Below are 461373 nucleotides of genomic sequence, written 5' to 3'. Positions count from 1 at the left end.
CGGCCGCTTGGGCGAAGACGGGTGGCGTCTCACCGGTCACGCCGAAATCAATGGAGCCGACATTCAGTCCTTCAAGCAACTGCGGGCCACCGGGAAATTCGGTCCATTGCACCTGCACGCCTTGTTCGGCGAGACGCTTTTCCAATGAGCCTTTGGCCTTGAGCAGCACCAGCGTGCCGTACTTCTGATAACCGATGCGCAAGCTTTCTGCCTGAGCCTGGGTGATGGCGCCAAAGGTGACGGCCGCAGCAAACAGAGCGACCAAGCCTCGACGCAAAATGACAGTGCGCATGGCGCTCTCCTTTGCTGTAGCTATTTGGTTGCACCTGCTTGTCCGTTGTCGGGCGAGTAAGGTGGGGTTAGCGATTGCGCTAAACAGGACAGACCTTAACAGGTGTTTTTTATATCCTTAAATCTTATTTATTCATTTGTTTATTCTTAAATTGCATATGAAATTTTGAACGACAAACCTCGAATCACGGACGAAAAAAGGCCGAATCGACGGCCCTTTTTTTGAAGTTTGACGGGTATAGCGTCAAGCTATTCGCAGGCAAGCCTGCTCCCACAGCAGTTCATTCCTCTGTGCAGGCTGTGTGAAAACCTGACGATCATGTTTCAAACCAACGCCCCGACTTGTCGGGGCGTTGGTTTTTGGCCTTTGATCCCGAAATCATCGCTGTTCGTTTTCACGTCGCCGGGACAAAGCGTTTTGAGCGCTCCATGGCCAGTCCTGGGACGTTTGTCAGGCGCAAAAAAAGGCTGCTTAGCCCATCTTCGCCATCATTTCACGCGCACCCAGCACATTGATCGCCCTTTTAAAGTTATAGGCAAGCACCGCCAGCGACATCTCTATTCGCGCGCCTTTCAGTTGGCGTAGCAAGAACCGTCCATTGCCCATGATCCATTGCTTGAGGTTGCCGAAGGGGTGTTCAACGATGGACCTTCGTTCAACCATCTTCTCCGGATGCGCCTGCATGCGCTGCTCCATTCGCTCAAAAGCGGCCTCATGCGCATGCCGCGTTACTTTCCGGCGGGAGGTCTTGGTGCACTGACTTTTCAGCGGGCAGTGGGCGCAGTCACTGGGCAGTGCGTGGTAAATACGCGTGCCGCGATTCAGTTGCGTCAGCGTCAGTAGCTTGCCATTCGGGCACCGGTACTGATCGTCCAGGGCCTCATACGTAAACTGGGTGCGGTCAAAGAATTTTACGTCCCCGCCCCGCGTGTTGATCGTTCGATTCAGCGGCACATACGCCGTGATACCCGCGTCTTCACAGGCCTGGAATTGTTTGCCGTGGGAATATCCGGCATCGGCCACTACCGTCAGCTCTGACTGTTGCAGTACTTCTTTAGCCGCTTTGGCCATGGGTTCAAGCTGTTTGCGGTCATCGCCGTCCTGAGTCACTTCGTGGTGCAGGATCAAGCCGTTCTCGGCATCCACCGCCGTCTGCACGTTGTACGCCACGGCCATGCCTTGCGGCGCCCGCATCATCCGCGCCTCGCTTTCGGTGCTGATGAACTGCTCGACTTCCAGCGCCTTCATCACCTGCTGACGGGTCAGGTTGTTGTCTCGTTTGTTGCTCAGACGGGCCAAAGCGGCTTTGACTTTCTGCTTATCCACAGGCTGATCGGCGTCGTCTTTGTCCGCCCGATCAAGCTCCGCCAGGTACTGGGTAATCTTCTTGTTCAGTATTTCCTCATCGCGCTTAAGGTGCTTGAGGCTCATATGACGGCGCTTGGAGGCCACGGCTTTGAATTTGCTGCCGTCGATAGCAACCAGCTTGCCGGCGATTAGCCCCACTTCACGGCAAAAAAGAATGAAGAGTCGGCAGATGGCGGCGAATGCGGCACCGTTGTCTCTGCGGAAATCGGCGATGGTTTTGAAGTCAGGTGCGAGCTGATTGAGCAGCCACATGACTTCGATGTTGCGCAGGCATTCGGCTTCGAGGCGGCGTGACGAACGGATGCTGAGGAAATAGCCGTAGAGATAAAGTTTGAGCAGGTCTGCCGGATCATAGGGCGGGCGCCCGTTGCCCTTGAGGACAGCCTTGTCGAATCCCAGCTCCCGCAGATTGAGCTGGGTGACATAGGCATCAATGACTCTGACCAAGTGGTCTACCGGAATGGATTCTTCCAGCGACACCGGAAAAAGACTGCTCTGATCGCGCGCTATGCCTTGGATGTATGCCACAAAAATGCCCCCAATCTTCCGATGAAGGCATTTTCTTAGACCGTTGCAAGAATTGCCAGGTTTTCACACAGTCTGTGTGGGAGCAGGCTTGCCTGCGAATTTCTGTCAACGATTGGGTTGCGGCGTCAGGCGCAGATAAGGCGTGACAACCTTGTACCCTTTAGGAAAGCGTTGCTTGATTTCGTCTTCGTCCTTGATCGACGGCACGATGACCACGTCATCGCCATCCTGCCAATTGGCGGGCGTGGCGACTTTGTAGTTATCGGTCAGTTGCAGCGAATCGATAACCCGTAGAATTTCATGGAAGTTGCGCCCGGTGCTGGCGGGATAGGTGATGGTCAGACGAACTTTTTTGTTCGGATCGATCACGAACAGGGAGCGCACGGTCAACGTGTCGCTGGCGTTGGGGTGGATCAAGTCGTACAGGTCTGAGACCTTGCGATCGGCGTCGGCCAGGATCGGAAAATTGACGATCGTGTTCTGGGTGGTATTGATGTCATCGATCCACTTGATGTGGGAGTCGACCGGGTCCACCGACAGCGCAATGGTCTTGACGCCGCGCTTGGCAAACTCGTCCTTGAGTTTGGCGGTGAAGCCCAACTCAGTGGTGCACACCGGCGTGAAGTCGGCCGGGTGGGAAAACAACACCCCCCAGCTATCGCCCAGCCACTAGTGGAAGCGGATTTTGCCTTCGCTGGATTCCTGCTCGAAGTCGGGGGCGATGTCGCCAAGTCTTAGGCTCATGGTGGGGCTCCTGGGCTGAATGTGAAGCGTTGTACTCTGCGCCTCTTCAAAAAAACTCAAAAAGAATAAATATTGATTTGTTTATTCACTTTTTGAATATGAGGCGATCATTAGCCTTCTAGCCCCCAGTGCTCGCCCTCAACCCACCAAGATTTCCATAATCGGTGCCCAGGATAGTTAAATTTTCACTCCTCTTTCACCGTTCATTTACTTTTGAACCTGCACACTGATCTTCTGCTGGTGACCTCGGGACTCGCGTGCCCATGGTTCTTCATCCCTTTGAATCTGTTTTATTTATTTCATTTGATAGCGCGTCATAACGCTAGATTGCCGTGGGAGCGGTTTAAACATGGGGTACAAACCTTTGCTGAGCCGAACCCGACTGGTCGCGCTGGCCGGCGCAGTCGCTTTGGCGGGCGTGGCATTTTTTCTGGTGAGACCTGCTGCGGTTCCTGATCTTTCAAAAGGCAACAACGTCACGATCGCCGATTTCAAATCCCACTGGGCCCAAGGCGACATGATCGTGCTGGTGCGTCACGCCGAGCGCTGCGATCACTCGACAGCTCCCTGCCTGGGTCCCGAGGACGGCATCACCGTACCCGGCAAGGCTGCGGCCGAAGCCGTGGGGCAACACTTTCAAACGCTCGGACTGGGAAAAGCCGACATTTACAGCAGCCCGCTGACCCGAGCGGCACAAACCGCAACCTTGATGTTCAACTACACCGGCGCGGGTCAAGAGTGGTTGTTCAATTGCCGCAAGAATATGCTCAGCGATTCACTTCAACACAAGGTGAAGAATCGCAACCTGGTTCTGGTGACCCATAGCGAATGCATGAGCGCGCTGGTGAAAACCATGAAGCTTCGTGAGCCATCGACACCCGACTACGTATCGTCACTGTTCATCACGGTGGATGACCAAGAGAAACCGCACGTGGCTGGCTATATCGACGCGAACGGTTGGCCGAAAGTCTTGGGCAATAATTGAGTTCACTTCAGTTGATCAATAGCGTGATGCCGTCCCGCGCCGCATTTCATTGGCCTGCATTGGCCCGGCCGGAATGGAAAAACGCAGGCAAGAAAAAGCCCCGCACAAGGCGGGGCTTTTCGGACTCAATACACTTACAGGAAGTTGTAGGTGTAGTTGAAGATCAGACGAGTCTGATCGGTGCTGCGGGTGGAGCCGTTACCAACTGCTTCGCTGGTGTGGTAGCTACCGGTACGCAGAGTAGTACCGAAGCCTTTCAGGTAACCGGTCTGAATCACGTAGTCGATACGCGCGTCACGTTCCCACTCGGAGAAAGTCTTGTTACTGGAAACGACGGAACTCTTGATGTCGTCACCGTACAGGTAAGAGATCGAGGCTTTCAGGCCTGGAACGCCAACGCGCGAGAAGTCATACGCGTACTGAGCGAACTTGGTTTGTTCACCTGCGCGGATGAAGCTGTTAACCACGGAGTCAGTGAACAGGTAGAAGCTCGAGCCACCGTTGTCTTCGCTATTCAGAGCACCAGCGGTCTTGCCATCTTTGGAGACGCCGCCTTGGTTCAGCAGGACAAAACCGCCGCTGTCGCTAACACTCTGGTAACCGGCCAGGAACGAACTGCCGCCCAGCTGGTAAGTGAAGATCGAGCTCCAGGTATTGTTATCAACTTCACCGCCATTCTTGGAGAAGCCACCGTTCTGGTTGAAGCTATAGCCGGTAGCCCCTTCGCTGTTCTTGCCGTCGGAGCGGCTGCGGAAGTAGCGCAGGTCAGTCTTGAACGACTGATCGTCGCCGATTGGCAGAACGTGGACCAGACCGAGGAAGTCCTGTTTGTAGAAATCTTCCAGGTCTGCGTGGTAGTACTGCAGGGTCAGGTCTTTAGTGGCCTTCCAGTCGCCACCGGCGAAACGGAATTGGTTGCTGGCTTTAGGGGCGCCGTTAACCGACAGACCGGTGCTGTTGGTCGATGCACGGCCAGTGGAGTGTTCCAGCTGACCAGCGACAAACGTGAAGTTGTCGAGATCTTTGGAGGTGATGATGCCACCGTCAAAGTTCTGCGGCATCATACGGCTGTCGTTAGACATCAAAATTGGCAGCTGCGGAGCCAAGGCACCACCGATGTGCAATTCGGTTTTCGAGTAGCGGAACTTGACGTTTGCGTCGCCGCGGGCAATGTCGTGTTCGGCAGAACCGTCGTGGTCGCTTGGCCAGAACGAGTTACCGGTAGCTGTGTGGCTACCGCGACCGCCATCAAGGTGAAGAGCGTAAATTGCCTGGGCATCAACACCGACGCCAATAACGCCTTGGGTGAAACCGGAAATGTAGTCCAGTTTCAGTGCTGTAGCTGTTTCGTTCTGGTTGGCGGCGCCTGGCGCGTGGTTGTCGTTCTCGTAGTAAAACGTACGGGAACTCAGGTTCAATTTGCTGTCTTCCAGGAATCCAGCAGCACCGGCTTGCTGTGCCAATACCCCAACGGCTACAGCTAGTGCCAAGCTTGACTTGTACATGTTTTGCTCCTCTCGTCTCTAATTCTTCTGTTCTTTGGTATGGGGGTCTAATGCCCCGTCCACCGCAGGTGTGCGATTAGCACTAAAGTGTGACCACCAAGTCAACACATTACTGTCACATTCCGACCTTGGTCTAATGCCTCTCCCGGAACGGGGAGATTAAATAATATTTCATAATTCTAAAAAGAATTGTTTCGTCATTTTTCAGACGATTATGGAATATTAAATCGCATTACCCAAACCAATAGCCGTTAGCTGCTATTGGCGCATAGTATTATTCCTGAAAAGCATATGCAAACCAGCTTTTAGATCGATTATTTTAAAATAACATTGACAAGCATGCAATAACTCCGCCTAAACCCCGCAGCCTAGTCGTGATTACGAGAAGATTCATGCGATCGGCGGCAATTTCTCAAAATAAAGTTACAGTTTATGTATCCGGAGAAAAATTTGTTTCTGCGCTGGTCGCGTACCCTGCCATTGCGTGTCGAAATGCAAGCGGAGGCCCGACCGGCCTGGGTTTCCTGCCATGGCACACGCTCCATGTGGGCACGATCAACGATTACTCCGCTCGTATTTCCTCTCATAAGCTAATATCCAAACGTTATTTATTTATGGATTCTTAGATCATTTAGGCTTCATCTCAGCCGGACTTCGGCCGCCTGATTTGGAGCTTCTCGATGAAACTGCACACCCCTTTGCGCCTGCTGGCGGCCTTGTCCCTGGCTGGCGCGACCTTCTTTGCCCACGCTGCCGACTTCACCGTCGCCTACCAAACCACCGTCGATCCGGCCAAGGTCGCGCAGGCCGATGGCGCTTATGAAAAAGCCACCAACGCCAAGATCGACTGGCGCAAATTCGATAGCGGTGCCGACGTCATCACCGCCATCGCTTCGGGCGACGTGCAGATCGGCTACCTGGGTTCAAGTCCCCTGACCGCTGCGGCTACCCGCAAACTGCCGGTCGAAACCTTCCTGATCGCCACTCAAATCGGCGCCGCCGAAGCCCTTGTCGTGCGCAACGGTTCGGGGATCAACTCGCCCCAGGACCTGATCGGTAAAAAAATCGCCGTGCCGTTTGTTTCCACCGGCCACTACAGCCTGTTGGCTGCGTTGAAACACTGGAACATCGATCCGTCTAAAGTACAGATTCTCAACCTCTCCCCGCCCGCCATCGCTGCGGCCTGGAAGCGCGGTGACATCGACGCCACCTACGTCTGGGATCCGGCACTGGGTGTCGCCAAGGAAACCGGCAAAGTGCTGATCACCTCCGGTGACCTGGCCAAGCTTGGCGCCCCGACCTTCGATGCGTGGATCGTGCGCAAAGACTTTGCCGCCAAGCACCCGGAAATCGTCAGCGCATTCGCCAAGGTCACCCTCGACGCCTATGCCGCTTACCGCAAAGACCCGGCCGCCTGGCTCGCCAACGGCAGCAATGTCGACAAGTTGGTGAAGTTGTCTGGCGCCAAACCTGCTGATATTCCACTGCTGTTGCAAGGCAACGTGTACCCGCTGGCGGCTGATCAGGTTGTCGCGCTGGGCGCACCGACCATCGACGCCGTGACCAAGACCGCTGCGTTCCTCAAGGAGCAAGGCAAGGTCGAGGCAGTGCTGGCCGATTACTCCCCGTATGTCAGCGCCCAGTTCATTACTAAATAGCCGTCACTCAATAAATAGTCATCACTCTGGAGTCTTTGCCATGGCCTTGTTACAGCTGGAGCGCATCAGCGCACAGTACCCAGGCGCGACTGAGCCGGTGCTGGCGGATATTTCCCTGACTCTCGGCCCGCAGCAGTTGCTGGTCGCACTGGGCCCGTCCGGCAGTGGCAAGACTTCACTGTTGAATTTGATCGCCGGTTTCGTCGAGCCCAGTGCCGGGCGCATTACCCTCGACGGCGTTGCCGTAAAAGGCCCGAGCGCCGAACGTGGCGTGGTGTTTCAAGACGATGCTCTGCTGCCTTGGCAAGATGTCCTGACCAATGTCGCCTTCGGCCTGGAACTGGCGGGCGTGTCGCGCCCTCAGCGCGAAGCCAGGGCACGGGAGATGCTGGCACTGGTCGACTTGGCCGGCTTCGACCATCGTCGTATATGGCAGCTCTCCGGCGGCCAGAAGCAGCGTGTCGGTCTAGCCCGGGCCTTGGCGGCCGACCCACGGGTATTGTTGATGGACGAACCCTTCGGCGCCCTTGATGCATTTACCCGCGAGCAGATGCAGGAATTGCTCCTGCAAGTCTGGCAGCGCACCGCCAAACCGGTGTTCCTGATCACTCACGACATTGAAGAAGCCGTGTTCCTCGCCACCGACCTGATTCTACTGGCCCCCAACCCGGGGCAGATCGTCGAGCGCCTGCATCTGGACTTCGGTCAGCGCTATGCCGCTGGCGAATCGGCTCGCGCAATCAAATCCGACCCGCGCTTTATCGAAACCCGCGAGCACATCCTGGCCAAGGTCTTTTCCCAGCGCAGCGTTCCAAGCCGGGAACAGAGCGGTCGGGAGCAACGTGCATGAGCAGCTACGAACCACCGGCGACCGCCAAGGCGAACCTCAGTAAGCCCACAGTTGTACCGTTGCGCCGCAGTCTGAGCACGCGCTGGATCAGCGTTCTGACGCTGGTCACCCTACTGACGATCTGGTGGGCAGTCACTGCCGCCGGATGGATCGAACCCCTGTTCCTGCCGCCACCCTCTGCTGTGCTGGAAAAAGGCTGGCTGCTGGCGACCAGGGGTTATATGGACTCCACTCTCTGGCAGCATTTGGGTGCCAGCCTGCAACGCATCGGCCTGGCATTGGTTTTCGCTGTGCTGACAGCCATTCCGATCGGCATCGCGATTGGCCATAACCGTATCGCCCGAGGCATCTTCGACCCGCTGATCGAGTTCTACCGCCCAATTCCGCCGTTGGCTTATCTGCCGCTGATCGTGATTTGGTGCGGGATTGGCGAGCTGTCGAAAGTGCTACTGATCTACCTGGCGATTTTTGCGCCGATCGCCATTTCCACCGCCACCGGTGTACGTACCGTGGACCCGGCGAAAATCCGTGCCGCGCAATCGTTGGGCGCTACGCGCTGGCAATTGATTCGCCATGTGATTCTGCCCAGCGCGTTGCCGGACATCCTCACCGGCGTGCGCATCGGTCTGGGTGTGGGTTGGTCGACGCTGGTCGCCGCCGAGCTGATCGCGGCCACCAGTGGCCTGGGCTTTATGGTCCAGTCGGCGGCGCAGTTTCTGGTCACCGACGTGGTGGTACTGGGCATCCTGGTCATCGCTCTGATCGCTTTCGCCATGGAAATGGGCCTGCGCGCCTTGCAACGCAAGCTGGTGCCGTGGCACGGCCAAGTCCACTAAGCAGGCTCACTGAGCAACCCGACTGAATCAACAACCGAATTGACCACGCCGACAGCTTGGCGCCGAATTGAACGAGAACGATCATGAGCCTACACATCACCCCGCTTAGTGCTGCCCTTGGGGCGCAAATCAGTGGTGTCGACCTGACGCAGGCGTTGACCACCGAGCAACGCGATGCCATCGAGCAAGCGCTGCTCAAACATTCGGTGCTGTTCTTTCGTGAGCAGCCACTCAACCCGCAACAACAGGCGCGGTTCGCCGCCAATTTTGGCGATCTGCATATCCATCCGATCTACCCGAATGTGCCCGAGCAGCCTGAAGTGCTGATCCTCGACACTGCCGTCACCGACGTGCGCGACAACGCCATCTGGCACACCGACGTGACCTTTCTGCCGACACCCGCTCTGGGCGCAGTACTCAGCGCCAAGCACTTGCCAGCTTATGGCGGCGATACGTTGTGGGCCAGTGGCATCGCGGCATATGAAGCGCTGTCCGAACCCTTGCGAAACTTGCTCGCCGGCTTGACCGCCACTCACGATTTCACCCGATCATTCCCGGCCGAACGTTTTGCAAACAGCGCCGAGGACCTGGCCCGCTGGGAGGAAACCCGGCGCAAGAACCCGCCGCTGTCGCATCCGGTAATCCGTACGCACCCGGTCAGCGGGCGCCAGTCGCTATTCGTCAACGAAGGGTTCACCACCCGCATCAACGAGCTGGAACCGGCTGAAAGCGAAGCCATTCTCAAGCTGCTGTTCAGCCACGCGACTCGCCCGGAATTCACCCTCCGCTGGCGCTGGCAGGAAAACGACGTAGCGTTCTGGGACAACCGCGTCACCCAACACTACGCCGTCGACGACTACCGCCCGCAGCGGCGAGTCATGCACCGGGCGACGATTGTGGGGGATAAGCCGTTTTAAGGCGTCGTACCCAGGTAGGAGCTGCCGAAGGCTGCGATAAGGTCGGAACGACCTTCAGCGATCTCAAGAAAGCGACCGGTTCCCGGTCGATCGCAGCCTTCGGCAGCTCCTACAGCCTGTTGCGTTCCCGAAATGCATCACTTTGGGAACTTGCGACGCCTGGATGCGCAAATTGCGTGCAGAAATACTGAAAAAGAAACCGACCGAAACTTTCCGCACTCGCGTTCGAAAAAATCCGAAAACCGCGAAAAGCCCGTGTCTAAAGGCCTGCACGACGAAAATCAGCCTTTTCAGCAAAACTGGCACGCACTCTGCAATAGGTTAAGCAACACCAGTTTTGGGGACCTTGGTACAGGCAGGCCGGGGATTCCCCTCTTTTATTCCTCCCGGAGACTGATCTCCAGTCTCCAGCGCCCGTCCACCTTCGCACCGTGCCAGTCACCGTGCAAAGGACGGGCCGCCAGCAGGTTCAGCAACAATCCCCCATCACCGCGTTGCACCCTCCAGCGAACATCTTTCCCGTTGAGCTTGAACTCACCCTTCTGTGACTCGCCCTGCGCATTGAACAGCAGCGCCAGGCCTCCCCCGACCTCTTCGCCATGCACGTTTGGTTCGTCGTTGAACCACAGCACCAGTCCGTCAGGCAACGGCTCGATCTGTTGCAACGCCAGCGGGTCAGGAGCGGTCAAGCGACCGATCATCAAGCCCACCATCACGCCGACAATCGCCATCGAACCAAGAACTCGCGGCCAGAGTTTCGGTCGCGGGTCCTCTTCAGGAGTAGAATGCAGCCCGTCTTTCAGTTCGGAGCCGTGCATGTTTCACGTCATCCTTTTTCAACCAGAAATTCCGCCGAACACCGGCAACGTCATCAGGCTGTGCGCCAACAGCGGCTGCACCCTGCATTTGATCGAACCCTTGGGCTTCGAACTGGACGACAAGCGCCTGCGCCGGGCCGGGCTCGACTACCACGAGTACGCCACGTTGCAGTGCCACGCTGACCTCGCCAGTTGTCTGGAAAGCATTGGCCATCCACGGCTGTTCGCTTTTACCACAAAAGGCTCGCGGCCTTTCCACGACGCCCGCTTCGAGAAAGGCGACGCCTTTCTTTTTGGCCCGGAAAGCCGAGGCTTGCCAGCCGACGTACTCGACGCCCTGCCGAGCGATCATCGCCTGCGCCTGCCGATGCGCGAAGGTTGCCGCAGCCTGAACCTGTCCAACACCGTGGCCGTCGCGGTCTATGAAGCCTGGCGACAACTGGATTTCGCCTGAGAGCCGATGTACCGCGCCGAGGGGGGACTGATTTGTTTTTCGTGCTCTTTGAAAAACCAATCTGTCCCCTGCATCAAATAAAAAAACGCCCCGAAAGGCGTTTTTTCAGTTCCAGCCTGTCCGCTTATTGCACAGTCTGGGATTCGCCAGACTGGATGCGGGCCAGTTCTTGCGCGTACAGCGCGTCGAAGTTGACCGGCGCCAGCATCAGCGCAGGGAACGACCCGCGCACGACGAGGCTATCGATGGTTTCGCGAGCGTACGGGAACAGGATGTTCGGGCAGAACGCGCCGAGCGTGTGGCTCATGGCGGCAGCGTCCAGGCCCTTGATCAGGAAGATACCGGCCTGTTGCACTTCAACGATGAAGGCTACTTCGTCGCCGTTGTTGACGGTGACCGACAACGTCAGGATCACTTCATGGAAGTCGCCTTCCAGAGGTTTCTGACGGGTGTTCAGGTCCAGGCTGACGCTTGGAGTCCATTCCTGGCGGAAAATTGCCGGGCTTTTCGGGGCTTCGAACGACAAGTCACGAACGTAGATGCGCTGCAGGGAAAACTGCGGTGCTTCGGCGTCTTCGTCTGTTACAGCGCCGTTGGTCGGTTGGTCAGTCATGTCAGATCCTTCTTGCTTTTAAGGTCTTGTAGGGTTTCGGATTCAAGCCTGAAGCAGCGCGTTCAGCTTACCGGCGCGCTCCAGGGCAAACAGGTCATCGCAACCGCCCACATGGGCGGCGCCAATCCAGATTTGCGGGACTGACGTGCGTCCGGCTTTCTTGCTCATCTCGGCACGAATGTCTGGCTTGCCATCGACTCTGATCTCTTCAAAGGCCACACCTTTGCTCTCCAGCAACTGCTTGGCACGTATACAGTAAGGGCACCAATCGCTGGAATAGACGATGACTTCAGCCATTTCACTTCACCAGAGGGAGATTGTCGGAGCGCCAGGCGGAAACACCGCCAGACAGCTTGGCCGCAGTAAAACCAGCCTTGAGCAGTTCGCGGCTAGTGGTACCGGCATGCTGGCCCATTGCGTCGACAATGATCAAGGTCTTGGCCTTGTGCTTTTCCAGCTCAGCGATGCGAGCCATCACTTTGTCCTGCGGAAAGCTCAATGCGCCAACGATATGACCAGCCGAGTAATCCTTGGCTGGACGCACATCGATGACCACGCCCTGATCGCTGTTGACCAGTGACGTCAGCTCACGGGTGCTGAGGCTGCGACCACCTTTGCTCATTTCGGTCGCGATCAACAGCGCCAACAGGATGGCAAAAGCGCCAGCCAGCAAATAGTGGTTAGTGGCAAATTCAATCAGATGAGCAACCATCAGTAGATTCCAGGGCGTTAAAATGTCGGCCAGTATACACAGCCCCCAAGGTCGGCCAAAGTCCGTACGGCAGTGACGCCGTTTGAACTTGCCCTTAAAATGCCGATCTCTTTTTTATCTTCCTCCATAAGCCACGAGTGGATCTAATGACTGCCACGCCTAAACCTTTGGTCCTGATCATCCTGGATGGCTTCGGACACAGCGATAGCCACGAAGGCAACGCCATCTATGCAGCCAAAATGCCGGTCATGGATCGCTTGTACGCGACCCAGCCCCACGGTCTGATCTCAGGCTCCGGGATGGACGTCGGCCTGCCGGACGGGCAGATGGGCAACTCCGAAGTCGGACACATGAACCTCGGCGCCGGCCGCGTGGTGTATCAGGACTTCACTCGGGTGACCAAATCGATCCGCGACGGTGAGTTCTTCGAGAATCCGACCATCTGCGCCGCCGTGGACAAAGCCGTCAGCGCAGGCAAGGCCGTGCACTTCATGGGCCTGCTGTCCGATGGTGGCGTACACAGCCACCAGGACCACCTGGTGGCCATGGCTGAACTGGCGGCCCAGCGCGGCGCAGAAAAAATCTACCTGCATGCGTTCCTCGACGGTCGCGATACCCCACCGCGCAGCGCCAAGACCTCGCTGGAGCTGCTCGATTCGACCTTCGCCCGCCTTGGCAAAGGCCGCATCGCCACGATCATTGGCCGCTACTTCGCCATGGACCGCGACAATCGCTGGGACCGCGTGGCATCTGCCTACAACCTGATTGTCGACGGCACATCCGAATTCCAGGCCGCAACCAGTCAGGCCGGGCTCGAAGCCGCTTACGAGCGTGGCGAAAACGACGAATTCGTCAAAGCCACCCGCATTGGCGAGCAGGTCAAGGTCGAAGATGGCGACGCCGTGATCTTCATGAACTTCCGCGCCGACCGCGCCCGCGAGCTGACCCGTGTATTCGTCGAAGATGACTTCAAGGACTTCGAGCGCGCCCGCCAACCGAAGCTGGCCGGCTTCGTCATGTTGACCCAATACGCCGCCAGCATTCCCGCGCCTTCGGCCTTTGCCGCCAGCAGCCTGGACAATGTGCTGGGCGAATACCTCGCTAAAAAAGGCAAAACCCAACTGCGCATTGCCGAAACCGAGAAGTACGCCCACGTCACCTTCTTCTTCTCCGGCGGTCGCGAAGACCCGTTCCTGGGCGAAGAACGCATCCTGATCCCGTCGCCAAAAGTCGCCACTTACGACTTGCAGCCGGAGATGAGTGCCCCGGAAGTCACCGACAGGATCGTCGACGCCATCGAAAACCAGCGTTATGACGTGATCGTAGTCAACTACGCCAACGGCGACATGGTGGGCCACAGCGGGATCATGGCAGCGGCGATCAAGGCGGTGGAATGCCTGGACCTGTGCGTTGGCCGGATTGTCACCGCGCTGGAAAAAGTAGGCGGCGAAGCACTGATTACTGCGGACCACGGCAACGTCGAACAAATGTCGGACGCCTCCACCGGTCAAGCGCACACCGCCCACACCTCGGAGCCAGTACCCTTCATTTATGTAGGCAAGCGCAACCTGAAAGTCCGCGAAGGCGGGGTTCTGGCTGATGTCGCACCGACCATGTTGCAGTTGATGGGCCTGGAAAAACCGGAAGAGATGACCGGTCATTCGATCCTCGCTGCTCAATAAACGGTGCTAAAAGGCTCTAAACCGGGGCGCTGAAAAACGACAGCGCCGGTTAATTATCCAACTCGCCCCAAAGCAGTCGCCCAGGGGCGTTTTTTTTGCAGCGCGCGGCGGGCATACTAGACTCTGCTCTCACTCTCTCTCTTGGTATCGCTCGCCCCATGCTTCGCGCCCTGATCGCCCTTGCTCTGATCTGCTTGCTCAACCCGGCGTTTGCCGATGAGCGCGCGCAAACCCAACAACAGCTGGAGGCCACGCGTAACGACATTACCGAGCTGAAAAAACGCCTCGGCGAATTGCAGCAGGAAAAATCCGGCGTGCAGAAAGACCTGCGCGGCACAGAAACCGAGATGGGTAAGCTGGAAAAGCAGGTGGAGGCCCTGCAAAAAGAACTAAAAAAGACTGAAAGCGAGCTGCAACGGCTCGACCTAGAGAAAAAAAAACTCCAGAGCGCACGCGTTGAACAGCAACGATTGATCGCGATCCAGGCCCGCGCGGCTTATCAAAGCGGTCGCGAGGAATACCTCAAGTTGCTGCTGAATCAGCAAAACCCGGAAAAATTCGCGCGCACCCTGACTTATTACGATTACCTGAGCCAGGCTCGCTTGGCACAACTGCACGGTTTCAATGAAACCCTGCGCCAACTGGCCAACGTCGAAAAAGACATCGATTTGCAACAGGCGCAGTTGCTGGTGCAAAAAAGCAGTTTCGACAGCCAGCGTGACGAGCTGGACAAGGTTCGCCAGGAGCGCCAGGCAGCGTTGGCTAAACTTAATCAGGACGTGAAAGCCCGCGATCAGAAGTTGCAGACACGCCAGCAGGAACAGACCGATCTGGCCAACGTCCTGAAAACGATTGAAGAAACCCTGGCCCGACAAGCACGCGAGGCTGAAGAAGCCCGGCAAAAAGCCTTGATCGCCCAGCAGGAAGCAGAAAAACAACGCCAGCGTGAAGAACAGGCCCGCGCCGTCGCGAAAAACAATAGCAGCAATAAAAACAGCAACACCAACGATGACGAGGCCCCGGCAAAACACCCGGTCAAGGCGCCCGGCGCGCTGGTTTCCAGTGCCGGCGTTTCCTACGGAGGACCTTTTGCCGAGGCACGCGGCAAACTACCTTGGCCTGTCGACGGTCGATTGCTGGCGCGTTTCGGTGAAACCCGCGGCGATGACGCCCGCACCAAGTGGGATGGCGTGATGATCAGCGCCCCTGCGGGCAGTCAGGTGCATGCCGTTCATGGTGGCCGCGTGGTGTTCGCAGACTGGTTGCGCGGCGCAGGGCTTCTGGTCATTCTTGACCATGGCAACGGTTTTTTGAGTCTGTATGGCCACAATCAGAGCCTGCTCAAGGACGCTGGCGACATTGTTAAAGCCGGTGAAGCAATTTCCACTGTAGGCAACAGTGGCGGTCAGGACACTCCGGCGTTGTATTTTGCTATTCGTCAGCAGGGTCGTCCAAGTGATCCGGCGCAATGGTGCCATGCTCAAGGATAAGCAGGTATCTACTTTAGGTTTAGGAGTTCGTTAGACATGCTGCATCTGTCCCGCCTCACCTCGCTGGCCCTGACTATCGCCATCATTATCGGTGCTCCTCTGGCGCAGGCCGCCGAGGCCGTCAAGCCAGCGGCACCAGCACCGGCAGTTGCTCCGGCCAACGCCAAAGCACCTTTGCCGCTTGAAGAGCTGCGCACCTTCGCTGAGGTCATGGATCGGATCAAAGCGGCCTATGTAGAGCCAGTAGACGACAAGACCCTGCTGGAAAACGCCATCAAAGGCATGCTCAGCAACCTCGACCCACACTCCGCCTACCTCGGCCCGGAAGACTTCCAGGAGCTGCAGGAAAGCACCAGCGGCGAGTTCGGCGGGTTGGGCATTGAAGTCGGTATCGAAGACGGCTTTATCAAAGTGGTCTCGCCCATCGACGATACACCTGCCTCCAAGGCTGGCGTCGAGGCGGGTGACCTGATCGTCAAGATCAACGGCGCGCCGACCCGTGGTCAGACCATGCAGGAAGCGGTCGACAAGATGCGCGGCAAGATTGGCGAAAAAATCACCCTGACCCTGGTGCGCGACGGCGGTGCCCCGTTCGACGTGACGCTGGCGCGGGCGACCATCCAGGTCAAGAGCGTCAAGTCGCAGATGCTGGAAAATGGCTACGGCTACATCCGCATCACGCAGTTCCAGGTCAAGACCGGCGAAGAAGTCGCCAAGGCTTTGGCCAAGCTGCGCAAAGACAATGGCAAGAAAATGAACGGGCTGGTCCTCGACCTGCGTAACAACCCTGGCGGCGTGCTGCAAGCAGCCGTGGAAGTGGCAGACCACTTCCTGACCAAGGGCTTGATCGTTTACACCAAGGGCCGCATCGCCAACTCCGAACTGCGCTTCTACGCCAAGGGGCAGGATGCCAGTGAAGGCGTACCGTTGGTGGTGTTGATCAACGGCGGCAGTGCTTCGGCCGCTGAAATTGTTGCCGGCGCGTTGCAGGATCATAAACGCGGCGTACTGATGGGCACCGAAAGCTTCGGCAAAGGTTCAGTGCAAACCGTGCTGCCGCTGGCCAATGACCGCGCGATTAAAATCACCACCGCGCTGTACTACACGCCTAATGGTCGTTCGATTCAGGCCCAGGGCATCGTGCCGGACATCGAAGTACGTCGCGCCAAAGTGACCAGCGAAGTGGACAGTGAGAACTACAAGGAAGCCGATCTGTCTGGCCACTTGGGTAACGGCAATGGCGGCGCGGACAAACCGACCCTCAAAACGTCGGCCGGGAAGAAAGCTCGTCCACAGGATGATGACTTCCAGCTGAGCCAGGCCCTGAGCTTGCTCAAGGGCTTGAGTGTCACCCGCGGCAACTAGCGCCATGCGCTTCTGGCTGCCAAAGCTGTTGTTGGCGTTCTCATGCCTGACCGGCGTTGCCCACGCAGCGCCGGTCCACCCGGCCAAGACCGACAGCGCGCCTCGCGTTGTCTATCTCAGCCTGGTCATCGATGACCTTGGGCAGAGCCCAATCGGCGATAGCCGTGCCTTGGCGCTCCCGGGCCCGGTCACGCTGGCCATCATGCCGGACACGCCCCACGCCACCGAGTTTGCCCGCGAGGCTCATCACGCCGGTAAAACCGTCATCCTGCACATGCCCATGGACCCGGCGACCGGGCCCTTTGCCTGGCACCCCGAACTCCCTCTCGACGAACTGGCAAAACGCCTGAACGCTGCGCTGACCGCCGTGCCTTATGCCGCCGGTATCAACAACCACATGGGCAGCCGCATGACCGCCGAACCGCTGGCCATGGCCTGGCTGGTGGCAGAACTGCAACGCCGTCATCTGTTTTTGCTCGACAGCCGTACCAGCGCCAAAACCGTCGCCGCCGCTCAAGCCCAGCGCATCGGCCTGGCGAGTCTGTCGCGGGATGTATTTCTCGATGATGAACGCACCACGGAAGCCGTTACTGCGCAGCTGAATACGGCGATCGCGCTGGCACATAAACAAGGCTCAGTGGTGATGATTGGCCACCCCTACCCCGTCACCCTCGACGTACTGGAACGCGAGTTGCCACGCCTCAAGGCGCAAGGCATCGAATGGATAGAACTGCGCCAGATGATCGGCCTGCGCGGTAATCAGGCGATGGCGGCGCATGGCAAGGATGGGGTTTATCGCTGATACCGCGTTGGGCCATTCGCAGGCAAGCCTGCTCCCACAGTAGATTGCATTCCTCTGTGGGAGCAGGCTTGCAACTACGCGTCCCGCTGCGAAAGCGGTGTATCTATCTGCTACAGATACCGCCCCATAATCTGGGCTACCAACCCTTCAGCGCGCATCTGGTCCAGCGCTTTCTGCAGCTTGGCGACCACCTCGTCCGGCACGTCCTTGTTCAGTGCCAGGAACAACTCGGCGCTGTTGAAGCGCAGCACCGTCTTGAGACCTGTGACGCCCTCCTGCCGAGCCAGATAACGACCGGCAGGATCGCCTGTGGCCCACAAATCGATCTGACCATTGACCAGCTTCTTCGCGTTGTCCTGATCGCGCAGCACCACCACCGGGTTCAGGCCATCCGTGGTCAGTTGCTCGGAGATCGCGTCGCCTTTGTATGCACCGATCCGATATTTTTTCGCCTGCTCCAGCGTGGTCAACGCGATGGCGCTGTCGGGCCGGGCAAGCATGATCCAGTCGTCCGGACCGATAGGGCCGACCCATTTGAAAAGCTTTTCGCGCTCAGGCAGGCGCGCGGTGACGAATACACCGTAACCGGGCTGTTCCAGAGCAAGCTTGTAGATACGGTCCCATGGGAAGCGCAGGGTCATGCTGTAGCCGACCCCGGCGCGCTTGAAGGTTTCGCGCAGAATCTCAGCGGCGATGCCTTCGATTTTGTCTTCTGGTGCGAAGTTTTTGCCATCGACCGCCATGTTGTAAGGCGGGAAATTTTCCGTCAGCAAGACCACAGAATAGGTGGGCGGCTCTTCACTAGGTGCAGCTTCACGGGCGGCAGCTTCACGGGCGGCAGCTTCGCTGTGGGCGACACCTGCCAGCAGAACACCCACGCTTACGAATGCAAGAAGAAGACGTTTGAACATGTGCTATCCCCTGTCCACGGCAGTGGACAGAGTGCCGCGCGCCATGACTGATGTCCAGTAGCCATCAGCCTGTTTGCTCAGCGAACCACAATGCCGCGTTTGGCCATATACGCTTTGGCTTCCGGAACGGTGTATTCGCCGAAGTGGAAGATGCTCGCAGCCAACACCGCACTGGCGTGCCCTTCCAGCACGCCGGCTGCCAGATGCTCCAGATTGCCGACACCGCCAGACGCGATCACCGGAATGCCCAGCGCATCACTGATCGCACGGGTCACGCCCAGATCGAAGCCGTTTTTCATGCCGTCCTGATCCATGCTGGTCAGCAGAATCTCGCCGGCACCGAGCTCTTCCATCTTCTTCGCCCACAGCACGGCATCCAGGCCCGTCGGCTTGCGTCCGCCGTGGGTGAAAATTTCCCAGCGCGGTGTTTCGCCCGGCAGGGAAACTTTTTTCGCATCGATGGCGACCACGATGCATTGCGAACCGAAGTGCGCCGCTGCTTCGCCGACGAAGTCCGGGTTGAACACCGCAGCGGTATTGATCGATACCTTGTCCGCACCGGCATTGAGCAGGTTGCGGATGTCCTGCACGGTACGCACGCCACCGCCAACGGTCAGCGGGATGAACACCTGACTGGCCATGCGCTCGACGGTATGCAGCGTCGTATCACGACCATCGACGCTGGCGGTGATATCTAGAAAGGTGATTTCGTCCGCGCCTTGCTCATCGTAAAGACGGGCAATTTCCACCGGGTCGCCGGCATCACGGATGTTCTCGAACTTGACGCCTTTGACCACTCGACCGTTGTCGACATCGAGGCAAGGGATAATGCGTTTCGCCAGCGCCATGAGTCGCTCCTTAGCCTTGGTATCTGTCGCAGAAGGCTTGCGCCTCAGCAACGTCGAGGGTGCCTTCGTAGATCGCGCGGCCCGTGATTGCACCGATGATCCCCGGTGCCTTGGCATCCAGCAGGGCTTTGATATCCCCCAGATTGTGAATACCACCGGACGCGATCACTGGAATCCGCGTCGCCGCAGCCAGTGCCGCAGTGAACGGGACGTTGCAGCCCTGCATCATGCCGTCTTTGGCGATGTCGGTATAAACGATGGCCGAGACGCCGTCCGCTTCGAAGCGCTTGGCCAGATCGATCACCTGAATGGTGCTGATTTCAGCCCAACCGTCGGTGGCAACGAAGCCGTCTTTAGCATCCAGGCCGACAATGATCTTGCCAGGGAACGCGCGGCAAGCCTCGGCGACGAACGCTGGGTCCTTGACCGCCTTGGTGCCAATGATCACGTAGCTGACGCCGGCTTTGACGTAGTGCTCGATGGTGTCCAGCGAGCGAATGCCACCGCCGATCTGGATCGGCAGCTGCGGGTAGCGCCTGGCGATTGCAGTCACCACGTCACCGTTGACTGGCTGACCTTCGAACGCACCGTTCAGATCGACCAGATGCAGACGACGGCAGCCGCCCTCTACCCACTTGGCGGCCATGCTCACCGGGTCATCGGAGAACACTGTTGAGTCTTCCATGCGGCCCTGGCGCAGACGCACACAGGCACCGTCTTTAAGATCGATAGCGGGGATAATCAGCATCTGGCAAACCTTCAAATTCGATTTTTCAGCATCGCTCGGAAATCAGTTTTTCTCGAGCGCCCACAAGTCGCTTTCGATGCTCTCGAACCTCTCTTTGAGGTGCGCCTGCACATCGAAAATCGCCCTGTTGTAATAATGCGGAGCAATTTCGCGGGTAAACAGCTCAAGGATTTCAGCCGCCTCGAACGAACCAAGGTCCAGTTCGAAGCGATCTGCCATGAAACGCTTGATCTTGTGATTCGCCTCACTCTCCTGTTCAGGTGTGAGGGTCAGGATCGGCGGTTTGGTTTTCTTGCTCATTACCAGCGACCGTCCCAGGCGGCGAAGTTCTGCAACAGTTGCAGGCCATGGGTATGGCTCTTCTCCGGGTGGAACTGCACGGCAAACCGCGAACCGTCGGCCAGCGCGGCAGCGAAATCAACGCCGTAATGCCCGCGGCCCACGACCTGTCGCTGGTTGGCGGCATCGATGTAATAGCTGTGCACAAAGTAGAAACGCGCCAGGTCCGGGATGTTGTGCCACAGAGGATGATCCACCGCCTGCGTCACTTCATTCCAGCCCATGTGCGGCACTTTCAGATGCTCGCCGTCTTCGTGTAAATCCTTGCCGAAGAAACGCACCTGGCCTGGGAACACGCCGATGCAATCGACGCCGCCATTCTCTTCACTGCGGTCGAGCAGGGCTTGCATGCCGACGCAGATGCCGAGGAAGGGGCGATCCTGGCTGACTTCACGCACCAGCTCATCGAAGCCAAGGCGACGAATCTCCGCCATGCAATCGCGAATCGCGCCGACACCGGGGAATACCACCCGGTCGGCTTCGCGAATCACCGTGGCGTCGCTGGTGATCATGACCCGACCGGCGCCGACGTGCTCGAGAGCCTTGGCGACCGAGTGCAGGTTACCCATGCCGTAATCGATAACCGCGACCGTCTGCATCAGAGTACGCCTTTGGTCGATGGCATTTGCCCGGCCATGCGCTCATCCAGCTCCACCGCCATGCGCAGGGCACGACCGAAAGCTTTGAACACGGTCTCGATCTGGTGGTGGGTGTTGTGCCCACGCAGATTGTCGATGTGCAGGGTGACGTTGGCGTGGTTGACGAAGCCCTGGAAGAACTCCTGGAACAAGTCCACATCGAAGCCGCCCACGGTAGCGCGGGTAAACGGTACATGCATCTGCAAGCCAGGGCGGCCAGAGAAGTCGATCACCACCCGCGACAATGCTTCATCGAGCGGCACGTAAGCATGGCCGTAACGACGAATGCCTTTCTTGTCGCCAATCGCCTTGCTGAAGGCCTGACCCAAAGTGATACCGACGTCTTCCACCGTGTGGTGGTCGTCGATATGCAGGTCGCCTTTACTTTCGATATCCAGGTCGAACAGCCCGTGCCGGGCGATCTGGTCGAGCATGTGTTCAAGGAAGGGGACACCGATATTGAATCGGGCCTTTCCGGTGCCATCCAGGTTGATCGAGGCTTTGATCTGGGTTTCCAGAGTGTCGCGCTCGACGGACGCCTTACGTTCGGCCATCACCAGCTCCGCAAAATCATTGGGCGAAAAAGGCAAGCATTATAGGCCCAGAACCGGCCGGCATGAAGCAAACAGAAGAAGGGAAAAGAAGATCGCGGGTGCAACCGGTCGGATGTACCCGATCAGAGCGCACTCAGCCAAGAAAAATGAGTCGTGTAAGAGGGCCCGCCCCGTCTTCGACGCCGCGCTGTCGCGCAGCAAACACGGTCAATTGTAGGAGCGCGCTTGCCCGCGATCGGCTGCGCAGCAGTCGCAAAATCGGCGAACTTGATTCTGGCAGTAGAACTGTGCTCCGCATTTTCGGGACCGCTTCGCGGTCCATCGCGGGCAAGCGCGCTCCTACAAAATAATCTTTTTATTTCAAATGGTTATGCATTGTTTGATAGGAGCTGCCGAAGGCTGCGATCGGCTGCGTAGACGGGGCGGGATCTCCTGACGGCGTGACGAAAGACGCAACAGGACCGGCGAACGGCGAGCGGTTAATATCTGTCAACCGCATAGAAAGCAATCTGATATCACCTTTTTCGCACCACCCGTCCATATCCACTATTCTCAAAGCCAAGTCTGGTTGATCGAGGAAACGTAATGCCGATCGTAGTCGAGTCCATACACGCAGCCACCTATCAGGACCTGGAGGATCTGCAGAAAATTTATCGCGATGCACCGGCCTGGCTCCTTGCACCGTTCAGCGATAGTCAGTCATTGATCGACGCAGGCCTGAGCGAGGGCACCCTGCTGGCGGCGCGTTTCAATGACCGGTTACTGGGCGCTGCCCGCCTGCAACGCAAGGCCGACATCTGGCATTTGTCGCAGCTGTGCGTGCGCAAACTCACCCGTCGCCGTGGCGTGGCAGAACGCCTGCTTGTCGAGGCGCAAAAAATGGCTCTTCAAGCGGGTTGTGAACTGCGCTTGCTCGCGCCTGTCGGACATCTTGAAGCCCAAGCGCTGGCGGCAAAGTTGCATCTGCCACTGGACCCGCAACAGGCTCAAAACCAGGGTAGTGATACCTGAAGGCATCCGGAGCCCTGTCCCCATTTGAGGACGCTATACTCGCGGGCTAAATTTTGAATGATTCAATTACAAGGACTCGCCTATGAAAGCGTTCGGCAAAATCCTGGGTCTGGTGGTTCTCGGGCTGTTGCTGGTCATCGTGGCTCTTGGCTTTGCCTTGACCCATTTTTTTGATCCCAACGACTATAAAGACGAGATTCGCCAACTGGCCCGCAACAAGGCCCACCTGGAGCTGACCCTCAACGGCGACATCGGCTGGAGCCTGTTCCCTTGGCTCGGCCTGGAGTTGCACGACGCCAGTGTGGCGACCCTGACCGCCCCGACCAAACCCTTTGCCGACCTGCAGATGCTCGGGCTTTCCGTTCGCGTCTGGCCGTTGTTGCGCCGCGAAGTGCAGATGAGCGACGTGCGCGTCGAAGGCCTCAACCTGAACCTGACCCGCGATGAAAACGGCCATGGTAACTGGGAAGACATCGGTCGCCCGGCGCCCTCCACCACACCGCCGCCATCCGGACAAAGTGCTGCTGCAGAGCCTGCACAGGCAGCACCTGAAAAAGCCTCGTTACCGATCAAGCTGGACATCGACAGCCTGACTATCAATAACGCCCGCATCGACTACAACGATGCCAGGAATAATCGGCAATTCACCGCTGAAAGCATTCAATTGAGTACCGGCGCGGTGCATGAACGAACGAATATCCCGATAAAGTTCACCTCGTTCTTCAGCACCAATCAGCCGGTGATGCGCACCAAGACCGAACTGGTCGGGCAACTGCGCTTCGATCGTGCACTCAAGCGCTACCAATTCGAAGACATGCGCCTGTCCGGCGAAGCATCGGGCGAACCGCTGGACGGGAAACCCCTGACCTTCTCCGCGCAAGGGCAACTGCTGGTGGATCTGGCGGCCAATGTCGCGGATTGGAACGGCCTGAAACTCTCGGCCAACCAACTGCGTGCCCTCGGCGAATTGCATGTTCGTGACCTGGACAAAACGCCGCAACTCAGCGGCGGCCTGTCCATCGCGCAGTTCAACCTGCACGACTTCCTCGAAAGCATCGACCAGCCGGTGCCCGAGATGGCCGACGGCAGCCTGAGCAAAGTCGAAATGGTCAGCCGCCTCACGGGCAGCCCGACCAGCCTGGCCTTCGAAGACCTCAACCTGAAGGTCGACGACAGCACCTTCACCGGGCGCCTCGCCGTCGACGACTTCGCTAAACAGGCGTTGCGCGTCCAGCTCAAGGGCGACACCTTCGACGCCGATCGTTATCGCCCGGGCAAATCCGAAGCGACCAAAAGCGCAGGCGTCGCGCGTAAAGCCGAAGTAAAAAGCAGCGAAACCGCAGCCCTCGCCGCAGGTGCCGGCACCACACCGCTGCCGAATGCGCCGACTCAAGTCGCGTGGAGCACCAACAAATTGCTGCCGCTGGAGCGCATGCGCAAACTCGACGTCCAGGCCGATCTCGATTTCGGCCTGCTGACCATCGACAAATTGCCGATCCAGAATGCCGTGCTCAAAACCCAGGGTCTGGCCGGGCAGATCACGCTCGACAGCCTGCACGGCGATCTCTACAACGGTAATTTCGAAGTCAAAGGCAGCCTCGACGTGCGTCCCGACGTACCGCTGATGAGCGTGCAGACACGCATCGCCAAAGTGCCGGTCGAACACTTCATCCAAAGCCAGGACCAAAAACCACCGGTCAAGGGCCTGCTGACGCTGCACAGTGACCTGACCAGTAAGGGCAACAGTGAAAAGGACCTGATCGACGGGCTCAACGGCACAGCCAGCTTCATGCTCAACGACGGCGTGCTGGTCAACGCCAATCTGGAGCAACAGCTTTGCCAGGGTATCTCCAAACTCAACGGCAAAACCTTGAGCAGCGAGCCGCGCGGCAGGGACACACCGTTCCAGCAACTCAACGGCAACCTGGTCTTGCGTAACGGCGTCGCCAGCAACCCGGACCTCAAAGTGCGGATTCCGGGCTTGACCGTCAACGGCAATGGCGACATCGACCTGCGCGTGCTGGGTATGGATTACCGGATCGGCATCGTCATCGAAGGCGACAAGAGCGAAATGCCTGACCCCGCATGCCAGATCAACGAGCGCTATGTCGGTATCGAATGGCCGGTGCGCTGCCGAGGTCCGCTGGAGTTGGGGGCCAAGGCTTGCCGTGTGGACAACGATGGGCTGGGCAAGGTCGCGACCAAACTGGCAGGCGACAAGCTAAACCAGAAGATCGAAGACAAGCTCGGCGACAAGGCCCCACAGATCAAAGAAGCACTTAAAGGTTTGTTCAAACGATGAAACCCGAGCAATTTTCAACGGCCGTACTGGACTGGTATGACCGTCACGGCCGGCACGACCTGCCTTGGCAACAAGGCATCACGCCGTACCGGGTATGGGTTTCGGAAATCATGCTGCAGCAGACCCAGGTCAGCACCGTGCTGAACTACTTCGACCGGTTCATGGACGCCCTGCCAACGGTGCAGGCCCTGGCCGATGCGCCGGAAGATGAAGTGCTGCACCTGTGGACCGGGCTGGGCTATTACACCCGTGCGCGCAATCTGCAGAAGACCGCAAAAATCGTGGTCGCGGACTACGCCGGCGAGTTTCCCCGGGACGTCGAAAAGCTTACCGGGCTGCCCGGCATCGGCCTCTCCACTGCGGGCGCCATTGCCAGCCTGAGCATGGGCCTGCGCGCGCCGATCCTCGACGGCAACGTCAAACGCGTGCTGGCGCGCTACACCGCCCAGGAGGGCGACCCCGGCGAGCCGAAGGTCGCCAAACAGCTGTGGGCCAACGCCGAGCGCTTCACGCCGCAAACGCGGGTGAACAACTACACCCAGGCAATGATGGATCTGGGCGCGACCCTGTGCACCCGCAGCAAGCCAAGCTGCTTGCTCTGCCCGCTGGAAAAAGGCTGTGAAGCGCACCTGCTGGGGCTGGAGATTCGCTACCCGATTCCCAAACCGCGTAAAACCATCCCGCAGAAACGCACGCTGATGCCGATGTTCGCCAACCGCGACGGCGCCATTCTGCTTTACCGGCGCCCTTCCACAGGGCTCTGGGGCGGTCTGTGGAGCCTGCCGGAGCTGGAACACTTCAGCGATCTGGAACATCTGGCGAGCCAACATGCGCTGGAGCTGGGCGAACACCACGAGCTTCCGGGCCTGATCCACACCTTCAGCCACTTCCAGTTGTCCATCGAACCCTGGCTGGTACAGGTCGAAGAGTCCAGACATCACGTGGCCGAGGCCGACTGGCTCTGGTATAACCTCGCCACCCCGCCGCGCCTGGGCCTCGCCGCCCCGGTGAAGAAGCTGCTGAAACGCGCAGCCGACGTATTGAATGCAGGAGAGTTGTCATGACCCGCACCGTGATGTGCCGCAAATACAAAGAAGAACTGCCAGGCCTTGAACGCGCCCCGTACCCAGGCGCCAAAGGCGAAGACATCTTCAACCATGTCTCTCAAAAAGCCTGGGGTGACTGGCAGAAACACCAGACCCTGCTGATCAACGAACGCCGCCTGAACATGATGAACGCCGAGGACCGAAAATTCCTTCAGGTCGAGATGGATAAGTTCCTGTCCGGCGAAGAATACGCCCAGGCCGAAGGCTACGTCCCCCCCGAGAAATAACGCTTTCCAGCCAGTGTGGGTCGTAAGCGACGGTAATAATTCAAATTTTTTAAAAAACACGCTTGACGACCCCCTGAAAAAAACGTCTAATGCGCCCCGTTGCCCAGATAGCTCAGTCGGTAGAGCAGGGGATTGAAAATCCCCGTGTCGGCGGTTCGATTCCGTCTCTGGGCACCATAAATACCGAAAAACCCCTGCATCGAAAGATTCAGGGGTTTTTTATTGGGCGCTGTTTGTAGACCGACAACACAGAGGCCGACGACGGTCCCTTTGCTATTCAAAAGGTATGCGCTTCAATAGCCGCCCAAAAGGCACCTCCCCTGCCCTCATCAGGACCCACGCTCATGGCTTCGCCAGAAAAACAGCAAAAACGCGCCAAGCGGGCGAAAACCAAAGCCAGGCAGAACCGTTCAGGCAAGCCCGCACAGAGCCTCGTCCACCCCGTCCTCGCATCGGCTCTGGTCAACGAGCCGTTCGATGACGTCGAGATCGACCTGAGCACGTTCGATTTCAAGGACATCCTCGAGAACGGCTTCGATCCGGCCGACTTCGATGATCTGTACCAAGCCATGAAAGCCGCCGAAGCCATCAGCCAACTGGCGATGTGCGTGGTTTTTCTTCAGTACCCGGTTCTGGAGTTGGTCATTGCAGAAGAGGAAGAAGAGAACGCCACCGACTTCCTGATGAGCCTGCTCATCATGTACAGAGCGATGTTCTACGGCGAAGACGAAGACGCTGCCGTTGCATGGATGGAAAGCCCGGCATTCCAGGCTGACTACAACGAGGCGTCGCGGATTCTGCAGGAAAAAAATAAGTCGCCGTCTCGCTGAACCAGATCCATCAAACAGGCTCCAACAGCCTGCCCTACCCCATTGCACCTTCCTTTTCCTTTGAGGTTCGTAACATGCGTACAACACTTTCTGCCCTTACCCTCGCCCTCGGACTGCTGGCCGCGCAAAGCGCCATGGCCGGTAGCGATCTCAACGCCGCTCTCGGCGGTGGTGTTGGCGGCGCGCTGGGTAATGTCGTCGGCCAGAAAATGGGCGGCAGTACAGGCGCAGCGCTGGGTGCCGGTGTCGGCGGCGCAGCAGGCGGTGCGGTGGCAGCCAAAAAAGGTCACAAGACCTCGGCGGCACTCGGTGGCGGACTCGGAGCGGCGGGCGGCTCGCTGCTCGGTAACAAACTGGGCGGCAAGACGGGCGCCACCGTTGGCGCAGGCCTTGGCGGCGCAGCAGGTGGAGCCATTGCCAACGACATGTCCAGCGGCAAAAACAAAAAGCGCGACTGATCGAGCTCACCTGAAGCACACAAGAAACCCGCCTGGTGCGGGTTTCTTGCTGTATGCAGCGCGGAGAAATAACCCGACAGCCTGCTCAGAACCCTCGCAACGCCAGGATCGACAGGTAAATAAGCAACACGCTGCATGAGCGTCAGCATAACCGCGCACACCTCGTTTTTTTACTCCCTGGTTTTGCTAGTCTTTAGCTTTTCCGACCACGAACAAAAGGAGTGCAGTCATGGCATCCCTGAACAAGCAGCAGAAAAGAGCCCAGCGGGCGAAAGTCAAAGCCAAGCAGCAACGGGTGGCGCGCAGTGTGCGACCTGCCTTTGCGCCTGACGATGCTCCATTCGATCCTGATTACCTCCCTTACGGCTTTGACGACGACGTGCTTGATGACCAGGACTTGTTTGAAGACGACGACTTGTTCGGACCTGAGGAAGAAGCACTTCTGTTCGACATGATGAGTGAGCATTTCGAAGAGCTGAAAAAAGCGGAATCGATCAGCCAGTTCGAGATGCTTTTGGCCTTTCTCAGAGGCCCATTGGCGCTTGCCGCGCTTGCAGACGAGGCTGTAGATACCGAAACCGCGGCGTCGGGCCTTGCGGTCATGCTCGCTCGCTACTGGCAATGGGCAGACGGCATTGACTTGGCTCGTTCCCTCAAGCGGATGGAGGAGCCCGACTTTGTAAATGATTTCACCAAAGCTTTTCAGATCGTTGAACAAGAGACCGCAGAATTGCTGGCGGCCGAACCCGATCTACTTGACCCGCCTGAGTAAACCGTCCTCAAAACAAAACGGCCGCAATCATCATTGATCGCGGCCATTGCGCTCAACTTAGCCTGGGTGACGATTTGAGATAATGCTTATCAGGCCCGAAGCAAACCCCCAGTAAAATGGCCTTCTTTCTGGTTTTTTTAGAGATAGTTCATTTTTCGTTCTATTAAATTTTCAGCCAAACGCTGACTCCCTGTAGGAGCTGACTTGTCTGCGAGAAGGGCCGAAGGACCTTCCAGCGGTGGTGAATTCACCATTTTTACCAGCGCTTCGCACTGGATCGCAGACAAGTCAGCTCCTACACCCTCCGGGCAGAATCGGGACCGAGTTTGCTGCGCGACAGCGCCGCGTCAAAGACGGGGCGGAATCTCCTATCAAACTGGGGGCTTCACCGGATCGGGTGGGCCACCAACAGCGAAAACACATAGAATATGTGTGAGTTCCACACATAGCTGCGGTCAAGCCCGCCCTGGAAGCTGGTAACGAAGCGGGCTTTGCCGTCAAGCGTCCACCGAAGTAGTGTTCCTGCATCAGGGCTTCGCCTCAGAAAAAGGATCGACGAAGCCGGTGCTGGAAAGCCGCTGTCGACGCGGTGTAAACAAATCATGTCCAGCACGCGCTAACGGAGCAACCCGAATGCAGACGTATAAAAAGTTTTTCCTGGCCGCTGTCGCCACCCTGGCCTTCGCGACCAGTGCCCTCGCTGCAGACAAGTTGAAAATGGGCATTCAAGCCGCCTACCCTCCGTTCAATAACAAGGACGCCAGCGGCCAGGTGGTGGGCTTCGACGTCGACATCGGCAATGCCCTCTGCGCCAAGATGAAAGTCGAATGTGAAATCGTCACCTTCGATTGGGACAACATCATTCAGGCCTTGAACTCGAATCAGTTCAATTTCCTGATCTCGTCGATGTCGATCACCAACGACCGCCAGCAGGTCGTGGACTTCACCGATCCGTACTACTCCAACAAGCTGCAATTCATTGCGCCGAAAGCCAGCGAGCTGACCATCGACAAAGCCACCCTCAAGGAAACCTTGAACGGCAAAATCATCGGCGCCCCACGCGGAACGCTGGCTGCGGCCTGGCTGCAAGATAATCTGGGCGACGTTGCTACCATCAAGCTGTATGACACCCAGGAAAGCGCCTACGCCGACCTGAGCGACAGGCATCTGGATGCGATCCTGACGGACAAGTTCGTCAGCTACGAATGGCTCAAGAGCGAGGCCGGCAAGGCCTATGAGTTCAAAGGCGCACCGGTACTCGACAACGATAAGATCGGTATCGCCGTCCGCAAAGGCGATCCGCTGCGTGAGCAACTGAATGCAGCGCTGAAAGAAATCATCGCCGATGGCACTTACAAGAAGATCAATGACAGGTATTTCCCATTCAGTATTCTCTGACTGGCGTGCTTCAGGACGAGCAGATTCGTGCACGCTTTCGAGCACTGGACGACTTTCTGCTCACCCATCAGGCCCTTTGGCGGCCGCGACCGTTCACTCATCGGCAGTTGCCGTGGGAGCGTCAGCATGCCGAAACGGCTAGCTGGCTTCGCTCACGCTCGCTGGCAGAGGCGGAAGCCGCTCACAACCATCCTGAACAACTGGCAGCCCCTTCGCCTTTTCCACAACTGGCGGCTGAATCCACTGCACTGAGCAAAGTCGGCCAACTGCCCAAGGCAACGCTTGATCCGGTCTCGACGCGCATGAGCGTCGACGTGCCAGGTCGCAAATGGCAGCAGATCGAAGCCTTCGCCGGTTGCCTGCAATTTCATCGAACACCTGAACATTGGCTTGACTGGTGCGCCGGCAAAGGACATCTCGGACGGCGGCTGGCTCACGGCGGCCAGGCCCTGACCTGCCTGGAATACAATCCGCAGCTGGTCGCTGCCGGCAGTCAGCTCAGCCAGCGACTGGGCATCGAAGCCTCTCACCTGCAACACGATGTACTGGCCATCAATACTGGCGATTACCTGCAAGCCCGGCACACGCCCGTGGCCCTGCATGCGTGCGGTGATCTGCATGTGCAGCTGATGCGCCTCGCCAGCGACGCCGGTTGTGCACAGATGGCGATTGCGCCCTGCTGCTACAACCGCACCAGCGCCGCTGAATATCAAGCGCTCTCCGCTGCTGGAAAGGCCTCGGCGCTACGACTGTCGCTGGAAGACCTAAGCCTGCCCCTCAGCGAAACCGTCACCGCAGGCGCTCGCGTGCGGCGCCAGCGCGATACTTCGATGGCTCGCCGCCTGGCGTTTGATCTGCTTCAGCGAGCACTGCGCGGCATAGACGAGTACCTGCCAACACCCTCCCTGCCTGTTGCCTGGCTGGACAAACCCTTCGTCGACTACTGCCGCGACCTCGCCGCACTGAAAAATTTACCCGCGGTTGGTCAGCAGGATTGGTCAGCACTCGAAGCCGCAGGCTGGCAACGTCTGGCCGAAGTACGAAACCTTGAGCTGGTTCGTGGCCTATTCCGCCGCCCCCTGGAGCTATGGCTAGTGCTCGACCGCGCGATTTATTTGCAGGAGCGAGGCTACTCCGTACAGCTCGGGCTTTTCTGCGCAAGCGACGTGACACCGCGCAACCTGATGCTCCTCGCGGAACGTGAATAACCCGCCGCCCTCCTGACGCGCCTGTGGATAACTCTGTTGATGAAAATCCGACGAGCGCACGGAAAACTTGGCTTGTTAGCGAAATCAGTCACTGATCATTTTTTACTCATGCTTTAAACGGTCGTAAAAACAGCAGGTTGCAACTGTTTGAGAACTGTTCCACAAAATCGGCATTCCAAGCTCCATTTCCGACGCGGCTTGTGCATAAGCATTGCGGCGAAAGTGAATAAGGCCGGTAAAGGCTCGCCCCACAGGTTAGAGCGGCGTTGACCGTCGAGCAGAAGGCAGGAAGATATTTTTGCAATCGAATCAGTCAGCTAGGGGTTTACAACCCAAAAAAACTGGATATACTCAGCGCCCATCACGCCGGTATAGCTCAGTTGGTAGAGCAACTGACTTGTAATCAGTAGGTCCCGAGTTCGACTCTTGGTGCCGGCACCATACAAAACGAAGGCTCGCAGAAATGCGGGCCTTTGTTGTATCTGCGACACGTACAAATCGGCGCACAGTGATTTCTGCCGATTGCGCCTCGCCCCAGTCCTCGCAGCAACCGGCAGGAGCAGCTTCCCCCGACCGCTCAAAGGGCAGTATATTCAGCAGCCTGATTCGTATTGATATGGCAGTTATTAATGCAAACAATTCTTATTGTCGTGTATGATCGCAGCGCTTGGTCACCGAGACGTCTGTGGCAGGCACCCGCTTAATTCTTCCAAAATCTTTAGGAGCTGCCCTTAGGATGACTTCTCGTAACTCTTCTTTTGCCAAAGTGGCATTGCTTGTTTCGGCCCTTGTGGGCGCAAGCAGTGTTTATGCTGCACCCAGTGCTGACGGCATCGTTGTTTACAACGCCCAGCACGAAACCCTGACCAAGGCTTGGGTAGCTGGCTTCACCCGTGAAACCGGGATCAAGGTCACTGTGCGTAACGGCGACGACAGCGAAATAGGTAACCAGATCATCCAGGAAGGTGCTGCCTCCCCAGCCGACGTTTTCCTGACTGAGAACTCGCCTGCCATGGTCCTGGTAGATAACGCTGGCCTGTTCGCGCCAGTGGCTCCGACCACGCTGTCTCAAGTGAACTCGGCCTATCGCCCGGCCCACGGCAAGTGGGTCGGCATCGCGGCCCGTTCGACCGTGTTCGTGTACAACAAGGACAAGCTCTCCGCAGCAGACATGCCCAAGTCTCTGCTTGATCTGGCCAACCCGAACTGGAAAGGCCGCTGGGCCGCCTCGCCAAACGGCGCAGATTTCCAGGCCATCGTCAGCGCTCTGCTTGAGCAGAAAGGCGAAGCGGCAACGCTGGACTGGCTGAAAGCGATGAAAACCAACTTCGTCGCCTACCGTGGCAATGGCTCAGTGCTGAAAGCAGTCAATGCCGGCCAGGTCGACAGCGGCGTGATCTACCACTACTACAGCCTGGTGGACCAATCCAAAACCGGCGAGAACAGCAAAAACACCGCCCTGTACTACTTCAAGCACAAAGACCCGGGCGCGTTCGTCAGCATCTCCGGTGGCGGCGTCCTGGCTTCCAGCAAGCACAAGGAAGAAGCTCAGGCTTTCCTGAAGTATGTGACCGGCAAAGAAGGCCAGGAAATCCTGAAGACCGGCACGTCGTTTGAATATGCCGTGGGCCAGGATGCGCAATCCAACTCGAAACTGGTGCCGCTCGCAGAACTGGATGCCCCACTCGTGGATGCCTCCAAGCTCAACAGCAAAAAAGCGGTCGAACTGATGACTCAAGCAGGGCTGCTATAACGTGATGGCGGAGCAAACTTCCAGTGCCGTAGTCGAGGCACCCGAACCTGCAGGAACAGCCGATGCGGTGATTCCAGCCTCCGCCCAGAAAGGACGGCCCCGCTCACCCGGCGGCCGTCCTGCTACATGGGTTGTCGTGACATCCGTTCTGATTTCGTTATTGGCGCTCTTGCCACTAGGATTCGTCGTCGGCATTTCTGTCCAGACCGGTTGGGCCACCATCGTGGAACTGGTCTTCCGGCCCAAGGTCGGGGAATTGCTGATCAATACCGTGCTGCTCGTCGTGCTCACGGTCCCCCTATGCGTTGTACTCGGCGTGGCGCTGGCCTGGCTGACCGAGCGAACCGACCTGCCCTTCCGCCGCATGTGGTCACTACTCGCTACCGCCCCCCTGGCGATACCGGCTTTTGTGCACAGCTATGCGTGGGTCAGCCTGGTGCCCCCCATTCATGGACTGTTTGCCGGGGTACTGGTATCGGTCATCGCCTATTTTCCCTTCCTCTATTTGCCGGCTGCCGCAACATTGCGACGCCTCGACCCCGGCATTGAGGATGTGGCGGAGTCACTGGGTTTGAAGCCGTGGGCGGTATTTTTCCGCGTCGTGCTCCCCCAGTTGCGCCTGGCGATATGGGGCGGCGCCTTGCTCGTTGGACTGCATCTACTGGCCGAGTATGGCCTGTATGCCATGGTCCGCTTCGACACCTTCACCACCGCCATCTTTGACCAGTTCCAGTCGTCCTATAACGGTCCGGCGGCCAATATGCTGGCCGGAGTGCTAGCACTCTGCTGCCTGGTCATGCTGACCTTTGAGTCGGCTACGCGCGGTAAAGCCCGTTATGCACGGGTTGGATCTGGCAGCGCGCGTCAACAGCGCACCTGCCTCATGGACCGCAAGACCACAGCCATGGCACTGCTGCTACCGGTACTGACAACGGCATTGGCGCTGGGCGTACCGCTGATCACCCTGGCCAAATGGCTTATTTCAGGCGGAACAGACGTCTGGCACATGAACGACATCCTGCCAGCACTGGAGCAAACCCTGATCCTGGCCAGTACTGGCGCACTCATCACTACCTGTGCCGCAGTCCCCATCGCGTGGTTGTCCATTCGATCACCAGGGAGACTCCATCGCCTCCTGGAAAGCTGCAACTATATCGCCAGCTCATTGCCCGGCATTGTTGTGGCGTTGGCACTGGTGACTGTCACCATCAAATTTGCCCGTCCGATTTATCAAACCGCGATTACTGTACTGCTGGCTTACATGTTGATGTTCTTGCCCAGGGCGCTGGTCAATCTGCGTGCGGGCATCGCCCAGGCCCCCGTGGAACTGGAAAACATGGCCCGCAGCCTGGGCCGTTCACCCGCCCAGGCACTCTGGCTGATTACCATGCGTCTGGCTTCACCGGGCGCTGCCGCAGGCGTCGCGCTGGTCTTCCTGGCCATCACCAATGAACTGACCGCCACTCTGCTGCTCGCCCCCAACGGCACGCGCACGCTGGCAACCGGCTTCTGGGCCATGACCAGCGAGATCGACTATGCCGCAGCCGCCCCCTATGCGCTGATCATGGTCGTCCTTTCACTTCCGTTGACATGGCTTCTTTACCATCAATCCAGACGCACGGCAGGCCGATGAGCTCTCTTGAACTACACGCTATCTGCAAATTCTTTGGCGCACTGCCTGCCGTAGAAAACGTCAACCTGTCGGTACCTACAGGCAGCCGCACGGCCATTGTCGGTCCTTCCGGCTCGGGCAAAACCACCCTGCTGCGGATGATTGCCGGATTTGAGTTTCCCGACTCAGGCAGCATCACACTGCATGGCAAGACCCTGGTCAACGGGTCTACCGAGGTACCGGCACACCAGCGATTGATTGGATATGTTCCGCAGGACGGCGCACTTTTCCCGCACATGACGGTTGCCGCCAATATCGGTTTCGGGCTTTCAGGCAACGCGGCCTCGAAACTGCATCGAATCGCTGAACTGATGGAGATGGTCGCGCTGGACCAACGCATGCTCCCGCGCTGGCCTCACGAGCTTTCCGGTGGTCAGCAACAACGGGTAGCCCTGGCCCGCGCCTTGGCCCAACGCCCCAAGCTGATGCTGCTGGACGAACCGTTCTCTGCCCTCGACACCGGCCTGCGCGCCTCCATGCGCAAAGCGGTTGCGCAATTGTTGGCCGAAGCCGGTGTGACCACCATTCTTGTGACCCACGACCAGGCCGAAGCCCTGTCCTTTGCCAATCAACTGGCCGTCATGCGTCAAGGCAGGCTGATTCAGGTCGGACCTCCCACGGACCTTTACCTTCGTCCCCGCGACCAAGAAACGGCACTCTTCCTCGGCGACGCAGTAGTGATACCCGCCATGGTTGAAAATGGCTGGGCCACCTGCGAACTGGGAAACATCCCCGTCGGTGACAACACACACCATGGCGCGGCTCAGATCATGCTGCGCCCGGAGCAGATCCAGCTATCCAGCCAACTGCCCTCCCAAGAGCGGCCGGATGGATGCCTGGGCATCGTTACAGAAAGCGATTTTGGCGGCAACGCCTGCATGCTGACGGTCAAACTGAAAGCGACGACTCAATCCGCTAATGGCCAGCCAATGAACCGATCCCTACTGGTTCGCAGCCCCAGCATCCATGCCCCGGCCGTCGGGAATACGGTTCTCATATCCGTCGCTGGGTATGCGCATGTTTTGGGTAATGGTGCGTGCTGAGGTAAGAGGTGGGTGCGCGGCAGCGTGAAGGGCTTGTGGGGTTAACAGGTAGATGTGTTATCCGTGGTTCCGGGTTCGATTCCTGGTGCCGCAGCACCACATCAAGCTCCAGAGCGATTCACTGAAAGCTCGAACGCCCCTAAAACCCGCCCTTTGGCGGGTTTTTTCGTTCTAGAACCCTCCGTCGGGGTCCAACAAAATCCCCTTTCCCGAGGGTATGTTAGGGGTACTGCGATTTTCCGGTCAGGAGCGCGTACCTCTTCGTCAAACCCAACGGCGTGAAGACCTGGCGCTTGAAATACACCATGCCCAGCGGCAAGGAAGGCACGCTCATTATTGGCAACGAGTCCATTCCATCGAGTCAATATTTCTGAGTCAGCACACCAGAGGGCGCGCCCCGATAAGGCGGTGTGGTGATTTAATTTAGATTAATCACTACGACCCCTTTGGTCGGATTTTCCGAGGATACCGGAGGCGGTATGAAAATGTTATTTCTCATTCGCCATGCCAAGTCGAGTTGGGATGACGCTGCGCAGCCCGACAAAGACCGCCCATTGAACGATCGCGGCAAACGCGACGCGCCTAAGATCGGTGAGCGCTTGGCAAAGCGCGATCTGAAGCCCGATCTGATCCTGTCGAGCCCGGCCGTGCGTGCGCTCGAGACGGCGGAGATCATCGCCAGGAAGCTCGATTACCGGCGCAAGGACATAGTCGTGGACGATCGGCTGTATGCCGTCGAGGCGAATGACCTGCTCGAGGTCATCCGCACGCTGGGCGACCGGCTGAAGTCAGTGATGATCTTTGGCCATAACCCCGCGTTGGTCGAACTCGCGCAGCGGCTCTCCAGCGAGATCACCGACATGCCAACGTGCGCCGTCGCCGAGTTCAGGTTCGATGCGAAGTCGTGGTCAGAAATCGGCGAGATCGAGCCCGCACAAGTGGCCCTTGACTATCCAAAAAAATCCTAGGGAAATTCTTATATGGACGGAAGATCAGGGGGCGTCGTGATTTAGTTCAGATCAATCACTACGACTCCCTTGGCCCTATCCACTTCTCAGAGGTCATTGTTCCCAGATGCCGCTCCCGCCTGGGGCCCTTTGCCGAGAAAGGGGGCGGTTTCCACTTCCAGCATCAGCAACACCATTTCCGTCAACTCGGCGTCGGACTTCTGTCCCGCATAGAGGTCATGGAGTGCTTTGGCGAAAGGAATGCGCAGGTCTTGCTTTTCTTCGCGGGCGGTATCGCTGTATTGCATTAGTTCGCCGATGGCTCGCAGCACAGCCGCTTGCCACCGAGCGGTGGTCCTCGGACCATCGCTGGTGATTGCAAGCAACTTATCCTTCGTCAGTTGGCGAAGGGCTGGTTCCCGCAACGGCTTAAGCGGCCTTGGGTTGCGAGTGATCTTTGACATACCGGACGATACTCAACGTCTCCTGCCGGAACTGCTCGTAGTCAATCTGCTGGGCGTTAATAAAGGTGCTGCCCATCATGGTCAGCGAGCCCATAAAGCTGGCTTCGGAAATTTCCTCGTCACTCGCGCCAAACAAGCGCGCGGCTTCGGTATGGAACAGGGCGCAATACTTACAACGGGTCGCCCCGGACACCGCCAGACCTATCAACTCCTTGTACTTATTAGGAATCTTGGTATCCGCCAGCCAAAAATCCCGGGCCACGCCCCAGAATCCGATCGCTCCGCCTTCCGGCATCTGCTTAATCCACTCCGGTACCTGACCGAGGGTCTGTTCAATTTCCCGATAAGTATCATGAATGGCCATTTGACACCTCCTTGCCTCTCTGGAGACATCTGCTCCAAAGGCATAACTAGTTTAGTTCGCTGGCAGCCATGCCAGAGCCGGCAGCAGGACGACTCCAGCAGTGATTTTTTAAACATCGTAGAAACAACAGGATGCATTTAGATTTTTTTGGCGCAATGACGTACCACTAAGTACCTGGAGTTATCAAGCTTGGCGGGGTGGCTCAGAGACGATACAGGGGCGTATTGATTTAATTTGGATAATCACTCCAGCCCCATTAGTTCCCTCATATACGCATTGTTAGAGGACATTACCAGCCTGCAAATTGGTGCGCTAACCGCTGGAAGGTCGCCGATTGCGGGCGATCCTCGGGGGCTACTCCAGGCAGGACGTCATGGTTTGAATCCTTATGCGGTAGGGTTTTCGATCAGTCGAAATCCGTCGATTCCGAGAGGTGTTCCCAGGCGTCGATTTCCGCCTGAAGACACGCGATTTTTTCGCGCACCAGCATCACCGCATCCTTGCCAAGCAACAGATGAACGGGCGGCTTTTCAGTGGCGACCAGGGTCAACAACGCCTGCGCCGCCTTGTGCGGATCGCCAGCCTGCTTGCCACTCTTCTCTTCACGCGCCTTGCGGACCGGATCGAAAACCGGGTCGTACTCACTCAAGGTGCGACCCGAACGGATCATCGAGCGACCCGCCCATTCGGTACGAAACGAGCCAGGCGCCATGGCGGTCACGTTGATACCCAAACTTTCCACCTCTTTGGCCAGCACTTCGCTGATGCCTTCGAGAGCGAATTTACTGCCGCAGTAGTAGGCGATGCCTGGCATGGAGATGAAGCCGGCCATGGAGGTGATATTGACGATATGCCCGCTATGCCGCTCACGCATGCCGGGCAGTACCGCCTTGATCATTGCCACCGCGCCAAACACATTGACGTCGAACTGGCGCTGCATGTCAGTCAGCGGCGACTCCTCGAGAATGCCTTCATGACCATATCCGGCGTTGTTCACCAACACGTCGATCCGTCCCACATCGCGCAGGATATCGGCCACCAGCGGCTCGATCGCCGGATAATCGGTGACGTCGAGCACGAACGCTTTGGCGCGATGGGCGTCCAGCGCTTCGAACGCGGTACGCTCGGCCTCGCGCCGCACCGTGCCAACCACCGTATGGCCCGCCGCCAGCGCCGCTTGCGAAAAGGCAAGGCCCAAGCCTGAACTGACGCCGGTGATCAGGAAAACCTTGTGTACGTGAGTGCTCATGTTGCGCGCTCCAATGTACTGTTCATGGCCGTAAACCCTTGAGCGTGCCTCCAGGAAAATGGCAGCGCCGTCGACGTTTATCGACGACGCTGCGGACAGGTCTTAGTGACCGGCGCTCTGACCGCCATCGACGTGCAGGATTTCGCCGGTGACAAAGCCGGCGGTGTCCAGATAAACGATGGCCTGGACGATGTCGCTGATCTCGCCCATGTGTCCGACCGGGTGCAGCTGCCCCAGCGCTTCATGGGTTTCTACGCCGTGCATCGGGGTTTTGATGATGCCGGGGGAGACCGCGTTCACACGAATGCCGCGCTTGGCGTACTCGATGGCCAGGGATTTGGTCGCAGAGTTGAGGCCACCTTTGGTCAACGACGCCAGTACCGACGGCACACCTTCGATGGCGTGGTCCGCCAGGGTGGTGGTGATGCTGACGACGTGGCCGCTGCCTTGTTTTTCCATCTCGGTGATCGCGAGTTGGGAAATGTAGAAGAAGCCACCGAGGTTCACCGCCAGCACAGCGGTGTAGTCAGCGGGGGTATAGCTGGTGAACGGCTTGGCGACGAAGATCCCGGCGTTGTTGACCAGGGTGTCGATACGGCCAAAACGCGCCATGCCTTCACGAATGACTCGCTCGGCGGTCGCCGGGTCGCCAATGTCGCCAGCCACGGTGAGAATGTCGGGGTCGGTGGACGGTTTGATCGAACGCGAGGTGGCGACAACCCGGTAATCGAGATCACGGAAGGCCTTGACCACTGCGGCGCCGATACCTTGGGATGCGCCGGTGACAACAATGACTTTTTTCGTATTGTTCATGATGAACCTCTAAGGATGTTGGGGAATTGGAAGAAGCGAGCAATCAGGCTTCGGCTGGGGCCTGCGCCATTTGCCTCAGCATTTGTTCGTAGTACTCGACCGATTGCGAACCGGACACCAGGTGACGACCGTTGAGGACCATGGCCGGTACCGAATTGATGCCTTGCTTGCGGTAGAACCTTTCAAGCTCACGCACCTCGTTGGCGAACTCTCCGGACACCAGCACCTCACGTGCACACGCCGTATCCAACCCCGCTTCAGCGGCCAGACGCACCAGCGTCTCGCGATCGCTCGGGTTCTGGCCGTCGGTGAAATAAGCGCGCAGCAAGACTTTCTTGAGCTCGATCTGACGCCCTTCCTGCAACGCCCAGAACAACAGACGGTGAGCATCAAAGGTGTTGTAGAAGTGGCTGCGTTTTTCCAGATCGAACTGGAACCCGATGGCCTGACCACGGGCCATCAGCATCTCTTTACCGGAGGCGACTTCCTCGGCGCTGCGTCCGTATTTACGCATCATGTGCTTGACCGCGTTCTCGCCTTCGGCCGGCATGTCCGGGTTCAACTCGAAGGGCTTGAAGGTCAATTCGACCGGGACTTCACCGGCCAGGTTCTGGATGGCTTGCTCCAGTGCTGTCGCGCCCAAGGCGCACCACGGGCACACCACATCGGAGACGAAATCGATGGTGACGGACTGAGTCATGACTGAACCTCTGCGAGTTGTCTTCGGTACTCGGTGGTGGTTATCCCGGCATACCCCCAGTTATCGGTGTCGACTTCTTCGATCACGATGTGGGTCAGGTCTGGGCGTTTGTGGAGGACGCGCTCCAGGGTTTCAGTGATTTCAGCGATCACCTGAGCTTTCTGCTCCGAAGTGACGCCGTCGCGGGTAATGCGCACGCTGACGAAAGGCATGACAACTCTCCTGTGACCTCCCTTCGAAATGATGGGTAGGCAAGTGGAGTGAAATGTAGGGCGTTGTTCTGGACGGATAAAGATGGGCGCAGGAACATCATTTGTGCGGTGATGTAATGAGTACGGGCGGGACATCGATAGGTGGGAGGCTTTATTTTTCCAGGCAAACTTCGTGTACCTGACCCAACGCTTTCGCAGGCCCTGCCCCCGGAGGTGTGTGGTGGTCTAATGAGGTGAACGAATGAGGGGGCAGAACATATATCTGCCCCGTTCTAATAGGTTCAGGAAAAACGTGCCCCCCCCTTTTTATGAGCGAATGACCAGATACTCGTTCCAGACTGAGGTTGACACCCGCGTCACCCTTGATAGAGAATTTGCTTAACAACTAACCCTCACGACCGGCGTGGCTTGACCATCTGGTTGGAGGGGGAAAAAGCCGGCGCTAGCCGGTTTTTTCGTTTCTGGAGTATGGAAATGCATGGATCGCCTGGCCTAAAGCCTCTGCGAACGCGGATCTACATTGATGGGTACAACTTTTATTACGGTTGCTTGAGGGGAACCCCATATAAGTGGATAGACCTGTTGCACCTGTTCGAGGGGCATATCCTCCCTTCCATTTTTGCCCACGATCAAGCTGGCAGGCATCACGCCTCGACTCTGCTTCCAGACCCATCAATCAAGTTCTTTACCGCAAAAATCGTAGAAAGCGTGGCCAAGGCAACTGACTCGGTATCCTCGCAAGCCCGTTACCACACAGCGCTACAAAAGGTGCATCCTGGGCGCGTGCAGTTAGTAGAAGGCTACTACGCCATCAACGAGATGAAAGTGAAGATCGTTGATGTCGAAGCGCCCAGTCTGCCGCCCAGAGAGTGCCAAGAAATTCTGGCCTGGAAGGTCGAAGAAAAGCAGTCGGATGTGAGTCTGGCATTGCATGCCTATCATGATGCGATTACTAGAACAGTCGATCAGGTCGTTATCGTCACCAACGACACTGATCTGGCGCCCGCCCTTCAGATGATTCGGAGCTTTACCCAAGTGCGAGTAGGATTGGTCATCCCAACGAGAGACCATCAGCGTAAGCCGAATACAGAACTCGCTGACCATGCGCACTGGGTGCGTTCGCATATTACCCAGCAAGAGCTCGCAGCTTGCCAATTTCCCCGAGTGATCCCCGGTCGAAAGCCCACCATCAAGCCCGAATCCTGGTACGCACACCCCGACTTACTCAAGCAGGTGTTGAACCTGGCAATTCCCGTTCGTGGCAGCCGCGCAGCTGCCTTCAAATGGATGGAAAATCCGAATCCCTATTTACAGGGCCAACGTCCGATCGAGTTGGTAGAAACTGAAGAAGGCGCACAACAGGTACTCGACTACATTCACGGTTTCCTCGCACGGCAAGAAAAACTTGAGTAATAGTCCGAGTGCCTGACGTCAATCAAGGCACCAACACCACCTTATCCCCACTCCCCTGATTCACTTCGCTATACCGCGCCAGCCCTTCAGCCAATGGCGATTCAAACAACCCCGTCGGCAGCGGCAGCAAGCCTTCATCGAAGAAGCGACCAAACTGGCTGAGCATCACTGCACAGGCTTCTGTGCCGTAGAGCAATGAGTTGATGCCGACAACAGAACCACCCTTGCGATACAAAGCCAGCGCCGGAAGCTGTACATGCCCATCCGCTGGCGCAGCGATGATGGCGATGCGGCCGAAGGGGGCCAGGGCTGGGACGGCGGCGGGTAGCCAGAAGCCGGTGGTGTCGAAGATGACGTCGGCGCCGCCAGCGAATACGGCGTTGACCTGGGCAGCCAGTTCTTCGGGTTTGTCGAGCTGGATGGCGTTGAAGCCCTCTGCTTGCAGCGCTTTGACCTGCTCGGGACGACGTACTGCACCGAGGACCTGGGCCCCGCGGATTTTACCCAGGGCCAGGGCGGCGCTGCCGACTGCGCCGTTGGCACCAATCACCAGCAGGCGGGTGTTGGCGGTTACCAGGCTGCGTTCCAGTGCATCCCAGGCGGTGGTGAACGGCACGCCGAGGCTGGCGGCCTGGGTGAAGCTCAGGGCTGTGGGCTTGATGGCAACACCCTTGGCCGGCAAGGTCAGGTAGGCCGCATGCGAGCCATCACGGGTGAAGCCCAGTTCTTTGCCGGTACCCCAGACTTCCTGGCCGAGCAATGCCTGCGGGCCGTCTACGACGATACCGGAGAAGTCCCGACCGGGGATGCGCGGCATCGTGGTGTAGGGGAAACGCCCGAGTACGTTTTTCACATCACTCGGGTTGAGACCGGCGGCTTTCACCTGGACCAGCACTTCGTCTTGAGCGGGCACGGGCTGGGCGACGTCGACGTATTGCAGCGCCGCGAGGTCGCCGGTTTTGGAAAATTGCAGTGCGTTCATGAGGGCTCCTTCAAGCGAGAGAATTCAGGGATAGCGACAAGTGCCGCTGTTGATTCATGACAGCCAGCGTTCACGTCAGCCAGCGAGCGACCAGTTCCTTGCCCATGGGCCAGAGCTGCTCGCCCAGTTGCATGCCCAACAGCCCGACCAGCGCGACAGCGGGTGGCGCAGGAGATCGGAAGTCGAGCAGCCCGTAGAGCAACCCGACCGCGATGCCGATGGCGAGGGAAATGAGGTAACTCATGTGAGCTCCGGACTCCAGGCGTCGCGTTGCGCCAAGGGGCTGAGCGACAGCGTTTAAGGTGTCCAAAGTGTAGGAGCGGGCTGAAAAAGCTGTCGGTCAACTGCTTCTGCTTTTCAGCCAAAAAGAGCGGGCCAAAAAGAGCCAGCCAAAAAAGAGCCGGCCAAAATGTCGGCCACCTGTCAGACCATGCGCTCGCCGATCGGGTACTGCGAAGGACTCACACCCAGTTCGCGACGAAACATATCGCTGAAGCTGCTGGGTGAATAACCCAACGAACGCGCGATAGCGCTGACCGGCACGCCCTGAATCAGCTCGGCAACCGCCGTCGCCAATTGCACCTGTCGCCGCCATTCGGCAAAGCCCATGCCCAACGCCCCCTGAAACAGGCGCGCCAGGGTACGCACGCTGGCACCCGCGTTTTCCGCGTGTTGCTCGAAGGACACATCCAGCGAGGGTGCGGTCATTACGGCCTGACACAGATTGATCAGGCGACGGTCTGAGTCATCGGGCATGGGGATTTTCAGCAAGGTGCGCTTGGCTCGCCTCAACTCCAGCAGCGCAAGACCGACGACCGCTTCGTAGTAGTCCGGGTCTTGTTGATCCGGCCCCTGCTGATCCTGTCCTTGTCCTACCAGATTGAGGATCAGCTCACGCAACAGCCGCCCGACTTCGATGACCTGAACGGTGCTTTCCAGCGTCGCGGCAATCGCCGGACGCAGGTAGATGTTGCGCATCTCCAGATCCGACACCACGCGAATCCCATGCACCACGCCAGGCGGCAGCCAGACAGCCCGTTGCGGCGGCACCACCAGCGCTTCGTGTGGGGTTTCGAGCCACATGACCCCGGACATGGCATACAGCACCTGGCCCCAGACATGCTCGTGCGGCTCGATATAGCGGCCACGCGGATACGTCCGCGCCAAAGGCTGCACGGGGACGGTGGTGTCACTGAGATCGGGCGGTGCAGCGAGGGCCATTGCAGCAGACCGGGGATCGATTAGGTCTGTGCATGATATCGGATCGCATACCTCTGTAGGAGCGCGCTTGCCCGCGATGGCCCGGGCTGGCGCTCCAGTGCGAAGCGCTCCCAAAATAGTGAACTCACTATTGCAGGAAGGTCCTTCGTGTCGAGCGCGACCCCGGCCTATCGCGGGCAAGCGCGCTCCTACACAGACTGTGTGAAAACCTGGCAATTCTTGCAACGGTCTAAGAAAATGCCTTCATCGGAAGATTGGGGGCATTTTTGTGGCATACATCCAAGGCATAGCGCGCGATCAGAGCAGTCTTTTTCCGGTGTCGCTGGAAGAATCCATTCCGGTAGACCACTTGGTCAGAGTCATTGATGCCTATGTCACCCAGCTCAATCTGCGGGAGCTGGGATTCGACAAGGCTGTCCTCAAGGGCAACGGGCGCCCGCCCTATGATCCGGCAGACCTGCTCAAACTTTATCTCTACGGCTATTTCCTCAGCATCCGTTCGTCACGCCGCCTCGAAGCCGAATGCCTGCGCAACATCGAAGTCATGTGGCTGCTCAATCAGCTCGCACCTGACTTCAAAACCATCGCCGATTTCCGCAGAGACAACGGTGCCGCATTCGCCGCCATCTGCCGACTCTTCATTCTTTTTTGCCGTGAAGTGGGGCTAATCGCCGGCAAGCTGGTTGCTATCGACGGCAGCAAATTCAAAGCCGTGGCCTCCAAGCGCCGTCATATGAGCCTCAAGCACCTTAAGCGCGATGAGGAAATACTGAACAAGAAGATTACCCAGTACCTGGCGGAGCTTGATCGGGCGGACAAAGACGACGCCGATCAGCCTGTGGATAAGCAGAAAGTCAAAGCCGCTTTGGCCCGTCTGAGCAACAAACGAGACAACAACCTGACCCGTCAGCAGGTGATGAAGGCGCTGGAAGTCGAGCAGTTCATCAGCACCGAAAGCGAGGCGCGGATGATGCGGGCGCCGCAAGGCATGGCCGTGGCGTACAACGTGCAGACGGCGGTGGATGCCGAGAACGGCTTGATCCTGCACCACGAAGTGACTCAGGACGGCGATGACCGCAAACAGCTTGAACCCATGGCCAAAGCGGCTAAAGAAGTACTGCAACAGTCAGAGCTGACGGTAGTGGCCGATGCCGGATATTCCCACGGCAAACAATTCCAGGCCTGTGAAGACGCGGGTATCACGGCGTATGTGCCGCTGAATCGAACGATCAACACGCGGGGCGGGGACGTAAAATTCTTTGACCGCACCCAGTTTACGTATGAGGCCCTGGACGATCAGTACCGGTGCCCGAATGGCAAGCTACTGACGCTGACGCAACTGAATCGCGGCACGCGTATTTACCACGCACTGCCCAGTGACTGCGCCCACTGCCCGCTGAAAAGTCAGTGCACCAAGACCTCCCGCCGGAAAGTAACGCGGCATGCGCATGAGGCCGCTTTTGAGCGAATGGAGCAGCGCATGCAGGCGCATCCGGAGAAGATGGTTGAACGAAGGTCCATCGTTGAACACCCCTTCGGCAACCTCAAGCAATGGATCATGGGCAATGGACGGTTCTTGCTACGCCAACTGAAAGGCGCGCGAATAGAGATGTCGCTGGCGGTGCTTGCCTATAACTTTAAAAGGGCGATCAATGTGCTGGGTGCGCGTGAAATGATGGCGAAGATGGGCTAAGCAGCCTTTTTTTGCGCCTGACAAACGTCCCAGGACTGGCCATGGAGCGCTCAAAACGCTTTGTCCCGGCGACGTGAAAACGAACAGCGATGATTTCGGGATCAAAGGCCAAAAACCAACGCCCCGACAAGTCGGGGCGTTGGTTTGAAACATGATCGTCAGGTTTTCACACAGCCTGTACAGTTGATCGTGTGTCTCCAATCAAGGCGTCAGCTGTGCCTTGGCGACTTGGAGCGCAGGTTTGCCGTCACGGCTGCTGACACCCGCCAGCCAAGTGTCCAGTACCTCTGGATTGGCTTTGATCCACGCTTTGGCGGCGGCACGCGGCTTCTGGTTGTCGTTGAGCACGGCGTCCATCAGCTGGTTTTCCATTTTCAAGGTGAAGACCATGTTTTGCAGCAGTTTGCCGACGTTACTGCACTCCTGCATATAGCCCTTGCGTACGTTGGTGTAGACCGTCGCCTGACCGAAGTTCGGGCCAAAATAGTCGTCGCCACCGGTCAGGTATTTCATCTTGTTTTTGGTGTTCATCGGATGCGGTTCCCAGCCCAGGAATACCATCCACTCGTTCTTGCGCGTGGCGCGTTTGAGTTGCGAGAGCATGGCCGCTTCGCTGGACTCGACCACTTTGAAGTCCTTCAGGCCGAAGGCGTTCTTGTCGATCATGCTCTGGATCAGACGGTTGCCGTCGTTGCCAGGCTCGATGCCATAGAGCTGTCCATTGAGCTTGTCCTTGAATTTGGCGATGTCGGCGAAGTCTTTCAGGCCGGCGTCGTAGGCATACTCCGGCACAGCCAGGGTGTACTTGGCGCCTTCGAGGTTGGCGCGCACGGTTTCGACGGTGCCAGCGTCGCGGTAGGCCTTAAGGTCGTTCTCGGTGGTCGGCATCCAGTTGCCAAGGAACACGTCGAGGTCCCTGCCCGCCGCCAGGGATTTGTAGGTCACGGGCACCGAGAGCAGGGTGGTTTTGGTTTTGTAGCCCAGCGACTCCAGCACTTCGCTGGTGATCGCCGTGGTGACGCTGATGTCGGTCCAGCCGACGTCGGAGAAGCGGACGGTCTCGCAGGACTCGGGTTCTGCCGCGCTGGCCAGCAGCGGCAGAGTGAGTGACGCGAGCAACAACAGGGACGGGCAAGCTCTCATGAAATGGACTCCTCGGGATTGACGACGGCAGTGTTCGGCTAAGTGCGAAGCGTTTTTTTGTTGTTGTTTTTATGCGGTCTTGTCGGCAAGGTGTGCTGCCCTGCCCTCAGCCCGTCTGCTCGACACCAAACCAGTTCAACGCAACGGGTGTGGTGTTGAGGTAGACATGCTTGAGTTCGGTGAACTCATCCAGCCCGGCACGCGACAGCTCGCGACCGATACCGCTGGATTTGTAACCCCCCCACGGCGCCTGCGGGAACGCGGCATTGTAGTCGTTGATCCATAAGGTGCCGACCCGCAGACGCTTGGCCATCCGGTAGGCCTTGCCGATGTCCTGGGTCCAGACACCGGCCGCGAGTCCGTAGGGCGTGTCGTTGGCCAATTGTAGGGCCTCGGCCTCGCCGCTGAAACGTTCGACGGTGATGACCGGGCCGAAGATTTCTTCCTGAGCGATGCGCATCTGGGCCGTGACATTGCCGAGCAAGGTCGGCTCCAGCCAGAAACCACGCTGGAAAGCCGAACCTTGCGGCACCTTGCCGCCCGCCAATAACTGCGCGCCCTGCTCCACCGCGCCAGCAATCATTGTCAGCACCTGATCGCGCTGGCTGGCGGAAATTACCGGACCCATTTGCGTGCTTGGATCAAGACCATCGCCGAGGCGAATGTTGAGGATGCGCTGCTGCAAAGCTGTGACGAAACGGTCGTGGATTTTGTCCTCCACCAGCAAACGCGAACCGGCCGAGCAGATTTGTCCGGCGTTGAAAAACACAGCATTGAGTGCTTGGTCCAGTGCCACTTCGAAATCGGCATCGGCGAAGACGATGTTCGGATTCTTACCACCCAGCTCCAGCGCCACCCGTTTGAAATTGCCACTGGCAGCACGCATCACCTTGCCTCCGGCACCAGCACCACCGGTCAATGACACCAGATCCACCTCCGTACTCGCGGCCAGCAGCTCACCAATTTCACCGGGGCCGCAGAGCAGATTGAAGACCCCATCGGGCAAGCCCACTTGCTCAAACAGTTCGGTCAAACGGTGGGCGGTCATCGGGGTCAAGCTGCTGGGTTTGAATACCACCGTGTTGCCTGCCGCCAGCGCCGGGGCAATCTTCCACACGGCCTGCAGCAGCGGGTAGTTCCACGGCGCGATCAAGGCGCAGACACCCGCCGGTTCGCGCTGATTGAGGCTGATCACATGCGCGGGCGCGTGGGAGTTGACGCTGCCGGTTTCGATTTCAAGCAACGCCGCGTAGTAACGAAAAGTCGCCACCACGTTGCCGATATCCGCCTGGCTTTCGCCCAGGGTCTTGCCCGCGTTTAAGGTTTCCAGCCGCGCCAGATGTTTGGCATCCGCTTCGATGGCCGCTGCGATTTTTTGCAGGATCTGCGCACGTTCGGTCACGACCATCGTCGGCCACTCGCCGTGATCGAAAGCCTGCCGCGCCGCGCGGATCGCCAGTTCGGCATCTGCACGTCCGGCGACCGCCACGCGGCTCAGCACTTGCTCGGTCGCCGGGTTGATCACATCCCGGTAACTCGGCACTTGCGGCGCTTGCCATTGCCCTCCGATAAACAACGGTATGTCCGACATCTGCGTCTCCTGGCTACATGACTGGATGCAGCCACTATCTGCTTGCCGGGTTGTGCGCTATTGATCAAAAACGGCAAATCGCCGCCGCTTTGCCACGACTTGAACGGGCAGCGATAACGTCAGCGAAAGTCGCTTCCCATCAAGTGCCCCATGGGCGGCGATTTACACTGGCAAGACTGACCCACAGCCGGAGGGAAACAATGAACGACGAATACTCCAAACAGCGAATCGAGTTGGCCTGTGCCTTTCGCTGGGCTGCCCGCCTGGGCATGCATGAGTCCATCGCCAATCACTTCAGCGTGGCGGTATCGACCGATGGCCGCGAGTTTTTGATTAACCCCTACGGCACGCATTTCTCCCAAATCAAGGCCAGCGATCTGCTGCTGGTTAACGCCGACGACCCTAGCAGCCTGGACCGGCCCGACGCACCGGACATCACCGCCTGGGCGCTGCACAGCGCCTTGCATCGCAACCAGCCGCACGCGCGCTGCATCTTGCACACGCACTCCAAATACGCGACGACGCTGGCCTGTCTGGCCGATTCACGCCTGCCGCCTATCGAGCAGAATTCGATGCGGTTTTTTGAGCGGGTCGCCATCGACGAAGGTTTCGATGGTATGGGATTGGGTGACGAGGCTGAACGGGTCAGCCACTTGCTGGGCGACAAGCCGATCCTGTTGATGGGCAATCACGGGCTGTTGGTGGCGGCGCCGAGCATTGCTCAGGCGTTTGACGATTTGTACTACTTCGAACGCGCCTGCGAGACCTACATCACCGCGCTTTCGACCGCCCGGCCGTTACGGATTGCCAGCGATGACATTGCGCGCAAGACAGCGCGGCAATGGCTGGATTATCCGGGGTTCGCCGAGAAGCATTTTTCGGCGTTGATGGGAATTCTGGATGAGGAAGAACCCGGGTATCGGGGGTGATAAGTAGCGGGGTGAGGGGACTGATTTTATTTTCAGCGCTTCATCGAAAATTAATCTGTCCCCGCTCTGAAAGCCGGGGACAGATTGATTTTTCAAAGAGCGCGAAAAATAAATCAGTCCCCTCGTGCAACCACCCGCGGCTCCCGACTCAACGGCTGCCGCATCACCGGAGCCGTCCACACCTGGCTGCGGTCCTCGCTCGGTGGGCAGCCAAATTTGGCGCGGTAGGTGCGGGAAAAGTGTTCCAGCGAACCAAAACCGGAACATGCCGCCACCTGCGCCACGCTGAGTTTGGTTTGCTGTAACAAGCTGTGAGCCTTGGCCAGGCGCAGGGTGATGTAGTACTTGAGCGGTGACAGGCCGGTGTGTTGCTTGAACTGCCGCTCCAACTGCCGACGGGACAGCCCGACCTGACTGGCAATCGCTTCGCAGTCCAGCGGCTCCTCCAGCGCCTGCTCCATCAGCAGCACTGCGCGCCGCATTTTGCCGCCGTACAGCTTGGTGTTGGTCAGGCCGCCATCGAGCTGATTGTCCGCTGGCTGACGCACGCGTCCCATCAGTAGATGCATGGCGATTTCCCGCGCAAGATCACTGTCGATGCTTTGCCCGAGCCAACTGATCATCATGTCCAGGGTACTGGTGGCGCCGGCACAGGTCAGGCGTTGTCGTTCAAGGGTGTAGAGCTGGGTCTTGGCGTGGACCCGTGGATAGCTTTCCTGAAAACCCTGCAAATTGTCCCAGTGTACGGCGGCTTCATAGCCATCCAGCACCCCGGCGGCGGCCAGCAGTTCAGTGCCGGTTTCCACGCCCATCAGCACCGCACCGAACAGCGCCTGTTTTCGCAACCAGCTTTTCAACGCCAGGTTGCGGCTGTGCTTGTGTACGTCGAAGCTGGCGATGACCAGGCACACGTCAAACCCTTGATCGGCACGGATGCCTTCTGCCACCGGGCTGCACAATCCGTTGCTGGCCTGCACCGGCTGACCGTCGAGGGACAGCAAGGTCCATTCGAACAGTTGCCGTTGGGTCAACCAATTGGCAATCGCCAAGGGCTCGACCACGGCGGCCAACCCGAGGTTGGAGAAGGACGGTAATAGCAGGACGGCAACCCGCAAGGGGGCGACTTCACCTTTGCGCCAATCGAGTAGGGTCTCGATCTGACCGGATTCGTTTTTCATGGTTAGCCCTTGACCGTGTCGTATACAAATCCACTGTAGGAGCTGCCGAAGGCTGCGATCTCTCGGGCCTATCGCAGCCTTCGGCAGCTCCTACAATTGATCGGCGTATCTCATCGCTGCTGACTACGCCACTGCGGATGCACCCACACCGGCGCCTGCGCCGTCGGCAGCGGCTTCAATCCGCGAATCATGTCGGCAGCTTTTTCCGCGATCATCACCGTCGGCGCATTAGTGTTGCCACTGACGATAATCGGCATGATCGAAGCATCCACCACCCGCAAGCCTTCGACGCCGTGCACCCGCAATTGCGCATCGACCACGGCTTCCGGGTCGTCGCTCGGTCCCATCTTGCAGGTACCACTGGCATGGTAGCCAGTTTCCGTTACGCAGCGCGCCCAGGCGTCCAGTTCGTCATCGCTTTGTGCCTCGAGGCCGGGGACCAGTTCCTTGCCTTTGAGCGCGGCCATGGCTGGCTGATTGATGATCTCTCGGACCAAACGGGCACCGGCGCGCATGTCGGCCCGGTCCTGCTCGGTTTTCAGATAATTGAATACGATGCGCGGCGGCTGACGAGGGTCGGCACTGGCCAGCGTGACACTGCCGAGGCTGGTGGGGCGCATCAGATCGATATGAACCTGAAACGCATGTGCCGGCACCAGATCGACGCTACCCGGCTGCACCGCCAGCGGCATGAAGGTCAACTGCAGATCAGGATGCTCGACCCCGGCCCGCGAACGAATAAACGCGCCCGCTTCGAAGTGGTTACTGGCCGCAGGGCCATCGTGGGTCACGAACCAGCGAGCACCTATCCACCATTTGCCTGGCGCAGTGGTCCAGGGATACAACGACACCGGCTTTTTGCACAGGTACTGCACGACCGTGTCCGGGTGATCGTTGAGTCGCCGCCCGACACCGGGCAGATCGTGCTGTAACGGCAGACCGAGGCTGCGCAGTTCATCTGCCGGGCCGATGCCGGACAACAGCAGCAACTGTGGCGAGTTGATCGCGCCAGCCGTAAGCAGCACTTCGCGCCTCACGCGAGCGTGCTGCACCTGGCCGTTCTGTTCGTATTCGATGCCATAGGCACGAGGCCCGTCGAACAGAATTCGCAACGCCAAGGCTCCGGTCGCCACGCTGACATTACCCCGCGTCAACGCCTCGGTCAGATAGCCGCGCGCCGTGCTCCAGCGTCGGCCCGCGCGAGTGGTGCGGTCCACCGGGCCGAAACCTTCCTGACGATAACCATTCAAGTCGCTGCTCAAGGCGTAACCGGCTTGCGACCCCGCTTGAACGAAGGCCGCACACAGCGGCGTGTCGATGTCGCCAGGGGTGACATGCAGATGCCCGGCATCCCCGCGATAAGGGTCCGCGCCGTCGGCATGGGTCTGCGAACGAATGAAATACGGCAGCACCTCCTGATAGCTCCAGCCGCTGCAGCCCTGATCCGCCCAACTATCGTAATCACGGGCATGGCCGCGAATGTAGACCATGCCGTTGATCGAGGACGAACCACCCAGGGTGCGCCCGCGTGGCGTGCCGATTCGGCGTCCGTCCAGATACGGCTCAGGCTCGGATCTGTAGTTCCAGTTATAGCGCGTACCGCCGACGACGATACCCACCGCCGAAGGCATGTCGATGGTCCAGCTTTTATCCACCGGCCCAGCCTCAAGCACGAGGATGCTCACTGAAGGGTCTTCGCTCAATCGATTGGCCAGCACGCAACCGGCAGAGCCGGCGCCCACAATCACATAATCAAACTCATGCTCGGACATGGCCCGTCGTGCTCCGTCAGATAGTCAAAAGGTGATCAGCGCGCGGACGGACCGTGAATGCCTTGAAAAACCAGCCGGTGAAAGTGATGCACCAAATGCTCGCTTTCGTTGCTGCGCTGGGCGTCGATCATGTAGCGGCCCTGGTCATAACCCAGCGAATGCAGGCCCTTTTGCACCGAGATGTTCAGCGCGATGTCTTCCGGCCCCAGATCCTCGTTCATCCATTTCATGCAGGCCGTGCTCACTGCCGCGGTTTCGGCATTGGACGAGTAGTAACCAAAGCGCAGCAGCGAGCGTTCGGCATCCAGCGGGATCATCATGAACGAGCCCAAAAACTCGGAGAACGGGAAGGTATAGAAGGTGTTGTTCGGCCACATGCCGATGTTGAAGAAGCACTCCTGCGGATTCAGATCGCTTCTGAGTTTGACCCCATAAGCCTCAGTGGCTGCCAGGTTCGCTGGCGCGGCGTAGGTCCACCAGTTGTCGCGTTTGGTCAACTCATAGCCTTTGAAATCGATCAGCTTGGCGAGGTCGATATGGCACGGCCCGGACAGCTTGAAGTGATAACCCTCGATGGAGTTATCCATGATCACCTTCCAGTTGGCCGGGACGATCACGTCTTGCTCATCGATCAGGCGCATGTTGTCCAGGTCCGGAAAAACGCTGCGCATTTCCTCGTCGGCACCGGGGAACAGGTCCCTCAAAGACGGTGCTTCGGCATCGAGGTTGAAGTAGACGAAACCGCCCATTTCTTCGATGCGCACCTTGGGAATGCTGAACTGCTGCGGCTCGAAATTCTTGATCCGCTCACAACGTGGAGCGCTGCGCAGGCTGCCGTCCATTTCGTAACACCACGAGTGATACGCACAACGGACCACGCCGCCGGTGGTGCCACGACGCTGTTCCAGCAGGCGATTGCCGCGGTGCTGGCACACGTTATGGAACGCATGGATCTGCCCATTCTTGTTCCGCGCCACCACCACGCTCTGGTCGAACAGGTCTGTGACCACGTACTGACCCGGTTCGGCGAACTCGCTGATATGCCCCGCCACGTGCCAAGAGCGCATGAAAATATTGTCGCGCTCAGCCTTGAACAAGGTCTCGTCGAAGAAGTAGCGCGAGGGCAAGGTAAAGGCTTCTTCAGGATCCTGATGATCCCAACCGTCGACCCGGGTTTGCTGCTTCAAAATGTTCACGGATTGCATAAGCCTTCTCCTCGACAGTGACTGACCGCACGGCACGGCAGCCTGCTCTGGGAGTTAATCTAGGGCTCATGCAAGGGAGGGTATTGATGGAATGCGACCAGTTGACTGGTTAAATCATCAACCTGAACGGTGAGAGCAGGCTCGCAACTATGCGTCCCGCTGCGAACGGCCCACACGGTGTGTCTGACACACACCACAAAAAACGCCCCAGCCAAACCGGGGCGTTTTTCATCAGAGCCTGTCCTGACCGCGTGTCAGCAGGGGTGTCCGTTTTTAGATACTCAGCGATCCAGAATCCGCAGCAATACTTCCAGCTCGGCTTCGCTGATCAGCCCGGCCGGGTAGCGTGCCATGAGCAGCTGCCGTGAATCTGGCTTTGGTGCCTTGGATGTTCTGGTTGTCCTTAACCAGTCCGCCATCATCTGACGTGCTTCGCTACTTGCAGATGAACCGCGAGCAACCTGCTGCTCCATACCTGCGTTCATGTGGGACAACCTCTTGAGTCTTGAGCGGCTAAATGTACCTGTGCTTTATGACAGCCCCGCGAAGGGCAGTACGGAGTCAACGAATCGGCGCTGAAGCTCCCGTTAACAAAAAAGCCCATCGATTGATGGGCTTTTGGATAGCAAGAACGAGACCAACTCAGCCCTTATGCGGTGCCGGTTGTTGCTGAGTCAGGCAGTGGATATTGCCGCCACCGAGCAACAGCTCACGACCTGGCACCATGACGACTTCATGCTCGGGGAACAGGCGTTGCAAAATCTCACGCGCCGTTTCATCGAGCGGATCGTCAAAGCCCGGCGCAATCAGGCCGCCATTGACGATCAGGAAGTTGACATAAGAGCCGGCCAGACGCACCGAAGCGTTGCGCTCCTGGGTACCGTGCACCTGATCGACGCCTGCGCACTCTTCTTCGGTCGCGAACAATGGGCCGGGAATCGGCATCTTGTGCACGACAAACGCTCGACCTTTGGCATCGCGAGCGTTTTCCAGGACCCTCATCGCCGCCTGACAGCGCGGGTAGTTGGGGTCTTTCGGATCATCGGTCCAGGCCAGTAACACTTCACCAGGCCGCACGTAGCAACAAAAGTTATCCACATGACCGTCGGTTTCGTCGTTGTACAGGCCATCCGGAAGCCAAATGATCTTCTCCACCGACAACTGATCACGCAGTACCGCTTCGATCTCTTCGCGCGACAGGTGCGGATTGCGGTTGCGATTGAGCAGGCATTCTTCGGTAGTGATGACCGTGCCTTCACCGTCGACATGAATCGAACCGCCCTCGAGCACGAAACCTTCAGTCTCGTAACGCGGGCTGCGTTCGATCTCAAGAATCTTGCTGGCGACTTGCTCGTCAAGGTTCCACGGCGAATACAGACCACCGTCGAAACCGCCCCAGGCGTTGAAGCACCAGTCGATGCCGCGCACTTCGCCCTTGTCATTAATGACGAAGGTCGGACCGGTGTCACGAACCCAGGCGTCGTTGTTGCTCAATTCCACGACGCGAATGTTCGGCACGTCGAGCTGGGCACGGGCGTTGTCGTACTGCGCGGCGGACACGCCGACCGTCACCGGTTCGAAGCGGGCGATGGCTTTGGCGAGCGCAACGTGCGCGCGCTGTACCGGTTTGCCGCCCAGGCGCCAGTTGTCAGGGCGCTCGGGCCAGATCATCCAGGTCTGGGTCTGCTGCGCCCATTCGGCCGGCATGTAGAAACCATCGGCCCGTGGTGTGCTTTTCAGCGTGGTCATGGCGATCAGGACTCCAGGGAACCGTCGAGCGTTTTGATTGCGCCGTACAGGTTTGGACGACGATCGCGGAACGAGCCCCAGGCGCTGCGGGTGTGCTCAAGTTCGTCGAGGTCGAAACTGTGGACCAGCACGCCTTCTTCGGTTTCGTTGAGCTCTGCGACTTTTTCACCGAACTGGTTGGCGATGAACGACGAGCCATAGAAGGTGATGTCGTAGCCGTCTTGCTCTTCGTTACCGATACGGTTGCTGGCGATCAACGGCATCAGGTTGGCGCCGGCATGGCCCTGTTGCACACGCTGCCAGTGGTCACGGGAGCTGATGGTCTTGTCGTGCGGCTCGCTGCCGATGGCGGTCGGGTAGAACAGAATTTCCGCACCCAGCAACGCCATGCTGCGGGCACACTCCGGGAACCACTGATCCCAGCAAATGCCCACGCCGATTTTCGCGTAACGGGTCTGCCAGACTTTAAAGCCAGTGTCGCCCGGGTTGAAGTAGTACTTCTCGTGATAGCCAGGGCCATCCGGGATGTGGCTTTTGCGATAAATCCCGAGATTGGTGCCGTCGGCATCGAGGATCACGATGCTGTTAAAACGCGCACGGCCCGCCAGTTCAAAGAAGCTGATCGGCAATACGACTTTCAATTCTTTGGCGATTTTCTGGAAGTGCTTGATAGCGACGTTCTCTTCCAGCGGCGTGGCCAACTGCAGGTAGTCCGGGTTCGGTTTCTGGCAGAAATACGGCGTTTCGAACAGTTCCTGAATCAGGATGATCTGCGCGCCCTTGGCAGCGGCTTCGCGCACCAGCTTCTCAGCGGTCTCGATGTTCGCTTCAAGATCCCAGGAACAGGCCATCTGGGTGGCGGCGACAGTAACGATACGGCTCATGGAAAACTCCTCCTGGGCAAATAGGGTGGGGTCATCACATTAACAGACGACCCATGACAATCTGATCGACTTTATAGCCGATAAAAATCGACTTTGGAAGGGTGATTTGATGGGCGGAAGAAGTAATCAGGGATTTAAGCCGATAACAATCGACAAACCGCGCAGCCCTCTTCGCAGGCAAGCCTGCGAAGAGGCCACTGCGATCACAAAATCATTTTTGGTCAGCCAATTTCATCCAACACCTTCGACACCCTATTCACAAAGAAATCCACACTCTGCCGGGTGGTGCACATCGGCGGCTTGATCTTGAGAATGTTCAGGTAGTCGCCGGTGGGCTGCATGAAGATCCCCAGTTCACGCAGGCGATCACACAGGTAGGCTGTTTCTTCAGTGGCTGGCTCCAGGGTCTCGCGGTCGCGGATCAGCTCCACGCCCAGATAAAAGCCCGAGCCGTGCACCGCGCCGACTAATGGATGTTTATCGATCAAGGCTTCGAGGCGCGCTTTGAAGTGGTCACCCACCACTTGGGCGTTTTCCCATAATTTTTCCTGGTCCATCACATCGAGTACGGCCAGGCCGATGCGGCAACTGACCGGGCTGCCGCCCGCCGAGGAGAAGAAGTAACCCTCGGCTTCCAGCGCTTCGGCGATTTCCCGACGGGTAATGACAGCGCCCAATGGGTGACCGTTGCCCATGCCCTTGGCCATGGTGATGATGTCCGGCACCACGCCCTGCTCTTCAAAACCCCAGAAGTAGTGACCCAAGCGGCCATAGCCGACCTGCACCTCGTCGGCGATACACACGCCGCCCTGCGCACGGACCTTGGCGTACACCTGCTGCAAATAGCCCGGAGGCAGGGAAATCCCCCCGGCGTTGCCGTACACCGGCTCGCAGATAAAGCCAGCGACCTGGCGTTTCTGTTCGGCCAGTTTTGCCAGGTTATGTTCGACGCTGCGCACATAATCCGGCGCGCTGTCGCTACCACGGAACTCGCCACGGTAGGTGTTTGGCGCCGTCACTGGATGCACCCAGTCCGGTCGCGTACTTAGCGCCTTTGGGTTGTCGGCAATCGAGGTGGAGATGGCGTCGGTCGCCACCGACCAGCCGTGATAAGCCTCCAACACGCTGAGCATGTCGCGCCCGCCGCTGTAGGCCCAGGCCAGGCGAATCGCCAAGTCATTGGCTTCGGTGCCGCTGTTGACCAGAAACACCCGATCCATGGAATCCGGCGCCAGCTCCAGCAAACGCTCGGAGAATTCGGCGATGGCGGCGTAATGAAAGCGCGAGTTGGTATTGAGCAACGACCATTGCCGGCCGGCTTCGGCAGCCATACGCGGATGACCGTGACCCAACACCGCGACGTTGTTGAGCATGTCCAGATAAGACCGGCCCCGCATGTCGATCAGGTGATTGCGCCAGCCCCGCTCGATCTGCGGCGGATCCTGGTAATAGTGCTTCTGCGACCGGGCGAAACTGGCATCGCGGCGCGCCAGCAGTTTCGCGGCGTCTTCAATCGGTGGCGCATCGCACTCGAAATCCAGCAGCGCGGAAGGTGAAGGGCACAACGCTTGCCAGGCCGGCGCCCAAGAAGGTGTGCTGAACAACGGCGGGCTGATATCGGTCACGCGACACAGCTGAATCATCAGCGAGCCACTGCTCTCGCCCAACGCCTGGCCTGCAAGCACGGTGCTGCCCGAGTCCAACGGCGAGGTTACACCCCATAGACGCAGGCTCATCTGCTCACCGACCAGCCATAGCGCAGCATCGGCGGTCAGGCGCAACGTCCCGAAGAATGGTGCGTGCAGCGCGGTGCCCGAAGGGACATGCAGTTCGACATGCAAGGCGCAGGTGTCAGGCTCTTGGGCGCTGTCGGGCACGGTGCGCGACAACCGGTATTCACCGTAACGGGTCGCGGCCAGGCCATTCGCCACCCCGGCTTCGGTCAACAAGCGCTCATCAATACCGCTTTGCTCCCAGTTGCCGGCGTCGAAATGCGGGCTGAGTACGCCCAGATCGACCCTCGTGAATGTCTGCCCTTTCAAGCTCGGTAGCAGCGGCTCAAAGGTTGCAGCGCCGTTCTCGGGTCGAGCAAACCCGACGCTGGCCAGAATCGCCGCTTCCATCAACTCAAGGGGCACCGAGGTGGCGACATCGAAAATGCCCCACTCGCTCTGCAAATTGGCCTGAATATAGGTGTTGTGCGGTTCGATGCTGGCCTGCTGTTCGCTGCTGAGCACCAGCACCGCCGCCCGCGAGACGATCAATGGCCACAGCGCCTGCAATTCTTCGCGTTGCAGCGGATTGATCGCCTGATACGCCTGAATCGCCGGCAAGATGTACAGCGGATCGCCGTCGGCATGGTGCAGCAGCGCCGCGCACGTCACCGACAGATCGGCCACTCGCCAGGTGGTGACCAGATCACCAAAATCGATCAACCCTTGCAACTGCCATTGACGCTGCTGATCGCGCTGCCAGACCACGTTATATTCGGTGATATCCATATGAATCGCTTGCACCGGTAGCTTCGCCACCAGCGGGCGCAAACGCCGTTGCGCCTGCTCGGAGGCGTGTGCAAGGAAGGCGCGTTCTTCGGGTTTTTTGAGGACGGGTAATAAATGCTTGATCAATGCGTCGGCATGCCGAGGATCCCATTGCAGGGTGCGCTCCAGGCCCGCATGTTGAAAGCTCGCCAGCGCCAGATCGACCTGAGCACACAGCTCGCCCAGGCCTACCACCACATCACGATTCAGGTGGCTCAGATGCGCCAGCGACTGCCCGTCGATGAACTCCAGTAACCGCGCCTGCACCGCCCGCCCACCGATCTCAAGCGACAGCAGCTCTTCGCCATTGCTCGCCTTGATCACCCGAGGCACCCGCAACCCCGGCGTCGAACCCAAATGCGCCAACGCCGCGTGCTGCGCCTGAAGCTCCAGCGGCGAATAATCGCCGTGGCAGATTTTCAAGACATAACGACCCGCATCACTGTCGAGCAAATAGTTGCGATCCTGCTGACTGCCCAGCTCCTTAAGCGTGCCGCTCAGCCCGTAATGCTGCTCAAGCAATTGCAACGCCTGCACGGCGCTGACCTCAGGGCACGGCAGGCTGGAACGGTGAATCAACGTGGCGAGCGGCATAACGACCTCAACGGTTCTTGTTAGCCGCTTATATCGCCAGTTGAGTGGGCGATGTGCAAGTGTTGTGTTCAGAAAAAACTACAGGGATGAGTGGGTGGGTAGTCCCCGTAGCAGGTGAATTGAAAGCTAATCACTGATTTTGGCTGGTAGGAAACTTCTTATTTTCTGACTCATCTTCCTGAACGATTTGAGTGATCCACGAGCTATTGCTGTAAGGCGCTTCTGGATTTTCGTGTCGATGATCCGATCAAGTTTGTGGCTGCTAGGGTTTCGCAATTCCAGTCAGGAGCATCCCAATGCCAATTCCCGCCTACATGACAATCAAAGGATCAAGACAAGGTCTGATCAGCGCCGGCGCCCTCAGCCAGGACTCCGTCGGCAACGCCTGGCAACAAGGCCGTGAAGACCAGATTCTGGTTCAGGCGCTGAACCACGGAATATTCGTGCCGGACGGTGCGCGTTCCGGCCACCCGAGGCACAAGCCCTTGGTCATCACCAAGGTGATCGACAAATCCTCGCCCCTGATCAATAACGCCCTGTGCAGCGGAGAAGTACTGCTCACCTGTCAGGTGGAGTGGTACCGAATCTCGGGTCATGGAACGCTTGAGCATTTCTACACCATGGAGCTGACGGGCGCGGTCATCGTCGGTGCCGAAGTCGTGATGCCGCATTGCCAAGACCTGAGTAGCGCTCACCTCACCCAGTTGGAAAAGGTGTATTTCGCTTACCAACGTATTTCCTGGCGGCACGAGATAAGCAGAACCATGGGCTTCGATGAGTGGCAGGAAGAGTGACGGGTATGAAATTAATACGCTGCCTGCACCCGTCATCGGACGAACTGAAACACGCCTATTCCACCGAAGAAGCACTAACACTCGTCAAGCAGGCCCTTGAGTACCGCGAAACCATCGACGGCATGGAGGAGCTTCGAGGCGATCTGATGATCAACATCGACAGCGAGGTGTTGGACCAGATCACTCGGGGCGAATGGCTGCTGATCAAGGACGAAGCGTATTACTTCGATTGGGGACGGTTTGATAAAGCTGTGAACGTACAGCTGCGGTTGTACAGGGCAATGGAACTGATTAATGCTCCTTCTGCGCCTAAAAAACGCTATGGCCAAGTGTTCAAGGTTACCCATAGTGAGACGGGTGAACCCCTTGTTCGCCGGCGTTACATCGCCACCGTAGGCGCGAAAAGCAGTGAGCGCTTCACCGATGATAGCGGGTTGGCGCATGTGCCTGCGCAGTCGGAGGGAGAACCTATATCCATACAGGTTGCATTTAGTACGCCTGCCCGAGAGCTAAAAGAACTGTTGAAGGAAACACCGGAGAGCGCCAGGTTCGTCACGACTGTGAAGGCGTGTGAATTCAAGTTTAACGTTCCAACCCACAGCATTACCGTGAATGACCGGGCGATGACTCGGGAATTTATTCTCAATGAAATGGACATCGCTGGTTTTACAGTTCGGGAGCGATCGGAGTGGAGAGCACATAAAGCCAAGGAGGGAATGGACAAGGACTGGGATTATTCAATGATTGCCCTGCATCATGCAGGTCGAACCTATGGGTGCGGAAATTTTGGTGCCCTAGCAATGAAAAAAGCTCAAAATAAACACCTTGGTAGAGGGTATGACGATATTGGGTATCACTTTGGGATTGACTGTGCTGGCCAGGTTTTCGAAGGGCGTGATATTCGGTCGAAAGGATCCGGCGTTGAGTTCTATAATACTGGTCTTATAGGAATAGTACTGTTAGAGGACTTGACTGTACTGGGCGAAGTTGACGATTGGCTTGAATGGTGGCGTGACCAGATGGAGTTCTGGAAGCATGAGACTCAAAACACTCCGCCCGCCATACAAGTTGAAGCCGCGCTTGCTCTAATTGGAGTATTACGGCAGGTATTTCCCATAGAAGTTTTGGGTGGGCATAGGGAATATCCAAATCAGAAAGGAGAGGACAGGTTTTGCCCAGGTGATACAGGTATGGAGTTGGTGAAGACCCTGAAGGGTAATACAGGCCTTAAGGGTCCTTCCATCCCATGAAGATATTCTCTATAACAGCCGCATTGATTTTGCTTGCCAGCCTAAACATTGGCTATTACACGTCCGCTGGAATGCATGGACCAGTCGAAATGCATTTTTTTATCAAAAGGGCACCAACCCTGCAGATAAAATTTACTAATCTATTTGCCAAGTCTGGCGACTATCCAAGGTTTGGACGTTTGAGTGAGACTGAAAAGCGGCACATACAAGATTATTGTAAGTACCGGCTCGGAATTGAAACAAATCTCCAGAGTGAAGAAGAGATGATGCAATGCAGCGCTCTCTAAGGGGAGTCGGGCAAGGGTGGTATTGGTTTGGATTACTCCCACACTCCAACGTGGGAACGATCAAATATTCAGTAAATCGTCACGAGAAAAACTGTACTCGCTTCTGTTGATATAAAACAATGTAGCAAGCTCTAAAGGTTTATCCGGCCCTGAAAGCAAAAACCAGTACACGTTAAAGGTCAAGTAATGCGACTATTCCAACTGCCACCTTTGCAGCAAAGACACCACTTCATCATTTGGGGATCGCTCGACGCCCTGTGGGTTATCTTGTATTGCCTTTTCAGTCTGCAGCATAACCAGCTCCCCTACATCTCTGATTATCAAGAGCTGCGAAATTGGGAGCTCAGTGATACGTTTGAAGATGAGCGATATTGGACGACTCCGCAATTCGCAGCTTTATGTCTGTTCAATATATCTATGGCGGCCTCAAGTCTGTTGTTCTTTTTGAATGATAGAGCAGTCCGATATGTCGCTTATGCACAATTACCGTTCCGCTTGGTGTTTTTATTTGTACTCAGCGTGGCAGTATTAATGGGCAAGTTCTGGCTGGCGCAATTGTTTCTCGGGTTCATCGTTGTTCTGATCGCTGCCATTGAGGCACGAAAGATTTGTTATTTTGTCAGCGCTGGAACTACAGCCTGCCGAGACCAATAAGGCAACGAGGACGGAACTATTTATCCGTGGCAGGAAGGTCGTACCGGTCGAGCGTGACCCCGGCCTTTCGCAGCCTTCGGCAGCTCTTATCAAACAACCTGTAACTGATTGAAATATAAGGGTGGTTTTCTACAGTCTGTAGGAGCTGACTTGTCTGCGAAGGCCATGCGGCGCGGTGTGTCTGGTAGACCGTGTTGTAGGGTCTTCGCAGACAAGTCAGCTCCTACGCCCTTCGGGCAGAAGCGGGACCGGGTTTGCTGTGTGACAGCGCGGCGCCAAAGACGGAGCGGGTCCTCCTGCAGTTGATCGAGTTTGCTGTTTACCACGCAGCACGCGCGCCCAATCTCAATCCCCGCTTCACCTTCCCCCACCATCCACTCGCGTACCCCACCTCATCCCGCCCCGGCAACAGACTCGGCATGTCCCTTAACCGAATCCAAGGCTCATTTCGCCAGTGCAGCACGCTCATCTCGGCGCCTTGCCATTCCAGCAAGCCGGGGGTGGGGGTGTTGTTCGAGGTTGGTGTGCTCGCCTCGCGCAGCAGCGGCAGGACGTGGTGGGTCAGCCACTGCCGCAGCTGTTGGTTTTCTGGATGGTGATGGTAGATCAGCAATGCGTAGACGGCGGATTCGCTGATCATTCGGGTTTCTTTGGCTTCGCCGTAGTAATTCAGCATCAGGTCGCAGCGTTGGTCGGGGGCGAGTTTGTTGGTGATGCGGTTTTCGAAAAACATGCCCATCATCCGCCCAAGGTCGCGGGCGCAGAACCAGGCTTGGCGTTCGAGGATGAGGCCGTGGAGTCGGAGTTTGTGGCGGGTGAAGACGTGGGGTTCGAAGAGCTGTTCCATGCTGTCTGTCCTTGTTGGCCTTTTTTGGAGGACCTGGGCGTCGGGAGCTAAGAACACCAACAACAGTGCCGGCATATTCCCCCGAAGGGTCTTGTATTAGCCGACTCCCGACATTACAGACGAGCAGGATACAAAATGCGCAGGCGATAAGTGGCCTTATCGCAGGCGCAAAAAAACCGCAGTCTGTCGTGGCGGGAGGAACGGTTGTTGAAGAGTTCTTAGGCTCTTGGGGCGGCATGATTCAACATGTGGGGTTGGCGGTCAACCCGACAGATGTCGGGGGTGGGGCGATTTGATGTAACGGTTTGATGCGGGCAGCTGGGGTTGCGGTAACGACGCGGGCCCTCCTCCCATGAGTTTCTTCATGGTCGTCCCCCTCTTCTCGATCAATCGCACTTGCACCCGTCCTCGCCTGCCGACAAGCTATGCCTCATCTGCTTGATGACCACCCAAGGAAGAAGGTAAACCCATGCGAATTCTTGTTACCGGCGGTGCTGGCTTTATTGGTTCGGCACTGATCCGCCATCTGATTCTGAATACCGATCACGAAGTCCTCAATTTCGACAAGCTCACCTATGCTGGCAATCTGGAATCGTTGCACAGCATCTCGACGATCAAGGCATCTCACTACGAGTTCGTGCAGGCCGATATCGTTGATCAGGCCAAGGTCGGTGCGGTGCTGGAGCGTTTTCAGCCTCACGCAATCATGCATTTGGCCGCCGAGTCCCATGTCGACCGTTCCATTGACGGACCGTCGGAGTTCATCCAGACCAACATCGTCGGCACCTACAGCTTGCTGGAGGCCACTCGCGCCTACTGGGCCAAGTTGCCGGAAGCCGAGCGTGCGGCGTTCCGTTTCCACCATATTTCCACCGATGAGGTGTACGGCGACCTGCACGGCGTCGATGACCTGTTCACCGAAACCACGCCTTACGCACCCAGCTCGCCCTATTCGGCCAGTAAAGCGGCGTCCGATCACTTGGTCAGGGCCTGGCATCGCACCTATGGTCTGCCGGTCGTCGTCACCAACTGCTCCAACAATTACGGGCCGTTCCACTTCCCGGAAAAGCTGATCCCGTTGGTGATCCTCAACGCCCTGGCCGGTAAGCCGCTACCGGTGTACGGCAATGGCCTGCAAGTGCGTGACTGGCTGTTCGTCGAAGATCATGCCCGCGCACTGCTCAAAGTGGTGACCGAAGGCGCTGTCGGTGAGACCTACAACATCGGCGGGCACAATGAGCAGAAAAACATCGATGTGGTGCGTGGCATCTGCGCGCTGCTCGAAGAACTGGCACCGGAGCGCCCTGCGGGCGTGGCGAATTTTGCTGACCTGATCACCTACGTGACCGATCGTCCGGGTCACGATATGCGCTATGCCATCGACGCCAGCAAGATCGAACGCGAGCTGGGCTGGACGCCGGAAGAAACCTTCGAATCGGGTCTGCGCAAAACCGTGCAATGGTATTTGGATAATCTAGACTGGTGCCAACGGGTCCAGGATGGCAGCTACCAAGGCGAACGACTGGGCTTCACCGACCTCAAGGACTTGATCGCATGATGAAAGGCATAGTTCTGGCAGGAGGCTCTGGCACGCGCCTGCATCCCATCACTCTAGGTGTTTCCAAGCAACTGCTGCCGATCTATGACAAACCGATGATCTATTATCCGATCTCGGTACTGATGCTGGCGGGCATTCGTGAAATCCTGATCATTTCCACCCCGCTGGACTTGCCGCAGTATCGCAACCTGCTGGGCGATGGCAGCCAGTTCGGCGTGCACTTTCACTACGCCGAACAACCCGCGCCAGACGGTCTGGCCCAGGCCTTTTTGATCGGCGAAGAGTTCATTGGCACTGACCCGGTCTGCCTGATACTGGGCGACAACATCTTCCACGGTCAGCATTTCAGCGAACAACTGCAAAGCGCGGCCGAGTACCCTAACGGCGCGACAGTCTTCGGCTATTGGGTCAAGGATCCGGAGCGTTTCGGCGTAATCGATTTCGATGAGGACGGCCGTGCGCTGTCCATCGAAGAAAAACCGAAAGCGCCGAAGTCCAGCTATGCCGTGACCGGTCTGTACTTCTACGACAACGATGTCATCCAGATCGCCAAAGCGGTGAAACCTTCTCATCGTGGCGAGCTGGAGATTACCGACGTCAACAATGCTTACCTGGAACGCGGCGATCTGCGAGTCGAGCGTTTCGGCCGTGGTTTTGCCTGGCTTGATACCGGTACTCACGACAGCTTGCTGGAAGCCTCGCAGTACGTTCAGACTATCGAGCATCGTCAGGGTCTGAAAGTCGCCTGCCTGGAAGAAATCTCGTATCAGAACGGCTGGATCGATCGCGAACAGCTGCTCAAGCGCGCCGACGCATTCGGCAAAACCGGCTACGGCCAATACCTGTTCAAGCTTGCTGAGGAACGCCAATGAATGTGATTGCCTGTGAACTCCCCGGCGTCCTGATCCTTGAACCCAAGGTATTTGGCGACGAGCGCGGTTTCTTCTATGAAAGCTTCAATGCGCGGAGTTTCGAGCAAGCGACCGGACTTACCACCCAGTTTGTTCAGGACAACCATTCGCGCTCGCAAAAAGGCGTGCTTCGGGGCCTGCACTATCAGCTCGAACACACCCAAGGCAAATTGGTGCGGGTCACGGCGGGCGAAGTTCTCGATGTAGCGGTGGATATTCGTCGCAGCTCGCCAAACTTTGGCCGCTGGGTCAGCGTCCGGCTTTCCGCCGAGAACAATCGCCAGATGTGGGTTCCAGAGGGTTTTGCCCATGGTTTTCTGGTGCTCAGCGACTACGCCGAGTTCCTCTACAAGACGACCGACTACTACCTGCCCAGCGCCGAGCGCTGCATCCGTTGGGATGACCCTGATCTGGGAATCGACTGGCAGCTCACCGACACACCCAAACTGTCGGCCAAGGATCAAAGCGGCAAAAGTCTGAAAGAGGCCGATCTGTTCCCATAAAGCCGCCTTCCGAAAAACCACTGAGCATACTGATCAGCGGCCAGCACGAGCTGCAACGCAAATAGCAGGTGCAACAGCCCGATTGGCACAGTGCGTTGCTGGAGTGCTTAGCCAGTCAGCAGTAGGCATAATGCGTCGGACTATCCCGGCGCATTGTCTATGACCAATATTTCCACCGTTGCCCGACGCCCTCGCTGGCGCAGCCTTGCTCTGCTGGCGCTTTGTCTTGCGCCGCTGCTGTGGCCATTGCAGCGTCTGGCCGAGCGTTATTACGGCAACGAACTGGTCGACCAGAACCGCCAGACCCTGGATCTCTACGTCGCGAACCTGCTCGGCACTCTGCATCGTTATGAAGTGTTGCCACAGATTCTTAGCGATCTGCCAGCTCTGCGCGCCGCGTTGGTGAATCCGCAGCAAACGGTCACCCTGGACAACGCCAACCGGCTACTCAAGGACGTCTGCCAGCAGACCGGTGCTGAGGTGATGTACCTGATGGACCCTAGCGGTAAGACGCTGGCGGCGTCCAACTGGGACAAGCACGACAGCTTCGTGGGCCGTAATTTCGCCTTCCGTCCTTATTTCAGCGAAGCCATGGCCGGTCGCCTGGGGCGCTTTTTCGGCTTGGGCACGACGTCGGCCAAACGCGGCTATTTCTTCGCTGCTGCCGTGCACGATGGCGAGCAAGTGATTGGCGTGCTGGTGGTCAAAGTGGATTTGGATAACACCGAAACCTTGTGGGGCAAGACGCCGGAGCAATTGCTGCTGACCGATCACAACGGTGTGGTGATCCTGACCTCAAACCCGCAATGGCGCTTCCGTGCGACCCGTCCGCTGAGCGAGGACGAACAGAAAGCCATCACTGCCATCCAGCCCTATCCGACCCGCAACCCGAAACCGCTGAACCTCGATGAAAAGGCTTGGCTGACGCAAACCCAACACATCGACGAGACCGGCTGGAGCGTGAACATCCTCGCCCCTCGCGTGCTGATCGACCGGCCAGTACGCACGGTGGTCGCTGTCGGCGGTGCGACCCTGTTGGTGCTGATGTTGCTGCTGGGCCTGATGATGCAACGACGGCGGCATTACCTGGATCGCATTGCCTTCGAAGCCAAGGCCCGTCGCGAGTTGGAAATGCGCGTAATCGAACGTACCAGTGACCTTGAGGGCCTGAACAGCCGACTCAAACAAGAAGTGCTGGAACGCGAGCAGGCACAGCAAGAGTTGGTTCGTGCACAGGATGAATTGGTGCAGGCCGGCAAACTGTCGGCGCTGGGGACCATGTCGGCGAGCATCAGCCACGAGCTCAACCAGCCGCTGGCGGCGATCCGCAGTTACGCGGAAAACGCCGAAGTACTGCTCGACCACGAACGCACCGAAGACGCCCGAGGCAACCTCAAGCTGATCAGCGAGCTGACCGGGCGCATGGCGTCGATCATCGCTCATTTGCGCGCCTTCGCCCGTCGCGATCGGCATGCACCGGAAAGTGTCGCTCTGCAACCGGCGCTGGATGACGCCCTCGCGTTGCTGGCCAAACGCCGTCGGGCGATGGAAGTCGAACTGATCCGCGACCTGCCGGACGCCACATTATGGGTTCAGGCAGGAGAGACCCGCTTGCGTCAGGTGCTGGGCAATCTGTTGGCCAACGCCCTCGATGCGCTCACCGAAAAAGGCCCTCCACGCAAACTGTGGCTGAGTGCCGAACAGACCGCTGAAGGCGTCAATCTGTATATTCGTGACAACGGTCCGGGGTTTTCCAAAGAAGCACTGACCCACGCCCGTGAACCGTTTTTCACCACCAAGACCCGCACTCAGGGTTTGGGCCTCGGCCTGGCGATTTGCGATACGCTGATGCGGGCGCTGGGCGGTGAGTTGTTGTTCGCCAACCATCCCGACGGTGGCGCCCTGCTGACTCTGCGTCTGCGCGCCGGGGCGTCCGGGATCAGTCTTCAACCGCCAGAGGATCTATCTGCATGAGTACGGACCACGCCATCGACAGCCGGATTCAGGTCGTGCTGATCGACGACGACCCTCATCTGCGAGGCGCCCTCAGCCAGACCCTGGACCTCGCCGGCCTGAAAGTTCTGCCACTGACCGAAGCCAAGGGTCTGACCAGTCGCATTGAGCGCGACTGGCCCGGCGTGGTTGTCAGTGATATCCGCATGCCGGGCATGGACGGGCTCGAACTGCTCGCGCAACTGCACACCCAGGATCCGGAACTGCCCGTGCTGCTGATCACCGGCCACGGCGATGTGCCGCTGGCGGTGCAGGCCATGCGCGCCGGGGCCTATGACTTTCTGGAGAAACCCTTCGCCAGCGACGCCCTGCTCGACAGCGTGCGCCGCGCCCTCGATCTGCGCCGTCTGGTCCTGGATAACCGCAGCCTGCGCCTGGCCCTGAGTGATCGTCAGCAATTGAGCACACGGCTGATCGGCCAGTCCGCGCCGATGCTGCGTTTGCGCGAACAGATCGGCGCCCTCGCCGCAACCAGGGCTGACGTGCTGATCCTCGGTGAAACCGGTGCTGGCAAAGAAGTAGTCGCCCGCGCCTTGCACGACCTTTCCAGCCGTCGGGCCGGACCTTTTGTCGCGATCAACGCGGGCGCGCTGGCCGAATCCGTTGTCGAAAGTGAGTTGTTCGGGCATGAACCCGGCGCATTCACCGGGGCGCAAAAACGCCGGATCGGCAAGTTCGAATTCGCCAACGGGGGCACGCTGTTTCTCGATGAAATCGAAAGCATGAGCCTGGACGTGCAGGTCAAATTGCTGCGGTTGCTGCAAGAGCGTGTCGTCGAACGCCTGGGCGGCAATCAGCAGATCCCGCTGGATATCCGCATCATCGCTGCGACCAAGGAGGACCTGCGTCAGGCCGCCGATCAAGGGCGGTTCCGCGCCGACTTGTATTACCGGTTGAATGTCGCGCCGCTGAAGATTCCGCCATTGCGCGAGCGCGGCGAAGATGCGTTGATGCTGTTCCAGCACTTCGCCGACTCGGCCAGTACGCGCCACGGCCTGCCTAAGCACGAGCTGCAACCGGGCCAGCGCGCCCTGCTGTTGCGCCACACCTGGCCGGGTAATGTGCGCGAACTGCAAAACGCTGCAGAGCGCTTTGCCCTTGGCCTGGAACTGGCGCTGGAAGGCAACGAAGCGCCGAATATGCCGAGCGCCGAGGGCGGCCTCAGCGAACAGGTTGAAAGCTTCGAGCGATCCTTGATTGCCGCTGAGCTGACACGCCCTCACAGCTCGGTGCGCAGCCTCGCCGAAGCGCTAGGGTTGCCACGCAAAACCCTGCACGACAAACTGCGTAAACACGGCTTGAGCTTTGGTGACAGCGGCAACGCTGCCGATGAAATCGATTGATCGCAAGGAACCGGCATGAATACCGAAAGCCGTCATCTGGAACGGGTGCTACATCAGGACATTCCGCTGACCCTCGCCATGGGCCTGAAAGTGCTGAGCTGGCACGAACGACAGCTGCGCCTGTACATGCCGCTGGACCCCAACATCAATCACAAAAGCACAATGTTCGGCGGAAGCCTGTATTGCGGCGCGGTGCTGGCCGGTTGGGGCTGGATGCATCTGCGCCTGCGAGAAGCGGGGATCGATGACGGGCACATCATCATTCAGGAAGGGCAGATCAGTTATCCGCTGCCGGTCACCAGCAATGCCATCGCCATTTGCGACGCGCCGGACGACACCGTCTGGGAGAGATTCCTGCGCACTTATGAACGTTATGGCCGGGCACGCCTGATCCTGCCCACACGCATCATCAATGTGGGCAACGAAGAGGCGGCGGTACGCTTCACCGGCCAATACGTGCTGCATCGTTAGGCCGACACAGAAACTTTGTGTCTGGCAAACATCCCACAGGTTTTATAGCCCGGATTTGGCCAGTTCCAGCAACTTGCTGCGCCATACGGCTTTGGCGGGAAGCGCCAGGAAGAACGGATTGAGCAGCGATTCACGCGGCGGATAACTGAACGTCTCGCCTGCCAGATCCAGCACTTCGCCACCGGCGCCTTCGAGCACGCCTTGAGCCGCGGCGGTGTCCCATTGCGAAGTGGGTGCCAGGCGCGGATAACAATCGGCGGCACCTTCGGCCAGCAGGCAGAACTTGAGTGAGCTGCCGATGTTGGCCAGCTGCAATTCACCCAGGCTTTCGGACAATCCTGCCAACAGACGCTCCTGTTCCGGGCTGGTGTGCCGGCGGCTGGCAACCACGGTAAACGCTTCGCCTGCTGCAGGCGCATCACGTACCGTGATCGGCGCGGCATGGTCTTCATCATCGCTGCGCCATGCGCCCAAACCCGCACCACCGAAATAGCAGCGATTGTTGGTTGGCATCGAGACCACGCCAAACACCACGCGGCCGTGTTCGATCAGGGCGATATTGACGGTGAACTCTTCGCTGCCGGAAATGAATTCCTTGGTGCCATCCAGCGGATCGACCAGCCACCAGCGCTGCCAGGTGGCGCGCTCGCTCAAGGGGATGTCGGCGTCTTCTTCAGACAGCACATGAATATCAGGCGCCAGCGCCTGCAAACCCGCGACCAATAAATGGTGGGCCGCCAGATCGGCGGCAGTGACTGGCGACGCATCGGCCTTGGCAACCACGGCCACATCCGCGCGCCAGTACGGCAGGATCACTTCGCCAGCACGTCGCGCCAGCTCGATGACCGGCGCCAACAACGGGTGCGGCAGGTCAGCGAATGCTTCAGTCAATGCGTCAGTCACGGTTGGAACTCCCCACGTTGGGTCAACAAGTCGCGCGCCAGATACAGCGCGGCCAAGGCCCGGCCTTCGCTGAACTGTGGATGCAGGATCAGGCTGGACAGCTCGCGCAAATTGACCTTATCGACGCGCATTGGCTCGGGCTCATCCCCCGGCAGGCTTTCTTCGTACAGATCGGTCGCCAGCACTACCTGAATTTTTTGGCTCATGTAACCGGGCGACAGCGACAGCTCGGTCAAATGCTCAAGCTGGTGAGCGCCAAACCCGGCTTCCTCCTTGAGCTCACGATTGGCCGCGGCCAGTATGTCTTCACCTGGCTCGATCAAGCCCTTGGGCAAGGACAACTCGTACTCGTCGGTGCCACCGCAGTATTCCTCGACCAATACCGCATGGTCGGCATCGAGCATCGCGACGATCATCACCGCACCATACCCGGCGCCTCGGCCCACCAGACGTTCGTAAGTGCGCTCGACTCCATTGGAAAAGCGTAATTGCAGCTCTTCGACGCGGAACAAGCGGCTACTGGCGACGATTTCGCGGGCGAGGACGGTGGGTTTCTGGCGCATAACAAGCTCCTTGGCGTGGACGGAGTACTATACCGTGGCTTTTCTGATTGTCTGTGTCGGAAATGACAACGTTATTCATTCACCGCCCGAGAGACCTGAATGCCTTCTTTACCCTGGCGCGACATTGATACCGTTCTGCTCGATATGGACGGCACCCTGCTCGACCTGCATTACGACAACCATTTCTGGCTGGAACACCTGCCGCAGCGCTATGCCGACCTGCATGGGGTCAGCCGGGCCATGGCGGAGCTGGAGATGGCGCCGCTGTTCGAGAATAATGCCGGCACGCTCAACTGGTACTGCCTGGACTTCTGGAGCGCGGAGTTGAAACTGCCACTGCGCGAGCTGAAAAAGGAAACCGCCGACCTGATTTCTCTGCGCCCGGATGCCGAAACCTTTCTGGCGGCAATCAAGCAGGCCGGCAAACGCGTGATCATGATCACCAACGCCCACCGCGACTCGCTGTCATTGAAAATGGAACGGGTTCAACTGGCGCCCTACTTCGAACGCATGATCAGTTCCCACGACTACGGTTTTCCCAAAGAGAACCCGCAGTTCTGGGACGCGCTGCACGCCGACATTGTGTTCGAGCCGAGCCGCAGCCTGTTTATCGATGACACCCTGCCCATCCTGCGCAGCGCCCAGAAGTTCGGCATTGCCCATCTGCTGGCCGTCAGCGAGCCTGACAGCCGCAAAGGCCCGAAGGACACCGAAGAGTTCGCGGCGCTGGGGGACTATCGGGAGTTGATTGTGGGGCTTTGATCTAAAACCGTGTCGACCTCTTCGCAGCGGGACGCGTAGTTGCAAGCCTGCTCCCACAGAGGATCGCGTGCCTTTGTGGGAGCAGGCTTGCCTGCGAAGACTGAAGTGCTGTAACACAAAAAACCGGAGCGAACATGGACATCAAACAACTGAAATTCCTCATCGCCCTCGACGAGACCCGGCACTTCGGTCAGGCGGCGGCGCGCTGCCATATCACTCAGCCGACCTTGTCCATGCGCCTGCGCAGCCTGGAAGAAGAGCTCGAACTACCGCTGGTCAATCGCGGCCAGCGCTTCGAAGGTTTTACCGCGCCGGGTGAACGGGTATTGGCCTGGGCGCGGACGGTATTGGCCGCGTATGACGGTTTGCAGGCCGAAGCCGCTGCCTGTCGCGGACATCTGGTCGGCACCTTGCGTCTGGGCGTGGTGCCCCTGTCGAGTTTCGATCCGCTGGCGCTGATGCAACGTCTGCATCAGTTGCACCCAAATCTGCGTTTCGAACTGTCGTCGCTCAGCTCCGAGCAGGTGCTGGAGCAATTGGCGAGCAATCAGCTGGATCTGGGCGTGTCGTATCTGGAGCGGCTGGATGGCGAGCGTTTTGACTCCCTGTCCCTGGCACAAACACGCATGGGCCTGCTTTACGACCACCGTCACTTCAACTTCGACGAACAGCCACTGAGCTGGGAAAGCTTGATCGAACTGCCCTTGGGCTTGCTGACCAGTGGCATGCACTTTCGCCAGTCCATCGACCACAACTTCCACAGCCGCGGCCTGACCCCCCTGCCGCTATTGCAAACCGACGCTGTCCATCAGTTGCTACAAGCGGTGCATGGCGGATTCTGCTGCGCGATCATGCCCCTCGAAGGCGGGCTCGAAACATTGACCGAACACCTGCGCCTGCACCCCATCGCTGATGCCCAGACCCTGGCTCGCCTCGGCCTGATCATGCGTCGCAGTGCGCCACGCTCCGCGCTGGCCGAGGCGTGTTTCGCCGCGTACCAACGCATCATCGAGGCGTCTTGATCGACGCCATCTATCAAGGCATCAAAACTGGCGATTAGACGTCAACCAGCGAGCAGCCTAGGCTAAAGGTTGAATAATCTGCCGGTACTTTCCCATGCACGCCAAGCGCACGGTCAGCACGGCGCCCGCACTGAATTCGCCCGCGCCCACCGCAAGTCAGTCCTACAGCTACTCGAACCTTGAGCGCGAAGACTCTGCGCGTACCGCACTTGCCGAGGAAGTGGCCCTGGCCATCACCTACAACGGTATCAGCCAGGCGGTGATGCTGGTCAGCCCCAACGATCTTGAAGATTTCATCGTCGGTTTCAGTCTAGGCAGCGGCATCATTGCCTCCCCCGATGAAATCTATGACCTGAAACTCAGCGGCTCCGGCTCTGCGCAGTACGCCCAGGTGGAAATCGCCAGCCGTGCTTTCTGGAGCCTCAAGCAGCAGCGGCGTCAGATGGCCGGCACCAGCGGTTGTGGGCTGTGCGGCGTGGAGGCGATCGAACAAGCCTTACCCGAACTCAATGTATTGCCGGGCGCGCCATTGCCACCGGCGATCTGGCTGGACGGGCTGCGCCAACGCATCAGTGCGTTCCAGCCGCTGGGCCAGCATTGCGGCGCGGTGCATGCCGCGTTGTTCATGGACAGCAACGGCGAACTGCTGCTGGGTCGCGAAGACATTGGCCGACACAACGCCCTCGACAAACTGATCGGCGCCCTGATACGTCAAGGAATCCCTTTGACAGGCGGGATCGCCATCGTCACCAGCCGTTGCAGCCTGGAATTGATCCAGAAAGTGCTGCGCGCCGGCATCCAGACGCTGGTCAGCCTGTCCTCGCCCACCGGCCTGGCCCTGCAATGGGCGCGTCGACACAACCTCAATTTAATCCACCTGCCGCAACACAGTGCGCCGCGGGTTTATAGCCCTGCCATAGAGAACCAAGCGTGAGCACTCATCATCAAGCCGACAAAACCCCGACCCCTCGCCACAAGCTCTACAAGCCCTACAAGGGCCCTGCCGGTGGCTGGGGCGCACTGATCAGTGTGACCCAGGCGTGGCTGACCAGTGATAACGCGCTGAAGAACCTCCGCATGATGCTCAAGACCAACCAGAATGGTGGTTTCGACTGCCCTGGCTGCGCCTGGGGTGATTCGCCGGAAAGCGGCATGGTCAAGTTCTGCGAGAACGGCGCCAAAGCGGTCAACTGGGAAGCCACCAAGCGCCGTGTCGATGCCTCGTTCTTCGCCCGTTACAGCGTCAGCGCCCTGCGCGAGCAAAGCGACTACTGGCTCGAATACCAGGGCCGCCTGACCGAGCCCATGAGCTACAACGCCGAGACCGATCGCTACACGCCGATCAGTTGGGATGATGCGTTTGCCCTGATCAGCAAACACCTGGTCAATCTGCCAAGCCCGGACATGGCCGAGTTCTATACCTCGGGCCGGGCCAGCAACGAAGCCGCCTACCTGTATCAGCTGTTTGTGCGCGCTTACGGCACCAACAACTTCCCCGACTGCTCGAACATGTGCCACGAAGCCAGTGGTGTCGCGATGGCGCAAAGCGTTGGCGTCGGCAAAGGCACGGTGACGTTCGATGACTTCGAACACGCCGATGCGATTTTCGTCCTCGGCCAGAACCCCGGCACTAACCACCCACGCATGCTCGAACCGCTACGTGAAGCGGTCAAACGGGGCGCGCAAGTGGTGTGCGTCAACCCGCTCAAAGAGCGTGGCCTGGAACGCTTCCAGCATCCACAACACCCGCTGGAAATGCTCACCAACGGCTCGGAGCCGACCAACAGCGCGTACTTCCGCCCGGCATTGGGTGGCGACATGGCGCTATTGCGTGGCATGGCCAAGTACCTACTGCAATGGGAACGCGAGACTCAGGCCAACAACGCACCACCGGTGTTCGATCATGCCTTTCTCAACGAACACACGGACGGTGTGCTCGATTACCTGGCGACCATCGATGACACCTCATGGGAGGAGATCATTGAGCAGTCCGGCCTGCCCCTCGCTGATATCGAGAAAGCGGCGCAGATGTACAGCAAAGGCCAGAAAGTCATCATGTGCTGGGCGATGGGCATCACTCAGCATCGCCATTCGGTGCCAACCATTCAGGAAATCGCCAACCTGATGCTGCTGCGCGGCAACATCGGCAAGCCAGGTGCAGGCCTGTGCCCGGTGCGTGGTCACAGTAACGTGCAGGGCGACCGGACCATGGGCATCAACGAGCGCCCTCCGGCGTTCTTCCTTGATGCGCTGGAGAAGCGCTTTCAGTTCAAAGTCCCGCGTACCAATGGCCACAATGTGGTTGAAGCCATCCATGCCATGCTCGAAGGCCGTTCTAAAGTGTTTATCGGCCTGGGCGGTAACTTCGCCCAGGCCACACCGGACAGCGCGCGCACCGTCGAAGCACTGGGCAAATGCGACCTGACCGTGCAGATCAGCACCAAGCTCAACCGCAGCCACCTGACTCACGGCAAGCAGGCGTTGATCCTGCCGTGCTTCGGCCGTACCGATATCGATATGCAGGCCGATGGCCCGCAAGCGGTGACCGTGGAAGACTCGTTCAGCATGGTCCACGCCTCTAACGGCCAGTTGCAGCCGCTGTCCAGACAGATGCGTTCGGAGCCGGCGATCATCGCAGGCATCGCTGCCGCGACCCTGGGCAAGCAGCCTGTGGATTGGCTGTGGCTGACCGCCGATTACAGCCGCATTCGTGACCTGATCGCCGACACTATTCCAGGCTTCACAGACTTTAATCAGCGGCTGAAAAATCCGGGCGGTTTCTACCTTGGCAACGCGGCCAGTGAACGGCGCTGGAATACCAAAACGGCTCGGGCCAACTTCAAGGCCAACGTCCTGCCCCTGGACCTGGTGCATGAAAGCGTGCGTTCGACCGGCCAGATTCCGGACCTGATCATGCAATCCATGCGTTCACACGATCAGTACAACACCACTATTTATGGTTTGGACGACCGTTATCGCGGGGTAAAAGGTCAGCGTGATGTGCTGTTCGTCAACGAGGCCGACATCATTCGCCTGGGCTTCAAACCGGGGCAGAAAGCGGACTTGATCTCGATCTGGGACGATGGCCGCGAGCGTCGCGTCAAAGGCTTCACCCTGCTGGCGTTCGACATCCCTGCCGGGCAAGCCGCCGCGTACTACCCGGAGGTGAACCCGTTGGTGCCGCTGGAAAGCGTCGGTGATGGCAGCCATACGCCGACGTCCAAGTTCGTCGCGATTCGTCTGGAAGCGGCAAGTGATAACGGGCGAATCATGTAAGCTCCGCCTATGGAGCAAACTAAGTAGTTGCCCATAAAAAAGGCCTCTTTTGCATAAAAGAGGCCGACGGCAAGTAGTTTATGACTGCCACTCCCAACTAAAGTTCCGGATGAAAAACAGTAAGTTAGTGTTTTTTTACAACTAGTGTTATTCGTCGGATTTCTATTGTTACAAGTTCTCTCCGGCCTCAGGATCGCGCCGTCATCCATCTGAGGCTCTCACATGAAGTATTCCTCGATTCTGTTGTTGTCCCTGGGCCTGGTCAGTGGTTTTGCCTCGGCAGGCGGTACCGCTGAAGCCGGCGTGGGCGGGGCATTGGGTGGGGTACTCGGTTCGGTTGTCGGCCAACAACTGGGCGGCAAGACAGGTTCAGCCATTGGTGCTGGCTTGGGCGGTGCGGCAGGTGGCGCAGTGGGCGCGAATCGCCACAACCGCGCTGAAGCGGCCATTGGCGGGGGCCTGGGCGCAGCCGGCGGCAACGTGGTCGGCCGCAGCCTCGGCGGCAACACCGGCAGCCTGATCGGCGCGGCAGCGGGCGGCGGCGCAGGCGGTGCGTTGGGCAACTACATGGGCAATGAAAGCCGTAATGAGGGTGGCGGTGATCGCCGCTACCGTGGTCACGACGATCGTCGTGAGTACCGCCATGAGTACCGCCATCATGGTCACGGCCATCACAAACACTGGGATCACGATCGCGGCCGTTGGTGATTGCGCTGAATCTACATCTGTCGCTGGCTGCCCTCAAAAGCAGCCAGCGCTGCTTTCAGGCCCGCTAAACCAATAATTGCCCCAGCGCCTCACGCAAGCCGCCGGGAATCGGCACGGGCTGATTCGAAGCCCGATCCACAAATACATGCACAAAGCATCCCGCCGCACAGGCCTCTTCCGCACCGGCCTTGAACACCGCCAACTCATACTGCACCGAGCTGTTACCCAGCTTGCCAACCCGCACGCCGATCTCGATCAGGTCCGGGTACGCGATCGAAGCAAAGTAATCGCACGACGAACTCACCACAAACCCCACCACCTCACCGTCATGAATATCCAGACCGCCACGCTCGATCAGGTAGCTATTCACCGCGCTGTCGAAAAAGCTGTAGTACGTCACGTTGTTCACGTGCCCGTAGATATCGTTGTCGTGCCAACGGGTAGTGATCGGCTGGAAGTGACGATAGTCAGCGCGTTGCGGGGTTTGATCGGTCATAAGCGGGTCTCTGAATTGTGGAGAGGAATGCGCAGACCCATTGTAGGAGCTGCCGAAGGCTGCGATCGACTACAAAGTGGTCGTAATCAAGGACGGCCTATCGCAGCCTTCGGCAGCTCCTACATGAGGTCAGTGCCGGGGCTCTAACAGCTTTATCCAGCCATAGCCCTTTCTGCCCAATCCCGCACCTGCGCATAGGGATAATCCTCAAGCACGGCAAAACCCTTGATCCCACGCGCCTTGAGCTTGGTAAACAACGGCACGCTGATTCCGCACAGGAATCGGGTCAGGCACTCGGCACTCGGGACACTGCCGCTGTAATCCTGATGCTTGCGTATAAACTCGCCACACAGGTCATGAACACTCCTTTCAACCAGGCTCGGCAAAGCGGGCGGTTCCGGCAACCGGGCGATATGCCCATGGCACACCGAGCAGTGCCCGCACGGCTCAGGCGCCTGATGATCGCCAAAATATTGGGCGAGGCGATGACTCAAGCACTGCTCGGTGGCGAACAGGTCGAGCATGGCGTGGATACGAGCGATTTCCGTGGTTTCGTGCTGTTTGAAATAGTCGTGCAGCTCAAGGCTGAGCGCCTCGGGATCAAAGTCTGAAATGAGCAGGTTGTACACCTCAGTCATCTGTTTGCTTTCCAGCTCGATCCAACCCTTCTCCTGGAAATAATCCAGCGCCGTGACCACTCGGCCACGCTCGGCTTGATGCTGTTGATACAGGGCGTCGAAGCTCACCGTAGCCCAGGTCCGTGCCCGACTTGAGGTCTCGATGATCGCCTCGACGAACTGCCGCCGCTCGCCTTCGAAGCGCTGCACGAGCGCATCGGGTTCGATCAGAAATTTGAATCGGTATTCCGCGAAATAGGAAAACCGCGGGGCTATGATGCCGCGCAGCTCCAGTTGCACCAGCAAGGTTTTCAACGGCAGCTGGCGGATATTGCTCTGATCGGAGAGCGGCCCCAGCAGCAACTCCCACTGCCCATCCTCGGTCGCGACGAGCAATTCATCGAGCACGTTCCGGATGCCGGTGTATTCCGGCGTGTCGCCGTAAACGAAGTTCTCCAGTACGTTGAGGCTGTCGCGGTTGGCCAATACCAGACAGTCAGACCGCTCGCCGTCACGCCCGGCCCGGCCAATTTCCTGGCTGTAATTCTCGATGGATTTCGGCAAATCGAAATGCACGACATTGCGGATGTCGCTCTTGTCGATGCCCATGCCAAACGCGATGGTGGCGACGATGCAATTCAACCGCCCACCCATGAATTGCCGCTGAATCGACTCACGCTGATCGTGGGGCAAACCGGCGTGATAAGCGCTGGCCCCGATGCCGTTCTGGCTCAAGTGTGCGGCGATCTGTTCGGCAGTCTTCTGCAACGTGACGTAAACGATAGTCGGCTGACCGCGGCGCTCGCCCAACCACTCGACCAATCGTCGACGCTTGTCGCGGCCACTCACGGGCTCGATTAGTAGATTGAGGTTGGGACGATAGAAGCCCGTAGTCACCACGTCGTCCGGGGCGATTGCGAACTTGGCCTGCATATCGGCGATCACCTTCGGCGTGGCGGTGGCCGTCAGCAATAGCGCCTGTGGGATCTGGAACTGACGCAGGTAGTCCGGCAGCTTAAGATAGTCCGGGCGAAAGTTATGGCCCCACTCGGAAATGCAGTGCGCCTCGTCCACCACCAGCAACGAAATCGGCACCTGCGCGATGAAATGGCGAAAACGCTCGTTCTTCAGCCGCTCCACCGAAATCATCAGAATCTTCAACTCGCCTGAGCGGGCGCGCGCCATCACCTGCGCCACATCATCGCGACTCTGCGCCGAATCGATACTCGCCGCCGCAATGCCATGACGCTGCAAAAACGCCAACTGATCCTGAATCAACGCCAACAACGGCGATACCACCAGCGTCAGATGCGGCAACAACAACGCCGGCAACTGATAACACAACGACTTGCCCGACCCCGTCGGAAAAATAGCCGCCGCCGAACGCCCCGCCAACACCGCCCCGATTGCAGCTTCCTGCCCGGGCCGAAACTGTGGATAACCGAACACCTGCTCAAGACTTTTATACATAGCCACTCCATTGACCGCCGGGAAGGTGCTAGACCATAACCCGACGCGGGCGATTGCACACGTAAAGGGAGTGATCGGGATCATCTCAGGAAGTTTCATCCTTCCTTACCGAAAACATCCGCGAATCGGATGGCCGCGACCGCTATCGCGCCCAATGGCGCGTCTTCAACAACCCTATCGAAGACAACAGCGTCTGCTTCAACTTCCCCCAAGAGCTCACCGAACACTTCGAATGCCGAAAGGCCGCGCAAGTGTTCTTCAAGGAAGAATGCCGAGATTGGACGAAACGTTGAGATAACAACCGGGAGGAACAAAGCAAGTTGACGGAACAACGGTATTGCACAGCGGCGGGAAGCTTTAATCCGGCGGGTTGAAGCGCAAATCCTTTACGGCCGCGGTGCCTATCGGAGACCATCGCCATGAACAAAGTAGATATCGTCGCCATCGATCTGGGAAAACATAGCTTTCACGTCCATGCACAGGATGATCGCGGACGTGAGCTTTATCACAAGAAATTCAATCGCGCGGGCATCGCTAAACACTTGGTACTTCTCGGGATCAGCAAGCGAGGTGATCGAAACCAGAGGCGGCTGCTCATCCAGTGTGCGAGGGTTTATTTGATTTTTCTGGATCGACAGAGCGGTACCCTGGCGGACTGGGTGCGCAATCTGCTGCGAACCCACCACACCAACCTTGTGGTCTGCGCCTTGGCCAACAAACTGGCGAGAATCGCGTGGGCGATCGCAGCACATCACAGTGAATTCAAGGCAGGGCCAAGCACAATGAACGCCTGACCCTGCCGTTATCGAGCACCACCCACCTGGTTTTGCGATGCTGGACAACAGATGACGTGAACGGCAAACCGGTCTGACGGAGTCAGTCGAGTGTCTCTACGGTCCGCTGCCACAACGCGTAATACACCTGCCCGGCCTTTTTCTCGCGGTGCAAACGCCAGCTGGCCGGCAGGCCGAGGGTGGAGGGTGGGGTTTCGCTTTCGGTGTAAATCCACGCCTCGTCGGCCAGCCAGTTCCGCTCTTCCAGCAGCGCACAGGCGGCGGGTAGCAGGCCCTGATGAAACGGCGGATCGAGGAACACCACGTCAAATGGGCTGGCCGGTTGGCTTTCCAGATGACGTAGCGCGTCGGTGTGTTGTACCTGACCCACTGTGCACCCAAGCGCGCTCAGGTTCTGTTTCAAACTGGCAATCGCCGCTGCACTGTTGTCCAGCGCCAGGCCCATGCTTGCACCACGGGACAGGGCTTCGAAGTACAGTGCACCGCTGCCGGTGAAGACATCCAGCACACGGGCGCCCTCGATGTGAGCGGCCAGCCAGTTGAACAGCGTTTCACGCACACGATCTGGTGTCGGGCGCAGGCCGGGGGCGTCGGGGAAGGTCAGGCGACGACTGCCCCATTCGCCACCGATGATGCGGAGTTGACCCAGGCCGTTATGGCCCTTCGGTCTTGGATTGGCCATTAATGCTCCGGGACGCCGAGGGGTTGTTCGACGGGGTTATCAGTAGGGGGTGGCAAGGGTTTTTGCTCGACCGTTGGACCGGCCGTGACAATCACCATCTTGTCTGCACTCAAATGTTTGCTCATCGCAGCTTTGACTTGCTCGACGGTTACGCTTTGCGCTTGCTGCATGAAGTCTTCGAGGTAGGTCAGCGGCAGATTGTAGAAACCAATGGCGCCCAGTTGACCGACGATGTCGGCATTACTTGCTGTGGACAGCGGGAAGCTGCCGGACAGTTCGCGCTTGGCGTCGTCCAGTTCTTTCTGGGTCGGGCCCGTGACGAGGAAGTCACGCACGATGTCCTGCACCAGTTTCAGGGTGTTTTCGCTGAGTTCGGCGCGGGTTTGCAGGCCGATCACGAACGGACCTTGCACCTCCATCGGGGTGAAGCCCGAAGAGACACCGTAGGTCAGGCCGCGCTTCTCCCGCACTTCCGTCATCAAGCGACTGCCGAAACCGCCACCGCCGAGCACCGAGTTGCCCAGGGTCAGCGCGACGTAATCCGGGTCGTTACGGTCGATCCCCAGTTGCGCGAGCAGCAAGTGCGTCTGCTTGGAAGCGAAGTTGATGTGGGTTTCGTCTGCTTTGGGTTCCACCGGTTCCGCGATTTTCGGTAGGGCCGGGCCTTTAGGCAGGGCGGCGGACACCTGAGCAGCGACCGCTTCGGCCTCGGCGCGGGACAGATCGCCTACCAGCGCGATCACGACATTGCCTGCGGCATAGGCTTTGGCGTGGAACGCTTTGAGTTGCGCGATGCTGATTGGTGTAATGCTTTTGGCGGTGCCGTCGCTCGAATGAGCATAAGGGTGTTCGCCATAGAGGCGCTTGAACAGCTCCATGCCGGCCAGTTTGGCGGGGTTTTGTTTCTGGTATTCGAAACCGGCCAGTAACTGGTTCTTGATCCGCGCCAGAGAGTCCGCAGGGAACGTCGGTTTACCCACCACCTCGGCAAACAGCTTCAGCGCGGGCTCGCGTTTATCCACGGCACTGAGGCTTCGCAGGGACGCTACGGCCATGTCGCGATACGCGCCATTGCCAAAGTCGGCGCCCAGACCTTCGAAGCCTTCAGCGATGGCGCTCACATTTTTGCCGGCTACCCCTTCGTTGAGCATGGCATTGGTCAGCACAGCGATGCCGGGCGTGCCTTGATCCTGGCTGCTGCCAGCGGCGAAGGTCAGGCGCATGTCGAACATCGGCAATTCTCGCGCCTCGACGAACATCACCTTGGCGCCCTCGGCGGTTTTCCAAGTCTGGATATTCAAGGTACGCCGGGCGGGCGCCTTGCCGTCGAGTTCTTTCAGCGATTGCAGGTTGTTGGTTGTGGTGCCGGTGGTCGAGGCATCTTTAGCAACGTCTTCAGCCTGCGCAGGCAGGACGCTAAATAGCCCGAGTATCGTGGCCAGCACCATGGCTCCCATACCGAGCTGCGCGTAATGCAAACCCTTGCGCTCACTCATGTGCTTTCTCCTCGGGCAAAACGTGCGCAACGCTGAGGCGCTCGCGGATGAAATAAGTGCGAGCGGCTTTCTGGATGTCAGCCGGGGTTACGCTTTTCAGCGCCTCCAGTTCTTCGTCGATGAGTTTCCACGACAGGCCAACGCTCTCCAGCTCGCCGATGGTGCTGGCCTGGCTGGTTATCGAGTCGCGTGAGTAGACCAGGCTGGCAATCAGCTGCGCCCGAACCCGTTCCAGTTCTGCATTGGTCGGCGGTGTGGTTTTCAACTCATCCAGCAGCCGCCAGATACCGGCTTCGGTGTCGGCCAGGGTTTTCTTCTTCTGCACGTTGGGGGTGGCGCTGATCATGAACAGGCCGTCGCCACGGCTGAAGGCGCCGTAACTCGACGAGGCGCCAGAAACCAATTCCTCGCCACGCTCCAGGCGGGTCGGGATGCGTGCGCTGTAGCCGCCGTCGAGCAGGGCGGAAATCAGACGCAAGGCGTTGACCAGGCGCGGATCTTGCGCAGTGGACAGGCTCGGCACGTTGAAGCCGTACATCAGGCTTGGCATTTGAGTCTGCACATGCAGGGTGATTTTGCGTTCACCGGGCTCGGCCAGCTCTAGCGGAATTTTCGACGGCGGCACATCGCGCCGAGGGATAGGACCGAAATAGCGTTGCGCCAGGGCTTTGACATCATCGGGTTGCACATCGCCGACCACCACCAGCGTGGCGTTGTTCGGCACGTACCAGGCTTGGTACCAGTGACGCAGCTCTTCGACATTCATCCGGTCCAGGTCGGCCATCCAGCCGATGGTCGGCGTGTGGTAGCCGCTGGCGGGGTAAGCCATGGCCTTGAAGCGCTCATAGGCTTTGGCGCCGGGCTTGTCGTCGGTGCGCAGGCGACGTTCTTCCTTGATCACTTCGATCTCGCGGCTGAACTGGTCGGCAGGCAAGAGCAGGCTGGCCATGCGATCGGCTTCCAGCTCGAAGGCCACCCCCAGTCGGTCACGGGCCAATACCTGGTAATACGCGGTGTAGTCGTCGCTGGTGAACGCGTTTTCCTCGGCGCCGAGGTCGCGCAGGATCAGTGAGGCCTGACCGGGGCCAACGTTTTTGCTGCCTTTGAACATCATGTGTTCCAGGGCGTGGGACAAACCGGTCTGGCCAGGGGTTTCATAGCTGGAACCGACTTTGTACCAGACCTGCGAAACCACCACGGGTGCACGGTGATCTTCACGGACGATGACTTTCAGGCCATTGTCCAGGGTGAATTCGTGAGTAGGTTGCGGGTCTGCGGCCAGTGCTGACAGCGGCAGACAAACTGTGCTGAGCAGCAGGCCTGCGGCGCGGCGGGCTAGAGCATTCATTCGTTTTTGAACCTGTAAGACGGCCTGCTTGAACTTAGCGTCGGCGGGCGCGGAGGTGCTAGGATACTGATCCGTTCGACCGCCGACCACGGCTAGATGCTTTTGCTTCTTATAGATAGAAGCCCTCGCGGGTGAACAAGCCGGGTCAAAAGCAGTCTGTTTCGCATTGACAGAATTTTTCAGAGGCGCCGCATTGGCGCGTCGCTACCTTGAGATAGCCGTCCTCCATGTTTGGTTCCAACGACGACAAGAAGACCCCAGCTCCGGCTGCAGAGAAAAAAAGCCTGTTCGGATGGCTGCGCAAAAAGCCGCAGGAAGCCGTTACCGAGCAGCCACAAAACTTATCCACAGCAGCACCCGAGCCGGTCATCGACCACGCGCCGGTGGCTGTTGAGCCACAGTTCGCGCCGCAATCGGTGCCAGAGCCTGTCACTGAATCACTACCACCCGTCGCCCCTGCGCCACAGCCCTGGCTGGTGTTGCCGGTGGCCGAAGAGTCGGTGGCGCTGATCGATGAGCTTGTGCCGCACGTTACGCCGCCGATTCCGCTGCAGAGCGCATCGTTTGTGCAACCGCTGCCGGTAGAGCTGCCTCCTGTCGTCGTACCTGAAGCGGTTGTTGTTTCCGAGCCGATAGTTGCGCTTGAGCCGACAGCTGCGCCTCAGCCGGTTATCGTGCCAGCACTCGTTGTAGTGCCTGTTGCAGTGCCTGTTGTAGCGCCGGCACTCAAACCTGTTGTGGTGGTTGAAGCTGCACCTGCTCCGGCCCCGGTCAGCCCGGCACCGACAGAAGCCAGTAAAGAAGCCAGTAAAGAAGCCCACAAAGCCAGCTTCTTCGCCCGCCTCAAGCAAGGCTTGTCGAAAACCAGCGCCAGCCTGGGCGAGGGCATGGCCAGCCTGTTCCTCGGCAAGAAGGCGATCGACGATGACCTGCTCGAAGAAATCGAAACCCGTCTGCTGACCGCCGATGTGGGTGTCGAAGCGACCTCGGTGATCATTCAAAGCCTGACCCAGAAGGTCGCGCGCAAGCAGCTGACTGACAGCGACGCACTGTATAAATCGCTGCAAGGCGAGCTGACAGCCCTGCTCAAGCCGGTCGAGAAGCCACTGGTCATCACATCGCAGCACAAGCCGTTCGTGATTCTGGTGGTCGGTGTCAATGGCGCCGGCAAAACCACGACCATCGGCAAGCTGGCGAAGAAACTTCAACTCGAAGGCAAGAAAGTCATGCTCGCGGCAGGTGACACTTTCCGTGCGGCGGCGGTGGAGCAGCTACAGGTCTGGGGTGAGCGCAATCACATCCCGGTCATCGCTCAACACACCGGTGCGGATTCGGCCTCGGTTATCTTCGATGCAGTGCAGGCGGCCAAGGCTCGCGGTATCGATGTGCTGATCGCGGACACCGCTGGTCGTCTGCACACCAAAGACAACTTGATGGAAGAGCTGAAAAAAGTTCGCCGGGTCATCGGCAAGCTCGACGCCGACGCGCCCCATGAAGTGCTGTTGGTGCTGGACGCCGGCACTGGGCAGAACGCAATCAATCAGGCCAAGCAGTTCAACCAGACGGTGACCCTGACCGGCCTGGCCCTGACCAAGCTCGACGGTACCGCCAAGGGCGGCGTGATCTTCGCCCTGGCCAAGCAATTCGGCCTGCCGATCCGTTATATCGGTGTCGGTGAAAGCATTGACGATTTGCGTACCTTTGAAGCAGAACCCTTTGTTCAAGCTCTATTTGCCGAGCGGGAGCGCATATGATTCGTTTCGAACAGGTCGGTAAACGCTATCCGAACGGACACGTCGGCTTGCATGAGCTGAGCTTTCGAGTTCGACGTGGTGAGTTTTTGTTTGTCACCGGCCACTCCGGCGCCGGTAAAAGTACCCTGTTGCGTCTGCTGCTCGCCATGGAGCGACCGACGACTGGCAAATTGCTGCTGGCCGGTCAGGATCTGGGGCAGATCAGCACTGCGCAGATCCCGTTCCTGCGGCGACAGATTGGCGTGGTGTTCCAGAATCACCAGTTGCTGTTCGATCGCACGGTATTCAATAACATCGCCCTGCCGCTGCAAATTCTTGGGCTGTCCAAAGCGGAAATCACCAAGCGCGTCGACTCGGCCCTGGAGCGCGTGGCGCTCTCGGACAAAACCGATCTGTACCCAGGTGATTTATCCACAGGCCAGCAGCAGCGCGTCGGCATCGCCCGGGCCATCGTTCACCGTCCGGCCTTGCTGCTGGCCGATGAACCGACCGGTAACCTCGATCCACGGCTGGCAGCGGAAATCATGGGTGTATTCGAAGACATCAATCGCTTGGGCACCAGCGTGCTGATCGCCAGCCATGACCTGACCCTGATTGCGCGCATGCGTCATCGCATGCTGACCTTGCAACGCGGCCGCTTGATCGGCGACGGGGAGGCTGGAGTATGAGTGCCACACGCACCCCGAAAGTGTCGGATCGAGTCGCGCCCAAGGCCGCCGAACCGACGCCGCAGAAAAAGAAAAAACCTCGGGACGACGAGGACGGCCCGGACTTCAGCACCTTGCTTAACGCCTGGCTGGAAGCCCATCGCTCCAGTCTGGTCGACAGCCTGCGCCGTCTCGGCAAACAGCCGATTGGCAGCTTTTTTACCTGTCTGGTGATGGCCATTGCCTTGAGCCTGCCCATGGGCTTGTCTTTGCTGCTCAGCAACGTCGAGCGTCTGGGCGGTTCGTGGCAGCGTGCGGCGCAGATTTCGCTGTACCTGCAACTGGATGCCAGCGCCAATGAGGGCGATGAGCTGAGTCAGCAGATCAAGCGGATGCCCGGCGTGGCCAATGCCGAATACATAAGCAATGAGCAGGCATTGGCTGAGTTCCAGCAGCAATCCGGGCTCGGTGAAGCATTGAAGGAGTTACCGCAGAACCCGCTTCCGGGCGTGGTGCTGGTGACGCCCAAAGAAGTGGACAAGCCCGCTCTGGAAGCGTTGCGCACGCAACTGGCGGAGTTGCCCAAGGTTCAGCAGGCTCAGCTCGATCTGGTCTGGGTCGAACGTCTGGCCGCGATTCTCAAGCTGGGTGACCGCTTCGTCTTCGGCCTGACCGTGCTGCTGGTTTTGGCGTTGCTGTTAGTAATTGGTAACACAATTCGTCTACACATTGAGAACCGCCGCACCGAGATCGAAGTGATCAAGTTGGTGGGCGGTACTGACAGTTATGTGCGTAGACCTTTTCTGTATATGGGCGCGCTGTATGGCCTGGGGGCGGGTTTTCTGTCTTGGGGCGTGCTCGCCTACGGTCTGAATTGGCTCAACGATGCAGTGGTTGGGCTGGCAGGCTTGTACGGAAGTGACTTCTCTCTGGCTGGCGTGCCCTTAGCCGATGGTCTGTCTCTCTTGCTTGGAGCGGTCCTGTTAGGGTATATCGGTGCTTGGATTGCGGTAGCCCGCCATTTAAGAGAGCTGGCACCTCGTTGATATTTATTTTTTCTATTGACACTTTCAGCGGTTTAGGGAACTTGTTTAGCGGTTTCCGGTCAATTTCGCAGTGCTGAACTGCACGAGTATGTAAGTCGGAGGTTTTTGTCGTATGACCACTTCTTTGCAACCTGTTTATGCATTAGTCCCAGGCGCAAACCTGGAGGCCTATGTGCACACGGTCAACAGCATTCCCTTGCTGACGCCCGAGCAGGAGCGTGAACTGGCCGAGAGTCTCTATTATGAGCAGGATCTTGGGGCGGCTCGGCAGATGGTGCTCGCCCACCTGCGTTTTGTCGTGCATATCGCACGCAGCTATTCCGGTTATGGCCTGGCACAGGCTGACCTGATTCAGGAAGGCAACGTCGGCCTGATGAAAGCCGTCAAACGCTTCAACCCGGAAATGGGTGTGCGTCTGGTGTCGTTCGCCGTGCACTGGATCAAGGCTGAAATTCACGAATTCATTCTGCGCAACTGGCGCATCGTCAAAGTCGCCACCACCAAGGCGCAGCGCAAACTGTTCTTCAATCTGCGCGGCCAGAAAAAACGCCTTGCCTGGCTGAACAACGAAGAAGTTCATCGTGTGGCGGAAAGCCTCGGCGTAGAGCCACGCGAAGTACGCGAGATGGAAAGCCGCCTGACCGGCCATGACATGGCTTTCGATCCGGCTGCCGAAGCGGATGACGACAGTGCGTTCCAGTCGCCAGCCAATTATCTGGAAGATCACCGTTACGATCCGGCCCGGCAGTTGGAAGACTCCGACTGGACCGATAACTCCACCACCAATCTGCACCAGGCGCTGGAAGTGCTCGACGAGCGTAGCCGTGACATTCTTTATCAGCGCTGGCTGGCTGAAGAGAAATCAACGCTGCACGACTTGGCGCAGAAGTACAACGTCTCCGCCGAGCGCATTCGTCAGCTGGAAAAGAGTGCGATGAACAAGCTCAAACTGTCGATCGCTGCGTAAACCAGCTACTCGATATACAAAAACGCCCCGATCTGATCGGGGCGTTTTTTTTGTGGAGCGCATCAATCCCTTGTAGGAGCAGGCTTGCCTGCGAATGGGCCGGGGCGCGCGAAGGTGATACCTCAGGCATACCGCATTGGGTCATCGAACCCCTACCGCTCAAGAAAAATCCGGCACGCCGCTCTGCAGTTGTGGCAACGTAAGCCCACGCATGCCAACGAGTCCGAAAGTGCCTATTCAGCCCGCTACGCCGACGCCTCCAGCCCCTTTCATTCCCGCCTTGGGCTTGGGAAACCCACACCTGCAAACGTTGTGGGGCCCGTTGTTGCGCAAGAAAACCCGGCTGGAGCGACAGCGTGAGCGGATCTGGTTGGCCGATGGCGACTTTCTCGATTTGGACTGGTATGGCCCGCATGAGGCGAATAGCCCGCTGGTACTGGTGTTGCATGGCCTGACCGGTTCGTCGAACTCGCTTTATGTGGTGGGCTTGCAGCGGGCGTTGGCGCGGCAGGGTTGGGCCAGCGTGGCGCTGAATTGGCGCGGCTGTTCGGGGGAACCCAATCTGTTGCCGCGCAGTTACCATTCCGGTGCCAGCGAAGACCTCGCCAGTGTGGTCGCCCATGTGCGGGCGAAGCGACCGTTGGCGCCGCTGTATGCAGTCGGTTATTCCCTGGGCGGCAACGTGCTGCTGAAGTACCTCGGCGAAAAAGGCAGCAACAGCTCGCTGCTGGGAGCCGTCGCGGTCTCGGTGCCGTTTCGCCTGGATGAATGCGCCGATCGCATCGGTCAGGGCTTCTCCAAGGTCTATCAAGCGCATTTCATGCGGGAAATGCTCGCCTACATCAAAGACAAACAGCGACGCTTCCAGCATGAAGGGCTCAGTGAAGGCCTCGCCGAACTGTCGGCCCTCGGCTCGCTGGAAAACATGCGCACCTTCTGGGATTTCGATGGCCGGGTCACCGCGCCACTGCACGGTTTTGTCGACGCCAAGGACTACTACCGCCGCTCGTCGAGTCGCTACTTTCTCGGTGAGATCCGCACGCCAACGCTGATCATCCATGCTGCGGACGATCCTTTCGTGTTTACCCACAGCCTGCCCGACCCCGCTGAGCTGTCGGCTTCTACGCACTTCGAACTGCAAGCCCGAGGCGGGCATGTGGGGTTCGTCGAGGGCTCGCTGAAAAACCCGAGTTACTACCTCGAACGGCGAATCCCGCTGTGGCTCAGCACTGCCCATGGCACCGACGTGGCTGCGCAGGCCAGCGCAAGATCGTTCAAGACAGGTTTCTCCTGACTGCCTAAGATGCGGGCACAAGGAGAAATACATGTCCCGCTATCAGCTTTATTCCCGTGGCCTACGCGACAGCGTACCGATGCTCGTCGGCATCGCGCCGTTCGGCATCATTTTTGGCACCCTGGCAGGCGTAGGCGGCTTGACGCTGTGGCAGGCGCTGGGGATGTCTGTGTTCGTCTACGCCGGTTCCGCGCAATTTATCGTCGTCAGCCTGATGGGCGCGGGCGCCAGTGCAGTGGTGATTCTGCTAACTACCTTCATCGTCAACTTGCGCCATGTGCTGTACAGCGCCACGTTGCAGCCGCAGGTCAATGAACTGCCGCAGCGCTGGCGAGTGTTGCTGGCGTTCTGGCTGACCGACGAAACGTTTGCTGTGGTCCAGCGTTATTACCTGGTGCATGGCCGTTCGGCGCTGGGGCATTGGTATTGGCTCGGCGTCGCCAGCGCGCTGTATGCCTGCTGGGTGAGCAGTTCGGTGGTGGGCGTGCTGTTCGGTCAAGCGGTGCCGGATCTGGCTGGCTGGGGGCTGGAGTTCGCCATGCTCGCGACCTTTATCGGCATCGTCGTACCGCTGTTACGCAATCAACCGCAAATTGCGGCAGCCCTGGCGGCTGGCGCAGTGGCATTGATGACCCACACCTGGCCTTACAAACTCGGGCTGATGGCGGCTGCATTTAGCGGGATTGCTGTCGGCGTGCTGCTTGAACGGCGCGCTGCCGCAGTCGACCCAGCGTCAAGTCACGGGGTGCACTCATGAGTTACTGGTGGCTGATTTTCGGCATGGCCGCGATCACCTTTCTGATGCGCTACAGCCTGTTCGCCTGGCCGCATCTGCGCTTCCCCCCCGTCGTTCGCCAAGGGCTGCATTACGTGCCGACGGCGGTACTGACGGCGATTGTGGTGCCGGGCATGCTACTGCCCGATGGTGAGCATTGGCAGTTGACCCTGAACAACGCCTACCTGCTGGCCGGTCTGGTGGCCATCGCCATCGCCGCCTTCAGTCGCAATCTACTGGCGACCATCGGCGGCGGCTTGCTGGTGTTCTTTCTGTTGCGCTGGGCATTGGGGCAAATCTAATTCGCAGGCAAGCCTGCCCCCTCAAACAGAAGATAACCCTTTGTTTTTCCCTAAAAAATCATACTGAATTAGTCAGCTTCAACCCAGCTTCCGCGCTCTTGCACGGTAAGGTCCGGAAACCTTTCCGCTGGTTCTTGCGCGCCATGACAATTCCTCGCAGGATTGAGGGGCGCGCGGGGAGCACGGTGGCGAATGGATTCACTCTCTCATACGTGGTCACAGCTTGCTGTGCCGACAACGACTCCACGCCGATACCGTGCGGACCATTCTCCCACTCGGGTGCGGACACACCAGTGATGGCTACGGTCTTTGTCCCCGCGCGCACTTCGATTCTAGGACGTGCCCCTGTTTGCTGCGCGACAGCGTGACGTCGAAGACGGGGCGAGGCCTCCCACGGGTCTACTCGATCAACTAGATGTGGGAGCAGCTTGCCCGCGATGGACCGCGAAGCGGTCCCTAAAATGCTGAGCACAGTTCTATTACCAGAATCGAGTTCGCTGATTTTGCGACTGCTGCGCAGCCGATCGCGGGCAAGCGCGCTCCTACAAAATAATCTTTTTATTTCAGCTGGTTATGCGTCTTTGACGCTGCGCTGTCGCGCAGCAAACTGGGTCTCGATTCTGCCCGGAGGGCGTAGGAGCTGACTTGTCTGCGATAAGGGCCGAAGGACCTTCCAGCGGTGGTGAATTCACCATTTTTGCCAGCGCTTCGCACTGGATCGCAGACAAGTCAGCTCCTACAGTCGATCAGCGTCTAGTCGAAAATATCAGAAAGAAAAAATATTATTTATCAATGACTTAAAGGTTGTTTCAGGGGCTTCACCGGATCAAGTGGGTGTTATGAGTTTTGGAGACGTTCCGGGTATAAGTCCAAACCACCAAAATGAAAGTAAATGGCATTGCGAAAACGCTCCCGATTTCGAAACCCGCAAGAGCGTTGCTTGAGCCGTTGAATGCGTGCGTTCATGCTTTCTGCATGGCCGTTATGCAGGTTCAACACGATGGCGTTGACGATGCCCCACAGTCGTCGCTTGATCGTTTTGGCGACTTTCCACATCGGTGGCAGCCCACTGTTCAAGGCCCATTCCAGCCAGTGGTTCCACTGTTGTTCGACCTCATCCCGATCCTTACCTCGCCACAACTGCATGGCCAGATCTTTGATCGCCCACGCTTTGGCTGTACGCAACGAACCCTCTCGCAACGACTCGAAGGTTGCCTGTTGTCGCTCAGTCATGTTCTCAGCCCGCTTGAGCCAGACGTATTTCGTGTTCTTGAGCACCGTGGAGCCGGCCTTTAACAACTCGCGGTTCTCCATATGACGCACTCTGTCCAGCGCCTCACTCAACAGCTTGGCCACATGGAACTTGTCGAACGCTATTTTGTGCATGGCATCCGGAATATGACGCTGGGTCGCGCTGATAAAGGCGGGCCACATATCCATCGAAACGCCCGTAATAGCTTGCTTCTGGTCGCTATTGAGCTTCGTATAAAACGCTTCCAGGCTCTGGGTGAGGTTGCCGTCTTCCACATGCAAGACCTGACCCGTTGCGGGGTCGGTCACCACGGTGACGTACTCGCGACGCTTTTGAAACGAAGTCTCGTCCACACATATCTGGGTCGGTGATAACGGTTTTCGACGCGCCAATCCGCGTCTGACGGCGCGAGCCATGATCCGGTCAATGCTGCCCCAGCTTGTCTGGAGTTGACGCGAGACCGCCTGAATACTGGCTTCCTGGATCCAGTTGATCACCAATGCTTCAAACATCAAGGTGAAACCTGAACCAGCGTCTGCCCACGGGACCTCGACAGTCACCACGCCATGCTCGGCGCAATGAACTCTGGGCACCTCAGCCTCTAGAATGGTCACGAACTGACACGTATCAAGATGCCGCCAACGACGTTTGCGTTTGTCATAACGCGAAGCGTGCAGGCCACATTGCGGACAGGTGAACGCAGCAGCATCAGATACTCCAACGCCGACAACGACTTGCCCCAACGCACGGTCAAGGTTAACTGCGACCACTTTCCACGGTGCCTGGAGCCCAAGGATTTGGGTGTATAAATCGATATCTTTCATGGGGAGGAGAATAGATTACCCACTCAAAACGGTGAAGCCCCTTGTTTCAAATCAATCCATTGATTTTATTGAAGGAGTCACTCGGATATGAACCTGTGCAACAGTTAACGCAGACATAGCCAATTCATTCGCGATGGTGGCACATCAGACACCGCTTTCGTGCCGATCACACCCCCTGTGGAGCCAACATGTTGCCAAAGGCCTAATAGCAGACAACCCCAATGTTTAATCACTAGTTAGCACGTAAGACAAATCCTCAACCTAATCAGAAAACCCTCAAACCCCACCGGGCTCCAATCCGCTGTAATTCGACAAAACATCCCTCAAGCTTCACAGATAGCCGACCGCCTTTTCATACAACGCACCCACCACGAAAGTCTCGGCTATCTCAATCGCAGGCCGCTGGCTAATAGCCTCCATCAGGATTAACCTCGAAGCCACTGCGCACCCGCAAAGTACACACAGCCAAGGACGGACGAACGGACTCCATGAAGCGCCAGGATCAGGACGACCTCAACCAGCACGACTCCTTCAGCGCCGATTACGAGGACGCAGCGCCCCGCACTCGCCGTCGAAAAGACGCCTCGACCCTGTACCGCAACGTCTTCGCCCTGCTCGCCTTGTTAGCGTGCGGTTTTTATCTTCTGACCCATCGTTCCGATCTCAGCCAACCGCTCACTGCCCAATCCATTGTCCAGCGCCCAACGACTAAACAGCCCGATATCACGCCTCCACCCATCGCCCAGCCCATCCAGACAATCAACACCCCGACTCGCACCCTGAAAACCGCCCTCGCCGACTGCATCAAAGCCGGCAACGTCATCGACACCAGCGTCGTCACTTGCCGCTACGGCGAACTCCCACGCCCCAGCCAGAAACAGAACGCACAAGGCATGGTCTCCGCCGAATACATGGCGCAATACGAAGCAGACAAAACCAGCCGCCAAACCCGCGTAAGCCGCAACCTCGACCAAGGCATCCACTCCGCCTGGGTCCGCCAATGGGACGGCCGTGGGAGTTACCTGGCCCAATGGACCACCTACGGCAACCAAATCGACGGCAGCAGCGTCTGTGCCAACCATCGAAGCGGATCAATCGAATATCGGGAATGCCGCAAAGGGGCGAAGGTTTACTTCAAAGAGGAATGCAGAGAGTGGGGAAAGCGCTGGGAAAGTAGTCGAGAGGATTTGAGTAAGGCGATGGAAGAGCGGTATTGCAGTGCGGCAAACGGGTTTAGCCCAATGGGATGAACGCGTATCTGCAGAACTGATAACACTGACTGACACATAAAAAACCGCCCCTAAAGGCGGTTTTTTTCATTCAACCAGCAACAACCAAATTACAACTGCGGCCCAGCATTCTTGATTGCATCGCTCACATCAAACTTCTTGAAGTTTTCAATGAACAAGGTAGCCAGTGCTTTTGCCGATTCGTCGTAGGCCGCTTTGTCTGCCCAGGTGTTGCGTGGGTTGAGCAGTGCGGTGTCTACGCCTGGGACCGACTTCGGTACGTCGAGGTTGATGGTGCCCAGGTGTTCGGTTTCTGCGCCGATCAGTGCGCCGCTCTGGATAGCTGCGATGACGCCGCGGGTGGTCGGGATGTTGAAGCGTTTGCCGACGCCGTAGCCGCCGCCGGTCCAGCCGGTGTTGACCAGGTAAACCTTCGAGCTGAAGCCGCGGATGCGTTTGATCAGCAGTTCAGCGTATTCGCCAGCTGGACGCGGGAAGAACGGTGCGCCGAAGCAGGTGGAGAAGGTCGACTTGATGCCGCTGCCCGAACCCATTTCAGTGGAGCCGACCAGTGCGGTGTAGCCCGACAGGAAGTGGTAAGCCGCTTGTTCTTCGCTGAGGATCGACACTGGCGGCAGGACGCCAGTCAGGTCGCAGGTCAGGAAAATCACAGCGTTTGGCTCGCCACCGAGGTTTTTCGGTGCGCGTTTTTCGATCAGTTCACGCGGGTAAGCGGCGCGGCTGTTCTGGGTCAGGCTGTCGTCGGCGTAGTCGGCCTTTTTGGTGACCGGGTCCAGTACGACGTTTTCCAGTACGGCGCCGTGCTGGATGGCTTTCCAGATGACGGGCTCGTTTTTCTCGGACAGGTCGATGCATTTGGCATAGCAACCGCCTTCGATGTTGAACACCACGCCCACGCCCCAGCCGTGTTCGTCGTCACCGATCAGGTAACGGCTTTCATCAGCGGACAGGGTGGTTTTGCCGGTGCCGGACAGGCCGAAGAACAGGGTTACGTCGCCCTCTTCGCCCATGTTGGCCGCGCAGTGCATTGGCAGAACGTCGACCGCTGGCAGCAGGAAGTTCTGGACCGAGAACAAGGCTTTTTTCATTTCACCGGCGTAACGCATGCCGGCGAGCAGGACTTTCTTGGCCGCGAAGTTGATGATCACGGTGCCGTCGGAGTTGGTGCCGTCACGCTCAGGTTCGCAGACGAACGCTGGGGCATTGATGACTTGCCACTCGTCCTTGCCAGCCGGGTTGTACTCTTCAGGATTGATGAACAGGCAACGGCCGAACAGGTTGTGCCACGCAGTCTCGGTGGTCATTTTGACCGGGAGGTAGTGCGCAGGGTCAGAACCTACATGGACGTGGGATACAAAACGCTCGCGCTCGCCCAGATAGGCTTCGACGCGGCTCCACAGGGCATCGAACTTGTCGGCCGGGAACTTGCGGTTGATCGGGCCCCACGCGATAGCGGCCTGGGTGCCTGGCTCTTCCACGATAAAACGGTCAACTGGCGAGCGGCCAGTGCGATGACCTGTTTTCACGACCAGCGCGCCAGTATCGGCAAGCTCGCCTTCACCGCGATTCAGGGCTTCTTTAACCAGATCATCGATGCTCAGATCGGTGTACACGGCATTATTAGCTTGCGTCATGAGGTTCCCCGTCGGCCAGTGGGCCGAGTGCTCCAAACGTTTTGTAGTAGAAAATTTCACACTACTACAGCGGAAAAAGTGGGCCGGATTATGCCAGAAATGCCCAGAAAAGGTAGGACCCTCCTGTCAGAACAGCTGTAACGCGGCCCACACAGCGGTTCCAGGCGTATTCGCCGGTCTTTAATGACGCGTACCGGATGGTGAATCCACGCCACCGCCAGCGAACAACTGCGCTACGTCAGTGGCATCGAACAAATAGCGTTGATTGCAGAACTGACAGTCGATTTCGATGCTGCCGTTGTGCTCGACCACCAGTTGCTGAGCATCTTCCAGACCCAGGCTGACCAGGGCATTGGCCGAGCGCTCGCGCGAGCAACTGCAACGAAATTGCAGCGGCTGGATGTCGAACATGCGCACAGCGTCTTCATGGAAGAGACGATGCAGCACAGTTTCATTGTCCAGACTGAGCAACTCTTCAGCGGTCAGGGTGCCGGCCAGCGCCGTGACATGCTGCCAACTCGCCTCGCGGTCTTCCGGATCGGTCAGGCGGGCGGAAGGCAGTTGCTGCAGCAGCAGGCCACGGGCGCGACTGCCGTCGGCATTGAGCCAGAAGCGGGTCGCCAGTTGTTCGGACAGGGCGAAATATGACGTCAGGCTATCCGAGAGGTCGACGCCATCCAGTGCAACGACGCCTTGGTAGCGTTTGCCCTGACGTGGGTCGATGGTCATGGTCAACGTGCCGTCGGGCATCAAGTCGCGCAGCCCGGCGCCGGGAGTGATCAGTGCCTCCTCGTAACGAGCGATACCGCGTATTTCACGGTCGCTGGAGCATTCGACCATCAACATCGGCACCGCGCCGCTGGAATTGGCTTGCAGCACCAGCAGCCCATCAAACTTCAGGGTGCCGACCAGCAAGGCCGCAGCCGCGAGCATTTCACCGAGCAACTGCGCAACAGGTTCCGGGTAGGGGTGCTTGGCCAGCACTTCGACGTAACTACGCTCCAACGCAACCAGCTCTCCGCGAACGTCGCTTTCGTCGAAAATGAAACGCTGTGTGTAATCGATATCAGGGAAATCATGCATAAGAAAAGGTATCTGAGGTAATGGCAAAAATGACAAGCGCTTATTGTGGCCGCACATTTGGGCTATCGCCAGTCTGCGAATGGAGCGGCGCGGCTTAACGCCTGGCGCTGGACTCAATCATCACTGCTTGAGCCGTGAAACTGATGGAGTTGTCGACGCTGTTTCTTGGTCGGTCGCCCATCGGTGCTGATGCCCAGACTGCCCGCCTTGCGCATGGCCGCGGCGTTTTCGCGCCTGGCAATGCTGTCGGCGGTTTCGGCATACAGTGCCTGCGCCTCAGGTGCGCCACGGCGCACGGCCGATAGCGCCTGGACCACCACGGTGCGTTCGTCGAAGCCCGCACGAATCTGATACTCATCGCCGATACGCGGCTCCTTGCCCGGCTTGCAGCGCTCGCCTCGCCAATGGACCTTGCCACTTTCAATCGCAGCCTTGGCCAAGGCTCGGGTTTTAAAGAACCGTGCTGCCCAGAGCCATTTGTCCAGCCGGACTTTGTCGTCCTCTTCTGGTTTTTGTGCCATTGGAATGCCTCAATCAAGTAATAGTCCGAACTGTACTACGTCATGTAGAGCACGCGGCAAGCTGATCCCCGGATTAGAATGCTGCACGCATCGACGGTCCCTTTGGCCCGGAAATGCTACGTGACTGATTTCCATGGCGCTGATCCGCGATATCCATCACGATCGCGCTCGTCAGGCTATCGTTCGTGGTGTTGTCATAATCTGTGCGGAGTCAGGCGTTACAGTCATCGCCGAAGGCATTGAAAATGCCGGGAGCGGGACGTTCTCACCGACTGCGGGATTTTCCTTATGCAAGGTTTCTGGTTCGCCAAACCTGCATTTAAAGCTTTGGCCCAGGTCGACCCTGGTGCTTGGCAGACTGCTTGAGACGTACGGAATCGCTTTGAAAACATTTGATCATTTGACGGTCGTCGGCCTTCGCGAGTGGGTGGCGCTGCCCAATTTAGGGGTGGCTGGCCTGCGGGCGAAAATCGATACCGGGGCAAGCACTTCAAGCCTGCACGCGACCGAGATCGAACCTTTCGAACGCGACGGGGAAAAATGGGTACGCTTCAACGCGCACCTCGGCACGGTGGTGCAACTGCGCCATCGTCGTTGCGAAGCGCAATTGGTCGCCATGAAAACCATAAAAAGCTCCAACGGCCAGGCGCAAGTCCGCTACGTCATCCGTACCACCCTGGCTTTGGGTGATCGGGTATGGCCGGTAGAATTCACGCTGGCCTGCCGTAAAGCCATGCGCTATCGCCTGCTGCTCGGTTCAAAAGCCCTGATCGACGGCCAATTGGTGGTCAATCCAGGCATTACATACGTTCAAGACAAGCCGGCATTTCCGGCCTCTACTACCTCTGCCACAGGTGTTGCATGAAGATCGCTGTGCTGTCGCGAAATCCGCGTCTGTATTCCACCCGTCGCATGGTCGAAGCTGGTACCGAGCGTGGCCATGAGATGGTGGTGATCGACACCCTGCGCGCCTATATGAACATCGCCAGTCATAAGCCGCAGATCCACTATCGCGGCAAGCCATTGGAAGGTTTTGATGCGGTGATCCCGCGGATTGGCGCTTCAGTGACGTTTTATGGCTGCGCGGTGCTGCGCCAGTTTGAAATGATGGGCGTCTTTCCGCTCAACGAGTCGGTCGCCATTGCTCGTTCGCGGGACAAGCTGCGCTCGCTGCAATTGCTGTCACGTCGAGGCATCGGCCTGCCGGTTACCGGCTTTGCCCACTCCCCAGACGATATTCCCGACCTGATCCAGATGGTCAACGGTGCGCCCTTGGTGATCAAAGTGCTGGAAGGCACTCAAGGCATCGGCGTGGTGCTGTGTGAAACAGCCACCGCCGCCGAGTCGGTGATCGAGGCCTTTATGGGCCTGAAACAAGACATCATGGTTCAGGAGTACATCAAGGAAGCCGGCGGTGCGGATATCCGCTGCTTCGTGGTCGGCGACAAGGTGATCGCCTCGATGAAGCGCCAGGCCAAACCGGGGGAGTTTCGTTCGAACCTGCACCGTGGCGGCAGCGCCAGCCTGATCAAGATCACACCTGAAGAACGCATGACCGCCATCCGCGCCGCCAAGGTCATGGGCCTGAGCGTGGCGGGTGTGGACATCCTGCGTTCCAACCATGGCCCGCTGGTAATGGAAGTGAATTCGTCGCCGGGCCTGGAAGGTATCGAAACAACCACCAACAAGGACGTTGCCGGGATGATCATTGAATACCTGGAGAAAAACAGCGGCCCGCATCTGACGCGGACTAAAGGGAAGGGTTAGGGGGGCAGCTTCAAGCCGCAAGCTGCAAGCTGCAAGAGAAACTGCTTGGCTTGTAGCTTGCCGCTTGCCGCTGCTTACACAGCATCCCTGGGCAACATCAGCCCCAGCGGCAAGCGCACTCGCGCTTCAAGGCCGCCTCCTGAACGATTTCGCAGTTCGACATTGCCGCCGTGCATGGCCGCGATGCGTTTGACGATCGCCAGCCCCAACCCGGTGCCTTTACCACTGCGTGCCCGGTCGCCACGGATAAAGGGGTTGAAGATGACCTCCAGCTCCGACGGATCGATGCCCGCGCCACGGTCCAACACGCTCAGCACCACATAGGGCGCATTGGCATCACCCGACACATAAGCCGCGACTTCGATGCCGTTACCTGCATGATGCATGGCATTTCCGATCAGATTGTTCAGCAAGCGCTTGAGGGAAACCCGGCGCAGCGGAAACGGCGGGATCGGCTCCAGACACAAACGAATCTGCTCGACCGGGTGATTGAACGGCGCCACCACTTCGCGCACCAGATCGCTCAGGTCGACTTCCTCGATCGCTTCATCACGCCCGTCGCGAATGAACGCCAGGAATTGATCGAGGATCGCGTCCATGTCTTCGATATCGCGGACCATACCTTCGGTCAGCTCGTTTTCACCCGTCATCAACTCAAGGGACAGGCGCAGGCGGGTCAGCGGCGTTCGCAGGTCATGGGAAACCCCGGCCAGCATCAGTTCCCGCTCCTGCCCTGCCTGTTCGACGTCTTCGGCCATCTGGTTGAAGGCCCGATACACTTCGGTCATTTCGCTGGGCGTATCGCTGATCGGCAAGCGCACACTGCGCCCCTGCCCTAATTGGCGGGCGGCAAAGACCAGACGTTTGAGCGGCTGATTTAGCTGTCGGACGAAGATCCATGCCGAGGCGGTGGATAACAAGCCGATGGCGAGGAACCAACCCAGCACGCTCCAGATTTTCTGGCCGCGCAGTGGATGCGGGTACAGCGGCACTTTCAGCCAACCATCGCCCAGACTCGGGGCTCGTACCCACAGGGCCGGCGGCGCATGTACACGCAAGCGCACTTCAGTGTCGGCCCCCAACTCGGCTTGCATCTGACGTTGATAAATCTCGCTGTACGGCCAATGTTGCTCACCTTCCGGTACGCCGCCGCCGACCACCCGGATCAGCCCGGCAGCTTCGGCAATGGCCTCGCGATCATGCTCATCCGCCGCCCAGTAGGCGCGTAGCGTCAGCGCGACACCATGGCTGTACTGCCTGTCGACCAGCACATCCTCGTTCATCAACAGATAAACCAGGGTCAGCGCCTTGGAAAACAGCACGACAATCAGCACCAGCCAAAGGGTGCGGGAGAAGAAGCTTTGCGGGAACCAGAGCGGGGTTTTCATGGCAGCAGCTACACACTTTGCAGGCGCGAGCCAGGCTCGCAGAAATGGCGGATCGCAAACGGCATCAGCCGCATGAACACTCCGGCCAAAAACGCCGATAACCCTCTAGAGGGTTATCGAATGTACCAAAGAGTACTCAGCGGCCTGAGCGACTCGCTTCTACAAAGCGCCAATCACTTGTTTCCGGCACCGTCGGGAACGAACACATAACCCACGCCCCAGACGGTCTGGATATAGCGAGGTTTGGATGGGTCCGGCTCAATCAGACGACGCAGACGCGATATTTGCACATCAATTGAGCGCTCCAGCGCATCCCACTCGCGACCACGGGCCAGGTTCATCAGTTTGTCGCGGGTCAATGGCTCGCGCGCATGCATCACCAAAGCCTTGAGCACCGCGAATTCGCCGGTGGTCAACATGTGTACTTCATCGCCACGCTTGAGTTCGCGGGTCGCCAGCGACAATTCGTAGTCACCAAACGTCACGGACTCGTCTTCACTGGCGGGCGCGCCGGGAACAGGCGTCGCCTGACGACGCAGCACGGCTTTGACGCGTGCCATCAACTCATCAGGGTTGAAAGGCTTGGACAGATAGTCATCAGCACCCAACTCCAGCCCACGGATTCGACTCAACTCGTCGCCTTTGGCGGTGAGCATGATGATCGGTACCTGATTGTTGGCAGCACGCAAGCGGCGGCAGGCGGAGAGCCCATCTTCACCAGGCAGCATCAAATCCAGGACCACAAGGTGAAAAACCTCGCGGGCCAGCAGACGATCCATTTGCTCAACGTTGGCCACCGCACGCGCGCGATAGCCTTTGCTGGTGAAAAAACGCTCTAACAGGCTGCTTAACCCTGGGTCGTCGTCAACGATGAGGATTTTTTCGCCTTCAGCAGTTTGTGCTGTGCTGCTCATTAGATGCTCCTTTGATCTCGGCGCGCATTATGGCGTAGCCGCCGATTTTCGTACTGTGTGCATTGTTAGCAGATTTTTCCTGAGCCGCCAGTAACGGTTCTTCATAGCCCTTGTTACAGGGCGCAATCACCCTAATCGGAGATCGCCGGGTATAATGCGCCGCCGTTGAAGTCAGGCAACGCCTGACGAAGGCCGTTCGCTAGAGTCGCATTTTATTTGCTCACAATTTGCCAGGTGGTTTTATGGACAGCATCAACAGCCGCATCGCCGAGGAACTCGGTGTCCGCCCACAGCAGGTCGCAGCGGCCGTAGCTCTGCTCGATGAAGGTTCCACCGTGCCTTTCATCTCCCGCTACCGTAAAGAAGTGACCGGCAGCCTCGATGACACCCAATTGCGTCACCTGGAAGAGCGCCTGCGCTACCTGCGCGAACTTGATGAGCGGCGCATCAGCATCCTTGCCAGCATCGAAGAGCAAGGCAAGTTGACGCCTGAGCTGGCCCGCGATATCAAACTCGCAGACACCAAAACCCGTCTCGAAGATTTGTACCTGCCCTACAAGCAAAAGCGCCGCACCAAGGGCCAGATTGCCCTGGAAGCCGGCCTGGGCGAATTGGCCGACGGCCTGTTCAACGACCCGAGTCTGAACCCTGAAAGCGAAGCCGCACGCTTTGTCGACGCTGAAAAAGGCGTGGCCGATGTAAAAGCCGCGCTCGAAGGCGCCAAATACATCCTGATGGAACGCTTCGCCGAAGACGCCAGCCTGCTGGACAAACTGCGCAGCTTCCTCAAGCACGAAGCCGTGCTCAGCGCCCGTGTGGTGGCTGGCAAGGAAGAAGAAGGCGCCAAGTTCCGCGATTACTTCGAACACGACGAGCCGCTGAAAAGCATGCCGTCGCACCGCGCACTGGCGATTTTCCGGGGCCGTAACGAAGGTTTCCTCAGCTCCTCCTTGAAGGTTGGCGAAGAAGTGCCGGGCGCCATGCACCCGTGCGAAATGATGATCAGCGAGCGTTTTGGCCTGCAAAATCAAAGTCGCCCTGCCGATAAATGGCTGGCCGAAGTGGTGCGCTGGACCTGGAAGGTCAAGCTCTACACCCACCTGGAAACCGATCTGCTGGGCGAACTGCGCGATGGCGCGGAAACCGAAGCGATCAACGTGTTCGCGCACAACCTGCATGACCTGCTGCTGGCCGCGCCAGCTGGCCCGCGTGCCACTCTGGGCCTCGACCCCGGTCTGCGCACCGGCTGCAAAGTGGCTGTGGTCGACGCAACAGGCAAGCTGCTGGATTACGCGACGGTTTATCCACACGTACCGAAGAATCAATGGGACCAGACCATCGCCGTGCTGGCCGCACTGTGCGCCAAGCATGCGGTGGACCTGATCGCCATCGGCAACGGCACTGCCAGCCGCGAGACTGACAAACTGGCTGCCGATCTGATCAAAAAATACCCAGGTCTGAAAATGACCAAGGTGATGGTCTCCGAAGCTGGCGCCTCGGTGTATTCAGCCTCGGAGCTGGCCGCAAAAGAATTCCCGGAGCTGGACGTATCGATCCGTGGTGCCGTGTCGATTGCCCGTCGACTGCAAGACCCGCTGGCAGAGCTGGTGAAGATCGACCCGAAATCCATCGGTGTCGGCCAGTACCAGCACGACGTTTCGCAGTTGAAACTGGCACGCGGCCTGGACGCGGTGGTCGAAGACTGTGTGAACGCCGTCGGCGTCGATGTGAACACGGCTTCGGTGGCCTTGCTCGCCCGTATTTCCGGCCTCAACACTACGCTAGCGCAGAATATCGTCGCTCACCGCGATGAAAACGGCGCGTTCAAGACCCGCGCTTCGCTGAAGAAGGTCAGCCGTCTCGGCGAAAAGACCTACGAACAAGCTGCTGGCTTCCTGCGTGTCATGAACGGCGACAACCCGCTGGATTCCTCGGCTGTTCACCCGGAAGCCTATCCGCTGGTGCAACGTATCGCCGCTGAAACCGACCGCGATATCCGTTCGTTGATTGGCGATGCGAGCTTCCTCAAGCGTCTTGACCCGAAAAAATACACCGACGAAACCTTCGGCCTGCCGACTGTCACCGACATTCTGCAAGAACTGGAAAAACCGGGCCGCGACCCACGTCCAGAGTTCAAGACTGCTGAATTCCAGGACGGCGTCGAAGACCTCAAGGACCTGCAACTGGGCATGATCCTCGAAGGCGTGGTAACCAACGTCACCAACTTCGGTGCTTTCGTCGATATCGGCGTGCATCAGGACGGTCTGGTGCACATCTCCGCGTTGTCCGAAAAATTCATCAAGGACCCTCGCGAAGCGGTGAAGGCCGGCGATGTGGTCAAGGTCAAGGTGATGGAAATCGACATCCCGCGTAAACGCGTTGGCTTGTCGATGCGCATGGGCGACACCCCCGGCGAGAAGATCGACGGCGCTCGCGGCGCACGTCCAGGTTCAGCACCACGCGCGCAACAGAGTGCTCCACGCAAGGAGACCTCGGCGCCAGCTCCGGCCAATAACGCCATGGCCTCCCTGTTCGCCAACGCCAAGCAGTTGAAGAAACGCTGATGGACATACCTGAAGGTCTGACCGAGAGCGCCTATTTCAAGACGCTCGGCTGTCGGCTGGTGCGCCTGGACAACGGCGTCGCCGACGTCGCATTGGCACTTGAGCCGCACCTGCGTAATCGCGGCAATGTGATGCATGGCGGGGCGATCTTCAGCTTGGTCGATATCACCATGGGGCTGGCGTGTTCCAGCTCCCACGGCTTCGATCAGCGGAGCGTGACCATAGAGTGCAAGATCAACTACATGCGCTCGGTTGCCGAAGGCGAGGTGTTGTGCATCGCCAATGTGCTACATGCCGGACGGCGCACGCTTGTGGTCGAGGCAGAAGTGCGCCAGGGCGACAAACTGGTCGCTAAAGCACAAGGCACGTTCGCAGTCGTCTAGCTGTACCCGGCTGATTTGGGTTAATTTCGGCACAATGACAGTGGCGCCGAAATTGACCCCTCGGACGGCCGCCTGAATCAGATTGCGGGCAGGCGTTTCAGACCCAGACCAGGCGACAACGCCAGTTCTTCTCTTCACCCTTGTAGACGGTCATATCCACCCCCATATTGGGGCGACTGACGCGTGAAGGAATCCAACTTGAGCGAACTTCTCAACCGCCGCCTGGCTCTGCTTAGCGAGCGCACTAACCTCTCCCTGCTGGAGCAGTGCCTGCACGGTATTGAGCGTGAATGCTTGCGCGTGACGGGCGAAGCACGCCTGGCGCAGACGCCGCACCCCGAAGCATTGGGCTCCGCGCTGACCCACGAGCAAATCACGACCGATTACTCTGAGTCGCTATTGGAGTTCATTACTCCCGCGCTGGCGGACCCTGCCGATACGCTGAGCAGCCTGGACAAGATCCATCGCTTCGCCTACAGCAAACTCGGCGCCGAGTACCTGTGGAGCCCGTCGATGCCCTGCCCGCTGCCGGCCGAGGAAGATATCCCGATTGCCTATTACGGCACCTCGAATATCGGCCAGCTCAAGTACGTCTATCGCAAAGGCCTGGCCTTGCGCTACGGCAAGACCATGCAGTGCATTGCCGGGATTCACTACAACTTCTCGTTGCCAGAAAAACTCTGGCCGCTGCTCAGGCAAGACGAAGGGTTTGTCGGCACGGACCGCGACTATCAGTCGGCTTCCTATATCGCCCTGATTCGCAACTTCCGTCGTTACAGCTGGTTGCTGATGTACCTGTTCGGCGCTTCGCCGGCGCTGGATGCAGGCTTCTTGCGCAGCCGCTCGCATCAGTTGGAGCAATGGGACGCCGACACCTTATACCTGCCCTACGCCACCAGCCTGCGCATGAGCGATCTGGGTTACCAGAGCAACGCTCAGGCCGGCCTGACGCCCTGCTACAACGACCTGAACAGCTACACCGACAGCCTGCGTAAAGCAGTGGCGACGCCGTACGCGCCCTATGTCGAGATCGGCACCCACAAGGATGGTGAGTGGATTCAGCTCAACACCAACATCCTACAGATCGAAAACGAGTACTACTCCAACATCCGTCCGAAACGCGTGACCTATTCCGGCGAGCGTCCGATTCAGGCGCTGGTAGCCCGTGGAGTGCAATACGTTGAGGTCCGCTGCCTGGACATCAACCCGTTCCTGCCGATGGGTATCGATTTGCAGCAAGCGCGCTTCATCGACGCGTTCGTACTGTATTGCGCACTGCAAGACAGCCCGCAACTGGCGAATAACGAATGCACCAACGCGGCCTCGAACTTCCTGACGGTGGTCAAGGAAGGCCGTCGTCCGGGGCTGGAGTTGCGACGCAATGACACCACGATCGATCTGAAAGCCTGGGCCACCGAGCTGCTGGAAAAAATCGCTCCGCTGGCACAATTGCTCGATCAAAGCCACGGAGGCGACGAACACGCCAAAGCCCTGGCCGCGCAACTGCTCAAGGTCAACAATTCGTCACTGACGCCTTCCGCCCAAGTATTGGCAAGCATGACTGAACATAAGGAAGGCTTCACGGCATTCTCCTTCCGGCAGAGCCAGGCACACGCCCAGTTCTTCCGTAGCGAACCGCTGAGCACTAAAGACCAGTCGCACTTCGAAACACTGGCCCGCACCTCGATAGCCCAACAGGCAGAGCTGGAGCAAACCGAAGAAACGGTCGATTTCGACACGTTTGTCGGTGCGTATCAGGCGAGCATTTTGGCGATCAGTAACTGATAGACCCCAATCCATGTAGGAGCTGCCGCAGGCTGCGATCGACCGCGAAGCGGTCGTTGCGGTTGAAGGCCTCTTGAAGGCCGTACCGGCCTTATCGCAGCCTTCGGCAGCTCCTACAGGTTTCCGGTAGACTTCAAATTTACAACGCTTTCTCGAAGATCTTCGAATTACGCTGATAGTTATAGAGCGACGCCCTCGCGCTTGGCAGGCGGTCGACACTGCTCGGCTCAAACCCGCGTTCACGGAACCAATGTGCAGTGCGGGTAGTGAGGACGAACAGGGTCTTCAAGCCCTGCTCCCGCGCACGGATTTCGATCCGCTCCAGCAGTACGTCACCGCGCGCGCCGTGGCGGTACTCCGGGTTGACGGCCAGGCAAGCCAACTCGCCTGCGTCTGAATCCGCAATCCGATACAACGCCGCACAGGCGATGATCAGCCCTTCGCGCTCGACCACGCTGAACTGCTCGATCTCGCGCTCCAGCACTTCGCGCGAACGACGCACCAGAATCCCCTGCTCTTCCAGCGGGCTGATCAAGTCCAGCAAGCCGCCAACGTCTTCAATCGCCGCCTCACGCACCAGCTCGAACTGCTCTTGCGCCACCAGCGTGCCGCCACCGTCACGGGTGAACAGCTCGGTCAGCAGCGCGCCGTCTTCGGCGTAGCTGACGATATGGCTGCGACCGACACCACCGCGGCACGCTTCAGCAGCGGCATCGAGCAGTTCAGCCTGATAGTTGCTGCCCAGCCGCAGCATATGCGCCGGGACTTGCTGCGGACGCAGTTCACGCACCAGTTTGCCCTGCGCATCGAGCAGACCGCGTTCGGCACCGAACAGCAACAATTTGTCTGCACCGAGGTCGATGGCGGCACGGGTGGCGACGTCTTCGCAGGCGATGTTGAAAATCTCACCGGTCGGCGAGTAACCCAGCGGCGACAGCAGCACGATGGAGCGCTCATCCAGCAGGCGATTGATGCCTTTGCGGTCAACCCGGCGCACTTCACCGGTGTGGTGATAATCCACGCCTTCGACCACGCCAATCGGCCGCGCCGTGACCAGATTGCCGCCCGCCACGCGCAGGCGCGAACCCTGCATCGGTGAAGCGGCCATGTCCATGGACAGGCGCGCTTCGATGGCGATGCGCAGGTGGCCGACAGCGTCGATCACGCATTCAAGGGTCGCGGCATCGGTGACGCGCAGGTCACGGTGGAAGTGCGGCGTCAGACCGCGCGCCGCGAGACGGCTTTCGATCTGTGGGCGAGAACCGTGGACCAACACCAGTCGTACACCCAGGCTGTGCAGCAGCACCAGGTCGTGGACGATATTGCCGAAATTCGGATGCTCGACGCCGTCGCCGGGCAGCATGACGACGAAGGTGCAATCGCGGTGGGCGTTGATGTACGGCGAAGCGTGGCGAAGCCAGTTAACGTATTCGTGCATAACCTGAAGAGCCTGTAAAAAATTGGACGAAAGCGTAAAAACACACACAGCGTTGTGGTGGTTATCGTCGGAACAGGCTTGGCAACACGCGCACTCTCCTTATCTCTTTAGGGGCCAACTGCTTAGAGGCCATTTGGGCAGGCCCGGCTCACGCTGGGCTCAGGCAATAATATTCAACCAACTGGCGTAGTAGACGCACTGTAGGCTGCAAGCGTGACATTTCGAGGTATTCGCCCGGCTGATGAGCGCAGGCGATGTCGCCGGGGCCCAGCACCAGCGTCTCGCAGCCCAGGCGCTGAAGATAAGGCGCTTCGGTGCCAAACGCTACTGCCTCGGCGCGATGTCCGGTAAGACGCTCAGCCACGCGGACAAGTTCCGCATCGGCAGCCTGCTCGAATGGTGGCACCTCGGGAAACAGCGGCGCGTAATCGATCTGCACCTGATGCAGCTCAGCCAACGGCTGCAGCTTTTGACGAATCGCCGCGCGTAGCACCTGCGGGTCCATGCCTGGCAAGGGCCGCAAGTCGAACTCCAGCGAGCACTGACCGCAAATCCGGTTCGGGTTGTCACCGCCATGAATGCAACCGAAGTTCAGGGTCGGCTGCGGCACGCTGAACTGCGGGTTGCGGTACTCGCCCTGCCATTGCTGACGCAGGCCCTTCAATTCGCTGATCGCGTCGTGCATCGCCTCCAGCGCGCTGTGGCCCAGGCTCGGATCGGACGAATGGCCGCTACGACCGAGAATATCGATGCGCTCCATCATCACGCCCTTGTGCAGGCGAATCGGTTTGAGTCCGGTCGGCTCGCCAATCACTGCCGCGCGGCCCAGCGGACGGCCGGCTTCGGCCAACGCACGAGCGCCCGCCATGGAGCTTTCCTCATCGCAGGTGGCGAGGATCAGCAGCGGTTGCTTGAATGGCTGATCCAGCAACGGCTGCACAGCTTCGATGACCAATGCGAAGAAGCCTTTCATGTCACAACTGCCCAGCCCCACCCAACGCCCGTCGACTTCGGTCAGCTTGAGCGGATCGGTTTGCCACAGCGCACCATCGAACGGCACCGTGTCGCTATGCCCGGCCAATACCAGGCCGCCAGGGCCGCTACCGAAACTCGCCAGCAGGTTGAACTTGCCGGGGGACACTTGCTGAATGTCGCAGGCAAAACCCAAATCGCCCAGCCAGGTCGCCAGCAGATCGATCACGGCGCGGTTGGACTGATCCAGCGCGGGCTGCGTACAGCTCACCGACGGTGCAGCGATCAAGGCGGCGAACTGGTCTTTCATGGACGGCAAGGGCATACGCGATCTCCTCGTTTGTGCCCCATCATAGGGCTATCGGACCCCAGGAATAAACCGTTGCCGCGCATGTCCTGTACACTGCGGGGCCTTAGCAGCCACGCATTTGAAGGCTGCGCTCCCGTTATTAGCGATTAGCGCTTGGATTCCCCGGCCATGCAGAAAGAAACCGAAATCAAACTCCGCGTCAGCCGCGAAACCCTCGCTGCATTGCGCGAGCACCCGCTGTTGAAAAAACGCAACAAAAGTGGCTGGGAACGCCTTGAGCTGCTCAACCAGTACTTCGACACCCCGGAACGCGATCTGGCGACGGCCAAAGTGGCCCTGCGCATCCGCCGTGACGGCGACGCAATCATCCAGACCCTGAAGACTCGCGGGCAAAGCATCGCCGGCCTGTCCGAGCGCAATGAATTCAACTGGGACCTGGCCAAGGCCAAGCTCGACCTGAAAAAGCTCGACGGCGAATGCTGGCCTGAGCAGTTGGCCGAGCTGGACAAAAAGACCATCAAACCGCTGTTCACCACCGATTTCGTCCGCGAACGCGCTGAAATCGCCTGGGGTCGCGGCAAGACCAAAGTCGTGATCGAGGCTGCGCTGGACCTGGGCAACGTCATCGTCGGCAAACAGAAAGAAGAAATCTGCGAGCTGGAGCTGGAATTGCGCGAAGGCGAGCCCGCTGCGCTGCTGGAGCTGGCCGCAGAACTGGCTGCCACTCTGGCGCTGATGCCGTGCGATATCAGCAAGGCGGAGCGCGGTTATCGCCTGTTCGACGCCAACAGCTACTCGCTGAGCCTGCCGGCTCCAGAACTGACCGCTGAAATGCCGCTGGACGACGCGTTCGCCGCGCTGGCCAGGCACCTGTTGGGCAGCAGTCAGCGTCTGGCTGAGCAATACCGCTTCAACGGTCACTGGCGTTTGCTGCAAGACTGGGTGGCGCTGCTTTCCGAGTTGCGCGCCTTGACTGGCAGCCTGGGCCAGGCCGCACCGCGCACGTCGACCCATGAGCTACGTGCATCGCTGGACGCCTTGCTCGAGGACTGGCGGCCACTGGTTCAAGCCGGTCAGGAAGATGACGACGTCCGCAACGCGGCCCATGAGCAGTTCATCGAAGAACTGGAAGACCCACGCTGGGGCCTGTTCTCGCTGAACACCTCGCGCTGGTTGTTGGCTCGCAGCTGGACCGCCGACCGCAATACCCGTGGCAATCGCCAGGGCGCTGCGCAATTGGCCAACTGGGTGCCACGCCTGCTGGCCGAGGAAGCAACCTCGCTGCAATTGGGTCGCTACCAGCAACAACCCGAAGACCTGGCAGAGCAACTGCCGCGCATCGAACGCATTCAGGCCTGGCTGCATCTGGCCCGTGGCGTACTGGATTTGCCAGAGCTGGATCGCCTGTACGGCGAGCTGAACAAGCTAGAGCAACTGGCTCACTTGCCGATCAGCGACGAAGTCCTTGAGGCTCGTGTGCAACAGACTGTTGTGGTGTTCCAGAGCCGGGCCTGGAAGACTTTGTTGCGGTTGTAAGGGATACGCATCTCCAAGGAGCGCGCTTGCCCGCGAACGGCTGCTCAGCATTGTTGGGACCGCTTCGCGGTCCATCGCGGGCAAGCGCGCTCCTACAGTGTTTGGTGTCACCGCAAAATCGGCAGGCTGGTGGTGGATTTGATCTCCGACAAGGCCACCGTCGAGTTGACCTCCTGTATCCCCGGCACCAGCGATAACTTCTCGAAGAAGAACCGCTCGTAAGCTTCGATATCCGGGGTCACGATGCGCAGCAGAAAATCCACCGACCCCATCAACACATAACACTCCAACACTTCCGGGAAGCCGCGAATCGCGTCGGTGAACTCCGTGAAGTTGGAGCGACCGTGGGCGTTGAGTTTTACCTCGGCGAAAATCTGCGTATTGAGGCCGATTTTCTTACGATCCAGCAATGTGACCTGACGCCGGATCACCCCTTCGTCCTTGAGTCGCTGAATGCGTCGCCAGCACGGCGATTGCGACAAGCCGACCTGTTCGGCGATTTGCGCGCTGGAGAGCGAAGCGTCTTCCTGCAGCAAGGCCAAAATCTTTCGGTCGTAGATGTCCAGCTCGCTTTGCATAAAAATTCCCCGCTTTCCACCAGCTACGCATTAACAAGTCTTACCAAGGCTAATCCAATCGATCATGGATAAGAAATTTCTTTTCCCGCATGCAAGAATTTCTCTCAGTCAAAACAAGAGAGGCCAGCATGCCCAACCTCGAAGCCGTCAGTCCCCCCGCACTACGCCAGGACGTGTGGGCCGTCAACAATGCCCAGACCCGCGCGCACTATCAGATCCTCGCCGAGGCTGAGCCCGACCTGTTGTGCCGGGTGCTCAACCTGTTTGCGATGCAGTATTTGATTCCCCAACAGGTCAGCGTTTTGCAGCAGGATCAGATGCTGATGATCGAAGTCCAACTGGACGGTCTGAGCTGGCATCGGGCGCAGGTCATTGGCGAAAAAATGCGCAATTTGATCAATGTTTGCTCAGTCACACTGGAGCCCGTCGAGGCTCAGAGCGTCCTACCGCAGCATGGAGCCCTGGCCACCTGCTAACGTATTGGTAAATTTTCGCAATCTTTGCCCTCGCTCCAGCTATCACATGCGGTGCGCCGGGGACTACTCTTGTCGTGCCATTAGCCGGTCAGAGCAGAACTGTCCCAAGGAGCCCGCATGTCCGCCCTCGCCTCAGTTACCCAGGATCGCTGGCTGGATCTCAACGATCTGCTACGCGATCTGGTTGCTCAAGGTTTTATTGATCAAGATTCCGCCGAACACGCCCTGACGCTGCGCCGCAGTGCACTGAATATTCAATTGCACCCGCTGGAATTCATCGCTGCCCAGCAGCTCGATGATCTGCGGCGCCCGGGCAAGAAGCTCGACCTGGAAACCCTCACTGTCTGGCTCGCGCAGCAGGCCGGTCAGCCTTACATGCGTATCGATCCGCTGAAGATCAATGTCGCGGCCGTCACACCGTTGATGTCCTACGCCTTCGCCCAACGTCACAAAATCCTCGCGGTGGCTGTAGATCGCGAATCGGTGACCATTGCCAGTGCCCAGCCCTTTGTCTGTGCCTGGGAAGCGGACCTGGCCCACGTACTGAAACTGCCGATCAAACGCGTCATCGCCAACCCGGTGGACATCCAGCGCCTGGCCGTGGATTTTTTCCGGCTGGCGAAGTCGGTCAGCGGCGCCAGCACCGTTGATCAAAAAAGCAGCACTCTGGGCAATTTCGAGCAGTTGCTCAAGCTCGGTGCCAGCGATCAGGAACCCGACGCCAACGATGCGCATATCGTCAATATCGTCGATTGGCTGTTCCAATATGCGTTCCAGCAACGCGCCAGCGATATTCATATCGAGCCGCGTCGCGAACAGGGCACCGTGCGTTTTCGCATCGACGGCGTGCTGCACAACGTCTATCAATTTCCAGCACAAGTGACCATGGCCATCGTCAGTCGCTTGAAGAGCCTGGGCCGGATGAACGTTGCCGAAAAACGCAAGCCGCAGGATGGCCGAGTCAAGACCACCACGCCCGAGGGCGGCGAAGTCGAGTTACGGTTGTCGACTTTGCCCACCGCGTTCGGCGAAAAGATGGTGATGCGGATTTTCGACCCGGAAGTGTTGCTGAAAAACTTCGATCAACTGGGCTTCTCCAGCGACGACCTGCGCCGCTGGCAGGATATGACGCAACAGCCCAACGGCATCATTCTGGTCACCGGCCCTACCGGGTCAGGCAAGACCACGACTCTGTACACCACGCTGAAAAAGCTGGCGACCTCGGAGGTCAATCTCTGCACCATCGAAGACCCGATCGAGATGGTTGAACCGGCGTTCAACCAGATGCAGGTCCAGTACAACATCGACCTGACCTTTGCCAGCGGCGTACGCGCGCTGATGCGCCAGGACCCGGACATCATCATGATCGGCGAGATCCGCGATCTCGAGACAGCGGAAATGGCGATCCAGGCTGCGCTCACTGGACACCTGGTGCTGTCGACCCTGCACACCAACGACGCCCCGAGCGCAATCAGCCGCCTGCTGGAACTGGGTGTGCCGCACTACCTGCTCAAGGCCACCATCCTGGGTGTCATGGCGCAACGACTGGTGCGCACACTCTGCCCACACTGCAAAGCTCCCCTTGAACTGGAAGAGAGCGATTGGCAAACCCTGACCCGCCCATGGCAAGCGCCCGTTCCAACCGGCGCCCATCGTGCGGTGGGCTGCGCGGAGTGTCGTGACACCGGCTATCGCGGCCGCGCCGGGGTGTACGAAATCATGCTGATGTCCGACAACGTCAAAGCCCTGATCAGCGCCGACCTCGACCTCACGGCCATGCGCCGCCAGGCCTTCAAGGAAGGCATGCGCAGCCTGCGCCTGTCCGGCGCGCAAAAAGTCGCCGCCGGGCTGACCACGCTGGAAGAGGTATTGCGGGTGACGCCGCAGAGTGAGCAGCGCTGATGAACAAGGCCCGCCACTGATCCCTGTAGGAGCTGCCGAAGGCTGCGATAGGCCGCGGAGCGGTCTTAATCCTGAGATCGTTGAAGGTCGTACCGACCTTATCGCAGCCTTCGGCAGCTCCTACAGGGAATCTCATGCAACCCCGCCACATTTTGAACAGATCTATTCTTAGTTAAATCGCCTTTGCTCCGGCATTTCTGCGTAAATGCGTACACATCAACCAAAACAGGGAACCGTTATGCAAATCGGTAGTGTGCTTTTACTTTTCGTCGGGCTGGCGATTGCCATTGTGTTCATGGGTTTCAAGGTGGTGCCGCAGGGTTTTCAATGGACGGTGGAACGCTTCGGCCGTTATACCAATACGCTGAAACCGGGCCTGAATATCATTGTGCCGGTGATGGACCGTATCGGGCGCAAGATCAATGTGATGGAAAGCGTGCTGGATATTCCGCCGCAGGAAGTCATCACCGCTGACAATGCCACCGTGCAGATCGATGCGGTGTGCTTCTTCCAGGTGGTCAACACCGCGCAGGCCGCTTACGAGGTGAACAACCTCGAGCATGCGATCCGTAACCTGCTGCAAACCAACATCCGTACAGTGCTGGGCTCCATGGAGCTGGATGCCATGCTCAGCCAGCGCGACGCGATCAACGAAAAGCTGCTGCGTACCGTCGATGAAGCAACCGCGCCGTGGGGGATCAAGATCACCCGGATCGAGATCAAGGACATCAGCCCACCCGCTGACCTGATGGCAGCAATGTCCGGGCAGATGAAAGCAGAGCGGATCAAGCGCGCGCAGATTCTTGAAGCAGAAGGTCTGCGAGCGTCTGCGATTCTCACCGCCGAAGGCAAAAAGCAGGCGCAGATTCTCGAAGCTGAAGGTGGTCGTCAGGCGGCCTTCCTCGAATCCGAAGCACGGGAGCGTCAAGCCGAAGCGGAAGCGCGGGCTACTCAAGTGGTGTCCGAAGCGATTGCCTCCGGCAACGTGCAAGCGATCAACTACTTTGTCGCGCAGAAATACATCGATGCGCTGGGCAAGCTGGCGTCGGCGAACAACAGCAAACTAATTCTGATGCCGCTCGAAGCCAGCCAGGTGATCGGCGCGGTGGGCGGTATCGGCGAAATCGTCAAAGCCACCTTCGACAGCAAAAAAGGCTGAGGCGCGACTATGTGGGCATACCTGCAAAACCTGTCGTTCTGGGATTGGCTGGGGCTGGGCACGGTATTGCTGATTCTTGAGGTGTTTGGCGCTGGCGGCTATTTGCTGTGGATCGGCGTCGCCGCGGCAGCCGTCGGGGTTATCAGCTTTTTGATCCCCGCGTTGCCGTGGACCCTGCAATTTCTGTTGTTCGCCCTGCTCTCGGTGCTGACTGCGGTGTATTGGTGGCGGCGTCAACGCAGCGTGGTCAGGCCATCGGATCAACCGGGGCTGAACATGCGCGGGCAAGAGTTGATCGGACGCATCTTTGTGGTCCAAAGCGCGATTGTCGGCGGGCGCGGCAAAATCAAGGTGAATGATGGGGTGTGGATGGTGGTTGGCCCCGACTTACCGGTTGGCAGCCAGGTACGAGTGGTCAGTCAGGAGGGCGCTATTCTGAAGGTTGAAGCAGCGTCCTGAATCCTGCATGGCACTAAACCTTAATGGAACTACGGCAGGGCTTCGACAATCAAAACCTTCAGAACAACCACGTCGGAGTGACCCATCATGCGTCTCAAGCTCGCTGTAGCCACGTTAGCTTTACTCTCACTTCCTGTCGGTTCAGCAATGGCTGACAACTTTTGGCGCGATGTACTTTCATCAGGCGCCACCACCGGCTCCACCTATCTGACCTTCAGACATGACCGCAAGCTGATCGTTGCCGCTCAGGATGATGCGGGCAGCTTCGTCGCCAGCGATGGTGGTATTCGTGGTCCTTTCCTGGAAGCGGCCATGCAACAGGTGCGTACCGATAACCCAGGGCTCAAAGCCACAGACATGGAACTTGCCAACGCAATTCTGGCGAAGAATGTCGTAGCTGAAGATTGACGCAATCACTGTAGAAGCGAACTTGTTCGCGAAAGCGGAGTATCAGACCCACCGTGTCAGGACCTTCGCCAACAAGTTGGCCCCTACAGGGAATGTGGTGTATCTGACACACCGCATCACCGATAATCACCCACCGGCACACAGGCGCAGAACAGGTTGCGATCTCCGTAAACGTTGTCCACCCGATTCACCGTTGGCCAATATTTGTGCCGCAGCGTATGCCCGGTGGGCGTCACCGCCTGGGCGATGCTGTAGGGCCGCTCCCAGATCCCGGTGATATCGGCCAGCGTGTGCGGCGCACGCTTCAAGGGGTTGTCTTCGCCAGACCAGTTACCGTTTTGCACTTGAGTGATTTCAGCGCGAATACTGAGCATCGCCTCGATAAAGCGATCCAGCTCGGCTTTGGATTCACTTTCAGTCGGCTCGATCATCAGCGTGCCCGGCACCGGGAACGACATGGTCGGCGCGTGAAAGCCATAATCCATCAGGCGCTTGGCGACGTCCTCTTCGCTGATCCCGGTTTGCGCCTTAATCGGGCGCAAATCAATGATGCATTCATGCGCCACACGATCATTGCGCCCGCTGTAGAGCAGCGGAAACGCGCCGCCCAATTGTTGCGCCACATAGTTAGCAGAGAGGATCGCCACTTCGCTGGCATCCGCCAATTGCGGGCCCATCATGGCGATATACATCCAACTGATCGGCAGAATGCTCGCACTGCCCCAGGGCGCAGCGCTGACGGCGGTGTTCCGCTCGTTCGGCCCGTCCAGCGGGACCACCGGATGGTTGGCCACGAACGGTGCCAAATGAGCACGTACGCCAATCGGCCCCATGCCCGGACCGCCGCCGCCATGGGGGATGCAGAAAGTTTTGTGCAGGTTCATGTGCGACACATCGGCGCCGATGTCTGCCGGCCGGGCCAGCCCCACCTGGGCATTGAGGTTGGCGCCATCCATGTACACCTGGCCACCGTGGCTGTGGATAACGTCGCAGATTTCGCGGATGCCTTCCTCGTAAACGCCGTGGGTCGAAGGGTAAGTCACCATCAGACAGGACAGCCTGTCCCCCGCCGCTTTCGCCTTGGCTTTCAAATCATCGAGGTCAACGTTACCCGCGTCATCACACTCGACGATGACCACTTGCATGCCGGCCATCTGCGCCGAGGCCGGATTAGTGCCGTGGGCCGAAGACGGGATCAAACAGATCTCGCGCTGCCCCTGCTGGCGGCTCAAGTGGTATTTGTGGATCGCCAGCAGCCCCGCATATTCACCTTGAGCGCCCGAGTTGGGTTGCATGCAGATGGCGTCAAAACCGGTGATGACGCAGAGCCAGGCTTGCAGCTCATCAATCATCGCGGTGTAGCCCAGCGCCTGTTCGCGCGGAACGAAGGGATGCAGGTTGGCGAAGCCCGGCCAGGTGATGGGGATCATTTCGCTGGTGGCGTTGAGTTTCATGGTGCAGGAGCCGAGGGGAATCATCGACTGATTCAACGCCAGATCCCGGTTCTCCAACTGTTTGAGATAACGCAACATCTCGGTTTCGCTGTGATGCGCGCTGAACACAGGATGGGTCAGGTACGCAGACGTGCGCAGCAAACCTTCTGGAATGCCCGGCTCCAGAATTTCGGCGTCCAGTTCGGTGACGCTCAGCCCATGGCCGGCCCCCAGGAACACATCGAACAGGCGCTCGACGGTTGCCTCGCTACAGGTTTCATCCAGGCTCAGCCCAAGCTTGCCGCGCCCGAGGATACGCAGATTGATCTGTGCGGCCTGGGCGCTGTCGATGATCGCGCTCTGGCTGCCGCCAACGTCCAGGGTCAGGGTGTCGAAAAACCGCCTGTTAAGCCGCCCAAGCCCTTTACGTTCCAACCCCGTGGCCAGAATGGTGGTAAGCCGGTGAACGCGCTGAGCGATACGCTTGAGCCCTTCGGGGCCGTGATACACCGCGTAGAAGCTGGCGATATTGGCCAGCAGCACTTGCGCGGTGCAGATATTGGAGTTGGCCTTCTCGCGGCGGATATGTTGCTCACGGGTTTGCAGGGCCATGCGCAGGGCAACGTTGCCGCGCGCGTCCTTGGACACGCCGATGATCCGCCCCGGAATTGCCCGTTTGAATTCCTCACGACTGGCGAAATACGCGGCATGCGGGCCGCCATAGCCCATTGGCACGCCAAAGCGCTGCGACGAGCCGAACACCACGTCAGCGCCCATTTCTCCCGGTGGGGTCAGCAATAAGAGGCTCAGCAGGTCGGCCGAGACGCAGGCCAGCGCTTGTTGGGCGTGCAGCTGCTCGATCAGCGGCCGCAGATCGCGAATCTCGCCATGCGTGTCGGGATACTGCAGCAACGCACCGAACACCTTATGGTTGGCGAGGTTATCCACAGAATCGATGACCAGCTCCAGGCCAAACCCTTCGGCGCGGGTCCTCACCACGGAAATGGTTTGCGGGTGACAGTTTTCGTCGACGAAAAACAGGTTGCTCCTGGATTTGGCAACCCGTTTGGCCAACGCCATGGCCTCGGCGGCGGCGGTGGCTTCGTCGAGCAGGGAGGCGTTGGCCAGCCCCAGACCGGTCAGGTCGATGGTCAGTTGCTGGAAATTCAGCAGCGCTTCAAGGCGACCCTGAGCGATCTCGGGCTGATAAGGCGTGTAAGCGGTGTACCAGCCGGGATTTTCCAGCACGTTGCGCAAAATCACCGTCGGTGTGAGGGTGCCGTGGTAGCCCATGCCGATCAGGCTGGTCCATACCTGATTCTGCTCGGCATAACCTTTGAGCTTGGCCAGCGCGGCTTCTTCGTCCAGCGCGGCGGGCAACTCCAGCGCTCGATTAAGGCGAATGGAAGGGGGGACGGTCTGCTCGATCAACTCCGTTCGGCTGGTCACACCGAGAGTTTCGAGCATGGCCTGCTGCTCGCTGGCATCTGGGCCCAGGTGGCGCCGCAGGAAGACATTCGGGTCTTGCAACTGGCTCAGGGACGGCAACTGGGACATGACGGCTCTCTCTTATAAGACAAAGCCTCGACAGGTCGAGGCTTATTGAGTCTAGGAAGGGATTGCCGTTTGTGTAGAGAAACTATTCGCCAATGAGGCTTTTATAACCTGCGGCATCTTTCAGACTTTCCAGTTCCGAAGGATTGCTCGGCTTAACCTTAAAGATCCAGGCCCCGTAAGGATCGCTGTTCAGCGCTTCCGGGCTGTCAGTCAGTGCGTCATTGACCGCAATCACTTCACCCGACACCGGCGAGTAGATGTCTGAAGCCGCTTTGACCGACTCAACCACGCCCGCTACATCACCAGCGGTAAAGACTTTGCCGATTTCCGACAGCTCGACAAACACCACATCACCCAACGCTTCCTGCGCATGATCGGAGATACCAACGGTCACCGTTCCATCAGCTTCCAGGCGGGCCCATTCGTGGCTTTCGGCAAAACGCAGATCAGCGGGGATATTGCTCATTTAGTCATCCTCTACATCAGGTCAGCGGAAAACCCGCCAGAGAAAGTTAGATCAAGGCTTTGCCATGACGTACGAAAGTAGGTTGTACCACGCGAACCGGATACCACTTGCCACGGATTTCAACCTCGGCCCGGTCAGCGGTTGCCGTTGGCACGCGTGCCAAGGCAATCGACTTGCTTAGCGTAGGTGAGAAACTACCACTGGTGATCTCCCCTTCGCCAACTTCTGCGATTCTGACGACCTGATGCGCGCGCAAAACCCCGCGCTCCTCCAGCACCAGCCCGACCAGTTTGAATTTCACGCCAGCAGCCCGCTCATCTTCAAGCGCAGCGCGGCCGATGAAGTTGCGATCGGCAGGCTCCCAGGCGATGGTCCAGGCCATGTTTGCCGCCAAGGGCGACACTTGTTCGTGAATATCCTGACCGTAAAGGTTCATGCCGGCTTCAAGGCGCAAGGTATCGCGCGCGCCCAGGCCGATGGGAGAGATACCGGCACCGACCAGATCGTTGAAAAAACCCGGGGCTTGATCGGCGGGAAGAATGATTTCCAGGCCGTCTTCACCGGTGTAGCCGGTACGGGCGATGAACCAGTCACCTTCACTGCGCCCTTCAAAGGACTGCAGCTGCTGGATCAATGTGCCGCGCGCGCTGGTCACCAGCTCGGCAATTTTTTGCCGCGCCTGCGGACCTTGAATCGCCAGCATGGCAAGGTCGCTGCGTTCAACCAGTTGCACGTCGAAGCCGGCCAGATGAGCCTGCATCCAGGCCAGGTCCTTGGCGCCGGTCGCCGCGTTCACCACCAGCCGATAACCGCTGTCAGTGAGGTAGACGATCATGTCGTCGATCACCCCACCATCGAGGTTAAGCATCGCGCTGTACAGCGCCTGGCCGGGCTGACGCAGACGGTCGACGTCATTGGCCAGCAAATGCTGGAGCCAAGCCTTGGCCTGACTGCCGGCAATGTCGATGACGGTCATGTGAGAGACGTCGAAAACCCCACAATCGCGGCGCACCTGATGGTGCTCCTCGACCTGTGAGCCGTAATGCAATGGCATGTCCCAACCACCAAAATCGACCATCTTTGCGCCTAGGGCGAGATGCAGGTCAAAGAGGGGCGTACGCTGTCCCATGGGTTTCTCCTTCCGGGCGTGGCGAAGGTGCGGAGAGGCGCGACACTGGGCAAAGCCTCGTAAACAGGGGCTTTCAGCAGATTTCAACGACCCGATTGGTCTGACAGACCGCACCGATTGCGGCGCATTGTAGCCGCATGGTGGTAGACCCGCACCTACGTGATCCGACGAGCTGAACGTCGGATCAAACCGATGACCGGTAGCAACCCGACCAACACCAGTGTCAGCGCGGGCAAAGACGCTCTCGCCCACTCGCCTTCACTGGTCATTTCGAAGATTCGCACGGCCAAGGTATCCCATCCAAATGGCCGCATCAGCAACGTCGCAGGCATCTCTTTGAGTACATCGACGAATACCAGCAGCGCTGCACTCAAGGCGCCGGGCACCAGCAATGGCAGGTAAACCGTGAAGAACAGCCGTGGGCCGCCTACGCCCAGGCTCCGTGCTGCCTCTGGGAGCGAGGGCCGAATGCGCGCCAGACTGTTTTCCAGCGGCCCGTAGGCCACCGCAATGAAGCGCACCAGATAGGCCAGCAGCAACGCCGCCAGACTGCCCAGCAGCAGCGGTTTACCCGCGCCGCCGAACCAGGCCGACAATGGGATGACCAGTTCGCGATCGAGGTAGCTGAACGCCAACATGATCGACACTGCCAACACCGAACCGGGCAACGCATAGCCGAGATTGGCCAGGCTCACCCCAGAGCGGATTATCCTGGTCGGCGCCAGACGGCGGGCGAAAGCCAGAATCAGCGCCACACTGACGGTGATCAACGCCGCCATACCGCCCAGATACAGTGTGTGCAAGATCAGCCCGGTGTAGCGCTCATCCAGATCGAAGCGGCCACGCTGCCAGAACCACAGGATCAATTGCAGCAGCGGAATCGCGAACGCGCAGGCAAACACCAAACCGCACCAACAACTGGCGGCCAGCGCTTTCACCCCGCGCAGGTGATACAACGCCTTGACGCGCGGGCGTTCGTTGCTCGGCCGACTGGCGCCTCGGGCACGGCGCTCGCCATACAACACCAGCATGACTGTCAGCAGCAACAGGCTGGCCAGCTGCGCTGCGCTGGAAAGGCTGAAGAAGCCGTACCAGGTTTTATAGATGGCAGTGGTGAAGGTGTCGAAGTTAAACACCGCCACTGCACCGAAGTCCGCCAGGGTTTCCATCAGCGCCAGCGCCACACCCGCGCCAATCGCCGGCCGCGCCATGGGCAACGCCACGCGCCAGAAGGCCTGCCACGGCGACTGGCCGAGTACTCGCGCCGCTTCCATCAAACCCTTGCCCTGCGCGAGGAACGCCGTCCGCGCCAACAGGTAAACGTATGGATAGAACACCAACACCAGCACGACGATCACCCCACCGGTGGAGCGCACACGCGGCAGACGCAGGCCGCTACCGAACCACTCGCGCAGCAAGGCTTGCACCGGGCCGGCAAAATCCAGCAGGCCGACGAAGACAAACGCCAGCACATAGGCCGGAATCGCGAACGGCAACATCAACGCCCAATCCAGCCAGCGACGGCCGGGGAACTCGCACAAGCTGGTCAACCACGCGAGACTGACACCGAGAACGGTCACGCCGATTCCGACGCCCAGCAGCAACTGCACGGTGTTGCCCAACAGGCGCGGCATCTGCGTTTCCCACAGATGCGCCCAGATCTGCTGATCGATGCTTTGCCAGGACAACAGCAGCACGCTCAGCGGCAACAGCACCAACGCCGCGATGCCGAAGACCAGCGGATACCAACGGCGTTGGGCGGGATGGGGCACTTGGGTGTTCTCAGGGAGATGTGTGGTGTCTATTGATGGGTCTTCGCAGCGGGACGCGTAGTTGCAAGCCTGCTCCCACAGGAAATATGCAATCTCTAATGAAATGGTTACCCCCCGTCCCGCCCGGTGAAACGCCACTAAGCTTTCATCGGGCACCTAACGGAGACCATTGCCATGAATCGTGTAGAAGTCGTGAGTGTTGATCTGGGAAAACAGTGCTTCCACGCTATTGAGTTTGATAGTCGCGAGAAGGAGATTCTTCGCAAGAAGCTCACTCGCGTGACGCTGTTGCCATTCTTTGCCAACCTCGACCCTTGCACCGTGGTGATGGAGGCCTGTGGCGGTGCCCATTTTCTAGCGCGTGAGCTGATCAAACTCGGGCATACGCCCAAGCTGATTGCCGCCAAGCACGTGAAGCCAATGCTCAAAAGCAACAAAAATGACTTTGCCGATGCCGAAGCGATTTACGAAGCACGCAAGCGTCCGAATATTCATTTTGTCTCGCCAAAAACCGAAGTCCGGCAAGCGCAGGGCCTGTTGATTACGGTGCGCGATGCTTTCGTCAGAGACCGCATAGCGACGTCAAATCGGATTCACTGCATCCTTCTGGAGATCGGTATTGCGTTGAGTGCCAGCCACAAATCAATCAGAGAGCTCCCCGTCCTGCTTGATCAAAAGAGCATCCCGCCTGCTTTCAAAGCGCTGCTGTTAGAGCTGCATAGCCACTTCAATTACCTCGAGGTGAAGATCAAGGACATGGACCGGCAAATCAAACGCCAAGCCGCTGAAGATGATCTGGCTCGCCGTTTGATGACAATTCCGGGCGTCGGCCCGATCACCTCCAGCGTCCTGGCCTCGGAGCTGGGCGATGGCGAGCAGTACAAGTGTGGTCGCGACTACTCGGCGTCGATCGGGTTGGTGCCCAAGCAGTACACGACAGGCGGCAAGCCGAGACTTTTGGGGATCAGCAAGCGCGGCGATCCCAACCAGAGAAGGTTGTTAATCCAGTGTGCGCGGGTCTATTTGATCGCTCTGGATCGACAGAAAGGCGCGTTGGCAGACTGGGTCCGCCAACTGCTGAGCCGACACCACAGCAATCATGTGGTCTGCGCCCTGGCCAACAAATTAGGCCGCATTGCCTGGGCAATCGCGGCCAATCACAGCGAATTCGATGCAGGGCCAAGCGCGATGAGCGCCTGACCCTGCTGTCACCCGAGCACCACCCACCTGGTTTTGCGATGCTGGATAACAGATGACGTGAACGGCATACCGGCCTGACGAATACCCTGGGCTCCCACACGGCTGAAAAAGCCGTCATTCTATCAAGGGTCGTCGGGCGCGATTTTCATCGAGGCGCGGGGTGCGATATTCCCCAGACGCCGGATAGATTAAAGCAAGCCAAACACGCATCAAAAACAGTATTGCAGAAAAGGGGGTAACCATAGATGTGGGAGCAGGCTGCCTGCGAAGGGCTCGACTCGGTTCTTACAAGAAACGAATCAATTCCAACCGACGCGATCCATCATGCGAATCGCCTCGGCCTGACGCTTGCCAGCCACTTCGACGGGAAGGGTGTCGGCCTTGAACGCACCCCAGCTGGCGACTTCCTCGGACGGCGCGACAGCCGGGTTGGCAGGGAATTCCTGATTGATACCCGCGAAGATTTTTTGCGCCGTTGGCTCAGTCATCCACTCCACCAATGCCTTGGCCGCCTCAGGATGCGGCGCGTATCTGGTCAGGCCGACGCCCGAAAGATTGACATGAACCCCACGGTCAGACTGGTTTGGCCAGAACAGTTTCACCGCCAGCTTCGGGTTCTGCTTATGCAGGCGACCGTAGTAGTAGGTGTTGACGATACCGACATCACATTGCCCGGCATTGATCGCTTCCAGCACGGCGGTGTCATCGGAGAACACGTCAGTCGACAGGTTGTTGACCCAGCCCTTGAGGATCTTTTCGGACTGCTCGGCGCCATGGGTTTCGATCAGGGTCGCGGTCAATGACTGGTTGTAGACCTTCTTCGCCGTACGCAGGCATAACCGCCCTTCCCAATCCTTGCCCGCCAGCGCTTCGTACGTGGACAAATCCGCCGGTTTGACCCGATCAGTGGAGTAAGCGATGGTCCGCGCGCGCAGGCTCAGCCCGGTCCAGCTATGGGTGGACGAGCGATATTGTTTGGGAATGTTGGTGTCGATCACGACCGAGGTAAACGGCTGGAGAATACCCATTTGCTCGGCTTGCCACAGGTTGCCGGCGTCGACAGTGAGCAACAGGTCAGCCGTGGCGTGCTCGCCTTCGGCCTTGATCCGCTGCATCAGCGGTGCTTCCTTGTCAGTGATGAATTTGACCTGAACGCCGGTCTGGGCGGTGTAGGCGTCGAACACCGGCTTGATCAACTCATCGATTCGCGATGAGTACACCACGACCTCGTCGGCGGCCTGGGCGGCACTGCCGAGCACGGTCAGTGTCAGGGCTGTCAGAAGACGCTTGCTTACCTGCATGGGCGTGGCCTCGTGTTAGCAAAGTTGAGGCGAAAGGGTAATGAATCCCATTTTTCATCTCAACCAAACTCACAACGGAGCAGTTACCGCATGTTGCGTGGTGACGCGCCGAGGGCATGGAGCCTATAGGAGCTGCCGAAGGCTGCGATAAGGTCGGCACGACCTTCAGCTAGTCAAATAACAACCGCTTCGCGGTTGATCGCAGCCTTCGGCAGCTCCTACAGAGAAATGTATCAACCTTTAGAGCTGCGCCAAGGCTGGGAGGTCACCGGACAAACCCAGCGCCTGACGCACGAACATCGCCTTGGCTTCAGGCAACTGATCGACACATTTAAGGCCTGTGTTGCGCAGCCAGCGCAGCGGCAGCGGATCAGCCTGGAACAAGCGCTCGAAGCCTTCCATTGCCGCCATCAGCGCCAAATTATGCGGCATGCGTCGACGCTCATAACGACTGAGTACCCGAACATCCGCCAGACGCTCGCCCCGGACGACGGCATGCTGGAGCACTTCGGCCAACACGGCGGCATCGAGGAAACCCAGATTGACGCCCTGCCCGGCCAACGGATGAATGGTGTGCGCCGCATCGCCAATCAACGCCAGGCCTTCGGCCACATAGCGCTTGGCATGTCGCTGGCGCAGTGGAACGCACAAACGCGGGTCAGCGCTCAGTACTGCACCGAGACGTCCTTCAAAGGCTTTTTCCAGGGCGCGGCAGAAATCATCATCGCCCAGCGCCATCAAGCGCTCGGCTTCAGTCGGGGAAATGGACCAGACGATCGAGCACCAATGCTCGCCTTCACGCTCCAGCGGCAGAAACGCCAACGGCCCCTCATCGGTAAAGCGCTGCCAGGCGGTGTGCTGATGTGCGTCTGTGGTGCGTACGCTGGTGACAATGGCGTGGTGCAAGTAATCCCATTCCCGGGTCGCGCACCCGGTGAGGCGGCGTACTGCCGAGTTGGCGCCATCGGCGGCGATCACCAGCGGCGCGCGCAAGGTGCGACCGTCGGCCAGTGTCAGCAGCCAATCGTCGCCGGAACGACGCATCTGTTCCAGTCGCGCATTGGCCAGCAGCCCGATATCGCTGTCATGCAGACGCTCTAGCAGGGCGTCCTGAACCACGCGGTTCTCGACGATATGCCCGAGTACTTCGGCGTGCACGCTGGCGGCCGAGAAGTGGATCTGTCCGGTGCCGCTGCCATCCCACACCTGCATCTCACCATACGGGCTGACGCGGCGCGCGGCGATGCCGTCCCAGACATTCAAACGCTGCAGAATCCGCTGGCTGGCAACAGACAAGGCGCTGACCCGTGGCTCGAACGCTGACTGCGGATCGAAGGGTTTGATACTCAACGGGCTGCCATCGAGCACCAGAATATCCAGGCCACTGTCCTGTAACGCCAGCGCAAGCGCGCTACCGACCATTCCAGCCCCGACAATCAGCAGATCTGCGCGCGTTTCCATGCTTTAAATCATTCCTGCGTGTGGCGTGAGCCGTGTTTTAAGAATCCGGGCGTCAAACATCGGATCGAGTCCCCAAACCCATGGCCTGACGGGCGAACCAGCGTTTGGCCGGAGGTAGCAGATCCAGCCCCAGCAGACCCAGATTGCGCCCGGTGCTGACCAAAGGCTGAGTGCTGCCGAACAGCCGCGTGACTTGATCGGAGAAACCCACGGTCAGTTGCTGATCCAGCCGCTGATGCTCCCGATAGGCCTGCAATGTAGCGAAATCACCTGGCGCGCTGTTGCTGGCCAGCAGCGCTTCGGCCAATGCATTGGCGTCGCGCAACGACAGGTTGAAACCTTGGCCGGCGATCGGGTGCAGGCTATGGGCGGCGTTGCCCAGTACCGCCAGATGCGGCCGCACTTGCTCCTCGGCCTCGACCAGCTTCAGCGGATAAAGATGTCGCGCCCCGACCTGACGCAACGCGCCCAGGCGGTAACCGAACACGCCCTGCAATTCGCTGAGGAAGCTGCGCTCGTCCAGATCGGCCAGGCGCTGAGCGTCCATGCCGATACGGGTCCAGACCAACGCACAACGGTTTTCCGGCAGTGGCAACAGCGCCATCGGGCCTTCGTCGGTGAAGCGCTCGAAGGCCTGCCCGCAATGGGCTTCGCTCGGAGTGATGTTGGCGATCAGTGCGCTCTGGTTGTAAGGCCGCTGCCTGACGCCAATCCCCAATTGCTCGCGCAGGCTCGAGCGACCGCCATCAGCGAGTACTGCCAGATCGCACTCCAGCTCGGTTTCGTCATCCAGGGTCAACCGATAACCATCGGCCAAAGCTTGCATGTGCTTGACTTCGGCCGGACAGCGCCAACTGATCACGTCTTTGTCCAGGCCTTGCCACAGGCATTGGCCGAGCCAGGCGTTTTCCACGACATAACCCAGCGCTGGCACACCTTCTTCCAGCGCCGACAAGCGTGCCGCACCGAAACGCCCACGATCAGACACTTGAATTTGCAGGATCGGTTCGGCGCGTCGGCTGATCTGTTGCCACAGGCCCAGACGCTCGTAGATTTGCCGGGCGCCAAACGACAACGCCGACGAACGGGCGTCATAGCTTGGTTGATACGCATCACCGGGGGCGAAAGGTTCGATCAGGACAATCTTCCAGCCACGCGCCTTGGCGCCGGCTTGCAGGGCCAACGCCAGACTGGCACCGACCAGACCACCGCCAATTATTGCAAGATTGACCCGGCTCATGCGGCTTGGGCACGCGCAGCAGCCATCAACGCCTCGATGTCGGCGACGGTCTTGGGCGCGCCGCCAGAAAGAATGTCACAGCCTTGCTTGGTCACCACAACGTCATCCTCGATCCGCACACCAATCCCGCGCCATTTCTTCGCGACGTTCTGATTATCCGGGGCGATATAAATCCCCGGCTCCACGGTCAGCGTCATCCCGACTTCCAGCACGCGCCATTCACCGCCGACTTTGTACTCGCCGACATCGTGCACATCCATGCCCAACCAATGACCGGCACGGTGCATGTAAAAAGCTTTGTAGGCCTCGCTGACGATCAAGTCGTCAGCGTCCCCCTGCAACAGTCCCAACTCGACTAACCCGGTAGTAATCACTCGCACCGTGGCTTCATGCGCCTGATTCCAGTGCTTGTCCGGGCCAATGGCGGCAAACGCGGCTTCCTGCGACTTGAGCACCAACTCGTAAATAGCTTTCTGTTCAGGTGAAAACTTGCCGCTGACCGGGAACGTACGCGTGATGTCGCTGGCGTAGCAGTCGATCTCGCAACCTGCGTCGATCAGCACCAGATCCCCGTCCTTGAGCAGCGCGTCGTTCGCCTGATAGTGCAGGATGCAGGCATTGCGGCCCGAGGCAACGATGGAGCCATAGGCGGGCATCTTCGCCCCGCCCTTGCGGAACTCGTAATCCAGCTCGGCTTCCAGGCTGAACTCATGCAAACCGGCGCGGCTGGCCTGCATCGCCCGCACATGGGCGCGTGCGGAAATCTCGGCAGCGCTACGCATGACTTTGACTTCTGCCGCTGATTTATACAGACGCATATCGTGCAGCAGATGATCCAGCGCAACGAATTCGTTCGGCGGCTGGGCACCCAGATGAGCTTTGGAGCGGATCACATTGATCCAGTCCATCAAATGGCGATCGAATTCGGGGTTGCTGCCCATGGCCGAGTATACCCGCTCGCGCCCTTCGATCAGGCCCGGCAGGATGTCGTCGATATCGTTGATCGGGAACGCATCATCCGCACCGAAATCACGCATGGCGCCTTCCTGCCCGGCACGTAGACCATCCCACAGCTCGCGCTGAGGGTTGCGCTCACGGCAGAACAGCACGTACTCGCCGTACTCACGACCGGGTATCAGCACAATCACCGCTTCCGGTTCCGGGAAGCCGCTGAGGTACTGGAAGTCGCTGTCCTGACGGTAGACATGCTCGACGTCACGATTGCGGATAGCCACCGCTGAAGCCGGCAGAATAGCGATACTGTTGGGTACCATCTGCGCCATCAGGGCTTTGCGGCGACGGGCGTATTCCGACTTCGGGATATGGATCATAAGCAGGTGAAGTCCCCTTTCGAGCGCCGCCTGCTATCCGCCTGAATGACAGGCTGATAGCCGGCAGCGCCAATGATCAGTGCAAAGAAGGTTTCGGCTCGGGTGCGGCGGGCTTGTTGCATTCGGTGAACAGTAACAGCGGTGCGACTCGCAGGTACTCCATGACCTCCATGTAGTCGCTTTCGCCGTCCTCGGACTCTTCCAGCGCGTCCTGCACCTGGGCGATAGCCGCCAGATCCTGCAACACCTCCATGGCTTCGGCGCTGATCGCGGTGTCGCGGGCAGTCAGACCGAAGCCGGCGAGAAAGCCCTGACACCATTGGCCGAGCGCGATGGCACGTTCGCCCAGGGGCGCGTCATCGCTGGGCAGCAACAGCACAACGGTCATGTCGTCACTGGTAAGTTCGCCTTTGACCATTTCTTGTAAACCAATCAACGCCTGACGGATGTTATCTTCAGGCGCGGCACCGAGTACTTCGGTTGCGTCGACCATCCAGCCATCGACATCGAAGCCGGCCCCAGCACAACTGCGGCCCAGCAAAAGGCCGTGCAATTCAGCCGGAGAGACAGGATGACCGCTGCTGCTAAGCAGGGTGGCGAAAGCTTTATACGGAGAATTCTGAATAGGCATGGGTAACTAGGCGCCAAGCGGCGCAATGTCTAGAATGAAGGCCTTGTATCCTAGGGCGTGCGCTCATTTATTTCCAGCAATTGCACCCGTAGACGCGCCAAGACTATCGAGCCCGCTATTTTTAACGAGCATCAAAGCGCCAGCTCCTGCGCCATTCATCAGAAAGTATTCAGTGGGAAACAATGGAAGACACCGATCTGCAAGCACTGATGGCTCGACTAGAGTTGCTGATTAAACGTGTCGAGCAACTTAAAAGCCAAAATGGGCTCTTACTAGCTCAGGAAAAATCCTGGCGCGAGGAACGCGCTCACCTCATTGAAAAAAACGAAATCGCCCGGCATAAGGTCGAGTCGATGATTTCGCGCCTAAAAGCCCTGGAGCAAGACTCATGAGTTCAAGCAACAGCGTTACCGTTCAGATTCTCGACAAAGAGTATTCGATCATCTGCCCTCAGGAAGAGCGCACCAATCTGGTCAGCGCGGCGCGTTATCTGGACGGCAAGATGCGCGAAATCCGCAGCAGCGGCAAAGTCATCGGCGCCGACCGCATCGCCGTGATGGCCGCGCTGAACATCACTCATGACCTGTTGCACAAACAGGATCTGCCTGACGTTCAGGCGAGTGGTTCGACCCGTGAGCAAGTGCGCGATTTGCTGGAAAGGGTTGATCTAGTGCTGGCCACCGATCCGGATTCGAGTCAGGGCTGATTCTTTTGAAGTGTTTCGGTTATACTTGCGCCACTCCCTGGAGTGCTAGCCAGTCGGTCAAGTCCCTGAGCCGATACGCACAACCACGGGGGTTGCACGTTGGGGACGGTGTGCATGTCCGCTTGACGGAAAGCCTTAAGTCCTCCTGCAATCTCCACCTTGAACTTTCGGGTTCAAGGGCTACACCGACAGCGGTTCGTCGGGGAGTCTTTTATTTCTGTCCATTGCCAGTCTTGCTGTCTGGCGATGGTCTACACGAGTACGCCACCCTGCCGCACTCGACTCTGGATCAGCGCAGATGACCAATCCCGCGCCCCTTTCGCGTCAGCAACTGCGCAATCAGTTGCGCAAGGCTCGTCGCGCCTTGAACCCTGGCCAGCAACGCCAGGCCGCTCGCGGCTTATACCGGCAACTGGCGCAACACCCTCTGTTCCGCCGCGCCAGACACATCGCACTCTATTTACCCAACGATGGTGAAATCGATCCGCACCTGTTATTGCGTGCGGCTCAACGACGCGGCAAGAAAACCTATTTGCCCGTGCTCAGCGCCTGGCCGCGAACCAAGATGGTTTTCCAACAGGTGCGCCGTGGCGAAAAATTCAGGCCCAACCGCTTTCGCATTCCTGAACCCCATATCAATGCTGCACAGCAGCGCACGGTCTGGGCACTGGACCTGATTCTTTTGCCGTTGGTAGGCTTCGATGATGTCGGCGGGCGGTTGGGCATGGGTGGAGGCTTCTATGACCGCAGTCTGGCGTATCAAGCCCGCAGAAAAGCCTGGCAAAAACCTGTTTTACTTGGGCTGGCCCATGAATGTCAGAAGATAGAACGATTGGTGCAAGCCAGTTGGGACGTGCCGTTACAAGGTACGGTGACCGATAAGCGCTGGTATGAAGTGACGTAGACGTCCCCACGCAGAGCGCGGGAACGACCAGGCTTAGCGCCGCAGCGGTTGCTTCTGTTGCTGAGTGATCTCGACAGGGGCATCAGCCTTGTTCGTCCACAGGCTTTGCGCGTAGCCCGTAGTCACTACACCCAAACCGAACAAAATAACCAATATCCACAGTAAATCCGGTTTGCGTTTCATCGATCGCCACCCCTTAGGCAAATCAATACGGTGTCAGCAACGGTTTTTATAGTCCGTGCAGCAGCGCGATGCTTAAAATCCCGGGCATTCTCCGACAACGCGAACTGACACGCAAATGCTGGCGTCAACCGACCGTCGGTTTGTCATGAAATCGTCTAACACCCTGTCAAATTCTCGATACAGGAGCGCAACCCATGGCCTATTGGCTGATGAAATCCGAGCCAGAAGAACTCTCGATCAAAGACTTCCAGCGTCTGGGCGAAACCCGCTGGGATGGCGTGCGCAACTTCCAGGCGCGTAATTTCCTGCGCGCGATGGCACCGGGCGATGCGTTCTTTTTCTATCACTCCAGCTGTGCGGAGCCCGGTATCGTCGGCATCGGTCGAATCATCGAGGCCGCTTACCCGGACCCTACCGCGGTGGACCCTGGCGGTGTTTATTTCGACGCCAAATCCAGCGCTGACAAAAATCGCTGGAGCGCGGTGAATGTCGGCTTCGTCGAAGCGTTCCCGAATGTACTCAAAATCAGCTACCTCAAACAGCAGAGCGCCCTGGAACAGATGCCGCTGGTGCAAAAAGGCACGCGACTCTCAGTCATGCCCGTGACCGCCGAACAATGGCAGGCGATCCTGGCGCTGCGCTGATCGAGAACCGACAGCGCCTTACTGAATGATCAAGTTGTTGAAGAGCAAGTCTTCGACGACCGGCTTGCCTTCTTCATCGTTCATGACCTGCTGGGTCTGCTTCAGCGCTTGCTGGCGCAGCTTTTCTTTGGCATCGACGTTGTTCATGGTCTCGACGGTTTGCTGGGAGAACAGTGCGACCAGCTGATTACGAATCAGCGGTTCGTTGCGCTTCACCGCCTTCTCGGCATCGACACCCGTGACCCGCAGTGCGATATCGGCTTTGTAGACTCTAAGCTTCGGCCCGCCATCGAGGGCGTAATTGCCAACGAAAGCAGGGCTGAGGGTGACATAAGCCACTTTGGTCGCATCGCCCTCTTTGGACTCTTCGGCTGATGCCGCCACGGGCAGTGACAATGCCAACAACATGATGATCCACGCTTTCACAGTTCACTCCTTATCCGATTTGCTGCGTAGCTTACTGCAACTTATGGCTGCTTATTTGGCTCGGGCATGCTGATTGACCCACAAACCCACACACCTACACTTATCGGCCATCACTCTAAAAGGAATAGCCCGATGAAAGCCGTGCTGTGCAAAGCCTTCGGCCCCGCCGAAACGCTGGTGCTGGAAGAAGTCGCCAGTCCAGAAGCGAAGAAAAACGAAATCGTCCTGGACGTGCACGCCGCCGGGGTGAATTTCCCCGACACGCTGATCATCGAGGGCAAATACCAATTCAAGCCACCCTTCCCGTTCTCCCCTGGTGGCGAAGCATCGGGAGTGATTTCAGCGGTCGGCGAGAAGGTCGGCCACCTGAAAGTCGGCGACCGGGTCATGGCCCTGACCGGCTGGGGCAGCTTCGCCGAACAAGTCGCAGTGCCCGGCTACAACGTGCTGCCCATTCCTGAAGCGATGGACTTCACCACCGCCGCCGCATTCAGCATGACCTACGGCACCTCGATGCACGCGCTCAAACAACGCGCCAACCTGCAACCCGGCGAAACCCTGCTGGTCCTCGGCGCCTCAGGCGGCGTCGGCCTGGCGGCAGTCGAAATCGGCAAAGCCATGGGCGCCAAAGTCATCGCCGCCGCCAGCAGTGCGGACAAACTCGCCGTCGCCAAAGCTGCTGGTGCTGACGAACTGATCAACTACAGCGAAACCAACCTCAAAGACGAAATCAAACGGCTTACCAATGGGTTGGGCGCTGATGTGATCTACGACCCGGTGGGTGGTGATCTGTTTGATCAGGCTGTGCGCTCGATTGCCTGGAATGGGCGCTTGTTGGTGGTCGGGTTCGCCAGTGGGCGGATTCCCGAGTTGCCGGTTAACCTGGCTTTATTGAAAGGCGCATCGGTGGTTGGGGTTTTCTGGGGCTCGTTTGCTCAGCGGCAGCCACTGGATAATGCGGCTAACTTCCAGCAGTTGTTTGGGTGGTATGCGGAAGGGAAGTTGAAGCCTTTGGTTTCTCAGGTGTATCCGCTAGACAAAGCCGCCGAGGCGATTAATGCGCTGGGGCAGAGGAAGGCGGTTGGGAAGGTGGTGGTTAGCGTTCGCTGAGCCTGATTGTCTGAACCACCCTTGTGTTCCTCAATAGCGAATGGGGTGTTTCAGGCACACCGCGTCAAGCCATTCGCGAATAAATTCGCTCCCACGGATTTATCGCAAATTCCTGTAGGAGGCAGGCTTGCCTGCTATGAAAGCATCAGAGCTGACAGGCTTCCGCCAGCGCCGTCACCTGATCACCCCAACAACGCTTGAGTCGCGCTTCCAGGTTGAGATCCGGCATGGCGTGACTACGTAAAGCGTTGGCGGTTTGTTCGACGTAGTCGCGGGTGGTGCCGGAGCGGCCGCATGCGTTGGCGAGCACTTGGCTCAGTACACTATCCGGCAGGTTGCCAGCGTAGCTGGGCAGATGACGTTCCAGCACGAACCCCAATGCCTGAACCCGGGTACCGTCTTCAAGGCGGCAGCTGAGCCAGTGGGGTCGATAGGAGGGATACGGCATCTCGCGCTGCCAGAGCGCCAGTAGCGACTCTTGCAGGCAGTCTTCAGGCAGGCGATAGGCGAAGCCGCTGCATGAGCCGCCGCGATCCAGGCCAAACACCAGGCCGGGAAGTTCGGGGGTGCCGCGATGTTCGTGGGACCAAAGGTACAAGCCGCGATGATAACCGTGCACCCGTCCGCGCTGTCGCTCCACGGCGGAGCATTCAGGGCGCCAGATCAGGGAGCCGTAGGCGAACAACCAGACCGGGCCACCCTGATGCAGCTTCATGGTCGCGTGCATCGAGTTCATCAGCTGTTCGCGCGTCAGTTGCGGCCCTAGATCAATCACCGGCGGGTAACTGAGTTCCAGACCGGCATGGGCAGCCGTCATCAAGCTATTGAATTGATTCCCCATTTGGTTCCCCCCTGGCATGACTGCTGCCAGTTGTTGCTGACCTTTGCGTCGTAGAACACCCCGCGGCACCGCAGGATGCCTGTGTATCTGACTTTGCCGGAGGCTTATCAGTCACGTTGCAGTGCCAAAACACTTGAAAATGGCATGCAATTAGTAATCCATTGCCAAAGTCTGTTGCCCCGGATAAAGCGCGGATAAGCCGGCAAACGACCGTCCGCTCATCCCCCCCGCCAAAAATTTTGGAACATTCCCACACAATTTGGAGCAGATTAAACCTTTCAAGCAATACAACAGCTGCGTATAAAGCCGCCCTTGGCAATAAATGGCCGAGAGGAGGAACAATGATGGGCAGATCAGTCAAGGGCACGGTGTTAGCCGCACTTTTGTTAAGTTCGGCAACCTGCACGCAGGCCGCGGAAGAGTCGCAAGACAATCGCAACAGCTTCTGGCTTGTTCAGACCAGCGTCTACACCCACCATTTTTCCTCGGACTCTGAGCACAATGATCGTCAAAATCTGATCGGGCTGGAGCGCAACGAAGCCTCAGGCCTGGTCTACGGGGCGGCGAGCTTTCGCAACTCGTTTCGCCAACAGTCGGCCTACGGCTACGTAGGCAAGCGCTATGAGAGCGCCGACTATCCGGTCTATCTGAAGGTCACGGGCGGGCTGATTTATGGCTACCGTGGCGAATACCGCGACAAGCTTCCGCTGAATCGCTTTGGCGTAGCCCCGGCGATCATTCCATCGGTAGGCGTAAACCTCGGCCCCGTCACGACCGAAGTGGTTCTGCTGGGCTTGATGGCGACGATGGTCAACGTTGGGGTCCGCTTCTAGGGTCTGGGCGCATAGGCGAAGACATCGGCACGCATCTGATGCGCGTCCATACCGGCGCTCACCAAAGCATCGAGGGTGGCGTAGATCATCGCCGGAGAGCCGCTGGCGTAGACGGTCACCGACGACAGATCGCTGAAGTCTTCACACACCGCCTCATGGAGCATGCCGCAACGCCCTTCCCAACCGCACAGGTCGCTGACTACCTTGTGCAAGTGCAGATTAGTCAATTGTTGCCATTCGTCCCAATGGGACAATTCGTAGAACTCTTCCGGACGCCGCACGCCCCAGTACAGATGCACGGGGTGCTTGAAGCCCTTGGCGCGACAGTGCTCGATCAGGCTGTGCATCTGCGCCATCCCCGTACCCGCGGCAATCAGGACCAGCGGACCGTCCGGCAGCTCAGCAAGGTTGGCATCGCCATAGGGCAATTCGATGCGCAGGATGCTATTGCGCTGCAGTTGTTCGATCAGGCTCTGGGCACTGGCTTCGCGCGCCAGTACATGCAACTCAAGATCGCGTCCGTTGTGGGGGGCCGAGGCCATGGAAAACGCAGACTTCTCGCCATTCTCACGCTCGATCATCATGTACTGGCCTGCGTGATAGCGCGGTGGTTTGCCGGCCGGAGCCCGCAGGCCAACCCGCCACACATCGCCACCGACTGCAACGCACTCGCTCACCTGACAGGCCAGCTTGCGCACCGGCAGTTCGCCAAGCGCCAGCACACCGTCCCACATGACGACGCAGTCTTGCAGGGGCTCGGCCAGGCAGGTGTAGAACTCGCCATGATCAAGCGCCTCACCTGCCTGTAAAACCCGGCCTTCGACCAACAGCGCGGCACAAATATGGCAATTACCATTCCGGCAGCTTTGCGGGCATTCATAGCCGAGGCGTTGCGCGGCGTCGAGTATCCGCTCGCCGGGCAACATCTTCAGCACCGCACCAGACGGCTGCAAGGTTACGCGCATCAATCTATTCCTAACTGATTCCAGATATCGTCGATCCGGCGTGTCACCGCCTCATCCTTGACGATAACTCGACCCCACTCGCGCGTGGTCTCACCCGGCCATTTATGCGTTGCGTCCAGGCCCATCTTCGAACCCAGCCCGGAAACCGGCGATGCGAAATCCAGATAGTCGATTGGCGTGTTGTCGATCATCACCGTGTCACGCTTGGGGTCCATGCGTGTGGTGATGGCCCAGATCACGTCGTTCCAGTCCCGGGCATTGATGTCGTCATCCGTGACGATAACGAACTTGGTGTACATGAACTGTCGCAGAAACGACCAGACGCCAAGCATTACGCGCTTGGCATGGCCCGGATACTGCTTCTTCATGGTCACTATGGCCATGCGGTAGGAGCAGCCTTCAGGCGGCAGATAGAAATCGGTAATCTCTGGAAACTGCTTTTGCAGAATCGGTACGAAGACTTCGTTCAATGCTACGCCGAGAATCGCCGGCTCATCAGGCGGCCGACCGGTGTAGGTGCTGTGGTAGATCGGTTTGATCCGATGGGTGATGCGTTCGACGGTGAACACCGGGAAGCTGTCGACTTCGTTGTAGTAGCCGGTGTGGTCGCCGTAAGGCCCTTCATCGGCCATTTCGCCGGGATGGATCACGCCTTCCAGAACGATTTCTGCGCTGGCCGGCACTTGCAGGTCGTTGCCGCGGCACTTGATCAGCTCGGTACGATTGCCCCGTAGCAAACCGGCGAAGGCATATTCGGACAGGCTGTCAGGCACCGGCGTGACTGCACCGAGGATAGTCGCAGGGTCTGCACCGAGCGCCACCGAAACCGGGAACGGCTGATCTGGGTGTTTCTCGCACCACTCTCTGAAGTCCAGCGCGCCGCCACGGTGGCTGAGCCAGCGCATGATGACCTTGTTACGGCCAATCACTTGCTGACGATAAATGCCGAGGTTCTGCCGGTCCTTGTTCGGGCCTTTGGTGACGGTCAGACCCCAGGTAATCAACGGGCCGACATCGCCTGGCCAGCAAGTCTGTACCGGCAGCATGCCGAGATCGACATCATCGCCTTCGATGACCACTTCCTGGCACGGCGCATCCTTGACGACCTTGGGTGCCATGGCGATGATTTTTCGGAAGATCGGCAGCTTCGACCAGGCGTCTTTCAGGCCCTTGGGCGGCTCTGGCTCCTTGAGGAACGCCAGCAGCTTGCCGATTTCACGCAGTTCGCTCACCGCTTCGGCGCCCATACCCATGGCCACGCGTTCGGGCGTGCCGAATAGGTTGCCGAGTACGGGAATGTCATAGCCGATGGGGTTTTCGAAGAGCAGAGCCGGTCCTTTGTTGCGCAAGGTCCGGTCGCAAATTTCCGTCATTTCCAGCACCGGCGAGACAGGTACCTGAATGCGTTTCAACTCTCCGCGCTGCTCAAGCTGCTGCACGAAATCCCGAAGATCCTTGAACTTCATTGACCAGGCCATTCATAAAATAGATGCATATCCTACCTGCTCTGAGGATCGGCGGCAGCTCATGAACACGTAATAGCGGCCCTCAACAGGTATTTTCGCTCAAAAAAAATGGTGCCCCTGAGGACACCATTCTTTTCACACGGCTCAGCCTGTTATTTACGCTTCATCGACAGGAAGAACTCGTCGTTGGTCTTGGTCTGCTTGAGCTTATCGATCAGGAACTCGATAGCAGCGACTTCGTCCATCGGGTGCAGCAGTTTGCGCAGGATCCACATCCGTTGCAGCTCGTCATCAGCGGTCAGCAACTCTTCGCGGCGGGTACCGGAACGGTTGATGTTGATCGCCGGGAACACACGCTTTTCAGCGATCTTGCGATCCAGAGGCAGTTCCATGTTGCCCGTGCCTTTGAACTCTTCGTAGATCACTTCATCCATCTTCGAGCCGGTTTCAACCAGCGCGGTGGCGATGATGGTCAGCGAGCCGCCTTCTTCGATGTTCCGTGCAGCACCGAAGAAACGCTTCGGTTTCTCCAGGGCGTGAGCATCGACACCACCCGTGAGGACCTTGCCGGAGCTCGGGATCACGGTGTTGTAGGCGCGAGCCAGACGCGTGATGGAGTCGAGCAGGATGACCACATCCTTTTTGTGCTCGACCAGGCGCTTGGCCTTCTCGATCACCATTTCGGCGACCTGTACGTGCCGGGTTGGTGGCTCGTCGAACGTCGAGGCAACCACTTCGCCGCGCACAGTGCGCTGCATTTCGGTCACTTCTTCCGGACGCTCATCGATCAGCAGAACGATCAGATGCACTTCCGGGTTGTTACGCGTGATGTTCGACGCGATGTTCTGCAGCATGATGGTCTTGCCGGCCTTGGGCGGCGCAACGATCAGGCCACGCTGACCTTTACCGATCGGGGCGCAAAGATCGATCACCCGGCCAGTAAGGTCTTCGGTGGAGCCGTTACCGACTTCCATCTTCATACGAATGGTCGGGAACAACGGCGTCAGGTTTTCGAAAAGAATCTTGTTCTTCGCGTTCTCCGGGCGATCGTAGTTGATCGTGTCGACCTTGAGCAGAGCGAAGTAACGCTCGCCCTCCTTAGGCGGACGGATCTTGCCGACGATGGTGTCGCCAGTGCGCAGGTTGAAACGGCGGATCTGGCTGGGAGAGACGTAGATATCGTCAGGGCCGGCGAGATAGGAGGCGTCTGCAGAGCGGAGAAAACCGAAGCCGTCCTGGAGAATCTCCAGCACGCCATCACCGGAAATTTCCTCGCCACTTTTGGCATGCTTTTTCAGCAGGGAGAAAATCACATCCTGCTTGCGCGAACGGGCCATATTTTCTATGCCCATCTGTTCGGCCATTTCGAGCAGATCGGTAATCGGCTTTTGCTTGAGTTCAGTCAGGTTCATATAGGAATGACGTAATCATGTATGGAGGGGGAATTAAGCTTTTGGCTTAATGAGGCCGCGCCGCAGAGAAGGCGACAGGATCGCGTACTAATTCGAAAGGAGAGCGTCGGCGACGGCTAGCAGGGGGCAATGGAGAAACCATTGCGGGGCCGAATGTAACACCGGACTTTCAGGGCGTCTAGTCCTGCACCCATAAAAAACCCCGCAACTTGCGGGGCTTTAAGTGTCTCAGATATTGGCGTCAAGAAACGCCATCAATTGCGATTTCGACAGAGCGCCCACCTTGGTGGCCTCGACGTTGCCGTTCTTGAACAACATCAGCGTCGGGATACCGCGCACGCCGTGCTTGGCTGGCGTTTCCTGGTTTTCGTCGATGTTCAGCTTGGCGATTGTCAGCTTGCCAGCGTAGGTACCGGCGATCTCGTCCAGGACCGGGGCGATCATCTTGCACGGACCACACCACTCAGCCCAGTAATCAACGAGGACGGGGCCGGCAGCCTTGAGAACTTCTTCTTCGAAGCTGGCGTCGCTGACGTGTTTGATAAGGTCGCTACTCATGGAAGTCTCCGAGGTCGTAGGCTAAAAATCGTCGCTCATCATAACGGGACTGACTGCGTTCAGGAAGCCGAGGTTGATTGAGTCTAGCTATGGTGATGCATGAGTGTGGTTATAGCCCAGCTTTCAATCGGCGGGAGAAACGAAAGCGATGCCGGTGCGCAATGCCGCGCCCCTAATGTGCTCGTGCATGGCCTTCTGTGCCGGACCCGACGCATGCCGTGCAAGGGCGCGGAGAATTTTTCGGTGTTCCTGCCAGGTTTCCATGGCGCGCTCCGCCCGGATAAACGGCAGCTTCTGGCTCTCCAGGAAGATATCAGCGCTCGCCGTGACGATCCCGAGCATAGCCTGATTACCGCTGGCCACGAGAATCTGCCTATGGAAATCGAAGTCGAGCCGCGCCGCCTTATCGAAGTCGCCCGCCCGCAATTCGGCGCGCATGGCTTCGACGTTGTCCTCCAGCACGTCCAGCTCATCGGCGGTCAGGGTCAACGCCGCCAGGCTTGCCGCGAAACCTTCGAGGGCATAGCGCAGTTGAAAAGTATCGGCTGGCGACACTTGGGCGGCGAAAGGCCAGGAAAATCCACTCACGCCCTGTTCTGGTTCGGAAATCGCCTGGACGAACACCCCTTTTCCCGGTTGCACACTGACCACACCCAGCGCGCTGAGGGAGGACAGCGCCTCGCGCAAAGACGCTCGACTCACGCCCAGGCGCAAAGCCAGATCCCTCTGTGAAGGCAGGCTGTCGCCGGGGGCGTAGCCCTGTTCGGCAATCAATTTGCGAATGGCCTGGAAGGCGGCTTCGGGTACTGCTAGCGGGATCGAATGCATAACTGTTCAGGCCGGTCAGTCCAGTAAAACTCCCTTGTATCGCTCTCGCGCCGATCCGGCAAGCGGCGCCCGGCATTGGGTCGCCAGGGGTTTCAGACGCGCTAAAACGGAGCGAAATCGCTTTCAACTGTTCAGACCAGTAAGACCACGACGCTTGGCAAACCCTCTGATCCTCGGCACTGCAGCCCGCTGGCATGGGCTGTGCACTGAGGATTTCAGAAATGCCTTTCGTTCAACTCGGAGACTTCCTATGACCAAGCGTTACAGCGTCCTGCTCACCGCCCTGTTTGCCAGCCTGATGCTCAGCCAGGCGCCTGCTCAGGCCAACGGCCTGACCGACGTGATGACTCGTGGCACGCTGAAAGTCGCCGTGCCTCAGGATTTTCCGCCCTTCGGCTCGGTCGGCCCGGACATGAAGCCGCGCGGCCTGGACATCGACACTGCGCAACTGCTGGCCGACCAATTGAAGGTCAAACTGGAGCTGACGCCAGTCAACAGCACCAACCGCATCCCGTTCCTGACCACGGGCAAGGTCGATCTGGTGATATCCAGCCTCGGCAAAAACCCGGACAGAGAAAAGGTCATCGACTTCTCCCGCGCCTACGCGCCCTTCTACCTCGCAGTTTTCGGGCCGCCTGACGCACCGGTCACCGAGTTGAACGATCTGGTGGGCAAAACCATCAGCGTGACCCGTGGCGCCATCGAAGATATCGAGCTGACTGCGGCTGCCCCGCAAGGCGTAACCATCAAGCGCTTCGAGGACAACAACTCGACCATCGCCGCCTACCTCGCCGGTCAAACGGATCTGATCGCCAGCGGCAACGTCGTCATGGCGGTAATCAGCGAACGCAATCCGAAACGCATTCCCGCCCTCAAGGTGAAACTCAAGGACTCGCCCGTCTACGTCGGCGTGAACAAGAACGAGCCGGAGCTACTGGCCAAGGTCAACGACATCCTCAACACCGCCCGCACCGACGGCGCACTGGAAAAGAACGCTCAGACCTGGCTCAAGCAACCGCTGCCGTCTGATTTCTGACTTCTGACTTCTGACTTCTGACTTCTGATTTCCGCGATTGATTTTTGAGTACTGAAGTACTGATCCAGGGGGCCGCATGGCTTATCAGTTCGACTTTTTACCCGTATTGCAAAACGCCAATCTATTGCTACGAGGCGCCCTGTTCACCCTGGAGTTGACGGCCATCGGTACGCTGCTCGGGGTCAGCCTGGGGATTGTCGGGGCGGTTGTCAGGGCCTGGAATATTCGCCCGTTCGCGGCGATCTTCGGCATCTATGTCGAGCTGATCCGCAATACGCCGTTTCTCGTGCAATTGTTCTTCATCTTCTTCGGCTTGCCATCGCTGGGTGTTCATATCTCCGAGTGGCAGGCCGCGGTGCTGGCGATGGTAGTCAACCTTGGCGCTTATTCGACGGAGATCATTCGCGCTGGCATTCAGGCCATCCCGCGAGGCCAACTCGAAGCCGCTGCGGCGCTGGCCATGAGTCGCTTTGAAGCGTTCCGCTACGTGGTGCTGGCTCCGGCGCTGGGCAAGGTCTGGCCGGCACTGAGCAGCCAGATCATCATCGTCATGCTCGGCTCGGCGGTCTGCTCGCAAATCGCGACCGAAGAGCTGAGCTTCGCCGCCAATTTCATTCAGTCACGCAACTTCCGCGCGTTCGAGACTTACATCATCACCACGCTGATCTACCTGTTCATGTCGCTGCTGATCCGTCAGTTGCTGGCCTGGGTCGGGCGGCGCTACATATCGAGGAATGGCTGATGGATTTCTCCCTTTGGGATGTCGTGCGCAATTTGCTCGTTGGCCTGCAATGGACCCTGGCCTTGTCGCTGACGGCATTCGCAGGTGGCGGCGTGATTGGCTTGCTGGTGATGACCCTGCGCATCTCGGACAAGAGCGCCCCGCGCTGGCTGGCCCGGGTTTATATCGAGCTGTTTCAGGGCACGCCGCTGTTAATGCAGCTGTTTCTGGTGTTCTTCGGCGTTGCGCTGCTGGGCATCGACATTTCGCCCTGGCTGGCCGCCGCGCTGGCACTGACGCTATTTACCAGCGCGTACCTGGCTGAAATCTGGCGCGGCTGCGTCGAGTCAATCGCTAACGGTCAATGGGAAGCCTCCGCCAGCCTGGCGCTGTCGCCTTTTGAGCAACTGCGCTACGTGATCCTGCCGCAAGCCTTGCGCATCGCGGTGGCCCCCACCGTCGGCTTCTCGGTGCAAGTGGTCAAGGGCACCGCCGTGACCTCGATCATTGGTTTCACCGAATTGACCAAGACTGGCGGCATGCTCGCCAACGCCACCTTTGAGCCATTCATGGTCTACGGCTTCGTAGCCCTCGGTTATTTCTTGCTCTGCTACCCCTTGTCGCTCAGTGCCCGCTATCTGGAAAGGAGACTGCATGCCGCTGCTTAGGATTTCCGCCCTGCATAAATATTACGGCGACCACCACGTACTCAAAGGTATCGACCTGACCGTCGAAGAAGGCCAGGTGGTGGCGATCATCGGCCGCAGCGGCTCGGGCAAAAGCACCCTGCTGCGGACCCTCAACGGACTGGAGTCGATCAACGACGGCGTGATTGAAGTCGACGGCGAATACCTGGACGCCGCCCGCGCCGACCTGCGCAGCTTGCGGCAGAAGGTCGGCATGGTGTTTCAGCAATTCAACTTGTTCCCGCACCTGAGCGTGGGTGAGAACGTCATGCTCGCGCCGCAAGTCGTGCAAAAAGTGCCCAAGGCCAAAGCCGCCCAGCTCGCCAGACAGATGCTCGAACGGGTCGGTCTTGGGGAAAAGTTCGACGCGTTCCCTGAACGCCTGTCCGGCGGTCAGCAACAGCGCGTCGCGATTGCTCGCGCCTTGGCGATGTCGCCCAAAGTGCTGCTGTGCGATGAAATCACCTCGGCGCTCGACCCCGAACTGGTCAACGAAGTACTCAGTGTGGTGCGCCAATTGGCCAACGATGGCATGACTCTGATCATGGTCACCCACGAAATGCGCTTTGCTCGCGAAGTCGGCGACAAACTGGTGTTCATGCATGAAGGCAAGGTGCATGAGGTAGGCGACCCGAAAATCCTCTTCGCCAACCCGCGCACCCCGGAGCTGGCGAATTTCATTGGTTCGGTGGAGCACGGCGCCTGAGGGGACTGATTTATTTTTCGCGCTCTTTGAAAAATCAATCTGTCCCCGGCCTCAGTCCACGGCCTCAAAAGCGGGGACAGATTGATTTTCGATGAAGCGCTGAAAATAAATCAGTCCCCTCACGATCGGTCTGACACTACGCTTCGCGTTGGCGGCAGGGATGGATCGTGGCAGGATGGCACGGTTATCGACCGAGACCCATTGATCATGCCGCAATCCCCAGCCAAGAATCTTTCCTTGATCGCCGCCATCGACCTGGGCTCAAACAGCTTTCACATGGTTGTGGCCAAAGCCAATCTTGGCGAAATCCGCATTCTAGAGCGGCTGGGCGAAAAAGTTCAGCTGGCGGCCGGGATCGATGAAGAGCGTCAGCTCAGCGAAGAGTCCATGCAGCGGGGGCTCGACTGCCTCAAGCGATTTGCCCAACTGATCAACGGTATGGAGCAAGGCGCAGTGCGGATCGTCGGCACCAACGCCCTGCGTGAAGCGCGTAACCGTGGCGATTTCATTCGCCGCGCCGAAGAGATCCTCGGCCATCCGGTGGAAGTGATTTCCGGCCGTGAAGAAGCCCGTCTGATTTATCTGGGTGTGTCCCATACGTTGGCCGATACCCCTGGCAAGCGCCTGGTGGCTGACATCGGCGGCGGTAGTACCGAATTTATCATTGGCCAGCGTTTCGAACCGCTGCTGCGTGAAAGCCTGCAAATGGGCTGCGTCAGCTTTACCCAGCGCTATTTCCGCGACGGCAAGATCAGTCCGGCCCGGTATGCCCAGGCGTACACGGCGGCGCGTCTGGAAATCATGAGCATCGAACACGCACTGCATCGCCTGACTTGGGATGAAGCCATCGGTTCGTCAGGGACCATTCGCGCCATCGGCCTGGCACTCAAAGCCGGCGGGCATGGCACCGGCGAAGTCAACGCCGAGGGCCTGGCCTGGCTCAAGCGCAAGCTGTTCAAACTCGGTGATGTGGAGAAAATCGATTTCGACGGCATCAAACCCGACCGTCGGTCTATTTTCCCGGCAGGTCTGGCGATTCTCGAAGCGATTTTCGATGCCCTGGAACTCAGCCGCATGGATCACTGCGAAGGCGCTCTACGGGAAGGCGTGCTCTACGACCTGATGGGCCGCCATCATCATGAAGACGTTCGTGAACGCACCCTGAGCTCGCTGATGGAGCGTTATCACGTCGACCTGGAACAGGCTGCCCGTGTCGAACGCAAAGCGCTGCACGCCCTTGAACAGGTCGCTGTGGCCTGGAACCTGGAAGACGATCTGTATCGCGAGCTGCTGAGCTGGGCCGCCAAGGTCCACGAAGTGGGGCTGGACATCGCCCACTATCACTACCACAAGCACGGCGCCTACCTGATCGAACACTCGGACCTGGCCGGCTTCTCCCGTGAAGACCAGCTCATGCTGGCCCTGCTGGTGCGTGGCCACCGCCGCAATATTCCCAAGGACAAGTTCGCCGATTTTGGCGAGGAAGGCATCAAGCTGATTCGCCTGTGCGTGTTGTTGCGCTTTGCGATTCTGTTCCACCACATTCGCGGCACCCAAGAGATGCCGCAAGTGGTTCTGCATGCCAACGGTCAGAACCTGGACGCGTTGTTCCCGGACGGTTGGCTGGAAAACAACCAACTGACTCAGGCCGACTTCGCGCTGGAAGCGGAGTGGTTGGCCCGAGTCGGTATCGTCTTCAGCGTACGCTGAGCAGCGGGTTGCTCAGGCGCTCCAGCAGGGTTGCCTGAGCGCTGCGCGGGTTCTGGTTGCCGGTTGGCGTGCTGCGCGTGTAACGACCGTCAGACTGCAGTATCCAGCTGTGGGTGTTGTCAGTCAGATAGCTTTCCAGCTCCTTCTTGACCCGCAGAATCAACTTCTTGCCCTCTACCGGGAAGCACGTCTCGACGCGCTTGTCGAGGTTGCGCTCCATCCAGTCAGCACTGGACAGGAACATCTGCTCATCGCCGCCATTGAGGAAGTAGAAGACCCGCGTGTGCTCAAGGAAGCGACCGATGATCGAGCGCACATAAATATTGTGCGAAACGCCGGCAATGCCTGGACGCAGGCAGCACATGCCTCGTATCACCAGATCGATACGCACCCCTGACTGACTGGCCTTGTACAGCGCCCGAATGATCTTCGGATCGGTCAGCGAGTTGAACTTGGCGATGATGTGCGCCGGCTTGCCATCGAGCGCGAACTGCATCTCGCGGGCAATCATGTCGAGCATGCCTTTCTTCAGGGTGAACGGCGCATGCAGCAGCTTCTTCATGCGCAACGTTTTACCCATGCCGATCAACTGGCTGAACAACTTGCCGACGTCTTCGCACAGGGCGTCGTCGGAGGTCAGCAGGCTGTAGTCGGTATACAGACGGGCGTTACCGGCGTGGTAGTTGCCGGTCCCCAAGTGGGCGTAACGGACAATCTCACCGGCTTCACGGCGCAGGATCAGCATCATCTTGGCGTGGGTCTTGAAGCCGACCACACCATAAATCACCACCGCGCCCGCCGCTTGCAGGCGGCTGGCCAGTTGCAGGTTGGACTCTTCATCAAACCGCGCGCGCAATTCGATTACCGCGGTGACCTCTTTGCCGTTACGCGCCGCATCGACCAATGCATCGACGATTTCCGAGTTGGCGCCGCTGCGATACAGCGTCTGCCGGACCGCCAGCACATGCGGGTCTTTCGCCGCCTGACGGAGCAAATCCACCACGGGCGTAAAGGACTCGAACGGGTGCAGCAGCAGGATGTCCTGCTTGCTGATCACGCTGAAAATGTTCTCGCTGTTCTGCAACAACTTGGGGATCGCCGGGGTGAACGGCAGGTATTGCAGTTCGGGGTGGCTGTCCAGACCGGTGATGCTGAACAGACGCGTAAGGTTGACCGGGCCGTTGACTCGATACAGCTCGGTGTCGCTCAGGTTGAACTGCTTGAGCAAGTAGTCGGACAAGTGTTTCGGGCAGGTATCGGCCACTTCCAGGCGCACCGCATCGCCATAACGACGCGAGAACAGCTCGCCGCGCAGGGCTCGGGCCAGGTCTTCGACGTCTTCGGTGTCGACTGCCAGATCGGCGTTTCGGGTCAGACGGAACTGATAACAGCCCTTCACCTTCATGCCCTGGAACAGGTCATCGGCGTGCGCGTGAATCATCGACGACAGGAACACGTAGTTGTCCCCTGCTCCGCCGACCTCCTCTGGAACCTTGATGACTCGCGGCAACAGACGCGGTGCAGGGATGATCGCCAGACCGGAATCGCGGCCGAAGGCGTCGATACCTTCCAGTTCAACGATGAAGTTCAGGCTCTTGTTCACCAGCAACGGGAACGGGTGCGTCGGATCGAGTCCAATCGGGGTGATGATCGGCGCGATCTCGTCACGAAAAAAGCGACGGACCCAAGCCTTAAGCTTGGCTGTCCAGTAACGACGACGAATGAAGCGGACCTGATGTTTTTCCAGCTCCGGCAACAGAATGTCGTTGAGGATCGCGTACTGGCGATCGACGTGGCCATGTACCAGCTCGCTGATCCGCGCCAGCGCCTGGTGCGGCTGCAAACCGTCTGCGCCCGCCTGTTCGCGAGCGAAGGTGATCTGTTTCTTAAGACCGGCGACCCGAATTTCGAAGAACTCATCGAGGTTGCTGGAAAAGATCAGCAGAAACTTCAGCCGCTCCAGCAGCGGGTAAGACTCATCCAGCGCCTGCTCCAGCACGCGAATATTGAACTGCAATTGCGACAGTTCGCGGTGGATGTACAAGCTGCTGTCGTCCAGGTTCGGGACGACGACAGCGGGCACCACTGGCGCTGCTGGCGCCTCGGGGACGGGCACCACTTCGATGTTCGGTTCAACCACCGGCTGAGCATCCTGAACGGCGATCTGAACAGCGGCTTGGGTGAGTCCTTCGGTATTCATGGGTGTTCCTGTGTGGGCTACTGCCCTTTTAACAGTTGAGCAGCACGAACGGCGAAGTAAGTAAGAATGCCGTCAGCACCTGCACGTTTAAAAGCGGTGAGGGATTCAAGAATCACACCCTCGCTCAACCAGCCATTCTGGATTGCCGCCATGTGCATCGCGTATTCGCCACTTACCTGATAGACAAAAGTCGGGACTTTGAATTCATTTTTGACCCGATGAAGGATGTCCAGGTAAGGCATACCCGGTTTGACCATCACCATGTCCGCCCCTTCAGACAAGTCGGCAGCGACTTCGTGCAGCGCCTCGTTGCTGTTGGCCGGGTCCATCTGATAGGACGCCTTGTTCGCTTTACCCAGGTTCAGCGCCGAGCCCACCGCATCGCGGAACGGGCCGTAGTACGCGCTGGCGTATTTAGCCGAATAAGCCATGATCCGCACGTTGACGTGATCGGCAAGCTCCAGCGCTTCACGGATCGCCTGAATGCGACCATCCATCATGTCGGAGGGCGCAACCACTTGCGCGCCGGCCGCGGCATGGGACAGCGCCTGCTTGACCAACGCATCAACGGTGATGTCGTTCTGCACGTAGCCGTCTTCATCGAGAATGCCGTCTTGACCGTGAGTGGTGAACGGGTCAAGGGCAACGTCAGTGATTACACCCAACTCGGGGAAGCGATCACGCAGGGCGCGGGTGGCACGCTGAGCAATGCCGTCCGGGTTCCAGGCTTCAGCGCCATCGAGGGATTTCTTCTCAGGTGGCGTGACAGGAAACAACGCCAGCGCCGGAATGCCCAACGCCACCCATTCTTCCGCTTCCTGCAACAGCAGATCGATACTCAGACGCTCGACGCCTGGCATCGACGCGATGGTTTCACGACGGTTTTCACCCTCGAGTACAAAAACCGGGAGGATCAGATCGTCAACGGTCAATACGTTTTCACGAACCAGACGACGGGAAAAATCATCGCGACGATTGCGACGCAGGCGGGTAAGAGGAAACAAGCGGCTGGCGGGGGTAAAGCTCACGGCAAGACTCCTGAAGCCCGCGCAGGCGGGCAAGCGTGACAGTTATAAGCCACCATTATGACCAATGTATGACAACTATGGGCAACCTGCGACTGGAGGACGCAGCCATTGTCGCTGTAGGAAATCTTAACGTCGAGACACATATCGACACTTTCCTGAATGTCGTGGGCGAGTTAGGCTGCGCGTTCATTTCGCCAGCACCCAGATAATGCTCCAACATTTTTTGCAGGAATTTGGCTACTTCGCCCTCTTTCTCGGAACCTTTTTTGAAGGTGAGACGATTCTTGTCCTCGCCGGCTTTCTTGCGTTCCGGGGTTACATGGATATCAACCTGGTCGTGGTGGTGGCGTTCTTCGGAAGCTACGCCGGTGACCAGCTCTGGTACTTCCTGGGGCGTAAGCACGGCCGCAAATTGTTATCCCGCAAGCCGCGCTGGCAATTGATGGGCGCCAAGGCGCTGGGACACATTAGCCGGCATCCCGATATCTGGGTGCTGAGTTTCCGCTTCGTCTACGGGTTGCGCACCGTGATGCCGGTGGCCATCGGCCTGTCAGGTTACCCGCCCGGGCGCTACCTGCTGCTGAACGGCCTTGGCGCCGCAGTGTGGGCGGCGGCGCTGGGTGCGGCCGCTTACCACTTCGGCGCGTTGCTCGAAAGCCTGCTGGGCAACGTCAAGAAATACGAGCTTTGGGTGCTGGGCGCCCTGCTGCTGCTTGGCGGCATCTTGTGGTTGCGCCGACGGATCAAAGCCGCGCGCATTGCCAAAGAGCTGGGAGCGCTGTGCAGTAAAGCCGCCACCGTCGAAGTCAAGAATCAGCCAGACGAATGAACTGCCCGCGAGCGCAATACAGCCCCATTGCGCTCAGCAGAACGTAAGTCAGCAGGGCCACCCAGCCCAGCGAACTCACACGCCAAAGTCCCAGCGACTGCGCCAACCCCATCAACGGCAAGTGAATATCAGCGATCGCACGCCCAGCACCGCCAGCGGCAGGTAGAACATCCAGCTGAAACCGAAGAGACCTATTGCCAAAGATTAGGCCCGGTTCGGCCAAAACCCTATGGCAGCGAGTGACAAATTAGTGGACATTTAACGACATTCTTCGGGGCATTCTTTTAAGAGTATTTTTCCAGGAAACGGCTGGCGTACGGATCACCCGACCGGCGCCATGAACGGGAGCAAACGCGATGCAAAAGAAAGTGGCAGTGATTCTTTCCGGCTGCGGCGTCCAGGACGGTGCGGAGATCCACGAGAGTGTTCTCACCCTGTTGCGCCTGGACCAGCGCGGCGTCGAGGTGCAGTGTTTCGCTCCAAACATTGCGCAACATCATGTGATCAACCACCTGACGGGCGAAGAAATGCCCGAGTCGCGCAACGTCCTGATCGAGTCCGCGCGCATCGCCCGTGGTGCGATCAAGGACATCCGTGAGGCCGATGCCGAAGACTTCGACGCGCTGATCATCCCGGGTGGGTTCGGTGCGGCGAAAAACCTGTCCAATTTCGCGGCCGAAGGCGCCAACTGCAGTGTGCAGCCTGAGGTTCTGGCACTGGCCGAAGCCTTTGCCGAATCCGCCAAGCCGGTGGGGCTGATCTGCGTGTCCCCCGCGCTGGCGGCGAAAATCTACGGGCCCGGCGTGACCTGCACCATCGGCAACGATCCGGACACCGCCAAAGCCATCGGCAAAATGGGCGGCACCCACAAGAACTGCGAAGTCGGCGAAATTGTCGAGGATCAAGCGCGCAAGCTGGTCAGCACGCCGGCCTACATGATCGCCCAGTCGATCAGCGAGGCGGCGTCAGGGATCAATAAGCTGGTTGATCGGGTAATTGAGTTGATGCAGGAGGAAGAGTGATCTGAGGGGACTGATTTACGGAAACTCACGCACCAACCGGGTCAGAATCCGGTCCAGCGCATTGGCGAACGCCTGTTTTTCGCGTTCGCCATGGGGTGCTTGCCCGCCGCCCATCTGGCCTTGATCTCGCAGATCGGTGAACAGGTTTCGCACGGCCAGACGATCACCCATGTTCTGCGGATCGAACTCGCGACCACGAGGATCCAGCGCAGCAACGCCCTTCTTGATCAGCCGATCCGCCAACGGCACATCGCTGCAAATCACCAACTCGCCAGGCCGCGCATGCTCGACCAGATAATCGTCCGCTGCATCCGGGCCGCTGGGCACCACGATCAACTTGACGCACGCGTAGCTCGGTTTGATCTGACTTTGCCCGGCCACCAGCAGCACCTCGAAATGACGCTTCAAGGCGAACTTGATGACCTGGTCTTTCGCCGCCCGAGGGCAGGCATCGGCATCGATCCAGACGCGCATACAGTTTTTCCAGAGATTGACGGGGTGATTATGGCGTATGCCGAAAAACCCAACCATTAATATCAAATAGCCATTGTTTTGCCATCTCTCGAGTTTATACTTCGCGTCCGCCTCAAAGGGCTTGCCCAACCGATGCCTTTCGCCCGGTTGCCGACTTTCAGGGACAGAGAGAATCCTTCATGTCATCTCGTGCATTGACCGCGCTGGCGCTGGTTGCCACTGTGCAATTGGCCGGCTGCGCCGCTTTCCGTAGCTACGACACCGAACTCAAGGAAACCAACCAGCAATTAGCGGTTGGCAACGTTGATGGCGCGCTTGTGACGCTGGAAAAGAACAACACTGGCGAAGACAAAGACCTGCTGTATTACTTTGAGAAAGGCGAACTGCTGAGCGCCAAAGGCGATCTCGCCGGCAGCCAGACCGCCTGGCGCGCGGCCGACCGTGTGGTGTCCACTTGGGAGGAGTCGGTCAAGCTGGACACCGATAAATACCTGGCCCAATTCGGCAGCTTCCTGATCAACGACAAAGTTCGGCGTTACGAAGGCTATGACTACGAAAAGGTCATGCTGACCACGCAGATGGCCCTCAATCTGCTGGCCCAGAACGATTTCGAAAACGCACGCACCGAGATCAAGAAGACCCACGAACGTGAGGCCGTGATCACTGAGTTGCGCGATAAGGAATACCTCAAAAGCGAAGAGGAAGCGCAGAACCGCGGCGTCAAAACCCAGTACAAAGATCTCAAGGGTTACCCGGTAGAAAGCCTCGACGCACCGGAGGTGGTCGGCCTGAAAAACAGCTATCAGAGTGCGTTCAGTCACTACCTTTCAGGCTTCGTTTACGAGGCGTTGGGTGAACGTGGCCTCGCGGCACCGGGTTATCGCAAGGCAGCCGAACTTCGCCCCAACACGCCCCTGCTCGATCAAGCGCTGCTGAACCTGGACAGCTCCGCGAGCCAAAGCACCGACAGCGACGTACTGATCGTAGTGCAAAGCGGCTTCGCCCCGTCCCGTGACTCGATCCGTATCCCGCTGCCCTTGCCCATCAACAACAATCTAGTGATCACGCCACTGTCATTCCCGGTGATCAAGCCGGACACCTCGACAGCGGCTTTCAGCCAGATCGGGCTCGATGGCCAGCCTCTCAATCTGACCCTGTTGAGCAGCACCACGGATATGTCGCGCCGTGCGCTGCGTGACGACATGCCGGGCATCATCCTGCGCACGTCTGTGCGGGCGATCACCCGTGGCGTGGCGCAAAACCAGCTGAACAAAGCCAACCCGCTGGCCGGCCTGGCCATGGGCATCGCCTCGGCGATTACCGAAGGTGCCGACACCCGCACCTGGCGCACCCTGCCCAACAACACCCAAGTGGTCCGCCTGCGCCTGAAACAAGGCGAACACCAACTGAGTCTGCCGTCAGCTCAGGGTAGCCGACAAGTGCAGGTCAAGATCGATCAGCACTATCAGGTCGTCGCTGTGCGCGTGATCGGCAATCAGGTGTACGCCAGCGGTCTGGCCTCGCACGTCGTCCCGACGGATGTGCCGCAAGCCTTGGCCAGCCTCAAACAACCTTAAACGGAGCCCCTGTATGCGTATCAAAATTCTCAGCCTGATGGCGCTGACCCTGCTCGTTGGTTGCGCCACGCCGCCACCTCCGGCGCCGGGTAGCGCCGCCAGCAAAGTGGTGTCGCTGGGCACCCTGAAGAACATCGACATTGGGCCTATGCGCGTCGCCCGCGAGAACGGCTTTCTGACCGTCAAGGCGGCACTGATCAACACCAGCAGCAGTAACACGACGCTGTACTACCGCTTCGCCTGGCTCGGCAACGACGGGTTTCCCGTGGCCGACGAAGAAAGCTGGAAGAGCCTGACCCTGTACGGCACGCAAACCAGCTACTTGCCCGCCATCGCACCGGTACCCCGGGCCACTGACTTCCGGATCGAAGTCAAAACGCCCTGACACTGCATTGAATCCCGGCGTCGCCACGTTAGCGTCGCCCATTTAGCTTCGTTCATTTCAAGAGAGCCTTCAGATGCTGTTTACACGCTTTTCACTGGTCACCATCGTTGCCCTGCTGGTCGGCGGTTGCGCCTCTAACTCGCCAGTTCTCGGCGGAAAAAACATCAGCTACGGCGACACCAAGGCCGTCGAACTGGTCACCAACGAATTCGGTTCCACCGATCTGCAAGCGATCGCTGAAACCATGACCCGCTCCCTGGCCCAGTCCGGCATTCTGCAGGGCCGTCCGGTGGTGCAGGTCTACGACGTGAAGAACAAGACTAGCGAGTACATCGATACTCGCGAAATCACCACCTCGATCAAGACCCAACTGATGAAGACCGGCACCGCCCGCTTCGCCAGCGACAACACCGACATGCAAAGCCAGGTCGATCAACTCAAGCTGCAGAACCAGAGCGGCCTGTACAAGCAATCGACGGTCAACAAGACCGGTAACATGATCGCCGCCAAATACCGTCTGGAAGGCTCCATCAGCTCGATCGTCAAACGCAGCAGCGACGTAAAAGACGTCTTCTACAAATTCAGCCTGCAGCTGATTGACGTTAATAGCGGTCTGGCTGAATGGATGGACGAGAAAGAAATCCGCAAAACCACGGAGCGTTAAGCAATGCGTGCATGGATTGGCATTTTCAGCCTGGTGTGCGCCTTCGGTGTGCAAGCGGCACCCAAAATCGCAGTGACTGATCTGGCGTTCCAGGAACGGGTGGAGCAGTACATCCACACCGTCTCCGCGCAGAGCAATATCCAGGCGAGCGCCTACCAGGCCAGTGGTTCGTCGAGCTACAACGAATACGAAAGCCATAGCAGCTACATCGAACAGGGCGAACTGCGTAAATTCAGTGGCGACATCAAGGGCGAAATTCTCAAGTCCGGGATGTTCCAACTGGTGCAGGGCACGCCCTATACCGCCAAGGCCTCTGAAGACGTCTATGACGTGATCAAGCGGATCAAAAGTGGCAACTTCAAGGGCGCTGATTACGTGCTGTTCGGCACAGTGTCGGATATCGATTTTCGACAGGACATCTCTGCACTGGCCAATACCGACAGCCACTCGGCGATTCTGGGCCTGACCCTGGTCGGCGATTTCAGCCTGATCAACACCCGCACCTTCGAGATCACCTCGGCGTTCACTGCGATGGGCGAAGGTCAGGACACCAAGCTGGTCAACGGCAACGATCTGCACGTCACCCTCAATCGCGGACGCGTAGTACGGGACGTGTCCAAATCGATTGGCGAAGACGTCGCTCGGCAGTTGAAAGAACAGTTGGTGGGCTTCAGTGGCAACGGCGAACCCGAGCTGCCGCGCAACAATTTGCCACGGGACGAAGCGCCGACAATCCTGCGCTAAGGCAATACACAGAGGCCATGTAGGAGCTGCCGAAGGCTGCGATAAGGTCCGAAGGACCTTCATGAAGATCAAACACGACGTCCGGTCCCCCGGCCGATCGCAGCCTTCGGCAGCTCCTATGTATGGACTCGCCCCCACTTTCAACCCGCTTTTGAACACTGCTACCCGGTTGCATCTATGTATAAAGGCCTGTTCGAGGAAGCCTTTATCGGCTTCTGGCCAACATTGGGTGAGCTCGCGGTATGCCGATTACATTAAGGCCTCAAGGGCCGGTAGGAGCTCAGGCATCTATCCGCGACGGTCTGACCTAGGGTCAATGTTCTTCAGCAGAGGTTGAGGCGACTCAGCGCCCCGGTGGCAGAACTCTGTTAATCAGGTCCTCATCGCCGCCTCCTGGTCAGTGGCCGGTTGGCGATGATAGGTTTGCTCGTTTTGCAACAGCACCCACATGATGCGCAGGTTGCGGTTGGCCAACCGCACCGCCGCACCTTTTTGACCGTGACGGCTCAACCAGCGTCGCAGACGCTGGTCATCTGGATGTTCCGAATCCGGCCGCACCTGCCTCAATACGGCGTGCGCACCTTGAATCGCCAGGCTGCGCATGTAGGCGTCACCGCGCTTGCACATTTTGCCCAGTCGAACCTTTTGCCCGCTGCTGTTCTGTTCGGGCACCGTGCCGAAATAGGCGGCGAACTGGCGCGCGTTGGCAAAGCGCTCAGGTTCGGTCGTTTTGGCCAGCATCGCCGTGGCGATGATCGGGCCGACACCCCGTATCGTCATCAGTCGTTTCGCCGTCTCGTCCGCGTGTGCACTGGCTTCGAGGCGCCCCGTCAGCACGTTGATGCGTTCGCCCAGTTGGCTCCATTCACCCAGTATTTCGGCGATCAGTTCGCGCAACAACTCCGGCAGCGGCTGGCTGGGGTCTTCCAGTACCCGTAACACGCCCCGGCTGATAGCCGTCTCGCCCTGTGCCATGGCAATGTCATGTTCCAGCAGCAAGCCACGCATCTGGTTACCCATGGCCGTGCGCCGTCGCACGCACCCCTGCCGGACGCGGTGCAGTGCCTGCATCGCTAACGCCGCCTCGCTCTTGACCGGCACGGCTGCAATCTTGTGATCTCGGCCTGCACGCAATATGGCCAGTACATCGTTGCGGTCGTTCTTCGCTCCACTGCGGTGCTCGGCCACACGCTGTGCGGGCAGGATTCGCACCGGATTACCTTGCGCTTGTAATAGCCGCGCCCAGGCCTGCGCGCCCGGACCGGTCTCCATCAGCACTGTCACGCCCGGCGGCAACTGGCGCAGGAACAGGTGGAAAGCTTCGCGTGACTTGATCCGTTGCTCGTGGACCACTTGGCCAAGGGTGTCTTCACCCGCGACCTGAAACACATTCTTGGCCAAATCCACCGCCACGGTCGTGCACGTCGACACATTGGTCGCAGACAAGGAATTACTTATCGTCGTATGCTTTTTCATGGGCTCGCCCTCGCTGTCGTTGGCATGCTTAGGATGCCACCGTGGCGCATAGACGCCTCGGCTTGGGCGAGTCCATCCAATTACAGTTGATTTGTGAAGGCTTTAAGCCGTACCGCGATGGATCGTGGCCAGGAATGCCGCAGCACCGACGAACAATCCGGCGAAGGTGCGATTCATCCGCCGTTGCTGTTTCGGCGTGCGCAACAGCCGCAACACCCGCGACGCCAGCCCGGTATAACCGGCCATGACCGTCAAATCGACCGCGACCATGGTGACGCAGATGATCAGGTATTGGCCGAGCAGCGGCTGATGCGGGTCGATGAACTGCGGCAGGATCGCCAGCATGAACACCAGTGCCTTGGGGTTGCTGATGTTCACCAGAAAGCCGCGCATGACCAGACTCAGAGGCCGGCCAATCGGGCGCACAGCAGAGTCATCCGCCATATTGCTGGGCAGCGCACGCCATTGCTTGATGGCCAGGTAAACCAGATAGAGCACGCCAAACCATTTGATCAGGCTGAAGGCCAGTACGGACGTCGCGAGGATTGCGCCCACGCCCGCCGCGACAATCGCAATCTGCAGCACTAGCGCCAATTGCAGGCCCAGGGCATTCCAATAACCGCGCCAGAATCCGTACTGCAAGCCGCAGGACATCGACGCAATAGCGCCAGCACCCGGGGACAGACTGATAACCCAGCAGGCGGCAAAAAAAGCCAGCCACGTTTCAAGCAACATCACGCACCTCAGGCAAGACCGGAATGTCTCCTAAGTTAATGTGCGCCCCAAAAAATGACTATTTATTTTTCAATCCGCCCGGGCCACCAATCAGCAAGCCCGGGCGTGATCAGGACAGGGCTTCGAGCTCGGTCTGCATGCTTTCCAGCAGCTCCAGCGCTTCCATCCAGGTTTCTTCCAGCTCGGCTTCACGCACTTTCAGCTTCGCCTGTTCGGCCAGCAGGTCACGCAGCTTGTCTTTGTTCGCCGCTTCGTAATTCGCGCTGTCGGCCAACGCCGCTTCGACCTTGGCCAGCTTCTCATGCAGCGTACCGAGGTCGCGTTCCAGCTTGTCGGCCTCGCGCTTGTGCGGCGCCAGCTGTTGACGCAAAGCCGCAGCCTGTTGGCGTTGGGCTTTCTTGTCGGTCTTATCGGGATTGACCGGCGTGTTGCTGACCGGCGCATTGCGCAGACGATAATCCACCAGCCAGCGGGCGTAATCTTCCAGGTCGCCATCGAAGGTCTGCACCAGACCGTCGGCCACCAACAAGAAATCGTCGGTGGTGCTTTTGAGCAAATGCCGGTCGTGGGAAACCACCAATACCGCGCCACTGAATTCCTGAAGTGCCATGGTCAGAGCCAGGCGCATTTCCAGATCCAGGTGGTTGGTCGGTTCGTCGAGCAGCAACAGGTTCGGCTTGCCCCAAGCGATCAAGGCCAATGCCAGACGTGCTTTTTCGCCACCGGAGAAATTCAGCACCGGCTCGTCCAGACGCGGACCGCGGAAGTCGAAACCGCCCAGGAAGTCGCGCAAGGTCTGCTCGCGCTCGGTCGGCGCCAGACGTTGCAAGTGCAACAGCGGGCTGGCCTTGGCATCGAGAGAATCCAACTGGTGCTGAGCGAAGTAGCCAACCACCAGGTTTTCGCCACGCACCAGTCGGCCGCTCAACGGCTCAAGTTCACCGGCGAGGTTTTTAATCAGTGTTGATTTACCCGCACCGTTGGGACCGAGCAAACCGATTCGCGCACCCGGCGTGAGCTGTAACTTGACCTTCTCCAGCACGGCTCTTTCGCCGTAGCCCAAACGGGCATCGGAAAGGTCGAGCAGCGGACTGGAGATTTTGTCGGATTCGCGGAAAGTGAAGTCGAATGGCGAATCGACATGCGCCGCCGACAGCTCTTCCATGCGCTCAAGGGCCTTGATCCGGCTTTGGGCCTGACGGGCCTTGGTCGCCTGGGCCTTGAAGCGCGCAATGAATTTCTCCATGTGCGCGCGCTGCACCTGTTGCTTCTCGTAGGCTTGCTGCTGCTGAGCCAGACGCTCGGCACGGGCGCGCTCGAAGGCGCTGTAGCCACCGCGATAGAGGGTGATCTTTTTCTGCTCGACGTGAGCGATGTGATCGACCACCGCGTCGAGAAAATCCCGATCGTGGGAAATCAGCAGCAACGTACCGGAATAGCTCTTAAGCCAGTCCTCGAGCCATAGAATGGCGTCGAGATCCAAGTGGTTGGTGGGCTCATCGAGCAGCAGCAGATCCGACGGGCACATCAGTGCCTGCGCCAGGTTCAGACGCATCCGCCAGCCACCGGAAAAATCTCCGACCTGGCGATCCATCTGTTCATTAGTGAATCCCAGCCCGGCGAGCAGCTTGCGCGCCCGCGCATCGGCGGTGTAACCGTCAGCACCGTCCAGCTCGGCATGCAAACGCGCTTGTGCGGCGCCGTCGTGGGCATCCTCGGCGGCAGCCAGATCGGTCTGTACCTGACGCAAGCGCAAGTCGCCGTCGAGGACATAGTCCACGGCCAGTCGCTCAAGCGTGTCGACCTCCTGGCGCATATGGGCAATGCGCCAATCGGCAGGTAGCAGACAGTCGCCAGCGTCGGGGGTCAACTCACCCCTCAGCAAGGCAAACAGGCTGGATTTTCCGGCGCCATTGGCACCGATCAGGCCGGCTTTGTGGCCGGCGTGCAGGGTCAGCTCGGCGTCTTCTAGCAGACGTTGCGGGCCACGCTGTAAAGTCAGGTTTTGAAGTCGAATCATAATGGCGGCGGAGTCTACCAGCTTCGTCCGAAACAAGTAGATGACTATGCCTTCTGATCTGTGGAGTTTCACCCTCAATCTCTATGCCCGCCCGGGCGTGGAACACGCTTGCCTGCGTCTGCAAGCCAGCGGGGCCAACGTTTGCACGCTGCTGTGCGGCGCCTGGCTGGGACAACGCGGCGCAACCTGCACCACCAACCGTCTGCGGGAAATCAGACAATTGGCGACCCCTTGGCACGACGAAGTGGTGCAGCCCCTCAGAGCATTGCGCACACGCTGGCGAACGGCGGCGATCAGTGACATCGAACTGGGGACGTTACGCGAACAGGTAAAGGGGCTGGAACTGGAAGCGGAGCGCGAATTGCTTTCGCGGCTTGAAACACTGACGCAGGGCTGGTCAGAGGGACATGCGCAGAATCTGATGGCTTGGCTGGACGGGCTTGCCGCCGACGCCGCCCACCAGAACCACGACGCGCTGCAAGTGCTGCGCGTCGCGGCGACCCAGCCTTAGGAAGCGCTGGTTGGGGTAGCAGGTGCTGCCGCGGGAGCCATTGAAGCAGGCGCCGCAGGTGCGGTTGCAGTCGGCGTGGTGGACGCTGACGGCGTTGCCGGTTTTACGGCTGGTTTGGCGACTGCTTTGGCTGGAGCCTTGGCGGCAACAGGTTTGGCAGGTGCTTTAGCCGCAGCAGGTTTGGCTGCTGGTTTCGCGACAGCTGGCTTGGCGGTAGCGGCAGGCTTGGCAGCAGCTGGTTTAGCGGCGCTTGCAGCAACCGGTTTTTTCGCGGCCGGCTTTGCAGCAGTTTTAGCGGCAGCGGCTTTTGCAGCAGGCTTGGCGGCCGCCGCGGGAGCTTTTGTTGCCGTTTTTGCAGGTGCTTTGGCGGCAGCAGTTTTAGCAGGCGCTTTGGCGGTGACGGCAGGCGCGGTGGCTTTTACTGCTACCGGTTTCGCTGCACGCAAGCTCAGGGTTTTACCCACAGCGTCTTTGACACGACCTACGCCCTGGGCCAGTTTCAGGCTCTCTTGGGCATCGCGCTTGAGTTGCAGAATGTAGGTGCGCGTTTCGGACTGACGAGCCTTGAGTGCGTCGAGCAACTCTTCAAGTTCAGACACGCCTTTCTTGGCTTTGGCTTGCGCCTTGGCTTTGCCCGCGGTGGCGGCATCCTGCAATTTGATGCGGGAATTGTGCAATTTTTCCTGAGCTTTACCGCGTTGCTTTTCCAATTTGGCGAGCAATTTCTCGGCATCAGCCATTGCTTGGGAACAGGCGTTTTCAAGATGTTCGAGCAGGCTACTCGAGAGCTGTTGGAGTAGATGCAACGGAGTGTTTACTGGCTTCTTTTTGGCCGACATGATTGACCTCCTGGCTGGCGTGATTGCGGCTCATACTAGACCTCTGCCAGCACCGCCGCTAGGCCATGTGGACAGTAACAATGGACGCGCGTTTCACGACTGAATGAAAGTTGGCGACAAAGGTTGTGACAGGCTGATGAAATTCCCTTTCATACCAGGCAGCACCACGACGATTGCACTGGCATAATCGCCACTTCCCAGGCTGGAGTGCATCATGTCGCGCTACCTATTAATGTCTCTGTTTTTTTTGCTACCGTTTGCTCAAGCCGCTGAAACCGCCGCCCCCGCCAGCGATCATGACCTCGCTTACAGTCTGGGGGTGAGCCTCGGTCAACGGCTGCGTCAGGAGGTTCCTGATCTGCAGATTCAGGCGCTGATCGATGGTTTGGAGCAGGCCTATCAAGGCAAGCCACTGGCGCTCAAAGATGAACGCATCGAGCAGATACTCAGGGACCACGATGCCTCGGTAACGCAAGCGGAGGACGCCCCGCCCCCAGAGCCGCAAAGCGAAGTCGCGATGAGTGCCGAGCAACGCTTTCTGAACAGCGAAAAGGCCAAGCCGGGCGTTCAAGTATTGGCAGACGGGATTCTGATGACTGAGCTGACGCCGGGCACCGGTCCAAAACCAAGTGCGTCGGACAGAGTTCAAGTGCGCTATATCGGTCGGTTACCGGATGGGACCATTTTCGATCAGAACAACCAGCCCCAGTGGTTCCGCCTCGACAGCGTGATCGCTGGCTGGACCAGCGCGCTGCAGGGTATGCCGGTGGGTGCGAAATGGCGCCTGGTGATTCCTTCCGCTCAAGCCTATGGCGCAGAAGGTGCAGGCGATCTGATCGACCCCTACACACCCCTGGTATTCGAAATCGAGCTGTTGAACGTCGCTCAATAGGAGCAGCACATCAAGAACCGGGTCGCAGGATGCGCGCCCGGTGAAGTCACAGACGTCAGGCCTGGGCCGCGTCCTTTGTTTCATGTGCAGTGTGCAGCACTTCAATCAGGCAGTCTTCGAGTTCGAAGCGCTCGTGCAACAGGCCGCCAAGCTTCTTGAATTCCGTGGCGACGATCTCGCCATCGGAGCAATCGCCTTTGTCGCAGCGATCATTAAAGGCCAGCGCCACTTCGGTAATGACATCCAGGCGCGGGTGAATCGTCTTGGCCAGTTCAAGGCCAGCCTTGTCGCCGAAGGCCTTGGCCTCATTGGTCAACTGCTCGTAAACCTCGAAATGCCCGGCCGAAACGTAGTCGACCAGAATCTCGCAGAATTTCTGCAGTGCTTCGCGATCAGCAGCCAACGCCTCCGGCGTTTCGCCAAGAGCATCATAGGCTCGAACCAGTTCATGGCGTTCCTGCAACCAGCGATCGATCAGCAGATTAACCCCGCCCCAGCGTTCCTGAGCATTCTGACAACTTTCCAGCATGATGATCTCTCTTCCCTTCAGGGTGCGGCTCTGTACCAGCCTTCAGACTTTTTCTAATGAGACTCTCTATAAGAGATGGGTCTGATGAAGCCACAAGAGCAGCATATTTCCGATAACGCGTGCGGCCAAGATTATGCCCGCACGCCAACCCCTTCAAGGTACGCAGGAGATAAAGTTCATACAAGTGTTTAATCTTTGCCCGAAAAATCACCCGATTTCCCGCCATCCGATCTCTCTCGATCGCGCTGGAACAACTGGTAGGCCGCAAACAGGATCATCCCGGCGAAGGCCAACAGGCTCCATTCGGGAACGCTCATACCGAATAGCGTCCAGTTGATTTCAGCACAGTCGGCGGTGCCATCGAACACCCGCGCAATGACCTGAGTGAAGGGCATCGTTTCAAACAGGTAGTCCATGCTGGGCAGGCACGAGGAAAGGTCGTGCGCCGGAGCGGTCTGCAGCCAGACCTGGCGCCCCGCCGTCCCGGCTCCCGCCAGAGCACAGAGCAGAGTCAGCAACGAGTAGATCCGCCAGCCGGTCTTGCCGGGCGCATGTAGAAACGCGACCAGACAGATGACGCCGAAGGCGATCACGAAGACGCGCTGCACGATACACAGCGGGCAAGGCACAAGCCCTACGCCATGCTCCAGGTACAACGCCGCGCAGATGACGAGCGCACAGGCGACAAATGCCAGAAAAAACAGGGAGCGCGAGCGGGCCAGGTGCATGGCAGATCCGTAACAGAATGCGAAGGCCATTACGGTAGAGGAAAGCGCCCAACCCTTACAAGGCAAGCGCGTGCAGATACTTCCGCAATGTTGTAGGCACTTACCGACGTGTTTAAACAGAATTTATACGGGCTGTCGTAGGAGGTTTCTTCGAGATGATAGATTCGCAAGCAGCCCCCCTACAAATCGAGGCTGGAGCGGGGTTGCCAAGGGGGTTTCAGCGATACCGCGTTGACCCATTCGCAAAGCGGCATGATCGGCATACCGCCCCAAGCTCAATCCGATCAAACCCTGACCAGCACCGGAAGCGGACGTGCCAGGAAACGCTCGTCAAGCAGCCTCAGACCTTCCTGAAACAGCTGATTGCTGCGTTCGGTTTCCCCCAGTTGCGCCAGCAACCGCGCCAGTTCGGCGCAGGCTTCCGGGTTGCGCTGCAGGCTTAGGCTGCTTTCCAGATAGTCCCGCGCCTTGCCCCACAAGCTGCTTTGCAGACACAGGCGACCAAGCGTCAACAACAGGCTCGGGTCAGCGGGGTGGTGCTTGAGCCAACCTTCGGCAGTTTGCAGTTGCCGTACTGGATCGCTGCCACGCAATAGCCCATAAAGTCGGGCCAGATGGCTGTTGTAGTCGCGCTTGAGCGCTGCCCGCAAGACTTCTTCCGCCTCGGCATCGGCGCCCAGTTGACGCAGTTGCTCGGCATAGGCAAGCACCAATTGCGGCTCCTGACGCTGTGCAGAGGAAAGCTGCTGCCAGGCTTTATTGAGGGATTGCAGACCCACTTCGCCTTCCTGCTCGCGTTGCGCAGCGAGCGTCAGATTCTGACCCCAGGCACGGCGCTCCAGCTCCACCAATTCAGACGGCGGCAATACTTTGTCCTTGCGCAGCTCGGGCATCAGCCGAATCAGGGCCGACCAATCACCGCGCTGCTGATACTGACGTTGCAACTGGCGCAACACCTGCGGGTTATGCGGATGGCGCTCACGCATGGCTTCCAGGGTTGCCAGTGCACCGTCGTTGTCGCCGCGATCCAATTGCAGTTGCGCATGGCTCAGGGCAATCGCCAGCTCGGCGTGTGGCTGGCGCTCCAGCGCCCTCTCAAGCAGGCTGTCACTCTCTTCGTAGTGACCCAATTCGTTCGCCGCCCGGGCTGCGCCAAGGTAGTACAGCAGTGGCTGGCGGTCGGCTTCGGCGGCACGATGCAGATGGCGCTGGGCACTGGCCCAGCGGCCCTCGGCGAGGTCTATCTGACCTTTCTCGATCGCCACTTGCACGCGGCGGCTGTGGTTACGTCGCGACCATGGATTGACCACACCACTTGAGGTCGTCACCAGACCGAGCAACGCACGCACCAGGAACACCACCAACCAGATCACCAGCAGCAGCGCCAGCGTTGCCCACAAGCTCGATTCGTAGCGGAAGTTCTGGTACGCGATCAGCACATAGCCGGAGTGCTCGGAAATGGCGACACCCACCAGCGCCGCGACGACGATCACGGCGAACAGGATCAGGTACACACGTTTCATGGAGTGGCCTCCTGCTGAGCTTGCGCGGCAGGTTTCTCGGCAGGAGCATGGCGCCGCTCAAGGTAGGCCTGCACCGCACTCAAGCTTTGAGCCAGGTCTGGCGTCACCACTGACACCGGCTGAGTGGTCAGCGCTTGCAGACGCTCGTTCAGCACTTTGCTCTGAGGGTTTTCCTGATTGAAATTGCTTTGCAGGACATTACGCGCCTCGGCCAGGGCCTGGCTGTAGACCTTGGCTTCACCATTGAGTGCAGCCCACTGCGCCTGCTCCAGCGCCAGGCTCAAGGCTAGTCGAACCTGTGTCAGGCTTTGACCGGCCAATATCGGCCGAATGTCTTTGTCGGCGTTGAAATCGATACGAATGTAGTGCGAGATCTCATCCCACCATTGCGCCCAATGACTGTCGCTTGCATCGCCAGCGGTCGTCAGGTCCAGCAACGACCCGCCCTTGTCCTGATACTCCGGCGCCAGCGCGTTGAGCGTAGTGGCCTGATCGCGCAGGGCCGCCAGTTGCAGGAACAGGCCGGTGCGATCCGGTTGCTCGACGCTGCGCAACGCGGCCAGGCTTTTAGCCAGCTGCTCGCGCGCCGCGAAAGAGCCGGGATCATCCTGTTCGCGGAGGATTTCATCAGCACCCTGAACCAGCGCCTGCGCGCTATTGATGTCTTGCAGCGCCGACAAACGCAGGCTGGCCAGGCGCAACAGATGCTCGGCCTCGGCCAGGCGCCAGTCCTGACGACTCGCACCCAGCACGGTTTCTACGCGTTGGCTCAGGCGTTGCTGATCGCCCTGTAGCTGCGCGACCAGACGCCGACGATCTTCCAGCTCATCCGCTGGAGGTAATTGCGCCAGACGCGTCGCCAGCTGTTGCTCGCTCTGTTTGAGCGTCTGCGTCTGTGCGCCGATATCCTGCAATTGCCCCAACTGCTGCTGATGACCCGCCTGCAGGCTACGCACCTGCCACACGCCCCATCCGCCGACCGCGATGCCAGCGGCACCCAGCAGCAACGCTAAAATCACCAGACCATTGCCACGACTCTTCGAGGGCTCGCTCGGGGGTGGCGCAGGTGCCTCAGACACCGGTTCGACATATTCTTTGGGCAAGACTGTTTCGCTCACGTATCCATCCTTTGCATTAGGGCGCAGTCACATCGATGACGACTCTATTCTGAATGAGCTCATCGCTGGTACGCCTAGAGGGCAGGCACGGGGTGCTCCCGTAACGCCGCCAGCAAAGCCGCGGCATTAGCGCCACGACAATCCACAACTGTCCGGGCCCCGGCAGCATAGGCCAGCTCGGCGACCCGGGGACTCGGTACGAACAATGGTAACTGTGCCAGGTCCGGCCAGGCATCGCCCGCCAGCTCCCGCAAGTGATCAAAACCCTGTCCACTGCTGACCACCAGGCCGTTCAAGCGTTCCGCTTCGATCCGGCGCGGCAACTCCGAATCTGCATAGTGCGGCAGGTTACGCCGGTACAACGGCAGATAATCGACACTAGCACCTAGATCACGCAACCGCTCACCCAGCAGCTCTCGGCCACCTTCGCCTCGCAGGATCAACACCCGCGTTCCCGGCAATGCCACGGCTTGCTGCAACGGCGCCAGTTCGAGCAGCGCTTCGCTGTCGTCACCGCGCGGTGGGTAAGTGACGTCCAGGCCATAGTCCTCAAGAATTTGCGCAGTCGCCGCGCCGACACTGAACCATTGCTGCATCGGGGGCTGCGGCCATATCTCATCGATCAGGGCCAGCCCCAGACGTGCGGCCGGCTTACTGACGACGATCACCACGCGGTAAAGGTCCAGGTCAAAAATCATCGAGCGTTGCGCACCCGTGATCGTCAGCGGCTTGATCTCCAGCAACGGCAGAGTACTGCTGTAGACGCCCACCTCGGCCAACGTCGCCGCCAGCGCAGCCGACTCCTGCTCGGGACGGGTCAGCAGAAGACGCCAACCCGTCACTCTTCGTCCGCCTCGCCGTACACTTTTTGCAGAATCGCCTGTGCGCCCTGTGCCAGCAGCGCTTCAGCCACCTGCACCCCAAGCGCCTGAGCGTCAGCTTGCGGGCCTCGCGCCTCGGCGTTGAGCAACAGGCCGCCCGCCGGATCGCCCACCAGGCCACGCAACCAGATCTGCTCGCCTTCGAGGACGGCGTAACAGGCGATCGGCACTTGGCAGCCGCCATTCAGGTGTTTGTTCAATGCGCGCTCGGCGGTGACGCGCACCGCCGTGTCGGCGTGATGCAGTGGCGCGAGCAAGGCATGGATCTCCGTGTCCGCACTGCGGCATTCGATGCCCACTGCGCCCTGCCCACCGGCTGGCAAGCTGTCATCGACGCTGATCGCCGAGGTGATGCGGTTCTCGAAACCAAGACGGATCAAACCGGCAGCCGCAAGGATGATCGCGTCGTACTCACCGGCGTCCAGTTTCGCCAGCCGGGTGTTGACGTTGCCCCGCAGGAACTGGATTTTCAGATCGGGTCGACGTGACAGCAATTGCGCCTGACGACGCAAGCTCGAAGTGCCGACGATGCTGCCCGCAGGCAGTTGATCCAGACTGGCGTAGGTGTTGGACACAAAAGCGTCGCGCGGGTCTTCGCGCTCGCAGATGCAGAACAGACCGAGGCCTTGGGGGAAGTCCATCGGCACGTCTTTCATCGAGTGCACGGCGATGTCGGCTTCGTGTTCGAGCAAGGCCGTTTCCAGCTCCTTGACGAACAAGCCTTTGCCACCAATCTTCGACAACGGCGAGTCGAGCAGCTTATCGCCGCGACTGACCATGGGCACCAGCGTCACGATCAACCCCGGCTGGGATTCTTCCAGACGGGCTTTGACGTATTCGGCCTGCCACAGGGCCAACGCACTTTTACGGGTAGCAATGCGGATTTCGCGAGAGGACATGGATCAATCCGTACTTGAATAGATACGACGGATAATAACAGTTGTGGACCCGCGCGGGCCTGCGTCAGCTTGAAGCGGAAGACAATGCAGTTCTCTGTGGGAGCAGGCTTGCAACTACGCGTCCCGCTGCGAAAGCAATGTGTCAGACCAGACAAATCTTCGCAGGGCGACCGGCCTCTTCGCAGGCAAGCCTGCTCCCACAGATGTGGATTACCTTAAAGCTGTTGCATCATCTTGCGCACACCGGCCACATGCCGACGGCTGACGATCAATGCATCGCCATTGAGGCCTTTGAGGAACAGTTGAAAATGGCCCAAAGGCGTACGTTGCAAGCGCTCGATGCGATCGCGGGCTACCAGGGCATTGCGGTGGATGCGCACGAATCGATCGCCGAACTCATCCTCCAGCGCCTTGAGTGGCTCGTCCAGCAGCACCTCGCCGCCTTCATGGCGCAAGGTCACGTATTTGTGATCAGCGATGAAAAATATCACTTGGTTAAGCGGAATCAGCTCGATGCCTTTACGGGTTCTCGCACTGATATGGCTGCGCGGGCCGTTGCCGGATTCGGCGGCGGGTCGGGTCATTGCAGCCAGTTGCACCCGATTCGGGCGCTCGGCTTTTTTCAACGCTTCGAGCAAATGCTCGGCACGTACCGGTTTGACCAGATAACCCACGGCGCTGACCTGAAATGCCTCCAGGGCAAACTCGTCATGGGCGGTACAAAAGACCACCGCTGGTGGCGTCTCGCGCTCGCACAGTCGCGCGGCAACTTGCAGGCCATCCAGGCCCGGCATGCGGATATCGAGTAACACCACATCCGGCTTAAGACTATCGATCAACGCCAGGGCTTCTTCGCCGTTGGTGGCGCTGGGTTCGAGGACTCGATAACCCTCGAGTTCGCTGACCAAGCGGCTAAGACGCTCGCGGGCCAGAGGTTCGTCATCAACGATCAGGACATTCATATTGCTTTGGCTTCCTGCGTGAGTCTCGTACAAGGATAGCGTAGACAGGTGAAGTGACGGCCGTCACGGCGCTCCACGCTCAGACTGGCGCGCGGACCAAAAAGTGCCGTAATGCGCGCACCAATGTTCACCAATGCCTGATGCGTACCGTTGGAAGTCTGCCGTTTGGCAACTTCGTCATAGGGATTGCTGACACACAATACGAACTCTCCCTCTTTATAGGTCGCCTCAACCCTTACTATGCCGCCTTCAACCCGCGGTGCAATGCCATAGGTCAAGGCGTTTTCAAGCAGTGGTTGTAAGGTTAGCTGCGGAATCGGCAAGTCGTCTGGAATTGCACTCACTACCCAGTCCAACTGTAGACGCTCGCCAAGACGATATTGCTCTATCGACAAATAACGTTTCGCCAACTCCAGCTCGTCACGCCACGTCACCAAATTCCCAGGCCTGGCGAGACTGGCACGAAACAGGTCGGAAAGATCCAGTACCGCCTGCTCCGCCTTGACCGGATCGCTGGCGACCAGACTGGCAATGCTGTTGAGCGTATTGAAGAGAAAGTGCGGGCGAATCCGCGCCTGAAGCGATTCGATCCTGGCCCGCAGCTCTGCCTGTTGTTGCTTGCGCCACTGACTCTGCAGATAAAAGTAACGCAGCATCAGCGCCGACATAATCAACGCAATCAGCGAATACCGTAGATAACGTTCGACCTTTGCGCCAACCGAAGCCGAATCTGCCAGCTCGCAGTAATCGGTCACCGCCGTGCACAGCATCGTCAAACCCACCACCAGCAGACAACACAAAATACCCGCCACACCCGGTCGCAGGCGCGCCAACCAGGGACGCAGCCCACACAACAAGGCTGCCGACAGCAGCACGATCCATTGCACGAACAACGAGATCAACGCGAACCGCACCCAGTTGAAGGCCGGGAACATGGGCTCGACCAACACCAGCACCATCACCAACAGCTCGGCCAGCACCACAAGCACCAATAGTGCCTGGGGCAGGCACAGTTCGGGCAAGAAAAATTCTTTGCCGGGGGCAGACACTGCACCTGTTTTCAACCAGTCATTTCGCATCGCGCTAGTCTCTGCGCCACTGGACCCAGCGGCAAGCCGGTCAAGGATAAAAAAACAGCAACCCTGTTATTATCGCCGGCGCCCATTTCAAAATCGGCCACGTCATATTTTTTAAACAGCAGCCAGCAGACTAACGAGCGAACCCATGAGCACCGACAAGACCAATCAGTCCTGGGGCGGCCGCTTCAGTGAACCCGTCGACGCGTTCGTCGCCCGCTTCACCGCCTCCGTCACCTTCGATCAACGCCTCTATCGCCACGACATCATGGGCTCTATCGCCCACGCGACGATGCTGGCCCACGTCGGCGTTTTGACCGACGCCGAGCGCGACACCATCATCGACGGTCTGAAAACCATTCAGACCGAGATCGAGGCCGGCAACTTCGACTGGCGTATCGATCTGGAAGATGTACACATGAACATCGAAGCGCGTCTGACTGACCGCATCGGTATCACCGGCAAGAAATTGCACACCGGCCGCAGCCGCAACGATCAGGTCGCAACCGACATCCGCCTGTGGCTGCGTGACGAAATCGACTTGATCCTGGCTGAAATCACCCGCCTGCAAGAAGGTCTGCTGGGGCAAGCCGAGCGCGAAGCCGAGACCATCATGCCCGGTTTCACCCACTTGCAAACCGCGCAGCCAGTGACTTTCGGTCACCATATGTTGGCCTGGTTCGAAATGCTCAGCCGCGACTACGAGCGTCTGGTCGATTGCCGCAAGCGCCTCAATCGCTTGCCATTGGGCAGCGCGGCCCTGGCCGGCACCACGTACCCGATCGATCGCGAACTGACCTGCAAGCTGCTGGGCTTCGATGCCGTGGGCGGCAACTCGCTGGACAGCGTCTCCGATCGCGACTTCGCCATCGAGTTCTGCTCGGCGGCCAGCGTGGCGATGATGCACCTGTCGCGCTTCTCCGAAGAATTGGTGCTGTGGACCAGCGCGCAGTTCCAGTTCATTGATTTGCCTGATCGCTTCTGCACTGGCAGCTCGATCATGCCGCAAAAGAAAAACCCCGACGTACCCGAACTGGTGCGTGGCAAAAGCGGCCGGGTCTTTGGCGCCCTGATGGGCCTGCTGACCTTGATGAAGGGCCAACCACTGGCCTACAACAAGGACAACCAGGAAGACAAAGAACCGCTGTTCGACGCCGCCGACACCCTTCGCGATTCGTTGCGCGCGTTTGCCGATATGATCCCGGCGATCAAACCCAAGCACGCGATCATGCGTGAAGCGGCATTGCGTGGTTTCTCCACTGCTACCGACCTGGCTGATTACCTGGTCCGCCGCGGCCTGCCGTTCCGTGATTGCCACGAAATCGTCGGGCATGCTGTGAAATATGGCGTGGAAAGCGGCAAGGATCTGGCTGAGATGAGCCTGGAAGAACTGCGTAAGTTCAGTGATCAGATCGATCAGGACGTGTTCGCCGTGCTGACCCTGGAAGGTTCGGTCAACGCGCGCAACCACATCGGCGGGACTGCGCCGGCACAGGTCAAAGCGGCCGTGGTTCGCGGTCAGGCGCTGCTGGCAACCCGCTAAAGCACAAATCCCCTGTAGGAGCTGCCGAAGGCTGCGATAGATCTTGATCGCGCGACCGACTCTCGGTCGATCGCAGCCTTCGGCAGCTCCTACAGAGGCCTCCTACCAGATGTTCAGGAACCACCATGACCGACCCAATCGACAACATTGACGACGACGAAGAAGAATTTGCCGAATCGACCCTGATTCAGGCCATCGAAAACCAGATCGAAAGCGACAACCCACCTGCCGCCAAAGCGACGTTCAACAAACTCACGCTGGTCGGCTACGAGCGTGAAGAAATTCTGCAACTGATGGCCCACGTCCTGGCGGTGGAAATCGATGCACTGCTTGAGGACGACCGTCCGTTCAATACCGAGTGGTATGAACAAGCTTTACGTGCGTTACCCGAGCTTCCACCAGAAGCCAAGTGACGACTGGCCAAAGATCCCCCAGCAAAAACTCCAGAGCCTGACTACACTGCAAAAGCCCCGCTGCCGCATGACCTCCGGGGCGATCACGCCAAGCCGGCTTTATGGGTCCTCAAGAACTCAATAAGCGCAGAACAGCTCGTTCCTGTGCCTTGACTCGAGACAAACCCACAGGTCCGGTGGGGCGCATTACTAAAAAGTCTGGAGTACCTATGTCGTATACCCCTGAGTTGGTTGCCGAACTGGAAATCCTCGTACTGTTCAATCTGGGCAATACCCTTGAGGGCCTGAAAATCCATCACGTAGCAGCTCCAAAAGCGATTGCAGCAGCACAAAGACTCTTCGATAAAGGACTGATTACCCTATCCGATGGCGGTTACCTGACGAGCCTTGGACTCGAAGCTGCCAAGCATGCCCAATCACTGTTGACCATCCTGAGCGTCACCGAAACGGCCTGAAACATTTGCCTGGCTCGCGGGAGGTTCAGCACTCCCAAAAACCGGTCTCGCGAGCCATTCCTTTAGCCCTTCACCTTCAAGAAAGGCGGCCGATAATAATTTGACGTCAAAAATAAAAAACAGCTTAAAAGTGCCTGACCTTAGGCTGTAAACTGCTCGCCGTCTTGAATCTTCCTTTCGAGCCTCGCCCGCCGGTTAGTTGCGATGACGCGTACTTTTGAAATTCGCCCCAACCTGGATGAGGGAATCGACCGCAAGGTTCTCAGCCAGTTACGCGCCCGCTTTCTGAGCCTCAACGATGGGCGGCTGGGCCGCGCCATGGAAGGTCTGTCGACGCGCCAACAAGCGGTATTGACGCTGTTGCCGCTGTTTTTTCACGTCAACCACCCGCTATTACCTGGCTATGTCTCCGGCAGTACGCCCGCCGGGGTATCGAGCTATGAGCCTGAGGCTCATGCGCTGGCCGAAGCCCAACGACTGACTCGCTCGTTCTCCTACAAACCGCGCCACGGCAATCCACCGCAGCCCATTCACGGCCTGTTCCTGATGGGCAGCCTCGGCACGCTGGCCCAGGCCGAGCAGAGTGATATGGATGTCTGGGTCTGCCACGATTCGGAGCTGAGCCCCGACGCTCTCACCGAGCTGCGCAAGAAATGCCAGGCGCTGGAAGCCTGGGCCGCCAGTCAGGGTGCTGAAGCGCACTTTTTCCTGATCGACCCGAAACGTTTTGTGCTTGGCGAACGCGACGCCCAACTCAGCTCCGAAGACTGCGGCACCACCCAGCACTACCTGCTGCTGGACGAGTTTTATCGCACCGCCATCTGGCTCGCGGGCCGCACGCCCTTGTGGTGGCTGGTGCCGGTCTACGACGAACAGCGGTACAACGAGTACACCCATACCTTGCTGTCCAAGCGCTTCATTCGGGCCGATGAGATGCTCGATTTCGGCCATCTGGCGCATATTCCGCCCGGCGAATTCATTGGCGCGGGCTTGTGGCAGCTGTTCAAAGGCATCGAGTCGCCCTACAAATCCGTGCTCAAACTGTTGCTGATCGAGGTCTACGCCAGCGAACACCCGCAGGTGCAATGCCTGAGCCTGCGTTTCAAACAGGCGGTCTTCGCCAATAAGCTCGACCTCGATGAGCTGGACCCGTACATGGTGGTTTACCGGCGCATCGAGGAATACCTCAACGTCCGAGGCGAGCCCGAACGCCTGGAGCTGGTGCGTCGTAGCCTGTATTTGAAGGTCAACAAAAAGCTCACGGGCTCTCCCCGTCAGCGCACCACCAGTTGGCAGCGTCAATTGCTGGAACGACTGACCAAGGAATGGGGGTGGGACGAACGCCAACTGGCGCTGCTCGATAGCCGCAGCCAATGGAAAGTCCGACAGGTCTCCACCGAACGCCGCGCACTGGTCAATGAGCTCAACTACAGCTATCGCTTCCTCACTCAGTTTGCCCGCACGCAGCAGGCGGCCAGTTTGATCAACAAGCGCGATCTGAATGTGCTGGGGCGACGCCTGTACGCTGCCTTCGAGCGCAAGGCCGGCAAGGTCGAGTTCATCAATCCGGGTATCGCCCCGGATCTGGCCGAAGATACGCTGACGCTGGTGCAGTCACCCAATCGTCGCGAGCCGGGCAAGACCCAATGGGGCCTGTACAACGACAGCCTCGGCGTGCATGAGTGGGAGCATTTTTCACCGATCAAGCGCAGCCGGGAATTGCTCGAACTGTTGGTCTGGTGTCACCGCAACAACGTGATCGACCACACTACGCGCCTGGCGCTGCACCCCGGCAGCAGCGATTTGACCGAGTTCGAGCTGTTCAACCTGATTGGCAGTCTGCAGCAGGCCATTCCCCTGCCCCTCGGTACCGTCAGCGAAGAACAGCTGCTGCGTCCCAGCGTGCCCAGCGAGGTGTTGCTGCTGGTCAATGTCGGCGTCGATCCGCTCAAGCATCATCGGGATCTGAATATTCTGATGACCACCGAACGTACCGATTCGCTGAGTTATGCCGGCGTTCGGGAGAATCTGGTGCTGACCCTCGACCAGATCACACTCAACAGCTGGAATGAAATACTGGTCAACCGTTACGACGGGCCGCACGCCTTGCTCGACTGCCTGAGCGATTTCCTCAGCAATTTGCCTGAGGGCCCGGAGCAGCCTCATGTGCACGTGCGCTGTTTTTGCCACAACCGCGCGCCGGCCATTGCCCAGCGCGTCGAGGAACTGGTGAACACCGCCAAGCTGTTGCTTGCCCGGCGGCTCAATCATCGTTACCTGATTCAGGTTCAGCAGCACTACCACGTATTGGAAATGGTTCCCGGCCAGGTCAACCATGTATCGCTGGCCAGCCTGCCGGCGCTGCTCGATTACCTGAGTGAGGAGCTGCCGAGCTACAGCCCGCTACACCTGGACCCCAATGCGCTGGATGAGCACGATCTGGCGATGATCCTGCCCCATGGTCAACCGGAATGCATTCAAGTGTTTTACCGGATCAATGAGCCATACGCCGACCTTTATGTGCTCGATGAGCACAACGCGCTGTGGCATCAGCGTTTGCCGTACCACGATGAATCAAGCCTGCTGGTGCCGCTGCAACGCTTTTTCCATTCGCTGGTGTATCGACGTGGCGCCCTGCTGCCGCTGGACAATCCGCTGGAGCCGTCCTCGCTGGAAACGCTGTACTACCAAGTGCTGCCCACCGGCGCTGGCCGCGCGCGACGGATAGAGCCTCGCACAACCCCGGCCATCCCGCTCGAGAAGCCGTTCTATGACGTACAGGCGATCATTGAGGAAGCAGCGCCAGGCCAAGTGAATGTCACCTTGTACTGCAACCATCGAGAGTTTTCCGAACTGGAATATGGCGAGCAACTGTTCGCGGTGGTGGCGCAACAGATTCTCGAACAACGCAGTGAAGCCCAGCGCTATCGCTGCTACATCACCGACCTCGACCTGTCCGGTCTGCTGGGCGATGTTCGTGGGCAAAGCATTCTGTTCTTGCGCTACAAGGCAGATCTGGAGAAGGCGCTGAACAGCGCGATGGATCAGGTCCTATAGATCGTTCCCGCGCGAGCGTGGGAACGATCACCGGACCTGCTGGTGCTTACTGGTTGTACTCACCCGCCGCTTCCGGCTGATATTCCACTTCCAGCAAGGTCAGTTTCAAGGTCTTGCCGCCGGGCGCCGGCCAGTCGATGTGTTGACCGACCTGCAAGCCCAGCAGTGCGCAGCCTACCGGCGCAAGCACCGACACCGTGCCCTCGGCGCCTGAGTCCTGCGGGTAGACCAGCGTCAAGTGGTAGTCCTTGCCGCTGCCTTCTTCGCGACAATGCACGCGCGAGTTCATGGTCACGACACCGGCAGGCACTTCCTCGTGGCCAACCACTTGTTCGGCACGGTCCAATTCGGTCTGAAGAGCTTCAACCCCCGGCGTGGCTTCATCCAGGCTGTCGATTAAACGCTCAAGACGTTGCACGTCGAGTCGGGTGAGGATGATTGAAGGTGCAGTGCTCATGATCCAGGCAGACTCCCTTTATTCTGCGCAATAAAAGCAAAACCCCGCCGATTCAGGCGGGGTTTTGACGGGCCTCAAGCAAACGAGGCATACCCGGACACTATCACAGACGAATAAATACACAACCCGACGAGAGTTTCAGCCAGCCGCCACTTGGGTTGAGGCGGTGCCCAGCCGGCGCTGCTCGGCATTCGCGCAAATCTGCCGGCGACGCTCATCGTCCGCCGAGCGCCATTCCCGAATGTCTTCCACATGACGCCAGCAGCCTCGGCAAACCTTCTGCTCATCGAGTCGGCACACGCTGATGCAGGGCGACGGCACTGCCGGACTGACATTGCTGAACAAAGGCTTCGCCGGTTTGACCGGCGCTGATGCGGTGTTATCGGTCACTGTCAAATCTCGTCGAACTCAAGCTCGACGCCTGCCTGTTCCAGGACGATGCGCGCGAGCATTTCACTGAGCAGCTCATCGCTGGTATCACACACCCAACGCTTTTCTTCTTCGTCGTAGTCGAAATGGAAGCCGCCGGAACGCGCGGCCAGCCACAGCTGACGCAACGGTTCCTGGCGACTGAAAATCACCTGAGTACCATTTTCGAACTTCACGGTCAGCACGCCGGCCGAGTTTTCCAGGTCCAGATCCAGATCGCTCTCATCGAAAATATCCTCCAGCGCTTGCTGGGTGGCATCGACCAGATCGTGAAAGCGGGCTTCAGTCAAACTCATTACGGGAACCTCAAAAAGTGTCTACCGATGGCGCAGCGCCGCAAGATACGGTCGCTTCCAGACAAATGCAAAGCATACCCGCCCAATAGCAGGCGGCAATGCCGATAATGCTTGATCGAGCCGGGGTAAATCATCAGGGGCCCGTCCGAAGCCCCGTCGGACGGGTTGGCCGCCGCATAGGCAAGGCGCTGGGTGGCCGGTATACTCGAGCGCAATTAATGCTTTTACAAAGGATTTCGCCATGAAGCGCCTGATCTCTTCCCTTGCTGCGCTCGTCGCGGTCGCTTGTCTTGTTTCCGCCTGTGGTCAAAAAGGGCCGCTGTATTTGCCTGATGACAGCAAAAACCCTGACGACCAGGCGAAATCATCGCAAACGCAATCGCACAAGCACTCTACTTACTAGGGAATATCATGGACGCCTTCAACTACCGCGACGGTGAACTGTTCGCGGAGGGTGTAGCGTTGTCTGCCATTGCCGAACGCTTCGGCACGCCGACCTACGTTTACTCCCGCGCACACATCGAAGCGCAATACGCTGCTTATGCCGACGCCTTGAGCGGCATGCCGCACCTCGTGTGCTTCGCAGTAAAAGCCAACTCCAACCTGGGTGTACTCAATGTCCTGGCGCGCCTTGGCGCTGGTTTTGACATCGTGTCCCGTGGTGAGCTGGAGCGTGTACTGGCCGCTGGCGGCGAGCCAGACAAGATCGTGTTCTCCGGCGTCGGCAAGACCCGCGAAGACATGCGTCGCGCGCTGGAAGTCGGCGTGCACTGCTTCAACGTCGAATCCACCGACGAGCTTGAGCGTTTGCAAGTCGTGGCCGCAGAACTGGGCGTGCGCGCCCCGATCTCCCTGCGCGTCAACCCGGATGTCGATGCCGGCACACACCCCTATATCTCCACCGGCCTCAAAGAAAACAAGTTCGGTATCGCCATCGCCGATGCCGAAGACGTCTACATCCGTGCGGCGCAACTGCCCAACCTGGATGTAATCGGCGTCGACTGCCATATCGGCTCGCAACTGACCAGCCTGCCGCCGTTCCTTGATGCACTGGATCGCCTGCTGGCCCTGATCGATCGCCTCGGCGATTGCGGCGTTCACTTGCGCCATGTGGATCTCGGCGGCGGTCTGGGCGTGCGGTATCGCGACGAAGAGCCGCCACTGGCCAGCGATTACATCAAGGCCGTGCGTGAGCGCCTTGATGGTCGTGATCTGGCACTGGTGTTCGAACCCGGTCGCTTCATCGTCGCCAATGCCGGCGTGCTGCTGACCCAGGTCGAATACCTCAAACACACCGAACACAAGGATTTCGCCATCGTCGATGCGGCGATGAACGACCTGATCCGCCCGGCGCTGTATCAAGCCTGGATGGACGTGACCGCCGTTCGCCCACGCGATGGGCAGCCGCGCACCTACGACGTCGTCGGACCGATCTGCGAAACCGGTGATTTCCTGGCCAAGGAACGCGAACTGGTGCTGGCCGAAGGTGACCTGCTGGCCGTCCATTCGGCGGGGGCTTACGGTTTTGTCATGAGTTCCAACTACAACACCCGCGGTCGTACCGCCGAAGTGTTGGTCGATGGCACCGAGGCTTTCGAAGTGCGCCGCCGCGAGACTGTGGCAGAGCTGTTCGCTGGCGAAAGCCTGCTGCCGGAGTAACCCCATGCTGCTGCGTTTTACCAAGATGCACGGCCTGGGCAACGACTTCATGGTCCTGGACCTGATCAGTCAGCACGCACATATTTTGCCCAAGCACGCCAAACAATGGGGTGACCGCCACACCGGGATCGGTTTCGACCAACTTCTGCTGGTCGAAACGCCGAGCAACCCGGACGTCGATTTCCGTTACCGGATCTTCAACGCCGACGGTTCCGAGGTCGAGCAGTGCGGCAACGGTGCACGCTGTTTCGCCCGCTTCGTGCTGGACAAGCGCCTGACCGCCAAACGGCAGATTCGCGTGGAAACCAAAAGCGGCATCATCGAACTGGACATCCGCAGCGACGGCCAGATCAGCGTCAATATGGGCCCGCCTCGACTGATTCCAGAGCAGATTCCGTTTCAGGCCGACAAGCAGGCGCTAAGTTATGCGGTCGAAGTCGATGGCCAAACTATCGAGCTTGCCGCAGTATCGATGGGTAATCCTCACGCAGTATTGCGTGTTGAAGACATCAATAACGCACCCGTGCATGTGCTCGGGCCAATGCTGGAACATCACCCGCGCTTCCCGGCCCGAGTCAATGTCGGCTTCTTGCACGTGGTTGATCGCCAACGCGCGCAACTGCGCGTCTGGGAGCGCGGCACCGGAGAAACCCAGGCCTGCGGTACCGGCGCCTGCGCGGCTGCGGTGGCCGCCATCATTCAGGGCTGGATGGATTCGCCCCTGTTGATCGACCTGCCTGGCGGGCGCTTGTCCATTGAATGGGAAGGTCCAGGCCAGCCCGTGATGATGACGGGGCCGGCGGTGCGGGTTTACGAAGGACAGGTTCGTCTATGAGTGAGCAAATTCGATGACCGATCAGCCTCAGATTTCAGCCGAAAAGCCCAGCGAAGCATCTGCTGACAATGCAGCGCCAGCCCTTGAGGCAGAGGCTATCGCCGCGTATTTGCGTAAGCACCCGGAGTTTTTCGTTGAACACGAAGAACTGCTGCCAGCGCTGCGCATCCCGCACCAGCGTGGCGATACCGTGTCGCTGGTCGAGCGCCAGCTCAAACTGTTGCGCGATCGCAATATCGAGATGCGCCACCGTCTTTCGCAACTGATGGACGTGGCCCGCGACAATGATCGGCTGTTCGACAAGACCCGCCGCCTGATTCTGGCCTTGATGGACGCCGGCAGCCTGGAAGACGTGGTAATCGCTGTAGAAGACAGTCTGCGTCAAGAATTTCAGGTGCCCTTCGTCAGCCTGATTCTGTTCAGCGACAACCCCATGCCTGTCGGTCGCTGGGTCAGCAGCGCCGAAGCGCAGAAAGCCATCGGCGGCCTGATCTCAGGCGACAAGACCGTCTGCGGTGCCCTGCGCGAGCATGAACTGACCTTTCTGTTCGGCACTGAACAAGGCGAGCAAGTAGGTTCCAGCGCCGTCGTAGCCCTGACTCATCAAGGCCTGCATGGCGTTCTGGCCATCGGCAGCCGTGATCCGCAGTACTACAAAAGCTCGATTGGCACGTTGTTCCTCAGCTATATCGCTGAAGTGCTGGGGCGGGTATTGCCGCGCTTTACCCACTCGCTACGCTCGGTCCGCTGACCATGGAAAGGCAACTGGACGCTTACTGCACGCACCTGCGCAGTGAGCGCCAAGTGTCGTCCCACACCCTCGAAGCCTACCGGCGCGACCTGAACAAAGTCCTCGCATTCTGTGAAAAACAGCAGGTGAGCAGCTGGTCGGCGCTGGATATTCAGCACCTGCGCAGCCTGATTGCCCGCCTGCATCAGCAAGGTCAATCCTCGCGCAGCCTGGCGCGCCTGCTGTCGGCGGTTCGCGGCCTGTACCACTACTTGAACCGCGAAGGTCTCTGCAATCACGATCCGGCCAACGGCTTGTCACCGCCCAAGGGCGAGCGCCGCCTGCCAAAAACCCTTGATGCCGACCGCGCGCTGCAATTGCTCGACGGCGCGGTCGAGGACGATTTTCTGGCCCATCGCGATCAAGCGATCCTGGAGCTGTTCTACTCGTCGGGCCTGCGCCTGTCAGAGCTGACCGGGCTCAATCTCGAACAGCTGGACCTGAGTGACGGGCTGATTCAAGTACTCGGCAAAGGCAGTAAAACCAGGGTGCTGCCGATAGGTAAAAAAGCCCGTGAAGCCCTGGGAATCTGGCTGCCGTTGCGCGCGCTGGCCAACCCGGAGGACGATGCGGTATTCATCAGCCAGCAAGGCCGTCGCCTGGGCCCCAGAGCGATTCAGCTACGCGTGAAAGCAGCGGGCGAACGCGAGTTGGGGCAAAACCTGCATCCGCACATGCTTCGCCATTCGTTCGCCAGCCACCTGCTTGAATCTTCGCAGGATCTGCGCGCGGTTCAGGAATTGCTTGGCCACGCCGACATTGCTACCACGCAGATTTACACACACCTGGACTTCCAGCATCTGGCCACGGTGTACGACAGCGCCCATCCTCGGGCCAAACGCAGTAAGGGCACCGATCATGATTAAGCTCATTACTTTCGACCTCGATGACACCTTGTGGGACACCGCCCCGGTGATTGTCAGCGCCGAAGCCGTGCTGCGTAACTGGCTGGCCGAACACGCGCCCGATCTGGGCCCGGTTCCGGTGGAGCATCTGTGGGCTATCCGCACTCGACTGATAGAGGCCGATCCCACGCTCAAGCACCGAATCAGTGCACTGCGTCGGCGCGTGCTGTTTCATGCGCTGGAAGATGCCGGTTACGCCCACGATCAAGCGCAAACACTGGCTGACAAGAGCTTCGAGGTCTTCCTGCACGCCCGGCATCAAATCGACATTTTTCCCGAGGTTCAGCCGACGCTGGAGATCCTCGCTAAAACCTACACCCTGGGGGTTGTGACGAACGGCAACGCCGATGTCCGCCGTCTGGGGTTGGCGGATTACTTCGCTTTCGCGCTGTGCGCTGAAGATTTGGGTATCGGCAAACCTGACCCGGCTCCCTTCCTTGAAGCACTGAGACGCGGCAAGGTCGAGGCCGACGCAGCGGTGCACATCGGCGACCATCCCGGCGACGATATAGCCGGGGCACAGCAGGCGGGCTTTCGCGCCATCTGGTTCAACCCTGCGGGCAAGGCCTGGGAAGCAGACAGGCGGCCGGATGCTGAAATTCAGAGTTTGACGGAACTGCCGGAATTGTTGTCGCGCTGGAGCTGATGATCGTGAGGGGACTGATTTATTTTCAGCGCTTCATCGAAAATCAATCTGTCCCCCTCATTCAGACAAGAAAAAGCCCGCAGCGACAGCGGGCTTTTCTTTAACAACAGCAACGGGAGCCTAGATAGGCCGGCTGCCGTACTTGTTGTCAGGCTTCTTCGGCGGATCGGCGACCACGTTGGCCTCCACTTCCTGCACTTTGCCGCCTTTGGCCAGGAACTCTTCCATCGCGCGAGCCAGAGCATCACGCTCTTTGTTCTTGGCTTCTACGCTTGGCAGTTCATCCACAGAGACCGCAGCCTTGGCTTTGCCCTTGGCAGGAGTGACCGAGGCTTCGACGCTGTCATCAACTTCGACGCCATCGTCTTCGGCAGCAGCTGCAAGCTCCTCACCGTCCTCTTCACCTTCCAGATCGTCTACCAGATCGTCGTTGTCGTCGTCGCTCATGTTCTACCTCATGACTTGCGAAAGCAGATTAGTTATAGCCCAGCTACGCCAACTATCGAAGGCTGCCAGAAAAAATTCAACATCCGCTGAAAAACAGCGGTCATGCCCCGTCACCGTACAAGGTGGCGAGGACTCTGCGAGCACCGCCTACATCACGATGCTCACCCAGATAAACACCTTGCCAGGTACCCAGCGCCAACTGCCCCGCCGTGATCGGCAAACTCAATTGGCAGCCCAGCAAACTGGCCTTGAAGTGTGCCGGCAGGTCATCGGGGCCTTCGTCGTCATGTTCGTATCCGTCCATACCCTGAGGCACCAGACGGCTGAAAAAACGCTCGAAGTCACGACGCACGGCCGGGGCGGCATTCTCGTTGATGGTCAACGAGGCCGAGGTATGCTGCAGCCACAGATGCAACAGACCGACTCGACAAGTGTGCAGCTGAGGCAAGCCTGCCAGTATCTCGTCAGTTACCAGATGAAACCCGCGAGGCCTCGCCCGTAAGGTTATCAGCGTCTGTTGCCACATACAGTTCTCCACGCTTCGGCGCGCATTCTAACGCGCTGGTGGAAAAAACAAAGCGCGTAATGGACCACCTTTTACGTAAGTCATGGCCGAAAAGCGAACAAGCGTCGCCACCACCTCTACATCGACAAACTTCAGACAAAAAAATGCCCGGTAACCCGGGCATTTTTTATGCGGTGACTTACAAGTTGTAGCCACGCTCATTGTGAAGCGCAAGGTCGAGGCCTACAGCTTCTTCTTCCTCGGTGACACGCAGACCCATGACGGCGTCCAGTACCTTAAGGATGATGAAGGTGACGACCGCGGTGTAGATGATCGTGAAGCCGACGCCTTTGCACTGAATCCAGACTTGTGCAGCGATGTCAGTGGTTGCGGCATTGAAGCCACCCATCGAAGGCGCAGCGAACACACCGGTCAGGATCGCGCCGAGGATACCGCCGATACCGTGCACGCCGAAGGCGTCCAGGGAGTCGTCGTAGCCCAGTTTGCGTTTCAGGGTGGTAGCGCAGAAGAAGCAGACCACGCCAGCCGCCAGACCGATTACCAGCGAGCCCATCGGGCCAACAGTACCGGCAGCCGGAGTAATGGCAACCAGGCCGGCAACCACACCCGAGGCGATGCCCAGGGCACTTGGCTTACCGTGGGTGATCCACTCAGCGAACATCCAGCCCAGTGCAGCAGCGGCGGTCGCGATCTGGGTCACCAGCATCGCCATACCGGCAGTGCCGTTGGCCGCGGAAGCGGAGCCGGCGTTGAAGCCGAACCAGCCCACCCAAAGCATTGCCGCGCCGATCAGGGTGTAACCCAAGTTGTGCGGAGCCATTGGGGTAGCCGGGAAGCCTTTACGCTTGCCCAGTACCAGACAGGCAACCAGACCCGCTACACCTGCGTTGATGTGAACCACGGTGCCGCCGGCGAAGTCGAGAACGCCCCAGTCACCCAACAGTGAGCCAGGACCGCTCCAGACCATGTGCGCGATTGGCGCATAGACCAGCGTGAACCAGATGCCCATGAAGACCAGCATGGCGGAAAACTTCATCCGGTCGGCGAACGCACCGACGATCAGCGCTGGGGTGATGATGGCGAAGGTCATCTGATAGGTGACGAACACCGCCTCAGGGAACAACGCGGTTGGGCCGGTGATGCTCGCTGGGGTTATGCCCGCGAGGAACGCCTTGGCCAGACTGCCGAAGAAGGAGTTGAAGTTGACGACGTTGGCTTCCATCCCCGTGGTGTCGAACGCGATGCTGTAGCCATAAATGACCCACAGAATGCTGACCAGACCGGTGATGGCGAAGCACTGCATCATTATCGCAAGAACGTTTTTCTGCCGAACCATGCCGCCGTAGAACAGCGCCAGACCGGGGATGGTCATGAACAGCACCAACGCCGTCGAAGTCAACATCCAGGACGTGTCGCCGGAGTTGAGGACAGGTGCTACGACCGGTACCGGGTCAGCCGCCAGGGCCAGACCAGGGATTAAAAGGGACAACAGGGCGCCTAGCCCTGCGAATTGACGCAGAGTCATAGTGTTTTACTCCTGGGGCGTTGGGGTTTGGCGGCTTAGATTGCGTCGGTATCGGTTTCGCCGGTACGGATGCGAATGGCCTGTTCTAGGTTAACCACGAAGATCTTGCCGTCACCGATCTTGCCGGTGTTGGCTGCCTTGGTTATCGCCTCGATAACCCGATCCAGATCCTTGTCATCAATCGCAACATCGATTTTCACTTTTGGCAGGAAGTCGACGACGTACTCCGCACCGCGATACAGCTCGGTGTGACCCTTCTGCCGACCGAAGCCTTTAACTTCTGTGACGGTGATGCCCTGCACGCCGATCTCGGACAGCGACTCGCGCACGTCATCCAATTTGAACGGCTTGATGATGGCAGTGACTAGTTTCATGAAACTTTCTCCCGAATTGGTGGACTTGCCCCAGGAAAACAAACCCGACTCAAGTCTAAGCGCAGTGCTTGGCTTTGTAACCCGTCGGTCGCCTCAAACGGGCCCGACCAACCCCAAAAAACCGCTTCTGACGAAACACTTCCCTACTCCGCCTACCGCACTGCATTCGTCACAGCGACTGCATCAGTGCATGGGTCATATGCCACTAAGCAGAAAGCTTGCCATCTCATAAAAAGCCTTTAATTACAGTGACTTAGCCTAAAGCCACTATGAAAGCTCCCCGCCATCAGGATCAAGACGCACAACAACAGTGCGCGCGTGCCCGCCCTTGTGCGCGAAAAGCGTGCAGAACGGGTGATCTGAATTGACTATAGACGCTGCGTGATACACTGCCGCCCATCTGTTTCCGGAATCCTGACCATGCTCGCGCCTAAAGCTTTCCTCGACGCCCTGAGCGGCCACGCCTCACGTTTGTTCAACGGCGAAACACCGATCCCGCGCAATGAATTCGAAACCCAGTTCAAAGCCTTGCTGCAAAGCGGCTTCAGCAAGCTTGATCTAGTGAGTCGCGAAGAGTTCGACAGCCAGATGACCGTCCTCGCCCGCACGCGCGCCCGCCTCGAAGCGCTGGAAGCGAAAGTGGCCGAGATGGAAGCAAGATTGGCGCCGCCTGCGGAATAACTTCCGCGCGGTGGTGCGTTGATGTGGGAGCAGGCTTGCAACTACGCGTCCCGCTGCGAACAACGGTTTGTCAGGCAGACCGCGTCGAGATATTCGCAGGCAAGCCTGCTCCCACGAAATGTCCGTCAGACTACAGCTACGCGCAGTGAGCGATTGGATGCACCTGATCCCTGATCGCAGCTCCCCGCTCGACTTCCGCTTTCCGTAAATCGTAAGCCAGCTGCAGATTCAGCCAGAACTCAGGCGTGGTCTCCAGGCACGCGGCAAGTCGAAGCGCCACGTCTGCACTGACTCCGCGCCGCTGAAGCACGATATCGTTGACCGTTGGCGTGGATACATTCAGCGCCCTCGCCAAGGCAGCCGAAGTCAGCCCAAGGGGCTCCAGGTATTCCTCTTTAAGGATTTCGCCCGGATGTACAGGGCGCATACCGTTTTTAATCATTAGTCACCTCAGTGATAGTCAACGATTTCAACATTTTCCGGTCCGTTCGCGCCCCAGATAAAACAGATTCGCCACTGACCATTGATGCGGATGCTGTGCTGACCCTTGCGATCGCCATCCAAAGCTTCAAGGCGATTACCGGGAGGGGAGCGCAAATCACCGAGTGCAGTGGCGGCTTCAAGCATTGTCAACTTGCGTTCCGCAACGGATATAAACGCTGACCACAATCGTGTTTTACCTCGTCGAAAAAGGTATTCAGTCTCAGCGCATTTGAAGCTTACGATCACAATTAAAGCTTAACGTTATTCGTTAACATGCAAGTGTATAGCGGCCACACACAAATGCAAGCCGACCGAACTGGGTATAACCTGCCAACCGCATTCACACCCTGTATCGATTCCCTCACCCAGCGACACCTCTAATTCCCGCAGGATGCGGTTATTCAGATATCAAGGAATGATCATGTCTCTCGCCATTGTCCTCAGTCGCGCCCAAGTGGGTGTGGAAGCGCCTGCCGTCACTGTCGAATGCCATCTGGCCAACGGCCTGCCTGCGTTGACGCTGGTGGGCTTGCCGGAGGGGGCGGTCAAGGAAAGCAAGGATCGGGTGCGCAGTGCCATCCTGAATTCCGGCTTCGAGTACCCTGCGCGCAGGATCACCCTCAACCTCGCCCCCGCTGACCTGCCCAAAGACGGTGGACGTTTCGATCTGGCGATTGCATTGGGTCTACTCGCGGCCAGCGCCCAATTGCCCTCCTTCGCGTTGCAAGATGTCGAATGCCTGGGTGAGTTGGCGTTGTCCGGTGCGATTCGACCGATTCAGGGTGTATTGCCTGCGGCGTTGGCCGCTCGTGCTGAAGGCCATACGTTGATCGTTCCTTCGGCCAATGCCGAGGAGGCGTGTCTGGCGTCGGGTTTGCGGGTGATCGCGGTCAATCATTTGCGGGAGCTGGTGGCGCACTTCAATGGCCGAACGCCGATTGCTCCTTATGAAACCAGCGGCCTCTTGCACCTGAGCAAGCCCTATCCCGATCTGAACGAGGTACAAGGGCAGACTGCCGCCAAGCGCGCGTTGCTGGTGGCGGCGGCGGGTGCTCACAATCTTTTGTTCAGTGGACCTCCTGGCACCGGCAAGACGTTACTCGCCAGCCGCCTGCCGGGCCTGTTGCCGCCGCTGGATGAGCATGAAGCGCTGGAGGTGGCGGCGATTCAGTCGGTCGCCAGCCAGAGCCCTCTGACGAGCTGGCCGCAACGGCCCTTCCGGCAACCGCACCATTCCGCTTCAGGCGCCGCGCTGGTAGGCGGCGGCAGTCGACCGCAGCCCGGCGAGATCACCCTCGCCCACCATGGCGTGCTGTTTCTCGATGAATTGCCAGAGTTCGATCGCAAGGTACTGGAGGTGTTGCGTGAGCCACTGGAGTCCGGCCACATTGTCATCGCCCGTGCCCGCGACCGGGTGCGCTTCCCGGCGCGCTTTCAGTTGGTCGCCGCAATGAACCCCTGCCCTTGCGGCTATCTGGGCGAACCCAGCGGCCGCTGTCGTTGTTCGACGGAGCAGATCCAGCGTTACCGCAACAAGCTTTCCGGGCCGTTGCTGGACCGCATCGACCTGCACCTGACCGTCGCCCGCGAAGCCACGGCACTGAATCCTGCCCCACAAACCGGCGACGACACCGCCAGCGCCGCCGCGCTCGTGGCCCAGGCCCGCGACCGGCAGCAACGACGCCAAGGCTGCGCCAACGCCTTCCTCGACTTGCCGGGCCTACGCAAACACTGCCCGTTATCCAGCGCCGACGAAAGCTGGCTGGAAACCGCCTGCGAACGCCTGACCCTGTCACTCAGGGCCGCACACCGCCTGTTGAAAGTCGCGCGAACATTGGCGGATCTGGAGCAAGTCGATGCAATTGGGCGCAGTCACCTGGCAGAGGCGTTGCAGTATCGGCCTTCGAGTAATTAGTGAGGGATCCGACATAGCGCTGTTGCCCGTATCTCTTTTGAGATACATAGTGACTATTAATCAGAGGAGAACTGAAAATGGCTGCACATACTTCAATGCTGCATGTCCGGATAGACGATGAACTGAAGGCCCAGGCGGCTGAAACACTGGCAACATTTGGCCTGACTGTTTCAGATGCCGTTCGCATACTGCTGACCCGTGTCGCTAGAGAAGGGGCGCTTCCCGCTGGCTTCACTACCGATTCGGAAGCCTACGACAAATGGTTTCGTGCCAAAGTCCGGGAGGCGATGGATGACCCGCGCCCCGCAGTTCCCCATGAACAAGTCATGGATGAAGCTCAAGCGCTAATCGACAAAAAGCGTCGTGCCCGGAGTTGAATGGCGGGCACATGCCCGGGCCGATTTGCTGGCGATCATTGATTACATTTCTGACGATAACCCTGATGCCGCGCAGCGCCTGAAGGACGAAGTCGAGGGTAAAACAGCTGGGCTGGCTGATCATCCGCAACTTTACAAGGCGGGACGAGTCGAGGGCACGCGGGAAATGGTCGTGCACCCGAACTATGTAGTGATCTACGTTGAGGACGCTCAAGTGGTTTCGATTCTCCGCGTCCTGCATGCAGCTCAGCAATGGCCGCTTACCAGTGAAGACGACAGCGAGTTGCTCACTCCAATATCTCCACCTTTGGCAAGTCCATAGCCTGCACTTCGCCCTGAAGAAAGTCGCTGAGCCGGCGAAGCCGTTCGCCGCCCGGCCGGGTCTTCGGCCATACCAGATAGTAGTTTTCACCACTGACCACCGCAGTGCGCCACGGCAAGCTCAAACTCCCTCGCGCCACGTCCTCGGCGACCATCAGCAAATCGCCGATGGACACGCCATAACCCCGAGCCGCAGCGATCATGCCCAGCTCCAGGGTGTCAAACACCTGGCCGCCCTTGAGCGAAATCTGTTCCGACAGGCCCATACGCTCCAGCCAGCTACGCCAATCACGGCGATCGGGTGTCGGGTGCAGCAGCTCGGCGCTGGCGAGACGCGCAACATCCCAAGGCTGATCCTGCAGCAAAGTCGGCGCGCCCACCGGAATCAGTAACTCGGGGAACAGGTACGTCGCTTCCCAATCCGGCGGAAAGTGCCCGCGACTGAGCAACACAGCGCAGTCGAACGGCTCCTGAGTGAAATCCACGCTGTCGACGTCCATCCAGGCACTGGTCAGTTGCACTTCGTTGCCCACCTGAAGATGACGAAAGCGGCTCAGGCGTGCCAATAACCAACGCATGGTCAGGGTCGATGGCGCCTTCATGCGCAAAATGCCCTCTTCGGAGCGCAAGGTGCTGCAGGCCCGCTCCAGTGCCGAGAAACCTTCACGCACCCCCGGCAATAGCAGGCGCGCCGCCTCGGTCAATTGCAGGTTGCGGCCATTACGCTGAAACAAGCGGCAGGCAAAGTGCTCTTCAAGGGTCCGTATATGGCGGCTGACTGCGCTTTGGGTGATCGACAACTCCTCGGCAGCCCGGGTGAACGAGCTGTGCCGAGCGGCGGCTTCAAATGCGCGCAGCGCATAAAGCGGAGGAAGACTACGAGACATACAGAGCTTTCCTGATGCGATGTCGCGCTACCTTACCTCAACTGGCTTCAGATGAGTTTTACTCATGCCAGTGATCAGGTTTATCCCTTTGTGCCAATCATGGGAAATGCCGAGAATCAGCTGCTCACGAAACCCCGCAAACCGAGCACCACAACCATGCGATCTGTAGCCACTAAAGCACCCTGGACCAAAGAGCTCGGGATCATCCTGCGTCTGGCCGGGCCGCTTATCGCTTCGCAGATGGCGCATATGCTGATGGTCTTCACCGACACCGTGATGATGGGGCATCTGGGGCCGGATGCGCTGGCGGGTGGCGGGCTGGGCGCGGCCAGCTACAACTTGATTTCATTCTTCTGCGTGGGCGTGATCGCCGCCGTCGGCACGTTGGTTGCGATTCGCCATGGGGCGGGCGACACCCTGGGCGCCACCCGCCTGACTCAGGCCGGACTGTGGCTGGCGTGGGGCTTGGCGTCGGTCGCAGCCGTACTGCTGTGGAACCTTGAACCGATCCTGCTCAAGCTCGGCCAAAAAGAAGCTAACGTGCACATGGCCGGTCAATTTTTGATCACCCTGCCCTTCGCCCTGCCCGGCTTCCTGAGTTTTATGGCCCTGCGTGGCTTTACCAGTGCGCTGGGTCGTGCCGGGCCGGTGATGGTGATCAGCCTCGGCGGCGTCGTGGTGAATTTCTGCCTCAACTACGCGCTCCTTCATGGCCTGTTCGGCCTTCCACATCTGGGGCTGATGGGCATCGGGCTGGTCACTGCGGTGGTTGCCAACAGCATGGCATTGCTGCTGGCGCTGCATATTCGTCAGCACCCGGCCTATTCTCGGTACCCGATTCGCCAAGGCTTTATGCGTCCGTCGCTCACCTGCCTGAAAGAACTGTGGCGCCTGGGTCTGCCGATTGGCGGTACCTATGCGGTCGAAGTCGGCCTGTTCACGTTTGCGGCGTTTTGCATGGGTGCCATGGGCAGCACGCAAATGGCGGCGCATCAGATCGCCCTGCAAACGGTGTCGATGGCCTTCATGATCCCGGTAGGGATTTCCTACGCGATGACCATGCGCATCGGTCTGCATTACGGCGCGGGCAACCTGCTACAAGCACGCCTGGCCGGGCGCGTCGGCATCGCGTTCGGGGCGTTGATCATGCTCGGCTTCGCGTTGTTGTTCTGGCTGGCGCCGCACCTGATCATCGGTCTGTTCCTCGACGCCGAGAACCCGGCGTACCGCGACGTGATCGATCTCGCCGTGAAGCTGTTGGCGATCGCGGCGTGGTTCGAGCTGTTCGACGGAATGCAGACGTTGGCCATGGGTGCGATTCGTGGGTTCAAGGATGCCAAGACCACGTTTGTCATTGGCCTTGCATGTTATTGGCTGATCGGCGCACCCGCAGCCTGGACCTTCGGCTTTTATGCAGAGGGCGGCGCGATTGGTGTCTGGTGGGGGCTGGCCCTGGGACTAGCCTGTGCGGCACTGGCGCTGACGGTGGCGTTCGAGAGGAAGACCAGGCGCTTGCTGCGGCAGGTGCCGGTGGGCGAGCCGGCCATGGCTTGATGTCGAGCCCGGCATCTGTAGGAGCTGCCGAAGGCTGCGATAGGCCGGGGTCGCGCTCGACCGACACGACCTTCAACGATCTAAAGAACACGACCGCTCCGCGGCCGATCGCGGGCAAGCCCGCTCCTACAAGGTCTGTGCTTGCCCGACGTTTTGGCTTTGCCCAAAGGTTAAATATTCAACCAGTTCAGCCAGCGGCAACGGCTTGCTGATCAAATACCCCTGAGCCTGATCACAACCAAAACCACGCAACAGCGCCAATTGCTCTGGGGTTTCGACACCTTCGGCGACCACTTCCAGACTGAGGTTATGCGCCAGGTTGATCATGGCGTGCACCAGCTTGCGGTTTTCTTCGCGCTGCTCCATGCCACCGACAAAGCTTTTGTCGACCTTGAGCAAGGCAATCGGCAGGCTGTTGAGGTGCACGAACGATGAGAAGCCGGTGCCGAAATCATCCAGCGAAAACCGCACGCCCAGACGGCCCAGCGCATCCATGGTCTGCTTGACCAGATCGCTGCGGCGCATGACCGCGGTTTCAGTCAGTTCGAACTCCAGCCAGCGGGCATCGACACCACGCTCGGCGATCAAACGGCTCAGGGTCGACAGTAGTTGGCTGTCCTGAAACTGACGGAACGACAGATTGACCGCCATGTGCAACGGCGGCAGTCCGCGCTCGCGCAGCTCCTGCATGTCACGCAGGGCGCGGGAAATGACCCAATAACCCAAAGGCACGATCAAACCGCTTTGCTCGGCCAGCGGCACGAACTCGCTGGGTGGCAGCAAACCGCGCTCGGCGTGGCGCCAGCGTACCAGCGCTTCAAGGCCAACAATGCGCCCGTCCTCCAGCGACAGCCGTGGCTGGTAGTGCAGTTCCAGCTCGTCACGACGCAAGGCCCGACGCAGCTCGCCTTCCAGATCAGCCAGGCTGCGCGCGTTGCGGTTGATGCGTTCGTTGAAGATATGAAAGGTGCAGCCCTGGGTGCTTTTCGCCTGCTGCATGGCGATATGGGCATGCCACATCAATGGATCGGCACCGGCCTGCGCGCGCGCGTGGGCAATGCCCAGGCTGCAACCGATCAGCAGGCTTTCGCCATCGACCCAATACGGCTCGGCCAAGGCTTCCGTAATACGCTCGGCCATCCATTCGGCGCGTTGCGGCGCCCGTCGGGTGTCGATCAATAAAGCGAATTCATCACTGCCCAGTCGCGCCAATTGATCGCCCGCTTCAAGCTGGCTCTTGAGCCGAGAGACCACTTGCAGGATCAATCGGTCGCCGGCCTGATGGCCCAGCGCGTCGTTGGCGTGGCGGAAGTTGTCCAGATCCAGGTGTCCAAGCGCCAGGCCGCGACCTTCGTTTTCGGCCAGACGGGCCGCCAATAAGGTCTGGAAGCCCTGGCGGTTGGCGATGCCGGTCAGCGGATCTTGCTCGGCCAGGCGTTGCAATGTGTTTTCCAGCACACCGCGCTCGCGCACGTGCCGCAGGCAACGGCGCAGGGTGTCGATACTCAGCGCATCGAGCACCAACCAATCACTCACGCCAATCGGCGTTTCGAGCGGCTCATGCGTGAGCAGCATCACCACCGGCAACTTACAGCGTCCCGGCGCAGGCTGAAGCTGCGGAGTCGTCAGCAGCAAAGCGCTTCGTTCGTCATCGAACAGGCTGCTGACGTCCTCCCAACTCGGGGCGCAGATCAGCACTACCGAATCTCCCAAAGGAGCCAGGCACTCGCGTAACAACGCTGGCCATTCTGGCTCTTGGGCCAGTAGCAGCAAACGCAAGGGTTCGACAGGCGTAGACAAGCTAGCTCCCTAGACTCACTAAAAATCGTTGGTGGTACAGCTCAAAAACCCGACATTGAGCACAATCCACTGCGCATCCTGCGCGAAAGTAACAAAACCGGCAAATTTAGATCGCGTGCTACGTCACAGTGTCGGACGATGACTGCACAAATGCTTGAGCCTGTTAAAATGCCCGGCCATTTCGCAAGCGATCCTTTTTCGTCATGTCCCGACTCAATCCTCGGCAACAAGAAGCCGTGAACTACGTCGGCGGCCCTCTTTTGGTGCTCGCCGGTGCTGGCTCCGGCAAGACCAGCGTGATCACCCGCAAGATCGCGCACCTGATCCAGAATTGCGGCATTCGGGCGCAATACATTGTCGCCATGACCTTTACCAACAAGGCCGCGCGCGAGATGAAAGAACGTGTCGGCACGCTACTGAAGGGTGGCGAAGGCCGTGGCCTGACGGTATCGACCTTCCACAACCTGGGCCTGAACATCATCCGCAAGGAGCATACGCGGCTGGGCTACAAACCCGGTTTCTCGATTTTCGACGAGGCCGACGTCAAAGCCCTGATGACCGACATCATGCAAAAGGAATATTCGGGCGACGACGGCGTCGACGAAATAAAGAACATGATCGGCTCGTGGAAAAATGATCTGATCCTGCCGCCGCAAGCCCTGGAAAACGCGCGCAACCCCAAGGAGCAGACCGCTGCCATCGTCTACACCCACTATCAGCGCACGCTCAAAGCCTACAACGCGGTGGATTTCGACGACCTGATCCTGATGCCGGTGAAGCTGTTTCAGGAACACGCCGACATTCTGGAAAAGTGGCAGAACAAGGTCCGCTATCTATTGGTGGACGAATATCAGGACACCAACGCCAGCCAATACCTGCTGGTGAAACTGCTGATCGGCAGCCGCCATCAGTTCACCGTGGTCGGCGACGATGACCAGTCGATCTATGCCTGGCGTGGCGCGCGTCCGGAAAACCTGATGCTGCTCAAGGACGACTATCCATCGCTGAAAGTGGTAATGCTCGAGCAGAACTATCGCTCCACCAGTCGTATCCTGCGCTGCGCCAACGTGCTGATCTCGAACAACCCCCACGCCTTCGAAAAGCAGCTGTGGAGCGATATGGGCCACGGCGACGAAATCCGCGTGATCCGCTGCCGCAACGAAGACGCCGAAGCCGAACGCGTCGCAGTGGAACTGCTCACCCTGCACTTGCGCACCGACCGCCCTTACAGCGACTTCGCGATCCTCTACCGCGGTAACTATCAGGCCAAGCTGATCGAGCTGAAGCTGCAACACCATCAGATTCCGTATCGACTGTCGGGCGGCAACAGCTTCTTCGGGCGTCAGGAAGTAAAAGACCTGATGGCCTACTTCCGTCTACTGGTGAACCCGGATGACGACAACGCCTTCCTGCGGGTGATCAACGTACCGCGTCGTGAAATCGGTTCGACCACCCTGGAAAAGCTCGGTAACTACTCCACCGAACGCAAGATCTCGATGTACGCCGCCACCGATGAAATCGGCCTGGGTGAGCATCTGGACAGCCGTTTCACCGACCGCCTGCAGCGTTTCAAGCGCTGGATGGATGGCGTGCGCCAGCAATGCGCGCAGAACGACCCGATTGCTGCCCTGCGCAGCATGGTCATGGATATCGACTACGAAAACTGGCTGCGGCAGAACAGCTCCAGTGAAAAAGCCGCCGACTATCGAATGGGTAACGTCTGGTTCCTGATCGAAGCGCTGAAGAACACCCTGGAGAAAGACGAAGAAGGCGGCATGACCATCGAAGAGGCCATCGGCAAGTTGGTCTTGCGTGACATGCTCGAACGTCAGCAGGAAGAGGAAGACGGCGCCGAAGGCGTGCAAATGATGACCCTGCACGCCTCCAAAGGTTTGGAGTTTCCGTACGTGTTCATCATGGGCATGGAGGAAGAGATCCTGCCGCACCGCTCCAGTATCGAAGCCGATACCATCGAGGAAGAGCGTCGCCTGGCCTATGTCGGCATTACCCGCGCGCGCGAGACATTGGCCTTCACTTTTGCCGCCAAGCGCAAGCAATACGGCGAGATCATCGACTGCGCGCCGAGCCGCTTTCTCGATGAACTGCCAACGGACGACCTCGCCTGGGAAGGCAATGACGACACACCGGTAGAAGTGAAAGCCGTTCGTGGCAATACAGCACTGGCTGATATTCGCGCCATGCTCAAACGCTGAATTGATCATTTATTGCGCACATTTGCGCTGCCTGAGGAACCATCGTGGAAGCACTGCATAAGAAAATTCGCGAAGAAGGCATCGTCCTTTCTGACCAGGTGTTGAAGGTCGACGCATTTCTTAACCATCAGATCGACCCGGCGCTGATGCAACTGATCGGCAAAGAGTTCGCCACGCTGTTCGCCGACTCGGGCATCACCAAGATCGTCACCATCGAAGCTTCGGGCATTGCGCCAGCAATCATGACCGGTCTGAAACTGGGCGTGCCGGTGATCTTCGCCCGTAAACACGAGTCCTTGACCCTCACCGAAAACCTGCTGTCGGCGACCGTGTATTCGTTCACCAAGCAAGTCGAAAGCACGATTGCCATTTCGCCTCGGCACCTGACCAGCAGCGACCGCGTGCTGATCATCGATGACTTCTTGGCCAACGGTAAGGCTTCGCAAGCGCTGATCTCGATCATCAAACAAGCCGGCGCCAGCGTTGCCGGACTGGGCATCGTGATCGAGAAATCGTTCCAGGGCGGCCGCGCGGAGCTTGATGCGCAGGGTTATCGCGTTGAATCCCTGGCCCGCGTGAAATCGTTGGCGGAGGGTGTAGTTACTTTTCTCGATTGATTGCGTCAGGTCTATTCGCAGGCAAGCCTGCTCCCACAGAGTTTGTGTACACCGCTAACCCTGTGGGAGGCCTCGCCGCGTCTTCGACGCCGCGCTGTCGCGCAGCAAACTCGGTCGCGATTCTGCCCGGAGGGCGTAGGAGCTGACTTGTCTGCGAAAAGGGCCGAAGGACCTTCCGACGATGGTGGATTCACCATTTTTGCCAGCGCTTCGCACTGGATCGCAGACAAGTCAGCTCCTACAGGGGGTCAGCGTTAGGCTGAAAATTGCATAAAAATTATGCTTTATTTTCAATGATTTATGCGTTGTTTGATGGGAGCAGGCTTGCAACTACGCGTCCCGCTGCGAAGGTCTGTCAGACGCCGGGATGTGTAGCCTGCAACCCCGCCAACACCAGCCGCTGATACAGCTCCTCCTTCAACCCCTGCGGCTCGGCCAGTTGCATTCGCTCAAGATGCACTGGATAGGCCGATGGCTCCGGCGCGTCGAGAGTGGCTTTGCCCAATTCCAGAATCTCGCTGAGCTTGAATTTGCTTTTCAGCCAGTTCAACGCTCGCAGCAGATCCCGCTCTTCGGCGCTGAAATCACAGCCCAGCGGGTATTCCGGGAACAGCTGCGCATACCGCGCTTGCAGCATCCGCAGGCGTTGCGGGGTGTTTTCGGTGAAGCGCGGGTCGAGGCGAAAATCCCGAGGCAGTTTGCCGATCTTCTGTGCCTGCTCGATCAAGCCGTCCTGAAAGCGTGAATCGGTGATATTCAACATCGCCTCGATGACCTGGGCGTCGGTCTTGCCGCGCAGATCCGCGATCCCGTATTCAGTGACCATGATGTCGCGCAGGTGCCGGGGAATGGTGGTGTGGCCGTATTCCCAGACGATATTGGACGTGACCTCCCCGCCTGACTCCCGCCAGCTGCGCAGCATCAATATCGAGCGCGCGCCTTCCAGCGCATGGGCTTGGGCAACGAAGTTGTATTGGCCGCCGACTCCGCTGACCACCCGCCCGTCCTCCAGTTGATCAGACACTGCCGCGCCCATCAGGGTCACGGTAAATGCGCTGTTGATGAATCGTGCATCGCTCCGCTGCAGGCGCTTGAGTTCTTCATCGCCGTACAGCTCGTTGATGTAACTGATGGCGGTCATGTTGAAGCGACCGCGCTGCTCCAGCGAGAACTCACGCAAGCGTTGATAAAAACTGCGCGGGCCAAGGAAAAAACCACCGTGGACCAGGATGCCGTCTGGATGGGCCAATTCGTCCAGCGTGCCGTCGTTGGCTTGTCGTTGCAGGGTTACGTCGGCATACACCTTGCGCCGCACGATGCCGGCGTCCACCAGCACCAACAAGCCGTTGACGAACATCTCGCTGCAACCGTACAGGCCTTGGGCGAACGGCTGCACGCCACCTTCGTGTTCGATCAATGCCTGCCAGGACGTGGTCGCGTCCAGCTCCGCGAGCAATGCGCGGTAAGCGCCGTTATCGTCTTGCCGCGCCAGGAGTGCCGCCGTCAGCGCATCGCCCATCGCGCCAATACCGATCTGCAACGTACCGCCATCGCGCACCAGCGTACTGGCATGCAAACCGATGAAGTGGTCCTGAAACCCCACCGGCATGTTCGGCGTGGAGAACAAGGTGCTGTGCTCTTCGTCCTCCAGCAATAAGTCGAAGGCCCCCGTGCTGAGTTCCGCGTCGCCGGGCATGTACGGCAAGTCAGCGTGAACCTGGCCGAGCAAAAGGATGGTTTCGCCCGCCGCGCGACGTTTGGCAATCATCGGCAGCAGGTCGAGAGTCACATCAGGGTTGCAACTCAGGCTCAACCGGCCCGGCCGCTGCGAATCCCGAGCGACCAGTTGCGCCACCAGATTCAGGCCATTGGCGTTGATGTCACGCGCGGCATGGCTGTAGTTGCTACTGACGTAATCCTGCTGCGCGGCGTGACTGTTGAGCAAACTGCCGGGCTGCATGAAGAACTGCTCGATACGGATATTCGGCGGCAGGCTGTCGCGGCGCAGGTCAGCGAGGAAGTCCAGTTCGGGGTAATCGCCAAATACCCGCGCAACGAAGGGCTCAAGAAATCGCTCCTGTAAACCCTCGCCAAGCTCCGGGCGCCCGAGACAGAGGGCGGTGTAGATCGTCAACTGACGCTGCGGCAGCTCCTTGACCCGCGCAAAAAGTGCGTTGACGAAGAGATTGGGCTTGCCCAACCCCAGCGGCAGGCCCATGTGAATGTGCGCGGGCAATTGCGCGAGTACTTGGTCGACTGCTTGTTCGATGGAGCATGACTGCGGCATCTAACCCTCCCGGCACATCCTTGGTTTCAGGTTGGACCGAGCTTGCCGGGTGTTTGCTGCAAAGGACAGTCCCCACGCGTCTTTTGTCCAAAAAACGCCCACAAAAAAGCCGCTCTAAAGCGGCTTTTTGTCGTCGGGCCGAATTACTTCAGGCCGGACATTTTCTGAATCGCGCTTTTCAACTCGGGATCAGAGCAATCTGAACAGGTGCCTTTTGGCGGCATCGAGTTGATCCCGGCAATGGCTTTAGCCAGCAGTCCGTCAAGACCGCCCTGCTCTTTGGCGCGCTTGCCCCAATCAGCGGCGTCACCGATTTTCGACGGGTGGGCGCAAGTATAACGGCTAGCCCCACAGACTTTCTCAGTAATAACCACCTTAAAAACAGCACCCACAACATCTAAGACCATAAAAATAAGCAAGTAAGAAAAACTCCGACTGCGAGTAGGAATTTTCTTAAGGAAAAAGCTACAACCTTATCGGACGTGTCGCGGATTGACTAATAAACAATTCGGACCGAGACTAACTCCATGAAGAAATACCGCTACTAGATGACGACTCAAAACAAAACAAACAAGGAGTTTGCCAATGAATAGTTCGTGATCCGTAAATATCAGCTTCAGCACACATCAATCATTTTTGACTACAAATGTTAGTTACCGACCAGTGCATTGCGCCCTGTCGAACATTTTTAGTCCATACTTAGCGAGCACTCATAATGCAAATTAATCTTGATATAATTAAAGACAATAGAAACTCTCTGCTCGATACAATTACACCAGTCTCAGCGCTAGTAATTCAAGCGTATAGCAACCTTACGGCGGCGAGCAGTGGAACTCGACCATGCACTAGCTGTTGCACCCAATGCTGGAACCGATGCTGCAACGCTACTTACGCGTAATATAAAGTTGGCGGCCGTTTTACGGCCGTCACCTATTAACGGAGCTTACAAATGCATGACGCCGTAGAGATACTCAAATCTCAATCACCCGAGTCTGAAAACCTTACGACAGATTGTCCTGTCTGGCCTTTTCTTGCTTATTACATAAAGAACGCTGTCAAACAGCTAGCCAAAATAGAAGGGCTAACTGACGATGAACGGAAAATAATCATTAATGGATATTTGAAAAATTTATCGACCCGCACAACCAACACCGCTACAAATGTCCTGTCTGTGGAAAAGGATATATTGAATCAAACGATCACTCCCCACAAATTAACCACGTCAGAATATTATGAGTTGCTGAGAAAAAACAGCGAGTACTTACTCAATATCTTGGAGGCATACCCAGAGCTGACTCGGGTGCTTCAAAAAATATCTGACAATTTTGTTAGTCAAACCTGCCTCCTTGCAATACGCATTGCAGAAAACCGAGCGACCCTCGGAACGATAACAGACGTAAACTCCTTCCATTCTCTATCTGAGTGCGCTCCGTCTGAAGGCGAAACTCATAACGGCTCGCTCACAGTTTGTACGCTAACTTTCTCTAATGGCAGCAAAATAGTTTATAAGCCAAGAAACCTCGAGATTGAACGTAGCGCGTCTGAGCTTCTTAGCCATTTATCCAAGACAGCCGGAGCTGATTATGCAGGCTGGGAAATTCCATCTTACATAGTCAACCCTGAACATGGCTGGACCAAATACGTCCCTCACTTACCAGCCAATAGCATTTCAGATGTGAAGACCTACTATAAGCGCGCTGGCTTTCTGCTTGGGTACTGTACAGCGCTAACAGCTTCCGACATAACTTCCGACAATCTGATTTGCAATGGAAACAATCCTACTCCGATAGATCTTGAGACTATCTTCTATTGCGTATTAAATATCAGCAGCATCCCCAAAGAGGTCCGGTGGAATAGTACTCAGACGAGCATTCTCCCCAATTGGACATGGAAAGGAACAGACGGTATTGGGGTAGATTTGAGCGCGCTAGGAGGGCTGAAAGAACAATATGTGAGCTTAAATCTTTATCAGCATTTAGAGGATGATAAAGGGGACGGTAAGTTTGGCACAGATGGAGTGAAGATTTTCCCTGGCCAAAACGTACTTTATCTAAACAATCAGGTAGTGACCCCGTGGCACTATGAAAGTGAAATTCAAGAAGGATTTAATCACTTCTTCTCAATATTGAAACAACATCAGCCTTATGTGATCGAAAAAATTAGATCGTTCGAAGGCTTACCAACCCGCTACGTTCCGCGGCCCACCGCCACATACCATTACGCCCTTCAGTGTTCACTTCACGCCACCTTGATGCGTTCAACCGAAGAACGGAAAGCCTTCTTAACAAAAATACTTGATAACGACAATGCGCCCGCAATAGGTTTTTTATCCGCAGAAGTAAAAGCGCTTTTGGATATCGATATTCCCTACGCAAAAAGCAGTGTTGGATCGCTAACGTTCTTTGAACCAAATTACGCCGGTGAAGGACACCTCGACCCGGACACATTCTTAGATGGGCTTTCTAATAGCGTTGATTATATTGAAAACTTTACGGAAGACCGACGCAACTTCGAAATCTCTCAAATAAATAATACTTTGACCGCAATGAGCTTCATGTACGATCATGGGAAGAAACTGACAACTCACAGCTTCCGGAATTCTGACGCTATGGGATCCACCTCAACTCCCCTTCCTGAAGTATTAAAGAATATAAAACTCTCGCAACAAGAAAATCTAAAATTTCTGACAAATAGAATTACGCTTGAACTATCCAATAACGGTTTATGGTACGGGTTCCACGCGTCCCCTGGCGGATACATCGAGTATTCTGAGCTTGGAGAAGATCTGTATTATGGACTTTCAGGCATAGTTTATGGCCTCGTGATGATTCACCATATTATGCCACTTCCGACAAATGGAATATTATTGTTGCTGGATGAAACTTATAAACGAGTTATTACAAAATTAGACAACAAGGGTTCGCACTTAGGCGGTTCTCATTTTGGTCTTTCTTCTTCGATTGTGCCCCTTACTATCTGCTTGAAATATTTTGATGACTGTCGACACGACGAGCTATTATTTAAATATAAAAAATATCTGCACAACGCAATGTCAGAGGACTGGTGGCAAAAATATTACTGGGGAGCAGACCTACTATCGGGTATGTATGGCACACTCAGCATTCTGACCAAACTCTTTGATCTCACGAAGGATATCGAGTTCGGTTCACTGGCGAAAACCCTATACGAAAAAATTGACTCCGAATTGACACTGCTAGACGGCAAGCGGATGGTGCAATTCGACAGATCCGTTACAACTCGCGAAGACTCTCTTCTCTCAGGAGTTTCCCATGGGGTCATGGGGTGCGCATACTCACTATTCTATTACTATAAGACTATCAACCAGACACCTGAAGTATATAAAACTTTTTCCACATTTCTAGATTGGGAACTGGGACAATATGATGAAACCATCAATAACTGGCCCGATTACCGAAGAAGATCTGAATCCCAACAGGGTGAGTTTTCTTGGAGTCACGGACTGCCTGGAAACTACCTCGTTCTTCAATACTTTGCAGATCATGATGTACAACAGGCACTGACTTTCATTACAAACAGACCTCCATCATCTTTTTTTAGCTATGAACATTTGATTCAACGAAAGCGACCTTCAAACGACTCAATGTGTCACGGCGCTTACGGCTTATTAAATATCATCAAAAAGTTATACCCTCCAGCCTTGTCGGATGAAAGAGTTTATGCGTGGCTGAATCTATCATTGTTGGCAGAACACGATATACGAGAGCTACGCTCTAGAGCGGCAGACCCTCTAGGTCTCTGGGTAGGCAAAACAGGGGCAATTCTGGGAGCATCCGGAATTTTAAACGAATCGTTGGACTTCCCTTTTCTCATCCACCAAATGACTTACTTAAAATAATGATCCTTAACTTTGGCTTTATGGCTCTCGGGGCGACTGCAGCTTGCATAAACTTGGGCGCCCCGCTTTTTTTGGGTTACGCCATCGATCACTACCAGAAGAATCATGAATTGCACCTTTGGTATATCTTATCTGCTTGCATGGGCCTCATTCTTTCACCTTGCATAAGGCTTGGCTCGAAATTCTATTTAGCAAGATCCAATGCTTCTACTCGATTAAAGTTGAAACAAAAATCTGTGAGCATTCTAATACAGCATAATAAGGTTTCACCAACTGAAGGTGACATAATTGAGCTTATTGATAACGATATAGATAATTCTATATATTTGCGACACAGTATTTATTATGACATCAGCACAAGTGTAGTGGCCATATTGGTTTCGCTCATAGTAATATATAACTACCACCCCATACTGTCAATCGCTCCACTTGCAGCTATTATGTTTGCATCGCTAGTATTTAAATCCACCCTGACGATTACGAATAATGCTTATGGTCAATACGTTGACATAAATACAACCCTCATAAGCAAAATATTATCTGCCGCCAAAACAAAGACTAGGCCTCCGCTTATAACATTTGAAACTTTGAAGAACACTACACTTCAAACACTTTGGAAGACGCAATTGAAGATATCAACGCTAGAAGCAATCTCTGGCCTATCGTTTCTCATTGGGACTTCACTTTTGTTATATCTTGGTAGCAGCTTACTACAAACAGGGGCACTCACAATAGGTGCGTTCATTGCGGCAGCAATGTACATCGAACGCATATTAATACCCCTTAGCTTTTTGTTAGGCATCTATTTCTCAAGCGCAGAAGCACTTTATAGACAGTCGAGAGTGCGATCATTACATGAACGAGAACAGACACATGAATAAAACGATCAGAACCTGCAGACTAATCATCATTGTAGGTCTACTACTCTTGCTATTGGCAGCAGCGCTACAGATCACCATACCTTATCTAATCAGCGCAGCCCTAAAGGAGATGACGAACTCCAAGCCGGATCTATCGGTTATATTACTGCTAGTAATAACTTTTTTGGGCAAAAACACATTACAATCCATCTCCGACACCCTGAATCGTTTTATAGAGGGGCGTGTACGGCTATCCATTATTGAGCACATATACATCAGCAATCAATCCAATGATAAAGGAGAACTTGTTACGTTGATGAAAGAGGACTCCGAGCGAGTGGCCTCCAGTGTAGTACAAGTTTTAGAGCTGACTGCTTCAGGTGGGTTGACTCTAGCAACCTTTATTTTGTTGACCTTCGATAACTACTTCATGGCAGCTCCATTATTGGCGCTATTTGGACTCTCATATCTCCATGTGGCCCGCTCATCTAATAAAGTCAGCCAAGTATATAAGTTAGAAATTGAACAAGAGCAGAAATATAAAGCTTCAATAATCCACCTCAAACAGGCATCTGCAGCACCACTTCGACACTTTCAACTAAAGGCCAGAATAAACGACTATCATTTAAAAAAATCTATAGGAACTCGATACAGGTATGAGCGCCTGAGTATCTTCCTTGCCGGTGGCCCTGAAATTTTCATTTCATTTATCATCGCCACATCGTTACTTCTTATAGCTTTTTTATCTCCAGCAACACTTGGGACCGACTTAGTATACTACTTAGGCTATATTGGTATATTTGCTCTAGCGGCAAATAGCTCTATACAAGCCGCACTATCACTAATTGGAACTAAAATTTCGATAGCTAGGATTTTCGGGAGTTGAACATGAACACCACATTCATTAAAGAAATACGACTCAAACCTGGGGCCACGCCTGACACCCCTATTGATCGAATATTTCCGATAACGCTGAATAATGCAATCACGGTTATTGTCGGTGAGAACGGGGCGGGCAAATCGACGTTGCTTGAATCGATCGCGGTCAAATTGGGATGCAATCCCGAAGGGGGCGGCAAAAACTTCAGATTCGACACAGAGTCAACCCACTCAGACCTGCACGAGCACCTGATTATTTCCAAAGGGTACCAAAAGGAGAAAGACGTTTTCTTTTATCGAGCGGAAACTTTTTATAATTTAAATACCGAAATCCGGCGATTAGATAGCGAAGGAAGTTTCGATCCTGAAATAAAGACTTATTATGGCGGACGCGATCTTCACTCCATGTCTCACGGAGAGGCTATGGAAGCGCTTTATAAAAATCGGTTCAAACCGAATGGCATTTACATACTTGATGAGCCTGAGGTTTCATTGCACCCCACCCGCCAACTTAGCTTCATCATTAGAATCGCAGAGCTGGCAAAGCAAAACTCGCAGTTCATCATTGCGACCCATTCTCCGATCCTCATGTCTATCCCCGATTGCGACCTGAGACACCTGCATGACGGCATTCTGGAGCCTGCCGAAGCTTGCGACATGGAATCTTATAGCGTTTACAAAGCGGTCTTAAACTCCAACGGTCAATACCTGAAAAAACTACTGTCTGATCAGGACTGATTTTCGTCGCGAAGCGTTTCAGGCACGAACACAAAAAAGCCGACTCAACGTCGGCTTTTTGTCATCAGGCCGAATTACTTCAGGCCGGACATTTTCTGAATCGCGCTTTTCAACTCGGGATCAGAGCAATCTGAACAGGTGCCTTTTGGCGGCATCGAGTTGATCCCGGTAATGGCTTTAGCCAGCAGGCCGTCAAGACCGCCCTGCTCTTTGGCGCGCTTGCCCCAATCAGCGGCGTCGCCAATTTTCGGCGAACCCAGCAAACCGGTGCCGTGGCACGCGTTGCAATGGCCCGCGATGATTTCATCAGCAGTCTTGGCACCACCGGCACCGCCAGCCGAAGCGGCAACGTCCATACCGGCGCACTCTTTGCCTTGCACACAGACCTGACCCACCGGCTCCAACCGCTTGGCGATATCATCATTTGTCGTAGCTTGAGCGCCGACCGCCCAAAGGGCCAATACGGCAGCTTGTACTGCCAGCATTTTATTAATTAGATTCACGCTTACACCCTCATGGTGGCTAGTCACGCCCGCAGCCACGGCTTCGCGGGCGGGCGCAAGTATAACGGTTAGCCCGCCACTCTGAAACAACCCTATAGTCGCAGGGGTATTTACCGATTGTCGGGCTCTGCGATGGGCGCTTGGTGGTCTCATCCCCGAGACGCGCGCCTCTGTTCAAGCGTGTAATTTAATTCAAAAATTTGCCGGCGTCGCGGCGCTGATTAGTCGCGCAGGCAGGTCGAACGGATTACGAAAGCGGTGAGGCTTGGTGCTTTCGAAATAATAACTGTCGCCCGCTTCGAGAATGAACGTCTCAGCGCCCACCACCAGTTCCAGCCGCCCCTCGATCATGATCCCGGTTTCTTCGCCTTCATGGACGAGCATCTCATCCCCAGTATCGGCACCTGGAGGATAGATCTCGGTGAGAAAAGCGATAGCTCGGCTCGGATGGGCCTTGCCCACCAGTTTCATGGTGACGGCGCCATCCGAAATGTCGATCAACTCGCTGGCTTTATAGACCACCTGGGTCGGATTTTCTTGTTCCACTTCTTCCGAAAAGAACTCAACCATGGACATAGGAATACCGCCCAGCACCTTTCTCAGAGAGCTGATCGAGGGGCTGACGCTGTTTTTCTCGATCATGGAGATGGTGCTGTTGGTCACGCCTGCTCGCTTGGCGAGTTCACGCTGGGACAGACCTTTAAGCTTGCGAATGGATTGCAGTCGTTCACCGACGTCCAATGCTGGAGTCCTCCTATTGATCAGGTATGGTCGAAATGAACGTTATGATGGCAACAGCGTTCAGTATTTACAACACTTCGACCCGTAACCCACTCGTAAAGGGACTAGCGGCTTGTCGGGGGGCATGCAATTTTGCCAGTATCTGCCGATCGCTGCCCGTCAGGTGCCGGAATAGAGTCTTGGCACGCGGCGCAGGTTGCAAAATATCTGATAAGGAATAGTGCCCGCATGAGCGGCGACATCGCTGGCCAACACGTTCTTGCCCCACAACTCGACCTGGCTTTCCAGACCGACCTGCGGCAAATCGGTCAAATCGACGCATAACATGTCCATCGACACCCGACCCAATAGGCGGCTCGCTTGACCATCAATGAAGACTGGCGTGCCGGTGGGCGCCTGCCGTGGGTAACCATCGGCGTACCCCATGGCCACCACACCCACGCGCATCGACCGATCCGTGACGAAACCTCCGCCATAACCAATCGGTTCGCCGGCAGGCAGTTCCCGCACGCAAATCACTTTCGATTCCAGCGTCATCACCGGCTGCAAACGCTCAGCCAGAGGCTGTGGCTGATCGAACGGCGTGGCGCCGTAAAGCATGATGCCGGGACGTACCCAGTCACTGGGTATCTTTGGCCAGCCCAGTACTGCGGGCGAATTACGCAAGCTGATCTGTGCCGACAATCCCTGACGGGCCGCTTCGAACACTGCCACTTGCTCGTCGCTGCGCGGGCAATCCAGTTCGTCAGCACGGGCAAAATGAGTCATCAAGACGATTTTCGCCACTTTTCCGCTGCTCAGCAGGCGCTGATAAGCCGCCTGATAATCCGCTGGATGCAAGCCGACACGGTGCATACCCGAATCCAGTTTGAGCCAGACGGTCAGCAGCTTGCTAATGCTTGCCTGTTCGATGGCTTCGAGCTGCCAGAGCGAATGCACCACGCACCAGAGGTCATGCTCGACGATCAGCGCCAGCTCGCTCGCCTCGAAGAAACCTTCCAGCAGCAAAATCGGCGCGCGAATCCCCGCCGCGCGCAGTTCCAGCGCCTCTTCGATGCAGGCCACGGCAAACCCATCGGCTTCGGCCTCCAGAGCCTGCGCACAACGCACCGCTCCGTGACCGTAGGCATCGGCCTTGATCACCGCGAGCGCTTTGGCCCCAGCGGTTTCACGAGCCAATTGATAGTTGTGACGCAGGGCTTGCAGATCGATCAGGGCGCGGGCAGGACGCATGGCGGCAGGCTTCTAGGCGGTGATGAGAATAAAAAACCCGACACCCATCAAGGGGGCCGGGGCGAAAGGTCTTTTTGATTAAGGCAGCGCAGCGACGACCGACAGCTCAACCAGAATTTCTGGCTCGCACAGCTTCGATTCGACAGTTGCCCGTGCTGGCGCAACGCCTTTTGGCAGCCATGTGTCCCAGACACTGTTCATGCCGGCGAAATGCGCGTCGATGTCTTTCAGGTAAATGGTCACCGACAGAATTCGGGTTTTATCGGTGCCGGCCAGGTCCAGCAAACGCTCGATGTTGGCAAGTGTCTCGCGAGTTTGCTGCTCGATTCCGGCAGCCATGTCGTCACCCACTTGCCCGGACAGGTACACGGTGCTGTTGTGGACGACGAGCTGACTCATACGCTCATTGGTGAGCTGGCGCAGGATTGCCATGTTTTACGATCTCCGGGGTTTTGCCGTAACGAGAAATATCGAGGCCTTCGGCGCTGATCTGTGGTGCTTTGCGGGCAATCAAATCGGCCAACAAACGACCAGAGCCGCAGGCCATGGTCCAGCCAAGTGTGCCGTGGCCGGTATTGAGGAACAAATTGCGGAATCGCGTGGCACCGACAATCGGGGTGCCGTCCGGCGTGGTTGGGCGCAGGCCGGTCCAGAAACTGGCCTGGGTCAAATCACCGCCCTGAGGATAAAGGTCACCGACGATCATCTCCAGCGTTTCACGCCGACGCGGATTGAGCGACAGGTCGAAGCCAGCGATTTCTGCCATGCCGCCGACGCGGATGCGGTTGTCGAAACGAGTGATCGCGACCTTGAAGGTCTCGTCGAGAATGGTCGAGGTCGGAGCCATGGCCGAATTGGTGATCGGCACGGTCAGGGAGTAACCCTTGAGCGGATACACCGGCGCCCGGATACCCAACGGCTTGAGCAACTGTGGAGAATAACTGCCCAGCGCCAGCACGTAGCGATCGGCGGTTTCCAGCTTGCCGTCGATCCACACGCCATTGATACGGTCGCCTGCGTAGTCAAGGCGCTCGATAGACTGGTCGAAACGGAACTCCACGCCCAGCTTGACCGCCATTTCCGCCAAACGGGTGGTGAACAGTTGGCAGTCGCCAGTCTGGTCATTCGGCAGACGTAGCGCGCCGGTCAAAATGTCAGTGACGCTGGCCAATGCCGGCTCGACCCGGGCAATGCCGGCGCGGTCGAGCACTTCGTAAGGCACACCGGACTGTTGCAGGACCGCGATGTCCTTGGCGGCGTTGTCCAGTTGCTCCTGGGTGCGGAACAACTGAGTGGTGCCAAGGCTGCGGCCTTCGTAGGCGATGCCGGTTTCGACACGCAGCTCATCGAGGCAATCGCGGCTGTACTCGGACAGACGCACCATGCGCTCTTTGTTCACCGCATAACGGCTGGCGGTGCAGTTGCGCAGCATCTGCGCCATCCACAGGTATTGATCGATATTCGCCGTGGCCTTGATCGCCAGCGGTGCGTGACGCTGCAGCAACCATTTGATCGCTTTGAGGGGCACGCCCGGCGCGGCCCAAGGCGATGCGTAGCCTGGCGAAACCTGGCCGGCGTTGGCGAAACTGGTTTCCATGGCAGCCGCTGGCTGGCGGTCGACCACCGTCACCTCGAAACCAGCCCGCGCCAGATAATAGGCGCTGGCCGTACCGATCACGCCACTGCCAAGGACCAGAACTCGCATGTTAAATCCCTCAATCGCGGATATCCGCTGACGTTTGTTGTTCAGAGCGAACATGTGTGCAGTATAAAAAGCTATGACCAGTGCTTTTCACTATATAAACACCTATATTTGGCGGTAATTCTCGGCAATAACGGCATTAGTAGAGGGGGTTTACCCATGCGTACCCAGCACCAATCCAAGCGTGAGCTGGACAAGATCGATCGCAATATCCTGCGCATCCTTCAGGCTGACGGGAGGATTTCATTTACCGAGCTGGGGGAACGCGTGGGATTGTCGACCACGCCCTGCACCGAGCGGGTGCGCAGGCTGGAGCGCGAAGGGATCATCATGGGTTACAACGCCCGGCTAAATCCGCAGAACCTCAAAGCCAGTCTGCTGGTGTTCGTCGAGATCAGCCTGGATTACAAATCCGGCGACACCTTCGAAGAGTTCCGCCGCGCCGTGCTGAAACTGCCGCATGTGCTCGAGTGCCACTTGGTGTCCGGCGACTTCGATTACCTGGTGAAAGCGCGGATTTCGGAGATGGCGTCGTATCGCAAACTGCTGGGCGACATCCTGCTCAAGCTGCCACACGTGCGCGAATCCAAGAGCTATATCGTCATGGAAGAAGTAAAAGAGAGCTTGAATTTACCGATTCCGGAGTGAAACGGGAGATCTTCGTCGACTGGGCTGACGCCATCGTCCGAATGCGGCCCAGACCAAGCGCGCTCCTACAGTCCGGCTTTGTACTTGTAGGAGCGCGCTTGCCCGCGATCGGCCGCGAAGCGGTCGTGCTTTCTACACCAACACCTGGCGAGTGGTCGCGATGTATTCGTGAACCTGCTTTTCCGCGCGCGGATGAATCATCTCCACCGGCCGACGGCCATTGGGGCATGGCAGGGTCGGGGTGGTGCCGAACAGCCGACAGATCAGCGGACGCTCGTCATACACCGTGCAGCCATCAGGCCCCAGGTGCACACAGTTCAGCTCATCCATGGCTGCCTCTTGCTCGGCAGCGGTCTTGCGCGGCAAGCGGGCCATTTCTTCGGAGGAGGTGGTTACCGGGCCACAGCAATCATGGCAGCCGGGGACGCACTCGAACGACGGGATCTGCTGCCGGAGAAAGCGGATTTTCTGGCTATTGCAGCTCATCGAAGCGGTTACCGAAAGAAGGATTAGCCGGGATTTTGCCTCAGTTGGGCCCCACGGGACAGCGCCGCCCGGCCGAACCTTGCTCGTCCGCTCAGCTCACGCCTATGCTGCGTAAAGTTTTCCAAGCACAGCACTCAGGATGGACCACATGAACGCCCGGCTTCTGCAGCCGACCGCCAACGATCAACACGCCGCCTCTTATTACGCAGCCAGCAGCCATCCGCAACCGGATCACCCGCTGCTGACGGGCGAGTTGAAGGCCGACGTGTGCGTGGTTGGCGGCGGTTTTTCCGGGCTGAACACGGCGATTGAACTGGTGGAGCGCGGCTTGAGCGTGGCGTTGCTGGAGGCGCGCAAAATCGGCTGGGGGGCCAGCGGACGCAATGGTGGGCAACTAATCCGCGGCATCGGCCATGGCCTCGAGCAATTCAGCAGCGTGATAGGCAGCGACGGCGTACGCCAGATGAAGCTCATGGGTCTGGAGGCGGTGGACATCGTGCGCCAGCGTATCGAGCGCTACCAGATCGACTGCGATCTGACCTGGGGTTATTGCGATCTCGCCAACAAACCGCGCGATCTCGTCGGTTTAGCCGAAGCTGCCGACGAATTGCGCAGCCTGGGTTACCGCCATGAGCTGCGGCTGCTGCAAGCGGGACAGATGCGCAGTGTGGTGGGCTCGGACCGTTACGTCGGCGGCCTGATCGACATGGGCTCCGGGCACTTGCATCCGCTGAACCTGGCGTTGGGCGAAGCAGCAGTCGCGCGCGCACTGGGCGCCCAGCTGTTCGAACACTCGGCGGTGACACGGATCGAGTATGGCCCGCAGGTCCGCGTTCATACCGCTCAAGGCTCGGTGCGCGCCGACACCCTGGTGCTGGGCTGCAATGCCTACCTGAATGATCTGAACCCGGAACTCAGCGGTAAAGTGCTGCCTGCAGGCAGCTACATCATCGCCACCGAGCCGCTCAGCGAAGCGCAGGCCCATGAGTTGCTGCCGCAAAACATGGCGGTCTGCGACCAGCGCGTGGCGGTGGATTATTACCGGCTTTCAGCCGACCGACGCCTGCTGTTCGGCGGCGCCTGTCATTACTCGGGGCGCGACCCGCAGGACATTGCGGCCTACATGCGGCCAAAAATGCTGGACGTTTTTCCGCAGCTGGCCGGGGTCAAGATCGACTACCAATGGGGCGGTATGATCGGCATCGGCGCCAACCGTCTGCCGCAGATCGGGCGACTCGAAGACCAACCCAATGTGTTCTACGCCCAAGCCTATGCCGGCCATGGAGTGAACGCCACGCACCTGGCCGGCAAGTTGTTGGCAGAAGCCATCAGCGGCCAGCACAGTGGCGGTTTCGAGCTGTTCGCCAAGGTGCCGCACATCACCTTCCCCGGCGGTAAACTCCTGCGCTCACCCTTGCTGGCGCTGGGCATGCTCTGGCATCGCTTGAAAGAGCTGCGCTGACCGCAAGACGCAGATCAAACTCTCCAGAACGGCTTCAGGCCCTCGGCCCGTGCCTGCTCTCGACTGATGCCAATGTCGCGAAGCTGGTCGGCATCCAGGTCGAGCAATGTTTTGCGGGTCACCCAGCGATGACGGAACACACTCCAGCGGCTGGCAAATGCCGAAGAGGCAGGCGAGCAGCTCATCCGTATGGAAGGCGCCTGCTCTTCCAGCAGTTCCTGGCTACGCAGCGTCAGCCGTACATCGCTCAACCCGTTCATTTCTCGATCCCTCCATCACCGTTGTCGTGTGGCTTCATGATGAAGGGCTGAGCAAATCCATTACAGATTCAAAAAAACCTTATTATTTCCATACAGACAGCTCGCTCATGAGGCTGAATCCTGTATTTTAACGGCATCTGTACTGGTCAACTGAGTCGATAGCCATCGAGAGTACGTCATGACGCTTTATGTCAATCTCGCCGAACTGCTCGGCGCCCGCATTGAAAACGGTTTTTATCGCCCTGGAGACCGGCTGCCCTCGGTCCGCGCGCTGAGCCTGGAACACGGGGTCAGCCTGAGTACCGTGCAGCAGGCGTATCGCTTGCTGGAAGATCACGGGCTGGCGGCGCCGAAACCTAAATCAGGTTATTTCGTTCCGGTCGGGCGTACGATTCCTGCCCTGCCTGTGGTGGGACGACCTACACAACGGCCCGTAGAAATCTCCCAATGGGAGCAAGTACTCGAGTTGATCCGCCGCGTGCCCAATGCCAACGTGATCCAACTAGGACGCGGCATGCCAGACGTCAGCAGCCCGACGCTCAAACCCCTGCTGCGCTCGCTTGCCAAGATCAGTCGGCGCCAAGACATGCCGGGGCTGTATTACGACAACATCTGTGGCACTCAATGCCTGCGCGATCAGGTTGCGCGCCTGTTGCTGGATTCCGGATGCCAGCTCACGGCCAGCGACCTGGTAATCACCACCGGCTGCCATGAAGCGCTGTCCACCAGCATCCGCGCTATTTGCGAACCCGGCGACATCGTGGCCGTGGATTCACCGAGCTTTCACGGGGCCATGCAGACGCTCAAGGGTCTGAACATGAAAGCCCTGGAAATCCCCACCGACCCGATCACCGGCATCAGCCTCGAGGCACTGGAACTGGCGCTGGAACAGTGGCCGATCAAGGCTATTCAACTGACCCCCAACTGCAACAATCCATTGGGCTACATCATGCCCGAGGCACGCAAGCGGGCCCTGCTGACCCTGGCCCAGCGCTTCGACGTGGCGATCATCGAAGACGATGTGTATGGCGATCTGGCCTACAACTATCCTCGGCCACGGACGATCAAATCCTTCGACGAAGACGGCCGCGTCCTGCTGTGCAGCTCGTTTTCGAAAACCCTGGCGCCGGGCCTGCGTATTGGCTGGGTCGCGCCTGGGCGTTATCTGGAACGGGTGCTGCACATGAAGTACATCAGCACCGGCTCCACCGCCACCCAACCGCAACTGGCGATTGCCGAATTCCTCCAGGGCGGGCACTACGAACCACACATGCGGCGGATGCGCGGGCAATATCAGCGCGGCCGCGATCAGATGACCGACTGGGTGATGCGTTATTTCCCGCAAGGCACCCGCGTCAGCCGGCCACAGGGCGGTTTTATGCTGTGGGTCGAGCTGGCGGAAGACTTCGACACGTTGCGTCTGAATCGCGCATTGCTGGACCAAGGTGTGCAGGTCGCAGTGGGGAGTATTTTCTCGGCGTCCGGCAAGTACCGAAATTGCCTGCGCATGAACTATGCCGCCAAGCCAACGACACAGATCGAGGACGCGGTGCGCAAAGTGGGTTCGACCATTGTTCGTCTGCTCGCTGAGACGGGATCAGCAGTTGGCTGATTTTTGCCCGCAATGCGGTCCAACGCGCTGTGTTGCGGTTTTTGGATGAATCGAAGAACAACTGGCTTCGCGGCGAACGCTTCCAAATTTCACGAATCCGTACTAATGTAGAATCATCTACAAATAATGATTCATAATCTACATGAAAAACTGGCTCACTCTCGTCCTCGGCTTGCCTACAGCAAACGCTACTGACCGCATGCGTGCCTGGCGTGCCTTGAAGTCCAGCGGCGCGGCAGTGTTACGCGACGGCGTCTACCTTTTGCCAGATAACGATGCCTGTCGAGAGGCCTTGGCATCTGTCGAGCGAGATATCCTGGCCATCAATGGCACTGCTTATCTGCTGCCCGTTCAAGACCCGGACGGCAAACGCTTTATCGAGCTGTTCGACCGTAGCGATGACTACAGCAAGCTGAATGCGGAGATCGAAGAGTGTCGTGCACAGCTCAATGCCGAGAATGCGTTGGCCACCACCAAGCAAATCCGCAAACTGCGTAAAACCTACAGTCAGTTGGCGAACATTGATTACTTTCCGGGCAAGCGCAAACAGCAGGTCGATGCAGCTTTGCAGGCGCTTGAGACCGCAGTCAGTCGAACCCTGTCAGCGGATGAACCCAGCAGTCGTGACCAACCCATCACGGTGTTGAGCCGTAGCGACTATCAAGGGCGCAGTTGGGCAACGCGTAAGCGGCCATGGGTCGACCGACTGGCCTGTGCCTGGCTGATCCGGCGCTTCATTGACCCGTACGCTCAAATCCTCTGGCTGGACAGCCCACAGGATTGCCCGCTGGATGCACTGGGTTTCGACTTCGATGATGCAACCTTCAGTCATGTCGGCAACCGTGTGACCTTCGAAACCATCCAAGCCAGTTTTGAACTCAACGAGCCCGGCCTCAGCCGTATAGCAGCTCTGGTGCATTACCTCGATGTCGGTGGCATTCAACCGGTTGAAGCCGATGGAATTGAGCGGGTACTGGCAGGGCTACGCGAAACCATTTTCCATGATGACCAACTGCTGACTGCCGCAAGCGCCATTTTCGATGGGCTGCTCGCAGGTTTCGCGAGAGAGGAGAATCCCGGTGAGTGAAGTCTCTCAATCAGCAGTTGAGCCTGATCTTCCTCGACCTGAAGCCATCAGTTTGCAGGAGGCGTTCTGGTTCTGGCTGAAGCTGGGTTTTATCAGCTTCGGCGGGCCAGCCGGACAGATCTCGATCATGCACCAGGAGTTGGTAGAACGCCGGCGCTGGATTTCGGAGCGGCGGTTTCTGCATGCCCTCAACTACTGCATGTTGTTGCCAGGGCCAGAAGCGCAGCAGTTGGCCACCTACATCGGCTGGCTGATGCATCGAACCTGGGGTGGGATAATCGCCGGCCTGCTCTTTGTACTGCCCTCTCTGTTCATCCTGATTGCATTGTCCTGGATGTATATCGCCTTTGGCGAAGTACCCGTAGTGGCGGGACTTTTCTATGGCATCAAGCCCGCCGTGACGGCCATCGTGGTGCACGCGGCCCATCGAATCGGTTCCCGGGCGCTGAAGAATAATTGGCTGTGGGCAATAGCGGCAGCTTCATTCGCTGCGATATTTGCGCTCAATGTTCCCTTCCCGCTGATCGTGCTGGGTGCGGCTTTGCTCGGCTACCTTGGCGGACGTTTTGCTCCCGAGAAGTTCAGAACCGGAGGCCACAGCGCCGCCAAAAAGTCCTTTGGTCTGGCATTGATTGATGACGATACCCCGTCGCCTGAACATGCCCGATTTAGCTGGTTGAAACTGGCAGTGCTGATAAGCGTCGGAGCGATATTGTGGGCTTTGCCGATGGGACTCTTGACCGCCCTCTTTGGCTGGGAAGGCACCTTGACCCAGATGGGCTGGTTCTTTACCAAGGCGGCGCTGCTGACCTTTGGCGGTGCCTATGCAGTCCTTCCCTACGTTTATCAAGGCGCGGTCGGCCACTATGGCTGGCTGGCACCCACACAAATGATTGATGGCTTGGCCCTGGGTGAAACCACCCCTGGGCCGTTGATCATGGTGGTGGCTTTTGTCGGCTTCATTGGCGCCTATGTCCTGCAGGTCTTCGGTGCCGAGCATGTATTTCTCGCCGGAGCGGTCGCGGCCAGTCTGGTGACGTGGTTCACCTTCCTGCCTTCGTTCTTGTTCATCCTCGTCGGTGGCCCGCTGGTGGAGTCGACTCACAACGAACTCAAATTCACTGCGCCTCTCACCGGAATTACTGCCGCCGTGGTTGGGGTGATTCTCAATCTGGCGGTGTTCTTCGGCTATCACGTGCTGTGGCCCAAAGGTTTCAGCGGCAACCTCGATTGGCCATCAGCGCTAATAGCGATTGCGGCGGCTATCGCCTTGTTTCGCTTCAAACGTGGCGTCATTCAAGTACTGATTGCCTGCGCGCTCATTGGCTTGGTGGTGCATCTGCTGCGCTAGGGAGCTTGGGTCGGATTACCCGCGAACGACTCAAGAAAGATGCTTTAAGCCACTGCCGGCTGCTCGCCAAATGCGTCACGACGCAGCGACAGGATCACCAGACCAAGCGCACCTGCCGCCATCAGCAACGGCAAAGCATGCCCGCTGACCCATTGGCTGCCCGCACCGGCGGCCAACGGCCCGAGCAAGCAACCAATCCCCCAAAGCTGGGCGACGTGGGCGTTGGCACGAACCAGTGCATCATCACGATAACGCTCGCCGATCAGAATCAGCGACAAGGTAAACAACCCACCGGCGCTGGCGCCAAAGAGCACCCAAACCGGCCAGATCAGTACGGTATCGAGCAACAACGGAATCGCCAGACTCGACACCATCAACAACAGGGCACAGCCCGAAAACAGCGTGCGCCGGGAAATCCTGTCAGCGAGAGCGCCAATCGGCAGTTGCAGCAGCGCATCGCCGACCACCACTGTGCTGACCATGAACATCGCGACTTCCGGGGTAAAGCCCTGACGCAGGCAGTAGATCGGCAGTAACGTCAGGATCATCGCCTCGAACGCCGCAAACAGTGCCACCGCCCAGGCAATCGCCGGCAAGCCTCGACAGAAGCCAAATAGGTCATTGAAGGTGACACTGCAAGCTTCGGTGCTGGGCGCACCGGTACGTCCCAGCAGCAACAGCGGCGAACTCAGCAACAGCACCACCCCGACCCAGAATCCGTAATCCGCCTCAGTGCCGATCACGCCCAACAGCAGCGGGCCGGCCAGTTGGCTCAGGGCATAACTGCTGCCATACAGCGCCACCAAACGGCCGCGCCAACGCTCGACCACCAGTTGATTGATCCAGCTTTCGCCGAGAATGAAAACGATGGTCAGGATGACCCCGATCAACAGGCGCAACACCACCCAGACCGGATAGCTCGGCAACAAGGCCAGCAAACCGATGGACAGCGCCCCGGCCCACAAGCACAGGCGCATCAACAGTGGCGTTCCGAAACGCGCCGCGAGGCGGCTGGCCATGCTGGCCCCGGCCAACACACCAATAGCCGGCATTGCCGCCATCACCCCAATGGCGAAAGAGCCATAGCCCCAGCTTTCCAACCGCAAGGACACCAGCGGCATGCTCACGCCCAGCGCCAATCCAACACTCAAGACCGAGGCCAAAACAGCGAAATAAGTACCCCAACGCATTGCCCACGCTCCTGTGGATAACTTTATGTCGGTGGTCAAAACAACACAGCCGGGCTTCCTGATGTGGAGAGCCCGGCTGTTTTTGGTGCCTGACATACCGCTTTCGCAGCAGGACGCGTAGTTGCAAGCCTGCTCTCACACAGGCTGTGTGAAAACCTGACGATCATGTTTCAAACCAACGCCCCGACTTGTCGGGGCGTTGGTTTTTGGCCTTTGATCCCGAAATCATCGCTGTTCGTTTTCACGTCGCCGGGACAAAGCGTTTTGAGCGCTCCATGGCCAGTCCTGGGACGTTTGTCAGGCGCAAAAAAAGGCTGCTTAGCCCATCTTCGCCATCATTTCACGCGCACCCAGCACATTGATCGCCCTTTTAAAGTTATAGGCAAGCACCGCCAGCGACATCTCTATTCGCGCGCCTTTCAGTTGGCGTAGCAAGAACCGTCCATTGCCCATGATCCATTGCTTGAGGTTGCCGAAGGGGTGTTCAACGATGGACCTTCGTTCAACCATCTTCTCCGGATGCGCCTGCATGCGCTGCTCCATTCGCTCAAAAGCGGCCTCATGCGCATGCCGCGTTACTTTCCGGCGGGAGGTCTTGGTGCACTGACTTTTCAGCGGGCAGTGGGCGCAGTCACTGGGCAGTGCGTGGTAAATACGCGTGCCGCGATTCAGTTGCGTCAGCGTCAGTAGCTTGCCATTCGGGCACCGGTACTGATCGTCCAGGGCCTCATACGTAAACTGGGTGCGGTCAAAGAATTTTACGTCCCCGCCCCGCGTGTTGATCGTTCGATTCAGCGGCACATACGCCGTGATACCCGCGTCTTCACAGGCCTGGAATTGTTTGCCGTGGGAATATCCGGCATCGGCCACTACCGTCAGCTCTGACTGTTGCAGTACTTCTTTAGCCGCTTTGGCCATGGGTTCAAGCTGTTTGCGGTCATCGCCGTCCTGAGTCACTTCGTGGTGCAGGATCAAGCCGTTCTCGGCATCCACCGCCGTCTGCACGTTGTACGCCACGGCCATGCCTTGCGGCGCCCGCATCATCCGCGCCTCGCTTTCGGTGCTGATGAACTGCTCGACTTCCAGCGCCTTCATCACCTGCTGACGGGTCAGGTTGTTGTCTCGTTTGTTGCTCAGACGGGCCAAAGCGGCTTTGACTTTCTGCTTATCCACAGGCTGATCGGCGTCGTCTTTGTCCGCCCGATCAAGCTCCGCCAGGTACTGGGTAATCTTCTTGTTCAGTATTTCCTCATCGCGCTTAAGGTGCTTGAGGCTCATATGACGGCGCTTGGAGGCCACGGCTTTGAATTTGCTGCCGTCGATAGCAACCAGCTTGCCGGCGATTAGCCCCACTTCACGGCAAAAAAGAATGAAGAGTCGGCAGATGGCGGCGAATGCGGCACCGTTGTCTCTGCGGAAATCGGCGATGGTTTTGAAGTCAGGTGCGAGCTGATTGAGCAGCCACATGACTTCGATGTTGCGCAGGCATTCGGCTTCGAGGCGGCGTGACGAACGGATGCTGAGGAAATAGCCGTAGAGATAAAGTTTGAGCAGGTCTGCCGGATCATAGGGCGGGCGCCCGTTGCCCTTGAGGACAGCCTTGTCGAATCCCAGCTCCCGCAGATTGAGCTGGGTGACATAGGCATCAATGACTCTGACCAAGTGGTCTACCGGAATGGATTCTTCCAGCGACACCGGAAAAAGACTGCTCTGATCGCGCGCTATGCCTTGGATGTATGCCACAAAAATGCCCCCAATCTTCCGATGAAGGCATTTTCTTAGACCGTTGCAAGAATTGCCAGGTTTTCACACAGTCTGCACAGGAAATACGCAATCCTCTGTGGGAGCAGGCTTGCCTGCGAAGCGGTATTCCTGAATTACAACTTGATCCAGGTCGCCTTCAACTCGGTGTACTTGTCGAACGCATGCAGCGATTTATCGCGGCCGTTGCCCGATTGCTTGAAGCCACCGAACGGTGCAGTCATGTCGCCGCCATCGTATTGGTTGATCCACACGCTACCGGCACGCAGCGCCTTGGCCGTCAGATGAGCTTTGGACAGGTTGGCAGTCCAGACCGCGGCAGCCAGGCCATAAGGCGTGTCGTTGGCGATCTGGATGGCTTCTTCCACGGTATCGAAAGCAATCACCGACAGCACTGGGCCGAAGATTTCTTCCTGAGCGATTTTCATCGCGTTACTCACACCGTCGAAAATCGTCGGTTCAACGTAAGTGCCGCCCGTTTCCTGCAGCGTGCGCTTGCCGCCGGCGACCAGCCTGGCGCCTTCGGCGTGACCGGATTCGATGTACGACAGCACAGTGTTCATCTGCTGGGTATCGACCAGCGCACCGACGTTGGTTTGTGGATCCAGCGGATTGCCTGGCTTCCAGGTCTTGAGCGCTTCGATCACCAGCGGCAGGAACTGGTCCTTGATCGAACGCTCGACCAACAGACGCGAACCTGCGGTACAGACTTCACCCTGGTTGAAGGCGATGGCGCCGGCGGCCGACTCGGCGGCGGCTTGCAGGTCCGGCGCATCGGCAAACACGATGTTCGGGCTCTTGCCGCCGGCTTCCAGCCAGACGCGCTTCATGTTCGACTCGCCGGAATAGATCAGCAGTTGCTTGGCGATTTTGGTCGAGCCGGTGAAGACCAGCGTGTCGACGTCCATGTGCAACGCCAGCGCTTTGCCCACGGTGTGACCATAACCAGGCAGGACGTTGAGCACGCCCGCCGGGATACCGGCTTCAACCGCCAGCTGGGCGATGCGGATGGCGGTCAGCGGGGATTTTTCCGAAGGCTTGAGGATCACCGAGTTACCGGTGGACAGCGCCGGGCCGAGTTTCCAGCACGCCATCATCAGCGGGAAGTTCCACGGCACGATGGCCGCCACGACGCCGATCGGCTCACGCGTCACCAGACCCAGTTGGTCGTGGGGCGTGGCGGCAACTTCGTCGTAAATCTTGTCGATCGCTTCACCGCTCCAGCTCAGCGCCTGGGCGGCACCGGGGACATCGATGTGCAACGAGTCACTGATTGGCTTGCCCATGTCGAGGGTTTCGAGCAGGGCCAATTCTTCAGCGTTCTGCTTCAGCAGGCCAGCGAAACGGATCATCACAGATTTGCGTTTGGCCGGAGCCAGACGCGACCACACGCCAGAGTTGAAGGTAGCGCGGGCGCTGTCGACAGCACGCTGGGCGTCGGCGGCATCGCAACTGGCGATCTGTGCCAGGACGCGGCCATCGACCGGGCTGATGCATTCGAAAGTGGCGTTGGAAACGGCGGCGGTGTATTCACCGTTGATGTACGCACGGCCTTCGATCTTCAGATCTCCGGCGCGTTGTTCCCAGTCAGCACGAGTCAGGGTGGTCATACGAGTGTCCTCCTGTTGTTTTTTGAATACGGATGGCATCAGCCAAGGGCAACCGCCACCCTAAACCAAGTGAGTGGGGAATTTCCAATATATTTGACACTTCAAGGCAAACGGCGTTCTGTTGTTCATTTTAATCAACATAAAACGCACTTGCGGGGAGCAAACACCATGAGCATCGAAAATATTGTCGATTTCAGCCACGCCAATACCACGCCAGAGCACTATCTGCCCGCGTCAGAAAAAATCCTCAAGGGCAACCCGGAGCAAATTCTCTACAACCACTACAACAGCCCCTGCGGCCAGCTCAGCGCAGGCGTTTGGGAAGGCGCAGTCGGACAATGGACGGTGAATTACACCGAGCATGAATATTGCGAAATCGTGCAGGGCGTATCGGTGCTGCGCGACGAGGACGGCAACGCAAAAACCTTGCGGGCGGGCGATCGCTTCGTGATTCCTGCGGGCTTCAAAGGCACTTGGGAAGTGCTGGAAGCCTGTCGCAAGATATACGTGGTTTTCGAGCAGAAGGTCTGAGATGAGCCGTGCCGTTGTCATCGGACATGGCAGGAATATCAGACACGAAAAAGCCCGCCTTCTCAGGCGGGCTTTTTCGTAAGAAACGAATCAATTACTTGATTTTGGCTTCTTTGTAGATCACGTGCTTGCGAGCAACCGGATCGAATTTTTTGATTTCGATTTTGTCCGGAGTGGTGCGCTTGTTCTTATCAGTGGTGTAGAAATGGCCTGTGTTAGCGCTCGACACCAAACGGATCAATTCACGCATGATTTTCTCCCTTAGACCTTAGCGCCATTGGCGCGAATTTCGAGAAGAATGACATCAATGCCACGCTTGTCGATGATACGCATGCCTTTAGCAGATACGCGCAGACGCACAAAACGATTCTCGGACTCGACCCAGAAGCGGTGATGCTGCAGGTTCGGCAGGAAACGACGACGGGTTTTGTTGTTTGCGTGGGAAATGTTATTCCCAGTCACCGGACCCTTACCGGTAACTTGACAGACTCTCGACATGCCTCAGCCCTCTAAAACCACATGCCCAACCCGGCATGGGTTGGCCGCTTAATCTCTCAGTTGGCGCCAGGCGCCGCGTTTCTTTAGGGGTCTTACCGGCTACACCTACAAACGAAGGAACCGGGCCCCTAGAAAAGAGCGCTGCTTTATACCAGAAACCCTGCGATGCAACAACAACACACGCACATTACCTTCTTCGAGCACTCTGCATTTGGCCTGCCGAAGCAGCCTGTGCGGGGCACGGCAGGAAATATACCGCTCGTCGTACCAGACGGATTGTCCTGCGCCGATGCATAGTCTAGGGTAAGTCTCTCACCAGACTGCACCTGCAGATGGGGCCTTATATGACAGGAATATCGCCATGCGTCCCATGATGCGCCTCGCAGCCCTCCCCCTTTTGCTCGCGCCCTTGCTCAGCCCTTTGCTGGCTCAGGCGACCACACTCAGTGTCTGCACCGAAGCCAGCCCTGAAGGCTTTGACGTGGTGCAGTACAACTCGCTGACCACCACCAATGCCTCCGCCGACGTGCTGATGAATCGCTTGGTGGAGTTCGACGCACAAAGCGGCAAGGTGGTGCCCAGTCTGGCCCAGAGCTGGGAGGTTTCCGCCGATGGCCTGACTTACGCGTTCAAACTACGCTCCGGCGTGAAGTTTCACCACACCGATTATTTCAATCCGACCCGCGACCTGACCGCAGAAGACGTGCAGTTCAGCTTTCAGCGCATGCTCGACCCGGCCAACCCATGGCACAAGGTCGCCCAGAGCGGCTTCCCACATGCGCAGTCGATGCAGCTGCCCGCGCTGATCAAGAAGATCGACGCACCTGACGCACAGACTGTCCGCTTCACCCTTGATCACCCGGACTCGACCTTTCTGGCGACCTTGAGCATGGGGTTTGCGTCGATCTACTCCGCTGAATACACCGCGCAGTTGCTCAAGGCCGGCACCCCGGAAAAGCTCAACAGCCAGCCCATCGGCACCGGCCCGTTCGTGTTCAAGCGCTTCCAGAAAGACGCCGTGGTGCGTTACGACGCCAACCCGGATTACTTCGCCGGCAAGCCTGCCGTGGACACACTGGTGTATGCGATCACGCCGGACGCCAACGTACGCCTGCAGAAAGTCCGCCAGAACGAATGCCAGATCGCCCTGTCACCCAAGCCTCTGGATATCCAGGCCGCCAGCAAAGACCCTAAGCTGAACGTCGAGAAAAATGCGGCCTTCATGACCGCTTTCGTCGCGATCAACAGCCAGCACCCACCGCTGGACAAGCCTGAAGTGCGTCAGGCGATCAACCTCGCTTTCGATAGAAGCGTCTACCTCAAGGCCGTGTTCGAGGACACTGCCGAGGCGGCCAAGGGTCCTTATCCACCGAACACCTGGAGCTACGCCAAAGACCTTCCCGGCTATCAGCATGACCCGGCCAAAGCCCGAGAATTACTGACCCAAGCCGGCCTGAAGGACGGTTTCAAAACCACCATCTGGACCCGTCCGTCCGGCAGCCTGCTCAACCCGAACCCGAGTCTCGGCGCGCAGTTGTTGCAGGACGATCTGGCCAAGGTCGGGATCAAGGCCGAGATCAAAGTGATCGAATGGGGCGAACTGATTCGTCGCGCCAAGGCGGGCGAGCATGACCTGCTGTTCATGGGCTGGGCGGGTGATAACGGCGATCCGGACAACTTCCTGACCCCGCAATTTTCCTGCGCCGCTGTGAAATCCGGCACCAACTTCGCCCGTTATTGCGATCAGGGCCTGGACACGTTGATCAGCGCCGGCAAGGCCACCAGCGATCAGACTGAGCGCAGCAAGCTGTATCAACAGGCTCAGGCGCAGATCCAGCAACAGGCGTTGTGGCTGCCGCTGGCGCACCCGACCGCCGCCGCATTGACCCGCAAGGACGTACAGGGTTATCAGGTCAGTCCGTTCGGTCGTCAGGACTTTTCCCACGTCACGCTGAAATAACGCGCTGGATGCTTTTGTACAAAAACAGGCCGCACACCCGCATAACGCGGCCTGTACATCTCACATCAAACCGGCTTCAACCATCGATAACGGATCACCATCACCGATGATGAAGTGATCGAGCACCTCCACGTCAATCATGTCCAGAGCGTCTTTGAGCAACCGGGTCAGCTTTTGGTCCGCCTGACTTGGATCGGTGATGCCGGAGGGATGGTTGTGGCACAGAATCAAGGCCGCCGCGTTGTGCGCGAGGGCCCGTTTGACCACCTGCCGGGGGTGGACCTCGGCGCAACGGATGGAGCCACGAAACAACGCCTCGAACGCCAGAACGCGGTGTTTGGTGTCCAGAAACAGGCAGCCGAAGACTTCGTGGGGCTCATGCCTGAGCATCGCCTTGAGGTATTCGCGTACATCTTGCGGATTGTGCAGGCTTGAGTCGCGCTTCAGGCGTTCGGCCATGTGCCGACGGGACATCTCCATGACTGCCTGCAACTGCGCGAACTTCGCGGGGCCCAGCCCCAACTCCTGACTGAAGGTTTTCAGGTCGGCCTCCAGCAAGGATCTGAGGCTGCCAAATTGCTTCAACAGGTGTCGCGCCAGGTCCACTGCGCTTTTGCCGGTAACACCCGTGCGCAAAAAAATCGCCAATAGTTCGGCATCGGAAAGACTCGCCGACCCCAATTCAAGAAGCTTCTCCCGCGGGCGTTCCGCCGCAGGCCAATCACGAATGCTCATAGCACCTCCATGTGTGTGGGCGCCGCTGTTCCGGTGCGGTCGCTGTGCTATCTTAGCCCATCTTTTTTGCGCGGCGACCTGGCCTGGGGAGGCGTCATCGCCGTCGCGTTCACTCGACTAAAAGGCAGGCCTATGCAGCGGCTGTATCGGAAACGCATTGTTCTCGGCGTCGGCGGCGGCATTGCTGCCTACAAGAGCGCCGAACTGGTCCGCCGGTTGCTCGATCAGGGCGCAGAAGTGCGTGTTGTCATGACCCGCGGTGGCAGTGAGTTCATCACCCCTCTGACCATGCAAGCCCTGTCCGGCAATCCGGTGCACATGGATTTGCTCGACCCGGCCGCAGAAGCCGCCATGGGGCATATCGAGCTGGCCAAATGGGCTGATCTGGTGCTGATTGCCCCGGCCACCGCCGACCTGATCGCGCGCCTGGCCCAAGGCATCGCCAATGACCTGTTGACCACCGTAGTGCTCGCCACGGATGCCCCTGTGGCCCTGGCGCCGGCAATGAATCAAGCGATGTGGCGCGACCCGGCGACCCAGGCCAACACCCGATTGCTGGAAGAGCGTGGTATGCGCCTGTTCGGCCCGGCCTCAGGCAGCCAGGCCTGCGGCGATGTCGGCTTTGGTCGCATGCTTGAGGCCGATGACCTCGCGCAATGTGCTGCCGATTGTTTCCGGCGCGAGTCGCTGACCGGCAAGCACGTCCTGATCACGGCCGGCCCGACCCAGGAAAACATCGACCCGGTGCGCTACATCACCAACCACAGCTCGGGAAAAATGGGTTTTGCCTTGGCCGAAGCAGCAGTTGAAGCCGGCGCACGGGTGACCTTGATCACCGGCCCGGTCAACCTGCAAACCCCGGACCGCGTCACCCGGATCGATGTGGTCAGCGCCCGCGACATGCTCGCCGCCTGCGAAGCCTCGATTCCCTGCGATCTGTTCATCGCTTCCGCCGCGGTAGCCGATTACCGCCCGGAAGTGGTTGCACCGCACAAACTCAAAAAAGACCCCACCAACGGTGACGGCCTACTGTTGCAGATGGTCCGCAACCCGGACATTCTCGCCACCATCGCCCGCCGCCCGGATCGTCCGTTCAGTGTCGGCTTCGCTGCCGAAACCGAACATTTACTCGACTATGCTGCACGCAAGCTCAAGGACAAGAACCTTGACCTGATCGTCGCCAACGATGTTGCCAATCCCAGCATCGGTTTCAACAGCGAGGAGAATGCGTGCAGCGTGATCGACCGAGCGCTGCATGAAACACTCTTCGCCCAGACCAGCAAAGGCAAAATTGCCCGCCAGCTGATCACTTTTATCGCCGACCGTCTGAACCAGGTTTAATCACGTATGCATGCTTTACAAGCCAAGATCCTCGACCCCCGCATTGGTAGCGACTTCCCTCTTCCGGCCTACGCCACTGCCGGCTCCGCCGGTCTCGACCTGCGCGCCATGCTGCAAGAGGACACACTCATCGAGCCGGGCCAGACCTTGCTGATCCCCACTGGGCTGTCGATCTACATTGGCGACCCTGGCCTCGCCGCGCTGATCCTGCCGCGCTCGGGCCTTGGTCATAAACACGGCATCGTCCTGGGCAATCTGGTCGGCTTGATTGACTCCGATTATCAAGGCGAGTTAATGGTGTCCTGCTGGAATCGCGGCCAAACCGCGTTCAAGATTTCCATCGGTGAACGCCTCGCCCAACTTGTGCTCGTGCCTGTGGTGCAGGCGCACTTTGAATTGGTCGAAGAGTTCGACGAAAGCCAGCGCGGCGCTGGCGGTTTTGGTCATTCCGGTAGCCACTGAGATACTCGGCAAGACCCCTGACCCAACCGTTTGCGGCTCGCAACAGACGTCAAACGGCCCAGGAAAGATGCTTTACTCATTCAGGATGAATACCGGGGAGAGGTTATGTGAAAGGCTTTAACCGCACTGCCACAGCAAGCGATCACTCGCAAACCCCGGACGTTCAGCCTTCGGTTGCAGGTCAGCGTGCTCTTTCACCTGGCCTTGTGTCGGCTGTCATCGGCCTGATCGCAGCCAGCGCGTTGTTAGGGCTGGCGCTGTTCAATCATACGCAACAGCAACCCCGGCTCAGCCAGGCCTGGGGCTCCAGCCAGGCCAGCGCATTGGGCCTTGCACTCAAGCAACTGAACGCCGATACGCAAGCCGCTGCGCTCGATGGCGCGCTGGTTCAAACACTGCAAAGCAACGACCCCTCCTCGATCACCCACGCCGAAAACCAACTGCGCTATCGCGATAGCGTAATGGGCGCCCGGCTCAATCATCTCGGCCAGACCGAAGTGGATACGCAGGGGGCGGTGCCGGTGAGTTTCTCCACGCTGGACATGCTCAATAAAGCCGCGCAAGGCCAGATTCCCTCCCCTGAAGCGCGCAAAGTGGGTGATCGCTGGCTGGTCTACAGCGCTGCGCCATTGCGCGCGAACCCCGGCGAGCCAATCGCAGGCACGCTGTTACTGGCATTCGACCTGCAACGGGTGCTGAGTGCATTGCCGGTACTGCCTGCCGATATTGGCCAAGTGAAAGTGACCCAGCAGTTCGGCGCCAGCCCCGGTCAAATCCTGCTGCAACGCGGCCAGCCGGCAGCAAGTTCATCGCAAGCATTCGACACTGGCCAGACAAACTGGAAACTCGACTTCACCCCCGGATCGGCGCTCGAATCCCCCATGCCCTGGCTGTTATTGGCGCTGGCGGTGCTGGTCGCGCTGGTCGGCGCAGTGCTTGGGCTGTACCTCAATGACAGCGCTTTGCAGCGACGCATTTCGGCAGATGCCCGTCAACTGGACCAATTGCTTCAAGAACTCTCCGGCGGAAAAGCCGTCAAAGCCTTCGGATTAAGCCTGCCAGCCCTGAATGGACTGGCACAGAGCCTGGCCCGATTTTCGCTGCGCAACGCTCCGTCGCCCCCTGCTCTCGATGCCTCAAGCAGCAAACCCCGCGTCAATAATGACTTAGCGACAAGCACTGCCCCGGCATCGACTCAACCCAATGCCCTGAGTACTGAGTGGATCGATCCGCTGTTTCAAGATACCGATATTCTCGATATTGATATCCTCGACGAAAACCAGGACTTCCTGAGAATGGAGCACCCCCAAATTATGAGTAGCCCAGCCTCCGTGGCACCCAAACTCCCTGACAATATCTTCCGCGCCTACGACATCCGGGGCGTCGTCGGAGACACCCTAAGCGCGGAAACGGCTTACTGGATCGGTCGCGCCATCGGCTCCGAGAGCCTGGCCAAGAATGAGCCTCACGTCTCCGTAGGCCGCGACGGCCGCCTATCTGGACCCGAGCTGGTGCAACAACTGATTCAGGGGCTGCACGATAGCGGCTGCCACGTCAGCGACGTAGGCCTTGTGCCGACCCCAGCGCTCTACTACGCCGCCAACGTACTGGCCGGCAAGTCCGGGGTCATGCTCACCGGCAGCCACAACCCGCCGGACTACAACGGCTTCAAGATCGTCATTGCTGGTGACACCCTGGCCAACGAACAGATTCAGGCCCTGCACACGCGCCTGAAAACCAATGACCTGGCCACTGGCAAAGGCAGCATCAAGAAGGTCGAAATTCTTGATCGTTACTTCAAGCAGATCACCAACGACATCGCCCTCGCACGGCGCATGAAAGTCGTGGTCGACTGCGGCAACGGCGCGGCCGGCGTGATCGCCCCACAACTGATCGAAGCCCTGAACTGCGAAGTCATCCCGCTGTTCTGCGACGTCGATGGCAACTTCCCGAACCATCACCCGGACCCGGGCAAACCGGAAAACCTCGTCGACTTGATCGCCAAGGTCAAGGAAACCGGTGCCGACCTCGGCCTGGCCTTTGATGGCGACGGCGACCGGGTGGGCGTAGTGACCAACACCGGCAACATCGTGTTCCCGGACCGTCTGTTGATGCTGTTCGCTAAGGATGTGGTATCACGCAACCCCGGTGCCGATATCATTTTCGACGTCAAATGCACTCGACGCCTGACCCCGTTGATCAGTGGCTACGGTGGCCGTCCGGTCATGTGGAAAACCGGTCACTCGTTGATCAAAAAGAAGATGAGGGAAAGCGGCGCGCTGCTGGCTGGCGAAATGAGCGGTCATATCTTCTTCAAGGAGCGCTGGTTCGGTTTCGACGACGGCATCTACAGCGCCGCCCGCCTGCTGGAAATCCTCAGCCAGGAAAAAGGCACCGCTGAAGAAGTGTTCGCGACCTTCCCAAATGATGTTTCCACCCCGGAAATCAATATCGATGTGACGGATGTGACCAAATTCAGCATCATTGAAGCGCTGCAACGCGATGCCAAATGGGGCGACGCTCAGTTGACCAGCATCGATGGTGTGCGAGTGGACTACCCCAAAGGCTGGGGTCTGGTTCGCGCTTCCAATACCACGCCGGTACTGGTATTACGCTTCGAGGCCGACACTGAAGCCGAATTGCAACGAATCAAGGACGTGTTCCACGCCCAGCTGAAAAACGTTGCCCCTGATCTTCAATTACCGTTTTGATTTATTTTTTGGATTCACTGGAGCCCTGAATGACCCTCGAACGTGATGCCGCTACCAACGTCGCCAAGGTTTTGTCCGAAGCGCTGCCTTACATACGACGCTTCGTCGGCAAGACGCTGGTGATCAAATACGGCGGCAACGCTATGGAAAGCGACGAGCTGAAAACCGGCTTCGCGCGCGATATCGTGCTGATGAAAGCAGTCGGTATCAACCCGGTAGTGGTTCACGGCGGCGGCCCGCAAATTGGCGACCTGCTCAAGCGTCTGTCGATCGAAAGCCATTTCATTGATGGCATGCGCGTGACTGACGCGCAAACCATGGACGTGGTGGAGATGGTGTTGGGCGGCCAGGTCAACAAGGACATCGTCAACCTGATCAACCGCCATGGCGGCAGCGCCATCGGCCTGACCGGCAAGGACGCTGAGCTGATTCGCGCGAAAAAGCTCACCGTCACTCGGCAAACACCAGAAATGACCACGCCGGAAATCATTGATATCGGCCAGGTCGGCGAAGTGGTCGGGGTCAATACCGACCTGCTGAACATGCTGGTCAAAGGCGACTTCATCCCGGTCATCGCGCCCATCGGCGTCGGCCCCAATGGTGAGTCGTACAACATCAATGCCGACCTGGTCGCCGGCAAAGTAGCTGAAGCCCTCAAGGCTGAAAAGTTGATCCTGCTGACCAACATCGCCGGCTTGATGGACAAGCAAGGCCAGGTCCTGACCGGCCTGACCACCGAGCAGGTCAATGAACTGATCGCTGATGGCACCATCTACGGTGGCATGTTGCCGAAGATTCGTTGCGCGCTGGAAGCGGTGCAAGGCGGCGTCAACAGCTCGCATATCATCGATGGCCGCGTGCCTAATGCCGTCCTGCTGGAAATTTTCACTGATAGCGGCGTGGGTACTTTGATCAGTAATCGCAAGCGTCACTGAGTCGTTCGAGGGGACTGATTTATTTTCAGCGCTTCATCGAAAATTAATCTGTCCCCTGGTCAGTGCACCAACTGCTGAACCCGCGTTCGGTCATCGGCAAAACCGGCTTCGGCCTGTTTGCGTGATTCCTGATAACGAAGGATTTCAGCCTTGAGGTTCTGCTGGTCGTCACGCAGGCTGTTCATCTGATCGAGTAACGGCTGCGGCACTACGCGTCCGGCCCGCTCCTGATCGGCAGCCTGGCCCTGAAGTGTATTCTGCTGAGAGCTCAAGCTTTGCAGATTGCCCTGCGCCACTGCGATCAACGTGTCCAGCTCGGCCAGTTTGCGAACCTTGGCCCGATCAACGTCGTCGACGCTGCTGTACTGATGCAGCAACTGCGCATTGGCCTCGGCCTGGGCCTTGTCGGCTTGCTGACGCTGAAGCTCGTCAGCCGTGGGTGCGGGAGGTACGACCTGGATCACCCGCCCCCGCTCGTTGAGCACTTGATAGCCTTTGCCGGCGTACTCTGGCGGCACGCCCTGACGATCCAGAACGGTCCCTCCTTTGTTGTCGACATAGCGATAGAGCAAAACAGACGGTTTATCGGCCGCCTGAACAGTCATCACACCCAATCCCAATAACAGCCCCACTGCGCTCAGCTTGAGCATAAATGCAGCATCCTCAGATTCCGTATTGCGTCCGATAAGCTTCGACCGCAGGCAAATGCTGCTTCAACTGGGGGTCATCGGCCAAAAATTGCAGAACTTGATTCAAGGACACGATGCTGACTACCGGAATGCCGAAGTCGCGTTCGACCTCCTGGATGGCCGACAGCTCACCGTTGCCACGCTCCTGACGATTCAAGGCAATCAACACACCGGCCGCCTTCGCGCCCTGGTCCTTGATGATCTGCATGACTTCACGAATCGCCGTACCAGCGGTGATCACGTCGTCGATGATCAACACATCGCCCGCCAGCGGCGAACCGACCAGGCTTCCACCTTCGCCGTGAGCCTTGGCTTCCTTGCGGTTGAAACAGTAAGGCACATCGAGCTGATGATGTTCAGCCAACGCCACGGCCGTCGTGGTCGCCAGGGGAATGCCCTTGTACGCTGGGCCGAACAGAACGTCGAAGGAAATGCCGCTCTCGACCACCGCCGCCGCGTAGAAACGACCGATCTGTGCCAAGGCAGAACCGGTGTTGAAAAGGCCGGCATTGAAGAAGTATGGACTGGTCCGTCCAGATTTAAGAGTGAACTCACCGAAGCGCAAAACCCCACGATCGATGGCAAAACGAATGAAGTCGCGCTGATACGCTTGCATGAAAAAAGCCCCGAATACCACGGATTTAGCTAATTAGGTAGAGCTCGGGTATCATACACGCACGTGATTTTTGGGGCCATTTATGCGGATCATCAGTGTGAACGTAAATGGCATTCAGGCCGCAGTCGAGCGTGGTTTGCTCAGTTGGCTGCAAGCCCAGAATGCCGACGTCATCTGCCTACAGGACACCCGCGCCTCCGCCTTTGAACTGGACGACCCAGCCTTCCAACTGGATGGCTACTTCCTTTATGCCTGCGATGCTGAAGTCCCTGCCCAAGGCGGTGTGGCGCTCTACTCGCGGTTGCAACCGAAGGCGGTTATCAGCGGCCTCGGCTTTGAAACAGCCGACCGTTACGGGCGTTACCTGCAAGCAGATTTCGACAAGGTCAGTATTGCGACCTTGCTGCTTCCTTCGGGGATGAACGGCGACGAAGACTTGAACCAGAAGTTCAAGCTCATGGACGACTTCGCGCGCTACCTGGACAAACAACGACGCAAGCGTCGTGAGTACATCTATTGCGGCTCGCTGTACGTTGCGCAACAGAAGCTCGACATCAAAAACTGGCGCGACAGCCAGCAATCACCGGGCTTCCTGGCGCCAGAACGGGCCTGGATGGACGAGATTGTCGGCACCATGGGCTACGTCGATGCACTGCGTGAAGTCAGTCGCGAAGGCGATCAGTACAGCTGGTGGCCGGATAACGAACAGGCCGAAATGCTCAACCTTGGCTGGCGTTTCGACTATCAGTTACTGACTCCGGGCTTGCGCCGCTTCGTACGAAGCGCGCGCTTGCCACGTCAGCCACGCTTCTCGCAGCACGCTCCATTGATCGTGGACTACGACTGGACGTTGACGATTTAACGTCCCGTCACCTACAAAAAAGCCGACTTCATGTCGGCTTTTTTGTGGGTTGCCAGATAGACCGCGTCGAGCTTTTCGCAGGCAAGCCTGCTCCCACAGGGGAAATGCGATCTGTGGGAGCAGGCTTGCCTGCGAATCTCTTGACTCAGTCTCTACTTGACCAACCGCCAGGTGAACGGATAACGATAAGCAATCCCGTCGTTAGCCTTGATCCCGGCAATGATGGTGAGCACCAGCGCACCGGCGCCGACCAGCACCATCAACGGGAAACCGATAATCACCACCATCAGCAGAATGCTGATCATCGACGCGATGGCCACGGTGATCTGAAAATTCAGCGCTTCCTTGCCTTGGGCATCAATGAACGGATCGGTCTCTTTCTTGATCTGCCAGAGAATCAACGGCCCCAAGAGATTGCCGAAAGGGAAGATCAGACCGAAAAACGCCGAAAAGTGACAGAGCATCGCCCACTGACGAACCTCAGCATTGGGGGTCGGAAGCGGAAGCTGGTTGTCACTCATGATGCTTATCCTTAGCAGGGTCGATGACTGAATCTATAGCAGGGTCGATCAATCGGCCAGTGCGGCGCGTTGTAGTTCGAACAGCTCAGCCATGCCCTTGTTCGCCAAAGCCAGCATCGCATTGAGCTCTTCAGGCTGGAACGGTGCGCCTTCGGCGGTGCCCTGGACTTCGATGAAGCCACCGGTGCTGGTCATCACCACGTTGAGATCGGTTTCGGCAGCGGAGTCTTCCAGGTAGTCGAGATCGAGTACCGGTTCGCCCTGATACATGCCCACCGACACGGCTGCGATCATCTGCTTGAGCGGATCGCCGCCTTTGAGGCCGCCACGCTTCTTGATGACTTTCAAGGCATCGACCAGCGCGACCATTGCGCCGGTGATGGACGCAGTACGCGTACCGCCATCGGCCTGGATTACGTCGCAGTCGACATACAGCGTCACGTCGCCCAGCTTGGACATATCCAGTGCTGCGCGCAGGGAACGACCGATCAAACGCTGAATTTCCAGGGTGCGGCCGCCTTGCTTGCCGCGGCTCGCTTCACGCTGGTTGCGCTCGCCAGTGGCGCGCGGCAGCATGCCGTATTCAGCCGTCAGCCAACCTTGACCCTGACCTTTAAGGAAGCGCGGCACGCCGCTCTCAATGCTGACGGTGCAAATCACTTTGGTGTCACCGAACTCGACCAGTACAGAACCCTCGGCGTGTTTGGTGTAGTTGCGGGTGATGCGGATCGAGCGGAGCTGATCGGCAGCGCGACCACTTGGACGTTTCATTTGGGAATACCTGTACTGAGACGGAAATCTGCCGAGCATTATAGTGGTCACAGCCCGGCCTGGGCACATCTAAAAAAGTTACCGGTCAGATTCAGACCTGCTGGCGGGCACAGAATCGACGTCCGGCAGCTCGTTGCCACATCACCCGCTTGGGAGCATCCGCCGCACTGCGCTACAATCCTGCGCCTTCGCAGCCTGTCGGCTATTTATGACATTTAATGGGGCAGTCCACCGCCCACGACAGTCTTTACCCGTCTGAACCCAAGAGGTATTTCCCATGGTGCACAGCATGACTGCCTTCGCCCGAGTCGAACGGGCTGGCGCCCAGGGCACCCTGAGCTGGGAATTGCGCTCGGTCAATCACCGCTATCTTGAGCCGCATTTGCGTCTGCCGGAGTCATTCCGTGATCTGGAAGGTGCGGTCCGCGAGGCTCTGCGTCAGGGTTTGTCGCGCGGCAAGGTCGAATGCACCTTGCGCTTCACCGAAGAAACCGCCGGCAAACCACTACAAGTCGATCGCGAGCGCGCGGCGCAATTGGTGACCGCCGCAGAGACCGTTGCCAGCCTGATCAAGCACCCCGCCCCGCTGAACCCGCTGGAAGTGCTGGCGTGGCCCGGCGTACTGGTTGCTGATGCCAGCGATCCGCAGGTGCTCAATAATGATGCGTTGGCCCTGTTCAATGAGGCCCTGAACGAGCTGAAAGCCGGTCGCGGACGTGAAGGCGCCGACCTGGCCAAACTTCTCGACGAACGGTTGACCTCAATAAATAAAGAAGTCGCGACCCTGCGCGTGTTGGTGCCACAAATGCTCGCAACCCAACGCCAGAAGGTGCTGGATCGTTTTGCCGACATGAAGGCCGAACTCGATCCTCAGCGACTGGAACAGGAAATGGTCCTGCTTGCGCAAAAAAGCGACGTCGCCGAAGAACTCGACCGTCTCAGCACCCACGTCACCGAAGTGCGCCGCGTCCTCAAGACCGGCGGGCAAGCGGGTCGGCGCCTGGACTTCCTGATGCAAGAGCTCAACCGCGAAGCCAATACATTGGGCTCCAAAGCCTTCGACCCGCGCAGCACTCAGGCTGCGGTCAACCTCAAGGTGTTGATCGAACAGATGCGTGAACAAGTGCAGAATATTGAGTAAGGCAACCCCGACATGACACACAGCACCGGCACCCTGTATATCGTTTCTGCACCCTCTGGCGCGGGCAAAACCAGCCTGGTCAAGGCCCTGATCGACGCCCAGCCGCAGATCCGCGTTTCGGTTTCGCACACCACGCGCGGCATGCGCCCCGGCGAAGTCAACGACGTGAACTATCACTTTGTGGATCGCGCCGAGTTCGTGCGCATGATCGAACACGGCGACTTTCTCGAACAGGCCGAAGTCTTCGGCAATCTGTACGGCACCTCGCAAAGCCGCCTGCAGCAAACCCTGGATGAAGGCCACGACCTGATTCTGGAGATCGACTGGCAAGGCGCCGAACAGGTGCGCAAATTGATGCCCGACGCCCGCTCGATTTTCATCCTGCCGCCGACCCAGCAAGCGCTGCGCCAGCGCCTGACCAACCGTGGCCAGGACAGCGACGAGATCATCGAAGGCCGTATGCGTGAAGCGGTCAGCGAGATGAGCCATTACGTGGAATACGACTTCATCGTGATCAACGATGACTTCGCCACTGCGCTGGAAGACCTCAAGGCCATCTTCCGCGCCAATCAGCTGCGCCAGAAACCGCAACAACAGCGCTTCAGCGATTTGCTCAGTCAGCTACTGGCTTAATCTGTAGGAGCGCGCTTGCCCGCGATAGGCCGGGGTCGCGCTCGACACGAAGGACCTTCCTGCGATGGTGAATTCACTATTTTTGCGACTGCTGCGCAGCCGATCGCGGGCAAGCGCGCTCCTACAACTTACCGCTGCGCGAAATCAGCGCTTCCCTAAACGCTGGTGTTTTTTTAAACTGTCTAGTCCGCTCGCCCATCCGGGCATCGCGCATACTGCATTTGCTACGAGGAATACCCATGGCCCGCGTGACCGTTGAAGACTGCCTAGACCACGTCGTTAATCGCTTTGAGCTGGTCATGCTCTCTACCAAGCGTGCCCGTCAACTGGCTACCGGCGGTAAAGAACCGAAACTGCCTTGGGAAAACGACAAGCCTACCGTTATGGCACTGCGCGAAATCGCAGCGGGCCTGATGGATTACGCTGTCATTGCAGAAGCTGAAATCGTTGAAGATGAGCCATTGTTCGCGGCCTTCGAGGACGAGTCCAACGAGGCCGTCTAAGCCTATGCCTGGTCGACGTAGTACGGCGCAGGGTAAAAGCCATCGGCAGGGGGTAGCGCCTTGCCGAGCATAGACGCCCTCGCCGATCGTCTGTCGACCTACCTCGGTAAAGACCAGGTCAATCTGGTCCGCCGAGCGTATTTCTATGCCGAACAAGCCCACGATGGCCAACGCCGTCGTAGCGGCGAAGCCTACGTCACGCACCCTTTAGCGGTCGCGAATATCCTTGCCGACATGCATATGGACCATCAAAGCCTGATGGCGGCCATGCTGCATGACGTGATCGAAGACACCGGAATTGCCAAGGAAGCGCTCTGTGCGCAATTCGGTGAAACCGTGGCCGAGCTGGTCGACGGGGTCAGCAAGCTGACTCAGATGAACTTCGAGACCAAGGCCGAGGCGCAAGCTGAAAATTTCCAGAAGATGGCCATGGCCATGGCGCGCGATATCCGCGTGATCCTGGTCAAGCTGGCTGACCGACTGCACAACATGCGCACGCTGGAAGTCCTGTCCGGGGAAAAACGCCGGCGGATCGCCAAGGAAACCCTGGAAATCTATGCGCCCATCGCCAATCGCCTGGGCATGCACAGCATTCGTATCGAGTTCGAAGACCTCGGTTTCAAGGCCATGTACCCCATGCGCTCCTCGCGCATTGGCCAAGCGGTCAAACGGGCACGAGGCAATCGCAAGGAACTGGTCAACAAGATCGAGGAATCCCTGAGCCATTGCCTGGCCGTGGATGGTATCGAAGGCGAAGTCAGCGGTCGACAGAAGCACCTGTACGGCATCTACAAAAAGATGCGCGGCAAACGCCGGGCCTTCAACGAAATCATGGACGTTTACGCGTTCCGCGTCATCGTCGACAAGGTCGACACCTGCTACCGCGTGCTGGGTGCTGTGCATAACTTATATAAACCATTGCCCGGTCGCTTCAAGGATTACATCGCGATTCCCAAAGCCAACGGCTACCAGTCGCTGCATACCACGCTGTTCGGCATGCATGGCGTACCCATCGAAATCCAGATCCGCACCCGCGAAATGGAAGAGATGGCCAACAACGGAATCGCCGCGCATTGGCTGTACAAATCCAGCGGCGACGAGCAACCAAAAGGCACTCACGCTCGTGCTCGCCAGTGGGTCAAAGGCGTGTTGGAAATGCAGCAGCGTGCCGGTAACTCGCTGGAGTTCATCGAAAGCGTGAAGATCGACCTGTTCCCGGACGAGGTCTACGTGTTCACGCCCAAGGGTCGGATCATGGAGCTGCCGAAAGGCTCTACAGCGGTCGATTTCGCGTACGCAGTGCACACCGATGTCGGCAACAGCTGCATCGCCTGTCGGATAAATCGTCGCCTGGCACCGCTCTCCGAGCCGTTGCAAAGTGGCTCGACGGTGGAGATCGTCAGCGCGCCCGGCGCACGCCCGAACCCGGCCTGGCTCAACTTTGTCGTCACCGGCAAAGCCCGAACCCATATTCGCCACGCCCTCAAACTGCAACGCCGCTCCGAATCCATCAGCCTCGGTGAACGCCTGCTGAACAAAGTGCTCAACGGTTTCGACAGCACCCTGGAGAAAGTTTCCGCAGAGCGCATGCAGTTGATCCTCACTGAATACCGCGTGGAGGTCATCGAAGACCTGCTCGAAGACATTGGCCTGGGCAATCGCATGGCCTACGTCGTCGCCCGCCGCTTGCTGACCAGCGAAGCCGAGCAACTACCGGACTCCGAAAGCCCGCTGGCGATTCGCGGCACCGAAGGACTGGTCCTCAGTTACGCCAAGTGCTGCACACCGATTCCGGGCGACCCGATTGTCGGCCATTTGTCCGCGGGCAAAGGCATGGTGGTGCACCTGGACAACTGCCGCAATATCAGTGAAATCCGCCATAACCCGGAAAAATGCATCCAGCTGTCCTGGGCCAAGGATGTCACCGGCGAATTCAATGTCGAACTGCGCGTCGAGCTGGAACATCAGCGCGGTCTTATCGCCCTGCTGGCCAGCAGCGTGAATGCCGCCGACGGCAATATCGAAAAAATCAGCATGGATGAACGCGATGGTCGCATCAGCGTGGTCCAACTGGTGGTCAGCGTGCACGACCGTGTGCATCTGGCCCGCGTGATCAAAAAACTGCGCGCCCTGACCGGGGTGACCCGCATCACCCGTATGCGCGCGTAGCCAACCACCTCATCAGGAGTTCTTCATGACCAAGACCGTCATCACCAGCGATAAAGCACCTGCAGCCATCGGCACTTACTCTCAGGCGATCAAAGCTGGCAATACCGTGTACATGTCCGGGCAAATCCCGCTGGACCCGAAAACCATGGAACTGGTCGAAGGCTTCGAAGCCCAGACCGTCCAGGTGTTCGAAAACCTGAAGGCCGTCGCTGAAGCAGCGGGCGGTTCGTTCAAGGACATCGTCAAACTGAACATCTTCCTGACTGACCTGAGCCACTTCGCCAAGGTCAACGAAATCATGGGAAAATATTTCGACCAGCCTTATCCGGCCCGTGCCGCCATTGGTGTTGCCGCGCTGCCAAAAGGCTCGCAGGTCGAAATGGACGCCATCCTCGTTATCGAGTAAATCTCCCGGGCGGAGCGTGAGCCGTTCCGCCCTCCCCGCAAAGGAAGGACTCTGCTATGCGCTTCGCGCTTGCCCTCTCGCTGCTCGCCACGCTGTTGAGCGGCTGTGCCAGCCACGCCGACCGCAACCCGGACGGCGTCTGGATCAATCAAACTGCTATCGATGCCGCCGCCAAGGGTGGCAACCTGCGTCAGGCGCTGCTCACTAATGGCCCGAACCTGGAATGGCACGTCGATACAAAAGCCAGTCAGGCCGCCTTCTCCAACGGCTTCGAGCTGAGTGAAGGCAAGATCACCAGCGCCGCTGATGGCAAATGGCACGTCGACTTCTACGGCAACTTCTTCGAAGACCTGAGCATCAAAGGCGACGAGTTGGTTCAAACCGCCAGCGAGTCGAGCCCGGAACAACGTTTCCTGCAACCTAAAGATCCCGCACCTGCCGGCGCACCACCGGGCAGCAGCTTTGAAAAAGCACTGTATAGCGCCTACATGGGCGGCAAATGGAAGATCGTCGATGGCGAGGGTGCAGGCGGCGTCGTGCAATTCCAGCCCGACGGCAGCGTCGCCGGCTTGCCCGGCGATGATCGTTACGCGCTGTGCCTGGCGGGTGATTGCGCGGCCATGAGCGGCGAATACGACAGCCTCTGGCTGGAAAAAAACAAGCAAGGCAACGCGTGGATATTCGTACGCAACGGCAAACAGCTGGAAATACTCCAGGCCGTCAATCAGGCCAAGAACGACGAAATGCCGGATCTGCATCCCGGCTCGCGTCGCTGGCTGCTTGAGCAGGATTGAATGAGCGTGTCGTCAGACACACTGCGCTGAACCATTCGCAGGCAAGCCTGCTCCCACAGAGGATCGCGTAGCCCTGTGGGAGCAGCCTTGCCTGCGAATAGCGGTCTGTCAGACAACACCTTCTCCCGCCTTACTCCCGCCCCTCAAGAATCGCCGCATACCCCTCACGATAGCTTGCATAGCGCGGCACCCAGCCCAAGGCGCGGGCCCTGGCATTGCTGCACTGTTTGCTGCCGGTGCGGCGCACGCTGGCTTCCTCCGACCACTCGGTAACACCCAGATACTCACGCAGCCAACCGACCACTTCGGCCAACGGCGCAGGTGCGTCATCAACGCCGATGTAGCAATCATCCAGCACAGCCCCGCGCGCATCCGCCTGTAGCAGGTGCGCCAGAAGCGCCGCCGCATCGTCGACATGAATGCGGTTGCCATACAAAGGTGGCTCGGACACGACGCGGTAACCCTGACGAACCTGCGTCAGCAGCCACTCGCGTCCCGGCCCGTAAATCCCGGTCAAACGCACCACGCTGGCGGGGATACCGCTGTGCAATGCCAATTGCTCGGCTTCGAGCATCAGTCGACCGGAATAACCCGTCGCCTGGGTTGGCGATGATTCATCGACCCATTCCCCGCCCTGCTGTCCGTAAACACTGCTGCTGGACACGAACAGCAAGCGCTTGGGCGTCTGTCCATGCTGTTCGAGCCAGCTCAACACATTACGCAGGCCATCCACGTACGCAGCCCGGTAACCGGCTTCGTCGTGATTGGTCGCTGCCGCGCTGTAGACCAGATAGTCGATTGACGAGGTCGGCCAAGCGCTTGGGCAACTGGCATCGAACAGATCGCCCGCAACCCCCATCACCCCAGCCGGCAAGCGCGCCACAGAGCGGCGCAAGCCGTACACGGTCCAGTCATGGACGAGCAACTGGCTGGCCAGACGGCTTCCCACATCACCGCAACCAGCAATCAGGACAGAGGGGGCAGACATGTCGGAGCTCCACAATAAGCGTGCTGCAAAGGCACAGTAAAAGGCCGGAAATGACCTCTGAATTTAACCAAAAATCTGCGACCGCCAAGCAAAAGGATAATCTTTTACTTTTGCTAACGAGAATTAATTGCAATAATGCCGACCCGTTTGTTCTCCTCCTCTAGTCGTACCACTAGCGCGAAGTTGCAGAACGAGCCCCTCCTTTTCCTCTCAGGTCCGGCCAGCATGACACGTATTCAATCCCTCGCTTCGCCCACCCAGCTTGCCAGCCGGCCGCGCGCATGGCGCGGCATCGCTGCGCTGATGCTCAGCCTGATGCTGGCCCCCAGCGCTTTTGCCGACGAGCCGATAGCCGCCACCCGGCCGGCCGCCCATGCTTCTGCTGTCGCTCCGGCCCATGGCACTGTCGATCCTGCCACTGCCCCTGCCGCCAGCGCACCGATTGTCGAGCAAACCGCAGGCGAAACGCTAGACGTTGCTGCCGCTGAAGAAACCAGCCTTGGCATGGCCAGCGACCTGTCACCTTGGGGCATGTATCAACACGCCGACATCATCGTGAAACTCGTGCTGATCGGTCTGGCCATCGCCTCGATCATCACCTGGACGATCTGGATTGCCAAAGGCTTTGAACTGCTGGGCGCCAAGCGTCGTCTGCGCGGTGACATCGTCAACCTGAAAAAGGCCCGCACCCTCAAGGAAGCCAGCGACAGCGCCAGCAAAGAAGGCACACTGGCTTACTTGCTGGTGCATGACGCCCTTGAAGAGATGCGTCTTTCGACCAACAGTCGTGAGCGCGAAGGCATCAAGGAACGTGTCAGCTTCCGCCTGGAGCGCCTGGTTGCCGCGTGTGGCCGCAACATGAGCAACGGCACCGGCGTGCTGGCGACCATTGGTTCCACCGCGCCTTTCGTCGGCCTGTTCGGCACCGTCTGGGGCATCATGAACAGCTTCATCGGCATCGCCAAAACCCAGACCACCAACCTCGCGGTGGTCGCCCCCGGCATTGCCGAAGCCCTGTTGGCGACTGCACTGGGTCTGGTTGCCGCGATTCCGGCCGTGGTGATCTACAACGTGTTCGCCCGTTCCATCGCCGGTTACAAAGCGCAGGTTTCCGATGCGTCGGCACACGTCCTGCTGCTGGTCAGTCGTGACCTCGATCACCTGCCGGCCGAGCGTAGCCAGCAGCCGCACATGGTTAAAGTGGGATAAACCATGGGCCTGCATCTGAACGAAAACAGTGGCGATGATCTCGTCGAAAACCACGAAATCAACGTCACGCCGTTTATCGACGTCATGTTGGTGCTGCTGATCATCTTCATGGTGGCAGCCCCTCTGGCGACGGTCGATATCAAGGTCGACCTGCCGGCCTCCACCGCCAAGTCGGTTGCCCGGCCGGAGAAACCGCTGTTTCTCAGCGTCAAGGCTGATCAGAGCCTGTTCCTCGGTGAAGAAAAAGTCAGTCGCGAACAGCTTGGGCCAGTGCTCGACGCCAAGACCAAGGGCCAGAAGGACACGACGATCTTCTTCCAGGCCGACAAGGGTGTGGACTACGGCGACCTGATGGAGGTGATGAACGCCCTGCGTGGCGCTGGCTACCTGAAAGTCGGCCTGGTAGGTCTTGAGACGGTTGGCAAGAAATGATGACACCGCGCCAAAAACTGACGCGCTATAGCGGTAGTCTGTTGTTGGTGCTCGCCGTTCACGCCGTCGCGATTATCCTCGCGATGCGCTGGTCGACACCCCAGGCCATCGAACTGCCTCCGGCTGCGATGATGGTCGAACTGGCGCCGCTGCCAGCACCCGCACCGCCAGCGCCGCTGCCGCCAAAAGTGGTGCAGCCGCCGCAACCACCGGCGCCGGTTGAAGATCTGCCGCTGCCGAAACTGGCTGAAGCGCCGAAACCGGAAATCGCTATCCCCAAACCGGCCAAACCCAAAGCCAAACCACAGCCGCCCAAACCGCAGCTGCTCAACCCTCAGAAGAAAGCGGAGCCGCCGCAGGAAAAACCTGCCGAGGACAAACCAGTGGATATGCCGCCCACGACTGCTCCGCAGACGAAATCAACAGCTCCTGTACAGGCGTCGAGCCCACCTTCGACGAGCAATGCGACACCCAACTGGCAAAGCGATTTGCAGCGGCATCTGGCCAAATACAAGCGCTACCCGGAAGATGCTCGCCGACGCGGCGTACAAGGAACCGTCCGTTTGCGCTTTGTCGTCGATGCTGAAGGCAAGGTGCTGTCCTTCTCTCTGGTGGGTAACTCCGGCAACGCCTCACTGGATCGAGCCACACTGGAAATGATCCGTCGCGCGCAGCCGGTACCTATACCGCCTGCCGAAACACTCGCCAACGGCACAGTGGAAATACTTGCGCCTTTCATTTATTCCCTGGATAAACGCTGAAATCGTAGTTTTGATCTACTTGAGCACTGTTGATAACGTGCGTCTATCGATTGCAGCCGCTATGCTGGAGCGGCAACTTCATGGACGCATGCTATGACTCTTACAGAATTGCGCTACATCGTTACGCTCGCCCAAGAGCAGCACTTCGGCCATGCGGCCGAGCGTTGCCATGTCAGCCAACCGACTCTCTCGGTGGGCGTGAAAAAGCTTGAAGATGAACTCGGTGTGCTGATTTTCGAGCGCAGCAAGAGCGCCGTACGCCTGACGCCCGTCGGCGAAGGTATCGTCGCTCAGGCGCAAAAAGTTCTCGAACAGGCGCAGGGCATCCGCGAACTGGCCCAAGCTGGAAAAAACCAGCTGACTGCGCCCCTCAAGGTCGGTGCGATCTACACCGTCGGCCCGTATCTGTTCCCGCATCTGATCCCGCAACTGCACCGGGTCGCCCCGCAAATGCCGTTGTACATCGAAGAAAACTTCACCCACATCCTGCGCGACAAACTGCGCAATGGGGAGTTGGACGCGATCATCATCGCGCTGCCGTTCAACGAAGCCGACGTGCTGACCCTGCCGCTGTACGACGAGCCGTTCTATGTACTGATGCCGGCGGGCCATCCATGGACCAAGAAAGAGTCCATTGATGCCTCGGCACTGAACGACAAGAGCTTGTTGCTGCTCGGCGAAGGCCACTGCTTCCGTGATCAGGTGCTCGAAGCGTGCCCGACACTGACCAAAGGCAGCGACGGCGGCAAACACACTACGGTCGAGTCCAGCTCGCTGGAAACCATTCGCCACATGGTCGCTTCCGGCCTGGGCATCTCGATCCTGCCGATGTCGGCGGTCGACAGCCATCACTACGCACCTGGCGTGATCGAAGTTCGTCCGCTGACGCCGCCGATTCCTTTCCGCACCGTCGCCATCGCTTGGCGCGCAAGCTTCCCTCGGCCCAAAGCAATCGAGATCCTCGCTGACTCCGTGCGCCTGTGCTCGGTGGCTCGTCCCAAAGCAGAAGCGAGCCAAGTCGCGACATGAGCGAGCTGTCCAAAGTCTCCGTCACTGCGCTCAAAGGCGTAGGCGAGGCCATGGCCGAGAAGCTGGCCAAGGTCGGCCTGGAGAACCTTCAGGACATGCTGTTCCACTTGCCGTTGCGCTATCAGGATCGTACCCGTGTCGTGCCCATCGGAGCGTTGCGTCCCGGGCAGGATGCGGTGATCGAAGGCGTGGTCAGCGGCGCGGACGTGGTCATGGGCAAGCGCCGCAGCCTGCTGGTGCGCCTGGGCGATGGCAGCGGCGTACTCAGCCTGCGTTTTTATCACTTCAGCAACGCGCAGAAAGACGGAATGAAACGTGGCACGCACCTGCGCTGCTACGGTGAAGCCAGACCCGGTGCGTCGGGACTGGAAATCTATCACCCGGAGTACCGCGCGCTGACCGGTGTTGAGCAAATCCCGGTAGAACAGACCCTCACACCGATTTACCCGACCACCGAAGGCCTGACTCAGCAGCGTTTGCGCCAACTGTGCCAGCAAAGCCTGGCGCTGCTCGGCCCGAAAAGCCTGCCCGACTGGCTCCCTGAAGAATTGGCGCGCGACTACCAACTGGCGCCGTTGGACGATGCCATTCGTTATTTGCATCACCCACCAGCCGACGCCGACCTCGAAGAACTCGCCCTCGGTCATCATTGGGCCCAGCATCGTCTGGCGTTCGAGGAGTTGCTGACTCATCAACTGTCGCAACAACGCCTGCGTGAGAGCCTGCGCTCGCAACGTGCCCCGGCATTGCCCAAGGCGAAAACGCTACCCGCCCAATTCCTCGCCAATCTCGGCTTTGCGCCCACCGGTGCGCAACAAAGGGTCGGCAACGAAGTCGCCTACGACCTGAGCCAGCCAGAGCCCATGCTGCGTCTGATTCAGGGTGATGTCGGCGCGGGCAAGACCGTGGTCGCCGCCCTCGCCGCCTTGCAGGCGCTTGAAGCGGGGTATCAGGTGGCATTGATGGCGCCGACCGAAATTCTCGCCGAACAGCACTACGTCAACTTCAAACGCTGGCTCGAACCGCTGGGCATTGACGTCGCATGGCTGGCCGGCAAGCTCAAGGGCAAAGCTCGGGCCGCATCGCTGGAGCAGATCGCTGGCGGCGCGCCGATGGTGGTTGGTACCCATGCACTGTTTCAGGATGAAGTGCAGTTCAAAAATCTGGCACTGGTGATCATCGACGAACAACATCGCTTCGGCGTGCAACAGCGCCTGGCCCTGCGTAAAAAAGGCGTTGGCGGCCTGATGTGTCCGCATCAGTTGATCATGACGGCGACACCGATCCCGCGCACCTTGGCCATGAGCGCCTATGCCGACCTCGACACCTCGATCCTCGACGAACTGCCACCGGGCCGGACACCGGTCAATACCGTGCTGGTGGCTGACAGCCGCCGTGTCGAAGTGGTCGAGCGGGTCCGCGCCGCCTGCGCTGAAGGGCGTCAGGCCTATTGGGTGTGTACCCTGATCGAAGAATCCGAAGAGCTCACCTGCCAGGCCGCCGAAACCTCATACGAAGAGCTGACCAGCGCCTTGGGCGAGTTGCGCGTGGGCTTGATCCACGGGCGCATGAAGCCCGCGGAAAAAGCCGCGGTCATGGCCGAGTTCAAACAAGGCGCCTTGCAACTGTTGGTGGCGACCACGGTGATCGAGGTGGGTGTCGACGTGCCCAACGCCAGCCTGATGATCATCGAAAACCCCGAGCGTCTTGGCCTGGCGCAACTGCACCAGTTACGCGGACGCGTCGGTCGGGGCAGCGCCGCGAGTCATTGTGTGCTGCTCTACCATCCGCCGCTGTCGCAGATCGGTCGCCAACGCCTGGGCATCATGCGCGAGACCAATGATGGTTTCATCATCGCCGAAAAAGATCTGGAACTGCGCGGCCCTGGCGAAATGCTCGGCACCCGACAGACCGGCCTGCTGCAATTCAAGGTCGCCGACCTGATGCGCGACGCCGACCTGTTACCGGCGGTTCGTGATGCCGCGCAAGCCTTGCTGGAACGCTGGCCCCAGCATGTCAGCCCGCTGCTGGAGCGCTGGTTGCGTCATGGCCAGCAATATGGACAAGTGTAAAGAGTGTCAGCCTATAACAACGCAAAATAACTAAGCTGGTTATACTCTCCCGATTGTAAGAACCTGGATACATACCATGACAGAAGTTGCCTTCGCCGATGCAGCCCCGCACGCCCCGTCTGTCATCCGGTTGCTGTTTGACAAATTAGCCATCAGCTACCGCGAAGTCATGGATGACACGAGTCTCCCTGCCTCTCGGAAGGTCCAGGCGATATTGGTCGGCGACGCTATCGGCATGCTGACGGTGTTATTCCCGCAAAATCACCTGCTGGACCTCAATCGTCTCGCTGAGCTGACGGGCCGGCATTTGACTGCCGTTCCGCAGGAGCGCATCAACAAGCTGCTTGGCCCACACAACAGGAGCATTCTGCCCGGCCTGCCAGCGCTGAGCAGCTCCCCCTGCCTGTACGAAGAAACTCTGCTGCAAGAGCCGACGCTGTTGATCAACTCCGGCGAGCCGGGCATCTTGCTGGAAATCTCCAGTGAGGCCCTCAAAGGCATGCTGAGCAAGGCCAGCGCGGCGAATTTCGGTGAGCAGCTGAACTCGATCCGGCCCAACCTTGACCGTCCGGACGATGACCGCGAGGAAATCACCCAGGCGATGCATGCCTTCACCGCACGTCGCATTCAGCAACGCCTGGAAGCGACGCTGGAGATCCCGCCGCTGGCGGAGACCGCGCAAAAAATCATCAAACTGCGGGTCGATCCCAACGCCACTATCGATGACATTACCGGCGTGGTCGAAACCGACCCGGCGTTGGCGGCACAAGTGGTCAGTTGGGCCGCTTCGCCTTACTACGCGTCGCCCGGCAAAATCCGCTCGGTGGAAGACGCCATCGTTCGCGTGCTCGGCTTCGATCTGGTGATCAATCTGGCCCTGGGCCTGGCGCTGGGTAAAACCCTGAGCCTGCCCAAGGATCATCCGCAACACACCACGCCTTACTGGCAGCAGTCGATCTACACCGCCGCCGTAATCGAAGGCCTGACCCGCGCCATGCCGCGTGCCCAGCGCCCGGAAGCCGGCCTGACGTACCTGGCCGGTCTGCTGCATAACTTCGGTTACCTGTTGCTGGCCCACGTCTTCCCGCCGCACTTCTCGCTGATCTGCCGCCATCTGGAGGTTAATCCGCACCTGTGCCACAGCTACGTCGAGCAGCATTTGCTAGGCATCAGCCGTGAACAGATCGGGGCCTGGTTGATGCGCTACTGGGATATGCCTGACGAACTGGCTACAGCGCTGCGCTTCCAGCACGACCCGTCCTACGCCGGCGTTCATTGTGAGTACGCGAATCTGGTGTGCCTGTCGGTGCGCTTGCTGCGCAAAAATGGCATCGGCTCGGGCCCGCAAGAGGAGATTCCAGACGATCTGCTCGAACGCCTCGGCCTGACCCGCGAAAAAGCCGAAGAGTCGGTGAAGAAGGTACTGGAAGCCGAAGTACTGCTGCGCGAACTGGCGTCGCAATTTACCCAGCAGTAAAGCTTCGCAGGCAAGCCTGCTCCCACACAGGCTGTGTGAAAACCCCAACAGAAAACTGAACTGCGCGTTCGTACGTCAATTCAGAAATAGATCGGCTGCTGGACAGACCTGGATTTCACGTAGGAACGCGATTTTCAGGTCGGTTTTTAATCAGTTAATCGGTCGCGGAGGTTTTCACACAGCCTGCACAGAGGAATGCGACCTCCTGTGGGAGCAGGCTTGCAACTACGCGTCCCGCTGCGAATGGCGTTGCAGGATTGATCTGATCAGGCCGCTTTCTTCGCCTTGAGATACTTGGTCAAGCCCTGAAACCAGATCACCAGACCCGGATTGCCCTTGATCTGAATGTCCTTGTCCTGAATCCCCTGCATGAACGCCAATTGCTTGTTTTTGGCCTGCATCGTGGCGAAACCGAACGCCGCATCCTTGAAAGAAATCGCGAACGCTGGCTCGGCGATCACACCGGGATGACTGGTGAGGCGTTGGCCACTCACGATGAAATGACGCGCCACCTTGCCGTCGGACGTCTGCAACTGGAAGGTCAGTTCCTTGCCGGCCAATTGATTCTGGAAAGCGGGGTTGTTGCGACTGGCTTTGGCCATCAGCAGGCCGAGCATCCATAGAAGAAAACGAAATTTCATGCACACAGCCTCAGCGGGGGGAGAGCCGCTCAGGTCAAAGCGGCCGACAGCGCAGTGTAGCGGTTTGCGCTGGAAGCGACAGCAGCGAAATATCACTTGATCGACGAATATCGCTACAAAAATCGGATTGTTCGACAATTTTAAGCTGTCATAGCCTGCATTCTTCAGCGCGAAAAAATGGGCACCCGACCCGGTCGGCGTGCCCATTTTTGCTGCTATTCGCCTCCCGCTGAGGCTGCGAGCAGATTAAGGATTGACGCTATCTTTCAATGATTTGCCGGGCTTGAAAGCCACGGTGTTGCTTGCCTTGATTTTGACTGGCTCACCGGTTTGCGGGTTTTTGCCGGTGCGGGCACCACGATGGCGCTGCAAGAAAGTGCCGAAGCCGACCAGGGTGACGCTGTCTTTACGGTGCAGCGCGCCGGTGATTTCTTCAAGCACTGCGTTGAGTACGCGGTTGGCTTGTTCTTTGGTGAGATCTGCTTTATCAGCAATGGCGGCTGCGAGTTCTGGTTTACGCATATGAAGCCTCTTTGACGGTTTTTTGTTGTTATGTCCGTGCTGTTCTTCCCGAACAGCGACCAAAGCGCCGCAACAGCTCTACGTTGCGGCAGACGGGAATGAGGATGGCATGCTGTCGGGGCCCGCGCCAGCCTGTGCGCGACGTTTGTAGAGGCAAAAACGTGGCTTATCCGACAGAACGACCAGTATTTACGCCAACAGGGGCGGGAGGGCTTTGTTTAGAGCCAGTTTTTCCATCACGGCGGTGCCGGTCAGGGCATAGCCGAGCAAATTGCCATTGGCGTCGTGGCACAGGGCTTTGATATCAGCGCCCTGCCCTTCGACGCTCCACTCACCTGCCATGCCCCGGGGCGGAGGCGAAACCACCAACGGGCACACGGGGGTTTTCACGGTAACCGGCATAGGGCCGTATTTGACTGCGGTCGGGTTGCCAGCAAGGGTTTGCGCCAGGGCCCTGGCACAGCTCATCAACGGCATGACGTAGAGCAAATTCAGGCCATCGACTTCCGCACAGTCGCCCAACGCGTAGATATTGGCGTGGGATGTCTTCAAATGGCGATCGACCACGATCCCGCGACCGGTTTGCAAACCTGCTGCGGCAGCCAGATCGACACGCGGACGCAAACCGATGGCCGAGACCACGACATCACACAGCAGCACTTCACCATCGGACAGATGCGCCTCAAGCCCCTGTTCGGCACGCAGCAGGCGCGTCAGCACGGGCCCCAGGTGGAAACGAGCTCCCAGCCCTTCCAGGCCCGCTTGCACGGCGGCAGCGGCTGCAGGGTGAAGCAAGGTCGGCATGACTTGCTCGCAGGGCGCAACCAGATCGACTTCATAGCCACCCAGGATCAGGTCGTTGGCGAACTCACAGCCAATCAAACCGGCACCCAGCAGCAGAACCCTATGTTTACCCGCTGCCGCAGCGCGAAAACGTGCGTAATCCTCCAGATCATTGATCGGGAAAATCGCGTCACTGGCATCGCCTTCCACGGGAACGCGCACGGTTTCAGCACCCCAGGCCAGGATCAGGTCGCGGTAGTACACGGCCTCCTCGCCAATCCACAAGCGTTTGTGACCCGGATCGATGCCGCTGATGCGCGTATGGGTGCGCACTTCGGCTTTCAATTGCTCAGCCATCGCGCCGGGTTCAGCCATGCTCAGGCCATCGGCTTCCTTGTTTTTGCCAAAGCCGGTGGAGAGCATCGGTTTGGAGTAGGAACGCCCGTCATCCGCGGTGATCAGCAGCAGCGGCGTTTCGTCATCGAGCTTGCGAAATTCCCGGGCGAGGTTGTAGCCCGCCAGGCCAGTGCCCACGATCACGACAGGTGCGTTCATTCAGTTCTCCTTATTGGGAATCCAGCAGGTAAAAAGTCGAGGGGGTGATCAGCTGATTTCGATCATTTCGAAGTCGATTTTGCCCACACCGCAGTCCGGGCAGAGCCAGTCTTCGGGCACGTCCTGCCAGAGGGTGCCTGCGGCGATACCGTCATCCGGCCAGCCGTCAGCCTCGTTATAGATCAAGCCACAGACAATGCATTGCCACTTCTTCATCGGTAAATACTCTCGGTTCTCAGGCGGTCATGGACCGGCGGTCGATGGATAAAGCGATTGCCGCCAGGCTCAGGGCGTTTTGTACTGATCGGGACGTTCAGATGCAAGCGGGATCGACGCAAGAGGGTTGAGCGCAGAGGCAGACCCGGCAATCAAACATGCTAAGCTCGCCGCCTCGATTGTTGCCAATAATTACCCACCGTGCCCCACCAAAGCCCTCTTCTTGTTGCCCCTGACTGGCGCCAGCAAAATCAGCTGATGGATTTGCCCGAGCCTGTAACGCTCGATTGGCTGTTCAATCAAGACTCGCTGACCCGTCGTCTGACGCGCCTGTCTGCCAATGGTTTCAGCGTGACCCCACTGTTCGAGGGCTGGAAAGCGTTGCGCGCGGATGAATGTGCAGCGCTGGATTTACCCGATCACAGCCTCGGCTGGGTACGCGAGGTGTATTTACGCGGCCAGGGCCAGAAGTGGGTCTTTGCCCGCAGCGTCGCCGCGCAAAGCGCCCTGCAGGAAGGCGGGCTGAATATGGATGAACTGGGCACACGGTCCCTGGGCGAGTTGCTGTTTTGCGACGAGGCATTCGAGCGCGGTGCCCTTGAAGTGTGCCATTACCCCGGTGCGTGGCTGCCCGGCGATGACGCAATAGAAGGCTTATGGGGCCGGCGCTCACGCTTCAGCCGTGGCGCCTTGAGTCTGTTGGTGGCGGAGGTCTTTCTGCCGAATCTGTGGCACGCGATCGAGATCGCCGGGCCCGCCGTTACGGAGCGTCATTGATGTACCTGAGCCTGCTTAAATCGCTGAACCGTCTGAATCCACGGGTCTGGGACTTTATCCAGCTGACGCGCGTCGACAAACCCATTGGCATTTATCTGCTGCTGTGGCCGACCTTATGGGCGCTGTGGATCGCGGCCAAGGGCGTACCGCCGACAAGCAATCTGTTGATTTTCGTGATCGGCGTGATTCTGATGCGCGCCGCTGGCTGCGTGATCAATGACTTCGCCGACCGCAAAGTCGACGGCCACGTCAAACGCACCGAACAGCGTCCGTTGATCAGCGGCAAGGTCAGCTCCCGTGAAGCGTTGGTGTTATTTGCGGTACTAGTGGGTTTAAGTTTCCTGCTGGTGTTGCTCACCAACTCGCTGACTATCTGGCTGTCGTTCGGTGGCTTGGCGCTGGCGGCGTGCTACCCCTTCATGAAGCGCTATACCTACTACCCACAAGTGGTGCTGGGCGCGGCGTTTTCGTGGGGCATGCCGATGGCCTTCACTGCCCAGACCGGCGACCTGCCTGCTGCGGCCTGGCTGCTGTACATCGCCAACTTGCTGTGGACCGTGGGCTATGACACTTACTACGCGATGACTGACCGAGAAGACGATCTGAAAATCGGGGTCAAATCCACCGCCGTGCTGTTCGGCGATGCCGACCGGGTGATCATTCTGACATTGCAGGGCCTGGCGCTGGGTTGTCTGCTGCTGGCCGGATCACGTTTCGAGCTGGGGACGGGTTTCCACCTGGGGCTGTTGGTAGCCGCTGGGTGTTTTGTCTGGGAGTTCTGGTACACGCGCAATCGCGAGCCGCAGGTCTGTTTCAAAGCTTTTTTGCATAACCACTGGGCGGGACTGGCGATTTTTGTCGGGATCGTCGCCGACTATGCGCTGCGTTAACCGTCAGGGTTCAAGCTGATGGCTAACGCCGCGAATGGGTGCCTAATGCTTGGCGTGCCAGACGTCGCCCTTACCGTCACCGTTCATATCACCGGGTTTTTCATCCATTTTGTAGGTGTAAAGCGGCTTGCCATCGTAGGCCCACTGCATTTTGCCGTCGTCGCGCTTGACCGTCGTCCACTTGCCCATGGCCTTGCTGCCCATAGGAGCCATCATCGGCGGCCAGTTTTCGGCGCACTTGGCATTGCACATGGATTTACCGCCGGCATCTTTGTCGAAGGTGTAAACCGTCATACCTTTCTGATCAACCATCATTCCATCTTTCATCATGGCCGGGTCAGCAGCAAAGGCCATGCCTGAAGAAGCCAATGCAGCCGCTGTCAGCAGGCCCAGCAAGGTAGTTGAGATTTTAGTCATCGGATACGTCCTCTTCTTGTTGTAAGTCGGAACCCTAAGCGTAGACGCAGAATACGCAGGCATACTAGCTACGCCCCAAGCTGTCACACGACTGCAATAATTCCGTTATCTAATGCGGCCCAAGACAGTTAAATGACAAGAGGATTGAGCATGGCTGGCAGGAGTATTCTGATCGTTGACGACGAAGCGCCTATTCGCGAAATGATCGCCGTTGCATTGGAAATGGCCGGCTACGATTGCATGGAAGCCGAAAACTCCCAGCAAGCCCATGCCATCATTGTTGACCGCAAACCCGACCTGATCCTGCTCGACTGGATGCTGCCAGGCACCTCGGGCATCGAGTTGGCCCGTCGCCTCAAGCGTGATGAGCTGACCGGTGACATCCCGATCATCATGCTCACCGCCAAGGGTGAAGAGGACAACAAGATCCAGGGCCTGGAAGTCGGCGCCGACGACTACATCACCAAGCCGTTCTCGCCACGTGAGCTGGTCGCACGCCTCAAGGCTGTGTTGCGCCGGGCCGGGCCGGCCGATGGCGAGGCACCGATCGAGGTCGGCGGCCTATTACTCGACCCGATCAGTCACCGCGTCACCATCGACGGCAAACCAGCTGAAATGGGTCCGACCGAATACCGCCTGCTGCAATTTTTCATGACACACCAGGAACGCGCCTACACTCGCGGCCAACTGCTCGATCAGGTCTGGGGCGGCAATGTGTATGTCGAGGAGCGCACGGTGGATGTGCATATCCGGCGTCTGCGCAAAGCCCTCGGCGATGCTTACGAAAATCTGGTACAAACCGTGCGCGGCACCGGCTACCGTTTTTCCACCAAAAGCTGATCGCGCGCTTCTTTAAGCGCTCCCCTGCTTGACCTGCTTGATTGATTGACAGCCCACTCGACAAGGATGCGTTTGAATTGAATCAAAACTGGCATGGCACGCTGATCCGTCACATGCTGTTATTGGTCACCGCCTGCCTGGTGATCGGCTTGATCAGTGGCTATTACGGCTGGAGCCTGGCGGCTGGCCTGGGAGCTTACCTGGCCTGGACGCTCAAGCAATTGCTGCGTATGCACGACTGGCTGCGCCAGCATAAACCCGATGAGGCGCCTCCTGACGGGTATGGCTTGTGGGGCGAAGTATTTGACAGCATTTATCACCTGCAACGCCGCGATCAACGCGTGCGTGGCCGGCTGCAAGCGGTGATCGACCGCGTTCAGGAGTCCACCGCAGCGCTCAGAGATGCGGTGATCATGCTCGACAGCGACGGCAATCTGGAATGGTGGAATCGCGCAGCGGAAACCCTGCTTGGCCTGAAAACCCCGCAAGACAGCGGTCAGCCCGTGACCAATCTGGTGCGTCATCCTCGTTTCAAGGAATACTTCGAGCAGAACAATTACCTCGAACCGCTGGAAATCCCCTCGCCAATCAATGATCGCGTGCGCGTGCAATTACTCATCACTCGCTACGGCAACAATGAACACCTGATGCTGGTCCGCGATGTGACCCGCATCCATCAGCTCGAGCAGATGCGTAAAGACTTCGTCGCCAACGTCTCCCACGAGTTGCGCACACCACTGACGGTGATCTGCGGCTACCTGGAAACCTTGCTCGATAACGTTGAAGGGGTGAACCCGCGCTGGGTACGTGCCTTGCAGCAGATGCAGCAGCAGGGCGCACGCATGCAGACCCTGCTCAATGACTTGCTGTTGCTGGCCAAGCTCGAAGCCACTGACTATCCATCGGATAACCAGCCAGTGGTTGTATCCACGCTGCTGCAGACCATCAAGAACGATGCACAGGCCTTGTCCGGACAACGCAATCAGCACATCACCCTGGACATCGAGGGCAAGGCCCGGCTCAAGGGCAGTGAATCCGAACTGCGCAGTGCGTTTTCCAATCTGGTGTTCAACGCGGTGAAATACACCCCGGCCGAAGGCACGATCCGCATCCGCTGGTGGGACGACGAACAGGGCGCACACCTCAGCGTGCAGGATTCGGGTCCCGGCATCGAGAGCAAGCATTTGCCGCGACTGACCGAACGCTTCTACCGCGTCGACTCCAGCCGAGCCTCCAATACTGGTGGCACCGGACTTGGGCTGGCCATCGTCAAACACGTTTTGTTACGTCATCGCGGCACGCTGGATATCAGCAGTGTGCTGGGTAAAGGCAGCAGTTTTACCTGCCATTTTGCCCCTGCCCAGGTGATCAATCCTTAACCAGCCCCCTAGGCAAGCTGGCCTGTAGCCGCTACATTGCCGGTCTTATGCCCGCCATTTTGGCTGCGGCAGCACCCCCCCTAGTTGATACGGAACCTTTAAAACTCCACCATGGACCCTTCCCCTAGTTTTACCCTCGCCTCGCTCTTCGCCGATTTCGGCATGATGCTTTTTGCAATGATCCTGGTACTGCTCAACGGCTTTTTCGTTGCCGCCGAGTTCGCCATGGTCAAGCTGCGTGCGACCCGGGTCGAATCCATCGCCAAGAAAAACGGCTGGCGCGGTCATATCCTGCGCACCGTCCACAGCCAGCTGGACGCCTACCTTTCGGCTTGCCAACTGGGCATCACCCTCGCCTCCCTGGGCCTTGGCTGGGTCGGTGAACCGGCATTCGCCCATCTGCTCGAACCGCTACTGGATGCGGTCGGCGTAAATTCGCCGGAAGTGCTCAAGGGTGTGTCGTTCTTCAGCGCATTTTTCATCATTTCCTATTTGCACATCGTAGTCGGCGAGCTGGCCCCCAAATCCTGGGCGATCCGCAAACCCGAACTGCTGTCGCTGTGGACGGCTGTGCCGCTGTACCTGTTCTACTGGTCGATGTACCCGGCGATCTATCTGCTCAACGCCAGTGCCAACGGCATCCTGCGCATTGCCGGCCAAGGCGAACCCGGCCCCCATCACGAGCACCATTACAGCCGTGAAGAACTGAAGCTGATCCTGCATTCGAGCCGTGGACAAGACCCGAGCGACCAGGGCATGCGCGTGCTCGCCTCTGCCGTCGAAATGGGCGAACTGGAAGTGGTCGATTGGGCCAACTCCCGCGAAGACCTGGTGACCCTGGACTGCAATGCGCCGCTCAAGGAAATCATGGCGCTGTTCCGCCGCCACAAATTCAGCCGCTACCCGGTCTACGATGCCGAGCGCGGTGTGTTCGTCGGCCTGCTGCACATCAAGGATTTACTGCTGGAACTGGCGGCGCTGGACCATATCCCCGAGTCGTTCAACCTCGCCGAGCTGACCCGGCCACTGGAGCGCGTCTCCAAACACATGCCGCTGTCACGCCTGCTGGAACAATTCCGCCAGGGTGGCGCGCACTTCGCACTGGTCGAGGAAGCCGACGGCAAAGTCATTGGCTACCTGACCATGGAAGACGTGCTGGAAGTGCTGGTCGGTGATATTCAGGACGAACACCGCAAGGCCGAGCGCGGCATCCTCGCCTATCAACCGGGCAAGCTGCTGGTACGGGGCGATACGCCGCTGTTCAAGGTCGAACGCCTGCTGGGTGTCGATCTGGATCACATCGAAGCGGAAACCCTCGCCGGGCTGATCTACGAAACCCTGAAGCGTGTGCCCGAAGAGGAGGAGGTGCTGGAGGTTGAAGGCTTGCGCATCATCATCAAGAAGATGAAAGGGCCGAAGATCGTGCTGGCCAAGGTGCTCAAACTCGATTGAGCCCTTGCTGTGGGTGGGGAACTCAGTCCCCGGCCCGGGAAAAGTCGGGCAGACTGTCGACGCGCTGCGAGAAATGATAGGGAATCGATTCCAGCCCCAGCCCGACGTTGCGCTGTATCACGAAATGCAGATGAGGCCCGGTGCTGTTGCCGGTATTGCCGGAACGCGCCAGCGCGCTGCCCACAGCGACGTACTGACCTTCCTTGACGCTCACCGAGCCGCGCATCAGGTGCAGATAGACGCCCATGGTGCCGTCGTCGTGCAACACCCGCACGAAGTTGCCTGAAGGGTCCGAGCCGCGACCCGACTGGCCATTCTCGACCTTGATCACCGTCCCGGCCCGGGCAGCGATGATCTGCGTGCCTTCGGGCATGGCGATGTCCATTGCATAGCGACTTTTGACACCAAAGTGGCTGAATGCGCCATTCGGCCCCTGACTTATGCGAAACGGCCCGCCCTTCCACGGCAGCGGATAACTGTAACCCTGAGGTTGACGCTCCGGATCGCCCAGAGAGTAGCGCAGCCTGGGCGTGTAGCTCAGCGCTTTACCCGCCTGCCTGGGGCTGAGTACAGCCAGACGCACAGTGCTGCGCGCAGGCAATACCCGGTGGATCGGCTTTTCGGTCACACCCAACACGTTTTTCAGCGCCGTGACCTGCAACTCGACCTCGACCGGCGCGTACAAGTCGTTGCGCACAAACAGACTGTGTACGCCCTTGTCCTTCTTGATGCTCAAATGCACATGTTGTTCCAGGTGCTCGACTATGCGCTCGCGAGGCACCACCACCTTCGCACCCGGCGTCGGTCTGTCGGTAAACGAGACCACACCATTGGCATCGGTGAATTTATAGATAGTCACCGCCGCCACCGATTGTGCGGTCAGCAACAGCGCACACAGGATTAACAAGCGCTCGCGCATTGTGATTAATCTGGTGGGGTGGGTAGTAAATAGAGGGTAGCAGTGATCTACCACCATTTGGCATGGTGGCATCAATCAGTAGCAAAGAGATAAGCGCGTCAAGTCATTCCCACAGCGGATCTGTGTCGGGCACAAAAACTGTGGGAGCAGGATTTGGGCAAACCTCGAACAACTTGCCTGGGAACATAGAATCTCCCACGGATTGAGATCAACCACTGCGAATTCATTCGCTATGTCTGCGTTAGGTGTTGCACGGGTTGATGCCCGAGTGATTCCTTCAATAAAATCAATGGACTGATCTGGTTTCCATAACGTTCAAGCAAGCGCCGCCAACCCAGGTAATTGGCCAGATACTTGGTGGCTACACCATGGAATGGACGCAACCAGCCTTTCAGGCGGCTGTGATAGGCATTGACGTTCTGGATATGAAAAGCGCCATCCGTACGACGCTTTTGACGTGAGTTCAGGCGGTGATGAGTGATGCCTTCGGCTCTGGCAAAGCCGTGGTAGATCGCTGCGCTATCGGTGCATAGAATTGCATCAGGGTCGATCAGGGGCTTCAGTGCTCTACCGACATGAGCACCATTGAGCCGCTCCAACTGAAAGTCCGCATGCTGCCCGCTACGATCGCGCACAACCAGAACTGGTACCAGTTCATCGCTCATGCCTTTACTTTTCGCCTTGCCCCCTCGTTTGCGAGCGGGGCGCGGCATTTGTCGCTGCCCTTTGAATGACTCCAGAAAGAAGGTCTCATCAGCCTCGACGATTCCTGAAACATGCTGCGCGCGGTGCTCGGCAATCCAGCTCAGAAAGCGATGGCGCCAGCGGAATGCGGTATTTTTGTCCACGCCACAGAATTTAGCTGCTTTGCGCACCACCAGGCTTTGGGTCATCGCTTGCGCGTATTGGCCCCAACGCTCGCGGTGACGAAGGCGTGCCAGTGGTGTTCCGGTCAGGGCATTGCAGGTCCGCCCACAAGCCCGGCATCGGTAGCGCGCCAGTCCGTGACTTGAGCCCCAGGGACGAAGAGCTTCGGCTTGGCAACGTAGGCACTGTGAGGGCATGGCCAGTGCCTCCTCCAGCACCTCATGAGGGCAGGAGAGTTGCGCTTGTAATTGCTCTCGCTGTGCTGGGTTAAGTCGGTTCATCCCAGATAACCAGCTTTTGAATTCTGTCGCTCGCATTGCACACCTCCTGAGAAGGGATGTCGTACTTTGCAAGTCTAGCCTCTAGCAACACTTAACGCAGACATAGCTAATTCATTCGCGATGAAGGCGGTGTACCAGGCACACCGCCTCAGGGATCAACCGCCTGGAACGAAATGTTTCTGCGCAGTGCCACGAGCAATCAAGCGCGAGACGTAGTCGAGTTTCTGCGCGTCCTGATCGACGAAGCGGAAAGTCAGTTGCAGCCAGTCGCTGTCGGGCTTGGGTTCGTAAGCGACGATGGCGTGCAGGTAGCCATTGAGACGAGCGACTTCGGCGTTCTCGCCTTGCTCCAGGTCGAGTACGGCGCTGTCGAGCACCTGCGGCAGGTCTTCGCTGCGACGCACCACCAACAGCGCTTCCTTGAGGCTCAGCGCCTTGATCACGCATTGCTGGGTGCCGCTGGGCAAGCGCAGCTGGCCTTGACCACGACCGCCTGACGCAGGTGCTGGCGCGGCGGCTCGAGCGGCCGGGTTGATCAAAGGCTGCGCAGCCGGTGCCGATGAAGGCGCCGCTACGGGTTTGACCACTTCCGTCTTGCCGCCAGTCAGGGCACTGAGGGAGTCATTGCCGAACGCCGAATTCATCTTGGTCGGCGCACTGGCCAGCAAAGTATCGAGTTTGCCGACTTTGGCCAGGGCTTTCTTGACCTTGGTCAGCAGCTGGTCATTGGTGAACGGCTTGCCGATAAAGTCGGTGACGCCCGCATGAATCGCCTGGACCACGTTTTCCTTATCGCCCCGGCTGGTGACCATGATGAACGGCAGGGCCTTGAGGTTGTCCTGCTCACGGCACCAGGTCAGCAGCTCAAGACCGGACATCTCCGGCATTTCCCAGTCGCACAACACCATATCGAACGTCTGACGCTCCAGCAAAACCTGAGCCTTGCGACCGTTGACTGCGTCTTCGATATGAATACCGGGGAAGTAATTGCGTAAACCTTTTTTCACCAGATCGCGAATAAACGGCGCGTCATCCACAACCAACACACTGACTTTACTCATTGATCGTCCCCTATAAAATCCCGGCAAGCATAGCGCTGGCTGATGGCCAATTGCTAAACCGATTAACGACGCCAGGACTTTTCGTTCGCGGGCGGCTTGAATTAGAAGCCTGTAACGAAAACGCCCAGCAGCGTGCTGGGCGTTTTTTTGCAGGCAGTCTTATTTATCGTCAGGTTTGCCCAGAACATTAGCGCTATCGCTACTAATACCCTGCACTTCTTCTTTCATGCGTTTGAGGCCCAGGTGGCGGACGTCGGTACCGCGCACCAGGTAGATGACCAGTTCCGAAATATTGCGTGCATGATCGCCGATACGTTCCAGCGAGCGCAGCACCCAGATCACGTTGAGAACCCGCGCGATAGAGCGCGGATCTTCCATCATGTAGGTGACCAGCTCACGCAGCGCGGTCTTGTATTCGCGGTCGATGGTTTTGTCGTACTGGGCCACGGACAGCGCCAGATCGGCGTCGAAGCGGGCGAACGCATCGAGCGCATCGCGGACCATGTTGCGCACCTGATCGCCGATATGTCGCACTTCGACATAACCACGCGGCGATTCACCTTCTTCGCACAGCTGAATCGCACGCTTGGCGATCTTGGTCGATTCGTCGCCGATGCGCTCCAGATCGATCACGGACTTGGAAATGCTGATGATCAAGCGCAGGTCCGAGGCCGCTGGCTGCCGACGCGCAAGAATGCGCAGGCATTCTTCGTCGATATTGCGTTCCATCTGGTTGATCTGCTCGTCGACCTCACGAACCTGTTGGGCCAGGCCCGAGTCAGCTTCGATCAGCGCAGTCACCGCATCGTTGACCTGCTTTTCGACCAGGCCACCCATCGCCAGAAGATGACTACGCACCTCTTCGAGTTCGGCGTTGAACTGCTGGGAGATGTGGTGCGTAAGACTGTCTTTATCGATCATGGGGTCGCTCCGCGACAGCTCAAGCTACAAGCTTCAAGCTGCAAGTAGGTATGTAGTGTTCCAACATTCAACGCCGCTTCTGACTTGCGGCTTATAGCTTGAAGCTTGCAGCTGCTCCCCCTAACCATACCTGCCGGTAATGTAGTCTTCCGTCTGTTTTTTTGCCGGGTTAGTGAACAGCGTGTCGGTATCACCAAATTCGACCAGTTTGCCCATATACATGAAGGCGGTGTAGTCGGAGACCCGCGCCGCCTGTTGCATGTTGTGGGTCACGATGACGATGGTGTATTTGGATTTTAATTCATAGATCAGTTCTTCGACTTTCAGCGTCGAGATCGGATCGAGGGCCGAGCAAGGTTCGTCGAGCAATAGAACTTCCGGCTCCACGGCGATGGTGCGGGCGATCACCAGACGTTGCTGCTGACCACCGGACAGACCCAGTGCCGACTCGTGCAGGCGGTCTTTGACCTCCTCCCACAGCGCCGCGCCCTTGAGTGCCCACTCGACCGCTTCATCGAGTACACGTTTCTTGTTGATGCCCTGAATCCGTAACCCGTACACCACGTTTTCGTAGATGGTTTTCGGGAACGGGTTCGGCTTCTGGAACACCATGCCGACGCGACGACGCAGCTCAGCGACGTCTTCGCCCTTGCGATAGATGTTGTTGCCGTACAAGTTGATGGCGCCCTCCACACGGCAGCCGTCGACCAAATCGTTCATCCGGTTGAAGGTGCGCAGCAGGGTCGACTTGCCGCAGCCGGACGGGCCGATAAAGGCGGTCACGCGCTGCTTGGGGATATTCATGCTGACGTCGAACAACGCCTGTTTGTCGCCGTAGAACAGACTCAGGCCGGGGACTTCCAGGGCCACGGTTTCATCCGCCAGGCTCAGGCTTTGCTTGCTGCGTCCCAGGGCCGACATATTGATGCCGTGGGTATGGGTTTCTTGCTGCATGGTGTACTCCATACGCTAACAATTCGTTTCATCGAACCGCCCTCCTCGCATGAGTGGGCGGCGCTTTTCAAATCAGCTATCCAGCGCTTTGTACTTCTCGCGCAGGTGGTTACGAATGGCCACCGCAGACAGGTTGAGCAAGGCGATCACCAGCACCAGCAACAGCGCCGTGGCGTACACCAGCGGCCGTGCGGCCTCGACGTTCGGGCTCTGGAAGCCGACGTCATAGATATGGAAGCCCAAGTGCATGATTTTCTGGTCAAGGTGCAGGTACGGGTAATTACCGTCCACCGGCAGCGACGGCGCCAGTTTCACCACGCCCACCAACATCAACGGTGCCACTTCACCAGCAGCGCGGGCGACCGCCAGAATCATGCCGGTCATCATTGCCGGGCTGGCCATAGGCAGCACGATTTTCCACAAAGTTTCTGCTTTGGTCGCACCGAGCGCCAGCGAACCTTCGCGAACGGTGCGTGGGATACGTGCCAAACCTTCTTCGGTGGCAACGATCACCACGGGTACCGCCAGTAATGCGAGGGTCAGCGACGCCCAGAGCAAGCCTGGCGTACCGAAGGTCGGTGCCGGCAAGGCTTCGGGGAAAAACAGCCGATCGACCGAACCGCCCAACACATAAACAAAGAAGCCCAGGCCGAATACCCCGTAAACGATCGCCGGCACCCCGGCGAGGTTGTTCACCGCAATACGGATCAGTCGGGTAACCGGGCCTTGCCGCGCGTATTCGCGCAGATAGACAGCAGCCAGTACGCCGAACGGGGTGACGATCACGGCCATGATCAGGGTCATCATCACGGTACCGAAAATCGCCGGGAAGATCCCGCCCTCAGTGTTGGCTTCACGCGGGTCTTCGCTGAGGAATTCCCACAACTTCTTGAAGTAGAAGCCGAGCTTGGTGAAGGTGCCCATGGCGTTGGGTTGATAGGCGTGAACCACTTTACCCACGCTGATCTCGACTTCTTTGCCGTTGGCATCGCGGGCCGTCAAACTGTCGCGGTTGAACGCCTCGTGCAGCGCGCCCAGTCGCCCTTCGATGTTTTTGTAACGGGCATCCAGCTCGGCGCGCTCGCTGTCCATATCCGCTTGGGCGGCGGCATTGAGCTTGCCATCGAGTTCCAGCTTGCGTTTGTGTAGACGCAGACGTTCGATGCCATAGTTGATGGCGCGAATGTCTTTCTTCTCGAGTGCGCTCAGCTCATCGGCGAGCTTTTCGACGCGCTTGATCTGCTCTTGAAGAATGGGCCATGCCGCTTCACCTTCAGCAATGACTTTACCGTCTTCCTTGACGTTGACCAGGTAGCCATAGAAGTTGCCCCACTCGCGACGCTCCAGCGTCATCATCTCTGGCGGCGTGCTTTGCTCAGTCAGCCATTCACCGACAACCCAGGTGAAGTCGCTCGGGTTGATGTCACGGTTACCGACCTTGAGCAGCTCGCGGGTCATGAATTCAGGGCCGACATCGGGTACCGGAAGACCTGCACCCTTGAGGCGTGCTCGGGGCACCTCCTCCTTTTGCACCACTTCACCGATCAATACGTGGCTGGCCTGATCGGGCACGCTGTACTGCGTCAGCACCACGTCTGCCGGCCAGAAATTGCCCAGGCCACGCACGGCGATCACCAACAGCAAGCCCAGGGTCATGATGACGGCGATGGACACCGCGCCCGCGCTCATCCAGACGCCAGGGGCGCCGCTCTTGTACCAGCTCTTGAGGGAGTTCTGTTTCACAGCTTCTACCTTCCTTAGAGAGACGAGTATTTCTTGCGAAGACGCTGACGAATCAGCTCCGCAAGCGTGTTCATCACGAAGGTGAACATCAGCAACACCAACGCCGCGAGGAACAACACTCGATAGTGACTGCCGCCTACTTCTGACTCTGGCATCTCCACCGCGACGTTCGCCGCCAGGGTGCGCATGCCTTCGAACAGGTTCATGTCCATGATCGGGGTGTTACCGGTGGCCATGAGCACGATCATGGTTTCGCCGACAGCGCGGCCCATGCCGATCATCAAAGCCGAGAAGATGCCTGGGCTCGCGGTCAGGATCACCACCCGCGTCATGGTCTGCCACGGCGTCGCACCGAGGGCCAGCGAGCCCAGGGTCAGACCGCGCGGCACACTGAATACGGCGTCTTCCGCGATGGAGTAGATGTTCGGAATCACCGCGAAGCCCATCGCCAGCCCGACGACCAGCGCGTTGCGCTGATCGTAGGTGATACCCAGATCGTGGGAGATCCACATGCGCATGTCGCCGCCGAAGAACCAGGCTTCCAGGTGCGGGCTCATGCCCAGCGACAGCCAACCCACCAGCAATACCACAGGAATCAGGATCGCCGCTTCCCAACCATCAGGTACCCGCAGACGGAACGACTCAGGCAAGCGGCTCCAGAGAAAGCCCGCCAGCAGAATGCCAATCGGCGTCAGCAGCAACAGGCTGAAAATCCCCGGCAAGTGTCCTTCCAGATAGGGTGCCAGAAACAGACCGGCGAAGAAGCCGAGAATCACCGTCGGCATAGCTTCCATCAACTCGATCACCGGCTTGACCTTGCGGCGCATGCCCGGTGCCATGAAGTAAGCAGTATAAATCGCAGCGGCAATCGCCAGCGGCGCCGCCAGCAGCATCGCGTAGAACGCCGCCTTCAAGGTACCGTAAGTCAGTGGCGCCAGGCTCATCTTGGGCTCGAAGTCACTGCTCGATGCCGTGGACTGCCAGACGTACTTCGGCTCGTCGTAGTTTTCGTACCAGACCTTGCTCCACAGCGCGCTCCACGAAACTTCCGGGTGCGGGTTGCTCAGGGCCAGCGGCAGCAACTTGCCGCCTTCTTCGATGATGATCCGGTTGGCACGCGGCGACAGCGCCAGAACACCTGGGCCTTCTGCGACCTGATCAACCAGCAGCGTACGATGCGCGGTGCTGTGGAACACACCGAGCTTGCCGGAGGCGTCCAGGGCGACGAAGCCTTTGCGGCGCTCTTCGCCGATGATTTGCACGATCGGCGTGGTGCCCATCTGGAAGTCGCGAATGTGCGTGAGGCGCAGCTCACCGTCCGTATCGCGGGCCATGAACCATTGGGCCAGACCGCCCTTGGAGCTACCGATGATCAGTGAAACGCCGCCCACCAATTGCGTGCTGGCGGTGACTTCAGCGGTGCCGTCTTCGAGCAGCTTGTAGCGACCGTTGAGGCTGCGATCACGCAGGCTGAACACGTCGGCCTGAGCGCGACCGTTGATCACGTACAGCCATTGCTGGCGTGGATCGATAAAAATCGCTTTGACCACTTCGGTCATCTGCGGCAGTTCGATGCGACTCTGCTCGCTGGTGGTCTCGCCGGTCATCATGTTTTCTTCCTGAGTCAGGGAGAGCACATGCAATTGCGCGCCGGTGGAGCCTGCGACTACCAACACTTTTTCAGAGGCGTTGAGGCTGACATGCTCCAACGGCCGACCTTGCTCATCCAAGTTCAGCGCAGCTTCGCCGAACGGGTAGGTAATGGACGGGGCGATGGTCTTTTGGTTGTCCGGGTAGGTGATCAGGTAGTTGTGCTTGAACACCAGCACCTGGCCGTTGGACAAGCCCAGCACCATCAGCGGGTTGCCTGGCTGATCCTCACCGATAGAGGTCACGGTTGTACCGGCCGGAATCGGCAAGGCAACACGCTTGAGCTCGACACCATCATTAGTGCGGAAGAACAGCGCTTCACCTTTATCGGAAACCCGCAGACCAATCTGGTTCTGCTCTTCGATGGCGATTATCAGCGGCTTGCCCGCGTCCTGCATCCAGGTCGGGCTGAGTGCGGTATCGGGTGTCAATTTAGCGCCCTGGAACAATGGCGCGACCACATAGGCGAGGTAGAAAAAAATCAGAGTGATGGCCGCCAATACGGCCAAGCCGCCGACCAGTACATACCATTGAGTCAGTCGGTCTTTCAGAGCGCGTATACGACGCTTGCGTTTCAGTTCAGGCGTATTGAAGTCAATTCGCTCAGGAGGGGACTTTTGAGTCATGGTGGAGTTGGCCAGATCATTCATGCGCTCACCCTAGCGGTCCTTTATGACAAAAACATTACAGTATAGAGACGCAAAAAATCCGCCGCCCAAAGATACTGGCAGCGGACCTAGAAATTAGTAGCGGGACCCCGTCAAACAGATCCCGCTTAGAGGTTTAAATCAGGGCAAAACAGCGCTCACCCCGACTCAATCCTTACTTGGCAACTACACCAGCAGCGCCTTCTTGCAGACCCAGGTCAGCCAGTGCTTTTGCAGCAACCTTGGCTGGCAGCGGGATGTAACCGTCTTTGATCACGATTTCCTGACCCTGTTTGGACAGGACCATTTTCACGAACTCGGCTTCCAGCGGTGCCAGAGGCTTGTTCGGCGCTTTGTTCACGTAGATGAAGAGGAAGCGCGACAGTGGGTATTTGCCGTTCAGTGCGTTTTCTTCGCTGTCTTCAATGAACTCGGTGCTGCCTTTCTTGGACAGAGCAACGGTTTTCACGCTGGACGTTTTGTAGCCGATACCCGAGTAGCCGATGCCGTTCAGCGAGCTGCTGATCGAGCTGACAACCGAGGCCGAACCTGGTTGTTCGTTAACGTTGGCGCGGAAGTCACCTTTGCACAGCGCTTCATCTTTGAAGTAGCCGTAGGTGCCGGATACCGAGTTACGACCGAACAATTGGATCGGCTTGTTCGCCAGGTCGCCGGTCACACCGACATCACCCCAGGTCTTGGCTTCGGTTTTGGCGCCACACAGACGGGTCGCGGAGAAAATCGCGTCCACTTGCTCCATGGTCAGGTGCTGAATCGGGTTGTCTTTGTGGACGAAGATAGCCAAGGCATCGACCGCGACCGGGATTGCGGTTGGCTTGTAGCCATACTTCTGTTCGAAAGCCGCCAGTTCGGTGTCTTTCATTTTGCGGCTCATAGGGCCCAGGTTCGAGGTGCCCTCAGTCAGCGCAGGTGGCGCAGTGGCCGAGCCAGCAGCTTGAATCTGAATGTTTACGCTTGGGTATTCTTTCTTATAGGTCTCAGCCCACAAGGTCATCAAGTTCGCCAGGGTGTCGGAACCAACACTGGAGAGATTGCCGGAGACACCGGCGATCTTGGTGTAGCCCGGAATAGCCGGGTCAACCGCGGCAACCGCGCTGGCGGTGGCAACACCTGCGGCGACAAAAGTCAGAGCCGCCATCAATCGCTTAAATGTCATACCTTGCTCCTAGCAAAATGTTGTATGTGTTGAGTCGGGGGCAAGTATCTGAGTGCCGTGTGAACACTCTATGAAAGCAATGTGACAATTAGATGAAAGGCCATCACCGGTTTTCGGTGATGGCCTTAACAAGGAGAGAAGGCACAGCGGGCTTGGCTTTGCAGGCCTTTCAGACAGTCGCTGAAGGCTGATTTCGTAACAAGTAGAAACCTATTAGCATCCCCATGACACACAGAACGGCGACATACCACGCCGGGCCCATTGGGCTGGCCTTGAGCATAAAGGTCACCACCATCGGCGTCAGACCGCCGAATATCGCATACGCCAGGTTGTAGGAGAACGACAGCCCCGAGAACCGCACCACCGCCGGAAACGCGCGGACCATCACAAACGGTACCGCGCCGACCACACCGACAAACAGGCCGGTCAAGGCGTACATCGGGAACAGCCAGTCTGGATGAGCCTGCAGGCTGTGATAGAAGGTCCACGAGCTGAGCAGCAACCCCAGGCAGCCAAGAATGAACACCCAGCCCGCGCCGACACGATCCGCCAGGGATCCCGCCCCAATGCAACCCAGGCTCAGGCAGACAATCGCCAGACTGTTGGCTTTGAGCGCCGTCGCCGGAGAGAAACCATAAACAGTCTGCAAAACCGTCGGGGTCATCAGAATGACGACGATGATCCCGGCCGACAGCATCCAGGTCAGCAGCATCGACAGCAGGACCGCCCCGCGATGGTCGCGCAGCACGGTCTTCAGCGGCACTTCTTCGGCCAGAGCCTTGCGCAACTGCAACTCGGCGAAAACCGGCGTCTCGTGCAGCCAGCGGCGCAGGTAAACAGAAAGCAGACCAAATACCCCCCCGAGCAGGAACGGAATCCGCCAAGCGTAATCCAACATTTCCTCGGTGCTATAAAGGCTGTTAATCAGAGTAGCGACCAGCGAACCCAGCAGGATGCCGGCAGTCAGCCCCGCAGTCAGCGTGCCGCAGGCGTAGCCGATGCTGCGCGGCGGCACATGTTCGGACACGAATACCCTGGCGCCGGGCACCTCCCCACCAATCGCAGCACCCTGGATAACCCGCATCAACAACAGCAGGATCGGCGCCCACAAGCCAATCTGTGCATAAGTCGGCAGCAAGCCCATGATCAAGGTCGGTACGGCCATCATGAAAATGCTCAAGGTGAACATTTTCTTGCGCCCCAAGAGGTCGCCGAAGTGCGCCATGACGATGCCGCCCAGCGGCCGGGCCAGGTAACCGGCAGCAAAAATGCCGAAGGTCTGCATCAGTCGCAGCCACTCAGGCATTTCAGCCGGGAAAAACAACTTGCCAACGACGGTGGCGAAGAACACGAAAATGATGAAGTCGTAGAATTCCAGCGCACCACCCAAGGCAGAAAGCGACAAGGTCTTATAGTCGTTACGGGTCAACGGGCGCGAGGGCTGCGCAATACTTGAGGACGCAGTGGACATAATAAGGGCTTCTCTTGGGATTGATGAGCATCAGCAACGCTGGCTGAGGCTTGTTCGATAGGGAGAAAATTCCGGTGCAGGCATCAAATTGCCTGTCAAACCTACGATCAAGGCAGATCAGGTTCGGCAAGATAGCAAACTCTCGGCGAGCAAACAGCGCCGCGCTGTTGCAAAATAGGAGCCCGGCGGTCGTCGTGTGACGCGTCGCCCGATATACTCGCAGACCGTATTGACGGCCTGTCATGGATTGCTGTGCAAAATCGTTGCTGAATGGAGTGCAGCCGCTTTCGCAGAGTTTTCCCTGTTAACCGCGCGTAAAAACCAAGAGTCATGGGTCAGAGGCACCCTAGGCATGATCGAACTTGAGCAAGAAGATCCGATACCGCAAGGCGATTTGGCTTTGCAGATTACGGCATTACCCCGTGAAACCAACGGCTTCGGCGATATCTTCGGCGGCTGGCTGGTCTCGCAGATGGATCTTGCTGGCACCGCCATGGCGAGCAAAGTTGCCGGTGGCCGGGTCGCGACAGTGGCCATTGATCGCATGGCGTTCCTGGTTCCGGTAGCGGTCGGGGCACAATTGTCCTTTTATACCCAAGCCTTGGAAATCGGCCGCAGCTCGATCCAGATGATGGTCGAGGTGTGGAGCGATGACCCACTGTCCAGCGAATGGCGCAAAGTGACCGAAGCGGTATTCGTGTTCGTCGCCATCGATGGCAGTGGTCGCACTCGCTCGGTGCCGGCACGGCGTTAAGCCTGGGCACCGGTCTGTTGGGGTAAACTGTTGGCCATTACACGGTCTACTTCTATCACTGTCCTTGAGTGAGAACCCCCGCATGCCAACGCCCCATGTCGAATCCGTCAAACTCGATGAGCTGAACTGCTGGCGTATCCGCCACGGACAGGCCGAGTTGCTCGTCGCCCAGCAAGGTGCACACATCCTCAGCTATCAAATTGCCGGCGAACCGCCGCTGATCTGGCTCAACGAACAGGCCGCATTCAAGCAGGGCAAGCCGATTCGTGCCGGAATTCCAGTGTGCTGGCCGTGGTTCGGCAATCTGCAGCGCAATCCTGACAGCGTGCAAGCCATGCGTCAGAGCAGCGAGCCGGCCAACGCCCATGGCGAAGTTCGCGCGCTGGACTGGCAACTGCTGGGCATCGGCAATGAAGGTGAAGCGCTGCTGGTGGAGTTTGTACTGCCCGAAGCCGAAGGCCAATTACCGGGCTGGCCACATAACGTCGCACTCAAGCTGAGCATTCGCCTGGATGCGAAATTGAACGTCAGCCTCATCAGTTACAACAATGGCACCGACGTCGTCACGCTCAGCCAGGCGTTGCACAGCTACTTCGCGGTAAAGGATGTTCGGCAGGTTCACATCGAGGGCCTTGATGGTCTTCGTTATGTCGAAACCCTCGAGAACTGGGAAGAGCGCCAACAGACCGGCGACCTGCACTTCACTGGCGAAACCGACCGTGTGTACCTGAATACGCCACATCAGCTCAGCATCGTCGATCCGGGCTGGCAGCGGCGGATTCAGGTCCAGACCAGCGGCTCACAGTCGGCGGTGGTCTGGAATCCCTGGATCGAACGGGCAAAGAACCTGCCTGACATGGCTGATGATGGCTGGCAGCACATGGTGTGTGTCGAAACCGCAAACGTGTTGGGCGATGTGGTCACCTTGGCACCCGACGACATGCACACCCTGAGTGTCAGCATCTGGGCCGAGCCGCTTTAAAGGCTTAGAGGTCCGATTCGACCACCACGCGGACCTTCGACGCATCAAGCGCGTAGGCCGCGTCGGCGAGATCATTACTGACCTTCTCCACCTTCAGCGTACCCACCACCCATAATGGCGTGTAGATATCATCCAGCTTCAGACCCTGGGGATAACGCACCAGCACCAATTGATTCGGTGGCGGTGGCGGCACATGGATGCACGCGCCCGGATATGGCACGAGGAAGAACAGGGTGCTGCGGCCTTTGCCGTCCGTTTCCAGCGGTACTGGATAACCACCGAGACGGATAGTTTTGCCATTCATGGCCGGTACGGTCTTGGCCGAATACATTACGGCAGGCAGACCTTTACTCTGTTTCAACCCGCCTTTGCTATCAAACGTCCCTTGGGCTTCCGGAGAGTTGTGATCGATTTCGGGCATTGCTTCGAGGGCTTTTTGATCCGACTTGGGCATCAGTTCGAGCCAATCGGTTTCTGGCAGTTCAGCGTGGGCCAGCCCGGAGACCAGCAGCAGCGTAATAAGGAAAAGACGACGCATGGGGAGCTCGGGATTTGGAGTGGTGAACAATGCCGGCATTGTAGCCCTCTCCGTCACAAGACAGAGAGAGCCGCCGAATAACGGTCAGTCTTTTTTGATCATGCCGTAAAGAACCAGCAGAATTATCGCGCCCACCAGCGCGCCGAAGAACCCGGCGCCCTGCCCTGCCTGGTAGATGCCCAGCGCTTGACCACCAGAGGTCGCAGCCAACGAGCCGCCGATACCCAGCAGAATGGTCATGATCCAACCCATGCTGTCATCGCCTGGCTTGATGAATCGCGCCAACAAACCAACGATCAGGCCGATAAAGATGGTTCCGATAATACCCATGCCATTCCCCTCTGTATGAATTGGATATGCCTAGCCTGGTCAGGCGTTGGCATCCTGCCATCAGAGGGCCGCAAGCGATATTGGTTCCGCGCAGAATGAATGCAAAAAACTGTGAGAGCAGGCAAGCCTGCTCTCACGGATTAACGCTTGATCAACGCTTCGACTTTCTTGATCTGCTGATCAAGCGTCGCCCGGTCGGCACAGCGCAAGGTGGCGTGACCGACTTTGCGTCCGACCTTGAACGCCTTGCCGTAGTGATGCAGATGGCAGTCATCGATGACGATGACCTTATCCACAGCCGGCACTTCACCGATGAAGTTGAGCATGGCGCTCTCGCCGACTTTGGCCGTGGAGCCCAATGGCAAGCCAGCCACCGCCCGCAGGTGGTTTTCGAACTGGCTGCACTCGGCACCTTCGGTGGTCCAGTGCCCGGAGTTGTGCACGCGAGGAGCAATCTCGTTGGCTTTCAAGCCACCATCGACCTCGAAGAACTCGAACGCCAGCACGCCGACGTAATTGAGCTGCTTCAACACGCGACCGGCGTAATCCTCAGCCAGCGCCTGCAGCGGATGCTCAGTGCTGGCAATCGACAGACGCAGAATGCCGTTGTCGTGGCTGTTGTGCACCAACGGGTAGAAGCGCGTTTCGCCGTCGCGGCCACGCACGGCGATCAGCGACACTTCGCCACTGAACGACACGAAACCTTCCAGCAGGCAGGCGACACTGCCCAGCTCCGCGAAAGTACCGACCACGTCGGCCGGAGTGCGCAGCACTTTCTGACCCTTGCCGTCATAGCCGAGGGTGCGGGTTTTCAGCACCGCAGGCAGACCAATACTGGCCACCGCGGCATCCAGGTCAGCTTGCGACTGGATGTCGGCGAACGCTGGCGTTGGAATGCCGAGGTCCTTGAACATGCTTTTTTCAAACCAGCGATCACGGGCAATCCGCAACGCTTCGGCGCTTGGGTACACCGGAACGAACTGCGACAGAAATGCCACGGTTTCCGCTGGTACGCTTTCGAACTCGAAGGTCACCAGATCGACTTCATCGGCCAGTTGACGCAGGTGATCCTGATCGCCGTAATCGGCACGCAGATGTTCGCCCAACGCGGCAGCACAGGCGTCTGGCGCCGGGTCGAGAAAAGCGAAGTTCATCCCCAGCGGCGTACCTGCCAGAGCCAACATACGACCCAACTGGCCGCCACCGATTACACCGATCTTCATGGAAAAACCTCAGGCGTCGCGCGGGTCTGGATTGTCCAGGACGCTGTCTGTCTGCTCAGTGCGGAATTTTTTCAGCACTGCATGGAATTGCGGGTGCTTGGCGCCAAGGATACTGGCCGACAACAGCGCAGCATTGATCGCGCCTGCTTTGCCGATGGCCAAGGTAGCAACGGGAATCCCGGCTGGCATCTGCACAATCGAGAGCAGGGAGTCCACGCCCGACAGCATCGACGACTGTACGGGGACGCCCAGCACTGGCAGGTGAGTCTTGGCGGCGCACATGCCCGGCAAGTGAGCAGCACCGCCGGCACCGGCGATGATCACTTCAATGCCACGGGCTTCGGCCTGTTCGGCGTACTGGAACAGCAGGTCCGGCGTCCGGTGGGCTGAGACCACTTTGACTTCATAAGGGATGCCTAGCTTTTCCAGCATATCGGCGGTGTGGCTAAGGGTGGACCAATCGGACTTGGAGCCCATGATCACGCCAACCAGTGCGCTCATCGTCGTGCCTCTTCATTGGGCGCCCGCAGGCGCGTCAAAAAACAACAAGCCACGCGGGAGGGCCGGCGTGGCTTGCTGTACGAATTATGACCGGTCGAACCGGCCAAAGGCCGCGCAGTATACCTCAAAGTGTGGTCAGGGAAGCACCCGCGGTGACCATCTGTCAGCAGGGATTTCCCTGGGGCTGAACGGACTCGATAACACCTGATATCCGGGGCGGAAAAATGTCCTACACACCGCGTACTCAAGTTACTACCTGGCGCGGCGTAAATACAAACTAACAAGTTTTACGCATTCCAGTTTAGCTCTTCTCATGCCCGCGCTACGTTCATCGCCGGCACGGCCCGTACTTGAATAACGTTTGAATGCATTTTCGCGCAACGGCCCTGTACGGACTCATCCCCTATACTTTAACGAGTACCTCTTATGCTAACCGCTCTACGTAAATTCTTGCCGATACTGGCTGCCGTTTTATTGACTGTTTCCACACCCGCTCCAGCACAACAACAGGCCAGTAAGATGCCCCTGTTTTTCTATATCTTTGTGCATGACGATATCCCGAAATCCGAACGGGCCAGCCTCGGCAAGGACTACTTCACCTGGCTGAACAAAGACCTCTATAGCTTTACCGGGCGCCGGGTGTCTGTGGAGATGATTCAGGACACGGCCCCTTTCACCAACTTTCAATACAAGGGTGAAGACGAAGGGGCACGGCTGGCGGCCTGGAAGCGTCAAGTCGACGATTATATTAAAAGCAATAACCTACCCATGACCCCCCGACACAAATACTTGCTCCTGACCAAAGGCCAGATAAACAGCGGGACACGGGGCATTGCCTACGTGAAGCAACACGCTGGTATTGCATCGCTTGCAACCTATATCGCCCCCGCGCACGAAATAGGCCATATGTTGGGTGCCAGCCATGAGTTATCGGAAGTTCAGTTCAACGATGGTTGGTGGTGTGAAACCAATATGATCCCTGTTCGCGTCAACCTTAGGGGCAACTGCTATGTCTATAGTTCAAAAAACAAAGAAGCCATCAACGCCTATTTGAGCGAGACACCCTGACATTTACTGGCTTGAGCGGGATTGAATGCCCAAACACCTCAAGCGCTTCCCTGAGCAGCACCCCCTTCAAGCTTGCGCCACAGCAACCGCACATTGGCCTTACGTACCAGCGCGCAGCGGTACAGGCGAATTTCCAGCGGCACGTGCCATTGCGGGCCGCCACACACCACCAACTCACCGCGCGCCAACTCGGCACGTACGCTGAGTTGTGGCACCCAAGCGATGCCCAGCCCTTCCAGCGCCATACTTTTCAGGCTGTCAGCCATGGCCGTCTCATACACCGTGGTGAAGCGCAGGCTGCGCTGACGCAGCAGCAGATTCACAGATCGCCCAAGAAATGCACCGGCGCTGTAGGCCAGCAACGGTACGCTGGCCTCACCCTCCAGATCGAATAGTGGTTGGCCGTTGGCATCCGCCGCGCAGACCGGCAGCATTTCGGTATGCCCCAGGTGCAGCGACGGAAAGATTTCTGCGTCCATCTGCAGCGCTGCGTCCGGGTCGTAGAACGCCAGCATCAAATCACAGCCGCCCTCGCGCAACGCATGCACCGCATCGCCAACGTTAGTCGCCACCAGCCGCGTGGCAATGTTCAGCCCTTCGTTACGCAACTGGGCGATCCAGCGCGGGAAAAAGCCCAACGCCAGGGAGTGCGCAGCCGCGACTTGCATGACTTCACCCTGCCCGCCTTCCAGGTGATGCAGATGACGCAGCACCTCGCCAAGCTGCTCAACGACAGTGCGCGCCGTCACCAGAAACAGCTGCCCGGCGGCCGTCAGCTCAATGGGCGTGCGCGAGCGATTGACCAACGTCAGGCCCAACGCCGACTCAAGACTGCGGATTCGGCGGCTGAAAGCAGGTTGCGTCACGAAGCGACGCTCAGCCGCCTGAGAAAAACTGCGGGTGGCGGCCAGGGCACTGAAGTCCTCCAGCCATTTGCTTTCAAGATTCATCATGTCCTCCGATTTACTGTAGGAGCTGCCGAAGGCTGCGAATAAGGTCGGCACGACCTTCGGCGACGCCAAGCCTCTATGACCGCTTCGCGGTCAATCGCAGCCTTCGGCAGCTCCTACAAAAAAGCATCTGCTATTTGTTCATACGCTCGTCACAAACTGAACGTCACATCGACATTATGCCGTTTGTGCATAGGGCAGTGCTTAACAGCATTGGCTCGAAATTACCCACAAGCCTAGCATCAGCGGTGTTGCGGCATTGTCCGTGCCTCTCTTGAGACTATCTCTATCATGTCCTCCGCTGCATCATTGCGCATCGAAAAAGACCTGCTTGGCGTTCTCGAAGTACCCGCTGAAGCGTATTACGGCATCCAGACCCTGAGGGCGGTGAACAACTTCCGCCTCTCCGGCGTCCCGTTGTCGCACTACCCGAAGCTGGTCGTGGCACTGGCCATGGTCAAACAAGCCGCCGCTGACGCGAACCACCAACTTGGCCACCTCAATGCGGCCAAGCACGCAGCCATCAGCGAAGCTTGCGCCCGCTTGATCCGCGGCGATTACCATGAGCAATTCGTGGTGGACATGATTCAAGGCGGCGCTGGCACTTCAACCAACATGAATGCCAACGAAGTCATCGCCAACATCGCGCTGGAGGCCATGGGCCACAGCAAGGGCGAATACCAATACCTGCACCCGAACAACGACGTGAACATGGCGCAGTCGACCAACGACGCCTACCCGACGGCAATCCGTCTGGGCCTGCTGCTCGGTCATGACGCCCTGCTCGCCAGTCTCGATAGCCTGATCCAGGCGTTCGCCGCCAAGGGCCAGGAATTCAACCATGTACTGAAAATGGGCCGTACCCAGTTGCAGGATGCGGTGCCGATGACCCTCGGCCAGGAGTTCCGCGCCTTCGCCACCACCTTGACTGAAGACCTCAATCGTCTGCGCAGCCTCGCTCCGGAACTGCTGACTGAAGTGAACCTGGGCGGCACCGCCATCGGTACCGGCATCAACGCCGACCCTGGCTACCAGCACCTGGCCGTAGAGCGTCTGGCGACCATCAGCGGTCAACCGCTGGTGCCAGCCGCCGACTTGATCGAAGCCACCTCCGACATGGGCGCCTTCGTGCTGTTCTCCGGCATGCTCAAGCGCACCGCGGTCAAGCTGTCGAAGATCTGCAACGACTTGCGCCTGCTGTCCAGCGGCCCACGCACCGGGATCAACGAGATTAACCTGCCAGCGCGCCAGCCAGGCAGCTCGATCATGCCCGGCAAGGTCAACCCGGTGATCCCGGAAGCGGTCAACCAAGTGGCTTTCGCAATCATCGGCAACGACCTGTCCCTGACCATCGCCGCTGAAGGCGGTCAATTGCAGCTGAACGTGATGGAGCCGCTGATCGCTTACAAGATCTTCGACTCGATCCGCCTGCTGCAACGCGCCATGGACATGCTGCGCGAGCATTGCATCGTCGGCATCACCGCCAACGAAGAACGCTGCCGCGAACTGGTCGAACACTCGATTGGTCTGGTCACCGCGCTGAACCCGTACATCGGCTATGAAAACGCCACCCGTATCGCCCGCATCGCGCTGGAAACCGGCCGCGGCGTACTGGAACTGGTGCGCGAAGAACGCTTGCTCGACGACGCCATGCTCGCCGACATCCTGCGCCCGGAAAACATGATTGCTCCACGCTTGGTACCACTGAAGGCCTGACCTTCAGCGCCCAAGTCGCTACACGCTAAATGCTCACCAGGCTGAGGGACTAGACACCTCTCACCTTTTGAGGGCCCGGAGATCACTCTCCAGGCCCTTTTTTTTGCCACAGATTGCCGGCGTATATGGATCTGTGGAAGCCAACCGGGACGCGCAGTCTTGTTGGCGAATGGCTTGACGCGGCGCACCTAATACACCGCCGTCGCGCAACATCAACATCAATAACAATCAGCATGCCAATGCAGACGGTGGCGGCACTCCTCGGTATAGTGCCGCCCCTCAAAAATACGAGGAATTTCATATGCTTGAAGTCATCAACGACTTCCTTTCAGGCAAAGTACTGATCGTGCTCATCGTCGGGCTCGGTAGCTACTTCACGATTCGCTCGCGTTTCGTTCAGTTGCGTCATTTCTTCCACATGTTCGCGGTATTCCGCGACAGCTTGCGCAGCAGCTCGGGCCAACTCAGCTCATTCCAGGCCCTGATGCTCAGCCTGGCAGGCCGCGTCGGCGCAGGTAACATTGCCGGGGTCGGGATTGCCGTAACCCTGGGCGGACCGGGTGCCGTGTTCTGGATGTGGGTCACCGCACTGGTAGGCATGGCCAGCAGCTTCTTCGAATGCTCTCTCGGCCAGCTCTACAAGCGCTGCGACGCTGAAGGCCAATACCGTGGCGGCCCGTCGTATTACATCCAGCACGGGCTGGGCAAACGTTGGCTGGGCATGGTCATGGCGGTGTTGCTGCTGGTGACCTTCGGCTTCGCCTTCAACGGCCTGCAGTCACACGCTGTGACGCACTCGCTCAACGACGCCTTTGGCGTGTCCGCCACCTACTCCGGGATCGGCCTGGCTGTGCTGCTGGGTCTGGTGTTCGTTGGCGGCATCAAACGCATCGCGGCGGTCGCCGACCTGCTGGTGCCGGTCAAGACGCTGATCTATATCGCAGTAACGGTGTACGTGATCGTGCTGCAATTCGATCAAGTGCCGACCATGTTGATGACCATCGTGCGCAGCGCTTTTGGCCTTGATCCAGTGTTTGGTGGCTTGATCGGCAGCGCCATCGTGATGGGCGTGAAGCGTGGCGTGTTTGCCAACGAAGCGGGTCTGGGTAGCGCGCCGAACGTGGCCGCAGTGGCTCAGGTTCAGCACCCGGTCGCGCAAGGCGTGGTCCAGGCGTTCAGCGTATTCCTCGATACCTTCGTGATCTGCACCTGCACCGCGTTGCTGATTCTACTGTCCGGCTTCTACACCCCAGGCTTCGAAGGCGATGGCATTGCCCTGACCCAGAACTCCCTGGCCGCTGTGGTCGGCGAATGGGGCCGGCTGTTCATCAGCGTCGCTCTGGCGTTGTTCGTCTTCACCTCGATCCTTTATAACTACTACCTGGGCGAAAACAGCCTGCGCTTCCTGGTCGGTGAAAACCGCAAGGCGCTGATCGGCTATCGTGCGCTGGTCCTGGTACTGATCCTGTGGGGCGCCATCGAGAACCTGGGTACTGTGTTCGCCTTCGCCGACATCACCATGACCCTGCTGGCGTTGGTCAACCTGATCGCATTGGCGATGCTGTTCAAGGTCGGCATGCGTATCCTGCGTGACTATGACGAGCAGCGTAAGGCGGGCATCAAGACCCCGGTGTTTGATTCGAGCAAGTTCCCGGATCTGGATCTGGACCTGCAAGCCTGGCCGAAAACGCCGGCGGCGCAGCCTGCTGAAGCTCAACCAGAGGTTATCGGCAGTCCCATTACCGAAGCTCGATAATCACCACCTGAAGGAGAAGGGCAATGAATCGCGAAACCCCGTCACCCGCTCAGCACGTCATGGTGCTGTACACCGGCGGCACCATTGGTATGCAGGCCAGCGCTAACGGGCTGGCTCCGGCGTCGGGGTTCGAGGCGCGGATGGCCGAGCAACTGGCGGCCCAACCGGACCTGAAGGTACCGAACTGGCGGTTTCGCGAAATGTTGCCACTGATCGACAGCGCGAACATGACCCCCGCCTACTGGCAGCGCTTGCGTGAAGCGGTGGTCGAGGCGGTGGATGTCGATGGCTGCGACGCGGTGTTGGTGCTGCACGGCACCGACACGCTGGCCTACAGCGCGGCGGCGATGAGTTTTCAGTTGCTTGGCCTGAGCGCGCCAGTGCTGTTCACCGGCTCGATGTTGCCAGCCGGTGTCGAGGACAGCGACGCCTGGGAAAACCTCAACGGCGCCCTGCTCACCCTGAGTCAAGGCTTGGCGCCGGGCGTGCAACTGTACTTCCATGGCGAACTGCTGGCGCCGACCCGCTGCGCAAAAATTCGCAGTTTCGGCCGTCATCCGTTCGCCGCGTTGCAACGCTCGCGTGGCGGCGAATCGGCGCAGCCCGTACCAGCAGCGCTGGATTATCGTCAGCCGAAAAGCATCGCCAACGTCGCCGTGCTGCCATTGTTTCCCGGCATCGGTGCGCAACATCTGGATGGTTTGCTCGACAGCGGAATTCAGGCGCTGATCCTGGAATGCTTCGGCAGCGGCACCGGCCCAAGCGACAACCCGCAATTCCTCGCCAGCCTGCAAGGCGCCCAACAACGCGGGATCTGCGTGGTCGCGATCACGCAATGCCATGAAGGCGGCGTCGAGCTGGACGTCTACGAAGCTGGCAGTCGTCTGCGCGGGGTCGGTGTACTGTCCGGCGGCGGCATGACCCGCGAAGCGGCGTTCGGCAAGCTGCACGCCCTGCTCGGCGCGGGGCTTGCGCAGGATGAAGTCCGGCGGTTGGTTGAGCTCGATGTGTGTGGGGAGTTGCGTTAGTCGCCTGTCAGCAAAACAGATAAATTGGGGGACTGATTTATTTTTCGCGCTTTTTGAAAAATCAATCTGTCCCCGGCACCAGGGACAGATTGATTTTCGATGAAGCGCTGAAAATAAAATCAGTCCCCTCACGGGCATAAAATTTGCTCGATTTCCAGTTGCTACCCGCCTCGGGCGCTGCTGGAAGTCGATCATGCTGCACTCCCATCTCACTACCCTCAATGCCGTGTCGCTGGTGCTCAGCACCTTCAGTGCCGAAGGTTTGTCCAGCGAAGCGCTGCTGGCCGGCAGCGGGATCACGGCGGCGGACTTGAGCCGGGCCGATATTCGCATCACTACCACTCAGGAAATGCAGGTCTGTGCCAATGCGGTGGCATTGCGCAAGGAGATCGGCCTGGAGTTGGGGCGACGGATGCATGTGTCGTCCTACGGCGTTCTCGGTTACGCCCTGCTCACCAGTGCCACCTTCGGTGACGCCTTGCGCCTGGCGCTGGAGTATCCGGCGCTATTGGGAACACTGTTCGAGCTGCAACTACGTGACGACGGCGAGCGCATCTGGTTTAGCGCCAGCGATTATCGCGACAGTAAGTCACTGGCGGTTTTCAACGCCGAGTTCTGCCTGGCGTCGCTGAAAGTCACTTGCGATGACCTGTTGGGCAAACCGCTACCGTTGCTCGCTGCACGTTTTGCGCATGCCGCGCCGGATTATCAGGCCAGTTACCGCGAAAGCTTCCCCTGTCCGTTGCAGTTTGATGCCGAGGGCGATGACCACGCCTTCGCGTTCGACAAAAGCTGGCTTGAGCAACCCCTACCGCTGGCCGACCTGATCACCCATCGCGACATGCACGAGCGCTGTCGGCGGCAAAACATCGAGTTCACCGGGCGCCAGGCCTGGCTCGGGCGCATCCGCCAATTGCTCGCCGCTCAACTCACCTGCGCCCCCGGCCTCGGCGCTCTGGCGCAACAGATGAACTGCTCGGAGCGCACCTTGCGTCGGCATTTGCAGGCACTGGGTAGCAGCTATCAGCAATTGCTCGACGAGCTACGCTTCGAACGAGCCAAGCACCTGCTGCATGAAGACCGGCTGCCCATTCACCTTATCGCCGAGGCGTTGGGCTTCAGCGAAACCGCGAGCTTTCGTCACGCCTTCCTGCGCTGGAGCGGCGTCGCACCCAGCCACTTTCGTTTCTGACACTGCCTGAGTCGCCGCCCAGAATTGGGGCGCAACGCCTCAACAAGGGGCGATATCCGGTCAGTTTTATTGGCCATATTTATCCCCTTTTGGCCGTTCCCGTCGTTCACTGATCCGCAGCGCGCCCCAAGAATGAGGCACAGCCCCAGCCTTGAGGAAAATAAAAAAATGCTGACGATCTACTCGGACGATCATCACCTGCACCATGGCCGCAGCGAGCTGATGGATGGGCAGCTGATGCCCTGTTTTGAAATGCCATCCCGCGCCGATCACATCCTGCAAAGGGTCAAAACACGCCATCTGGGTCCGGTCGAGTCACCGCGCGACTTTGGCCTGGAACCATTGAAGCGCATCCACAGCGAAGCATTCCTGACGTTCTTCCAAGGCGCATGGCAGCGCTGGGCCGAGCTGAACCGCGACGGTGATTTGCTGCCCTTCACCTGGCCCGCCCGAACAATGCGCGAAGTGATTCCCCACAGTCTGCTGGGCCAGTTGGGCTATTACAGCTTCGACGCCGGCGCACCGATCACCGCCGGCACATGGCAAGCGGCGTATAGCGCAGCCCAAGTCGCACTGACCGCCCAGGCAGCCATCGAAAATGGGGCTCGCAGCGCCTTCGCCCTGTGCCGACCACCAGGCCATCACGCCGCCGCCGATTTGATGGGCGGCTATTGCTACCTGAACAACGCCGCCATCGCCGCTCAAGCATTTCTCGATCAGGGGCGGCAGAAAGTGGCGATTCTCGATGTCGACTATCACCACGGCAACGGCACCCAATCGATCTTCTACTCACGCAGCGACGTGTTGTTCGCCTCGATCCATGGCCATCCCGAGGCCGAGTTTCCGTTCTTTCTCGGCTATGCCGATGAACGTGGCGAAGGCCCGGGTGAAGGCTTCAATTTCAACTACCCACTGGCTGCCGGTAGCGGCTGGGACGAATGGAGCGCGGCGCTGGAACAGGCGTGCGCGCAGATCGAAGCTTACGCCCCGGATGTACTGGTGATCTCCCTCGGCGTCGACACGTTCAAGGACGACCCTATTTCGCAGTTCAAGCTCGACAGCCCTGATTACCTGCGCATGGGTGAACGCATCAACCTCCTCGGACTGCCGACGCTGTTCGTGATGGAAGGCGGTTATGCCGTCGAAGAAATCGGCATCAACGCCGTGAATGTGCTGGAAGGTTTCGAAAGCGCCTGACCCCACCGACTTATCAGGAAGACAATAATGAAAACACTCAAACGTCTTATCGCACCGGCCCTGTGCGCCTCCCTGCTGTGCGGCGCGGTCCAGGCCGAAGAACAGCGCACCCTGCGGGTCTACAACTGGTTCGACTACATCACGCCGCAGACGCTGGTGGACTTCCAGAAAGACACCAAGACCAAACTGATCTACGACATCTTCGACACCAACGAAGCGCTGGAGGCCAAGCTGTTGACCGGCAACTCCGGCTATGACGTGGTCGTGCCGTCCAACGTGTTCCTGGCCAAGCAGATCGAAGCCGGGGTGTTCCTGCCGCTGGACAAAAGCAAGCTGACGAACGCACCACACCTTGATCCCAAGCTGATGAAACTGCTGGAAGCCAACGACCCCGGCAACAAATACGCCGTGCCCTACATGTACGGCACCATCCTGATCGGCTTCAACCCGGCCAAGGTCAAAGCCGCGTTGGGTGACAACGCACCGGTCGACAGTTGGGATCTGGTCTTCAACGAAGAGAACATCAGCAAGCTCAAAGGGTGTGGTGTAGCGATGCTCGACTCGCCGTCGGAGATTCTGCCGCTGGCCTTGCAGCACCTGGGCCTGTCGCCGAACAGTACCAACCCGGCTGACTACGCCAAAGCCGAAGCGCTGATGATGAAGATTCGCCCATACATCACCTACTTCCACTCCTCGAAGTACATGGCTGACATCGCTAACGGCGACATCTGCGTGGCCGTCGGTTATTCGGGCAGCTTCTCGCAAGCGGCCAACCGCGCCAAGGAAGCCAAGAACGGCGTAGTCGTCGACATGCGCCTGCCCAAGGAAGGTGCGCCGATCTGGTTCGACATGCTCTCCATTCCTAAAGGCGCCAAAGACCCTGAAGACGCTTACGCCTTCATCAACTACCTGCTGCAACCGAAGGTGATCGCGCCGATCAGTGACTTTGTCGGTTACCCGAACCCGAACAAAGACGCCACCGAGCTGGTCGATCCGGCGATCCGCAACAACCCCAATCTGTACCCGACCGAAGCCGCAATGAAAACCCTCTACACCCTGCAACCGCTGCCGCATGAAGCGGAACGGGCGCGTACTCGGGCGTGGACCAAGATCAAATCGGGTACTTGATGCCGTAATCTTTGGATCGGGTCGAGGTAACGGGACTAGCCCGTTACCCCTCCCACACCACCGGACGTGCGGTTTTCCGCATCCGGCGGTTGGACTGCTCAGTATTGCACTGAGGCGAGATCCTGCGCGGTGATCAGGCCATATTGCTTCAAGCGTTTGTTGTTCAAGGCTTGGTGCATGGCCGGATGTGCCGCCGCTTTCCAAGCTCCGTCGTGAAAACTCACTCGCGCAAGCCCTCGTTTCGAGATGCCCATCTTCAGCAGTTGGGCCATACGACCCTTGCGGTTATGCCACCGCTGCCAAAAGCACTTGCGCATGTGGCGCCGCGTCCATTGTGAGAGCTGCGTGAAGTTTCGCTCCGTGGCCAGCCGGAAATAACCAAACCAGCCAAGAAGATAACCTCTCCATTGCTCAACCAGTTCCCGGGAGGTGAGTCCCTGTCTGGCTGACCAACATTCACGAACGCGTTTGCGGTATCGCTTGACCGTCCTGCCCGACAGGTGATTGTTGCCTTCCTCGTCGATCAGATAACCCAGAAAATCGCGTTCCCAAGGACGACCCGTGCCGCTCTTGCTGGCATTGACCTTCAGCTTCAGGTGTTTCTCGATCCACGCCACGATGCTTTCCAGTATTCGCTCTGCGCTGCGCTCGCTTTCGACAAAGATCATCAGGTCGTCTGCATAGCGACAGAAGCTCAGCCCTCGAGTTTCCAGCTCCTTGTCCAGCGGGTCCAGATACAGATTGGCCAGCAGCGGACTCAGCGGACCACCTTGCGGTACGCCCGCCGTGCGTTTGTGCCGCTGGCCGTTCAGGACCATGTCCGCGCGCAGGTTCGACGCCAGATACTTGTTCAGCCGCTTGTCCCGGATGTCGCGGGTGATGCGCGTCATGAGTCGGTCGTGATTGACCTCGTCAAAGAACGCTTCAATGTCCACATCGACAACCCAGGTCTTGCCGCTGAGCACGAAGTCTTTCGCCGCCCTGATCGCGTCAAGGTTGCTGCGCCCGGGCCTGAACCCGTAGCTGTGCTCACTGAAACCACCGTCCCAAAGCTTCGTCAGTTGCTGGCTTACCGCTTGCTGGATCACTCGATCCTGCGTGTTGGGAATCCCCAGCAGCCGTTCTCCGCCTTGGGGTTTGCCGATCGTTTTACCCCTGATCGGACCGGGCTGGTAGCTCCCGGCCAGAAGCTTTTCCTTGATGCCCGGCCAATGCTTGACCAAGTGCGCTTCGAGGTCTTCAGTGCTAATACCGTCAACCCCGGGCGCACCTTTGTTGGCCCGGACTTTCTTGAACGCACGGCGCATGTTGTCAGCCTCGACAACCTGCTCCACGCTGATTTCGCTCAACACGTCTCCAGTTTCCTGTTCCGTCTGACACATCACTCGCTCTTTCCTTTCATTAGTTCTCCGGGATCCACCCGGGCATTCATGTCCGGCCAACCCGTCGGTGTCACTGCACTTTTCCGGGTTCGGTTTCAAAGAGCTCTGGCTCAATGTAAGAAGTCCATTACGGGTGTTGTTTATCCTTCGGCCCTTTGCTCCAAGCGCATTACCGCTCATCTTCGCTACTACGGCCTCTGCTGACTTCTCGCTCACTGACGTGTGCGAGATCTCCCCGGGTAAGGTGCCAAAACCATCGGCCCGTGCCGTCAGGCTCTACTGAATGCGTCTTTCGGTGACAGTCGGATTTCGTGGTTCCCAGCACACTAATCGCCCGCATCCAGCCTCGCTGCCTGTTCGTGTTCCTACGGTCGTGCCTTTGCTACGCGCTTCTTTCAGCTTGGCCTCACGGCGTCCACCTTGCGTTTCGCTACAGTTGTCGTCACTTAGTCTGGCCATCGCTTTCAGATGGCTGGTTTTGGCCCATGCCGGGCACACTGGGAGCAGGCTCGCCTGCGAATGGCGATACATCTGACACCGCACCGGCCTCTTCGCAGGCAAGCCTGCTCCCACAGGTTTCACTCACTACATCAATTCCGAGGAACAAACCCAGCCTCGCCGTGCTCAACACCTATCTGGATGTTCAGCAGCACGTCACCGAGGGTTAATTCAATGAGCTCTTCTTCAACGTCTTCCTCCACCGACCAACTGTGCATCAACACTATCCGCACGCTCGCCATGGACGCGGTGCAGAAGGCCAACTCCGGTCACCCCGGCACGCCAATGGCGCTGGCGCCGGTGGGCTACACGGTCTGGAATCAATTTCTTCGGTATCACCCCGAGCACCCGGATTGGCCCAATCGTGACCGTTTCGTGCTCTCCATCGGTCATGCGTCGATGCTGTTGTATTCGCTGCTGCATCTGGCGGGCGTGATCGAGATCGACGAGCACGGCAAGCCGTCGGGCAAGCCCGCCGTCAGCCTGGAAGACATCAAACAATTTCGCCAACTCGACTCCAAAACCCCAGGCCATCCGGAATACCGCATGACCACCGGGGTCGAAACCACCACTGGCCCACTTGGTCAGGGCTGTGCCAACAGCGTCGGCATGGCGATGGCGGAACGTTGGCTGGGCGCGCGCTTCAATCGCCCCAATACAACGCTGTTCGACTACAGCGTGTATGCGTTGTGTGGTGATGGCGACATGATGGAAGGCGTGACCGGCGAAGCCGCGTCGATTGCCGGGCACCTCAAACTCGCCAACCTGTGCTGGATCTACGACAACAACACCATCACCATCGAAGGCCATACCGAACTGGCGTTCAACGAAGATATCCAGACCCGGTTCAAAGGCTACGGCTGGAACACGCTGCATGTCACCGACGCCAATGATGCCGGTGCGCTGGCCAAAGCGCTGGAAACATTCAAGCAAACCCAGGATGCCCCGACACTGATCGTGGTCGACAGCGTGATCGGCTACGGCGCGCCCCATAAGCACAACACCTCGGCCGCCCACGGCGAACCCTTGGGTGTCGAAGAAATTCGCCTGACCAAGAAATTCTATGGCTGGGACGAGAACGCCAGTTTCCTTGTTCCGGAAGACGCCCGTCATTGCCTGCGCGACTCGCTGATTCAGCGCAACAACGGCGAGTTCGAGGCATGGCAAAAGACCCTCGCCGACCTCGGCCGTAGCGATCCAGCGCTGGCCGATCAATTGCGCCGCATGCGTGCCGGTGAGATGCCTGATCAGTGGCAGGACGAGCTGGAACAATTCGAAACTGACGCCAAGGGCATTGCCTCTCGCGCGTCAGGCGGCAAGGTACTCAATGCCTTTGCGGCGAAGATTCCGTGGCTGATCGGCGGTTCGGCCGACCTGTCCCCGTCGACCAAGACCAACCTCACGTTCGACGGCGCTGGCAGCTACTCAGCCGAGAATTACAGCGGCCGCAACCTGCACTTCGGTGTCCGCGAACATGCCATGGGCTCCATCGCCAACGGTCTGGCGCTGTCTTACATACGCCCTTACACCTCGACCTTCCTGGTGTTCAGCGACTACATGAAACCACCGATTCGCCTGGCCTCGATCATGGAGCTGCCGGTGATTTTCGTCTTTACCCACGACTCCATCGGCGTCGGCGAAGACGGTCCGACCCACCAACCCATCGAGCAACTGACCCAACTGCGGGCCACACCCGGCCTGCTGACCCTGCGCCCCGGTGATGCCAATGAAACCACTCAGGCCTGGAAAGTGGCGCTGGCGCAAACCCATCGACCCTCCTGCATTGTGCTGTCGCGACAGCCGTTGCCGACCCTAGATCGCACGCGCTACGCCTCGGCTGAAGGCACCTCGCGCGGCGCTTATGTCTTGGGGGATGCCGTCAAGGGTCAACCCTCGGTGATCCTGATCGCCACGGGCAGCGAAGTGGGCATGACGGTGAAAGCGTTTGAACTATTGAAATCCGAAGGCATCGCCGCCCGCGTCGTTTCGATGCCCAGTTGGGAGTTGTTCGAGGACCAGGATCAGGTCTATCGCGACAGTGTGCTGCCGCCAAGCGTCAGCGCCCGGTTAGTGGTCGAGCAGGCAGGTCCGGTGGGCTGGGATCGTTACGTCGGCAACACCGGCGCCAAGGTGGTGATGAATACCTTTGGTGCCTCGGCGCCGATTGAGAAGCTGCAAGCCAAGTTCGGCTTCACGGTGGATAACATCGTGAGGACGGCTAAAGAGCAGCTGGCCAAATCATCTGGCGACTGATTGTAGGCGCTGCCGAAGGCTGCGATCCGGACGGAGCAGAGTAAACCTCTACTCCTTCCAGACCCGACGCAGCTTGTCCAACGCCTCGCGGATGCTGTGTTCAGGCACGGCAGCAAAACCCAATACCATGCCCGCACGGTTATCCTCAGGCTCGCTCGACGTCGGCAGCCAATAGTCGCTCAGCGGGTTGATCTCGACCCCGACACTGTCGGCCTTTGCCACCAGCTCGCACTCCCGAGCCAACGTATCCACGGGCACTGCGACATGCAGCCCCGCCACCACCTTCGGCATCACCCCACAGCCGCGTATCCCTTCAGGCCAGTCGGCCAACAGCGCATCGCGACGACTCAAGGCGGCGCGGCGCATGCGCCGGATATGCCGCTGAAAATGCCCAGTAGCGATGAATTCAGCCATCACCGCCTGCGTGCCGACTTCAGAGTGACGCATGTCCACGGCCCGCCGCTGACTGAACGCCTCCACCAGCCCCAATGGCAGCACCAGATAGCCCAGACGCAACGCCGGGAAGGCGATCTTGCCGAAGGTGCCGACATACAGAACCCGACCGTGCCGATCCAGGGCCGCCAAAGGGGCCAATGGCGCGCCGCTGTAACGGTACTCACCGTCGTAGTCGTCCTCGACGATCCAGCTCTGGGTGCGTTCCGCCCAAGCCAGCAGTTCAAGGCGCCGAGCCAGGCTCATGGTCACACCCGTGGGGTATTGGTGCGACGGTGTGACGTAGGCCAGCTTGAAATCACTTTGCTCCAGTTGCGCGCAACGCATGCCCTCGTTATCCACAGCGATACCGTGCAAGCGCGCCCCCGCGATGGCGAACGCATGACCGGCCGCCCGATAACCGGGATTCTCCACCGCGACAGCGTCCCCCACCTCCAACAGCAGCTGTGCACAAAGGCTAATTGCCTGCTGCGCGCCGCTGGTGATCACTATTTGCTCAGCACTGCAGTGCAGGCCACGGGAACTGCGCAAATACGCCGAAATCAATTCACGCAGACGCCAATCCCCGGCGGGCTCGCCGTAGCCCAACTGCCCCAGATCCGGTTTTCGCCAGAAAGCCGCGTGTAACTTGCCCCAAACGCCAAACGGGAACAGGTCAAAAGCCGGCACACCCACCCGAAAAGCCCGTGGCGCATCGCCTCGTGGCTTGGCCAAATGATGTTGCTCAAGCAGATTCAGCGCCGTGCTGTGGATAACTTTGCTGGATAAAACACCAGGTATTTCTACCTGTTTTGTGGATAAACCTGTGGGTAAGCCTGTTGATAACCCTGTGGACACTTTTGTGGATAAATTTTTGACCGACCTCTTTGACGCGACCGTCTTGGTGGGCAATTGCGCGACATAAGTGCCATCCCCAATGCGGCCCTCAGTGAAACCCTCGGCATAGAGCTGGTCATAGGCGCGCATCACGCTATTGCGCGAGATGGATAACGACGCCGCAAGGTCACGACTGGCCGGCAGACGCGTGCCACTGCTCAAACTGCCGTCGAGAATTCGCTGGCGCAAGCTCTGATACAGCTGGCGGCTCAGCCCTCGGTGGCGGTCAAGTTCGATGCCCGCAGGATCGAACGGAAAGGATGGCGCACTGGCGGGCATGGAATTGGTCCTATGAAATTGACCGGTAATGGCTCTTACAACCAACCAATAGGGTGCCTAGGATTTAGCCATTGGCCAAGGAAAAAATCGTATGTACATCCCCAGCGCATTCAACGAAGACGACTTATCAACCCTTCATCGACAAATCGAAGGCCCGCGACTGGGCATTCTCGTGACGAATGGTCCGCGAGGCCTCCTGGCCAATCACATCCCGCTGCTACTCAGCCCTGAGCAAGGGCCCTACGGCGCCCTTTACGGGCACTTGGCTAAAGCCAACCCGCAATGGCAGGAGCTGGCCACTGGCTCCGAGGTCTTGCTAATCTTTCCCGGCCCGGATGCTTACGTCAGCCCGTCGTTTTACCCGAGCAAGGCTGAACACGGCCAAGCGGTCCCGACCTGGAATTACCTCGCGATCCACGCCTATGGCACGGCCGAGGTGTTCCACGATGCGCATCGCCTGCGCAATCTGGTCAGCGCCCTGACCGAGAAGCATGAGGCGGGTCGAACCAAGCCCTGGACGCTGGAGGACGCGCCTGCTGACTACATCGACAAAATGCTCGGCGCCATCGTCGGCTTCGTGGTGCCCATCAGCCGCCTGGAGGGCAAACGCAAGCTCACCCAGAACCGCAGCGCAGCCGATATTGCCGGCGTGCGTGACAGCCTTGCAGCCAGCGTTGAACCCAATGACAACGAAGTTTCCCGATTGATGCGCTAAGGAGAGAGCAATGACCGACGTCCAAATACGCCCCGTCACCCCGAAAGACCACGCTGCATGGCTGCCGCTATGGGAGGCGTACCTGAAGTTCTACAACACTGAGCTCGCCGACGACATCAGTGAGTCCACCTGGCAACGCTTCCTCGACCCGAGCGAAACGACCAATGCCGCCCTCGCCTGGAAAGATGGCAAGGCCGTCGGCATGGTTCATTACATCTACCACCGCTCCAACTGGAGCATCGAGAACTCCTGCTACCTGCAAGATTTGATCGTTGCTCCGGAGCAGCGCGGTACCGGCCTGGGAAGAAAGTTGATCGAGTTTGTCTACGCCGACGCCAAGGCCGCCGGAGCCATCAAGGTCCATTGGTTGACCCACGAAACCAATGCCACGGCGATCCAGTTGTACGAACGCATCGCCGAACGCCCCGGCTTCATTCAATTTCGCAAAGCGCTCTAAGCTCAGGAAACCTGTTTATGTCGATCGATCTACTGCACTGGCAACCGGCCAAAATCCCGAACGCCAAACCTCTGGAAGGCCGTTTCATTCGCCTGGAAAAACTCGACGTGGCACGTCACGGCGATGGCTTGTGGCTCGCCTTGCAAGGTCCGGAGGCTGATCAGAAGCTCTGGGACTATTTGCCTTATGGCCCCTTCAACGAACGCAGCGCATTCGACGCGTGGCTCAAGCGCAATGCGGACGGCAGCGATCCGTGGTTCTACACCGTGATTGATCGCCATACCGGCGTTGTGGATGGCTACATCTCCCTGATGTGCATCGTGCCCGAGCATGGCCGCATCGAAATTGGTCACGTCACCTTCGGCGCCGCCATGCAGCGCACGCCAAAAGGCACCGAAGCGATCTATCTGTTGGCCGTAGAGTCATTTGCCTTGGGCAACCGGCGTCTGGAATGGAAATGTAACGACAACAACCAGCGCTCCAAACGCGCCGCCGATCGCTTCGGCTTCACCTTCGAAGGCACGTTCCGCCAGCACATGGTGGCCAAAAACCAAAATCGCGATACCACTTGGTATTCGATCACCGACGAAGAATGGCCGGCGTTGCAGCGGGCGTTTGAGGGGTGGTTGGCTGTGGATAACTTCCGTGATGGGCAACAGGTTCGGACGCTGGAAAGCTTCCGGGAGCTGTGAAGTTCGCACAACCTCTGCAGGAGACCCCGCCCCGCCTTCGACGCCGCGCTGTCGCGCAGCAAACTGGGTCTCGATTCTGCCCGGAGGGCGTAGGAGCTGACTTGTCTGCGATCGAGCGCGCAGCGGTCGTAGAATGGCAAAACGCGGTGTGACTGGATGGACTGGGGATACCGGATTACGACTGCTGCGGTCGAACGCGACCCCGGACCGATCGCAGACAAGTCAGCTCCTACACAGGCTGTGTGATCGACGCAACCCCCTGCGAATTCGCGAATGGGTTTATGTCAGACGAAAAAAAGGGGAGCCACGAGTGCTCCCCCCAGAGTAAACAGTTAAGCGGTCAGCGAATCAGCCCTCGATTTCCACCAGGATTTCGCCGGGGTTGACCCGATCGCCTTTGGCGACGTGGATCGCGGTGACCTTGCCAGCGATGGAGGCCTGTACTTCGGTCTCCATTTTCATCGCTTCGGTGATCAGTACGGCCTGGCCGGCCTTGACCATGTCGCCTTCCTTGACCAGTACGTCGACGATATTGCCCGGCATGGTGGTACTGACGTGACCCGGTAAGTTGGCTTGCGCACGTTTGCTGGCGCCGCCACCGACGAATTCGTTGAGCGGCTCGAACACCACCTCTTCCGGCATGCCATCGATGGTCAGGTAGAAGTGGCGCTTGCCCTCGGACTTGACGCCAACACCGGTAATGTCGACGCGGTAGCTTTCGCCGTGTACATCGATCACGAACTCGGTCGGTACGCCTTCGCCGCCCGCCTTGGTCACGCCACCCGCTTCCGGGATCGGCAGCAGCACTTCAGGAGTCAAGGTGCCAGCTTCGCGTTCTTCGAGGAACTTGCGCCCAATGTCCGGGAACATCGCGTAAGTCAGCACGTCTTCTTCTGACTTGGCCACCGCGCCGATGTCCAGACGCAGCTTGACCATCTCAGGCTTGAGCAAATCAGCTGGACGCACGTCGATCAGTTCTTCGTTGCCGATGGCCTGACGCCGCAGTTTTTCATCGACCACACCCGGCGCCTTGCCGTAGCCGCCTTGCAGGTAGAGCTTCACTTCGTTAGTGATGGTTTTGTAGCGCTCGCCAGCCAGCACGTTGAAAAACGCCTGAGTGCCGACAATCTGTGAGGTCGGGGTCACCAGCGGCGGGTAGCCGAGGTCTTTACGCACTCGCGGAATCTCGGCCAGCACTTCACCCATGCGGTTCAGCGCACCCTGCTCTTTGAGCTGGTTGGCGAGGTTGGAAATCATCCCGCCTGGCACCTGATTGACCTGCACGCGGGTATCGACCGCCGTGAATTCGCTTTCGAACTGGTGATATTTCTTACGCACGGCGTAGAAGTACAAGCCGATTTCCTGCAACAGCTCCAGGTTCAAACCGGTATCGAATTCGCTGCCTTTGAGTGCGGCAACCATCGACTCGGTACCCGGATGGCTGGTGCCCCAAGCGAAGCTGGAGATCGCGGTGTCGATATGATCGGCGCCGTTTTCAATCGCCTTGAGCTGACACATGGCGGCCAGGCCTGCGGTGTCGTGGGAGTGGATGAACACCGGCAGTGATTGCTCGGCCTTCAGCGCCTTGACCAGTTCACCCGTGGAATACGGTGTCAGCAGGCCGGCCATGTCCTTGATCGCGACCGAGTCGCAACCCATGGCTTCCATCTGCTTGGCCTGGGCGACGAAGGCTTCGATGGTATGCACCGGGCTGGTGGTGTAAGCGATGGTGCCTTGGGCGTGCTTGCCCGCCGCTTTGACCGCTTCGATGGCCACACGCAGGTTTCGCACGTCGTTCATCGCATCGAAGATGCGGAACACGTCGATACCGTTGACCGCCGCCTTGGCGACGAATGCACGCACCACATCGTCGCTGTAGTGGCGGTAGCCCAACAGGTTCTGGCCGCGCAGGAGCATTTGCAGACGGGTGTTAGGCAAGGCTGCGCGAAGTTTGCGCAAACGCTCCCACGGGTCTTCCTTCAAGAAGCGTACGCAGGCGTCGAACGTCGCACCGCCCCAGACTTCCAGCGACCAGTAGCCGACTTTGTCGAGCTTCTCGCAGATCGGCAGCATGTCTTCAGTGCGCATGCGCGTCGCCAGCAGCGACTGGTGGGCGTCACGCAGGATGGTGTCGGTTACATAGATCTTCTTGGACATTGTTGTATTCCTCACAGGCCTGCGTGGGCGGCAATAGCGGCGGCGATGGCCAAAGCCAGCTCTTCGGGTTTGCGCTTGATCGAGTAGTTGGTCAGTTCGGGGTGGCTTTCAACAAAGCTGGTGTTGAACTGACCGCTACGGAATTCCGGGTTACGCAGGATTTCCTGGTAGTACGCGGCGGTGGTCTTGACCCCTTGCAGACGCATGTCATCCAGGGCGCGCAGGCCACGGTCCATCGCCTCTTCCCAGGTCAGCGCCCAGACGATCAGCTTCAGGCACATCGAGTCGTAGAACGGCGGAATCGTGTAGCCGGTGTAGATCGCCGTGTCGGTGCGCACGCCGGGACCGCCAGGCGCGTAATAACGGGTGATCTTGCCGAAGCTCGGCAGGAAGTTGTTTTTCGGGTCTTCGGCGTTGATTCGAAACTGCAGGGCAAAGCCGCGGTGAATGATGTCTTCCTGCTTGACCGACAGCGGCAGACCAGAGGCGATGCGGATCTGCTCACGGACGATATCGATGCCGGTGATTTCTTCGGTGATGGTGTGTTCCACCTGCACCCGAGTGTTCATCTCCATGAAGTACACCTCGCCCTCGGCGAGCAGGAACTCCACGGTGCCAGCGTTCTCGTAGCCCACCGCTTTGGCCGCACGCACCGACAGGTCGCCGATGTAGGCGCGCTGTTCCGGGGTCAGTTGCGGGCTGGGGGCGATTTCGATCAGCTTCTGGTTACGGCGCTGGATTGAGCAATCGCGCTCAAACAGATGCACGACATTGCCAAAGCTGTCACCGAGGATCTGCGCTTCGATGTGCTTGGGGTTGACGATGCATTTTTCGAGGAAGACTTCCGCTGAACCAAAGGCTTTGGTCGCTTCCGAGATCACACGCGGGAATGCCTGTTCCAGCTCTTCACGGCTGTTGCAGCGTCGGATACCCCGACCACCGCCACCCGACGTAGCCTTGAGCATCACCGGGTAACCAATGCGCTCACCTTCGACCAGTGCTTCAGCGATATCGGCAACGTTGCCTTCAGTGCCAGGCGTGACCGGCACACCGGCCTTGATCATGCTGCGCCGGGCTTCGGTCTTGTCGCCCATGCGGCGGATGACTTCTGCCGACGGGCCGATGAATTTGATTCCGCGTTCGGCGCAGATGTCCGCCAGCTCGGCGTTTTCCGAGAGAAAGCCATAACCGGGATGCAAGGCATCACAACCGGTTTCCACTGCCAGGTTAACCAGCTTGCGCGGGTTTAAGTAGCCAGCGAGCGGTTCGGCACCAATGCTATGGGCTTCATCAGCGCGTTTGACATGCAGGGCATGGCGGTCGGCGTCGGAATAGATCGCGACCGAGCGAATACCCATCTCGGCGCAGGCGCGCACGATCCGGACAGCGATTTCACCGCGGTTGGCGATCAGGATTTTTGTTATCACTGGCGTTTCCTCGACCGTTAGAACAGACGAACCGGCTAAGCCGATCGGCGTGTGACCGCGTATTGCGTTGCGGTGGCATTGCGATAGCCACCCTATGCCTGAAGAGGGATTAACAAAAATCAATAAAAGTTGGGATGTGTATAAGTAAAACCTTATAGTTGGTTTCTCAGCCATTGGCATAGGTGCGAAAGATGCGTAAGTCATTGATGCGTATGACATTGCGTCAGCTACGGATTTTCAACGAAGTGTGCGACCTGCGGTCCTACAGCCGTGCCGCCGATGAAATGGCCCTCACGCAACCGGCCGTTAGCCTACAGATTCGTCAGCTAGAAGAGCTGATTGGTCAGCCGCTGTTCGAGTATGTCGGCAAAAAGCTGTACCTGACTGAGGCCGCTGAAGCGCTTCAGGCCGCCAGTCGCGACATCTTCGGCCGCCTGGAAAACCTCGACATGCAGCTGTCGGACATGCAGGGTTCGTTGCAAGGTCAGCTCAAGCTGGCCATCGAATCCAGCGCCAAATATTTCGTCCCGCATCTGTTTGCCGCGTTCAAGCGGCAGTACCCCGACGTGATGCTGAACCTGACGGTGGTCAATCGCGCACAGGTGATCCGGCGTCTGTCGGATAACCGTGATGATCTGGTGGTGATGTCGATGGTGCCACAGGACATGGGCTTGGAATTCATGCCCTTCCTCAACAACCCAATCATCGCCGTGGCGCCGCCGGATCATCCGCTGTGTCAGGTCGAGCAGTTGACGCTGAAGGATCTGGAACCTTATCCCCTGCTGATCCGTGAAACCGGTTCAGGTACGCGTAAAGCCTGCGAGGAGTATTTCAAAGAGAAGCGCGTTCACTTCACTCAGACCCTTGAAGTCGCCTCAGCCGAAGCTCAGCGCGAAAGCGTGGTGGCCGGTCTTGGGGTGGCGCTGCTGACTCGCCATGCGCTGAGCCTGGAACTGGCCACCGGCATACTGCGCGAGCTACCGGTAGCCGAGTTGCCGCTGTATCGCAGCTGGTGCGTGGTGCAAGCCAAGGCCAAACCGCTGTCGCCGGTAGCTCACGCCTTTCTTGCATTCATCCGCGCCGAACGTGCGCAGATCAGCCAGCTTGTTGAGCGTTTCGACGGGAACCTGCCGCACGCTGTTGCCAGACGTTGAGCGCACCGGATTCAGGGCCGGAAAGGTCGAAATAATCAGAAAGCTCCTGCGCCAGTTGACGCTGCTCGGAATAGCTTTCAATCGCGCGACGGAACTCCATGCGCCGCTGATCTTCCTGCTGTCGGCGGGCATTCTTTGAGCTAGTAGCGGAGGTGTGAGCGGCGGTCGCGGTGTTAGCGTGCTGCTGCGAGTCATCGTAGTGCCGAGGCATATCCTGTCTCCCATTACGTGTGTGGGAGCTTGAGCATGATCGCCGGCAATGACGATTGCGCGGCGAACAGGTGACAGGACGATGAACAGTTTGCGGCGTTCATTCACAGGCAAAGGCGACGCGATCCACTGTGGGAGCAGGCTTGCCTGCGAAAGCTGCCTGACACACCCTGTCAGTCATCCAGCGCCTTGACCGACTTCGGCGACAGGCGAAGGCTGCGCAGGCTGCGTTTGACGCTCTTGAGGTGGTTGACCAGGCTCGGCCCACGCGCCATGGCAACACCCATCGCCAGCACGTCGATCACCACCAGGTGGGCGATACGCGAAGTCAGCGGTGTATAGATTTCGGTGTCTTCGTGAACGTCGATAGCCAGATTGATGGTCGACAATTCGGCCAACGGCGTCTGGCTCGGGCACAAGGTAATCAGTGTGGCACCGCTTTCTCGGACCAGATTGGCCGTGATTAGCAGGTCTTTCGAGCGCCCCGATTGGGAGATGCAAACCGCAACGTCGGTGGGCTTGAGGGTTACCGCCGACATGGCCTGCATATGCGGATCGGAATACGCCGCGGCGGTCAGCAGCAAGCGGAAGAACTTGTGCTGCGCATCCGCCGCCACCGCGCCTGAAGCACCAAAACCGTAGAACTCCACGCGCTGGGCCAACGCCATGGCGGTCACTGCCGACTGCAACGCCTGGGGATCGAGATTTTCTCGAACCTCCATCAGCGTGTGCAAGGTCGTGTCGAAGATTTTCAAGCTGTAGTCAGCAACCGAGTCGTCTTCATGAATCGCAAACTGACCGAAGCTGGCGCCAGCAGCCAGGCTCTGCGCCAACTTGAGTTTCAGATCCTGAAAACCGGTGCAGCCGATGGCACGGCAAAACCGCACAATGGTCGGCTCGCTGATACCAACGCTGTGCGCGAGGTCAGCCATGGAGCTGTGCATCACGGCCGCAGGGTCAAGCAGCACGTGGTCGGCAACCTTGAGTTCCGACTTGCGTAACAGATGGCGTGACTGGGCGATGTGTTGCAACAGATTCAAAGGGAAGGACTCGGTTATGACGGCTTGGCCGGATTGTAGCTTTCTTGTAGTTATACTACATGACCTGCGGCCCGCCCAGCTAAACGAGCTTGGGGCGGCTAACTGCAGGATCTGTCGCCGACCCCGTGTAGGAGCTGACTTGTCTGCGATCCAGTGCGAAGCGCTGGCAAAAATGGTGAATTCACCGCCGCTGGAAGGTCCTCCGTGTCGGACGCGACCCCGGCCTATCGCAGACAAGTCAGCTACTACGCCCTCCGGGCAGAATCGAGACCCAGTTTGCTGCGCGACAGCGCAGCGTCGAAGACGGGGGGGGATCTCCTACAGGGAATCGGCGTTGAGTCGAATTCACACCCAAGTATCCGGCCCATACTCCCTCAACAACCGCCCTACAGCCTCCGCCTCCATTGGACGACTGATCAGATAGCCCTGCACTTCATCGCAATCGTGAGCCTTGAGGAATCTCAGTTGCTCCTGGTTTTCCACACCTTCGGCCACCACTTTCAATTCCAGGCTGTGAGCCATGGCGATGATTGCGCGGGTGATGGCCGCGTCTTCAGTGCCCTCGCCCAAGCCGCGAATGAAAGTCTGGTCGATCTTCACGTAATCCACCGGGAAGCGTTTCAGGTAACTCAACGACGAATAGCCGGTGCCGAAATCATCGATGGCCAGTTTCACCCCCAGTTCGTGCAACTGGTGGAAGGTCGCGATGATGTGTTCCACGCTGTCTAGCAATTGGCTTTCCGTCAGTTCCAACTCGAGGTAGTGCGGCGCAAGTCCGGTCTCTTCGAGTACTTGCCGAACCAGGCTGACCAATTTGCCCTGGCGCAATTGATGGACCGACAGATTGACCGACACCCGAATCGGCTCCAGCCCCTGACGCTGCCACTCGCATGCCTGCCAACAGGCCTGACGCAGCACAAACTCGCCAATCGGCCCGATCAGGCCGGTCTCTTCGGCCAGGCCGATAAAATCCCCCGGCGGCACCATGCCCATCGTTGGATGCAGCCAGCGCACCAGCGCCTCGGCGGCGTTCAAGTGGCCGGTCGCCAGACAGAGCTTGGGCTGATAGAACACTTGCAACTGGTTCTCGTCGATAGCCTTGCGCAGCTGATTTTCCAGCTGCAAACGCTCCAGCGTGCTGGCTTGCAGGCTCTCGGTGTAGAACTGGAAATTGTTGCCGCCCAAATGTTTCGCATGTTGCATGGCCATGTTCGACTGGCTGACCAGCGCCGAGATCTCACGGGCCGAGTCGGGCAACAGGCTGATCCCCACCGACGCGCTGATCACCAGTTCCTGCCCGACCACCCACAGTGGCATGCGCAACTTGGCCAGCAGACGACTGGTGACTCGCGCCAGGCTGGATAAATTGCCATAGGCGTCGAACAGCACGGCGAACTCGTCACCCGACAACCGCGCAATGGTATCGGCCTCGGGCAACGCGCTGCTCAGGCGCCGTGCCACTTGCCGCAGTAACTGATCGGCCACCTCATGCCCCAGGCTGTCATTGAGCAGCTTGAAGCGATCGAGATCGATGTGCAGTAACGCCAGGCTTCTACCGCCCTGACGCACACGCTGGCTGGCTTCGCGCAAGCGCTCCTTGAACAATGAGCGGTTGGCCAGACCCGTCAGCTCATCGTAGTGAGTCAAGTAACGCATACGCTCTTCGGATTCGCGCCGTGCCGACAGATCGGCGAAGAAGCCAACGATATGGCTTACATTTCCCCGAAAATCACGCACTACGCTCAGTTGGAGCCATTGCGGGTACACCTCGCCGCTTTTTCGGGTTTCAACCAACTCGCCCTGCCAGCTACCGTTTTGCTCCAAGGCCTGACGGATTGTCTGAAAGTAGCGTCGGGCATCGCGGCAGCATGCCAGTTCAGTGACGTTGCGCCCCAACATGTCACTCTGCGGGTAACCGGTTACCCGGCTGAATGCCTGATTGAGTGCCAGCAGGGTGTAGTTCGGATCGAGAATGACGATGCCTTCGCTTGCCGCTTCGAAGACCGTGGCTGCCAGTCGACGCTGTTCTTCCAGCTGTTTACCGGCGCTGACGTCGCGGCGGGTGCCGATCATACGAATCACCCGTCCACTGCTGCTGTGCTCCACGGCGCGGCCGCTGTCTTCAATCCAGACCCAATGCCCGGCGCCATGACGGAAGCGATACGTGACCTTGTAGTCGTCGGTACGACCCTTCAAATGCTCGACCATCGCGTGCCGCAGCAGCGGCAAGTCTTCGCGGTGAATGCGCGGTTTGAGGTGGCTGAGCACGCCCGTTACCTGTTCCGGCTCCAGGCCGAACAGTTCCTTGATCTGCGTGTGATGGACTTCGTCGGTTTGCAGATTCCAGTCCCACAGGCCCAATTCACTCGCCTCGAGCGCCAGGGCCAGCCGCTCCTCGCTCTTGCTCAGCGCTTGATTTGCCGCGTCCAGTTCGAGGCTGCGCTGCACGACTCTGGCTTCGAGCCCGGCTTGAGCCTCGCGCAAGTCCCGCTCAGCCCTGCGCCGCTGCTCGATTTCCCGCGCCAGTTCATGATTGAGCTGCTCACCCTGGGCCTGGGCCTGCTGCAAGTGCTCGATCAGCGCCTGATTCTGGAAACGCTGCATCAGCCCCTGGAGGATCAAGCGATTGACCTGCAAGGCTACGACGATCAACGCCACCAGCAGAATCAGGCCGAGCCAGCCCCAGCCGTGCTGCTGCTCATCACCGTGCAAAAAAAGGAAGGTGATCGAGGGCAACAGGCATGACAGGGTAAAGGTCAGAAACGCCGGCATGCTCACAGCGTAAGCGACACTGGCCGACAGCGTCGCGGCACCGATCAGGCCGAACACCCAGGCTTGCTGCACGAAACTGTCCACCGGGACCAGGGCGATCGCCGCACTGGCAAGGGTCAGGCCGCTGACGACTGCGCCCAACAGGAACATGCCACGCCAGATCGGTCGTGACTGGTGCAACGGCGGTGCAGCGTTGAACGCGGCAACCTGCATGACGCGCAAACCCACCAGCGTTGTCAGCCAACCCAGCCAAATGCTGACCAGCAGATAGCGCTGCGGGCTCCAGAGCAACCAGGCGCAGACCAGACCGTTGAGTAACATGAACAAGGTCGGCAACAGCGAACCCTGATAAAGCAGGCGCGTGCGTTCCGCCGCAAGCTGAGTGGCAAATTGCTCGCGGATCACTCGCCGAGTCGCAACTACGGCGCTCGAGGAGCTGATGCTAAAGGTCATAGGCAGTGTTCTTATAATGGTTGAGCCTTAAACGTGGACGGAGCATACACAAGCCGCCCGGCAGACCAAACTGCCCTGGATCATTAAAAACGCTGATTGGCCTCCCCTCGGACCCCATTCCAGACACCTCAGGCACGGCCCGTAACGCTTGTAGCCCTGACTGACCGGTCATCCCCGGCATGACATTTATCGCATCGAGCAAAGCTTGGTTTGCCCGACTTCGCCCAGCACCCTAGAATGCGCCGATGCGCGATGATCTCTCCCTTCTGCTGAATTCCCTCAACGATGCCCAACGTCAGGCCGTAGCTGCCTCCGTGGGCCGTCAGTTGGTCCTGGCCGGTGCTGGTTCCGGCAAAACCCGTGTGCTGGTGCACCGCATCGCCTGGTTGATCCAGGTCGAGCAAGCCTCGTCACACTCGATCCTGTCGGTGACATTCACCAACAAGGCCGCGGCCGAGATGCGTCACCGCATCGAGCAGCTGATGGGTATCAACCCGGCCGGCATGTGGGTCGGTACCTTCCACGGCCTGGCGCACCGCTTGCTGCGGGCGCATTGGCAGGATGCCGGGCTCAACCAAAACTTCCAGATTCTCGATAGCGATGACCAGCAACGCTTGGTCAAGCGTGTGATGCGCGAGATGAATCTGGACGAAAAGATGTGGCCGGTGCGTCAGGCGCAGTGGTTCATCAACGGCCAGAAGGACGAAGGCCTGAGACCTAAGCATATTCAGGCTAGCGGTGATTTATTTCTGACGACCATGAAGGCCGTCTACGAAGCCTACGAGGTCGCGTGCCAGCGTGCCGGGGTCATCGACTTCTCTGAGCTGCTGCTACGCGCCCTGGACCTGTGGCGCGACAACCCAGGACTGCTAGCGCATTACCAGCGCCGCTTCCGTCATGTACTGGTCGACGAGTTCCAGGACACCAACGCCGTGCAGTACGCTTGGTTGCAGCACCTGGCCAAAGGTGGCGACAGCCTGATGGTGGTCGGCGATGATGACCAGTCGATTTACGGCTGGCGCGGCGCGAAGATCGAGAACATTCACCAATACTCGGCAGACTTTCCGGACGCCGAAGTCATCCGTCTGGAACAGAACTACCGCTCCACCGCCAGCATCCTCAAGGCCGCCAACGCGCTGATCGTCAACAACACCGGGCGTTTGGGTAAGGAACTGTGGACCGATGGCGGTGACGGCGACCTGATCAATCTGTACGCCGCGTTCAACGAACACGACGAAGCGCGTTACGTGGTCGAAACCATCGAAAGCGCGTTGAAAACCGGTCTGATGCGCAGCGACATCGCCATTCTCTATCGCTCCAACGCCCAATCGCGGGTGCTTGAAGAAGCGTTATTGCGCGAGCGGATTCCTTACCGGATCTATGGCGGCCAGCGCTTCTTCGAGCGCGCCGAAATCAAGAACGCCATGGCGTACCTGCGCCTGCTTGACGGTCGCGGCAACGACGCAGCGCTGGAGCGGGTGATCAACGTTCCGGCTCGCGGCATCGGTGAAAAAACCGTCGAAGCGATCCGCGACCACGCCCGCCACGCTGACGTTTCGATGTGGGAGGCGATGCGCCAACTGATCGCCAATAAAGGCCTGACCGGCCGCGCAGCCGGTGCGCTGGGTGGGTTTGTCGAACTGATCGAGAATCTGGCGGCGAAAGTCATGGAGATGCCTTTGCATCTGATGACCCAGACTGTGATCGAGCAATCAGGGCTGATCAACTACCACAAGGAAGAGAAAGGCGAAAAAGGCCAGGCTCGGGTAGAAAACCTTGAGGAATTGGTCAGCGCCGCGCGCAACTTCGAGAATGCCGAAGAAGACGAAGAGCTGTCACCGCTGGCCGCTTTTCTCGGCCATGCCTCTCTGGAAGCGGGCGACACTCAGGCCGATGAGCACGAAGACAGCGTGCAATTGATGACCTTGCACAGCGCCAAGGGCCTGGAGTTCCCGTACGTGTTCCTGGTGGGCATGGAAGAAGGCCTGTTCCCGCACAAGATGAGCCTGGAAGAGCCCGGCCGTCTGGAAGAGGAACGCCGACTGGCCTACGTCGGCATCACCCGCGCCATGCAACAGCTGGTGATGACCTACGCCGAGACCCGCCGTTTATATGGCAGCGAGACCTATAACAAGGTGTCGCGCTTCGTGCGCGAGATTCCACCGCCGCTGATTCAGGAAGTGCGGCTGTCCAACAGCGTCAGCCGGCCGTTCGGTGGGACCCAGAAAATGGGCACCAGCAGCCTGTTCAACGGCACTGGCATCCCGGAAACCGCATTCAGCCTCGGTCAGCGCGTCCTGCACTCGGTGTTCGGCGAAGGCGTCATTCTCAACTTCGAAGGCGCTGGCGCTCAGGCACGGGTGCAAGTGAATTTCTCCGAAGGCAGCAAATGGCTGATGATGGGCTACGCGAAGCTGGAAGCGATCTGAAAGTACCGGTCCGGCCTATCGCAGCCTTCGGCAGCTCCTACAGGGTTCGGGACGTACATAAACCCATGTAGGAGCTGCCGGAGGCTGCGATCCAGCGCGAAGCGCTGGCAGATACTTCCTACGCATTTTTATCCATTGGCCTACAAACCCAGCAGGCGTAGCCTTTATAGCTACTCAATAAATTCAAGCAAAAGTTCGAAACACTAAGTCGCTAGCCATAGCCATTGCTCCTGTGCAACATGGCGCGCGTGCAATCCACAAATGGGAATTCCCTTATGCAACGTTTTCTAAGCATCGTTTTGACGCTGTGCATCGGGCTCACAATGAGCCTCGACGCCAATGCGCGCTTCGGTGGCGGCAAGTCCTTCGGTTCGGCGCCAAGTCACCAAACCCGCCAGGCTGCACCAGCTTCTCCGTCGGCTGCACCGAATTCCGCCACCGCTGGCCGTCCTGCTCCTGCTGCTCCTGCTGCTCCCGCTGCAGGCGGTGCTTCTCGCTGGCTCGGTCCGTTGGCCGGTCTCGCTGCGGGTGGTCTGCTCGCCTCGATGTTCATGGGCGGCGGCTTCCACGGCATGCAGTTCTTCGACATCCTGATCATGGCCATCATCGCCTTTGTGATCTTCCGGTTCATCGCCGCACGTCGTCGCAAGCAACAGCCGGACATGGCCGCCGCAGGGCATGCGCCGTTTCAGCGTGAAACCATCGAGCAACCGGCTCAAGCGTCAGGGTTCGGCGGTTCATCCGCAGCACCGGCTGCACGTCCGGTGATCAACGCACCGGCCTGGTTCAATGAACAACGCTTCCTCGAAGCCGCTCGCGGCCACTTCCAGTCGCTGCAACAGCACTGGGACGCCAACGAAATGGACAAGATTGCCGAGTTCGTCACACCTCAGATGCTGCAATTCCTCAAACAGGAACGTGCCAACCTGGGTGACGGCTTCCAATCGACCTACATCGACAACCTGACCGTGCAACTCGACGGCCTGGATGATCGCTCGGATAAAACCGTTGCGACCCTGACCTTCGCCGGCCTGTCCAAGACGTCGCGCTTCGACCAGGGTGAAGTGTTCAGCGAAAGCTGGAACATGGAACGCCCGCAGGGTGACAACCAGCCTTGGCTGGTTGCCGGTATCCGCCAGAACGGCTGATACCTGTCCGGTACCCACGTAAAACCGAAACCCCGGACCTGTCCGGGGTTTTGTTTTATCCGTTCGGGTAGTTATTTTGAGAAAAGCTTTAGGCTACTGTATAACCCGCGCCATTAAGTTCAGAGGATCCAGGACGTGGAAGAAGTCATTGAAGAGCTGCGTGAAAAGAACGAACCAGTACCGGTACCCCTTGAGCTGCCTGACGAGGATCAGCTGGTAGAGATCGAAGAACAGCTGTTCATCGACATCCCGTTCGTCTTTAAAGAATTCCTGCTGACCGTCAGCGACGTGGTGTATGGCAGCCTGGAGCCGGTCACCGTGACCGACCCACAATCCCATACCTACCTCCCGGAAGTCGCCGCCACTGCCTGGGACGTCGGCGTGCCGCGCGAACTGATTCCGATCTGCCAGGACGGTGAGAACTACTACTGCGTCGAAGAGGACGGCACTGTCGTGCTGTGGGACGCAGAAGAAGAACTGGTGGTTGAAGAGACCTGGGAATCCGTCTGGCACTGGGCACGGGATGTCTGGCTGGAAAGCTGATCCGGTATCGAGGCGCCGTTCGGCTCAACGCCAGGATGGCGCCAGGAAGCAGGTGCACTATGTGGAAACAGATGCACTTGCGCGTGACGGGAGCAGGCCAGCCAGCGTCCGGTTATTGATGTACAAAAACCGAACCAAGAACGCGAGCACCGCCATAAGGTGCATATCTGTCACACCCAGCCTTGTGAGCACGCTATGGAACCCGGAAACGCCCAGCTGTCGATGACTGTATTGATGACCCCGGACATGGCCAACTTCTCTGGCAACGTGCACGGTGGCACCTTGCTCAAATACCTTGATGAAGTCGCTTACGCCTGCGCCAGCCGTTATGCCGGGCGTTATGTGGTGACCCTGTCTGTGGATCAGGTGATTTTTCGTGAGCCGATCCACGTTGGCGAGTTGGTGACCTTCCTCGCGTCGGTCAACTACACCGGCAACACCTCGATGGAAGTGGGGATCAAGGTCGTCACCGAGAACATCCGTGAGCGCTCGGTGCGGCACACCAACAGCTGCTTCTTCACCATGGTCGCGGTCGACGATCAGCGCAAACCCGCCACCGTGCCGCCGCTGGAGCCGGCCAACAGCGAAGACAAGCGCCGTTACATCCAGGCCAAGCAACGGCGGCAGATTCGTCAGGAGCTGGAAAAGCGCTATCAGGAAATCAAGGACGAGGCGCCTTAAACCCAGGGCGCTGGACAGCAGACAGGCGAGGGCCAAAAAGGGGACGAAATTTAAGTCGAGCGGTATGGCTGTAAATCGTCAGACCCAGTTAAGCTGAACGTACTTTGTTGGAGCACATTTTCATGCTGACGCTGGGAAACCTTTTTGTGTTGATGCTGCTGGCAACCGGCTGCGCCTGGCTGTGGCACTCCCATGGTTTGCGCGAGCGGGCACTGGAGCGAGTCAAGCAACACTGCGCCAAACTCGACATCGAGTTGCTCGACGGCAATGTCGCGCTGCGCCGCCTCACGTTCGCCCGCGATGCCAACGGCAGAAAGCGTCTGGCGCGTGTGTATAACTTCGAGTTCACCGTGACCGGCGAGCAGCGGCACCCCGGCACCATCACCATGTTCGGCGCACATACCGCGCAAATCGAGCTGGCGCCCTACCCGTTCGAAATCAAAACCCCGCCACCCAGCGCCAATGTGATCGAGATGAGCCAGTGGCGACAGGATCACAGTAAGTGGAAGCATTGAGCCATTCGAACAATCCAGTTCCTATCAAACAGCCTTTAAGTAATTGAAAAATAAAGCATAAATTTTCAGCCAAGCGCCGATCCCCTGTAGGAGCTGACTTGTCTGCGATCGGCTGCGAAGCTGTCGCAAATTGGCTGAACACGATATCGCTGGAAGGTCCTTCGGCCCTTATCGCAGACAAGTCAGCTCCTACAGGGGATCGGCTGTGGATAACTCACTTCAGAGCAAGCTCGCAGCCAGTCCCGCTTGCAACACTGCTTCATCCTGAGGCTCGGTGAAGATCAATTCCAAACGTGAATCCCGACGCCATTCGCTGTTTTGCCAATGAATGGCGGCACCATCCAGTGCATTACCGGACAGCCAGCCCGCGTTGCTGTGGATAACCAGCTTGGCCCGCCGCCACGCCAGACTGTTGAGCCATTGCTGCACGCGCATCAGTTCGAAACGCTGGCTTGGGTGCCAGCGCCAGCCGATGCTCCATCCCTCCGACTGGCCCTGACTCAGGCAGATCGGCTGGCGTGGATCGGTCCAGATCGCCGGCAGCTGCGCCAGTCCCTTGTGGGCGACCTGATTGTCCACAGGCGACTTATCCACAGCGCCTGACGCTTGCGCGTCGATGCCCGGCAGGTCTGCCAATGGCAAGACGGCTTGTTCGGTCCAGAACAGCGGACGATCTGGCAGTCGCTGGGCGATTTTGTCGCGAGCCGCAGCGTCGAGTGATTCGGACTTGTTCATCACCAGCAAACCCGCACCGCCCAACGCCGCTTGCTGGCTTTCGGGTAATGGCTGACCTGCCGCCATCGCCGTCGCATCGAGCACCATCACGCAAGGCTGAACCGTCAGTACACCTTCCCAAGGCGGCTCACGCAGCTGTTCCATCAACTGCGCCGGATGGCCCAACCCTGAAGGCTCGATCAGCAGTCGATCCGGCCGCGCCTTGCGCAACAACCGGCCCAAGCCGATCTGAAACGGTGCGCCATTGACGCAGCACAGGCAGCCACCGGCCACTTCGCCAAGTGCGATACCATCGTCAGCCGTGGTCAACAGCGCAGCATCCAGACCGATCTGGCCAAACTCATTGATCAATATTGCCCAGCGCTCGTCGGCAGGCTTTTGCGCCAAGAGTTGCTTGATCAGGCTGGTCTTGCCAGCGCCCAGAGGGCCTGCGATGACATGGGTCGGTATGTTCTGCAGCATGGCGGCCAATTCTTGAGAGTAAAGGGTACGGGGGTAATTGATGCGCGTGATCTGGCTGGCAACACTGTTATTGATGACATCGAGCGAGGTGTGGGCCGAAGCCTGCGTGGTGCACAGCCAGGCCGAACGGCTCGACGTCAAAGTCTGCCAGGAAAACCGCAACATCCCACCGAAGCTGTTTCACGACGGCTTCTGCCAGCCGCAACTGGCCGGGCAGAAAATCGAAGTGGAGTTCGTCGAACAATGCCCTTCCGGTTCCTTCGGCGTGTGCAGTAATGCCCAAGTCGCCAATATGCCCTATCACCAGAACATTCACTATTACGGCGTCGCCAGCGATGCGCACTACCTCAAACCGTTTTGTGAAGGGCAAAGCCAGGGTCAGTGGCTGACGCCGGACGCAAAATAGATCAAGCCGCCACGTCTTCATGCCAAGGCCCGAACGGGTCCGCAAACAAACGCCAGCCTTCAACGCCGACCGCCATTTCCGCGTCGGTCAGCAGACAGCTGTCCAGTTCGTCGGTGAGTCGCGCGAAATTGATATGTTGCCCGATGAACACCAGTTCCTGACGGCAATCGCCGGTCTCCGCGACCCAGTTCCCCATGATCGTCGCGGTACTTTCCTGATCCTGCGGCCAGTGCTGTTTGGGTACGAAGCGCCACCAGCGGCCGGCAAAACCATGGCGCATTAAACCGCCTGCTTGCGACCAACTGCCTGCCTCTTCGTGCTTGCTCGCCAGCCAGAAAAAGCCTTTGGAGCGCAGTAGTTTACCGTTGACCCACTCGCGGTCGATGAAGTCGAAAAAACGTTGTGGATGAAACGGCCGACGTGCGCGGTAAGCCGTCGAAGCGATACCGTACTCTTCGGTTTCCGGCAGATGTTCACCGCGTAACTCCTTGAGCCAGCCCGGCGCCAGCGACGCGCGTTCAAAGTCGAAACGACCTGTGTTGAGGATTGTTCCCAAGGGGATTTCACCCATCACCATGGGGACGATTTCCGCTTGGGGATTGAGCCGCTCCAGTATCGCGATCAGCTCATGGCGCTCGCTGGAGGTGATCAGGTCAATTTTGCTGATCAGAATCACGTCGGCAAATTCGATCTGCTCGATCAGCAAGTCGGTGATCGAGCGCTCGTCATCCTCACCCATGGTTTCGCCACGGGTCGCTAGGCTTTCGGCGGCTTGATAGTCGAGCAAGAAGTTCATGCCATCAACCACCGTGACCATGGTGTCGAGGCGTGCCATGTCGGCCAAGCTCTTGCCTTGTTCGTCGCGGAAGGTGAAGGTTTCAGCCACGGGCAATGGCTCGGAAATCCCGGTGGATTCAATCAATAAATAATCAAAACGCCCATCCTGCGCCAGACGACTGACCTCTTCGAGCAAGTCTTCGCGTAAGGTGCAGCAAATGCAGCCATTGCTCATCTCGATCAGTTTTTCTTCGGCGCGGTTCAAGCTGACGTCGCGTTGAACTTCACTGCCATCGATGTTGATTTCGCTCATATCATTGACGATTACCGCCACCCGCAGATTCTCGCGGTTGCGCAGCACGTAATTGAGTAAGGTACTTTTGCCGGCGCCGAGAAATCCGGACAACACGGTAACGGGTAGACGGTGGGGCATCAGGTACTCCTCAATGGACGCTGGTCATCAACCGCGGGCGGGCTGCAGAGTTAATGTTATATTATAACAACACGAAATAGCCAACTCGTCTGACAAAGGTCGTTTTGATGAACCCTATTTTCAAAGGTTTGATTGCCGTCGCCCTGATGATGAGCGCACACGCCCAGGCCCAGGCCCACGCCGCCCCCACGCAGATGCAGGTGCAAACCACCCATTGCACGCACAGCGCCAACCTGTTGGCTTGTAGCGATGCACTGGGTAATGGTTACAGCGTCGCCACGGCGGGTGGAACCACATATTTGCGCGGTTACGAAGTGCAAGGCAACCGGCTCTGGGCGCAAACCAATAGTCGTTATGGCCAACTAACGTTCTTTACCGGCCTGGCTTCAAACGGCGAAACCTGGATCGGTTACAGCCAGCGTGTGGGTTGGACCACCATCACCCGGGTCTCCAGCTCCGATGGCACGCGCAGCAAAATCACTTGCAACCGCATAAGCGGCTGCCAGTAGCGAACTGCATCACACCTGCCCCTGCTTCTGCTCTTGTTGCCAGGCCATGTAGGAATCGGTCGGTGGGTTGCGCTGGAAATAGCGCTGCAAACCTTCGAACAAGCCATCAGCCACCGCCTGTTGATGGCGTGCGGTCACCAACCGCTGGCTGTCGCGAGCGTTGGAGATGAACCCGGTCTCAACAAGGATCGACGGGACATCCGGCGACTTGAGTACCGCAAACCCCGCTTGTTCGACGCGTTTCTGATGCAGCGTGGTGATACCTGCCAGGCTGCCGAGTACGGTATTGCCCAGCTGCAGGCTGGCGGCGATGGTGGCGTTCATCGACATATCGAGGATCACCCCGGCGAGCATCGGGTCTTTGTCTTTGAGGTTGAGCAGGCTGGTCGCTCCGATCAGGTCGACACCGTTTTCGCGCTGGGCCATGAATCGCGCCGTGGCGGACGTCGCGCCGCCTTCTGAAAGCGCATACACCGAGGCGCCGGATGCGGTCAGGCGTGGCGCGGCGTCGGCATGCACGGAAATGAACATATCGGCGTTGTGCTTATGAGCGATCTCGACCCGCTTGCGCAGCGGCACAAAGAAATCATCGTTACGCACCAGCCGCACATCGAAGCCCTTCTCGCGTTTCAGGCGTTTGGCCAACAGCTGCGCGATGGACAGCACCACGTCCTTCTCGCGCTCACCTTTGGACCCGATGGCGCCTGGGTCCTTACCGCCATGCCCGGGATCGACCACCACCATGATGTCGCGCTTGAGATGAGCCTTGTCTCGTGGTGGCGTCGGCTGCTCAGGCGGCGCGGCGGTCACTGCCGCCAATTGCACGGGCGCATGCACGGCATTGCCTAGATCCAAAACCAGACGATGGCCTTGCGAGCCTTCCGGGCCGAGAAGGAAACTGGAGAGCTGCACTGGCGCATTCAGGTCCAGCACGATGCGTGTGTCGCCCTGGCCAAAATGCCCGGAGCGAATCGATCTGATTGGCGTGTTCGCCAGTGCCAACTGGCTGAAGTCGCCAGTCAACTGCGCACCGCTCAGGTCGATGATCAAGCGCTCCGGCGCGCTCAAGGTAAAGGTTTTGTACTGCACCGGACCACTGAGGTCGAACACCAGGCGCAGCTTGTCGTCAGTTCGCCACAGACGGGCATTGCGGATTTGCGTGGCGGATGCACCCAACGGTAAAGCGAAGGCCGCACTGGCCAGAAGCAGGTTGAGCAACATTTGACGTCTGTGCATGGCATGTACCGTTGAATAAGAGAGCATTCGAGCTCAAAAAAGTTATCGTTGGCTTGATAGTTATAATATAACATGCCGTTTTCGCCCAGACGATGAACCTTTATGAACGCGCTGACGCTACCGGATATCGCCGCGCAAGCATCACGCCAGGCCTTACCGCTGGATTGGGTAGGCATGTGCGGTATCGCTTTGCCGATCTTGTTTAATGGTCAGCGCGTCAGCGCCCAAGCGGATGCGGGCGTGAGCCTCGACGATGGCGAAGCGCGTGGCATTCACATGTCACGGCTGTATCTGGCACTGGAGTTGTTCGAGGAGGAAAACCTCACACCCGCCCTGCTACACCGGGTTTTACAGCGATTCATCGACTCTCATGACGGTCTGTCGAACAACGCCTACCTGCGTATTCACACCGACCTGCTGCTGAAGCGCCCGGCATTGGTCAGTCCTCTGACCGGTTGGAAATCTTATCCGGTGACAATTTTGGCTCGGCTGGAACATGGAGTGTTCCACGTGGAACTAAAACTCGATGTCAGCTATTCCTCAACTTGCCCTTGCTCAGCCGCGCTGGCCCGGCAATTGATTCAGCAGCAATTCATCGCAGACTTCGCTCATCAGCCCCTTGACCACGCAGACGTACTGGCGTGGCTCGGAACAACCCAAGGCATCGTCGCTACACCTCACAGTCAGCGCAGTAGTGCCTTGCTGCATCTGCATTTGGATTCGTATGTGGATGAGCTACCGGTAACCCTGCTTATCGATCAAGTGGAAGCCGCCCTGGGTACTGCCGTGCAAACCGCAGTGAAACGCGCGGATGAGCAAGCCTTTGCCTTGGCCAACGGCCAGAATTTGATGTTCTGCGAAGATGCAGCACGGCGACTCCACTTGGCACTCAGGTGCGTCCCGGCTATAAAAGCCTTCGATCTGAAAGTGATTCACGCTGAAAGCCTGCACGCTCATGACGCCGTCGCCCAGAGCAGCTGGTACCGGAATGCCACATAATGGCCGCATAGGGGTTGCGCTGGAGCGCGTCCTCCTTCGCTCACACTCCCAATGAGGTGTCACCCGATGCGCGTAGTTTTCGTGCTACTCAGCCTATTACTGCTGCCGCAGTGGTTGTCGGCCGCGGAGAAATTAAAAGTCATCACGAGCTTCAGCATTCTGGAAGACATGGCCTATCAGGTCGGTGGCGATAACATCCAAATCATCAACATCGTGGGCGCGGATAAAGACACCCACACGTATACACCCACAGCCGATGACACTAAAAACGTGCTCAAAGCAGACGTGATCATCAAGAACGGCTTGGGCTTCGAACCATGGCTGGACCGTTTGGTGACCAGCTCCGGCACGAAAAAACCAGTGGTCATTGCAAGCACCGGGGTCACTCCGCTCACCCTGGAAGATAACGGCAATACCGTTAGCGACCCGCACGCCTGGCAGAGCCTGTCCAACGCCGAGCTCTACGTGAACAACATCGCCAACGCTCTGAGCGCTGCAGACCCGACCCACACGAATGCGTACATATCCAACAGCAAGGCATACACCAAACAACTCCACGCCTTGCTGGTTGAAGCCCGGCTGAAAATCGGCACCCTGCCACCCGGTGCGCTACCTCCTGGTAGCCGCCGTTTTGTGACAGCGCACAATGCGTTCGGTTATCTGGGCAAGTCGTATGAGATTGAGTTCATCGCACCGCAGGGGTTGTCCACCGAAGGTGAGCCCTCCGCGGCCGAGGTCGCTTCGTTTATCAGCCAGATCCGTGCATCCAAGGCCAAAGCCGTATTCATGGACAACATCAAAGAGACGCGTCAGCTGCAACAGATTGCTGACGACAGCGGCACTCCTGTCGCCGGCATGTTGTACTCCGACGCCCTCGCAGCGAAAGGTCCGGCCAGCACATTCGCCGGCCTATATGAATACAACATCAACGCCCTGCATGACGCACTAAACAAGCCGTAACGTCTGATACCGTTGGGAGCGAGGTGCACCTGGAGATCACGTACGTGGCTTGACCGCCCCGCACTCCTGACCCAGCCATACGGCGCGGGTGTCCATGCTGCCGTTCTGCGGAGTGCCCGTGGCATTGAATGTACCGACAACTTTAGTGCTGAACTCACGATCATTGATGAACTGGGCTACACCGGTGCCCTGCGCTTTGGGGCAGCTGAAACGGAATTTCCAGGTCTTGCCGTTGCGGTCGGTGATCTGCTGATTGCAGCCGGACTTCGGGTCCGTCAGCGGGATCTCGTCGGACTTGACCTGGTCCTGTGTCAGGCATACCCGCACACCCTTCCCGCCCAAAGTCACACCCTGTTTCTGCATCATCTGCTCCATCATCGCTTGCTGCTCTGGCGCAAGGTTTTTCAACTGCCCGAGCATCACCTGCAAATCCGGCAACGGCTGACCGTCCACCTGCATGTTGCTCGACGTCAGCTCCCACAACCCTGGCTGCAGCATCTGCGCCTGGGCGATCGGCGCGGCCAAACAAAACAGCAAAGCCGAAAAACGTTTGTTCATATGCACAATTCCTTAGTGATAAAGCGACCGGATACCCTCCAGCCTGACGATGAGCCTTAGACGACGCAAGCGTCCTCCAGTTGCATCCTGAATAAAATAGCGACAATCCCCATTTGCTGTGGTCTGTTAGAGACTTATAAACCTGGAGCAACGTTGCGCATGGATTACCACAGCCTGTATTTCCTGGGTTACCTGATCGCTTTCACTCATTTGCTTGGCCTTATCGCTGCCATTCACGCGTTGCTCACCGTGCGCACCGCCCAAGGCTCGATTGCCTGGGCCATGCCACTGTTGTTCATCCCATACGTCACCCTCATCCCTTATCTGGTCTTTGGCCGCAGCACATTCGACGCCTACATCAAGGCCCGACGCCAGGCCAACCGGGAAATGCGCAAAGCCATCGGTGATCTGAACTGGCGGCCGTGGATCGAGGAGGCCGTTACGGCGCGGCGCTCGGCGGCTTATGCCTCGCTGCGGGCCATGCCGAAACTGGGGCGCATGCCGTGCCTGGCGAACAATGAGGTGAGACTGCTGATCAATGGCGAAGCGACCTTCGCCGCGATCTTCGAGGCTATTCGCAAAGCCAAACAGGCGATCCTGATTCAGTTCTTCATCATCCACGACGACGATCTGGGTCGGCGCCTGCAAAAACTGCTACTGGAAAAAGCCGCCGAAGGTGTGGCGGTGTATGTCCTTTATGACCGAGTCGGCAGCCACGCCCTGCCCGGCAGCTACAGCGAGATCCTGCGAAACGGCGGCGTGCAGATCAAAGCTTTCGCCACCCGCAGCGGCTGGCTGAATCGCTTCCAGGTGAACTTTCGCAACCACCGCAAGATAGTGGTGGTGGACGGCGTGTGTGGGTTTGTCGGCGGGCATAACGTGGGCGACGAATACCTGGGCAAACAACCACCACTGGCGCCGTGGCGCGACACTCACGTCGAGGTGGTAGGTCCGGTGGTTGCCTGCTTGCAGGAGTCGTTCGCCGAAGACTGGTTCTGGGCCACTCGCCAGTTACCGCCACTGATCCTGCCCGACGCCTATCCCGAAGACGGTGTGTTCTGCCAGCTTTTAGCCAGCGGCCCAGCGGACGCACAGGAAACCTGCTCGCTGTTTTTCGTCGAAGCCATTCATTCGGCCGAGGAACGGGTGTGGATCACCAGCCCGTATTTCATCCCTGATGAGGCCGTGTTTGCCGCGTTGCGCCTGGCAGTCTTGCGCGGCGTCGATGTGCGGATTCTGTTGCCATCACGTCCAGACCATTACGTGGTCTACGCCGCCTCCAGCCTGTTCGCGTTCGAGGCCGTGCGCGCAGGGGTGCGCGTATTCCGCTATAAGCCGGGCTTCTTGCATCAAAAAGTGGTGTTGGTAGACAGCGAGATCAGCGCCATCGGTAGCGCCAATCTGGATAACCGCTCATTCCGGTTGAATTTCGAACTGATGCTGCTGACCGTCGACAGCGATTTCGCCAGCCAAGTGGAGAGCATGCTCAATGACGACTTCGCCCTCGCCCGCGAAATAGCCATAGAAGAAAGCAAGGAAACCCATCGTTTGCAGCAGCTCGGCATGCGTATTGCGCGTTTGGTTTCGCCAATTCTTTGAGTGCTGTCTCGCTACGGGGGGCCGGAAACCCCGTAGCGATTGGCCAGATCAGCGGTACAGATCAGCTCGGGTCAGGGGCAAGCCATGGCTGCCATTGGCGTAGGGTTTGACCGCCAGAATCTGGTGTAGATTGATCCAGCCTCGCGCAAACGCATAGGCACAGCCGGCCAGGTAAAGCCGCCAGATGCGCAGGGTTTGTTCCGGCACCATCGTCGCAGCCTCCTCCAACCGGGCTTCCAGGCGCGCGCTCCAGTGTTCCAGGGTCCGTGCGTAATGCAGGCGCAGACTCTCGACGTCGACGATTTCCAGACCCGCTTCACTGATGTAGGCGCTGATCATCGACAGGTGCGGCAACTCGCCGTTAGGGAATACATAACGCTCGATAAAATCACCCGCGCCGCGTCCAACCGGACGACCATCGGTGTGCTTGGCGGTGATGCCATGGTTCATCACCAGACCTCCTTCACGGACCGCACCAAACAAGCGCTGAGCGTACAGCTCCAGATTGGCGTGACCGACGTGTTCGAACATGCCGACGCTGACCACTTTGTCGAAGCGTCCGTCCTGAGGTAGATCGCGGTAATCCAGCATCTGCAGCTCGACCTGATCCTGCAAACCTTCGGCCGCGATCCGTTCTCGGGCCAGGGCCAACTGCGCCTGGCTCAGCGTGATACCGTACACTTTCACCCCGTATTCGCGCGCCGCAAAGCGCGCGAGCCCGCCCCAGCCGCACCCGACATCCAGCAGGTACTCGCCCGGTTGTAGGCGCAGCTTGCGGCACAGGTGATGAAATTTGTCCTGCTGCGCTTGTTCGAGAGTCTCTTCGCCGGTCTTGAAATAGGCGCAGGAGTAGACCATCTCACGGTCGAGCCAGAGCTGGTAAAACTCGTTGGACAGGTCGTAGTGGTAGGAAATTGCCGCCGCATCGGTGGCTTTGTCATGCTCGGAGCGGACCGGTAGATAGGGGTCACTTTCATCCAGCAACGCTTGACTCAATTCATCGCAGACGCGGACAACTTCGCTGATTGAACCTTCCAGTTCCAGTCGACCCTCAACGAAGGCACTACCGAGCAAGTCCAGGCTGGGATGAGTGAATTGCGACACCAATTGTGGGTCTTTCACCACGATGGTGACACTGGGCATCGGGCCAAGATCGAGTTCATGGCCATCCCAAAGCTTCAGCCGGAGCGGCAGATGAAGATTCTGCAAAGCTGGTGGAAGTTGCGCGAGCATGTAGTAAACCCCTGTCCAGGCACTCAGGAAAAAGGGTAGTCCATAAGCAGCTCTAACGCCGGAACCGGCCGGCTATTGGCCTTATAGCTTTTGACTATGCGTTGAAATCTTGGGTTTACAGCCTATAGCCCCATTGTTTCGAGCCAATGTGCAGCCTGCAATGGAGAACCCTCACTACGAATGACTACTAATCTGTAGCAGAGTTCTACAAAGCTCAAGCGAATTTTTATACTTAAGGAGCAGGTCTATTCCGGCACTCTCAGCCTGATGCCCGAGTTCTCAGGCTTCTGGCATGATTTCCAACTTCAAGAGCGGCTCCTGAAAACGTAGCAAACGGCCGGCATTGCCAAGGACCAACAAGGTGCTGAGGTTATGCAGCAGCGCCGCGATCATCGCCCCTGCCGCACCCAGCAGACCGAAGGCGGCGAAGGCGACGATGGCCAGCGTCCAGCCCAGTCCGATGATGACGTTGACCTGCAAGGTATGACGGCACTGGCGACTCAAGCGCACGCATGTGCCCAACCGTCGCAGGTCGCTGCCGATCAAGACGATGTCGGCTGAAGCCAGCGCGATATCCGCGCCGCCCGCCCCCATCGCCACGCCCACCACGCCGGCTTTAAGCGCCAGCGAATCGTTGATGCCGTCACCCACCACCATGGGCCGAAAGCCGCTACTGATCTCGCCCATCACCCGCTTGAGTTTGTCTTCGGGCAAAGCCTGGGCCTCAATATCGCTGATACCGACTTCATGGGCAAGGCTGTCGGCCACGCTTTGGCGGTCGCCCGTCAGCAGCAATTGCCGACCCAGACCCAACTCACGCAACTCGGCGAGCGCCTGGCGTGCCTCAGGCTTCAAACTGTCGGCCAGCAACAGCCAGGCGAGGAACACACTGTCGACCGCCAGCCCGGCAATCGGGCCATCGTGAGTCGGCACCGGCGAAGTATGAATGCCAAGCTGCTCGAACAACTCCGGGCGGCCCAACGCAGCTTCGCCGTGCTCGGTACGGGCCACCACGCCCAAGCCCTGACGCTCATGAATATCGGTCAGTACCAGCAACTGATCCTTCTCCACCAATCCAGCCAACGCGCGGCTGACCGGATGGCTGCTGGCCGAACCGAGGCTGGCGGCCAAAGGCAGCAAACTGCCCTGCTGCGCCGACACCGCTTCGATGGACTGCAAGCGCAAGGTGCCATAGGTCAGCGTCCCGGTCTTGTCCACCACCAGCGAGGTGAGGTCCGCCAGCTCTTCGAGAAAGGCCGAACTACGAATCAAAATCCCGTGCCGCGCTGCGACCGCGATCCCGGCAATCGCCGTCGCGGGGGCCGACAATACCAGCGCACAAGGACACGCCGCGACCAGCACCGCCAGCATCGCCTGCGCGTCGTTGGTAATGAACCAGGTCACGGCAGCAATCATCAGCACCAGCACCATGTAACTGCTGGCATAGCGTTCCAGCAGCCGGGTAATCGGTGGCTTGGAGCGCTCGGCGCTTTGCATCAATGCAATCACTTTGCCCAGTGTCGACTCGTTGCCGATACGCGTGACCTCGATCCGCAACAGGCCATCGAGGTTGATCGCGCCGCCGAATACCTCAATGCCTACCCTGGCCTCAAGCGGCACCGATTCGCCCGTGATAGGCGCGGTATCGAGACTGGCTTGCCCGGATCGCACCACACCATCGGCGGGGACTCGATCACCGGCCCGCACTTCAACCAGATTGCCTGCCACCAATGTCGAGTTATCCACCTCTCGAACCGTGCCGTCAGCCTCGATCAGCCGCGCGTGACTGCGGGTCAGTTGGCCCAACGCCTGGATCGCTTCCTGGGAGCCGATGACGCTGCGCTCTTCCAGCACATGGCCGAAGATCATGATGATTGGCAGCAAGGCGGCGGTCATCAGATCGCCCGTGGCCCAGGCACCCAGCATCGCCAGCGCGATCAACTGGTCGGTGATGCCGTGCAGGCTCGGGTAGCGCAGGCTGTGCCAACCGGCACTGACCACCGGCACCGCGACCAGCAGCGATGCCACACCGAGCAGCAGCTGACTGACACCCGTCTGTTCGGGCGCAAAAAAACGCCACGCCAGCCCCAGAGCCAACAGGCCCAGCGCGAGCATGGCCAGGGTCAATTGCCGAGCGGCGCTGCGCTGTTCCGCACCGGTCAGCATATTGATGACGGGTTCGGTAGAAGCAGGCTCTGTGCTGGCTGCGTGGGCACTCATTGTTCAGCTCCCTGAATGATCAGGCGGGAATCGTCACGGGGGTCGACTGTGGTCACAGAACCTGCCTGACCGAGAATTTTTGGCACGCGCTCACGGTAGATGCGTAACAGCAAACCGGGGTCGCTTTTGTCATGAATCGACTGCGCCAGACTGGTCACGGTCGCGGTGTCGGCCTGCGCCTTAGCCAAGCGCTCGGAGGCTTGGGCATGAGCCACTTGCAACGTGCGATCGGATCGTTGGGTGGCGGTCTGCGTGAGTTTTTCCGCGTCGGTGCGCGCATTGGCGACCGCCTGATCCGCTTGCTGACTGGCGGTGAGGACGGCGTTAAAGGCGTTCACCGCTGCCGCAGGCAGACTCGATTGCACATCGACTCGGGCAGCTTCGATGCCCAGTCCGACGCCGGTGGCGGCCAGTTCGGCCAAGCGTTGGTTGATGCCACGAACCAGATCGCCACGCAAGCGCTCACGGCGCTCAGCAGCCTTACTGTCGGGGCTGACCAGTTCCGGGCGGGCCACCAGAATCGTGTCCAGATCCCGTGCTGCTGTCAGAGTCACCGCGCTGCGGTTCACCAGACGGTCCAGCGCTGGCAGTACATGTTCGCCCTGCAACACAAAGGCATAAGGGTCGGTCACCTTGTAGTACACCATCACGTCCAGCTGTACGACGCCAGCATCACCGGTCAGCAGAAAACCGGAGCCGGCCAACGCGTCGCTCATCGGTGTAACGAACGTGGCGACCCGATCCGCATCAAGGGCGGGCTTGGATCGCAATAGGGTTTCAACCCGGCGCTCGATCACCCGATCCGCCGACGGCAGCAGCACAACCTGCTCGAAAGGCTGCGGCCAGGCGGTGAGCAGCCCGGCGTTCTGAATGCGCTCCAACGCCCCGAGACGCAGGACCACCGCGCGGTTCTGCGGATCGATCTCACGCACGTTGGACAGTGCCCAGCCGAGCGCCGCCAGCAGCGTTACCGCATACAAGCCGAGAAACGCCAGACGACTCGCCTGCAACCAGGGGCTGCTGACGGGAGGTCTTTGATGGGCGACTTCACTCATGGTTGCGATCCGCTTTTGCCGTCCAGCGTCGGCGGACCCTCCACCAGCACACGGAACGGCGCGGCATCGGTACGCAGGATCAGCTTGGTGCCCGGCGTTACCACCGTGCCCAGGGTGTCCAGCGAGCGCAGCAGGTTGTACAGCTGCGGCGAACCGGCGTAAGCCCGGCCATAGATTTGCGCCGCTTCGACTCGAGATTGCGCCTCGATATCGGCGGCCTTCACCGTTGCATCCGCTTCGAGGATGCGTGCATCACGCTCGGCGGCCGAGCGGATCTGCGCCGCTTCGCGCTTGCCCACCGCCGTACGTTCGGTAGCAATGGTTTCCCGTTCGGCGCGCATGCGGTCGACCGTCGCGTTCAGGGTCACGGACGGCAGGGTCAAACGCTCGATGCCGACTTGCAAGACGCGCACGCCGTACGTGGTCAGCAATTGCTGCTCGATCTGCTGGCGCAACTGGCTTTCAAAATCGGCAATCCGCACCTGACTGGCGTCGGTATTGACCAGACTGGCCAGATCGAAGCTACTGGCGGTGGTTTCCAGCGCCGAGCCGACAAAGGTACGGATCTGCCGCGCGGCTTCGTCCGGCTGATTCTGCACGGCGCGCATAAAGCGCTGCACGTTGTCCGGGTCACCCTGAACCTGCCAGGCCACGTAGGCTTGAACGATGATACGCAGGCCATCGCGGGTGCCCACATCCTGCAAACCGCTGGAGGTGGTGCGCAAGCGCAGGTCAACCGGAATGGTCGCCTCGAACGGCGCCGGCCAGCGCCAGCTCAGGCCCGGCTCAAGCAGCACCCGGGAGGGATTGCCGAAACGGGTGATCACCGTGGCTTCGCCCGAACGCACTTGCACCAGGCTTGCAGCCGCCACGGCAAACGCCACGAGCAAGACCGCCAGCGCGGTTCGACGCCATGGGGACCCGGCAGCCGCCGACGCTTCGCCATGATGATGACCGTGGTGATGCCCGGCGTGGCCATGGTCGTGGCCAGAGTGATCGTGATGATCATGGGAGTGAAACAGACTCAAGGGACGACTCCTTAATGAACGGCTTTACGCGGCGCCGTTGGGTCTGCCGGTAGCGCAAAAGTACGCAGGTCAATGGTCGGAGCGGTGTCGCCGCCCAGTCTGTGATCGAGAACCAGCAACTTGGCGTGGGCCAGGCCCTGGCTCAGCTGCGTCAGGTATTGCTCCAGCAAAAATGCCTGGCCGGCATGGTCATACGCCTGACGCTCCGCACTGAAGCGCAAATCCGCACCTTGAGCCGTGGCCAGCACCTCACGTGCGCCGGCGGTGGCCTGATCTTGCGCCACGCTGGCCTTGAGCTGCGCCAGATTGGACTGCTCGCTGGCGGCACCACGCTCCCGGGAGATTAGCGCCTGAGCGCTGATTTGCGCAGCCTGCACTGCATGGTAAGCATTGGCGGCACCGGCCGGCGGATGAATTGACTCGACCACGGTCGCGAGAATTTCCACGCCGCTGTCCAGCGTGTTCAGATCAGCTTGCACCGCATTACCGATATCGGCAGACAGCGCCGAACGTTGCTCGCCGAGCAGTTCATCGAGCGTTCGCGAGGCAAAGTCATGCACCAACACCCGGCTCGCCGTGCTACGAATCAGCGTCGGCACATCGGCGCTGTTATAGGTGGCCGCCATCGCCGCCTGATCGGTCAGGCCAATGCGATAAACGAACCGCACGTCCATGTTGACGATCTGGAAGCTCTGTTTTTGGACATCTGGCTTATCACCGGGTCTATCGCCCGCGCTGCTGGCGATCACCTGAGACTTTTCGTTGATATGGCTCGCATCCCATAACCGGTTGGCGCTAAGCGGGGGTGGCCCTTCAGCGGGCTCCTGGACCTGCTCGACAGCGTTGGCGTCGGAAACACTGGTCGCCAGTTCATGCACCACGCCGTTTTCTACCGCCAGCACTCGGCCGAACGGCCATGGCAAACCCGCGTGCAAGCCGGGACCGAACACCTCCACCGGCTTGCCGAAACGTTCGTAGATCCCACGGCCTTGCATAGGGATTTCGTGCACACCGCTGAGTAACCAGCCAAGGCCCAGCACCACCGCCAACACCGGCAGGAAAGCCCGACGCATATAAGTGAACGCCCATATCTGACGCAGGTCGATGCCGAACCGGTTGTGCAATTCATGCTGCAAGGCCAGCAGCGGCTGCGGTGGCCAGCGCAACAAACCGGCAATAAAACTGCTGGCCAACAGGCGCGGCTCGATACGCTCACTGCGCGGACTGAACAAAGACATCACCGCGCGCAGCAGCAACTCCAGTGCCACCAGGCCAGGCAATAATCCCATCAGTACCGCAAGTCGCGCAGGCCATACGCGATCGGGCGCCGAGAAGAACAAGCACAGCGCACTGAGCAGCAGGCAGGCGATCGCCACTCGCGTCAATTGCGCCAACTGCGCGGCTTCAGGCCACTCGGCAGTCAGTTCGTGGGTCAGCTGCCGCTCCAGCACCAACAACCCGAAAGCCAGCAACAGGGTAATACCGCCCGCCAGGTTACCCGTCTGCCCCAGGCTCGAACCGACGAGGTTCCAGTTCCAGACCAACTCTACGGCGAACATCGCCAACAGCGCCCAGGCGCCGAGCCACAACGTAGGCAGACCGACCTGCGCCAACAGCGATAACCCGCCGTCGCTGATGCGGCCCAGCAAGCGCTCGTACCAACCCGATACTTGTTCAGGATCCCGCTCTATCTGTGCCGGAGGCGGTTCGATAACGGCCGCAACCTGCGTCGCGCCCAAGGTTTTCGCGCGCCAACGGGCGATCCAATACGCAGACTGCAGCCCGGCGACCAATAGCCACAGCGCCGCGACGTTGTTGATCAGTACCGCCGACCACAGCGATGCGGGCGAAAACAGCATGACAAACAAAGCCAGGACGAAGCCGAATAGCCCCAACCCTGCCAAACCGTAAGCCAGCCGCAACAAGCGACGGGCATGGAACGCGGCTCTTTGAAAGCGTGGCAAGCCATCAAGGCCGGCACTTTCACCATCCAGATCAACCCGCATCGACACCCCAGACCTTGCTCAATAGTGGAGACACACTGCCCATCAAAACCGCCCCTTGAATCGACCCGGACTGTAGATCAGTGGGCCAGGCCCGATGAGCGTTACAACATAACAGAAGTCGTGAAATTTTTGTTCAGTGGATTGGGTGGAACCAAACACCGATCCTGCGCCTAACTTCGATTCTGTAAGAGCCGGAGTATAATGCAAGACCAGTTAGTTGATATTTCCTACATATTAAATAGAAAAATCCTAAGCCATTAATATTTTTTACTTCGACTAATTCACCTATAACACTAACGCTTCCGTTACAAATTCAATCGCCCCGCGACTTGCCCCTCTCCTGTTGAATGACTAATATTCTCCAACTTTCCCGTGTCTATATGACGTTTAATCCTCAAAGCCACCGTGATTAACGCGTGTTACCAACGAACCCACATGAGCAAGCCCAACATGAATAAACATTGGGATTTCCGCCTTCCCGTGTGCGCTTCAGAAGCCGGTAATACAAGTTGTCTGACAATCAACCAACCCGGCTCGATACTGGGACTGAGCAATCTGCTGGATCTGATCAGCCATGAGATAAGCCAGGAAAACGACAAGCAAATTCACCGCCTCACGTTTAAAAGTGGCCAGACGTTGTACATCAAGGCCGATTCCCGCACGGTCACCGTCAGAGGCGCGCGTATCAACTTCGACTCCGACAGCCGATTTCCTGCAACCACTTTTCTCAGCGATCCGGCGACGCCTTAACGTCCTTCAATAACCCACGTCTACTGTATGAACCCAGCTGAATAGAACCTGAACGTGACTCGCTCACCGTCGGTGGACCTGACTCGCCTCTCGCCAGCGCGCCGATATCCGGCCTTTATTTTCCACCTGAGACCTGCGGCACAAACATCGCAGCCTGCTGCGCGATGACATGTGGTTCACTATCGCCCTGCTTCTTGCAACCACTGACAGGGACGGTTTCCAGTGATTTCAATCTATCAACTCAAGCCACGATTCCAGGGTCTTCTGCGGCCTCTGGTCCAACGCCTGTTCGACCGCGGCGTGACGGCTAATCAAGTTACGCTGGGCGCGTGTCTGGTCTCGATAGGGGTCGGGCTAACAGTCGGGATTTTTGCCGGTTACCCTTGGGTATTCGCGCTTGTACCGCTGTGGATGATCGTGCGCATGGCGTTGAACGCCATCGACGGCATGCTCGCGCGCGAGTTCGGCCAGCAGTCTCGGCTGGGGGCCTACCTCAACGAGTTGACCGACGTTATTGCCGACAGCGCACTATTCTTGCCTTTCGCGCTTATCACCGATGTGAACCTTGTGTTGGTGCTGCTGGTCACGCTGTTGGCGATTTTCAGCGAGTACGCAGGCGTGCTTGGGCCCATGGTCGGCGCGTCACGCCGCTATGACGGCCCCATGGGCAAAAGTGATCGTGCTTTTTGTTTCGGCGTGATTGGCGCGGGCGTCGCCATAGGCTGGCTGACGCCGTTGTGGATCAACACTGTCCTGCTGCTGATCGCCGCCCTGCTGGTTTATACCTTGATCAACCGCGTTCGCAACGGACTTGGCGAAGCCCTTGGAAACGACTCACAAGCATAAGGACATCACGATGCGTGAAGTGCAAGATCAGCGATTCAGCGCCCATGATGGGGTCGAGCTGTTTTATCGTCATTGGCCGACAACGATTCAGAGCCGCACTCTTCAGAACCCCAGTGTTCAAAGCCCGAATGCCCAGCGTCAGGCCGTGCTGCTGTTCCATCGCGGCCACGAGCATTCCGGGCGCATTGCGCATCTGGTAGACGAGCTGGATCTGCCCGGTTTCGACTTTTTTGCCTGGGACGCCCGAGGTCATGGCCAATCTCCCGGCGCTCGCGGCGATAGCCCGGGCTTTGCCACCAGCGTGCGCGACGTGCAAACCTTCATCGATCACCTGAGCGCGACCTACGATATCGCCGAAGACAACATGGCCGTCATCGCGCAAAGTGTCGGAGCGGTGATCGCCGCGACTTGGGCCCATGACTACGCACCGAAGATCCGCGCCCTGGTCCTCGCCTCGCCCGCATTCAAAGTGAAGCTTTATGTGCCTTTCGCCCGTACGGGCCTGAGCTTGATGCGCAAGTGGCGCGGCAATTTCTTCGTCAACAGCTATGTCAAAGCCAAATTCCTCAGCCATGATCCGGCGCGCATCGCTTCTTATGACAGCGACCCGCTGATCACCAAGGCGATATCGGTCAATGTGCTGCTCGGGCTCTACGAAGCAGCTGATCGTGTCGTGGCGGACGCTCAAGCAATCCAGGTACCTACTCAACTGTTGATTTCCGGTTCGGATTTCGTCGTTCATCGCGCCCCGCAAGAACGCTTCTTCGAACGGCTAGGCAGCCTGCGCAAGGAAAAACACATCTTGCCCGGCTTCTTCCACGACACCCTGGGCGAGCGCGACCGTCATCTCGCCCTCAACCGCGCCCGGCGCTTCATCCTGCAGAATTTCGAAGAGGTCATGAGCCGGCCGCCGTTGCTGGACGCCGATCTGCTGGGGGCCACCTGCGCGGAATCCGAAGAGCTGGCCGCGCCCTTGCCACGCAACACGTTGCGCGACCTGTATTGGCGCGTAACCCGCGCCAGCATGCGCCTGGGCAGTCAGTTATCCACAGGGGTGAAACTGGGCTTCGACACCGGTTTCGATTCCGGCAGCACCCTGGATTACGTGTATCGCAATCAACCTTCAGGCAAATCCGCGCTCGGACGAATGATCGATCAGAACTACCTACAATCCATCGGCTGGCGCGGCATTCGCCAACGCAAACTGCATGTCGAAGAACTGTTGCGTCTGGCCATGGCTCAACTGCGTGAACAACACCGTCCGGTGCGCATTGTCGACATCGCCGCCGGCCACGGACGCTACATTCTGGAGTCGCTGCAAGGCGTCGATCCGCTGCCCGAATCCATCCTGCTGCGCGACTACAGCGACATCAACGTGCGCAACGGCAGCGCCTTGATCGAGCAAAAAGGCCTCGGCCATATCGCCCGCTTCGTCAAAGCCGACGCCTTCGACCGCGCCGACCTGGCCGCCCTCGATCCCAAGCCGACTCTCGCGGTGGTGTCGGGCCTCTATGAGTTGTTCGCCAGCAACCCAATGGTCGGCGATTCGCTGGCCGGGCTGGCCGCGGCAGTCGAGCCGGGGGGTTATCTGGTGTACACCGGGCAACCCTGGCATCCGCAGTTGGAGCTGATTGCTCGCGCCCTGACCAGCCACCGCGCCGGTCAGGCCTGGGTCATGCGTCGGCGCAGCCAGGCCGAAATGGATCAACTGGTGGAAGCTGCCGGTTTCCGCAAAATCACCCAGCGGGTGGATGAATGGGGCATCTTCAGCGTATCTCTGGCACAACGGATCAATTGATGCCTGTTCGCGAACCGGGCGTGTGGAAACGCGCCGTGCTCTGGCTGGTGGTTCTGGCGCCGTTTTTCTTCGCCAGTTACGGTTTCGCCACCTGGTTCACGGCGCAGCGCAGCCAAATCGGCAGCCTGGTGTTTGACTGGGAAAGCCACATGCCGTTCTGGGCCTGGACCATCGTGCCGTACTGGTCGATCGATCTGCTCTACGGATTTTCCTTGCTGGCCTGCCTCAATCGCCGCGCACTCGACACCCACGCCTTACGCTTGCTTAGCGCCCAGGTGATCGCCGTCAGCTGCTTTCTTATCTGGCCGCTGCATTTCACCTTCCAGCGACCTGAACTGGACGGCGTATTCGGTTGGCTGTTCGCGGTGTTGGCCGGGTTCGACAAACCATTCAATCAGGCGCCATCCCTGCACATCGCGCTACTGGTGGTGCTGTGGGTCTGCTATCAGCGCTATCTGACCCATCGCCCAAGCCCGTGGCGTTGGCTGCTTCACGGCTGGTTCGCGTTGATCGGTGTGTCGGTCTTGACCACTTATCAACATCACTTTGTCGACTTACCCACAGGCGCGCTGGCGGGATGGTTCTGCATTTGGCTTTGGCCGGATGAAGGCCGCAGCCCACTGTTGAGCGCCCGCCCGGCCCAGCAGCGACAACGCGTGCGACTGGCGCTGCGTTATGCCGTTGGCGCGCTGGTGCTGGCTATCCCCGCCTTTACCTGGGCAGGTGCCTGGCTCTGGTTACTATGGCCGGCAGTTTCATTGGCGCTGGTGGCACTCAATTACTTGTTGTTCGACGCGACGGGTTTTCAGAAGCGTGTGGATGGCCGTTTAAGTCCAGCCGCGCGTTGGCTGTTTGCGCCCTATCTGGCAGCGGCGTGGATAAATTCGCGCCTGTGGACAAGTCGGCGGCCGGCCCCTGATGAAGTGTGCGACGGTGTCTGGCTTGGACGGTTTCCCAGCCAAAAAGAGCTTCGAGAAAGCCCCTTCAAGGCGGTTGTGGATATCTGTGCCGAGTTATCCCTTGATCCAGAAACGCGCGGCTATTGCTCGATCCCGGTCCTCGACCTCACGGCGCCCAGCGCCAAGCAATGTCTGGCAGCCGCCCACGCCATCGACAACCTGCGTCCCCACGGGCCGCTATTGGTCTGCTGTGCGCTGGGTTATTCGCGTAGCGCCACGGCCGTCGCTGCATGGCTGCTGTACAGCGGTCGTGCGGTCACGGTTGAAGCGGCCATCGCGCAGATCCGCGCCGCACGACCACAGGTGGTGCTGCATGATCCGCAGCGCCAAGCCTTGGAATGCATGCAAACACTCGATCAATTCGACTTACCCACAGTGCTGAAGGTGGCCGATGTCCGCTGAAATGCAATTACACATCGTCGCCAGTCTTTTACGCCGTGGCCGGGCGCTGGATCAGTTATCCACAGGGCTGACGTTGCTGGCGCTGGCGTTCGGCGTAGGGCAACTGTTACTGGAGCACTTCACCCCGTTGAATCTGCTGCTGATCACAGCAATCGTTGTGTTGGGCCTGATGGAAAAATACTGGGCCTTGCGCGTCGCATTCGACGCCGACCTGTTCAGTGTGCTGGCCGCCGAGCCCGAGCACTTGAGCGAACGCACGGTTGCCCTCGATCAGTCGCTGAATACGCTCGGCCTTCAACCTGCCGATCGCAGCGCAAGGCCCTGGACTGAACGCAGTCGCGGCGCCTTGAAGCTGCTGCTGCGCCAGGCAATATTTTTAGCCCTACAGGTCCTGCTCACACTGGGCGCCATTTTGATCGTCCCTTGGTTGTCCTTCGCCAAATAAGGAATTGCCGTGTTCGAACCCGTGATCGCAACACTCATCACCGCTGGCGCGCGAACAGTGACCGGCGCCCGCAGTCTGTGGCTGGGCTGCACACCAGAACCGGTGCAGCGGATCTACTTCGCCAATCACAGCAGTCACGGCGATTTCGTCCTGCTGTGGGCCTCGCTGCCACCCGCCTTGCGCAAACGCACACGGCCCGTCGCCGGTTCTGATTACTGGCAGAAAAGCCCGGTGCGCCGTTACATCATCAACCGGGTGTTCAACGGTGTATTGATCGACCGCGAACGCAAGGAGCCAGACAGCAATCCGCTGCAACCGATGCTCGACGCGCTGGCCCAAGGCGACTCGCTGATCCTCTTTCCCGAGGGCACACGCAACCTGGAGGAGGGTCTGCTGCCGTTCAAAAGCGGGCTATACCACTTGGCCAAAAGTTATCCACAAGCGGAGCTGGTGCCAGTGTGGATCGCCAACCTCAACCGTGTGATGCCCAAGGGCCGTGTCTTGCCTCTGCCGTTGTTATGTACAACCAGTTTCGGCGCGCCGTTGCGACTCGACAGCGAAGAAAGCAAAGAGCAATTCCTTCTGCGCAGCCGCGACGCGCTGCTGGCCATGGCACCGGAGCAACATTGAAAATGGATAAACAGACAGAACTGTTGTTCGCGGGCATTGGCATCATCCTGCTATTGGCGTCAGCGATTGGTTTCATCCTCAAGCGACGCGCTGGCCAACCCAATCCGGTGATCGATAACCTCAACGCGCGGATCAACGCGTGGTGGGTCATGGTGGTGGTGATCGGCATAGCCTTTTGGCTCGGCTACAGCGCGGTGATCCTGCTGTTTTATGCGGTGTCGTTCTACGCCCTGCGCGAGTTCTTGACCCTGACCCCGACCCGTCGCAGTGACTATCCAGCGTTGGTCGCGGCGTTTTACCTGGCCTTGCCGCTGCAATACATCTTGATCGCCATGAATTGGTACGGGCTGTTCTCGATTTTTATTCCGGTGTACGTGTTCCTGCTGTTGCCGATCCTGGCGTCGCTGGGCGGCGACAGCACACACTTTCTGGAACGGGCGTCGAAGGTGCAGTGGGGGTTGATGATCGCGGTGTTCTGCGTGTCCTTCGTGCCCGCCTTGCTGACCCTGGATATCCCCGGATACGAAGGCCGCAACCTGTTGCTGATCGCCTGGCTAGTGATGGTGGTCCAGCTCTCGGACGTGTTGCAGTACGTGTGCGGCAAGCTATTCGGCAAACACAAGATCGCGCCGAATCTGTCGCCGTCGAAAACCGTTGAAGGCTTCGTCGGCGGTATCGCTCTGGCCTCGCTGATCGGCGGCGCGCTGTGGTGGATCACCCCGTTCAATCCGTGGCAATCGATCCTGATCGCCCTGCTGATCAACCTGCTCGGTTTTGCCGGCGGAATCGTAATGTCAGCGATCAAGCGCGACCGTGGGGTCAAGGATTGGGGCCATATGATCGAAGGTCACGGCGGCATGCTCGATCGCCTGGATTCGGTGTGTTTCGCGGCGCCGATCTTCTTTCATCTGGTGCGTTACTGGTGGACTTGATGCTCGTGGCGGCGTGACAGGACTGACGCTGGCAGCTTGACCACGACTCGCCGAGATACTTATATTATGCTCGTAATTTAATTATGGGCAGCTTCCAGAAATTTTTCCGCTGGCCGTCTACGCTTCCCTCCATTGTCGATCCTTTATCCAGGAGTACCCAAATGAGTAGCTATGACGTTGTCATCATTGGCGGCGGCCCTGGCGGTTACAACGCTGCCATTCGCGCCGGTCAGCTGGGGTTGAAAGTGGCCTGCGTGGAGGGCCGCACAACCCTGGGCGGCACCTGTCTGAATGTTGGCTGCATGCCGTCCAAGGCACTGCTGCACGCTTCGGAGCTGTATGAAGCGGCGGTCGGGCCCGAGTTCGCGAATCTGGGGATCGAGGTCAAACCCACGCTCAATCTCGCGCAGATGATGAAACAGAAAGACGAAAGTGTGATGGCCCTGACCAAAGGTATCGAGTTCCTGTTTCGCAAAAACAAGGCGGACTGGATCAAGGGCTGGGGACGCATTGCCGGTCCCGGAAAAGTCATCGTCACCGACAGCCAGGGAGCTGAAACCGAATTAAAAGCCAAGGATATCGTCATCGCTACCGGCTCCGAGCCCATGCCACTGCCGGGGGTAGAGATCGATAACAAACGGATTCTCGACTCCACCGGCGCGCTGGCGTTGGCCGAGGTGCCCAAGCATCTGGTGGTCATCGGCGCCGGGGTGATTGGTCTGGAACTGGGCTCCGTCTGGCGTCGACTGGGTAGCCAGGTGACCGTGGTCGAATACCTTGATCGGATCTGCCCTGGCACAGACCTGGAGGCTGCGAAAACCCTGCAACGCTCACTGGCCAAGCAAGGTATCACGTTCAAACTCGGCTCCAAAGTCGTGCTCGCAACGTCTTCGACAACGGGCGTAAAGCTCAGCGTCGAACCTGCGGCAGGCGGCGAAACCGAGCTGATCGAAGCGGATTATGTGCTGCTCAGCATCGGCCGCCGCCCGTACACCAAAGGCCTGGGGCTGGAAAACGTCGGCATCGAAACCGACAAACGCGGCATGCTGGAAAACAAAGGCCATCGCACCCAAGTGCCAGGTATCTGGGTGATCGGCGACGTCACGTCCGGGCCGATGTTGGCGCACAAGGCCGAAGACGAAGCCATTGCCTGTATCGAGCAGATTGTCGGCAAGGCGGGCGAGGTCAATTACAACCTGATCCCCAGCGTTATCTATACCCGGCCGGAGCTGGCCAGCGTCGGCAAGACCGAAGAGCAACTCAAGAGCGAAGGCCGCGCCTACAAGGTCGGTAAATTCCCGTTCAGCGCCAACAGCCGGGCCAAGATCAACCACGAAACCGAAGGCTTCGTTAAGATGCTGGCCGACGAGCGCACGGACGAAGTGCTCGGCGTCCATCTAGTGGGACCGAGCGTCAGCGAAATGATCGGCGAATACTGCGTCGCCATGGAGTTTTCTGCTTCGGCGGAAGACATTGCCCTGACCTGTCACCCTCATCCAACCCGCTCAGAAGCCCTGCGCCAGGCAGCGATGGATGTGGAGGGTTGGGCAATGCAGGCCTGATCTGCACAGGCGGTTGCACCGCAGCCATTTAATCGGGCAAATGATTGAGTGGCAGCGGGCTCTGCGCCTTGACCGTCTGGATCGCGAAGTTACTGCGGATATCACTCACCCCAGGCAGCTTGAGCAACGTGCCGGTGAGGAAACGCTCATAGCCGCGTAAATCCGGCACCACCACATGCAGCAGAAAGTCCGATTCGCCTGACACAAGAAAGGCCGAAATCACCTCCGGCAACGCCGACACGGCCTGGCGAAAGGTCTCTGCTTCTTTTTCATGATGACGCTCGACCTTGATTCCCACGAAGACCGTCAGCCCCAGCCCCACTTCATCTGGATCAAGGCTGGCCTGATAACCACGAATAACTCCGGCTTGTTCCAGATTGCGTACCCGTCGCAGGCACGGCGAAGCAGACAGACCGATCTCGTCAGCCAGTTGCACATTGGTCAGGCGTCCATCTCGCTGCAAGGCAACCAGAATACGGCGGTCATAAGCATCCAGTTTTATTTTTGGCATAACAGGCCCGTTTGGTCTTTGTGGTTGGCAGATCATGCCACTTCCAGGCACTTTAAGGGTCAAAGACGCAAGCACCCGCCCTGCCCTTCGGGCATAGACTTTTCTTCCCCAATCACTCGAATCGAGTACCGAACAATGGAAGATAAAGGGCTGTTTCTGCTCGCCTTGGCCATGATCTTTTTGCTGCCGGGCCCTGACATGATCCTTCTGCTGCAAACCGGTGCACGTCGGGGCCGAGCGTTGGCGCTGGCGACTGCACTGGGTCTGGCAGCAGCCCGCGCCTGTCATGTAGCACTGGCGGCGATGGGGCTCGCGACCTTGTTCAAAGTGGCGCCCTGGACCTTCGATGTGGTGCGTCTGGCAGGCGCGGCGTACCTGCTCTGGCTCGGTGTGCGCATGCTGCAACCTGGTTCCCTCCCGTCTTTAAGCGCCACCGGCAGCGAACCACAGGCTCCATCCTGGTGGGCAGCCATTCAACGCGGGCTGCTGACCAACCTGCTTAACCCCAAGGCGTTGCTCTTCTGTTCGGTGCTGCTGCCGCAATTCATCGAGCCGCAGGCTGGGCCCGTGGCGACGCAGTTTGCCCTGCTCGGTATCATGCTGGTCGTCGTGGGGTTGTTGTTCGACAGTTGCTACGCCCTGGCGGGTGCCTGGATCGGCAGGTGGCTGGAACGCAGCCCCTCTGCGCAACGGGTGCAACAGTGGTTGTTTGGCAGTTTGCTGATTGGTTTTGCTGTGCGTTTGGCGTTTGTGCAGCAGGCGTGACGGTCTCTTCATCGCGAATGAATTCAGTCTGAGGGGCACCGCAAACATGTAGGAGCTGACTTGTCTGCGATCCAGTGCGAAGCGTTGGCAAAAATGGTGGATTCACCACCGAATGAAGGTCCTTCGGCCCTTATCGCAGACAAGTCAGCTCCTACGCCCTCCGGGCAGAATCGAGACCCAGTTTGCTGCGCGTCATCGCGGCGTCGAAGACGGGGCGGGATCTCCTACATACCTGTGGGAACTCATTCGCGATGAAGGTGGCCTGGCCGGTACCCCCCATCCAATCATTTGCCGATTACGCGGCGTCAAAACAAGACATTCTCAGATAATATTGATTTTTTTACCCCTTTTCGCGAACCGGTAACCGACTTTGTTATCTAGTTGTGGGTAGTTACATGCGAACGAGAGCTTGATCGGGCGCATTTCCCACGCTTTTGTGCAGGGCGGCACAGCATTACCTGAGAGGCTTCACCTTTATGAATCGCAGGAACCTTCTGAAAGCATCGCTGGCCCTGGCGGCCTACACGGGCTTGCCCGCTACGGGGCTATTCGCTGCCCGGGCCCTCGCTGCCACGGCTGATGGCGAGATCGAGCATTTCGATTTCGTGGCCCTGCAAGCCCATGCCAAACAACTGGCCAGCAACCCCTTCGTCGATACCAGCCAACAATTGCCGCCGATTCTGGCAAAAATGACGCCGCAACAATTCAATGCCATCCAGTACGATCCCGAGCACTCACTGTGGAATGACATCAAGGGTCAGTTGGACGTGCAGTTTTTCCATGTCGGCATGGGCTTCAAACAACCCGTGCGCATGTACAGCGTCGACTCGCAGACCAAGGAGGCGCGCGAGGTGCACTTCCGGCCGCAGCTGTTCAATTACGACAGTAGTGGCGTGGATAAAACCCAGCTCAAGGGCGATCTGGGCTTTGCCGGATTCAAGCTGTTCAAGGCACCGGAAATCGCCACTCACGACATTCTGTCCTTCCTCGGCGCCAGCTACTTCCGCGCCGTGGACACCACCGGGCAATACGGCCTTTCCGCGCGCGGCCTGGCCATCGATACCTATGCCAAGCGCAAGGAAGAGTTTCCAAACTTCACTAAATTCTGGTTCGAGACGCCGACCAAGGACAACACTCGCTTCGTCGTCTACGCCTTGCTGGACTCCCCCAGCGCGACCGGCGCCTACCGCTTCGACATCGACTGCCAGGCCGATCAAGTGGTCATGGCCATCGATGCGCACATCAATGCGCGGCAAGATATCGAACAACTGGGCATTGCGGCCATGACCAGCATGTTCAGCTGCGGCACCGACGAACGGCGGATGTGCGACACCATCCACCCCGAAATCCATGACTCCGACCGCCTGGCCATGTGGCGCGGTAATGGCGAATGGATCTGCCGCCCGCTGAACAACCCGGCCACCCTGCAATTCAACGCCTTCGCTGACAAAGACCCCAAGGGCTTTGGCCTCGTGCAGACCGATCACGACTTCGCCAGCTATCAGGATACGGTCGACTGGTACAACCGCCGTCCAAGCCTGTGGGTCGAACCGACTACCGCCTGGGGCGAGGGCTCCATCGATCTGCTGGAAATCCCGACCACTGGCGAAACGCTGGACAACATCGTGGCCTTCTGGACACCCAAGGCGCCCGTCACAGCCGGGACGTCGCTGAACTTCGGCTACAAACTCTACTGGAGCGCCTTGCCGCCGGTCGGTACCCCACTGGCCCGCGTGCATGCCACCCGTTCAGGTATGGGCGGTTTCATCGAAGGCTGGGCGCCGGGCGAGCATTACCCGGAGGTCTGGGCCCGACGCTTTGCCGTCGACTTCACCGGTGGCGGTCTGGATCGATTGCCCGAAGGCACTGCCATCGAGCCGGTGGTCACGGTGTCGAGCGGCGAGGTGAAGGATTTCAACGTCCTGGTGATCCCGGACATCAAAGGCTATCGCGTGACGTTCGACTGGTATCCGAACAGCGACTCGGTCGAGCCGGTCGGACTGCGCCTGTTCATTCGCACCCATGACCGAACGTTGAGTGAAACCTGGCTTTATCAGTATTTCCCTCCTGCGGCCGACAAACGCCGCTATAACTAGAGCATTGAGCAGGGCTGACGTGGTGTGAAACGTCAGCCCTTTTTACAGACCTATAAGATTAACGAGTCATAGTAACGACTCATTCAGCGTCCTTTCGTGCACTAAAAAACCGCGTCAATTTTTTATCACTTATAGATATCAATGAGTTAGATAAACATAAGTGGATTGCCGCTAACAAATTGACGAATTCGTTTGACAGTATTCCCAAGGGGCGCTGATATACCGCTCATGGCTCGACAATAACGCCCGCTCCCCTGGCTTGAACCCCCCTCAGTGGTTGTTCGACGGGCGGTAGCTATGCCTGCTGAACCCTCTCCACCTGATATTCCACCTTCGCGAATTCATCGCGAAGAGGTCAGCCCGATCCACCACGCTCCATTTTTCTTCTCGCTCTTCAGAGGGCAGCCCAACATGTTGTCGAATTCCGCGCCCATCCCCACTGAAAAACCGTCGATCATGTCCTTCGACAAATCAACGGCGATTGCCCTGGTGGCAATCAGCCTGATAGTGACCGAAACCTTTTCCGGGGCCCTTCGGTACTATTTCGATCAAATCGGTATTTCCCCGCTGCTGTATGTGCCAAAGACGGCGTGCCTGGTGCTGTTCGCGCTGGAGCTTCTGACGCTCAAGGCCGGTCGTTTGCTGTGGGTGGGCATGTTGTTGCTGCTGATATCAGGCTCGCTGGCGATGTTGCACGGCGCCAGCTTCGGTAACGTCGCCTTCAGCTTGTTCGTTTTCAGTCCGCTGCTATTCGGCATGGCGTGCAGTGACCACCTGCTCTATCGCAAGCGCCTGCTCTGCTGGGTGATCGGCCTGTGTCTGGCCGCCTCGCTGGTCGGCCTGCTGCTGGACAAATACACCGCCGTCCCCTGGAAGGGCTACAGCTACACCGTCGGCAATACCGAACTGATGGGTAACACCGCCTGGGCCGAGGATGAAAATGACCGGATAGCCGGTTTCACCCGGGTCTCCAACGCGCTGTCGATCCTGATTGCGATCTTCAGCCTGTACCTGGCCATGTTCACCCGGTCACGTATTCTGTTTTGCATCATCTGCGCGGTCGGCTTCTACAGCATCGTACTGACCACCAGTAAAGCGCCAGCTGCCGCCTTCGCGTTCACCCTGCTATTGCTGACCCTCACCCGTCTGCGCTGGACCAGCACCACGGTTTTCGTCGGCGTGGTGGTGATCGGGTTGGGCTTGCCGATCATCAGTCTGATCATCAATTTCGACTCCAATGGGGCGACCACCGGCGACAACTTGTCCTCGTTCTACGATCGGCTGGTCAATACCTGGCCCCACCTCGTCGATTACATGTACCGCCAAAGCTACAGCCTGACAGGCGCGGGTTTCGGCATGTTCGGCAGCAGCCAGGTGCTGTTTCCGGTGCCCGGCGCGCAACTACTCGTCGGCTCGGACAGCAGCGCCATGTACCTGTGGTCGACCTTCGGCGTGGTCGGCATAGTGCTGTATGTGCTGCAAATACCGCTTTTTTTCCTGCTACGCGACCGGACTTCACGGATGGACCTCGCGCTGCTCGCCATCAGTTTGTGCATCTGCCTCATCAGCTGGACCACCGACATGTTTGAAGTGGCCCTCTCAAATCTGTTCATGGGGCTGTCCATCGGCCAAGCGCTGTGCAACTCGATCAATACCAGCACCGCGACGACTCAAACGCAGGATTTGGGTGAACTCTCCGGGCTTTCTGAACTGCGATGAGTGAGTTGATATGCCACTGAACACCCGCTTTTGTGCCCGCGTACTGTTCCTCGCCCTGACCTTCTGCAACGCCGCCCACGCCAATGAACCCTTCATCGTCGGGGTCGGCACGCACCTGATGAACTTCGAAGCATCGCCTGTGCGTGGCCTGCAGATGGTGTCCGATGCTGGTATCGACGCGGTCAAGGAAGATGCATTCTGGTCCACCGCAGAGCCCGCACTCAATCAGCTGCGCATCGTGCCGCAGTGGCGCACTTACCTGAACACCGCCAAGGGCAAGAACCTCACGACACTGGCGATTCTCGACTACAGCACCAACTTCCACGACAACCTCAAACCACGTACGCCGGAGATCCGCAACGCTTACCTCAAGTACGTCGACTACGTCACCCGACAGTTAGTGGGCAAGGTCGATTACTGGGAGATCTGGAACGAGTGGGACCTGGAAGGCCCCAAAGACGCCAAGCTCTCAGCGGCCTACGCCACGCTGATCAAGGACACCGTGCCGCTGATCCGCCGGAACGATCCGCAGGCAAAAATCCTCGCGGGCTCGGTCACACCCGAAGGCATGGACAACGGCTTTGCCGATCGCCTGATCGACGCCGGCGTCCTCGATCAGATTGACGGCCTGTCGATCCACCCCTACGTGCATTGTGCGGGCATGGGCCGCAACACCCCGGAAGGCTGGGTCAAATGGGTGCGTGACTACATCCGACACGTCAACAACAAGGCCGGTAAGGACGTTCCGATTTACCTGACTGAAATCAGTTGGCCGAGCCATACCGGCAACTGCCCCTACACCCCGGAAACCGTTGCGTCCTACCTGGCCCGTACCTATTTCCTGGCGCGCACCATTCCAACCATCAAGGGCATGTGGTGGTACGACCTGATCAACGATGGCGAAAACAAAACCGAGCAAGAGCACAACTTCGGCCTGCTCGAACACAATATGACCCCCAAACCGGCGTATGGCGTGATCAAGGCCATCAGCCGGTACGTGCGTGAATTCACCTACGACCCAGGTCAGAGCACCATGATGAATGACGTGTACCTGCTGTACTTCAACAAAGGCGCGGAACGCATCGTGGTGGGCTGGGTCGCTGGTCGTGACCAGGACAAGCAGATCGTCAGTCAGACGCCCCTCACCGGCAACCTGCAATTGATCGACACCGCCCGACCTGGCAAAGGACGGATCACCAGTGATGTGCCGTGGACCTGCAACGGTGACCAATGCTCGGCGCCGGTCACGCTGACAGGCTTCCCCAAGATCATCAGCGTGAGTGCCAACACGGTCATAGTCAAACGCTGAGCTGTCCCCTGCCGAGCCCCTTGCTCGCACCCGGAATAGAATCGCCATGGACTTTCGAAAAGACATCAACGGATTACGGGCCATCGCAGTCATTGCGGTGATGCTGTTCCACTTCAATCCAGCCTGGCTGCCTGGCGGGTACGCGGGCGTCGATATATTTTTCGTGATCTCCGGTTACCTGATCACCGGCATCATCTTTCGTGGCCTGCAGAAAAACAGCTTCAGCCTGGTCGCGTTCTACAAGTCCCGGGCACGCCGAATCATTCCCGCGCTGGCCGCCATGTGTTTCCTGTTGCTGTTGTTCGGCTGGTTCTATTTGCTGCCGCTGGAATACAGCAAACTGGGCAAACACATCGCCAGCAGCCTCGGCTTCTTCTCCAACTTCGTGTACTGGTCCGAAGCCGGTTACTTCACGGCGGGCGCCCACGAAAAATGGCTGCTGCACACTTGGTCGCTCTCGGTGGAATGGCAGTTCTACATGATTTACCCCATCGTCCTGCTCGTGTTGAGCAAGCTGATTGCCTTGCCCGTACTGCGTTGGATGGTGCTGGCCGGCTGCGTGTTGGGCTTCGTATTCTGCGTTTACGCGTCCTTCCATTTTCCAGAGCCGGCGTTCTACTTGCTGCCGGCGCGTGCCTGGGAGTTGCTGGTGGGCGGCATCGCCTATCTGTTCCCGATCAAACTCCAGGGCCTGAAACAGCGCGTACTGGAAAGCCTTGGCCTCTTCATGATGGTGCTGAGCTTCATCGTGCTCTCGGAGAAAGACGTCTGGCCCGGTTACCTGTCGCTGCTGCCAGTGATCGGCACGATGCTGGTGATCGTTTCCTCGCGCGAGGACTCGGTGCTGACCAACAACCCGTTCTCGCAATGGACCGGCAAACTCTCGTACTCGCTGTATTTGTGGCACTGGCCGGTGGTGGTGTTCATGAGCTACGCCGGCTACCTCAGCGGCAACCGCAACGCGATGCTCGGGATGGCGGTCTCGTTCGCTCTGGCGCTGGTGTCCTACTCGCTGATCGAAAAAAGCCCCGAGCAAAAAACCCAACGCCGCTGGAAATTCGCCACGGTCAGCGGGCTCATCTTCCTGGTGTTCACCGGCGCCGCAGCCGTCAACGCCACCGAAGGCGCGGTCTCGCCCTTGCGCACCATCAGCATCTCGGACAAGGCGCGCTTCGTTAAGGACTACGCCGACCGGCAGAAACACCTGTACGAAACCTACTGGCTCAAGTGCGACGCGTTTTCCGCGTTCACTCAGCGCGGCCAATCCGCGATCGACCCTTCGTGCACCCGCAAGCACGGCGAAGGTGGCGTGTTCCTGTGGGGCGACTCTCACGCGCAAGCCCTGTCCCTGGGATTGAGAACGCTGCTGCCGAAAGAAACCCCCTTCTACCAGGTCGCCTCCGCCGGCTGCAAACCCAGCCTGACCGACGATCCGGGCTTCAGGACTCCGCCGCGCGTGGCCTGCAACTACTCCAATAAAACCGCGCTGGAGGGTATTCAGTCCGTGCGGCCCGACGTGGTGGTGATCGCGCAAAAAGATGAGCACGACAAAACCCACTGGGACGAAATCGCTGCCCGACTCAAAAGCTACGGCGTCAAACACGTGGTGCTGATGGGTCCGCTGCCGCAGTGGAACCCTTCGCTGCCCAGCGTCATCGCCAACCGACACTGGGGCGCCACCGACTCGCACATCACCGACGCCGCCCTCGACCAACGCGTCATGACCTCCGACCGCGTGACCCAAAGCTCCATCGACCACAACGCCGTCGACTTCGTCTCGTTGATCGACAAACTGTGCGTGGCCGACTCGTGCCTCGTTCGGCTGCAAGGCGACAACTCACTGCTGCAAATCGACTCCGGACACTTGAGTGAAAAAGGCTCGATCTACATCGTGAAAAACTACGTGATGCCGGAGCTTGAAAAGCTGAATTGAAACCAACCCGACCACACCCGTGCCCGCCAGATCGAATGATCTGCGCGGGCATTTTTTTGCCTGTCGTTTGGCAATACGAAGAACATGTGCCGACGCCTTCGCGAATGACTTCGCACGGGGATTCAGGGTGAACCAAACACCGTGTTTGCTGTGCGACAGAGCGGCGTCGAAAACGGGGCGGCATCTCCTACAGGGGATTTGCATCAGGCGTCCAACTCAACCATCCGGCATATTCTGCGACCGAAACCGTGCCAATCTCTTCAAGCTCGCCCGCGTGGATTTCCGGCACTCACGGCACCAGCTTCCGCCTCGTACGGTCGCCATTTACAAAAAAGCGTATGCCGGCGAATTGCTCCAATTCACAGGCGTCAGCGCGCCATACGAATTGCCGGAGCAACCAAAGCTCGTCCTCGATACGGGCAATGAGTCGATGGCAGAGAGTCTGGAGAAGTTGGTGACGTACGTGGTGGGGGTTATCCCGCTTTCCAGGCAGTGACGGTGCTCAGCGACGTCGCCCTGAAAAGTAAAACCCCCTGTTGCAGGGGGTTTTGAGTAGTCCGAACCACAGATATTGGAAGATGGAGCAGTTCAAATCACTCTTCGAAAATCGCTACGGCACGTACGAAACCGGCCGACGCATGCTTAATCTTGTAGGGAAAACACGAAACCAGGAAGCCGCTAGCCGGCAGGCTTTCCAGGTTAGCGAGCTTCTCCATCTGGCCATAACCGATGTCCCGACCAGCCTTATGACCCTCCCAGATGATTGACGCATCACCTGTTTCAGCAAAGCGCTCGCGGGTGTACTTGAACGGTGCATCCCAGCTCCAGGCGTCAGTGCCAACCACGCGCACACCGCGCTCCAGCAGATACAAGGTAGCCTCACGTCCCATACCAATCCCCGCATCCAGATAGCCGGGTTGACCAAACAGCGCACCGGCGCGGGTGTTCACCAGCACGATATCCAGCGGTTTTAACTCATATCCAATGCGCGCCAGTTCGGCCTCTACTTGCGCAGCAGTGACCACATGTCCGTCGGGCAAATGGCGGAAGTCCAGTTTCACCCCAGGTTGCAGGCACCAGTCCAGCGGCAACTCGTCGATACCATACGCGGGTTTGCCGCCATCAGTCGTCGAGGCGTAGTGCCAAGGCGCGTCCATGTGGGTACCGCTGTGGGTGGTCATCTGTAGACGTTCGGCGGCCCATGATTCGTCGTCCGGAAGCTGAGATTTTTCAAGACCGGGAAACATCACGGCCATCTCTGGCCACCCTTCCTGGTGGTTGCTGTACTCGATTTTCGGCAACAGCGGCGGCGGATCGGTGTACGGGTTGTTTTCCAAGGTTACGGACAAGTCCACCAGACGACGTTTAGTCAGATTCATGAGCGAGCACTCCAGTCAGGTTTTCACCCCTGCGGGCACGGCGCGTGCGGGGTAAGGGGTTTAGGGCGTTGCGTACCAGCGTTGCCGCCGAACCGTCGTGACGAAAACCGAGGGTGCGGGCTTGCGGGGTTTTCATTGCGGGGAAGCAGCCGAACAGCGCCTCCAGCCTGGCGTCCGGCGCGAAGCTGATCCGCTCGCGCCCTGCTTCGCCATAGACCTTGGCCAAGGCGTCGATCACCTGGGCAATGGACAGACGCAGCAAAGGCAATTGCCAGACCCGCTGCGTACCAAGCGTGGAGCTGTCCAGTTCGGCGGTCTGCAGCAGGTTGTCGACACAGCAGCGCACCGACATCCACCAGGCGCAAGCCTGAGGCGAGACCGGGCAGCAATAGGCCTCGCCAGCAGCATAAGCGTGCAACAGATCGCTCATGAATGCCGAGCGCAAGCCATTGGACTCGCGCGGGCGGGCAACGATGCCGGGTAGGCGCACGGCGCGACCATCGACCTCGCCGCGTCGGGCCAGATCGCTGAGGGCAATTTCCACCATCAACTTGTGCGAACCATAGGACAGTTCGGGGCGCGCCACCGCCGCCTCTTCCATCCGGCCTGGGAGATCTGCGCCGTAAACCGCCACACTACTGGCGTACACCAGCACCGGCGCACCGGGCAGTTCACGCAGTTGATCGAGCAACTCCAGACTGGCCAACAGATTAACCTCATACCCCAAGGCGTAGCGCTCTTCGGCAGCACCGCCAGGTATGCTCACCAGATGAAACACCACATCAACCCCATCGGCCAGCACTCGACGCAGCAACGCCACGTCGGTGACGCTGCCGCGCTGGTATCGCAGTCGACTGTCTTCGGGAAAACCTCGCAGGTCCTTATCCAGGAGGATCAGCGCACTGATCAGTTGGCCGCGCAACGTGCCCGTCTCCAGCAAACGCTGGACCAAGGCACGTCCAACGAAACCATTGGCACCCGTTACCATCACACGCATGGAATTGCTCCTCAATGGGTGGCCAACACAACGCGCTGGTCGATGCCACCGAACAGCGACTGCCCGTCACTGTCCAGCACCTCCATGCATACGCGGTCTCCGAACTGCATGAAGCCGGTGCGCGGTGCGCCGTGTTCGATCATTTCGATGGCCCGACGCTCGGCGATACAGGCCGAGCCCACGCTGCGGTCGGCATTTGACACCGTGCCCGAGCCGATTACGGTGCCGGCGCTCAGGCGGCGGGTCAGCGCTGCATGCGCAATCAGTTGGTGAAAGCCGAAGTGCATCGCCCCACCATGAGGGTGGCCGAACCACTCGCCGTTCCATTTCACCTGCAGCGGCAGGTGCACCCGACCCTCGTACCACGCTTCGCCCAGTTCGTCAGGGGTCACCGCCACAGCGGCAAAGCTGGACGAAGGCTTGGCCTGCAGGAAGCCGAAGCCAGTCTTCATTTCCCGTGGTGCCAGCGCCCGCAGGCTGACGTCGTTGAGTTGCAGGATGAGTTTGATATGGCCGATGGCGGATTCGGCCGAACAGCCCATCGGCACTTCGTTGACCAGTACCGCGAACTCGCCCTCGAAGTCGATACCGTAGCGCTCGGCGGGCAAGGGGATGTCGTCCCGCGAGCCGAGAAAGTCATCGCCGGCACCCTGGTACATCAAGGGAACGCTGTCGACGCCTTCAATGGGATCGAGGTTGAAGGCCTTCTGCATCAACTCGCCGTGACTGAGGAATGCCGAGCCGTCCAGCCACTGATAAGCACGGGGCAAGGGTGCCGCTACGCGGGTCGGATCGAACGCGAAAGCGCCCGTTGCGCGGCCTTCGTTCAGCGCCTGGTAAAGCCCCTGCAAGCGAGGTTCGATCTGCTCCCAGCGCTCGATGGCCAGTTGCAACGTGGCAGCAATATGGCCAATGTCCAACGCCAGACTCAGGTTGCGCGAGACCAGCAGCAGGCGGCCGTCACGGCTACCGTTTTTCAACGTCGCCAACTTCATGGGTGAACTCCTTGCAGCGCTTGCAGGTCATCGGCGTAACGACCATCGAGCAGGATGAAGACCATCCGTGCCATCTGTTCAGTACGGTTACTCCAGGCGTGATTGGTGCCGCGTTGCACCACCACGTCACCACGCTTGAGGTGAACTTCCTCCTGGTCCAGCACCAGCCACACTTCGCCTTCGGTGACGATGCCGTAGTCAAGGGTTTCGGTGCGGTGCATCAGCTTGTGCCGGGAGTCGGCGCGAGCAGTACCGGCATGCGATTCGCCGATTTCGGCGAAAGCTGCTGCCGCATCCTCGGCGCTGACCTGGTTTTGCACACTGTCCGGCGGGATATCCACCACCCGGATCACGCTGCCGCCTGCCGAAGGGCTCAATTGCAGAGGCTTGCTGGTCGGGTCATCGGCATTGTCCAGCAGCGCCGGGCTGGCGATGCTGTTCCAGACTTCGTAGAACACCGTGCCAGGCACGGCCTTGAGTGGGAAGTTGTTGGGGGTAGGAGCGCAGGAGGCTACGCAGGCTTGACCTTGATCGTCGTGCCCGGTGACCACGCGTTTGAAACCTGGAAGTGACTGCATGTTCGACTCCTTGATCAATTGCCGTCGCCGATGGTGGTGCCACCGTCGACGATCAGATTCTGTCCGGTGATAAAGGCCCCGCCGGGAGCGGCCAGCAGCAGCGCCAGCGCAGCGATTTCTTCCGGCGCGCCAACGCGGCGTAAAGGGGTGAGCGCCAGGCGACGTTGCATGACCTCGGGGTTATCGGTGAGCGGGCGGGCGAATTCGGTGTGGATCACACCGGGGCTGATAGCGTTGACCCGAATATTCGACGGCCCCCACTCCACCGCCAGGTTGCGCGCCAGTTGTGCCAGCGCAGCTTTGGACACGCCGTACACCCCAAGGCCTTTATTGCCGCGTACCCCGGCAATGCTGGCCATGAACACCACACTGCCGCCGCCCTGCTCGGCCATCGCAGGGAGCAAGGTGTTGGTCAGCCACACCGCGCTGTGCAAATTGACGGTCAAGGTCAACACCCACTGCGCATCGCTGGCGCTGGCCAACGGTCCCAGGTGCGGCGCCACGCCGGCATTGCACACCAGCACGTCCAGACGGCCGAAGTGCGATAACACGGCGTCGGCCAGCCCTGTGACCTCGCTTTGGCTACTCAGGTCGGCGGGCGCGGCGAAGGCCTCGTAGCCCTCCTCGTTCAATTCAGCGGCTACCTGCTGGCAGTCCTCGACACTCTCGCTGGTGATCGCCAGCCGCGCCCCGGCCCGTGCGTATTCGCGAGTGATAGCCAGACCGATGCCGCGGGTGGCGCCGGTGATCAGGGCAACTTTGCCGCTCAAGGAAAATAGATTGCTCATACGCTACCCGCCTGACGCAGACGCTCGACAATCCGTCGAGCACGGTTGGGCCCGGCATCCACGTGGATGTCCACCATCGGCCGCTCACCGAAACGCTGCTGGTTGGCGAACTGCGCTTCGATGATCAGTTTGTCTTCATCGAAGGTCAGACGGGTTTGTTCAATCACCTTGCGCGTGGTCGCTTCGGGGTCGGAGACCGGGTTGGTGGCCATGGTCCAGAAGTAGTGGCAGGTGGTGTCGGTTTCCGGGGTGATGCCATGGAAACCGCGCATGTGAAACCCACCCCGCTGTGGATCGTCAACCGGTTGGCTGCCAACATCGATGGCTCCGGTAAAGATCTTCAGGTGCGACAGGTTGAATTCGATTTCCTGCCAGCGATCGATCCGTGCCTTGAACGGATAGGCCGCGCTGTAGGTGGGTGGCGGCTCCGAGTCGAACATGTAGCGCACCACCCTGACCGAGGCCTCGTCGCCACTGACCTGCATCTGCGCGTTCATGTGGATCGAGGCATTGCCACCGATGGTGTTCAGGTGCACGTAGCCCAGATGACTGAGGTCCAGCAGGTTGTCGTGAATCAACTGCCATGGGGCGTCGTAGTGATACACATCGCCTGCGAAGCGATAGTCCCCGGAGCTGTGAATCGGATAGGCCGGCGGCTCTGACAGCGGAGCCGACAGCTCGTCGCGGCCGAACCAGATCCAGAGGATCTGGTCGCGCGCTCGCGCGATGAACGAACGCACTTTGGCTTTACCGGGAACCTTGGCCTGCCCCGGGATCTCCAGGCACTGGCCATCGCTGCCGAAAAGCAGACCGTGGTAACCGCAGCGTAAACCCTCGGCTTCCAGCGTCCCCAACGACAGCGGCAACGCCCGGTGACAGCAGCGATCCTCAAGCGCCGCCACTTCACCGCTGGCCGTGCGGAATAGCACCAATGGCTGGTTCAGCAGGGTTCGCGCCAGCGGCTTGTCACTCAATTCCCAGCCGAACCCGCCGACGTACCACTGGTCCAGCGGGAACCTGTCGGGTGGGGTGTCCGCTTTGGGTTCGTACTGGGTAATCATGGATGTATTCACAATCTGACTCCTGATCGGCTCATAGCAATTGGCAGGCAGTGGCGAAGTCCAACCGAACACCCGCCGGCCGCAGCTTGCTGAAGTCGCCGTAACCCAGGCTGCACAAGAAGTTGCTCTGCCAGCGACCCTCCGGGAAAAACTCGGCGTTCACCCACGCATTGTCGAACCCGGACATTGGCCCGCAATCCAAGCCCAGAGCACGCGCCGCCAGCATCAAGTACGCGCCTTGCAGGCTGCCGTTGCGCAAGGCAGCAACCTGCGCCGCCGGGGGGTTGTCACGGTACGGCGCAGCAGCGTCGTATGCCGGGAACAGCGTGGGAAGGTGCTCGAAAAAGTAACGGTCAAACGCGACAATCACCGTCACTGGTGCTTGCAGCATCTTCTCGCCGTTGTGGCCTTTGAGCGCTGGCAGCAGGCGCTGTTTGGCCTCGGCAGAGCGCACGAAAACAAAACGTGCCGGGCAGCAGTTGTTGCTGGTCGGTCCTTGTTTCACAAGGTCGTAGAGCTGATGCAACTGCGCATCGCTGACGTCGCGGTCGAGCCAGCCATTGTGAGAACGGGCCGAGCGGAACAGTTGATCAAGGGCTTGCGGAGAAAGGCTCTGGTTCATGGTTCTACCTCAAAGGTCCAGCACCAGCCGCGCGCTTTTTGAGCGCGAGCAGCACGGAGTAAATTGGTCATTGCGAGCGTGTTCGGCGTCGGTCATGAACATATCGCGATGGTCTGGCTCGCCTTCCAGCACGCGGGTCAGGCAGGTGCCGCAGATGCCTTGTTCGCAGGACAGCGGGATCTCGATACCTGCCTCCAGTAACGCCTCGGCCACACTGCGATCGGCCGGCACGCGGATGCACTGGCCATTGCTCGCCAGTTGCACCTCAAAACTGTCCGAGTCCTGAGTGGCAGCAGGTGCCGCCGAGAAGTATTCGCGGTGCAATTGGGCCTCGGCCCAGCCCTGCGCGCGAGCAGTGTTCAGCACAAAGTCCATGAACCCAGTCGGACCGCAGACGTACAGGTGCCGATCAATTGCAGGACCGTTCAACACCCGAGGCGCGTCGAGACGTTGCGACGCCTCGCCGCTGTCGAAATGAAACTGCACGCAGTCGGCAAAACCCGACCCGCGAATACGCTCGATAAACGCTGTGCGTTCCTCGGAGCGGCCGCAGTAATGCAACTCGAAATCTGCCCCGGCCATGGCCAGGCGCTCGGCCATGCACAGGATCGGGGTGATGCCGATACCCCCGGCAAACAGCACGCTGTAGGCAGCCGCATGCTCCAAGGGGAAAAGGTTGCGCGGCTCACCGATACGCAAGCGACTGCCTTCGTGCACCTGTTCGTGCATGGCCTGCGAACCACCGCGCGTTGCCGGATCGAGCAGCACCCCGATCAGGTAGCGATGGCGTTCCTGCGGGTGGTTACACAACGAATACTGGCGCACCAGGCCGTTGGGCAGATGCACGTCGATGTGAGAACCCGCACTGAATGGCGGCAGCGGCTGCTCATCGAACGCTGTCAGTTCGAAGCTGAAAATGCCTTCGGCTTCGCTGTGTTTACGGGTTACCAGAACGTCAATCACGACTTTACCCCTTGACCTGTTGCTCGGCGGCAATCAACCGGTCGAGCACCCGCCGGGCACGGATCGCCCCGGCATCGCCCACGAGCAGTACCGGTTTGAGCGACCAGAAATCCGCGTCGCCCATCATCTGTTGTTGCGCTTCAAGCATCGGCAGGTCCTCCTCGGTAAACGGCACGTTGATCGCCGACGCCTGCTCCTCAGCCAATTGCTCGGCGAACAGTCCCATGGCTTTCGGGAAGCACATGGCAAACCAGTAGTGGGTGGTGGTGTGGGTTTCCGGGGTAAACAGATGGGGGATCGGAAAGTCCGTCCCTTCAGCACGCGGCCGGCCGGTGGGCACCGCACCGGCGTGCAGCAACATGCTGGCGGGGGCATCCCAACGCACATCGATCCAACGATCGACCGGCGTTGCATTGGGGATGTTCATTGCGTGATAGAGGAAGTCCGGCATGATTTCGCCCACCGTCTGGCGGTTGGACCACACTTGATTGCCCTCCTCATTGACGCTGGTCAGCGCGCTTTTTACGCCTTCACCGCCCAGGGTTCCGGGGTGCAGAAATTCCACATGGCTCAAGTCCATGATGTTGTCGGTTTCCAGCACGTAGTTGGCCTTGGCGTGCAGGTAACGCTTGCCAACATAGGAGTGCTCGGGGTCCATGCAACTGAACTCAGGGATCAGCGCAGCGTCGGCCCGTTCGGCCTCGCCCATCCAGATCCAAAGCAGGCTATAGCGCTCCACCAGTGGATAGGTTTTGACCTTGGCCGCCTTGGGAATCGCGCCATCGCCATGGGGGTTGTGCACGCACTGGCCGCTGCCGGCGAACATCAGCCCGTGGTAGGCGCATTGCACCGCGTCGCCTTTGAGCACGCCCATGTGCAAGGGGGCAAACCGATGCGGGCAACGATTGCCAATCGCCTGGGCCACGCCAGCACTGTCGCGGAACAGCAGCACCGACTCATTGAGCAGGGTGCGTTGGAACAAGGCACTGGTTTCGACTTCAGTGCCCCAGGCCGCCGGGTACCAGCAGTTACGTAGAAAGCTCATCAGGATTTTCCTTTTTTTATTCGAAGTCAGACACTTGCCACACTGCCCGCCAGGGCCTTGCGCCGCCCCAGCAACAGGCACCCCAGCGCCACCAGCAACAACCCGACGCCGACCACCGCCAAGGCACTGCGCAGGGTCGCGCCATTGACCATGAGCAGCACCACCAGCAATGGACTGAGGAATTCGCCGCCAAAGAAGCAAGCCATGAAGCCGCCCGTGGCGCGCCCACGCAGTTCGAAACCCACCAGGGACAGGGTCCAGCGCAACAACGTGGGGATCATCAGGCCGCAACCGACCCCGGCCATGGCCACGGCGACACCCATCAGGGCGTGACGTTGCGCCAGGCTCATCAACAGCACCGCAAGGCCCGCAAGGGAGAACGCGCAGAGCAATAAAACGGCGGGAGAGCGTCGGGTGAACCAGCGGAAGCTCAGGGCACCAAGCAGAACGCCCAGCTGATTCAGGCCCATGGTCACGCCGATCTGCGCGGGCGAATCGACGCCGATCAGGTTCAGCAGGTACCCCGCCTGCACCGGCACCACGAACAGCGCCAGCCCGGCGCACAATACCAAGGGGTAGATCAGTGCCAGTTGCGCCCAAGGCAAATGTTGCGTCTGTGGAACTTCAGTGACGGCAGGTTGCTCACGATGAGGTTCCCAAGTCAGCCAATAGAACAGCGGCAGAAACACGATGCCTGCCGCGTAGAGCACGAATGGCGCACGCCAGCCGAACTCGCCCATGGCACCGCCCGCGACGATGAACACCGTTGCCGAGAATGAGGTGACCACTGTTTGCAGGGCCAGCAGCTTGTCCCGGCGCTCGGCGTGGAAGTAATCGCCGATGAGAGTGGTGCAGCCGATCATCACCAGCGCTTCGGCCAGGCCGATCCCCGCACGGCTGAAGAGGATCATCGGCAGCGAATCCAGCCATAACGGCATCGTGCCAAAAAAGGCATAGACCACTATCGCGCCCAGCAGCAGTCGCTTGCGACCGTAGCGGTCGATCAGCATCCCGGCAACACCGCCCAGCAGGCCGACCAGCAGCGCCGGCAGGGTCAGGGCCACCGGCACCAGTTCGGCGGCATGCGGGACGTCAGCAAAATGCGCCTGCATCGCAGGCAATACCGGGGCCAGCAATACCGCGCCGAGTACTGGCAAGCAACTGGCAATCAGTAATAGCCAGGCTTGAACCTGACCAGGCATACGTCCCGACAAGGTGCTCATCGCGCACCTTCCTTAAACGCCAGCGGCGCGCTGGTACGTGGCTCGTCGATGTTTAACCGAGCGACGCTGGCCGAGGGTTGCGGCTTCACTTGATCGAACTGACGACCTTCACGCGCCTGGTTCCGTTCGCTGCGTGGCAGCAGAAAGTACGCCAACGCCGGCAGCAGCATCAGGGCGCCGACCATGTTCCAGACGAACATGAACGCCAGCAGGATGCCCATGTCGGCCTGGAACTTGATCGGTGAAAAGACCCAGGTGCCAACACCAATGGCCAGGGTCACGCCGGTCAACATCACCACCTTGCCAGTAAACAGAAGCGCGCTGTAATACGCCTCGGACAAGGTCGCGCCTTCACGCAAACGCGCCAGCACGATGCTCATCACGTAGAGCGCGTAGTCGACGCCGATACCCACCCCGAGGGCGATCACCGGCAAGGTGGCGACTTTCACCCCAATGCCCAGCGCGACCATCAACGCCTCGCACAGGATCGAGGTCAACACCAGCGGCAACACCGCACAAAGCACCGCACGCCAGGAACGGAAGGTCACCAGGCACAGCACTATCACCGCGCCATACACCCACCAGAGCATTTCATGGCTGGCCTTCTTGACCACGATATTGGTCGCCGCCTCGATCCCGGCGTTACCGGCGGCCAGCAGGAATTGCGCTTTGTCGCTATTGTTGTCCTTGGCAAAACCTTCTACGGAGTCCACCACACGGCTCAGGGTGTCGGCCTTGTGATCGGAAAGGAAGGTGTACAACGTCAGCAGGCTGCAATCTTCGTTGTACAGACCACGTGGTGCGCCAGCGGTGATCATGTTCAGCGTCGCCTGGTTGTTCAGCAGCTCATACCATTTCGAGCTGCCTTCGCTGAGCCCCACCAGCACCCGACGATTGAGCAGTGCCAGCGAGTTGGTCGAATCGACGCCTTGCAGGCCGCGCAGTTGCCAATCCAGGTTGTCGACCCGGCGCAGGGTGTCGTAATCCGAGCACGCACCAGCCGGGGTCTTGACCATCACCGCGAAGACATCGCTGCTGGCGCCGTAGTGCCCGGCCATAAAGGCGTTGTCGCGGTTGTAGCGTGAGTCGGCACGCAGCTCGGGCGCACCCGGATCGAGGTCGCCAACCTTGAGTTGCAGGCTGACCAGATAACCGCCACCGGCCAGCATCGCCGCCACCACCACGCCCACGGTGGCCCATTTGCGCTGGGTGAATAGGTCGAGAAAGCGCCACATGGCGTGCTTGGCGCCACCGGCTTCGGCCATTTGTTCGCTCTTGAGGCTGCGCAACGCAGCGCGTTGGCTGACACCCAGATAAGACAGCAGAATCGGCAGCAGGATCAGATTGGTGAAAATCAACACCGCGACGCCGATGCTTGCGATCACCGCCAGGTCCTGAATTACCTGGATCTTGATGATCATCAACACCGCAAAACCCACCGCGTCGCACAACAGAGCGGTCAGCCCAGCGAGGAACAGGCGGCGAAAGGTATAGCGTGCGGCGATCTGCTTATGCACACCGCGACCGATGTCCTGCATGATCCCGTTCATTTTCTGTGCGCCGTGGCTCATGCCGATGGCGAACACCAGGAATGGCACCAGTACCGAATACGGGTCTAGCTGATAACCCAGAATCGGCAACAGGCCCAACTGCCAGACCACCGCCACCAGCGAGCAACTGACCACCAGCGCCGTGCTGCGCACACAACGGGTGTACCAGTAGAGCACTGCTGCGGTGATGACCAAGGCGGCGCCGAAGAACATCAGGATCTGCCTGAGGCCATCGATCAAATCGCCAACAACCTTGGCAAAACCGGTGATGTGAACGCCGACGGTGTCGCTCTGGTACTGCTGGCGCAGGCTTTCCAGTTCTTGCGACAGGCGCGTGTAGTCCAGCGGTTGGCCGTCTGGCGTGGTCGCCAGCAGTGGCACGTAAATAATGCTTGAGCGTTGGTCGAAGGCCACCAGTTGCCCGATTTCGTTGGAGCGCTCGACGTTACGCTTAAGGGCGTCCAGGCTTTGCTCGTCGCCCTTGTAACCGTCAGGAATCACCGGCCCGCCTTCCAGCCCCTCCTCGGTCACGCCGACCCAGCGCGTGGCCGGGGTCCACAATGACTTCATGTACGCGCGATCCACTCCCGGCAGCAGGTACACCTGATCATTGAGCTTCTGCAGTTGCTCCAGGTAATGCGCGTCGTAGATCGAACCGGTCTTGTTCTCTACTGCGATGCGCACGGCGTTGCCCAACCCGGACAGCTCTTTGCGATGGCTCAGGTAGTTGAGGATGTAGGGATGATCGGTTGGAATCATCTTTTCGAAACTGGCGTTGAGCTGCAACCGCGTGGCTTGCCAGCCGAATAGCAACGTCAGGCCCAGACACAGCAACAGCACGATCCGCCGATGATTGAACAGCGCGCGCTCCAATAACGATCCAGACCGATGATCGAAGTGGGCCAGATCGCGAATAACCGTCTGAGATGAATTGGAACTCGGGACTTTCATGCGCTTACTCCGCTACCGCGTTTGCTGAACTGCTGGGTGAAGAAAACAAGCTCGGAATCGACAACCGCGAGACCCCGCCGAAACCGACACCGACCAGACTGCCGTCTGCGGCACCAACGACCGCCGTCAGCGGTGCACCCGCGGGTGCGGTCAGGGGGTGCAGCAGCGTGTCGCTATCGATGTCTTGCAGCAGACCGCCAGCCTGGTTGACCCAGATGAGTCGGTTGCCAACACGCGCCACCGAGCCAAGCGAAACCGGCATCGGGTTAGCCAGTGCTTCAAACGTCGCGCCCTGATCATGGGAACGGAACAACTTGCCGCGCAGGCCACCGACTAACAGCGCGTCGTCGGCCTGCAGCGCCAAAGTGAAATAGCTGCCTTCATACGGGCTGTCGAGACGCTCGAAGTGCGCTCCGCCATCCTGCGAACGCAGCAACAAGCCCTGCTCGCCGGCCAGGTACAGCGCGTTGCTGGACTGGGCCACTGCGTACAGATGCAATCCTTGGTCGTTGGGGATGCGCCCCATCCACGACTGCCAGCTCTGGCCGCCGTCTGCGGTGTGCATCGCCAGACCGTAGGCACCCACTACAGTGCCGTGCTGGGCGTCTGAGAAGTTCAAGGCCAGAAAGGGTTTGTCCGGGCCATCGGCGACCAAACGCTGGGCGCTGTCGAGGCGATGTTGTCGCGCAGGGTCATCTGCCGACGCCTTGGCAGCAGCCTGTGCGTCGGTCAATTCCAGCGCGGCGGCGCGGCGACCGTCGAGCTGCAACGACCAGCTCTCCCCGCCATCGGTGCTGTGCAGCACCACTCCAGAGTGGCCGGTGATCCAGCCTTGTTTGGCGTCGATGAACTGCACCGCGGTCAGGGTCGAACTGACCGGTACCTGAACCTGACGCCAGCTCATGCCGTTGTCATCCGACAGCAGCACCACACCCCGCTCGCCCACCGCCACCAGGCGCATACCGGCCCGATTCACGCCCAGCAGCACTGCGTGACTGGCCTGGCTTGAGATCACGCTCGGTTGTGCCAGCACATCGGGAAAACCGGCGGCCTGTGTCGATAACTGCGCAACCAGCATCAGCAGCGCCAGTGGCAGGCTCTTATAGATAAAACGACGGGCCATCACGCCTCTCCTCAACGGTGGGCGCCCAGTGCACCGGGCGCCCGATACGGGTTCAGCGAACGCCTTCACCCGCCATGGCATCGCCGGTGAATACCGAATCTTTGTAGGTCGGCACTACCCGGTATTGCTCGTTTTTGCCAGCGAAGATGTCACCGGTGAACCAGGCCCCGGAGATCAGGTCGTAGAAGCCGTTGGTCACGGTCACTACTCCTGGCAAATCCGGCAGTACCACCGGAGTGGTCCACAGCACTTTGGCCAACTGGCCTTGGGCGTCATAACGCTCGCCGAGCACGGCAGCCCAGGTGTCCTCGTCGAGGTAGTAGGTGCTCTTGGGCATCACATGACGCTTGCCCGGCGCCAAGGTCGCTTCGATCACCCAGACCCGGTGCAGCTCCCAACGGATCGAGGCTGGATTCAGGTGATGCGCGCCCAACAGATCGGTAGCGTTGGCGGCGGTAAAGACCTTGTTCGAGTTATAGGGGATGTACAGCTCTTTCTTGCCCACCAGCTTCCAGTCAAAACGGTCGATGCGGCCGTTGAACACATAGAGTTCGTCGAAGCTCATGACCCCGGCGGTAGCCGGTGTCGGGGTGTCGCAGCAGCCGTTTGGCAGGCGACGTACGCGGCGCTGGCCTGGTAGATAGGTCCAAACGGCGGTCCTGTCGGAATCAACGTTTTCACGCCCGGTGATCGCCTCACCCGCGCGCAAAGGGGGTCCGTCGTTGATCATCCGGATGCTCCAGTAAACCCCATCCTTTCCTTGACCGTCAGACAGGTACCAGGGCATCTGGTAGTCGGCCCGCGAGTCGTTGGTCAATACCGGTTTGCCGTCGGACGTCACCAGGTACTGGGTGAAATCGGTGTGCCAGGACGCTGCACGCCAGCGGGTCAAATGGTTCCAGATCGCTTCGGCACCGTTCTGCGGAATCGGGAATGGAATCCCGCCTTGGGCGTTCTGCGGTTCCGCGCCGGTGGCGTTCTGCACCAACTTTCCGGTAGTGGCGTTCTTGAAAGTGTTGTCGTAGACCCATTGCGGCGCGGCAGCGGTGCGGTGCGTCGGGTACACGTCCAGGTGATAGCTGTCCGGGTACTTCTTGAGCATCGCCTTGATGCCTTCGGACAACTTGTCAGCGTACTGCCCCATGTTCTGGGCGGTGATGGTGTACAGCGGCTTTTCATTGGCAAACGGGTCGCTGCGCTTGCCGCCATCCTTGTAGTTCGGATCGACCTTGGTGTAGCCGCCGTCCCAGGCTGGAATGGTCCCGGCAGCATTGCCCACACGCTCGGCGCCCAGTGGCGTCAGCGTAGTTTTCAGCTTAGCGGCATCGTCGGCAGAAACGGCGGCCATGGCACCCTGGACGATCAGCAACGAGGAAGCCAGAACGGTGAGTAAGGCAGTCAGGCGTTTACGAGTATTCATGCTTTTGTCCTCTGACTCAGAAGGTACGGCTGACGGAGAAAGCCACGAAATCGCGGTCTTTCAACGCCTGGTCGAAGGTGTAGTTGTTGTTAGCATCAAGAAAGGTGCTGCTTGGCCCGTAGTAGTGGGTGTAGGTCAGACTCAGGTTCCAGGAATTGAGGTAGTTGCCCTTGATGCCGATATTCATGTCGCCGCCGTGGTTGTTACCAAAGCCGGTGCCCACTGCCGACGAGTTGCCATGGGTGTAACTCAGGCCCATCGGCACACTCAGGTCGAGGCCGGGAAAAGCCTGGCGATACATCGGTTCGTAGACCGTACGCATACTCCACGCATCGCGGTCGGCATTCGGGTCGACGGCATCGGGATTGCGCGTAACGCTGAGGGTGCGGTTCCAGGCGAACTCACCGAGAAAGCTGGCTTCCTGGGCGATGAACGACGGGTCCATGGTGGCCAGCCACGACAGGTTGGCGTGCAAGGTGTGGCCGGTGGCGTATAGCGGATCGTTGTCGTTGTTAATACCTTCGCCCGGTAGCAGCGTGGTCTGGTTGGTCGAAGCCAGGGGTTGGTGCCAACGGGTGGAAAGCTCACCGGCGACGTTATAGTTGCTCAACGTGGTCGAGAAGCTGGCGCCCAGCGCTTCGATGCCTTGCGGATAAACCCAGTAGTACTCGCCGGCCTGACCGCTGACTGGATTCAGGTTGGCAAAGTCCGGGCGCACCAGGATTTGCGGCGCCTTGTCGTGGTAACGAATCGCGTACAGACCCCAGTCCACGGTTTCACTGCGAATGCGCAGTTGCAAACCACCCTGCCCCGAGTTTTGCGCGTCCTTGTCCCCGCCGTGATAGAAGGCCAGCGGCTGGCCACCGGGGAACACGGGAGCCCCCACAAATAGCCGCTCGTTGCCCTCGCCAAAGGTGTCCGAGCTGGAGAAGTAGCTGCCTGCCGCCGGGAAGCGGTCAGATTCCCATTTGAACTGGTAGTAGGCGCCGATGGACACATCCGGGGTCAGCTGCAATTGACCGGACATCTGTTGCACCGGACGAATCAACTCCTTGAACTGGGTGTTCGGCACTGACAGGCCTTTAACAATATCGATCGGCGCCATGCCGCCGGCGATGCCGTTGATCCCATAGAACAGGCTTTCGCCCCACTGCATGGCGTATTGACCGAGGCGCCCTGAGACCGGCATCTCGCCCAGATCACCTTTGCCAAAGATAAACGCGTCGAGCAGTTCGGCCTTGCGTCCGTGCAGGTCGCGGGTGTCGTCGGTGAAGTGATCGGAAGACACCGAGTAGCTGTTTACCCGGCCAACGGAGTTGTTGTCGTTGCTTTGGTTGTAGACATCGTCATACCACGCCGCTCCGCTGACCCGGGCACCGAAGTCCTTGTAGGTGACGTCGAACTCCGACAGCAGATCGAGCCGGTTGGAGATCAGGCCTTTGTTGAAGTTGCGGTCGCCGTCGTCCTGATTAAGCGCTGTCTGGCCTTCGGTGAGCTTGTCAGACTGATCATGCACCCGCCACGCCGCGCTGTACTTCAGGGTGTTGTCCCAACGGGTGGTGATGTCGGGGTTACCGGTGTCGAACTGGAACGCCTGCACCGAAGTGCTGAGCATCCCGACCAGCAGTCCGACCAAACTGAGGGCAAAGGGAGGGCGTCCACCGCAAAATGCGGCAGTGTGGGTACGTTCCATGGAGAAACCTCACTGTTGTTCTTGTTTTAAGTTCCGCCGCGCCCATCAAGGGGCGCGTCCGTATCGCGTTCCGTTGGCGCTAGATGGGTTCCGCCGTCACCGCGAGCATCTTGCGCACCAGCCCGACGCGATCGAAGTCATGGTCGTGCGCGATTTCTTTGTCGCCGGCGAGGATCGAGCTTTCGCTGATGAACTTGCAGCGCTCGTAGCGGCGTTTCATGAAGCGCTCCAGCAATTCCTGGATCGGCGCTGCGCCCTGCTCGCCCATCAGTTCGCCAAGCACCACCGCATCTTCGATGGCCATGCCGGCGCCCTGCCCCAGGTGCGGCGTGGTGGCGTGGGCGGCATCGCCGATCAGCAACACGCGACCACGGAACCAGGGCTCACTGACAAACACCACTTCCATCGGCTTGTAGACCACCTGCGAGCTGTCGGTAATCTGCTCGCGCAACTCGCCGATCAGGCCACTGAATGCACCGAGACGCTTGCGCATTTCTTCCGCCAGGCTATTGGGCTCCATCCACGGATTGCCGGGTTCATAGGAAGTCAGATAGAGGTACATCAAGTCGTCGGCCAGCGGGCACAGACCGGCGTTGCCATCCGGGCCGTGGAAGTTGGCCAGGTGGTCGATCTGCGGCGCGCGTTTGAAATTGTGGCGCCAGACTGATTGACCGGTATGGCGCGGCTGGTAGGTATCACCGAACAGCAGCTGGCGAACTTTAGAGAACAAACCGTCGGCGCCCACGACCAGCCCGTAGCGGCCCTGGGTGCCATCGGTGAACTGAACATCGACGCCGTCGGGATCCTGTTCGAAGCGCTCAACACTCAGGCCTAATCGAATGTTGGTGCCCAGTTTTTCGGCGGTTTGGCTCAAAACATTGTGCAGTGCCAGGCGGGAAATACCGACGTTGGCCGGGTAGTCCGGGCCGGCCAGACGCTGGCCGGGAATCCGTGCCAGGGTGGTGCCGTCGGCGGTGTACAGCCCGACATCTTCAAACGGGAACGCAGCGCCGAGGTAACCGTCGAGTACACCCAGACGGGCCATTTCACGGATCACATTGCACTGCTGGATGATGCCGACGCCGTAGACGGTCCACTCGGCCTTGAGTTCGACCAGATCGACCTCGATGCCCTTGCGCCGCAGAGCGATGGCCGAGCACAGGCCGCCGATTCCACCGCCAACAATCAATACGTTGCTTACTGCTTTCATGGGTTCCTCACTTATTGTTTTTATGCGAGAGCGCCACTGCAAGAACTGCGATGACTACAGCTTCTCGTCAAACGATGGATTTGACTAATCGCATGCTCCGATGCGAGCTATCGCCTCACGCGATACCTTGTTCACGACTCGACCGGACGCAATTGATAGGTCGAAAACAGCAACCAACCCGCGTCTTCCTGCCATTCCAACACCGGTAAAACCTCGCCCAGACAGGGCCCGTAGACGCATTCACCGGTCAACGGCAGGAACTGCGCGCCATGGGCGTAACAAATAATTCTCTGGCCATCGGCAGAGAGAAAACGGTCCTTGCGGTACTGCAACGGCACCGCCAGATGCGGGCAACTGTTGCGATACAGCCGCACCTGTCCTGCACTGCGCAGGGCGAACAACACATCCTTGCCCTGCTGCAACGGATCGAATCCGCGAGCCTGACCTTCGATCAACTCGTCGAGCCGACACAGCGCAATCAACGCGCGCGTCTCCACGGCCCGATCATCCCTGCTTCGGTGGCGGACCACCGGGGGCCCACTTCTCTCGCGAGGTGAACAGGAACAGCTGCGAGTTATCCGCCGACATCGGTGCCTGACGCGCCGCCCAGTCGTCGTCGTGCTTGTCCATGTCCGCGTCATATTCGATGTGGCAACCCAGCGGGCTGTTGAAGTACCAGAACCAGTTGGAGCCAAACAGATGACGGCCCGGCCCCCAGAAACTGGTCCAGCCGTTCTGCTCGAAACGGCGACCGGCGAGCAATACTTCGGTGCCACTGCCCATGTGGAAAGTGAAGTGCTCGCAGCCCTTCATGTGCGGCGGGGTCTGGATCATGAACAGGCAGTGGTGATCATCAGAGCCGGTTGGGCGCATGAACGGCCCGACGCCGATGAAGCTGTCGGTGGTCTTGAAGCCCAGGCGCTCGGCATAGAACGCCTCGGCCTTGGCCGCGTCCGGCACGAAATACACCACATGCGACAACGTGCGCGGCACAGCTGGCATATCCAGCGAGATACCCAGCTGATTCAGCGGCCGTTGCGGTTCGCTACCAGGGGCATTAGTAAGGTCGGCCGCCGCACTGAACGGACGGCGCACCGTGACTTGAAAGCCGATGGCGAAGCCCATGTCATCGATGCTGTGCAACACTCCATTGGCGTCGCTGCTCACCTCGCGATCGCGCCCCAACTCTTGGGCAATCGCATCGAGGTCAGCGGCACTGGCCACGCCGTACACAGTTTCTCGCAGCGACGGCGCCGGCCCGATGGAGGGCGGCAAGTTCACATCATCTGCAAGGCGAATGATGATCGACGTACCATCGAGGGCCTCGAACCGCCCACCCTGTGCATCCACCGCAACCGGGGTCAAACCATAGTCACGTAAACAGTCGCTACACGCCTGGATGTCATCGACACCAAAGATCAGCGCGTCAAGGCCTATGATGTTCATGGCATACCACTCCATTGAAATTATGATACGGACACGAGTAACGCAGGCAGCTACACCCGTTCAGGTCTCGCGAATCCGGTGGTTTCGTCGCAGGGATGTGAATCCCGTCCGACTGGCTGGAGAGATTGCCGCTGACCTCAGCGTCTGACTAATCGAGTGTTGGGATGCGACGTATTGGGAATCGCGATACCTGCTGAGACCGCTCGCCATCGACTTGATGGACGATTCGCCACGGTGATCTAACCTGCATGGGGTTGACGCGGCGATACCAAGACCGGAAGGTATCGAGAAAATAAATACAAAAGCCGAAGACCCTGCCATGCGATTCAATAATCTCGACCTGAACCTGTTGGTTGCGCTCGATGTAATCCTCGAAGAGCAAAACATCACCCGCGCCGCTGAACGCCTGTACATGACTCAGTCCGCTACCAGCGGCGTACTCGGACGCTTGCGTGACTATTTCGAAGACGAGTTGCTGGTGCAGGTGGGACGCAAGATGCAACCCACGCCCTATGCACTGGAACTGGCTGGGCCGGTGCGCGAAGTACTGCTGACGATCCAGTCATCGATCACCGCCAAGCCGGTGTTCGACCCCACCACCAGCAAGCGGCATTTTCGTCTGATCGTCTCCGACTACCTGATCAGTGTGATGATGGCTCGGGTAATCCAGAGGATTCACCACAGCGCACCGCGCATCACCTTCGAATTGCTTGGCCCGAGCGATAACTCCTCAGAGCTGCTGGTACGCGGTGAGGTTGATCTGATGATCGCGCCCGAGCGCTACATCATCGAAGGCCACCCTTCACAGTTGTTGTTTGAGGAGGAGCATGTCTGCGTGGTGTGGAACGGCAACTCGCTGGTGGGCAACGCCCTCTCGCTGGAACAGTACATGCAGATGGGGCATATCTCGGTGGGCTTCGGCCGTAATCGACATCTGAGCATCGAGGACTGGTTCATGAACCAGTACGGCTTCAGCCGACGCCTGGAGGTCATCACCAATGACTTCAACACCCTGCCGCAACTGGTGGTGGGCACCGAACGCATCGCCACCACCCACCGACGTCTGGCCGAGTTGTACGCCGAGCACCTGCCCCTGCGCTTGTTGCCACCGCCGGTCAAACTGCCGGTCATGCGCGAACACATGCTTTGGCACCGCAGCATGGACGGCGACCCCATGCACCGCTGGCTGCGCGAACGCATCAGTGAGTTCACGCTGGATCTGGATCGCCTCGCGGCTGCGTGACTCGCAGATCAGCCATCGACGCCATCGATAGCCGGCCATCGACGCAATCTGTTGGTGAGCCTTGATGCCCCGGCCCTAATCTCCAGAGCTACTGCCCTCAGGAGATGAACCCGCCATGAGCACACTGCATGTGCACTGCCAAACCCTGTTCGATGGCACCAGCCTCGACACCCGCCCACAACAAACCCTGGTGGTGGACAACGGCCTGCTCAGTTACGTCGGCCCCCGCAGTCAGGCACCGACCCCAAAACCGGGCGATCAGGTGATCGATAGTGGCGACGGCTTCGTTATGCCTGGTCTGGTCGACGTACACACCCACCTCGCCTTCGGTAATGCGCAGAGCGAGGAGGACATCGATCTCTGGACCAGCGACGAATTCCGCGCTTTGCGTGGAATGTTCTTCGCCCGGCATGTGCTGGCAGCCGGCGTGACCAGCATGGTCTGCCCCGGTGACAGCGGCCAGTTGAGCATCTCCGTGCGCAACGCCATCGCTGCTGGGATGTTCGAAGGTCCGCGAATTGCGGCCAGCAGCCGGGTGATCACCAACCGCCAGAGCCTAAACGACTGGTTCCCTAGCCGGGTCGGAACGCCGGAATTTTTCACTGCGCGTCTGGTGACCAGCCGCAGCGAGGCCCTGGCGGAAATCCGCACTCAAGCCAAGGACGGTGTCGACCTGATCAAGATCGCCATGGACGGCACCCATCGTCGCCCCAATGGCGAAATCATTGCGGCCTTCACCGCTGACGAAACTCTCGAGATGGTCGAAGAAGCCCATCGTCTCGGCTGCAAAGTGGCGACCCATGCCTATGGCCGCGAAGCCGTGATGTATGCCGCGAAGGCCGGGGTCGACCTAGTGTTTCACGCCTTCTACATGGACGACGCTTGCATCGAAGCCCTGCTCGAAGCCGGCAGCATCCTCGCGCCGACCATGACCTTTCCGCAAAACACCGTGGACTTCTGCCAGCCCCATGATCCGGCCATCACCACCGGTTACGCCGGCTACTGCGCACGCACGCTGGAAATTGGTTCTGTGATATTGAAACGGGCCAAGGCCGCCGGCGTTCCGTTTGCCTGTGGCAGCGACAGTGGCTTTGCCGTGACTCCCTATGGCGAGTGGCATGCGCGGGAACTGGAATTGCTGGTGACCCGCATCGGCTTTTCCCCGGCCGAAGCGCTTTACGCGGCCACTGCTGTCGGCGCGCGCTGCATGCCTCGAGGTGAAACCCTGGGCACCTTGCAGGTCGGCAAGCAGGCGGATTTTCTGGTGCTCGACGCTTCGCCCCTGCACGACATTCGCGTGCTTCAGGACCGCTCTCGCTTCAAGGCGGTGTACAAGGCCGGCCAGGCGGTTGACCTGCAACGCAGCCCCTATAACCCCAAGCAGGTGTCGGACTTCAACAGCCTGAAATGGACCGATCTCTACACCCGCGACCGCGTCGCGCAACTGGGTAAATGGAGCCTGTGAGCATGAGCGTGCAAAGACTCGACCTCGATACCGCTACTCGTATCGCCATGACTGCTGTCCGCAGCGCCGACAGCCTCGGCATTCGGCCATTGGCCGCTGCCGTGTTGGACGCCGCCGGCCATCCGCTGGCGGTACTACGCGATGAAAAGGCCAGTTTTCTGCGCCCACAAATCGCCACCGGTAAGGCCCGGGGCTGTCTTGGCATGGGCATGGGTGGTCGTGAACTGGCGCGTCGGGCTCAGGCGATGCCGGCGTTCTTTTCCGCGATCAACAGCCTGACCGAGGGTGAAGTGATTCCGGTGGCCGGCGGTGTGCTGATTCGCAACAGTGCGGGTGAGCTGCTCGGCGCCATTGGCATAAGCGGCGACACATCGGACAACGACGAACGTTGCGCGCTAAGGGCAATCGCTGAAGTCGGGTTGATTGCCGACACTGGCGATCCTCAGCCGGCGGGCTGATCAAGACGTGCAGCCTGTTCCAGCAACAAGTTGCGAAACCACACCAGGGCCGGATCGTGGTCCTGGTGCGGATGCCATTGCAAGACCTGCTCGGCCTCCGGAAACGGAATCGGCGTAGGGAGAATACGCAAGGGGTAGCGCTGCACGAATTGCTCGGCTTGGCGGCGAAACACCGTGCCCACCCGCGCGCTACCGACGATAAAACCCGGCATCAGGGAGAAACTTTCCAGCGCCACGCCAACCCGTCGTTCGATACCCAGCGCCTGCAAGTGCAAGGCGTCCATCGCCAAGTTACGCCCGTCACTGAACTCCCGAACTACGTGTTCGGCAGCGCAGTAATCGGCAAGGCTCAGGGTCTCGGCATATGCCTGATGCTCGCGGCAGACAATGCAACATAACTCGTCCTTGAGCAGCGGCAGATGTGGATACGCGGCGTTAAGCCGGCGTTGCGGGACGCTCACGTAATCGCTGCGCCGGTACTCCAACGCCTCGCTGACTACATCACCGTCGCGAGGCAGCGGCAGATCGCGCAGACATAGACGAATGCCGGGCGCCTGACGCGCCAACTCTTGACTGACGGCTGGCAGTAACACCGAGGTGATGTAGTCCGACGCCACTAGCGTGATGCGGCGCTCGCAGGCCGCGGGATCGAAGCCCACCGGCACGTCGACGATTTCTCGGGTCAGAGTCAGCGCCTCGCGAACCTTGGGCAACAACGCGGTGCCCAAGGCCGTGGGTTGCAGGTGCCGACCGACCTGGACCAGCAGCGGATCATTGAAGTGCTCGCGCAAACGACCCAGCGCCGCACTGGTCGCCGATTGCCCGAGATGCAAACGCTCGGCGGCACGACTGACACTGCTCTCGCCGAGCAGTGCCTCCAGGGCCACCAATAGGTTCAGGTCCAGACGACGGTAACGCATGCACTTCTCCGGTCTGCGATCCCTCCTCCCATCCTGAAGCAATCACCTCCTGGTCGACCAATCGTGGTTGGTGCTGGCTGGTATCGCGAAAAGAAATGCCTGACGACGGCGTTTTGTATCGGCGTTCGCGATACCTCGCATCCGGACACTCGATTACCCAAATAAAGGCTCATTCCTTAACGTCCTACATACGCCTCCTTCTGCTAATAAAAACCAAAGGAAGAAAGACCCATGTTCCGTTATTTTCCGACCAACTATGTGTGGAACCTGTCCGTAGACCTCGCCATCGAGATGGGTGCCAAGATGGGCGAAATCGAAGAAATGTGCGCGCCGCTGCAGGACGCTGCCAAACAGCCGGATGCCGCCGGCACCCAGGCGTTCCGCGAGACCTGGTCGCGCATGGCCGACAAACTTTGTTCGCTGGCCGAGGAAGACGAATCAAAAAACCGCTTGCTATCCGCCGGTGAAAAATACAGCCGCGCCGCTACCTATTATCTGACCTGCGAACGCCTGCAAGCCCACGGTGCGCCTGGACGCATGGCGCTCTACCAGCGCTTCCTCGACGTCTTCGCCCGGGGTCTGGCGCTGTCGAACGAGAACTGCGAGCGCGTGGAAATCCCCTACGAGGGCACTCACCTTTCGGCGCTGTATGTGCGCGCCGAAGGCGTGCAAGGTCCGGCGCCAATTCTGGTTCAGGTCAACGGTCTGGACTCCACCAAGGAAATGAAATACCGCGTTGGCTTGCCGATGTGGTTGGCCAAACGCGGCGTGTCATCGCTGATCGTCGACCAGCCCGGTACCGGCGAAGCGTTGCGCCTGCACAACCTGATTGCGCGCTTTGACAGCGAACACTGGGCCAGCCGAGTGGTCGACTGGCTGGAGACCCGTGACGATGTGGATGCCAAGCGTATTGGTATGGAAGGCGTGTCGCTTGGGGGTTACTACTGTCCGCGTGCGGTGGCCTTTGAGCCGCGCTTTGCCTGCGGCGTGGTCTGGGGCGCTAACCACGATTGGCGTGATGTGCAAAAGCGTCGGCTGGAAAAAGAAGGCAGCTTCCCGGTTCCGCATTACTGGTCGCATGTGAGTTGGGTGTGGGGCGCCAAGGATATCGAAGCGTTTATGGCCATCGCCGAAAACGTCCATCTTGATGGCGTGCTGGACCGTATTAAGGTGCCGTTCCTGGTGACCCACGGTGAGAAGGATTCACAAATCCCGTTGAAGTGGGCGCTACGCACCTACGAGCAACTGGTCAACAGTCCTAAACGCGAGCTGAAAATATTCACCGAGCGCGAAGGTGGCGTGCAACATTCCAGTTTCGATAACAGCATCAACGCCGGGCATTATATCGCCGACTGGATCGCCGAGACCCTGGGTGGCCGCACCGCCTGAATCACCTGACTCGGCACACAGCAAAACGCCTGGTAACCTTAGGGTTATCCGGCGTTTTGCATAGACGGGTTACCTTGGTGATATCGAGGCAAGAGCTATAGCTGTACTGCTCAACAGTAGTTTGACTGGAAAAGGCCATTTGGCTATCCGCCAGGGATTTGTCGACCCGACCAGGGAATTTCAAGTGCATGATGTGCTGCGCGGGACTCAAGCGTTGCATCCACATATGCCACGTCAGGCCTAACCATTGCAGCTTACCGGGCTGTCACGATGCATCGAATGGTTGAACGCTCAGGAAGCTGGTCTTACGGACACTGCCACGCTCGGTTATGCAAACGTCCGTTTCTGGCCCAAGCTGCGTGAGAAGTTTTAGAGCGAGCTCTAGCAGTCAGAATCGCAAAGAAAATCGCGGTCCTACACAAATTTAGATCTGCTGACTATCCAGACGCTGGTAGATTTTATGCAACAACGCAGACTTTAAAGACTGATGCGTTTACCTTTACTCCGAATTTAAGTGCGAACCCGTAAATTTCCACGCCAACGACAGTGCCATGGCTCCGGCGAAGCGGACGTTGAGGAGGGCCACAATAACTGTGACCAGTGCATGGCTCAGGGCCGGAAAGCTGCCCGGGGTGCCAGTAGCCCAACTGATTGAAGGAGGGGGCCGGTGAGCACCCACTCACCGGCTTTCGTACCTGCACCTTCCACGATCCATGGCGCTGCACTGAGGCGAATTCGCCAAACCACAGCATCACCCGAAACTGCATGCCTTGTGCCTGGTGTGTTCGCCAGCCCGATACGATCAGGTTGCGGAGTCGCCGGACGGTAACAGATGGCCGGGGCCCTGAAAGCTGCATCCTGCATGCCGGCGACAGTTTTAATTCTCTAGAGCTTGTGTCTGAACTGTCGTTCTGGCCGCTTGCGACAGTTTTGCGCTTTCTCAGAGGGTGGCTGCAGGCCCTGTTTATTCAGGGGGCTCTGCGACAGTTTTAATTCTCTAAATTCAGCAGTTATCCACCTGTGGATAACTTATTCCACCGTCACCGATTTCGCGAGGTTGCGCGGCTGATCGACGTCGGTGCCTTTCAGCACAGCCACGTAGTAGGCCAGCAACTGCAATGGGATGGTGTAGAGGATCGGCGCCAGGGTGTCGATGATGTGCGGCATGGCGATGACGTGGGTACCTACGCCGTTGGTCATACCGGCGTTCTCGTCTGCGAAGACGATCAATTCGCCACCGCGTGCGCGGACTTCCTGCAGGTTGGATTTAAGCTTTTCCAGTAGCTCGTTGTTTGGTGCGACGGTCACCACCGGCATGTCGCTGTCGACCAGTGCCAATGGGCCGTGTTTAAGCTCGCCGGCCGGGTAGGCTTCAGCGTGGATGTAAGAGATCTCTTTGAGCTTGAGCGAGCCTTCCATGGCCACCGGGAATTGCGCGCCACGACCGAGGAACAGTGTGTGGTGCTTCTCGGCGAACAACTCCGCGACTTTTTCGACGATGCTGTCCATGGCCAGCGCTTCGCCCAGGCGGGTTGGCAAACGACGCAGCTCTTCGACCAATTCCGCTTCAACACCGTCTTCCAGAGTGCCTTTGACTTGCCCGAGAGCCAAGGTCAGCAGCAGCAAGGCAACCAGTTGGGTGGTAAAGGCTTTGGTGGAGGCGACGCCGATTTCTGGGCCGGCTTGGGTCAGCAGGGTCAGGTCGGACTCACGCACCAACGAGCTGATGCTGACGTTGCAGATTGCGAGGCTGGCGAGAAAGCCCAGTTCTTTAGCGTTACGCAAGGCAGCAAGGGTGTCAGCGGTTTCGCCCGACTGCGAGATCGACACGAATAATGTATCCGGCTGCACGACCACTTTACGGTAGCGGAACTCGCTGGCAACTTCGACCTGACACGGAATCCCGGCCAGACCTTCCAACCAATAACGCGCCACCATACCCGCGTGGTAGCTGGTGCCGCAGGCGACAATCTGTACGTTGCGCACTTTGGCAAACAGCTCTGCCGCTTGCGGGCCGAATGCCTGCACCAACACTTGCTGTTGACCCAGACGGCCTTCCAGGGTGCGTTGCACGACTTTCGGTTGTTCGTGAATTTCCTTGAGCATGTAGTGACGGAACTTGCCTTTGTCAGCAGCTTCCGCGCCGCCTTCATGGTATTGCACGACTTCGCGTTCTACCGGCAGGCCGTTTACGCCCCAGATCTGCACGCTATCACGACGGATTTCGGCGATATCACCTTCTTCCAGGTACATGAAACGGTCAGTGACCTGGCGCAGGGCCAGCTGGTCGGATGCCAGGAAATTTTCGCCCAGGCCCAAACCGATCACCAGCGGACTGCCGCTACGGGCGGCCAGCAAGCGATCCGGTTGATTGGCGCTGATCACAGCCAACCCATAAGCGCCGTGCAGTTCCTTGACTGCAGCCTTCAGTGCGACGGCAAGATCACCGCAGTCCTTAAACTTGTGGTGCAACAGATGGACGATGACTTCAGTGTCGGTGTCCGACGTGAAGACGTAGCCCATCCCTTTCAGACGGGCACGCAACTCTTCATGGTTCTCGATGATGCCGTTGTGCACGACTGCCAGCTCGTCCGCGGAAAAATGCGGGTGGGCATTACGCTCGCACGGCGCGCCATGGGTCGCCCAGCGGGTGTGAGCGATACCCAGACGGCCAATCAGTGGCTCGCCGGCAAGAGCGTGTTCAAGTTCAGCGACTTTGCCCGGACGACGGCAGCGTTCCAGCTTGCCGGCGTTACTGAAAATCGCTACGCCCGCGCTGTCGTATCCGCGGTATTCCAGACGTTTCAGACCTTCGAGCAAGATGGCCGTGATATTGCGCTCAGCAACGGCGCCGACGATTCCACACATGGTTTTCTCCTAGCAAACAGCGGCGCAAATCAGGGTTATGCCGCGGGCTTGAATCTGCTCGCGTGCCTCGGTGGGCAAGCGATCATCGGTAATAAGGGTATGGATACTGCTCCAGGGCAGTTCCAGATTAGGAATCTTGCGACCTACTTTATCGGCTTCGACCATCACCACAACTTCACGTGCGACTTCAGCCATGACTTGGCTCAAGCCCAGAAGTTCATTGAACGTGGTGGTGCCACGAATCAGGTCGATGCCATCGGCGCCAATGAACAACTGATCGAAATCGTATGAGCGCAACACCTGCTCTGCGACCCGTCCCTGGAACGACTCGGAATGAAGATCCCAGGTCCCGCCGGTCATTAGCAGCACTGGTTCATGCTCAAGCTCGCTCAACGCGCTGGCGACGTGCAGCGAGTTGGTCATCACCACCAGACCGGGTTGTCGGCCCAGCTCAGGAATCAGCGCGGCGGTGGTACTGCCACTGTCGACGATGATCCGGGCATGCTCGCGAATCCGTGAAACAGCTGCGCGAGCAATCGCCTGTTTGTACTTGGAGACCGGCTGACCATTGTCGCCAATCAACTCCGGCGGCATGGTGACGGCGCCACCGTACCGACGCAACAGCAAGCCGTCGCCTTCCAGCGCCGCGAGGTCCTTTCGAATGGTCACTTCCGATGTTTCGAAGCGTTTCGCCATTTCGTCGACACTGACGTCACCCTGCTCATTGAGCAAGGCGAGAATATTGTGGCGGCGTTGTGGCGTATTACGTTTCGACATGATGGCTTTTTGTTTCGATTCAAAAGAAAACGAAGGCAATCAAAACCTATCTTGCGCGATTCGTCAACCGCTTCGCAGCCAAGCCTGCTCCCACAGGGGTACCCGATCTCTGTGGGAGGCCTCGCCGCGTCTTCGACGCCGCGCTGTCGCGCAGCAAACTCGGTCGCGATTCTGCCCGGAGGGCGTAGGAGCTGACTTGTCTGCGAAAAGGGCCGAAGGACCTTCCGACGATGGTGGATTCACCATTTTTGCCAGCGCTTCGCACTGGATCGCAGACAAGTCAGCTCCTACAGGGGGTCAGCGTTAGGCTGAAAATTGCATAAAAATTATGCTTTATTTTCAATGATTTATGCGTTGTTTGATGGGAGGCCTCGCCGCGTCTTCGACGCCGCGCTGTCGCGCAGCAAACTGGGGCACGTCGTAGAATCGAAGCGCGCGCGGGGACCAAGACCGTAGCCATCACTGGTGTGTACGCACCCGCATGGGAGAGTGGCCCGCACGGTATCGGCGTGGAGTCGTTGTCGGCACAGCAAGCTGTGACCACGTATGAGAGAGTGAATCCATTCGCCACCGTGCTCCCCGCGCGCCCCTCAATCCTGCGAGGAATTGTCATGGCGCGCAAGAACCAGCAGAAACGTTTTGAAGTGGTTCACCCTCATTGTGCGGGTATCGATATTGGCAGTCGCGAGCATTGGGTGGGGGTCAACCCCGACCAGAGCGACACCCCTGTCCGCTCGTTTAAAACGTTCACCGACGAGTTGCTCGCATTAGCCGATTGGCTCGAAGCGTTGAAGATCAATGTCGTGGCCATGGAGGCAACCGGGGTCTACTGGATACCGCTGTTTGAAATCCTCGATGCACGGGGCTTCGAGGTGTATTTGGTGAACTCCCGCGCCACCCGCCAGACCTCCGGGCGCAAATCCGATGTGCTGGACTGCCAGTGGATTTGGCAGCTCATGACCCACGGCTTGCTCAGAGGCGCCTTTCGGCCCGCCGACGACATTTGCTCGATGCGCTCTCTGGTTCGCCAGCGCGCAATGAAAGTTCGCGATCAGGCCAAGAGCGTCAATCGCATGCAGAAAGCCTTGACCCAGATGAACATCCAGCTAGCCACTGTCATCAGTGACATCACCGGCCTGACGGGCAAGAAAATCCTCAACGCGATCATCGGCGGCGAGCGTGATCCGTACGTATTGGCCGGTTTTCGAAACGGTCACATCAAGGCCGATCATGAAACCATTGCCCGCAGCCTGCGCGGTAACTGGCGAACCGAGCATCTGCATGCCCTGGCTCAGGAAATGGCGACGCATGATTTTCTGGAACAGCAAATTGCCGAATGCGATCAGGCCATCGCTCACGCCATTGATCGACTGCCGGTATTGAACGATGAACCTCTGCCGCCGGCCAAGGCACTGCGCAGCCCGCACCGCTCGTCAGCCGAGCAAGCCCGTTTGCACCGTGCGCTGGGAAAAATAATGGGCGTTGATTTGACCGCTATTCCCACCATCGGCGTCGAAACCGCTTTGGCACTGGCGAGCGAAATCGGGCCTGATTTATCGCGATTTCCCACGCAACAACACTTCTGTTCCTGGCTCGGCCTGGCACCTGCGACCCGGATATCCGGCGGCAGGCAGCTGCCTGGTAGTCCGCCAAAGGTCTCGAATCGAGCCGCGCAGGCCTTGAAGCAGGCCGCGTCCAACGCGCGCAACGACAAGAGCTTCATCGGCGCCAGCCATCGAGCCCGGTTGGCGCGCATGGATACCGCGTGCGCCATCAAAGCCACCGCGCATCAACTGGCCCGCCTGATCTACGTCATGTTGACCAAAGGCCAACCCTACGTGGAGCGAGGTATGGAAGCCTATGAAGCCGAGAGTCGACACCGTCAACTGCGTGCCCTGGAACGCAAGGCACACAAGCTTGGGATGCAGTTAGTTATGGCCAAATAAAAGGCATAAAAAACAATGCGTTATTTTTTGTTTGATGAGAGCAGGCTTGCCTGCGAAGAAGACCTGTGGATAACTCTAGTCTTTCTTGATCTTCACCGGGCGCTTCCAGCCGTCGATATTGCGCTGCCGGGCGCGGCCGACGGCCAATTGCTCGGCACTGACGTTTTGAGTGATGGTGGAACCCGCAGCCGTCGTGGCTCCGGACGAGATATCCACAGGCGCGACGAGAGAGTTGTTGGAGCCGATGAATACGTCCTCACCCAATACCGTCTTGGATTTGTTCGCGCCATCGTAGTTGCACGTAATAGTGCCCGCGCCAATGTTGGTGCGCGCTCCGACTTCGGCATCGCCCAGATAGGTCAAGTGTCCGACCTTGGCCTCTTCGCCCAAATGCGCATTCTTCAATTCAACAAAGTTACCCACATGCGCGCGCGCTTCCAGCACGCTGCCGGGACGAAGACGAGCGAAAGGACCCGCATCGCTGCCCTCGCCCAAAATCGCACCGTCAATGTGACTGTTGGCTTTGATGACCGAGCCTTTGCGCAGAGTACTGTTTTTGATCACGCAATTAGGGCCAATGATGACATCGTCTTCGATCACCACGCGGCCTTCGAGTATCACGTTGATATCGATCAGCACGTCGCGGCCAACGCTGACTTCACCGCGTACGTCGAAGCGTGCCGGATCACGCAACGTGACACCCAGTGCCATCAAGCGACGGGCCTCACGTTGCTGGTAATGACGCTCCAGCTCGGCCAATTGCTTGCGATCGTTGGCGCCCTGGACTTCCATGGCATCGAGCGGCTGCTCAGTGGCGACCACCAGGCCATCATTCACCGCCATGGCAATCACGTCGGTCAGGTAATACTCGCCCTGAGCATTATTGTTCGACAGACGACCCAGCCAGTCTGCCAGACGCTTGCCGGGTACCGCGAGAATGCCGGTGTTGCCCTCGGTGATGGCCTTCTGTGCTTCGGTCGCATCCTTATGCTCAACGATCGCGCTGACACGGTTCTGGGTATCGCGCACGATGCGACCATAACCGGTGGGGTCGGCCAGGTTGACGGTCAACAGGCCCAATTGCTCCGCACTGACTTTTTTCAACAAACGCCGCAGGGTTTCCACTTCGATCAGTGGCACATCACCATAGAGGATCAAAACGTTGTCGGCAGTCAGCTCAGGGAGCGCCTGAGCCACGGCGTGGCCAGTGCCCAGCTGCTTGTCCTGCAAAACGAAATTCAGATCATCCGCCGCCAGACGCTCACGAACGATATCGGCGCCATGACCGATCACCACATGGATGCTTTGTGGATCAAGTTGGCGAGCGCTGTGGATAACATGACCCAGCATGGAATTTCCCGCCACCGGATGAAGAACCTTGGGCAGCGCCGAACGCATGCGAGTGCCCTGACCTGCGGCGAGAATAACGATATCGAGTGACATGACTGGCTACCAATCCTGGGGGGGGTCAGCGGCTGTGACCGGGGGGGTGATTTTCAAAAAAGAAAAAGGGTAGCCGAGGCTACCCTTTTACTCAATCGCGCATAAAGCAGACGGGCTTAGCCACCAAACTTTTTGCGAATTTGCTGAACGGTGCGCAGCTGAGCTGCAGCCTCGGCCAGACGTGCGGCGGCAGAGCCATAATCGAAATCTGCGCCTCTTTCATTCAGCGCCTTCTCAGCAGCCTTGACGGCTTGCTGAGCGGAGGCTTCGTCCAGGTCGGCAGCACGTTGCACGGTATCGGCAAGAACCTTGACCATGTTCGGCTGAACCTCGAGGAAACCACCCGAGACGTAAAACACCTCAGCTTCCCCACCCTGCTTGATCACGCGGATCGGACCCGGCTTCAGATCAGTGATCAGCGGCGCGTGGCCTGGAGCGATACCGATATCACCCAGGTTGCCGTGCGCAATCACCATCTCGACCAGACCGGAGAAGATTTCCCCTTCCGCGCTGACGATATCGCAATGGACTGTCATAGCCATTTGCTTGCCTCAACCTAATTAGCACCCGTTGCCGGGCGCCGGGATTACAGTTTTTTGGCTTTCTCGATCGCTTCTTCGATGCCGCCGACCATGTAGAACGCTTGTTCTGGCAGGTGGTCGTAGTCACCGTTGAGGATGCCTTTGAAGCCAGCAATGGTGTCTTTCAGGGAAACGTATTTACCCGATGCACCGGTGAAGACTTCAGCCACGAAGAACGGTTGCGACAAGAAGCGCTGGATCTTACGTGCACGGGATACCAACTGCTTGTCGGTTTCCGACAGCTCGTCCATACCCAGGATCGCAATGATGTCCTTCAGTTCTTTGTAACGCTGCAACACGTACTGTACGCCACGAGCGGTGTCGTAGTGTTCCTGGCCGATAACCATCGGGTCCAGCTGGCGCGAAGTCGAATCGAGTGGATCGACAGCTGGGTAGATACCCAGGGAGGCGATGTCACGGGACAGTACGACGGTGGCGTCCAAGTGGGCGAACGTGGTGGCAGGCGACGGGTCGGTCAAGTCATCCGCAGGTACGTATACCGCTTGGATGGAAGTGATCGAACCTTCCTTGGTCGAAGTGATGCGCTCTTGCAGCACGCCCATCTCTTCAGCCAGGGTCGGCTGGTAACCTACTGCAGAAGGCATACGGCCCAGCAGTGCGGATACTTCAGTACCGGCCAGGGTGTAACGATAGATGTTGTCGACGAACAGCAGAACGTCGTTACCTTCGTCACGGAACTTCTCGGCCATGGTCAGGCCAGTCAGGGCTACGCGCAGACGGTTACCCGGCGGCTCGTTCATCTGACCGTAAACCAGTGCCACTTTGTCCAGAACGTTGGAGTCCTTCATCTCGTGGTAGAAGTCGTTACCCTCACGAGTACGCTCACCCACACCGGCGAACACGGAATAACCGCTGTGCTCGATGGCGATGTTACGGATCAGTTCCATCATGTTTACGGTCTTGCCTACACCGGCACCACCGAACAGACCGACTTTACCGCCTTTGGCAAACGGGCAAACCAGGTCGATAACCTTGATGCCGGTTTCCAACAGATCGTTGCCGCCTGCTTGTTCAGCGAATGACGGCGCAGGACGGTGAATGCCCCAACGTTCGTCGGTGTCGATCGGGCCAGCTTCATCGATCGGGTTGCCCAGAACGTCCATGATCCGGCCCAGGGTCGCTTTACCGACCGGTACGGAAATGGCTGCGCCGCTGTCGATAACGTCCAGACCGCGCTTCAAGCCTTCGGTGGAGCCCATCGCAATGGTACGAACTACGCCGTCGCCCAGCTGCTGCTGAACTTCCAGGGTAGTTTCCGCGCCTTGTACTTTCAGCGCGTTGTAGATGCTCGGTACGCTGTCGCGTGGAAATTCCACGTCGATCACGGCGCCGATGATTTGAACGATACGTCCGCTACTCATTAGCTGGATCCTCTGAATATTTGAACCGTTAAACCGCGGCAGCGCCGCCGACGATTTCCGAGATCTCTTGGGTGATCGCAGCCTGACGCGCCTTGTTGTAGATCAGTTGCAAATCGCTGATCAAGTCACCGGCGTTGTCAGTAGCGTTCTTCATTGCGATCATCCGCGCGGCTTGTTCAGCTGCGTTGTTCTCGACCACCGCCTGGTAAACCTGCGACTCCACGTAGCGCACCATCAAGCCGTCAAGCAGCTCTTTGGCGTCGGGTTCGTAGAGATAGTCCCAGTGGTGCTTGAGTTCTTGATCCGGGGTCGCCACCAGCGGAATCAACTGTTCCACTTTTGGCTGTTGCGTCATGGTGTTGATGAACTTGTTGGATACCACGGACAGGCGATCAATACGGCCATCCAGGTAGGCATCCAGCATCACCTTGACGCTGCCGATCAAGTCATTGATCGACGGCTCTTCGCCCAGGTGGCTGATCGCAGCGACGACGTTACCGCCGAAGTTGCGGAAAAAGGCCGCACCTTTGCTGCCGATCACGCACAGATCGATCTCTACGCCGTTTTCACGGTTTACCGCCATGTCCTTGACCAAAGCCTTGAACAGGTTGGTATTCAAGCCACCGCACAGACCACGGTCACTGCTCACGACGACATAACCGACACGCTTTACTTCGCGATCGATCATGAACGGGTGGCGATATTCCGGGTTGGCGTTGGCCAAATGGCCAATTACCTGGCGGATGCGCTCCGCGTAAGGACGGCTAGCAGCCATGCGCATTTGAGCCTTGCGCATTTTGCTGACCGCCACTTTTTCCATGGCGCTGGTGATCTTTTGCGTGCTTTTGATGCTCGCAATCTTACTGCGAATCTCTTTTGCGCCTGCCATGTAACACCTATCAGGTTAGCAAGCGGGAGCCTCTCGGCCCCCGCTGCGGCTTACCAGGTTTGGGTGGCCTTGAACTTTTCGAGACCGGCTTTGAGGCCAGCGTCGATTTCGTCATTGAAGTCACCCTTCACGTTGATCTTCGCCATCAAATCGGCGTGATCGCGGTTGAAGTAAGCAATCAGAGCCTGCTCGAAGCTGCCGATTTTTGGAATCTCGATGTCCACCAGGAAGCCACGTTCAGCGGCATACAGGGACAACGACATATCAGCGATAGACATCGGCGCGTATTGCTTCTGCTTCATCAGCTCGGTAACGCGCTGACCATGCTCAAGCTGCTTGCGGGTGGCTTCGTCCAGGTCAGAAGCGAACTGGGCGAATGCCGCCAATTCACGGTACTGAGCCAGAGCGGTACGGATACCACCGGAAAGCTTCTTGATGATCTTGGTCTGAGCGGCACCACCCACACGGGATACCGAAACACCGGCGTTCACAGCTGGACGGATGCCAGAGTTGAACATGGCCGATTCCAGGAAGATCTGACCGTCGGTGATGGAAATCACGTTGGTCGGAACGAACGCGGAAACGTCGCCAGCCTGGGTTTCGATGATTGGCAGAGCGGTCAAGGAACCGGTCTTGCCAGTCACTGCACCCTTGGTGAACTTCTCTACGTACTCTTCGGAAACACGGGATGCGCGCTCCAGGAGACGGGAGTGGAGATAGAACACGTCGCCTGGGTAGGCTTCACGGCCTGGCGGACGGCGCAGCAGCAGGGAAATCTGGCGGTAAGCCACTGCTTGCTTGGACAGATCGTCATAAACGATCAGCGCGTCTTCACCGCGGTCGCGGAAGTATTCGCCCATGGTGCAACCGGAGTACGGAGCCAGGAACTGCAGCGCTGGAGATTCGGAAGCACTGGCAGCCACGATGATGGTGTTGGCCAGAGCGCCGTTTTCTTCAAGCTTGCGAACCACGTTAGCGATGGTCGATTGTTTCTGACCGATAGCTACGTAGACGCAGAAGATGCCGCTGTTTTTCTGGTTGATGATCGCGTCGATCGCCAGAGCGGTTTTACCGATCTGACGGTCGCCGATGATCAGCTCACGCTGGCCACGGCCGACAGGGATCATGGCATCGACAGCCTTGTAGCCAGTCTGTACAGGCTGGTCTACCGACTTACGCCAGATCACGCCTGGTGCAACCTTCTCGACAGCGTCGGTGAGGACGTTGTTCAGAGGGCCTTTGCCGTCAACTGGGTTACCCAATGCATCGACAACGCGACCCAGCAGTTCCGGACCAACCGGAACTTCGAGGATGCGGCCAGTGCACTTGGCGCTCATGCCTTCAGCCAGAGTCTGGTAAGAGCCCAATACAACGGCACCTACAGAGTCTTGCTCCAGGTTGAGGGCCATACCGAAGACGCCGCCCGGAAACTCGATCATCTCGCCGTACATTACGTCGGCCAGACCGTGAATCCGCACGATGCCGTCAGATACGCTGACGACAGTGCCTTCGTTACGGGCTTGGGAGGTTACATCGAGCTTGTCGATGCGACCCTTGATAATTTCACTTATTTCGGAAGGATTGAGTTGCTGCATTGCTCTGCTGCCCCTTCAAACTCAAGATTTCAATGCTTCGGCTAGTTGCGCGAGTTTGCCGCGAACTGAGCCATCGATAACCAGGTCGCCGGCGCGGATGATGACACCACCTATCAGGGTGGCATCCTCCGCAGCATGCAGGCGCACTTCCCGGCCGAGCCGTGCACTGAGAACCTTGGCGAGTTTGTCTTGCTGTTCTTCGTTCAATGCAAAAGCACTGGTGACGTCCACATCGACCGATTTTTCCTGCTCGGCCTTGTACAGGTCGAACAGTTCGGTGATCTCCGGCAATAGCAGGAGACGGTCGTTTTCAGCAACGACGTGGATGAAATTTCGTGCCTTGACATCAAACTTGTCGCCACACACTTCGATAAAAGTGGTGGCCTTCTCTGCGCTCGTCAGTCGCGGGGCCTTGAGTACGCGCTGCATTGTGTCGTCTTGCGACACAGCTGCAGCCAAGCCGAGCATAACTGACCAATTGGCCAGTTGCTGGTGGGCCTGGGCGTGCTCAAAGGCTGCCTTAGCGTAAGGTCGGGCCAACGTGGTCAGTTCTGCCATGATCGCCCTCGCTTAAATTTCAGCAGCCAGTTTATTAACCAGCTCCGCGTGCGCGTTTTGATCGATTGTGGCACCCAGGATCTTCTCGGCACCGTTGACTGCCAGGCGACCCAATTGGGCGCGTAGCGCGTCTTTGACGCCGTTCAGTTCCAGTTCGATCTCGGCCCGAGCCTGAGCCTTCACACGGTCAGCTTCGACAACAGCCTGTTCACGGGCTTCGTCGACCATCTGAGTACCGCGTTTCTTGGCTTGCTCAATGATTTCAGCCGCCTGAGCCTTCGCTTCGCGCAGTTGATGACCCACTTTATCTTGGGCCAACTCCAGGTCGCGAGTTGCTCGGCTAGCAGCGTCCAATCCATCCGCGATCTTCTTCTGACGTTCGTGCAAAGCCGCGATGACCGGAGGCCACACGAACTTCATGCAGAACAGCACAAAAATGAAGAACGCAACGGACTGGCCAATCAGGGTTGCATTAATGTTCACGCCAACACCTCGCTCGTTCGTTGTCCATCACACCAATCCACTCGAAAATTCGAGAGATTAGCCAGCGAGTTGACCAACGAAGGGGTTCGCAAAGGTGAAGAACAGAGCGATACCAACACCGATCATGGTCACGGCGTCGAGCAGACCGGCAACGATGAACATTTTAACTTGCAGCATTGGGACCATCTCTGGTTGACGGGCTGCGCCTTCCAGGAACTTACCGCCCAACAGGCCGAAACCAATTGCGGTACCCAGTGCGCCCAGGCCGATCAACAGTGCAACAGCGATAGCGGTTAGACCAACTACAGTTTCCATCTTTCCTCCCGACTTTTACGTCGTATTGGTTAGGTTTTTTAGATTTTAAAGCGGTAAAACAAAAGGGTTACATCAGCCCTTGCGGGCACCCCCTCACCGAAGCGAGAGGGTCATCAGACACGCCAGGCGGTCTTAATGGTTCTCTTCGTGAGCCATCGACAAGTAAACGATGGTCAGCATCATGAAGATGAACGCTTGCAGGGTGATGATCAGGATGTGGAAGACAGCCCACGCCCATTGCAGCACCACACCCAGGCCACTGAGCCAGAGCAGGCCACTGCCGAACATGACCGCGATCAGGATGAACACCAGCTCGCCAGCGTACATGTTGCCGAACAGACGCAGTGCCAACGAAATCGGTTTGGCAATCAGAGTCACGAATTCAAGCAGGAAGTTCACCGGAATCAACAGCGCCTGAAGAAATATGTTCTTGCTGCCGAACGGGTGCAGGGTCAGTTCGCCGATAAAGCCGCCGATGCCCTTCACTTTGATGCTGTAGAAAATGATCAGCGCGAACACCGACAGGGACATGCCCAGGGTGGCGTTCGGGTCAGTCGTCGATACCGCACGGAAAGGAATGTGCGTGTCGCCCGTGACGAAGACCGCCAGATGCGGAATCCAGTCGACCGGAACAAGGTCGACGGCGTTCATCATGAACACCCAAACGAAAATGGTCAGCGCCAATGGCGCAATGACCGGATTGCGACCGTGGAAAGTGTCTTTCACGCTGGTATCGACGAATTGAATCAATACTTCGACGAAATTCTGCAGAGCGCCCGGCTGACCAGAGGTCGCCTTTTTTGCCGCCGTACGGAAGATCAACATGAAGATCAGACCCAATGCCACAGACCAGCCGAGGGTATCGACGTGGAAAGCCCAAAAGCCCATTGCCTTGGCTTCTGCTGCGGTGTGGGCAAAGCCCCAACCGCCGGTTGGCATTTGACCAAAGGTCAGGTTCTGCAAGTGGTGCTGGATATAGCCCGAAGCGGATTCTTCTGCCATGTTTAAACGCCCTAAGGTCTCGAAAGTCTTGTTCTCATAAGCAGGGGAGCAAACCAGCTGACCAACTGGGTCAACATGAACACGCCGAATACAGCCAGCGGCGCCAGTGGTTTCACACCTGCAAAGGTCAGCGCAAAAAACGCTGCCGTCAAAATCAGTTTGCCCGCCTCGCCGGCATAAAAAGACCGGACAATGGCTTGCGCTGCTCTAGCACCGGAAAACCGGAAAGCCTTGTGAGCAAAGTACAAATTGGGCAGCCAAGCTATCAGACCTCCGCAAAGACCTGAGTATCCAGCTACGACACCGTGCCACTGCCACAGCGCCAAAGCTGCCAGCAGCAGGACTACACATTGAGCCAGCAATACCGGAAAAACCGCCAGGCGATGGAACGGCAGGCGTTTTTGCGTGCGTGTTTCCATCACAACTGCTCCTGGTATGTCGGCCGCCAAAATCAATAACTTGGCATAATTTGTGCCGACAAAATGCGCGCAGAGTATAGGGGCGGTTTAGCCCCTATTCAACTGCCAGGTAGTGATTTCCGACTACCCGCTACATAGCATTTGTTTCAGCGAATGTGAGCAAGGACACCCTGCAACTCATCCAAAGAGTTATAGCGGATGACCAATTGCCCTTTACCCTTCTGACCGTGGCGGATCTGCACCGCAGAGCCTAGGCGCTCTGCCAGGCGCTGCTCCAGGCGACTGATATCCGGATCGGTTTTGACGGGTTCGGCAGGGGTCGGCTTGCCACTCAACCACTGACGAACCAAGGCTTCGGTCTGGCGTACAGTCAGACCACGTGCGACAACATGTCGCGCCCCCTCAACCTGTTGTTCCTCGGGTAAACCGAGCAATGCCCGAGCATGACCCATTTCCAGGTCGCCATGGGAAAGCATGGTTTTGATGACTTCAGGCAACGCAATCAAACGCAGCAGGTTGGCCACGGTTACCCGCGACTTCCCCACAGCGTCGGCGACTTGCTGCTGAGTCAATTGGAATTCCTGCTGCAGACGCTGCAACGCGACCGCTTCCTCCACAGGATTCAGGTCTTCGCGCTGAATATTCTCGATCAGCGCCATGGCGATGGCGGTTTCATCTGGCACATCGCGAACCATCGCCGGAATCGTCTCCAGACCCGCCTGCTGACAGGCGCGCCAGCGACGTTCACCAGCGATGATTTCAAAGCGATTGCCGTCGACCGGACGCACCACGATCGGTTGCATCACGCCTTGCACCTTGATCGACTGCGTCAGCTCTTCGAGTGCTTGCGGGTCCATGTCACGGCGTGGCTGGTATTTACCGCGCTGGATCACATCCAGCGGCAAATGCTGCAGTTCGCGTTGATCGGCCTGAACGGCCTGTTCTTCCAACGCGCTGACGGTCGGACTGCTCAGAAGTGCATCCAGCCCACGTCCGAGACCTCGTTTCTTAACGGCCATGCGGATTCCTTAAGTTGGCTGAGCGGTACGCGAGTTGCGGCGTTGACGACGAACCATCTCGCCAGCCAAGGCAAGGTAGGCCAGGGCACCACGCGATGTTTTGTCATAAGCCAGCGCCGGCATGCCGAAACTCGGCGCTTCGGCCAGACGGATGTTGCGCGGGATGACCGTATCGTAGAGCTGTTCACCGAAATGCTCTTTGAGCTGATCAGAAACATCGTTGATCAAGCTCAGGCGCGGGTCATACATGGTGCGCAGCAAACCTTCGATTTTCAGTTGCGGATTGAGCAACTCAGTGATGCGTTTGATGTTATCCACAAGGTCGCTCAACCCTTCGAGCGCAAAGTACTCGCACTGCATGGGGATAATTACCCCGTCAGCGGCGACCAGTGCGTTCAAGGTGAGCATCGACAACGACGGTGGGCAGTCGATGAGGATGTAATCGTAATTCTCGCGGATCGGCGCCAAAGCGTTGCGCAGCCGGCTTTCCTTCATCTGCATTTCCAGCAGAACGACTTCGGCCGCAGTCAGATCGCGGTTCGCGGGCAACAGCTGATAGCCACCGTGTTCCGAGAAATGCATGGCCTGGGCCAGATCGCATTCGCCGATCAGCAGGTCATAGACCGAATGCTCCAGGGCGTGTTTATCCACACCACTGCCCATGGTGGCATTGCCCTGTGGATCGAGATCGATCAACAACACGCGGCGCTTGGTCGCGACCAGTGACGCTGCGAGGTTGATACAGGTGGTGGTTTTACCCACGCCCCCTTTTTGGTTCGCTATCGCGAATACCTTAGCCATTCTTGCTTGTGTTCCCAATCATGCCGTGCGGCGCAGTATCAGCAGATGGCGTTGGCCTTGGCAACCTGGAACGGTCAAGGCTTGTGCGCTATCGAGGTGAAAATCTGTCGGTAATGCTACCAGCTCATCGGCGGGATGCAGCCCTTTCATCGCCAACCAGCGCGTATTGGTGTCACCCAGGTGACGAGTCCACTCGGTAAAGTCTTCCAGACTGCTGAACGCTCGGGAAACAATTCCGGTGAAGGGTAGCTCAGGCTGAAACGCTTCTACACGGCTGTGGATAACTTCGAGGTTATCGAGTTTCAGCTCGAGTTTTACCTGGGTCAGAAAGCGGGTTTTCTTGCCGTTACTGTCCAGCACCGTGACTTTCATCTCGGGAAACAGGATTGCCAGCGGAATACCAGGCATTCCACCGCCGCTGCCGACATCGAGCCAGCGTTCGCCCGCGATGAAGGGGACGACGCTCAAGCTGTCGAGCAAATGCCGCGAGACCATTTCATCGGGATCGCGTACGGCGGTGAGGTTGTAAGCCTTGTTCCACTTGATCAAAAGCGCCAGGTAGGCCAGCAACTGGCTGTGCTGGCTCTCACTCAAATCGACGCCGAGTTGCTGTGCCCCACGGGATAACTCTTGGGCGTGTTGCGAGGTGACCATAGAACTCAAGCGCTTTGCTCCAACTGACGGCCCGCGCCGCGTTTTTTCAAATGAATCATCAACAGTGAGATCGCCGCCGGTGTGACACCGGGAATCCGTGATGCCTGGCCCAACGTTTCAGGACGAGTTATCCCCAGCTTGCTCTGGATTTCTTTCGACAGACCGGAAATGCCGACGTAATCGATGTCTTCTGGCAATTTGGTGTCTTCACTGGCGCGCAGCCGAGCGATTTCGTCTTGCTGACGATCGATATAACCAGCGTATTTGGTCTTGATTTCGACTTGCTCGGCGACTTGTGGATCGCTGCAGCCTTCGCCAGTGATGGCCACCAGACTAGCGTAGTCGATTTCCGGACGCGTCAGCAGGTTGAGCAAATTGTATTCGTGAGTCAGCGGCGTACCGAAATGCGCAGAGATCGCATCGCCTTGTTCGGTACCCGGGCGTACCCAGGTACTTTTCAGGCGTTGCTCTTCAAGCTCGATGCTTTCGCGTTTGGTGCAGAACGCCGCCCAGCGCGCGTCATCGACCAGTCCCAGCTCGCGGCCTTTCTCGGTCAAACGCAAGTCGGCATTGTCTTCGCGCAGAATCAAACGGTATTCGGCACGCGAGGTGAACATGCGGTAAGGCTCTTGCGTACCCAGGGTAATCAGGTCGTCGACCAACACGCCGATGTACGCCTCGTCGCGACGCGGACACCAGCTGTCTTTGCCCTGCGCGCGCAGCGCCGCATTGGCTCCGGCCAGCAAACCTTGGGCACCGGCTTCTTCGTAGCCCGTTGTACCGTTGATCTGCCCTGCGAAAAACAGGCCGCCAATGACTTTGGTTTCCAGGCTGTATTTCAAATCTCGAGGATCGAAATAGTCGTATTCGATGGCATAACCGGGACGAACGATGTGAGCGTTTTCCATCCCGCGAATTGAACGCACGATCTGCAACTGAACATCGAAGGGCAGCGAGGTAGAAATGCCGTTCGGGTACAGCTCGTGAGTGTTCAACCCTTCGGGCTCGATGAAGACCTGATGGCTTTCCTTGTCGGCAAAGCGATGGATTTTGTCTTCGATCGAAGGGCAATAGCGCGGGCCGACGCCTTCGATCACCCCGGAATACATCGGCGAGCGATCAAGGTTGGCCGCGATGATTTCGTGGGTCCGGGCGTTGGTATGGGTGATCCAGCAACTGACTTGCGCCGGATGTTGCTCTTTGGAACCCATGAACGACATGACGGGGATTGGTGTGTCGCCCGGTTGCTCGGTCATTACCGAGAAATCCACTGAACGGCCATCGATGCGCGGCGGTGTTCCGGTTTTCAGGCGACCTACACGCAACGGCAACTCGCGTAATCGTTGAGCCAGGGCAATCGATGGGGGATCACCGGCACGTCCACCGGAATAGTTCTGCATCCCGATGTGGATAAGTCCACCGAGGAAGGTACCCGTGGTTAATACCACCGAATCTGCCAGGAAACGCAGGCCCATCTGGGTCACAACGCCGCGGACTTGATCCTGTTCAACGATCAGATCATCGCAGGCTTGCTGAAATATCCACAGGTTGGGCTGATTCTCGATGATTTCGCGAACAGCTGCCTTGTACAGCACGCGGTCAGCCTGGGCGCGTGTAGCGCGCACTGCCGGGCCTTTGCGGCTGTTCAACACGCGAAACTGGATGCCACCTTTGTCGGTGGCGATTGCCATTGCACCGCCAAGGGCGTCGATTTCCTTGACCAGGTGGCTTTTGCCGATGCCACCGATAGCAGGGTTGCAGCTCATCTGCCCGAGGGTTTCCACGTTATGCGTCAGCAGCAGGGTTTTTGCACCCATGCGTGCTGACGCCAGTGCAGCCTCGGTACCGGCATGACCGCCGCCGATGACGATCACTTCAAAACGGGAAGGGAAATCCACCACGCACCTCGTGCCTGTTTCGTTCATGGGAAATTTGGAATGGCGGCAAGTATAGGGACTTCCCCCCCCTGAAAGGAACCTTTTGCACAAAATTTAACCAGCTGTGGATGACTGGCGGATATAGAAATTAAAAAGAGAGAAATTTATAAATCTTTGTTTTTATGTTTATATTTACTGAGGACGATTTCTGTGGATAAGGTTCTACAGGCCTTTATATTCAATCTGTACAGAGATTCAAAAGTCTGTGGTCAGGTGGCAATGAGGCCCTTGGATAAGTGCTTTAAGCCTGTGGATTAAATAGGCACTTGTCCACAGGGGCCGTTATCCTCAGTTTTGAGGCCCACTTATCAACCGAGCTGAAGGCCAGTTATTCACAGGGCTTAATCCACAGAAATGTTGTGCAGCCGCCAGAAAAAAGACGCAGAAAAGCAGCCGAGGACAGAATCCAATCTGTTCGGTTGGCAAAAAGACGGGGATACGCGGAGGTGCAGGAGCTGGCTTGCCTGCGATTCAAGCGACGCGGTGTGTCAGATACACCGCTATCGCGGGCAGGCCCTACAGGATTGAGACTATTTACCGATACAGAAGCTGGAGAAGATGCGCCCAAGCAGGTCGTCAGAGCTGAAAGCACCGGTAATCTCGCCCAGCGCCTGTTGAGCCTGACGCAAATCTTCAGCGAGGAGCTCACCGGCACCAGCAAGGGTCAACTGAGCCCGACCGTGCTCAAGCGATGTACTGGCATGACGCAATGCTTCCAAGTGACGCCTGCGGGCGCTGAAGCTGCTCTCAGAGGTCTGTTCATAACCCATGCATGCTTTCAAATGATCGCGTAGCAGTTCCAGACCTTCGCCGGCAGCCATCGCGCTCAGGCTGATTGTCACATGGCCATCGGCGCTGCGTTCCAGGGCGACAGGATCGCCACTCAGGTCTGCCTTGTTACGAATCAGCGTGACCTTCGCCGGATCTGGCCGTTGTTCAAGAAATTCAGGCCATAAGGCAAACGGATCATTCGCCTCAGGTGCGGTCGCATCCACCACCAGCAAGACCCTATCGGCCTCACCGATCGCCTTGAGCGCACGTTCTACGCCGATTTTCTCGACCTTGTCTTCGGTATCGCGTAGCCCGGCCGTATCCACCACATGCAACGGCATGCCATCAATGTGGATATGTTCGCGCAAGATATCCCGGGTAGTCCCCGCAATCTCGGTGACGATCGCCGCTTCCCTCCCAGCCAAGGCATTGAGCAGGCTCGATTTCCCGGCGTTCGGCCTGCCGGCGATGACCACCGTCATGCCATCCCGCAGCAATGCGCCTTGCCCTGCTTCGCGCAAGACTGTGGATAATTCTTCGCGCACGGCATCGAGCATTTTCAATACATGGCCATCGGCGAGAAAGTCGATTTCCTCCTCCGGGAAGTCGATGGCAGCCTCTACATAGATCCGCAGATTGATCAGTTTCTCAGTCAAGTTATCCACACGCTGAGAAAATGCACCTTGCAGTGAACGCAGAGCATTGCGCGCAGCCTGGGCGGAACTGGCTTCAATCAGATCGGCAATCGCTTCAGCCTGAGCCAGATCGAGCTTGTCGTTGAGAAACGCGCGTTCACTGAATTCACCTGGGCGAGCCAGTCTGCTGCCCAATTGCAGACAGCGCTGCAGCAACATATCCAGCACGATCGGACCGCCATGGCCCTGAAGTTCGAGTACATCTTCGCCGGTAAATGAATTTGGCCCGGGGAAATACAGCGCGATACCTTCGTCGATGACTTGCCCTGTTTCATCGCTGAATGGGCCGTAATGCGCATAACGCGGGGTCGGTTGACGGCCGATGATTGCTTGCGCAGCACTACTCGCCAACGGGCCGGAGATACGCACGATACCCACACCGCCTCGGCCTTGGGCAGTTGCAATGGCGGCGATAGTTTCACGAGGGACGTTCATGGCCAGGCACTCTCGACAAATGGCGGATAGCAAAACGCCCCACGAGGGGGCGTTTTGCATTACTTATACACAGATTAGATCAAGCAGTTGCTTTCTTGGTAGCCGCTTCGATCTTACGAGTGATGTACCACTGCTGCGAGATGGACAGGCAGTTGTTGACCACCCAGTACAGCACCAGACCAGCAGGGAACCAGAGGAAGAAGAAGGTGAAGATGATAGGCATCAGCTTCATCACCTTGGCTTGCATCGGGTCCGGCGGAGTCGGGTTCAACCGTTGCTGGATGAACATGGTCGCGCCCATGATGATCGGCAGGATGAAAAACGGATCCTTGATCGAAAGGTCAGTGATCCAGAGCATAAACGGAGCCTGACGCATTTCCACGCTTTCCAGGAGAACCCAGTACAGCGAAAGGAAAACCGGCATCTGCACAACGATCGGCAAGCATCCACCCAATGGGTTGATCTTCTCTTTCTTGTACAGCTCCATCATCGACTGCGACATTTTCTGCCGGTCATCGCCATGCTGCTCTTTCAACGCTGCCAGTTTCGGAGCAACGGCGCGCATACGAGCCATGGATTTGTAGCTGGCCGCCGACAGAGGGAAGAAAAGCCCTTTGATCAGCATGGTCAGGAAGATGATCGAGAAGCCCCAGTTACCGACCAGGCTGTGGATATGTTGTAGCAGCCAGAAGATCGGTTGGGCGATGAACCACAGAATGCCGTAATCGACAGTCAGCTCAAGACCTGGGGATAACTCTTTCAGCACGGCCTGGCTTTTAGGGCCGGCATACAGGGTTGCACTGGCTTCAGCTTTTCCGCCAGCTGCGACAGTTAGCGCAGGGCCGGTGAAACCGATGATGTAATTGCCTTGGCTGTCTTTACGAGTCGTCATGACATTGCTGTCGGACTTGTTCGGAATCCACGCTGTTACAAAATAGTGCTGCAACCAGGCGACCCAGCCGCCTTGAACGTTTTCTTTCAGCGAAGCCTTATCGATGTCTTTCATCGATATTTTTTTGTACGGTTCGGCTGGAGTCCCCAGCGCAGCGCCCAAATAAGTGGCGGTGCCGGTCGCAGTGCTGGAAGACGGATCCGCACTCGCATCACGTTTTAGCTGTGCGAACAGGTTACCGGCCCATGGCTGACCGCTCTGATTGTCGATCAGGTAGGTGACACCCAGGTCATACAGGCCGCGCTTGAAGGTAAAGCGCTTGATGTAGTTGACGCCACCGTCGGTGAACTTCAGATCGACGATCAGATCATTCTGGCCGTCGGCCAGTTGATAATTCTTTTGCGCACTGGTGTAAACAGGACGACCTGACGCACGAGCGTCCGGGCCATTGGCGCCTGTTAGCCCACTTTGTGCCAGATAAGTACGTTCGCCGCCGTTATCGAACAGCTGGAACGGAATCTCTGGGTGGTCCTGACGACGTGGATAGAGGGGCAACCGTAGCTGTGCAATGTCACCACCAACCGGGTCGATCTCCAGATTGAGCACATCCGTTTTTACCTGGATGAGATCTTTACTGACAGCAACCGGTTTTTCGGTTGATGCTGCGGTTTCACCGTTGGCGCTCGGAACATCGGCACTTGCAGAAGCATTTGAACCCAGCGCCGTGTCCGGAATAGCCGGGGCGGTTGTGCTAGCAGCAACATTCTGAGTCGGCAGGGCAGCCTGGCCGTAGTCTTGGTTCCATTTCAGAACCCCGACATAAGTCACGATTGCCAGGGCGACGATCAGGATCGTGCGTTTAATATCCATGATTACTCGGCCATCGAAGAGGAACGGGAGGTGGGGACAGGTGGAACCGGGTCATAACCACCGGCATTCCACGGATGACAGCGACCTAAACGACGAAAGGCCAGCCAGCCACCGCGTAGAAGGCCATGATTTTCGATGGCTTCATACGCGTAGCAGGAACAACTGGGGTAGAAACGACAGTGACTGGCCATTAGCGGGCTAATGGCATAGCGATAGAACTGGATCGGAACGAGGGCCAGTTTACGCATCTGGACTGTCTACCCCTACAGTTTCGGCTTTGACTTCTGGAGCCGGTCGGCTACGTGCCAGACGTTTCCAGAGTTTGCCAAAATGCTGAATCAATTCGGGGTTTTCTATCTCACCCAAACCTTTGCGCGCGACAATTACGATATCCCAGCCGATCAGATCATCCTGGTGCTGGCGAAATGATTCGCGCATTAGGCGTTTCAAACGATTGCGCTCAACGGAGAGCTTGACGCTCTTTTTACCGATCACTAACCCCAAACGGGGGTGATCCAGGTCGTTGTTACGCGCAAGGAGCAGGAGATTTTTCCCCGGAACCTTACCGGTAGGGGAGTCAAAGACTGCCTTGAAATGTCGGGGTGTCAGCAACCGCTTTTCCCGACTGAAGTCTCGACTCACCACCTGTGCCGATTTATCAAACTGCCAGACGCTTACGGCCTTTGGCGCGACGACGCGACAGGACTGCACGGCCGTTTTTGGTTGCCATACGAGCACGGAAACCGTGGGTGCGGGCGCGCTTGATAGTGCTGGGTTGGAAAGTACGTTTCATGGCGTGTTACCTGGTTCGTCCACAACGGGCCGGAATGGCCCCCGTTTTAAGAGACCGGGGATTCTAGAGAAAGCAAGCCTCTAGGTCAATTTCCAACCAGCGTTTCCTTCATTTACTTCTCAAACGCCCTTTTGAGCGTCCTTCTCCTGAACGAACCTTTTTGCTGGAAAAGACGAGCGGACCTGATGATCAAATATAGAAATAAAGAAGGAAAGTATTTAAAGCTTTTTTATAAAGCTTATAAAAGCTAGGGAAGCCATATTCTGTGGATAAGTACCTCTAGCCCTTTGAATTCAAGCTGTACAGAGGATGACAACACGGTTGAGAAACGGTGCTCTGCCTGTGCTGCGCTGTCGGATAAGCTGTGCATGGAATGGCCTCTTATCCACAGGGCGGTTATCCACAGAGTTTGGCCCCGACTTATGCAATGAGCTGAAGCACGTTTATCCACAGAGCTTATCCACATGCCATTGGTCGCGTAATTTCTGCATAAAGCCTTGATTCTTCGTGACCTCTGAGCAACCTACATGTGGATAAGTCTGTCGCTGATCGTTACAATGGCGGCTGTTTTTGCCTCACCGGCTTTCAACTTAGGGGATATCCGTGTCAGTGGAACTTTGGCAGCAGTGCGTGGAGCTTTTGCGCGATGAGCTGCCTGCCCAGCAATTCAACACTTGGATCCGTCCGCTACAGGTCGAAGCCGAAGGCGACGAGTTGCGTGTCTATGCACCGAACCGCTTTGTTCTCGATTGGGTCAATGAAAAATACCTGGGGCGTTTGCTGGAGCTCCTCGGCGAGCACGGGCAGGGTCTCGCGCCTGCGCTTTCCTTATTAATAGGTAGCAAACGCAGTTCTGCGCCGCGGGCAGCGCCGAACGCACCGCTGGCCGCTGCTGCATCGCAGGCAATCGCCGCCAATCAGGTTGCCGCGTTACCTATTCAGCAGCAGGCTGTCTCTTCGCCAGCGCTGAGCCAAACGATTGCGGTCAGCGCTGAGCCTTCTCGTGCCAGCTTCGATCCGATGGCTGGCGCCAGCTCGCAGCAAGCACCAGCGCGTGCTGAGCAACGTACTGTTCAGGTTGAAGGTGCGCTCAAGCACACCAGTTATCTGAATCGGACCTTCACCTTTGAGAATTTTGTCGAGGGTAAGTCCAACCAACTGGCACGCGCAGCGGCCTGGCAGGTCGCGGACAATCCCAAGCATGGCTACAACCCCCTGTTCCTTTATGGCGGTGTTGGTTTGGGTAAGACCCACTTGATGCACGCTGTGGGTAACCATCTATTAAAGAAGAACCCGAATGCCAAGGTCGTTTACCTGCATTCGGAGCGCTTCGTGGCTGATATGGTCAAGGCGTTGCAACTCAATGCCATCAACGAGTTCAAACGCTTCTACCGTTCGGTCGATGCGTTGCTGATCGATGACATTCAGTTCTTCGCGCGCAAAGAACGTTCTCAGGAAGAGTTCTTCCATACGTTCAACGCGCTGCTTGAAGGCGGTCAGCAAGTTATCTTGACCAGCGACCGTTACCCGAAAGAGATCGAGGGCCTGGAAGAGCGGCTGAAATCGCGTTTTGGCTGGGGATTGACGGTGGCTGTCGAGCCGCCGGAATTGGAAACCCGCGTTGCGATCTTGATGAAAAAAGCTGATCAGGCGAAAGTTGATCTGCCCCATGATGCGGCTTTCTTCATCGCTCAACGTATTCGCTCCAACGTTCGTGAACTCGAAGGCGCCCTGAAGCGGGTGATTGCTCACTCGCACTTCATGGGGCGCGACATTACGATCGAGTTGATTCGTGAATCGCTGAAAGATTTGTTGGCGTTGCAGGACAAGTTGGTCAGTGTGGATAACATTCAGCGCACCGTTGCTGAGTACTACAAGATCAAGATTTCGGACCTGTTGTCCAAACGCCGTTCACGTTCGGTGGCACGTCCGCGACAAGTCGCGATGGCGCTGTCCAAAGAATTGACCAACCACAGCTTGCCTGAGATTGGTGATGTGTTCGGTGGACGTGACCACACGACCGTTTTGCATGCATGCCGCAAGATCAACGAACTTAAGGAATCCGACGCGGATATTCGCGAGGACTACAAGAACCTGCTGCGGACACTGACTACCTGATGACACCAGCGCAGCTTATTAAGGCAAGGGACTAGACCATGCATTTCACCATTCAACGCGAAGCCTTGTTGAAACCTCTGCAACTGGTCGCCGGCGTTGTTGAACGCCGCCAGACCTTGCCGGTGCTTTCCAACGTGCTACTGGTCGTCGAAGGCCAGCAGCTGTCTCTGACAGGTACCGACCTTGAAGTCGAGCTGGTTGGCCGTGTTCAGTTGGAGGAGCCAGCCGAGCCGGGGGAAATCACCGTTCCTGCGCGCAAGCTGATGGATATCTGCAAAAGCCTGCCCAACGACGCTTTGATCGATATCAAAGTCGACGAGCAGAAGCTGGTGGTGAAGGCTGGGCGTAGCCGGTTTACCTTGTCCACATTGCCTGCCAACGACTTCCCGACTGTGGAAGAAGGTCCAGGCTCGCTGACATTCAATCTGGTACAGAGCAAGCTGCGTCGATTGATCGAACGCACCAGCTTCGCTATGGCCCAGCAAGACGTTCGTTATTACCTCAACGGCATGCTGCTTGAAGTGCATGCTGGCGTGTTGCGCGCTGTTGCCACCGATGGCCACCGTCTGGCGATGTGTTCGATGACGGCCGAGATTGAACAAGCTGATCGCCATCAAGTGATCGTGCCACGTAAGGGCATCCTTGAATTGGCGCGTCTGCTGACCGAGCAGGACGGTATTGTCAGCATCGTTCTGGGCCAGCATCACATCCGTGCAACCACCGGTGAATTCACCTTCACCTCGAAACTGGTCGACGGCAAGTTCCCTGATTACGAACGTGTCCTGCCAAAAGGTGGTGACAAGTTGGTGTTGGGTGATCGTCAGGCACTGCGTGAAGCGTTCAGCCGCACGGCTATTCTGTCCAATGAAAAGTATCGCGGTATACGCTTGCAGCTGGCCAATGGTCAGTTGAAAATTCAGGCGAACAACCCTGAACAGGAAGAGGCTGAGGAAGAAGTCGGTGTGGATTACAACGGCGACTCGCTGGAGATTGGTTTCAACGTAAGCTATCTGCTCGACGTGTTGGGCGTGATGACCACTGAACAGGTGCGTCTGATCCTGTCTGACTCCAATAGCAGCGCACTGGTGCAGGAATCGGATAACGATGATTCCGCTTACGTCGTTATGCCGATGCGCCTGTAACAGTCAATGTCCAGCAGAACCTAGATGTCTCTCAGCCGCGTCTCGGTCACCGGGGTGCGCAATCTGCACCCGGTGACCTTCTCTCCTTCTCCCCGCATAAATATTCTCCATGGCGCAAATGGCAGTGGCAAAACCAGTGTTCTGGAAGCCATCCATTTGCTTGGCCTTGCCCGCTCATTCCGAAGCGTACGCTTACTGCCAGTCATTCAATACGAGCAACCGGCGTGTACGGTTTTTGGTCAGGTTGAATTAGCCGAAGGTGGGCACAGCAGTCTGGGTGTTTCCCGGGACCGCCAGGGAGAGTTTCAGATTCGCATCGACGGCCAGAATGCTCGAAGTGCTGCGCAGTTGGCCGAAGCATTGCCTTTGCAGCTAATCAACCCGGACAGCTTTCGTCTGCTTGAGGGTGCTCCGAAAATTCGTCGTCAGTTCCTCGACTGGGGAGTGTTCCACGTGGAACCTCGTTTTATGTCGACCTGGCAGCGCTTGCAGAAGGCCCTGAGGCAGCGGAACTCGTGGCTGCGGCATGGTACACTTGACGTCGCTTCACAAGCGGCCTGGGACCGGGAGTTATGCCTGGCCAGCGCTGAAATCGATGAATATCGTCGAACTTACATCAAGGCGCTTAAACCGGTTTTTGAAAAGACCTTAAGCGAGCTGGTTGAGCTCGAAGGTTTGACCCTGAGTTATTACCGCGGTTGGGACAAGGATAAAGAGTTGAGTGCAGTACTCGCCTCTTCCCTGCACCGCGATCAACAAATGGGTCACACGCAGGCTGGACCGCAACGTGCTGATTTGCGTCTCAGGTTGGGCGCTCATAATGCCGCAGAAATTTTATCTCGTGGCCAGCAGAAGTTAGTGGTCTGTGCCCTGCGCATTGCTCAAGGACATTTGGTCAGCCAGGTTCGGCGCGGCCAATGTATTTATCTGGTGGACGATTTGCCGTCTGAACTGGACGAGCATCACCGCCGTGCGCTCTGTCGCTTGTTGGAAGACTTACGCTGCCAGGTGTTTATCACCTGTGTAGATCATGAATTATTGAGGGAAGGCTGGCAGACGGAAACGCCAGTTGCCTTGTTCCACGTGGAACAAGGCCGTATCACCCAGACCCACGACCATCGGGAGTGAAGGCATGAGCGAAAATCAAACGTACGACTCCTCCAGCATTAAAGTGCTGAAAGGGCTAGATGCCGTACGCAAGCGTCCCGGTATGTATATCGGTGACACCGACGATGGCAGCGGTCTACACCACATGGTGTTCGAGGTGGTCGATAACTCGATCGACGAAGCTTTGGCCGGCCATTGCGACGAAATCAGCATCGTCATCCATACGGATGAATCGATCACCGTCCGCGACAACGGTCGCGGTATTCCGGTAGACGTACACAAAGAAGAAGGCGTTTCGGCAGCGGAAGTCATCATGACCGTGCTGCACGCAGGCGGTAAATTCGATGACAACTCTTACAAGGTATCTGGCGGTCTTCACGGCGTAGGCGTTTCCGTGGTTAACGCGCTTTCTGAATTGTTGCTGCTGACCGTGCGTCGCAGCGGCAAAGTTTGGGAACAGACCTATGTCCATGGTGTTCCACAGGAACCCATGCGCATCGTTGGCGAAAGTGATTCCACCGGTACCGAAATTCACTTCAAGCCATCCGACCAAACCTTCAAGAATATTCATTTCAGCTGGGACATCCTGGCCAAGCGTATTCGTGAACTCTCGTTTCTCAACTCCGGTGTAGGTATCGTTCTCAAAGACGAACGCAGCGGCAAGGAAGAGCTGTTCAAATATGAAGGTGGATTGCGCGCGTTCGTTGAATACCTGAACACCAACAAGACTCCGGTGAACCAGGTGTTCCACTTCAACATCCAGCGCGAAGATGGCATTGGCGTCGAGATCGCGTTGCAATGGAACGACAGCTTCAACGAGAACCTGTTGTGCTTCACCAACAACATTCCTCAACGCGATGGCGGTACTCACCTGGTCGGTTTCCGCTCTGCACTGACGCGGAACTTGAACACCTACATCGAGCAGGAAGGTCTGGCCAAGAAGCATAAAGTCGCCACCACCGGTGACGATGCGCGTGAAGGTTTGACCGCGATCATTTCGGTCAAAGTGCCAGATCCAAAATTCAGCTCGCAGACCAAAGACAAGTTGGTTTCGTCCGAAGTGAAAACCGCAGTCGAGCAGGAGATGGGTAAATTCTTCTCCGACTTCCTGCTGGAAAATCCGAACGAAGCAAAAGCAGTTGTCGGCAAGATGATCGATGCAGCACGCGCCCGTGAAGCGGCTCGTAAAGCTCGTGAGATGACTCGTCGTAAAGGTGCGCTGGATATCGCTGGTCTACCGGGCAAGCTCGCGGACTGCCAGGAAAAAGACCCTGCCCTTTCCGAACTGTATCTGGTGGAAGGTGACTCTGCTGGCGGCTCCGCCAAGCAGGGACGCAACCGTAAGACTCAGGCGATTCTGCCACTCAAAGGCAAGATCCTTAACGTAGAGAAAGCGCGCTTCGACAAGATGATCTCTTCGCAAGAGGTGGGCACCTTGATCACTGCGCTGGGCTGCGGTATTGGCCGTGACGAGTACAACATTGCCAAGCTGCGCTACCACAACATCATCATCATGACCGATGCTGACGTCGACGGTTCGCACATCCGTACCCTATTGCTGACTTTCTTCTTTCGCCAACTGCCTGAGCTGATCGAGCGTGGTTACATCTACATCGCTCAGCCGCCGTTATACAAAGTGAAGAAAGGCAAGCAAGAGCAATACATCAAAGACGACGACGCCATGGAAGAGTACATGACGCAGTCGGCTCTGGAAGACGCCAGCTTGCACCTCAATGAGTCGGCCCCGGGCATTTCCGGTGAGGCGCTGGAGCGTCTGGTCAACGATTTCCGCATGGTCATGAAGACACTCAAGCGCTTGTCGCGTTTGTATCCTCAGGAACTGACCGAGCACTTCGTTTACCTGCCGCCGGTTACTCTTGAACAACTGTCCGACCACGCCGGCATGCAAGCCTGGCTGGCACTGTTTGATGTCCGCCTGCGTTTGAACGAGAAATCCGGTCTGGTCTATAAAGCCAGTCTGCGTGAAGATCGCGAACGTAACGTCTGGCTGCCAGAGGTCGAACTGATCTCTCACGGTCTGTCCAACTACGTGACCTTCAACCGCGACTTCTTCGGCAGTAACGACTACAAAACTGTCACTGCTCTCGGCTTGCAAATAAGTACCTTGCTGGAAGAAGGCGCTTACGTGCAACGCGGCGAACGCAAGAAGCCGGTCACCGAGTTCAAAGAAGCCCTTGCCTGGCTGATGGCGGAAAGCACCAAGCGCCATACCATCCAGCGCTATAAAGGTCTGGGCGAAATGAACCCGGATCAGCTGTGGGAAACCACCATGGATCCGGCCGTGCGCCGGATGCTCAAGGTCACTATTGAAGATGCCATTGGCGCTGACCAGATCTTCAACACCCTGATGGGCGACGCGGTAGAACCACGTCGTGACTTTATTGAGAGCAATGCCTTGGCGGTGTCCAACCTCGATTTCTAAGAGGGCGGATTGTTATCCCGACTAAATCAAACCCCGGATAAATACTCCGGGGTTTTTTTTAGTAAAAATTGGCGTTATGTAGATTCTCTCTGCCGTTCGCTAAGGGGATTGTCGCTGAGCACTCCGCTCTGTGGAGAGGGTTGGTACTCCGCCACCGGATGTAAGCATCACCGCTAAAATGACCATAGCTATTGGCTTGTGGATATTGATGAGGCTATATGAAAAATGGCGACACATTGGAAAGCCTACGAATCGAAATCGCTAGGCTGATTGCGTTGTTGGAGGCCAACTCTATAGATTGGCGCACCGATGCCGAGCCGATCAAAATCCAACCCTCATCGGATGAGTCGCTAGCTCAGCAATTTGGTACCGAAGCAAAACTTGCGCTTTTTCGACGATTATTTAAGGGGCGGAGCGATGTGTATCCGATCCGTTGGGAGAGCAAGGGGGGAAAGTCTGGATACTCGCCTGCCTGTGCCAACGAGTGGCGAATCGGCATTTGCGAGAAGCCTCGCATTAAATGCGGTGATTGCACTCATCGCCAACTGATTCCGCTGACCGACCAGGTGCTTTATCGACATCTCGCGGGAGAGATCGTCATTGGCGTATACCCCTTGCTGCCTGACGACACTTGCTACTTTCTCGCGGTGGATTTTGACGAGGCGGAGTGGCGGGAAGACGCCCGAGCTTTTGTTCAGTCATGCCATGAGTTGAGTGTGCCGGTGGCATTGGAGATTTCACGGTCTGGTAACGGAGCGCATGCATGGATTTTCTTTGAGAGAAATGTCCCTGCTTATGATGCGCGTCATCTCGGGACGGCGATCATCAGCCATACTTGTGCACGTACCCGTCAGTTGAAACTCAACTCATATGATCGACTCTTTCCGAACCAGGACAGAATGCCTAAAGGTGGTTTTGGCAATCTGATTGCACTGCCTTTGCAGAAGAGAGCGCGCGCTCAAGATAACAGCGTCTTTGTGGATGACTCGCTCGAACCGTACATTGACCAATGGGCGTTTCTGGCCACCATTCAACCGATGTCTACGTACGATATTGAACCAGCAATATTGCGTGCTACCGGTAACCGTCATCCACTGGACGTTACCTTCGTTGCCGAAGAAGATCAGCAGGAGCCATGGAAACTCCAAGAGCCGAGACAACAGAGGTTAGCCTGCCCCCTGCCTGAGTCTGTGAACATCACGCTGGCTAACATGGTCTATTTCGACAAATCGGAATTGCCACAACCACTGGCCAACAAGCTAATCAGGCTAGCTGCATTTCAGAACCCAGAGTTCTATAAAGCACAGGCGATGCGTCTGCCCGTCTGGAACAAACCTCGCATCATTGGTTGTGCGGAAAATTTCCCCAAACACATTGCGCTGCCTCGCGGTTGTCTTGATGCCGCCCTAGAGCTTCTGAGCAATAACGGTATTGCCGCTGTCTTGCAGGATGAACGTTTTGGGGGTGAACCTATTGACGTCAGTTTTGCTGGCACTTTACGCCAGGATCAAGAGGCTGCTCTAGCCGCAATGCTTGAACACGACGCCGGCATACTGTGTGCACCAACTGCGTTTGGTAAAACCGTAACGGCTGCCGCGCTGATTGCTCGGCGTGGCGTGAATACTCTAGTGCTGGTGCACCGCACCGAGTTACTACGGCAGTGGCAGGAACGTTTGCAAGTTTTTCTTGATGCCGATAAAGGTGTTGTTGGCACCATAGGCGGTGGGAAAGCCAAACCGACTGGGATCATCGACGTTGCCGTAATGCAGTCGATGTCGCGGCAGGGTGAAGTCAGCGAGAAGGTAAAAAACTACGGACAAATCATCGTCGATGAGTGTCATCACCTTTCGGCGTTTTCGTTCGAAGCGATACTGAAGAGTGCAGGGGCTAAATATGTGCTCGGCCTGACTGCCACTCCGATCCGTCGTGACGGACAGCAACCCATCATCTTTATGCAGTGTGGGCCAATTAGGCACACCGCAGCGAGACCGGACAGCGCACCAGATGACCTGCTGATAATGCCTCGATTATTGCCGAGTCCGATCATCATGGCAGCGGACTCAGGCATTCAGGATGTATTTCGGCATCTCTCCGACGATGCAGAGCGCACCGCCAAGATCATTTCTGAAGTCGAAGTGGCATTCAGGCAGGGCCGAAAAGTACTGGTGCTGACGGAGCGGACCGAGCACTTGAGTGCCATAGAAGCAGGATTGACCGGGCGCGTGCAGAATCTTTTCACCCTGCATGGACGGATTTCGAAAAAACAGCGCGTTGCACTAATGAGTGAGCTGGCAGCATTACCACCTGAAGCGCCTCGGGTGCTGTTGGCTACTGGCAAATTGGTAGGTGAAGGTTTTGATCATCCGCCGTTAGATACCCTGATATTGGCAATGCCGATTTCCTGGAAGGGCACACTTCAGCAGTACGCAGGAAGGCTGCACCGCGAACATGTAAACAAGGTTGATGTGCGCATTATCGACTTTGTAGACGCCGGGCACCCAGCTTTGCTCAGGATGTGGGATAAACGCCAAAGCGGTTATAGAGCGATGGGGTACAGATTTTCGGACTCATCCAACTCAATGGACCTGTTCTAGATGCGTTTTTCAGCGATCACGTGCATGCAATCTTCCGTATGCAATGTGCTATAGGCAATCCTGGATCACTTGCAGAATAAATCGCAAATAGCGAGAAATGGTCCGGAAACCTGGGGCCGCGCCGTCAGGTTCGAGCGGGTCGATGCGCCACTCGTCTGGCCTGTAAAAACACGCTCAAGATCAGGTCGGTTAAGCCGATGAAGTGTATGTGAACGGGGCTGCGCGGGGTTCATTAGTCAAAGTAAAAGTCAAAGTGCTACCATCGCCCGCCGATAATGCCCGAAAGGCGTTTACCTTCCCCGAACAATAGCGCAACCGTCATTTTCCCTACCGCTACTCTATCTCTTGGATTTTATGCGACTCATTCTTGATCCCAAGCGAGATATCGATGCAGCATTGCTGCGTTATCAGCGCCTTTTCGGGGTGCTCGCACTGTTCAGCGGGGTGATCAACCTGCTGATGTTGGTCCCCTCGATCTACATGATGCAGGTCTTCGACCGTGTCCTGACCAGCCGTAACGAAACCACTTTGCTGATGTTGAGCCTGATTCTGCTCGGGTTCTATCTGCTCAGCTGTGCGCTGGAGTGGGTCCGTGGTCAGGTGATGATCAAGATGAGCGCGGGCCTCGACGCCCAGCTCGGCGAGCGGGTATTCGGTGCGGCCTTCGAGCGCAGCCTGAAGGAACACAGCGCCAACCCGGCACAGGTGTTGAGTGATCTGAACAACCTTCGTCAGTTTGTCACCGGCCCGGGGCTGATTGCCCTGTTCGATGCGCCCTGGCTGCCGATTTACCTGATCGCCACGTTTCTCTTTCACCCCTGGCTGGGGCTGTTTACGGTAGTGGGCTCCATCATCCTCGCCGCTCTTGCCATCTGGAACGAACTGGCCACGCGCAAGAGCATGGGTGAAGCCAACCGACTGTCCGTCGCCGCCGCCAACTATGTGAACAGCACCCTGCAGAACGCCGAAGTCATCCAGGCGATGGGGATGCTCACTGCACTGCGTAGCCGCTGGTTCAATGTGCAACAGCGCATCATCACGGCACAGGCCGAGGCCAGCGGCCGCAGTGCACGGATTTCTGCAATGACCCGCTTCGTGCGAATGACCTGGCAGTCCCTCGCACTGGGGCTGGGCGCTGTGCTGGTGATGGAAAACCAGATCTCGGCCGGGGTGATGATTGCAGTGTCGGTGCTGATGGGACGGGCCATGGCGCCGGTGGAGGCGCTCATTGGCTCGTGGAAACAGGTGGGCAATACCAAGAGCAGCTATGAGCGCCTGAATCGCCTGCTCACTGAGTTCCCCAAGCCTCAACCGCGAATGGCCCTGCCGGCACCGACCGGTGCGGTTAGCATCGATCAACTGGTGGTTACCCCGCCCGGCATGCAACGGCCGGCAGTAAACGGGGTGACGATTACATTGACCAAAGGCGAGGTGTTGGCGGTGATTGGCCCCAGTGCTTCGGGCAAGTCCTCTCTGGCCCGGGCCATGGTCGGCATCTGGCCAGCGAACCACGGCTCGGTACGACTGGACAATGCAGAAATCAGTCAATGGTCACGTGAGACGCTTGGCCCTTATCTGGGCTATCTGCCGCAGGACATCGAGCTGTTCGACGGCACCATCGCCGAAAACATTGCACGCTTTGGCGAGGTTGACTCGCTCAAGGTGATCGAGGCTGCACGCCTGGCCGGCATTCACGAGATGATTCTGCACTTCCCCAAGGGCTATGACACATTGCTGGGCGTCGGCGGGCTGGGGCTGTCCGGTGGGCAGAAACAGCGTATTGGCCTGGCCCGTGCGCTCTATGGCCAGCCAGCGCTGGTGGTGCTGGATGAACCCAATTCCAATCTGGACGAAGCGGGCGAAGCGGCCCTGGTACAGGCCGTCAGGATGTTGAAGGCGGCCGGTTCCACCGTGGTGCTAGTGACCCACAGGCCGAGCATTCTCAGCGTGGTCGATAAACTCTTGTTCCTCAGGGACGGTGTGCAGCAGCTGTACGGTCCTCGGGATCAGGTACTTAATACCCTCGTGCCATCACCGGTGCAGAAAGCCGCCGAATCCAGCAACCAAGAAGCCTGAGACCTCGATGGAAGCCATGCAGAATGACATGTTGGCCGATACGCCGGCGCCCGATGCCGATGCCGCGGGCATTGCCCGAATCGGCTTGTGGTTTTTGGCCCTGGGCTTGGGTGGGTTTTTCCTCTGGGCCGGCCTGGCCCCGCTCGATCGAGGCGTGGTTGGCAGCGGCACCGTGGTGGTGTCCGGCGAGCGAAAGACCGTTCAGTCGCGCTTGGGGGGCACGATCGATCATATCCTGGTGCGCGAGGGCGACCAGGTGCAGCAAGGTCAGGTCGTGGTGCAACTCAATATTGTCCAGGCGCAGTCCCAACTTGACGTCGCACTGGGGCAATGGTTGAGCGCACGCGCAGTCGAGTCGCGGCTGATGGCCGAACGCCTGGATCGCGACCGTATCGAATGGTTCCAGGATCTGCAGGCCAAGGCGGACGACCCGCACGCTCATGCAGCGATGGAGTTGCAAGGTTATCTATTCGCCACCCGCCGCGCCGAACTGGCCAGCCGGATGAAAATCAGCCAGCACGAAGTGGCTTCGCTAACCGAGCAACTGGCCGGTTACGAAGAGATCAAGCGCAACCATGCGGCACAATTTCAGTATCAACAGCAAGAACTCAAAGGGCTGCGCGAACTGGCGAAGGAAGGCTATCTGCCACGCAACCGCCTGTTCGAAGCAGAGGGCAATGCAGCGCAACTAGGTGCTCAGCTGGCCTCGACGATTTCCGATATCGGCCGCACGCGGCAGGCGATCAGCGAAAGCAAGCTCAAGGCACTGCAACAGGCCCAGGCTTTCCGCAGCGAAGCCGAGTCGCAACTGACCCAGGTCTCGGCGCAAACTTCGAGCCTTACGGAGCAGATAAAGGCGCTCGATTTCGAGGTGCACAACGCCTCCATCCTCGCCCCGGTCGCGGGCCAGGTGATGGGGCTGGCTGTGCACACCGTCGGCGGCATTGCACCGGCGGGCCAACGGCTGATGGACATCGTCCCGCAAGGTTCCAGTTGGGTGGTCAAGGCGCAGTTTCCCCCCATGATGGCCGACCGACTTAAACCAGGACTGCCGGTTGATATCCGCTTTGGCTCGTTGCAGCGGGTCCACACCCCCGTCATCACCGGTAAAATGACCACTGTGTCGGCTGACCAGCTGATCGACGAACATACCGGGGCGCCCTACTTCTTGGTCGAAGTGGCGGTCAGCCCGCATGACATTATCGAACTGCGCGACGCCGGGCTCGATATCAGGCCGGGGATGCAGGCCGAAGTGCTTGTCAAAACCGGTGAGCGGACGCTGGCGAACTACTTGATTCAACCCGTTACCGAGCGTTTGGCTGGCGCCTTCAAGGAAGAATGACAATGCGCGGACGTACAGCCTTACTCTCTCTATTCTGGTCATGCCGGCTCTGGGCCGGCGATGGTCAGTTGTCGCTGGTCGATCTCTACGATGCCTCCCGGCAAAACGATGCGACGTATCAGGTCGCCAACCACGACTACCAGGCGTCTCGCCAGGAAGAGGCGATCGGCCGCAGCGGTTTGCTGCCGCAGGTTGGCCTCAATTCCCGATACGGCCATGGTGGACAGTTCGAAAACCAATCCCAGGCCAACCTCCAAAACGATCAGTTCGCCGCCGATACCATCACCTTGTCGGTCACCCAGCCTTTGTTCGACAAAGGCCGTTGGGCATCCTACGAACAGGCCAAAGCTCGCGGCAAGTTGGGCGAAGTGCAGTACGACGGTGCCGGGCAAGGACTTTTCGACCGTGTGGTACAGGCCTATTTTGATTTAGCTCAAGTGGAAAACGAGCTGAAGCTGACGACCCAGCAAAAAGCCTCGATCGAAGCACTGGCCAAACAATCCAAACGTCTGTTCGAAGCCGGTGAAGGTACCATCACTGACCTCGAAGAGGCGCAAGCCCGTCTGGACCTGGTCCGCGCCCAGGAAATCGAATTGCGAGCCAGGCGCCTGGCGGGACTGCGCAAGCTCTCGGGTCGTGCCGGTATTGCAGTGGAAAACATTCCCGAGATGCAGGAGCAAGCGCCTGCCACAGGCTTGTTGGCACCTGAGGAAGATCTCAACTACTGGATGCTCAAGGCCGACGAGGCCGGTCCGACGCTGGGGGTCAGTCGGGCTTCGATTCAACTGGCCGAGGCAAATCTCAAGCTGCAAAAGTCCGGGCACTACCCAACCTTGGCACTGACCGGCCAGCTCGCCCGTATCGACCAGAGCGACATCAATCAGTTTTCCCAGCGCCAATCCACTTACTATCTAGGCGTGGTGCTCGACATTCCCCTGTATCAGGGCGGCGGGGTCAGCGCCTCGACTGAACGCGCTCGCTCCGCCCTGGACAGCGCCCGCTCGGGGTACGACGCTCAAGTCCAGCAATTGGCCGAAGATATCGAGACCAATTACCTCGGCGTGGTGGCGGGTTACGAGAAGAGCAAGGCACTGGTGACCGCCGTGCGCTCGAACCAGAGCGCCCTAGCGTCAGCGGAAAAAGGCTACCAGGCCGGGGTACGTTCGACGGTGGAAATTCTCGACGCGCAGCAACGCTTGTACTCCGCCAAACGTGACCTGCTCGATACCAAACTGGCAATGCTGCAAAGCTATGTCAACTTGCACACCCGCACCGGGCATATGACCCGGAGCGAGCTGCAAAAGGTTCAGGGGTTGTTTTAACAACCCCCCTGCCCTACGCAGTTTTTAGCGCGACGCTGCTGATCGCACTTTCGAAATCCTTGACGAAGCGCGGCATATCGAACAGCGGCGAATGCTCTCGCCCCTGCTTGAGACGTTGCCGCAATCCCGCCAAAAGATCCGTTTGCGTCGCCAGTTGAACGGCGCGCTCCTCATATTCACCCAGCGTGGTGGTAATGAGCTCCGGCAACTCAAGCGTGGTCAACAGACTGCCGGCCATGCGCGAGGCGAAGGTGCGGCCTGAGCGAGTGAGCACTGGCAGACCCATCCATAGCGCGTCATTGGCCGTAGTACCGGCGTTGAACGGGTAGGCGTCCAGAAACAGATCCGCAGCGGTGTAACGCGCCAGGTATTCCGGCGGTGCCACACGCGGTGCGAACAACAGACGTGCCGGGTCTACACCCTGCTGCTCTGCCCTGGCACAGAGGTTGCGCTGCGCCCAAGGGTTGTCGGCCAGCAACCACAGCACGCTTTCAGGCACTCGCTGGAGAATACGCATCCAGCAATCGAACACCTCTTCATTGAACTTGTAGTTGTTGTTGAACGAGCAGAAGACAAACCGGTTTTCCGGCAGCCCGCACTGGGCGCGGGTCGGCAGCGGCGCTACCGGTCGTTGCCGGTCACTGCTCTGGTAGATCTGCGGCAGGTACAGCGGTGTTTCGCTGTAATAGGATTTCTCGCTATCGGGGATCAGGTAGCGATCAGCGATGACGTAGTCAATGCAGGGCAGGCCGGTTGAGCCGGGAAAGCCGAGATAGGTCATCTGCACCGGGGCGGGACGGTACGCCGGGATATTCGGACGGGCACCGGATGTCAGGCCATGCAGATCGATCAGGATGTCGATCTCATGATTGCGAATACATTGGGCTGCTGCAGTATCGTCCATACCGACGATCCGCACGAAGTGGTCCATGGCGCTCTTCACTCGCTCGCGCAGGGGCGAGCCATCTTCCGGGCTCCAGCAAAAGCCATAGACTTCAAAGCGCTCGCGGTCGATCAGCTCGAACAGCTCGACCGTGAGCAATGACACCGCATGCAGGCAGAAGTCCGAAGACAGGAAGCCAATACGCAGCTTTTCGTGTGCATAACCCTGGGCCGGTGCCAATGCCGGAACCCGCACATTGACTCGCTCTTTCACGAAGTGGACGGCGGCGGCCAATTGCAAGCCAGGGTCGTCGCTGCCCGCGAGCAACGCCAAGGGCGAGGAAGCCTTGAGCAGGTCTCCTCGAGTCAGGCCTTCAGGGGCGTCATACACCGGCCAGCCGCATTGCTTCTGGCGCAAGTGCACCCAGTGTTGAATGACCTTGGGCTGAGCCGGGTCGACTTCCAGGCTGGTACGCAGGATGGCTTCGGCCGGTTGCAATTGGCGTGTCTCTTCCAGCAAGCGCCCCAGGTTGTTGCAGACCATCAGGTACAACTCGCGGGTTTCTTGTGCATTGACCAGCTTTTTGTCCAGCATCGACTGCCAGGTTGCCAAGGCGTCCTGAGGTTTTTTCTGACGCTCCTGCACTGAACCAAGATTGAACCAGGCCTGGGCGAACTCCGGGCTCTGGGCAATGGCAGCGCGGTAGGTACTTTCGGCCGCCGACAGCTGCTCCAACTGCGAAAGCGTGACCCCCAGATTGAACTGAATGATGTAGTTGACCGACGAATGGCAGTGTTTGAGCCAGTGCTGGTAAAGAGCAGCAACATCGGCAAAGCGCAGCGCGGCATTCAGCCGATCGGCGGTCGAGAGCAACTTCAGGGGTTCCAGTGCTACACGTTCAGCCAACTGCAGGGCAGTCGTAAGCACGACATCGAGGTCCGGGTTGTCAAGATTGTCTGTAAGCATTCGCGCGAAGCTCTCCACCAATAAAAAATACCGAGCTCTTGCGAGCTCGGTATCGGGTCAATCAAGGTTTAACACTGAATCTCAGTGAATCCAAGTGTGGACATCCGTGGCGACCAACAATTGGACCTTGCCATCGTTGAACACGTTGTAGTGCGCACCATCGACCGTAGTAGTGCCTCCCTCATGCCACTGGCCATTGGACCCGGTAATGTTCACCGTATCGTTATGGTCACCTTTGACGATCATCTGCACAGGCGCCGCGGCCCCGCTTGCCGAGTTGACCTGACCCGCCTGACCGAGCTTGCTGATGGCCTGGGCATCGACCGTCAGCGTGTTCGCCTGGCCGTTACTGGCCGTGAGGTCGATATGGCCGAGGCTATGAGCACCGATGACGTCCGGATTCAGCTTCGTCAGGTCAATGGACTGGCCATTGCTACTGCTGGTGCGGAACCAGACATCGGCAATCGTGTGGGTCTGACCATCGCTGGTTTCAAAGCTACTCTCCAGCCCGATCAAGTTGCCATTGTTGAGCTGCGCGGTCTTGACGACATCGAGATTGATCTGGGTGATACCCAGATCGGTGAGGCTGTGCAATTCACCCTTTTCGCTGATCCCGTCGTGGTTCGTGTCGACCCAGACTTGCAGGGCCGAGAAGAGCTTGTCTGCCTTATTGATGACGCCATCGTGGTTGCTGTCCAGGCTCTTCAAAGCAGCGAAGCCATCGTGCGCCAGCGAACCATCCGGGAGGCGGAAGGAGGAACCGAACAATTCGGAGCCATTGTTGATTTTACCGTCGCCATTGAGGTCGATGGCGAGCAGACCATCACCCCCTGCAGTCCAGCCGGTGCTTACCTTGTGGCCAGTGTTATTCAGGTCGAACTGAGTACCACCGAGCACGTTCGAGGTTTGGATACCGTTACCATTGAGGTCCAGTACCAGCGGCGTGGACAGGGCCACCGCGTCGAGTTGGGCACCGCTCATTGCCCCGTACTGTGTACTGGTGAACGCATCCACCTGGGTCATGCTCAGGTGAGACAGTTGCGCCGTGGTCAATACGGCTACTTGAGCAGTGGTCAACGCTGCCACTTCGGCGGTGGTAAACGCAGCCATGTCGGCCGTTTCGATAGCAACGATCTGAGCAGTCGTCAGGGCCGCCACGTCGGCAGTATGCAGCGCTGCGAACTGCTCGGTCGTCATGGCAACGATCTGGGCGGTCGTCAGCGCGACTGTCTGCGCGGTCGTCAGAGCCCCGATCTGGTCATGGGTCAAGGCCGCGACTTGCGCGTTGGTCAACGCGGCCACATGCGCAGTGGTCAGCGCCGCGACGTCCGTGGTTTCCAGTGCCGCCACCTGAGCGGTAGTCAAGGCTACGACCTGGCCGGTAGTCAGGGCAGCGGTTTGCGCGGTAGTCAGGCCGTGGATGGTATCCGTCGACAGTGCGGCCAGATCGGCAGTCCCCATTGCCACGATTTGCGCAGTGGTCATCGCTCCGAGCTGAGCCGATGTCAGGGCAGCCGCATGAGCGGTGGTCAGGGCCACGACTTGATCGGTGGTCAATGCAGCGACATCCGTGTTGGTCAGGGCCGCAATCTGGCCGACCTTGAGTGCAACGATTTCGGCGGTGGTCAACGCTGCAGTCTGCGCGGTGGTCAGACCGGAGATCGCAGAAGCCGACAGCGAGGAGAGATCCGCCGTCGTCATGGCCACCAGTTGTGCGGTGGTCAGCGCGGCGACGTGAGCCGAATTCAGCTCTGCGGCCTGGGCGGTGGTCAGGGCCACGATTTGTGCCGTGGTCATCGCCGCCAGATCAGCGGTTTCCAGCGCGCCAATCTGTGCGGTGGTCAGTGCAGCTACTTGCGCGGTGGTCAGCGCGGCAGCTTGCGCGGTAGTCAGACCAGGGATGGTTGCAACCGACAGTGCAGCGAGATCGGCGGTCGTCATCGCCGCCAGTTGTGTCGTGGTCAACGCAGCAAGCTGAGTCGACTTCAGGGCACCCGCCTCGGCGGTGGTCAGAGCCACGATTTGCGCAGTGGTCATCGCCGCCAGATCAGCGGTTCCCAGCGCGCCGATCTGTGCGGTGGTCAGTGCAGCTACTTGCGCGGTGGTCAGCGCAGCGGCTTGCGCGGTAGTCAGACCAGGGATGGTTGCAACCGACAGTGCAGCGAGATCGGCGGTCGTCATCGCCGCCAGTTGTGTCGTCGTCAACGCAGCAAGCTGAGTCGACTTCAGGGCATCAGCCTGGGCCGTGGTCAGCGCCACGATTTGATCGGTGGTCAACGCCGCCAGATCAGCAGTGGTCAGCGCACCGACCTGCGTCGGCGTCAGCGCTGCAACTTGCCCGGTGGTCAGGGCGGCGGTTTGCGCAGTGGTCAGCGCCACAAGCTGGGCAGTGGTCAATGCTGCGACTTCCGCTGTGGTCATCGCTACTACCTGGGCAGTAGTCAGCGCCGCGACATCGGCAGTGGTCAAGGCAGTGACTTGAACAGTCTTGAGTGCCGCGATCTGGCCGGTGGTCAGGGCAGCGGTCTGTGCCGTGGTCAGGCCAGGGATGGCCGCCGCGGACAGCGATGCAACATCGGCCGTTACCATGGCGACCAGTTGCGCAGTCGTCAGCCCGGCGAGCTGGGCCGAGCTCAAGGCATCCGCCTGGGCCGTGGTCAGCGCCACGATTTGGGCGGTAGTCAATGCCGCCAGGTCAGCCGTCTGGATGGCCGCGATCTGGGCAGTGGTCAGTGCCGCGACATCCGCGGTTCCCATCGCCGCGAACTGGGCAGTGGTCAGCGCCTGGAGTTGAGCTGCAGTCAACGATGCGGTTTGACCGGTGGTCAGGGCCACCACTTGTGCCGTGGTCAAGGCAACAACATCGGCGGTGGTCAAGGATTTGACCTGAGCCGTGGTCAGGGCCTGGATCTGACCGGTGGTCAGCGCGGCGGTCTGTGCAGTCGTCAGCCCCGGAATGGCGGCAGTCGACAGTGCGGCAAGATCTGCGGTCGCCATCGCCACCAGTTGCGCGGTAGTCAGCGCCGCCAGTTGGGTCGATTTCAGAGCAGCCGCCTGGGCGGTGGTCAGGGCCACGATTTGTGCCGTGGTCAACGCCGCCAGATCAGCAGTATCCAGCGCACCAATCTGCGCGGTGGTCAGTGCAGCTACTTGCGCGGTTGTCAGGGCAGCAGACTGTGCGGTGGTCAGGCCAGGAATGGCTGCAGCCGACAAAGCGGCGACATCGGCCGTTGTCACGGCTACCAGCTGTGCGGTAGTCAGCGCAGCGAGCTGCGTCGACTTCAGAGCACCCGCCTGAGCGGTGGTCAAGGCCACGACTTGCGCCGTGGTCAGCGCGGCCAGATCAGCGGTGGTCAGCGTACCTATCTGCGCGGTGGTCAGCGCTGCGATCTGGGCGGTGGTCAGGGCAGCAGACTGTGCGGTGGTCAGGCCAGGAATGGTTGCCGTCGACAGAGCGGCGACATCGGCGGTGGTCATCGCCGCCAGTTGCGTAGTGGTCAGCGCAGCGAGCTGCGTCGACTTCAGAGCACCGGCTTGAGCGGTGGTCAGGGCCACGACTTGCGCCGTGGTCAGCGCGGCCAGATCAGCGGTGGTCAGCGCACCAATCTGCGCGGTGGTCAGGGCGGCGACCTGGGCCGTGGTCAGGGCGGCAGTCTGGGCGGTGGTCAGGGCAGCTACCTGAACAGCAGTCAGCGCAGCAGCTTGCGCAGTGGTCATCGCGGCCACTTGTGTGGTGGTCAGCGCCGCGACATCGGCGGTGCTCAGGGCAGCGACTTGTTCCGTCTTGAGCGCAACGACCTGATCAGTCGTCAGGGCTGCAGCCTGGGCAGTGGTCAGGCCTGCGACAGTGGCACCGATAGTGGCAGTGGACAGAGCGGCGATATCGGCCGTCCCCATCGCAGCCAGTTGCGCGGTGGTCAGCGCTGCGAGCTGAGCCGGTTTCAGGGCACCAGCCTGAGCAGTGGTCAAGGCCACGACTTGCGCCGTAGTCAATGCTGCCAGATCAGCAGTTCCCAGCGAGCCGATCTGTGCGGTGGTCAGTGCAGCTACTTGCGCGGTGGTCAGCGCGGCAGCTTGAGCGGTAGTCAGACCAGGGATGGTTGCAACCGACAGTGCAGCGAGATCGGCGGTCGTCATCGCCGCCAGTTGCGTAGTGGTCAGCGCAGCAAGCTGCGTCGACTTCAGAGCACCCGCCTGAGCGGTGGTCAAGGCCACGACTTGCGCCGTGGTCAGCGCGGCCAGATCAGCGGTGGTCAGCGCACCAATCTGCGCGGTGGTCAGCGCAGCAACCTGAGCAGTGGTCAGCGCAGCAGACTGTGCGGTGGTCAGCGCAGCCACGGCGGCAGTCGACAGAGCGGCGACATCTGCGGTCCCCATCGCCGCCAATTGCGTAGTGGTCAGCGCAGCGAGCTGCGTCGACTTCAGAGCAGCAGCTTGAGCGGTGGTCAGGGCCACGACTTGCGCCGTAGTCAGCGCGGCCAGATCCACGGTGGCCAGTGCACCGACCTGCGTCGGCGTCAGCGCTGCAACTTGCCCGGTGGTCAGGGCGGCGGTTTGCGCAGTGGTCAGTGCCACAAGCTGGGCAGTGGTCAACGCTGCGACATCCGCTGTGGTCAGCGCTACTACCTGGGCAGTGGTCAGCGCCGCGACATCGGCGGTGCTCAGCGCAGCGACTTGCTCCGCCTTGAGTGCAACGACCTGTGCAGTAGTGAGGGCAGCAGTCTGCGCCGTGGTCAGGCCAGGGATGGCCGCCGCGGACAGCGATGCAACATCGGCCGTCGCCATGGCTACCAGTTGCGCAGTTGTCAGCGCGGCGAGCTGGGCTGAGGTCAAGGCATCAGCCTGGGCCGTGGTCAGGGCCACGATTTGGGCCGTGGTCAACGCCGCCAGGTCAGCCGTGTGGATAGCCGCGATCTGGGCAGTGGTCAATGCAGCGACATCCGCGGTTCCCATTGCCGCGAACTGGGCAGTGGTCAGCGCCTGGAGTTGAGCTGCGGTCAACGATGCGGCTTGAGCGGTGGTCAGGGCCACCACTTGTGCCGTGGTCAAGGCAACGACATCGGCGGTGGTCAAGGATTTGACCTGAGCCGTGGTCAGGGCCTGGATCTGATCGGTGGTCAGCGCGGCGGTCTGTGCAGTCGTCAGCCCCGGAATGGCGGCAGCCGACAGTGCGGCGACATCGGCGGTGGTCATCGCCGCCAGTTGCGCGGTAGTCAGCGCAGCGAGCTGGGTCGACTTCAGCGCACCCGCTTGAGCCGTGGTCAGGGCCACGACTTGCGCGGTGGTCAACGCCGCCAGATCAGCGGTTTCCAGCGCACCAATCTGCGCGGTGGTCAGCGCCGCAACCTGGGCCGTGGTCAGGGCAGCAGACTGTGCGGTGGTCAGGCCAGGAATGGTTGCCGTCGACAGAGCGGCGACATCGGCCGTTACCATGGCAGCCAGTTGCGCGGTAGTCAGCGCAGCGAGCTGCGTCGACTTCAGAGCACCGGCTTGAGCGGTGGTCAGGGCCACGACTTGCGCCGTGGTCAGCGCGGCCAGATCAGCGTTAGTCAGGGCCGCGACCTGCGCGGTGGTCAGGGCTGCGATCTGGGCAGTGGTCAGCGCAGCGGCCTGCGCAGTAGTCAACCCGGTAACAGCTGCTACCGACAGAGCGGCGACATCAGCGGTCGCCATCGCCGCCAGTTGCGTAGTGGTCAGCGCAGCGAGCTGCGTCGACTTCAGAGCAGCAGCCTGGGCCGTGGTCAGGGCCACGACTTGCGCCGTGGTCAGCGCGGCCAGATCAGCGGTGGTCAGCGCACCAATCTGCGCGGTGGTCAGGGCGGCGACCTGGGCCGTGGTCAGGGCGGCAGTCTGGGCGGTGGTCAGGGCAGCTACCTGAACAGCAGTCAGCGCAGCAGCTTGCGCAGTGGTCATCGCGGCCACTTGTGTGGTGGTCAGCGCCACGACATCGGCGGTGCTCAGGGCAGCGACTTGAATGGCCTTGAGCGCAACGATCTGGTCGGTGGTCAGGGCTGCAGCCTGGGCAGTGGTCAGGCCAGCGATAGTGGCAGCGGACAGAGATGCGACATCGGCCGTTCCCATCGCCACCAGTTGCGCGGTAGTCAGCGCAGCGAGCTGCGTCGACTTCAGGGCACCAGCCTCGGCCGTGGTGAGGGCCACGACTTGCGCCGTGGTCAGTGCGGCCAGATCAGCGTTAGTCAGGGCCGCGACCTGCGCGGAGGTCAGCGCTGCAACCTGGGAGGTGGTCAGCGCAGCGGCTTGGGCAGTAGTCAACCCGGTAACAGCTGCTACCGACAGAGCGGCGACATCGGCGGTCGTCATCGCCGCCAGTTGCGTAGTGGTCAGCGCAGCGAGCTGCGTCGACTTCAGAGCACCCGCTTGAGCGGTGGTCAGGGCCACGACTTGCGCAGTGGTCAGCGCGGCCAGATCAGCGGTGGTCAGCGCAGCAATCTGCGCGGTGGTCAGGGCTGCGACCTGAGCCGTGGTCAGGGCGGCGGTTTGCGCCGTGGTCAGGGCTGCTAACTGAACAGCAGTCAGCGCAGCAGCTTGCGCAGTGGTCATCGCGGCCACTTGCGTGGTAGTCAGCGCCACGACATCGGCAGTGGTCAAGGCAGCGACTTGAGTGGCCTTGAGCGCAACGACCTGGTCAGTCGTCAGGGCAGCAGCCTGGGCAGTGGTCAGGCCAGCGATAGTGGCAGCGGACAGAGACGCGACATCGGCCGTTCCCATGGCCACCAGTTGCGCGGTAGTCAGCGCAGCGAGCTGCGTCGATTTCAGAGCAGCGGCCTGAGTGGTGGTCAGGGCCACGACTTGCGCCGTGGTCAGCGCGGCTAGATCAGCGTTAGTCAGGGCCGCGACCTGCGCGGTGGTCAGGGCTGCGACCTGGGCGGTAGTCAGGGCTGCGGCCTGGGCAGTGGTCAACCCGGTAACAGCTGCTACCGACAGAGCAGCGACATCGGCGGTGGTCATCGCCGCCAGTTGCGTAGTGGTCAGCGCAGCGAGCTGCGTCGACTTCAGGGCACCAGCCTCGGCTGTGGTCAGGGCCACGACTTGCGCAGTGGTCAGCGCGGCCAGATCAGCGGTGGTCAGTGCAGCAATCTGCGCGGTGGTCAGGGCTGCAACCTGAGCCGTGGTCAGGGCGGCGGTTTGCGCGGTGGTCAGGGCTGCTAACTGAACAGCAGTCAGCGCAGCAGCTTGCGCCGTGGTCAGCGCGGCCACTTGTGTGGTGGTCAGCGCCGCGACATCGGCGGTGCTCAGGGCAGCGACTTGAGTGGCCTTGAGTGCAACGATCTGGTCAGTAGTCAGGGCCGCAGCCTGGGCAGTAGTCAGGCCTGCGATAGTGGCAGCGATAGTGGCAGGGGACAGAGCGGCGATATCGGCGGTCGTCATCGCCGCCAGTTGCGTGGTGGTCAGCGCGGCGAGCTGAGCCGGTTTCAGGGCAGCAGCCTGAGCGGTGGTCAGGGCCACGATTTGAGCCGTACTCAGTGCGGCCAGATCGGCGTTAGTCAGGGCCGCGACCTGCGCGGAGGTCAGCGCTGCGAACTGGGCAGTGGTCAGGGCAGCAGACTGTGCGGTGGTCAGGCCAGCGATAGTGGCAGCGGACAGAGACGCGACATCGGCCGTTCCCATGGCCACCAATTGCGCGGTAGTCAGCGCAGCGAGCTGCGTCGACTTCAGGGCACCAGCCTCGGCCGTGGTCAGGGCCACGACTTGCGCCGTGGTCAATGCGGCCAGATCAGCGTTAGTCAGGGCCGCGACCTGCGCGGTGGTCAGGGCTGCAACCTGGTCGGTGGTCAGCGCAGCGGCCTGGGCAGTAGTCAACCCGGTAACAGCTGCTACCGACAGAGCGGCGACATCGGCGGTCGTCATAGCCGCCAGTTGCGTAGTGGTCAGCGCAGCGAGCTGCGTCGACTTCAGAGCACCCGCTTGAGCGGTGGTCAGGGCCACGACTTGTGCCGTGGTCAGCGCGGCCAGATCGGCGGTGGTCAGTGCACCAACCTGCGCGGTGGTCAGGGCTGCGACTTGGGCCGTGGTCAGGGCGGCAGTCTGGGCAGTGGTTAACCCGGTAACAGCTACTACCGACAGAGCGGCGACATCGGCGGTCGTCATCGCCGCCAGTTGTGCGGTGGTCAGGGCGGCGAGCTGCGTCGACTTCAGAGCAGCAGCCTGAGCCGTGGTCAGGGCCACGACTTGAGCGGTGGTCAGTGCGGCCACGTCAGCGGTTCCCAGCGAGCCGACCTGCGTCGGCGTCAGTGCTGCAACTTGCCCGGTGGTCAGGGCGGCGGTTTGCGCAGTGGTCAGCGCCACAAGCTGGGCAGTGGTCAACGCTGCGACATCCGCTGTGGTCATCGCTACCAACTGGGCAGTGGTCAGCGCCGCGACATCGGCGGTGCTCAGGGCGGCGACTTGAGTGGCCTTGAGCGCAACGACCTGGTCAGTAGTCAGGGCAGCAGCCTGGGCAGTGGTCAGGCCAGCGATAGTGGCAGCGGACAGAGATGCGACATCGGCCGTTCCCATGGCCACCAGTTGCGCGGTGGTCAGCGCGGCGAGCTGAGTCGATTTCAGGGCGCCGGCCTGGGCAGTGGTCAAGGCCACGACTTGGGCAGTGGTCAGGGCTGCGACATCGGCAGTGGTCAGGGCTGCAGTCTGGGCCGTGGTCAGCGCGGCGACCTGGGCAGTGGTCAGGGCAGCGGTCTGCGCGGTGGTCAGCGCAGCCATGGCTGCGGTCGACAGAGCGGCGACATCTGCGGTCGTCATCGCCGCCAGTTGTGCGGTGGTCAAGGCGGCGAGCTGCGTCGACTTCAGAGCAGCAGCCTGAGCGGTGGTCAGAGCCACGACTTGAGCGGTGGTCAGTGCGGCCACGTCAGCGGTTCCCAGCGAGCCGACCTGCGTCGGCGTCAGTGCAGCGACCTGGGCAGTAGTCAGCGCAGCAACTTGTGCGGTGGTCAATACACCAACTTGCGTGGCGGTCAGGGCGGCAACTTGCGCAGTGGTCAGCGCTACCACTTGGGCCGTGGTCAGCGCCGCGACATCGGCAGTGGTCAAGACGGCGACTTGAGTGGCCTTGAGCGCAACGACCTGGTCGGTGGTCAGAGCGGCTACTTGTGCGGTAGACAGGCTCGCAACGGCAGCTGCCGACAGGGCAGCAACATCGGCCGTCTGCAGGGCCACCAGTTGTGCGGTGGTCAATTTGGCAATCTGCGCAGAACTCAGCGCCGCAGCCTGAGCGGTAGTCAGGGCTACGACTTGGGCAGTGGTCAGGGCTACGACATCGGCAGTGGTCAGGGCAACGGTCTGAGCAGTGGTCAGCGCTGCGACCTGGGCAGTGGTCAGGGCAACGGTCTGAGCAGTGGTCAGCGCAGCCACGGCTGCGGCCGACAGAGCGGCGACATCTGCGGTCGTCATCGCCGCCAATTGTGCGGTGGTCAGCGCGGTGATCTGAGTCGACTTCAGGGCGCCGGCCTGGGCAGTGGTCAATGCCACGACTTGAGCGGTGGTCAGCGCGGCCACGTCAGCGGTTCCCAGCGCACCGATTTGCGCGTTGGTCAGCGCTGCGACCTGGGCAGTGGTCAGGGCAACGGTCTGCGCGGTAGTCAGCGCAGCCACGGCGGCAGTCGACAGAGCGGCGATATCGGCCGTGTCCATGGCTGCCAGCTGTGCGGTGGTCAGCGCAGCGAGCTGCGTCGACTTCAGAGCAGCAGCCTGAGCGGTGGTCAGAGCCACGACTTGCGCGGTGGTCAGTGCGGCCACGTCAGCGGTTCCCAGCGAGCCGACCTGCGTCGGCGTCAGTGCAGCGACCTGGGCAGTAGTCAGCGCAGCAACTTGTGCGGTGGTCAATACACCAACTTGCGTGGCGGTCAGGGCGGCAACTTGCGCAGTGGTCAGCGCTACCACCTGGGCAGTGGTCAGCGCCGCGACATCGGCAGTGGTCAAGGCGGCGACTTGAGTGGCCTTGAGCGCAACGACCTGGTCGGTGGTCAGAGCGGCTACTTGTGCGGTAGACAGGCTCGCAACGGCAGCTGCCGACAGGGCAGCAACATCGGCCGTCTGCAGGGCCACCAGTTGTGCGGTGGTCAATTTGGCAATCTGCGCAGAACTCAGCGCCGCAGCCTGAGCGGTAGTCAGGGCTACGACTTGGGCAGTGGTCAGGGCTACGACATCGGCAGTGGTCAGCGCTGCAGTCTGGGCTGTGGTCAGCGCTGCGACCTGGGCAGTGGTCAGGGCAACGGTCTGCGCGGTGGTCAGCGCAGCCACGGCTGCAGTCGACAGAGCGGCGACATCGACCGTCACCATGGCAGCCAGTTGCGTAGTGGTCAGCGCGGCGACCTGAGCTGGCGTCAAAGCAGCGACCTGAGCAGTGCTCAGGGCCACGATTTGAGCAGTACTCAACGATGCCAGGGCAGCGGTTCCCAGCGCAGCAAGCTGAGCGGCCGTCATGGCGGCAGATTGCGCGGTGGTCAAGGCGGCGATCTGTGCAGTGGTTATGCCCGCCAGAGCAGCAGTGGACAGCGCGCTAACGTCAACAGCAAGCATGGCCGCAAACTGAGCAGTGCTCAAGGCGGCAAGTTGGGCAGACGTTATTGCTCCAGCCTGAGCGGTGGTCAGGGCTGCTACTTGATCGGTGGTCAGGGCCGCAACCTCGGCAGTCTGCATCGCCTTGATCTGGGTTGCGGTCAGGGCTGCAACGTCGGCGGTAACTATTGCGGCGACCTGAGCGGTGGTCAAGGCCACAACCTCGGCGGTGGTCAGTGCAGCAGTCTGAGCAGTGGTCAGAGCCACCACTTGCGCAGTGGTCAGCGCTGCGACATTGGCAGTGCCAAGGGCCGCGACTTGAGTGGCCTTGAGTGCCGCAACTTCAGCGGTAGTCAGGGCTGCAACCTGGGCCGTGGTCAGATGAGCGACTGCGGCGACGGACAGGGACGCGACATCCGCAGTCCCCATCGCGGCCAGTTGCGCGGTAGTCAGCGCGGAGATCTGAGTGGAGGTCAGAGCGTCAGCCTGGGCGGTAGTCAGCGCCACGATTTGGGCTGTGGTCAATGCCGCCAGGTCAGCCGTCTGGATGGCCACGATCTGGGCAGTGGTCAGTGCCGCGACATCTGCGGTTCCCATCGCCGCGAACTGGGCAGTGGTCAGCGCCTGGAGTTGAGCTGCGGTCAACGATGCGGTTTGACCGGTGGTCAGGGCCACCACTTGTGCCGTGGTCAAGGCAACAACATCGGCGGTGGTCAAGGATTTGATCTGGGCGGTGGTCAGGGCCTGGATCTGACCGGTGGTCAGCGCGGCGGTCTGTGCAGTCGTCAACCCCGGAATGGCGGCAGTCGACAGTGCGGCAAGATCTGTGGTCGCCATCGCCACCAGTTGCGCGGTAGTCAGCGACGCCAGTTGGGTCGATTTCAGAGCAGCAGCTTGAGCCGTGGTCAGCGCTACGATCTGGGCGGTGGTCAGGGCCGCCAGATCTGCGGTTACCAGGGCGCCGATCTGGGCAGTGGTCAGTGCCGCAACCTGGTCAGTGGTCAGGGCGGCGGCCTGTGCGGTGGTCAGGCCCGGAATGGCTGCAGCCGACAAAGCGGCGACATCGGCCGTTGTCACGGCTACCAGCTGAGCGGTGGTCAGCGCGGCGACCTGAGCCGATTGCAGACCCGAAGCCTGGGCAGTGGTCAGCGCGACAACCTGGGCAGTGGTCAGTGCCGGAATCTGTACGGTGGATAAGGCGGTGATGTTCGTCTTGGTAATGGCAGCGACTTGCGCGACGGTCAGCGCCGCAACCTGCGCAGTGCTCATGGCAGCGATATCGCTGGTCGAAAGCCCGGCAATGGTGGTTGTGCTCAAGGCTGCGATTTGTGCGGTGGTCAACGAAGAAATAAAGCTCATGTAAGCATCCTGTCTAGAGTCATTAACCGCGCTGCCAGCGATGTCGCCGTAGCCTGTTTTGCGAATGATTTAGGGGACTAGGTAGCCCCGCGTGTTATTGATTAGCGACCAAACCGGCAAAAACATTAAGAAGATTTTTTGATGGCTTTTTGCCTTTCTCATACTTAAAGTTATTAAAACCGGCGGCAGTAGAGGCCTCCTTCATAATGAAGCCTAGATGGCATATTGCCATCGCCATTTTTTTTACGCCATTTTTTTGTTTTCTTCCCGAGCGACAGCACAAGCCAGTGCTCGGCATAGCCTTGACCACCCCGGACACTTCCCCTAGTGTGCGTTCGATCCGCCGTTTCTCGGCTACGGTTTTAGCCGCCGGCGCACGCCCCCATCACCCTTCAGCTATCCAGCCAAGGGCCTTGATCGAGTAACTGATAGTGAAAACCTTCCTTCATGTAGGTTGCGGTCCGAAGAACAAAAACAGCACGACCAAGGGATTCTCCTCCGCGGACTGGCACGAGCTGCGCTTCGATATCGACGAGAGTGTCAACCCGGATATTGTCGGCACCATGACCGACATGTCTCAGGTAAAAGACGCTTCGGTGGATGCACTTTTCTCCAGCCACAACATTGAGCACCTCTATCCACATGAGGTGCCTCTGGCGCTGGCGGAGTTCAAACGCGTACTCAAGCCGGGTGGCTTCGTGGTGATTACCTGCCCCGATCTGCAATCGGTTTGCGCCTTGGTAGCCGAAGATAAATTGACCGATGAGGCCTACCTCTCACCGGCCGGCCCGATTGCGCCGATCGACATCCTGTACGGCCACCGCCCGGCAATGGCCAACGGCAATCTGTACATGGCGCATCGTTGCGGTTTCACCAAGAAAGTCCTGACCGGCACCTTGCAGGCAGCTGGCTTTGAAATGGTGTTGCCAATTCAGCGAGCACACCCGGCCTATGATCTTTGGGCTATTGCGGCCATCCCACCGATGACCGAGCACGAAATCGTGGCAATTGCCAAGGAACATTTTCCTGGCTGACCCTCGCTGACCGCATCCACGGCTAGACAAGACCGAGACACCTGAAAGCACGAGCGAAAATCGTTTTCGCTCGTGCCCAGTCGGGTGAGCCGCGTGAGCATCAAATACGCCGCAAAATCTGATTCATCGACTATCAAGAGATGGCCTATAGAATTTTTTAAGAACCATTCCGGCTCTACACTGGGTTACGTCCAATAGCTCTGGAAGTACCAATGACCGCTGAACCCAAGCCAAACCCTCTTTGTGAAACCGTCGAAGGCCAGCGTTTGTCTGGCGACGACGCCGAGTGCTGGCGTGAGTGGGGGCCGTATGTCAGTGATCGCCAATGGGGTACGGTGCGTGAGGACTACAGTGCGGGTGGCGATGCCTGGCGTTATTTCCCGCATGACCATGCGCGCAGCCGAGCATATCGTTGGGGCGAGGACGGTCTGGCGGGTTTCTCTGACAAGGCGCAACGATGGTGTCTGGGGCTGGCGCTGTGGAATGAGCGCGACCCGATTATCAAGGAGCGCTTGTTTGGTCTGAACAACGCTGAAGGCAATCATGGAGAGGACGTCAAAGAACTCTATTTCTACCTCGATGGCGTCCCGAGTCATGCCTACATGCGCATGCTCTACAAGTACCCGCATGCGGCTTTTCCCTACAACGACCTGGTCGAAGAGAACGCCCGTCGTGGCCTGAACGATACGGAATACGAGATCCTCGATACCGGTGTGTTCGACGACAACAACTATTTCGATGTGACGGTCGAATACGCGAAGCATACGCCTGACGACATTTTCATGCGGGTCACTGTAGAGAATCGCTCCGATCAGGTTGCTCGACTGCATGTACTGCCGCACCTGTGGGCGCGCAACATCTGGAGCTGGGGCGATACGACTGAGCGCCCTGCCCTTGTGCTACAGGAGCAGCAGATACTGGCGCGCTGTCCCGAACAAGCCGACAGGCTGGCTAGCGCTTGGGGGCCGCAGACGTGCGAATGGTTATTCTGCGACAACGAAACCAACACGCCCAGGCTCAGCGGTCAGCAGGCAAGCGGTCCGTTCAAGGACGGGATCAACGATTATGTGGTGGGTGGACACGACGATGCCATTCGCCGCGATACGGGGACGCGTGTCGCCGCGCACTTTATCCTGGAGCTGAAAGGTCACGAGACTCAAATCATCTACCTGCGCTTTGCTCCTCTCGATGCCGAAAAGATAAATGCCAGAACGCTTTTCGCTCGCTGCCGTGCGCAAGCCGATGACTACTATGCAGCGCTGCAGAGCGGCCTTGATGACGCCGATGCGCGGAATGTGCAGCGCCAGGCATTGGCGGGATTGTTATGGTCCAAGCAGCTCTACTATTTCGACGTCAATCGCTGGCTGGACGGTGACCCGACGCAAGCGTCTCCCCCACCACAGCGCGTCAGGATTCGTAACACCCATTGGCGGCATCTTTCCAATTTCGACATCGTGTCCATGCCGGACAAGTGGGAGTATCCCTGGTACGCCTCGTGGGATTTGGCCTTTCAGGCGGTGGCTTTTGCCTTGATCGATCCTGGTTTTGCCAAACATCAATTGCTGTTGTTGGTGAAGGACCGCTTCATGCACCCCAATGGGCAGCTGCCCGCTTATGAATGGCGCTTCGACGACGCGAACCCGCCGGTGCACGCCTGGGCATCGTGGCGGGTTTATCAGCGAGAAAAAGAGCTGACGGGTAAAGGCGATTTCGACTTCCTTGAGCGAATCTTCCACAAACTTTTGCTGAATTTTTCCTGGTGGGTCAACCGCAAGGATGCCGAAGGCCGCAACGTGTTTCAGGGCGGTTTTCTGGGGCTGGATAATATTGCGCTGTTCGACCGATCGGCTGCGATGGCGCCCGGTTATCAACTGGATCAGGCCGACGGTACGTCGTGGGTCGCCGCTTACGCGATGGACTTGATGCGCATCGCACTGGAGTTGGCCAAACGCAATTCGGTGTACGTCGATATCGCGGTTAAGTTTTTCGAACACTTTCTGTACATCGCCGGGGCTATTAACCGAATTGACGACAGTTCAGGTGGCCTCTGGGACGATCAGGACGAATTTTTCTACGACGTTCTGCATCGCCCCGACGGCAGTACTGAGCCGCTGCGTCTGCGTTCTCTCGTGGGCTTGATGCCGCTGTTTGCCGTGCAAGTGTTGGAGCAACACGAACATGAAGGTTTGCCGGGGTTGCGTGAGCGGTTGCTCGGTTTTCTGCGGCATCGCCCTGATCTGGCTCGGCTGGTATCGCGCTGGACCGAGCCCGGCAAGGGCAACCGGTATTTGCTCGCTTTGCTGCGTGGCCAGCGGACCAAGAACCTGCTTTCGCGGATGCTCGACGAAAGTGAGTTTCTTTCCAGGTTCGGCATTCGTTCTTTGTCCAAGGCTTATGCTGAGAAGCCGTTCAGCATGCAAGTAGATGGCAACACGCTGTGCGCTGATTATCAGCCGGCAGAATCCAACTCGCGACTGTACGGCGGCAATTCCAACTGGCGTGGCCCGGTGTGGATGCCGGTCAACTACATGCTGATCGAATCCCTGCGCGAGTTTCATCGGTACTACGATGACAATTTCCTGGTCGAATACCCGACAGGCTCCGGTTACCTGGCGTCATTGGATCAAGTCACCGATGGGCTTAGCCAGCGCGTGACGCGTTTGTTTTTGCTTGACGAGGACGGGCGTCGCCCGAGCATGGCGGCTTATCCACAGTTGCAGGCTGATCCTGCCAGTCGGGATTTGGTGCTGTTCCATGAATACTTCAATGGCGAGACCGGCCGAGGGTTGGGCGCGTCCCATCAGACCGGCTGGAGCGCATTGGTGGCGTTGCTGCTTCAACCCGCAAAATAATCCGGCATTCAGGACCGGACATCCGCCACAAAAAAGCCGGCCTCATGGGCCGGCTTTTTTCCAACGGTGAAAACTTATGCACGTTTTTGGCTCGTTAGTGAGCTTTTTAAATAAGTATATAAATTAGTTAGTTGGCGTCGCTTTTTCACCAATTCCCGAAATTGGTGCACAGGTTATCCACAGATGCTACGCAGCCGCGTTTTCTCCGCTCGGCGCTGGTGCAACCGTCGAGCCCATGGCGCGTTGTGTTGCTTCATTCCAGGCCGCGACCCGGTCGTTAAGCGCAGCAATGGCGCGTGGTCCAGTGCCCTCGGCATACATCGGCTCGCCTATGACCACTTCAATAGTGCCCGGCTTTTTTGCCCAGCCTTCTTTCGGCCAGTACTTGCCTGCGTTGTGCGCAATCGGCAGAACCGGCAGATTTGCGTTCACCGCCAGCGCTGTGCCACCCCTGGAAAACTTGCCCATCTGCCCATAAGGGACGCGAGTGCCTTCCGGAAAGATCAGCACCCATACGCCATCCTTGAGCAACTCGTCACCCCTTTTGGCGACGTGTTTGAGTGCGGCCTTGGGGTTGTCACGGTTGATGGCGATCGGTCGCAGCATCGCCATGGCCCAGCCGAAGAACGGTACGTACAGTAGTTCACGCTTGAGCACTTGGCTCAGAGGCTGGAAGTGCGCGGAGAGGAAGAAGGTTTCCCAGGTGCTCTGGTGATTGGACAGAATCACGCAGGGTTGTTGTGGGACATTTTCCTGACCTTTTACCTCAACGTGAATGTTCAGAAACACCCGTGTCAGCAACAGGGCGCAACGGCACCAGTACACGTTGATAAAACGGTAGCGGGCGCGAAACGGCAAAAACGGGGCGACAAAGAAACTCAGTGTGCACCACAGAAGCGAAGTGGTGCCCAACAGCAGGTAAAAGAAGAAGGTTCTGATTGCCTGCATGATCGACATAGTTGCTTTTACCGTTGCGGGCATTGCCCGTCTATTTGCAAGTGTGGATAAGTTCTGCGGCAACTGCCGCCAGATCGTCAAAAATCAAAGTGCCTGCGGGCAAAGGATTGTTCATTGTTTTCAGACCTTTGCCGGTCTTTACCAAAACTGGCTGAGAGTCGACGGTCAGAGCCGCCTCCAGGTCACCCTTACTATCACCAACAAACCAGATACCCGCCAGATTTGCCGCGTAGTGGTTGGCAATAGTTTTGAGCATGCCCGGTTTTGGCTTGCGACAGTCGCAGCCTTCGTCCGGGCCGTGTGGGCAATAAACGATCAAACCGACTTCACCACCCTGTTCTGCCACCAGCTCGCGTAAGCGCGCATGCATGGCATCGAGAGTGGCGACATCGTAAAACCCGCGGGCAATGCCAGACTGGTTGGTGGCAACCGCCACCGTCCAGCCGGCCTTGCTCAGTTGCGCGATGGCCTCGATCGAGCCAGGAATGGGAATCCACTCCTCCACCGACTTGATGTAAGCGTCGGAGTCATGATTGATCACCCCGTCCCGATCGAGAATCAGCAGCTTCAAGCCCCGCCCCTTCAAAACTTGCGCCTTCAAGATCATCCCAGCAGCGAAATGTCGGCAACGCCGAGGAACAAGCCGCGCAAGCGGGCCAGCAATGCATAACGATTGGCACGCACACTGGCGTCTTCAGCGTTGACCATCACGGCTTCGAAGAACGCATCGACCGGCTCACGCAGAGCGGCCAGCCGCGCCAAGGCTTCAGTGTACTGACGCGCTGCTGCCATCGGGTGCACGGCTTGATCCGCTTGCTGGATCGCCGAGTACAAAGAGAACTCGTTGGCGTTATCGAAGTATTTAGGTTCGACAGTGCTGGAGATTCCGCTTTGCGCCTTGCTCAACAGATTCGACACACGCTTGTTCACCGCCGCCAGCGCCGAAGCTTCTGGCAGCTTACGGAAGGCCTGCACCGCCTGAACCCGCTGATCGAAATCAAGGGCTGAAGCCGGTTGTAGAGCCCTTACCGAAAGATACGTAGCGACATCGACGCCTTCGTCTTCATAACGCGCGCGCAGGCGGTCGAAAATGAACTCCAGCACTTGCTCGGCCAGGCCGGCAGGTTTGATCTTCGTGCCGAATTGGTTGACGGCGAAGGTCACGGTTTGCACCAGATCGAGGTCCAGCTTCTTGTCGATCAGGATCCGCAGAACGCCCAGGGCAGCACGACGCAGTGCATACGGGTCTTTGCTGCCGGTGGGCAGCATGCCGATACCAAAGATGCCGACCAGGGTATCGAGCTTGTCGGCGATAGCCACCGCTGCACCGGTCAAGGTGCTTGGCAGTTCGGCGCCGGCGCCACGTGGCATGTATTGCTCGTTCAGTGCCAGTGCGACGTCTTCAGGCTCGCCATCGGCCAACGCGTAGTAATAACCGGCAACGCCCTGCATTTCCGGGAATTCACCGACCATCTCGGTCGCCAGATCGCATTTGGACAGCAGGCCTGCGCGTGTGGCGCGCTGAGCGTCGCCACCGATACGCGGCGCAATGAATGCCGCCAGCTTCGAAACGCGTTCGGCTTTGTCGAAAACACTGCCCAACTGTGCCTGGAACACCACGTTCTGCAGACGTTGATTGAAGGTTTCCAGCTTCTGCTTCTTGTCCTGCTTGAAGAAGAACTCGGCATCGGTCAGACGTGGGCGAACCACCTTCTCGTTACCGGAAATGATTTGCGTCGGGTCTTTGCTCTCGATGTTGGCCACGGTAATGAAGCGTGGCAGCAACTTGCCGTCGGCATCCAGCAGGCAGAAATACTTCTGGTTGTCCTGCATGGTGATAATCAGCGCTTCTTGCGGCACTTCCAGGAAGCGTTCTTCGAACGAGCACACCAGCGGCACAGGCCATTCGACCAGGGCGGTCACTTCGTCGAGCAGGCTCGGCGGAACGATCGCGGTACCTTCCTGCATCGTTGCCAATTCAGCAACACGTTTGCTGATCAGCTCACGACGCTCGGCGAAGTCAGCCAATACATAGGCGCTGCGCAGGTCTTGCAGGTAGTTGGCGGGCGAAGTGATGCGCACGCTTTCCGGGTGATGGAAGCGGTGACCACGGGAATCCCGGCCAGCCGTCTGGGCGAGGATGGTGCAGTCGATTACCTGATCGCCGAACAGCATCACCAGCCATTGGGTTGGACGCACGAATTCTTCTTTGCGTGCACCCCAGCGCATACGCTTGGGGATCGGCAGGTCGTTGAGCGAATCTTCAACGATGGTCGGCAGCAGGCTGATCGTTGGCTTGCCAACGATGTTCTGGCTGAAACGCAGCTTTGGCCCGCTCTGATCGATTTCGCTCAGCTCGACACCGCACTTCTTGGCGAAGCCTAGCGCGGCTTGAGTCGGATTGCCTTCAGCATCGAAGGCTGCCTGACGCGGCGGACCATCGAGGTTGACGCTGCGATCGGCTTGTTGTGTGGCCAGTTGCGTGATCAGCACCGCCAGACGACGCGGTGCAGCGTATACCCGCTTGGCGCTGAAGCTGAGGCCTGCGGCCTGCAAGCCTTTTTCGATGCCGGCAAGGAACGCGTCACCCAGAGTATTCAGGGCTTTCGGAGGCAGTTCTTCGGTGCCCAATTCAACCAGGAAATCTTGAGCACTCATTGTGCAGCCTCCAGCTTAGCCAACACTTCATCACGTAGATCCGGTGGCGCCATCGGGAAGCCGAGCTTGGCCCGGGCTTGCAGATAGGCTTGCGCGACCGAGCGAGCGAGCGTGCGTACACGCAGGATGTACTGCTGACGCGCGGTGACCGAAATCGCCCGGCGTGCATCCAGCAGGTTGAAGGTGTGCGATGCCTTGAGCACCATTTCGTAGCTCGGCAATGGCAGCTCGAGCTCAATCAGGCGCGCAGCTTCGCTCTCGTAGAAATCGAACAGCTCGAACAGTTTTTCGACGTTGGCGTGTTCGAAGTTATAGGTCGACTGTTCCACTTCGTTCTGGTGGAACACGTCGCCATAAGTCACTTTGCCGAACGGGCCGTCGGTCCAGACCAGGTCATAGACCGAGTCGACACCTTGCAGGTACATGGCCAGACGTTCCAGACCGTAGGTGATTTCGCCGGTCACCGGGTAGCACTCGATGCCGCCTGCTTGCTGGAAGTAGGTGAACTGAGTGACTTCCATGCCGTTGAGCCAGACTTCCCAGCCCAGTCCCCAGGCGCCAAGGGTCGGCGATTCCCAGTTGTCTTCGACGAAACGAATGTCATGCACCAGTGGATCAAGGCCGACGTGCTTCAGGGAGCCGAGGTACAGCTCCTGGAAGTTGTCCGGGTTCGGCTTCAAGACCACCTGGAATTGGTAGTAGTGCTGCAAGCGGTTCGGGTTTTCGCCGTAGCGGCCGTCAGTCGGACGACGGCTGGGCTGTACATAAGCGGCGTTCCAGGTTTCCGGGCCGATGGCGCGCAGAAACGTGGCGGTATGGAAAGTGCCGGCGCCGACCTCCATATCGTAGGGCTGAAGTACCACACAACCTTGCTCGGCCCAGTATTGTTGGAGGGCGAGGATCAAGTCTTGGAAGGTACGCACGGCTGGCGTAGGCTGGCTCACGAAATTCACCTGTACTGGGGGCTGCGATTTAAAGAGCGGGAGTATACCCGATTCAGCCGCGCCTCCACCCCTGGAGCCCTATGCCACGCTGCTTTTGGTGCAACGAAGATCCGCTGTATATCGCTTATCACGATCAGGAGTGGGGCGTGCCCTTGCGCGATGCGCAGAAGCTCTTTGAGTTGTTATTGCTCGAAGGGTTCCAGGCAGGCCTGTCGTGGATCACGATTTTGAAGAAACGCGCGCGCTATCGTGAAGTGCTGTTCGGCTTTGATGTGCAGCAATTGGCGCAGATGAGCGACGCCCACATCGAAGCGCTGATGCTCGACCCCGGCATCATTCGCAACCGCCTGAAACTCAATGCCGCCCGGCGCAACGCCCGGGCCTGGCTGGCTCAGGAGGATCCGGTGAAGTGGCTGTGGTCTTTCGTGGGCGGGCAACCCAAGGTCAATCACTTCACTGATCGCAGCCAGGTTCCGGCGATCACGCCTGAAGCCGAAGCGATGAGCAAAGCCCTGAAGAAAGCGGGCTTCACCTTTGTCGGGCCGACCATCTGTTATGCCTTTATGCAGGCTTCAGGCATGGTCATGGATCACACCCAGGATTGTGATCGATACGCCGTCCTCGGCCGCTGATGGGTACAATAGCGGCCTTGCGAATTCGGGAGTGATCTGTGGATAAGTTCAAAGGTGCCCTTCTGGTCGGGCTTTTGCGGTTATTTGCCCTGTTGCCATGGCGAGTGGTGCAGTGGGTTGGCGGCGCTCTCGGCTGGCTGATGTGGAAGCTGCCCAATAAGTCGCGGGAAATAGTGCGCATCAACCTGGCCAAATGTTTTCCCGAGCTGAACGCCGTCGAACGTGAGCAACTGGTCGGGCGCAGCCTGATGGACATCGGCAAGACCTTGACCGAAAGCGCCTGCGCCTGGATCTGGCCCGCTCAAAAATCAATCGACCTGGTGCGTGAAGTCGAAGGGCTTGAAGTGCTGGAAGCCGCGCTGGCCTCGGGTAAAGGCGTGGTCGGCATCACCAGCCATTTGGGTAACTGGGAAGTGCTTAATCACTTCTATTGCAGCCAGTGCAAACCGATCATTTTTTATCGGCCGCCGAAACTCAAGGCGGTGGACGAGCTGCTGCGCAAGCAGCGCGTGCAACTGGGCAATCGCGTGGCGGCCTCGACCAAGGAAGGCATTCTCAGCGTGATAAAGGAAGTGCGCAAAGGCGGCTCGGTGGGCATTCCGGCCGATCCTGAGCCAGCCGAATCGGCAGGTATTTTCGTGCCCTTCTGCGCCATACAAGCGTTGACCAGCAAATTCGTGCCCAACATGTTGGCCGGTGGTAAAGCGGTGGGTGTATTCCTGCACGCCATGCGTCTGCCCGATGGTTCGGGTTACAAGGTGGTTCTTGAAGCCGCCCCCGAAGCCATGTACAGCACCGATACCGAAACTTCGGTCGCGGCCATGAGTCAGGTCGTTGAAAAGTACGTGCGGGCTTATCCCAGCCAGTACATGTGGACGATGAAGCGCTTCAAAAAGCGTCCTGCGGGCGAAAAACGCTGGTATTGAGGCTGCGCCGCTGTGGATAACTAGAGGGCCTTTAGTTATCCACAGTTACGGTTTGGAGGCCTGCCGTTCAAGTTTCTTCAGAAATACCACCATCTCCTTTTCCGCCTGTTTGTCACCATGGGCCTGGGCCGCCTGAATACCCTGCTCCCAGGCCAGCGTTGCCGCTGCGATATCACCCAACCCCAGATGCGCTTTGCCGAGAATTTTCCAGGCCGCTGAATACTTAGGGTCGAATACCACGCAATGTTGCAGATGCTCCGCCGCTTTAGCGTAATCCGCTGCGTCCAGATAAGCCTTGCCCAAACCGAAACGCAGCAATGCGTTATCCACACCCTTGGCGAGCATTTTTTCCAGTGATTCGATCATGGTGTTCGCCTTTTATACATGTAGGAGATTCCGCCCCGTCTTCGACGCCGCGCTGTCGCGCAGAAAACTCGGTCAATTGTAGGAGCGCGCTTGCCCGCGATGGACCGCGAAGCGGTCCCGAAAATGCTGAGCACAGTTCTATTGCCAGAATCGAGTTCGCTGATTTTGCGACTGCTCCGCAGCCGATCGCGGGCAAGCGCGCTCCTACAATGCGGGTTTAGCCGTTTTTGGCTGCGATCTTGATCAGCTTGGCATAGTAGAAGCCATCATGGCCGCCTTCCTGAGCCAGCAGTTGGCGACCGTGCGGTTGTTTCAGGCCGGGCGGCTGTTGCCCGAGCTGGCCGGCGATATCCAGTTCGCGCGCGCCGGGTGTGCGAGTGAGGAACGCCTCGACCACTTCGGTGTTTTCCATCGGCAGGGTCGAACAGGTGGCGTACAGCAGGATGCCGCCGACTTCCAGGGTCGGCCACAGCGCGTCGAGCAATTCGCCTTGCAGCGCGGCGAGTGCCGGGATGTCGTCGGCCTGACGGGTCAGCTTGATATCCGGGTGGCGACGAATCACGCCCGTCGCCGAACACGGCGCATCAAGCAGAATGCGTTGGAAAGGCTTGCCGTCCCACCATTGCTGGGTGTCGCGGGCATCGGCGGCAATCAGCTCGGCGCTCAAACCCAGTCGATCTAGGTTTTCCCTTACGCGGATCAGGCGTTTGGCTTCCAGATCCACCGCGACCACGCCAGCCAGCAGCGGTTGTACCTCCAACAGATGGCAGGTCTTCCCGCCTGGGGCGCAGCACGCGTCGAGTACGCGCTGGCCGGGTACCAATTCCAGCAGGTCGGCGGCCAGTTGCGCGGCTTCGTCCTGCACGCTGATCCAGCCTTCGGCAAAGCCGGGCAGAGAGCGCACGTCGCAAGGTTCGCTCAGCAGGATGCCGTCCTGACTGAAGGTGCAGGCGTGGGCTTCGATGCCGACGGTTTGCAGTTTTTGCAGGTACGCGTCACGGCTGTGGTGACGGCGATTGACCCGCAGGATCATCGGCGGATGGGCATTGTTCGCAGCGCAGATCGCTTCCCACTGCTCAGGCCAATAAGCCTTCAAGGCTTTTTGCAGCCAACGCGGGTGCGCGGTGCGGACCACTGGGTCGTGTTCCAGCTCGGCCAACAGCGCTTCGCTTTCCCGTTGCGCGCGCCGCAGTACGGCATTGAGCAGCGCTTTGGCCCAAGGCTTTTTCAGCTTGTCGGCGCAGCCAACGGTTTCGCCGATGGCTGCGTGGGCAGGGATGCGGGTGTAGAGCAATTGATAGAGGCCCACCAGCAGCAATGCCTCTACATCGGCATCGACGCTTTTAAAGGGTTTTTGCAGCAGCTTCGCCGACAGGGCGGACAGTCGCGGCTGCCAACGAGCGGTGCCAAAGGCCAGGTCTTGGGTCAAACCGCGATCACGGGCGTCGACTTTGTCCAGTTGGGTGGGCAGTGAACTGTTCAGTGAGGCTTTGCCGCTGAGTACGGCGGCCAAGGCCTTGGCGGCGGCGAGACGCGGATTCATTGGCCCTGCACCGTCTGGTCTGGCGCTATGAAACCAAGAACAGTGCCAACCGCAAATTTCTCACGACGGCTGTTGAACAGGTCGACGAAATTCAGCGCTTTGCCACCCGGCAATTGCAGGCGAGTCAGGCGCAAAGCCTGTTGTCCACAGGCCACGATCAAACCGTCCTTGCTGGCGGAGAGAATTTCACCCGGTGCGCCCTGCCCTTCGTCGAGGCTGGCTGCCAGCACTTTCAACGCTTCGCCATTGAGCGTGCTGTGGCAGATCGGCCACGGATTGAACGCACGCACCAGACCCTCCAGTTCGATGGCCGGGCGGCTCCAGTCGATGCGCGCTTCGTCCTTGTTCAGCTTGTGGGCGTAGGTCGCCAGGGCGTCGTCCTGGGTTTCACCGAGCAATGTGCCATCGGCCAGACCGGCGATGGCCTGAATCACTGCGGGCGGGCCGAGTTCGGCGAGACGGTCATGCAGACTGCCACCGGTGTCGTCGGCGGTGATCGGGGTCGTGACCTTGAGTAGCATCGGCCCGGTGTCCAGGCCAGCTTCCATGCGCATGACGGTTACGCCGCTTTCGGCGTCGCCCGCTTCTACCGCACGTTGAATCGGCGCGGCACCGCGCCAGCGCGGCAGCAGCGAAGCGTGGCTGTTGATGCAGCCCAAGCGTGGGATATCCAGCACCACTTGCGGCAGGATCAGGCCGTAGGCGACCACTACCAGCAAGTCGGGCTTGAGCGCGGCCAGTTCGGTTTGAGCGCCCGCATCACGCAGGGTTGGCGGTTGCAATACCGCGATACCGTGTTGTTCAGCCAGCTGTTTGACCGGGCTGGGCATCAGCTTTTGCCCGCGGCCAGCCGGGCGATCAGGCTGGGTGTAGACCGCAATCACATGATAGGGGCTGTCGAGCAAAGCCTTGAGGTGTTCGGCGGCAAATTCGGGGGTGCCGGCGAAGACGATGCGCAGTGGCTCAGTCATGGGCTTCTCGTAGAAAGGAAAAATGCGGACCTGTAGGCGCTGCCGAAGGCTGCGATAAGGCCGGCACGGCCTTCAGCGATATCAGCTATTGCTACCGCTTCGGTCGGACGCGACCCCGGGTCGATCGCAGCCTCCGGCAGCTCCTACAGTTCGAATGAGGTTTGAGTAGAGATCAAGCGTTCTGCTTATGCAGCTTTTCCAGCTTCTTCTTGATCCGGTCGCGCTTGAGGCTGGACAGGTAATCGACGAACAATTTGCCGTTCAGGTGATCGCACTCGTGCTGGATGCACACGGCCAGCAAACCCTCGGCGATCAGCTCGTACGGCTGGCCGTTGCGGTCCTGGGCCTTGATCTTGACCTTCTGTGGACGGTCGACGTTTTCATAGAAGCCTGGCACCGATAGGCAGCCTTCTTGATACTGCTCCGTCTCGTCGGTCAGGGTTTCGAACTCGGGGTTGATGAACACCCGTGGATCGCTGCGATCTTCGCTCAGGTCCATGACCACGACACGCTTGTGTATGTTGACCTGAGTCGCGGCCAAACCGATGCCTGGCGCTTCGTACATGGTTTCAAACATGTCATCGACCAACTGGCGAATGCCGTCGTCGACCACGGCCACAGGTTTGGCGATGGTGCGCAGGCGCGAATCGGGAAATTCCAGAATGTTTAAAATAGCCATATACGTTAGAGCTGCACTTGTAGGGTAAAGTCGAAAGTTGGCTGCTAGGCTTCGGACGCGGAAGGCAGAAGATAGCAATCTTGCAAAACCCGAGCCTCCGGGGCTCTGAATGTTTCACGCGAAGCCATATGATAAAGGGATTCACCGCATGAGGAAATCACTACTCGCCCTGCTGCTGTTGGCCTCTGCTGGCCTATGTCAGGCGCAAGTGCAACTCAGGGAAGGACATCCGCAGAACTACACCGTCGTACAGGGCGACACGCTTTGGGACATTTCCGGCAAATTTCTACGCGAGCCGTGGAAATGGAAGGAAATCTGGAAAGCCAATCCGCAAATCGCCAACCCTGACCTGATCTACCCCGGTGACTCCTTGTCTCTGGTGTATGTCGATGGACAGCCACGGGTAGTGCTCAATCGCGGCGCGTCACGCGGCACCATCAAACTGTCGCCACGAATCCGCACCACGCCGATGGCCGAAGCGATCCCGAGTATTCCGCTTGGCGCGATCAACAGCTTTCTGCTCAGCAACCGCATTGTCGATGACGTCGCCGACTTCCAGAAAGCACCGTACATCGTCGCGGGTAACGCAGAACGGGTACTCAGCGGCATGGGTGACCGGATCTACGCGCGTGGCAAATTCGACCCGACGCATTCGGCCTATGGCATCTTCCGGCAGGGCAAAACCTACATTGACCCGGTGACCGGAATGTTTCTCGGGATTAACGCCGACGATATAGGCAGCGGCGAAATCGTTGCCAACGAAGGCGATGTCGCGACTCTGGTGCTGCAGCGTTCGACCCAGGAAGTGCGTCTGGGCGACCGGCTGTTCACCAGCGAAGAACGGTCGATCAACTCGACCTTCATGCCCAGCACGCCGCAAACCGAGATTGAAGGCCTGATTATCGATGTGCCGCGCGGGGTGACGCAGATTGGTGAACTCGACGTGGTGACACTGGATCGGGGCCGACGTGATGGCCTGGTCGAAGGCAACGTGCTGGCGATCTACAAGACCGGCGAACTGGTCCGTGACCAAGTGACGGGTGAGCGGGTGAAAATCCCGGATGAGCGCTCGGGTCTGCTGATGGTTTTTCGCACTTATGAAAAGCTCAGCTATGGTTTGGTACTCAATGCCTCGCGTTCTTTGACGGTCATGGACAAGGTGCGAAATCCGTAGTGCTATGTTTCAGAATTGGTACATGTTTTTTTCCACCGAACATGAACTTATCAAATAGTTACTAACAGAGTTATCCACAGGTTGTCCTGATTATTAACGAGGCGCTACAGATCAAGGAAGATCTATGCCGCTATTCGATACTGTTGCTTTTTCACCCGCCGAACTCGAAGCGCGCCTGCGCGTGCATCGTCTGCCAGAAGTGGGTCCCAAACGCTTTCATAAGCTGATTGGTGCCTTTGGCTCGGCTTCGGCTGCGCTCAGCGCACCGGCCAGTGCCTGGCGTGCTTTGGGCTTTCCCGGGGCTTGCGCGGAGGCCCGACGCAGCCCGCAGGTACGCGATGGCGCCAGTGCCGCGATGGCCTGGCTGGAGCGTCCCGGCCAGCATTTACTGATGTGGGACGACCCCAACTACCCTGCGCTGCTGGCTGAAATTGCCGATGCGCCACCGCTGTTATTTGTGGCGGGAGACCCGAGCATCCTCGAGCGTCCGCAGTTGGGAATGGTCGGCAGCCGACGCGCTTCAAAGCCGGGATTGGACACCGCCGCCGCTTTCGCCCGGAGTCTCGCGGGTGCCGGTTTTGTCATCACCAGTGGCCTCGCGCTGGGTATCGATGGCGCGGCTCATCAAGGTGCTTTGGACGTTGGCGGGCAGACGATCGGCGTCTTGGGTACCGGTCTCGAAAATTTTTATCCACAGCGCCATCGACAGCTGGCGGCCGCTATGAGCGCCCAAGGCAGTGCCGTCGTTTCAGAGTTCCCGTTGGACGCGGGACCGCAACCGAGCAACTTTCCCCGACGCAATCGAATCATCAGCGGCCTGTCGCTGGGCGTGCTGGTGGTTGAGGCCAGCGTCGCTAGCGGGTCATTGATCACCGCGCGTCTGGCGGCGGAACAGGGCCGAGAGGTGTACGCGATTCCTGGTTCGATTCATCACCCCGGCGCACGCGGGTGCCATCAATTGATTCGCGATGGCGCGGTGCTGGTTGAAACCGTCGAGCACATCCTTGAAGCCCTGCGCGGTTGGCAAAATGTGGATAACGCCCTATCCCCACTCCCGGCCGCACCCGCAACCCCCGTCTTTGCCGGCCATGCCTTGCTGGATTTATTGCATGCGGCGCCGCACACCAGCGAGGCGTTGGCTCTATCCAGCGGCTGGCCGTTGCCCAAGGTATTGGCTGCATTGACCGAGCTAGAGCTGGACGGGCGCATAAGCTGTGAGGCGGGACGATGGTTTGGCCGCATGCGCTGAGGTTAAACTGCGTGCAGTCTTTACCGGAGAGATAGCGAATGGTCAGCAGTTGGCGTGTGCAACAAGCCGCACGAGAGATTCGAGCCGGTGCGGTGATTGCCTACCCAACCGAGGCGGTGTGGGGGCTGGGCTGTGATCCATGGAATGAAGACGCGGTGTATCGGTTGTTGGCGATCAAATCCCGGCCTGTGGATAAAGGCCTGATCCTGGTTGCCGACAACATCCGTCAGTTCGACTTTCTCTTCGAGGACTTCCCCGAAACCTGGCTCGATCGTATGGCCGCCACTTGGCCCGGCCCCAATACCTGGCTGGTGCCGCATCAGAATTTGCTGCCCGAATGGATCACCGGCATCCACGACACCGTGGCGCTGCGCGTCAGCGATCATCCACAAGTGCGCGAATTGTGCGCGTTGGTTGGGCCGCTGGTCTCGACGTCCGCCAACCCGCTCGGGCGTCCGGCTGCCCGGACGCGCATTCGAGTGGAGCAGTATTTTCGGGGGGAACTCGATATGGTGCTTGGCGGTGCGCTGGGCGGCCGCAAGCACCCCAGTCTGATTCGTGATCTGGTCACCGGCGAAATAGTTCGTCCGGGCTAGGGCTGTCCGGCCTACTAAGGGATCAGAATCGTCGAGCCTGTGGTGCGCCGGGCGCTGAGTTCGGTTTGCGCCTTGGCTGCGTCTTTCAAGGCGTAGCGCTGGATGTCATCGACTTTGATCTTGCCGCTGGTGATCATCGCGAACAGTTCGTCGGCCATGGTCTGCAGGTTCTCGGCATTGTTCGCGTAAGTGCCCAGCGTCGGGCGAGTGACGTACAGCGAGCCCTTCTGCGCGAGGATCCCCAGATTGACCCCATCCACCGGCCCCGACGCATTGCCGAAGCTGACCAACAAGCCGCGCGGCGCCACGCAATCGAGCGAGGTCAGCCAGGTGTCCTGGCCCACACCGTCGTACACCACCGGGCATTTTTTGCCATTGGTCAATTCCAGAACCCGCTTGGCCACGTCTTCTTTGCTGTAGTCGATGGTTTCCCAGGCACCGAGTGCTTTGGCGTGTGCGGCTTTTTCTGGCGAACTGACGGTGCCGATCAGCTTCACGCCCAGCGCCTTGGCCCATTGGCAGGCCAGCGAACCGACACCGCCCGCTGCCGCATGGAACAGCACGGTTTCACCGCTTTGCACCGCATAGGTCTGACGCAGCAGATACTGCACAGTCAGGCCCTTGAGCATCACGGCCGCGGCTTGTTCGAAGCTGATCGAGTCCGGCAACTTCACCAGATTGGCCGCAGGAATCACATGCACGTCGCTGTAAGCGCCCAGCGGGCCACTGCCATACGCCACCCGGTCGCCGACTTTGAATTGGCTGACTTCGCTACCGACTGCTTCGACCACGCCCGCGCCTTCGCTGCCCAGACCTGACGGCATCGAAGGCGCCGGATACAGACCGCTGCGGAAATAGGTGTCGATGAAATTGAGACCCACCGCCTTATTGCGCAGACGCACCTGCTGTGGGCCCGGTTCCGCGGGTTCGAAGTCTACATACTCAAGTACTTCAGGGCCGCCAAGGGTGCTGAACTGGATACGCTTTGCCATCTGTTCTCTCCGAGGATGAGTTGAAACAAGAAATGCGAAAAAGGTTGATGCGAAAAGCGCTATCGGACTCCTTCCCTTGATCCTCGTCAACTGCGGCGGCCATGACGCCAGTGGTATGCTACGCGCCAATTTGCCACCCCCCGTAATCCCGGTGGCTCAGTGACGTTTCAAGGTGACCCGATGACTACCCGCACCGAGGCCGTTAAGGCCTACCTGCTCGACCTGCAAGACCGGATCTGTAACGCATTGGAAAGCGAAGATGGCCGCGCGCGCTTCGTTGAGGATGCCTGGACGCGGCCGGCAGGCGGAGGCGGGCGCACGCGGGTGATCGAAAACGGCGAGCTGATCGAAAAAGGCGGGGTCAATTTCTCCCATGTGTTCGGCAGCAGCCTGCCGCCTTCAGCCAGCGCCCATCGGCCTGAGTTGGCCGGGCGCGGTTTTGAGGCGTTGGGTGTGTCCTTGGTGATTCACCCGCACAACCCGCATGTGCCGACTTCCCACGCGAATGTGCGGTTTTTCATCGCCGAAAAAGAAGGCGAAGAGCCGGTCTGGTGGTTCGGCGGTGGTTTCGACCTGACGCCTTATTACGGCGTGGAAGAAGATTGCGTGCATTGGCACCGTGTCGCCGAGCAGGCCTGTGCGCCGTTCGGGGCCGATGTCTATCCCCGTTACAAGGCCTGGTGCGACAGCTACTTCCACATCACGCATCGCCACGAGCCGCGCGGGATTGGCGGCCTGTTTTTCGATGACCTGAATCAGTGGGATTTCGACACCAGCTTTGCCTTCCTGCGGGCCATCGGTGATGCGTACATCGACGCTTATCTGCCCATCGTCCAGCGACGCAAGGCCACGGTCTACACCGCGCAACAGCGCGAGTTTCAGGAATTTCGTCGTGGCCGTTACGTCGAGTTCAATCTGGTGTACGACCGCGGCACGCTGTTCGGTCTGCAGTCGGGTGGGCGTACCGAATCGATATTGATGTCGCTGCCGCCGCAAGTGCGCTGGGGCTACAACTGGAAAGCCGAACCGGGCAGCGAAGAAGCGCGCCTGACCGAGTATTTCTTGCAGGATCGGGATTGGTTGGCGCAGGCCTGAACGACCGCGTCAGCTTCTTCGCAGGCAAGCCTGCTCCCACAGTAGCTCTGCATACCCCTGTGCAGGCTGTGTGAAAACCCCAACAGAAAACTGAACTGCGCGTTCGTACGTCAATTCAGAAATAGATCGGCTGCTGGACAGACCTGGATTTCACGTAGGAACGCGATTTTCAGGTCGGTTTTTAATCAGTTAATCGGTCGCGGAGGTTTTCACACAGCCTGTGTGGGAGCAGGCTTGCAACTACGCGTCCCGCTGCGAAGGCGGTTTTTCAGACACAACAAAAAGAATCAGGAATACCAATGGACCACTACGTCGTTTTCGGTAACCCAATCGGCCACAGCAAATCGCCGCTGATTCATCGCCTGTTTGCCGAGCAGACCGGCCAGCAGCTGGATTACAGCACCCTGCTCGCGCCGCTGGACGATTTCACCGGTAGCGCTCAGGCGTTCTTTCGCAAAGGGTGTGGTGCCAATGTCACTGTGCCGTTCAAGGAGCAAGCCTTTCGTTTGGCCGACAGCTTGACCGAGCGCGCCCAACGCGCTGGAGCGGTGAACACGTTGCGCAAAGGCGTCGATGGCCGTCTGCTGGGCGATAACACCGATGGCGCCGGGCTGGTGCGGGATCTGACAGTGAATGCCGGCTTCAGCCTGCTGGGTAAGCGCATTCTATTGCTCGGTGCCGGCGGTGCAGTCCGTGGCGCGCTGGAGCCGCTATTGGCCGAAAAACCAGCGGTGCTGGTGATCGCCAACCGTACGGTGGAAAAAGCCGAGCAGCTGGCGCATCAATTCGCCGATCTGGGACCGGTGTTCGCCAGCGGTTTCGATTGGCTGGAAGAGCCGGTGGACCTGATCATCAACGCCACGTCCGCCAGCCTCGCCGGTGAGCTGCCGCCGATTGCGCCAAGCCTGATTCAGTCCGGCCACACAGTCTGCTACGACATGATGTATGGCAAAGAGCCGACGCCATTCTGCCGCTGGGCCACCGAACATGGCGCCGCCCACGTATTGGACGGCTTGGGCATGCTCGCCGAACAGGCTGCTGAAGCCTTCTATCTGTGGCGCGGCGTGCGTCCGGACACGGCACCGGTATTGGCTGAGCTGCGACGCCAGTTGGCGAGCGCCTGAAGGCTAGTCCTCGAACAGGATCGGGCAGTGATCTGCCCCTTCCAGCTTGCGCAGCTCTTCAACGACGTGCGGTCGGGCGCTTCTGAGGGTCAGGCTGCGGTCCTGGCGGTTCAGGCGTCGGGCTTCCTGGTGCAGCATTTCCACACCTGAATAGTCGATGAAGTTGATTTGTTGCGCATCGATCACCACGCGGGATCCCTTGCTGCGTTGCAGGATGGTTTGCAGGTAGTGGCTGGCGCCGAAAAAAATCGACCCGCCGACGCGCAGGATATCGTCGTCGCCATCGCGCCACTGCTGTACTCGCGGCTGTGAGGTGCGCTTGAGGTAGAAGAACAGAGAGGCCAGCACGCCGGCGTAGATCGCAGTCTGCAACTCCAGCAGCAGTGTGGCCAAGCAGGTCAACGCCATCACCGCAAACTCCGGGTGGCTGACGCGAAACAGGGCACGAATCCCGCGACGGTCCACCAGCCCCCAACAAATCAGCAGAATCGACGCGGCCATGCTTGGAATCGGAATGTGTGAGATCAACGACGCACCGCATACGGCAAACAGCGCCACCCACAGCGCGGAAAATACCCCGGCCAATGGCGAGCGCGCGCCCGCGTCGTAACTCAAGGCCGCTCGGGTGAACGAGCCGGCCGACAGGTAACCGGAGAACAATGCTCCGACCATGTTCGACAGGCCTTGCGCGCGCACTTCCTGGTTGGCGTTGAGCAGTTGCTGCGAACGCGCAGACAACGAGCGGGCAATCGACAGGCTGGTCACCAACCCGAGCATGCCCACAGCCACGGCGCTGGGCAGCAGTTTCAAAATCAGTTCCAGATCCAGCGGCAGCTTGCTGAACGGCGGCAAGTGCCCGACAAAGTCGTGGACCCGTTTTACGTGACCAAATTTTTCCGGCCACAGCCAAACCAATGAACCGGCTGCCACCAGACTGATCAACAGGGTGGGCCAGCGCGGCAGCAGGTATTTTAACGTTGCGCCCAAGGTCAGGGTCAGCAAGCCAAGTATCAAGGAGGGCTGGTCGATCTGGCCTCGAAGCTCAAGCAGTGTGGTCAGGCTTTTCAGTGCAGTGGACTGGCTGGCCACGTCGAGTCCGAACAGGTTCGGCAGTTGCCCCAAGGCAATGACCACGGCGGCGCCCAACGTGAAGCCCAGTACCACCGAGTGCGAGACGAAGTTCACCAATGCACCGAAGCGCAGCAGCCCCAGCAGCCATTGAAAAACCCCGCCGATGAAGGTCAGCAGCAGGATCAGGGTGATGTAGTCCTGACTGCCCGGCACCGCCAGCGGACTGATGCTGGTGTAGAGCACGATCGAGATCGCAGCCGTCGGCCCGCAGATCAGGTGCCACGACGAGCCCCATAAGCAGGCGATCAACACCGGAACGATGGCCGCGTACAGGCCGTACTCCGGTGGCAGCCCTGCGATCAAGGCGTAAGCAATGGATTGCGGCAGTGCCAGAATCGCCCCGCTCAGCCCCACCAGCGCATCACGACCAACGCTGGCGCGGGTTTGCTGGGGGAGCCAGGCGAGGAAAGGCAAGAATTTGTGGCGATTGAGCCAACCCATGAATCTCTCGGTAGTTTTTGCAAAGCGTGAGGGTGAAGTTTTAGCGGATTTGGTGCAAGGCTGGTTTGCTTCTGGCCGAAGGCCGTAGGAGAGACCGGGACGCGCAGTCTTGTCTGCGAAGTGGCCAACGCGGTGAGTCTGAGATTCCGCGTTCAGCTGGTTTTGCTAGTGCTTCGCACTAGTTCGCAGACAAGTCAGCTCCTACAGAAGCGAGGTTTCAGCCTTTAAAGGGTCGCTTTCACAGCGTTCAGCGCATCTTTGTCGTCGATGGTTTTTACGCCATCCAGCCATTTGTCCAGAACGGCCGGGTTGGCCTTGATCCAGGCTTTGGCCGCTTCGGTATTGGTGATTTTTTTGTTCGCCACGTCAGCCATGATGCTGTTTTCCATTTCCTGAGTGAAGCTCAGGTTGGTCAGTAATTTGCCAACGTTCGGGCATGCTTCGGCATAGCCTTTGCGGGTCAGGGTATGCACGCTGCCGGTATCGCCGAAATAAGCCTCGCCACCTTTGAGGTAGTGCATTTTCAGCTGCACGTTCATCGGATGCGGGGTCCAGCCGAGGAATACCACGAAGCTCTGTTTCTTCACGTTGCGACCGACTTCGGCCAGCATCGCCTGTTCGCTGGATTCGACGAGCTTCCACTGACCCAGGTCGAACTCGTTCTTTTTGATGATTGTTTGCAGCGAAAGGTTGGCTGGCGCGCCGGAGCCGATGCCATAGATTTTCTTGCCGAACTTGTCAGCGTATTTGTTCAGGTCGGCAAAGTTATGCACACCTGCGTCCCAGACGTAATCCGGCACGGCGAGGGTGAACTCGGTGCCGTCCAGGTTCTTGGCCAATTGCGTGACCTCGCCATTGGCCACGAACTTGTCGTAAAAGCCCTGCTGGGCTGGCATCCAGTTGCCGAGGAAGACATCCACTTGGCCATCCCTGAGGCCACCGTATGCAATCGGGACTGCCAGCGTGTCGATCTTGGCCTTGTAGCCCATGCCATCCAGCAAGACGCCGGTAATGGCGTTGGTCGCAGCGATATCGCTCCAGCCTGGATCAGCCATCTTCACTGTGCTGCAACTTTGCTCGGCGTAGGCGGAAACGCTGCTCAAGGCTATGAAACCGACCGCCAGTGTTGTGGATAACTTCATCATGGTTGTGCCCCTTTGGTTTTCTTGGTTTTGGCAGGGTTAGGGTTGTGGATAACGTGCCTTGCGCTCCAGATCGTCGAGGTCGATATGGTTGCGCATGTATTGCTGACTGGCGTCTACCAGCGGCTGGTGATCCCAACTCTTCAGCTTGCCGATTGCCAGCGACTCGGCGACGAAACGCCGACGGCGCTGGCTGGCGAGTACCTGGTGGTGTATCGCCGGTATGTCCCACTTGGCCCGTGCTTCGGCCAGAAAATCAGTGAACAGTTGCTGATGCGCCGATGACTGGCTCAGCTCTTCCTGTTCTTGCGGATCGTTGTGCACATCGAACAGCAGGCAAGGGTCCTGCTCCGAATAGATGAATTTATAAGCGCCGCGACGAATCATCATCAGCGGGCCGATGGTGCCTTCGGCCATGTACTCGCCAAACACTTCGTCGTGCCCGTTTTCGCCCAGCAAATGCGGCACCAGCGAACGGCCATCCAACGGTAGGCCGGCTTCCAGTTCGCCCTCGGCCAGTGCGACGAAGGTCGGCAGCAAATCGGCAGTGGACACGGCTGCGCTGACTCGCCCGGCCTTGAATTGCCCCGGCGCGTAGACCAGCAGCGGTACCCGGGCCGCCATCTCGAACCAGTGCATTTTGTACCAGAGGCCACGCTCGCCCAACATGTCGCCGTGATCGCCGGAGAACACAATGATGGTGTCGTCGGCCAGGCCCGTGTCTTCGAGGGTTTGCAGCAGCTTGCCGACGTTGCTGTCGATGTAGCTGCACGCACCGAAATAGGCGCGGCGTGCATCGCGAATCTTATCCACAGGCAGCGGCTTGTCCCACAGGTCATACACCTTGAGCAGGCGTTGCGAATGCGGGTCCTGGCTGGCTTGATCGGCATGCGGTTGCGGCAGCGGAATGTCTTCGTCGCGGTACATGTCCCAGAACGTTTTCGGGATGGTGTACGGGTCGTGCGGGTGGGTCATGGATACGGTCAGGCAGAACGGCTGATCACCCTCTTCGCGGATGTGATCGAACAGGTATTGCTGGGCCTTGAACACCACCTCTTCGTCGAAATCCAGCTGATTGGTGCGCACACAAGGGCCGGCTTGCAGTACCGACGACATATTGTGATACCAGCTCGGCCGTACATCCGGCTCGTCCCAATTCACGGCCCAACCGTAATCGGCGGGGTAGATATCACTGGTCAGGCGTTCTTCGTAGCCGTGCAGTTGGTCCGGGCCGCAAAAGTGCATTTTGCCGGACAGTGCGGTCTTGTAGCCGAGACGGCGCAGATAATGGGCATAAGTCGGCACGTCCGCGGGGAAGTCTGCCGCATTGTCGTAGGCGCCGATCTTGCTTGGGAGCTGGCCGCTGACCAGAGTGAAACGTGATGGCGCGCACAGCGGGCTGTTGCAATAGGCGGCATCGAATACCACGCCTTCGGCGGCGAGGCGGCTGAGATTGGGCATCTTGACAGGAGATGAGGCGTAAAACGGCAACATCGGCGCGGCCATTTGATCGGCCATGATGAAAAGAATGTTCTTGCGCTTCATGTATTCGCGGCATTCCATAGTGGATATTTATGCGAGAGTGCTGCGCTTGAGAATGCGACCCTTGGCTGGGGCGGTAAAGCCCATGCAAAACAATACCTAGGATAAGGCCAGCTTATGTATGACGCCCTTGGTGACTTGTCGCTGGATCTGCTGCGTGCTTTTGAGTCCGCGGCAAGACAGCGCAGCTTTACTGCCGCTGCGGTCGAGCTGGGCACCACTCAGCCTGCGGTCAGTCAGCAAATCAAACGCCTGGAGGAACAACTGGCGACGCGGTTGTTCGACCGAATTTACCGGGGCATCGAGCTGACGGAAGCTGGCGAGGTGTTGTTTGGTTATGTGCAGGCAGGATTGCAGTCCATCGATGGCGGCTTGAATGCGATCACCGCTCAGCGCCAGCATGAGGTGCTGCAAGTCGCCACCGACTTTGCATTTGCCGCCTATTGGCTGATGCCGCGCCTGCATCGTTTTCACCAGGCCAACCCGGATGTGGACGTCAGCCTGGTCACCAGCGAGCGCAGTCACAACATGCTGCGCGCCGATGTCGACGTCGCGGTGTTGTTCGGTGATGGACGTTTCAAACAGGGCGAAAGCCGTTGGTTGTTCAGCGAAGAAGTGTTCCCGGTGTGCAGCCCACAACTGCTCGCTGGCCGCCCGCTACCCTTGCCTACTGAGGCATTGCTGGAGTTTCCGCTGTTGCACTTGCGCGGCGAAGGCAGCAGCAACTGGTTCGACTGGAGCGGCGTGTTCCGTGCGCTGAATATCCACCAGGCCCCAGCGCCCGGCCAGTTGCGCTTCGACAACTACACCCTGCTGATTCAGGCGGCGATTGCCGGTCAGGGCGTTGCCATCGGTTGGCGGCATCTGGTCGATGCGCTGCTGGAACAAGGGCTGCTCTGTCGGCCCATCGCCGCCACCGCCATCTCGGCCTACGGTTATTACGTGGTATTGCCCCAGCGTAAACGACGGCTGCAACTGGTGCAGCAATTCGTCGACTGGCTGGCGACCGAACAGGCGCAGAGCGGGGATTTGTTGGCCGGTCGACCGTTGCCGTCGATTGCGGTGTGACTTTCGCAGGCAAGCCTGCTCCCACAGAAGCTATCCGATCCCCTGTGGGAGCAGGCTTGCCTGCGATTTTCATTCAGAACACAAAATTCACATGCTCGCGAATATGCAGATTCAGGCGCAGTTCATCGGCGATGCCCGCCGCTACCCGCTCCAATCGTTGCAACGGCTCGGCGAGACTCGGTTCCAGGGTGTCGCTGATCTGGTTGAAGTGCTCGATGCTCAGTCCGAGCGCGCCATGCGGTGTGTTGACCAAGGTCCAGTCCAGTTCGCTGCTGTGCAATAACTCAACGATTTTCTCGGCTGCACTTCGCTGTTGCACGTCCATTTCAGATGCCTCATCGAGCACGGCAAAATCGCCGACCAACACCAGCCGCTTGATGCCCATGCGCTGCATGCCGGCAATCAACGTCTGAGTCGCCATGACCTGATCGACAGGTGCCGGGTTGACATCGGGTCGCGAGGCGTCACCGCCGACTGGCAATACACGGGCATTTAGCAGGCAAGCCACCGCCGAGCAACCGGCCACGCTTTGGCTGACCCGCTCGGCGTCGAACAGGTTGCCGACTTTGGTTCGTAGTCCAGGACGCGACGCCAAGGCGTTAAGATCGTCGAGAATGGCGATGACCTCGTGCTGACGACGCAGGAGTTCTGCCATCAAGGCGCTGCCCAAACTGCTGATGGCGCCGTACAGAACCAGCTTCAGAACCGGAGTTTCGGCATTCTTCATGGCAAATAATCCTTGTCTGTGGATAACTTCACTCTAAAGTTCAGACCTGTTTTTTACAGCGGCAGTTCGAGACCGCGCAGGCGTTCTCTGGAGATTGAGCCATGCAGGGTGTTCAGGGCTATCACGCCCATGTTTATTTCGACGCACAGAGCATCGATCAGGCCCGTGCGTTGTGCGAAGAGGCGGCGCAGCGTTTTGCGCTGAAGATGGGGCGGGTGCATGAACGGCCGGTCGGCCCGCACCCGGACTGGAGCTGCCAGCTGGCGTTTGAACACGCTCAGCTGGCCGATGTTGTGCTGTGGCTGGCACTCAATCGCAAGGGGCTGGTGGTGTTTCTCCACCCGCTGACTGGCGATGATCTGGCTGATCACCGCGACCACGCGATATGGATGGGGGCCGTGAGGCCCCTGAAGTTGTCGCTGTTCGAACGCTAGCCGATCAGTTCAGCACGCCGTCGAGGATGGTGTAGATCACACCGGTGGTTATCGCGATCAGCACCACGTCTGGGCCTACGCGACGCCATTCATAACCGTCGTAACGTGGCAGCTGTTCCAGCGCACGCGGGTCCAGGCGTTCGCCATAGCCGTAGGGCAGTGGCCGGCCTCGTTCGATACGAAAGTCCTCTGGCAAAGGACGTCCACGGCCTATGAACTCACGGTGTTCATGGAAGGACCGACGCGCTTCATCGAAATTCTCTGGCGGTCGGCGGGGGCCATGATCTTCACGTTGGCCGTCGTGACGGTCATAGTGCTCATCGCGGCCGTGATCATTGTGCTCGCCGTTGTCCTGGTGATACTCGCCCCGATGGCCCTCATCTCGCTGATCTCGTTCATCGGCGTGCAGCAGCGGGCTGGCACTGATCATCAAGATGCCCAGGCCAGCGATCAAACGGGTTGGCACTTTCATGTGTTGCTCCTAGAAGTTCGGGCAGCAAAAAAGGGTTCAAGCCATTGGCACTGAACCCCCTTTGCCTAACTAGTTAGTGTGTGGTCCGAGGTTTAAATTCCTCGTCCACCCAATCTTTACTCTTAATTGACACGGGCCTTGCGTACGCCCTCGGCCAAGGCCGAGCACAGGCTCAACACGTCGTCGACTGCCTGCTCCTGCGAAGCAGCGGTAGCGATCTTGTCCACCAGTGCCGAACCGACCACAACACCGTCTGCCAGCCTGGCGATTGCTGCTGCCTGTTCCGGGGTGCGGATGCCGAAACCGACGCTGATCGGCAGATCGGTGTGGCGACGCAGACGCTCGATAGCGGTTTTGACTTGATCCGAAGTGGCAGAGCCAGCGCCGGTCACGCCCGCGACCGACACGTAGTAAACGAAGCCGGAGCTGCGTTCCAGCACGCGCGGCAGGCGCACGTCATCGGTGGTGGGTGTGGTCAGGCGGATGAAGTCGATACCGGCTGCCTGGGCAGGCGTCGCCAGTTCGGCGTCATGCTCTGGCGGCAGGTCGACGATGATCAGACCATCGACACCGACTTCTTTGGCCTGAGCGACGAATGCCTCGACGCCAAAGCGGTGGATCGGGTTGTAGTAGCCCATCAGCACGATGGGCGTGGTTTGGTCATCGACGCGGAACTCGCGAACCATTTTCAGGGTTTTCGCCAGTGTCTGTCCGGCGTCCAATGCACGCAGGGTCGCCAACTGAATCGCTACGCCGTCGGCCATCGGATCGGTGAAGGGCATGCCCAACTCGATCACGTCGGCGCCGGCAGCCGGCAAGCCTTTAAGGATGGCCAGGGATGCGTCGTAGCCTGGGTCGCCCGCAGTGACGAAGGTCACCAGCGCCGCGCGGCCTTCTGTTTTCAGCTCGGCGAAACGTTGTTCGAGGCGGCTCATACCAGCTTCTCCTGAGTCTTGTCGGCGGCGGCCATGTGGCTCATCACGGTTTGCATGTCTTTGTCGCCACGGCCCGAGAGGCAGACCACCATCAGGTGGTCGTCGCGCAGGTTCGTTGCACGCTTCATGGCTTCGGCCAGGGCATGGGCGGTTTCCAGAGCGGGGATGATGCCTTCCAGAAGGCAGCAATGGTGGAAGGCTTCGAGGGCTTCGTCATCGGTGATGCTGACGTACTCGACGCGCTTCACTTCGTGCAGATAAGCGTGTTCAGGGCCGATGCCGGGATAATCCAGGCCGGCGGAAATCGAGTGAGCATCGGTGATCTGACCATCTGCGTCCTGCAGCAGATAGGTGCGGTTACCGTGTAGCACACCGGGCACACCGCCGTTCAGGCTGGCGGCATGCTTGTCGGTATCGACCCCGTGACCACCGGCTTCAACGCCGATGATTTTCACGCTGGCGTCATCGAGGAACGGGTGGAACAGGCCCATGGCGTTGGAACCGCCACCGACGCAGGCGATCAGGCTGTCAGGCAGACGGCCTTCTTTTTCTTGCATCTGTTCTTTGGTTTCCTTGCCGATGATCGACTGGAAGTCGCGCACCATCGCCGGATACGGGTGTGGGCCAGCCACAGTGCCAATCAAGTAGAAGGTGTCGTCGACGTTAGTCACCCAATCGCGCAGGGCTTCGTTCATGGCGTCTTTCAGGGTGCCGGTGCCAGAGGTGACCGGAACGATTTCTGCGCCCAGCAGCTTCATGCGGAACACGTTGGCCTGCTGACGTTCGATATCGGTGGCGCCCATGTAGATCACGCAGGGCAGGCCGAAACGTGCGGCGACGGTAGCGGTGGCTACGCCGTGCATGCCGGCGCCGGTTTCAGCAATCAGACGCTTCTTGCCCATGCGCTTGGCCAGTAACACCTGGCCGATGCAGTTGTTGATCTTATGCGCGCCGGTGTGGTTCAGCTCTTCGCGCTTGAAGTAGATCTTCGCGCCGCCGCAGTACTCGGTCAGGCGTTCAGCGAAATACAGCGGGTTTGGACGGCCAACGTAGTCGCGCTGGAAATAGGCCAGTTGCTCAAGGAATTCGGGATCGACCTTGGCGGCTTCGTACTCGCGGTTCAAATCGAGTACCAGCGGCATCAGGGTTTCGGCCACGTAGCGACCGCCAAATGAGCCAAACAGGCCGTTGGCATCAGGGCCGCTGCGAAAGTTGGTCTGGGTCATGGGACCTCCAGGTGGTTTGACGAATAGGATTTAGCCAATCAGGCAATGAGCTCACTTTAACCAGCGCCAGGGTCGATGAAAACCGATAAGATCGACGCAACCTGTCAGGAAAACTCACAGATACCATGAGCCGCGATCTTCCCCCTCTCAACGCCTTGCGCGCCTTCGAAGCCGCCGCCCGCTTGAACAGCGTCAGTCAGGCTGCCGAGCAACTGCACGTTACTCACGGGGCGGTCAGTCGACAGCTTAAAGTGCTGGAGGAACACCTGGGTCTGGCCTTGTTCGTCAAAGAAGGGCGCGGCCTTAAACTCACAGATGCCGGCATTCGGTTGCGCGACGCCAGTGGCGAGGCGTTCGAGCGGCTGCGTAACGTTTGCGCCGAGTTGACCCAGACCAACGCCGATGCGCCTTTCGTTCTCGGTTGTTCGGGCAGCCTGCTGGCACGCTGGTTTATCCCGCGTCTTGGGCGACTGAATGCCGAACTGCCGGATTTACGTCTGCATTTGTCGGCAGGTGAAGGCGACCTCGACCCGCGTCGGCCCGGCCTCGACGCCTTGCTGATCTTCGCCGAGCCGCCATGGCCTGCGGACATGCAGGTCTATGAACTCGCCAGCGAGCGTATCGGCCCGGTCCTCAGCCCGCGATTTGCCCGCTTCGAGCAACTGCGCCAGGCCCCGGCCCAAGCGCTGCTGGGTGAGGCGCTGTTGCAAACCACGTCACGACCGCAAGCATGGCCGAGTTGGGCACAGCAAAACGGCATCGAACCTGATGCGCTGCATTACGGGCAAGGTTTCGAGCATTTGTATTATTTGCTGGAGGCGGCCGTGGCCGGATTGGGCATCGCCATTGCCCCGGAGCCGTTGGTTGCGGATGACCTGCGAGCCGGGCGCCTGGCTGCGCCATGGGGTTTCAGTGAAACTCCGGCGCAGCTGGCGTTGTGGGTGCCTAAACGCGCGGCGGACGGGCGCGCTCAGCTCCTGGCGCAGTGGCTCAGGACAGAGCTCAAGCGTGCTGCCAGGGTCTGAGATCAATGATCCCGTCTGCACAACAGATAGGCTGCCAGCAAACCGACCGCCCCGACCGCAACACCGACCGTGGCCCAAGGATGTTCTTGCGCGTAGTCGCGGGTGGCGAGACTGGTTTCGCGGGTTTTCTCTTTGACGTCTTCGTACACGTCGCTGAGCAGGCTGCGGGAGTGGCTCAGTGCACTTTCGGCATTGGCCTTCAGGGCTTTCAGCGTTCTGTGCGACTCATCCGAAGCATCGGATTTAAGGCTCTCAAGGGATTTGAGCAGACTTTCGATTTCGGCTTCCATGCTTTGCAATGCGGCTTTGCGTAGAGAAGTATTGGCCATGGTGACTCTCCTGCAGTGATGAGTGGCGTGTGTTGTTTCCGACTGCGGGGTTTCAGGAAAGTGCAGTGCGCATACGCTTTTCAAAAGATTTTGCCCACAGAGTAAGGCGCAAATTCACTGCTACGCTCTTAACGTCATCTTCAGGAGAACTGCCATGACTGATCACCATACCTACAAGAAAGTCGAACTGGTCGGCTCGTCGTCTACCAGCATTGAAGAGGCAATCAATAACGCCATCGCTGAAGCCAACAAAAGCATCAAACATATGGAATGGTTCGAGGTCCTTGAAACCCGTGGTCACATTAGAGACGGTCAGGTTGCGCACTATCAGGTCACGTTGAACGTAGGCTTCCGTATCGCCAATAGCTGATATTGCTGAAATTTTGCACTGGCTGATTGCCACAATTTCCGCTACACACATTGAACCCGCTGTCGCGAAACCGTTGGCGTGGTTAATGACTTGGGTTGTTTTTCAACCTGGTTAACCTAACGAGGGAGTGTGACCGATGAAGAAACTTGTACTGGCGATAGGTTTGTTGAGCATCGCAGGCACCGCACTGGCGGCTGGCAAGCCCTGTGAAGAGTTGAAGTCGGACATCGACGCGAAGATCAAGGCAAAAGGTGCATCGTCCTACAGCCTGGAAGTGGTTGCCAAAGGCAGTGCGGCCGGCGGTAAAGTGGTGGGCACCTGTGATGCTGGCCACAAGGTAATCGTGTACAAGCGTGGCTGATGGATTACAGGCTCATAAAAGCCGACGCACATGGCGTCGGTTTTTTTGGGGTTGCAATCTACCCAAGCACCGTCTGCGCCAGAATCTCGTAGGACCGCAACCGATCCGCATGTTCATACAGATCACAGGTGAAGATCAGTTCATCGGCTTGAGTCTGTTCCAGCAGCACCTCTAGCTTGGCGCGGATTTTCGCCGGACCGCCGACCATCGCCAGACCCAGGAAATCCCCTACCGCTTCCCGCTCATGAGGCAGCCACAGGCCGTCCATGGTTTTTACCGGTGGGCGCTGCATCAGGCTTTGGCCGCGCATCAACGCCAGAATCCGCTGATAGACCGATGTCGCCAGGTAATCCGCTTGCTCATCGGTATCGGCTGCCACCAACGGTACGCCGAGCATCACATACGGCTTGTCCAAAACAGCCGAAGGCTCGAAGTGGTTGCGATAGACGCGAATTGCCTCATGCATGTAGCGCGGTGCGAAGTGTGAGGCGAAGGCGTACGGCAAACCGCGCTGCCCGGCAAGTTGCGCGCTGAACAGGCTGGAGCCCAGCAGCCAGACCGGCACATTGGTGCCCGAACCCGGTACAGCGATCACTTTTTGATCAGGCGTGCGCGGGCCGAGATAACGCAGTAGCTCGGTGACGTCTTCCGGGAAGTCGTCGGCGCTGCCGGAACGCTCGCGACGCAGGGCACGGGCTGTCATCTGATCGGAACCTGGCGCACGGCCGAGACCCAGATCGATCCGGTCCGGGTACAGGCTGGCGAGAGTGCCGAATTGTTCGGCGATCACCAGCGGCGCGTGGTTAGGCAGCATGACGCCACCCGCCCCGACACGAATGGTCGAGGTGCCGCCCGCCAGATAGCCGAGCAACACCGCGGTCGCCGAACTGGCGATGCCGTCCATGTTGTGGTGCTCGGCCACCCAAAAGCGGTTGTAACCGAGCTTTTCAACGTGACGTGCGAGATCCAGCGAGTTGCGCAGAGACTGCGCCGGGCCGGCATCCTGGCGCACGGGCACCAGATCGAGGGTAGAGATTTTGATATCTGCTAAACGTTTCATAAGCCGTTACATAGCCTCTGGAGTGTGTCGTGCAGGCTTGGCCCATGAAGTCCGGCGATGACCAAAACCCACCATAGCTCTAATGAGTGTGGGCAGATCTGCGAGTTTCAATAGTCAGGCATACGAAATGTCCTACTGAATTGGTCGGGCTATCCCTACAGTTGAACTTTGCAGTGCCGACTATCCTCAGAACCTTAGTCACTGTGCGAACTCCCTCGCACACCTTCATGAGGAGATACCATGAGCATCATCAAGAAAGCATCGGCCCATTGGGAAGGCGATCTGAAAAGCGGTATTGGCAGCCTCTCCACAGAAACCAACGTACTCAACAAGGCCCCCTACGGCTTCAAGGCGCGCTTCGAGGGCGGCAAAGGCACCAACCCTGAAGAATTGATCGGCGCGGCCCACGCGGGTTGCTTCTCCATGGCGCTGTCGATGATTCTCGGCGGAGCCAACCTGAAAGCCGACAGCATCGACACCACTGCTGAAGTGACTCTGGATCAGGACGGTGACGGGTTTTCCATCACGGCGGTGCACCTGATCCTCAAGGCGAAAATTCCTGGTGCCACGGAGCAGCAATTCGGGGAGCTGACTAACATGGCCAAGGCCGGTTGCCCGGTTTCCAAAGTGCTGAAGGCGAAAATCACCCTGGACGCGACGCTGATCAAATAACCGACCTCGTTGCCACTCCCAAGCCCGTGCAGCTCAGCCCTGCGCGGGTTATTCACACGTTCCCAACATCCAACTCCAACTCCAACATCCACCTGCCAACGCTGACGGCACGCGCAGAACTTGGCCGACGCGAAGAAGGTCAAATGGATCGACACAGCCTTAACGCAGTACTCTGTGCGCTGTATCGAAGGAGTCGAGCATGAAACGTATCGTTTTAGCTGTTATCTGTAGCGTGTCGGTCACCAGCGCCTTTGCGGCAACCAAGTCGTGTGAAGAGCTTAAGGCCGAGATTGAGGCCAAGATTCAGGCTAACAAGGTGAATTCCTACACCCTGGAAATCGTCAGCAATAGCGAAGTGCATGATCAGAACATGGTCGTAGGCACCTGCGAAGGCGGTACCAAGAAAATCATCTATCAAAAGAACGACAAATGATCACAGGCAAGTGACCTCCCGGTCTTCGGCGACCATCCGGCGCTGAGCGTCATACAGACGGCCGCTGACGGTAATGCCTGCATTGCGCGCTTCTAGGCGATAACGTTGCCCGGGGGCGAAGTGGTCGTAGTCCAACACGATGTAACAGGTTCGGGTCGTGACGTCGGCGAACCCGCTAAAGGCGCCGCCGTAGCTCTCGTAGTCAAACCGCACCTGCAACTCATGTCTGCCGGGTTGCACCTGAAAGTAACGCCCGTCGTCCCACCGTTTGCCGTCGAGTTTGTCGGCCATCACCAGATTCCCGGTGTAGGTGAACATCTCGATCCAGGCCTGTTGCGCATCAACGGGCGGTAAGGGGGGATTGGCGCAACCCGCGAGGGTGATCAGGGCAGTTATCAACAGTGACTGACGCATGGAAGGCTCCGCGATCAAACAGGTGTCGATGATAGTTGCGTCAGGGCCGCGCTGTCCGGCATAACGCCACACTAAATAAGACATCAAGGCCACAGCATGATTCGACACGACGCATTGTTTCTCTGCCGTGGTTTTGCGTTGCTGATGTTGTTGCTGCTCGGTGGTTGTTCCAGCATCGACTACTACAGCCAACTCGCTGGCGGCCAATTGCGCTTGCTGCACGCCCGTGAACCGGTGTCTGCGATCATCGCCAACCCGAGCAGCGACCCGAAACTACGCGAGCATCTGATCAAATCGCAACAGGCCCGGGTTTTTGCCAGTCGCCAGCTGCACCTGCCGGATAACCAAAGCTATCGCCTGTACGTCGATATCGGCCGGCCTTTTGTGGTGTGGAATGTGTTCGCCACGGACGAGTTCTCGCTGGACGCGGTTAGCCATTGCTTCCCCATCGCCGGCTGTGTCGCCTATCGCGGTTATTACAGCCCCGGCGCCGCCCGAGGCGAGGCTGCGTTGCAGCGCCAGGCCGGTAAGGACGTTTACCTGAGTGGGGTCGAAACTTATTCCACCCTGGGCTGGTTCGACGATCCGATCATCAGCTCGATGCTGAGCTGGGGTGATGAGCGCCTGGCCGCACTGATTTTCCATGAGTTGGCGCATCAGCGCTTTTATGTGAAGGACGACTCCGAGTTCAACGAATCCTACGCCAACTTCGTCGAGCTGGAAGGCGGCCGCCAATGGCGCACCGCGCGGGGCCTGGCCCCGGAGAAAAAGTCGGACTTGAAACAGCGCGATCAATTTACTCAGCTGGTGCTCGATGCGCGGGAACGCTTGAAAAAACTCTACAGCCAGCCCCTCGCGGCTGACGTGATGAGAGAACGCAAAGCCGCCGAGTTCGAGCGTCTGCGCAGTGACTATCGCCAGATGCGCGACAGCCAATGGTCGGGCGATCATCGTTATGACGCCTGGATCAATGCACCGATGAACAACGCCAAACTGCTGCCCTTCGGGCTGTACGATCAGTGGGTACCGGCGTTTGCCGCGCTGTACAAGCAGGTCAACGGTGATTGGCCGGCGTTCTACAGCGCAGTGGAAAAGCTGGGTGGCTTGCCGATTGACCAGCGCAAGGCAGCGTTGCGGAGGTTGGCGGGATCAGACACATAAACTGTAGGAGCTGCCGAAGGCTGCGATCGACCGGGAACCGGTCGCTTTCTTGAGATCGCTGAAGGTCGTACCGACCTTTTCGCAGCCTTCGGCAGCTCCTACAGGGACCCCGTTTGCTGCGCGACAGCGCGGCGTCGAAGACGGGGCGACATTCCCCTACAAGATTCTCATCAGCCAGAGATTTTGCTGCCCTTCAAAAACGCCGCATGCAACTCAGCGAGGGTGGCGAAGTGATAGGTCGGTGACTCCGCCACCAGCTCTTCATGACTACCAAACCCATAACCCACCGCCGCCACGTCCAGGCCATTGCGCTGGGCGCCGATCAAGTCGTGTTTGCGGTCGCCGATCATTAGCGTCTGCTTGGGGTCGAGGCCCTCTTCGGTCAACAGATGGCGGATCAGCTCGACCTTGTCGGTGCGCGTGCCGTCCAGCTCGCTGCCGTAGATCACTTTGAAATGCTTGGCGAAGTCGAAATGCCGGGCGATTTCATGGGCGAAAACCCAAGGCTTGGACGTCGCGATATACAAGTGACGGCCCTGGCTGGCGAGGGTTTCCAGCAGCTCGAACACGCCATCGAACACCAGGTTTTCATACAGCCCGGTGACCTTGAACCGCTCTCGATAAAAGCCCACCGCTTCCCAGGCTTTGGCTTCGTCGAACTCATAGAACTGCATGAATGCTTGCAGCAATGGCGGGCCGATGAAGTGCTCGAGTTTGGTCAGGTCCGGCTCATCAATGCCCAAACGACTCAGCGCAAACTGGATCGAACGCGTTATCCCCAGGCGCGGGTCGGTCAGGGTGCCATCGAGGTCGAACAGAATATTTTGGTAATGCATGGAGTTCCCGTTTTCCAATTCGTAAAAATGTCCTGTGGATAACTCAGTCATTCGTTCAGAGCGGCTGATCGTAACCTTCGGCCAGATGCTGATCCTTGAGCTTCACGTAATTGCTGGCGCTGTAGCTGAAGAAAGCTCGCTCCTTGTCCGTCAGCGCCCGCACTTGTTTCACTGGACTGCCGACGTACAGAAAACCGCTTTCCAACCGCTTGCCCGGCGGTACCAGACTGCCAGCGCCGATGATCACCTCATCCTCGACGACTGCGCCGTCCATGACGATGCTGCCCATGCCGATCAGGATGCGATTGCCGACGGTGCAGCCATGCAGCATGACCTTATGGGCGATGGTCACTTCATCGCCGATCAGCAGCGGGAAACCGTCAGGGTTGAACGGGCCGGCATGGGTGATGTGCAGCACGCAGGCGTCCTGCACGCTGGTGCGCGCCCCGATGCGGATGCGGTGCATATCGCCACGAATCACCGTCAGCGGCCAGATCGAACTGTCGGCGCCGATCTCGACATTGCCGATCACGACCGCCGAATGGTCGACAAACGCACGCTCGGCGAGTGCGGGAATGTGGTTCTGATACTTGCGAATAGCCACGATAGATTCCTTCTCCAGGACTTATAGATGGGTCAGATAGCTGCGGTCAGCGCCGATTGTAATTAAGATGTGCCAGTGTTTCTTCCAGCCAAGGTGCTAAACCGTGAGCGCGAACAACCCTCTTTTACAGCCGTATGACCTGCCACCCTTCTCGGCGATCCGTGCCGAGCACGTCAAACCGGCGATTGAACAGATCCTTGCCGACAACCGTAGCGCGATTGCCGAGATTCTCGTCAACCAGGGCAAGCAACCGACCTGGGCCGGGCTGATTCTGGCTATGGATGAACTCAATGACCGCCTGGGCGCCGCCTGGAGCCCGGTCAGCCACCTTAATGCGGTGTGCAATAGCGCCGAATTGCGTGAGGCTTACGAGTCTTGCCTGCCGGCGTTGAGCGCCTACGCCACCGAGCTGGGCCAGAACCGCGAATTGTTCCAGGCCTTCGAGGCGCTGGCTAACAGTCCGGAAGCCGCGGGCTTCGACGTGGGGCAAAAAACCATTATCGAGCACTCGTTGCGTGATTTCCGGCTGTCGGGTATCGACCTGCCGCCAGCGCAGCAGCAGCGTTATGCCGAGGTGCAGAGCAAGTTGTCCGAGCTGGGCAGTCATTTCTCCAACCAACTGCTCGACGCCACCCAGGCCTGGACCAAGCACGTCACCGACGAAGCCGCCCTCGCCGGACTGACGGCTTCGGCCAAAGCGCAAATGGCCGCTGCGGCCAAGGCCAAGGACCTCGAAGGCTACCTGATTACGTTGGAATTCCCGAGCTACTACGCGGTGATGACCTACGCCGAAGACCGCGCCCTGCGTGAAGAGCTCTACGCGGCGTACTGCACCCGCGCCTCCGATCAGGGCCCCAACGCGGGTCAGAACGACAACAGTCCGGTCATGGAAGACATCCTCGACCTGCGTCGTGAACTGGCCCAGTTGCTCGGTTTCGCCAGCTTCTCCGAGTTGAGCCTGGCGACCAAGATGGCTGAGTCCAGCGATCAGGTGCTGAGCTTCTTGCGGGATCTGGCCAAACGCAGCAAGCCGTTTGCCGTTCAGGACCTGCAGCAGCTCAAGGCCTACGCCGCCGAGCAAGGCTGCGCCGATCTGCAAAGCTGGGACAGCGGTTTCTACGGGGAAAAACTCCGTGAGCAACGCTACAGCGTTTCTCAGGAAACCCTGCGCGCCTACTTCCCCATCGACAACGTGCTGAGCGGTCTATTCGCTATCGTGCAACGTTTGTACGGCATCGAAATTGCCGAGCAAACAGGCTTCGACACCTGGCACCCGGATGTTCGTCTGTTCGAAATCAAAGAAAACGGCCAACACGTCGGGCGTTTCTTCTTCGACCTTTACGCCCGCGCCAACAAGCGTGGCGGCGCCTGGATGGACGGCGCGCGCGACCGTCGCCGCACCGCTGAAGGCAAGTTGCAAAATCCGGTGGCCAATCTGGTGTGCAACTTCACCCCGGCCGTCAGCGGCAAGCCTGCGCTGCTGACCCACGATGAAGTCACCACACTGTTCCACGAGTTCGGCCATGGCCTGCACCACTTGCTGACCCGCGTCGAACACGCGGGCGTGTCCGGCATCAACGGTGTGGCGTGGGATGCGGTGGAATTGCCGAGCCAGTTCATGGAGAACTGGTGCTGGGAGCCTGAAGGCCTGGCGCTGATTTCTGCGCATTACGAGACCGGCGAAGCGCTGCCCCAGGACTTGCTGGAAAAAATGCTCGCCGCGAAGAACTTCCAGTCCGGGCTGATGATGGTTCGCCAACTGGAATTCTCGCTGTTCGACTTTGAACTGCACGCCACCCATGGTGACGGGCGCAGCGTGCTGCAGGTGCTCGAAGGCGTTCGCGATGAAGTATCGGTGATGCGTCCGCCGGCCTATAACCGCTTCCCCAACAGCTTCGCGCACATCTTTGCCGGTGGTTATGCCGCCGGTTACTACAGCTACAAGTGGGCTGAAGTGCTGTCGGCCGATGCGTTCTCGAAGTTCGAAGAGGAAGGCGTGTTCAATGCCGAGACGGGCCGTGCGTTCCGTGAGGCGATTCTGGCGCGTGGCGGTTCTCAGGAGCCGATGGTGTTGTTCGTCGACTTCCGCGGACGTGAGCCCTCGATTGACGCACTCTTGCGCCATTCAGGCTTGAGTGAGGAAGCGGCAGCATGACCGAGGCACCGGTAATCAAAACCAAAAAACGCTTTATCGCCGGGGCGGTCTGCCCGGCGTGCAGCGAGCCTGACAAGTTGATGATGTGGAACGAGAACGACGTACCTCACCGCGAATGCGTGAGCTGTGGCTACTCAGACACACTCAATGAGCAGGGCCTGTCCGTACCCAAAGAACTGGGCACGCGGGTCAACACGGCGCCGGTAAAACTGGCAGATCCGAAGGTGCAGGGTGTGCAGTTTTTCCCTAATCCGAAGCTGAAAAAGCCGATAGATCCGAGCTAGATCGCGCCACGATATTCGCAGGCAAGCCTGCTCCCACAGAAAATCAAATGCCACTGTGGGAGCAGGCTTGCCTGCGAATCGTCATCTGCCACACATCCTTTCTCAAAACATGGCCGAGTCTCTCAGGGGCACAGTCATGGCCTTTTTTTGCCTCAAAGAACCGTGATATTGAACCTGATACCGGTTTCATTTGTCTGACTTATCTGTTTTTTTGATGATGAATCGATTTTTCCACTGCTTAGCCTGCTACCATTTGTAACTAATGTTTGCCGGTGTGTTCTGTCATTGAAGTCGTGACACCTTGTCTGTGCGACTGAAACAGCCCCGATTGGCCGTCCAAGAGCCGCTCCTTAAACCGTGATCGCAAGATGAGGTCTCCCATGTCTGATCAAGACAACCCGCGGCGTGAGTTCCTGCGCAAAACCCTGACGTTGATCCCTGTGGTGACGGTCGCCAGTGCCGGTTTCGGCAGCGTGGTCATGGCGCAGCCCGCGCCTGTGACCACGGCCACGCCGCCACCTCCGGCCCCTGCCAGCAACGTGGTGTACGAGCCGACTTACTTCACCGCAGAAGAATGGGCCTTCATCAAGGCGGCGGTCGCGCGCCTGATCCCGGCTGACGAGCGAGGCCCTGGTGCCCTCGAAGCCGGTGCGCCGGAATACATTGATCGGCAGATGAACACGCCGTATGCCAGCGGTGCGTTGTGGTTCATGCAAGGGCCTTTCGTGGCCGACGCCCCCAAGGAAATGGGCTGGCAGAGCAAGCTGGTGCCCAAGGACATCTACCGTCTTGGCATCGCCGCCACCGACGCCTGGTGCAAGCAGCAACAGGGCAAGACGTTTGCTGAGCTGAGCACCGCCGCGCAGGACGACGTGCTCAAGCAGCTGGAAGCCGACAAGGCAACGTTCGACAGCGTGCCGGCGAGCCTGTTTTTCAACCTGCTGCTGCAAAACACCAAAGAGGGATTTTTCTGCGACCCGATCCACGGCGGCAATAAGGGGCTGGTCGGCTGGACCATGGTCGGTTTCCCCGGCGCTCGCGCCGATTTCATGGATTGGGTCGAACGCAACGAGCCCTATCCCTTCCCGGCAGTGTCCATTCGCGGCGAGAGAGCTTGAACATGGCAACCGTAATGAAGAAGGTCGATGCGGTGATCATCGGTTTTGGCTGGACCGGCGCAATCATGGCCAAAGAACTCACCGAGGCCGGTCTCAACGTGCTGGCGCTTGAGCGCGGGCCGATGCAGGACACCTACCCGGACGGAAACTACCCACAGGTGATCGACGAACTGACCTACAGCGTGCGCAAAAAGCTGTTTCAGGACATCTCCAAGGAAACCGTGACCATCCGTCACAGTGTCAACGACGTGGCCCTACCCAACCGTCAGCTTGGCGCGTTTTTGCCCGGCAATGGTGTGGGCGGTGCCGGTTTGCATTGGTCCGGCGTGCACTTTCGTGTCGATCCGATCGAGCTTCGTATGCGCAGCCATTACGAAGAGCGTTACGGCAAAAGTTTCATCCCCAAGGACATGACCATTCAGGATTTCGGCGTCAGCTATGAAGAGCTGGAACCGTACTTCGACTTCGCCGAAAAAGTGTTTGGCACGTCGGGCCAGGCCTACACGGTCAAGGGCCAGAAAGTCGGCCCGGGCAATCCTTATGCGCCGGATCGCTCCGATCACTTCCCGCTGGTGCCGCAGAAAAGAACCTACTCCGCGCAGCTGTTTCATACAGCCGCGAGCTCCGTAGGCTACAAACCGTATGACCTGCCATCGGCCAACACATCGGGTCCGTACACCAACCCCTACGGCGCGCAAATGGGGCCATGCAACTTCTGCGGGTTCTGTAGCGGTTACGTCTGCTACATGTACTCCAAAGCCTCGCCCAACGTGAACATTCTGCCAGCGCTCAAACAAACCCCGACGTTCGAACTGCGGCCCAATTCCCATGTGCTGCGGATCAACCTCGACAGCAGCAAAACCAAGGCCACGGGTGTGACCTATGTCGATGTACAGGGCCGGGAAATCGAGCAGCCGGCCGATCTGGTGATTCTCGGTGCCTTCCAGTTTCACAACGTTCGGATGTTGCTGCTTTCCGGGATCGGCAAGCCTTACGACCCGAAAACCGGCGAAGGCGTGGTCGGCAAGAACTTCGCTTACCAGAACATGGCGACCATCAAGGCGTTCTTCGACAAGGACGTGTACACCAACAACTTCATCGGCGCCGGCGGCGCGGGTGTGGCGGTGGATGACTTCAACGCCGACAACTTCGACCACGGCCCACATGGCTTCGTCGGCGGCTCACCGATGTGGGTCAACCAGGCCGGCAGCCGGCCGATTGCCGGCACGTCCAATCCGCCGGGCACGCCAGCCTGGGGCAGTGCCTGGAAGCGAACCACCGCCGATTTTTATTCTCATCAAGTATCGATGGACGCCCACGGCGCGCATCAATCCTACCGGGGTAACTATCTGGATCTCGACCCGACCTACCGCGATGCCTATGGCCAGCCCTTGCTGCGCATGACTTTCGATTGGCAGGAAAACGACATCAAGATGAATCAGTTCATGGTCGGAAAATTGAGCAAGGTCGCCGAAGCCATGAACCCCAAAGCCATCGCCTTTCTGGGCAAAAAAGTGGGTGATCACTTCAACACCGCCGCCTACCAGACCACCCACCTTAACGGTGGCGCGATCATGGGCACCGATCCGAAAACCAGTGTGATCAATCGCTACCTGCAGAGCTGGGACGTGCACAACGTTTTCGTTCCCGGTGCGTCCGCTTTCCCACAGGGCCTGGGTTATAACCCGACGGGTCTGGTGGCAGCGTTGACCTATTGGTCGGCTAAGGCGATTCGTGAGCAGTACCTGAAAAACCCTGGCCCGCTGGTTCAGGCTTAAGGAGCGATGACCATGAACAATCTGTTTATCGCGATGCTGGCTTTGTGCTTTTGCGTGCCGGTGTTCGCCGCCGACAGCGCCGACCCTGCCTTGATCAAACAGGGCGAGTACCTGGCGCGAGCGGGCGATTGCGTGGCTTGCCACACGGCCAAGGATGGCAAGCCATTCGCTGGTGGGCTGCCCATGCAAACACCCATTGGCACCATTTACTCGACCAACATCACCCCGGATAAAACCGGTATCGGCGAATACAGCTTCGAGGATTTCGACAAAGCCGTGCGTCAGGGTGTTTCCAAAAGCGGCAGTACCTTGTATCCCGCCATGCCGTATCCGTCCTACGCGCGCGTCACCGAAGCCGACATGCACGCGTTGTACGCTTACTTCATGAAAGGCGTTGCGCCGGTCGTGCAGGACAACAAGGACTCGGATATCCCATGGCCGTTGAGCATGCGCTGGCCGCTGACGGGTTGGCGCTGGATGTTTGCGCCAACGGTCGAGGCGAATCAGGTACCCGCCGCGCAGGATGCGGTGCTCAGTCGCGGCGCGTACTTGGTCGAAGGTCTCGGCCACTGCAGCGCCTGCCATACACCACGAGCGATCACCATGCAGGAAAAAGCCCTCAGCGCGAATGAAGGGAGCAAGTTCCTGTCCGGCAGCGCACCGCTGGAAGGCTGGGTCGCCAAAAGCTTGCGCGGCGACCACAAAGACGGGCTGGGCAGTTGGTCCGAGGCGCAACTGGTGCAGTTCCTCAAAACCGGTCGTAGCGACCGTAGCGCGGTTTTCGGCGGTATGACCGATGTGGTTGTACACAGCATGCAGTACATGAGCGATGAAGATTTGACCGCCATCGCCCACTATCTTAAATCCCTGCCCGCCAGCGACCCCAACGATCTGCCCCATCAATACGATGAGCGAGTCGCCAAGGCCCTGTGGAAAGGCGACGACAGCAAAGTCGGCGCTGCGGTGTACATCGACAATTGCTCATCCTGTCACCGCACCGACGGTCACGGCTACACCCGCGTGTACCCGGCGCTGGCAGGCAACACGGTGTTGCAATCCGAAGACGCGACCTCGTTGATCCACATCGTGCTCAACGGCGGCACGCTGGCAGCGACCCACACCGCGCCCTCGGCCTTCACCATGCCGGCCTTCGCCTGGCGAATGTCGGATCAGCAAGTGGCCGATGTGGTCAATTTCATTCGCAGCAGTTGGGGGAATCAGGCTGGAGCGGTCAAGGCCAGCGACGTGGCCTCGGTTCGCAAGGAAGGCTAGAGAAGAAGCGATGAACACTTGTACAGGCTGTGTGAAAACCTGACGATCATGTTTCAAACCAACGCCCCGACTTGTCGGGGCGTTGGTTTTTGGCCTTTGATCCCGAAATCATCGCTGTTCGTTTTCACGTCGCCGGGACAAAGCGTTTTGAGCGCTCCATGGCCAGTCCTGGGACGTTTGTCAGGCGCAAAAAAAGGCTGCTTAGCCCATCTTCGCCATCATTTCACGCGCACCCAGCACATTGATCGCCCTTTTAAAGTTATAGGCAAGCACCGCCAGCGACATCTCTATTCGCGCGCCTTTCAGTTGGCGTAGCAAGAACCGTCCATTGCCCATGATCCATTGCTTGAGGTTGCCGAAGGGGTGTTCAACGATGGACCTTCGTTCAACCATCTTCTCCGGATGCGCCTGCATGCGCTGCTCCATTCGCTCAAAAGCGGCCTCATGCGCATGCCGCGTTACTTTCCGGCGGGAGGTCTTGGTGCACTGACTTTTCAGCGGGCAGTGGGCGCAGTCACTGGGCAGTGCGTGGTAAATACGCGTGCCGCGATTCAGTTGCGTCAGCGTCAGTAGCTTGCCATTCGGGCACCGGTACTGATCGTCCAGGGCCTCATACGTAAACTGGGTGCGGTCAAAGAATTTTACGTCCCCGCCCCGCGTGTTGATCGTTCGATTCAGCGGCACATACGCCGTGATACCCGCGTCTTCACAGGCCTGGAATTGTTTGCCGTGGGAATATCCGGCATCGGCCACTACCGTCAGCTCTGACTGTTGCAGTACTTCTTTAGCCGCTTTGGCCATGGGTTCAAGCTGTTTGCGGTCATCGCCGTCCTGAGTCACTTCGTGGTGCAGGATCAAGCCGTTCTCGGCATCCACCGCCGTCTGCACGTTGTACGCCACGGCCATGCCTTGCGGCGCCCGCATCATCCGCGCCTCGCTTTCGGTGCTGATGAACTGCTCGACTTCCAGCGCCTTCATCACCTGCTGACGGGTCAGGTTGTTGTCTCGTTTGTTGCTCAGACGGGCCAAAGCGGCTTTGACTTTCTGCTTATCCACAGGCTGATCGGCGTCGTCTTTGTCCGCCCGATCAAGCTCCGCCAGGTACTGGGTAATCTTCTTGTTCAGTATTTCCTCATCGCGCTTAAGGTGCTTGAGGCTCATATGACGGCGCTTGGAGGCCACGGCTTTGAATTTGCTGCCGTCGATAGCAACCAGCTTGCCGGCGATTAGCCCCACTTCACGGCAAAAAAGAATGAAGAGTCGGCAGATGGCGGCGAATGCGGCACCGTTGTCTCTGCGGAAATCGGCGATGGTTTTGAAGTCAGGTGCGAGCTGATTGAGCAGCCACATGACTTCGATGTTGCGCAGGCATTCGGCTTCGAGGCGGCGTGACGAACGGATGCTGAGGAAATAGCCGTAGAGATAAAGTTTGAGCAGGTCTGCCGGATCATAGGGCGGGCGCCCGTTGCCCTTGAGGACAGCCTTGTCGAATCCCAGCTCCCGCAGATTGAGCTGGGTGACATAGGCATCAATGACTCTGACCAAGTGGTCTACCGGAATGGATTCTTCCAGCGACACCGGAAAAAGACTGCTCTGATCGCGCGCTATGCCTTGGATGTATGCCACAAAAATGCCCCCAATCTTCCGATGAAGGCATTTTCTTAGACCGTTGCAAGAATTGCCAGGTTTTCACACAGTCTGTGTAGGAGCTGACTTGTCTGCGAAGACCATGCGACGCGGTCTGTCTGGCGCACCGCAGTGAGGCTTTCGCAGACAAGTCAGCTCCTACGCCCTCCGGGCAGAATCGGGACCGAGTTTGCTGCGCGACAGCGCGGGCCCTCCTACAGGGGATTTTCAGCGCCGTTCAGTCTGTGGCACTGAACAAGCCAGCCCAGCGGTGCTAGGCAAAAGGGTGCCACACGGATACTGTATGCATAGACAGTATCCGGAGAGCCCTTATGTCCACCGCTCTGCCTCCACGCGGTCGCGGTACCGCCAGCAACCCGCACAATCGTTTCGCGCCCAACCGTTCGGTGGCCGAGGATGACGGTTGGTATCAGGAAGTGCCGCTGACCCAAGGCACCGAGGTTCGCAGCGAGACGGCGAAAACCATCATCACGCGCAACACCTCGCCGGACATTCCGTTCGACCGTTCGATCAATCCTTATCGTGGCTGTGAGCATGGTTGCATCTATTGTTATGCGCGGCCCAGCCATGCCTATTGGGACATGTCGCCGGGGCTGGATTTCGAGACCAAACTGATCGCCAAGACCAATGCCGCTGCGGTGCTTGAACAACAGTTGTCCAAGCCGGGATACCGCGTCGCGCCGATCACGTTGGGCTCCAATACCGATCCTTATCAGCCGATCGAACGTGAATACAAAATCACCCGTGCCACTCTGGAGGTGCTGCTGCGCTATCGTCATCCGGTGACGATCATCACCAAGGGTTCGTTGATCCTGCGCGATCTGGATCTGCTGAGCGAGTTGGCCAAGCAACGTCTGGTCTCGGTGATGATCAGCCTGACGACGCTGGATGATGAGCTCAAGCGCATTCTTGAGCCGCGCGCTGCGGCGCCCAAAGCGCGACTGAGGGCGATCCGGGTGATGCGCCAGGCGGGCATTCCCGTTGGGGTGTTGTGTGCGCCAATGATCCCGATGATCAATGACAGTGAGCTGGAAAACCTGCTGACTGAAGCCAAGGCGGCAGGCGCGTTGAGCGCCAGCTACGTGATGCTGCGCTTGCCGCTGGAGGTTGCGCCGTTGTTTGAGGAGTGGCTGCAGGCGCATTATCCGCAACGGGCGGCGCATGTCATGAGCCTGATCCGGCAGAGTCGCGGCGGTGAGGTGTATGACAGCCGGTTTGGGGTGCGAATGCGTGGTGAAGGGCCGTTCGCCGATTTGCTGGCCCAGCGATACAGCATCGCCGCCAAACGGCTGGGGCTGGATCGGGATCGGCGTGAAAACTTCAAGCTCGATTGTGATGCATTCTGTCCGCCGGGTGGGCAGATGTCGTTGTTGTAAGGGACATGCCAGACCCCCGGTCTAGAGCGTTATATTCAGTTTCAATTAAGCTTGGACGGGTACTGTTGAACCTGAAGTGACCGACGGGTCACGCGCAAATGGAGTTGTTCGTGATGCCAGGAAAAAAGAGGTCACTCTCCAGATAAAGCAGGAAAATCCACATCAATCCGTCAGTGAGGATGAGACATGAGCGACATGGATAAACAGCCTTCGGCTGCCTCGACCAATACCTTGCCAGAGGCGGAAAGCGCCGAGGCAGCGCTTAAGCACATCGTTGACGGCTTTATGCATTTTCGTCACGAAATATTTCCGCAACAGGAAGAGCTTTTCAAGAAGCTCGCCACTTCCCAGCGGCCCCGTGCCATGTTCATCGCCTGCGCCGACTCGCGCATCGTGCCTGAACTGATCACCCAAAGCGCCCCCGGAGACCTGTTTGTTACCCGCAACGTCGGTAACGTCGTTCCGCCTTACGGCCAGATGAACGGCGGCGTCTCCACCGCGATTGAATACGCGATCATTGCCTTGGGTGTGCAGCACATCATCATTTGCGGGCATTCCGATTGCGGCGCCATGCGCGCCGTCCTCAACCCGCAAACCCTGGAAAAAATGCCCACGGTCAAGGCCTGGCTGCGGCATGCCGAAGTCGCCAGAACCGTGGTGGAAGACAACTGTCACTGCGCCGACGAACAGGAAAGCATGCACGTGCTGACCCAGGAAAACGTGATCGCCCAACTGCAGCATTTGCGCACGCACCCTTCGGTGGCGTCGAAGATGGCCAGTGGTCATTTGTTCATCCATGGCTGGGTCTACAGCATCGAGACCAGCGAAATCAAAGCCTATGACGCCGAACAGGATTGCTTCCTGCCGCTCGATGGCTCGGGCCCGATACCGATGGCAACGCCCAGGCCGCGTTTCTAAGCGCGTGAGTCTGATTCACGACTGACGGTTCAAAACCCTCTTATTCGTACTCGGAGGCTGCGCGTGTTGCGCGCCGCCGGGCTTTGTCACGTCTGAAGAATCCTCGGAGAGTCATCTTGGGCATTGCAGAATTGAAGTCCATTTTGCCTCGGGAGCTACTGGCTTCCGTGGTGGTATTCCTGGTTGCCCTGCCGTTGTGCATGGGCATTGCCATCGCCTCGGGCATGCCGCCCGCCAAAGGCCTGATCACCGGCATCATCGGCGGTCTGGTGGTGGGTTGGCTGGCGGGCTCGCCGTTGCAGGTCAGCGGTCCGGCCGCAGGCCTGGCGGTCCTGGTGTTCGAAGTAGTGCGAGAGCACGGAATGGCGATGTTGGGGCCGATCCTGCTGCTGGCTGGGCTACTGCAAGTGTTGGCTGGGCACTTCAAGCTCGGTTGCTGGTTTCGGGTCACTGCGCCGGCTGTGGTTTATGGCATGCTCGCCGGGATTGGTGTGTTGATCGTGCTGTCCCAAGTGCATGTGATGTTTGATGGCGGGCCCAAACCGTCTGGGCTGGATAACCTGATCGGGTTTCCGGCGACCCTGATTCAGGCCATCGGTCCGGGGACCGGCTTGCAGGCCGGGATGCTCGGGCTGGGTACGATTCTGGTGATGTGGCTGTGGGACAAATGGCGACCAAATGCGTTGCGCTTTGTGCCGGGCGCGTTGCTGGGTGTCGGTCTCGCGACCGTCGTCAACCTGATCTTCGCCTTGAAGATCAAGCGCGTCGAGGTTCCGGCCAATCTCGCGGAAGCCATTGACTGGTTACGTCCTGCCGACCTGCTGAATCTGGCGGATCCAGACATTTTGATCGCCGCCTTTGCAGTGGCGTTTATTGCCAGCGCCGAAACGCTGCTGTCAGCCGCAGCCGTCGATCGTATGCACAACGGCCAGCGCTCGGACTTCGATCGAGAGCTGAGGGCCCAAGGTGTCGGTAACATGCTCTGTGGTTTGCTCGGCGCCCTGCCGATGACCGGGGTGATTGTGCGTAGCTCGGCCAATGTGCAAGCCGGTGCGCGCACTCGGCTATCGGCGATTTTCCACGGTGTCTGGTTGCTGGCGTTTGTGCTGCTGTTGTCCAGTGTGCTGCAAAGCATTCCAGTCGCCAGTCTGGCGGGCGTGCTGGTCTACACCGGGTTGAAGCTGGTCGACCTCAAGGCCTTTCGCGGGCTGGGTCGCTATGGGCGGATGCCGATGTTCACCTACGCGGCAACCGCAGTGGCAATCATCTTCACTGACCTGTTGACCGGGGTGTTGATCGGCGTTGGCTTGACCCTGGTCAAGCTGGCGTGGAAGGCATCGCGTTTGAAGGTCAGCCTGATCGACCTTGAAGCCGAGGGGGAAATGGAGCTGCGTCTGATGGGGGCCGCGACCTTCTTGAAAGTCCCGACGCTGACCCATGTTCTGGGCACTGTCCCGCCAGGCAGCACGGTGCATGTGCCGCTCAATAACCTGAGTTATATCGACCACTCATGTCTTGAGCTGCTTGAAGAATGGGGGCGTGCGAATGCGGCCATGGGGTCGCGGCTTATCATCGAACCACGCGGTCTGAAACGTCGCCTGGAGGGGAGATTGCGCACGACAGCGGGCTTTGGATCAGCCTGAGTCGTGCGCTAGGCAGTTGTGTTAGAGGGGGTAAGTCTGGTCTAGATCAAGCCCGACGCCCAACTGGCGCGAAAGGCATGGCCAGCGCTTCCAGGCAGCTTCGGTATCCGGGCTGCTCAAGCGGTCGCGATAGGCTTCGACGGAATCGAGCGCGAAGCTTTCATCATCGAGCATTTCATCCACCGCATGATGGACGGCTTCATCCAGTTGGTTGGCGAACGTTTCGCCGATCAACTGGTGGGCGATCACGCTGGCCACCGTGGTGTTCGATGGAATCAGCGGTTGGCCGAAATGTTTGATGTAGAGGTCATTCACTTCTTCGACCAGACGATGGGCCAGATAGGCTTCGTCCAACAGGCTGTCCAGGCCCTCGTGGCCGTCCATGATCGTCGGTGGTTGAAGGAAAAAGTGCTCTGCGATCTTCAGTACCGGTTTGATTTGATCCTCGATACCGGCTTCAAGCGCGACCGCGTGTGCGGCGTCGAGCAAGTCTGGAACCTGTTCGATATAAGCTGCAACGAAACGTGTCAAAACTCCCTTTGCGTCCAATTCGGGTAGGTGAATGGCAGGGTGAAGGTGTGGTAATTGAGTTTCCAGCTGGCGCGACAATTGGCGGGTCTTGGCCTCGTGTTGATGCGCACGTTGAATCTGCTCGCGCAAAGCGGCGGTGTTCATGAAGGCTCCTGAAGGCACTGAAACAAGGCAAAAAGAAAAGGAAGTCATACGGTAGCTTGCTTATGAAACTTCCTAAGACGCATTTGTCATAACAGATTCATATTTATGTGAATGAGATATATGAGAGTGTCCGCTCTCGTTACATTTCTCGCGCCCGACATAGCCCCAAATCGACAATTTAGCCAACTAACTAGTTTTGCTACATCGCATTGCGAGGTCTGAGTCGCTGTCTATACTCGGGTCTGAAGGAAGATTAGCTGGTGACGCCCGACTGCATTCGCAGCCTTGGCCCCGGCCGTCAAGCCACCATTCTTGACCGCCGCTCCCTTGGTCGCAGGTGAAAGCCGGCGGGATAAGAAGAACGATAAGGGGAACCCGCAATGATGCGACATCCACATGTCTGGATGGGCCTCCTGTTGTGGTCGATATTCAGCCAGGCGCAAGCCGCCTGGACCGTGAATATGGCGCCTGGAGCGACTGAAGTCAGTCACGAAATATTCGACCTGCACATGACCATTTTCTGGATATGTGTGGTGATTGGCGTTGTGGTATTCGGCGCCATGTTCTGGTCGATGATCGTTCACCGGCGATCCACAGGTCAGGTGGCCGCTAAATTTCATGAGAGCACGACGGTCGAGATTCTCTGGACGATTGTGCCGCTGCTCATCCTGATAGCGATGGCCGTTCCGGCGACCAGGACGATGATCAGAATGTACGACACCAGTGAATCTGATCTCGATATTCAGATCACCGGTTATCAGTGGAAGTGGCATTACAAGTATCTGGGACAGGACGTCGAGTTCTTCAGCAATCTGGCGACGCCCGCCGACCAGATTCATAACAAAGAAGCCAAGGGCGAAAACTACCTGCTGGAAGTCGACCAGCCACTGGTGGTTCCGGTGGGTGTGAAAATACGCTTTTTGGTGACCGCCGCCGATGTGATCCACTCCTGGTGGGTACCGGCCTTTGCGGTCAAACGCGACGCCATTCCGGGGTTCGTCAACGAAGCCTGGACCCGTGTCGACAAGCCCGGCATCTACCGCGGCCAATGCTCTGAATTGTGTGGCAAGGACCACGGCTTCATGCCGATTGTGGTCGAGGCCAAAACCCAGGTCGATTTCGACACCTGGCTGGCTGGCCGCAAGCTAGAGACCGCCAAACTCAAAGAGCTGACCAGCAAAGACTGGACGCTGGACGAGTTGGTCGCCCGAGGCGACAAGGTTTACCACACCACGTGTGTGGCCTGTCACCAGGCTGAAGGCCAGGGCCTGCCGCCGATGTTCCCGGCGCTCAAAGGTTCTAAAACAGTCACCGGGCCCAAGGAAGCTCACTTGAGTACGGTGTTCCATGGCCGGCAGGGTACGGCGATGGCGGCATTCGGCAGACAGCTTTCAGAGGTCGATATCGCAGCGGTGGTTACCTACGAGCGTAATGCATGGGGTAACAACAAAGGCGACATGGTCACCCCGAAAGAAGTGCTAGCTCTGAAGCAGGCGGATAGCAAATGACCCCGTCAATTGCGTATTCCCCTTGTTCCGCTCTGGCGCGTGCAGCTCACCGTTTTGCAGGAGACAGGACATGAGTAGTGCAGTGATCGATGAACAAGGCCACGTCGGCCATGTTGACCACGCTCACGGCCCCGCAAAAGGCCTGATGCGCTGGGTGCTGACGACCAACCACAAAGACATTGGCACGTTGTACCTGTGGTTCAGCTTCACCATGTTTTTGCTGGGCGGCTCTTTCGCCATGGTGATTCGCGCCGAGCTGTTCCAGCCTGGCCTGCAGCTCGTCGAGCCGGCGTTCTTCAACCAGATGACCACCATGCACGGGTTGGTGATGGTCTTCGGGGCCGTGATGCCGGCGTTCGTCGGCCTCGCCAACTGGATGATCCCGTTGATGATCGGTGCGCCGGACATGGCCTTGCCGAGGATGAACAACTTCAGTTTCTGGCTGCTCCCGGCCGCTTTCATCTTGCTGGTGTCGACGCTGTTCATGTCCGGTGGCGGCCCGAACTTCGGCTGGACGTTTTACGCCCCGCTGTCGACGACCTATGCGCCGCCGAGCGTGACGTTTTTCATCTTCGCCATTCACATGATGGGCATCAGTTCGATCATGGGCGCGATCAACGTGATCGCCACCATCCTCAACCTGCGCGCGCCCGGCATGACCCTGATGAAAATGCCGTTGTTCGTCTGGACCTGGCTGATTACCGCGTTCCTGCTGATCGCGGTGATGCCGGTACTGGCCGGTTGCGTGACCATGATGTTGATGGACATCCACTTCGGCACCAGTTTCTTCAGCGCTGCAGGCGGCGGCGATCCGGTGTTGTTCCAGCATGTGTTCTGGTTCTTCGGGCACCCTGAGGTGTACATCATGATCTTGCCGGCCTTTGGCGCGGTCAGTTCGATCATCCCGACCTTCTCGCGCAAACCGTTGTTTGGCTACACCTCGATGGTCTACGCCACAGCGAGCATCGCGTTCCTGTCGTTCATCGTCTGGGCGCACCACATGTTCGTGGTCGGCATCCCTCTGGTGGGTGAGCTGTTCTTCATGTACGCCACCTTGCTGATCGCCGTACCCACCGGGGTCAAGGTGTTCAACTGGGTCAGCACCATGTGGCAAGGCTCGCTGACCTTCGAGACGCCCATGCTGTTCGCGGTGGCGTTTGTGATTCTGTTCACCATCGGTGGCTTTTCCGGGCTGATGCTGGCGATTGCCCCGGCAGACTTCCAGTATCAGGACACCTACTTCGTGGTCGCCCACTTCCACTATGTATTGGTGCCGGGTGCGATCTTCGGGATCTTCGCATCGGCTTATTACTGGCTGCCGAAATGGACCGGGCACATGTATGACGAGACCCTCGGCAAGCTGCATTTCTGGCTGTCGTTCGTGGGCATGAACACGGCTTTCTTTCCTATGCACTTCCTCGGGCTGGCCGGGATGCCGCGCCGGATTCCGGATTACAACCTGCAGTTCGCCAACTTCAACATGGTGTCGTCCATCGGTGCGTTCATCTTTGGCGCGACGCAGATTTTCTTCCTGTTCATCGTGATCAAAACCATTCGTGGTGGCCCGCCTGCGCCGGCCAAACCGTGGGAAGGCGCGGAGGGGCTGGAGTGGAGTATTCCTTCTCCGGCGCCGTATCACACCTTCACGACACCGCCAGAAGTGAAATGAAATGAACGAAGCGCGCTCTCTCAAACGCTTGGTAGTTCGCCTGTTGCTGCTGGTGGTGGTGATGTTCGCGTTCGGTTTTGCTCTGGTGCCGATGTACGACGTGATGTGCAAAGCGCTCGGCATCAACGGTAAGAGCGGCGGTAAATATGAGGGCTCGCAGGTTGTGGATGAGAGCCGTCAGGTGCGGGTGCAGTTTGTGTCGAGCAACAACGCCGACATGGCTTGGGATTTCTACCCAAAGGGCGAAGAGTTGGTGGTGCACCCTGGCGCGGTCAACGAGATGCTGTTTGTGGCTCATAACCCGACCGACAAGCCGATGAAGGCGCAGGCCATTCCGAGTATTTCCCCGGGCGAGGTCGCGGTTTATTTCCACAAGACCGAATGTTTTTGCTTCACCCAGCAAGTGCTGCAGCCAGGGGAACGAATTGAAATGCCGGTGCGCTTCATCCTCGACCGCGACCTGCCCAAGGACGTGAAACAACTGACTCTCGCTTACACGCTGTTCGATATCACCGCTCGCTCGCCACCGGTTGCACGCGTTGCCAGCAACGGCGGCTAGGACCTGAAACGATTCAGAGCGCCCGATAAGGAGAACAATAAGATGGCAATTCACGAACATTACTACGTCCCCACGCAAAGCAAATGGCCGATCATTGCCACGATTGGCATGCTCACCACCATGTTCGGCCTGGGCACCTGGTTCAACGACATGAAGGCTGCCCGACCCGAATCCCACGGGCCGCTGATCTTTTTTGTCGGCGGTCTGCTGTTG

Annotated in this window: 419 protein-coding genes, 2 tRNA genes, 1 other RNA gene and 5 pseudogenes (2 of these 427 running past the window's edge); 214 read left to right on the top strand and 213 right to left on the bottom strand. The window is 58.6% G+C overall.

What is annotated here, in order from left to right; all coding sequences use genetic code 11:
• The 3 genes and pseudogenes from AC1MEE_RS27405 to AC1MEE_RS27395 all read right to left on the bottom strand — a co-directional run.
• Positions 1–292: the 5' portion of a sulfonate ABC transporter substrate-binding protein gene (locus tag AC1MEE_RS27405; protein ID WP_480412609.1), read on the bottom strand. Its footprint begins 677 nt before the window's first position; 292 of the gene's 969 nt are visible here — the first part of the coding sequence; its start codon is at positions 290–292; its stop codon lies off the left edge, out of view.
• Positions 293–763: 471 nt separating this feature from the next.
• Positions 764–2188: an IS1182 family transposase gene (locus AC1MEE_RS27400; RefSeq protein ID WP_480410535.1), complete on the bottom strand. Its 1425-nt coding sequence runs from the start codon at positions 2186–2188 to the stop codon at positions 764–766.
• Positions 2189–2293: 105 nt separating this feature from the next.
• Positions 2294–2932, bottom strand: a pseudogene (locus AC1MEE_RS27395) (peroxiredoxin).
• Positions 2933–3281: 349 nt separating this feature from the next.
• On the opposite strand from AC1MEE_RS27395, the gene pmrG reads away from it, so the two are divergent.
• Complete coding sequence (pmrG, locus tag AC1MEE_RS27390; RefSeq protein WP_480412608.1) at positions 3282–3917, top strand: lipopolysaccharide core heptose(II)-phosphate phosphatase PmrG; 636 nt, start codon at positions 3282–3284, stop codon at positions 3915–3917.
• Positions 3918–4051: 134 nt separating this feature from the next.
• Here the strand turns inward: pmrG and AC1MEE_RS27385 are convergent, their stop codons facing one another.
• Positions 4052–5422 carry an OprD family outer membrane porin gene (locus AC1MEE_RS27385; RefSeq protein WP_480412607.1) on the bottom strand — a complete coding sequence of 457 codons (1371 nt, stop codon included), beginning with the start codon at positions 5420–5422 and terminating at the stop codon, positions 4052–4054.
• 680 nt (positions 5423–6102) lie between these two features.
• Between AC1MEE_RS27385 and tauA the strand changes: the two genes are divergently transcribed.
• The 4 genes from tauA (at position 6103) to tauD (ending at position 9683) form a co-directional block, all read left to right on the top strand.
• Positions 6103–7080, top strand: coding sequence for a taurine ABC transporter substrate-binding protein (gene tauA / locus AC1MEE_RS27380; protein ID WP_480412606.1), 978 nt, complete (start codon positions 6103–6105; stop codon positions 7078–7080).
• 40 nt (positions 7081–7120) lie between these two features.
• The gene (tauB, locus tag AC1MEE_RS27375; protein WP_480412605.1) at positions 7121–7930 is read left to right on the top strand and encodes a taurine ABC transporter ATP-binding subunit; all 810 of its coding nucleotides are present in this window, start codon (positions 7121–7123) and stop codon (positions 7928–7930) included.
• On the top strand, positions 7927–8766 hold the full coding sequence (gene tauC / locus AC1MEE_RS27370) for a taurine ABC transporter permease TauC (RefSeq protein WP_480412604.1): 840 nt from the start codon (positions 7927–7929) through the stop codon (positions 8764–8766). Before tauB ends, tauC begins: the two co-directional genes overlap by 4 nt.
• An 83-nt stretch (positions 8767–8849) precedes the next feature.
• Positions 8850–9683, top strand: a complete 834-nt coding sequence (gene tauD / locus AC1MEE_RS27365; protein ID WP_480412603.1) for a taurine dioxygenase — start codon at positions 8850–8852, stop codon at positions 9681–9683.
• 377 nt (positions 9684–10060) lie between these two features.
• On the opposite strand, the gene AC1MEE_RS27360 is transcribed toward tauD, so the two are convergent.
• Positions 10061–10501 (bottom strand): hypothetical protein, encoded by a 441-nt coding sequence (locus AC1MEE_RS27360; RefSeq protein WP_480412602.1) that lies wholly within the window; start codon positions 10499–10501, stop codon positions 10061–10063.
• Here AC1MEE_RS27360 and AC1MEE_RS27355 point away from each other — a divergent pair.
• Positions 10500–10955 (top strand): tRNA (cytidine(34)-2'-O)-methyltransferase, encoded by a 456-nt coding sequence (locus AC1MEE_RS27355; RefSeq protein ID WP_480412601.1) that lies wholly within the window; start codon positions 10500–10502, stop codon positions 10953–10955. The genes AC1MEE_RS27360 and AC1MEE_RS27355 overlap by 2 nt on opposite strands.
• A 124-nt stretch (positions 10956–11079) precedes the next feature.
• On the opposite strand, the gene secB is transcribed toward AC1MEE_RS27355, so the two are convergent.
• The 3 genes from secB to AC1MEE_RS27340 are packed head-to-tail and all read right to left on the bottom strand — an operon-like array spanning position 11080 to position 12280.
• Entirely contained in the window at positions 11080–11568 is a 489-nt protein-coding gene (secB, locus tag AC1MEE_RS27350; RefSeq protein WP_480412600.1) for a protein-export chaperone SecB, read from the bottom strand.
• A 42-nt stretch (positions 11569–11610) separates the two neighbouring features.
• Positions 11611–11865: a glutaredoxin 3 gene (gene grxC, locus AC1MEE_RS27345; RefSeq protein WP_480412599.1), complete on the bottom strand. Its 255-nt coding sequence runs from the start codon at positions 11863–11865 to the stop codon at positions 11611–11613.
• 1 nt (position 11866) lies between these two features.
• On the bottom strand, positions 11867–12280 hold the full coding sequence (locus AC1MEE_RS27340) for a rhodanese-like domain-containing protein (RefSeq protein ID WP_480412598.1): 414 nt from the start codon (positions 12278–12280) through the stop codon (positions 11867–11869).
• 146 nt (positions 12281–12426) lie between these two features.
• Here AC1MEE_RS27340 and gpmI point away from each other — a divergent pair, with 146 nt between their 5' ends.
• The 4 genes from gpmI to AC1MEE_RS27320 all read left to right on the top strand — a co-directional run bounded on the left by gpmI (position 12427) and on the right by AC1MEE_RS27320 (position 17619).
• On the top strand, positions 12427–13962 hold the full coding sequence (gene gpmI, locus AC1MEE_RS27335) for a 2,3-bisphosphoglycerate-independent phosphoglycerate mutase (protein WP_480412597.1): 1536 nt from the start codon (positions 12427–12429) through the stop codon (positions 13960–13962).
• Positions 13963–14120: 158 nt separating this feature from the next.
• Positions 14121–15452 carry a murein hydrolase activator EnvC family protein gene (locus AC1MEE_RS27330; protein ID WP_480412596.1) on the top strand — a complete coding sequence of 444 codons (1332 nt, stop codon included), beginning with the start codon at positions 14121–14123 and terminating at the stop codon, positions 15450–15452.
• A 36-nt stretch (positions 15453–15488) separates the two neighbouring features.
• Positions 15489–16817 (top strand): S41 family peptidase, encoded by a 1329-nt coding sequence (locus AC1MEE_RS27325; protein WP_480412595.1) that lies wholly within the window; start codon positions 15489–15491, stop codon positions 16815–16817.
• Positions 16818–16821: 4 nt separating this feature from the next.
• The gene (locus AC1MEE_RS27320; protein ID WP_480412594.1) at positions 16822–17619 is read left to right on the top strand and encodes a divergent polysaccharide deacetylase family protein; all 798 of its coding nucleotides are present in this window, start codon (positions 16822–16824) and stop codon (positions 17617–17619) included.
• A gap of 110 nt (positions 17620–17729) precedes the next feature.
• On the opposite strand, the gene AC1MEE_RS27315 is transcribed toward AC1MEE_RS27320, so the two are convergent.
• The 6 genes from AC1MEE_RS27315 to hisB all read right to left on the bottom strand — a co-directional run bounded on the left by AC1MEE_RS27315 (position 17730) and on the right by hisB (position 21657).
• Positions 17730–18530, bottom strand: coding sequence for a substrate-binding periplasmic protein (locus AC1MEE_RS27315; RefSeq protein WP_480412593.1), 801 nt, complete (start codon positions 18528–18530; stop codon positions 17730–17732).
• Positions 18531–18607: 77 nt separating this feature from the next.
• Positions 18608–19378, bottom strand: coding sequence for an imidazole glycerol phosphate synthase subunit HisF (gene hisF / locus AC1MEE_RS27310; protein WP_480412592.1), 771 nt, complete (start codon positions 19376–19378; stop codon positions 18608–18610).
• A 10-nt stretch (positions 19379–19388) separates the two neighbouring features.
• Complete coding sequence (gene hisA, locus AC1MEE_RS27305) at positions 19389–20126, bottom strand: 1-(5-phosphoribosyl)-5-[(5-phosphoribosylamino)methylideneamino]imidazole-4-carboxamide isomerase (protein WP_480412591.1); 738 nt, start codon at positions 20124–20126, stop codon at positions 19389–19391.
• 42 nt (positions 20127–20168) lie between these two features.
• On the bottom strand, positions 20169–20426 hold the full coding sequence (locus AC1MEE_RS27300) for a DUF2164 domain-containing protein (RefSeq protein WP_480412590.1): 258 nt from the start codon (positions 20424–20426) through the stop codon (positions 20169–20171).
• Complete coding sequence (hisH, locus tag AC1MEE_RS27295; RefSeq protein ID WP_480412589.1) at positions 20426–21064, bottom strand: imidazole glycerol phosphate synthase subunit HisH; 639 nt, start codon at positions 21062–21064, stop codon at positions 20426–20428. Before hisH ends, AC1MEE_RS27300 begins: the two co-directional genes overlap by 1 nt.
• The gene (gene hisB, locus AC1MEE_RS27290) at positions 21064–21657 is read right to left on the bottom strand and encodes an imidazoleglycerol-phosphate dehydratase HisB (protein ID WP_480412588.1); all 594 of its coding nucleotides are present in this window, start codon (positions 21655–21657) and stop codon (positions 21064–21066) included. The genes hisH and hisB overlap by 1 nt, the downstream gene beginning before the upstream one ends.
• A gap of 585 nt (positions 21658–22242) precedes the next feature.
• On the opposite strand from hisB, the gene AC1MEE_RS27285 reads away from it, so the two are divergent.
• The 15 genes from AC1MEE_RS27285 to AC1MEE_RS27215 all read left to right on the top strand — a co-directional run bounded on the left by AC1MEE_RS27285 (position 22243) and on the right by AC1MEE_RS27215 (position 36405).
• The gene (locus tag AC1MEE_RS27285) at positions 22243–22668 is read left to right on the top strand and encodes an acetyl-CoA sensor PanZ family protein (RefSeq protein WP_480412587.1); all 426 of its coding nucleotides are present in this window, start codon (positions 22243–22245) and stop codon (positions 22666–22668) included.
• Positions 22669–22750: 82 nt separating this feature from the next.
• Positions 22751–24970 carry an AsmA family protein gene (locus tag AC1MEE_RS27280; protein ID WP_480412586.1) on the top strand — a complete coding sequence of 740 codons (2220 nt, stop codon included), beginning with the start codon at positions 22751–22753 and terminating at the stop codon, positions 24968–24970.
• Entirely contained in the window at positions 24967–26034 is a 1068-nt protein-coding gene (gene mutY, locus AC1MEE_RS27275; RefSeq protein ID WP_480412585.1) for an A/G-specific adenine glycosylase, read from the top strand. Before AC1MEE_RS27280 ends, mutY begins: the two co-directional genes overlap by 4 nt.
• The gene (locus AC1MEE_RS27270; protein WP_480412584.1) at positions 26031–26303 is read left to right on the top strand and encodes an oxidative damage protection protein; all 273 of its coding nucleotides are present in this window, start codon (positions 26031–26033) and stop codon (positions 26301–26303) included. The genes mutY and AC1MEE_RS27270 overlap by 4 nt, the downstream gene beginning before the upstream one ends.
• A 101-nt stretch (positions 26304–26404) precedes the next feature.
• Positions 26405–26480: transfer RNA gene (locus AC1MEE_RS27265), tRNA-Phe, on the top strand.
• 167 nt (positions 26481–26647) lie between these two features.
• The gene (locus AC1MEE_RS27260) at positions 26648–27133 is read left to right on the top strand and encodes a hypothetical protein (RefSeq protein ID WP_480412583.1); all 486 of its coding nucleotides are present in this window, start codon (positions 26648–26650) and stop codon (positions 27131–27133) included.
• Between the two features lie 74 nt (positions 27134–27207).
• Positions 27208–27591, top strand: coding sequence for a bacteriocin (locus tag AC1MEE_RS27255; protein ID WP_480412582.1), 384 nt, complete (start codon positions 27208–27210; stop codon positions 27589–27591).
• Positions 27592–27820: 229 nt separating this feature from the next.
• A complete protein-coding gene (locus tag AC1MEE_RS27250; protein ID WP_480412581.1) occupies positions 27821–28363 on the top strand; it encodes a hypothetical protein in 543 nt (180 codons plus the stop codon).
• Positions 28364–28996: 633 nt separating this feature from the next.
• The gene (locus tag AC1MEE_RS27245; RefSeq protein ID WP_480412580.1) at positions 28997–29761 is read left to right on the top strand and encodes a transporter substrate-binding domain-containing protein; all 765 of its coding nucleotides are present in this window, start codon (positions 28997–28999) and stop codon (positions 29759–29761) included.
• 5 nt (positions 29762–29766) lie between these two features.
• Complete coding sequence (locus AC1MEE_RS27240; protein WP_480412579.1) at positions 29767–30969, top strand: methyltransferase; 1203 nt, start codon at positions 29767–29769, stop codon at positions 30967–30969.
• A 365-nt stretch (positions 30970–31334) separates the two neighbouring features.
• A tRNA-Thr gene (locus AC1MEE_RS27235) sits at positions 31335–31410 on the top strand.
• A 295-nt stretch (positions 31411–31705) separates the two neighbouring features.
• Positions 31706–32722, top strand: a complete 1017-nt coding sequence (locus AC1MEE_RS27230; protein ID WP_480412578.1) for an iron ABC transporter substrate-binding protein — start codon at positions 31706–31708, stop codon at positions 32720–32722.
• A gap of 4 nt (positions 32723–32726) precedes the next feature.
• On the top strand, positions 32727–34355 hold the full coding sequence (locus AC1MEE_RS27225) for an ABC transporter permease (protein ID WP_480412577.1): 1629 nt from the start codon (positions 32727–32729) through the stop codon (positions 34353–34355).
• Positions 34352–35437 carry an ABC transporter ATP-binding protein gene (locus AC1MEE_RS27220; RefSeq protein ID WP_480412576.1) on the top strand — a complete coding sequence of 362 codons (1086 nt, stop codon included), beginning with the start codon at positions 34352–34354 and terminating at the stop codon, positions 35435–35437. The genes AC1MEE_RS27225 and AC1MEE_RS27220 overlap by 4 nt, the downstream gene beginning before the upstream one ends.
• A gap of 479 nt (positions 35438–35916) precedes the next feature.
• Positions 35917–36405, top strand: a complete 489-nt coding sequence (locus AC1MEE_RS27215; protein ID WP_480412575.1) for a SixA phosphatase family protein — start codon at positions 35917–35919, stop codon at positions 36403–36405.
• Positions 36406–36491: 86 nt separating this feature from the next.
• On the opposite strand, the gene AC1MEE_RS27210 is transcribed toward AC1MEE_RS27215, so the two are convergent.
• The 6 genes from AC1MEE_RS27210 to AC1MEE_RS27185 all read right to left on the bottom strand — a co-directional run bounded on the left by AC1MEE_RS27210 (position 36492) and on the right by AC1MEE_RS27185 (position 40186).
• Positions 36492–36692 (bottom strand): hypothetical protein, encoded by a 201-nt coding sequence (locus AC1MEE_RS27210; protein WP_480412574.1) that lies wholly within the window; start codon positions 36690–36692, stop codon positions 36492–36494.
• A 121-nt stretch (positions 36693–36813) separates the two neighbouring features.
• Positions 36814–37212, bottom strand: a complete 399-nt coding sequence (locus AC1MEE_RS27205) for a carboxymuconolactone decarboxylase family protein (protein WP_480412573.1) — start codon at positions 37210–37212, stop codon at positions 36814–36816.
• Positions 37213–37618: 406 nt separating this feature from the next.
• On the bottom strand, positions 37619–38461 hold the full coding sequence (locus tag AC1MEE_RS27200; protein WP_480412572.1) for an oxidoreductase: 843 nt from the start codon (positions 38459–38461) through the stop codon (positions 37619–37621).
• Positions 38462–38563: 102 nt separating this feature from the next.
• Positions 38564–39274: an SDR family NAD(P)-dependent oxidoreductase gene (locus AC1MEE_RS27195; protein WP_480412571.1), complete on the bottom strand. Its 711-nt coding sequence runs from the start codon at positions 39272–39274 to the stop codon at positions 38564–38566.
• 43 nt (positions 39275–39317) lie between these two features.
• Positions 39318–39974, bottom strand: coding sequence for a DsbA family oxidoreductase (locus AC1MEE_RS27190; RefSeq protein ID WP_480412570.1), 657 nt, complete (start codon positions 39972–39974; stop codon positions 39318–39320).
• Complete coding sequence (locus tag AC1MEE_RS27185) at positions 39971–40186, bottom strand: tautomerase family protein (RefSeq protein WP_480412569.1); 216 nt, start codon at positions 40184–40186, stop codon at positions 39971–39973. Before AC1MEE_RS27185 ends, AC1MEE_RS27190 begins: the two co-directional genes overlap by 4 nt.
• Positions 40187–40768: 582 nt before the next feature.
• On the opposite strand from AC1MEE_RS27185, the gene AC1MEE_RS27180 reads away from it, so the two are divergent.
• The gene (locus AC1MEE_RS27180) at positions 40769–41599 is read left to right on the top strand and encodes an antitoxin Xre/MbcA/ParS toxin-binding domain-containing protein (RefSeq protein ID WP_480412568.1); all 831 of its coding nucleotides are present in this window, start codon (positions 40769–40771) and stop codon (positions 41597–41599) included.
• 22 nt (positions 41600–41621) lie between these two features.
• Here the strand turns inward: AC1MEE_RS27180 and AC1MEE_RS27175 are convergent, their stop codons facing one another.
• From AC1MEE_RS27175 to AC1MEE_RS27165, 3 genes are all read right to left on the bottom strand, one after another.
• Entirely contained in the window at positions 41622–42581 is a 960-nt protein-coding gene (locus AC1MEE_RS27175; RefSeq protein WP_480412567.1) for a quinone oxidoreductase family protein, read from the bottom strand.
• A 70-nt stretch (positions 42582–42651) separates the two neighbouring features.
• Positions 42652–42825 carry a DUF1427 family protein gene (locus AC1MEE_RS27170; RefSeq protein WP_480412566.1) on the bottom strand — a complete coding sequence of 58 codons (174 nt, stop codon included), beginning with the start codon at positions 42823–42825 and terminating at the stop codon, positions 42652–42654.
• Positions 42826–43004: 179 nt separating this feature from the next.
• A complete protein-coding gene (locus AC1MEE_RS27165; protein WP_480412564.1) occupies positions 43005–43802 on the bottom strand; it encodes an AraC family transcriptional regulator in 798 nt (265 codons plus the stop codon).
• 268 nt (positions 43803–44070) lie between these two features.
• On the opposite strand from AC1MEE_RS27165, the gene AC1MEE_RS27160 reads away from it, so the two are divergent.
• Positions 44071–45495: an IS1182 family transposase gene (locus AC1MEE_RS27160; protein WP_480410535.1), complete on the top strand. Its 1425-nt coding sequence runs from the start codon at positions 44071–44073 to the stop codon at positions 45493–45495.
• 201 nt (positions 45496–45696) lie between these two features.
• Here the strand turns inward: AC1MEE_RS27160 and AC1MEE_RS27155 are convergent, their stop codons facing one another.
• Together AC1MEE_RS27155 and AC1MEE_RS27150 are read right to left on the bottom strand one after the other, a co-directional pair.
• Positions 45697–46638 (bottom strand): choline ABC transporter substrate-binding protein, encoded by a 942-nt coding sequence (locus AC1MEE_RS27155; protein ID WP_480412563.1) that lies wholly within the window; start codon positions 46636–46638, stop codon positions 45697–45699.
• Positions 46639–46744: 106 nt separating this feature from the next.
• Positions 46745–48229: an aldehyde dehydrogenase family protein gene (locus tag AC1MEE_RS27150; protein WP_480412562.1), complete on the bottom strand. Its 1485-nt coding sequence runs from the start codon at positions 48227–48229 to the stop codon at positions 46745–46747.
• 200 nt (positions 48230–48429) lie between these two features.
• On the opposite strand from AC1MEE_RS27150, the gene AC1MEE_RS27145 reads away from it, so the two are divergent.
• On the top strand, positions 48430–49158 hold the full coding sequence (locus AC1MEE_RS27145; protein ID WP_480412561.1) for a class II aldolase and adducin N-terminal domain-containing protein: 729 nt from the start codon (positions 48430–48432) through the stop codon (positions 49156–49158).
• A gap of 113 nt (positions 49159–49271) precedes the next feature.
• Here the strand turns inward: AC1MEE_RS27145 and AC1MEE_RS27140 are convergent, their stop codons facing one another.
• From AC1MEE_RS27140 to AC1MEE_RS27110, 7 genes are all read right to left on the bottom strand, one after another.
• Complete coding sequence (locus AC1MEE_RS27140; protein WP_480412560.1) at positions 49272–50336, bottom strand: GlxA family transcriptional regulator; 1065 nt, start codon at positions 50334–50336, stop codon at positions 49272–49274.
• A 110-nt stretch (positions 50337–50446) separates the two neighbouring features.
• On the bottom strand, positions 50447–52108 hold the full coding sequence (locus AC1MEE_RS27135) for a choline dehydrogenase (RefSeq protein WP_480412559.1): 1662 nt from the start codon (positions 52106–52108) through the stop codon (positions 50447–50449).
• A gap of 35 nt (positions 52109–52143) precedes the next feature.
• The gene (locus AC1MEE_RS27130) at positions 52144–53313 is read right to left on the bottom strand and encodes an aromatic ring-hydroxylating oxygenase subunit alpha (protein WP_480412558.1); all 1170 of its coding nucleotides are present in this window, start codon (positions 53311–53313) and stop codon (positions 52144–52146) included.
• 281 nt (positions 53314–53594) lie between these two features.
• Complete coding sequence (locus tag AC1MEE_RS27125; RefSeq protein ID WP_480412557.1) at positions 53595–53798, bottom strand: hypothetical protein; 204 nt, start codon at positions 53796–53798, stop codon at positions 53595–53597.
• Between the two features lie 157 nt (positions 53799–53955).
• Positions 53956–55062, bottom strand: coding sequence for an agmatine deiminase (gene aguA, locus AC1MEE_RS27120; protein ID WP_480412556.1), 1107 nt, complete (start codon positions 55060–55062; stop codon positions 53956–53958).
• A gap of 5 nt (positions 55063–55067) precedes the next feature.
• A complete protein-coding gene (gene aguB, locus AC1MEE_RS27115; protein ID WP_480412555.1) occupies positions 55068–55946 on the bottom strand; it encodes an N-carbamoylputrescine amidase in 879 nt (292 codons plus the stop codon).
• 221 nt (positions 55947–56167) lie between these two features.
• Positions 56168–59080, bottom strand: coding sequence for an aminotransferase (locus AC1MEE_RS27110; protein ID WP_480412554.1), 2913 nt, complete (start codon positions 59078–59080; stop codon positions 56168–56170).
• A 296-nt stretch (positions 59081–59376) separates the two neighbouring features.
• On the opposite strand from AC1MEE_RS27110, the gene AC1MEE_RS27105 reads away from it, so the two are divergent.
• From AC1MEE_RS27105 to AC1MEE_RS27095, 3 genes are all read left to right on the top strand, one after another.
• Positions 59377–59874 carry an Hcp family type VI secretion system effector gene (locus AC1MEE_RS27105; RefSeq protein WP_480412553.1) on the top strand — a complete coding sequence of 166 codons (498 nt, stop codon included), beginning with the start codon at positions 59377–59379 and terminating at the stop codon, positions 59872–59874.
• A 5-nt stretch (positions 59875–59879) separates the two neighbouring features.
• Positions 59880–61124, top strand: a complete 1245-nt coding sequence (locus tag AC1MEE_RS27100) for a peptidoglycan recognition protein family protein (protein ID WP_480412552.1) — start codon at positions 59880–59882, stop codon at positions 61122–61124.
• A 473-nt stretch (positions 61125–61597) separates the two neighbouring features.
• Complete coding sequence (locus AC1MEE_RS27095) at positions 61598–62065, top strand: hypothetical protein (protein ID WP_480412551.1); 468 nt, start codon at positions 61598–61600, stop codon at positions 62063–62065.
• Positions 62066–62384: 319 nt separating this feature from the next.
• On the opposite strand, the gene AC1MEE_RS27090 is transcribed toward AC1MEE_RS27095, so the two are convergent.
• Entirely contained in the window at positions 62385–62912 is a 528-nt protein-coding gene (locus AC1MEE_RS27090) for a BRO-N domain-containing protein (RefSeq protein WP_480412550.1), read from the bottom strand.
• A gap of 469 nt (positions 62913–63381) precedes the next feature.
• Here AC1MEE_RS27090 and rfbB point away from each other — a divergent pair, with 469 nt between their 5' ends.
• The 6 genes from rfbB (at position 63382) to AC1MEE_RS27060 (ending at position 69711) form a co-directional block, all read left to right on the top strand.
• Positions 63382–64470: a dTDP-glucose 4,6-dehydratase gene (gene rfbB / locus AC1MEE_RS27085; RefSeq protein WP_480412549.1), complete on the top strand. Its 1089-nt coding sequence runs from the start codon at positions 63382–63384 to the stop codon at positions 64468–64470.
• Positions 64467–65342 (top strand): glucose-1-phosphate thymidylyltransferase RfbA, encoded by an 876-nt coding sequence (rfbA, locus tag AC1MEE_RS27080; RefSeq protein WP_480412548.1) that lies wholly within the window; start codon positions 64467–64469, stop codon positions 65340–65342. Before rfbB ends, rfbA begins: the two co-directional genes overlap by 4 nt.
• Positions 65339–65884: a dTDP-4-dehydrorhamnose 3,5-epimerase gene (gene rfbC / locus AC1MEE_RS27075; protein WP_480412547.1), complete on the top strand. Its 546-nt coding sequence runs from the start codon at positions 65339–65341 to the stop codon at positions 65882–65884. Before rfbA ends, rfbC begins: the two co-directional genes overlap by 4 nt.
• 159 nt (positions 65885–66043) lie before the next feature.
• Positions 66044–67858 (top strand): sensor histidine kinase, encoded by a 1815-nt coding sequence (locus tag AC1MEE_RS27070; protein ID WP_480412546.1) that lies wholly within the window; start codon positions 66044–66046, stop codon positions 67856–67858.
• Positions 67855–69240, top strand: coding sequence for a sigma-54-dependent transcriptional regulator (locus tag AC1MEE_RS27065; protein WP_480412545.1), 1386 nt, complete (start codon positions 67855–67857; stop codon positions 69238–69240). The genes AC1MEE_RS27070 and AC1MEE_RS27065 overlap by 4 nt, the downstream gene beginning before the upstream one ends.
• Before the next feature lie 15 nt (positions 69241–69255).
• The gene (locus AC1MEE_RS27060; protein WP_480412544.1) at positions 69256–69711 is read left to right on the top strand and encodes a thioesterase domain-containing protein; all 456 of its coding nucleotides are present in this window, start codon (positions 69256–69258) and stop codon (positions 69709–69711) included.
• Between the two features lie 42 nt (positions 69712–69753).
• On the opposite strand, the gene cysQ is transcribed toward AC1MEE_RS27060, so the two are convergent.
• Both cysQ and nudE read right to left on the bottom strand, forming a co-directional pair.
• Positions 69754–70602, bottom strand: coding sequence for a 3'(2'),5'-bisphosphate nucleotidase CysQ (cysQ, locus tag AC1MEE_RS27055; protein WP_480416355.1), 849 nt, complete (start codon positions 70600–70602; stop codon positions 69754–69756).
• Between the two features lie 8 nt (positions 70603–70610).
• Positions 70611–71177, bottom strand: coding sequence for an ADP compounds hydrolase NudE (nudE, locus tag AC1MEE_RS27050; protein ID WP_480412543.1), 567 nt, complete (start codon positions 71175–71177; stop codon positions 70611–70613).
• Between the two features lie 99 nt (positions 71178–71276).
• Between nudE and yrfG the strand changes: the two genes are divergently transcribed.
• The 5 genes from yrfG to AC1MEE_RS27025 all read left to right on the top strand — a co-directional run bounded on the left by yrfG (position 71277) and on the right by AC1MEE_RS27025 (position 76945).
• Positions 71277–71939 (top strand): GMP/IMP nucleotidase, encoded by a 663-nt coding sequence (gene yrfG / locus AC1MEE_RS27045; protein WP_480412542.1) that lies wholly within the window; start codon positions 71277–71279, stop codon positions 71937–71939.
• A 134-nt stretch (positions 71940–72073) separates the two neighbouring features.
• Positions 72074–72961: a LysR family transcriptional regulator gene (locus AC1MEE_RS27040; RefSeq protein ID WP_480412541.1), complete on the top strand. Its 888-nt coding sequence runs from the start codon at positions 72074–72076 to the stop codon at positions 72959–72961.
• 94 nt (positions 72962–73055) lie between these two features.
• On the top strand, positions 73056–73895 hold the full coding sequence (gene fdhD, locus AC1MEE_RS27035) for a formate dehydrogenase accessory sulfurtransferase FdhD (RefSeq protein WP_480412540.1): 840 nt from the start codon (positions 73056–73058) through the stop codon (positions 73893–73895).
• On the top strand, positions 73892–76237 hold the full coding sequence (locus AC1MEE_RS27030) for an FdhF/YdeP family oxidoreductase (protein ID WP_480412539.1): 2346 nt from the start codon (positions 73892–73894) through the stop codon (positions 76235–76237). Before fdhD ends, AC1MEE_RS27030 begins: the two co-directional genes overlap by 4 nt.
• Before the next feature lie 222 nt (positions 76238–76459).
• Positions 76460–76945 carry a glycine zipper domain-containing protein gene (locus AC1MEE_RS27025; protein WP_480412538.1) on the top strand — a complete coding sequence of 162 codons (486 nt, stop codon included), beginning with the start codon at positions 76460–76462 and terminating at the stop codon, positions 76943–76945.
• 64 nt (positions 76946–77009) lie between these two features.
• Here the strand turns inward: AC1MEE_RS27025 and AC1MEE_RS27020 are convergent, their stop codons facing one another.
• Together AC1MEE_RS27020 and AC1MEE_RS27015 are read right to left on the bottom strand one after the other, a co-directional pair.
• Entirely contained in the window at positions 77010–77441 is a 432-nt protein-coding gene (locus AC1MEE_RS27020) for an acyl-CoA thioesterase (protein WP_480412537.1), read from the bottom strand.
• A gap of 152 nt (positions 77442–77593) precedes the next feature.
• Positions 77594–79528: a RecQ family ATP-dependent DNA helicase gene (locus tag AC1MEE_RS27015; protein ID WP_480412536.1), complete on the bottom strand. Its 1935-nt coding sequence runs from the start codon at positions 79526–79528 to the stop codon at positions 77594–77596.
• A 98-nt stretch (positions 79529–79626) separates the two neighbouring features.
• On the opposite strand from AC1MEE_RS27015, the pseudogene AC1MEE_RS27010 reads away from it, so the two are divergent.
• A pseudogene (locus tag AC1MEE_RS27010) lies at positions 79627–79902 on the top strand (hypothetical protein); the annotation flags it as partial.
• A gap of 174 nt (positions 79903–80076) precedes the next feature.
• A pseudogene (locus AC1MEE_RS27005) lies at positions 80077–80322 on the top strand (IS110 family transposase); the annotation flags it as partial.
• An 82-nt stretch (positions 80323–80404) separates the two neighbouring features.
• Here the strand turns inward: AC1MEE_RS27005 and rsmD are convergent.
• The 3 genes from rsmD to AC1MEE_RS26990 are packed head-to-tail and all read right to left on the bottom strand — an operon-like array spanning position 80405 to position 83848.
• Positions 80405–81004, bottom strand: a complete 600-nt coding sequence (gene rsmD, locus AC1MEE_RS27000) for a 16S rRNA (guanine(966)-N(2))-methyltransferase RsmD (RefSeq protein ID WP_480412535.1) — start codon at positions 81002–81004, stop codon at positions 80405–80407.
• On the bottom strand, positions 81004–82500 hold the full coding sequence (locus AC1MEE_RS26995; RefSeq protein WP_480412534.1) for a M16 family metallopeptidase: 1497 nt from the start codon (positions 82498–82500) through the stop codon (positions 81004–81006). The genes rsmD and AC1MEE_RS26995 overlap by 1 nt, the downstream gene beginning before the upstream one ends.
• The gene (locus AC1MEE_RS26990; RefSeq protein WP_480412533.1) at positions 82493–83848 is read right to left on the bottom strand and encodes a M16 family metallopeptidase; all 1356 of its coding nucleotides are present in this window, start codon (positions 83846–83848) and stop codon (positions 82493–82495) included. Before AC1MEE_RS26990 ends, AC1MEE_RS26995 begins: the two co-directional genes overlap by 8 nt.
• Positions 83849–84075: 227 nt before the next feature.
• Here AC1MEE_RS26990 and ftsY point away from each other — a divergent pair, with 227 nt between their 5' ends.
• The 7 genes from ftsY to AC1MEE_RS26955 all read left to right on the top strand — a co-directional run bounded on the left by ftsY (position 84076) and on the right by AC1MEE_RS26955 (position 90633).
• A complete protein-coding gene (gene ftsY, locus AC1MEE_RS26985; protein ID WP_480412532.1) occupies positions 84076–85602 on the top strand; it encodes a signal recognition particle-docking protein FtsY in 1527 nt (508 codons plus the stop codon).
• Positions 85599–86270, top strand: coding sequence for a cell division ATP-binding protein FtsE (gene ftsE, locus AC1MEE_RS26980; protein WP_480412531.1), 672 nt, complete (start codon positions 85599–85601; stop codon positions 86268–86270). Before ftsY ends, ftsE begins: the two co-directional genes overlap by 4 nt.
• Positions 86267–87295 carry a permease-like cell division protein FtsX gene (gene ftsX / locus AC1MEE_RS26975; protein ID WP_480412530.1) on the top strand — a complete coding sequence of 343 codons (1029 nt, stop codon included), beginning with the start codon at positions 86267–86269 and terminating at the stop codon, positions 87293–87295. Before ftsE ends, ftsX begins: the two co-directional genes overlap by 4 nt.
• A gap of 112 nt (positions 87296–87407) precedes the next feature.
• On the top strand, positions 87408–88262 hold the full coding sequence (gene rpoH / locus AC1MEE_RS26970) for an RNA polymerase sigma factor RpoH (RefSeq protein ID WP_480412529.1): 855 nt from the start codon (positions 87408–87410) through the stop codon (positions 88260–88262).
• A 211-nt stretch (positions 88263–88473) separates the two neighbouring features.
• Positions 88474–89556, top strand: coding sequence for a hydrolase (locus tag AC1MEE_RS26965; protein WP_480412528.1), 1083 nt, complete (start codon positions 88474–88476; stop codon positions 89554–89556).
• Positions 89557–89587: 31 nt separating this feature from the next.
• Positions 89588–90313, top strand: coding sequence for an AzlC family ABC transporter permease (locus tag AC1MEE_RS26960; protein ID WP_480412527.1), 726 nt, complete (start codon positions 89588–89590; stop codon positions 90311–90313).
• Positions 90310–90633 carry an AzlD domain-containing protein gene (locus tag AC1MEE_RS26955; RefSeq protein ID WP_480412526.1) on the top strand — a complete coding sequence of 108 codons (324 nt, stop codon included), beginning with the start codon at positions 90310–90312 and terminating at the stop codon, positions 90631–90633. The genes AC1MEE_RS26960 and AC1MEE_RS26955 overlap by 4 nt, the downstream gene beginning before the upstream one ends.
• 837 nt (positions 90634–91470) lie before the next feature.
• Here the strand turns inward: AC1MEE_RS26955 and AC1MEE_RS26950 are convergent.
• Positions 91471–92709, bottom strand: a complete 1239-nt coding sequence (locus AC1MEE_RS26950) for an ISL3 family transposase (RefSeq protein WP_480412525.1) — start codon at positions 92707–92709, stop codon at positions 91471–91473.
• Positions 92710–93197: 488 nt separating this feature from the next.
• Between AC1MEE_RS26950 and AC1MEE_RS26945 the strand changes: the two genes are divergently transcribed.
• Positions 93198–93959 (top strand): hypothetical protein, encoded by a 762-nt coding sequence (locus AC1MEE_RS26945; protein ID WP_480412524.1) that lies wholly within the window; start codon positions 93198–93200, stop codon positions 93957–93959.
• Between the two features lie 89 nt (positions 93960–94048).
• Here the strand turns inward: AC1MEE_RS26945 and AC1MEE_RS26940 are convergent, their stop codons facing one another.
• The 3 genes from AC1MEE_RS26940 to AC1MEE_RS26930 form a co-directional block, all read right to left on the bottom strand.
• Positions 94049–95593 (bottom strand): phosphoenolpyruvate carboxykinase, encoded by a 1545-nt coding sequence (locus tag AC1MEE_RS26940; RefSeq protein ID WP_480412523.1) that lies wholly within the window; start codon positions 95591–95593, stop codon positions 94049–94051.
• Between the two features lie 180 nt (positions 95594–95773).
• Positions 95774–96676 carry an Hsp33 family molecular chaperone HslO gene (gene hslO / locus AC1MEE_RS26935; protein WP_480412522.1) on the bottom strand — a complete coding sequence of 301 codons (903 nt, stop codon included), beginning with the start codon at positions 96674–96676 and terminating at the stop codon, positions 95774–95776.
• Between the two features lie 113 nt (positions 96677–96789).
• The gene (locus AC1MEE_RS26930) at positions 96790–97197 is read right to left on the bottom strand and encodes an RNA-binding S4 domain-containing protein (protein ID WP_480412521.1); all 408 of its coding nucleotides are present in this window, start codon (positions 97195–97197) and stop codon (positions 96790–96792) included.
• Positions 97198–97324: 127 nt separating this feature from the next.
• On the opposite strand from AC1MEE_RS26930, the pseudogene AC1MEE_RS26925 reads away from it, so the two are divergent.
• The 3 genes and pseudogenes from AC1MEE_RS26925 to rimK all read left to right on the top strand — a co-directional run.
• Positions 97325–97563 (top strand): annotated as a pseudogene (locus AC1MEE_RS26925) (EAL domain-containing protein); the annotation flags it as partial.
• A gap of 16 nt (positions 97564–97579) precedes the next feature.
• Positions 97580–98062, top strand: coding sequence for a retropepsin-like aspartic endopeptidase RimB (rimB, locus tag AC1MEE_RS26920; protein ID WP_480412520.1), 483 nt, complete (start codon positions 97580–97582; stop codon positions 98060–98062).
• A complete protein-coding gene (gene rimK, locus AC1MEE_RS26915; protein ID WP_480412519.1) occupies positions 98059–98964 on the top strand; it encodes a 30S ribosomal protein S6--L-glutamate ligase in 906 nt (301 codons plus the stop codon). Before rimB ends, rimK begins: the two co-directional genes overlap by 4 nt.
• Before the next feature lie 74 nt (positions 98965–99038).
• Here the strand turns inward: rimK and AC1MEE_RS26910 are convergent, their stop codons facing one another.
• Both AC1MEE_RS26910 and ompR read right to left on the bottom strand, forming a co-directional pair.
• Positions 99039–100352, bottom strand: a complete 1314-nt coding sequence (locus AC1MEE_RS26910; RefSeq protein WP_480412518.1) for an ATP-binding protein — start codon at positions 100350–100352, stop codon at positions 99039–99041.
• Between the two features lie 173 nt (positions 100353–100525).
• On the bottom strand, positions 100526–101266 hold the full coding sequence (ompR, locus tag AC1MEE_RS26905; protein WP_480412517.1) for an osmolarity response regulator transcription factor OmpR: 741 nt from the start codon (positions 101264–101266) through the stop codon (positions 100526–100528).
• 242 nt (positions 101267–101508) lie between these two features.
• Here ompR and AC1MEE_RS26900 point away from each other — a divergent pair, with 242 nt between their 5' ends.
• The 3 genes from AC1MEE_RS26900 to gshA all read left to right on the top strand — a co-directional run bounded on the left by AC1MEE_RS26900 (position 101509) and on the right by gshA (position 105998).
• Entirely contained in the window at positions 101509–103830 is a 2322-nt protein-coding gene (locus AC1MEE_RS26900) for a Tex family protein (protein WP_480412516.1), read from the top strand.
• Positions 103830–104213, top strand: coding sequence for a PaaI family thioesterase (locus AC1MEE_RS26895; protein WP_480412515.1), 384 nt, complete (start codon positions 103830–103832; stop codon positions 104211–104213). The genes AC1MEE_RS26900 and AC1MEE_RS26895 overlap by 1 nt, the downstream gene beginning before the upstream one ends.
• Before the next feature lie 198 nt (positions 104214–104411).
• Positions 104412–105998 carry a glutamate--cysteine ligase gene (gene gshA / locus AC1MEE_RS26890; protein WP_480412514.1) on the top strand — a complete coding sequence of 529 codons (1587 nt, stop codon included), beginning with the start codon at positions 104412–104414 and terminating at the stop codon, positions 105996–105998.
• A gap of 139 nt (positions 105999–106137) precedes the next feature.
• Here gshA and argA read toward each other — a convergent pair whose 3' ends face one another.
• Positions 106138–107436 (bottom strand): amino-acid N-acetyltransferase, encoded by a 1299-nt coding sequence (argA, locus tag AC1MEE_RS26885; protein WP_480412513.1) that lies wholly within the window; start codon positions 107434–107436, stop codon positions 106138–106140.
• A 148-nt stretch (positions 107437–107584) separates the two neighbouring features.
• Positions 107585–108733 carry an acetylornithine deacetylase gene (gene argE / locus AC1MEE_RS26880; protein ID WP_480412512.1) on the bottom strand — a complete coding sequence of 383 codons (1149 nt, stop codon included), beginning with the start codon at positions 108731–108733 and terminating at the stop codon, positions 107585–107587.
• Positions 108734–108886: 153 nt separating this feature from the next.
• On the opposite strand from argE, the gene AC1MEE_RS26875 reads away from it, so the two are divergent.
• Positions 108887–110254: a CYTH domain-containing protein gene (locus tag AC1MEE_RS26875; RefSeq protein ID WP_480412511.1), complete on the top strand. Its 1368-nt coding sequence runs from the start codon at positions 108887–108889 to the stop codon at positions 110252–110254.
• Positions 110255–110361: 107 nt separating this feature from the next.
• Here AC1MEE_RS26875 and AC1MEE_RS26870 read toward each other — a convergent pair whose 3' ends face one another.
• The gene (locus AC1MEE_RS26870; RefSeq protein WP_480412510.1) at positions 110362–110832 is read right to left on the bottom strand and encodes an Lrp/AsnC family transcriptional regulator; all 471 of its coding nucleotides are present in this window, start codon (positions 110830–110832) and stop codon (positions 110362–110364) included.
• 128 nt (positions 110833–110960) lie between these two features.
• On the opposite strand from AC1MEE_RS26870, the gene AC1MEE_RS26865 reads away from it, so the two are divergent.
• From AC1MEE_RS26865 to AC1MEE_RS26845, 5 genes are all read left to right on the top strand, one after another.
• A complete protein-coding gene (locus tag AC1MEE_RS26865; RefSeq protein WP_480412509.1) occupies positions 110961–111308 on the top strand; it encodes a hypothetical protein in 348 nt (115 codons plus the stop codon).
• Between the two features lie 117 nt (positions 111309–111425).
• Positions 111426–113210, top strand: coding sequence for a type IV pilus assembly ATPase TfpB (gene tfpB / locus AC1MEE_RS26860; RefSeq protein ID WP_480412508.1), 1785 nt, complete (start codon positions 111426–111428; stop codon positions 113208–113210).
• A 238-nt stretch (positions 113211–113448) separates the two neighbouring features.
• A complete protein-coding gene (locus AC1MEE_RS26855) occupies positions 113449–114369 on the top strand; it encodes an SPFH domain-containing protein (RefSeq protein ID WP_480412507.1) in 921 nt (306 codons plus the stop codon).
• Positions 114370–114378: 9 nt separating this feature from the next.
• Positions 114379–114828, top strand: coding sequence for an NfeD family protein (locus AC1MEE_RS26850; protein ID WP_480412506.1), 450 nt, complete (start codon positions 114379–114381; stop codon positions 114826–114828).
• 87 nt (positions 114829–114915) lie between these two features.
• Positions 114916–115236 (top strand): DUF2388 domain-containing protein, encoded by a 321-nt coding sequence (locus AC1MEE_RS26845; protein WP_480412505.1) that lies wholly within the window; start codon positions 114916–114918, stop codon positions 115234–115236.
• Positions 115237–115352: 116 nt separating this feature from the next.
• On the opposite strand, the gene gcvP is transcribed toward AC1MEE_RS26845, so the two are convergent.
• From gcvP to AC1MEE_RS26825, 4 genes are all read right to left on the bottom strand, one after another.
• Positions 115353–118226, bottom strand: coding sequence for an aminomethyl-transferring glycine dehydrogenase (gcvP, locus tag AC1MEE_RS26840; RefSeq protein WP_480412504.1), 2874 nt, complete (start codon positions 118224–118226; stop codon positions 115353–115355).
• A gap of 82 nt (positions 118227–118308) precedes the next feature.
• Positions 118309–118692 (bottom strand): glycine cleavage system protein GcvH, encoded by a 384-nt coding sequence (gcvH, locus tag AC1MEE_RS26835; RefSeq protein WP_480412503.1) that lies wholly within the window; start codon positions 118690–118692, stop codon positions 118309–118311.
• A 46-nt stretch (positions 118693–118738) separates the two neighbouring features.
• Complete coding sequence (gene gcvT / locus AC1MEE_RS26830) at positions 118739–119821, bottom strand: glycine cleavage system aminomethyltransferase GcvT (RefSeq protein ID WP_480412502.1); 1083 nt, start codon at positions 119819–119821, stop codon at positions 118739–118741.
• Between the two features lie 155 nt (positions 119822–119976).
• Entirely contained in the window at positions 119977–121593 is a 1617-nt protein-coding gene (locus AC1MEE_RS26825; protein WP_480412501.1) for an ABC transporter permease, read from the bottom strand.
• Positions 121594–121767: 174 nt separating this feature from the next.
• On the opposite strand from AC1MEE_RS26825, the gene AC1MEE_RS26820 reads away from it, so the two are divergent.
• Entirely contained in the window at positions 121768–122793 is a 1026-nt protein-coding gene (locus AC1MEE_RS26820) for an IS110 family RNA-guided transposase (RefSeq protein ID WP_480412500.1), read from the top strand.
• A 299-nt stretch (positions 122794–123092) separates the two neighbouring features.
• Here the strand turns inward: AC1MEE_RS26820 and AC1MEE_RS26815 are convergent, their stop codons facing one another.
• The 5 genes from AC1MEE_RS26815 to AC1MEE_RS26795 all read right to left on the bottom strand — a co-directional run bounded on the left by AC1MEE_RS26815 (position 123093) and on the right by AC1MEE_RS26795 (position 128757).
• The gene (locus AC1MEE_RS26815) at positions 123093–124094 is read right to left on the bottom strand and encodes an extracellular solute-binding protein (RefSeq protein WP_480412499.1); all 1002 of its coding nucleotides are present in this window, start codon (positions 124092–124094) and stop codon (positions 123093–123095) included.
• Between the two features lie 240 nt (positions 124095–124334).
• A complete protein-coding gene (locus tag AC1MEE_RS26810) occupies positions 124335–125555 on the bottom strand; it encodes a 2-octaprenyl-3-methyl-6-methoxy-1,4-benzoquinol hydroxylase (protein WP_480412498.1) in 1221 nt (406 codons plus the stop codon).
• Positions 125556–125607: 52 nt separating this feature from the next.
• On the bottom strand, positions 125608–126795 hold the full coding sequence (ubiH, locus tag AC1MEE_RS26805) for a 2-octaprenyl-6-methoxyphenyl hydroxylase (RefSeq protein ID WP_480412497.1): 1188 nt from the start codon (positions 126793–126795) through the stop codon (positions 125608–125610).
• Positions 126792–128126, bottom strand: coding sequence for a Xaa-Pro aminopeptidase (gene pepP, locus AC1MEE_RS26800; protein WP_480412496.1), 1335 nt, complete (start codon positions 128124–128126; stop codon positions 126792–126794). Before pepP ends, ubiH begins: the two co-directional genes overlap by 4 nt.
• A 76-nt stretch (positions 128127–128202) precedes the next feature.
• Positions 128203–128757, bottom strand: a complete 555-nt coding sequence (locus AC1MEE_RS26795) for a YecA/YgfB family protein (protein WP_480412495.1) — start codon at positions 128755–128757, stop codon at positions 128203–128205.
• Between the two features lie 182 nt (positions 128758–128939).
• Here AC1MEE_RS26795 and AC1MEE_RS26790 point away from each other — a divergent pair, with 182 nt between their 5' ends.
• From AC1MEE_RS26790 to AC1MEE_RS26775, 4 genes are all read left to right on the top strand, one after another.
• Positions 128940–129149, top strand: coding sequence for a TIGR02449 family protein (locus AC1MEE_RS26790; RefSeq protein ID WP_480412494.1), 210 nt, complete (start codon positions 128940–128942; stop codon positions 129147–129149).
• Complete coding sequence (locus tag AC1MEE_RS26785; protein WP_480412493.1) at positions 129146–129463, top strand: cell division protein ZapA; 318 nt, start codon at positions 129146–129148, stop codon at positions 129461–129463. The genes AC1MEE_RS26790 and AC1MEE_RS26785 overlap by 4 nt, the downstream gene beginning before the upstream one ends.
• A gap of 31 nt (positions 129464–129494) precedes the next feature.
• Positions 129495–129673, top strand: a non-coding RNA gene (gene ssrS, locus AC1MEE_RS26780) — 6S RNA.
• Between the two features lie 88 nt (positions 129674–129761).
• Positions 129762–130367, top strand: coding sequence for a 5-formyltetrahydrofolate cyclo-ligase (locus tag AC1MEE_RS26775; protein ID WP_480412492.1), 606 nt, complete (start codon positions 129762–129764; stop codon positions 130365–130367).
• Between the two features lie 33 nt (positions 130368–130400).
• Here AC1MEE_RS26775 and AC1MEE_RS26770 read toward each other — a convergent pair whose 3' ends face one another.
• Positions 130401–130550: a hypothetical protein gene (locus AC1MEE_RS26770; protein ID WP_480412491.1), complete on the bottom strand. Its 150-nt coding sequence runs from the start codon at positions 130548–130550 to the stop codon at positions 130401–130403.
• A gap of 194 nt (positions 130551–130744) precedes the next feature.
• On the opposite strand from AC1MEE_RS26770, the gene AC1MEE_RS26765 reads away from it, so the two are divergent.
• Positions 130745–131194, top strand: coding sequence for an EVE domain-containing protein (locus AC1MEE_RS26765; protein WP_480412490.1), 450 nt, complete (start codon positions 130745–130747; stop codon positions 131192–131194).
• 18 nt (positions 131195–131212) lie between these two features.
• Here AC1MEE_RS26765 and AC1MEE_RS26760 read toward each other — a convergent pair whose 3' ends face one another.
• A complete protein-coding gene (locus tag AC1MEE_RS26760) occupies positions 131213–131620 on the bottom strand; it encodes a flagellar basal body-associated protein FliL (protein WP_480412489.1) in 408 nt (135 codons plus the stop codon).
• A 132-nt stretch (positions 131621–131752) separates the two neighbouring features.
• Between AC1MEE_RS26760 and AC1MEE_RS26755 the strand changes: the two genes are divergently transcribed.
• Positions 131753–132730 carry an NADPH:quinone oxidoreductase family protein gene (locus tag AC1MEE_RS26755; RefSeq protein ID WP_480412488.1) on the top strand — a complete coding sequence of 326 codons (978 nt, stop codon included), beginning with the start codon at positions 131753–131755 and terminating at the stop codon, positions 132728–132730.
• A 145-nt stretch (positions 132731–132875) separates the two neighbouring features.
• On the opposite strand, the gene AC1MEE_RS26750 is transcribed toward AC1MEE_RS26755, so the two are convergent.
• Positions 132876–133571: a gamma-glutamylcyclotransferase gene (locus AC1MEE_RS26750; protein ID WP_480412487.1), complete on the bottom strand. Its 696-nt coding sequence runs from the start codon at positions 133569–133571 to the stop codon at positions 132876–132878.
• Positions 133572–133912: 341 nt separating this feature from the next.
• Here AC1MEE_RS26750 and AC1MEE_RS26745 point away from each other — a divergent pair, with 341 nt between their 5' ends.
• Positions 133913–134404 carry a sn-glycerol-3-phosphate transporter gene (locus AC1MEE_RS26745; RefSeq protein ID WP_480412486.1) on the top strand — a complete coding sequence of 164 codons (492 nt, stop codon included), beginning with the start codon at positions 133913–133915 and terminating at the stop codon, positions 134402–134404.
• Here the strand turns inward: AC1MEE_RS26745 and AC1MEE_RS26740 are convergent.
• From AC1MEE_RS26740 to AC1MEE_RS26720, 5 genes are all read right to left on the bottom strand, one after another.
• Positions 134401–135369 carry a CDP-6-deoxy-delta-3,4-glucoseen reductase gene (locus AC1MEE_RS26740; protein ID WP_480412485.1) on the bottom strand — a complete coding sequence of 323 codons (969 nt, stop codon included), beginning with the start codon at positions 135367–135369 and terminating at the stop codon, positions 134401–134403. The two genes, AC1MEE_RS26745 and AC1MEE_RS26740, sit on opposite strands and share 4 nt — an antisense overlap.
• The gene (ubiD, locus tag AC1MEE_RS26735) at positions 135369–136835 is read right to left on the bottom strand and encodes a 4-hydroxy-3-polyprenylbenzoate decarboxylase (protein ID WP_480412484.1); all 1467 of its coding nucleotides are present in this window, start codon (positions 136833–136835) and stop codon (positions 135369–135371) included. The genes AC1MEE_RS26740 and ubiD overlap by 1 nt, the downstream gene beginning before the upstream one ends.
• A gap of 152 nt (positions 136836–136987) precedes the next feature.
• A complete protein-coding gene (rho, locus tag AC1MEE_RS26730; RefSeq protein ID WP_397450888.1) occupies positions 136988–138247 on the bottom strand; it encodes a transcription termination factor Rho in 1260 nt (419 codons plus the stop codon).
• A gap of 228 nt (positions 138248–138475) precedes the next feature.
• Positions 138476–138805: a thioredoxin TrxA gene (trxA, locus tag AC1MEE_RS26725; protein ID WP_480412483.1), complete on the bottom strand. Its 330-nt coding sequence runs from the start codon at positions 138803–138805 to the stop codon at positions 138476–138478.
• 123 nt (positions 138806–138928) lie between these two features.
• Positions 138929–139633, bottom strand: coding sequence for a FadR/GntR family transcriptional regulator (locus tag AC1MEE_RS26720; protein ID WP_480412482.1), 705 nt, complete (start codon positions 139631–139633; stop codon positions 138929–138931).
• A 250-nt stretch (positions 139634–139883) separates the two neighbouring features.
• Between AC1MEE_RS26720 and AC1MEE_RS26715 the strand changes: the two genes are divergently transcribed.
• The 5 genes from AC1MEE_RS26715 to ppx all read left to right on the top strand — a co-directional run bounded on the left by AC1MEE_RS26715 (position 139884) and on the right by ppx (position 144492).
• Positions 139884–140669 carry a transporter substrate-binding domain-containing protein gene (locus AC1MEE_RS26715; protein ID WP_480412481.1) on the top strand — a complete coding sequence of 262 codons (786 nt, stop codon included), beginning with the start codon at positions 139884–139886 and terminating at the stop codon, positions 140667–140669.
• Positions 140670–140745: 76 nt separating this feature from the next.
• Positions 140746–141411 carry an amino acid ABC transporter permease gene (locus AC1MEE_RS26710; protein WP_480412480.1) on the top strand — a complete coding sequence of 222 codons (666 nt, stop codon included), beginning with the start codon at positions 140746–140748 and terminating at the stop codon, positions 141409–141411.
• Positions 141408–142058 carry an amino acid ABC transporter permease gene (locus tag AC1MEE_RS26705; protein ID WP_480416354.1) on the top strand — a complete coding sequence of 217 codons (651 nt, stop codon included), beginning with the start codon at positions 141408–141410 and terminating at the stop codon, positions 142056–142058. Before AC1MEE_RS26710 ends, AC1MEE_RS26705 begins: the two co-directional genes overlap by 4 nt.
• Positions 142045–142782, top strand: coding sequence for an amino acid ABC transporter ATP-binding protein (locus AC1MEE_RS26700; protein ID WP_480412479.1), 738 nt, complete (start codon positions 142045–142047; stop codon positions 142780–142782). The genes AC1MEE_RS26705 and AC1MEE_RS26700 overlap by 14 nt, the downstream gene beginning before the upstream one ends.
• Before the next feature lie 207 nt (positions 142783–142989).
• A complete protein-coding gene (ppx, locus tag AC1MEE_RS26695; RefSeq protein ID WP_480412478.1) occupies positions 142990–144492 on the top strand; it encodes an exopolyphosphatase in 1503 nt (500 codons plus the stop codon).
• Here the strand turns inward: ppx and ppk1 are convergent.
• Both ppk1 and hemB read right to left on the bottom strand, forming a co-directional pair.
• Entirely contained in the window at positions 144479–146692 is a 2214-nt protein-coding gene (ppk1, locus tag AC1MEE_RS26690) for a polyphosphate kinase 1 (RefSeq protein ID WP_480412477.1), read from the bottom strand. The two genes, ppx and ppk1, sit on opposite strands and share 14 nt — an antisense overlap.
• A gap of 17 nt (positions 146693–146709) precedes the next feature.
• The gene (gene hemB / locus AC1MEE_RS26685; protein ID WP_480412476.1) at positions 146710–147720 is read right to left on the bottom strand and encodes a porphobilinogen synthase; all 1011 of its coding nucleotides are present in this window, start codon (positions 147718–147720) and stop codon (positions 146710–146712) included.
• 205 nt (positions 147721–147925) lie between these two features.
• Between hemB and AC1MEE_RS26680 the strand changes: the two genes are divergently transcribed.
• Together AC1MEE_RS26680 and elbB are read left to right on the top strand one after the other, a co-directional pair.
• Entirely contained in the window at positions 147926–148549 is a 624-nt protein-coding gene (locus tag AC1MEE_RS26680) for a DedA family protein (protein WP_480416353.1), read from the top strand.
• 356 nt (positions 148550–148905) lie between these two features.
• The gene (gene elbB / locus AC1MEE_RS26675) at positions 148906–149571 is read left to right on the top strand and encodes an isoprenoid biosynthesis glyoxalase ElbB (protein ID WP_480412475.1); all 666 of its coding nucleotides are present in this window, start codon (positions 148906–148908) and stop codon (positions 149569–149571) included.
• A 15-nt stretch (positions 149572–149586) separates the two neighbouring features.
• Here the strand turns inward: elbB and AC1MEE_RS26670 are convergent, their stop codons facing one another.
• Complete coding sequence (locus AC1MEE_RS26670; protein ID WP_480412474.1) at positions 149587–150045, bottom strand: YaiI/YqxD family protein; 459 nt, start codon at positions 150043–150045, stop codon at positions 149587–149589.
• Between the two features lie 179 nt (positions 150046–150224).
• On the opposite strand from AC1MEE_RS26670, the gene AC1MEE_RS26665 reads away from it, so the two are divergent.
• The 4 genes from AC1MEE_RS26665 (at position 150225) to AC1MEE_RS26650 (ending at position 153415) form a co-directional block, all read left to right on the top strand.
• A complete protein-coding gene (locus AC1MEE_RS26665) occupies positions 150225–151622 on the top strand; it encodes a COG3014 family protein (RefSeq protein ID WP_480412473.1) in 1398 nt (465 codons plus the stop codon).
• Positions 151623–151635: 13 nt separating this feature from the next.
• Positions 151636–152007 carry a YcfL family putative periplasmic lipoprotein gene (locus AC1MEE_RS26660; RefSeq protein WP_480412472.1) on the top strand — a complete coding sequence of 124 codons (372 nt, stop codon included), beginning with the start codon at positions 151636–151638 and terminating at the stop codon, positions 152005–152007.
• 76 nt (positions 152008–152083) lie between these two features.
• Entirely contained in the window at positions 152084–152671 is a 588-nt protein-coding gene (gene lpoB / locus AC1MEE_RS26655) for a penicillin-binding protein activator LpoB (RefSeq protein WP_480416352.1), read from the top strand.
• A 3-nt stretch (positions 152672–152674) separates the two neighbouring features.
• Positions 152675–153415 carry a penicillin-binding protein activator LpoB gene (locus AC1MEE_RS26650; RefSeq protein ID WP_480412471.1) on the top strand — a complete coding sequence of 247 codons (741 nt, stop codon included), beginning with the start codon at positions 152675–152677 and terminating at the stop codon, positions 153413–153415.
• Between the two features lie 372 nt (positions 153416–153787).
• Here the strand turns inward: AC1MEE_RS26650 and AC1MEE_RS26645 are convergent, their stop codons facing one another.
• From AC1MEE_RS26645 to AC1MEE_RS26635, 3 genes are all read right to left on the bottom strand, one after another.
• Positions 153788–154846, bottom strand: coding sequence for an IS110 family RNA-guided transposase (locus AC1MEE_RS26645; RefSeq protein WP_480416177.1), 1059 nt, complete (start codon positions 154844–154846; stop codon positions 153788–153790).
• 147 nt (positions 154847–154993) lie between these two features.
• A complete protein-coding gene (locus AC1MEE_RS26640; RefSeq protein ID WP_480412470.1) occupies positions 154994–155626 on the bottom strand; it encodes a LysE family transporter in 633 nt (210 codons plus the stop codon).
• Positions 155627–155735: 109 nt separating this feature from the next.
• Positions 155736–157646: an ATP-binding cassette domain-containing protein gene (locus AC1MEE_RS26635; RefSeq protein WP_480412469.1), complete on the bottom strand. Its 1911-nt coding sequence runs from the start codon at positions 157644–157646 to the stop codon at positions 155736–155738.
• 46 nt (positions 157647–157692) lie between these two features.
• Between AC1MEE_RS26635 and AC1MEE_RS26630 the strand changes: the two genes are divergently transcribed.
• The gene (locus AC1MEE_RS26630) at positions 157693–158157 is read left to right on the top strand and encodes a TIGR02444 family protein (protein ID WP_480412468.1); all 465 of its coding nucleotides are present in this window, start codon (positions 157693–157695) and stop codon (positions 158155–158157) included.
• Here AC1MEE_RS26630 and AC1MEE_RS26625 read toward each other — a convergent pair.
• The gene (locus tag AC1MEE_RS26625) at positions 158154–158996 is read right to left on the bottom strand and encodes an AlgP family protein (protein WP_480412467.1); all 843 of its coding nucleotides are present in this window, start codon (positions 158994–158996) and stop codon (positions 158154–158156) included. The genes AC1MEE_RS26630 and AC1MEE_RS26625 overlap by 4 nt on opposite strands.
• A gap of 214 nt (positions 158997–159210) precedes the next feature.
• Between AC1MEE_RS26625 and AC1MEE_RS26620 the strand changes: the two genes are divergently transcribed.
• Positions 159211–159888, top strand: coding sequence for an FKBP-type peptidyl-prolyl cis-trans isomerase (locus AC1MEE_RS26620; RefSeq protein WP_480412466.1), 678 nt, complete (start codon positions 159211–159213; stop codon positions 159886–159888).
• A gap of 55 nt (positions 159889–159943) precedes the next feature.
• Here the strand turns inward: AC1MEE_RS26620 and rsd are convergent, their stop codons facing one another.
• The 8 genes from rsd to AC1MEE_RS26580 form a co-directional block, all read right to left on the bottom strand.
• Entirely contained in the window at positions 159944–160417 is a 474-nt protein-coding gene (gene rsd / locus AC1MEE_RS26615; protein WP_480412465.1) for a sigma D regulator, read from the bottom strand.
• Positions 160418–160605: 188 nt separating this feature from the next.
• Positions 160606–161145, bottom strand: coding sequence for a disulfide bond formation protein B (locus tag AC1MEE_RS26610; RefSeq protein ID WP_480412464.1), 540 nt, complete (start codon positions 161143–161145; stop codon positions 160606–160608).
• A gap of 284 nt (positions 161146–161429) precedes the next feature.
• Positions 161430–162668 carry a heme biosynthesis HemY N-terminal domain-containing protein gene (locus AC1MEE_RS26605; RefSeq protein ID WP_480412463.1) on the bottom strand — a complete coding sequence of 413 codons (1239 nt, stop codon included), beginning with the start codon at positions 162666–162668 and terminating at the stop codon, positions 161430–161432.
• Complete coding sequence (locus tag AC1MEE_RS26600; RefSeq protein ID WP_480412462.1) at positions 162665–163786, bottom strand: uroporphyrinogen-III C-methyltransferase; 1122 nt, start codon at positions 163784–163786, stop codon at positions 162665–162667. Before AC1MEE_RS26600 ends, AC1MEE_RS26605 begins: the two co-directional genes overlap by 4 nt.
• A 74-nt stretch (positions 163787–163860) precedes the next feature.
• On the bottom strand, positions 163861–164628 hold the full coding sequence (locus AC1MEE_RS26595) for a uroporphyrinogen-III synthase (RefSeq protein ID WP_480412461.1): 768 nt from the start codon (positions 164626–164628) through the stop codon (positions 163861–163863).
• The gene (gene hemC / locus AC1MEE_RS26590; protein ID WP_480412460.1) at positions 164625–165566 is read right to left on the bottom strand and encodes a hydroxymethylbilane synthase; all 942 of its coding nucleotides are present in this window, start codon (positions 165564–165566) and stop codon (positions 164625–164627) included. Before hemC ends, AC1MEE_RS26595 begins: the two co-directional genes overlap by 4 nt.
• Before the next feature lie 215 nt (positions 165567–165781).
• Complete coding sequence (locus AC1MEE_RS26585) at positions 165782–166528, bottom strand: LytR/AlgR family response regulator transcription factor (RefSeq protein ID WP_480412459.1); 747 nt, start codon at positions 166526–166528, stop codon at positions 165782–165784.
• Positions 166525–167607: a sensor histidine kinase gene (locus AC1MEE_RS26580; protein ID WP_480412458.1), complete on the bottom strand. Its 1083-nt coding sequence runs from the start codon at positions 167605–167607 to the stop codon at positions 166525–166527. The genes AC1MEE_RS26585 and AC1MEE_RS26580 overlap by 4 nt, the downstream gene beginning before the upstream one ends.
• 145 nt (positions 167608–167752) lie before the next feature.
• Between AC1MEE_RS26580 and argH the strand changes: the two genes are divergently transcribed.
• The 4 genes from argH (at position 167753) to AC1MEE_RS26560 (ending at position 173072) form a co-directional block, all read left to right on the top strand.
• A complete protein-coding gene (argH, locus tag AC1MEE_RS26575; protein ID WP_480412457.1) occupies positions 167753–169147 on the top strand; it encodes an argininosuccinate lyase in 1395 nt (464 codons plus the stop codon).
• A 125-nt stretch (positions 169148–169272) separates the two neighbouring features.
• Positions 169273–169560 carry a hypothetical protein gene (locus tag AC1MEE_RS26570; protein WP_480412456.1) on the top strand — a complete coding sequence of 96 codons (288 nt, stop codon included), beginning with the start codon at positions 169273–169275 and terminating at the stop codon, positions 169558–169560.
• Between the two features lie 209 nt (positions 169561–169769).
• On the top strand, positions 169770–170015 hold the full coding sequence (locus AC1MEE_RS26565; RefSeq protein ID WP_480412455.1) for a TIGR02647 family protein: 246 nt from the start codon (positions 169770–169772) through the stop codon (positions 170013–170015).
• Positions 170016–170219: 204 nt separating this feature from the next.
• Positions 170220–173072, top strand: a complete 2853-nt coding sequence (locus tag AC1MEE_RS26560) for a class I adenylate cyclase (RefSeq protein ID WP_480412454.1) — start codon at positions 170220–170222, stop codon at positions 173070–173072.
• A gap of 46 nt (positions 173073–173118) precedes the next feature.
• Here the strand turns inward: AC1MEE_RS26560 and rnk are convergent, their stop codons facing one another.
• The 3 genes from rnk to cyaY all read right to left on the bottom strand — a co-directional run bounded on the left by rnk (position 173119) and on the right by cyaY (position 174254).
• On the bottom strand, positions 173119–173529 hold the full coding sequence (gene rnk / locus AC1MEE_RS26555) for a nucleoside diphosphate kinase regulator (RefSeq protein ID WP_480412453.1): 411 nt from the start codon (positions 173527–173529) through the stop codon (positions 173119–173121).
• A gap of 138 nt (positions 173530–173667) precedes the next feature.
• Entirely contained in the window at positions 173668–173919 is a 252-nt protein-coding gene (locus AC1MEE_RS26550; protein WP_480412452.1) for a DUF1289 domain-containing protein, read from the bottom strand.
• Positions 173920–173921: 2 nt separating this feature from the next.
• Positions 173922–174254, bottom strand: coding sequence for an iron donor protein CyaY (gene cyaY, locus AC1MEE_RS26545; RefSeq protein ID WP_480412451.1), 333 nt, complete (start codon positions 174252–174254; stop codon positions 173922–173924).
• Positions 174255–174495: 241 nt separating this feature from the next.
• On the opposite strand from cyaY, the gene lptM reads away from it, so the two are divergent.
• From lptM to AC1MEE_RS26515, 6 genes are read left to right on the top strand one after another with little or no spacing between them, the layout of a single operon-like run.
• The gene (gene lptM / locus AC1MEE_RS26540) at positions 174496–174657 is read left to right on the top strand and encodes an LPS translocon maturation chaperone LptM (protein WP_480412450.1); all 162 of its coding nucleotides are present in this window, start codon (positions 174496–174498) and stop codon (positions 174655–174657) included.
• Positions 174658–174665: 8 nt separating this feature from the next.
• A complete protein-coding gene (gene lysA / locus AC1MEE_RS26535; protein ID WP_480412449.1) occupies positions 174666–175913 on the top strand; it encodes a diaminopimelate decarboxylase in 1248 nt (415 codons plus the stop codon).
• Between the two features lie 4 nt (positions 175914–175917).
• Positions 175918–176748, top strand: coding sequence for a diaminopimelate epimerase (gene dapF / locus AC1MEE_RS26530; RefSeq protein WP_480412448.1), 831 nt, complete (start codon positions 175918–175920; stop codon positions 176746–176748).
• Between the two features lie 13 nt (positions 176749–176761).
• Positions 176762–177499, top strand: coding sequence for a DUF484 family protein (locus AC1MEE_RS26525; protein WP_480412447.1), 738 nt, complete (start codon positions 176762–176764; stop codon positions 177497–177499).
• A gap of 2 nt (positions 177500–177501) precedes the next feature.
• On the top strand, positions 177502–178404 hold the full coding sequence (gene xerC / locus AC1MEE_RS26520; protein ID WP_480412446.1) for a tyrosine recombinase XerC: 903 nt from the start codon (positions 177502–177504) through the stop codon (positions 178402–178404).
• Positions 178394–179089: an HAD family hydrolase gene (locus AC1MEE_RS26515; RefSeq protein WP_480416351.1), complete on the top strand. Its 696-nt coding sequence runs from the start codon at positions 178394–178396 to the stop codon at positions 179087–179089. Before xerC ends, AC1MEE_RS26515 begins: the two co-directional genes overlap by 11 nt.
• Before the next feature lie 120 nt (positions 179090–179209).
• Here the strand turns inward: AC1MEE_RS26515 and sutA are convergent, their stop codons facing one another.
• The 4 genes from sutA to glnK form a co-directional block, all read right to left on the bottom strand.
• The gene (gene sutA, locus AC1MEE_RS26510; RefSeq protein WP_480412445.1) at positions 179210–179536 is read right to left on the bottom strand and encodes a transcriptional regulator SutA; all 327 of its coding nucleotides are present in this window, start codon (positions 179534–179536) and stop codon (positions 179210–179212) included.
• A gap of 100 nt (positions 179537–179636) precedes the next feature.
• Positions 179637–180062 carry a secondary thiamine-phosphate synthase enzyme YjbQ gene (locus tag AC1MEE_RS26505; protein WP_480412444.1) on the bottom strand — a complete coding sequence of 142 codons (426 nt, stop codon included), beginning with the start codon at positions 180060–180062 and terminating at the stop codon, positions 179637–179639.
• Between the two features lie 178 nt (positions 180063–180240).
• Positions 180241–181587 (bottom strand): ammonium transporter, encoded by a 1347-nt coding sequence (locus tag AC1MEE_RS26500; protein ID WP_480412443.1) that lies wholly within the window; start codon positions 181585–181587, stop codon positions 180241–180243.
• Between the two features lie 35 nt (positions 181588–181622).
• A complete protein-coding gene (gene glnK / locus AC1MEE_RS26495) occupies positions 181623–181961 on the bottom strand; it encodes a P-II family nitrogen regulator (RefSeq protein WP_002555808.1) in 339 nt (112 codons plus the stop codon).
• A 420-nt stretch (positions 181962–182381) separates the two neighbouring features.
• Between glnK and AC1MEE_RS26490 the strand changes: the two genes are divergently transcribed.
• Positions 182382–182642, top strand: a complete 261-nt coding sequence (locus tag AC1MEE_RS26490) for an accessory factor UbiK family protein (protein WP_480412442.1) — start codon at positions 182382–182384, stop codon at positions 182640–182642.
• A 136-nt stretch (positions 182643–182778) separates the two neighbouring features.
• On the opposite strand, the gene AC1MEE_RS26485 is transcribed toward AC1MEE_RS26490, so the two are convergent.
• Together AC1MEE_RS26485 and AC1MEE_RS26480 are read right to left on the bottom strand one after the other, a co-directional pair.
• Positions 182779–183084, bottom strand: coding sequence for a HigA family addiction module antitoxin (locus AC1MEE_RS26485; protein WP_480412441.1), 306 nt, complete (start codon positions 183082–183084; stop codon positions 182779–182781).
• Positions 183085–183092: 8 nt separating this feature from the next.
• Positions 183093–183371 carry a type II toxin-antitoxin system RelE/ParE family toxin gene (locus AC1MEE_RS26480; RefSeq protein WP_480412440.1) on the bottom strand — a complete coding sequence of 93 codons (279 nt, stop codon included), beginning with the start codon at positions 183369–183371 and terminating at the stop codon, positions 183093–183095.
• 175 nt (positions 183372–183546) lie between these two features.
• On the opposite strand from AC1MEE_RS26480, the gene AC1MEE_RS26475 reads away from it, so the two are divergent.
• The 3 genes from AC1MEE_RS26475 (at position 183547) to AC1MEE_RS26465 (ending at position 185739) form a co-directional block, all read left to right on the top strand.
• On the top strand, positions 183547–185040 hold the full coding sequence (locus AC1MEE_RS26475; RefSeq protein WP_480412439.1) for a YifB family Mg chelatase-like AAA ATPase: 1494 nt from the start codon (positions 183547–183549) through the stop codon (positions 185038–185040).
• Positions 185041–185135: 95 nt separating this feature from the next.
• Complete coding sequence (gene relB / locus AC1MEE_RS26470) at positions 185136–185417, top strand: type II toxin-antitoxin system RelB family antitoxin (RefSeq protein WP_480416350.1); 282 nt, start codon at positions 185136–185138, stop codon at positions 185415–185417.
• Positions 185404–185739, top strand: coding sequence for a type II toxin-antitoxin system RelE/ParE family toxin (locus tag AC1MEE_RS26465; protein WP_480412438.1), 336 nt, complete (start codon positions 185404–185406; stop codon positions 185737–185739). Before relB ends, AC1MEE_RS26465 begins: the two co-directional genes overlap by 14 nt.
• On the opposite strand, the gene AC1MEE_RS26460 is transcribed toward AC1MEE_RS26465, so the two are convergent.
• The gene (locus AC1MEE_RS26460) at positions 185705–186625 is read right to left on the bottom strand and encodes a LysR substrate-binding domain-containing protein (RefSeq protein WP_480412437.1); all 921 of its coding nucleotides are present in this window, start codon (positions 186623–186625) and stop codon (positions 185705–185707) included. The two genes, AC1MEE_RS26465 and AC1MEE_RS26460, sit on opposite strands and share 35 nt — an antisense overlap.
• A 156-nt stretch (positions 186626–186781) precedes the next feature.
• Here AC1MEE_RS26460 and AC1MEE_RS26455 point away from each other — a divergent pair, with 156 nt between their 5' ends.
• Positions 186782–188179: a NorM family multidrug efflux MATE transporter gene (locus AC1MEE_RS26455; RefSeq protein ID WP_480412436.1), complete on the top strand. Its 1398-nt coding sequence runs from the start codon at positions 186782–186784 to the stop codon at positions 188177–188179.
• Between the two features lie 126 nt (positions 188180–188305).
• Here AC1MEE_RS26455 and AC1MEE_RS26450 read toward each other — a convergent pair whose 3' ends face one another.
• Positions 188306–189979, bottom strand: coding sequence for a putative bifunctional diguanylate cyclase/phosphodiesterase (locus AC1MEE_RS26450; RefSeq protein ID WP_480412435.1), 1674 nt, complete (start codon positions 189977–189979; stop codon positions 188306–188308).
• A gap of 203 nt (positions 189980–190182) precedes the next feature.
• On the opposite strand from AC1MEE_RS26450, the gene rep reads away from it, so the two are divergent.
• Positions 190183–192192 (top strand): DNA helicase Rep, encoded by a 2010-nt coding sequence (gene rep / locus AC1MEE_RS26445; protein ID WP_480412434.1) that lies wholly within the window; start codon positions 190183–190185, stop codon positions 192190–192192.
• Positions 192193–192236: 44 nt separating this feature from the next.
• Positions 192237–192809 (top strand): xanthine phosphoribosyltransferase, encoded by a 573-nt coding sequence (locus AC1MEE_RS26440; protein ID WP_480412433.1) that lies wholly within the window; start codon positions 192237–192239, stop codon positions 192807–192809.
• 355 nt (positions 192810–193164) lie between these two features.
• On the opposite strand, the gene AC1MEE_RS26435 is transcribed toward AC1MEE_RS26440, so the two are convergent.
• The gene (locus AC1MEE_RS26435; protein WP_480412432.1) at positions 193165–195096 is read right to left on the bottom strand and encodes an acetyl-CoA hydrolase/transferase C-terminal domain-containing protein; all 1932 of its coding nucleotides are present in this window, start codon (positions 195094–195096) and stop codon (positions 193165–193167) included.
• A 143-nt stretch (positions 195097–195239) separates the two neighbouring features.
• Positions 195240–195413 (bottom strand): annotated as a pseudogene (locus tag AC1MEE_RS26430) (c-type cytochrome); the annotation flags it as partial.
• Between the two features lie 632 nt (positions 195414–196045).
• Between AC1MEE_RS26430 and lanM the strand changes: the two are divergent.
• The 3 genes from lanM to AC1MEE_RS26415 all read left to right on the top strand — a co-directional run bounded on the left by lanM (position 196046) and on the right by AC1MEE_RS26415 (position 201450).
• Positions 196046–198973: a type 2 lanthipeptide synthetase LanM gene (lanM, locus tag AC1MEE_RS26425; RefSeq protein WP_480412431.1), complete on the top strand. Its 2928-nt coding sequence runs from the start codon at positions 196046–196048 to the stop codon at positions 198971–198973.
• A gap of 873 nt (positions 198974–199846) precedes the next feature.
• Entirely contained in the window at positions 199847–200719 is an 873-nt protein-coding gene (locus tag AC1MEE_RS26420; RefSeq protein ID WP_480412430.1) for a hypothetical protein, read from the top strand.
• Positions 200720–200721: 2 nt separating this feature from the next.
• Positions 200722–201450: an AAA family ATPase gene (locus AC1MEE_RS26415; RefSeq protein WP_480412429.1), complete on the top strand. Its 729-nt coding sequence runs from the start codon at positions 200722–200724 to the stop codon at positions 201448–201450.
• Between the two features lie 74 nt (positions 201451–201524).
• On the opposite strand, the gene AC1MEE_RS26410 is transcribed toward AC1MEE_RS26415, so the two are convergent.
• From AC1MEE_RS26410 to dadA, 5 genes are all read right to left on the bottom strand, one after another.
• Entirely contained in the window at positions 201525–201953 is a 429-nt protein-coding gene (locus tag AC1MEE_RS26410; protein WP_480412428.1) for a c-type cytochrome, read from the bottom strand.
• Positions 201954–202145: 192 nt separating this feature from the next.
• Positions 202146–202694, bottom strand: coding sequence for a cupin domain-containing protein (locus AC1MEE_RS26405; RefSeq protein WP_480412427.1), 549 nt, complete (start codon positions 202692–202694; stop codon positions 202146–202148).
• A gap of 159 nt (positions 202695–202853) precedes the next feature.
• Entirely contained in the window at positions 202854–203927 is a 1074-nt protein-coding gene (gene alr / locus AC1MEE_RS26400) for an alanine racemase (RefSeq protein ID WP_480412426.1), read from the bottom strand.
• A 78-nt stretch (positions 203928–204005) separates the two neighbouring features.
• On the bottom strand, positions 204006–204359 hold the full coding sequence (locus tag AC1MEE_RS26395; protein ID WP_480412425.1) for a RidA family protein: 354 nt from the start codon (positions 204357–204359) through the stop codon (positions 204006–204008).
• Entirely contained in the window at positions 204331–205632 is a 1302-nt protein-coding gene (gene dadA, locus AC1MEE_RS26390; protein WP_480412424.1) for a D-amino acid dehydrogenase, read from the bottom strand. The genes AC1MEE_RS26395 and dadA overlap by 29 nt, the downstream gene beginning before the upstream one ends.
• A 156-nt stretch (positions 205633–205788) precedes the next feature.
• On the opposite strand from dadA, the gene dadR reads away from it, so the two are divergent.
• Entirely contained in the window at positions 205789–206277 is a 489-nt protein-coding gene (gene dadR / locus AC1MEE_RS26385; protein ID WP_322184564.1) for a transcriptional regulator DadR, read from the top strand.
• 132 nt (positions 206278–206409) lie between these two features.
• Here dadR and AC1MEE_RS26380 read toward each other — a convergent pair whose 3' ends face one another.
• Positions 206410–206763, bottom strand: coding sequence for a YkgJ family cysteine cluster protein (locus AC1MEE_RS26380; protein ID WP_480412423.1), 354 nt, complete (start codon positions 206761–206763; stop codon positions 206410–206412).
• A 148-nt stretch (positions 206764–206911) separates the two neighbouring features.
• On the opposite strand from AC1MEE_RS26380, the gene AC1MEE_RS26375 reads away from it, so the two are divergent.
• A complete protein-coding gene (locus AC1MEE_RS26375; RefSeq protein ID WP_480412422.1) occupies positions 206912–208225 on the top strand; it encodes an NAD(P)/FAD-dependent oxidoreductase in 1314 nt (437 codons plus the stop codon).
• A 14-nt stretch (positions 208226–208239) separates the two neighbouring features.
• Here the strand turns inward: AC1MEE_RS26375 and AC1MEE_RS26370 are convergent, their stop codons facing one another.
• On the bottom strand, positions 208240–208485 hold the full coding sequence (locus AC1MEE_RS26370) for a DUF1127 domain-containing protein (protein WP_480412421.1): 246 nt from the start codon (positions 208483–208485) through the stop codon (positions 208240–208242).
• Positions 208486–208663: 178 nt separating this feature from the next.
• Between AC1MEE_RS26370 and AC1MEE_RS26365 the strand changes: the two genes are divergently transcribed.
• The 3 genes from AC1MEE_RS26365 to chrA all read left to right on the top strand — a co-directional run bounded on the left by AC1MEE_RS26365 (position 208664) and on the right by chrA (position 212535).
• A complete protein-coding gene (locus AC1MEE_RS26365; protein WP_480412420.1) occupies positions 208664–210097 on the top strand; it encodes an aminotransferase-like domain-containing protein in 1434 nt (477 codons plus the stop codon).
• Positions 210098–210239: 142 nt separating this feature from the next.
• Positions 210240–211184, top strand: coding sequence for a chromate resistance protein ChrB domain-containing protein (locus AC1MEE_RS26360; protein WP_480412419.1), 945 nt, complete (start codon positions 210240–210242; stop codon positions 211182–211184).
• Complete coding sequence (gene chrA / locus AC1MEE_RS26355; protein WP_480412418.1) at positions 211177–212535, top strand: chromate efflux transporter; 1359 nt, start codon at positions 211177–211179, stop codon at positions 212533–212535. Before AC1MEE_RS26360 ends, chrA begins: the two co-directional genes overlap by 8 nt.
• Positions 212536–212579: 44 nt before the next feature.
• On the opposite strand, the gene AC1MEE_RS26350 is transcribed toward chrA, so the two are convergent.
• The 3 genes from AC1MEE_RS26350 to AC1MEE_RS26340 all read right to left on the bottom strand — a co-directional run bounded on the left by AC1MEE_RS26350 (position 212580) and on the right by AC1MEE_RS26340 (position 217096).
• Complete coding sequence (locus AC1MEE_RS26350; RefSeq protein WP_480412417.1) at positions 212580–213725, bottom strand: MFS transporter; 1146 nt, start codon at positions 213723–213725, stop codon at positions 212580–212582.
• Positions 213726–214043: 318 nt separating this feature from the next.
• A complete protein-coding gene (locus tag AC1MEE_RS26345) occupies positions 214044–215468 on the bottom strand; it encodes an IS1182 family transposase (protein ID WP_480410535.1) in 1425 nt (474 codons plus the stop codon).
• A gap of 134 nt (positions 215469–215602) precedes the next feature.
• Positions 215603–217096: an aldehyde dehydrogenase gene (locus tag AC1MEE_RS26340; protein WP_480412416.1), complete on the bottom strand. Its 1494-nt coding sequence runs from the start codon at positions 217094–217096 to the stop codon at positions 215603–215605.
• 168 nt (positions 217097–217264) lie between these two features.
• Here AC1MEE_RS26340 and AC1MEE_RS26335 point away from each other — a divergent pair, with 168 nt between their 5' ends.
• Positions 217265–217627, top strand: coding sequence for a cupin domain-containing protein (locus tag AC1MEE_RS26335; protein WP_480412415.1), 363 nt, complete (start codon positions 217265–217267; stop codon positions 217625–217627).
• Positions 217628–217721: 94 nt separating this feature from the next.
• On the opposite strand, the gene rpmG is transcribed toward AC1MEE_RS26335, so the two are convergent.
• Positions 217722–217877, bottom strand: coding sequence for a 50S ribosomal protein L33 (gene rpmG / locus AC1MEE_RS26330; RefSeq protein WP_219063048.1), 156 nt, complete (start codon positions 217875–217877; stop codon positions 217722–217724).
• 11 nt (positions 217878–217888) lie between these two features.
• Positions 217889–218125, bottom strand: a complete 237-nt coding sequence (gene rpmB, locus AC1MEE_RS26325; protein ID WP_219063049.1) for a 50S ribosomal protein L28 — start codon at positions 218123–218125, stop codon at positions 217889–217891.
• A 373-nt stretch (positions 218126–218498) separates the two neighbouring features.
• On the opposite strand from rpmB, the gene AC1MEE_RS26320 reads away from it, so the two are divergent.
• Positions 218499–220085 carry an ABC transporter substrate-binding protein gene (locus AC1MEE_RS26320; protein WP_480416349.1) on the top strand — a complete coding sequence of 529 codons (1587 nt, stop codon included), beginning with the start codon at positions 218499–218501 and terminating at the stop codon, positions 220083–220085.
• 60 nt (positions 220086–220145) lie between these two features.
• Here AC1MEE_RS26320 and radC read toward each other — a convergent pair whose 3' ends face one another.
• A complete protein-coding gene (gene radC / locus AC1MEE_RS26315; RefSeq protein WP_480412414.1) occupies positions 220146–220820 on the bottom strand; it encodes a RadC family protein in 675 nt (224 codons plus the stop codon).
• 132 nt (positions 220821–220952) lie between these two features.
• On the opposite strand from radC, the gene coaBC reads away from it, so the two are divergent.
• The 4 genes from coaBC (at position 220953) to argB (ending at position 226269) form a co-directional block, all read left to right on the top strand.
• A complete protein-coding gene (gene coaBC, locus AC1MEE_RS26310) occupies positions 220953–222161 on the top strand; it encodes a bifunctional phosphopantothenoylcysteine decarboxylase/phosphopantothenate--cysteine ligase CoaBC (protein WP_480412413.1) in 1209 nt (402 codons plus the stop codon).
• 6 nt (positions 222162–222167) lie between these two features.
• On the top strand, positions 222168–222623 hold the full coding sequence (gene dut / locus AC1MEE_RS26305) for a dUTP diphosphatase (RefSeq protein ID WP_480412412.1): 456 nt from the start codon (positions 222168–222170) through the stop codon (positions 222621–222623).
• A 107-nt stretch (positions 222624–222730) separates the two neighbouring features.
• Complete coding sequence (locus tag AC1MEE_RS26300; protein WP_480412411.1) at positions 222731–225334, top strand: phosphomannomutase/phosphoglucomutase; 2604 nt, start codon at positions 222731–222733, stop codon at positions 225332–225334.
• A gap of 29 nt (positions 225335–225363) precedes the next feature.
• The gene (gene argB / locus AC1MEE_RS26295) at positions 225364–226269 is read left to right on the top strand and encodes an acetylglutamate kinase (protein WP_480412410.1); all 906 of its coding nucleotides are present in this window, start codon (positions 225364–225366) and stop codon (positions 226267–226269) included.
• 59 nt (positions 226270–226328) lie between these two features.
• Here argB and AC1MEE_RS26290 read toward each other — a convergent pair whose 3' ends face one another.
• Together AC1MEE_RS26290 and pyrE are read right to left on the bottom strand one after the other, a co-directional pair.
• Complete coding sequence (locus AC1MEE_RS26290; protein WP_480412409.1) at positions 226329–226919, bottom strand: DUF4124 domain-containing protein; 591 nt, start codon at positions 226917–226919, stop codon at positions 226329–226331.
• Between the two features lie 13 nt (positions 226920–226932).
• Positions 226933–227574: an orotate phosphoribosyltransferase gene (gene pyrE, locus AC1MEE_RS26285; protein ID WP_480412408.1), complete on the bottom strand. Its 642-nt coding sequence runs from the start codon at positions 227572–227574 to the stop codon at positions 226933–226935.
• An 82-nt stretch (positions 227575–227656) separates the two neighbouring features.
• On the opposite strand from pyrE, the gene AC1MEE_RS26280 reads away from it, so the two are divergent.
• Positions 227657–228436: an exodeoxyribonuclease III gene (locus AC1MEE_RS26280; RefSeq protein WP_322177001.1), complete on the top strand. Its 780-nt coding sequence runs from the start codon at positions 227657–227659 to the stop codon at positions 228434–228436.
• A gap of 152 nt (positions 228437–228588) precedes the next feature.
• On the opposite strand, the gene AC1MEE_RS26275 is transcribed toward AC1MEE_RS26280, so the two are convergent.
• Together AC1MEE_RS26275 and rph are read right to left on the bottom strand one after the other, a co-directional pair.
• Complete coding sequence (locus tag AC1MEE_RS26275) at positions 228589–228957, bottom strand: DUF4870 domain-containing protein (RefSeq protein WP_480412407.1); 369 nt, start codon at positions 228955–228957, stop codon at positions 228589–228591.
• Between the two features lie 48 nt (positions 228958–229005).
• Complete coding sequence (gene rph / locus AC1MEE_RS26270) at positions 229006–229728, bottom strand: ribonuclease PH (protein WP_480412406.1); 723 nt, start codon at positions 229726–229728, stop codon at positions 229006–229008.
• A 277-nt stretch (positions 229729–230005) separates the two neighbouring features.
• Here rph and AC1MEE_RS26265 point away from each other — a divergent pair, with 277 nt between their 5' ends.
• The 6 genes from AC1MEE_RS26265 to AC1MEE_RS26240 all read left to right on the top strand — a co-directional run bounded on the left by AC1MEE_RS26265 (position 230006) and on the right by AC1MEE_RS26240 (position 235374).
• Entirely contained in the window at positions 230006–230869 is an 864-nt protein-coding gene (locus AC1MEE_RS26265) for a YicC/YloC family endoribonuclease (protein WP_480412405.1), read from the top strand.
• Positions 230870–230881: 12 nt separating this feature from the next.
• Positions 230882–231502 carry a guanylate kinase gene (gmk, locus tag AC1MEE_RS26260; RefSeq protein WP_480412404.1) on the top strand — a complete coding sequence of 207 codons (621 nt, stop codon included), beginning with the start codon at positions 230882–230884 and terminating at the stop codon, positions 231500–231502.
• A gap of 239 nt (positions 231503–231741) precedes the next feature.
• Complete coding sequence (rpoZ, locus tag AC1MEE_RS26255; RefSeq protein ID WP_480412403.1) at positions 231742–232005, top strand: DNA-directed RNA polymerase subunit omega; 264 nt, start codon at positions 231742–231744, stop codon at positions 232003–232005.
• Positions 232006–232065: 60 nt separating this feature from the next.
• The gene (spoT, locus tag AC1MEE_RS26250) at positions 232066–234174 is read left to right on the top strand and encodes a bifunctional GTP diphosphokinase/guanosine-3',5'-bis pyrophosphate 3'-pyrophosphohydrolase (RefSeq protein ID WP_480412402.1); all 2109 of its coding nucleotides are present in this window, start codon (positions 232066–232068) and stop codon (positions 234172–234174) included.
• A gap of 25 nt (positions 234175–234199) precedes the next feature.
• Positions 234200–234580 carry a RidA family protein gene (locus AC1MEE_RS26245; protein WP_003229509.1) on the top strand — a complete coding sequence of 127 codons (381 nt, stop codon included), beginning with the start codon at positions 234200–234202 and terminating at the stop codon, positions 234578–234580.
• Between the two features lie 56 nt (positions 234581–234636).
• Complete coding sequence (locus AC1MEE_RS26240) at positions 234637–235374, top strand: hypothetical protein (RefSeq protein ID WP_480412401.1); 738 nt, start codon at positions 234637–234639, stop codon at positions 235372–235374.
• A 130-nt stretch (positions 235375–235504) separates the two neighbouring features.
• Here AC1MEE_RS26240 and AC1MEE_RS26235 read toward each other — a convergent pair whose 3' ends face one another.
• Positions 235505–236362, bottom strand: coding sequence for an NAD-dependent epimerase/dehydratase family protein (locus AC1MEE_RS26235; protein ID WP_480412400.1), 858 nt, complete (start codon positions 236360–236362; stop codon positions 235505–235507).
• A 225-nt stretch (positions 236363–236587) separates the two neighbouring features.
• Here AC1MEE_RS26235 and exbB point away from each other — a divergent pair, with 225 nt between their 5' ends.
• The 6 genes from exbB to AC1MEE_RS26205 all read left to right on the top strand — a co-directional run bounded on the left by exbB (position 236588) and on the right by AC1MEE_RS26205 (position 243342).
• Positions 236588–237571 carry a tonB-system energizer ExbB gene (exbB, locus tag AC1MEE_RS26230; RefSeq protein ID WP_480412399.1) on the top strand — a complete coding sequence of 328 codons (984 nt, stop codon included), beginning with the start codon at positions 236588–236590 and terminating at the stop codon, positions 237569–237571.
• 3 nt (positions 237572–237574) lie between these two features.
• Positions 237575–238003 carry a TonB system transport protein ExbD gene (exbD, locus tag AC1MEE_RS26225; RefSeq protein ID WP_480412398.1) on the top strand — a complete coding sequence of 143 codons (429 nt, stop codon included), beginning with the start codon at positions 237575–237577 and terminating at the stop codon, positions 238001–238003.
• On the top strand, positions 238000–238764 hold the full coding sequence (locus AC1MEE_RS26220) for an energy transducer TonB (protein ID WP_480412397.1): 765 nt from the start codon (positions 238000–238002) through the stop codon (positions 238762–238764). The genes exbD and AC1MEE_RS26220 overlap by 4 nt, the downstream gene beginning before the upstream one ends.
• 93 nt (positions 238765–238857) lie before the next feature.
• Positions 238858–239793 carry a hydrogen peroxide-inducible genes activator gene (locus AC1MEE_RS26215; RefSeq protein WP_480412396.1) on the top strand — a complete coding sequence of 312 codons (936 nt, stop codon included), beginning with the start codon at positions 238858–238860 and terminating at the stop codon, positions 239791–239793.
• Positions 239790–241865 (top strand): ATP-dependent DNA helicase RecG, encoded by a 2076-nt coding sequence (gene recG, locus AC1MEE_RS26210; protein ID WP_480412395.1) that lies wholly within the window; start codon positions 239790–239792, stop codon positions 241863–241865. The genes AC1MEE_RS26215 and recG overlap by 4 nt, the downstream gene beginning before the upstream one ends.
• A gap of 76 nt (positions 241866–241941) precedes the next feature.
• A complete protein-coding gene (locus AC1MEE_RS26205) occupies positions 241942–243342 on the top strand; it encodes an aminoacyl-tRNA deacylase and HDOD domain-containing protein (protein WP_480412394.1) in 1401 nt (466 codons plus the stop codon).
• A 266-nt stretch (positions 243343–243608) separates the two neighbouring features.
• On the opposite strand, the gene AC1MEE_RS26200 is transcribed toward AC1MEE_RS26205, so the two are convergent.
• The 4 genes from AC1MEE_RS26200 to AC1MEE_RS26185 form a co-directional block, all read right to left on the bottom strand.
• Positions 243609–243983, bottom strand: a complete 375-nt coding sequence (locus tag AC1MEE_RS26200) for a helicase (RefSeq protein WP_480412393.1) — start codon at positions 243981–243983, stop codon at positions 243609–243611.
• Between the two features lie 246 nt (positions 243984–244229).
• Complete coding sequence (locus AC1MEE_RS26195) at positions 244230–244505, bottom strand: HU family DNA-binding protein (RefSeq protein ID WP_480412392.1); 276 nt, start codon at positions 244503–244505, stop codon at positions 244230–244232.
• 189 nt (positions 244506–244694) lie between these two features.
• Complete coding sequence (locus tag AC1MEE_RS26190) at positions 244695–245843, bottom strand: NAD(P)/FAD-dependent oxidoreductase (RefSeq protein ID WP_480412391.1); 1149 nt, start codon at positions 245841–245843, stop codon at positions 244695–244697.
• Between the two features lie 48 nt (positions 245844–245891).
• Positions 245892–246059 carry a rubredoxin gene (locus tag AC1MEE_RS26185; RefSeq protein ID WP_480412390.1) on the bottom strand — a complete coding sequence of 56 codons (168 nt, stop codon included), beginning with the start codon at positions 246057–246059 and terminating at the stop codon, positions 245892–245894.
• Between the two features lie 258 nt (positions 246060–246317).
• Between AC1MEE_RS26185 and AC1MEE_RS26180 the strand changes: the two genes are divergently transcribed.
• Positions 246318–246836: a chorismate lyase gene (locus tag AC1MEE_RS26180; RefSeq protein ID WP_480412389.1), complete on the top strand. Its 519-nt coding sequence runs from the start codon at positions 246318–246320 to the stop codon at positions 246834–246836.
• Positions 246836–247726, top strand: coding sequence for a 4-hydroxybenzoate octaprenyltransferase (gene ubiA, locus AC1MEE_RS26175; protein WP_480412388.1), 891 nt, complete (start codon positions 246836–246838; stop codon positions 247724–247726). Before AC1MEE_RS26180 ends, ubiA begins: the two co-directional genes overlap by 1 nt.
• A 42-nt stretch (positions 247727–247768) precedes the next feature.
• Here ubiA and AC1MEE_RS26170 read toward each other — a convergent pair whose 3' ends face one another.
• A complete protein-coding gene (locus AC1MEE_RS26170) occupies positions 247769–248143 on the bottom strand; it encodes a COG4315 family predicted lipoprotein (RefSeq protein ID WP_480412387.1) in 375 nt (124 codons plus the stop codon).
• Between the two features lie 150 nt (positions 248144–248293).
• Between AC1MEE_RS26170 and phoB the strand changes: the two genes are divergently transcribed.
• From phoB to AC1MEE_RS26155, 3 genes are all read left to right on the top strand, one after another.
• The gene (gene phoB, locus AC1MEE_RS26165) at positions 248294–248983 is read left to right on the top strand and encodes a phosphate regulon transcriptional regulator PhoB (protein WP_480412386.1); all 690 of its coding nucleotides are present in this window, start codon (positions 248294–248296) and stop codon (positions 248981–248983) included.
• A 77-nt stretch (positions 248984–249060) separates the two neighbouring features.
• Positions 249061–250362: a phosphate regulon sensor histidine kinase PhoR gene (gene phoR / locus AC1MEE_RS26160; RefSeq protein ID WP_480412385.1), complete on the top strand. Its 1302-nt coding sequence runs from the start codon at positions 249061–249063 to the stop codon at positions 250360–250362.
• Between the two features lie 111 nt (positions 250363–250473).
• A complete protein-coding gene (locus AC1MEE_RS26155) occupies positions 250474–251814 on the top strand; it encodes a hemolysin family protein (RefSeq protein ID WP_480412384.1) in 1341 nt (446 codons plus the stop codon).
• A 22-nt stretch (positions 251815–251836) separates the two neighbouring features.
• On the opposite strand, the gene AC1MEE_RS26150 is transcribed toward AC1MEE_RS26155, so the two are convergent.
• The 9 genes from AC1MEE_RS26150 to AC1MEE_RS26110 form a co-directional block, all read right to left on the bottom strand.
• Complete coding sequence (locus AC1MEE_RS26150; protein ID WP_480412383.1) at positions 251837–252733, bottom strand: peptidoglycan DD-metalloendopeptidase family protein; 897 nt, start codon at positions 252731–252733, stop codon at positions 251837–251839.
• Positions 252734–252963: 230 nt separating this feature from the next.
• Positions 252964–253917 (bottom strand): IS1595 family transposase, encoded by a 954-nt coding sequence (locus tag AC1MEE_RS26145; RefSeq protein WP_480412382.1) that lies wholly within the window; start codon positions 253915–253917, stop codon positions 252964–252966.
• A 119-nt stretch (positions 253918–254036) separates the two neighbouring features.
• Positions 254037–254942, bottom strand: a complete 906-nt coding sequence (locus AC1MEE_RS26140; RefSeq protein WP_480412381.1) for a response regulator — start codon at positions 254940–254942, stop codon at positions 254037–254039.
• Between the two features lie 159 nt (positions 254943–255101).
• On the bottom strand, positions 255102–255863 hold the full coding sequence (gene phoU / locus AC1MEE_RS26135) for a phosphate signaling complex protein PhoU (RefSeq protein WP_480412380.1): 762 nt from the start codon (positions 255861–255863) through the stop codon (positions 255102–255104).
• A gap of 120 nt (positions 255864–255983) precedes the next feature.
• Positions 255984–256817 (bottom strand): phosphate ABC transporter ATP-binding protein PstB, encoded by an 834-nt coding sequence (pstB, locus tag AC1MEE_RS26130; RefSeq protein ID WP_480412379.1) that lies wholly within the window; start codon positions 256815–256817, stop codon positions 255984–255986.
• Between the two features lie 72 nt (positions 256818–256889).
• Positions 256890–258506, bottom strand: coding sequence for a phosphate ABC transporter permease PstA (gene pstA / locus AC1MEE_RS26125; RefSeq protein ID WP_480416348.1), 1617 nt, complete (start codon positions 258504–258506; stop codon positions 256890–256892).
• Between the two features lie 68 nt (positions 258507–258574).
• Complete coding sequence (locus tag AC1MEE_RS26120) at positions 258575–260608, bottom strand: ABC transporter permease subunit (RefSeq protein WP_480416347.1); 2034 nt, start codon at positions 260606–260608, stop codon at positions 258575–258577.
• A 424-nt stretch (positions 260609–261032) separates the two neighbouring features.
• Positions 261033–262034: a phosphate ABC transporter substrate-binding protein PstS family protein gene (locus AC1MEE_RS26115; RefSeq protein ID WP_480412378.1), complete on the bottom strand. Its 1002-nt coding sequence runs from the start codon at positions 262032–262034 to the stop codon at positions 261033–261035.
• Positions 262035–262203: 169 nt separating this feature from the next.
• Positions 262204–263505, bottom strand: a complete 1302-nt coding sequence (locus tag AC1MEE_RS26110) for an MFS transporter (RefSeq protein ID WP_480412377.1) — start codon at positions 263503–263505, stop codon at positions 262204–262206.
• A 352-nt stretch (positions 263506–263857) separates the two neighbouring features.
• Here AC1MEE_RS26110 and AC1MEE_RS26105 point away from each other — a divergent pair, with 352 nt between their 5' ends.
• Together AC1MEE_RS26105 and AC1MEE_RS26100 are read left to right on the top strand one after the other, a co-directional pair.
• Positions 263858–264259, top strand: a complete 402-nt coding sequence (locus AC1MEE_RS26105; RefSeq protein WP_020291610.1) for an acyl-CoA thioesterase — start codon at positions 263858–263860, stop codon at positions 264257–264259.
• An 82-nt stretch (positions 264260–264341) separates the two neighbouring features.
• The gene (locus tag AC1MEE_RS26100) at positions 264342–265241 is read left to right on the top strand and encodes a D-hexose-6-phosphate mutarotase (protein ID WP_480412376.1); all 900 of its coding nucleotides are present in this window, start codon (positions 264342–264344) and stop codon (positions 265239–265241) included.
• Between the two features lie 4 nt (positions 265242–265245).
• Here the strand turns inward: AC1MEE_RS26100 and AC1MEE_RS26095 are convergent, their stop codons facing one another.
• The 4 genes from AC1MEE_RS26095 to purE form a co-directional block, all read right to left on the bottom strand.
• Positions 265246–265779: a DUF3299 domain-containing protein gene (locus tag AC1MEE_RS26095; RefSeq protein ID WP_480412375.1), complete on the bottom strand. Its 534-nt coding sequence runs from the start codon at positions 265777–265779 to the stop codon at positions 265246–265248.
• Between the two features lie 84 nt (positions 265780–265863).
• Positions 265864–266109, bottom strand: a complete 246-nt coding sequence (locus AC1MEE_RS26090; RefSeq protein ID WP_480412374.1) for a GlsB/YeaQ/YmgE family stress response membrane protein — start codon at positions 266107–266109, stop codon at positions 265864–265866.
• 140 nt (positions 266110–266249) lie between these two features.
• Positions 266250–267332, bottom strand: a complete 1083-nt coding sequence (locus tag AC1MEE_RS26085; protein ID WP_480412373.1) for a 5-(carboxyamino)imidazole ribonucleotide synthase — start codon at positions 267330–267332, stop codon at positions 266250–266252.
• A 9-nt stretch (positions 267333–267341) separates the two neighbouring features.
• On the bottom strand, positions 267342–267833 hold the full coding sequence (purE, locus tag AC1MEE_RS26080) for a 5-(carboxyamino)imidazole ribonucleotide mutase (protein WP_027902272.1): 492 nt from the start codon (positions 267831–267833) through the stop codon (positions 267342–267344).
• Between the two features lie 426 nt (positions 267834–268259).
• Between purE and AC1MEE_RS26075 the strand changes: the two genes are divergently transcribed.
• A complete protein-coding gene (locus AC1MEE_RS26075; protein WP_480412372.1) occupies positions 268260–268901 on the top strand; it encodes a hypothetical protein in 642 nt (213 codons plus the stop codon).
• 38 nt (positions 268902–268939) lie between these two features.
• Here AC1MEE_RS26075 and AC1MEE_RS26070 read toward each other — a convergent pair whose 3' ends face one another.
• Positions 268940–269851 (bottom strand): LysR substrate-binding domain-containing protein, encoded by a 912-nt coding sequence (locus AC1MEE_RS26070; RefSeq protein WP_480412371.1) that lies wholly within the window; start codon positions 269849–269851, stop codon positions 268940–268942.
• A 291-nt stretch (positions 269852–270142) separates the two neighbouring features.
• Between AC1MEE_RS26070 and aspA the strand changes: the two genes are divergently transcribed.
• From aspA to AC1MEE_RS26040, 6 genes are all read left to right on the top strand, one after another.
• Positions 270143–271567, top strand: a complete 1425-nt coding sequence (gene aspA / locus AC1MEE_RS26065; RefSeq protein ID WP_480412370.1) for an aspartate ammonia-lyase — start codon at positions 270143–270145, stop codon at positions 271565–271567.
• Positions 271568–271868: 301 nt separating this feature from the next.
• The gene (locus AC1MEE_RS26060) at positions 271869–273323 is read left to right on the top strand and encodes an alanine/glycine:cation symporter family protein (RefSeq protein ID WP_480412369.1); all 1455 of its coding nucleotides are present in this window, start codon (positions 271869–271871) and stop codon (positions 273321–273323) included.
• Positions 273324–273346: 23 nt separating this feature from the next.
• Positions 273347–274351: an asparaginase gene (locus AC1MEE_RS26055; RefSeq protein ID WP_480412368.1), complete on the top strand. Its 1005-nt coding sequence runs from the start codon at positions 273347–273349 to the stop codon at positions 274349–274351.
• 193 nt (positions 274352–274544) lie between these two features.
• Positions 274545–275543 carry an AraC family transcriptional regulator gene (locus tag AC1MEE_RS26050; protein ID WP_480412367.1) on the top strand — a complete coding sequence of 333 codons (999 nt, stop codon included), beginning with the start codon at positions 274545–274547 and terminating at the stop codon, positions 275541–275543.
• Between the two features lie 168 nt (positions 275544–275711).
• Positions 275712–276740: a histone deacetylase family protein gene (locus tag AC1MEE_RS26045; RefSeq protein WP_480412366.1), complete on the top strand. Its 1029-nt coding sequence runs from the start codon at positions 275712–275714 to the stop codon at positions 276738–276740.
• A gap of 27 nt (positions 276741–276767) precedes the next feature.
• Positions 276768–277868, top strand: coding sequence for a polyamine ABC transporter substrate-binding protein (locus AC1MEE_RS26040; RefSeq protein ID WP_480412365.1), 1101 nt, complete (start codon positions 276768–276770; stop codon positions 277866–277868).
• Between the two features lie 98 nt (positions 277869–277966).
• Here AC1MEE_RS26040 and ltrA read toward each other — a convergent pair whose 3' ends face one another.
• Positions 277967–279250 (bottom strand): group II intron reverse transcriptase/maturase, encoded by a 1284-nt coding sequence (gene ltrA, locus AC1MEE_RS26035; protein ID WP_480412364.1) that lies wholly within the window; start codon positions 279248–279250, stop codon positions 277967–277969.
• A 672-nt stretch (positions 279251–279922) separates the two neighbouring features.
• Here ltrA and tkt point away from each other — a divergent pair.
• A complete protein-coding gene (gene tkt, locus AC1MEE_RS26030) occupies positions 279923–282001 on the top strand; it encodes a transketolase (RefSeq protein WP_480412363.1) in 2079 nt (692 codons plus the stop codon).
• A 48-nt stretch (positions 282002–282049) separates the two neighbouring features.
• On the opposite strand, the gene pdxR is transcribed toward tkt, so the two are convergent.
• Complete coding sequence (gene pdxR / locus AC1MEE_RS26025) at positions 282050–283609, bottom strand: MocR-like pyridoxine biosynthesis transcription factor PdxR (protein ID WP_480412362.1); 1560 nt, start codon at positions 283607–283609, stop codon at positions 282050–282052.
• A 91-nt stretch (positions 283610–283700) separates the two neighbouring features.
• On the opposite strand from pdxR, the gene AC1MEE_RS26020 reads away from it, so the two are divergent.
• From AC1MEE_RS26020 to AC1MEE_RS26010, 3 genes are read left to right on the top strand one after another with little or no spacing between them, the layout of a single operon-like run.
• On the top strand, positions 283701–284324 hold the full coding sequence (locus tag AC1MEE_RS26020; protein WP_480412361.1) for an FMN-binding negative transcriptional regulator: 624 nt from the start codon (positions 283701–283703) through the stop codon (positions 284322–284324).
• Positions 284325–284334: 10 nt separating this feature from the next.
• Complete coding sequence (locus AC1MEE_RS26015) at positions 284335–284781, top strand: N-acetyltransferase family protein (RefSeq protein ID WP_480412360.1); 447 nt, start codon at positions 284335–284337, stop codon at positions 284779–284781.
• Between the two features lie 17 nt (positions 284782–284798).
• A complete protein-coding gene (locus AC1MEE_RS26010; protein WP_480412359.1) occupies positions 284799–285473 on the top strand; it encodes a GNAT family N-acetyltransferase in 675 nt (224 codons plus the stop codon).
• A gap of 348 nt (positions 285474–285821) precedes the next feature.
• On the opposite strand, the gene oadA is transcribed toward AC1MEE_RS26010, so the two are convergent.
• Positions 285822–287630, bottom strand: a complete 1809-nt coding sequence (oadA, locus tag AC1MEE_RS26005; RefSeq protein ID WP_480412358.1) for a sodium-extruding oxaloacetate decarboxylase subunit alpha — start codon at positions 287628–287630, stop codon at positions 285822–285824.
• A gap of 11 nt (positions 287631–287641) precedes the next feature.
• The gene (locus tag AC1MEE_RS26000) at positions 287642–289057 is read right to left on the bottom strand and encodes an acetyl-CoA carboxylase biotin carboxylase subunit (protein ID WP_480412357.1); all 1416 of its coding nucleotides are present in this window, start codon (positions 289055–289057) and stop codon (positions 287642–287644) included.
• Between the two features lie 191 nt (positions 289058–289248).
• Here AC1MEE_RS26000 and AC1MEE_RS25995 point away from each other — a divergent pair, with 191 nt between their 5' ends.
• Complete coding sequence (locus AC1MEE_RS25995; RefSeq protein ID WP_480412356.1) at positions 289249–290211, top strand: LysR family transcriptional regulator; 963 nt, start codon at positions 289249–289251, stop codon at positions 290209–290211.
• Here AC1MEE_RS25995 and AC1MEE_RS25990 read toward each other — a convergent pair.
• The 3 genes from AC1MEE_RS25990 to AC1MEE_RS25980 form a co-directional block, all read right to left on the bottom strand.
• A complete protein-coding gene (locus AC1MEE_RS25990; RefSeq protein ID WP_480412355.1) occupies positions 290153–290422 on the bottom strand; it encodes a PA3496 family putative envelope integrity protein in 270 nt (89 codons plus the stop codon). The two genes, AC1MEE_RS25995 and AC1MEE_RS25990, sit on opposite strands and share 59 nt — an antisense overlap.
• 172 nt (positions 290423–290594) lie before the next feature.
• Positions 290595–291461: a transcriptional regulator HexR gene (gene hexR / locus AC1MEE_RS25985; RefSeq protein WP_480412354.1), complete on the bottom strand. Its 867-nt coding sequence runs from the start codon at positions 291459–291461 to the stop codon at positions 290595–290597.
• A gap of 345 nt (positions 291462–291806) precedes the next feature.
• A complete protein-coding gene (locus tag AC1MEE_RS25980) occupies positions 291807–294686 on the bottom strand; it encodes a putative bifunctional diguanylate cyclase/phosphodiesterase (protein WP_480412353.1) in 2880 nt (959 codons plus the stop codon).
• Between the two features lie 245 nt (positions 294687–294931).
• On the opposite strand from AC1MEE_RS25980, the gene uvrD reads away from it, so the two are divergent.
• The 5 genes from uvrD to AC1MEE_RS25955 all read left to right on the top strand — a co-directional run bounded on the left by uvrD (position 294932) and on the right by AC1MEE_RS25955 (position 300002).
• Entirely contained in the window at positions 294932–297115 is a 2184-nt protein-coding gene (gene uvrD, locus AC1MEE_RS25975; RefSeq protein ID WP_480412352.1) for a DNA helicase II, read from the top strand.
• A gap of 275 nt (positions 297116–297390) precedes the next feature.
• Positions 297391–298263: a Tim44 domain-containing protein gene (locus AC1MEE_RS25970; RefSeq protein ID WP_480412351.1), complete on the top strand. Its 873-nt coding sequence runs from the start codon at positions 297391–297393 to the stop codon at positions 298261–298263.
• 135 nt (positions 298264–298398) lie between these two features.
• Positions 298399–298806, top strand: a complete 408-nt coding sequence (locus tag AC1MEE_RS25965) for an SMI1/KNR4 family protein (RefSeq protein WP_480412350.1) — start codon at positions 298399–298401, stop codon at positions 298804–298806.
• Between the two features lie 195 nt (positions 298807–299001).
• The gene (locus AC1MEE_RS25960) at positions 299002–299487 is read left to right on the top strand and encodes an acyl-CoA thioesterase (RefSeq protein ID WP_480412349.1); all 486 of its coding nucleotides are present in this window, start codon (positions 299002–299004) and stop codon (positions 299485–299487) included.
• A 122-nt stretch (positions 299488–299609) separates the two neighbouring features.
• Entirely contained in the window at positions 299610–300002 is a 393-nt protein-coding gene (locus AC1MEE_RS25955; protein WP_480412348.1) for a DUF3301 domain-containing protein, read from the top strand.
• A gap of 219 nt (positions 300003–300221) precedes the next feature.
• Here the strand turns inward: AC1MEE_RS25955 and AC1MEE_RS25950 are convergent, their stop codons facing one another.
• A complete protein-coding gene (locus tag AC1MEE_RS25950) occupies positions 300222–301199 on the bottom strand; it encodes a CobW family GTP-binding protein (protein WP_480412347.1) in 978 nt (325 codons plus the stop codon).
• Positions 301200–301239: 40 nt separating this feature from the next.
• Between AC1MEE_RS25950 and AC1MEE_RS25945 the strand changes: the two genes are divergently transcribed.
• Entirely contained in the window at positions 301240–301605 is a 366-nt protein-coding gene (locus AC1MEE_RS25945) for an NADH:ubiquinone oxidoreductase (protein ID WP_480412346.1), read from the top strand.
• Between the two features lies 1 nt (position 301606).
• Here AC1MEE_RS25945 and zigA read toward each other — a convergent pair whose 3' ends face one another.
• Positions 301607–302815 carry a zinc metallochaperone GTPase ZigA gene (gene zigA / locus AC1MEE_RS25940; RefSeq protein WP_480412345.1) on the bottom strand — a complete coding sequence of 403 codons (1209 nt, stop codon included), beginning with the start codon at positions 302813–302815 and terminating at the stop codon, positions 301607–301609.
• A gap of 107 nt (positions 302816–302922) precedes the next feature.
• Here zigA and AC1MEE_RS25935 point away from each other — a divergent pair, with 107 nt between their 5' ends.
• Positions 302923–303324, top strand: coding sequence for a glutamine synthetase (locus AC1MEE_RS25935; RefSeq protein ID WP_480412344.1), 402 nt, complete (start codon positions 302923–302925; stop codon positions 303322–303324).
• Positions 303325–303333: 9 nt separating this feature from the next.
• On the opposite strand, the gene AC1MEE_RS25930 is transcribed toward AC1MEE_RS25935, so the two are convergent.
• Entirely contained in the window at positions 303334–304560 is a 1227-nt protein-coding gene (locus tag AC1MEE_RS25930) for an N-acetylmuramoyl-L-alanine amidase (RefSeq protein WP_480412343.1), read from the bottom strand.
• A 102-nt stretch (positions 304561–304662) separates the two neighbouring features.
• Here AC1MEE_RS25930 and folE2 point away from each other — a divergent pair, with 102 nt between their 5' ends.
• Both folE2 and AC1MEE_RS25920 read left to right on the top strand, forming a co-directional pair.
• Positions 304663–305559 (top strand): GTP cyclohydrolase FolE2, encoded by an 897-nt coding sequence (gene folE2, locus AC1MEE_RS25925; protein WP_480412342.1) that lies wholly within the window; start codon positions 304663–304665, stop codon positions 305557–305559.
• A gap of 66 nt (positions 305560–305625) precedes the next feature.
• Positions 305626–306519, top strand: a complete 894-nt coding sequence (locus tag AC1MEE_RS25920; RefSeq protein ID WP_480412341.1) for a metal ABC transporter solute-binding protein, Zn/Mn family — start codon at positions 305626–305628, stop codon at positions 306517–306519.
• Between the two features lie 36 nt (positions 306520–306555).
• Here AC1MEE_RS25920 and AC1MEE_RS25915 read toward each other — a convergent pair whose 3' ends face one another.
• On the bottom strand, positions 306556–307077 hold the full coding sequence (locus tag AC1MEE_RS25915) for a DUF3617 domain-containing protein (RefSeq protein WP_480412340.1): 522 nt from the start codon (positions 307075–307077) through the stop codon (positions 306556–306558).
• Positions 307078–307236: 159 nt separating this feature from the next.
• Here AC1MEE_RS25915 and cls point away from each other — a divergent pair, with 159 nt between their 5' ends.
• Complete coding sequence (gene cls, locus AC1MEE_RS25910; RefSeq protein ID WP_480412339.1) at positions 307237–308676, top strand: cardiolipin synthase; 1440 nt, start codon at positions 307237–307239, stop codon at positions 308674–308676.
• Between the two features lie 48 nt (positions 308677–308724).
• On the opposite strand, the gene cfaB is transcribed toward cls, so the two are convergent.
• From cfaB to hflK, 5 genes are all read right to left on the bottom strand, one after another.
• Positions 308725–309909 carry a C17 cyclopropane fatty acid synthase CfaB gene (cfaB, locus tag AC1MEE_RS25905; RefSeq protein WP_480412338.1) on the bottom strand — a complete coding sequence of 395 codons (1185 nt, stop codon included), beginning with the start codon at positions 309907–309909 and terminating at the stop codon, positions 308725–308727.
• 279 nt (positions 309910–310188) lie between these two features.
• Entirely contained in the window at positions 310189–312129 is a 1941-nt protein-coding gene (locus AC1MEE_RS25900) for a heavy metal translocating P-type ATPase (protein WP_480412337.1), read from the bottom strand.
• Positions 312126–313184 (bottom strand): SPFH domain-containing protein, encoded by a 1059-nt coding sequence (locus AC1MEE_RS25895; protein WP_480412336.1) that lies wholly within the window; start codon positions 313182–313184, stop codon positions 312126–312128. The genes AC1MEE_RS25900 and AC1MEE_RS25895 overlap by 4 nt, the downstream gene beginning before the upstream one ends.
• Positions 313181–314212, bottom strand: a complete 1032-nt coding sequence (hflC, locus tag AC1MEE_RS25890) for a protease modulator HflC (protein ID WP_480412335.1) — start codon at positions 314210–314212, stop codon at positions 313181–313183. The genes AC1MEE_RS25895 and hflC overlap by 4 nt, the downstream gene beginning before the upstream one ends.
• An 11-nt stretch (positions 314213–314223) precedes the next feature.
• Complete coding sequence (hflK, locus tag AC1MEE_RS25885) at positions 314224–316218, bottom strand: protease modulator HflK (RefSeq protein WP_480412334.1); 1995 nt, start codon at positions 316216–316218, stop codon at positions 314224–314226.
• Between the two features lie 435 nt (positions 316219–316653).
• On the opposite strand from hflK, the gene AC1MEE_RS25880 reads away from it, so the two are divergent.
• The 8 genes from AC1MEE_RS25880 (at position 316654) to lpdA (ending at position 324542) form a co-directional block, all read left to right on the top strand.
• Complete coding sequence (locus AC1MEE_RS25880; RefSeq protein ID WP_480412333.1) at positions 316654–316968, top strand: hypothetical protein; 315 nt, start codon at positions 316654–316656, stop codon at positions 316966–316968.
• A gap of 222 nt (positions 316969–317190) precedes the next feature.
• Positions 317191–317814, top strand: a complete 624-nt coding sequence (locus AC1MEE_RS25875) for a CDP-alcohol phosphatidyltransferase family protein (RefSeq protein ID WP_480412332.1) — start codon at positions 317191–317193, stop codon at positions 317812–317814.
• Positions 317815–317824: 10 nt separating this feature from the next.
• On the top strand, positions 317825–319612 hold the full coding sequence (locus tag AC1MEE_RS25870; RefSeq protein WP_480412331.1) for a bifunctional alpha/beta hydrolase/class I SAM-dependent methyltransferase: 1788 nt from the start codon (positions 317825–317827) through the stop codon (positions 319610–319612).
• Positions 319609–320973, top strand: a complete 1365-nt coding sequence (locus tag AC1MEE_RS25865) for a phosphatase PAP2/dual specificity phosphatase family protein (protein WP_480416346.1) — start codon at positions 319609–319611, stop codon at positions 320971–320973. The genes AC1MEE_RS25870 and AC1MEE_RS25865 overlap by 4 nt, the downstream gene beginning before the upstream one ends.
• Entirely contained in the window at positions 320963–321418 is a 456-nt protein-coding gene (locus tag AC1MEE_RS25860; protein WP_480412330.1) for a hypothetical protein, read from the top strand. The genes AC1MEE_RS25865 and AC1MEE_RS25860 overlap by 11 nt, the downstream gene beginning before the upstream one ends.
• 9 nt (positions 321419–321427) lie before the next feature.
• The gene (locus AC1MEE_RS25855; protein WP_480412329.1) at positions 321428–322048 is read left to right on the top strand and encodes a lysophospholipid acyltransferase family protein; all 621 of its coding nucleotides are present in this window, start codon (positions 321428–321430) and stop codon (positions 322046–322048) included.
• A 2-nt stretch (positions 322049–322050) separates the two neighbouring features.
• Positions 322051–322980 (top strand): phosphatidate cytidylyltransferase, encoded by a 930-nt coding sequence (locus tag AC1MEE_RS25850; RefSeq protein ID WP_480412328.1) that lies wholly within the window; start codon positions 322051–322053, stop codon positions 322978–322980.
• Between the two features lie 161 nt (positions 322981–323141).
• Positions 323142–324542, top strand: a complete 1401-nt coding sequence (lpdA, locus tag AC1MEE_RS25845; protein WP_480412327.1) for a dihydrolipoyl dehydrogenase — start codon at positions 323142–323144, stop codon at positions 324540–324542.
• 28 nt (positions 324543–324570) lie between these two features.
• Here the strand turns inward: lpdA and AC1MEE_RS25840 are convergent, their stop codons facing one another.
• Positions 324571–325044, bottom strand: a complete 474-nt coding sequence (locus AC1MEE_RS25840; RefSeq protein ID WP_480416345.1) for an Lrp/AsnC family transcriptional regulator — start codon at positions 325042–325044, stop codon at positions 324571–324573.
• Between the two features lie 144 nt (positions 325045–325188).
• On the opposite strand from AC1MEE_RS25840, the gene AC1MEE_RS25835 reads away from it, so the two are divergent.
• The 6 genes from AC1MEE_RS25835 (at position 325189) to AC1MEE_RS25810 (ending at position 333371) form a co-directional block, all read left to right on the top strand.
• Positions 325189–325818, top strand: coding sequence for a LysE family translocator (locus AC1MEE_RS25835; protein ID WP_480412326.1), 630 nt, complete (start codon positions 325189–325191; stop codon positions 325816–325818).
• A gap of 476 nt (positions 325819–326294) precedes the next feature.
• Positions 326295–327914: a glucan biosynthesis protein D gene (locus AC1MEE_RS25830; protein ID WP_480412325.1), complete on the top strand. Its 1620-nt coding sequence runs from the start codon at positions 326295–326297 to the stop codon at positions 327912–327914.
• A gap of 411 nt (positions 327915–328325) precedes the next feature.
• Positions 328326–329633: a hypothetical protein gene (locus AC1MEE_RS25825; protein ID WP_480412324.1), complete on the top strand. Its 1308-nt coding sequence runs from the start codon at positions 328326–328328 to the stop codon at positions 329631–329633.
• A gap of 10 nt (positions 329634–329643) precedes the next feature.
• Positions 329644–330942 carry a hypothetical protein gene (locus tag AC1MEE_RS25820; RefSeq protein WP_480412323.1) on the top strand — a complete coding sequence of 433 codons (1299 nt, stop codon included), beginning with the start codon at positions 329644–329646 and terminating at the stop codon, positions 330940–330942.
• 46 nt (positions 330943–330988) lie between these two features.
• Positions 330989–332875, top strand: a complete 1887-nt coding sequence (locus AC1MEE_RS25815; RefSeq protein WP_480412322.1) for an acyltransferase family protein — start codon at positions 330989–330991, stop codon at positions 332873–332875.
• Between the two features lie 19 nt (positions 332876–332894).
• On the top strand, positions 332895–333371 hold the full coding sequence (locus AC1MEE_RS25810; protein WP_480412321.1) for an adenylyl-sulfate kinase: 477 nt from the start codon (positions 332895–332897) through the stop codon (positions 333369–333371).
• Positions 333372–333468: 97 nt separating this feature from the next.
• On the opposite strand, the gene AC1MEE_RS25805 is transcribed toward AC1MEE_RS25810, so the two are convergent.
• From AC1MEE_RS25805 to AC1MEE_RS25725, 17 genes are all read right to left on the bottom strand, one after another.
• Positions 333469–334254, bottom strand: a complete 786-nt coding sequence (locus AC1MEE_RS25805) for a cyclase family protein (RefSeq protein WP_480412320.1) — start codon at positions 334252–334254, stop codon at positions 333469–333471.
• Positions 334241–335251 carry an NAD-dependent epimerase/dehydratase family protein gene (locus AC1MEE_RS25800; RefSeq protein WP_480412319.1) on the bottom strand — a complete coding sequence of 337 codons (1011 nt, stop codon included), beginning with the start codon at positions 335249–335251 and terminating at the stop codon, positions 334241–334243. Before AC1MEE_RS25800 ends, AC1MEE_RS25805 begins: the two co-directional genes overlap by 14 nt.
• Before the next feature lie 11 nt (positions 335252–335262).
• Complete coding sequence (locus tag AC1MEE_RS25795) at positions 335263–336246, bottom strand: fumarylacetoacetate hydrolase family protein (RefSeq protein ID WP_480412318.1); 984 nt, start codon at positions 336244–336246, stop codon at positions 335263–335265.
• The gene (locus AC1MEE_RS25790) at positions 336243–336824 is read right to left on the bottom strand and encodes a cupin domain-containing protein (protein ID WP_480412317.1); all 582 of its coding nucleotides are present in this window, start codon (positions 336822–336824) and stop codon (positions 336243–336245) included. Before AC1MEE_RS25790 ends, AC1MEE_RS25795 begins: the two co-directional genes overlap by 4 nt.
• Before the next feature lie 14 nt (positions 336825–336838).
• Positions 336839–337612 carry an SDR family NAD(P)-dependent oxidoreductase gene (locus AC1MEE_RS25785; RefSeq protein ID WP_480412316.1) on the bottom strand — a complete coding sequence of 258 codons (774 nt, stop codon included), beginning with the start codon at positions 337610–337612 and terminating at the stop codon, positions 336839–336841.
• Positions 337609–338673, bottom strand: a complete 1065-nt coding sequence (locus AC1MEE_RS25780; protein WP_480416344.1) for a Rieske 2Fe-2S domain-containing protein — start codon at positions 338671–338673, stop codon at positions 337609–337611. The genes AC1MEE_RS25785 and AC1MEE_RS25780 overlap by 4 nt, the downstream gene beginning before the upstream one ends.
• Positions 338674–338704: 31 nt before the next feature.
• Positions 338705–339295 (bottom strand): malonic semialdehyde reductase, encoded by a 591-nt coding sequence (locus tag AC1MEE_RS25775; RefSeq protein WP_480412315.1) that lies wholly within the window; start codon positions 339293–339295, stop codon positions 338705–338707.
• Positions 339296–339304: 9 nt separating this feature from the next.
• On the bottom strand, positions 339305–340258 hold the full coding sequence (locus AC1MEE_RS25770; RefSeq protein ID WP_480412314.1) for a PDR/VanB family oxidoreductase: 954 nt from the start codon (positions 340256–340258) through the stop codon (positions 339305–339307).
• Positions 340259–340262: 4 nt separating this feature from the next.
• Positions 340263–341303: a Rieske 2Fe-2S domain-containing protein gene (locus AC1MEE_RS25765; protein ID WP_480412313.1), complete on the bottom strand. Its 1041-nt coding sequence runs from the start codon at positions 341301–341303 to the stop codon at positions 340263–340265.
• A gap of 26 nt (positions 341304–341329) precedes the next feature.
• Complete coding sequence (locus AC1MEE_RS25760) at positions 341330–342526, bottom strand: MFS transporter (protein ID WP_480412312.1); 1197 nt, start codon at positions 342524–342526, stop codon at positions 341330–341332.
• Entirely contained in the window at positions 342523–345027 is a 2505-nt protein-coding gene (locus tag AC1MEE_RS25755) for an efflux RND transporter permease subunit (RefSeq protein ID WP_480412311.1), read from the bottom strand. The genes AC1MEE_RS25760 and AC1MEE_RS25755 overlap by 4 nt, the downstream gene beginning before the upstream one ends.
• Positions 345028–345031: 4 nt before the next feature.
• Positions 345032–346150 carry a WD40/YVTN/BNR-like repeat-containing protein gene (locus AC1MEE_RS25750; RefSeq protein ID WP_480412310.1) on the bottom strand — a complete coding sequence of 373 codons (1119 nt, stop codon included), beginning with the start codon at positions 346148–346150 and terminating at the stop codon, positions 345032–345034.
• A gap of 52 nt (positions 346151–346202) precedes the next feature.
• A complete protein-coding gene (locus tag AC1MEE_RS25745) occupies positions 346203–347570 on the bottom strand; it encodes a DUF1329 domain-containing protein (protein ID WP_480412309.1) in 1368 nt (455 codons plus the stop codon).
• Between the two features lie 16 nt (positions 347571–347586).
• Positions 347587–349263, bottom strand: coding sequence for a DUF1302 domain-containing protein (locus AC1MEE_RS25740; protein WP_480412308.1), 1677 nt, complete (start codon positions 349261–349263; stop codon positions 347587–347589).
• Between the two features lie 79 nt (positions 349264–349342).
• On the bottom strand, positions 349343–350473 hold the full coding sequence (locus tag AC1MEE_RS25735) for an FAD-dependent oxidoreductase (protein WP_480412307.1): 1131 nt from the start codon (positions 350471–350473) through the stop codon (positions 349343–349345).
• Between the two features lie 131 nt (positions 350474–350604).
• Positions 350605–350970 carry a Rieske (2Fe-2S) protein gene (locus tag AC1MEE_RS25730; RefSeq protein WP_480412306.1) on the bottom strand — a complete coding sequence of 122 codons (366 nt, stop codon included), beginning with the start codon at positions 350968–350970 and terminating at the stop codon, positions 350605–350607.
• A 7-nt stretch (positions 350971–350977) separates the two neighbouring features.
• Entirely contained in the window at positions 350978–351919 is a 942-nt protein-coding gene (locus AC1MEE_RS25725; RefSeq protein ID WP_480412305.1) for a VOC family protein, read from the bottom strand.
• A gap of 319 nt (positions 351920–352238) precedes the next feature.
• Between AC1MEE_RS25725 and AC1MEE_RS25720 the strand changes: the two genes are divergently transcribed.
• The 3 genes from AC1MEE_RS25720 to AC1MEE_RS25710 all read left to right on the top strand — a co-directional run bounded on the left by AC1MEE_RS25720 (position 352239) and on the right by AC1MEE_RS25710 (position 355085).
• Positions 352239–353162, top strand: a complete 924-nt coding sequence (locus AC1MEE_RS25720; RefSeq protein WP_480412304.1) for a LysR substrate-binding domain-containing protein — start codon at positions 352239–352241, stop codon at positions 353160–353162.
• A gap of 115 nt (positions 353163–353277) precedes the next feature.
• On the top strand, positions 353278–354627 hold the full coding sequence (locus AC1MEE_RS25715; protein ID WP_480412303.1) for a metal-dependent hydrolase family protein: 1350 nt from the start codon (positions 353278–353280) through the stop codon (positions 354625–354627).
• An 8-nt stretch (positions 354628–354635) separates the two neighbouring features.
• A complete protein-coding gene (locus AC1MEE_RS25710; protein ID WP_480416343.1) occupies positions 354636–355085 on the top strand; it encodes a GlcG/HbpS family heme-binding protein in 450 nt (149 codons plus the stop codon).
• Here AC1MEE_RS25710 and AC1MEE_RS25705 read toward each other — a convergent pair.
• Positions 355070–356005: a LysR family transcriptional regulator gene (locus tag AC1MEE_RS25705; protein WP_480412302.1), complete on the bottom strand. Its 936-nt coding sequence runs from the start codon at positions 356003–356005 to the stop codon at positions 355070–355072. The two genes, AC1MEE_RS25710 and AC1MEE_RS25705, sit on opposite strands and share 16 nt — an antisense overlap.
• Positions 356006–356236: 231 nt before the next feature.
• On the opposite strand from AC1MEE_RS25705, the gene AC1MEE_RS25700 reads away from it, so the two are divergent.
• Positions 356237–357394, top strand: coding sequence for an alpha/beta hydrolase family protein (locus tag AC1MEE_RS25700; RefSeq protein WP_480412301.1), 1158 nt, complete (start codon positions 356237–356239; stop codon positions 357392–357394).
• A gap of 1029 nt (positions 357395–358423) precedes the next feature.
• Here the strand turns inward: AC1MEE_RS25700 and glmS are convergent.
• Together glmS and AC1MEE_RS25690 are read right to left on the bottom strand one after the other, a co-directional pair.
• Positions 358424–360262: a glutamine--fructose-6-phosphate transaminase (isomerizing) gene (glmS, locus tag AC1MEE_RS25695; protein WP_480412300.1), complete on the bottom strand. Its 1839-nt coding sequence runs from the start codon at positions 360260–360262 to the stop codon at positions 358424–358426.
• A 9-nt stretch (positions 360263–360271) separates the two neighbouring features.
• Positions 360272–361042, bottom strand: coding sequence for a DeoR/GlpR family DNA-binding transcription regulator (locus AC1MEE_RS25690; protein ID WP_480416342.1), 771 nt, complete (start codon positions 361040–361042; stop codon positions 360272–360274).
• A gap of 608 nt (positions 361043–361650) precedes the next feature.
• Between AC1MEE_RS25690 and AC1MEE_RS25685 the strand changes: the two genes are divergently transcribed.
• Positions 361651–362985 carry an IS110 family RNA-guided transposase gene (locus tag AC1MEE_RS25685; RefSeq protein ID WP_480412050.1) on the top strand — a complete coding sequence of 445 codons (1335 nt, stop codon included), beginning with the start codon at positions 361651–361653 and terminating at the stop codon, positions 362983–362985.
• 75 nt (positions 362986–363060) lie between these two features.
• Here AC1MEE_RS25685 and glmU read toward each other — a convergent pair whose 3' ends face one another.
• From glmU to rpmH, 19 genes are all read right to left on the bottom strand, one after another.
• Entirely contained in the window at positions 363061–364428 is a 1368-nt protein-coding gene (gene glmU, locus AC1MEE_RS25680; RefSeq protein WP_480412299.1) for a bifunctional UDP-N-acetylglucosamine diphosphorylase/glucosamine-1-phosphate N-acetyltransferase GlmU, read from the bottom strand.
• A 116-nt stretch (positions 364429–364544) separates the two neighbouring features.
• A complete protein-coding gene (locus AC1MEE_RS25675; protein ID WP_480412298.1) occupies positions 364545–364970 on the bottom strand; it encodes a F0F1 ATP synthase subunit epsilon in 426 nt (141 codons plus the stop codon).
• Positions 364971–365014: 44 nt separating this feature from the next.
• A complete protein-coding gene (atpD, locus tag AC1MEE_RS25670; protein WP_480412297.1) occupies positions 365015–366391 on the bottom strand; it encodes a F0F1 ATP synthase subunit beta in 1377 nt (458 codons plus the stop codon).
• Positions 366392–366419: 28 nt separating this feature from the next.
• Positions 366420–367280, bottom strand: coding sequence for a F0F1 ATP synthase subunit gamma (atpG, locus tag AC1MEE_RS25665; protein ID WP_480412296.1), 861 nt, complete (start codon positions 367278–367280; stop codon positions 366420–366422).
• A gap of 50 nt (positions 367281–367330) precedes the next feature.
• The gene (gene atpA / locus AC1MEE_RS25660) at positions 367331–368875 is read right to left on the bottom strand and encodes a F0F1 ATP synthase subunit alpha (protein WP_480412295.1); all 1545 of its coding nucleotides are present in this window, start codon (positions 368873–368875) and stop codon (positions 367331–367333) included.
• Between the two features lie 21 nt (positions 368876–368896).
• Positions 368897–369433, bottom strand: coding sequence for a F0F1 ATP synthase subunit delta (locus tag AC1MEE_RS25655; protein ID WP_480412294.1), 537 nt, complete (start codon positions 369431–369433; stop codon positions 368897–368899).
• Positions 369434–369445: 12 nt separating this feature from the next.
• Positions 369446–369916 (bottom strand): F0F1 ATP synthase subunit B, encoded by a 471-nt coding sequence (locus AC1MEE_RS25650; RefSeq protein WP_480412293.1) that lies wholly within the window; start codon positions 369914–369916, stop codon positions 369446–369448.
• Positions 369917–369973: 57 nt separating this feature from the next.
• Complete coding sequence (gene atpE, locus AC1MEE_RS25645; protein ID WP_002555987.1) at positions 369974–370231, bottom strand: F0F1 ATP synthase subunit C; 258 nt, start codon at positions 370229–370231, stop codon at positions 369974–369976.
• 132 nt (positions 370232–370363) lie between these two features.
• Complete coding sequence (gene atpB / locus AC1MEE_RS25640; protein ID WP_480412292.1) at positions 370364–371233, bottom strand: F0F1 ATP synthase subunit A; 870 nt, start codon at positions 371231–371233, stop codon at positions 370364–370366.
• A gap of 11 nt (positions 371234–371244) precedes the next feature.
• Positions 371245–371652: a F0F1 ATP synthase subunit I gene (locus AC1MEE_RS25635; RefSeq protein ID WP_480412291.1), complete on the bottom strand. Its 408-nt coding sequence runs from the start codon at positions 371650–371652 to the stop codon at positions 371245–371247.
• Between the two features lie 146 nt (positions 371653–371798).
• Positions 371799–372671 carry a ParB/RepB/Spo0J family partition protein gene (locus AC1MEE_RS25630; protein WP_480412290.1) on the bottom strand — a complete coding sequence of 291 codons (873 nt, stop codon included), beginning with the start codon at positions 372669–372671 and terminating at the stop codon, positions 371799–371801.
• Positions 372672–372680: 9 nt separating this feature from the next.
• Positions 372681–373472, bottom strand: coding sequence for a ParA family protein (locus AC1MEE_RS25625; RefSeq protein ID WP_480412289.1), 792 nt, complete (start codon positions 373470–373472; stop codon positions 372681–372683).
• An 18-nt stretch (positions 373473–373490) separates the two neighbouring features.
• Positions 373491–374126: a 16S rRNA (guanine(527)-N(7))-methyltransferase RsmG gene (rsmG, locus tag AC1MEE_RS25620; protein ID WP_480416341.1), complete on the bottom strand. Its 636-nt coding sequence runs from the start codon at positions 374124–374126 to the stop codon at positions 373491–373493.
• A gap of 5 nt (positions 374127–374131) precedes the next feature.
• The gene (gene mnmG / locus AC1MEE_RS25615; RefSeq protein WP_480412288.1) at positions 374132–376024 is read right to left on the bottom strand and encodes a tRNA uridine-5-carboxymethylaminomethyl(34) synthesis enzyme MnmG; all 1893 of its coding nucleotides are present in this window, start codon (positions 376022–376024) and stop codon (positions 374132–374134) included.
• 569 nt (positions 376025–376593) lie between these two features.
• Complete coding sequence (gene mnmE / locus AC1MEE_RS25610) at positions 376594–377964, bottom strand: tRNA uridine-5-carboxymethylaminomethyl(34) synthesis GTPase MnmE (RefSeq protein ID WP_480412287.1); 1371 nt, start codon at positions 377962–377964, stop codon at positions 376594–376596.
• A gap of 79 nt (positions 377965–378043) precedes the next feature.
• A complete protein-coding gene (gene yidC / locus AC1MEE_RS25605) occupies positions 378044–379726 on the bottom strand; it encodes a membrane protein insertase YidC (RefSeq protein ID WP_480412286.1) in 1683 nt (560 codons plus the stop codon).
• Between the two features lie 2 nt (positions 379727–379728).
• A complete protein-coding gene (gene yidD / locus AC1MEE_RS25600; RefSeq protein WP_480412285.1) occupies positions 379729–379974 on the bottom strand; it encodes a membrane protein insertion efficiency factor YidD in 246 nt (81 codons plus the stop codon).
• Positions 379967–380371 (bottom strand): ribonuclease P protein component, encoded by a 405-nt coding sequence (rnpA, locus tag AC1MEE_RS25595; RefSeq protein WP_480412284.1) that lies wholly within the window; start codon positions 380369–380371, stop codon positions 379967–379969. Before rnpA ends, yidD begins: the two co-directional genes overlap by 8 nt.
• Positions 380372–380384: 13 nt before the next feature.
• Positions 380385–380519, bottom strand: a complete 135-nt coding sequence (gene rpmH, locus AC1MEE_RS25590; RefSeq protein WP_002551315.1) for a 50S ribosomal protein L34 — start codon at positions 380517–380519, stop codon at positions 380385–380387.
• Positions 380520–381122: 603 nt separating this feature from the next.
• On the opposite strand from rpmH, the gene dnaA reads away from it, so the two are divergent.
• From dnaA to AC1MEE_RS25550, 8 genes are all read left to right on the top strand, one after another.
• Positions 381123–382637, top strand: coding sequence for a chromosomal replication initiator protein DnaA (gene dnaA, locus AC1MEE_RS25585; RefSeq protein ID WP_480412283.1), 1515 nt, complete (start codon positions 381123–381125; stop codon positions 382635–382637).
• A 38-nt stretch (positions 382638–382675) separates the two neighbouring features.
• Positions 382676–383779, top strand: a complete 1104-nt coding sequence (gene dnaN, locus AC1MEE_RS25580; RefSeq protein ID WP_480412282.1) for a DNA polymerase III subunit beta — start codon at positions 382676–382678, stop codon at positions 383777–383779.
• A gap of 24 nt (positions 383780–383803) precedes the next feature.
• Complete coding sequence (gene recF / locus AC1MEE_RS25575; protein ID WP_480412281.1) at positions 383804–384907, top strand: DNA replication/repair protein RecF; 1104 nt, start codon at positions 383804–383806, stop codon at positions 384905–384907.
• Between the two features lie 4 nt (positions 384908–384911).
• Complete coding sequence (gyrB, locus tag AC1MEE_RS25570; RefSeq protein WP_480412280.1) at positions 384912–387329, top strand: DNA topoisomerase (ATP-hydrolyzing) subunit B; 2418 nt, start codon at positions 384912–384914, stop codon at positions 387327–387329.
• Positions 387330–387547: 218 nt separating this feature from the next.
• Positions 387548–389923, top strand: a complete 2376-nt coding sequence (locus AC1MEE_RS25565) for a TOTE conflict system archaeo-eukaryotic primase domain-containing protein (protein ID WP_480412279.1) — start codon at positions 387548–387550, stop codon at positions 389921–389923.
• 354 nt (positions 389924–390277) lie between these two features.
• Positions 390278–391999 (top strand): type I secretion system permease/ATPase, encoded by a 1722-nt coding sequence (locus AC1MEE_RS25560; RefSeq protein WP_480412278.1) that lies wholly within the window; start codon positions 390278–390280, stop codon positions 391997–391999.
• Positions 392000–392006: 7 nt separating this feature from the next.
• Positions 392007–393341, top strand: coding sequence for an HlyD family type I secretion periplasmic adaptor subunit (locus tag AC1MEE_RS25555; protein ID WP_480412277.1), 1335 nt, complete (start codon positions 392007–392009; stop codon positions 393339–393341).
• Between the two features lie 2 nt (positions 393342–393343).
• Positions 393344–394663: a TolC family outer membrane protein gene (locus tag AC1MEE_RS25550; RefSeq protein WP_480412276.1), complete on the top strand. Its 1320-nt coding sequence runs from the start codon at positions 393344–393346 to the stop codon at positions 394661–394663.
• Between the two features lie 13 nt (positions 394664–394676).
• On the opposite strand, the gene AC1MEE_RS25545 is transcribed toward AC1MEE_RS25550, so the two are convergent.
• The 3 genes from AC1MEE_RS25545 to AC1MEE_RS25535 form a co-directional block, all read right to left on the bottom strand.
• Positions 394677–396512, bottom strand: coding sequence for an O-linked N-acetylglucosamine transferase, SPINDLY family protein (locus AC1MEE_RS25545; RefSeq protein ID WP_480412275.1), 1836 nt, complete (start codon positions 396510–396512; stop codon positions 394677–394679).
• Positions 396513–396593: 81 nt separating this feature from the next.
• Positions 396594–408383 carry a beta strand repeat-containing protein gene (locus tag AC1MEE_RS25540; RefSeq protein ID WP_480412274.1) on the bottom strand — a complete coding sequence of 3930 codons (11790 nt, stop codon included), beginning with the start codon at positions 408381–408383 and terminating at the stop codon, positions 396594–396596.
• Between the two features lie 94 nt (positions 408384–408477).
• Positions 408478–408693: a hypothetical protein gene (locus AC1MEE_RS25535; protein WP_480412273.1), complete on the bottom strand. Its 216-nt coding sequence runs from the start codon at positions 408691–408693 to the stop codon at positions 408478–408480.
• 121 nt (positions 408694–408814) lie between these two features.
• Here AC1MEE_RS25535 and AC1MEE_RS25530 point away from each other — a divergent pair, with 121 nt between their 5' ends.
• Both AC1MEE_RS25530 and AC1MEE_RS25525 read left to right on the top strand, forming a co-directional pair.
• A complete protein-coding gene (locus tag AC1MEE_RS25530) occupies positions 408815–409417 on the top strand; it encodes a class I SAM-dependent methyltransferase (RefSeq protein WP_480412272.1) in 603 nt (200 codons plus the stop codon).
• A gap of 212 nt (positions 409418–409629) precedes the next feature.
• Positions 409630–412269, top strand: coding sequence for an MGH1-like glycoside hydrolase domain-containing protein (locus AC1MEE_RS25525; protein ID WP_480412271.1), 2640 nt, complete (start codon positions 409630–409632; stop codon positions 412267–412269).
• 186 nt (positions 412270–412455) lie between these two features.
• Here AC1MEE_RS25525 and AC1MEE_RS25520 read toward each other — a convergent pair whose 3' ends face one another.
• The 4 genes from AC1MEE_RS25520 to glyQ are packed head-to-tail and all read right to left on the bottom strand — an operon-like array spanning position 412456 to position 416828.
• Entirely contained in the window at positions 412456–413226 is a 771-nt protein-coding gene (locus tag AC1MEE_RS25520; protein WP_480416340.1) for a lysophospholipid acyltransferase family protein, read from the bottom strand.
• A gap of 31 nt (positions 413227–413257) precedes the next feature.
• Positions 413258–413833 (bottom strand): D-glycero-beta-D-manno-heptose 1,7-bisphosphate 7-phosphatase, encoded by a 576-nt coding sequence (gmhB, locus tag AC1MEE_RS25515; protein ID WP_480412270.1) that lies wholly within the window; start codon positions 413831–413833, stop codon positions 413258–413260.
• Entirely contained in the window at positions 413830–415884 is a 2055-nt protein-coding gene (glyS, locus tag AC1MEE_RS25510; RefSeq protein ID WP_480412269.1) for a glycine--tRNA ligase subunit beta, read from the bottom strand. Before glyS ends, gmhB begins: the two co-directional genes overlap by 4 nt.
• Positions 415881–416828: a glycine--tRNA ligase subunit alpha gene (gene glyQ / locus AC1MEE_RS25505; RefSeq protein ID WP_480412268.1), complete on the bottom strand. Its 948-nt coding sequence runs from the start codon at positions 416826–416828 to the stop codon at positions 415881–415883. The genes glyS and glyQ overlap by 4 nt, the downstream gene beginning before the upstream one ends.
• An 80-nt stretch (positions 416829–416908) precedes the next feature.
• On the opposite strand from glyQ, the gene AC1MEE_RS25500 reads away from it, so the two are divergent.
• Both AC1MEE_RS25500 and AC1MEE_RS25495 read left to right on the top strand, forming a co-directional pair.
• The gene (locus AC1MEE_RS25500) at positions 416909–417460 is read left to right on the top strand and encodes a DNA-3-methyladenine glycosylase I (RefSeq protein WP_480412267.1); all 552 of its coding nucleotides are present in this window, start codon (positions 416909–416911) and stop codon (positions 417458–417460) included.
• A gap of 38 nt (positions 417461–417498) precedes the next feature.
• The gene (locus AC1MEE_RS25495; RefSeq protein ID WP_480412266.1) at positions 417499–418386 is read left to right on the top strand and encodes a lysophospholipid acyltransferase; all 888 of its coding nucleotides are present in this window, start codon (positions 417499–417501) and stop codon (positions 418384–418386) included.
• 45 nt (positions 418387–418431) lie between these two features.
• Here AC1MEE_RS25495 and AC1MEE_RS25490 read toward each other — a convergent pair whose 3' ends face one another.
• The 4 genes from AC1MEE_RS25490 to def all read right to left on the bottom strand — a co-directional run bounded on the left by AC1MEE_RS25490 (position 418432) and on the right by def (position 421945).
• Positions 418432–418752 carry a hypothetical protein gene (locus tag AC1MEE_RS25490; protein ID WP_480412265.1) on the bottom strand — a complete coding sequence of 107 codons (321 nt, stop codon included), beginning with the start codon at positions 418750–418752 and terminating at the stop codon, positions 418432–418434.
• A gap of 217 nt (positions 418753–418969) precedes the next feature.
• Positions 418970–420295, bottom strand: coding sequence for a 16S rRNA (cytosine(967)-C(5))-methyltransferase RsmB (gene rsmB / locus AC1MEE_RS25485; RefSeq protein ID WP_480412264.1), 1326 nt, complete (start codon positions 420293–420295; stop codon positions 418970–418972).
• The gene (gene fmt / locus AC1MEE_RS25480) at positions 420292–421266 is read right to left on the bottom strand and encodes a methionyl-tRNA formyltransferase (RefSeq protein ID WP_480412263.1); all 975 of its coding nucleotides are present in this window, start codon (positions 421264–421266) and stop codon (positions 420292–420294) included. Before fmt ends, rsmB begins: the two co-directional genes overlap by 4 nt.
• A gap of 172 nt (positions 421267–421438) precedes the next feature.
• Entirely contained in the window at positions 421439–421945 is a 507-nt protein-coding gene (gene def, locus AC1MEE_RS25475; RefSeq protein WP_480412262.1) for a peptide deformylase, read from the bottom strand.
• Between the two features lie 148 nt (positions 421946–422093).
• Between def and AC1MEE_RS25470 the strand changes: the two genes are divergently transcribed.
• The 3 genes from AC1MEE_RS25470 to tsaC all read left to right on the top strand — a co-directional run bounded on the left by AC1MEE_RS25470 (position 422094) and on the right by tsaC (position 424964).
• Positions 422094–423119 carry a LysM peptidoglycan-binding domain-containing protein gene (locus AC1MEE_RS25470; RefSeq protein ID WP_480412261.1) on the top strand — a complete coding sequence of 342 codons (1026 nt, stop codon included), beginning with the start codon at positions 422094–422096 and terminating at the stop codon, positions 423117–423119.
• Positions 423120–423243: 124 nt separating this feature from the next.
• Complete coding sequence (gene dprA / locus AC1MEE_RS25465) at positions 423244–424368, top strand: DNA-processing protein DprA (RefSeq protein ID WP_480412260.1); 1125 nt, start codon at positions 423244–423246, stop codon at positions 424366–424368.
• Between the two features lie 38 nt (positions 424369–424406).
• Positions 424407–424964: an L-threonylcarbamoyladenylate synthase type 1 TsaC gene (gene tsaC / locus AC1MEE_RS25460; RefSeq protein WP_480412259.1), complete on the top strand. Its 558-nt coding sequence runs from the start codon at positions 424407–424409 to the stop codon at positions 424962–424964.
• Positions 424965–424978: 14 nt separating this feature from the next.
• Here the strand turns inward: tsaC and AC1MEE_RS25455 are convergent, their stop codons facing one another.
• Positions 424979–425956, bottom strand: coding sequence for an NADPH:quinone reductase (locus tag AC1MEE_RS25455; protein ID WP_480412258.1), 978 nt, complete (start codon positions 425954–425956; stop codon positions 424979–424981).
• A gap of 180 nt (positions 425957–426136) precedes the next feature.
• Between AC1MEE_RS25455 and hemF the strand changes: the two genes are divergently transcribed.
• Together hemF and aroE are read left to right on the top strand one after the other, a co-directional pair.
• Positions 426137–427051, top strand: a complete 915-nt coding sequence (gene hemF / locus AC1MEE_RS25450; protein WP_480412257.1) for an oxygen-dependent coproporphyrinogen oxidase — start codon at positions 426137–426139, stop codon at positions 427049–427051.
• 299 nt (positions 427052–427350) lie between these two features.
• Positions 427351–428175 carry a shikimate dehydrogenase gene (gene aroE, locus AC1MEE_RS25445; RefSeq protein ID WP_480412256.1) on the top strand — a complete coding sequence of 275 codons (825 nt, stop codon included), beginning with the start codon at positions 427351–427353 and terminating at the stop codon, positions 428173–428175.
• Positions 428176–428178: 3 nt separating this feature from the next.
• Here the strand turns inward: aroE and AC1MEE_RS25440 are convergent, their stop codons facing one another.
• The 3 genes from AC1MEE_RS25440 to betC form a co-directional block, all read right to left on the bottom strand.
• The gene (locus AC1MEE_RS25440; protein WP_480412255.1) at positions 428179–429747 is read right to left on the bottom strand and encodes a SulP family inorganic anion transporter; all 1569 of its coding nucleotides are present in this window, start codon (positions 429745–429747) and stop codon (positions 428179–428181) included.
• Between the two features lie 224 nt (positions 429748–429971).
• Positions 429972–430892, bottom strand: a complete 921-nt coding sequence (gene choX, locus AC1MEE_RS25435) for a choline ABC transporter substrate-binding protein (protein WP_480412254.1) — start codon at positions 430890–430892, stop codon at positions 429972–429974.
• 36 nt (positions 430893–430928) lie between these two features.
• Positions 430929–432434, bottom strand: coding sequence for a choline-sulfatase (gene betC / locus AC1MEE_RS25430; protein WP_480412253.1), 1506 nt, complete (start codon positions 432432–432434; stop codon positions 430929–430931).
• Positions 432435–432548: 114 nt separating this feature from the next.
• Between betC and AC1MEE_RS25425 the strand changes: the two genes are divergently transcribed.
• The gene (locus AC1MEE_RS25425) at positions 432549–433499 is read left to right on the top strand and encodes a choline sulfate utilization transcriptional regulator (protein WP_480412252.1); all 951 of its coding nucleotides are present in this window, start codon (positions 432549–432551) and stop codon (positions 433497–433499) included.
• Between the two features lie 73 nt (positions 433500–433572).
• On the opposite strand, the gene AC1MEE_RS25420 is transcribed toward AC1MEE_RS25425, so the two are convergent.
• Positions 433573–434226: an NAD(P)-dependent oxidoreductase gene (locus AC1MEE_RS25420; RefSeq protein WP_480412251.1), complete on the bottom strand. Its 654-nt coding sequence runs from the start codon at positions 434224–434226 to the stop codon at positions 433573–433575.
• Positions 434227–434327: 101 nt separating this feature from the next.
• Here AC1MEE_RS25420 and AC1MEE_RS25415 point away from each other — a divergent pair, with 101 nt between their 5' ends.
• On the top strand, positions 434328–434660 hold the full coding sequence (locus tag AC1MEE_RS25415; RefSeq protein WP_480412250.1) for a DOPA 4,5-dioxygenase family protein: 333 nt from the start codon (positions 434328–434330) through the stop codon (positions 434658–434660).
• Between the two features lie 4 nt (positions 434661–434664).
• Here the strand turns inward: AC1MEE_RS25415 and AC1MEE_RS25410 are convergent, their stop codons facing one another.
• From AC1MEE_RS25410 to trpB, 3 genes are all read right to left on the bottom strand, one after another.
• Positions 434665–435132 (bottom strand): anti-virulence regulator CigR family protein, encoded by a 468-nt coding sequence (locus AC1MEE_RS25410; protein ID WP_480412249.1) that lies wholly within the window; start codon positions 435130–435132, stop codon positions 434665–434667.
• A gap of 122 nt (positions 435133–435254) precedes the next feature.
• On the bottom strand, positions 435255–436067 hold the full coding sequence (gene trpA / locus AC1MEE_RS25405; RefSeq protein ID WP_480412248.1) for a tryptophan synthase subunit alpha: 813 nt from the start codon (positions 436065–436067) through the stop codon (positions 435255–435257).
• Entirely contained in the window at positions 436064–437293 is a 1230-nt protein-coding gene (gene trpB, locus AC1MEE_RS25400) for a tryptophan synthase subunit beta (protein ID WP_480412247.1), read from the bottom strand. The genes trpA and trpB overlap by 4 nt, the downstream gene beginning before the upstream one ends.
• A 125-nt stretch (positions 437294–437418) precedes the next feature.
• Between trpB and AC1MEE_RS25395 the strand changes: the two genes are divergently transcribed.
• On the top strand, positions 437419–438318 hold the full coding sequence (locus tag AC1MEE_RS25395) for a LysR family transcriptional regulator (protein ID WP_480412246.1): 900 nt from the start codon (positions 437419–437421) through the stop codon (positions 438316–438318).
• A gap of 2 nt (positions 438319–438320) precedes the next feature.
• Here AC1MEE_RS25395 and AC1MEE_RS25390 read toward each other — a convergent pair whose 3' ends face one another.
• On the bottom strand, positions 438321–438647 hold the full coding sequence (locus AC1MEE_RS25390) for an ElaB/YgaM/YqjD family protein (protein ID WP_480412245.1): 327 nt from the start codon (positions 438645–438647) through the stop codon (positions 438321–438323).
• 154 nt (positions 438648–438801) lie between these two features.
• Here AC1MEE_RS25390 and AC1MEE_RS25385 point away from each other — a divergent pair, with 154 nt between their 5' ends.
• Together AC1MEE_RS25385 and AC1MEE_RS25380 are read left to right on the top strand one after the other, a co-directional pair.
• The gene (locus AC1MEE_RS25385) at positions 438802–439017 is read left to right on the top strand and encodes a dodecin (RefSeq protein ID WP_480412244.1); all 216 of its coding nucleotides are present in this window, start codon (positions 438802–438804) and stop codon (positions 439015–439017) included.
• 136 nt (positions 439018–439153) lie between these two features.
• Positions 439154–439378, top strand: a complete 225-nt coding sequence (locus tag AC1MEE_RS25380) for a DUF1161 domain-containing protein (RefSeq protein WP_480412243.1) — start codon at positions 439154–439156, stop codon at positions 439376–439378.
• A 58-nt stretch (positions 439379–439436) separates the two neighbouring features.
• On the opposite strand, the gene AC1MEE_RS25375 is transcribed toward AC1MEE_RS25380, so the two are convergent.
• Positions 439437–440438: an LLM class flavin-dependent oxidoreductase gene (locus tag AC1MEE_RS25375; RefSeq protein ID WP_480412242.1), complete on the bottom strand. Its 1002-nt coding sequence runs from the start codon at positions 440436–440438 to the stop codon at positions 439437–439439.
• Between the two features lie 240 nt (positions 440439–440678).
• On the opposite strand from AC1MEE_RS25375, the gene AC1MEE_RS25370 reads away from it, so the two are divergent.
• Together AC1MEE_RS25370 and AC1MEE_RS25365 are read left to right on the top strand one after the other, a co-directional pair.
• Positions 440679–441110, top strand: coding sequence for an OsmC family protein (locus tag AC1MEE_RS25370; protein ID WP_480412241.1), 432 nt, complete (start codon positions 440679–440681; stop codon positions 441108–441110).
• Between the two features lie 199 nt (positions 441111–441309).
• Positions 441310–441543, top strand: coding sequence for a DUF1161 domain-containing protein (locus tag AC1MEE_RS25365; protein WP_480412240.1), 234 nt, complete (start codon positions 441310–441312; stop codon positions 441541–441543).
• Here AC1MEE_RS25365 and AC1MEE_RS25360 read toward each other — a convergent pair whose 3' ends face one another.
• Entirely contained in the window at positions 441544–441957 is a 414-nt protein-coding gene (locus tag AC1MEE_RS25360; RefSeq protein ID WP_480412239.1) for a PA0061/PA0062 family lipoprotein, read from the bottom strand. It abuts the gene before it with no gap.
• A 96-nt stretch (positions 441958–442053) separates the two neighbouring features.
• Between AC1MEE_RS25360 and AC1MEE_RS25355 the strand changes: the two genes are divergently transcribed.
• Positions 442054–443118 carry an aminopeptidase gene (locus AC1MEE_RS25355; RefSeq protein WP_480412238.1) on the top strand — a complete coding sequence of 355 codons (1065 nt, stop codon included), beginning with the start codon at positions 442054–442056 and terminating at the stop codon, positions 443116–443118.
• Between the two features lie 170 nt (positions 443119–443288).
• On the opposite strand, the gene AC1MEE_RS25350 is transcribed toward AC1MEE_RS25355, so the two are convergent.
• Together AC1MEE_RS25350 and AC1MEE_RS25345 are read right to left on the bottom strand one after the other, a co-directional pair.
• Positions 443289–443954: an HAD family hydrolase gene (locus AC1MEE_RS25350; protein ID WP_480412237.1), complete on the bottom strand. Its 666-nt coding sequence runs from the start codon at positions 443952–443954 to the stop codon at positions 443289–443291.
• 55 nt (positions 443955–444009) lie between these two features.
• A complete protein-coding gene (locus tag AC1MEE_RS25345; protein ID WP_480412236.1) occupies positions 444010–444558 on the bottom strand; it encodes a gamma carbonic anhydrase family protein in 549 nt (182 codons plus the stop codon).
• A gap of 103 nt (positions 444559–444661) precedes the next feature.
• Here AC1MEE_RS25345 and prlC point away from each other — a divergent pair, with 103 nt between their 5' ends.
• The 5 genes from prlC (at position 444662) to AC1MEE_RS25320 (ending at position 451165) form a co-directional block, all read left to right on the top strand.
• Positions 444662–446713, top strand: coding sequence for an oligopeptidase A (prlC, locus tag AC1MEE_RS25340; protein WP_480412235.1), 2052 nt, complete (start codon positions 444662–444664; stop codon positions 446711–446713).
• Positions 446710–446997, top strand: coding sequence for a YheV family putative zinc ribbon protein (locus AC1MEE_RS25335; protein WP_480412234.1), 288 nt, complete (start codon positions 446710–446712; stop codon positions 446995–446997). The genes prlC and AC1MEE_RS25335 overlap by 4 nt, the downstream gene beginning before the upstream one ends.
• Before the next feature lie 380 nt (positions 446998–447377).
• The gene (locus tag AC1MEE_RS25330) at positions 447378–448115 is read left to right on the top strand and encodes a gluconate 2-dehydrogenase subunit 3 family protein (protein WP_480412233.1); all 738 of its coding nucleotides are present in this window, start codon (positions 447378–447380) and stop codon (positions 448113–448115) included.
• A gap of 2 nt (positions 448116–448117) precedes the next feature.
• Positions 448118–449893, top strand: coding sequence for a GMC family oxidoreductase (locus tag AC1MEE_RS25325; protein ID WP_480412232.1), 1776 nt, complete (start codon positions 448118–448120; stop codon positions 449891–449893).
• A 12-nt stretch (positions 449894–449905) separates the two neighbouring features.
• Positions 449906–451165 (top strand): c-type cytochrome, encoded by a 1260-nt coding sequence (locus AC1MEE_RS25320; RefSeq protein WP_480412231.1) that lies wholly within the window; start codon positions 449906–449908, stop codon positions 451163–451165.
• A 201-nt stretch (positions 451166–451366) separates the two neighbouring features.
• Here the strand turns inward: AC1MEE_RS25320 and AC1MEE_RS25315 are convergent, their stop codons facing one another.
• On the bottom strand, positions 451367–452791 hold the full coding sequence (locus AC1MEE_RS25315) for an IS1182 family transposase (RefSeq protein ID WP_480410535.1): 1425 nt from the start codon (positions 452789–452791) through the stop codon (positions 451367–451369).
• 332 nt (positions 452792–453123) lie between these two features.
• Here AC1MEE_RS25315 and AC1MEE_RS25310 point away from each other — a divergent pair, with 332 nt between their 5' ends.
• The 3 genes from AC1MEE_RS25310 (at position 453124) to AC1MEE_RS25300 (ending at position 456749) form a co-directional block, all read left to right on the top strand.
• Positions 453124–454188, top strand: a complete 1065-nt coding sequence (locus tag AC1MEE_RS25310; protein WP_480412230.1) for a PA0069 family radical SAM protein — start codon at positions 453124–453126, stop codon at positions 454186–454188.
• A 186-nt stretch (positions 454189–454374) separates the two neighbouring features.
• On the top strand, positions 454375–455106 hold the full coding sequence (locus AC1MEE_RS25305) for a carbonic anhydrase (protein WP_480412229.1): 732 nt from the start codon (positions 454375–454377) through the stop codon (positions 455104–455106).
• Between the two features lie 116 nt (positions 455107–455222).
• Positions 455223–456749 carry a SulP family inorganic anion transporter gene (locus AC1MEE_RS25300; protein WP_480412228.1) on the top strand — a complete coding sequence of 509 codons (1527 nt, stop codon included), beginning with the start codon at positions 455223–455225 and terminating at the stop codon, positions 456747–456749.
• Between the two features lie 21 nt (positions 456750–456770).
• Here the strand turns inward: AC1MEE_RS25300 and AC1MEE_RS25295 are convergent, their stop codons facing one another.
• Positions 456771–457424 carry a hypothetical protein gene (locus AC1MEE_RS25295; protein ID WP_480412227.1) on the bottom strand — a complete coding sequence of 218 codons (654 nt, stop codon included), beginning with the start codon at positions 457422–457424 and terminating at the stop codon, positions 456771–456773.
• Positions 457425–457804: 380 nt separating this feature from the next.
• Between AC1MEE_RS25295 and coxB the strand changes: the two genes are divergently transcribed.
• The 4 genes from coxB to AC1MEE_RS25275 form a co-directional block, all read left to right on the top strand.
• Positions 457805–458932: a cytochrome c oxidase subunit II gene (gene coxB, locus AC1MEE_RS25290; RefSeq protein WP_480412226.1), complete on the top strand. Its 1128-nt coding sequence runs from the start codon at positions 457805–457807 to the stop codon at positions 458930–458932.
• Between the two features lie 70 nt (positions 458933–459002).
• Positions 459003–460601 carry a cytochrome c oxidase subunit I gene (gene ctaD / locus AC1MEE_RS25285; RefSeq protein ID WP_480412225.1) on the top strand — a complete coding sequence of 533 codons (1599 nt, stop codon included), beginning with the start codon at positions 459003–459005 and terminating at the stop codon, positions 460599–460601.
• A gap of 1 nt (position 460602) precedes the next feature.
• Complete coding sequence (locus AC1MEE_RS25280; RefSeq protein ID WP_480412224.1) at positions 460603–461160, top strand: cytochrome c oxidase assembly protein; 558 nt, start codon at positions 460603–460605, stop codon at positions 461158–461160.
• Positions 461161–461202: 42 nt separating this feature from the next.
• Positions 461203–461373, top strand: the beginning of a protein-coding gene (locus AC1MEE_RS25275) for a cytochrome c oxidase subunit 3 (protein ID WP_480412223.1). The gene runs 717 nt beyond the window's last position; only the first 171 of its 888 coding nucleotides appear in the window; the start codon lies at positions 461203–461205; its stop codon lies off the right edge, out of view.

This window comes from Pseudomonas sp. ASL3 (assembly GCF_056680425.1).
This window is presented reverse-complemented; position numbering and strand designations above follow the sequence as displayed.

What these genes read in the sequence shown, in the direction of transcription:
- pmrG (WP_480412608.1), top strand. Translation starts at nt 3,282, where the DNA reads ATGGGGTACAAACCTTTGCTGAGCCGAACCCGACTGGTCGCGCTGGCC.
- AC1MEE_RS27385 (WP_480412607.1), bottom strand. Translation starts at nt 5,422, where the DNA reads ATGTACAAGTCAAGCTTGGCACTAGCTGTAGCCGTTGGGGTATTGGCA.
- tauA (WP_480412606.1), top strand. Translation starts at nt 6,103, where the DNA reads ATGAAACTGCACACCCCTTTGCGCCTGCTGGCGGCCTTGTCCCTGGCT.
- tauB (WP_480412605.1), top strand. Translation starts at nt 7,121, where the DNA reads ATGGCCTTGTTACAGCTGGAGCGCATCAGCGCACAGTACCCAGGCGCG.
- tauC (WP_480412604.1), top strand. Translation starts at nt 7,927, where the DNA reads ATGAGCAGCTACGAACCACCGGCGACCGCCAAGGCGAACCTCAGTAAG.
- tauD (WP_480412603.1), top strand. Translation starts at nt 8,850, where the DNA reads ATGAGCCTACACATCACCCCGCTTAGTGCTGCCCTTGGGGCGCAAATC.
- AC1MEE_RS27355 (WP_480412601.1), top strand. Translation starts at nt 10,500, where the DNA reads ATGTTTCACGTCATCCTTTTTCAACCAGAAATTCCGCCGAACACCGGC.
- AC1MEE_RS27360 (WP_480412602.1), bottom strand. Translation starts at nt 10,501, where the DNA reads ATGCACGGCTCCGAACTGAAAGACGGGCTGCATTCTACTCCTGAAGAG.
- secB (WP_480412600.1), bottom strand. Translation starts at nt 11,568, where the DNA reads ATGACTGACCAACCGACCAACGGCGCTGTAACAGACGAAGACGCCGAA.
- grxC (WP_480412599.1), bottom strand. Translation starts at nt 11,865, where the DNA reads ATGGCTGAAGTCATCGTCTATTCCAGCGATTGGTGCCCTTACTGTATA.
- AC1MEE_RS27340 (WP_480412598.1), bottom strand. Translation starts at nt 12,280, where the DNA reads ATGGTTGCTCATCTGATTGAATTTGCCACTAACCACTATTTGCTGGCT.
- gpmI (WP_480412597.1), top strand. Translation starts at nt 12,427, where the DNA reads ATGACTGCCACGCCTAAACCTTTGGTCCTGATCATCCTGGATGGCTTC.
- AC1MEE_RS27330 (WP_480412596.1), top strand. Translation starts at nt 14,121, where the DNA reads ATGCTTCGCGCCCTGATCGCCCTTGCTCTGATCTGCTTGCTCAACCCG.
- AC1MEE_RS27325 (WP_480412595.1), top strand. Translation starts at nt 15,489, where the DNA reads ATGCTGCATCTGTCCCGCCTCACCTCGCTGGCCCTGACTATCGCCATC.
- AC1MEE_RS27320 (WP_480412594.1), top strand. Translation starts at nt 16,822, where the DNA reads ATGCGCTTCTGGCTGCCAAAGCTGTTGTTGGCGTTCTCATGCCTGACC.
- AC1MEE_RS27315 (WP_480412593.1), bottom strand. Translation starts at nt 18,530, where the DNA reads ATGTTCAAACGTCTTCTTCTTGCATTCGTAAGCGTGGGTGTTCTGCTG.
- hisF (WP_480412592.1), bottom strand. Translation starts at nt 19,378, where the DNA reads ATGGCGCTGGCGAAACGCATTATCCCTTGCCTCGATGTCGACAACGGT.
- hisA (WP_480412591.1), bottom strand. Translation starts at nt 20,126, where the DNA reads ATGCTGATTATCCCCGCTATCGATCTTAAAGACGGTGCCTGTGTGCGT.
- AC1MEE_RS27300 (WP_480412590.1), bottom strand. Translation starts at nt 20,426, where the DNA reads ATGAGCAAGAAAACCAAACCGCCGATCCTGACCCTCACACCTGAACAG.
- hisH (WP_480412589.1), bottom strand. Translation starts at nt 21,064, where the DNA reads ATGCAGACGGTCGCGGTTATCGATTACGGCATGGGTAACCTGCACTCG.
- hisB (WP_480412588.1), bottom strand. Translation starts at nt 21,657, where the DNA reads ATGGCCGAACGTAAGGCGTCCGTCGAGCGCGACACTCTGGAAACCCAG.
- AC1MEE_RS27285 (WP_480412587.1), top strand. Translation starts at nt 22,243, where the DNA reads ATGCCGATCGTAGTCGAGTCCATACACGCAGCCACCTATCAGGACCTG.
- AC1MEE_RS27280 (WP_480412586.1), top strand. Translation starts at nt 22,751, where the DNA reads ATGAAAGCGTTCGGCAAAATCCTGGGTCTGGTGGTTCTCGGGCTGTTG.
- mutY (WP_480412585.1), top strand. Translation starts at nt 24,967, where the DNA reads ATGAAACCCGAGCAATTTTCAACGGCCGTACTGGACTGGTATGACCGT.
- AC1MEE_RS27270 (WP_480412584.1), top strand. Translation starts at nt 26,031, where the DNA reads ATGACCCGCACCGTGATGTGCCGCAAATACAAAGAAGAACTGCCAGGC.
- AC1MEE_RS27260 (WP_480412583.1), top strand. Translation starts at nt 26,648, where the DNA reads ATGGCTTCGCCAGAAAAACAGCAAAAACGCGCCAAGCGGGCGAAAACC.
- AC1MEE_RS27255 (WP_480412582.1), top strand. Translation starts at nt 27,208, where the DNA reads ATGCGTACAACACTTTCTGCCCTTACCCTCGCCCTCGGACTGCTGGCC.
- AC1MEE_RS27250 (WP_480412581.1), top strand. Translation starts at nt 27,821, where the DNA reads ATGGCATCCCTGAACAAGCAGCAGAAAAGAGCCCAGCGGGCGAAAGTC.
- AC1MEE_RS27245 (WP_480412580.1), top strand. Translation starts at nt 28,997, where the DNA reads ATGCAGACGTATAAAAAGTTTTTCCTGGCCGCTGTCGCCACCCTGGCC.
- AC1MEE_RS27230 (WP_480412578.1), top strand. Translation starts at nt 31,706, where the DNA reads ATGACTTCTCGTAACTCTTCTTTTGCCAAAGTGGCATTGCTTGTTTCG.
- AC1MEE_RS27225 (WP_480412577.1), top strand. Translation starts at nt 32,727, where the DNA reads ATGGCGGAGCAAACTTCCAGTGCCGTAGTCGAGGCACCCGAACCTGCA.
- AC1MEE_RS27220 (WP_480412576.1), top strand. Translation starts at nt 34,352, where the DNA reads ATGAGCTCTCTTGAACTACACGCTATCTGCAAATTCTTTGGCGCACTG.
- AC1MEE_RS27215 (WP_480412575.1), top strand. Translation starts at nt 35,917, where the DNA reads ATGAAAATGTTATTTCTCATTCGCCATGCCAAGTCGAGTTGGGATGAC.
- AC1MEE_RS27210 (WP_480412574.1), bottom strand. Translation starts at nt 36,692, where the DNA reads ATGCAATACAGCGATACCGCCCGCGAAGAAAAGCAAGACCTGCGCATT.
- AC1MEE_RS27205 (WP_480412573.1), bottom strand. Translation starts at nt 37,212, where the DNA reads ATGGCCATTCATGATACTTATCGGGAAATTGAACAGACCCTCGGTCAG.
- AC1MEE_RS27200 (WP_480412572.1), bottom strand. Translation starts at nt 38,461, where the DNA reads ATGAGCACTCACGTACACAAGGTTTTCCTGATCACCGGCGTCAGTTCA.
- AC1MEE_RS27195 (WP_480412571.1), bottom strand. Translation starts at nt 39,274, where the DNA reads ATGAACAATACGAAAAAAGTCATTGTTGTCACCGGCGCATCCCAAGGT.
- AC1MEE_RS27190 (WP_480412570.1), bottom strand. Translation starts at nt 39,974, where the DNA reads ATGACTCAGTCCGTCACCATCGATTTCGTCTCCGATGTGGTGTGCCCG.
- AC1MEE_RS27185 (WP_480412569.1), bottom strand. Translation starts at nt 40,186, where the DNA reads ATGCCTTTCGTCAGCGTGCGCATTACCCGCGACGGCGTCACTTCGGAG.
- AC1MEE_RS27175 (WP_480412567.1), bottom strand. Translation starts at nt 42,581, where the DNA reads ATGAACGCACTGCAATTTTCCAAAACCGGCGACCTCGCGGCGCTGCAA.
- AC1MEE_RS27170 (WP_480412566.1), bottom strand. Translation starts at nt 42,825, where the DNA reads ATGAGTTACCTCATTTCCCTCGCCATCGGCATCGCGGTCGGGTTGCTC.
- AC1MEE_RS27165 (WP_480412564.1), bottom strand. Translation starts at nt 43,802, where the DNA reads ATGGCCCTCGCTGCACCGCCCGATCTCAGTGACACCACCGTCCCCGTG.
- AC1MEE_RS27155 (WP_480412563.1), bottom strand. Translation starts at nt 46,638, where the DNA reads ATGAGAGCTTGCCCGTCCCTGTTGTTGCTCGCGTCACTCACTCTGCCG.
- AC1MEE_RS27150 (WP_480412562.1), bottom strand. Translation starts at nt 48,229, where the DNA reads ATGTCGGACATACCGTTGTTTATCGGAGGGCAATGGCAAGCGCCGCAA.
- AC1MEE_RS27145 (WP_480412561.1), top strand. Translation starts at nt 48,430, where the DNA reads ATGAACGACGAATACTCCAAACAGCGAATCGAGTTGGCCTGTGCCTTT.
- AC1MEE_RS27140 (WP_480412560.1), bottom strand. Translation starts at nt 50,336, where the DNA reads ATGAAAAACGAATCCGGTCAGATCGAGACCCTACTCGATTGGCGCAAA.
- AC1MEE_RS27135 (WP_480412559.1), bottom strand. Translation starts at nt 52,108, where the DNA reads ATGTCCGAGCATGAGTTTGATTATGTGATTGTGGGCGCCGGCTCTGCC.
- AC1MEE_RS27130 (WP_480412558.1), bottom strand. Translation starts at nt 53,313, where the DNA reads ATGCAATCCGTGAACATTTTGAAGCAGCAAACCCGGGTCGACGGTTGG.
- AC1MEE_RS27125 (WP_480412557.1), bottom strand. Translation starts at nt 53,798, where the DNA reads ATGAACGCAGGTATGGAGCAGCAGGTTGCTCGCGGTTCATCTGCAAGT.
- aguA (WP_480412556.1), bottom strand. Translation starts at nt 55,062, where the DNA reads ATGACCACGCTGAAAAGCACACCACGGGCCGATGGTTTCTACATGCCG.
- aguB (WP_480412555.1), bottom strand. Translation starts at nt 55,946, where the DNA reads ATGAGCCGTATCGTTACTGTCGCCGCCACCCAGATGGCCTGTTCCTGG.
- AC1MEE_RS27110 (WP_480412554.1), bottom strand. Translation starts at nt 59,080, where the DNA reads ATGCCGCTCGCCACGTTGATTCACCGTTCCAGCCTGCCGTGCCCTGAG.
- AC1MEE_RS27105 (WP_480412553.1), top strand. Translation starts at nt 59,377, where the DNA reads ATGCCAATTCCCGCCTACATGACAATCAAAGGATCAAGACAAGGTCTG.
- AC1MEE_RS27100 (WP_480412552.1), top strand. Translation starts at nt 59,880, where the DNA reads ATGAAATTAATACGCTGCCTGCACCCGTCATCGGACGAACTGAAACAC.
- AC1MEE_RS27095 (WP_480412551.1), top strand. Translation starts at nt 61,598, where the DNA reads ATGCGACTATTCCAACTGCCACCTTTGCAGCAAAGACACCACTTCATC.
- AC1MEE_RS27090 (WP_480412550.1), bottom strand. Translation starts at nt 62,912, where the DNA reads ATGGAACAGCTCTTCGAACCCCACGTCTTCACCCGCCACAAACTCCGA.
- rfbB (WP_480412549.1), top strand. Translation starts at nt 63,382, where the DNA reads ATGCGAATTCTTGTTACCGGCGGTGCTGGCTTTATTGGTTCGGCACTG.
- rfbA (WP_480412548.1), top strand. Translation starts at nt 64,467, where the DNA reads ATGATGAAAGGCATAGTTCTGGCAGGAGGCTCTGGCACGCGCCTGCAT.
- rfbC (WP_480412547.1), top strand. Translation starts at nt 65,339, where the DNA reads ATGAATGTGATTGCCTGTGAACTCCCCGGCGTCCTGATCCTTGAACCC.
- AC1MEE_RS27070 (WP_480412546.1), top strand. Translation starts at nt 66,044, where the DNA reads ATGACCAATATTTCCACCGTTGCCCGACGCCCTCGCTGGCGCAGCCTT.
- AC1MEE_RS27065 (WP_480412545.1), top strand. Translation starts at nt 67,855, where the DNA reads ATGAGTACGGACCACGCCATCGACAGCCGGATTCAGGTCGTGCTGATC.
- AC1MEE_RS27060 (WP_480412544.1), top strand. Translation starts at nt 69,256, where the DNA reads ATGAATACCGAAAGCCGTCATCTGGAACGGGTGCTACATCAGGACATT.
- nudE (WP_480412543.1), bottom strand. Translation starts at nt 71,177, where the DNA reads ATGCGCCAGAAACCCACCGTCCTCGCCCGCGAAATCGTCGCCAGTAGC.
- yrfG (WP_480412542.1), top strand. Translation starts at nt 71,277, where the DNA reads ATGCCTTCTTTACCCTGGCGCGACATTGATACCGTTCTGCTCGATATG.
- AC1MEE_RS27040 (WP_480412541.1), top strand. Translation starts at nt 72,074, where the DNA reads ATGGACATCAAACAACTGAAATTCCTCATCGCCCTCGACGAGACCCGG.
- fdhD (WP_480412540.1), top strand. Translation starts at nt 73,056, where the DNA reads ATGCACGCCAAGCGCACGGTCAGCACGGCGCCCGCACTGAATTCGCCC.
- AC1MEE_RS27025 (WP_480412538.1), top strand. Translation starts at nt 76,460, where the DNA reads ATGAAGTATTCCTCGATTCTGTTGTTGTCCCTGGGCCTGGTCAGTGGT.
- AC1MEE_RS27020 (WP_480412537.1), bottom strand. Translation starts at nt 77,441, where the DNA reads ATGACCGATCAAACCCCGCAACGCGCTGACTATCGTCACTTCCAGCCG.
- AC1MEE_RS27015 (WP_480412536.1), bottom strand. Translation starts at nt 79,528, where the DNA reads ATGTATAAAAGTCTTGAGCAGGTGTTCGGTTATCCACAGTTTCGGCCC.
- rsmD (WP_480412535.1), bottom strand. Translation starts at nt 81,004, where the DNA reads ATGGCCAATCCAAGACCGAAGGGCCATAACGGCCTGGGTCAACTCCGC.
- AC1MEE_RS26995 (WP_480412534.1), bottom strand. Translation starts at nt 82,500, where the DNA reads ATGAGTGAGCGCAAGGGTTTGCATTACGCGCAGCTCGGTATGGGAGCC.
- AC1MEE_RS26990 (WP_480412533.1), bottom strand. Translation starts at nt 83,848, where the DNA reads ATGAATGCTCTAGCCCGCCGCGCCGCAGGCCTGCTGCTCAGCACAGTT.
- ftsY (WP_480412532.1), top strand. Translation starts at nt 84,076, where the DNA reads ATGTTTGGTTCCAACGACGACAAGAAGACCCCAGCTCCGGCTGCAGAG.
- ftsE (WP_480412531.1), top strand. Translation starts at nt 85,599, where the DNA reads ATGATTCGTTTCGAACAGGTCGGTAAACGCTATCCGAACGGACACGTC.
- ftsX (WP_480412530.1), top strand. Translation starts at nt 86,267, where the DNA reads ATGAGTGCCACACGCACCCCGAAAGTGTCGGATCGAGTCGCGCCCAAG.
- rpoH (WP_480412529.1), top strand. Translation starts at nt 87,408, where the DNA reads ATGACCACTTCTTTGCAACCTGTTTATGCATTAGTCCCAGGCGCAAAC.
- AC1MEE_RS26965 (WP_480412528.1), top strand. Translation starts at nt 88,474, where the DNA reads ATGCCAACGAGTCCGAAAGTGCCTATTCAGCCCGCTACGCCGACGCCT.
- AC1MEE_RS26960 (WP_480412527.1), top strand. Translation starts at nt 89,588, where the DNA reads ATGTCCCGCTATCAGCTTTATTCCCGTGGCCTACGCGACAGCGTACCG.
- AC1MEE_RS26955 (WP_480412526.1), top strand. Translation starts at nt 90,310, where the DNA reads ATGAGTTACTGGTGGCTGATTTTCGGCATGGCCGCGATCACCTTTCTG.
- AC1MEE_RS26950 (WP_480412525.1), bottom strand. Translation starts at nt 92,709, where the DNA reads ATGAAAGATATCGATTTATACACCCAAATCCTTGGGCTCCAGGCACCG.
- AC1MEE_RS26945 (WP_480412524.1), top strand. Translation starts at nt 93,198, where the DNA reads ATGAAGCGCCAGGATCAGGACGACCTCAACCAGCACGACTCCTTCAGC.
- AC1MEE_RS26940 (WP_480412523.1), bottom strand. Translation starts at nt 95,593, where the DNA reads ATGACGCAAGCTAATAATGCCGTGTACACCGATCTGAGCATCGATGAT.
- hslO (WP_480412522.1), bottom strand. Translation starts at nt 96,676, where the DNA reads ATGCATGATTTCCCTGATATCGATTACACACAGCGTTTCATTTTCGAC.
- AC1MEE_RS26930 (WP_480412521.1), bottom strand. Translation starts at nt 97,197, where the DNA reads ATGGCACAAAAACCAGAAGAGGACGACAAAGTCCGGCTGGACAAATGG.
- rimK (WP_480412519.1), top strand. Translation starts at nt 98,059, where the DNA reads ATGAAGATCGCTGTGCTGTCGCGAAATCCGCGTCTGTATTCCACCCGT.
- AC1MEE_RS26910 (WP_480412518.1), bottom strand. Translation starts at nt 100,352, where the DNA reads ATGAAAACCCCGCTCTGGTTCCCGCAAAGCTTCTTCTCCCGCACCCTT.
- ompR (WP_480412517.1), bottom strand. Translation starts at nt 101,266, where the DNA reads ATGAGCAGCACAGCACAAACTGCTGAAGGCGAAAAAATCCTCATCGTT.
- AC1MEE_RS26900 (WP_480412516.1), top strand. Translation starts at nt 101,509, where the DNA reads ATGGACAGCATCAACAGCCGCATCGCCGAGGAACTCGGTGTCCGCCCA.
- AC1MEE_RS26895 (WP_480412515.1), top strand. Translation starts at nt 103,830, where the DNA reads ATGGACATACCTGAAGGTCTGACCGAGAGCGCCTATTTCAAGACGCTC.
- argA (WP_480412513.1), bottom strand. Translation starts at nt 107,436, where the DNA reads ATGCACGAATACGTTAACTGGCTTCGCCACGCTTCGCCGTACATCAAC.
- argE (WP_480412512.1), bottom strand. Translation starts at nt 108,733, where the DNA reads ATGCCCTTGCCGTCCATGAAAGACCAGTTCGCCGCCTTGATCGCTGCA.
- AC1MEE_RS26875 (WP_480412511.1), top strand. Translation starts at nt 108,887, where the DNA reads ATGCAGAAAGAAACCGAAATCAAACTCCGCGTCAGCCGCGAAACCCTC.
- AC1MEE_RS26870 (WP_480412510.1), bottom strand. Translation starts at nt 110,832, where the DNA reads ATGCAAAGCGAGCTGGACATCTACGACCGAAAGATTTTGGCCTTGCTG.
- AC1MEE_RS26865 (WP_480412509.1), top strand. Translation starts at nt 110,961, where the DNA reads ATGCCCAACCTCGAAGCCGTCAGTCCCCCCGCACTACGCCAGGACGTG.
- tfpB (WP_480412508.1), top strand. Translation starts at nt 111,426, where the DNA reads ATGTCCGCCCTCGCCTCAGTTACCCAGGATCGCTGGCTGGATCTCAAC.
- AC1MEE_RS26855 (WP_480412507.1), top strand. Translation starts at nt 113,449, where the DNA reads ATGCAAATCGGTAGTGTGCTTTTACTTTTCGTCGGGCTGGCGATTGCC.
- AC1MEE_RS26850 (WP_480412506.1), top strand. Translation starts at nt 114,379, where the DNA reads ATGTGGGCATACCTGCAAAACCTGTCGTTCTGGGATTGGCTGGGGCTG.
- AC1MEE_RS26845 (WP_480412505.1), top strand. Translation starts at nt 114,916, where the DNA reads ATGCGTCTCAAGCTCGCTGTAGCCACGTTAGCTTTACTCTCACTTCCT.
- gcvP (WP_480412504.1), bottom strand. Translation starts at nt 118,226, where the DNA reads ATGTCCCAGTTGCCGTCCCTGAGCCAGTTGCAAGACCCGAATGTCTTC.
- gcvH (WP_480412503.1), bottom strand. Translation starts at nt 118,692, where the DNA reads ATGAGCAATATCCCCGCTGATCTGCGTTTTGCCGAAAGCCACGAATGG.
- gcvT (WP_480412502.1), bottom strand. Translation starts at nt 119,821, where the DNA reads ATGGGACAGCGTACGCCCCTCTTTGACCTGCATCTCGCCCTAGGCGCA.
- AC1MEE_RS26820 (WP_480412500.1), top strand. Translation starts at nt 121,768, where the DNA reads ATGAATCGTGTAGAAGTCGTGAGTGTTGATCTGGGAAAACAGTGCTTC.
- AC1MEE_RS26815 (WP_480412499.1), bottom strand. Translation starts at nt 124,094, where the DNA reads ATGCAGGTAAGCAAGCGTCTTCTGACAGCCCTGACACTGACCGTGCTC.
- AC1MEE_RS26810 (WP_480412498.1), bottom strand. Translation starts at nt 125,555, where the DNA reads ATGGAAACGCGCGCAGATCTGCTGATTGTCGGGGCTGGAATGGTCGGT.
- ubiH (WP_480412497.1), bottom strand. Translation starts at nt 126,795, where the DNA reads ATGAGCCGGGTCAATCTTGCAATAATTGGCGGTGGTCTGGTCGGTGCC.
- pepP (WP_480412496.1), bottom strand. Translation starts at nt 128,126, where the DNA reads ATGATCCATATCCCGAAGTCGGAATACGCCCGTCGCCGCAAAGCCCTG.
- AC1MEE_RS26795 (WP_480412495.1), bottom strand. Translation starts at nt 128,757, where the DNA reads ATGCCTATTCAGAATTCTCCGTATAAAGCTTTCGCCACCCTGCTTAGC.
- AC1MEE_RS26790 (WP_480412494.1), top strand. Translation starts at nt 128,940, where the DNA reads ATGGAAGACACCGATCTGCAAGCACTGATGGCTCGACTAGAGTTGCTG.
- AC1MEE_RS26785 (WP_480412493.1), top strand. Translation starts at nt 129,146, where the DNA reads ATGAGTTCAAGCAACAGCGTTACCGTTCAGATTCTCGACAAAGAGTAT.
- AC1MEE_RS26775 (WP_480412492.1), top strand. Translation starts at nt 129,762, where the DNA reads ATGACCAATCCCGCGCCCCTTTCGCGTCAGCAACTGCGCAATCAGTTG.
- AC1MEE_RS26770 (WP_480412491.1), bottom strand. Translation starts at nt 130,550, where the DNA reads ATGAAACGCAAACCGGATTTACTGTGGATATTGGTTATTTTGTTCGGT.
- AC1MEE_RS26765 (WP_480412490.1), top strand. Translation starts at nt 130,745, where the DNA reads ATGGCCTATTGGCTGATGAAATCCGAGCCAGAAGAACTCTCGATCAAA.
- AC1MEE_RS26755 (WP_480412488.1), top strand. Translation starts at nt 131,753, where the DNA reads ATGAAAGCCGTGCTGTGCAAAGCCTTCGGCCCCGCCGAAACGCTGGTG.
- AC1MEE_RS26750 (WP_480412487.1), bottom strand. Translation starts at nt 133,571, where the DNA reads ATGGGGAATCAATTCAATAGCTTGATGACGGCTGCCCATGCCGGTCTG.
- AC1MEE_RS26745 (WP_480412486.1), top strand. Translation starts at nt 133,913, where the DNA reads ATGATGGGCAGATCAGTCAAGGGCACGGTGTTAGCCGCACTTTTGTTA.
- AC1MEE_RS26740 (WP_480412485.1), bottom strand. Translation starts at nt 135,369, where the DNA reads ATGCGCGTAACCTTGCAGCCGTCTGGTGCGGTGCTGAAGATGTTGCCC.
- ubiD (WP_480412484.1), bottom strand. Translation starts at nt 136,835, where the DNA reads ATGAAGTTCAAGGATCTTCGGGATTTCGTGCAGCAGCTTGAGCAGCGC.
- rho (WP_397450888.1), bottom strand. Translation starts at nt 138,247, where the DNA reads ATGAACCTGACTGAACTCAAGCAAAAGCCGATTACCGATCTGCTCGAA.
- trxA (WP_480412483.1), bottom strand. Translation starts at nt 138,805, where the DNA reads ATGAGTAGCGACCTTATCAAACACGTCAGCGACGCCAGCTTCGAAGAA.
- AC1MEE_RS26720 (WP_480412482.1), bottom strand. Translation starts at nt 139,633, where the DNA reads ATGCATTCGATCCCGCTAGCAGTACCCGAAGCCGCCTTCCAGGCCATT.
- AC1MEE_RS26715 (WP_480412481.1), top strand. Translation starts at nt 139,884, where the DNA reads ATGACCAAGCGTTACAGCGTCCTGCTCACCGCCCTGTTTGCCAGCCTG.
- AC1MEE_RS26710 (WP_480412480.1), top strand. Translation starts at nt 140,746, where the DNA reads ATGGCTTATCAGTTCGACTTTTTACCCGTATTGCAAAACGCCAATCTA.
- AC1MEE_RS26700 (WP_480412479.1), top strand. Translation starts at nt 142,045, where the DNA reads ATGCCGCTGCTTAGGATTTCCGCCCTGCATAAATATTACGGCGACCAC.
- ppx (WP_480412478.1), top strand. Translation starts at nt 142,990, where the DNA reads ATGCCGCAATCCCCAGCCAAGAATCTTTCCTTGATCGCCGCCATCGAC.
- ppk1 (WP_480412477.1), bottom strand. Translation starts at nt 146,692, where the DNA reads ATGAATACCGAAGGACTCACCCAAGCCGCTGTTCAGATCGCCGTTCAG.
- elbB (WP_480412475.1), top strand. Translation starts at nt 148,906, where the DNA reads ATGCAAAAGAAAGTGGCAGTGATTCTTTCCGGCTGCGGCGTCCAGGAC.
- AC1MEE_RS26670 (WP_480412474.1), bottom strand. Translation starts at nt 150,045, where the DNA reads ATGCGCGTCTGGATCGATGCCGATGCCTGCCCTCGGGCGGCGAAAGAC.
- AC1MEE_RS26665 (WP_480412473.1), top strand. Translation starts at nt 150,225, where the DNA reads ATGTCATCTCGTGCATTGACCGCGCTGGCGCTGGTTGCCACTGTGCAA.
- AC1MEE_RS26660 (WP_480412472.1), top strand. Translation starts at nt 151,636, where the DNA reads ATGCGTATCAAAATTCTCAGCCTGATGGCGCTGACCCTGCTCGTTGGT.
- AC1MEE_RS26650 (WP_480412471.1), top strand. Translation starts at nt 152,675, where the DNA reads ATGCGTGCATGGATTGGCATTTTCAGCCTGGTGTGCGCCTTCGGTGTG.
- AC1MEE_RS26640 (WP_480412470.1), bottom strand. Translation starts at nt 155,626, where the DNA reads ATGTTGCTTGAAACGTGGCTGGCTTTTTTTGCCGCCTGCTGGGTTATC.
- AC1MEE_RS26635 (WP_480412469.1), bottom strand. Translation starts at nt 157,646, where the DNA reads ATGATTCGACTTCAAAACCTGACTTTACAGCGTGGCCCGCAACGTCTG.
- AC1MEE_RS26630 (WP_480412468.1), top strand. Translation starts at nt 157,693, where the DNA reads ATGCCTTCTGATCTGTGGAGTTTCACCCTCAATCTCTATGCCCGCCCG.
- AC1MEE_RS26625 (WP_480412467.1), bottom strand. Translation starts at nt 158,996, where the DNA reads ATGTCGGCCAAAAAGAAGCCAGTAAACACTCCGTTGCATCTACTCCAA.
- AC1MEE_RS26620 (WP_480412466.1), top strand. Translation starts at nt 159,211, where the DNA reads ATGTCGCGCTACCTATTAATGTCTCTGTTTTTTTTGCTACCGTTTGCT.
- rsd (WP_480412465.1), bottom strand. Translation starts at nt 160,417, where the DNA reads ATGCTGGAAAGTTGTCAGAATGCTCAGGAACGCTGGGGCGGGGTTAAT.
- AC1MEE_RS26610 (WP_480412464.1), bottom strand. Translation starts at nt 161,145, where the DNA reads ATGCACCTGGCCCGCTCGCGCTCCCTGTTTTTTCTGGCATTTGTCGCC.
- AC1MEE_RS26605 (WP_480412463.1), bottom strand. Translation starts at nt 162,668, where the DNA reads ATGAAACGTGTGTACCTGATCCTGTTCGCCGTGATCGTCGTCGCGGCG.
- hemC (WP_480412460.1), bottom strand. Translation starts at nt 165,566, where the DNA reads ATGTCCTCTCGCGAAATCCGCATTGCTACCCGTAAAAGTGCGTTGGCC.
- AC1MEE_RS26585 (WP_480412459.1), bottom strand. Translation starts at nt 166,528, where the DNA reads ATGAATGTCCTGATCGTTGATGACGAACCTCTGGCCCGCGAGCGTCTT.
- AC1MEE_RS26580 (WP_480412458.1), bottom strand. Translation starts at nt 167,607, where the DNA reads ATGCGAAATGACTGGTTGAAAACAGGTGCAGTGTCTGCCCCCGGCAAA.
- argH (WP_480412457.1), top strand. Translation starts at nt 167,753, where the DNA reads ATGAGCACCGACAAGACCAATCAGTCCTGGGGCGGCCGCTTCAGTGAA.
- AC1MEE_RS26570 (WP_480412456.1), top strand. Translation starts at nt 169,273, where the DNA reads ATGACCGACCCAATCGACAACATTGACGACGACGAAGAAGAATTTGCC.
- AC1MEE_RS26565 (WP_480412455.1), top strand. Translation starts at nt 169,770, where the DNA reads ATGTCGTATACCCCTGAGTTGGTTGCCGAACTGGAAATCCTCGTACTG.
- AC1MEE_RS26560 (WP_480412454.1), top strand. Translation starts at nt 170,220, where the DNA reads ATGACGCGTACTTTTGAAATTCGCCCCAACCTGGATGAGGGAATCGAC.
- rnk (WP_480412453.1), bottom strand. Translation starts at nt 173,529, where the DNA reads ATGAGCACTGCACCTTCAATCATCCTCACCCGACTCGACGTGCAACGT.
- cyaY (WP_480412451.1), bottom strand. Translation starts at nt 174,254, where the DNA reads ATGAGTTTGACTGAAGCCCGCTTTCACGATCTGGTCGATGCCACCCAG.
- lptM (WP_480412450.1), top strand. Translation starts at nt 174,496, where the DNA reads ATGAAGCGCCTGATCTCTTCCCTTGCTGCGCTCGTCGCGGTCGCTTGT.
- lysA (WP_480412449.1), top strand. Translation starts at nt 174,666, where the DNA reads ATGGACGCCTTCAACTACCGCGACGGTGAACTGTTCGCGGAGGGTGTA.
- dapF (WP_480412448.1), top strand. Translation starts at nt 175,918, where the DNA reads ATGCTGCTGCGTTTTACCAAGATGCACGGCCTGGGCAACGACTTCATG.
- AC1MEE_RS26525 (WP_480412447.1), top strand. Translation starts at nt 176,762, where the DNA reads ATGACCGATCAGCCTCAGATTTCAGCCGAAAAGCCCAGCGAAGCATCT.
- xerC (WP_480412446.1), top strand. Translation starts at nt 177,502, where the DNA reads ATGGAAAGGCAACTGGACGCTTACTGCACGCACCTGCGCAGTGAGCGC.
- sutA (WP_480412445.1), bottom strand. Translation starts at nt 179,536, where the DNA reads ATGAGCGACGACGACAACGACGATCTGGTAGACGATCTGGAAGGTGAA.
- AC1MEE_RS26505 (WP_480412444.1), bottom strand. Translation starts at nt 180,062, where the DNA reads ATGTGGCAACAGACGCTGATAACCTTACGGGCGAGGCCTCGCGGGTTT.
- AC1MEE_RS26500 (WP_480412443.1), bottom strand. Translation starts at nt 181,587, where the DNA reads ATGACTCTGCGTCAATTCGCAGGGCTAGGCGCCCTGTTGTCCCTTTTA.
- glnK (WP_002555808.1), bottom strand. Translation starts at nt 181,961, where the DNA reads ATGAAACTAGTCACTGCCATCATCAAGCCGTTCAAATTGGATGACGTG.
- AC1MEE_RS26490 (WP_480412442.1), top strand. Translation starts at nt 182,382, where the DNA reads ATGCTCGCGCCTAAAGCTTTCCTCGACGCCCTGAGCGGCCACGCCTCA.
- AC1MEE_RS26485 (WP_480412441.1), bottom strand. Translation starts at nt 183,084, where the DNA reads ATGATTAAAAACGGTATGCGCCCTGTACATCCGGGCGAAATCCTTAAA.
- AC1MEE_RS26475 (WP_480412439.1), top strand. Translation starts at nt 183,547, where the DNA reads ATGTCTCTCGCCATTGTCCTCAGTCGCGCCCAAGTGGGTGTGGAAGCG.
- relB (WP_480416350.1), top strand. Translation starts at nt 185,136, where the DNA reads ATGCTGCATGTCCGGATAGACGATGAACTGAAGGCCCAGGCGGCTGAA.
- AC1MEE_RS26460 (WP_480412437.1), bottom strand. Translation starts at nt 186,625, where the DNA reads ATGTCTCGTAGTCTTCCTCCGCTTTATGCGCTGCGCGCATTTGAAGCC.
- AC1MEE_RS26455 (WP_480412436.1), top strand. Translation starts at nt 186,782, where the DNA reads ATGCGATCTGTAGCCACTAAAGCACCCTGGACCAAAGAGCTCGGGATC.
- rep (WP_480412434.1), top strand. Translation starts at nt 190,183, where the DNA reads ATGTCCCGACTCAATCCTCGGCAACAAGAAGCCGTGAACTACGTCGGC.
- AC1MEE_RS26435 (WP_480412432.1), bottom strand. Translation starts at nt 195,096, where the DNA reads ATGCCGCAGTCATGCTCCATCGAACAAGCAGTCGACCAAGTACTCGCG.
- lanM (WP_480412431.1), top strand. Translation starts at nt 196,046, where the DNA reads ATGCATGACGCCGTAGAGATACTCAAATCTCAATCACCCGAGTCTGAA.
- AC1MEE_RS26420 (WP_480412430.1), top strand. Translation starts at nt 199,847, where the DNA reads ATGAATAAAACGATCAGAACCTGCAGACTAATCATCATTGTAGGTCTA.
- AC1MEE_RS26415 (WP_480412429.1), top strand. Translation starts at nt 200,722, where the DNA reads ATGAACACCACATTCATTAAAGAAATACGACTCAAACCTGGGGCCACG.
- alr (WP_480412426.1), bottom strand. Translation starts at nt 203,927, where the DNA reads ATGCGTCCTGCCCGCGCCCTGATCGATCTGCAAGCCCTGCGTCACAAC.
- AC1MEE_RS26395 (WP_480412425.1), bottom strand. Translation starts at nt 204,359, where the DNA reads ATGGCAATCCTGCGCCAGCTCACCAATGAGCGTATGAGTCAGCTCGTC.
- dadA (WP_480412424.1), bottom strand. Translation starts at nt 205,632, where the DNA reads ATGCGAGTTCTGGTCCTTGGCAGTGGCGTGATCGGTACGGCCAGCGCC.
- dadR (WP_322184564.1), top strand. Translation starts at nt 205,789, where the DNA reads ATGCGTACCCAGCACCAATCCAAGCGTGAGCTGGACAAGATCGATCGC.
- AC1MEE_RS26380 (WP_480412423.1), bottom strand. Translation starts at nt 206,763, where the DNA reads ATGAGCTGCAATAGCCAGAAAATCCGCTTTCTCCGGCAGCAGATCCCG.
- AC1MEE_RS26375 (WP_480412422.1), top strand. Translation starts at nt 206,912, where the DNA reads ATGAACGCCCGGCTTCTGCAGCCGACCGCCAACGATCAACACGCCGCC.
- AC1MEE_RS26370 (WP_480412421.1), bottom strand. Translation starts at nt 208,485, where the DNA reads ATGAACGGGTTGAGCGATGTACGGCTGACGCTGCGTAGCCAGGAACTG.
- AC1MEE_RS26365 (WP_480412420.1), top strand. Translation starts at nt 208,664, where the DNA reads ATGACGCTTTATGTCAATCTCGCCGAACTGCTCGGCGCCCGCATTGAA.
- AC1MEE_RS26360 (WP_480412419.1), top strand. Translation starts at nt 210,240, where the DNA reads ATGAAAAACTGGCTCACTCTCGTCCTCGGCTTGCCTACAGCAAACGCT.
- AC1MEE_RS26350 (WP_480412417.1), bottom strand. Translation starts at nt 213,725, where the DNA reads ATGCGTTGGGGTACTTATTTCGCTGTTTTGGCCTCGGTCTTGAGTGTT.
- AC1MEE_RS26340 (WP_480412416.1), bottom strand. Translation starts at nt 217,096, where the DNA reads ATGACCACCCTGACTCGTGCTGACTGGGAACAACGCGCCGGAGATCTG.
- AC1MEE_RS26335 (WP_480412415.1), top strand. Translation starts at nt 217,265, where the DNA reads ATGAGCATCGAAAATATTGTCGATTTCAGCCACGCCAATACCACGCCA.
- rpmG (WP_219063048.1), bottom strand. Translation starts at nt 217,877, where the DNA reads ATGCGTGAATTGATCCGTTTGGTGTCGAGCGCTAACACAGGCCATTTC.
- rpmB (WP_219063049.1), bottom strand. Translation starts at nt 218,125, where the DNA reads ATGTCGAGAGTCTGTCAAGTTACCGGTAAGGGTCCGGTGACTGGGAAT.
- AC1MEE_RS26320 (WP_480416349.1), top strand. Translation starts at nt 218,499, where the DNA reads ATGCGCCTCGCAGCCCTCCCCCTTTTGCTCGCGCCCTTGCTCAGCCCT.
- radC (WP_480412414.1), bottom strand. Translation starts at nt 220,820, where the DNA reads ATGAGCATTCGTGATTGGCCTGCGGCGGAACGCCCGCGGGAGAAGCTT.
- coaBC (WP_480412413.1), top strand. Translation starts at nt 220,953, where the DNA reads ATGCAGCGGCTGTATCGGAAACGCATTGTTCTCGGCGTCGGCGGCGGC.
- dut (WP_480412412.1), top strand. Translation starts at nt 222,168, where the DNA reads ATGCATGCTTTACAAGCCAAGATCCTCGACCCCCGCATTGGTAGCGAC.
- argB (WP_480412410.1), top strand. Translation starts at nt 225,364, where the DNA reads ATGACCCTCGAACGTGATGCCGCTACCAACGTCGCCAAGGTTTTGTCC.
- AC1MEE_RS26290 (WP_480412409.1), bottom strand. Translation starts at nt 226,919, where the DNA reads ATGCTCAAGCTGAGCGCAGTGGGGCTGTTATTGGGATTGGGTGTGATG.
- pyrE (WP_480412408.1), bottom strand. Translation starts at nt 227,574, where the DNA reads ATGCAAGCGTATCAGCGCGACTTCATTCGTTTTGCCATCGATCGTGGG.
- AC1MEE_RS26280 (WP_322177001.1), top strand. Translation starts at nt 227,657, where the DNA reads ATGCGGATCATCAGTGTGAACGTAAATGGCATTCAGGCCGCAGTCGAG.
- AC1MEE_RS26275 (WP_480412407.1), bottom strand. Translation starts at nt 228,957, where the DNA reads ATGAGTGACAACCAGCTTCCGCTTCCGACCCCCAATGCTGAGGTTCGT.
- rph (WP_480412406.1), bottom strand. Translation starts at nt 229,728, where the DNA reads ATGAAACGTCCAAGTGGTCGCGCTGCCGATCAGCTCCGCTCGATCCGC.
- AC1MEE_RS26265 (WP_480412405.1), top strand. Translation starts at nt 230,006, where the DNA reads ATGGTGCACAGCATGACTGCCTTCGCCCGAGTCGAACGGGCTGGCGCC.
- gmk (WP_480412404.1), top strand. Translation starts at nt 230,882, where the DNA reads ATGACACACAGCACCGGCACCCTGTATATCGTTTCTGCACCCTCTGGC.
- rpoZ (WP_480412403.1), top strand. Translation starts at nt 231,742, where the DNA reads ATGGCCCGCGTGACCGTTGAAGACTGCCTAGACCACGTCGTTAATCGC.
- AC1MEE_RS26245 (WP_003229509.1), top strand. Translation starts at nt 234,200, where the DNA reads ATGACCAAGACCGTCATCACCAGCGATAAAGCACCTGCAGCCATCGGC.
- AC1MEE_RS26240 (WP_480412401.1), top strand. Translation starts at nt 234,637, where the DNA reads ATGCGCTTCGCGCTTGCCCTCTCGCTGCTCGCCACGCTGTTGAGCGGC.
- AC1MEE_RS26235 (WP_480412400.1), bottom strand. Translation starts at nt 236,362, where the DNA reads ATGTCTGCCCCCTCTGTCCTGATTGCTGGTTGCGGTGATGTGGGAAGC.
- exbB (WP_480412399.1), top strand. Translation starts at nt 236,588, where the DNA reads ATGACACGTATTCAATCCCTCGCTTCGCCCACCCAGCTTGCCAGCCGG.
- exbD (WP_480412398.1), top strand. Translation starts at nt 237,575, where the DNA reads ATGGGCCTGCATCTGAACGAAAACAGTGGCGATGATCTCGTCGAAAAC.
- AC1MEE_RS26220 (WP_480412397.1), top strand. Translation starts at nt 238,000, where the DNA reads ATGATGACACCGCGCCAAAAACTGACGCGCTATAGCGGTAGTCTGTTG.
- AC1MEE_RS26215 (WP_480412396.1), top strand. Translation starts at nt 238,858, where the DNA reads ATGACTCTTACAGAATTGCGCTACATCGTTACGCTCGCCCAAGAGCAG.
- recG (WP_480412395.1), top strand. Translation starts at nt 239,790, where the DNA reads ATGAGCGAGCTGTCCAAAGTCTCCGTCACTGCGCTCAAAGGCGTAGGC.
- AC1MEE_RS26205 (WP_480412394.1), top strand. Translation starts at nt 241,942, where the DNA reads ATGACAGAAGTTGCCTTCGCCGATGCAGCCCCGCACGCCCCGTCTGTC.
- AC1MEE_RS26200 (WP_480412393.1), bottom strand. Translation starts at nt 243,983, where the DNA reads ATGAAATTTCGTTTTCTTCTATGGATGCTCGGCCTGCTGATGGCCAAA.
- AC1MEE_RS26195 (WP_480412392.1), bottom strand. Translation starts at nt 244,505, where the DNA reads ATGCGTAAACCAGAACTCGCAGCCGCCATTGCTGATAAAGCAGATCTC.
- AC1MEE_RS26190 (WP_480412391.1), bottom strand. Translation starts at nt 245,843, where the DNA reads ATGAACGCACCTGTCGTGATCGTGGGCACTGGCCTGGCGGGCTACAAC.
- AC1MEE_RS26185 (WP_480412390.1), bottom strand. Translation starts at nt 246,059, where the DNA reads ATGAAGAAGTGGCAATGCATTGTCTGTGGCTTGATCTATAACGAGGCT.
- AC1MEE_RS26180 (WP_480412389.1), top strand. Translation starts at nt 246,318, where the DNA reads ATGGATTTGCCCGAGCCTGTAACGCTCGATTGGCTGTTCAATCAAGAC.
- ubiA (WP_480412388.1), top strand. Translation starts at nt 246,836, where the DNA reads ATGTACCTGAGCCTGCTTAAATCGCTGAACCGTCTGAATCCACGGGTC.
- AC1MEE_RS26170 (WP_480412387.1), bottom strand. Translation starts at nt 248,143, where the DNA reads ATGACTAAAATCTCAACTACCTTGCTGGGCCTGCTGACAGCGGCTGCA.
- phoB (WP_480412386.1), top strand. Translation starts at nt 248,294, where the DNA reads ATGGCTGGCAGGAGTATTCTGATCGTTGACGACGAAGCGCCTATTCGC.
- AC1MEE_RS26155 (WP_480412384.1), top strand. Translation starts at nt 250,474, where the DNA reads ATGGACCCTTCCCCTAGTTTTACCCTCGCCTCGCTCTTCGCCGATTTC.
- AC1MEE_RS26150 (WP_480412383.1), bottom strand. Translation starts at nt 252,733, where the DNA reads ATGCGCGAGCGCTTGTTAATCCTGTGTGCGCTGTTGCTGACCGCACAA.
- AC1MEE_RS26145 (WP_480412382.1), bottom strand. Translation starts at nt 253,917, where the DNA reads ATGCGAGCGACAGAATTCAAAAGCTGGTTATCTGGGATGAACCGACTT.
- AC1MEE_RS26140 (WP_480412381.1), bottom strand. Translation starts at nt 254,942, where the DNA reads ATGAGTAAAGTCAGTGTGTTGGTTGTGGATGACGCGCCGTTTATTCGC.
- phoU (WP_480412380.1), bottom strand. Translation starts at nt 255,863, where the DNA reads ATGATCGATAAAGACAGTCTTACGCACCACATCTCCCAGCAGTTCAAC.
- pstB (WP_480412379.1), bottom strand. Translation starts at nt 256,817, where the DNA reads ATGCAGCAAGAAACCCATACCCACGGCATCAATATGTCGGCCCTGGGA.
- pstA (WP_480416348.1), bottom strand. Translation starts at nt 258,506, where the DNA reads ATGAGCGCGGGCGCGGTGTCCATCGCCGTCATCATGACCCTGGGCTTG.
- AC1MEE_RS26120 (WP_480416347.1), bottom strand. Translation starts at nt 260,608, where the DNA reads ATGCAGGACGCGGGCAAGCCGCTGATAATCGCCATCGAAGAGCAGAAC.
- AC1MEE_RS26115 (WP_480412378.1), bottom strand. Translation starts at nt 262,034, where the DNA reads ATGACATTTAAGCGATTGATGGCGGCTCTGACTTTTGTCGCCGCAGGT.
- AC1MEE_RS26110 (WP_480412377.1), bottom strand. Translation starts at nt 263,505, where the DNA reads ATGTCCACTGCGTCCTCAAGTATTGCGCAGCCCTCGCGCCCGTTGACC.
- AC1MEE_RS26105 (WP_020291610.1), top strand. Translation starts at nt 263,858, where the DNA reads ATGATCGAACTTGAGCAAGAAGATCCGATACCGCAAGGCGATTTGGCT.
- AC1MEE_RS26100 (WP_480412376.1), top strand. Translation starts at nt 264,342, where the DNA reads ATGCCAACGCCCCATGTCGAATCCGTCAAACTCGATGAGCTGAACTGC.
- AC1MEE_RS26095 (WP_480412375.1), bottom strand. Translation starts at nt 265,779, where the DNA reads ATGCGTCGTCTTTTCCTTATTACGCTGCTGCTGGTCTCCGGGCTGGCC.
- AC1MEE_RS26090 (WP_480412374.1), bottom strand. Translation starts at nt 266,109, where the DNA reads ATGGGTATTATCGGAACCATCTTTATCGGCCTGATCGTTGGTTTGTTG.
- AC1MEE_RS26085 (WP_480412373.1), bottom strand. Translation starts at nt 267,332, where the DNA reads ATGAAGATCGGTGTAATCGGTGGCGGCCAGTTGGGTCGTATGTTGGCT.
- purE (WP_027902272.1), bottom strand. Translation starts at nt 267,833, where the DNA reads ATGAGCGCACTGGTTGGCGTGATCATGGGCTCCAAGTCCGATTGGTCC.
- AC1MEE_RS26075 (WP_480412372.1), top strand. Translation starts at nt 268,260, where the DNA reads ATGCTAACCGCTCTACGTAAATTCTTGCCGATACTGGCTGCCGTTTTA.
- AC1MEE_RS26070 (WP_480412371.1), bottom strand. Translation starts at nt 269,851, where the DNA reads ATGAATCTTGAAAGCAAATGGCTGGAGGACTTCAGTGCCCTGGCCGCC.
- aspA (WP_480412370.1), top strand. Translation starts at nt 270,143, where the DNA reads ATGTCCTCCGCTGCATCATTGCGCATCGAAAAAGACCTGCTTGGCGTT.
- AC1MEE_RS26060 (WP_480412369.1), top strand. Translation starts at nt 271,869, where the DNA reads ATGCTTGAAGTCATCAACGACTTCCTTTCAGGCAAAGTACTGATCGTG.
- AC1MEE_RS26055 (WP_480412368.1), top strand. Translation starts at nt 273,347, where the DNA reads ATGAATCGCGAAACCCCGTCACCCGCTCAGCACGTCATGGTGCTGTAC.
- AC1MEE_RS26050 (WP_480412367.1), top strand. Translation starts at nt 274,545, where the DNA reads ATGCTGCACTCCCATCTCACTACCCTCAATGCCGTGTCGCTGGTGCTC.
- AC1MEE_RS26045 (WP_480412366.1), top strand. Translation starts at nt 275,712, where the DNA reads ATGCTGACGATCTACTCGGACGATCATCACCTGCACCATGGCCGCAGC.
- AC1MEE_RS26040 (WP_480412365.1), top strand. Translation starts at nt 276,768, where the DNA reads ATGAAAACACTCAAACGTCTTATCGCACCGGCCCTGTGCGCCTCCCTG.
- ltrA (WP_480412364.1), bottom strand. Translation starts at nt 279,250, where the DNA reads ATGTGTCAGACGGAACAGGAAACTGGAGACGTGTTGAGCGAAATCAGC.
- tkt (WP_480412363.1), top strand. Translation starts at nt 279,923, where the DNA reads ATGAGCTCTTCTTCAACGTCTTCCTCCACCGACCAACTGTGCATCAAC.
- pdxR (WP_480412362.1), bottom strand. Translation starts at nt 283,609, where the DNA reads ATGCCCGCCAGTGCGCCATCCTTTCCGTTCGATCCTGCGGGCATCGAA.
- AC1MEE_RS26020 (WP_480412361.1), top strand. Translation starts at nt 283,701, where the DNA reads ATGTACATCCCCAGCGCATTCAACGAAGACGACTTATCAACCCTTCAT.
- AC1MEE_RS26015 (WP_480412360.1), top strand. Translation starts at nt 284,335, where the DNA reads ATGACCGACGTCCAAATACGCCCCGTCACCCCGAAAGACCACGCTGCA.
- AC1MEE_RS26010 (WP_480412359.1), top strand. Translation starts at nt 284,799, where the DNA reads ATGTCGATCGATCTACTGCACTGGCAACCGGCCAAAATCCCGAACGCC.
- oadA (WP_480412358.1), bottom strand. Translation starts at nt 287,630, where the DNA reads ATGTCCAAGAAGATCTATGTAACCGACACCATCCTGCGTGACGCCCAC.
- AC1MEE_RS25995 (WP_480412356.1), top strand. Translation starts at nt 289,249, where the DNA reads ATGCGTAAGTCATTGATGCGTATGACATTGCGTCAGCTACGGATTTTC.
- AC1MEE_RS25990 (WP_480412355.1), bottom strand. Translation starts at nt 290,422, where the DNA reads ATGCCTCGGCACTACGATGACTCGCAGCAGCACGCTAACACCGCGACC.
- AC1MEE_RS25980 (WP_480412353.1), bottom strand. Translation starts at nt 294,686, where the DNA reads ATGACCTTTAGCATCAGCTCCTCGAGCGCCGTAGTTGCGACTCGGCGA.
- uvrD (WP_480412352.1), top strand. Translation starts at nt 294,932, where the DNA reads ATGCGCGATGATCTCTCCCTTCTGCTGAATTCCCTCAACGATGCCCAA.
- AC1MEE_RS25970 (WP_480412351.1), top strand. Translation starts at nt 297,391, where the DNA reads ATGCAACGTTTTCTAAGCATCGTTTTGACGCTGTGCATCGGGCTCACA.
- AC1MEE_RS25960 (WP_480412349.1), top strand. Translation starts at nt 299,002, where the DNA reads ATGGAACCCGGAAACGCCCAGCTGTCGATGACTGTATTGATGACCCCG.
- AC1MEE_RS25955 (WP_480412348.1), top strand. Translation starts at nt 299,610, where the DNA reads ATGCTGACGCTGGGAAACCTTTTTGTGTTGATGCTGCTGGCAACCGGC.
- AC1MEE_RS25950 (WP_480412347.1), bottom strand. Translation starts at nt 301,199, where the DNA reads ATGCTGCAGAACATACCGACCCATGTCATCGCAGGCCCTCTGGGCGCT.
- AC1MEE_RS25945 (WP_480412346.1), top strand. Translation starts at nt 301,240, where the DNA reads ATGCGCGTGATCTGGCTGGCAACACTGTTATTGATGACATCGAGCGAG.
- zigA (WP_480412345.1), bottom strand. Translation starts at nt 302,815, where the DNA reads ATGCCCCACCGTCTACCCGTTACCGTGTTGTCCGGATTTCTCGGCGCC.
- AC1MEE_RS25935 (WP_480412344.1), top strand. Translation starts at nt 302,923, where the DNA reads ATGAACCCTATTTTCAAAGGTTTGATTGCCGTCGCCCTGATGATGAGC.
- AC1MEE_RS25930 (WP_480412343.1), bottom strand. Translation starts at nt 304,560, where the DNA reads ATGCACAGACGTCAAATGTTGCTCAACCTGCTTCTGGCCAGTGCGGCC.
- folE2 (WP_480412342.1), top strand. Translation starts at nt 304,663, where the DNA reads ATGAACGCGCTGACGCTACCGGATATCGCCGCGCAAGCATCACGCCAG.
- AC1MEE_RS25920 (WP_480412341.1), top strand. Translation starts at nt 305,626, where the DNA reads ATGCGCGTAGTTTTCGTGCTACTCAGCCTATTACTGCTGCCGCAGTGG.
- AC1MEE_RS25915 (WP_480412340.1), bottom strand. Translation starts at nt 307,077, where the DNA reads ATGAACAAACGTTTTTCGGCTTTGCTGTTTTGTTTGGCCGCGCCGATC.
- cls (WP_480412339.1), top strand. Translation starts at nt 307,237, where the DNA reads ATGGATTACCACAGCCTGTATTTCCTGGGTTACCTGATCGCTTTCACT.
- cfaB (WP_480412338.1), bottom strand. Translation starts at nt 309,909, where the DNA reads ATGCTCGCGCAACTTCCACCAGCTTTGCAGAATCTTCATCTGCCGCTC.
- AC1MEE_RS25900 (WP_480412337.1), bottom strand. Translation starts at nt 312,129, where the DNA reads ATGAGTGCCCACGCAGCCAGCACAGAGCCTGCTTCTACCGAACCCGTC.
- AC1MEE_RS25895 (WP_480412336.1), bottom strand. Translation starts at nt 313,184, where the DNA reads ATGAGTGAAGTCGCCCATCAAAGACCTCCCGTCAGCAGCCCCTGGTTG.
- hflK (WP_480412334.1), bottom strand. Translation starts at nt 316,218, where the DNA reads ATGCGGGTTGATCTGGATGGTGAAAGTGCCGGCCTTGATGGCTTGCCA.
- AC1MEE_RS25880 (WP_480412333.1), top strand. Translation starts at nt 316,654, where the DNA reads ATGAGCAAGCCCAACATGAATAAACATTGGGATTTCCGCCTTCCCGTG.
- AC1MEE_RS25870 (WP_480412331.1), top strand. Translation starts at nt 317,825, where the DNA reads ATGCGTGAAGTGCAAGATCAGCGATTCAGCGCCCATGATGGGGTCGAG.
- AC1MEE_RS25860 (WP_480412330.1), top strand. Translation starts at nt 320,963, where the DNA reads ATGTCCGCTGAAATGCAATTACACATCGTCGCCAGTCTTTTACGCCGT.
- AC1MEE_RS25850 (WP_480412328.1), top strand. Translation starts at nt 322,051, where the DNA reads ATGGATAAACAGACAGAACTGTTGTTCGCGGGCATTGGCATCATCCTG.
- lpdA (WP_480412327.1), top strand. Translation starts at nt 323,142, where the DNA reads ATGAGTAGCTATGACGTTGTCATCATTGGCGGCGGCCCTGGCGGTTAC.
- AC1MEE_RS25835 (WP_480412326.1), top strand. Translation starts at nt 325,189, where the DNA reads ATGGAAGATAAAGGGCTGTTTCTGCTCGCCTTGGCCATGATCTTTTTG.
- AC1MEE_RS25830 (WP_480412325.1), top strand. Translation starts at nt 326,295, where the DNA reads ATGAATCGCAGGAACCTTCTGAAAGCATCGCTGGCCCTGGCGGCCTAC.
- AC1MEE_RS25825 (WP_480412324.1), top strand. Translation starts at nt 328,326, where the DNA reads ATGTTGTCGAATTCCGCGCCCATCCCCACTGAAAAACCGTCGATCATG.
- AC1MEE_RS25820 (WP_480412323.1), top strand. Translation starts at nt 329,644, where the DNA reads ATGCCACTGAACACCCGCTTTTGTGCCCGCGTACTGTTCCTCGCCCTG.
- AC1MEE_RS25815 (WP_480412322.1), top strand. Translation starts at nt 330,989, where the DNA reads ATGGACTTTCGAAAAGACATCAACGGATTACGGGCCATCGCAGTCATT.
- AC1MEE_RS25805 (WP_480412320.1), bottom strand. Translation starts at nt 334,254, where the DNA reads ATGAATCTGACTAAACGTCGTCTGGTGGACTTGTCCGTAACCTTGGAA.
- AC1MEE_RS25800 (WP_480412319.1), bottom strand. Translation starts at nt 335,251, where the DNA reads ATGCGTGTGATGGTAACGGGTGCCAATGGTTTCGTTGGACGTGCCTTG.
- AC1MEE_RS25795 (WP_480412318.1), bottom strand. Translation starts at nt 336,246, where the DNA reads ATGAAGTTGGCGACGTTGAAAAACGGTAGCCGTGACGGCCGCCTGCTG.
- AC1MEE_RS25790 (WP_480412317.1), bottom strand. Translation starts at nt 336,824, where the DNA reads ATGCAGTCACTTCCAGGTTTCAAACGCGTGGTCACCGGGCACGACGAT.
- AC1MEE_RS25785 (WP_480412316.1), bottom strand. Translation starts at nt 337,612, where the DNA reads ATGAGCAATCTATTTTCCTTGAGCGGCAAAGTTGCCCTGATCACCGGC.
- AC1MEE_RS25780 (WP_480416344.1), bottom strand. Translation starts at nt 338,673, where the DNA reads ATGATTACCCAGTACGAACCCAAAGCGGACACCCCACCCGACAGGTTC.
- AC1MEE_RS25775 (WP_480412315.1), bottom strand. Translation starts at nt 339,295, where the DNA reads ATGAACCAGAGCCTTTCTCCGCAAGCCCTTGATCAACTGTTCCGCTCG.
- AC1MEE_RS25765 (WP_480412313.1), bottom strand. Translation starts at nt 341,303, where the DNA reads ATGAGCTTTCTACGTAACTGCTGGTACCCGGCGGCCTGGGGCACTGAA.
- AC1MEE_RS25760 (WP_480412312.1), bottom strand. Translation starts at nt 342,526, where the DNA reads ATGAGCACCTTGTCGGGACGTATGCCTGGTCAGGTTCAAGCCTGGCTA.
- AC1MEE_RS25755 (WP_480412311.1), bottom strand. Translation starts at nt 345,027, where the DNA reads ATGAAAGTCCCGAGTTCCAATTCATCTCAGACGGTTATTCGCGATCTG.
- AC1MEE_RS25750 (WP_480412310.1), bottom strand. Translation starts at nt 346,150, where the DNA reads ATGGCCCGTCGTTTTATCTATAAGAGCCTGCCACTGGCGCTGCTGATG.
- AC1MEE_RS25745 (WP_480412309.1), bottom strand. Translation starts at nt 347,570, where the DNA reads ATGAATACTCGTAAACGCCTGACTGCCTTACTCACCGTTCTGGCTTCC.
- AC1MEE_RS25740 (WP_480412308.1), bottom strand. Translation starts at nt 349,263, where the DNA reads ATGGAACGTACCCACACTGCCGCATTTTGCGGTGGACGCCCTCCCTTT.
- AC1MEE_RS25735 (WP_480412307.1), bottom strand. Translation starts at nt 350,473, where the DNA reads ATGAAAGCAGTAAGCAACGTATTGATTGTTGGCGGTGGAATCGGCGGC.
- AC1MEE_RS25725 (WP_480412305.1), bottom strand. Translation starts at nt 351,919, where the DNA reads ATGAACATCATAGGCCTTGACGCGCTGATCTTTGGTGTCGATGACATC.
- AC1MEE_RS25720 (WP_480412304.1), top strand. Translation starts at nt 352,239, where the DNA reads ATGCGATTCAATAATCTCGACCTGAACCTGTTGGTTGCGCTCGATGTA.
- AC1MEE_RS25715 (WP_480412303.1), top strand. Translation starts at nt 353,278, where the DNA reads ATGAGCACACTGCATGTGCACTGCCAAACCCTGTTCGATGGCACCAGC.
- AC1MEE_RS25705 (WP_480412302.1), bottom strand. Translation starts at nt 356,005, where the DNA reads ATGCGTTACCGTCGTCTGGACCTGAACCTATTGGTGGCCCTGGAGGCA.
- AC1MEE_RS25700 (WP_480412301.1), top strand. Translation starts at nt 356,237, where the DNA reads ATGTTCCGTTATTTTCCGACCAACTATGTGTGGAACCTGTCCGTAGAC.
- glmS (WP_480412300.1), bottom strand. Translation starts at nt 360,262, where the DNA reads ATGTGTGGAATCGTCGGCGCCGTTGCTGAGCGCAATATCACGGCCATC.
- AC1MEE_RS25685 (WP_480412050.1), top strand. Translation starts at nt 361,651, where the DNA reads ATGGCGCGCAAGAACCAGCAGAAACGTTTTGAAGTGGTTCACCCTCAT.
- glmU (WP_480412299.1), bottom strand. Translation starts at nt 364,428, where the DNA reads ATGTCACTCGATATCGTTATTCTCGCCGCAGGTCAGGGCACTCGCATG.
- AC1MEE_RS25675 (WP_480412298.1), bottom strand. Translation starts at nt 364,970, where the DNA reads ATGGCTATGACAGTCCATTGCGATATCGTCAGCGCGGAAGGGGAAATC.
- atpD (WP_480412297.1), bottom strand. Translation starts at nt 366,391, where the DNA reads ATGAGTAGCGGACGTATCGTTCAAATCATCGGCGCCGTGATCGACGTG.
- atpG (WP_480412296.1), bottom strand. Translation starts at nt 367,280, where the DNA reads ATGGCAGGCGCAAAAGAGATTCGCAGTAAGATTGCGAGCATCAAAAGC.
- atpA (WP_480412295.1), bottom strand. Translation starts at nt 368,875, where the DNA reads ATGCAGCAACTCAATCCTTCCGAAATAAGTGAAATTATCAAGGGTCGC.
- AC1MEE_RS25655 (WP_480412294.1), bottom strand. Translation starts at nt 369,433, where the DNA reads ATGGCAGAACTGACCACGTTGGCCCGACCTTACGCTAAGGCAGCCTTT.
- atpE (WP_002555987.1), bottom strand. Translation starts at nt 370,231, where the DNA reads ATGGAAACTGTAGTTGGTCTAACCGCTATCGCTGTTGCACTGTTGATC.
- atpB (WP_480412292.1), bottom strand. Translation starts at nt 371,233, where the DNA reads ATGGCAGAAGAATCCGCTTCGGGCTATATCCAGCACCACTTGCAGAAC.
- AC1MEE_RS25635 (WP_480412291.1), bottom strand. Translation starts at nt 371,652, where the DNA reads ATGGAAACACGCACGCAAAAACGCCTGCCGTTCCATCGCCTGGCGGTT.
- AC1MEE_RS25630 (WP_480412290.1), bottom strand. Translation starts at nt 372,671, where the DNA reads ATGGCCGTTAAGAAACGAGGTCTCGGACGTGGGCTGGATGCACTTCTG.
- AC1MEE_RS25625 (WP_480412289.1), bottom strand. Translation starts at nt 373,472, where the DNA reads ATGGCTAAGGTATTCGCGATAGCGAACCAAAAAGGGGGCGTGGGTAAA.
- rsmG (WP_480416341.1), bottom strand. Translation starts at nt 374,126, where the DNA reads ATGGTCACCTCGCAACACGCCCAAGAGTTATCCCGTGGGGCACAGCAA.
- mnmE (WP_480412287.1), bottom strand. Translation starts at nt 377,964, where the DNA reads ATGAACGTCCCTCGTGAAACTATCGCCGCCATTGCAACTGCCCAAGGC.
- yidC (WP_480412286.1), bottom strand. Translation starts at nt 379,726, where the DNA reads ATGGATATTAAACGCACGATCCTGATCGTCGCCCTGGCAATCGTGACT.
- yidD (WP_480412285.1), bottom strand. Translation starts at nt 379,974, where the DNA reads ATGCGTAAACTGGCCCTCGTTCCGATCCAGTTCTATCGCTATGCCATT.
- rpmH (WP_002551315.1), bottom strand. Translation starts at nt 380,519, where the DNA reads ATGAAACGTACTTTCCAACCCAGCACTATCAAGCGCGCCCGCACCCAC.
- dnaN (WP_480412282.1), top strand. Translation starts at nt 382,676, where the DNA reads ATGCATTTCACCATTCAACGCGAAGCCTTGTTGAAACCTCTGCAACTG.
- recF (WP_480412281.1), top strand. Translation starts at nt 383,804, where the DNA reads ATGTCTCTCAGCCGCGTCTCGGTCACCGGGGTGCGCAATCTGCACCCG.
- gyrB (WP_480412280.1), top strand. Translation starts at nt 384,912, where the DNA reads ATGAGCGAAAATCAAACGTACGACTCCTCCAGCATTAAAGTGCTGAAA.
- AC1MEE_RS25565 (WP_480412279.1), top strand. Translation starts at nt 387,548, where the DNA reads ATGAAAAATGGCGACACATTGGAAAGCCTACGAATCGAAATCGCTAGG.
- AC1MEE_RS25560 (WP_480412278.1), top strand. Translation starts at nt 390,278, where the DNA reads ATGCGACTCATTCTTGATCCCAAGCGAGATATCGATGCAGCATTGCTG.
- AC1MEE_RS25555 (WP_480412277.1), top strand. Translation starts at nt 392,007, where the DNA reads ATGGAAGCCATGCAGAATGACATGTTGGCCGATACGCCGGCGCCCGAT.
- AC1MEE_RS25550 (WP_480412276.1), top strand. Translation starts at nt 393,344, where the DNA reads ATGCGCGGACGTACAGCCTTACTCTCTCTATTCTGGTCATGCCGGCTC.
- AC1MEE_RS25545 (WP_480412275.1), bottom strand. Translation starts at nt 396,512, where the DNA reads ATGCTTACAGACAATCTTGACAACCCGGACCTCGATGTCGTGCTTACG.
- AC1MEE_RS25540 (WP_480412274.1), bottom strand. Translation starts at nt 408,383, where the DNA reads ATGAGCTTTATTTCTTCGTTGACCACCGCACAAATCGCAGCCTTGAGC.
- AC1MEE_RS25525 (WP_480412271.1), top strand. Translation starts at nt 409,630, where the DNA reads ATGACCGCTGAACCCAAGCCAAACCCTCTTTGTGAAACCGTCGAAGGC.
- AC1MEE_RS25520 (WP_480416340.1), bottom strand. Translation starts at nt 413,226, where the DNA reads ATGTCGATCATGCAGGCAATCAGAACCTTCTTCTTTTACCTGCTGTTG.
- gmhB (WP_480412270.1), bottom strand. Translation starts at nt 413,833, where the DNA reads ATGATCTTGAAGGCGCAAGTTTTGAAGGGGCGGGGCTTGAAGCTGCTG.
- glyS (WP_480412269.1), bottom strand. Translation starts at nt 415,884, where the DNA reads ATGAGTGCTCAAGATTTCCTGGTTGAATTGGGCACCGAAGAACTGCCT.
- AC1MEE_RS25500 (WP_480412267.1), top strand. Translation starts at nt 416,909, where the DNA reads ATGCCACGCTGCTTTTGGTGCAACGAAGATCCGCTGTATATCGCTTAT.
- AC1MEE_RS25490 (WP_480412265.1), bottom strand. Translation starts at nt 418,752, where the DNA reads ATGATCGAATCACTGGAAAAAATGCTCGCCAAGGGTGTGGATAACGCA.
- rsmB (WP_480412264.1), bottom strand. Translation starts at nt 420,295, where the DNA reads ATGAATCCGCGTCTCGCCGCCGCCAAGGCCTTGGCCGCCGTACTCAGC.
- fmt (WP_480412263.1), bottom strand. Translation starts at nt 421,266, where the DNA reads ATGACTGAGCCACTGCGCATCGTCTTCGCCGGCACCCCCGAATTTGCC.
- def (WP_480412262.1), bottom strand. Translation starts at nt 421,945, where the DNA reads ATGGCTATTTTAAACATTCTGGAATTTCCCGATTCGCGCCTGCGCACC.
- AC1MEE_RS25470 (WP_480412261.1), top strand. Translation starts at nt 422,094, where the DNA reads ATGAGGAAATCACTACTCGCCCTGCTGCTGTTGGCCTCTGCTGGCCTA.
- dprA (WP_480412260.1), top strand. Translation starts at nt 423,244, where the DNA reads ATGCCGCTATTCGATACTGTTGCTTTTTCACCCGCCGAACTCGAAGCG.
- tsaC (WP_480412259.1), top strand. Translation starts at nt 424,407, where the DNA reads ATGGTCAGCAGTTGGCGTGTGCAACAAGCCGCACGAGAGATTCGAGCC.
- AC1MEE_RS25455 (WP_480412258.1), bottom strand. Translation starts at nt 425,956, where the DNA reads ATGGCAAAGCGTATCCAGTTCAGCACCCTTGGCGGCCCTGAAGTACTT.
- hemF (WP_480412257.1), top strand. Translation starts at nt 426,137, where the DNA reads ATGACTACCCGCACCGAGGCCGTTAAGGCCTACCTGCTCGACCTGCAA.
- aroE (WP_480412256.1), top strand. Translation starts at nt 427,351, where the DNA reads ATGGACCACTACGTCGTTTTCGGTAACCCAATCGGCCACAGCAAATCG.
- AC1MEE_RS25440 (WP_480412255.1), bottom strand. Translation starts at nt 429,747, where the DNA reads ATGGGTTGGCTCAATCGCCACAAATTCTTGCCTTTCCTCGCCTGGCTC.
- choX (WP_480412254.1), bottom strand. Translation starts at nt 430,892, where the DNA reads ATGATGAAGTTATCCACAACACTGGCGGTCGGTTTCATAGCCTTGAGC.
- betC (WP_480412253.1), bottom strand. Translation starts at nt 432,434, where the DNA reads ATGAAGCGCAAGAACATTCTTTTCATCATGGCCGATCAAATGGCCGCG.
- AC1MEE_RS25425 (WP_480412252.1), top strand. Translation starts at nt 432,549, where the DNA reads ATGTATGACGCCCTTGGTGACTTGTCGCTGGATCTGCTGCGTGCTTTT.
- AC1MEE_RS25420 (WP_480412251.1), bottom strand. Translation starts at nt 434,226, where the DNA reads ATGAAGAATGCCGAAACTCCGGTTCTGAAGCTGGTTCTGTACGGCGCC.
- AC1MEE_RS25415 (WP_480412250.1), top strand. Translation starts at nt 434,328, where the DNA reads ATGCAGGGTGTTCAGGGCTATCACGCCCATGTTTATTTCGACGCACAG.
- AC1MEE_RS25410 (WP_480412249.1), bottom strand. Translation starts at nt 435,132, where the DNA reads ATGAAAGTGCCAACCCGTTTGATCGCTGGCCTGGGCATCTTGATGATC.
- trpA (WP_480412248.1), bottom strand. Translation starts at nt 436,067, where the DNA reads ATGAGCCGCCTCGAACAACGTTTCGCCGAGCTGAAAACAGAAGGCCGC.
- trpB (WP_480412247.1), bottom strand. Translation starts at nt 437,293, where the DNA reads ATGACCCAGACCAACTTTCGCAGCGGCCCTGATGCCAACGGCCTGTTT.
- AC1MEE_RS25395 (WP_480412246.1), top strand. Translation starts at nt 437,419, where the DNA reads ATGAGCCGCGATCTTCCCCCTCTCAACGCCTTGCGCGCCTTCGAAGCC.
- AC1MEE_RS25390 (WP_480412245.1), bottom strand. Translation starts at nt 438,647, where the DNA reads ATGGCCAATACTTCTCTACGCAAAGCCGCATTGCAAAGCATGGAAGCC.
- AC1MEE_RS25385 (WP_480412244.1), top strand. Translation starts at nt 438,802, where the DNA reads ATGACTGATCACCATACCTACAAGAAAGTCGAACTGGTCGGCTCGTCG.
- AC1MEE_RS25380 (WP_480412243.1), top strand. Translation starts at nt 439,154, where the DNA reads ATGAAGAAACTTGTACTGGCGATAGGTTTGTTGAGCATCGCAGGCACC.
- AC1MEE_RS25375 (WP_480412242.1), bottom strand. Translation starts at nt 440,438, where the DNA reads ATGAAACGTTTAGCAGATATCAAAATCTCTACCCTCGATCTGGTGCCC.
- AC1MEE_RS25370 (WP_480412241.1), top strand. Translation starts at nt 440,679, where the DNA reads ATGAGCATCATCAAGAAAGCATCGGCCCATTGGGAAGGCGATCTGAAA.
- AC1MEE_RS25365 (WP_480412240.1), top strand. Translation starts at nt 441,310, where the DNA reads ATGAAACGTATCGTTTTAGCTGTTATCTGTAGCGTGTCGGTCACCAGC.
- AC1MEE_RS25360 (WP_480412239.1), bottom strand. Translation starts at nt 441,957, where the DNA reads ATGCGTCAGTCACTGTTGATAACTGCCCTGATCACCCTCGCGGGTTGC.
- AC1MEE_RS25355 (WP_480412238.1), top strand. Translation starts at nt 442,054, where the DNA reads ATGATTCGACACGACGCATTGTTTCTCTGCCGTGGTTTTGCGTTGCTG.
- AC1MEE_RS25350 (WP_480412237.1), bottom strand. Translation starts at nt 443,954, where the DNA reads ATGCATTACCAAAATATTCTGTTCGACCTCGATGGCACCCTGACCGAC.
- AC1MEE_RS25335 (WP_480412234.1), top strand. Translation starts at nt 446,710, where the DNA reads ATGACCGAGGCACCGGTAATCAAAACCAAAAAACGCTTTATCGCCGGG.
- AC1MEE_RS25330 (WP_480412233.1), top strand. Translation starts at nt 447,378, where the DNA reads ATGTCTGATCAAGACAACCCGCGGCGTGAGTTCCTGCGCAAAACCCTG.
- AC1MEE_RS25325 (WP_480412232.1), top strand. Translation starts at nt 448,118, where the DNA reads ATGGCAACCGTAATGAAGAAGGTCGATGCGGTGATCATCGGTTTTGGC.
- AC1MEE_RS25320 (WP_480412231.1), top strand. Translation starts at nt 449,906, where the DNA reads ATGAACAATCTGTTTATCGCGATGCTGGCTTTGTGCTTTTGCGTGCCG.
- AC1MEE_RS25310 (WP_480412230.1), top strand. Translation starts at nt 453,124, where the DNA reads ATGTCCACCGCTCTGCCTCCACGCGGTCGCGGTACCGCCAGCAACCCG.
- AC1MEE_RS25305 (WP_480412229.1), top strand. Translation starts at nt 454,375, where the DNA reads ATGAGCGACATGGATAAACAGCCTTCGGCTGCCTCGACCAATACCTTG.
- AC1MEE_RS25295 (WP_480412227.1), bottom strand. Translation starts at nt 457,424, where the DNA reads ATGAACACCGCCGCTTTGCGCGAGCAGATTCAACGTGCGCATCAACAC.
- coxB (WP_480412226.1), top strand. Translation starts at nt 457,805, where the DNA reads ATGATGCGACATCCACATGTCTGGATGGGCCTCCTGTTGTGGTCGATA.
- ctaD (WP_480412225.1), top strand. Translation starts at nt 459,003, where the DNA reads ATGAGTAGTGCAGTGATCGATGAACAAGGCCACGTCGGCCATGTTGAC.
- AC1MEE_RS25280 (WP_480412224.1), top strand. Translation starts at nt 460,603, where the DNA reads ATGAACGAAGCGCGCTCTCTCAAACGCTTGGTAGTTCGCCTGTTGCTG.